Annotated in this window: 404 protein-coding genes, 8 tRNA genes, 1 other RNA gene, 5 pseudogenes and 1 riboswitch (2 of these 419 cut by a window edge); of the genes and pseudogenes, 212 read left to right on the top strand and 206 right to left on the bottom strand. The window is 72.5% G+C overall.

Annotated features, from left to right (window positions below; translation table 11 throughout):
- Together ctaD and coxB are read right to left on the bottom strand one after the other, a co-directional pair.
- Positions 1-769: the 5' end (the start) of a cytochrome c oxidase subunit I gene (gene ctaD / locus ACIQF6_RS15910; RefSeq protein WP_400894824.1), read on the bottom strand. Its footprint begins 1,007 nt before the window's first position; only the first 769 of its 1,776 coding nucleotides appear in the window; its start codon is at positions 767-769; its stop codon lies beyond the left edge, outside the window.
- On the bottom strand, positions 766-1,626 hold the full coding sequence (coxB, locus tag ACIQF6_RS15905; protein WP_400894822.1) for a cytochrome c oxidase subunit II: 861 nt from the start codon (positions 1,624-1,626) through the stop codon (positions 766-768). The genes ctaD and coxB overlap by 4 nt, the downstream gene beginning before the upstream one ends.
- 353 nt (positions 1,627-1,979) lie before the next feature.
- Between coxB and ACIQF6_RS15900 the strand changes: the two genes are divergently transcribed.
- Positions 1,980-3,371 (top strand): cysteine desulfurase/sulfurtransferase TusA family protein, encoded by a 1,392-nt coding sequence (locus ACIQF6_RS15900; protein WP_400894820.1) that lies wholly within the window; start codon positions 1,980-1,982, stop codon positions 3,369-3,371.
- Positions 3,372-3,574: 203 nt separating this feature from the next.
- Here the strand turns inward: ACIQF6_RS15900 and ACIQF6_RS15895 are convergent, their stop codons facing one another.
- Positions 3,575-4,546: a carbohydrate kinase family protein gene (locus ACIQF6_RS15895; RefSeq protein WP_400894818.1), complete on the bottom strand. Its 972-nt coding sequence runs from the start codon at positions 4,544-4,546 to the stop codon at positions 3,575-3,577.
- A gap of 204 nt (positions 4,547-4,750) precedes the next feature.
- On the opposite strand from ACIQF6_RS15895, the gene ACIQF6_RS15890 reads away from it, so the two are divergent.
- Both ACIQF6_RS15890 and ACIQF6_RS15885 read left to right on the top strand, forming a co-directional pair.
- Positions 4,751-4,966 (top strand): hypothetical protein, encoded by a 216-nt coding sequence (locus tag ACIQF6_RS15890; RefSeq protein ID WP_400894816.1) that lies wholly within the window; start codon positions 4,751-4,753, stop codon positions 4,964-4,966.
- Between the two features lie 87 nt (positions 4,967-5,053).
- Positions 5,054-5,668, top strand: a complete 615-nt coding sequence (locus ACIQF6_RS15885; protein ID WP_400894814.1) for a hypothetical protein — start codon at positions 5,054-5,056, stop codon at positions 5,666-5,668.
- Between the two features lie 69 nt (positions 5,669-5,737).
- Here the strand turns inward: ACIQF6_RS15885 and erpA are convergent, their stop codons facing one another.
- Positions 5,738-6,091, bottom strand: coding sequence for an iron-sulfur cluster insertion protein ErpA (gene erpA, locus ACIQF6_RS15880; RefSeq protein ID WP_043913549.1), 354 nt, complete (start codon positions 6,089-6,091; stop codon positions 5,738-5,740).
- Positions 6,092-6,296: 205 nt separating this feature from the next.
- Here erpA and ACIQF6_RS15875 point away from each other — a divergent pair, with 205 nt between their 5' ends.
- Positions 6,297-7,178, top strand: coding sequence for a GNAT family N-acetyltransferase (locus ACIQF6_RS15875; protein ID WP_400894811.1), 882 nt, complete (start codon positions 6,297-6,299; stop codon positions 7,176-7,178).
- A 25-nt stretch (positions 7,179-7,203) separates the two neighbouring features.
- On the opposite strand, the gene ACIQF6_RS15870 is transcribed toward ACIQF6_RS15875, so the two are convergent.
- The 3 genes from ACIQF6_RS15870 to ACIQF6_RS15860 form a co-directional block, all read right to left on the bottom strand.
- The gene (locus ACIQF6_RS15870) at positions 7,204-8,571 is read right to left on the bottom strand and encodes a pyridoxal phosphate-dependent decarboxylase family protein (protein WP_400894809.1); all 1,368 of its coding nucleotides are present in this window, start codon (positions 8,569-8,571) and stop codon (positions 7,204-7,206) included.
- A 136-nt stretch (positions 8,572-8,707) separates the two neighbouring features.
- Complete coding sequence (locus ACIQF6_RS15865) at positions 8,708-9,181, bottom strand: Lrp/AsnC family transcriptional regulator (protein WP_400294885.1); 474 nt, start codon at positions 9,179-9,181, stop codon at positions 8,708-8,710.
- A 102-nt stretch (positions 9,182-9,283) separates the two neighbouring features.
- Positions 9,284-10,210 carry an NADP-dependent oxidoreductase gene (locus ACIQF6_RS15860; RefSeq protein ID WP_400894807.1) on the bottom strand — a complete coding sequence of 309 codons (927 nt, stop codon included), beginning with the start codon at positions 10,208-10,210 and terminating at the stop codon, positions 9,284-9,286.
- Positions 10,211-10,395: 185 nt separating this feature from the next.
- On the opposite strand from ACIQF6_RS15860, the gene nadA reads away from it, so the two are divergent.
- On the top strand, positions 10,396-11,577 hold the full coding sequence (nadA, locus tag ACIQF6_RS15855) for a quinolinate synthase NadA (protein WP_400894805.1): 1,182 nt from the start codon (positions 10,396-10,398) through the stop codon (positions 11,575-11,577).
- 78 nt (positions 11,578-11,655) lie between these two features.
- On the opposite strand, the gene ACIQF6_RS15850 is transcribed toward nadA, so the two are convergent.
- Entirely contained in the window at positions 11,656-11,949 is a 294-nt protein-coding gene (locus ACIQF6_RS15850; RefSeq protein WP_400894803.1) for a hypothetical protein, read from the bottom strand.
- Between the two features lie 31 nt (positions 11,950-11,980).
- Positions 11,981-12,754, bottom strand: a complete 774-nt coding sequence (locus tag ACIQF6_RS15845) for a PspA/IM30 family protein (protein ID WP_035861856.1) — start codon at positions 12,752-12,754, stop codon at positions 11,981-11,983.
- 219 nt (positions 12,755-12,973) lie between these two features.
- Between ACIQF6_RS15845 and ACIQF6_RS15840 the strand changes: the two genes are divergently transcribed.
- Both ACIQF6_RS15840 and ACIQF6_RS15835 read left to right on the top strand, forming a co-directional pair.
- Positions 12,974-13,573 carry a DUF3043 domain-containing protein gene (locus ACIQF6_RS15840; RefSeq protein ID WP_400894800.1) on the top strand — a complete coding sequence of 200 codons (600 nt, stop codon included), beginning with the start codon at positions 12,974-12,976 and terminating at the stop codon, positions 13,571-13,573.
- Positions 13,574-13,776: 203 nt separating this feature from the next.
- Positions 13,777-14,469, top strand: coding sequence for a class I SAM-dependent methyltransferase (locus ACIQF6_RS15835; protein ID WP_400894798.1), 693 nt, complete (start codon positions 13,777-13,779; stop codon positions 14,467-14,469).
- A gap of 18 nt (positions 14,470-14,487) precedes the next feature.
- Here the strand turns inward: ACIQF6_RS15835 and ACIQF6_RS15830 are convergent, their stop codons facing one another.
- Positions 14,488-14,688 carry a hypothetical protein gene (locus ACIQF6_RS15830; RefSeq protein ID WP_400894796.1) on the bottom strand — a complete coding sequence of 67 codons (201 nt, stop codon included), beginning with the start codon at positions 14,686-14,688 and terminating at the stop codon, positions 14,488-14,490.
- Positions 14,689-14,796: 108 nt separating this feature from the next.
- Here ACIQF6_RS15830 and cobU point away from each other — a divergent pair.
- The 7 genes and pseudogenes from cobU to ACIQF6_RS15795 form a co-directional block, all read left to right on the top strand.
- Positions 14,797-15,345 (top strand): annotated as a pseudogene (gene cobU / locus ACIQF6_RS15825) (bifunctional adenosylcobinamide kinase/adenosylcobinamide-phosphate guanylyltransferase); the annotation flags it as partial.
- Positions 15,346-15,356: 11 nt separating this feature from the next.
- Positions 15,357-16,475 (top strand): nicotinate-nucleotide--dimethylbenzimidazole phosphoribosyltransferase, encoded by a 1,119-nt coding sequence (locus tag ACIQF6_RS15820; protein ID WP_400894793.1) that lies wholly within the window; start codon positions 15,357-15,359, stop codon positions 16,473-16,475.
- A gap of 142 nt (positions 16,476-16,617) precedes the next feature.
- Complete coding sequence (locus ACIQF6_RS15815; protein ID WP_400895340.1) at positions 16,618-17,361, top strand: adenosylcobinamide-GDP ribazoletransferase; 744 nt, start codon at positions 16,618-16,620, stop codon at positions 17,359-17,361.
- Between the two features lie 189 nt (positions 17,362-17,550).
- Positions 17,551-19,044 (top strand): leucyl aminopeptidase, encoded by a 1,494-nt coding sequence (locus ACIQF6_RS15810; protein WP_400894791.1) that lies wholly within the window; start codon positions 17,551-17,553, stop codon positions 19,042-19,044.
- 397 nt (positions 19,045-19,441) lie between these two features.
- Positions 19,442-20,830, top strand: coding sequence for a dihydrolipoyl dehydrogenase (gene lpdA / locus ACIQF6_RS15805; RefSeq protein WP_400894789.1), 1,389 nt, complete (start codon positions 19,442-19,444; stop codon positions 20,828-20,830).
- Between the two features lie 58 nt (positions 20,831-20,888).
- Complete coding sequence (gene sucB, locus ACIQF6_RS15800; RefSeq protein WP_400894787.1) at positions 20,889-22,670, top strand: 2-oxoglutarate dehydrogenase, E2 component, dihydrolipoamide succinyltransferase; 1,782 nt, start codon at positions 20,889-20,891, stop codon at positions 22,668-22,670.
- Positions 22,671-22,810: 140 nt separating this feature from the next.
- Positions 22,811-23,326 (top strand): DUF4240 domain-containing protein, encoded by a 516-nt coding sequence (locus ACIQF6_RS15795; protein ID WP_400894785.1) that lies wholly within the window; start codon positions 22,811-22,813, stop codon positions 23,324-23,326.
- 67 nt (positions 23,327-23,393) lie between these two features.
- Here ACIQF6_RS15795 and ACIQF6_RS15790 read toward each other — a convergent pair whose 3' ends face one another.
- The gene (locus ACIQF6_RS15790; RefSeq protein ID WP_400894782.1) at positions 23,394-23,897 is read right to left on the bottom strand and encodes a GNAT family N-acetyltransferase; all 504 of its coding nucleotides are present in this window, start codon (positions 23,895-23,897) and stop codon (positions 23,394-23,396) included.
- A 94-nt stretch (positions 23,898-23,991) separates the two neighbouring features.
- Here ACIQF6_RS15790 and ACIQF6_RS15785 point away from each other — a divergent pair, with 94 nt between their 5' ends.
- Positions 23,992-24,921, top strand: coding sequence for a TIGR01777 family oxidoreductase (locus ACIQF6_RS15785; RefSeq protein ID WP_400894779.1), 930 nt, complete (start codon positions 23,992-23,994; stop codon positions 24,919-24,921).
- A 315-nt stretch (positions 24,922-25,236) separates the two neighbouring features.
- On the top strand, positions 25,237-26,550 hold the full coding sequence (locus tag ACIQF6_RS15780) for an FAD-dependent oxidoreductase (protein WP_400894777.1): 1,314 nt from the start codon (positions 25,237-25,239) through the stop codon (positions 26,548-26,550).
- Between the two features lie 178 nt (positions 26,551-26,728).
- Here ACIQF6_RS15780 and ACIQF6_RS15775 read toward each other — a convergent pair whose 3' ends face one another.
- Complete coding sequence (locus ACIQF6_RS15775; RefSeq protein WP_400894775.1) at positions 26,729-28,336, bottom strand: regulator; 1,608 nt, start codon at positions 28,334-28,336, stop codon at positions 26,729-26,731.
- 298 nt (positions 28,337-28,634) lie between these two features.
- On the opposite strand from ACIQF6_RS15775, the gene ACIQF6_RS15770 reads away from it, so the two are divergent.
- From ACIQF6_RS15770 to ACIQF6_RS15740, 7 genes are all read left to right on the top strand, one after another.
- The gene (locus ACIQF6_RS15770; RefSeq protein ID WP_400894773.1) at positions 28,635-29,408 is read left to right on the top strand and encodes a 3-hydroxybutyrate dehydrogenase; all 774 of its coding nucleotides are present in this window, start codon (positions 28,635-28,637) and stop codon (positions 29,406-29,408) included.
- A 68-nt stretch (positions 29,409-29,476) separates the two neighbouring features.
- Positions 29,477-30,829, top strand: coding sequence for an MFS transporter (locus tag ACIQF6_RS15765; protein ID WP_400894771.1), 1,353 nt, complete (start codon positions 29,477-29,479; stop codon positions 30,827-30,829).
- Positions 30,830-30,953: 124 nt separating this feature from the next.
- Entirely contained in the window at positions 30,954-32,846 is a 1,893-nt protein-coding gene (locus ACIQF6_RS15760) for a helix-turn-helix domain-containing protein (protein WP_400894769.1), read from the top strand.
- A 152-nt stretch (positions 32,847-32,998) separates the two neighbouring features.
- Positions 32,999-33,769, top strand: coding sequence for a lipoyl(octanoyl) transferase LipB (lipB, locus tag ACIQF6_RS15755; protein ID WP_400895337.1), 771 nt, complete (start codon positions 32,999-33,001; stop codon positions 33,767-33,769).
- A 131-nt stretch (positions 33,770-33,900) separates the two neighbouring features.
- Positions 33,901-34,854, top strand: a complete 954-nt coding sequence (lipA, locus tag ACIQF6_RS15750; RefSeq protein ID WP_400894767.1) for a lipoyl synthase — start codon at positions 33,901-33,903, stop codon at positions 34,852-34,854.
- Positions 34,855-35,030: 176 nt separating this feature from the next.
- Positions 35,031-35,183 (top strand): hypothetical protein, encoded by a 153-nt coding sequence (locus ACIQF6_RS15745; RefSeq protein ID WP_400894765.1) that lies wholly within the window; start codon positions 35,031-35,033, stop codon positions 35,181-35,183.
- Between the two features lie 99 nt (positions 35,184-35,282).
- Positions 35,283-35,969: a DUF4191 domain-containing protein gene (locus ACIQF6_RS15740; protein WP_400894762.1), complete on the top strand. Its 687-nt coding sequence runs from the start codon at positions 35,283-35,285 to the stop codon at positions 35,967-35,969.
- A 141-nt stretch (positions 35,970-36,110) separates the two neighbouring features.
- Here the strand turns inward: ACIQF6_RS15740 and ACIQF6_RS15735 are convergent, their stop codons facing one another.
- Positions 36,111-36,578, bottom strand: coding sequence for an RDD family protein (locus ACIQF6_RS15735; protein WP_400894759.1), 468 nt, complete (start codon positions 36,576-36,578; stop codon positions 36,111-36,113).
- A 321-nt stretch (positions 36,579-36,899) separates the two neighbouring features.
- Between ACIQF6_RS15735 and glnA (ACIQF6_RS15730) the strand changes: the two genes are divergently transcribed.
- The 3 genes from glnA (ACIQF6_RS15730) to ACIQF6_RS15720 all read left to right on the top strand — a co-directional run bounded on the left by glnA (ACIQF6_RS15730) (position 36,900) and on the right by ACIQF6_RS15720 (position 40,767).
- On the top strand, positions 36,900-38,312 hold the full coding sequence (gene glnA, locus ACIQF6_RS15730) for a type I glutamate--ammonia ligase (RefSeq protein WP_400894757.1): 1,413 nt from the start codon (positions 36,900-36,902) through the stop codon (positions 38,310-38,312).
- A 488-nt stretch (positions 38,313-38,800) separates the two neighbouring features.
- Positions 38,801-39,334, top strand: a complete 534-nt coding sequence (locus ACIQF6_RS15725; protein ID WP_400894754.1) for a DDE-type integrase/transposase/recombinase — start codon at positions 38,801-38,803, stop codon at positions 39,332-39,334.
- A 65-nt stretch (positions 39,335-39,399) separates the two neighbouring features.
- Positions 39,400-40,767: a (5-formylfuran-3-yl)methyl phosphate synthase gene (locus tag ACIQF6_RS15720; protein WP_400894751.1), complete on the top strand. Its 1,368-nt coding sequence runs from the start codon at positions 39,400-39,402 to the stop codon at positions 40,765-40,767.
- A 450-nt stretch (positions 40,768-41,217) separates the two neighbouring features.
- Here the strand turns inward: ACIQF6_RS15720 and ACIQF6_RS15715 are convergent.
- Positions 41,218-41,934, bottom strand: a pseudogene (locus tag ACIQF6_RS15715) (alkyl sulfatase dimerization domain-containing protein); the annotation flags it as partial.
- A 474-nt stretch (positions 41,935-42,408) separates the two neighbouring features.
- Here ACIQF6_RS15715 and ACIQF6_RS15710 point away from each other — a divergent pair.
- The 3 genes from ACIQF6_RS15710 (at position 42,409) to ACIQF6_RS15700 (ending at position 44,680) form a co-directional block, all read left to right on the top strand.
- Positions 42,409-42,558, top strand: coding sequence for a transposase (locus ACIQF6_RS15710; RefSeq protein ID WP_400894748.1), 150 nt, complete (start codon positions 42,409-42,411; stop codon positions 42,556-42,558).
- Between the two features lie 155 nt (positions 42,559-42,713).
- A complete protein-coding gene (locus ACIQF6_RS15705) occupies positions 42,714-43,946 on the top strand; it encodes a 2-isopropylmalate synthase (protein ID WP_400895335.1) in 1,233 nt (410 codons plus the stop codon).
- 14 nt (positions 43,947-43,960) lie between these two features.
- Entirely contained in the window at positions 43,961-44,680 is a 720-nt protein-coding gene (locus ACIQF6_RS15700; protein WP_400894746.1) for a hypothetical protein, read from the top strand.
- Positions 44,681-45,410: 730 nt separating this feature from the next.
- Here the strand turns inward: ACIQF6_RS15700 and ACIQF6_RS15695 are convergent.
- Together ACIQF6_RS15695 and ACIQF6_RS15690 are read right to left on the bottom strand one after the other, a co-directional pair.
- A complete protein-coding gene (locus tag ACIQF6_RS15695; RefSeq protein ID WP_400894744.1) occupies positions 45,411-45,815 on the bottom strand; it encodes a nuclear transport factor 2 family protein in 405 nt (134 codons plus the stop codon).
- 324 nt (positions 45,816-46,139) lie between these two features.
- Positions 46,140-47,192, bottom strand: coding sequence for a medium chain dehydrogenase/reductase family protein (locus ACIQF6_RS15690; RefSeq protein ID WP_400894742.1), 1,053 nt, complete (start codon positions 47,190-47,192; stop codon positions 46,140-46,142).
- A 117-nt stretch (positions 47,193-47,309) separates the two neighbouring features.
- Between ACIQF6_RS15690 and ACIQF6_RS15685 the strand changes: the two genes are divergently transcribed.
- The gene (locus tag ACIQF6_RS15685) at positions 47,310-47,951 is read left to right on the top strand and encodes a TetR/AcrR family transcriptional regulator (protein WP_400894739.1); all 642 of its coding nucleotides are present in this window, start codon (positions 47,310-47,312) and stop codon (positions 47,949-47,951) included.
- 276 nt (positions 47,952-48,227) lie between these two features.
- Here ACIQF6_RS15685 and ACIQF6_RS15680 read toward each other — a convergent pair whose 3' ends face one another.
- The 3 genes from ACIQF6_RS15680 to ACIQF6_RS15670 all read right to left on the bottom strand — a co-directional run bounded on the left by ACIQF6_RS15680 (position 48,228) and on the right by ACIQF6_RS15670 (position 53,452).
- Complete coding sequence (locus tag ACIQF6_RS15680) at positions 48,228-49,577, bottom strand: ABC transporter substrate-binding protein (protein WP_400894737.1); 1,350 nt, start codon at positions 49,575-49,577, stop codon at positions 48,228-48,230.
- Positions 49,578-49,876: 299 nt separating this feature from the next.
- Positions 49,877-50,869, bottom strand: a complete 993-nt coding sequence (locus tag ACIQF6_RS15675; protein WP_400894734.1) for an alpha/beta fold hydrolase — start codon at positions 50,867-50,869, stop codon at positions 49,877-49,879.
- 96 nt (positions 50,870-50,965) lie between these two features.
- On the bottom strand, positions 50,966-53,452 hold the full coding sequence (locus ACIQF6_RS15670; RefSeq protein ID WP_400894732.1) for an FtsX-like permease family protein: 2,487 nt from the start codon (positions 53,450-53,452) through the stop codon (positions 50,966-50,968).
- A 229-nt stretch (positions 53,453-53,681) separates the two neighbouring features.
- Here ACIQF6_RS15670 and tsaD point away from each other — a divergent pair, with 229 nt between their 5' ends.
- Positions 53,682-54,752 (top strand): tRNA (adenosine(37)-N6)-threonylcarbamoyltransferase complex transferase subunit TsaD, encoded by a 1,071-nt coding sequence (gene tsaD, locus ACIQF6_RS15665; protein ID WP_400894729.1) that lies wholly within the window; start codon positions 53,682-53,684, stop codon positions 54,750-54,752.
- 48 nt (positions 54,753-54,800) lie between these two features.
- Here tsaD and ACIQF6_RS15660 read toward each other — a convergent pair whose 3' ends face one another.
- The gene (locus ACIQF6_RS15660; RefSeq protein WP_400894727.1) at positions 54,801-55,757 is read right to left on the bottom strand and encodes a hypothetical protein; all 957 of its coding nucleotides are present in this window, start codon (positions 55,755-55,757) and stop codon (positions 54,801-54,803) included.
- A gap of 180 nt (positions 55,758-55,937) precedes the next feature.
- Between ACIQF6_RS15660 and ACIQF6_RS15655 the strand changes: the two genes are divergently transcribed.
- Both ACIQF6_RS15655 and ACIQF6_RS15650 read left to right on the top strand, forming a co-directional pair.
- Positions 55,938-57,377 carry a hypothetical protein gene (locus ACIQF6_RS15655; protein ID WP_400894725.1) on the top strand — a complete coding sequence of 480 codons (1,440 nt, stop codon included), beginning with the start codon at positions 55,938-55,940 and terminating at the stop codon, positions 57,375-57,377.
- A gap of 13 nt (positions 57,378-57,390) precedes the next feature.
- Positions 57,391-57,570: a hypothetical protein gene (locus ACIQF6_RS15650; RefSeq protein ID WP_400894723.1), complete on the top strand. Its 180-nt coding sequence runs from the start codon at positions 57,391-57,393 to the stop codon at positions 57,568-57,570.
- A gap of 126 nt (positions 57,571-57,696) precedes the next feature.
- Here the strand turns inward: ACIQF6_RS15650 and ACIQF6_RS15645 are convergent, their stop codons facing one another.
- Positions 57,697-57,987: a hypothetical protein gene (locus tag ACIQF6_RS15645; protein ID WP_400894721.1), complete on the bottom strand. Its 291-nt coding sequence runs from the start codon at positions 57,985-57,987 to the stop codon at positions 57,697-57,699.
- 339 nt (positions 57,988-58,326) lie between these two features.
- On the opposite strand from ACIQF6_RS15645, the gene ACIQF6_RS15640 reads away from it, so the two are divergent.
- Both ACIQF6_RS15640 and ACIQF6_RS15635 read left to right on the top strand, forming a co-directional pair.
- A complete protein-coding gene (locus ACIQF6_RS15640; protein WP_400894719.1) occupies positions 58,327-58,827 on the top strand; it encodes an FBP domain-containing protein in 501 nt (166 codons plus the stop codon).
- Positions 58,824-60,233 carry a DHA2 family efflux MFS transporter permease subunit gene (locus tag ACIQF6_RS15635; RefSeq protein ID WP_400894717.1) on the top strand — a complete coding sequence of 470 codons (1,410 nt, stop codon included), beginning with the start codon at positions 58,824-58,826 and terminating at the stop codon, positions 60,231-60,233. Before ACIQF6_RS15640 ends, ACIQF6_RS15635 begins: the two co-directional genes overlap by 4 nt.
- Here ACIQF6_RS15635 and ACIQF6_RS15630 read toward each other — a convergent pair.
- Positions 60,230-60,796 carry a TetR/AcrR family transcriptional regulator gene (locus ACIQF6_RS15630; RefSeq protein ID WP_400894714.1) on the bottom strand — a complete coding sequence of 189 codons (567 nt, stop codon included), beginning with the start codon at positions 60,794-60,796 and terminating at the stop codon, positions 60,230-60,232. The two genes, ACIQF6_RS15635 and ACIQF6_RS15630, sit on opposite strands and share 4 nt — an antisense overlap.
- Positions 60,797-61,044: 248 nt before the next feature.
- Here ACIQF6_RS15630 and dacB point away from each other — a divergent pair, with 248 nt between their 5' ends.
- The 4 genes from dacB (at position 61,045) to ACIQF6_RS15610 (ending at position 66,153) form a co-directional block, all read left to right on the top strand.
- Positions 61,045-62,625: a D-alanyl-D-alanine carboxypeptidase/D-alanyl-D-alanine-endopeptidase gene (gene dacB / locus ACIQF6_RS15625; protein ID WP_400894712.1), complete on the top strand. Its 1,581-nt coding sequence runs from the start codon at positions 61,045-61,047 to the stop codon at positions 62,623-62,625.
- Positions 62,626-62,756: 131 nt separating this feature from the next.
- Positions 62,757-63,359 carry a TetR/AcrR family transcriptional regulator gene (locus tag ACIQF6_RS15620; protein ID WP_400894710.1) on the top strand — a complete coding sequence of 201 codons (603 nt, stop codon included), beginning with the start codon at positions 62,757-62,759 and terminating at the stop codon, positions 63,357-63,359.
- A complete protein-coding gene (locus tag ACIQF6_RS15615; protein WP_400894708.1) occupies positions 63,356-64,705 on the top strand; it encodes an MFS transporter in 1,350 nt (449 codons plus the stop codon). Before ACIQF6_RS15620 ends, ACIQF6_RS15615 begins: the two co-directional genes overlap by 4 nt.
- Positions 64,702-66,153, top strand: coding sequence for a pyridoxal phosphate-dependent decarboxylase family protein (locus tag ACIQF6_RS15610; protein ID WP_400894706.1), 1,452 nt, complete (start codon positions 64,702-64,704; stop codon positions 66,151-66,153). Before ACIQF6_RS15615 ends, ACIQF6_RS15610 begins: the two co-directional genes overlap by 4 nt.
- A 172-nt stretch (positions 66,154-66,325) precedes the next feature.
- Here ACIQF6_RS15610 and ACIQF6_RS15605 read toward each other — a convergent pair whose 3' ends face one another.
- On the bottom strand, positions 66,326-66,979 hold the full coding sequence (locus ACIQF6_RS15605) for a TetR/AcrR family transcriptional regulator (RefSeq protein ID WP_400894703.1): 654 nt from the start codon (positions 66,977-66,979) through the stop codon (positions 66,326-66,328).
- Between the two features lie 137 nt (positions 66,980-67,116).
- Between ACIQF6_RS15605 and ACIQF6_RS15600 the strand changes: the two genes are divergently transcribed.
- Complete coding sequence (locus tag ACIQF6_RS15600; protein WP_400894700.1) at positions 67,117-68,658, top strand: MFS transporter; 1,542 nt, start codon at positions 67,117-67,119, stop codon at positions 68,656-68,658.
- Between the two features lie 16 nt (positions 68,659-68,674).
- Here ACIQF6_RS15600 and ACIQF6_RS15595 read toward each other — a convergent pair whose 3' ends face one another.
- A complete protein-coding gene (locus ACIQF6_RS15595) occupies positions 68,675-69,382 on the bottom strand; it encodes a hypothetical protein (RefSeq protein ID WP_400894697.1) in 708 nt (235 codons plus the stop codon).
- A 299-nt stretch (positions 69,383-69,681) separates the two neighbouring features.
- On the opposite strand from ACIQF6_RS15595, the gene ACIQF6_RS15590 reads away from it, so the two are divergent.
- From ACIQF6_RS15590 to ACIQF6_RS15570, 5 genes are all read left to right on the top strand, one after another.
- Positions 69,682-69,972, top strand: coding sequence for a hypothetical protein (locus tag ACIQF6_RS15590; protein WP_400894695.1), 291 nt, complete (start codon positions 69,682-69,684; stop codon positions 69,970-69,972).
- A 2-nt stretch (positions 69,973-69,974) separates the two neighbouring features.
- Positions 69,975-71,729 carry an alpha/beta hydrolase gene (locus tag ACIQF6_RS15585; RefSeq protein WP_400894693.1) on the top strand — a complete coding sequence of 585 codons (1,755 nt, stop codon included), beginning with the start codon at positions 69,975-69,977 and terminating at the stop codon, positions 71,727-71,729.
- Positions 71,726-72,235, top strand: coding sequence for a hypothetical protein (locus ACIQF6_RS15580; RefSeq protein ID WP_400894691.1), 510 nt, complete (start codon positions 71,726-71,728; stop codon positions 72,233-72,235). The genes ACIQF6_RS15585 and ACIQF6_RS15580 overlap by 4 nt, the downstream gene beginning before the upstream one ends.
- Complete coding sequence (locus ACIQF6_RS15575) at positions 72,232-72,816, top strand: hypothetical protein (protein ID WP_400894688.1); 585 nt, start codon at positions 72,232-72,234, stop codon at positions 72,814-72,816. Before ACIQF6_RS15580 ends, ACIQF6_RS15575 begins: the two co-directional genes overlap by 4 nt.
- 266 nt (positions 72,817-73,082) lie before the next feature.
- Positions 73,083-73,994, top strand: a complete 912-nt coding sequence (locus tag ACIQF6_RS15570; RefSeq protein WP_400894686.1) for a transporter substrate-binding domain-containing protein — start codon at positions 73,083-73,085, stop codon at positions 73,992-73,994.
- Positions 73,995-74,042: 48 nt separating this feature from the next.
- Here the strand turns inward: ACIQF6_RS15570 and ACIQF6_RS15565 are convergent, their stop codons facing one another.
- Positions 74,043-75,185: a PP2C family protein-serine/threonine phosphatase gene (locus ACIQF6_RS15565; RefSeq protein WP_400894683.1), complete on the bottom strand. Its 1,143-nt coding sequence runs from the start codon at positions 75,183-75,185 to the stop codon at positions 74,043-74,045.
- A gap of 475 nt (positions 75,186-75,660) precedes the next feature.
- Entirely contained in the window at positions 75,661-76,887 is a 1,227-nt protein-coding gene (locus ACIQF6_RS15560; protein ID WP_400894681.1) for a cytochrome P450, read from the bottom strand.
- Between the two features lie 130 nt (positions 76,888-77,017).
- Here ACIQF6_RS15560 and ACIQF6_RS15555 point away from each other — a divergent pair, with 130 nt between their 5' ends.
- The 3 genes from ACIQF6_RS15555 to ACIQF6_RS15545 all read left to right on the top strand — a co-directional run bounded on the left by ACIQF6_RS15555 (position 77,018) and on the right by ACIQF6_RS15545 (position 79,308).
- Positions 77,018-77,377: an arsenate reductase family protein gene (locus ACIQF6_RS15555; RefSeq protein WP_400894678.1), complete on the top strand. Its 360-nt coding sequence runs from the start codon at positions 77,018-77,020 to the stop codon at positions 77,375-77,377.
- Positions 77,378-77,466: 89 nt separating this feature from the next.
- Complete coding sequence (locus tag ACIQF6_RS15550; RefSeq protein WP_400894675.1) at positions 77,467-78,315, top strand: siderophore-interacting protein; 849 nt, start codon at positions 77,467-77,469, stop codon at positions 78,313-78,315.
- A gap of 27 nt (positions 78,316-78,342) precedes the next feature.
- Entirely contained in the window at positions 78,343-79,308 is a 966-nt protein-coding gene (locus ACIQF6_RS15545) for a DUF1152 domain-containing protein (RefSeq protein ID WP_400894672.1), read from the top strand.
- A 7-nt stretch (positions 79,309-79,315) separates the two neighbouring features.
- Here ACIQF6_RS15545 and ACIQF6_RS15540 read toward each other — a convergent pair whose 3' ends face one another.
- Complete coding sequence (locus ACIQF6_RS15540) at positions 79,316-79,861, bottom strand: DUF1697 domain-containing protein (protein WP_400894669.1); 546 nt, start codon at positions 79,859-79,861, stop codon at positions 79,316-79,318.
- A gap of 70 nt (positions 79,862-79,931) precedes the next feature.
- On the opposite strand from ACIQF6_RS15540, the gene ACIQF6_RS15535 reads away from it, so the two are divergent.
- The gene (locus tag ACIQF6_RS15535) at positions 79,932-80,405 is read left to right on the top strand and encodes a pyridoxamine 5'-phosphate oxidase family protein (protein ID WP_400894666.1); all 474 of its coding nucleotides are present in this window, start codon (positions 79,932-79,934) and stop codon (positions 80,403-80,405) included.
- A gap of 72 nt (positions 80,406-80,477) precedes the next feature.
- On the opposite strand, the gene ACIQF6_RS15530 is transcribed toward ACIQF6_RS15535, so the two are convergent.
- The 8 genes from ACIQF6_RS15530 to pulA all read right to left on the bottom strand — a co-directional run bounded on the left by ACIQF6_RS15530 (position 80,478) and on the right by pulA (position 96,129).
- Complete coding sequence (locus ACIQF6_RS15530) at positions 80,478-81,233, bottom strand: SDR family NAD(P)-dependent oxidoreductase (RefSeq protein WP_400894663.1); 756 nt, start codon at positions 81,231-81,233, stop codon at positions 80,478-80,480.
- Positions 81,234-81,336: 103 nt separating this feature from the next.
- Positions 81,337-81,963, bottom strand: coding sequence for a TetR family transcriptional regulator (locus ACIQF6_RS15525; RefSeq protein ID WP_400894661.1), 627 nt, complete (start codon positions 81,961-81,963; stop codon positions 81,337-81,339).
- 119 nt (positions 81,964-82,082) lie between these two features.
- Positions 82,083-82,811, bottom strand: a complete 729-nt coding sequence (locus ACIQF6_RS15520; RefSeq protein WP_400894658.1) for a hemerythrin domain-containing protein — start codon at positions 82,809-82,811, stop codon at positions 82,083-82,085.
- Between the two features lie 216 nt (positions 82,812-83,027).
- Positions 83,028-84,053, bottom strand: a complete 1,026-nt coding sequence (locus tag ACIQF6_RS15515) for an alpha/beta hydrolase (RefSeq protein ID WP_400894656.1) — start codon at positions 84,051-84,053, stop codon at positions 83,028-83,030.
- A gap of 250 nt (positions 84,054-84,303) precedes the next feature.
- Positions 84,304-86,031, bottom strand: coding sequence for a carbohydrate-binding module family 20 domain-containing protein (locus ACIQF6_RS15510; protein WP_400894654.1), 1,728 nt, complete (start codon positions 86,029-86,031; stop codon positions 84,304-84,306).
- A gap of 305 nt (positions 86,032-86,336) precedes the next feature.
- Positions 86,337-87,524 (bottom strand): macrolide family glycosyltransferase, encoded by a 1,188-nt coding sequence (locus ACIQF6_RS15505; protein ID WP_400894652.1) that lies wholly within the window; start codon positions 87,522-87,524, stop codon positions 86,337-86,339.
- Positions 87,525-87,819: 295 nt separating this feature from the next.
- Entirely contained in the window at positions 87,820-90,171 is a 2,352-nt protein-coding gene (locus ACIQF6_RS15500) for a M4 family metallopeptidase (RefSeq protein ID WP_400894649.1), read from the bottom strand.
- A 417-nt stretch (positions 90,172-90,588) separates the two neighbouring features.
- Positions 90,589-96,129, bottom strand: a complete 5,541-nt coding sequence (gene pulA / locus ACIQF6_RS15495) for a pullulanase-type alpha-1,6-glucosidase (RefSeq protein WP_400894646.1) — start codon at positions 96,127-96,129, stop codon at positions 90,589-90,591.
- A gap of 316 nt (positions 96,130-96,445) precedes the next feature.
- Between pulA and ACIQF6_RS15490 the strand changes: the two genes are divergently transcribed.
- Positions 96,446-97,390, top strand: a complete 945-nt coding sequence (locus ACIQF6_RS15490; RefSeq protein WP_400894644.1) for a phosphatase PAP2 family protein — start codon at positions 96,446-96,448, stop codon at positions 97,388-97,390.
- Between the two features lie 169 nt (positions 97,391-97,559).
- On the opposite strand, the gene ACIQF6_RS15485 is transcribed toward ACIQF6_RS15490, so the two are convergent.
- Positions 97,560-100,598, bottom strand: a complete 3,039-nt coding sequence (locus tag ACIQF6_RS15485) for a bifunctional [glutamine synthetase] adenylyltransferase/[glutamine synthetase]-adenylyl-L-tyrosine phosphorylase (RefSeq protein ID WP_400894642.1) — start codon at positions 100,596-100,598, stop codon at positions 97,560-97,562.
- A gap of 111 nt (positions 100,599-100,709) precedes the next feature.
- Between ACIQF6_RS15485 and ACIQF6_RS15480 the strand changes: the two genes are divergently transcribed.
- Together ACIQF6_RS15480 and ACIQF6_RS15475 are read left to right on the top strand one after the other, a co-directional pair.
- Complete coding sequence (locus tag ACIQF6_RS15480; protein WP_400894640.1) at positions 100,710-101,822, top strand: acyltransferase family protein; 1,113 nt, start codon at positions 100,710-100,712, stop codon at positions 101,820-101,822.
- A 57-nt stretch (positions 101,823-101,879) separates the two neighbouring features.
- A pseudogene (locus ACIQF6_RS15475) lies at positions 101,880-102,080 on the top strand (hypothetical protein); the annotation flags it as partial.
- 326 nt (positions 102,081-102,406) lie between these two features.
- Here the strand turns inward: ACIQF6_RS15475 and ACIQF6_RS15470 are convergent.
- Positions 102,407-105,508, bottom strand: coding sequence for a tetratricopeptide repeat protein (locus ACIQF6_RS15470; protein ID WP_400894637.1), 3,102 nt, complete (start codon positions 105,506-105,508; stop codon positions 102,407-102,409).
- Positions 105,509-105,827: 319 nt separating this feature from the next.
- Positions 105,828-107,189 (bottom strand): type I glutamate--ammonia ligase, encoded by a 1,362-nt coding sequence (gene glnA, locus ACIQF6_RS15465; protein WP_400894634.1) that lies wholly within the window; start codon positions 107,187-107,189, stop codon positions 105,828-105,830.
- A 229-nt stretch (positions 107,190-107,418) separates the two neighbouring features.
- On the opposite strand from glnA (ACIQF6_RS15465), the gene ACIQF6_RS15460 reads away from it, so the two are divergent.
- Both ACIQF6_RS15460 and ACIQF6_RS15455 read left to right on the top strand, forming a co-directional pair.
- Positions 107,419-109,164 carry an NAD+ synthase gene (locus ACIQF6_RS15460; protein ID WP_400894631.1) on the top strand — a complete coding sequence of 582 codons (1,746 nt, stop codon included), beginning with the start codon at positions 107,419-107,421 and terminating at the stop codon, positions 109,162-109,164.
- A 172-nt stretch (positions 109,165-109,336) separates the two neighbouring features.
- Complete coding sequence (locus ACIQF6_RS15455; protein ID WP_400894629.1) at positions 109,337-110,194, top strand: putative protein N(5)-glutamine methyltransferase; 858 nt, start codon at positions 109,337-109,339, stop codon at positions 110,192-110,194.
- 76 nt (positions 110,195-110,270) lie between these two features.
- Here ACIQF6_RS15455 and ACIQF6_RS15450 read toward each other — a convergent pair whose 3' ends face one another.
- The 3 genes from ACIQF6_RS15450 to ACIQF6_RS15440 form a co-directional block, all read right to left on the bottom strand.
- Positions 110,271-111,269 (bottom strand): endonuclease/exonuclease/phosphatase family protein, encoded by a 999-nt coding sequence (locus ACIQF6_RS15450; protein WP_400894627.1) that lies wholly within the window; start codon positions 111,267-111,269, stop codon positions 110,271-110,273.
- A gap of 156 nt (positions 111,270-111,425) precedes the next feature.
- A complete protein-coding gene (locus tag ACIQF6_RS15445; RefSeq protein ID WP_400894625.1) occupies positions 111,426-112,067 on the bottom strand; it encodes a TetR/AcrR family transcriptional regulator in 642 nt (213 codons plus the stop codon).
- Between the two features lie 23 nt (positions 112,068-112,090).
- On the bottom strand, positions 112,091-113,707 hold the full coding sequence (locus tag ACIQF6_RS15440; RefSeq protein ID WP_400894623.1) for an MFS transporter: 1,617 nt from the start codon (positions 113,705-113,707) through the stop codon (positions 112,091-112,093).
- 212 nt (positions 113,708-113,919) lie between these two features.
- On the opposite strand from ACIQF6_RS15440, the gene panB reads away from it, so the two are divergent.
- From panB to ACIQF6_RS15425, 3 genes are all read left to right on the top strand, one after another.
- Positions 113,920-114,792, top strand: a complete 873-nt coding sequence (gene panB, locus ACIQF6_RS15435) for a 3-methyl-2-oxobutanoate hydroxymethyltransferase (RefSeq protein WP_400894621.1) — start codon at positions 113,920-113,922, stop codon at positions 114,790-114,792.
- Positions 114,793-114,933: 141 nt separating this feature from the next.
- Complete coding sequence (locus tag ACIQF6_RS15430) at positions 114,934-115,914, top strand: ATP-binding cassette domain-containing protein (protein WP_400894619.1); 981 nt, start codon at positions 114,934-114,936, stop codon at positions 115,912-115,914.
- Complete coding sequence (locus ACIQF6_RS15425; RefSeq protein ID WP_400894617.1) at positions 115,911-116,735, top strand: ABC transporter permease; 825 nt, start codon at positions 115,911-115,913, stop codon at positions 116,733-116,735. Before ACIQF6_RS15430 ends, ACIQF6_RS15425 begins: the two co-directional genes overlap by 4 nt.
- A 20-nt stretch (positions 116,736-116,755) precedes the next feature.
- Here the strand turns inward: ACIQF6_RS15425 and ACIQF6_RS15420 are convergent, their stop codons facing one another.
- Entirely contained in the window at positions 116,756-120,070 is a 3,315-nt protein-coding gene (locus tag ACIQF6_RS15420) for an ATP-binding protein (protein WP_400894615.1), read from the bottom strand.
- A 151-nt stretch (positions 120,071-120,221) separates the two neighbouring features.
- Here ACIQF6_RS15420 and ACIQF6_RS15415 point away from each other — a divergent pair, with 151 nt between their 5' ends.
- A complete protein-coding gene (locus ACIQF6_RS15415) occupies positions 120,222-121,037 on the top strand; it encodes a site-2 protease family protein (protein WP_400894613.1) in 816 nt (271 codons plus the stop codon).
- 25 nt (positions 121,038-121,062) lie between these two features.
- Here the strand turns inward: ACIQF6_RS15415 and ACIQF6_RS15410 are convergent, their stop codons facing one another.
- Together ACIQF6_RS15410 and npdG are read right to left on the bottom strand one after the other, a co-directional pair.
- Positions 121,063-121,257 (bottom strand): hypothetical protein, encoded by a 195-nt coding sequence (locus ACIQF6_RS15410; RefSeq protein ID WP_400894611.1) that lies wholly within the window; start codon positions 121,255-121,257, stop codon positions 121,063-121,065.
- 119 nt (positions 121,258-121,376) lie between these two features.
- Positions 121,377-122,078, bottom strand: coding sequence for an NADPH-dependent F420 reductase (npdG, locus tag ACIQF6_RS15405; RefSeq protein WP_400894609.1), 702 nt, complete (start codon positions 122,076-122,078; stop codon positions 121,377-121,379).
- A 47-nt stretch (positions 122,079-122,125) separates the two neighbouring features.
- On the opposite strand from npdG, the gene ACIQF6_RS15400 reads away from it, so the two are divergent.
- Together ACIQF6_RS15400 and ACIQF6_RS15395 are read left to right on the top strand one after the other, a co-directional pair.
- A complete protein-coding gene (locus tag ACIQF6_RS15400) occupies positions 122,126-122,704 on the top strand; it encodes a hypothetical protein (protein ID WP_400894607.1) in 579 nt (192 codons plus the stop codon).
- Positions 122,705-122,799: 95 nt separating this feature from the next.
- On the top strand, positions 122,800-124,110 hold the full coding sequence (locus tag ACIQF6_RS15395) for an MFS transporter (protein WP_400894605.1): 1,311 nt from the start codon (positions 122,800-122,802) through the stop codon (positions 124,108-124,110).
- Between the two features lie 7 nt (positions 124,111-124,117).
- Here the strand turns inward: ACIQF6_RS15395 and ACIQF6_RS15390 are convergent, their stop codons facing one another.
- Positions 124,118-124,342, bottom strand: coding sequence for a hypothetical protein (locus tag ACIQF6_RS15390; RefSeq protein WP_400894603.1), 225 nt, complete (start codon positions 124,340-124,342; stop codon positions 124,118-124,120).
- Positions 124,343-124,467: 125 nt separating this feature from the next.
- Here ACIQF6_RS15390 and map point away from each other — a divergent pair, with 125 nt between their 5' ends.
- The gene (gene map, locus ACIQF6_RS15385) at positions 124,468-125,313 is read left to right on the top strand and encodes a type I methionyl aminopeptidase (protein ID WP_400894601.1); all 846 of its coding nucleotides are present in this window, start codon (positions 124,468-124,470) and stop codon (positions 125,311-125,313) included.
- A gap of 80 nt (positions 125,314-125,393) precedes the next feature.
- Here map and ACIQF6_RS15380 read toward each other — a convergent pair whose 3' ends face one another.
- Entirely contained in the window at positions 125,394-126,089 is a 696-nt protein-coding gene (locus ACIQF6_RS15380; protein ID WP_400894599.1) for a bifunctional DNA primase/polymerase, read from the bottom strand.
- 402 nt (positions 126,090-126,491) lie between these two features.
- Here ACIQF6_RS15380 and ACIQF6_RS15375 point away from each other — a divergent pair, with 402 nt between their 5' ends.
- On the top strand, positions 126,492-126,713 hold the full coding sequence (locus ACIQF6_RS15375; RefSeq protein WP_400894597.1) for a hypothetical protein: 222 nt from the start codon (positions 126,492-126,494) through the stop codon (positions 126,711-126,713).
- A 19-nt stretch (positions 126,714-126,732) separates the two neighbouring features.
- Here ACIQF6_RS15375 and ACIQF6_RS15370 read toward each other — a convergent pair whose 3' ends face one another.
- Positions 126,733-127,398, bottom strand: a complete 666-nt coding sequence (locus ACIQF6_RS15370) for a PadR family transcriptional regulator (RefSeq protein WP_400894595.1) — start codon at positions 127,396-127,398, stop codon at positions 126,733-126,735.
- Between the two features lie 177 nt (positions 127,399-127,575).
- Between ACIQF6_RS15370 and ACIQF6_RS15365 the strand changes: the two genes are divergently transcribed.
- The 3 genes from ACIQF6_RS15365 (at position 127,576) to ACIQF6_RS15355 (ending at position 129,750) form a co-directional block, all read left to right on the top strand.
- Positions 127,576-128,064 (top strand): DUF4265 domain-containing protein, encoded by a 489-nt coding sequence (locus ACIQF6_RS15365; protein WP_400894593.1) that lies wholly within the window; start codon positions 127,576-127,578, stop codon positions 128,062-128,064.
- 182 nt (positions 128,065-128,246) lie between these two features.
- Positions 128,247-128,645, top strand: coding sequence for an ACT domain-containing protein (locus tag ACIQF6_RS15360; RefSeq protein ID WP_400894591.1), 399 nt, complete (start codon positions 128,247-128,249; stop codon positions 128,643-128,645).
- 85 nt (positions 128,646-128,730) lie between these two features.
- Complete coding sequence (locus ACIQF6_RS15355; RefSeq protein ID WP_400894589.1) at positions 128,731-129,750, top strand: serine hydrolase domain-containing protein; 1,020 nt, start codon at positions 128,731-128,733, stop codon at positions 129,748-129,750.
- A gap of 10 nt (positions 129,751-129,760) precedes the next feature.
- Here the strand turns inward: ACIQF6_RS15355 and ACIQF6_RS15350 are convergent, their stop codons facing one another.
- Positions 129,761-131,506, bottom strand: a complete 1,746-nt coding sequence (locus ACIQF6_RS15350) for a SpoIIE family protein phosphatase (RefSeq protein WP_400894587.1) — start codon at positions 131,504-131,506, stop codon at positions 129,761-129,763.
- 310 nt (positions 131,507-131,816) lie between these two features.
- Between ACIQF6_RS15350 and ACIQF6_RS15345 the strand changes: the two genes are divergently transcribed.
- Positions 131,817-132,167 (top strand): hypothetical protein, encoded by a 351-nt coding sequence (locus tag ACIQF6_RS15345; RefSeq protein ID WP_400894585.1) that lies wholly within the window; start codon positions 131,817-131,819, stop codon positions 132,165-132,167.
- Positions 132,168-132,299: 132 nt separating this feature from the next.
- Here the strand turns inward: ACIQF6_RS15345 and ACIQF6_RS15340 are convergent, their stop codons facing one another.
- A complete protein-coding gene (locus tag ACIQF6_RS15340) occupies positions 132,300-132,857 on the bottom strand; it encodes a heme-binding protein (protein WP_400894583.1) in 558 nt (185 codons plus the stop codon).
- A gap of 235 nt (positions 132,858-133,092) precedes the next feature.
- On the opposite strand from ACIQF6_RS15340, the gene ACIQF6_RS15335 reads away from it, so the two are divergent.
- From ACIQF6_RS15335 to ACIQF6_RS15315, 5 genes are all read left to right on the top strand, one after another.
- Positions 133,093-134,286, top strand: a complete 1,194-nt coding sequence (locus ACIQF6_RS15335) for a sensor histidine kinase (protein WP_400894581.1) — start codon at positions 133,093-133,095, stop codon at positions 134,284-134,286.
- A gap of 129 nt (positions 134,287-134,415) precedes the next feature.
- Positions 134,416-135,051 carry a response regulator gene (locus ACIQF6_RS15330; protein WP_400894579.1) on the top strand — a complete coding sequence of 212 codons (636 nt, stop codon included), beginning with the start codon at positions 134,416-134,418 and terminating at the stop codon, positions 135,049-135,051.
- A 331-nt stretch (positions 135,052-135,382) separates the two neighbouring features.
- Entirely contained in the window at positions 135,383-136,294 is a 912-nt protein-coding gene (locus tag ACIQF6_RS15325; protein ID WP_400894577.1) for a carbohydrate ABC transporter permease, read from the top strand.
- A complete protein-coding gene (locus ACIQF6_RS15320; protein ID WP_400894575.1) occupies positions 136,291-137,175 on the top strand; it encodes a carbohydrate ABC transporter permease in 885 nt (294 codons plus the stop codon). The genes ACIQF6_RS15325 and ACIQF6_RS15320 overlap by 4 nt, the downstream gene beginning before the upstream one ends.
- Before the next feature lie 68 nt (positions 137,176-137,243).
- Positions 137,244-138,629 carry an ABC transporter substrate-binding protein gene (locus tag ACIQF6_RS15315; protein WP_400894573.1) on the top strand — a complete coding sequence of 462 codons (1,386 nt, stop codon included), beginning with the start codon at positions 137,244-137,246 and terminating at the stop codon, positions 138,627-138,629.
- A 100-nt stretch (positions 138,630-138,729) separates the two neighbouring features.
- On the opposite strand, the gene rnpB is transcribed toward ACIQF6_RS15315, so the two are convergent.
- From rnpB to ACIQF6_RS15300, 3 genes are all read right to left on the bottom strand, one after another.
- An RNA gene (gene rnpB / locus ACIQF6_RS15310) (RNase P RNA component class A) lies at positions 138,730-139,130 on the bottom strand.
- A 13-nt stretch (positions 139,131-139,143) separates the two neighbouring features.
- Positions 139,144-140,607 carry an MFS transporter gene (locus ACIQF6_RS15305; RefSeq protein ID WP_400894571.1) on the bottom strand — a complete coding sequence of 488 codons (1,464 nt, stop codon included), beginning with the start codon at positions 140,605-140,607 and terminating at the stop codon, positions 139,144-139,146.
- 41 nt (positions 140,608-140,648) lie between these two features.
- Positions 140,649-142,103, bottom strand: a complete 1,455-nt coding sequence (locus ACIQF6_RS15300; RefSeq protein ID WP_400894569.1) for an RNB domain-containing ribonuclease — start codon at positions 142,101-142,103, stop codon at positions 140,649-140,651.
- A gap of 192 nt (positions 142,104-142,295) precedes the next feature.
- Between ACIQF6_RS15300 and ACIQF6_RS15295 the strand changes: the two genes are divergently transcribed.
- Together ACIQF6_RS15295 and yaaA are read left to right on the top strand one after the other, a co-directional pair.
- Complete coding sequence (locus ACIQF6_RS15295; RefSeq protein ID WP_400894567.1) at positions 142,296-142,736, top strand: DUF3995 domain-containing protein; 441 nt, start codon at positions 142,296-142,298, stop codon at positions 142,734-142,736.
- 206 nt (positions 142,737-142,942) lie between these two features.
- A complete protein-coding gene (gene yaaA, locus ACIQF6_RS15290; RefSeq protein WP_400894565.1) occupies positions 142,943-143,743 on the top strand; it encodes a peroxide stress protein YaaA in 801 nt (266 codons plus the stop codon).
- A 184-nt stretch (positions 143,744-143,927) separates the two neighbouring features.
- Here yaaA and ACIQF6_RS15285 read toward each other — a convergent pair whose 3' ends face one another.
- The 3 genes from ACIQF6_RS15285 to ACIQF6_RS15275 are packed head-to-tail and all read right to left on the bottom strand — an operon-like array spanning position 143,928 to position 146,700.
- A complete protein-coding gene (locus ACIQF6_RS15285) occupies positions 143,928-145,079 on the bottom strand; it encodes a bifunctional RNase H/acid phosphatase (protein WP_400894563.1) in 1,152 nt (383 codons plus the stop codon).
- 4 nt (positions 145,080-145,083) lie between these two features.
- Positions 145,084-145,827, bottom strand: a complete 744-nt coding sequence (locus ACIQF6_RS15280; protein WP_400894561.1) for a zinc ribbon domain-containing protein — start codon at positions 145,825-145,827, stop codon at positions 145,084-145,086.
- 36 nt (positions 145,828-145,863) lie between these two features.
- Entirely contained in the window at positions 145,864-146,700 is an 837-nt protein-coding gene (locus ACIQF6_RS15275) for a Nif3-like dinuclear metal center hexameric protein (RefSeq protein ID WP_400894559.1), read from the bottom strand.
- 468 nt (positions 146,701-147,168) lie between these two features.
- On the opposite strand from ACIQF6_RS15275, the gene ACIQF6_RS15270 reads away from it, so the two are divergent.
- The 4 genes from ACIQF6_RS15270 (at position 147,169) to ACIQF6_RS15255 (ending at position 153,381) form a co-directional block, all read left to right on the top strand.
- Positions 147,169-150,384, top strand: coding sequence for a lanthionine synthetase LanC family protein (locus tag ACIQF6_RS15270; protein WP_400894557.1), 3,216 nt, complete (start codon positions 147,169-147,171; stop codon positions 150,382-150,384).
- Positions 150,381-152,276 carry an alpha/beta hydrolase family protein gene (locus ACIQF6_RS15265; protein ID WP_400894555.1) on the top strand — a complete coding sequence of 632 codons (1,896 nt, stop codon included), beginning with the start codon at positions 150,381-150,383 and terminating at the stop codon, positions 152,274-152,276. The genes ACIQF6_RS15270 and ACIQF6_RS15265 overlap by 4 nt, the downstream gene beginning before the upstream one ends.
- A 183-nt stretch (positions 152,277-152,459) precedes the next feature.
- Complete coding sequence (locus tag ACIQF6_RS15260) at positions 152,460-152,603, top strand: VenA family class IV lanthipeptide (protein ID WP_400894553.1); 144 nt, start codon at positions 152,460-152,462, stop codon at positions 152,601-152,603.
- A 625-nt stretch (positions 152,604-153,228) separates the two neighbouring features.
- Positions 153,229-153,381 (top strand): hypothetical protein, encoded by a 153-nt coding sequence (locus ACIQF6_RS15255; RefSeq protein ID WP_400894551.1) that lies wholly within the window; start codon positions 153,229-153,231, stop codon positions 153,379-153,381.
- A gap of 181 nt (positions 153,382-153,562) precedes the next feature.
- Here the strand turns inward: ACIQF6_RS15255 and ACIQF6_RS15250 are convergent, their stop codons facing one another.
- Both ACIQF6_RS15250 and ACIQF6_RS15245 read right to left on the bottom strand, forming a co-directional pair.
- Positions 153,563-154,672 (bottom strand): WxL protein peptidoglycan domain-containing protein, encoded by a 1,110-nt coding sequence (locus ACIQF6_RS15250; RefSeq protein ID WP_400894549.1) that lies wholly within the window; start codon positions 154,670-154,672, stop codon positions 153,563-153,565.
- A 98-nt stretch (positions 154,673-154,770) separates the two neighbouring features.
- On the bottom strand, positions 154,771-156,741 hold the full coding sequence (locus ACIQF6_RS15245; RefSeq protein ID WP_400894547.1) for a fibronectin type III domain-containing protein: 1,971 nt from the start codon (positions 156,739-156,741) through the stop codon (positions 154,771-154,773).
- 352 nt (positions 156,742-157,093) lie between these two features.
- Here ACIQF6_RS15245 and ACIQF6_RS15240 point away from each other — a divergent pair, with 352 nt between their 5' ends.
- Positions 157,094-157,777 carry a hypothetical protein gene (locus tag ACIQF6_RS15240; protein WP_400894545.1) on the top strand — a complete coding sequence of 228 codons (684 nt, stop codon included), beginning with the start codon at positions 157,094-157,096 and terminating at the stop codon, positions 157,775-157,777.
- 513 nt (positions 157,778-158,290) lie between these two features.
- Here ACIQF6_RS15240 and ACIQF6_RS15235 read toward each other — a convergent pair.
- On the bottom strand, positions 158,291-159,370 hold the full coding sequence (locus tag ACIQF6_RS15235; RefSeq protein ID WP_400894543.1) for an alcohol dehydrogenase catalytic domain-containing protein: 1,080 nt from the start codon (positions 159,368-159,370) through the stop codon (positions 158,291-158,293).
- 208 nt (positions 159,371-159,578) lie between these two features.
- Between ACIQF6_RS15235 and ACIQF6_RS15230 the strand changes: the two genes are divergently transcribed.
- The 5 genes from ACIQF6_RS15230 (at position 159,579) to ACIQF6_RS15210 (ending at position 165,677) form a co-directional block, all read left to right on the top strand.
- Complete coding sequence (locus ACIQF6_RS15230; RefSeq protein WP_400894541.1) at positions 159,579-160,934, top strand: M48 family metalloprotease; 1,356 nt, start codon at positions 159,579-159,581, stop codon at positions 160,932-160,934.
- Positions 160,935-161,018: 84 nt separating this feature from the next.
- Positions 161,019-161,678 (top strand): class I SAM-dependent methyltransferase, encoded by a 660-nt coding sequence (locus ACIQF6_RS15225; protein WP_400894539.1) that lies wholly within the window; start codon positions 161,019-161,021, stop codon positions 161,676-161,678.
- Between the two features lie 221 nt (positions 161,679-161,899).
- Positions 161,900-163,510, top strand: coding sequence for a hypothetical protein (locus ACIQF6_RS15220; protein WP_400894537.1), 1,611 nt, complete (start codon positions 161,900-161,902; stop codon positions 163,508-163,510).
- 7 nt (positions 163,511-163,517) lie between these two features.
- Positions 163,518-164,507 carry an N-acetylmuramoyl-L-alanine amidase gene (locus tag ACIQF6_RS15215; protein WP_400894535.1) on the top strand — a complete coding sequence of 330 codons (990 nt, stop codon included), beginning with the start codon at positions 163,518-163,520 and terminating at the stop codon, positions 164,505-164,507.
- Positions 164,508-164,705: 198 nt separating this feature from the next.
- Entirely contained in the window at positions 164,706-165,677 is a 972-nt protein-coding gene (locus ACIQF6_RS15210; protein ID WP_400894533.1) for a hypothetical protein, read from the top strand.
- A 174-nt stretch (positions 165,678-165,851) separates the two neighbouring features.
- Here ACIQF6_RS15210 and ACIQF6_RS15205 read toward each other — a convergent pair whose 3' ends face one another.
- The 3 genes from ACIQF6_RS15205 to ACIQF6_RS15195 all read right to left on the bottom strand — a co-directional run bounded on the left by ACIQF6_RS15205 (position 165,852) and on the right by ACIQF6_RS15195 (position 169,050).
- Complete coding sequence (locus tag ACIQF6_RS15205) at positions 165,852-166,931, bottom strand: prenyltransferase (protein WP_400894531.1); 1,080 nt, start codon at positions 166,929-166,931, stop codon at positions 165,852-165,854.
- The gene (locus ACIQF6_RS15200) at positions 166,928-167,668 is read right to left on the bottom strand and encodes a class I SAM-dependent methyltransferase (protein WP_400894529.1); all 741 of its coding nucleotides are present in this window, start codon (positions 167,666-167,668) and stop codon (positions 166,928-166,930) included. Before ACIQF6_RS15200 ends, ACIQF6_RS15205 begins: the two co-directional genes overlap by 4 nt.
- Positions 167,669-167,730: 62 nt before the next feature.
- Complete coding sequence (locus tag ACIQF6_RS15195) at positions 167,731-169,050, bottom strand: glycosyltransferase family 4 protein (RefSeq protein WP_400894527.1); 1,320 nt, start codon at positions 169,048-169,050, stop codon at positions 167,731-167,733.
- A 255-nt stretch (positions 169,051-169,305) separates the two neighbouring features.
- Here ACIQF6_RS15195 and ACIQF6_RS15190 point away from each other — a divergent pair, with 255 nt between their 5' ends.
- The 6 genes from ACIQF6_RS15190 (at position 169,306) to ACIQF6_RS15165 (ending at position 176,158) form a co-directional block, all read left to right on the top strand.
- Positions 169,306-169,962 carry a TetR family transcriptional regulator gene (locus ACIQF6_RS15190; protein WP_400894526.1) on the top strand — a complete coding sequence of 219 codons (657 nt, stop codon included), beginning with the start codon at positions 169,306-169,308 and terminating at the stop codon, positions 169,960-169,962.
- Between the two features lie 64 nt (positions 169,963-170,026).
- Positions 170,027-170,106: riboswitch (cobalamin riboswitch) on the top strand.
- A 93-nt stretch (positions 170,107-170,199) separates the two neighbouring features.
- A complete protein-coding gene (locus tag ACIQF6_RS15185) occupies positions 170,200-171,624 on the top strand; it encodes a prenyltransferase/squalene oxidase repeat-containing protein (RefSeq protein WP_400894524.1) in 1,425 nt (474 codons plus the stop codon).
- Entirely contained in the window at positions 171,621-172,487 is an 867-nt protein-coding gene (locus ACIQF6_RS15180; protein WP_400894522.1) for an SCO2322 family protein, read from the top strand. Before ACIQF6_RS15185 ends, ACIQF6_RS15180 begins: the two co-directional genes overlap by 4 nt.
- Positions 172,488-172,489: 2 nt before the next feature.
- Positions 172,490-173,638, top strand: a complete 1,149-nt coding sequence (locus ACIQF6_RS15175) for an energy-coupling factor transporter transmembrane component T (protein WP_400894520.1) — start codon at positions 172,490-172,492, stop codon at positions 173,636-173,638.
- A complete protein-coding gene (locus ACIQF6_RS15170; RefSeq protein ID WP_400894518.1) occupies positions 173,635-175,239 on the top strand; it encodes an ABC transporter ATP-binding protein in 1,605 nt (534 codons plus the stop codon). The genes ACIQF6_RS15175 and ACIQF6_RS15170 overlap by 4 nt, the downstream gene beginning before the upstream one ends.
- A 94-nt stretch (positions 175,240-175,333) precedes the next feature.
- Positions 175,334-176,158, top strand: a complete 825-nt coding sequence (locus tag ACIQF6_RS15165) for an ECF transporter S component (RefSeq protein WP_400894516.1) — start codon at positions 175,334-175,336, stop codon at positions 176,156-176,158.
- Positions 176,159-176,221: 63 nt separating this feature from the next.
- Here the strand turns inward: ACIQF6_RS15165 and ACIQF6_RS15160 are convergent, their stop codons facing one another.
- The 4 genes from ACIQF6_RS15160 to ACIQF6_RS15145 all read right to left on the bottom strand — a co-directional run bounded on the left by ACIQF6_RS15160 (position 176,222) and on the right by ACIQF6_RS15145 (position 180,196).
- Positions 176,222-177,640 carry an alpha/beta hydrolase gene (locus ACIQF6_RS15160; RefSeq protein ID WP_400894514.1) on the bottom strand — a complete coding sequence of 473 codons (1,419 nt, stop codon included), beginning with the start codon at positions 177,638-177,640 and terminating at the stop codon, positions 176,222-176,224.
- Between the two features lie 267 nt (positions 177,641-177,907).
- Positions 177,908-178,222 carry an antibiotic biosynthesis monooxygenase family protein gene (locus ACIQF6_RS15155; protein WP_400894512.1) on the bottom strand — a complete coding sequence of 105 codons (315 nt, stop codon included), beginning with the start codon at positions 178,220-178,222 and terminating at the stop codon, positions 177,908-177,910.
- A gap of 19 nt (positions 178,223-178,241) precedes the next feature.
- Complete coding sequence (hemC, locus tag ACIQF6_RS15150; protein ID WP_400895333.1) at positions 178,242-179,240, bottom strand: hydroxymethylbilane synthase; 999 nt, start codon at positions 179,238-179,240, stop codon at positions 178,242-178,244.
- A 458-nt stretch (positions 179,241-179,698) separates the two neighbouring features.
- Entirely contained in the window at positions 179,699-180,196 is a 498-nt protein-coding gene (locus ACIQF6_RS15145) for a DUF1772 domain-containing protein (RefSeq protein ID WP_400894510.1), read from the bottom strand.
- 132 nt (positions 180,197-180,328) lie between these two features.
- Here ACIQF6_RS15145 and ACIQF6_RS15140 point away from each other — a divergent pair, with 132 nt between their 5' ends.
- On the top strand, positions 180,329-181,276 hold the full coding sequence (locus tag ACIQF6_RS15140; RefSeq protein WP_400894508.1) for an AraC family transcriptional regulator: 948 nt from the start codon (positions 180,329-180,331) through the stop codon (positions 181,274-181,276).
- Positions 181,277-181,391: 115 nt separating this feature from the next.
- Entirely contained in the window at positions 181,392-182,693 is a 1,302-nt protein-coding gene (locus ACIQF6_RS15135; protein WP_400894506.1) for a hypothetical protein, read from the top strand.
- Between the two features lie 92 nt (positions 182,694-182,785).
- On the opposite strand, the gene ACIQF6_RS15130 is transcribed toward ACIQF6_RS15135, so the two are convergent.
- The 3 genes from ACIQF6_RS15130 to ACIQF6_RS15120 all read right to left on the bottom strand — a co-directional run bounded on the left by ACIQF6_RS15130 (position 182,786) and on the right by ACIQF6_RS15120 (position 185,992).
- Positions 182,786-183,373: a TMEM165/GDT1 family protein gene (locus ACIQF6_RS15130; protein WP_400894504.1), complete on the bottom strand. Its 588-nt coding sequence runs from the start codon at positions 183,371-183,373 to the stop codon at positions 182,786-182,788.
- Between the two features lie 218 nt (positions 183,374-183,591).
- A complete protein-coding gene (locus ACIQF6_RS15125; protein WP_400894502.1) occupies positions 183,592-184,395 on the bottom strand; it encodes an ABC transporter permease in 804 nt (267 codons plus the stop codon).
- Between the two features lie 13 nt (positions 184,396-184,408).
- The gene (locus ACIQF6_RS15120; RefSeq protein ID WP_400894500.1) at positions 184,409-185,992 is read right to left on the bottom strand and encodes a dolichyl-phosphate-mannose--protein mannosyltransferase; all 1,584 of its coding nucleotides are present in this window, start codon (positions 185,990-185,992) and stop codon (positions 184,409-184,411) included.
- Positions 185,993-186,274: 282 nt separating this feature from the next.
- Between ACIQF6_RS15120 and ACIQF6_RS15115 the strand changes: the two genes are divergently transcribed.
- Entirely contained in the window at positions 186,275-187,315 is a 1,041-nt protein-coding gene (locus ACIQF6_RS15115; RefSeq protein ID WP_400894498.1) for a MerR family transcriptional regulator, read from the top strand.
- A 72-nt stretch (positions 187,316-187,387) separates the two neighbouring features.
- On the top strand, positions 187,388-188,101 hold the full coding sequence (locus ACIQF6_RS15110; RefSeq protein WP_400894496.1) for an SMI1/KNR4 family protein: 714 nt from the start codon (positions 187,388-187,390) through the stop codon (positions 188,099-188,101).
- 51 nt (positions 188,102-188,152) lie between these two features.
- Here the strand turns inward: ACIQF6_RS15110 and ACIQF6_RS15105 are convergent, their stop codons facing one another.
- Positions 188,153-189,430, bottom strand: a complete 1,278-nt coding sequence (locus ACIQF6_RS15105) for an MFS transporter (RefSeq protein WP_400894494.1) — start codon at positions 189,428-189,430, stop codon at positions 188,153-188,155.
- A gap of 140 nt (positions 189,431-189,570) precedes the next feature.
- Here ACIQF6_RS15105 and ACIQF6_RS15100 point away from each other — a divergent pair, with 140 nt between their 5' ends.
- A complete protein-coding gene (locus ACIQF6_RS15100) occupies positions 189,571-190,134 on the top strand; it encodes a MarR family winged helix-turn-helix transcriptional regulator (RefSeq protein ID WP_400894492.1) in 564 nt (187 codons plus the stop codon).
- Positions 190,135-190,261: 127 nt separating this feature from the next.
- On the opposite strand, the gene ACIQF6_RS15095 is transcribed toward ACIQF6_RS15100, so the two are convergent.
- From ACIQF6_RS15095 to ACIQF6_RS15085, 3 genes are all read right to left on the bottom strand, one after another.
- On the bottom strand, positions 190,262-192,067 hold the full coding sequence (locus ACIQF6_RS15095) for a glycosyl hydrolase family 18 protein (RefSeq protein ID WP_400894490.1): 1,806 nt from the start codon (positions 192,065-192,067) through the stop codon (positions 190,262-190,264).
- Between the two features lie 268 nt (positions 192,068-192,335).
- Positions 192,336-192,830, bottom strand: a complete 495-nt coding sequence (locus ACIQF6_RS15090; RefSeq protein WP_400894488.1) for an FxLYD domain-containing protein — start codon at positions 192,828-192,830, stop codon at positions 192,336-192,338.
- 30 nt (positions 192,831-192,860) lie between these two features.
- Entirely contained in the window at positions 192,861-193,424 is a 564-nt protein-coding gene (locus ACIQF6_RS15085) for a DoxX family protein (RefSeq protein ID WP_400894486.1), read from the bottom strand.
- A 118-nt stretch (positions 193,425-193,542) separates the two neighbouring features.
- Here ACIQF6_RS15085 and ACIQF6_RS15080 point away from each other — a divergent pair, with 118 nt between their 5' ends.
- Positions 193,543-193,860 carry a barstar family protein gene (locus ACIQF6_RS15080; RefSeq protein ID WP_400894484.1) on the top strand — a complete coding sequence of 106 codons (318 nt, stop codon included), beginning with the start codon at positions 193,543-193,545 and terminating at the stop codon, positions 193,858-193,860.
- A gap of 17 nt (positions 193,861-193,877) precedes the next feature.
- A complete protein-coding gene (locus ACIQF6_RS15075; RefSeq protein WP_400894482.1) occupies positions 193,878-194,516 on the top strand; it encodes a MarC family protein in 639 nt (212 codons plus the stop codon).
- 49 nt (positions 194,517-194,565) lie between these two features.
- Here the strand turns inward: ACIQF6_RS15075 and ACIQF6_RS15070 are convergent, their stop codons facing one another.
- On the bottom strand, positions 194,566-195,000 hold the full coding sequence (locus ACIQF6_RS15070; protein WP_380370872.1) for an Lrp/AsnC family transcriptional regulator: 435 nt from the start codon (positions 194,998-195,000) through the stop codon (positions 194,566-194,568).
- A 165-nt stretch (positions 195,001-195,165) separates the two neighbouring features.
- On the opposite strand from ACIQF6_RS15070, the gene ACIQF6_RS15065 reads away from it, so the two are divergent.
- Together ACIQF6_RS15065 and kynU are read left to right on the top strand one after the other, a co-directional pair.
- Positions 195,166-195,993: a tryptophan 2,3-dioxygenase gene (locus ACIQF6_RS15065; RefSeq protein ID WP_400894480.1), complete on the top strand. Its 828-nt coding sequence runs from the start codon at positions 195,166-195,168 to the stop codon at positions 195,991-195,993.
- A gap of 5 nt (positions 195,994-195,998) precedes the next feature.
- Complete coding sequence (gene kynU / locus ACIQF6_RS15060) at positions 195,999-197,228, top strand: kynureninase (protein WP_400895331.1); 1,230 nt, start codon at positions 195,999-196,001, stop codon at positions 197,226-197,228.
- Positions 197,229-197,302: 74 nt separating this feature from the next.
- Here kynU and ACIQF6_RS15055 read toward each other — a convergent pair whose 3' ends face one another.
- Positions 197,303-198,655: a choice-of-anchor A family protein gene (locus ACIQF6_RS15055; RefSeq protein ID WP_400894478.1), complete on the bottom strand. Its 1,353-nt coding sequence runs from the start codon at positions 198,653-198,655 to the stop codon at positions 197,303-197,305.
- A gap of 168 nt (positions 198,656-198,823) precedes the next feature.
- Here ACIQF6_RS15055 and ACIQF6_RS15050 point away from each other — a divergent pair, with 168 nt between their 5' ends.
- Both ACIQF6_RS15050 and ACIQF6_RS15045 read left to right on the top strand, forming a co-directional pair.
- Positions 198,824-199,483, top strand: coding sequence for a 4'-phosphopantetheinyl transferase family protein (locus tag ACIQF6_RS15050; protein ID WP_400894476.1), 660 nt, complete (start codon positions 198,824-198,826; stop codon positions 199,481-199,483).
- Positions 199,484-199,709: 226 nt separating this feature from the next.
- Positions 199,710-199,946: a DUF2277 domain-containing protein gene (locus tag ACIQF6_RS15045; RefSeq protein WP_043913756.1), complete on the top strand. Its 237-nt coding sequence runs from the start codon at positions 199,710-199,712 to the stop codon at positions 199,944-199,946.
- On the opposite strand, the gene ACIQF6_RS15040 is transcribed toward ACIQF6_RS15045, so the two are convergent.
- From ACIQF6_RS15040 to ACIQF6_RS15025, 4 genes are all read right to left on the bottom strand, one after another.
- Positions 199,915-200,400, bottom strand: coding sequence for a hypothetical protein (locus ACIQF6_RS15040; RefSeq protein WP_400894474.1), 486 nt, complete (start codon positions 200,398-200,400; stop codon positions 199,915-199,917). The two genes, ACIQF6_RS15045 and ACIQF6_RS15040, sit on opposite strands and share 32 nt — an antisense overlap.
- A gap of 91 nt (positions 200,401-200,491) precedes the next feature.
- Complete coding sequence (locus tag ACIQF6_RS15035; RefSeq protein WP_400894472.1) at positions 200,492-202,132, bottom strand: isovaleryl-CoA dehydrogenase; 1,641 nt, start codon at positions 202,130-202,132, stop codon at positions 200,492-200,494.
- Entirely contained in the window at positions 202,132-202,728 is a 597-nt protein-coding gene (locus ACIQF6_RS15030) for a TetR/AcrR family transcriptional regulator (RefSeq protein WP_400894470.1), read from the bottom strand. The genes ACIQF6_RS15035 and ACIQF6_RS15030 overlap by 1 nt, the downstream gene beginning before the upstream one ends.
- A 181-nt stretch (positions 202,729-202,909) precedes the next feature.
- On the bottom strand, positions 202,910-203,572 hold the full coding sequence (locus ACIQF6_RS15025) for a TetR/AcrR family transcriptional regulator (RefSeq protein ID WP_400894468.1): 663 nt from the start codon (positions 203,570-203,572) through the stop codon (positions 202,910-202,912).
- Positions 203,573-203,638: 66 nt separating this feature from the next.
- On the opposite strand from ACIQF6_RS15025, the gene ACIQF6_RS15020 reads away from it, so the two are divergent.
- The gene (locus ACIQF6_RS15020) at positions 203,639-205,054 is read left to right on the top strand and encodes an aldehyde dehydrogenase family protein (RefSeq protein ID WP_400894466.1); all 1,416 of its coding nucleotides are present in this window, start codon (positions 203,639-203,641) and stop codon (positions 205,052-205,054) included.
- Positions 205,055-205,117: 63 nt separating this feature from the next.
- On the opposite strand, the gene ACIQF6_RS15015 is transcribed toward ACIQF6_RS15020, so the two are convergent.
- On the bottom strand, positions 205,118-205,933 hold the full coding sequence (locus tag ACIQF6_RS15015; RefSeq protein ID WP_400894464.1) for a serine protease: 816 nt from the start codon (positions 205,931-205,933) through the stop codon (positions 205,118-205,120).
- A gap of 253 nt (positions 205,934-206,186) precedes the next feature.
- On the opposite strand from ACIQF6_RS15015, the gene ACIQF6_RS15010 reads away from it, so the two are divergent.
- Positions 206,187-206,837 carry an NAD(P)-dependent oxidoreductase gene (locus ACIQF6_RS15010; protein WP_400894462.1) on the top strand — a complete coding sequence of 217 codons (651 nt, stop codon included), beginning with the start codon at positions 206,187-206,189 and terminating at the stop codon, positions 206,835-206,837.
- A gap of 255 nt (positions 206,838-207,092) precedes the next feature.
- On the opposite strand, the gene ACIQF6_RS15005 is transcribed toward ACIQF6_RS15010, so the two are convergent.
- Positions 207,093-208,658 (bottom strand): APC family permease, encoded by a 1,566-nt coding sequence (locus ACIQF6_RS15005; protein ID WP_400894460.1) that lies wholly within the window; start codon positions 208,656-208,658, stop codon positions 207,093-207,095.
- A 339-nt stretch (positions 208,659-208,997) separates the two neighbouring features.
- Between ACIQF6_RS15005 and ACIQF6_RS15000 the strand changes: the two genes are divergently transcribed.
- Positions 208,998-210,344 carry an acyltransferase gene (locus tag ACIQF6_RS15000; RefSeq protein WP_400894458.1) on the top strand — a complete coding sequence of 449 codons (1,347 nt, stop codon included), beginning with the start codon at positions 208,998-209,000 and terminating at the stop codon, positions 210,342-210,344.
- Between the two features lie 125 nt (positions 210,345-210,469).
- On the opposite strand, the gene ACIQF6_RS14995 is transcribed toward ACIQF6_RS15000, so the two are convergent.
- Positions 210,470-211,030 carry a flavoprotein gene (locus tag ACIQF6_RS14995; RefSeq protein WP_400894456.1) on the bottom strand — a complete coding sequence of 187 codons (561 nt, stop codon included), beginning with the start codon at positions 211,028-211,030 and terminating at the stop codon, positions 210,470-210,472.
- A 621-nt stretch (positions 211,031-211,651) separates the two neighbouring features.
- On the opposite strand from ACIQF6_RS14995, the gene ACIQF6_RS14990 reads away from it, so the two are divergent.
- Entirely contained in the window at positions 211,652-212,323 is a 672-nt protein-coding gene (locus ACIQF6_RS14990; RefSeq protein WP_400894454.1) for a hypothetical protein, read from the top strand.
- Between the two features lie 104 nt (positions 212,324-212,427).
- On the opposite strand, the gene ACIQF6_RS14985 is transcribed toward ACIQF6_RS14990, so the two are convergent.
- The 7 genes from ACIQF6_RS14985 to ACIQF6_RS14955 form a co-directional block, all read right to left on the bottom strand.
- The gene (locus tag ACIQF6_RS14985) at positions 212,428-212,781 is read right to left on the bottom strand and encodes a hypothetical protein (RefSeq protein ID WP_400894452.1); all 354 of its coding nucleotides are present in this window, start codon (positions 212,779-212,781) and stop codon (positions 212,428-212,430) included.
- A gap of 191 nt (positions 212,782-212,972) precedes the next feature.
- Positions 212,973-213,440, bottom strand: coding sequence for an NUDIX hydrolase (locus tag ACIQF6_RS14980; protein ID WP_400894450.1), 468 nt, complete (start codon positions 213,438-213,440; stop codon positions 212,973-212,975).
- Complete coding sequence (locus tag ACIQF6_RS14975; RefSeq protein ID WP_400894448.1) at positions 213,427-214,194, bottom strand: XRE family transcriptional regulator; 768 nt, start codon at positions 214,192-214,194, stop codon at positions 213,427-213,429. Before ACIQF6_RS14975 ends, ACIQF6_RS14980 begins: the two co-directional genes overlap by 14 nt.
- Before the next feature lie 607 nt (positions 214,195-214,801).
- A tRNA-Ser gene (locus tag ACIQF6_RS14970) sits at positions 214,802-214,885 on the bottom strand.
- Between the two features lie 29 nt (positions 214,886-214,914).
- Entirely contained in the window at positions 214,915-216,177 is a 1,263-nt protein-coding gene (locus ACIQF6_RS14965; protein WP_400894446.1) for a hypothetical protein, read from the bottom strand.
- Between the two features lie 69 nt (positions 216,178-216,246).
- Complete coding sequence (locus tag ACIQF6_RS14960; protein WP_400894444.1) at positions 216,247-216,429, bottom strand: hypothetical protein; 183 nt, start codon at positions 216,427-216,429, stop codon at positions 216,247-216,249.
- Positions 216,430-216,540: 111 nt separating this feature from the next.
- Positions 216,541-217,083 carry a helix-turn-helix domain-containing protein gene (locus tag ACIQF6_RS14955; RefSeq protein ID WP_400894442.1) on the bottom strand — a complete coding sequence of 181 codons (543 nt, stop codon included), beginning with the start codon at positions 217,081-217,083 and terminating at the stop codon, positions 216,541-216,543.
- Positions 217,084-217,238: 155 nt separating this feature from the next.
- Between ACIQF6_RS14955 and ACIQF6_RS14950 the strand changes: the two genes are divergently transcribed.
- The 19 genes and pseudogenes from ACIQF6_RS14950 to ACIQF6_RS14860 all read left to right on the top strand — a co-directional run bounded on the left by ACIQF6_RS14950 (position 217,239) and on the right by ACIQF6_RS14860 (position 225,926).
- The gene (locus ACIQF6_RS14950) at positions 217,239-217,493 is read left to right on the top strand and encodes a helix-turn-helix domain-containing protein (protein ID WP_400894440.1); all 255 of its coding nucleotides are present in this window, start codon (positions 217,239-217,241) and stop codon (positions 217,491-217,493) included.
- Complete coding sequence (locus ACIQF6_RS14945; protein ID WP_400894438.1) at positions 217,490-217,756, top strand: helix-turn-helix domain-containing protein; 267 nt, start codon at positions 217,490-217,492, stop codon at positions 217,754-217,756. The genes ACIQF6_RS14950 and ACIQF6_RS14945 overlap by 4 nt, the downstream gene beginning before the upstream one ends.
- Positions 217,757-217,873: 117 nt before the next feature.
- Positions 217,874-218,227, top strand: a complete 354-nt coding sequence (locus ACIQF6_RS14940; RefSeq protein WP_400894436.1) for a hypothetical protein — start codon at positions 217,874-217,876, stop codon at positions 218,225-218,227.
- On the top strand, positions 218,224-218,676 hold the full coding sequence (locus tag ACIQF6_RS14935) for a hypothetical protein (RefSeq protein ID WP_400894434.1): 453 nt from the start codon (positions 218,224-218,226) through the stop codon (positions 218,674-218,676). The genes ACIQF6_RS14940 and ACIQF6_RS14935 overlap by 4 nt, the downstream gene beginning before the upstream one ends.
- Positions 218,673-218,816, top strand: coding sequence for a hypothetical protein (locus ACIQF6_RS14930; protein ID WP_400894432.1), 144 nt, complete (start codon positions 218,673-218,675; stop codon positions 218,814-218,816). The genes ACIQF6_RS14935 and ACIQF6_RS14930 overlap by 4 nt, the downstream gene beginning before the upstream one ends.
- Entirely contained in the window at positions 218,816-219,181 is a 366-nt protein-coding gene (locus tag ACIQF6_RS14925) for a hypothetical protein (protein ID WP_400894430.1), read from the top strand. Before ACIQF6_RS14930 ends, ACIQF6_RS14925 begins: the two co-directional genes overlap by 1 nt.
- A gap of 89 nt (positions 219,182-219,270) precedes the next feature.
- Complete coding sequence (locus ACIQF6_RS14920; RefSeq protein ID WP_400894428.1) at positions 219,271-220,089, top strand: hypothetical protein; 819 nt, start codon at positions 219,271-219,273, stop codon at positions 220,087-220,089.
- Positions 220,089-221,417, top strand: coding sequence for an AAA family ATPase (locus ACIQF6_RS14915; protein WP_400894426.1), 1,329 nt, complete (start codon positions 220,089-220,091; stop codon positions 221,415-221,417). Before ACIQF6_RS14920 ends, ACIQF6_RS14915 begins: the two co-directional genes overlap by 1 nt.
- Before the next feature lie 32 nt (positions 221,418-221,449).
- A pseudogene (locus ACIQF6_RS14910) lies at positions 221,450-221,857 on the top strand (single-stranded DNA-binding protein); the annotation flags it as partial.
- An 8-nt stretch (positions 221,858-221,865) separates the two neighbouring features.
- A complete protein-coding gene (locus ACIQF6_RS14905) occupies positions 221,866-222,339 on the top strand; it encodes an HNH endonuclease (protein ID WP_400894424.1) in 474 nt (157 codons plus the stop codon).
- 17 nt (positions 222,340-222,356) lie between these two features.
- Positions 222,357-222,524: a hypothetical protein gene (locus ACIQF6_RS14900; protein ID WP_400894422.1), complete on the top strand. Its 168-nt coding sequence runs from the start codon at positions 222,357-222,359 to the stop codon at positions 222,522-222,524.
- 27 nt (positions 222,525-222,551) lie between these two features.
- The gene (locus ACIQF6_RS14895; protein ID WP_400894420.1) at positions 222,552-222,842 is read left to right on the top strand and encodes a hypothetical protein; all 291 of its coding nucleotides are present in this window, start codon (positions 222,552-222,554) and stop codon (positions 222,840-222,842) included.
- Positions 222,843-222,845: 3 nt separating this feature from the next.
- Positions 222,846-223,613: a hypothetical protein gene (locus tag ACIQF6_RS14890; RefSeq protein ID WP_400894418.1), complete on the top strand. Its 768-nt coding sequence runs from the start codon at positions 222,846-222,848 to the stop codon at positions 223,611-223,613.
- A gap of 29 nt (positions 223,614-223,642) precedes the next feature.
- Positions 223,643-224,242 carry a hypothetical protein gene (locus ACIQF6_RS14885; protein ID WP_400894416.1) on the top strand — a complete coding sequence of 200 codons (600 nt, stop codon included), beginning with the start codon at positions 223,643-223,645 and terminating at the stop codon, positions 224,240-224,242.
- Positions 224,243-224,271: 29 nt separating this feature from the next.
- Positions 224,272-224,529 carry a hypothetical protein gene (locus ACIQF6_RS14880; RefSeq protein WP_400894414.1) on the top strand — a complete coding sequence of 86 codons (258 nt, stop codon included), beginning with the start codon at positions 224,272-224,274 and terminating at the stop codon, positions 224,527-224,529.
- Between the two features lie 3 nt (positions 224,530-224,532).
- Complete coding sequence (locus tag ACIQF6_RS14875; RefSeq protein ID WP_400894412.1) at positions 224,533-224,781, top strand: hypothetical protein; 249 nt, start codon at positions 224,533-224,535, stop codon at positions 224,779-224,781.
- Between the two features lie 53 nt (positions 224,782-224,834).
- On the top strand, positions 224,835-225,149 hold the full coding sequence (locus ACIQF6_RS14870; RefSeq protein WP_400894410.1) for a hypothetical protein: 315 nt from the start codon (positions 224,835-224,837) through the stop codon (positions 225,147-225,149).
- Positions 225,146-225,301 (top strand): hypothetical protein, encoded by a 156-nt coding sequence (locus ACIQF6_RS14865; RefSeq protein WP_400894408.1) that lies wholly within the window; start codon positions 225,146-225,148, stop codon positions 225,299-225,301. The genes ACIQF6_RS14870 and ACIQF6_RS14865 overlap by 4 nt, the downstream gene beginning before the upstream one ends.
- Positions 225,302-225,323: 22 nt before the next feature.
- A complete protein-coding gene (locus tag ACIQF6_RS14860; RefSeq protein WP_400894406.1) occupies positions 225,324-225,926 on the top strand; it encodes a hypothetical protein in 603 nt (200 codons plus the stop codon).
- A gap of 385 nt (positions 225,927-226,311) precedes the next feature.
- Here the strand turns inward: ACIQF6_RS14860 and ACIQF6_RS14855 are convergent, their stop codons facing one another.
- On the bottom strand, positions 226,312-226,497 hold the full coding sequence (locus ACIQF6_RS14855; protein WP_400894404.1) for a hypothetical protein: 186 nt from the start codon (positions 226,495-226,497) through the stop codon (positions 226,312-226,314).
- Between the two features lie 109 nt (positions 226,498-226,606).
- Here ACIQF6_RS14855 and ACIQF6_RS14850 point away from each other — a divergent pair, with 109 nt between their 5' ends.
- From ACIQF6_RS14850 to ACIQF6_RS14765, 18 genes are all read left to right on the top strand, one after another.
- Positions 226,607-226,867 (top strand): hypothetical protein, encoded by a 261-nt coding sequence (locus tag ACIQF6_RS14850; RefSeq protein WP_400894402.1) that lies wholly within the window; start codon positions 226,607-226,609, stop codon positions 226,865-226,867.
- Between the two features lie 179 nt (positions 226,868-227,046).
- On the top strand, positions 227,047-227,250 hold the full coding sequence (locus ACIQF6_RS14845) for a MerR family DNA-binding transcriptional regulator (protein ID WP_400894400.1): 204 nt from the start codon (positions 227,047-227,049) through the stop codon (positions 227,248-227,250).
- Positions 227,251-227,269: 19 nt separating this feature from the next.
- Complete coding sequence (locus ACIQF6_RS14840; protein WP_400894398.1) at positions 227,270-227,614, top strand: DUF6221 family protein; 345 nt, start codon at positions 227,270-227,272, stop codon at positions 227,612-227,614.
- Positions 227,615-227,673: 59 nt separating this feature from the next.
- Positions 227,674-227,958: an HNH endonuclease gene (locus tag ACIQF6_RS14835; protein WP_400894396.1), complete on the top strand. Its 285-nt coding sequence runs from the start codon at positions 227,674-227,676 to the stop codon at positions 227,956-227,958.
- Positions 227,959-228,214: 256 nt separating this feature from the next.
- A complete protein-coding gene (locus ACIQF6_RS14830; RefSeq protein ID WP_400894394.1) occupies positions 228,215-228,805 on the top strand; it encodes a DNA primase in 591 nt (196 codons plus the stop codon).
- A gap of 12 nt (positions 228,806-228,817) precedes the next feature.
- On the top strand, positions 228,818-229,321 hold the full coding sequence (locus ACIQF6_RS14825; RefSeq protein WP_400894392.1) for a hypothetical protein: 504 nt from the start codon (positions 228,818-228,820) through the stop codon (positions 229,319-229,321).
- Positions 229,321-230,970 carry a terminase gene (locus ACIQF6_RS14820; protein ID WP_400894390.1) on the top strand — a complete coding sequence of 550 codons (1,650 nt, stop codon included), beginning with the start codon at positions 229,321-229,323 and terminating at the stop codon, positions 230,968-230,970. The genes ACIQF6_RS14825 and ACIQF6_RS14820 overlap by 1 nt, the downstream gene beginning before the upstream one ends.
- Positions 230,971-230,986: 16 nt before the next feature.
- On the top strand, positions 230,987-232,429 hold the full coding sequence (locus ACIQF6_RS14815; protein WP_400894388.1) for a phage portal protein: 1,443 nt from the start codon (positions 230,987-230,989) through the stop codon (positions 232,427-232,429).
- A complete protein-coding gene (locus ACIQF6_RS14810) occupies positions 232,416-233,405 on the top strand; it encodes a hypothetical protein (RefSeq protein ID WP_400894386.1) in 990 nt (329 codons plus the stop codon). The genes ACIQF6_RS14815 and ACIQF6_RS14810 overlap by 14 nt, the downstream gene beginning before the upstream one ends.
- A 9-nt stretch (positions 233,406-233,414) precedes the next feature.
- On the top strand, positions 233,415-233,897 hold the full coding sequence (locus ACIQF6_RS14805; protein ID WP_400894384.1) for a hypothetical protein: 483 nt from the start codon (positions 233,415-233,417) through the stop codon (positions 233,895-233,897).
- Positions 233,898-233,921: 24 nt separating this feature from the next.
- Entirely contained in the window at positions 233,922-234,878 is a 957-nt protein-coding gene (locus tag ACIQF6_RS14800) for a phage major capsid protein (protein ID WP_400894382.1), read from the top strand.
- Positions 234,878-235,888 carry a glycosyltransferase family 4 protein gene (locus ACIQF6_RS14795; RefSeq protein WP_400894380.1) on the top strand — a complete coding sequence of 337 codons (1,011 nt, stop codon included), beginning with the start codon at positions 234,878-234,880 and terminating at the stop codon, positions 235,886-235,888. Before ACIQF6_RS14800 ends, ACIQF6_RS14795 begins: the two co-directional genes overlap by 1 nt.
- Entirely contained in the window at positions 235,885-236,277 is a 393-nt protein-coding gene (locus ACIQF6_RS14790) for a hypothetical protein (RefSeq protein ID WP_400894378.1), read from the top strand. Before ACIQF6_RS14795 ends, ACIQF6_RS14790 begins: the two co-directional genes overlap by 4 nt.
- 2 nt (positions 236,278-236,279) lie before the next feature.
- Positions 236,280-236,594, top strand: coding sequence for a hypothetical protein (locus ACIQF6_RS14785; RefSeq protein WP_400894376.1), 315 nt, complete (start codon positions 236,280-236,282; stop codon positions 236,592-236,594).
- A 3-nt stretch (positions 236,595-236,597) separates the two neighbouring features.
- The gene (locus ACIQF6_RS14780; RefSeq protein WP_400894374.1) at positions 236,598-236,879 is read left to right on the top strand and encodes a DUF5403 family protein; all 282 of its coding nucleotides are present in this window, start codon (positions 236,598-236,600) and stop codon (positions 236,877-236,879) included.
- Positions 236,876-237,310, top strand: a complete 435-nt coding sequence (locus ACIQF6_RS14775) for a hypothetical protein (RefSeq protein ID WP_400894372.1) — start codon at positions 236,876-236,878, stop codon at positions 237,308-237,310. Before ACIQF6_RS14780 ends, ACIQF6_RS14775 begins: the two co-directional genes overlap by 4 nt.
- Before the next feature lie 14 nt (positions 237,311-237,324).
- The gene (locus ACIQF6_RS14770) at positions 237,325-237,888 is read left to right on the top strand and encodes a hypothetical protein (RefSeq protein ID WP_400894370.1); all 564 of its coding nucleotides are present in this window, start codon (positions 237,325-237,327) and stop codon (positions 237,886-237,888) included.
- 90 nt (positions 237,889-237,978) lie between these two features.
- Positions 237,979-238,317 carry a phage tail assembly protein gene (locus ACIQF6_RS14765; protein ID WP_400894368.1) on the top strand — a complete coding sequence of 113 codons (339 nt, stop codon included), beginning with the start codon at positions 237,979-237,981 and terminating at the stop codon, positions 238,315-238,317.
- Here the strand turns inward: ACIQF6_RS14765 and ACIQF6_RS14760 are convergent.
- Positions 238,284-238,505: a hypothetical protein gene (locus tag ACIQF6_RS14760; protein WP_400894366.1), complete on the bottom strand. Its 222-nt coding sequence runs from the start codon at positions 238,503-238,505 to the stop codon at positions 238,284-238,286. The genes ACIQF6_RS14765 and ACIQF6_RS14760 overlap by 34 nt on opposite strands.
- Between ACIQF6_RS14760 and ACIQF6_RS14755 the strand changes: the two genes are divergently transcribed.
- From ACIQF6_RS14755 to ACIQF6_RS14730, 6 genes are read left to right on the top strand one after another with little or no spacing between them, the layout of a single operon-like run.
- Positions 238,500-238,739, top strand: a complete 240-nt coding sequence (locus tag ACIQF6_RS14755) for a hypothetical protein (RefSeq protein ID WP_400894364.1) — start codon at positions 238,500-238,502, stop codon at positions 238,737-238,739. The two genes, ACIQF6_RS14760 and ACIQF6_RS14755, sit on opposite strands and share 6 nt — an antisense overlap.
- 19 nt (positions 238,740-238,758) lie before the next feature.
- Complete coding sequence (locus ACIQF6_RS14750) at positions 238,759-242,346, top strand: hypothetical protein (RefSeq protein WP_400894362.1); 3,588 nt, start codon at positions 238,759-238,761, stop codon at positions 242,344-242,346.
- A gap of 4 nt (positions 242,347-242,350) precedes the next feature.
- Positions 242,351-243,259, top strand: coding sequence for a phage tail protein (locus ACIQF6_RS14745; RefSeq protein ID WP_400894360.1), 909 nt, complete (start codon positions 242,351-242,353; stop codon positions 243,257-243,259).
- A gap of 13 nt (positions 243,260-243,272) precedes the next feature.
- Complete coding sequence (locus ACIQF6_RS14740; RefSeq protein ID WP_400894358.1) at positions 243,273-244,463, top strand: hypothetical protein; 1,191 nt, start codon at positions 243,273-243,275, stop codon at positions 244,461-244,463.
- A complete protein-coding gene (locus ACIQF6_RS14735; RefSeq protein WP_400894356.1) occupies positions 244,463-245,584 on the top strand; it encodes a hypothetical protein in 1,122 nt (373 codons plus the stop codon). Before ACIQF6_RS14740 ends, ACIQF6_RS14735 begins: the two co-directional genes overlap by 1 nt.
- Complete coding sequence (locus ACIQF6_RS14730) at positions 245,584-246,315, top strand: hypothetical protein (protein ID WP_400894354.1); 732 nt, start codon at positions 245,584-245,586, stop codon at positions 246,313-246,315. Before ACIQF6_RS14735 ends, ACIQF6_RS14730 begins: the two co-directional genes overlap by 1 nt.
- Before the next feature lie 3 nt (positions 246,316-246,318).
- Here the strand turns inward: ACIQF6_RS14730 and ACIQF6_RS14725 are convergent, their stop codons facing one another.
- Positions 246,319-246,489, bottom strand: a complete 171-nt coding sequence (locus tag ACIQF6_RS14725) for a hypothetical protein (RefSeq protein WP_400894352.1) — start codon at positions 246,487-246,489, stop codon at positions 246,319-246,321.
- 1 nt (position 246,490) lies between these two features.
- Here ACIQF6_RS14725 and ACIQF6_RS14720 point away from each other — a divergent pair, with 1 nt between their 5' ends.
- The 4 genes from ACIQF6_RS14720 (at position 246,491) to ACIQF6_RS14705 (ending at position 248,208) form a co-directional block, all read left to right on the top strand.
- On the top strand, positions 246,491-246,679 hold the full coding sequence (locus tag ACIQF6_RS14720) for a hypothetical protein (RefSeq protein ID WP_400894350.1): 189 nt from the start codon (positions 246,491-246,493) through the stop codon (positions 246,677-246,679).
- A 227-nt stretch (positions 246,680-246,906) separates the two neighbouring features.
- On the top strand, positions 246,907-247,713 hold the full coding sequence (locus ACIQF6_RS14715) for a hypothetical protein (RefSeq protein WP_400894348.1): 807 nt from the start codon (positions 246,907-246,909) through the stop codon (positions 247,711-247,713).
- Position 247,714: 1 nt separating this feature from the next.
- On the top strand, positions 247,715-247,948 hold the full coding sequence (locus ACIQF6_RS14710; protein ID WP_400894346.1) for a hypothetical protein: 234 nt from the start codon (positions 247,715-247,717) through the stop codon (positions 247,946-247,948).
- 86 nt (positions 247,949-248,034) lie between these two features.
- The gene (locus ACIQF6_RS14705) at positions 248,035-248,208 is read left to right on the top strand and encodes a hypothetical protein (RefSeq protein WP_400894344.1); all 174 of its coding nucleotides are present in this window, start codon (positions 248,035-248,037) and stop codon (positions 248,206-248,208) included.
- Positions 248,209-248,261: 53 nt separating this feature from the next.
- Here ACIQF6_RS14705 and ACIQF6_RS14700 read toward each other — a convergent pair whose 3' ends face one another.
- Positions 248,262-248,807, bottom strand: a complete 546-nt coding sequence (locus tag ACIQF6_RS14700; protein WP_400894342.1) for a hypothetical protein — start codon at positions 248,805-248,807, stop codon at positions 248,262-248,264.
- Positions 248,808-249,254: 447 nt separating this feature from the next.
- Here ACIQF6_RS14700 and ACIQF6_RS14695 point away from each other — a divergent pair, with 447 nt between their 5' ends.
- Positions 249,255-249,440 (top strand): hypothetical protein, encoded by a 186-nt coding sequence (locus tag ACIQF6_RS14695; protein WP_400894340.1) that lies wholly within the window; start codon positions 249,255-249,257, stop codon positions 249,438-249,440.
- A gap of 79 nt (positions 249,441-249,519) precedes the next feature.
- On the opposite strand, the gene ACIQF6_RS14690 is transcribed toward ACIQF6_RS14695, so the two are convergent.
- Positions 249,520-250,062 carry an NUDIX hydrolase gene (locus tag ACIQF6_RS14690; RefSeq protein WP_400894338.1) on the bottom strand — a complete coding sequence of 181 codons (543 nt, stop codon included), beginning with the start codon at positions 250,060-250,062 and terminating at the stop codon, positions 249,520-249,522.
- Positions 250,063-250,073: 11 nt separating this feature from the next.
- On the bottom strand, positions 250,074-251,321 hold the full coding sequence (locus tag ACIQF6_RS14685; RefSeq protein WP_400894336.1) for a helix-turn-helix domain-containing protein: 1,248 nt from the start codon (positions 251,319-251,321) through the stop codon (positions 250,074-250,076).
- A gap of 148 nt (positions 251,322-251,469) precedes the next feature.
- Between ACIQF6_RS14685 and ACIQF6_RS14680 the strand changes: the two genes are divergently transcribed.
- Entirely contained in the window at positions 251,470-251,637 is a 168-nt protein-coding gene (locus tag ACIQF6_RS14680; protein ID WP_400894334.1) for a hypothetical protein, read from the top strand.
- Positions 251,638-251,824: 187 nt separating this feature from the next.
- Positions 251,825-252,085 carry a hypothetical protein gene (locus tag ACIQF6_RS14675; RefSeq protein WP_400894332.1) on the top strand — a complete coding sequence of 87 codons (261 nt, stop codon included), beginning with the start codon at positions 251,825-251,827 and terminating at the stop codon, positions 252,083-252,085.
- Between the two features lie 44 nt (positions 252,086-252,129).
- Here ACIQF6_RS14675 and ACIQF6_RS14670 read toward each other — a convergent pair whose 3' ends face one another.
- Together ACIQF6_RS14670 and ACIQF6_RS14665 are read right to left on the bottom strand one after the other, a co-directional pair.
- A complete protein-coding gene (locus tag ACIQF6_RS14670) occupies positions 252,130-252,381 on the bottom strand; it encodes a helix-turn-helix transcriptional regulator (protein ID WP_400894330.1) in 252 nt (83 codons plus the stop codon).
- 310 nt (positions 252,382-252,691) lie between these two features.
- Positions 252,692-253,627, bottom strand: a complete 936-nt coding sequence (locus ACIQF6_RS14665; protein WP_400894328.1) for a LuxR C-terminal-related transcriptional regulator — start codon at positions 253,625-253,627, stop codon at positions 252,692-252,694.
- Between the two features lie 169 nt (positions 253,628-253,796).
- On the opposite strand from ACIQF6_RS14665, the gene ACIQF6_RS14660 reads away from it, so the two are divergent.
- Positions 253,797-253,958 carry a hypothetical protein gene (locus tag ACIQF6_RS14660; protein ID WP_400894326.1) on the top strand — a complete coding sequence of 54 codons (162 nt, stop codon included), beginning with the start codon at positions 253,797-253,799 and terminating at the stop codon, positions 253,956-253,958.
- 426 nt (positions 253,959-254,384) lie between these two features.
- Here the strand turns inward: ACIQF6_RS14660 and ACIQF6_RS14655 are convergent.
- A tRNA-Val gene (locus tag ACIQF6_RS14655) sits at positions 254,385-254,456 on the bottom strand.
- 174 nt (positions 254,457-254,630) lie between these two features.
- Between ACIQF6_RS14655 and ACIQF6_RS14650 the strand changes: the two genes are divergently transcribed.
- Both ACIQF6_RS14650 and ACIQF6_RS14645 read left to right on the top strand, forming a co-directional pair.
- Positions 254,631-255,890, top strand: a complete 1,260-nt coding sequence (locus tag ACIQF6_RS14650) for a hypothetical protein (RefSeq protein WP_400894324.1) — start codon at positions 254,631-254,633, stop codon at positions 255,888-255,890.
- Positions 255,891-256,233: 343 nt separating this feature from the next.
- Positions 256,234-256,449, top strand: a complete 216-nt coding sequence (locus tag ACIQF6_RS14645) for a zinc ribbon domain-containing protein (protein WP_400894322.1) — start codon at positions 256,234-256,236, stop codon at positions 256,447-256,449.
- 109 nt (positions 256,450-256,558) lie between these two features.
- On the opposite strand, the gene ACIQF6_RS14640 is transcribed toward ACIQF6_RS14645, so the two are convergent.
- From ACIQF6_RS14640 to ACIQF6_RS14630, 3 genes and pseudogenes are all read right to left on the bottom strand, one after another.
- A complete protein-coding gene (locus ACIQF6_RS14640) occupies positions 256,559-257,404 on the bottom strand; it encodes an HAD family hydrolase (protein ID WP_400894320.1) in 846 nt (281 codons plus the stop codon).
- A gap of 30 nt (positions 257,405-257,434) precedes the next feature.
- Positions 257,435-259,969: pseudogene (locus ACIQF6_RS14635) on the bottom strand (phosphoribosyltransferase).
- A gap of 204 nt (positions 259,970-260,173) precedes the next feature.
- Complete coding sequence (locus ACIQF6_RS14630) at positions 260,174-261,346, bottom strand: HpcH/HpaI aldolase/citrate lyase family protein (protein ID WP_400894318.1); 1,173 nt, start codon at positions 261,344-261,346, stop codon at positions 260,174-260,176.
- 333 nt (positions 261,347-261,679) lie between these two features.
- Between ACIQF6_RS14630 and ACIQF6_RS14625 the strand changes: the two genes are divergently transcribed.
- Entirely contained in the window at positions 261,680-262,792 is a 1,113-nt protein-coding gene (locus ACIQF6_RS14625) for a TerD family protein (protein WP_400894316.1), read from the top strand.
- A 100-nt stretch (positions 262,793-262,892) separates the two neighbouring features.
- On the opposite strand, the gene ACIQF6_RS14620 is transcribed toward ACIQF6_RS14625, so the two are convergent.
- Positions 262,893-263,639: a Tellurium resistance gene (locus ACIQF6_RS14620; RefSeq protein WP_400895329.1), complete on the bottom strand. Its 747-nt coding sequence runs from the start codon at positions 263,637-263,639 to the stop codon at positions 262,893-262,895.
- Between the two features lie 234 nt (positions 263,640-263,873).
- Between ACIQF6_RS14620 and ACIQF6_RS14615 the strand changes: the two genes are divergently transcribed.
- A complete protein-coding gene (locus tag ACIQF6_RS14615) occupies positions 263,874-264,959 on the top strand; it encodes a DUF2637 domain-containing protein (RefSeq protein ID WP_400894314.1) in 1,086 nt (361 codons plus the stop codon).
- A 148-nt stretch (positions 264,960-265,107) separates the two neighbouring features.
- Here ACIQF6_RS14615 and ACIQF6_RS14610 read toward each other — a convergent pair whose 3' ends face one another.
- Both ACIQF6_RS14610 and ACIQF6_RS14605 read right to left on the bottom strand, forming a co-directional pair.
- Positions 265,108-266,196 (bottom strand): DUF475 domain-containing protein, encoded by a 1,089-nt coding sequence (locus ACIQF6_RS14610; protein WP_400894312.1) that lies wholly within the window; start codon positions 266,194-266,196, stop codon positions 265,108-265,110.
- Between the two features lie 48 nt (positions 266,197-266,244).
- Positions 266,245-266,820: a TerD family protein gene (locus ACIQF6_RS14605; RefSeq protein ID WP_400894310.1), complete on the bottom strand. Its 576-nt coding sequence runs from the start codon at positions 266,818-266,820 to the stop codon at positions 266,245-266,247.
- Positions 266,821-267,216: 396 nt separating this feature from the next.
- On the opposite strand from ACIQF6_RS14605, the gene ACIQF6_RS14600 reads away from it, so the two are divergent.
- Positions 267,217-269,559 carry a PQQ-binding-like beta-propeller repeat protein gene (locus ACIQF6_RS14600; protein ID WP_400894308.1) on the top strand — a complete coding sequence of 781 codons (2,343 nt, stop codon included), beginning with the start codon at positions 267,217-267,219 and terminating at the stop codon, positions 269,557-269,559.
- Positions 269,560-269,617: 58 nt separating this feature from the next.
- On the opposite strand, the gene ACIQF6_RS14595 is transcribed toward ACIQF6_RS14600, so the two are convergent.
- From ACIQF6_RS14595 to ACIQF6_RS14585, 3 genes are all read right to left on the bottom strand, one after another.
- A complete protein-coding gene (locus tag ACIQF6_RS14595) occupies positions 269,618-270,193 on the bottom strand; it encodes a TerD family protein (RefSeq protein ID WP_400895326.1) in 576 nt (191 codons plus the stop codon).
- Positions 270,194-270,319: 126 nt separating this feature from the next.
- Positions 270,320-270,778: a peroxiredoxin gene (locus ACIQF6_RS14590; RefSeq protein WP_400894306.1), complete on the bottom strand. Its 459-nt coding sequence runs from the start codon at positions 270,776-270,778 to the stop codon at positions 270,320-270,322.
- A gap of 193 nt (positions 270,779-270,971) precedes the next feature.
- On the bottom strand, positions 270,972-271,409 hold the full coding sequence (locus ACIQF6_RS14585) for a DUF3052 domain-containing protein (protein WP_400894304.1): 438 nt from the start codon (positions 271,407-271,409) through the stop codon (positions 270,972-270,974).
- Between the two features lie 458 nt (positions 271,410-271,867).
- Between ACIQF6_RS14585 and aceE the strand changes: the two genes are divergently transcribed.
- Positions 271,868-274,618 (top strand): pyruvate dehydrogenase (acetyl-transferring), homodimeric type, encoded by a 2,751-nt coding sequence (gene aceE, locus ACIQF6_RS14580; RefSeq protein WP_400894302.1) that lies wholly within the window; start codon positions 271,868-271,870, stop codon positions 274,616-274,618.
- Positions 274,619-274,993: 375 nt separating this feature from the next.
- On the opposite strand, the gene ACIQF6_RS14575 is transcribed toward aceE, so the two are convergent.
- A complete protein-coding gene (locus tag ACIQF6_RS14575) occupies positions 274,994-276,580 on the bottom strand; it encodes an MFS transporter (protein WP_400894300.1) in 1,587 nt (528 codons plus the stop codon).
- A gap of 127 nt (positions 276,581-276,707) precedes the next feature.
- Between ACIQF6_RS14575 and ACIQF6_RS14570 the strand changes: the two genes are divergently transcribed.
- The 7 genes from ACIQF6_RS14570 (at position 276,708) to ACIQF6_RS14540 (ending at position 283,775) form a co-directional block, all read left to right on the top strand.
- Positions 276,708-277,373, top strand: coding sequence for a TetR/AcrR family transcriptional regulator (locus ACIQF6_RS14570; RefSeq protein ID WP_400894298.1), 666 nt, complete (start codon positions 276,708-276,710; stop codon positions 277,371-277,373).
- Positions 277,374-277,460: 87 nt separating this feature from the next.
- The gene (locus ACIQF6_RS14565) at positions 277,461-278,723 is read left to right on the top strand and encodes a sensor histidine kinase (RefSeq protein ID WP_400894296.1); all 1,263 of its coding nucleotides are present in this window, start codon (positions 277,461-277,463) and stop codon (positions 278,721-278,723) included.
- Positions 278,720-279,394, top strand: coding sequence for a response regulator (locus ACIQF6_RS14560; protein WP_400894294.1), 675 nt, complete (start codon positions 278,720-278,722; stop codon positions 279,392-279,394). Before ACIQF6_RS14565 ends, ACIQF6_RS14560 begins: the two co-directional genes overlap by 4 nt.
- Positions 279,395-279,708: 314 nt before the next feature.
- Complete coding sequence (locus ACIQF6_RS14555) at positions 279,709-280,806, top strand: alpha/beta hydrolase (RefSeq protein ID WP_400894292.1); 1,098 nt, start codon at positions 279,709-279,711, stop codon at positions 280,804-280,806.
- Between the two features lie 22 nt (positions 280,807-280,828).
- Complete coding sequence (locus ACIQF6_RS14550; protein ID WP_400894290.1) at positions 280,829-282,037, top strand: acyltransferase; 1,209 nt, start codon at positions 280,829-280,831, stop codon at positions 282,035-282,037.
- A 67-nt stretch (positions 282,038-282,104) separates the two neighbouring features.
- Positions 282,105-282,440 carry an MmcQ/YjbR family DNA-binding protein gene (locus tag ACIQF6_RS14545; protein WP_400894288.1) on the top strand — a complete coding sequence of 112 codons (336 nt, stop codon included), beginning with the start codon at positions 282,105-282,107 and terminating at the stop codon, positions 282,438-282,440.
- Positions 282,441-282,584: 144 nt separating this feature from the next.
- On the top strand, positions 282,585-283,775 hold the full coding sequence (locus tag ACIQF6_RS14540) for an alpha/beta hydrolase (protein WP_400894286.1): 1,191 nt from the start codon (positions 282,585-282,587) through the stop codon (positions 283,773-283,775).
- Between the two features lie 7 nt (positions 283,776-283,782).
- Here ACIQF6_RS14540 and ACIQF6_RS14535 read toward each other — a convergent pair whose 3' ends face one another.
- The 3 genes from ACIQF6_RS14535 to ACIQF6_RS14525 are packed head-to-tail and all read right to left on the bottom strand — an operon-like array spanning position 283,783 to position 286,354.
- A complete protein-coding gene (locus tag ACIQF6_RS14535; protein ID WP_400894284.1) occupies positions 283,783-284,793 on the bottom strand; it encodes an aldo/keto reductase in 1,011 nt (336 codons plus the stop codon).
- Between the two features lie 41 nt (positions 284,794-284,834).
- Positions 284,835-285,845, bottom strand: a complete 1,011-nt coding sequence (locus tag ACIQF6_RS14530; RefSeq protein WP_400894282.1) for an aldo/keto reductase — start codon at positions 285,843-285,845, stop codon at positions 284,835-284,837.
- Positions 285,842-286,354: a MerR family transcriptional regulator gene (locus tag ACIQF6_RS14525; RefSeq protein WP_400894279.1), complete on the bottom strand. Its 513-nt coding sequence runs from the start codon at positions 286,352-286,354 to the stop codon at positions 285,842-285,844. Before ACIQF6_RS14525 ends, ACIQF6_RS14530 begins: the two co-directional genes overlap by 4 nt.
- A 114-nt stretch (positions 286,355-286,468) precedes the next feature.
- On the opposite strand from ACIQF6_RS14525, the gene ACIQF6_RS14520 reads away from it, so the two are divergent.
- The gene (locus ACIQF6_RS14520; protein WP_400894277.1) at positions 286,469-287,293 is read left to right on the top strand and encodes a serine hydrolase domain-containing protein; all 825 of its coding nucleotides are present in this window, start codon (positions 286,469-286,471) and stop codon (positions 287,291-287,293) included.
- Between the two features lie 237 nt (positions 287,294-287,530).
- On the opposite strand, the gene ACIQF6_RS14515 is transcribed toward ACIQF6_RS14520, so the two are convergent.
- Complete coding sequence (locus ACIQF6_RS14515; protein ID WP_400894275.1) at positions 287,531-288,355, bottom strand: pirin family protein; 825 nt, start codon at positions 288,353-288,355, stop codon at positions 287,531-287,533.
- 247 nt (positions 288,356-288,602) lie between these two features.
- Between ACIQF6_RS14515 and ACIQF6_RS14510 the strand changes: the two genes are divergently transcribed.
- From ACIQF6_RS14510 to fabF, 5 genes are all read left to right on the top strand, one after another.
- Positions 288,603-289,799 carry a PucR family transcriptional regulator gene (locus ACIQF6_RS14510; protein WP_400895323.1) on the top strand — a complete coding sequence of 399 codons (1,197 nt, stop codon included), beginning with the start codon at positions 288,603-288,605 and terminating at the stop codon, positions 289,797-289,799.
- A 90-nt stretch (positions 289,800-289,889) separates the two neighbouring features.
- Positions 289,890-290,828: an ACP S-malonyltransferase gene (locus ACIQF6_RS14505; protein WP_400894273.1), complete on the top strand. Its 939-nt coding sequence runs from the start codon at positions 289,890-289,892 to the stop codon at positions 290,826-290,828.
- On the top strand, positions 290,825-291,853 hold the full coding sequence (locus ACIQF6_RS14500) for a beta-ketoacyl-ACP synthase III (RefSeq protein ID WP_400894271.1): 1,029 nt from the start codon (positions 290,825-290,827) through the stop codon (positions 291,851-291,853). The genes ACIQF6_RS14505 and ACIQF6_RS14500 overlap by 4 nt, the downstream gene beginning before the upstream one ends.
- Before the next feature lie 76 nt (positions 291,854-291,929).
- Positions 291,930-292,172: an acyl carrier protein gene (locus ACIQF6_RS14495; protein ID WP_073812203.1), complete on the top strand. Its 243-nt coding sequence runs from the start codon at positions 291,930-291,932 to the stop codon at positions 292,170-292,172.
- 103 nt (positions 292,173-292,275) lie between these two features.
- On the top strand, positions 292,276-293,544 hold the full coding sequence (gene fabF / locus ACIQF6_RS14490) for a beta-ketoacyl-ACP synthase II (protein ID WP_400894268.1): 1,269 nt from the start codon (positions 292,276-292,278) through the stop codon (positions 293,542-293,544).
- 63 nt (positions 293,545-293,607) lie between these two features.
- Here fabF and ACIQF6_RS14485 read toward each other — a convergent pair whose 3' ends face one another.
- On the bottom strand, positions 293,608-294,102 hold the full coding sequence (locus ACIQF6_RS14485) for a DUF3145 domain-containing protein (protein WP_400894266.1): 495 nt from the start codon (positions 294,100-294,102) through the stop codon (positions 293,608-293,610).
- Positions 294,103-294,403: 301 nt separating this feature from the next.
- Positions 294,404-295,423, bottom strand: coding sequence for an NADP-dependent oxidoreductase (locus tag ACIQF6_RS14480; protein ID WP_400894264.1), 1,020 nt, complete (start codon positions 295,421-295,423; stop codon positions 294,404-294,406).
- A 94-nt stretch (positions 295,424-295,517) separates the two neighbouring features.
- On the opposite strand from ACIQF6_RS14480, the gene ACIQF6_RS14475 reads away from it, so the two are divergent.
- Together ACIQF6_RS14475 and ACIQF6_RS14470 are read left to right on the top strand one after the other, a co-directional pair.
- Positions 295,518-295,982, top strand: coding sequence for a MarR family winged helix-turn-helix transcriptional regulator (locus ACIQF6_RS14475; RefSeq protein WP_400894262.1), 465 nt, complete (start codon positions 295,518-295,520; stop codon positions 295,980-295,982).
- Positions 295,983-296,200: 218 nt separating this feature from the next.
- Positions 296,201-297,775 carry an LCP family protein gene (locus tag ACIQF6_RS14470; RefSeq protein ID WP_400894260.1) on the top strand — a complete coding sequence of 525 codons (1,575 nt, stop codon included), beginning with the start codon at positions 296,201-296,203 and terminating at the stop codon, positions 297,773-297,775.
- A 40-nt stretch (positions 297,776-297,815) separates the two neighbouring features.
- Here ACIQF6_RS14470 and ACIQF6_RS14465 read toward each other — a convergent pair whose 3' ends face one another.
- From ACIQF6_RS14465 to ACIQF6_RS14450, 4 genes are all read right to left on the bottom strand, one after another.
- A complete protein-coding gene (locus tag ACIQF6_RS14465; protein WP_400894258.1) occupies positions 297,816-298,715 on the bottom strand; it encodes a 1-aminocyclopropane-1-carboxylate deaminase/D-cysteine desulfhydrase in 900 nt (299 codons plus the stop codon).
- Between the two features lie 344 nt (positions 298,716-299,059).
- On the bottom strand, positions 299,060-300,211 hold the full coding sequence (locus ACIQF6_RS14460; RefSeq protein ID WP_400894256.1) for a YncE family protein: 1,152 nt from the start codon (positions 300,209-300,211) through the stop codon (positions 299,060-299,062).
- Entirely contained in the window at positions 300,208-300,834 is a 627-nt protein-coding gene (locus tag ACIQF6_RS14455; RefSeq protein WP_400894254.1) for an ankyrin repeat domain-containing protein, read from the bottom strand. Before ACIQF6_RS14455 ends, ACIQF6_RS14460 begins: the two co-directional genes overlap by 4 nt.
- A gap of 547 nt (positions 300,835-301,381) precedes the next feature.
- A tRNA-Ile gene (locus ACIQF6_RS14450) sits at positions 301,382-301,455 on the bottom strand.
- A gap of 290 nt (positions 301,456-301,745) precedes the next feature.
- Between ACIQF6_RS14450 and ACIQF6_RS14445 the strand changes: the two genes are divergently transcribed.
- Positions 301,746-302,597 carry a trypsin-like serine peptidase gene (locus tag ACIQF6_RS14445; protein ID WP_400894252.1) on the top strand — a complete coding sequence of 284 codons (852 nt, stop codon included), beginning with the start codon at positions 301,746-301,748 and terminating at the stop codon, positions 302,595-302,597.
- 152 nt (positions 302,598-302,749) lie between these two features.
- The gene (locus tag ACIQF6_RS14440) at positions 302,750-303,508 is read left to right on the top strand and encodes a trypsin-like serine peptidase (protein ID WP_400894250.1); all 759 of its coding nucleotides are present in this window, start codon (positions 302,750-302,752) and stop codon (positions 303,506-303,508) included.
- Positions 303,509-303,686: 178 nt separating this feature from the next.
- On the opposite strand, the gene ACIQF6_RS14435 is transcribed toward ACIQF6_RS14440, so the two are convergent.
- Positions 303,687-303,759, bottom strand: a tRNA-Asn gene (locus ACIQF6_RS14435).
- 5 nt (positions 303,760-303,764) lie between these two features.
- A tRNA-Asn gene (locus ACIQF6_RS14430) sits at positions 303,765-303,837 on the bottom strand.
- A 301-nt stretch (positions 303,838-304,138) separates the two neighbouring features.
- On the opposite strand from ACIQF6_RS14430, the gene ACIQF6_RS14425 reads away from it, so the two are divergent.
- The 3 genes from ACIQF6_RS14425 (at position 304,139) to ACIQF6_RS14415 (ending at position 307,525) form a co-directional block, all read left to right on the top strand.
- Positions 304,139-304,432, top strand: coding sequence for a hypothetical protein (locus ACIQF6_RS14425; protein ID WP_400894248.1), 294 nt, complete (start codon positions 304,139-304,141; stop codon positions 304,430-304,432).
- A gap of 142 nt (positions 304,433-304,574) precedes the next feature.
- Positions 304,575-306,014 (top strand): FGGY family carbohydrate kinase, encoded by a 1,440-nt coding sequence (locus ACIQF6_RS14420; RefSeq protein ID WP_400894246.1) that lies wholly within the window; start codon positions 304,575-304,577, stop codon positions 306,012-306,014.
- 98 nt (positions 306,015-306,112) lie between these two features.
- Positions 306,113-307,525: a glutamate decarboxylase gene (locus ACIQF6_RS14415; protein WP_400894244.1), complete on the top strand. Its 1,413-nt coding sequence runs from the start codon at positions 306,113-306,115 to the stop codon at positions 307,523-307,525.
- A gap of 34 nt (positions 307,526-307,559) precedes the next feature.
- On the opposite strand, the gene ACIQF6_RS14410 is transcribed toward ACIQF6_RS14415, so the two are convergent.
- The 3 genes from ACIQF6_RS14410 to ACIQF6_RS14400 form a co-directional block, all read right to left on the bottom strand.
- Complete coding sequence (locus ACIQF6_RS14410) at positions 307,560-308,771, bottom strand: sigma-70 family RNA polymerase sigma factor (protein WP_400894242.1); 1,212 nt, start codon at positions 308,769-308,771, stop codon at positions 307,560-307,562.
- Positions 308,772-308,969: 198 nt separating this feature from the next.
- Positions 308,970-310,880, bottom strand: a complete 1,911-nt coding sequence (gene dnaG / locus ACIQF6_RS14405; protein WP_400894240.1) for a DNA primase — start codon at positions 310,878-310,880, stop codon at positions 308,970-308,972.
- A 65-nt stretch (positions 310,881-310,945) separates the two neighbouring features.
- Positions 310,946-312,220 carry a deoxyguanosinetriphosphate triphosphohydrolase gene (locus ACIQF6_RS14400; RefSeq protein WP_400894238.1) on the bottom strand — a complete coding sequence of 425 codons (1,275 nt, stop codon included), beginning with the start codon at positions 312,218-312,220 and terminating at the stop codon, positions 310,946-310,948.
- A 166-nt stretch (positions 312,221-312,386) separates the two neighbouring features.
- On the opposite strand from ACIQF6_RS14400, the gene ACIQF6_RS14395 reads away from it, so the two are divergent.
- Entirely contained in the window at positions 312,387-313,010 is a 624-nt protein-coding gene (locus ACIQF6_RS14395) for a helix-turn-helix domain-containing protein (protein ID WP_400894236.1), read from the top strand.
- Positions 313,007-314,401, top strand: a complete 1,395-nt coding sequence (locus tag ACIQF6_RS14390; RefSeq protein ID WP_400894233.1) for an MFS transporter — start codon at positions 313,007-313,009, stop codon at positions 314,399-314,401. The genes ACIQF6_RS14395 and ACIQF6_RS14390 overlap by 4 nt, the downstream gene beginning before the upstream one ends.
- A gap of 21 nt (positions 314,402-314,422) precedes the next feature.
- Here ACIQF6_RS14390 and ACIQF6_RS14385 read toward each other — a convergent pair whose 3' ends face one another.
- From ACIQF6_RS14385 to ACIQF6_RS14375, 3 genes are all read right to left on the bottom strand, one after another.
- Complete coding sequence (locus tag ACIQF6_RS14385; RefSeq protein ID WP_400894231.1) at positions 314,423-317,089, bottom strand: hypothetical protein; 2,667 nt, start codon at positions 317,087-317,089, stop codon at positions 314,423-314,425.
- 220 nt (positions 317,090-317,309) lie between these two features.
- On the bottom strand, positions 317,310-318,251 hold the full coding sequence (locus tag ACIQF6_RS14380) for an SGNH/GDSL hydrolase family protein (protein ID WP_400894229.1): 942 nt from the start codon (positions 318,249-318,251) through the stop codon (positions 317,310-317,312).
- Positions 318,252-319,193, bottom strand: a complete 942-nt coding sequence (locus ACIQF6_RS14375) for a PAC2 family protein (RefSeq protein ID WP_400894227.1) — start codon at positions 319,191-319,193, stop codon at positions 318,252-318,254.
- Positions 319,194-319,843: 650 nt separating this feature from the next.
- Here ACIQF6_RS14375 and ACIQF6_RS14370 point away from each other — a divergent pair.
- Positions 319,844-320,599, top strand: a complete 756-nt coding sequence (locus ACIQF6_RS14370; protein WP_400894225.1) for a GNAT family N-acetyltransferase — start codon at positions 319,844-319,846, stop codon at positions 320,597-320,599.
- Between the two features lie 225 nt (positions 320,600-320,824).
- Here ACIQF6_RS14370 and ACIQF6_RS14365 read toward each other — a convergent pair whose 3' ends face one another.
- From ACIQF6_RS14365 to ACIQF6_RS14330, 8 genes are all read right to left on the bottom strand, one after another.
- Positions 320,825-321,157: a transcriptional regulator gene (locus tag ACIQF6_RS14365; RefSeq protein ID WP_400894223.1), complete on the bottom strand. Its 333-nt coding sequence runs from the start codon at positions 321,155-321,157 to the stop codon at positions 320,825-320,827.
- Positions 321,154-321,666, bottom strand: a complete 513-nt coding sequence (locus tag ACIQF6_RS14360; RefSeq protein WP_400894221.1) for a hypothetical protein — start codon at positions 321,664-321,666, stop codon at positions 321,154-321,156. Before ACIQF6_RS14360 ends, ACIQF6_RS14365 begins: the two co-directional genes overlap by 4 nt.
- Positions 321,667-321,781: 115 nt before the next feature.
- Positions 321,782-322,294, bottom strand: a complete 513-nt coding sequence (locus ACIQF6_RS14355) for a ribonuclease (protein WP_400894219.1) — start codon at positions 322,292-322,294, stop codon at positions 321,782-321,784.
- Between the two features lie 269 nt (positions 322,295-322,563).
- The gene (gene ppdK, locus ACIQF6_RS14350; RefSeq protein WP_400895320.1) at positions 322,564-325,467 is read right to left on the bottom strand and encodes a pyruvate, phosphate dikinase; all 2,904 of its coding nucleotides are present in this window, start codon (positions 325,465-325,467) and stop codon (positions 322,564-322,566) included.
- Positions 325,468-325,838: 371 nt separating this feature from the next.
- A complete protein-coding gene (dusB, locus tag ACIQF6_RS14345) occupies positions 325,839-327,026 on the bottom strand; it encodes a tRNA dihydrouridine synthase DusB (protein WP_400894218.1) in 1,188 nt (395 codons plus the stop codon).
- 223 nt (positions 327,027-327,249) lie between these two features.
- A complete protein-coding gene (locus ACIQF6_RS14340) occupies positions 327,250-328,149 on the bottom strand; it encodes a DUF4097 family beta strand repeat-containing protein (RefSeq protein WP_400894216.1) in 900 nt (299 codons plus the stop codon).
- Positions 328,146-328,793: a response regulator gene (locus tag ACIQF6_RS14335; protein WP_400894214.1), complete on the bottom strand. Its 648-nt coding sequence runs from the start codon at positions 328,791-328,793 to the stop codon at positions 328,146-328,148. Before ACIQF6_RS14335 ends, ACIQF6_RS14340 begins: the two co-directional genes overlap by 4 nt.
- Positions 328,781-330,052: a histidine kinase gene (locus ACIQF6_RS14330; RefSeq protein WP_400894212.1), complete on the bottom strand. Its 1,272-nt coding sequence runs from the start codon at positions 330,050-330,052 to the stop codon at positions 328,781-328,783. Before ACIQF6_RS14330 ends, ACIQF6_RS14335 begins: the two co-directional genes overlap by 13 nt.
- A gap of 135 nt (positions 330,053-330,187) precedes the next feature.
- Here ACIQF6_RS14330 and ACIQF6_RS14325 point away from each other — a divergent pair, with 135 nt between their 5' ends.
- Positions 330,188-330,688: a hypothetical protein gene (locus tag ACIQF6_RS14325; RefSeq protein WP_400894210.1), complete on the top strand. Its 501-nt coding sequence runs from the start codon at positions 330,188-330,190 to the stop codon at positions 330,686-330,688.
- A gap of 457 nt (positions 330,689-331,145) precedes the next feature.
- Here ACIQF6_RS14325 and ACIQF6_RS14320 read toward each other — a convergent pair whose 3' ends face one another.
- Positions 331,146-331,997: a helix-turn-helix transcriptional regulator gene (locus tag ACIQF6_RS14320; protein WP_400894208.1), complete on the bottom strand. Its 852-nt coding sequence runs from the start codon at positions 331,995-331,997 to the stop codon at positions 331,146-331,148.
- Positions 331,998-332,098: 101 nt separating this feature from the next.
- Between ACIQF6_RS14320 and ACIQF6_RS14315 the strand changes: the two genes are divergently transcribed.
- From ACIQF6_RS14315 to ACIQF6_RS14305, 3 genes are all read left to right on the top strand, one after another.
- Positions 332,099-333,532, top strand: coding sequence for an MFS transporter (locus ACIQF6_RS14315; RefSeq protein ID WP_400894206.1), 1,434 nt, complete (start codon positions 332,099-332,101; stop codon positions 333,530-333,532).
- Between the two features lie 266 nt (positions 333,533-333,798).
- Positions 333,799-334,374 (top strand): NADAR family protein, encoded by a 576-nt coding sequence (locus ACIQF6_RS14310; RefSeq protein WP_400894204.1) that lies wholly within the window; start codon positions 333,799-333,801, stop codon positions 334,372-334,374.
- A 1,210-nt stretch (positions 334,375-335,584) separates the two neighbouring features.
- Positions 335,585-336,319: a hypothetical protein gene (locus ACIQF6_RS14305; protein ID WP_400894202.1), complete on the top strand. Its 735-nt coding sequence runs from the start codon at positions 335,585-335,587 to the stop codon at positions 336,317-336,319.
- A gap of 281 nt (positions 336,320-336,600) precedes the next feature.
- Here ACIQF6_RS14305 and ACIQF6_RS14300 read toward each other — a convergent pair whose 3' ends face one another.
- Entirely contained in the window at positions 336,601-337,983 is a 1,383-nt protein-coding gene (locus tag ACIQF6_RS14300; RefSeq protein WP_400894200.1) for a glycine--tRNA ligase, read from the bottom strand.
- Between the two features lie 355 nt (positions 337,984-338,338).
- Between ACIQF6_RS14300 and ACIQF6_RS14295 the strand changes: the two genes are divergently transcribed.
- The 4 genes from ACIQF6_RS14295 to ACIQF6_RS14280 all read left to right on the top strand — a co-directional run bounded on the left by ACIQF6_RS14295 (position 338,339) and on the right by ACIQF6_RS14280 (position 341,727).
- Entirely contained in the window at positions 338,339-339,298 is a 960-nt protein-coding gene (locus ACIQF6_RS14295; RefSeq protein WP_400894198.1) for a metal ABC transporter substrate-binding protein, read from the top strand.
- Positions 339,299-339,377: 79 nt separating this feature from the next.
- Positions 339,378-340,205 carry a metal ABC transporter ATP-binding protein gene (locus ACIQF6_RS14290; protein WP_400894196.1) on the top strand — a complete coding sequence of 276 codons (828 nt, stop codon included), beginning with the start codon at positions 339,378-339,380 and terminating at the stop codon, positions 340,203-340,205.
- Entirely contained in the window at positions 340,202-341,272 is a 1,071-nt protein-coding gene (locus ACIQF6_RS14285; RefSeq protein WP_400894194.1) for a metal ABC transporter permease, read from the top strand. The genes ACIQF6_RS14290 and ACIQF6_RS14285 overlap by 4 nt, the downstream gene beginning before the upstream one ends.
- 35 nt (positions 341,273-341,307) lie before the next feature.
- Positions 341,308-341,727, top strand: a complete 420-nt coding sequence (locus tag ACIQF6_RS14280) for a Fur family transcriptional regulator (protein ID WP_400894192.1) — start codon at positions 341,308-341,310, stop codon at positions 341,725-341,727.
- A gap of 134 nt (positions 341,728-341,861) precedes the next feature.
- Here ACIQF6_RS14280 and ACIQF6_RS14275 read toward each other — a convergent pair whose 3' ends face one another.
- From ACIQF6_RS14275 to leuA, 4 genes are all read right to left on the bottom strand, one after another.
- Positions 341,862-342,692 carry an isoprenyl transferase gene (locus ACIQF6_RS14275; RefSeq protein WP_400894190.1) on the bottom strand — a complete coding sequence of 277 codons (831 nt, stop codon included), beginning with the start codon at positions 342,690-342,692 and terminating at the stop codon, positions 341,862-341,864.
- A 2-nt stretch (positions 342,693-342,694) separates the two neighbouring features.
- On the bottom strand, positions 342,695-343,441 hold the full coding sequence (gene recO / locus ACIQF6_RS14270; protein WP_400894188.1) for a DNA repair protein RecO: 747 nt from the start codon (positions 343,439-343,441) through the stop codon (positions 342,695-342,697).
- A gap of 259 nt (positions 343,442-343,700) precedes the next feature.
- Complete coding sequence (locus ACIQF6_RS14265; RefSeq protein ID WP_400894186.1) at positions 343,701-344,366, bottom strand: TerB family tellurite resistance protein; 666 nt, start codon at positions 344,364-344,366, stop codon at positions 343,701-343,703.
- 353 nt (positions 344,367-344,719) lie between these two features.
- The gene (gene leuA, locus ACIQF6_RS14260) at positions 344,720-346,504 is read right to left on the bottom strand and encodes a 2-isopropylmalate synthase (RefSeq protein ID WP_400894184.1); all 1,785 of its coding nucleotides are present in this window, start codon (positions 346,502-346,504) and stop codon (positions 344,720-344,722) included.
- Between the two features lie 375 nt (positions 346,505-346,879).
- Between leuA and ACIQF6_RS14255 the strand changes: the two genes are divergently transcribed.
- Positions 346,880-347,146, top strand: coding sequence for a protealysin inhibitor emfourin (locus tag ACIQF6_RS14255; protein ID WP_400894182.1), 267 nt, complete (start codon positions 346,880-346,882; stop codon positions 347,144-347,146).
- A gap of 96 nt (positions 347,147-347,242) precedes the next feature.
- On the opposite strand, the gene ACIQF6_RS14250 is transcribed toward ACIQF6_RS14255, so the two are convergent.
- The 24 genes from ACIQF6_RS14250 to hrcA all read right to left on the bottom strand — a co-directional run bounded on the left by ACIQF6_RS14250 (position 347,243) and on the right by hrcA (position 375,921).
- Entirely contained in the window at positions 347,243-348,079 is an 837-nt protein-coding gene (locus ACIQF6_RS14250) for a phosphate ABC transporter ATP-binding protein (RefSeq protein ID WP_400894179.1), read from the bottom strand.
- A 157-nt stretch (positions 348,080-348,236) separates the two neighbouring features.
- Positions 348,237-349,199 (bottom strand): sortase domain-bontaining protein, encoded by a 963-nt coding sequence (locus tag ACIQF6_RS14245; protein ID WP_400894177.1) that lies wholly within the window; start codon positions 349,197-349,199, stop codon positions 348,237-348,239.
- Entirely contained in the window at positions 349,196-351,007 is a 1,812-nt protein-coding gene (locus tag ACIQF6_RS14240) for a hypothetical protein (protein WP_400894175.1), read from the bottom strand. The genes ACIQF6_RS14245 and ACIQF6_RS14240 overlap by 4 nt, the downstream gene beginning before the upstream one ends.
- A gap of 263 nt (positions 351,008-351,270) precedes the next feature.
- Positions 351,271-352,875, bottom strand: a complete 1,605-nt coding sequence (locus ACIQF6_RS14235; RefSeq protein ID WP_400894173.1) for an Ig-like domain-containing protein — start codon at positions 352,873-352,875, stop codon at positions 351,271-351,273.
- Positions 352,876-352,913: 38 nt separating this feature from the next.
- The gene (locus ACIQF6_RS14230; RefSeq protein WP_400894171.1) at positions 352,914-353,915 is read right to left on the bottom strand and encodes a hypothetical protein; all 1,002 of its coding nucleotides are present in this window, start codon (positions 353,913-353,915) and stop codon (positions 352,914-352,916) included.
- Positions 353,916-354,118: 203 nt separating this feature from the next.
- Entirely contained in the window at positions 354,119-356,728 is a 2,610-nt protein-coding gene (locus ACIQF6_RS14225) for a hypothetical protein (RefSeq protein ID WP_400894169.1), read from the bottom strand.
- The gene (pstA, locus tag ACIQF6_RS14220) at positions 356,725-359,745 is read right to left on the bottom strand and encodes a phosphate ABC transporter permease PstA (RefSeq protein WP_400894167.1); all 3,021 of its coding nucleotides are present in this window, start codon (positions 359,743-359,745) and stop codon (positions 356,725-356,727) included. The genes ACIQF6_RS14225 and pstA overlap by 4 nt, the downstream gene beginning before the upstream one ends.
- Positions 359,742-360,767: a phosphate ABC transporter permease subunit PstC gene (pstC, locus tag ACIQF6_RS14215; RefSeq protein WP_400894164.1), complete on the bottom strand. Its 1,026-nt coding sequence runs from the start codon at positions 360,765-360,767 to the stop codon at positions 359,742-359,744. The genes pstA and pstC overlap by 4 nt, the downstream gene beginning before the upstream one ends.
- Positions 360,764-361,195, bottom strand: a complete 432-nt coding sequence (locus ACIQF6_RS14210; protein ID WP_400894162.1) for a hypothetical protein — start codon at positions 361,193-361,195, stop codon at positions 360,764-360,766. Before ACIQF6_RS14210 ends, pstC begins: the two co-directional genes overlap by 4 nt.
- Positions 361,196-361,508: 313 nt before the next feature.
- The gene (locus ACIQF6_RS14205) at positions 361,509-362,222 is read right to left on the bottom strand and encodes an alpha/beta fold hydrolase (protein WP_400894160.1); all 714 of its coding nucleotides are present in this window, start codon (positions 362,220-362,222) and stop codon (positions 361,509-361,511) included.
- A 37-nt stretch (positions 362,223-362,259) separates the two neighbouring features.
- Positions 362,260-363,192 (bottom strand): GTPase Era, encoded by a 933-nt coding sequence (gene era, locus ACIQF6_RS14200; protein WP_035862671.1) that lies wholly within the window; start codon positions 363,190-363,192, stop codon positions 362,260-362,262.
- Between the two features lie 47 nt (positions 363,193-363,239).
- A complete protein-coding gene (locus ACIQF6_RS14195; protein ID WP_400894157.1) occupies positions 363,240-363,401 on the bottom strand; it encodes a hypothetical protein in 162 nt (53 codons plus the stop codon).
- Positions 363,402-363,485: 84 nt separating this feature from the next.
- A complete protein-coding gene (locus tag ACIQF6_RS14190) occupies positions 363,486-363,839 on the bottom strand; it encodes a cytidine deaminase (protein WP_400894155.1) in 354 nt (117 codons plus the stop codon).
- 117 nt (positions 363,840-363,956) lie between these two features.
- Positions 363,957-364,508: a DUF4383 domain-containing protein gene (locus ACIQF6_RS14185; protein WP_400894153.1), complete on the bottom strand. Its 552-nt coding sequence runs from the start codon at positions 364,506-364,508 to the stop codon at positions 363,957-363,959.
- Positions 364,508-364,747, bottom strand: coding sequence for a hypothetical protein (locus tag ACIQF6_RS14180; RefSeq protein WP_157815491.1), 240 nt, complete (start codon positions 364,745-364,747; stop codon positions 364,508-364,510). Before ACIQF6_RS14180 ends, ACIQF6_RS14185 begins: the two co-directional genes overlap by 1 nt.
- Positions 364,748-364,862: 115 nt before the next feature.
- Complete coding sequence (locus ACIQF6_RS14175) at positions 364,863-366,200, bottom strand: hemolysin family protein (protein ID WP_400894150.1); 1,338 nt, start codon at positions 366,198-366,200, stop codon at positions 364,863-364,865.
- A gap of 13 nt (positions 366,201-366,213) precedes the next feature.
- On the bottom strand, positions 366,214-366,708 hold the full coding sequence (gene ybeY, locus ACIQF6_RS14170) for an rRNA maturation RNase YbeY (RefSeq protein WP_400894148.1): 495 nt from the start codon (positions 366,706-366,708) through the stop codon (positions 366,214-366,216).
- Between the two features lie 14 nt (positions 366,709-366,722).
- The gene (locus ACIQF6_RS14165; protein WP_400894146.1) at positions 366,723-367,826 is read right to left on the bottom strand and encodes a PhoH family protein; all 1,104 of its coding nucleotides are present in this window, start codon (positions 367,824-367,826) and stop codon (positions 366,723-366,725) included.
- A gap of 173 nt (positions 367,827-367,999) precedes the next feature.
- A complete protein-coding gene (locus tag ACIQF6_RS14160; protein WP_400894144.1) occupies positions 368,000-368,917 on the bottom strand; it encodes a ribonuclease Z in 918 nt (305 codons plus the stop codon).
- A gap of 3 nt (positions 368,918-368,920) precedes the next feature.
- Positions 368,921-369,274 carry an HIT domain-containing protein gene (locus ACIQF6_RS14155; RefSeq protein ID WP_400894142.1) on the bottom strand — a complete coding sequence of 118 codons (354 nt, stop codon included), beginning with the start codon at positions 369,272-369,274 and terminating at the stop codon, positions 368,921-368,923.
- Positions 369,275-369,366: 92 nt separating this feature from the next.
- A complete protein-coding gene (locus tag ACIQF6_RS14150; protein ID WP_400894140.1) occupies positions 369,367-372,570 on the bottom strand; it encodes a PDZ domain-containing protein in 3,204 nt (1,067 codons plus the stop codon).
- 237 nt (positions 372,571-372,807) lie between these two features.
- A complete protein-coding gene (locus tag ACIQF6_RS14145; protein WP_400894138.1) occupies positions 372,808-373,551 on the bottom strand; it encodes a 16S rRNA (uracil(1498)-N(3))-methyltransferase in 744 nt (247 codons plus the stop codon).
- An 87-nt stretch (positions 373,552-373,638) separates the two neighbouring features.
- Positions 373,639-374,778 (bottom strand): molecular chaperone DnaJ, encoded by a 1,140-nt coding sequence (gene dnaJ / locus ACIQF6_RS14140; RefSeq protein WP_100585723.1) that lies wholly within the window; start codon positions 374,776-374,778, stop codon positions 373,639-373,641.
- Positions 374,779-374,847: 69 nt separating this feature from the next.
- Complete coding sequence (gene hrcA, locus ACIQF6_RS14135; RefSeq protein ID WP_400894135.1) at positions 374,848-375,921, bottom strand: heat-inducible transcriptional repressor HrcA; 1,074 nt, start codon at positions 375,919-375,921, stop codon at positions 374,848-374,850.
- 272 nt (positions 375,922-376,193) lie between these two features.
- Between hrcA and htpX the strand changes: the two genes are divergently transcribed.
- From htpX to ACIQF6_RS14115, 4 genes are read left to right on the top strand one after another with little or no spacing between them, the layout of a single operon-like run.
- On the top strand, positions 376,194-377,117 hold the full coding sequence (gene htpX, locus ACIQF6_RS14130) for a zinc metalloprotease HtpX (RefSeq protein ID WP_400894133.1): 924 nt from the start codon (positions 376,194-376,196) through the stop codon (positions 377,115-377,117).
- A 36-nt stretch (positions 377,118-377,153) separates the two neighbouring features.
- Positions 377,154-377,741, top strand: a complete 588-nt coding sequence (locus tag ACIQF6_RS14125; RefSeq protein WP_400894131.1) for a hypothetical protein — start codon at positions 377,154-377,156, stop codon at positions 377,739-377,741.
- A 33-nt stretch (positions 377,742-377,774) separates the two neighbouring features.
- Positions 377,775-378,545 carry a DUF2785 domain-containing protein gene (locus tag ACIQF6_RS14120; RefSeq protein WP_400894129.1) on the top strand — a complete coding sequence of 257 codons (771 nt, stop codon included), beginning with the start codon at positions 377,775-377,777 and terminating at the stop codon, positions 378,543-378,545.
- A 35-nt stretch (positions 378,546-378,580) separates the two neighbouring features.
- Entirely contained in the window at positions 378,581-379,414 is an 834-nt protein-coding gene (locus tag ACIQF6_RS14115; protein ID WP_400894127.1) for a DUF3097 domain-containing protein, read from the top strand.
- 23 nt (positions 379,415-379,437) lie between these two features.
- On the opposite strand, the gene ACIQF6_RS14110 is transcribed toward ACIQF6_RS14115, so the two are convergent.
- The 4 genes from ACIQF6_RS14110 to ACIQF6_RS14095 form a co-directional block, all read right to left on the bottom strand.
- The gene (locus ACIQF6_RS14110) at positions 379,438-380,106 is read right to left on the bottom strand and encodes a hypothetical protein (RefSeq protein WP_400894125.1); all 669 of its coding nucleotides are present in this window, start codon (positions 380,104-380,106) and stop codon (positions 379,438-379,440) included.
- On the bottom strand, positions 380,103-380,756 hold the full coding sequence (locus ACIQF6_RS14105; RefSeq protein ID WP_400894123.1) for an RNA polymerase sigma factor: 654 nt from the start codon (positions 380,754-380,756) through the stop codon (positions 380,103-380,105). The genes ACIQF6_RS14110 and ACIQF6_RS14105 overlap by 4 nt, the downstream gene beginning before the upstream one ends.
- Before the next feature lie 190 nt (positions 380,757-380,946).
- Positions 380,947-382,176 carry a radical SAM family heme chaperone HemW gene (gene hemW, locus ACIQF6_RS14100; protein ID WP_400894121.1) on the bottom strand — a complete coding sequence of 410 codons (1,230 nt, stop codon included), beginning with the start codon at positions 382,174-382,176 and terminating at the stop codon, positions 380,947-380,949.
- Positions 382,177-382,235: 59 nt separating this feature from the next.
- Positions 382,236-384,137 carry an AMP-dependent synthetase/ligase gene (locus ACIQF6_RS14095; RefSeq protein ID WP_400894119.1) on the bottom strand — a complete coding sequence of 634 codons (1,902 nt, stop codon included), beginning with the start codon at positions 384,135-384,137 and terminating at the stop codon, positions 382,236-382,238.
- 277 nt (positions 384,138-384,414) lie between these two features.
- Between ACIQF6_RS14095 and ACIQF6_RS14090 the strand changes: the two genes are divergently transcribed.
- A complete protein-coding gene (locus ACIQF6_RS14090; RefSeq protein ID WP_400894117.1) occupies positions 384,415-386,151 on the top strand; it encodes an ABC transporter ATP-binding protein in 1,737 nt (578 codons plus the stop codon).
- Between the two features lie 266 nt (positions 386,152-386,417).
- Positions 386,418-388,316 (top strand): ABC transporter ATP-binding protein, encoded by a 1,899-nt coding sequence (locus ACIQF6_RS14085; protein WP_400895318.1) that lies wholly within the window; start codon positions 386,418-386,420, stop codon positions 388,314-388,316.
- Positions 388,317-388,356: 40 nt separating this feature from the next.
- On the opposite strand, the gene ACIQF6_RS14080 is transcribed toward ACIQF6_RS14085, so the two are convergent.
- Positions 388,357-389,421 carry an EamA family transporter gene (locus ACIQF6_RS14080; protein ID WP_400894115.1) on the bottom strand — a complete coding sequence of 355 codons (1,065 nt, stop codon included), beginning with the start codon at positions 389,419-389,421 and terminating at the stop codon, positions 388,357-388,359.
- Between the two features lie 104 nt (positions 389,422-389,525).
- Between ACIQF6_RS14080 and ACIQF6_RS14075 the strand changes: the two genes are divergently transcribed.
- The 3 genes from ACIQF6_RS14075 to ACIQF6_RS14065 all read left to right on the top strand — a co-directional run bounded on the left by ACIQF6_RS14075 (position 389,526) and on the right by ACIQF6_RS14065 (position 392,339).
- On the top strand, positions 389,526-390,074 hold the full coding sequence (locus ACIQF6_RS14075; protein WP_400894113.1) for a MarR family winged helix-turn-helix transcriptional regulator: 549 nt from the start codon (positions 389,526-389,528) through the stop codon (positions 390,072-390,074).
- Positions 390,075-390,282: 208 nt separating this feature from the next.
- The gene (gene sigJ, locus ACIQF6_RS14070; protein WP_400894111.1) at positions 390,283-391,185 is read left to right on the top strand and encodes an RNA polymerase sigma factor SigJ; all 903 of its coding nucleotides are present in this window, start codon (positions 390,283-390,285) and stop codon (positions 391,183-391,185) included.
- Between the two features lie 83 nt (positions 391,186-391,268).
- Entirely contained in the window at positions 391,269-392,339 is a 1,071-nt protein-coding gene (locus ACIQF6_RS14065; protein WP_400894109.1) for an NAD(P)/FAD-dependent oxidoreductase, read from the top strand.
- Between the two features lie 181 nt (positions 392,340-392,520).
- Here the strand turns inward: ACIQF6_RS14065 and lepA are convergent, their stop codons facing one another.
- Positions 392,521-394,389 carry a translation elongation factor 4 gene (gene lepA, locus ACIQF6_RS14060; RefSeq protein ID WP_400894107.1) on the bottom strand — a complete coding sequence of 623 codons (1,869 nt, stop codon included), beginning with the start codon at positions 394,387-394,389 and terminating at the stop codon, positions 392,521-392,523.
- A gap of 102 nt (positions 394,390-394,491) precedes the next feature.
- On the opposite strand from lepA, the gene ACIQF6_RS14055 reads away from it, so the two are divergent.
- The 3 genes from ACIQF6_RS14055 (at position 394,492) to ACIQF6_RS14045 (ending at position 396,460) form a co-directional block, all read left to right on the top strand.
- On the top strand, positions 394,492-394,797 hold the full coding sequence (locus ACIQF6_RS14055; RefSeq protein ID WP_400894105.1) for an antibiotic biosynthesis monooxygenase family protein: 306 nt from the start codon (positions 394,492-394,494) through the stop codon (positions 394,795-394,797).
- Between the two features lie 165 nt (positions 394,798-394,962).
- Entirely contained in the window at positions 394,963-395,226 is a 264-nt protein-coding gene (gene rpsT / locus ACIQF6_RS14050) for a 30S ribosomal protein S20 (RefSeq protein ID WP_035862702.1), read from the top strand.
- A gap of 418 nt (positions 395,227-395,644) precedes the next feature.
- A complete protein-coding gene (locus tag ACIQF6_RS14045) occupies positions 395,645-396,460 on the top strand; it encodes a hypothetical protein (protein ID WP_400894102.1) in 816 nt (271 codons plus the stop codon).
- A 124-nt stretch (positions 396,461-396,584) separates the two neighbouring features.
- Here the strand turns inward: ACIQF6_RS14045 and holA are convergent, their stop codons facing one another.
- Positions 396,585-397,580 (bottom strand): DNA polymerase III subunit delta, encoded by a 996-nt coding sequence (holA, locus tag ACIQF6_RS14040; RefSeq protein ID WP_400894100.1) that lies wholly within the window; start codon positions 397,578-397,580, stop codon positions 396,585-396,587.
- A 151-nt stretch (positions 397,581-397,731) separates the two neighbouring features.
- Here holA and ACIQF6_RS14035 point away from each other — a divergent pair, with 151 nt between their 5' ends.
- On the top strand, positions 397,732-397,995 hold the full coding sequence (locus tag ACIQF6_RS14035; protein ID WP_400894098.1) for a hypothetical protein: 264 nt from the start codon (positions 397,732-397,734) through the stop codon (positions 397,993-397,995).
- Between the two features lie 138 nt (positions 397,996-398,133).
- On the opposite strand, the gene ACIQF6_RS14030 is transcribed toward ACIQF6_RS14035, so the two are convergent.
- From ACIQF6_RS14030 to ACIQF6_RS13960, 15 genes are all read right to left on the bottom strand, one after another.
- Positions 398,134-400,998 carry a ComEC/Rec2 family competence protein gene (locus tag ACIQF6_RS14030; RefSeq protein WP_400894096.1) on the bottom strand — a complete coding sequence of 955 codons (2,865 nt, stop codon included), beginning with the start codon at positions 400,996-400,998 and terminating at the stop codon, positions 398,134-398,136.
- A gap of 306 nt (positions 400,999-401,304) precedes the next feature.
- Positions 401,305-402,504 (bottom strand): helix-hairpin-helix domain-containing protein, encoded by a 1,200-nt coding sequence (locus ACIQF6_RS14025; protein ID WP_400894094.1) that lies wholly within the window; start codon positions 402,502-402,504, stop codon positions 401,305-401,307.
- Positions 402,505-402,616: 112 nt separating this feature from the next.
- Positions 402,617-403,555, bottom strand: a complete 939-nt coding sequence (locus ACIQF6_RS14020) for a DegV family protein (RefSeq protein ID WP_400894092.1) — start codon at positions 403,553-403,555, stop codon at positions 402,617-402,619.
- Positions 403,556-403,671: 116 nt separating this feature from the next.
- The gene (locus ACIQF6_RS14015) at positions 403,672-404,451 is read right to left on the bottom strand and encodes a hypothetical protein (RefSeq protein WP_400894090.1); all 780 of its coding nucleotides are present in this window, start codon (positions 404,449-404,451) and stop codon (positions 403,672-403,674) included.
- 470 nt (positions 404,452-404,921) lie between these two features.
- The gene (gene leuS / locus ACIQF6_RS14010; protein ID WP_400894088.1) at positions 404,922-407,795 is read right to left on the bottom strand and encodes a leucine--tRNA ligase; all 2,874 of its coding nucleotides are present in this window, start codon (positions 407,793-407,795) and stop codon (positions 404,922-404,924) included.
- 453 nt (positions 407,796-408,248) lie between these two features.
- Positions 408,249-409,541 (bottom strand): hypothetical protein, encoded by a 1,293-nt coding sequence (locus ACIQF6_RS14005; protein WP_400894086.1) that lies wholly within the window; start codon positions 409,539-409,541, stop codon positions 408,249-408,251.
- Between the two features lie 92 nt (positions 409,542-409,633).
- Positions 409,634-409,706: transfer RNA gene (locus ACIQF6_RS14000), tRNA-Ala, on the bottom strand.
- A 170-nt stretch (positions 409,707-409,876) separates the two neighbouring features.
- Positions 409,877-409,949: transfer RNA gene (locus ACIQF6_RS13995), tRNA-Ala, on the bottom strand.
- A gap of 38 nt (positions 409,950-409,987) precedes the next feature.
- Positions 409,988-410,060: transfer RNA gene (locus ACIQF6_RS13990), tRNA-Ala, on the bottom strand.
- Positions 410,061-410,213: 153 nt separating this feature from the next.
- On the bottom strand, positions 410,214-410,861 hold the full coding sequence (locus ACIQF6_RS13985) for a histidine phosphatase family protein (protein WP_400895316.1): 648 nt from the start codon (positions 410,859-410,861) through the stop codon (positions 410,214-410,216).
- On the bottom strand, positions 410,858-411,295 hold the full coding sequence (rsfS, locus tag ACIQF6_RS13980) for a ribosome silencing factor (protein ID WP_030458222.1): 438 nt from the start codon (positions 411,293-411,295) through the stop codon (positions 410,858-410,860). The genes ACIQF6_RS13985 and rsfS overlap by 4 nt, the downstream gene beginning before the upstream one ends.
- Before the next feature lie 138 nt (positions 411,296-411,433).
- Positions 411,434-413,677, bottom strand: a complete 2,244-nt coding sequence (locus tag ACIQF6_RS13975) for a LytR C-terminal domain-containing protein (RefSeq protein WP_400894083.1) — start codon at positions 413,675-413,677, stop codon at positions 411,434-411,436.
- Between the two features lie 17 nt (positions 413,678-413,694).
- A complete protein-coding gene (gene nadD / locus ACIQF6_RS13970; RefSeq protein WP_400894081.1) occupies positions 413,695-414,372 on the bottom strand; it encodes a nicotinate-nucleotide adenylyltransferase in 678 nt (225 codons plus the stop codon).
- 103 nt (positions 414,373-414,475) lie between these two features.
- The gene (locus ACIQF6_RS13965; RefSeq protein ID WP_400894079.1) at positions 414,476-414,625 is read right to left on the bottom strand and encodes a hypothetical protein; all 150 of its coding nucleotides are present in this window, start codon (positions 414,623-414,625) and stop codon (positions 414,476-414,478) included.
- Positions 414,626-414,918: 293 nt separating this feature from the next.
- Positions 414,919-415,128 carry a hypothetical protein gene (locus tag ACIQF6_RS13960; protein WP_400894077.1) on the bottom strand — a complete coding sequence of 70 codons (210 nt, stop codon included), beginning with the start codon at positions 415,126-415,128 and terminating at the stop codon, positions 414,919-414,921.
- 213 nt (positions 415,129-415,341) lie between these two features.
- Between ACIQF6_RS13960 and ACIQF6_RS13955 the strand changes: the two genes are divergently transcribed.
- Complete coding sequence (locus ACIQF6_RS13955) at positions 415,342-416,406, top strand: M48 family metallopeptidase (protein ID WP_400894075.1); 1,065 nt, start codon at positions 415,342-415,344, stop codon at positions 416,404-416,406.
- A gap of 12 nt (positions 416,407-416,418) precedes the next feature.
- Here the strand turns inward: ACIQF6_RS13955 and ACIQF6_RS13950 are convergent, their stop codons facing one another.
- From ACIQF6_RS13950 to ACIQF6_RS13860, 19 genes are all read right to left on the bottom strand, one after another.
- The gene (locus ACIQF6_RS13950) at positions 416,419-417,390 is read right to left on the bottom strand and encodes a hypothetical protein (RefSeq protein WP_400894073.1); all 972 of its coding nucleotides are present in this window, start codon (positions 417,388-417,390) and stop codon (positions 416,419-416,421) included.
- Between the two features lie 274 nt (positions 417,391-417,664).
- Positions 417,665-418,234 carry a hypothetical protein gene (locus tag ACIQF6_RS13945; protein ID WP_400894071.1) on the bottom strand — a complete coding sequence of 190 codons (570 nt, stop codon included), beginning with the start codon at positions 418,232-418,234 and terminating at the stop codon, positions 417,665-417,667.
- A 73-nt stretch (positions 418,235-418,307) separates the two neighbouring features.
- Positions 418,308-419,624 (bottom strand): glutamate-5-semialdehyde dehydrogenase, encoded by a 1,317-nt coding sequence (locus ACIQF6_RS13940; protein ID WP_400894069.1) that lies wholly within the window; start codon positions 419,622-419,624, stop codon positions 418,308-418,310.
- An 85-nt stretch (positions 419,625-419,709) separates the two neighbouring features.
- Entirely contained in the window at positions 419,710-420,150 is a 441-nt protein-coding gene (locus ACIQF6_RS13935) for a hypothetical protein (protein ID WP_400894067.1), read from the bottom strand.
- Between the two features lie 79 nt (positions 420,151-420,229).
- Positions 420,230-421,366 carry a glutamate 5-kinase gene (gene proB / locus ACIQF6_RS13930; RefSeq protein ID WP_400894065.1) on the bottom strand — a complete coding sequence of 379 codons (1,137 nt, stop codon included), beginning with the start codon at positions 421,364-421,366 and terminating at the stop codon, positions 420,230-420,232.
- Between the two features lie 277 nt (positions 421,367-421,643).
- Positions 421,644-423,104, bottom strand: a complete 1,461-nt coding sequence (obgE, locus tag ACIQF6_RS13925; protein WP_400894063.1) for a GTPase ObgE — start codon at positions 423,102-423,104, stop codon at positions 421,644-421,646.
- Between the two features lie 103 nt (positions 423,105-423,207).
- The gene (gene rpmA, locus ACIQF6_RS13920) at positions 423,208-423,465 is read right to left on the bottom strand and encodes a 50S ribosomal protein L27 (protein ID WP_014135732.1); all 258 of its coding nucleotides are present in this window, start codon (positions 423,463-423,465) and stop codon (positions 423,208-423,210) included.
- A 39-nt stretch (positions 423,466-423,504) separates the two neighbouring features.
- On the bottom strand, positions 423,505-423,822 hold the full coding sequence (rplU, locus tag ACIQF6_RS13915; RefSeq protein WP_099899174.1) for a 50S ribosomal protein L21: 318 nt from the start codon (positions 423,820-423,822) through the stop codon (positions 423,505-423,507).
- A 238-nt stretch (positions 423,823-424,060) separates the two neighbouring features.
- The gene (locus ACIQF6_RS13910) at positions 424,061-427,513 is read right to left on the bottom strand and encodes a ribonuclease E/G (RefSeq protein WP_400894061.1); all 3,453 of its coding nucleotides are present in this window, start codon (positions 427,511-427,513) and stop codon (positions 424,061-424,063) included.
- 363 nt (positions 427,514-427,876) lie between these two features.
- Positions 427,877-428,650 (bottom strand): TIGR03936 family radical SAM-associated protein, encoded by a 774-nt coding sequence (locus ACIQF6_RS13905; protein WP_400894059.1) that lies wholly within the window; start codon positions 428,648-428,650, stop codon positions 427,877-427,879.
- A gap of 289 nt (positions 428,651-428,939) precedes the next feature.
- Positions 428,940-430,868 (bottom strand): TIGR03960 family B12-binding radical SAM protein, encoded by a 1,929-nt coding sequence (locus ACIQF6_RS13900; protein WP_400894057.1) that lies wholly within the window; start codon positions 430,866-430,868, stop codon positions 428,940-428,942.
- Positions 430,869-430,961: 93 nt separating this feature from the next.
- The gene (rodA, locus tag ACIQF6_RS13895; protein ID WP_400894055.1) at positions 430,962-432,161 is read right to left on the bottom strand and encodes a rod shape-determining protein RodA; all 1,200 of its coding nucleotides are present in this window, start codon (positions 432,159-432,161) and stop codon (positions 430,962-430,964) included.
- On the bottom strand, positions 432,158-434,392 hold the full coding sequence (gene mrdA / locus ACIQF6_RS13890; protein WP_400894053.1) for a penicillin-binding protein 2: 2,235 nt from the start codon (positions 434,390-434,392) through the stop codon (positions 432,158-432,160). The genes rodA and mrdA overlap by 4 nt, the downstream gene beginning before the upstream one ends.
- Before the next feature lie 22 nt (positions 434,393-434,414).
- Entirely contained in the window at positions 434,415-435,062 is a 648-nt protein-coding gene (gene mreD / locus ACIQF6_RS13885; protein WP_400894051.1) for a rod shape-determining protein MreD, read from the bottom strand.
- Positions 435,062-435,997 carry a rod shape-determining protein MreC gene (gene mreC, locus ACIQF6_RS13880; RefSeq protein ID WP_400894049.1) on the bottom strand — a complete coding sequence of 312 codons (936 nt, stop codon included), beginning with the start codon at positions 435,995-435,997 and terminating at the stop codon, positions 435,062-435,064. Before mreC ends, mreD begins: the two co-directional genes overlap by 1 nt.
- A gap of 88 nt (positions 435,998-436,085) precedes the next feature.
- Positions 436,086-437,111, bottom strand: a complete 1,026-nt coding sequence (locus ACIQF6_RS13875) for a rod shape-determining protein (protein WP_400895314.1) — start codon at positions 437,109-437,111, stop codon at positions 436,086-436,088.
- Positions 437,112-437,450: 339 nt separating this feature from the next.
- Entirely contained in the window at positions 437,451-437,864 is a 414-nt protein-coding gene (gene ndk, locus ACIQF6_RS13870; protein WP_043913981.1) for a nucleoside-diphosphate kinase, read from the bottom strand.
- A gap of 83 nt (positions 437,865-437,947) precedes the next feature.
- Positions 437,948-438,304, bottom strand: a complete 357-nt coding sequence (locus ACIQF6_RS13865; RefSeq protein ID WP_400894047.1) for a DUF4233 domain-containing protein — start codon at positions 438,302-438,304, stop codon at positions 437,948-437,950.
- 1 nt (position 438,305) lies between these two features.
- Complete coding sequence (locus ACIQF6_RS13860) at positions 438,306-439,697, bottom strand: bifunctional folylpolyglutamate synthase/dihydrofolate synthase (protein WP_400894045.1); 1,392 nt, start codon at positions 439,695-439,697, stop codon at positions 438,306-438,308.
- Positions 439,698-439,829: 132 nt separating this feature from the next.
- On the opposite strand from ACIQF6_RS13860, the gene ACIQF6_RS13855 reads away from it, so the two are divergent.
- The 3 genes from ACIQF6_RS13855 (at position 439,830) to ACIQF6_RS13845 (ending at position 444,051) form a co-directional block, all read left to right on the top strand.
- Positions 439,830-441,218, top strand: coding sequence for a glycosyltransferase (locus tag ACIQF6_RS13855; protein ID WP_400894043.1), 1,389 nt, complete (start codon positions 439,830-439,832; stop codon positions 441,216-441,218).
- Positions 441,218-442,423 carry a non-hydrolyzing UDP-N-acetylglucosamine 2-epimerase gene (gene wecB / locus ACIQF6_RS13850; RefSeq protein WP_400894041.1) on the top strand — a complete coding sequence of 402 codons (1,206 nt, stop codon included), beginning with the start codon at positions 441,218-441,220 and terminating at the stop codon, positions 442,421-442,423. Before ACIQF6_RS13855 ends, wecB begins: the two co-directional genes overlap by 1 nt.
- Positions 442,424-442,503: 80 nt before the next feature.
- Positions 442,504-444,051: a chitinase gene (locus ACIQF6_RS13845; RefSeq protein WP_400894039.1), complete on the top strand. Its 1,548-nt coding sequence runs from the start codon at positions 442,504-442,506 to the stop codon at positions 444,049-444,051.
- A 61-nt stretch (positions 444,052-444,112) separates the two neighbouring features.
- On the opposite strand, the gene ACIQF6_RS13840 is transcribed toward ACIQF6_RS13845, so the two are convergent.
- Both ACIQF6_RS13840 and ACIQF6_RS13835 read right to left on the bottom strand, forming a co-directional pair.
- Positions 444,113-444,643, bottom strand: a complete 531-nt coding sequence (locus ACIQF6_RS13840; protein ID WP_400894037.1) for a hypothetical protein — start codon at positions 444,641-444,643, stop codon at positions 444,113-444,115.
- 274 nt (positions 444,644-444,917) lie between these two features.
- Positions 444,918-447,557 carry a valine--tRNA ligase gene (locus ACIQF6_RS13835; protein ID WP_400894034.1) on the bottom strand — a complete coding sequence of 880 codons (2,640 nt, stop codon included), beginning with the start codon at positions 447,555-447,557 and terminating at the stop codon, positions 444,918-444,920.
- Between the two features lie 146 nt (positions 447,558-447,703).
- Here ACIQF6_RS13835 and ACIQF6_RS13830 point away from each other — a divergent pair, with 146 nt between their 5' ends.
- Both ACIQF6_RS13830 and ACIQF6_RS13825 read left to right on the top strand, forming a co-directional pair.
- Positions 447,704-448,687: a hypothetical protein gene (locus ACIQF6_RS13830; protein ID WP_400894032.1), complete on the top strand. Its 984-nt coding sequence runs from the start codon at positions 447,704-447,706 to the stop codon at positions 448,685-448,687.
- Positions 448,688-448,726: 39 nt separating this feature from the next.
- On the top strand, positions 448,727-449,227 hold the 5' portion of the coding sequence (locus ACIQF6_RS13825; RefSeq protein ID WP_400894030.1) for a hypothetical protein. 288 nt of this gene lie beyond the right edge of the window; 501 of the gene's 789 nt are visible here — the first part of the coding sequence; the start codon lies at positions 448,727-448,729; its stop codon lies beyond the right edge, outside the window.

Below are 449,227 nucleotides of genomic sequence, written 5' to 3'. Positions count from 1 at the left end.
GCATGGCGCCACCGTTGGTCGGGTCGAAGACATGGGCCCCGAACTTGCGGTCCGCCTCCAGGGCGAACAGCGCGGCGGCCAGCACCGGGAAGGCCAGCAGGATCAGCACGGCGGTCAGCAGGACGTTCCAGACGAAGATCGACATCCGGAACATCGTCATGCCGGGGGCGCGCATGCAGATGATGGTGGTGATGAAGTTGACCGCACCGAGGATCGTGCCGAAGCCGGAGAAGGCCAGACCCATGATCCACATGTCGGCGCCGATGCCCGGCGAGCGGACCGCGTCCGACAGCGGCGAGTAGGCGAACCAACCGAAGTCGGCGGCGCCCTGCGGGGTGAGGAAGCCCGCCACCGCGATGATCGAGCCGAACAGGTACAGCCAGTAGGCGAACATGTTCAGACGCGGGAACGCGACGTCCGGGGCGCCGATCTGGAGCGGCATGATCCAGTTGGCGAAGCCCGCGAACAGCGGGGTGGCGAACATCAGCAGCATGATCGTGCCATGCATGGTGAACGCCTGGTTGAACTGCTCGTTCGACAGGATCTGCGTACCCGGCCGGGCGAGCTCGGCGCGCATGACCAGGGCGAGCACGCCACCGATCAGGAAGAAGGCGAACGAGGTCGCCAGGTACATCGTGCCGATCGTCTTGTGGTCAGTGGTGGTGAGCCACTTGATGATCGCGTTGCCCGGCTTGCGCACGCGCGGGGTCCCGGAGGTGACTGCCCCGGCTGCCCCACCGGCCGCGGCGGGCTCGTTGAGGATGGTCACTTCACTTCACTACTTCCCGTGGTGGGGAGGATGCCTGCGGGAACCGCGCCGGCCTGGCCCTTGTCGCGGAGTTCCTTCAGGTGCGCCTCGTACTCGTCGTGCGAGACGACCTTCACGTTGAAGAGCATCCGCGAGTGGTCGACGCCGCAGAGCTCGGCGCACTTGCCACGGAAAGTGCCGTACGCGGTCGGGGTCACCTCGAACTCGTTGACCACACCGGGCACGACGTCCATCTTCATCATGAAGTTGACGGGCCAGAAGTCGTGGATGACGTCGTTCGAGGTCAGCTTGAACTTCACCGACTCGTTGATCGGCAGGTAGAGGGTCGGAGCCTCCTTGGTGCTGCCGACCTCGTACGCCGCCGTGGTGCTCGACGGGTCGGGGATCTCGCTGTTCTCGTAGTTGAACGCCCAACTCCACTGGAAGCCCACCACGTTGATGGTGTGCTGGGGCTTCTCGGAGACCTTCGTCAGGGTGGCTTCGTCGCGCGCGACGAAGTAGAACAGCACCGAGACGATGACGAGGGGGACCGCGGTGTACAGCGCCTCGATGGGCACGTTGTACCGGGTCTGAGCAGGGATCTCCACCTTGGTGCGGCTGCGCCGGTGGAAAATCACGCTCCAGAGGATCAGACCCCACATCAATGCACCAACAACCAGAGCCGCGATCCACGAGCCCTGCCACATGTGAAGGACCAGCGGGCCTTCCTTGGTGACGGGACTGGGGAGGCCAAGCCTGGGCAGGTCGTTGGCCGAGCAGCCGGTGGCGGTCGCGATGACGAGGCCCAGTGCCAGCGCCTGAGGCAGCTTCCGCCGCATCGTGCGCCGCGGCGAGCGGTCGGAGCCGTTGGGACTCACGTAGCGCCTTCCCGAAGTCTCGCCCGCGAACGCACCACCATGGAGAGTCCGTTGTCTGGTCTCTCCTGCGGTCCGGCCACGGGCACGGTTTGAATGCTTATGCGGGCCAAACGCTACTCCATCCTTATGCGGCGCTCACGGGCAGCCCCCGCTAACGCGCCGCCCGGCTACCCGATCAGCCCCCGAGGAGTGAAGCACCTCGCCAGAACGGACGGAGTCGCAGGTCATGGCGGACTTCCGACCCTCTCACGACCGAACGGGCGACCGCACTGCGACACGCGGGTGACGGGCCGTCGGCTCCCCCGCAGGCCGGGAGGAATCCCCCCGTAAGGGGCGTCGTCTACGGTGGCCCCGTGCCCTACTTCGACGCCGCCTCCACCGCTCCGCCGCACCCCGTCGCCCGGCAGGCGCTGCTCGCCGCCCTCGACGAGGGCTGGGCCGACCCGGCCCGGCTGCACCGCTCCGGCCGACAGGCCCGGATGCTGCTCGACGCCGCCCGGGAGACCGTCGCCGAGGCCCTCGGAGCCCGGGCCGACGAGATCGTCTTCACCGCATCCGGCACCCAGGCCGTCCAGTTGGGCATCCTCGGCGCACTGCGCGGCAACCGCCGGCGCGGCGCCCACCTGGTGCACTCCGCGGTCGAGCACTCCGCCGTCCTGCACACCGCCGAACGCTGGGAGGCCGACGGCGGCAGCACCACCGCCGTCCCGGTCGACCGTCACGGCCGGGTGGACGCCGCCGAGTTCGCCGCCGCGCTGCGTCCCGACACCGCGCTCGCCGTCCTGCAGTCCGCCAACCACGAGGTCGGCACCCTGCAGCCGGTCGCCGAGACCGCCGCGCTCGGCGGCGACGTCCCGCTGCTGGTGGACGCCGCGCAGAGCGCCGGCCGGCTGCCGGCGCCCGACGGCTGGTCGGTGCTGACGGCCAGCGCCCACAAGTGGGGCGGCCCGGCCGGCGTCGGCGTGCTGGCGGTCCGCAAGGGTGTCCGGTACGTCTCGCCGCTGCCCGCCGACGACCGGGAGAACGGCCGGGTGCCCGGCTACGTCAACGTCCCCGCGATCGTGGCCGCCGCCGCCTCGCTGCGCGCCGTCCGGGCCGAGGCCGAGGCCGAGAACGCCCGGCTGCACGCCCTGGTCGAACGGATCCGGCATCGCGTCCCGCAGCTGATCCCGTCGGTGGAGGTGGTCGGCCACCCGGAGCTCCGGCTCCCCCACCTGGTCACCTTCTCCTGCCTGTACGTGGACGGCGAGGTGCTGCTCGGCGAACTCGACCGGGCCGGCTTCGCCGTCAACTCCGGCTCCTCCTGCACCTCCAGCACGCTGACGCCCAGCCACGTGCTGGCCGCGATGGGCGTCCTCACCGAAGGCAACGTCCGCGTCTCGCTCCCCCCGGGCACCGCCGCCGCGGACGTGGAACGCTTCCTCGACGTCCTCCCGGGCCTGGTCGCCGAGATCCGCGCCCCGCTCGGCCTCGACCTCCCCGCCCCCGCCGGCCCCACCACCGACGCCCTGGTCCTCGACACCCTCGGCAAGCGCTGCCCCCTGCCGATCATCGAACTCGCCAAGCGCATCCCCGAGATCGCCCCCGGCGGCCGCATCGCCGTCCTCTCCGACGACGAAGCGGCCCGCCACGACATCCCCGCCTGGTGCGAGATGTGCGGCCACACCTACGCGGGCGAGACCCCGGCCACGGAGTACGGCGCGGACTGCGGCACGGCGTATCTCGTTGTGAAGGGAGAGGCCTAACCGCGCCTCGGCGAACGACGGAAGCCCCGCCAGGTCCACGGCGAACGACGGAAGCCCAGCCAGCCAGGTCCTCCGCGAACCGCGGGAGCCCCGCCAGGGGCTCGGGGAACGGCGAGGCCATGTCTGCCGGCGGGCCACGGGGCGCAGAGCGTCAGGTCGTTTCGGGTACCCGTTCCGACCCAAGGCCCCGCGCCCCGGCAGGATTAAAGCTGCGCGCGGACCTCGGCTGCCGCGTCCGCCCCGTACGCCGCCTCGAAGCGCTCCAGGAAGTGCCCGTGGCGCAGCTCGTACTCCTGGGTGCCGACGGTCTCGATGACCAGGGTGGCGAGCATGCAGCCGACCTGGGCGGCGCGCTCCAGGCCGAGGCCCCAGGACAGGCCCGCCAGGAAGCCGGCCCGGAAGCCGTCGCCGACGCCGGTGGGGTCGGCCTTGCGCTCTTCGGCGGGGCAGCCGACCACGATGTCGGGCTCGCCGTCGCGCTGGATGCGCACGCCCTTCGGGCCGAGGGTGGTGACGCGGGTGCCGACGCGACGCAGGATCTCGTCCGAGGACCAGCCGGTCTTGGACTCGATCAGCGCGGCCTCGTACTCGTTGGTGAACAGGTAGGCCGCGCCGTCGACGATCTCCCGGATGTCCTCGCCCTCCAGGCGGGCGAGCTGCTGGGAGGGGTCGGCGGCGAACGCGTAGCCGCGGGTGCGGCACTCCTGGGTGTGCCGCACCATCGCGGCGGGGTCGTCCGCGCCGATCAGGACCAGGTCGAGGCCGCCGATCCGGTCGGCGATCGGCTTCAGCTCGATGTTGCGGGCCTCGGCCATCGCGCCGGTGTAGAAGGACGCGATCTGGTTGTGGTCGAGGTCGGTGGTGCACATGAACCGGGCGGTGTGCCGGGTCTCCGAGATGTGCACGGAGTCGGTGTCCACGCCGTGCCGGTCGAGCCAGCTGCGGTACTCGGTGAAGTCGGCGCCGGCCGCGCCGACCAGGATCGGACGCAGGCCGAGCACGCCCATGCCGAAGGCGATGTTCGGGCCGACGCCGCCGCGCCGGATGTCCAGGGTGTCGACCAGGAAGGACAGCGACACCGTGTGCAGCTGCTCGGCGACCAACTGGTCGGAGAAGCGTCCGGGGAAGGTCGTCAGGTGGTCGGTGGCGATCGAGCCGGCGACGGCGATGCGCACGGGGTTCTCCTCGGGCGGCCCGGCCGTGGCCGGAGCAGCGGACAACAACCCACCTAAGGTACCCGCCCGATCCGGTACTACCGATGGGTAGGCCTGTCCCCGGGGCTCCGGGCGTCCTAGGGTCGCGAGTACGGGGGCCGGACGCGGCCCCCGTCCAGTCCGCGGCAGCGTGGCCGCGGCGCGGCGATCGGAGCTGAGTACCGCATGGTGATTGATCACTCCCCCCGCCGGCTGCCGGTCGGCCCGGACGACGCCGATGCGGAGTCGCTGGCCGAGCTGTTGGACGATTCGCGCAGGCTGGGCCGGTTCTGGCCGGCCACCGGGCCGGGCCCGGTGCGGTCGGTGCCGAGGACGCTGGGCGTCCGGGTGCCGGTCGAGGCCCGTCGAGTGGTGGCGGGGATGGCCGAGTTCGGCGAGTAGCGGGAACCGGTTTCCTCCCGGGCACGTCAAATCCGCGCGGTGCCGCTCCCCGGCGGCACCGCCGGACCCTCGGGAGGAACGCAGATCATGGACGTCAGGACCGCAGCCGTCTCCGCCAAGCCCTCGCACCTGCGCCGGACCGCCCTGGCCCTGGCCGCCGCGTCCCTCGCCGCCGGGCTGCTGACCGCGTGCGGCAGTTCCGGTTCGACGAGCCCGGCCGCCCCGAGCCCGACCGTCGGCACCGACGCGCCCCCCGCCCCGGGCACCGCCGCGCCGGACTCCCCGTCCGCCACCCCGTCCCCGGCAGCCAGTACCGGAACCGGCGCCGGTGCCGGCCCGGGCGCGCAGCCCTCGCCGACCAGCCCGGGGATCGCCGTCGGCGAGCACCCGCCGACCGCGGTGAAGATCCCCGTGACGGGTTACCGGCAGGACAGCCCCACCCAGTTGACGGTGTTCTACCTCGCCGGGGTGTGCGACAAGTACGGCGTGCGGCTGGAGGAGGACACCCCGCCCACCGTGAAGCTGCGGATCGTGGTCACCAGGACCGCCGAGCCGGGCCAGGCCTGCCCGCAGGTGATCAAGGAGCAGCAGGCGACGGTCACCCTGACCCGCCCGATGAACAGTGGCGGCGTGGTGGACACCGCGACCGGCGACCAGGTGCCGCCGCAGAGCGCCGGGGCGGGTGTCGGCGGCCCGCGCTGATCCCGGAAAGCCCCGAGGGCGGCTCCCCTGCCGGGGAGCCGCCCTCTTCGTTCGCGCCGTCTGTGAGGCTCAGCTGAACGAGTCGCCGCAGGCGCAGGAGCCGGTGGCGTTCGGGTTGTCGATGGTGAAGCCCTGCTTCTCGATGGTGTCGACGAAGTCGACGGTGGCGCCGCCCAGGTACGGGGCGCTCATCCGGTCGGTGACGACCTTGACACCGTTGAAGTCCTTGACGACGTCGCCGTCCAGCGAACGCTCGTCGAAGAACAGCTGGTAGCGCAGGCCCGAGCAGCCGCCGGGCTGCACGGCGACGCGCAGCGACAGGTCCTCGCGGCCCTCCTGCTCCAGCAGGCCCTTGACCTTGGCCGCGGCGGCATCGGTGAGGAGGATGCCACTCTCGACGGTGGTCTCGTCCTGGACGGTCATGCTTACTCCCGGTCTGTGACGACTGTGATCCGCCAGTGCCAACCAGCGGCCTCCCGGATTCATTTCCGGAAGGTGGTGCGTTCGGGGGACATTTTCGTCGCCCACTCCCCCACGTACCCCATGCTCGCACAACCGCGCACGGCCGGGCACCGCCCGCTTGGGCAAACCGCTACCGCCCGCGGTCCGGGCCCAGCAGGATGTGACGGTGATCATTCGTCAGCTGAAGGACACCGCGGCGGACGCCGAAGCGGTGAACCGGGTCTCCCGGGCGGCGTTCCGCGAGTTGGACGGCCGTCCCCCGGGGGACGTGCCGGCGCCGGAGAACGAGCAGGCCCGGATCCGTCGACTCGCCCGCTCGCGGCACCTGGCCGTGACCGACCCGCAGGGGTGCTGGATCGCCGAGCGGGACGGCGAGCCGGTGGGGGCGGCGCTGTCGCTGCGCCGTGAGGGCGTGTGGGTGCTGGCGCTGTTCGTGGTGCTGCCCGAGGCGCAGGGCCAGGGGGTGGGCCGGCTGCTGCTGGAGCGGGCCGCCGCGTACGGGCGGGGCTGTCTGCGCGGGATGCTGTGCGCCTCGCCGTCGCCGGCGGCGGCCCGCCGCTACCGGGCGGCCGGGTTCACGCTGCACCCGACGATGCGGCTGAGCGGCCCGGTGGACCGGGAGCGGCTGCTGGACCCGGGGGACATTCCGGTGCACGCCGGGAACGCCTCGCACCTGCACCTGCTGGACTCGGTGGACCGGCGGCTGCGCGGTGCGGCGCACGGCCCGGACCACCGGTTCATGCTGGCGCACTTCGAGGAGCTGCTGATCGCGGACACCCTGGCCGGCACCGGCTACTGCTACCGGGACGGCGGCACCGTCCAGTTGGTGGCCGCGACCTCGAAGCGGATCGCCACCCGGCTGCTGCGGGAGGCGCTGGCCCGGGTGCCGGAGGGCGTCGACGCGGACGTGTCGTTCCTGACGGCGGAGCAGGAGTGGGCGGTGGACGTGGGCCTGGAGCTGGGCCTGTCGCTGACCACCCGCGGCTACCTGGCGGTCCGCGGAATGCGCCCGCCGGCCCCGTACGTGCCGAACGGCGGCTACCTGTAGCCGCCGTCCGTGCCGCGCGGGCGCGTCACCGCATGGTGTCGAGGATCTCCTGGACCATCTCCATGGTGGTGCCGGGGTGCAGGAAGGCGAACCGGGCGACGGTCTCGCCGTCCCAGCCGGTGGGGGTGACGAAGCCGACCTGGTCGGCGAGCAGCCGGCGGGACCAGCGGTAGTAGTCGTCGTGGGTCCAGCCGGTGCGGCGGAAGCAGACCGCGGACAGCTGCGGGTCGTGGAGCAGTTCGAGGTGCTCGGTGTCGCGGATCAGCTGCGCGGTGTCCCGGGCCAGCCGCAGGCCGGCCTCGATGGCGTCGGTGTAGGCCTGGACGCCGTGCACGGCGAGCGAGAACCAGAGCGGGAGGCCGCGGGCGCGCCGGGTGAGGTGGTAGGCGTAGTCGGTGGGGTTCCACTCGTCGCCCTCGGTGTGCAGGACGTCCAGGTAGCCGGCGTCCTGGGTGTGCACGGCGCGGGCCAGTCGCGGGTCGCGGTAGAGCAGCGCGGCGCAGTCGAACGGGGCGAACAGCCATTTGTGCGGGTCGACCACGAAGGAGTCGGCGTGCTCGATGCCGTTGTAGCGCTCGCGCACCGAGGGGGCGAACAGGCCGGCGCCGCCGTACGCGCCGTCGACGTGGAACCAGAGGCCGCGTTCGCGGGCGACCTCGGCGATGCCGGCGAGGTCGTCGATGATGCCTTCGTTGGTGGTGCCGGCGGTGCCGACCACGGCGATGACGGTCTCGGGGTGCGGGTCGGCGGCGAGGGCGGCGCGCAGGGCGGCGCCGGTGAGGCGGCGGTCGACGGCGGGGACGGGGAAGGCCTCGACGCCGATGATGTTGAAGGTGTTCTTGACCGAGGAGTGCACCTGGTCGGCGACGGCGATCCGCAGCCGGGCCTCGGGACCGACGCCGAGGCGGCGGCGGGCGGTGTCGCGGGCGACCACCAGGGCGGACAGGTTGCCGGCCGAGCCGCCGGAGACGAAGACGCCGCCGGCCGTGGCGGGCAGTCCGGCCCGGTCCGCTATCAGCCGCAGCACCTGGTTCTCGGCGGCGATCGCGCCGGCCGCCTCCAGCCAGGAGATGCCCTGCAGGGAGGCGCAGGAGACCACCATGTCGAACAGCAGCGCGGCCTTGGTGGGGGCGCACGGGATGAAGGACAGGTAGCGCGGGCTGTCGGCGGAGATGACGGCGCGGGACAGCTCGTGGTCGTACAGCTTGAGCACGTCGGCGGGGTTGTTGCCGTGGTCGTTCAGCAGCCCGGTGAGAGCCTCCCGCAGGTGGCCGCCGTCGCCGGGGTGGTCGAGCGGGACGGGGTCGTACTGCAGCCGTTCGCGCATGTAGTCGAAGACCAGGTCGACGAGCTCGCTGTCCGGCTTGTGCATGCGGTCGGGGGCTGCGTACACGGGTGTCCTCTTCGCTGCTGCGGTGCGTGGGGTCATGATCAGCGTAGGCAGCGGCGCGGTGCGGGCGCGCGTCGGAACGGGGCCGGTCAGGGCCGGTTTCGTGCGTGTTCCGGGGGTGTGACGCAGGATTCCTGCGTCAGATGAGTTGGGAGAGCACCACTGAGGATCGGCTGCGCTGGACGCCGGGTTCCTTGCGGATGCGTTCGATGACGGCTTCCAGGTGCCGGGTGTCGGCGGCCCGCAGGTGGACCAGCGCGTCGGGGTCGCCGGTGACCGTCCAGGCGGCGGCGACCTCGGGGAACTGCCGCAGCGAGGCGAGCAGTTCCTCGGGCGAGGTGCGGGGGCGGCAGTAGACCTCGACGAACGCCTCGGTGCCCCAGCCGAGCAGCGCGGGGTCGAGCACCACGGTGAAGCCGCGGACGACGCCGCGCGCCCGCAGCCGGTCGATCCGGCGGCGGACGGCGGTGGCGGACAGGTTGGTGAGCAGCCCGATCTCGGCGTAGGAGGCGCGGCCGTCGCGGCTGAGGTGCTCCAGCAGCAGGCGGTCGGTGTCGTCCAGGGCCTGTCCGGTCACCGCCTGGCCGAGGTCGGGCGGCCGGTGGGTGCTCATGGCGGGGCTCCACGGGTGGTGCGGGTGAGGGTGGGGCGAGCCGCGGCCCCCGCACAGGGGCGGACTCTGCGGGGCCCATTCTCGCCGACGCCGGGCGCCCGTTCAGTCCACCAGCAGGACGATCTTGCCGCGGGTGCGCCCTTCGGCGTTCAGGGCCTGGGCGGAGGCGGCCTGGCCGAGCGGGAAGGTGGAGGCGACCGGGACGGTGAGCAGCCCGTCGTCGGCGAGCCGGGCGACGGCGGCCAGGTCGTCGGGGTCGGGGCGGGTCCAGATGTAGTGGCCGCCGAGTCCGCTGACCCGGTAGTCGACGGCGGAGGCGATCCGGGCCGGGTCCTTGACCAGGTCGGTGGAGACGTCGAGGGCGTCGCCGCCGACCAGGTCGAGCACCGCGTCCACCCCGTCGGGGGCGAGTGCGCGGACGCGTTCGGCCAGGCCCTGGCCGTACTCGACGGGTTCGGCGCCGAGGCCGCGCAGGAAGGTGTGGTTGTGCGGCCCGGCGGTGCCGATCACCCGGGCGCCGAGCGCGGTAGCGACCTGCACGGCGAGCGAGCCGACGCCGCCGGCCGCGGCGTGGATCAGCACGGTCTCGCCGCGGCGCAGCCGGAGGGCGTTCACCAGCGCCTGCTGTGCGGTGAGCCCGGCGGTGGGCAGGCCGCCGGCCTGGGCCCAGTCGAGGGCCGCGGGTTTGCGGGCCAGGGTGCGGACGGGGGCGGCGACGAGTTCGGCGTAGGTGCCGTACCCGAGGACGTCCTTGCGGACGTAGCCGATCACCTCGTCGCCGGGCCCGAACTCGGTGACGCCGCCGCCGACGGCCTGGACCACGCCGGCCAGGTCGAAGCCCATGATCATCGGGAAGCACGCGTCGAGGATGCCGTCGAGGTGTCCTTCGCGGATCTTCCAGTCGACGGGGTTGACGCCGACCGCGCGGGTGCGGACGAGGACGGAGTCGGGGCCGACCTTGGGGTCCGGGAGTTCGGTGTACTCGACCGCTTCGGGGCCGCCGTAGTGGTTGATCGCGATTGCCTTCATGGGTCCAGCCAACCGGGGGTACGGCGGGTTCTCGCGCCGGAAGCATCCATCCCGGTGAGCGGTTCTCGTCACATCGACAGAATGGCCATCGTCAGGCTGACGACAACCGGTTATCATAGATAGCGTCAGATAGACGAGAAGGCTGTGTCGGGAACGATCCGGCCGCACCAGGAGGGCAGCCGCCCGTGACCACCACCACCGAGACGCACGGCGTCGACCCCACTCCCTCGCCGCTCGCCCTGCTGCTGCTCGGCCGCGAGGCCGACCCGAACAGCGAGCGCGGCGTGGAGTGCCCCGGCGACCTGCCCGCCGCCTCCGACCCGGACCTGGTGGCGCGCGCCCGCGCCGCCAAGGAGAAGCTCGGCGACCGGGTCTTCATCCTGGGCCACCACTACCAGCGCGACGAGGTCATCGAGTTCGCGGACGTCACCGGCGACTCCTTCAAGCTGGCCCGGGACGCCGCGGCCCGTCCGGAGGCCGAGTACATCGTCTTCTGCGGCGTGCACTTCATGGCCGAGTCCGCCGACATCCTCACCTCCGAGCGCCAGCAGGTCGTCCTGCCGGACCTCGCCGCGGGCTGCTCGATGGCCGACATGGCCACCGCCGAGCAGGTCGCCGAGTGCTGGGACGTGCTCACCGACGCGGGCGTCGCGGACGTCACCGTGCCGGTCTCGTACATGAACTCCTCCGCCGACATCAAGGCCTTCACCGGCAAGCACGGCGGCACCATCTGCACCTCCTCCAACGCCAAGCGCGCGCTGGAGTGGGCCTTCGAGCAGGGACAGAAGGTGCTGTTCCTGCCGGACCAGCACCTGGGCCGCAACACCGCGGTGCTGGAGATGGGCTTCTCGCTGGAGGACTGCGTCCTCTACAACCCGCACAAGCCGAACGGCGGCCTGACCGCCGAGCAGCTGCGGAACGCGAAGATGATCCTCTGGCGCGGCCACTGCTCGGTGCACGGCCGGTTCAGCCTGGACTCGGTCGACGAGGTGCGCGAGCGGATCCCCGGCGTCAACGTCCTGGTGCACCCCGAGTGCCGGCACGAGGTGGTCGTCGCCGCCGACCAGGTCGGCTCGACCGAGTACATCATCAAGGCGCTGGACGCCGCCGAGCCCGGCTCCAAGTGGGCCATCGGCACCGAGCTGAACCTGGTCCGCCGCCTGGCCAAGGCGCACCCGGACAAGGAGGTCGTCTTCCTCGACCGCACGGTGTGCTTCTGCTCCACCATGAACCGGATCGACCTGCCGCACCTGGTGTGGGCGCTGGAGTCGCTCGCCGAGGGCCGGGTCCCGAACGTGATCACGGTGGACGCGGAGACCGAGAAGTACGCCAAGGCCGCGCTGGACCGCATGCTCGCCCTGCCGTAACGATTCGCCGGCCAGGCACACGAGAGGGCGGGCACCCCACCGGGGGTGCCCGCCCTCTCGTCACGAACGGCGCCCGAACTACTCCGGGATGCCCGGGATCAGACCGTCACCCTCGGCGCGCAGCAGCTCGCGGACCTGCTCCAGGGACGCCTCGGCGTCCGGCAGGATCAGGTCCGACGGCTCCAACGACTCCGCCGGCACCGGAGTACCGACCTCCCGGACGGCCGCCAGCAGGTTGCCGAGCGCGGCCTTGAAGGCCTCCTCGTCGCCCGCCTCGACGGCCTGGAGCAGATCGTCGTCCAGCTGGTTCAGCCGGTTCAGGTCACCCTCGGCGACCTCGAACTGCCCCTCACCCAAGACCCGCATGATCATGCTGGTACGTCTCCCCTGCTCGCGGGCCTAGTTACTTCTGGTAGTTGATGGTGGGCGGCGGGGTGTCGTTCTTCCCCTGCTCGATCGCCTGTGGCTGGGACGCCGGAGTGCCACCGGTCAGCTCGGCCTTCATCCGGGCCAGCTCCAGCTCGACGTCGCTGCCGCCGGCCACCCGCTCCAGCTCGGCCTCGATGTCGTCCTTGCGACCCAGGCCGCTGGCGTCGTCGAGCGCGCCGGAAGCCAGCAGCTCGTCGATCGCGCCCGCCCGGGCCTGCATCTGCGCGGTCTTGTCCTCGGCCCGCTGGATCGCCAGGCCGACGTCGCCCATCTCCTCCGAGATGCCGGAGAAGGACTCCGCGATCCGGGTCTGCGCCTGGGCGGCGGTGTAGGTCGCCTTGATGGTCTCCTTCTTGGTGCGGAAGGCGTCCACCTTGGCCTGGAGACGCTGGGAGGCGAGCGTGAGCTTCTCCTCCTCGGCCTGCAGGGCCTGGTACTGCGTCTCCAGGTCGGTGATCTGGGACTGCAGGTTGGCCTTGCGGCTGAGCGCCTCGCGCGCCAGGTCCTCGCGGCCGAGCGACAGCGCCTTGCGGCCCTGGTCCTCGTACTTGGAGGACTGCTGCTGCAGCTGGGTCAGCTGGAGCTCCAGGCGCTTGCGGGAGGTGGCCACGTCGGCGACGCCCCTGCGCACCTTCTGCAGCAGTTCCAGCTGCTTCTGGTAGGAGTAGTCGAGCGTTTCGCGCGGGTCCTCCGCCCGGTCCAAGGCCTTGTTCGCCTTGGAGCGGAAGATCAGCCCCATACGCTTCATGATTCCGTCGCTCATGGGCCTCGATAGCCCCCTTCTTCGGGCCTGGGTTTGCGTCTCGTGACAGGTCGAGTGTATGCGCGACGGGCTCCCCGGCGCAGTCCACCAGCCAGCAACAATGCTGCTACAGCACACGGCCGTTCGGCATCGTCCTCACGATCGATATCGGTTCGCGTCCGGGGTCGGGCCGGAAAGCCGCCGGTCAACCCGTACGCTGGGAGTGTGTTTCGACGCCGCTCTGAAGACTCCGCCGCCTCCTCCGCCGTCACCATGACGAAGGAGGACGAGCGCGCGCCCCGCGACCCGCAGGCCCCGAAGGGCCGGCCCACGCCCAAGCGCAGTGAGGCCGAGGCCCACCGGAAGACCCGGGTCTCCGTTCCCAAGGACCGCAAGGAGGCCGCCCGCCAGGCCCGCGAGCGGATGCGCGCCGAGCGGGAGAAGCAGCGCACCGCGCTGCTGGAGGGCGACGAGCGCGCCCTGCCGCCGCGCGACAAGGGTCCGGTCAAGCGCTTCGTCCGCGACTTCATCGACTCCCGCTGGGCCGCGGCCGAGTTCTTCCTGCCGTACGCCGTCGTGGTGCTGGTGCTCAGCATCACCAAGATCGGCTACCTGCAGGTGCTCTCCACGCTGCTGTTCATGGTCTTCTTCGTGGTCGTCATCCTCGACTTCGTCCGGATCGGCTTCGCGCTGCGCAAGGCCCTCGCCGAGCGCTTCCCGAACGGGGACACCCGCGGCGCCGTGATGTACGGCATCATGCGCACCCTGCAGATGCGCCGGCTGCGCCTGCCCAAGCCGATGGTCAAGCGGGGCGAGCGGCCCTGACCGCGGAAGCCGTTCCGCCGTACTGGGCCCCGCCGGCGCAGCAGCCGGTCGGGGCCTTCGGCACACCGGGGATCCCCGCCCAGTACGGGGCGCCGCGCGGCCGGCACGGGCGGCTGCCGGCCCGCGGCGGCCCGTACCACAGCGGGGCCGGCGAATGGCTGGAGCGGCACGGCGGACTGCACAACCTGGTCCGCCAGGAACTCGTGACCCGGCAGCTCGCCGAACAGCTCACCGGCGGCACCGCGCTACGGGTGCTGGACGTCGGCTGCGCCGAGGGCACCCAGGCGCTGCGCCTGGCCCGCGCCGGGCACTACGTCACCGGCATCGACCCGGACCCGAGCACCCTCGCCGTCGCCCATCGGGCGCTGGCCGACGAACCGCCCGAGGTCCGCGAGCGGGTCCAGCTGCTCACCGGCGACGGCCACCAGGTCGGCCGCTGGTTCGGGCCGCGCAGCTTCGACCTGGTGCTCTGCCACGGCACCCTGATGTACCTGCCCGACCCGGACCCGATGCTGGCCTCGGTGGCCCGCATCCTGGCCTCCGGCGGGCTGCTCTCGCTGCTGGTCCGCAACGGCGACGCGCTGGCCATGCGGGCCGGGCTGACCGGCGACTGGCGGGCCTGCCAGGAAGCCTTCGACACCACCCGCTACACCAACCGCCTCGGCCTGCCCGCCCGCGCCGACCGGCTCGCCGAACTCTCCACCACCCTCGCCGGGTTCTCCGTCCCCGTGCGCCACTGGTACGGGGTGCGGGTGTTCACCGACACCATGCCGGACGAGGCCGCCCCGGTGGACGGCCGTCAGCTCGGCCAGCTGCTGGACTCCGAGGAACGGGCCGGCAAGCAGGACCCGTACCGGCACGTCGCCGCGCTGCTGCACGTGATCGCCGGGAAATGACGGGCCGGTGACGGGGCGTCAGCCCTCGTGCAGGCTCATCGGGTAGATGTCGCGGCCGTCCTCGACCAGCACCACCCGGTCGACGCCGTCGTCCAGCAGCGTCTTCCACTCCTCGCCGATCCAGGTCTCGGCGTCTCCCTGGCTGGAGAACTCCTCGGCGTCGCCGGCCGGGTTCACCACGGTGCCGTCGCTCTTCTCGTACCGCCAGGTCCACACCATGCCGGGCTCCTTCGGATCGAACGCTGCTGCTGAAGGGTTGCGACAGTAGCGTGCCCACCCGGCAGGCGGGCATGCGCCGTCCGGCAGGATGATCGCATGGCCCTTCCCCGCACCCTGCTGCTCGGCGGCGCCCGCTCCGGCAAGTCCACCCGCGCCGAGCAGCTGCTCGCCTCCTGTCCCGACGTCCTGTACGTCGCCACCTCCGGCGCCCGCGACGGCGACACCGACTGGGCGCACCGCGTCGAACTGCACCGGGCCCGCCGCCCGGCCCGCTGGCGCACCGCGGAGACCTGCGAACTGGAGGCCGTGCTGGCCGACGACAGCGACCCGGCGCCGGTGCTGATCGACTGCCTGGCGCTGTGGCTGACCGCCGTCATGGACGAACACCGGGCCTGGGACGACGACCGCTGGCTGGACGGCGGCCGGGAGGCCGTCGAGGCCCGCTGCGCGGCGCTGGCCGCGGCCTGGGCCGGCACCCGGCGGACCGTCGTCGCGGTCTCCAACGAGGTGGGCATGGGCGTGGTCCCCGCCACCGCCTCCGGGCGGCGGTTCCGGGACACCCTCGGGCGGCTCAACATGGCCGTCGCCGACGCCTCCGAGCAGGTGCTGCTGGTGGTCGCAGGACAGGTGCTGACCATCAAAGCGACAGCCGTGTAGATTGCCGAGCGATGGACACCACCGTGGATCTCGACACTTTCTCCTCGCTCGTCGAACGGCCTGACGAGAGTGCGCGGCGCGGCGCCGAGGAGCGCTGGCAGCAGTTGGCCATGCCGCGCGGCGGCCTGGGCCGGCTCCAGGAGCTGGCGGCCTGGCTGGCGTCCGCGCAGGGCGAGGCGCCGACCCGCCCGCTGCACACCAGCAAGGTCCTGCTGTTCGCGGCCGACCACGGCGTCGCCTCGCTCGGCATCTCCACCCTCGACGCCCGCGGCGGCACCGCCGACCGGGTCCGGGCCGTGCTCGACGGCACCGCTCCGGTCTCCGTGCTCGCCCGCCGCTACGGCGCGGACGTCCGGGTGGTCGACATCGCGGTGGACGCCGACCCCGCCGAGTTCCCCGACGAGGTCGTCCGCCACCGCGTCCGCCGCGGCTCCGGCCGGATCGACACCGAGAACGCGCTGACCCTCGACGAAGCCACCCGGGCCTTCCGGGCCGGCATGGACGTCGCCGACGAGGAGGCCGACGCCGGCACCGACCTGGTGCTGCTCGGCGACCTCGGCGTCGGCTCCACCACCGTCGCCGCCGTCCTGATCGGCGCCCTGTGCGGCACCGACGCCGCCGCCGTCACCGGCCGCGGCTCCGGCATCGACGACCGGGTGTGGATGGTCAAGTGCGCCACCATCCGCGACGCGCTGCGCCGGGCCCGCCCGGTGCTCGGCGACCAGCTCGCGCTGCTCGCCGCGACCGGCGGCGCGGACTTCGCGGCGATCACCGGCTTCCTGCTGCAGGCCGCCGTCCGCAAGCTCCCCGTCGTCCTCGACGGCGTGGTCTCCGCGGCCTGCGCGCTGGTCGCCCAGCGGATCGCCTTCCGCGCCCCCGAGTGGTGGCGCGCCGCCGCGCTCACCGGCGAACCCGCCCAGGCCAAGGCCTACGACCGCCTCACCCTGGCCCCGCTCCAGGAAGCCGGCGTCACCATGGGCGAGGGCATCTCCGCGGTCCTGGCCCTGCCCCTCCTCCAGGCCGCGACGGACACCCTCGCCGAGCCGGCCGCCGTCCCGTCGGCGAAGCCGCTGCCGCCGCGGGCGCCGGCCAAGCTGCCGACGGCGGCGGAGCTGCTCGGGCGGTACTGAGCGCTGATGAGAACCTGCACGTGAGAGGCCTTGGCTGGTGAGCAACGAGGACACCGGACAGCCGGGGGCCGAGCGCGCAGAGAGTCTCTCGACGGAGGGCTCTACATCGTCGTCTTCCGACTTCGCGCAGTTCCCCGCGCCCCTGGTTTCGCACGCTCTGCGCTTCGCCTTCGGGACGTTGACGGTGTTTCGGGTGCGCGTGCACCGGTGGGACCGGGCGGCCGGTGGGGCGGCGATGGTGGTGGCGCCGGTGGTGGGGCTGGTGGTGGGGGTACTGGCCGGTGCGGTGGGGGCGCTGGTGGCGTGGCGGGGCGGCGGGCTGTTGGGCGGCGTCGCGGTGGTGGGCGTCGGGGCGGCGGTGACGCGGGGGCTGCACCTGGACGGGATCGCGGACGTCGCGGACGGGCTGGGCAGCGGCAAGCCCGCCGAGGACGCGTTGCGGATCATGAAGCAGTCGGACATCGGCCCGTTCGGCGTGCTGACCCTCGTCATTCTGATGCTTGCTCAAGTCGGCGCACTGGCAGGCCAGTTCGAGACGTCACTCGGCCGGGGGGCGGGCGCGGCAGTGCTCGCCGCCGTCGCCGGCCGCACCGCGCTGCTGTGGGGCTGCCTGCGACAGGTGCCGGCCGCCCGGCCCGGGGGGCTGGGGGCGATGGTGGCGGGCACCGTGAGCCCGGTGGCGGCAACGGCGGTGACGCTGCTGGCGGCGGGCGCGGCAGCGGCGTGGCGGTGGCAGGGCGGGGTGGCCGTGCTGGTCGGGACGGCGGTCGCCGCAGGCCTGTTGCGGCGGTGCGTGCGGCGCTTCGGCGGGGTGACGGGCGATGTGCTGGGGGCGCTGGTGGAGACCTCGGCGACCGCGACCCTGGTGGCGCTCGCACTGATGTGACGCACCGTCACGGTCGACGGCGGTTCGTGCACGGCGGCAGGCGGGGCGGCGAGATCCCAATATGCGGACTACCATGCGGTGAGCACCCTGGCCCCATGCCCCGTTTTGCCGCGGAGTCTGCCCGGGTTTGCCGGTCGGCAACGGAGCCGTCACCGGCTGTGGACCGCGAAAGAACAGGACGCATTTGTCGTGACTGCACTGTCTGTGAGCACCTCCTCCGCCGCGAGCCTGCGCGCGGATGCCCTGGTGATCGGCGTGGCGAAGGGCCCCAAGGGCCTGGTCGTGGCGACCGGCGCCGAGGCGGTCGTCGAGGCGTTCGAGGGCAAGCTGGCCGAGGTTCTCACCACCCTGGGCGCCACCGGTGCCGAGGGTGAGGCGGTCAAGCTTCCCGCGCCGGCCGGCCTGAAGGCTCCGCTGGTGCTGGCCGTCGGCCTGGGCGAGGCCGTCGACGGCCCGTTCGGCGCCGAGGAGCTGCGCAAGGCCGCCGGTACGGCCGCCCGCACCCTGGCCGGTTCGAAGAAGGCCGCGCTGGCGCTGCCGGCCGCCTCCGCCGAGGACGTCGAGGCGGTCGCGCTGGGCGCCCTGCTCGGCTCGTACGCGTTCGGCGCCTACAAGGCCGAGTCCAAGGCCCCGGTCGCCGAGCTGGTCCTGCTGACCGACCGCAAGGGTTCGAAGGACGCCAAGGCGGCCGTCGAGCGCGCCACCGCGATCGGCGAGGAGATGAACCGGGCCCGCGACCTGGTCAACACCGCGCCGAACGACCTGAACCCGAAGTCCTTCGCCGCGATCGCGCAGGCGGCCGGCAAGGAGCACGGCCTGAAGGTCGAGGTGCTGGACGAGAAGGCGCTGACCAAGGGCGGCTTCGGCGGCATCCTCGGCGTCGGCACCGGCTCCACCAACCCGCCGCGGCTGGTGAAGGTGGCCTACACCCACCCGAAGGCGAAGGCCTCGCTGGCGTTCGTCGGCAAGGGCATCACCTACGACTCGGGCGGCATCTCGCTGAAGCCGGCCGGCCACAACGAGACCATGAAGTGCGACATGGCCGGCGCCGCCGCGGTGTTCGCCGCCGTGGTCGCCGCCAAGCGCCTGGGCCTGCAGGTCAACGTGACGGCGTGGCTGGCGCTGGCGGAGAACATGCCGTCCGGCACCGCGACCCGCCCCGGCGACGTGCTGCGGATGTACGGCGGCAAGACCGTCGAGGTGCTGAACACCGACGCCGAGGGCCGGCTGGTGCTGGCCGACGCGATCGTCCGGGCCGGCGAGGAGCAGCCCGACGTGATCGTCGACGTGGCGACCCTGACCGGCGCGATGATGATGGCGCTGGGCGCCCGCACCTTCGGCGTGATGGCCAACGACGACGCGCTGCGCACCAAGCTGCACGAGACCGCGGGCGCGGTCGGCGAGGCGTCCTGGCCGATGCCGCTGCTGCCCGACCTGCGCAAGGGCATGGTCGAGTCGACCGTCGCGGACCTGGCGAACATGGGCGAGCGGATGGGCGGCGGCCTGGTGGCCGGCCTGTTCCTGCAGGAGTTCGTCGCCGAGGGCATCGACTGGGCGCACCTCGACATCGCCGGCCCGGCGTTCAACGAGGGCGGCCCGACCGGCTACACCCCGAAGGGCGGCACCGCCAGCGCGGTGCGCACCCTGGTCCGCTTCGCGGAGGACACCGCCGCGGGCAAGTGACCCGTTGATCGAGTGATCGACCGTGTGGGGCCCGGCACCGATGGTGCCGGGCCCCACACGCATTACCAGCCGGTAGGCACCGGTGCCAATCCGGCCAGCTGTTCGCCTCCGGCGAAAATTGATTCCGCAGGACGGAACTGCTACGGCGAAGCCCCCCGGACGGAGTACCTCCGAATGCCGATTTCCCGGCCGTGAGCTGGGACGATACCTCCGGGACCAGGTCACCCCACCGCTTCGCGGGTCGCACCGGGGCCGGGCCGGGGCACCCTCCGACGCCACCCGCCGCCAACAAGTGCAAAGATGTATTTCCGGCACGACTGGGCGCCCTTACAAGGGCTCTCACCCACCGGACCGCGACCGGCCCGGCGATCCGCACCTTTTGCATGGAGGACGTGACGTGGCGAACGACGCCAGCACCGTTTTCGACGTAGTCATTCTCGGAGGCGGAAGCGGCGGCTACGCCGCGGCCCTCCGTGGCGCTCAGCTGGGGCTGAGCGTCGCGCTGATCGAGAAGGGTGAGCTGGGCGGCACCTGCCTGCACCGCGGCTGCATCCCGACCAAGGCGCTGCTGCACGCCGCCGAGGTCGCCGACGAGACCCGCGAAGCCGCCGACTTCGGCGTCCTGGCCACCTTCCAGGGCATCGACATCAAGGGCGTCCACAAGTACAAGGACGACGTCGTCGCCGGCCTGTACAAGGGCCTGCAGGGCCTGGTCGCCTCCCGCAAGGTCACCTTCATCCAGGGCGAGGGCCGACTGTCCTCGCAGACCTCGGTGGACGTCAACGGCCAGCGCATCGAGGGCCGCCACATCGTCCTCGCCACCGGCTCCGTGCCGCGCTCGATCCCGGGCCTGGACATCGACGGCGACCGGATCATCTCCTCCGACCACGCGCTGAAGCTGGACTACATCCCGAAGTCGGCGATCATCCTCGGCGGCGGCGTCATCGGCTGCGAGTTCGCCTCGGTCTGGAAGTCCTTCGGCGTCGACGTCACCATCGTCGAGGGCCTGCCCCACCTGGTGCCGCTGGAGGACGAGAACTCCTCCAAGCTGCTGGAGCGCGCGTTCCGCAAGCGCGGCATCAAGTTCGAGCTGAAGTCCCGCTTCTCCGGCGTGGAGTACACCGCCGACGGCGTCCGGGTCTCCACCGAGAACGGCAAGTCCATCGAGGCCGACGTGCTGCTCGTCGCCATCGGCCGCGGCCCGGTCTCCACCGGCCTGGGCTACGAGGAGCAGGGCGTCGCGATGGACCGCGGCTACGTCCTGGTCGACGAGTACCTGCGCACCAACGTGCCGACCATCTCCGCCGTCGGCGACCTGGTCCCGACCCTGCAGCTGGCCCACGTCGGCTTCGCCGAGGGCATCCTGGTGGCCGAGCGGATCGCCGGCCTGAAGGTCGTCCCGATCGACTACGACGGCATCCCGCGGGTGACGTACTCCAACCCGGAGGTCGCCTCCGTCGGCCTGACCGAGGCCAAGGCCGTCGAGCAGTACGGCAAGGAGAAGGTCGTCACCCTCAAGTACAACCTGGCGGGCAACGGCAAGAGCAAGATCCTCAAGACCGCCGGCGAGATCAAGCTGGTCCAGGTCAAGGACGGCGCCGTCGTGGGTGTCCACATGGTCGGCGCCCGCATGGGCGAGCAGGTCGGCGAAGCCCAGCTGATCTACAACTGGGAGGCCCTGCCCGCCGAGGTCGCGCAGCTGATCCACGCGCACCCGAGCCAGTCCGAGGCCCTCGGCGAGGCCCACCTCGCGCTGGCCGGCAAGCCGCTGCACGCGCACGACTGATCGCGCCCCCGTCCCCCTTCATTCCTGAACGCAAGACTTGATAGGAGTCGCTGGAACCATGGCGGTCTCAGTAACACTGCCCGCGCTGGGCGAGAGCGTGACCGAAGGCACCGTCACCCGCTGGCTGAAGGCCGAGGGTGAGCGCGTGGAGATGGACGAGCCCCTGCTCGAGGTCTCCACCGACAAGGTCGACACCGAGATCCCGGCGCCGGCCTCCGGCATCCTGGCCTCGATCAAGGTCGGCGAGGACGAGACCGTCGAGGTGGGCGCCGAGCTGGCGATCATCGACGACGGCTCGGGCGCCCCCGCCGCCGCCCCGGCGCCCGTCGCCGAGGCCGCTCCGGCCCCGGTCGCCGAGGCCCCGGCTGCCCCGGTCGCCGCGCCGGTCGCCCCGGCCGCTCCGGCTGCCCCGGTCGCGGAGGCCCCTGCGGCTGCCGCGCCGGCCGCCGACGCCACCCCGGTGGTGCTGCCCGCGCTGGGCGAGTCGGTCACCGAGGGCACCGTCACCCGCTGGCTGAAGGCCGAGGGTGACACCGTCGAGGTCGACGAGCCGCTGCTCGAGGTCTCCACCGACAAGGTCGACACCGAGATCCCCTCCCCCGTGGCGGGCACCCTGGTGAAGATCCTGGTCGGCGAGGACGAGACCGCCGAGGTCGGCGCCCAGCTGGCGCTGATCGGCGCCGCGGGCGCGGTCGCCGCCGCCCCGGCCCCGGTCGCCGCTCCGGCCGCCCCCGCTGCCCCGGCCGCGCCGGCCCCGGTCGCCGCCGCTCCGGCTCCGGTCGCTGCCCCGGCCCCCGCGCCGGTCGCGCCCGCCGCCCCGGTCGCCGCTCCGGCTCCGGCCGCCCCGGTGGCTCCGGCCGCCCCGGCCCCGGTCGCCGCCGCTCCGGCCGCTGCCGCGCCGGTCGCGGACGCCGGTGACGCCTACGTCACCCCGCTGGTGCGCAAGCTCGCCGCCGAGCACGGCGTCGCGCTGTCCTCCGTCGCCGGTACCGGTGTCGGTGGCCGCATCCGCAAGCAGGACGTGATCGCCGCCGCCGAGGCCGCGAAGGCCGCGCCGGCTCCGGTCGCCGCCGCCCCCGCTGCCGCCGCCCCGGCGAAGGCCGCCGCCGCGCCGTCGGCGCTGCGTGGCCAGACCGTCAAGATGACCCGCATGCGCAAGGTCATCGGCGACAACATGATGAAGGCCCTGCACGAGCAGGCGCAGCTGACCAGCGTGGTCGAGGTGGACGTCACCCGGATCATGTCGCTGCGCGCGAAGGCGAAGGACTCCTTCCTGGCCCGCGAGGGCGTGAAGCTGTCCCCGATGCCGTTCTTCGTGAAGGCTGCCGCCCAGGCGCTGAAGGCCCACGCGGTCGTCAACGCCCGGATCAACGACGCCGAGGGCACCATCACCTACTTCGACACCGAGAACATCGGTATCGCGGTGGACTCCGAGAAGGGTCTGATGACCCCGGTCATCAAGGGTGCGGGCGACCTGAACATCGCCGGCATCTCGAAGAAGACCGCGGAGCTGGCGTCGAAGGTCCGCGACAGCAAGATCACCCCGGACGAGCTGTCCGGTGCGACCTTCACCATCTCCAACACCGGTTCGCGCGGTGCGCTGTTCGACACCGTCATCGTTCCGCCGAACCAGGCCGCCATCCTGGGCATCGGCGCGACCGTGAAGCGCCCCGTGGTGATCGAGGCCGACGGCGGCACCGCGATCGGCATCCGCGACATGACCTACCTGTCGCTCTCCTACGACCACCGCCTGGTGGACGGCGCGGACGCCGCCCGCTACCTGGTCGCGGTCAAGGAGATCCTGGAGGCCGGCGAGTTCGAGGTCGAGCTCGGCCTGTAAGGCATCCCGGTTTCGCCCGGAAGCCCCGCACCGTCCCCGGACGGTGCGGGGCTTCCGCATGTCCGGGCACTTGTCGGGCTGTGCCGTCAGCGGTGCGATCGGGTGCGGGCGCGGTGCGGATTGTGGATGCTGGAGCGGTGATGGACGAGACGGCATTCTGGCAGCTGATCGACGACTCCCGGGACGCGGCCGGGGGTGATCCGGACGAGCAGGCGCAGGCCCTGGTGGAGCGGCTGATGGGGCTGGCCCCGGACGATGTGCTGGACTTCGCCCGGCAGTTCGAGGCGCGGTTCCAGCGGGCGTACACGGTGGACCTGTGGGGCGCCGCGTACCTGCTGCTCGGCGGGGCCTCCGAGGACAGCTTCGACTACTTCCGCTGCTGGCTGATCGCCCAGGGCCGGGAGGTGTTCGAGGGCGGGGTGCACGACCCGGACGAACTCGCCGAGCTGCTGCCCGACTTCGACGACGAGGAGGACGGCGACGCGGAGGAGCTCGGGTACGCCGCAGACGAGGCGTACGAGCGGCTGACCGGGCTGCCGCTGCCGGACCTGGGGGTGCGTCAGCCGCGCGCGCCGCAGGGCACCTCGTTCGACTTCGCGGACCGGGCGGCGATGACCGCCCGCTACCCGCGGCTGTCGGAGCTGTACGGGGACTGACGGCCCGTCGGCCGCCGGCGGGTGCCGTCCGGGTGGCGGCCGTCCGGACGGCACCCGGCTCCGGGCATCAGTCCAGGGCGCGGCCCATCCAGACGTCGTCCACGTAGGCGCCCTCCAGCAGGAAGTGCTCGGGCAGCACGCCGAGCACCGCGAAGCCGTTGCGCTCGTACAGTCGGCGGGCGGGCGCGTTGTGGCCGAGGACGCGCAGGGTCATCCGGCGGGCGCCGATGGCGCGGGCGGCGTCGCAGGCAGCGGCGATCAGGGCGTCGCCGACGCCCCGGCCGCGGGCCTGCGGGAGCACCGCCAGGCCCTGGATCTGCCGGACGTGGGCGCTGGACTCCAGCGGGATCTCCTGCACCTGGCGGATGTAGCCGACCAGCTCGCCGTCGAGTTCGGCCAGCAGGTACTGCGCGGGCCGGTGCTGCCGGTCGAAGACCGGTGCGTCGTCCGGGCCCTTCGGGGTGACCTCGCTGAGCGGGGACCAGACGGTGTTGTCGAGGGTGCGGATCGCCTGTTCGTCCTGCTCCACGGCAGGTCGGATGATCAGATCGGTCGATGGCATGGCGATCATGCTAGGCGCTCCCCCGCAGGTCCCGCCCGGAATTGTCGTACCGCCGGTGCCGGACCGGCCCGGCTGCCCGGTCGGGCCGGTAAGGGCTGCGAGGATGGCCGGTATGCGTATCGCGGTGACAGGTTCCACGGGGTTGATCGGGTCCGCGCTGGTGGACTCCTTGGTCGGGGACGGGCACGAGGTGCTGCGGCTGGTGCGGCGGCGCTCGCGCACCGGTCCGCAGCCGGACGGGACGGTCGGGGTCGGCTGGAACCCGCTGCTGATGCAGATCGACGGCGCCGCGCTCGAAGGCGTGGACGCGGTGGTGCACCTGGCGGGCGCGGGCGTCGGGGACCGACGCTGGTCGGACGCCTACCGGCGGGAGATCCGGGACAGCCGGGTGCTCGGCACCGAGACGCTGGCCGCCGCGCTGACCCGGCTGAAGGCCCCGCCGAAGGTGCTGGTCAGCGCGTCCGCGGTCGGCTGGTACGGGCAGACCGGGGACCAGCTGATCGACGAACAGGCGCCCAGCGGCAGCGACTTCCTGTCCGAGGTGTGCCAGGCGTGGGAGCAGGCCGCGCAGCCCGCCGCGGCGGCCGGGATCCGGGTGGTGCACCCGCGCACCGGCCTGGTGCTCGACCCGAGGGGCGGCGCGGGGGCCCGGCTGCTGCCGCTGTTCAAGCTCGGGCTGGGCGGCCGGCTCGGCAGCGGCAAGCAGTACTGGAGCGTGATCTCGCTGGCCGACGAGGTGGCCGCGCTGCGCTTCCTGATCGACTGCCAGGACCTCGGCGGCCCCGTCAACGTGGCCGGCCCGACCGCCGTCACCAACGCCGAGCTGACCGCCGAGCTGGCCCGGCAGTTGGGCCGGCCCGCGGTGTTCGCGGTGCCGGAGTGGGCGCTGCGCGCCGTGCTCGGGGAGATGGCCGTCGAGGTGGTCGGCAGTCACCGGGTGGTACCGAAAGCCCTGGTGGAGGCGGGGTTCGAGTTTCTCCACCCGGATCCGGAATCGATCGTCGCAGCTGCGCTCGGGCGGTCCCGGAGCTGACGGAACGTCGGGGGGCGCACGGGTGCATGGGGACGGCGCGTGGGGCGTGGGCGGTGACGGTGTGCGCCCGTCCCTGCCCCGCGCGCCCTGTTTGACGCACGGTGGGTGACGGAGCCGCCCCACCGTGTCGCCCCGCCAGTGGTATGAACCGATTGGGTGGCGGCCGTCGGTCTGGGCAGCCGAATGACGGGGCATCACAACGACGGACCACGTTGTCCTCGCTCCCCGCTGCCCGCCCCGGCACCCCCGCTCACTCGCGGGCACTGCTGTGCGCGGCGGCAGCGGAGGGCTCCGCCAGGGAGGGAGCACCCACTCGTGCCCGCACATGACTTCATCAGCCGTGTCCACGCCACCGACCCCGACGCGATCGTGGTCGGCGCCGGCGTCGCCGGGCTGACCGCCGCTGCCGCGCTCACCGCCCAGGGCCTGCACGTCCAGGTCCTGGAAGCCACCGAACGCGTCGGCGGCCGCATGGCCACCCGGGAACTCGACGGCTTCCGCCTCGACCTCGGCGGCCACCTGCTGAACACCGCCTACCCCGAGCTCGCCCGCCACCTCGACCTGGACCGGCTGGACCTGCGTCCGCTCGCCCCCGGCGTCCTGGTGCACAGCAGCGGCCGCACCTACCGGGTCGGCGACCCGCAGCTCACCCCCGCCCGGCAGGCCGCCACCCGCAGCCCGCTCGGCACACCACTGGACCGGGCCCGGCTCGCGAGTGCACTGACCCGGCTGGCCGCCACCCCCGCCCCGCGGCTGCTCTCCCGTCAGGAGACCACCGCCGCCCGGGCCCTGGTCGACCGCGGCCTGCCCGGCCGCACCGTCGACGGCTTCCTGCGCCCCCTGCTCGCCGCACTGCTCTCCGACCCGACCCTCGGCACCTCCAGCCGGGTCGCCGACCTGGTGCTGCGCGCCTACGCCCTCGGCCGGCTGTGCATCCCCGCCGCCGGGATCGGCGCCGTCCCCGCCCAGCTCGCCGCGAGGCTCCCGGAGGGCACGGTGCGCTTCGGCGTGCACGTCACCTCGGTCGGCACCGACGGCGTGGAGACCGCCGCGCACGGCCGGATCCGCGCCCGCGCGGTCGTCGTCGCCACCGACGCGGCCACCGCCACCACCCTGCTCCCGGGCCTGCGGCAGCCCGGCTTCCACCCCGTCACCACCTACTACCACGCCGCCAACCGCTCGCCGCTGGGCGAACCCGTGCTGCTGCTCGACGCCGAACGCACCGGCATCTCCCACTCACTGGTGCTCAGCGACGCCGACCCCTCCTACGCCCCCGACGGCCGCGCCCTGATCGCCACCACCGTGCTCGGCCGCCGCGCCTTCGACTCCGGCGGCCCGGCCGGCGACGAACCCGTGGTCCGCCGCCGCCTGTCCGAGCTCTACGGCACCTCCACCACCGCCTGGGAGTTCCTGACCGTCCGCCACGCCCCCGACGCCGTCGTCTCGATGCCCCCGCCGCACCACTTCCGCCGCTCCGTCCGCCTCCTGGCCGGCCTCTACGCCTGCGGCGACCACCGCGACACCGGCACCCTCCAAGGCGCCATCGCCTCGGGCCGGCGGGCCGCGAGCGCCGTCCTGCGCGACCTGGGCGTCCGGACGGAACCGGAGGTCGTGGAGGCGGCAGCGTAGCAATCAGGGGCCCGGGGAACGGCGGGCCGAGTTCGCTGGGGAACAACGGGGCGTTGGGCGTTCCACCGTTTCTGGTCCCGTCCTTGGGAACCAGAAACTTCGGAACCTTTCTCGCCCCGTTGCTCACCAGCAGCTCGGCCCCGCCGTTCCCCGGGCCCCTGCGGGGCCGTCAGGTCACTCAGATCACCCCCGCCTGCCGGGTGGCCTCCTCGAACGCGCGCGCCGCAGGCGTCGTGCGGTAGGGCGCCAGGCGCCGGTGGAAGTCGCGCAGGTACTCGACCGTCCGCGCGGAGCGCATCTCGCCGGCGGCCCGCAGGCTGTCGGTGGCCATCGAGCAGGACTCGTCGACGTCGCCCATGCCGAGCCGGGCGGAGGCGAGGACGAGGCGGCAGAGGATGCGGCTGCGCGCGTACGCGGGGGCGCGCAGCCGCAGCGACTTCTCGGCGTGCTGGGCGGCGGGCCGCCACTGCTGGAGGTCCCGGTAGCAGTGGGCGAACTCGTCGGCGAGCTGGGCGTCGTCGAAGTAGCGGGCCCAGGACGGGACGTCGTCGCCGCTGCGGGCGGTGGCCAGGGCCCGTTCGCAGCGGACCAGGGCGGTGGTGCAGGCCCGGACGTCGCCGGCCAGCGCGTGGCCGCGGGCCTCGGCGGCGTGCATCAGGGCCTGGACGACGGGCGCGGCGGTGGTGCCGACGCCCTGCTGGGCGACCCGGGCGAGCTGGATGGCCTCGCGGGCGTGCCCGAGGTGGACGGCCTGCTGGCTCATGGTGGTCAGCACGAAGCCGCCGAGGATCCGGTCGCCGGCCGCCTGGGAGAGCCGCAGCGACTGCACGAAGTAGCGCTGGGCGAGGCCGTGCGCGGCGATGTCGAAGGACGTCCAGCCGGCCAGCCTGGTGAGGTCGGCGACGGCGCCGAACAGGGCGCGGCCGATCTGTTCGCCGTAGCGGCCGCGGAGCATCGGTTCGGCCTCGCTCTCCAGGTAGCGGACCAGCGCCTGCCGGGCGTGGCCGCCGCCGTACGCGTGGTCGAGGGCCCGGAACAGGTCTCCGACGGCGCGGATCGCGGCGATGTCGCCGCGGCCGACCCGGACCGGGGGCCTGGTCTCCCGGGGGTCCGCGGCGGCGGGTTCGAGGGCGCTGCCGCCGGGCCGGCGCGAGCCCTGCTGGGGGACCCGGGCGGAGGCTCCTGGCGGGGGTGTGCGGAGCTCCTCGGGGGTGAGGGTGGTGCCGTCCCGGGCGACGCGTTCGTCGGTGCGGCCGATCAGCCAGTCGCGGCTGGGGACGACCAGTCCGGCCGGGGTGAAGGCGATCTTGCGGAGTTCCGCGTAGGGGCCGTTGTCCTTGCGCCACATGGAGGCGACGATGTCGACGGCCTCCTGCGGGGTCTCGGCGAACTCCAGCCCGGCGTAGACCGGGGCGCAGGCGTCCAGGCCGACGTCCTGGGCGGTGAGGCGGCGGCCGAGGCGGCGGGTGAAGACCTCGGCGATCAGCGCCGGGGTGGCGCCGCGCGGCTGTTGGCCGCGCAGCCAGCGGGTGACGGAGGTCTTGTCGTACCGCAGGTCGAGGCCGTGTTCCAGGCCGAGCTGGTCGACCCGGCGGGCGAGGCCGGCGTGCGAGAAGCCGGACTCCTCGATGAGTGCCGCGAGTTGGGGGTTCTGGGCGCGTCCGCCGGACGGTGGGTCGGCGGGCTCGGCGGCGCGCGGAGGGGTCTCGACCGCTCCGGTTTGGCGTGGGTCGAGCGGGTCGAGCGATCGGTACGCCGGGCTGTCGATTACGGGCCGTTGGGGCATAGCAGTCCACACCTCTCAGGCGCCGTTCCGGCCCCTCCTGCCCGGGACAGCGCCCCCTGATCGGGAATCGGCGCGAATGTAGCGAGCATTGGGACGCTATGGGTGGATTCGGCCCACCGGTCCTCCGAACGGGTGAACCAGGCCCGCCCGTTCTGAGGAAGCCCGGGCGCCGCGTGTTTGAGTTCGAGGGCCGTTGCCCGCCCTCGGGCAGCATGGCGGACGGCACCATGCAGGGCCGGGATGCTGTGGTGTCCGCCCACATCGTTGCGGGGGCCGCGGATTCCTACCGTTCTCGGCCATGGACACCACTTCTGACCCGCTCCCCCAGCCCTCGCTGCACGGCCGCACCGCGCTGGTCACCGGCGCCGCCTCCGGTATCGGCAGGGCCTGCGCGGAGGCGTTCGCCGCGGCCGGCGCGCGCGTGTACGTCGTCGACCTGGCCGCCGCCCCCGCCGAGGAGCTGGCGGAGCGGATCGGCGGGGTCGCACACGTGGCCGACCTGTCCGACCCGGACGCGGTGGAGGCCCTGCCCGCCGACGCGGACATCGTGGTCAACAACGCCGGCCTGCAGCACGTCGCGCCGGTGCACGAGTTCCCGATGGAGCGGTTCACGCTGATCCAGCGGGTCATGGTGGAGGCCCCGTTCCGCATCCTGCGCCGCACCCTGCCGCACATGTACGAGCGCGGGTGGGGCCGGGTGGTCAACATCTCCTCGGTGCACGGCCTGCGGGCCAGCGCGTTCAAGTCGGCGTACGTGACGGCCAAGCACGCCCTGGAGGGCCTGAGCAAGACCGTCGCGCTGGAGGGCGCCCCGTACGGGGTGACCAGCAACTGCATCAACCCGGCGTACGTGCGCACCGCGCTGGTGGAGAAGCAGATCGCCGCCCAGGCGCTGGCGCACGGCATCCACGAGGACGAGGTGGTGGAGCAGATCATGCTCGACCGCACCGCCGTGAAGCGGCTGATCGAACCGGAGGAGGTGGCACAGCTCGCGGTCTGGCTGTGCTCCCCGAGCGCCTCCTACATCACCGGCGCGAGCCTGCCGGTGGACGGCGGCTGGACCGCGCACTGAGTCCGGCCGCGGCGGGCCGATAAGGTCCCGACACTCCCTCACCCCCCACCACAGCAAGGGGAATTCCGATGGCTTCCTCTCCCGACGTCGCAAGACCCGCCTCCCTGCCCCGGGTGGTCGCCGCCTCCCTGATCGGCACCACGATCGAGTGGTACGACTACTTCTTGTACGGATCGGCTGCGGCGCTGGTCTTCGGGCACGTGTTCTTCCCGAAGTCGGATCCGCTGACGGGCACTCTGCTGTCCTTCCTCACCTACGCGATCGGGTTCGCCGCCCGGCCGCTGGGCGCGCTGGTGTTCGGGCACTTCGGCGATCGGATCGGCCGCAAGAAGCTGCTGGTGCTGTCCCTGCTGCTGATGGGCGGGGCGACCACCCTGATCGGCTGCCTGCCGACGTACGACCAGGTCGGCGTGGCGGCGCCGGTGATGCTGACGGTGCTTCGGCTGGTGCAGGGCTTCGCGCTGGGCGGCGAGTGGGGCGGGGCGGTGCTGCTGGTCTCCGAGCACGGCGACCGGCGGCGGCGCGGCTTCTGGGCGTCCTGGCCGCAGGGCGGCGCCCCGGCGGGCAACCTGCTGGCGGCCGGCGTGCTGTCGCTGATGACGGCCGTCCAGTCGGACGCGGCGTTCCTGGACTGGGGCTGGCGGGTGCCGTTCCTGCTGTCCGCGGTGCTGGTGATGGTGGGTCTGTGGATCCGGCTGGCGGTCGACGAGTCGCCGCTGTTCAAGGCGGCGCTGGCGGCCGCCGAGCAGCGCGCCGGGAAGCAGCAGCCGCCGCTGGTGGCGGTGCTGCGCGACCACTGGCGGGACGTGCTGGTGGCGATGGGCGCCCGGATGGCGGAGAACATCTCGTACTACGTGATGACCACCTTCGTCCTGGCGTACGCCGTCGGCCACGCCCACCTGCCCAAGCAGACCGCGCTGAACGCCGTCCTGATCGGCTCGGCGATCCAGTTCGCGCTGATACCGGTGTTCGGGGCGCTCTCCGACCGGGTCGGCCGCAAACCGGTCTACCTGGTCGGCGCGGTCGGGGTCGGTGTCTGGGCCTTCGTGTTCTTCGGCATGGTCGACACGGAGAACTTCACCGCGCTGGTCACCGCCGTCACCGTCGGCCTGTTCTTCCACAGCATGATGTACGCCCCGCAGGCCGCGTTCTTCTCCGAACTGTTCGCCACCCGCACCCGCTACTCCGGCGCGTCCATCGGCGCCCAGTTCTCCTCCGTCGCGGCCGGCGCCCCCGCCCCGCTGATCGCCACCGCCCTGCTCAAGGACTACGGCAGCGCCACGCCGATCGCCGTGTACGTGGCGATCGCCGCCGCGATCACCGTCCTCGCCGTCCTGTGCGGCCGGGAGACCCGCGGCGCCGACCTCACCGGGACGGACGACGCTCGGGGGGACTCCGTGAAGGCCGCTACTGCGGTCTGACCACTTCCGACAAAATCAGGGCCGCGTCACCGGGCACCCGCCCGGCGGCGCGGCCCCGGCCCGTTCTGCGAAGCGGGCCGCGGGCAACGGGGCCACGGGGGGCACGAGTGACAGGGAAGACCGAATGGACCGCCACACCACCGCCGCACCGGCGCTGCGCCGACTCCTCGACCTGCTGGCGACCGGCGCCGCCACCGAGGACTTCGGCGAAGTCCTCGCCGACGCCCGCCGGCAGGGCGCACCCGCCCAGGTCCTGACCGAGATCGACGACGCCACCTGGCAGGCCCTGCGGGTGCACCGGACGATGCGTCAGCACCGCCGCCGCGAAGCCGAACTGACCGCCCTGTTCGACACCGCCGGCGACCTCGCCGCCTCCCGCGACCTCGACGCCGTCCTCCAGGCCATCGTCCGCCGCGCCCGGATGCTGCTCGGCACCGACACCGCGTACCTCACGCTCCCCGACGAGCAGGCCGGCGACACCTACATGCGGGTCACCGACGGCTCGGTCTCGCCGATCTTCCAGACCCTGCGGCTCAGCCTCGGCGACGGCCTCGGCGGCCTGGTCGCCCAGACCGCCCGGCCCTACGCCACCCACGACTACCGGGTCGACGAGCGCTTCCGGCACACCGGCCAGATCGACGCCGGCGTGCTCGACGAGGGCCTGGTCGCCATCATCGGCGTGCCGCTGCTGCTCGGCGGCACCGTGATCGGCGTCCTGTTCGCCGCCGACCGCGTCCCGCGCGCCTTCTCCCCCGACGAGGTGGCCCTGCTGTGCACCCTCGCCGCACACGCCGCGATCGCCCTGGACACCGCCAAGTCGCTCGCCGACACCCGCGCCGCGCTCGCCGAACTCGCCACCGCCAACGCCGTCATCCGCGCCCATGCGGGCTCCGTGCAGCGCGCCGAACAGGCCCACGACCGGCTCACCGACCTCGTGCTGCGCGGCGCGGAGGTCGCCGACGTGGCCGCGGAGGTCGCCGCGCTGCTCGACGGCGAAGCCTCCGTCCACGACGCCGAGGGCGCCCCGCTCACCGGCCCCGGCGGCACCCCCGACGGCCTCTCCGACGCCGTCGCCTCCTCCCGCACCGGGGGCCACGCGGTGCGGCACGGCGCGGAGTGGGTCTGCGCCGTGCTGGCCGGCCAGGAACTGCTGGGCTCCCTGGTGCTGCACGGCAGACCCGAACTGGACGACGCCGACCGGCGGGTGTTCGAACGGGCCGGCGTGGTCACCGCCCTGCTGCTCCTGCTGCGGCGCTCGGTCGCCGAGACCGAGAACCGCGTCCGCGGCGAACTGCTCGCCGACCTGCTCACCGCCCCCGACCGCGACCCGGCCGGCCTCACCGCCCGCGGCCGCCGCCTCGGCGTCGACCTGGGCCGCCCGCACCTGGTCCTGGTCGCCGTCGCCGCCGACGTCAACGCCCGGGAACGGCTGGCGGGCGCGGCCGCCCGCTACCTGTTCGGCTCGCGCGGCATCAGCGCCGAGTTCGGCGACGGCGTGGTGCTGCTCGTCCCGCACGACAGCACCGGCGACGGCGCGGTCGCCGCGCTCGCCGCGGAACGCCTGGCCCGACTCGTCGGCACACCCGTCACCGTCGGCACCGGACGCGCCGCGAGCGGGCCCGTCCCGCTGGCCGCGGCCTACGCCGAGGGCGTGCGCTGCGTCCGCGCCCTCCACGTGCTCGGCCGCGAGGGCGACGGCGCGTGCGCGGCCGACCTCGGCTTCCTCGGCGTCCTGCTCGGCGACGGCCACGACGTCGAGGGCTTCGTCCGCGCGACGCTCGGCCCGCTGCTCGACTACGACGCCAAGCGCGGCACCGAACTGGTCCGCACCCTCCGTGCCTACTTCGACTGCGGCGGCAGCCTCACCCGCGCCAAGGACCTGCTGCACGTCCATGTGAACACCGTGGTGCAACGCCTGGACCGGGTCGAGGTCCTGCTCGGCCGCGACTGGAACCAGCCGGAGCGGGCGCTGGAGCTCCAGCTGGCCCTCCGGCTGTTGCTCCTGGCAGCGGGGTGAGGAGAACAGGCGTCCGCGCGCCGGTGCCCCCGCGCGCCCCCGGTTTCGCGCCCGCCGGCGGTCCGAATCCACGGCGTACAGTGGCGAGGTTGGGCTGAGCCGGCCGGCAGGCAGGGAGTGTTGTGGTGAGCGAGAACGTGCGGTTCGTGCGGATGGGGATAGGCGAGCGGACCGTCCCCTACCAGGAGGCGTGGGCGGAGCAGCAGCGGCTGCACGCGTTGCGCGTCGCGGACGAGATTCCGGACACGGTGCTGCTGCTGGAGCACGACCCGGTGTACACGATGGGCAAGCGCACCAACCCGGCGGACCTGCCGCTGGACGGGACGCCGGTCGTGGAGGTGAACCGCGGCGGCGAGATCACCTGGCACGGCCCGGGCCAGCTGGTGGGGTACCCGATCGTGAAGCTGCCGGACCCGATCGACGTGGTGGCGTACGTGCGCCGGCTGGAGGAGGCACTGATCCGGGCGTGCACCGCGTTCGGGGTGGAGACCACCCGGGTGGAGGGCCGCAGCGGGGTGTGGAAGCTGGGCGCGGAGATCCCCGGTGCGGTGGCGGACCCGTCGAAGGTGGTGGAGATCGGCAAGCTGACGCTGCGGATGGGCCTGCCGCTGGGCATCGACCCGCGCCTCGCCGGCCCGGAGTACGCGCCGTCCAACGCGGGCCAGCGCGGCGACGACCGCAAGCTCGCGGCGATCGGCGTGCGGGTGGCCCGCGGGGTGACGATGCACGGTTTCGCGCTGAACTGCGACCCGGAGATGACGTACTTCGACAAGATCGTCCCGTGCGGCATCCGGGACGCCGGGGTGGCGTCGCTGAGCGGCGAGCTGGCCCGTCCGTTCCCGGTCTCGGACGCGGTGGGGACGGTGGAGCGCACGCTCGCCGAGGTGTTCGCCGAACTCCCCGAGCCGGCCCTCAAGGTCTGATCCCCGCCGGGGCCCGGAATCGGTTCGCCGCAGCCGGTGTTGCCTTCCGAATGAAGGCCCGGGGCCCGGAGCGGGCCATCGAAGCAACGGCGTACTCTTTGGGGTACCCCGTCTAGTTCTAGGAGTCGCACGTGTCCGCTGTCGCACCCGACGGCAGGAAGCTTCTCCGCCTGGAGGTCCGCAACAGCGAGACCCCCATCGAGCGGAAGCCCGAGTGGATCAAGACCAGGGCGAAGATGGGGCCGGAGTACAACGCCCTGCACTCCCTGGTGAAGAAGGAGGGGCTGCACACGGTCTGCCAGGAGGCGGGCTGCCCCAACATCTTCGAGTGCTGGGAAGACCGCGAGGCGACCTTCCTGATCGGCGGCGACCAGTGCACCCGCCGCTGCGACTTCTGCCAGATCGACACCGGCAAGCCCGCCGAGTTCGACCGGGACGAGCCGCGCCGGGTCGCCGAGTCCATCGTCACGATGGACCTGAACTACGCCACCATCACCGGCGTCGCCCGCGACGACCTGGAGGACGGCGGCGCGTGGCTGTACGCCGAGACGGTCCGCCAGGTGCACGCGATGACCGCGGCCCGCGAGGCCGGCCGGACGGGCGTCGAGCTGCTGATCCCGGACTTCAACGCCGTCCCGGAGCAGCTCGCCGAGGTGTTCTCGTCCCGTCCCGAGGTGCTCGCGCACAACGTCGAGACGGTGCCGCGGATCTTCAAGCGGATCCGTCCGGCGTTCCGCTACGAGCGTTCGCTGGACGTCATCACCCAGGCCCGGGCGGCCGGGCTGGTCACCAAGTCGAACCTGATCCTGGGCATGGGCGAGACCCGCGAGGAGGTCAGCGAGGCGCTGTCCGACCTGGTCGACGCCGGCTGCGAGCTGATCACCATCACCCAGTACCTGCGGCCCTCGCTGCGCCACCACCCGGTCGAGCGCTGGGTGAAGCCGCAGGAGTTCGTCGAGCTCCAGGAGGAGGCCGAGGAGCTGGGCTTCGCCGGTGTGATGTCCGGCCCGCTGGTGCGTTCCTCGTACCGGGCCGGCCGGCTGTACCGGCAGGCGCTGGAGCGCCGCGAGCAGGCGACGGTCTGAGCGGCCTGTGACGCTGCGCGGGAGGGCGGGTCCGGTCGGGCCCGCCCTCCCGCGCGTCCGGGGAGCTGTCCGGGCTAACCGCCGACGTTTCACATGGCATTGAGGAACGGGTCACCGTACGGTAACGGGCGTCCGGGACGCTCGAGCGGTACCCGGGTCGAGGAGTTGGTGTCGTGATGCGTACCGGACTCAGGACCGCCCTGCGGCGGGCCGAACAGCTGTTGCTGATCCGCGGGGCGCGCCGCAACGCGTGGGCGGCGGTGTGCGAGAACCGCCGGCTGGCGGGCGAACGGGAACAGCCCGTACGGGCGCCGGGGCGCAGCGCCTGAACTCCCGGTGGCGTCCGGGACGGGATCGGGGAAAGTCCAGGGTCACGGAACCGGCACCGCCTTGGATGATCGCCACCCCCGCCCCGTACCATGAGCAGTATGGCGAGGCAAAAATCCGATACTCCTGGGCGGCTCGCACAGATCCGCCAGGCATATGTCATGACCAAGCAGGTCGACTCCAAGATCGGCCTGATCATCGCCGGCGTCGGCCTGCTGACCTTCGGCGTGTTCCTCGCCATCGGCTTCGCCCTGGACCACCCGGTCTACCTGGGCATTCTCGGTTTCGTGGTGGCAGTGCTGGCGGTCGCGATCGTGTTCGGCCGCCGGGCCGAGCGGGCCGCGTTCGGGCAGATGGAGGGCCAGCCGGGCGCGGTCGCCGCGGTGCTGGGCAACATCCGTCGTGGTTGGAGCGCCAACCAGACCCCGGTGGCGGTCACCCGTAACCAGGACGCGGTCTACCGTGCGGTCGGCCGGGCCGGCATCGCGCTGATCGGCGAGGGCAACCCGAACCGGGTGCGTCCGCTGCTGGCGTCCGAGAAGAAGAAGATGTCCCGGGTCGTCGGCGACATCCCGGTGCACGACATCATGGTCGGCAACGGCGAGGGCGAGATTCCGCTCAAGAAGCTGCAGATCCACCTGATGCGGCTGCCGCGGGCGATCTCCGCCGCCCAGGTCACCGAGACCAACGATCGGCTGCGGGCGCTCGGCGACCTGCTGTCCAAGGCGCCGATCCCCAAGGGCCCGATGCCGAAGGGCGCCCGGATGCCCAAGGGCGGCGCGCGCTAGACGCCCACTCCCCCGTAGGACACCACGGCCCCGCTCGCGAGATTCCTCTCCGCGAGCGGGGCCGTTCGACGTTCTTCTGCGCCTTCGACGTTCTTCTGTGCCTTCGACGTTCTTCTGTGCCGCGGCGGGTCACCGCTCCGGTCAGATCCGGACCTCGACGGTGCCGACGGCCTTGTCGTGCAGGCCCCGGGTGTCGCGGTCCCAGACGGCGGCCGGGATGACCAGGCAGAGCAGGAAGGTCCGCAGCAGCACCTGCGGGATGGTGGCGCGGCGGCCGTCCATCCGGACCACCCGCAGGCCGAACAGGCGCTTGCCGACGGTGGTTCCGGTGGTGGCCAGGAGCAGCACGCTGACGGCGTAGAACAGCGGGGTGGTCCACAGGTTGGCCGCGCTCCGGTCGCCCTGGGCCAGCAGGCCGTAGGCGACCAGGCTGACCAGCCAGCCGTCGACGAACAGGGCGCCGATCCGACGGCCGGGGCCGGCGATCGAGCCGGGGCCGGAGCGCGGCAGGCCGAGGCGCTCGCCGCGGTAGCCGAAGTCGGCGCCCATCTTCTCGGCGGCCGCCTTCGGGCCGTCTATCCACGATCCGAGTGCTTCTCTGGTGTCCACGGACCCACCCTAACCGGGCTTACCCGCGGATCCGGTGGCGGGCCCGCGGGCGGGGCGCGCCGGAGCGGAATCCCGTCGAGGGTGAACCGGGTTCCCCCGACTGCCGCGAATGGTCTGAACCACGCGGGGTACACGGCCACTGGAGCGCCGTCGATTTGCCCGACACTGCACCGCTTTGCCACCCGCCGGAATGGCCTGGTTAACATGTGGGTAACAGCCGAGTCACGACCAGGAAACGGCCGATTCCTATCGTGAGCCCCCTGCACGGGGCTCCCGTCACGCCTGACGGAGGCTCAGAGCGCACGCCGAGGAGGAGTACGGATGTTCACCAACGCCGACGAGGTGAAGCGGTACATCGCGGACAACGACATCAAGTTCGTCGACGTCCGGTTCTGCGACCTGCCGGGCGTGTTGCAGCACCTCGCGGTTCCGGCCGACACCTTCGACCCGACCGAGACGCTGATGTTCGACGGCTCCTCGATCCGCGGTTTCCAGGCCATCCACGAGTCCGACATGGCCCTCGTCCCCGACCTCGCCACCGCCCGGCTGGACCCGTTCCGCACCGAGAAGCACCTCAACATCAACTTCTTCATCCAGGACCCGATCACCGGCGAGGCCTACAGCCGCGACCCGCGCAACGTGGCCCGCAAGGCCGAGGCCTACCTGGCCTCCTCCGGCATCGCCGACACCGCGTACTTCGGGCCCGAGGCCGAGTTCTACGTCTTCGACTCGGTCCGCTTCGAGACCAGCGCCAACGCGTCCTACTACCACATCGACTCGGTGGCCGGCGCCTGGAACACCGGCTCCGCCGAGGGCGACGTGCGCGGCTACAAGGTCAAGTACAAGGGCGGGTACTTCCCCGTCCCGCCGGTCGACCACTTCGCCGACCTGCGCGCCGAGATGTCCCTCGAACTCGGCCGCGCCGGACTGATCGTGGAACGCCAGCACCACGAGGTCGGCACCGCCGGGCAGGCCGAGATCAACTACCGGTTCAACACCCTGCTGCACGCCGCGGACGACCTGATGCTGTTCAAATACATCATCAAGAACGTCGCCTGGCGGGCCGGCAAGACCGCCACCTTCATGCCCAAGCCGATCTTCGGCGACAACGGCTCCGGCATGCACGTCCACCAGTCCCTGTGGACGGGCGGCAACCCGCTCTTCTACGACGAGCAGGGCTACGCGGGCCTCTCCGACACCGCCCGCTACTACATCGGCGGCATCCTCAGGCACGCCCCGTCCCTGCTCGCCTTCACCAACCCGTCGGTGAACTCCTACCACCGCCTGGTCCCCGGCTTCGAGGCCCCGGTCAACCTGGTCTACTCCCAGCGCAACCGCTCCGCGGCGATCCGGATCCCGATCACCGGCTCGAACGCCAAGGCCAAGCGCATCGAGTTCCGCGCCCCCGACCCGGCGTCCAACCCCTACCTGGCCTTCTCCGCCATGCTGATGGCCGGCCTCGACGGCATCAAGAACAAGATCGAACCCGCCGAGCCCGTCGACAAGGACCTCTACGAACTCGCCCCCGACGAGCACGCCGCCGTCCCCCAGGTCCCCGCCTCCCTCCCCGCCGTCCTCGACGCCCTGGAAGCCGACCACGAATACCTGCTGGCCGGCGGAGTCTTCACCACCGACCTGATCGACACCTGGATCGACTACAAGCGCACCCAGGAAATCGCCCCGATCGCCCTCCGCCCGCACCCGCACGAGTTCGAGCTCTACTACGACCTGTAGGACCCCCTCCGACCTGCGGGAACGCAGGTTGATCTCTCATTGTTTCCGCAGGTCAGGCAAGGCTCTGACCTGCGGAAACGTCCGGATAGGGGTCGACTGCAATACCCCTGAGACTCGCGATGTGAAATGAGTGTGAAATGGGCGGGCGTAGATCGAACTCGCGATGATCACCCCGTTGCCCTTGCCGGCACTGGGCAGTACGCCATCTCGCTACTTTCAGCGGTCATCGCTCATGGGCTACCGACTCAACAGGTTCGATCTCTTGCCGGCACTGCCACTCCCGCGGGCAAAGCGTCACCCGTGCTCGCCAAGAGCGGAGCCGACCGTCATAACCGCCCTCGGGCCGCGCCGGTCCAGCAGGTGGCCGATCATGGGGAACGGCTGATGCGCGCGCTGGGCATCACCGGCGCGGTGCGGGCAGGAAGGTCACCATCACGACGCCGGTTCCAGCCGCCGCGCGGGCGTCCAACCTGGTCGAGCACGACTTCGTGGCCCCGGCGCCGAACCGGGCCCGGGTCGCAGACTCCGCCCACGTCCCGGCCTGGGTCGGCACCGTCTACGTCACGTTCGTCGTGGACGCCTTCTCCCGCCGCATCGTCGGATGGTCTGCGGCCACCACAGAGCGCGCCGAGCTCGTGCTGGCCGTACTGGAAATGGCACCGTGGCAGCGCGACCGCGTCGGAACCCGGCCCCGACCGGGCGAGTTGACGCACCGCACAATTCGAACGCCGGGTCGCCATACACGTCCTTCGCGCTCGCCAAGCACCTGGACCGGGCTGGCATCGCCTCATCCATCGGATCGGTCGGCGACGTGCTGGACAACGCGCCCAGAAGCCCCGGCGAACGCTCGCCGAAGTCGAACTCGCCACCACCGAGTGGGTGGACTGGGTACAACCACCGCCGACTCCGCAGTGAGAAGTGCCTCCAAGTCCCGCCGCAATCAGGTCGGCCAGCGACCAAAACCCTTCAGTTCACCACGTCCAGCGTTCGAAAGGGCTGCACCCACGAAAGTGGTGACGTGAGCACGGCCCGGCAACTACCGTCTGCTCCCGTCGTCGAGATCGTGATCAGAGGGGGAGGAAGTCGCGTGCGCAGCGGGATCGATGGGGACCGGCGGCTGTTGGTCAGTGTGTTCGGGCCGCAGGAGGCCCGTGAGGCGGTGCTCGGCGGGGCGCGGATCGTCGACAGTGAGGACCCGCGCAGTGCGCTGGGCACGATCAAGCCGCGGCGCATCATGGACATCGCCGATGCCGTGCTCGCCACCCGCCGGGACCTTCCCGTGCAGTTGAGCACCAACATCGGCGAGGGCCAGTTGCTGTACCGGCGCGCCGCGAACGGACTGGCGATCGGCAAGTCCCCGTACGAGATGGTCGGCAAGGCCGCCCAGGCGGCGCTCGGCGTCGCGGTGTCGATGGGCACCGCCGTCCACCCGTGCCCGATCGTGAAGGTCGGCCTCGACGGTATGGGCGTCGGCCAACTCGCCGACGTCCTGGGGGAGATCACCGCGACGCTGCGGCGCGCCGACGGGCTCGGGCGGATCCGCGTCATGTCCGTGCTGTTCGCCCAGGACCTGGACCTGTGGGATGCCCGTAAGACCCTGCCCCAGGTGCGGCGTGCCCTGGTGGGCCTGCGCGAGTACGACCCGTCCGCGCCCGACGCACCGGGTGCCTTCGACCTGGCGGAGCAGGCGGATGCCCTGCTCGGCGACGACGGACGCCCGCTCTTCTCCGACCACCGCCCCGACGAGGCCGAGCTGAAGGCCTGCGGCGCCCTGCCGGCCGCAGCGCGCGGCACCCACATCACCGTCAACGAGCCGTTTCCGCACGCCGATTACGGCCTGACTGGTCGCCGCCGCACCGATACCGAGGCGATCCGCGCCATGGTCGAGGCCAGCGCCGCCGCCGGGGCGGACGCCATCATGATCGACACCAGCATCCTGCTGAAGGTCGCCCGCATCGGCCTGATCTCCACCGCGGGCAGCGACGAACTGGTCGACCTGGACGCCCACGACACCGACGCCCACGGCCTGCCCCGCACCGGCATCCTGTCCCTGGAGGAGATCCGTTTCTTCGTCGACCTGTGTCACGCCCGAGGTCTGGAGGCCAACCTCGCCGGCTCCGTCCAGAGTCACCAGGCCCAGCAGATATGGCGCTTGGTCCCCGACCTCGATCAGCTCTCCGCCCGTGGCGGCGTCGTCGCCCTCGCCCACGACCCCCTCCACGGCACCGGGGCCGCCACCCGCCACGACCGCGTCGTCCGCCGCGCCCTGGTCGCCGGGATCATCCCGCCCGAACAGGGCGGATACCTCGTCGTGCCCAAGCACATGACCCGCTCACCGAAGTTCCGCACCGACCTGGACGAACTGCTCACCCGCCACCGGGACCTCCGCGTCCACGTCGCGGACCGCCACGGAACCCTGTCCGCCCTGGACCGGCCGGCCCCGGGCACGAGCTGACACCGGCCCTCACTCAGGCTCCCCGAACGGTCCGGGCGAGCCGGGGCTCGTCCAGGCCCCGCAGCCCGGTTGCTTCTCTGAATCCGCTCTCCGCCTGGCCGCTGAACCGCAGCGGCGGTGGAGGACCGGACACGCGGCGTCAGCCGGCGGGCCGCACCCGGGGACAGGCTCAGGCCGTAACCCAGGGCAGGCACTTGCGTGCCATCACGTGGCGCCAAGTGATCGATCGTCAGAAGCGCTGACCACCGGCAGGATGCGTACCGCACAGAGCCGGGCAGCGCGCCGAGGGGAGGGACCACCGGGACACCCAGGTCGATCTGCCTGTCTCCGAGGTGATCAGCGCAGCGCCTTCCGGCGTCCCTGCACCGTGGCCGGGGGCGGTGCGGGGGCACGCGCGCGGGTCCTGTCCCTCCCCTGTGCGGGAAGTGGACAGGACCCGCGGACGGGGTGTCAGGGGATGGTGAGGCCGAACCAGTACTCGAAGGTGTCGAGGAGGGCGTTGAACGTGTTGATCGGGTCGATGGTGCCGCTGGTGACAGTGAGGGAGCCGTCGGCGAGGAGCTGGTCGGGGGTGGCGTCGGCGATGGCGAGCCGGTTGAGGCCGTCACGGGTGATGCCGTAGACGGCGTCGGTGGTGGCGGGTTCGAGGGTGCCCGGGTACTGGACGAGGACGCCCTTGCGCACGCACAGGGTATAGGTGGTGGGGTCGTCCGGGATGCCTCCGGTGATGGTGAGGCCGATGGTCAGGGGCTGTTCGGCGGCGTTCGGCCCGTTGAGACGGATGCCGAGGTAGTCGAAGAGCATCTCCAGCGGCATCGCGGCGAGCACCGGCGAGGTGATGATCTTCGGTGAGGGCAGGGGGACGGGGCTGTCCACCGGGCGGACCCGCAGTTCCTGGGCGGCGGCGAGGTAGAAGTTGCGCCAGGGGCCGCTCTCGGCCTGGTAGCCGAGCTGTTCGAGGACGTCGGCCTGGAGGCCGCGTGAGTCGGCGTTCGTCGGGTCGGCGAAGACCACGTGGGTGAGGAGCTCGACGGCGAACCGGTAGTCCTGCGCGGTCTTGGCGTTCTCGAAGGTCGTCCGGGCGATGTCCACGACCTTGTCCGCACCGCCGAAGGCCTCGACGTACCGGGCACCGACCTCCTCCGGGGGCAGGGTGTGCAGGTGCGCGGCGTTGCCGTCCTACCAGCCGAGGTAGCGCTGGTAGACGGCCTTGGAGGCGTCAGGGCATGACGGACGAACCGGTTCCACCGCAGCACCGGCGAACACGGTCCGTAACGATCCGGATGTACACGGTACGGCCTGGGTACGCGCACCTGAAGATCCATTCCGGACAATCCGTGATCCCGCTGCTCAAGCGAGTTGATGGCTGGTCGTCGTGATGCCCCTGGTGCCGGGCTTGCCGATGCGGCCGGTCGTCCTCCGCCCCTCGCGCGGGGTGCGAGTGGCCGTATCGAGGGAGCCGCAGTCGTGGCCGGATTTCGGCGCCTGGAGGCGCGCGGGCGGTACGGGCGAAGAGCTACGGCCGGAAAGTCCCGTTGCCGGTGGCAGTGCGCGACCGGCTGGGACGCTCAGGCCGAGGAGTACGCCAGGGTGTCCGGGAAGACGGGGCCGACGGGCCGGTCGCCGGGCAGGCGCGCGCTGGTGACGGTGTTCCAGCTGGCCAAGGGCCTGACGGACCGCCGGGCCGCGAATGCCGCGCGGGACCGGTTGTCGTGGATGCACGCGCTGGGCCAGGACCTTGGCGACACCGGCTTCGGCGCAAGCACCGCCTCTGACGGGTCCACGACCTGAGCCACCCACCCGGCGAAGCGGCACGGGAGCCGTGACACCGGCCCCCGTGGGCCGAACACAGGCCTCGTCGCCCAGGGCTGCTCTACGATCCGCGTGAGTAGATCTCGACAGGTCGATGCGCGTAAGTGCCGGACAGGGGTGGGGCATTGTCATCGGTGGACGTGGTGCGGGAGTCGGCCGGAGCAGGCCGGGTCGTGCTGTTCGAGGAGTCCGCGAGGGACGGTGCGCAGGCCAAGACCTTGATGAGTGCCGGCTTCCGGGTCCGGCTGGCCCGCGAACAGGGGGCGGTGTTCGGTGCGGACGGGCCCCGGCACGTGGTGTTCGCAGCCGGCTTCCCCTCCGTGTGCGGGCAGGAGTTCGCGGCGACGCGGCAGGTTGCGCTGGAGGCGCAGGGCTCGGTGAGCCCGTCCGCTATCTGCCGGGGCACGGTGGCGGACGTGCGGCTGGCGCTGAGCGCGGTGCGGGGTGCGGCGCACGCGCGGGTCATGGTGATCGTGGCCGCCTCCGAGGCGACTGCCCGCGCCCTGGCGCACAGCAGCGCCCGAGAGGCCCTGCGCCAGGGTCTGGACGTGGTGAAGGAAGCGGTGGGTCTGGCGGACGGGATCGCGGTGGACGTGTGCCTGGCCGACGTGCCCCGCGCGGACCACGGCCTGGTCGCCGAGTACGCCGGGGCGATGACGGCCCAGGGGGCGGGGACGATCGTGCTGGCCGACACGGTCGGCGACCTGCTGCCCGGCCAGACCCGGACCCTGTTCCAGCGGGTCGCGGCCGGCGCGGGGCCCGAGGCGGTCCTGGTCTCGCACCTGCACAACGACCTCGGCCTGGGCCTGGCCAACACCCTGGCCGCCCTGGAGAGCGGAGTACGGGTGACGGCGTGCTCGTGGCTGGGCATGGCCGAACGCAGCGGCATGGCCGCCACCGAGCAGCTGCTCTTCCTGCTCGCCCACGACCGCGCCAAGGCCGAACAGGTCCTCGGCGCCGACTGCGAACCGTGGTGGACGCAACCGGACCTGACCCGCCTTCCGACGATCGCACGGATGGTGTCCGCCGAGACCGGGGTGCCGCTCACCGTCACCACCCCCATCGTGGGCACCGGCGTCGCCACCATCTCCACCGGAACCCCCTTCACCCACCCGCAGACCTTCCAGCCCTACGACCCCCAACAGCACCTCGGGCTGGCACCGACCGTGGTCCTCACCCACCTCGCCAGCCGGCGCGTGCTGAACGCGGTCGCCGAGCGACTCGGCCACCGACTCGACGCGGCCCAGACCAGCACCGCCCTGGCCTGGGTCAAGGAACGCGCATACCGCCTGAACCAAGCCGTCATCGCCGACGCCGACTTCGCCGCCTACCTCGACGGCCTGACCGCCACCGCACCCGGATCATGAACGGACCCGCCCCCATGCCGGCCACCGCCCCGCTCGACACCACCGCCGCCGCACACGCCCTGACCGCCGGACGGGCCGCCGTCCTGCCCAACCCCAGCCCCCTCACCTACGTCGTCACCGCCACCACCCCCCATGCCGTCAACAACGCCAAAGGCCGCCCCGCCGGCCAGGAAGTCGCCCTGTGGGTCCACGACGACACCACCTGGACCGACCTCACCACCCACCTGGACCTGGCACCGACCGCCCGGCGCACCGCAACCACCCTGCTGCGCGACCACCTGGTCACCCTCCTCGTCCCCGTACGCACCCACACACCGCCACCGGCCTGGACCACCCCCGCCCTGCGCGACGGACACCTCCTCCTCTACGGCGCCCGCTGGCAACCCCTCACCCCGCTGCTCGACCGCTTCCCACGCCTGTACGTCAGCAGCGCCAACCGCACCGGACACCCCCCGGCCGCCACCGCCCCCCAGGCAACCGCCATGTTCGGACTCGACACCCCCGTCACCGACGCCGACACCCTGCGCCACACCGACGCCCCCCACGCCGCCACCACCATGCTGCGCATCACCCCCGACGGAGACCTGGCCCACATCCGCCACGGAGCCCAGGACCAGGCCCACGGCAGCGACCCGAACCGCTACCTGAACCACCTCCGTGAGGCGACAACGCAAGCTGCTCCTCGACCCAGGGATCAATCAACCCGCCCAAGTCCTCTCCAGCTGCACCCATAGCGACTGCATTGCACCTGCCGACCTTCCTTGCCGCAGTAACCAGCGCGAGGCCTCCTCCCACACGGCGAGGCAGCAAGACTGGCTGACCCCCATCCGAGGCCATGCCTCCAATCGTCTCCGCGGACGTTCACGTCCAGTAGCACCGCACAGCCCAGGCGGTGGGGCAGCCGACTTGATCCCGTGGTCTCCGCTCGACACTTCTCGCCGCATCTCATCGTCAGGGCCACCGGGTGTGCACCGGTTGTGAAATGATCTTCCCTGGGGGTCGCGTTTCCGCAGGTCAGAGGCATGTTTGAGCTGTACTACGACCTGCAGGAGCCCCTCCGGCCTGCGGGAACGCAGGTTGATCTCTTACTGTTTCCGCAGGTCAGACTCCTCTCTGGCCTGCGGAAACGCGGTCTGCGAATCCGGCATCGGCCGTCCGGCGGCTCGTGATGCGACGCGGGAGTGAGACGGAGAACGGGCTCGCAGACCGTTAACCCAGCGGAGCATGACGACGCGCGCGAACGTCCCGTCCCGCCTCCGCCAAGTGGCTCAGGCGTGTCGTGTTCGGTCGGCCCACCGCTCCGGCTCCTGACCGTTCTCGCGGGGCCCTCTGGTGCGGGGACGGTGGCGGCGGCGTCTTCGGGCTCGTGAGCGGCCAACAGCGGTTCCGATGCCGCGAGTTGGCGGCTCGGGGCATCGGTGCGGTTCGGGTTGTTACGGATCGGCCCGGGGGCCGGCGCCGTGGTCAGGACCCGGCAGGGGTCCAGTCGGCGGGCAGGCCGGACTGGGCGAAGACCGCGTTCAGGCTGTAGAAGTCCTGGTCGGAGGTGATCTGTCGGCCGTCGGTGTCGAGAAGGGTCACCACCGGCACCGCGAAGGGCTTGGGTGCGCCCTTGATGTGGCCGGCGTAGACGCCCTCGATGGTGAGGTGGTCGCCGCTGCGCCAGGCGTGGTTCACGGTGATCCGCACGTCCGCGATCCCGGCGTCCGTGCGGGCCTTCCAGCCGGAGATCTGCTCGCGGCCGGCCACGGTGACGCCGATCCCCTGGTCGGTGTAGGTGGCGTTCGGGGTGAACAGGGCACCCAGAGCGGCCGGGTCGGTGCCGCTCCACGCGGCAGCCCAGGCGGCGACGATCTGGTCGGGGTTCATGGCAGCGCCTTTCAGCAGGTGTTCCGGTGACAGGGATTCAGGGTTCAGGGTTCAGAGGGTTGGGACGGCATTGCCGGTGTCGGTTCCGGGTTCCAGGTATCCGGCGCCTGTGCGGCCTGGGCACGTGGAAACTCGGGGACGTGCCTCAGCGATGTCGGAGCCTTGGGCATCGGGAGGCCACGCGAACCGTCACAGGGGGCGGGTAGCCGGGACGATCGCGCGCATGCGTGGCTGCCTCGTGCCTCGTGGAGTGATCGAGGGTGCGCGTCAGGCGTCAGGGCTGGACGTGGTGAGAGGGCACATGATCCGGGCCGGGCTCGGCGGTCACCGGTTCGGGTCGGAGACGATGACGACCTTGCCGGCAACCGTGCGGGATTCGGCGAGCGCCAGCGCCGCGCCGGCCTCGGACAGCGGGAACCGGGCGGCGATCTGCGGGGTGAGCGCCCCGGCGGCCAGCAGCCCCAGTACCTGGGTGAGGTCCTCGCGCAGCCGACCTCGGAAGGCTTCGAGGTGTCGCTTGCCGGCCCAGAAGTTGTAGAAGTACGCGTTCTTTCCGTTGGGCAGGTAGTTCCACAAGGCCAGCTGGGCGATCGACTGCAACACGGGCAGTCGGGAGTTGCCCTCCTCGTTCTTCGTGGCCGCCGTGCCGTAGGACACCAAGGTCCCGCCCCGGCGCACCAGCCCCCACGACTCTTTCAGGCCGGGCCCGCCGACGTGGTCGAACACCGCGTCGACGCCGTCGGGCGCGATGTCTCGGATGCGCTGGTACATGCCCGGGTCGCGGTAGTCGACCGGGACGGCACCCAGGTCGCGCACGTGCTGGTGGTGACGGGGCGACGCCGTCCCGATCACTGTGATGCCCGCGTGGCGGGCGAGTTGGACGAGGGTGGAACCGACGCCGCCGTTGGCGCCCAGGACCACGATCGTCGCCCCGCCGCGCACCTTGGCGGTCCGGTGCAGCATCTGCCAGGCAGTGATCCCGTTGACCAGCACGGTCTCGGCGGAGGCGGCGTCCACCCCGTCCGGCACGGGAACGAGGTCCGCGGCGTCGACCAGCAGATGGCTGGCCCAGCCTCCGAGCTTGGTGACCGCGGCGAAACGCCGTCCGACAAGGGCGGCGTCGGCCTGCGGGCCGACGGCGGTCACCGTGCCGACCACGTCGTATCCAGGGACGAACGGGAAGGGCGGCTGGTCGTAGTACTTGCCGCGGCGCATCTGCTGCTCGGCGAAGGACACGCCCGTCGCGTCCATCCGCAGGACAACCTCTCCCCCGGCCGGGGCGGGAAGTTCCCGAACCCGGACTTCGAGGCCGCTCGGCTCGACCTTCCCCGGCAGGGCGATCTCGGTGGCAGTGGTGGTGAAGGGGCTGACAAGCACGATCGACTCCCGGTCCGGAGCTTCCCTGACATACGTAAACTTACGTGCGTAACCTTTGGGCGCGCAAGGTGAACGGCTGTAAGTTTTTGGACGTAGGACGACAACCAGGGAGCAGACATGCCCGCACCCGCCTCACCGAGGCCCGCCCGCACCCGTAACCCCCGCGGGGAGGGCGGCCGTCTGCGCGACGACATCATGGCCGCGGCAGCCGAACTGCTCGACGAGAGCGGCGACGAAAGCAGCGTCACCCTGCGAGCCATCGCCCGCCGGGCAGGAGTGGCCGCTCCCTCGATCTACCGCCACTTTCCCGACCAGCCGAGCATCATGCTGGCCGTGGTGCAACAGGCTTTCGCCATGTTCGAGGCCGAGTTGCGCAGTGCCCAGGAGGCCGCAGGCAGTGACGCCGGAGAACGGTTGTTCGCCTTCTGCCACGCCTACCTGGACTTCGCGGACCAGCACCCCGGCCGTTACCGCACGATGTTCGGCGGGGCATGGATGCCCAACCTGGGCAGCAGCTCGGTGACCGAAGGCGATGTTTCAGCGCTGGGCAGGGAGAGCCTGACACTGCTCGCCGACACGCTCGGCGACTGCGTCCGCGCGGGCTGCGCAACCAGCAGCGACCCGGTCGCCGACGCCGTGGCCCTGTGGCTCGGCCTGCACGGGCTCGCCCACCAGCGGCTGGTGACCGTCGCCTTCCCGTGGCCGACGGACATCGCCGAACGCCTCATCACCACGCTCGCCCACCTGAACGGCGCGTAGCCGCAGGGCAGTCAGGCCGCAGCGGGCACCATCCCGGCGCCCGGCCCGGCATGCGGACGGAGACCGTCCGCCCTACTGCTCGGGCCGCTGCCCGCCCGGCCGGCGAGCGGACAGCCGTACTCGCCCGGCGCCCGTCCTGACCGGCCGCACCCGCCGGGCGGCGTCCCGGCCCACCGCCACACGGTGGGCAGCGGCGGCGGCCGCACCGACGCCGACCCTCCGCATGGCGGCCGCACCGACGCCGACCCTCCGCATGGCGGGTGCGGCGACGGGGTGTCAGCCCATCACGTTGAAGCCCTCTTTCCGGAGCTCGGCGACGGAGAACTGCTCAGCGGCCTCCAACGCCGACTCGATCGAGGCGTTGCCGGGCCGGATCGACGCGAAGGACGACTTCAGCGAGGCGTGGGTGCGCATGGTGGCCGGGCCCCACTGCCAACCCGGCTGGACCGCCTCGGCCGCCTTCGCGGACAGCGCGTACAGATCCTGGCCTTGGAAGAAGGGGGACTTGAAGGCCTGCTTGGCGACCGAGACCAGGTTCGGGGCGGCCGGGAGCATCGAGGACGTGCCGGCGTCGATCCGGGCCTGGATGCCCTCGGCGGTCGTGGTGGCCCACAGTGCGAACCGCACCGCGGCGGCGGTTTTGCGGCTGTTCTTGGCCACCGCGAAGGTCGAGCCGCCGAGCATTCCGCTGGTGGGCTGGTCCCCCCAGGTCGGCATCGGCGCGGCGGCCCACTTGCCGGCGCCGTCCGGAACGCTCGAACCCAGCACGCCACCGCCCCAGGACGCACCGAGATAGCCCAGCGTCTCGCCCTTCTGCAAGGAGGCCGTCCACTCGGGACTGAACGAGGGCATGACCCGTACCAGGTCGTCGCGGATCAACCGCTCCCAGAAGGCGGCCACCAGGCGGCTCGGCGGATCGGCCACATTGATGCTCCAGGTGTCGCCGAAGCCGGTGAACCAGTGCGCTCCGCCCTGCCAGGCGAACGCCGCGAACGTGGCCGGATCGTCCGGGAAGAAGGTGGCGATCCTGGCGTTCGGCTCCACCTGGCGGATCCGCTGCGCCGCGGTGCGGAACTCGTCCCAGGTCTTCGGCACGCTCACGCCCGCGCGGGCGAACACGTCCTTGCGGTAGAAGAAGAGCTGGGGCGCAACGTCCAGCGGGAGCGCCCACACAGCACGGCGGTAGGTGGTCAGCTCCATCGCCTGCGGCAGGTAGCGGTCCTGGGCGCCGGCAGGCAGTGCCTTGGTGATCTCCTTGACCTGACCGCGAGTCACGTAGTCGAGCAGTTGCAGGTACTCGACGTTGAACAGGTCCGGGCCGGTGCCCGCCTTCAGCGCCTCGGAGATCTTGGCGTAGCCGCCCGCGACGCCGGACGGGATCTCCTGGAACTCGACCCGCAGGTCGGAGTTCGCGGCATTGAACGCGTCGACCGCTTCCCGGGTGCCTTTTGCCCAGCCCCAGAAGGTGATGGTGCCGGTGGGCGAGCCGTCCCGGTCCGAGGCCGAGTCGGTCAGTGAGCATGCGGAGGCGGAGGCGGAGGCCGCAAGGGCCCCAGCGAGGGCCAGGACACGGCGGCGCGTCGGGCCGGAGGGCCGTGGTGAGCTGAGCATGCCGGACATGGTCATCGCAGAGATGATCAGAGTCAAGGACTTCGTATCAAATGATCAAATGATCAGGTGAAATGGGAGATTTAGCGGTAGAAAATTCGACTTTGGGGTGAGCCAATTGATCAACTTTACCTTAAGTAATCAATTAACACGGTGAGTTGGCGCGGTATCGGGCGACACCACCGCGGCGGCCCTCTCCTACAGCCCCCTGCCCGACACCGCCGCGTCCCTGACTGTCAGTTACCAGGAGAAGGTGGACTCCGGGGACGACGCCCCGGGCGTTGGGGCGTCAAGGCGATGCACACGTAGCGCGGCGCTCAGTGGTGGAGCCGGGCGACGAGTTGCAGTTCGTCGGCCAGTAGGCGCGGGTCGCGCGGGCCGACGTGCGGGGCGGTCAACGAGCGGATGCGGAAGGGGTTGTGGGGGGTGGCGGCGTCGGCCTCGCGGATCATCAGGTCCTGGAGCGGCAGCGGGATGGTGCGGTCCTGGGTGTAGCGGACGAAGGTGCGCGGTACCCGGCCCCACGTCGCGGGCAGGCCGCGGGCGCCTTCGTCGGCGCCGACGGCCGCGGACTCGTCCGGCTCCAGGATGTTCAGCAGGGCCCGTACCTCGACGTCCGGGCGGTCGGCGGCGAGCGATTCCTTGGCGGCGGCGAAGAACGCGGGGTCGCCGGAGCGCCAGTTGATCCGGCTGACGCCCAGCTCCGGCGGCGTCGGGACCGGGAGGATCCGGGACACGGCGCTGTCGGCCGCCTCGGGGGTCATCATCAGGCGCAGCACCGAGGGGTGCGCGGTCGGGCAGAACGCGGAGGCGTAGACCAGGTGCGCGATCGACTCGGGCACCTGGTTGGCGACCGCGTTGAGGGTCGCCCCGCCGAGGCTGCTGCCGACCAGCACCACCGGGCCGTTGCGGCGCGCCTGCCGCACCACGCCGATGACGTGCGCGGCGAAATCGCCCAGCGTCACCCGGGCCAGCGGGGACGGCTCGGTGCGCAGCCGGTCGAGGTCCTGCGGGGACTGGTAGGACTCGGGGAAGTACGCGCCGGGCCCGTGCCCGGGCAGGTCGACCGCGATCGCCCGGTGCCCGCGCAGGCCCAACTCGCGCAGCACGGGCTGCCAGTAGTAGGAGTTGATGCTCGAGCCGTGGACGAGGACGAAGGTCGGCGCACCGTGCTCCTGCGCGTGCGCGGCGGGGGCGGTCGCGCCCATCGCAGCGATCGCGCCCGCCCCGGCCACGGCCGCCTTCAGTGCGCCGCGCCTCCCGACGGCCTTGGTGCCGCTGTTCCCGGTTTCGTGCTGATCCTTGGTCATCATTGCTCTCCCCCTTGGGAGTTGAAGGTTCCACGGGTAGCAACAACGGAGTGTTCCAGCCTTCACGGCGGGCGGCCGCCGCAGGGTGACCCGGAGTCAGTTCGCGTGCAGGGCCGCCACCACGGTCATCCGGCCGACCCGGCGGGCGGGGAGGACGGAGGCCGTCAGGCCGATCAGGACGGTCAGCGCGAGGGACGCGAGGACGAGGAGGGCCGGGGGGCCGCCGACGGTTCCGACGGTGGAGGTGACGGAGCGGGCGGCGGCCCAGCCGTAGGTCAGGCCGAGGGCGGTGCCGGCCAGGGCTGCGGCGAGGGAGAGGAGCAGGGCCTCCAGCGTGAGCATGCGGCGCAGTTGGCGGCGGGACATGCCGATGGCGCGGAGCATGCCGATCTCGCGGGCACGTTCGCTGACGCTGAGCATCAGGGTGGCGGCGACGCCGAGCCCGGCGATGGCGACGGAGAACGACAGCAGGGCCATGCTGACCTTGGTCATCCGGTCGAGGAGGGAGCGGATGGTCTGGGCCTGGGCGGCGGTGTCGGTGACCTGGATCCGCGGGTCGCCGGCCAGTGCGCGGTCCGTGGCGCGGCGGGCGGCGAGGTGGTCGGCGCCTTCGGCGGGGCTGATCCAGACGGTGGTGGCCGGCGCGCCGGGGGCGATGCGGTCCAGGGTCGCGGGTGTGACCAGCAGGAACGCGCCGTCCTGGAGGGTGAAGGGCAGGTTGCTGCGTCCGGGGACGACGCGAAGGCCGGTGCCGGGCTGCCCGGGGACGGTGACGTGAAGGCTCTCCGGTCCGCCGCCGAGGCCGGTGAGCGCCGTCCCGTCGGGCAGGGTTCGGGCCCGGTCGACGTCGTCGGCACGGGGGTTGAGGCGGGTCGGGTCGACGGCGGCCAGCAGCGTCGGGTGTCCGTCGACGTCCACGGTGGCGGAGCGGACCTGGGCGACGGCGAGTTCGGGCTGCCGGTCGAGGGCGGCGAGCGCGTCGGCGGGCAGTGCGCCGCCGCCGGCGACAGTGGCCGCGAAGACGCCGGGCTGGCGGGCGGAGACCACCGGGACCAGCGAGTTGGAGGTGACGTCGAGGGCGGTGACGGCCCCGACCATCACGGTGACGCCGAGCAGCAGGGCGGATCCGGTGGTGCCGGTCCGGGCCGGGTTGAGGCGCAGCTGCTGGGTGGCGAGCCGTCCGGCCGGGCCGGCGAGGCGGCGGGCGGGGACGCCGAGGGCGGCGACCACGGCGGGCAGCAGCCGGTGGGCGAGTCGCAGCACCCCGAAGAAGCTGCTGATCGCACCGAGGGTGACGGCGAGCAGCGACAGCGGCGGCGGTGTCAGCACGCCCAGCACGAGCAGGGCGGCGCCGGCCAGCAGCAGCACCACGGACCAGACGGTGGCGCGCAGCCGGGCCGCGGCGCCGACGGTGCCGCGGGCGCCGCCGAGCGCGGCCACGGGCGGCACCGCGGAGGCCTGCTTCGCCGGTCCGCGGACGGCCAGCAGGGTGAGCAGCACGCCGAACAGGCCGGCGAGCACGCAGGTGGGCGGGGAGGGCAGCAGGTCCAGGTGCACCGGCCCGAGGTCGGCGTACCCGGCCAGGCCGGTCGCGGCGGCGCAGAGTCCGAAGCCGAGGAGCACGCCGGCGGTCGAGGCGCCGATGCCGAGCAGCAGTCCCTGACGGCGGATCAGTCGGCGGACCTGGGCGCGGTCGGCTCCCACGCAGCGCAGCAGGGCGAGTTGGCGGGTGCGCTGCGCCAGCATGACGGAGAAGGTGTTGCTGACCACCATCCGGGCGACCGCGAGCGCGATCAGGACGAAGGACAGCGCGGCGATCAGGACCACGCCGTAGAGGGTCCTGCTCTGCCGGGTCGCCTCGGTCACGGACGCCGCCCGGGTGTGGACCTCGGGTCCGTCGCCGAGGGCGGCGCGCAGGGCCTCGGCGGTGTGGGCGCGGGAGGCTCCGGGTTGGAGGCGGACGTCCAGGCGGGTGGCGGTGACCGGGGCGGCGTACTGTTCCACGGCCCCGGCCGGGACGGCGACGATCGGGTGTCCGGCGAGGCTGGGCGCGCCGCGGCCGTCGAGGGTGCCGACCAGGCGGGCGGTGGTGGTGGCGCCGTCGGGGCGGGCGAATCGGATGTCCGTGCCGGGCGCGGCGTCTATGCGGTGCGCGGTGTCGGTGTCGAGCAGCGCCTCGCCGGGGGCGTCCGGCCAGCGGCCGTCCTTGAGCAGTTGCCAGCGCAGGGCCGGGTCGGCGGCGACGGCCGTCACGGTCGCGGCGGCGTCGAGGGGCCGTCCGTCGGCGCCCTGCAAGGCGCCCTGGCCGGTCAGTCGGAGCGCCACGGCGGCGACGCCGGCGACCTGCTGGACGTGGGCGGCCGCGGCGGCGTCCAGGCCGCCGTTCGCGGCGGGCCTGGTCACCTGGATGTCTCCGGGGCCGACCTCGGCGGCGGCGGTCTGGCTGAAGGAGTCCACCAGGGCCCCGCTTCCGGCGACGGAGGCGATCAGGAAGGCCACGCCCAGGGCGATCGCGGCCCCGCTCAGCACCAGCTGCCGCAGTTGCCCGCGCAGCTCGGCCACGGTGTATCGGTAGGTCGTCATCGTTCCTCGGTTCGCACGCCCCTGACCAGTGGTGATGTGGCGTCAGGCAGCTGCGGACGAGCCTATGGCGGGCAGCTGCGGGGGCCGTCGGCGCGAGGTAGTGATCTTGGTCGACCCGCAGGGCGAGGCCGCCGCCGCCCCTCTCCTCCTGTGGAGGTACGCCGCCCCCGATCCGGCTTGTTGCAAACTGTATGCAACTGCAATTCTGATGCGAGAGTGGTGCGGGCCGATGCCGGAGTCGCCGGTGGTGCTGGGAATCGAGTCGTCGTGCGACGAGACCGGGGCGGGGCTGGTCCGGGACGGGGTGCTGCTGGGGCAGGCCGTGGCGTCGAGCATGGACGAGCACGCGCGGTACGGCGGGGTGGTGCCGGAGATCGCGGCCCGGGCCCATGTGCACGCGATGGCGCCGGTGGTGCGCGAGGCCCTGGGGCGGGCCGGGCTGACGATGGCGGACGTGGGGGCGGTGGCGGTCACCACCGGGCCGGGACTGTCGGGGGCGTTGCAGGTGGGGGTGGCGGCGGCGAAGAGTTACGCGTTCTCGCTCGGGGTGCCGCTGTACGGCGTGCACCACCTGGCCGGGCACGTGGCCGCCGCCGGGCTGGCTGGCGGGCCGCTGCCGAATCCGTGCGTGGTGCTGATCGTCTCCGGCGGCCACACCTCGCTGCTGCTGGTCCGCGACCTCGCCCGGGACCCGATCGTGCACCTCGGCGACACCCTGGACGACGCGGCCGGCGAGTGCTTCGACAAGACCGCCCGCATTCTCGGCCTGCCCTACCCCGGCGGCCCCGCGATCGACCGGGCCGCCCGCGACGGCGATCCGGCCGCCGTCCGACTGCCGCGCCCGCTCACCGGCCCCGGCGACGACCCGTACGCCTTCTCGTTCTCCGGCCTGAAGACCGCCGCCGCCCGCTGGGTGGAGGGCCACCGCGCACGCGGCGTCGAGCCGCGGGTGCCGGACGCGGCGGCCTCGCTCCAGGAGGCGATCGCCGACACCCTGACCCGCAAGGCCGTCCGCGCCTGCACCGACCACGGCATCAACACCCTGGTGGTGGTCGGCGGCGTCGCCGCCAACTCCCGGATCCGGGCCCTGACCGAACAGCGCTGCGCCGCCGCCGGCATCGCCCTGCGGGTGCCCCCGCTCCCCCTGTGCACGGACAACGGCGCGATGGTCGCCGCGATCGGCGACCTCCTCGCCCGTGCCGGCGCCGAGCCCGCCCCGCTGGACGTGTCGATCGACCCGTCCGCGCCACTGGAGTACGCCGCACTGACGCCGCGCCCGCGAGCCCGGCCCGCCGCCTGACGACCGATCAGGCCTGGCTGGTGGGCCTGTCGGTGCATGCCGTGCTCATCACTGGTCGGTCGGCTCCGGGATGCGCCAGACGATCGGGAAGCGTGCGACGTCGGGCAGTCCGATCGGGCCCGGTGGGCCGATCTGCTTGATCAGGTAGCCGAAGACCATGTGGTGGGCCTCCTCGGAGACCTCGTCCCAGGTGTCCGGGGTGACGATCATGACCTCGCGCATCAGACCCGCGTCCGACTCGTTCTCCAGCATCTCCGCCCGGTCCTCGCGATCCATCGTGTCGTCGGCGCGCATCTCCCGGATCGACTCCGCCAGCAGGTTCGGCTCGTGCGCCAGGCGGCGGCGGATCTCCCGGCAGCCGTAGTCGAAGGCCGTCCGGGCGTCCATCATCTCTCGGCCCGGCTGTTCGTAACCGTACGGCGAGCCTTCCGCCGCTCCCACGTAGTCGCCCTTCAGCGCGTGCAGCAGGATCCGCAGCGTGTCTTCGGCCCCGTGGTCCTCGATCTGCCTCACCATGACACGGATCCAGTCGTCCTCCGACACGATCGGATCGTGCGGGACGGCAAGCGAGGGGTGGATCTCGATGGCGGCGAACGGGTTGACCATAATGCCCATGACCAGCTCCGGCGTCCACCTGCCGTCCTCGCCTCCCCAGCCGCTGGCAGCCAGCTCCCGGAACGATTTCATCCCGCCGTCATCGCCCTCCTGAGTCCGGCGCCAGAGCAGCAGGAACCTGCCCCGCTCGGCTTCCACGTCCCTCGGGATGCTGCAGAGCCGCGTCAGCACCAGCACGATGTCGTGAACGGTCTCCCAACGGGGCACCCGGATTCCCTTGATGGCGGTCCGCACGGTCTCGTAGCTGGCCCCCGACAGCGCGTCCTCGTGCGTGGGGATCAGCTCACTCACCTTGCGGAAGCTCAGCTCGCCGGCGGCGCGGTGCAGTTCCTGCAGGGCATCCACCAACTCTCGGTGCGGGCCGTCAAGTTCATTCGGGGAGTCGGTCACAGGACTTCCTTCGCGCAGAGGTCGGGGATAGCAGCGGCACCGTCATGCTCTCCTGTCAAACTGACAAGTTTCGGAACTCGGGCAGCAGGTCGATCTGTCAAACCGTGACCGGTCGCCAAATGCGCCGGTCAGCATGGTGGGAGCGCCAATGGAGCGCACTGTTCGAGGAGTCCGACCGCCATGCACATTCCTGCCTACGCGCATGCCACCGTCCGTGCCGCCCTGCCGGCCCTCCCCACGTCCCGTCAGATGGACGGTCGGGACTGCTGTGCGTGCGGCAGCCCGTTCGGCGAGGAACTCGGTGCGATTCCACTCGGGCCCACCCCGACGACCGGGCTGTTCGCCTGCCGTCCCTGTCTGGAGCGCCTGGTCACCCGGGCCAGGCAGACTCGCGACACCGCGCTGACCGAGGGCGCCGAGCAGGCGCGGGCGGATCTCGCGGCCTGGGAGCCCATCCGCGAGCACTACCTGGCCCGCCTCGACGGAGTCCAGGAGGCGGCGGACGCGGTGGCCGGACTGGCGCAGGACGAGGGCACCCGGCCGCACCAGGTCGCCTGGCTGCTGGTCTCGCTGGAATCGGCCTGGAACTGGCTACCCGACGCGCCGCAGCCGCCCGCCTCCATCGATCCCGAGGACCCCGAACTCAAGGCCTCGGAAGTCCGGTTGAACCTCTCCATGATCGCGGCAAGGGAGGCTGTGGCCGAGCGGCTCGCCTATCACGTGATCAATCAGGCGCAGCCCGCAGAACCGGAGATGTGCGAGGAGCTCGAGTGCCCGGAAGGCTGCTCGGGACGGCACGACTGGTCGGATGTCGACTGCGGGCCGGACGCGATCTTCGAGAATCTGGCGGACCACGGAATCGCCATCGAGGAGCCGCCACCCGCTCCGCCGTCGCCCCGGCTTGCGGCACTCTTCACTCCGCCGAGCCCCGAGCCACCGTCACGGCTCCCCGACATCGAGGAACAGGCCTCGGCCGTGCTGACACACCTGGGCATCGACCTGGACGACACGGAGGTGCTGCTGAGTGCGGCAGCCGTCGGTCTGGTCCATGAGGCCTGGCGGGCGGGGCCGCTCGACGCGATCCATGCCGCGCCTGGTGGACCGAACGACGGGGAGGTCTTCGCGCAGAGCGTCGACCTGTACCGCCGGGCCCGCAAGGCACTGCTGGCCGCCCGGGACGGCGGGCCCGAAAAGCTGGCCGCGTTCACCGCGGTCGCCGTCGATCTGAGCCTGCCGTGGGCCGGCGGTTCCACGTTCACGCTGCGGGCCGTACCGGAACCGGAGGCCGACCCGAACTCCGAGGAATCCGTGACGGAGTTCGTCCAGTACCTCGACAACCGGGTCTGGTTCACGGCGGAGCTGATGCGCGAACGGGGCTGGCGGGCCGCCCTCCTGCACCGGGCGATCTCCGGCGCTTTCATGGCCTCCCGCCACTTCGGCATGCCCGACTGGCCGAAGGTGGTCGCCACCGCGATGCAGCGCCTGGCCGCGCTGGATCGGTCCGATGCGCCGGCGGCGCTCGCCGATCTCGACAAGGTGGAGTCCGCCATGCTCCAGGCACCGGACCGGCTCGGAGTGGAAGCTCTTGAGTGGATCTCCCGTCGCGGCCTGCTCGCCTGACTGAGGGGCGGCAATGGACTGGGACAAGGTAAGTCTGATCATTCTGGCGTCGTTCGGTTGTCTAACACTGCTCTTGACGCAGATCGGCGAAGTGCTGTCGAAGCTGCCGCCGATCATCCGGGCCTGGCGGCGGGTGCGGAGCGAACTGGACGGCGACGGTGACTCCGCCACCCCGGGGCCGGACGCGGACTGAGACGCCGGACGTCGGTGGGCGGGCACGGCAAAGCGCCGGCCGAGGTCGGCCGGCGCTGAGGTGGTGCGGGGAGGAGGGCTGGGACGGCCCTCCTCCCGTTCAAGGGTCAAGCGTCAAGCGTCGGGCTTACCAGTGCGCGCCCGCGTCGGTGGCCGAACCGGAGATGCCGGAGTCGTCCGCGACGGCGAAGCCGCTGAAGTGCTCCACGCTGTTCGGGGAGACGAACGAGCCGGAGCCGGCGATGCCGGCGGTGGTGGCGTTGGCGATGAAGTCGACAGTGGCGAAGTGCGCCTCGGGGCTGCTGCCGCCCATCCCGGCGTTGTCGTCCACGTCGTGGGCGGACGCCAGGCCCGCGCAACCGAGCAGGACGGGGGCGGCGAGGCTGAGGGCGGCGACAGTACGAGTGAGAGCACGCATGAGAGAACAATCCTTCCGAAAACGGAATCCGATTCGGGAAGCAGTGGGCTTCCCTGCACTCCAAGACACACGACGGCCGCTGGGGCGGCCACTCGGCAACGGACCGATTGCTCCCCATGGCCGAGCGACGGCCGAGCGACCCGATCGGCGGGCGGGACGGCGCGTCGGCCCCCACCGCGCCCCTTCGAACGGCCTATCGACCCGCCAGTCGACCGATCGTCAAGGATGAAGCGAAAAAGGGCAGTTGAGGACGAGGTCCGGAACGAAATCGGTTGGCGGGAGCGCGTGCCTAGGATAACTTGGCTCAAAACTAGGAGCCCTAGGGAGGGCGAGAGCGTCATGCGCGCACTGACCGAGCCGGAGATCCGGGCGTCGTTCGTCAACTGCACCAAGGGAGAGGCGAGTCGGGCCCGGTTGCCGCGCGGGCTGGCGGAGCTGGACTGGGCCGGGCTGGACTTTTTCGGCTGGCGGGAGGAAGGGGCACCCGAGCGGGGGTACTTGGTGGCCGAGTTCGAGGGGCGGACGGTCGGGGTGGCCCTGCGGACGGCACAGCGGCCGGGCGCCGGGCGCGGTGGGGCGATGTGTTCGATCTGTCTGACGGCCCATCCGGCGTCGGGGGTCGCGCTGATGACGGCCCGCCGGGCGGGTCGGGGCGCGGCGGAGGAGTACGCCTCGGCGGGCGAGTACTTCTGCAGCGACCTGGCGTGCCCGCTGTACGTGCGGGGCCGCCGGCGGGTGGCCGCGGGCGGTGGGCGGATGACGGAGAGTCTGGGCGAGGAGGCGCGGGTGGCCCGGCTGCGGGCGAACCTGGCCGGATTCCTCGGGCGGGTCGTCCGATGACGGGGCGGGCGGTCGGCGCGCGGGAGCCGCTCGGCGGGCCGGTGGCGCGGGCGGCGGCGGTGCTGGCGGCGGGGGCGTTCGTCGCGTTGCTGGACACCACGGTGGTGGGGGTGGCGCTGGAGTCGTTGGCCCGGCGGTTCGACGCGGGTCCGGCGCAGGTGCAGTGGGTGGCGACGGCGTACCTGCTGGCGATGTCGGCGGTGATTCCGGCGACGGGGTGGGCGGCGCGGCGGTTCGGGGCGGTGGCGTGCTGGACGGGTTCGCTGGGGGTGTTCCTGCTGGGGTCGGTGCTGTGCGGGGCGGCCTGGTCGCTGGGGTCGCTGGTGGCGTTCCGGGTGGTGCAGGGGCTGGGCGCGGGGATGCTGTTCCCGCTGATGCGGATCCTGGTGGTGCAGGTGGCCGGGCCGGCGCGGATGGGCCGGACGATGGCGCTGATCGCGGTGCCGGTGCTGGTCGCGCCGGTGGCGGGGCCGGTGGTGGGCGGGGCGCTGGTCGAGGGCCACGCATGGCGGTGGGTGTTCCTGCTGAACGTGCCGGTGTGCCTGGCGGTGGTGGTGCTGTCGCCGCTGCTGATGCGCAATCAGCGGGACGACGCACCCGGCCGGTTGGATCTGGCGGGCCTGGTGACGGTGAGCGGCGGGCTGACGGCGGCCGTCCTCGGGTGCGTGCGCCTGGGCGGGGGCCGGCCGGTGGGCGACCTGCGGGTGCTGGTGCCGCTGCTGGCGGCGGCGGTGCTGCTGACGGCGCACGGGCTGCTGACGCGCCGTCGTCGGGAGGACCGGGGGCGGGCGCTGCTGGACTTCGGGCTGTTCCGGGACCGCGCGTTCGCCGCGTCGGCCGCCGTCTCGCTGCTGAACAGCTTCGGCCTGTACGGCGCGGTGGTGCTGGTGCCGCTGTTCTTCCAGCAGGCGGGCGGGCGGGGCCCGTTGGCGGCCGGGCTGGTGATGGTCGCGCAGGGGGCGGGCGCGGGCGTGGCGGTGCTGCTGGTCGGGCGGGTGATCGACGCCCGGAGCAATCCGCGGGCGCTGGTGCTGGCCGGGCTGGGCCTGGTGGCCGCGGGTCTGGCGGTGTTCGTCCGGACCGGTGACGCGGAGCCCGGCGGGCTGCTGCTGGTCGCGCTGTTCGTCCAGGGCGTGGGCCTGGCGCTGGCGGCCTCGCCGGTGATGGTGACGCTCTACCACTCGCTGCCGCCGGCCTCGGTGCCCGCCGCGACCACCGTGAACGCGGTCGCGCAGCAGCTCGGCGCGGCGGTCGGTACGGCGGTGGTGGCGCTGGTGCTGGCGCATGCCTCGCACGGGGGTGCGGGGACGGTCGGGGCGTTCCGGACGGTGTTCGCGGTGGCGCTGGGGTTCGTGCTGCTGACGGCGGTGCCGGCCGCGTTCCTGCCGGCGGGGCGGAGGGCTTAGGCCCAGTTCTCCAGCAGTTGGTGCAGGCCGGAGACGATGCGCCGCCAGGAGTCGTCCGCGCTGCGCGGGTGGTGGAAGCCGCCGTTGGCCTCGATGGCGATGAAGCCGTGGAAGGTGGAGCGCAGCAGGCGGACGGCGTCGGTCAGGTGGGGTTCGTCGAGTCGGTAGTGGCGCATCATCGCGCCGGTGAGTTCGACGGTTCGCGCGAGGGCGTCGGTGTCGGTGAAGTCGGCCGGGTCCAGGCGCAGTTGGGTGGCGGCGTAGCGGCCGGGGTGCTGCTGGGCGTAGCCGCGGTAGGCGTCGGCGAAGGCGGTGAGGGCGTCGGCGCCGGAGCGGCCGGCGACGGCGCCCGCGATGCGGTCGTTGACCTCTTCGGTGGCGAGCAGGGCGACCCGGGTCCGGATCTCCCGGAGGCTCTTGACGTGCGAGTAGAGGCTGGCGTCCTTGACCCCGAAGCCGCGGGCGAGGGCGGAGGCGGTGACCTTGTCGATGCCGACCTGGTCGGCGAGTTCGGCGGCGGCGCGGGTGATCCGGTCGACCGTCAGTCCAGCGTGCGCGCCCATGTCTCCCGTCCCGGACGTCGGCCTGTCGAAGCCCGCGTCAGTGTATCCGGGACGGTCGCGGCGGTTCGGGGTGCGACCTTTCGGGGCGACGGGGCGTAGGGAAGGAGGGGGCCCTAGGGGGTCGCCGGATCTCCCCAGGACGTCCACGGGAAAGATCATCTGATTCACCATCAGATGGTAATGTCCCGGACAAAACGGGGGGCGTGGGTGACGCGCGCACCCCGGCCGATCCGCACCCTGGAGCCACCGTGCCCGCACGCCCGTACCGCCGCAGCCTGCCGCTCGCGGCCGCGGTCCTCGCCGCCTCCCTGCTCGCCGTCTCGGCGCAGGCCGACGACCCGAAGCCGGCCGACGCCACGCTGACCGCCGACCTGAACACCCTGCTCGCCGACCCCCGGCTGGCGAGCGCGCAGGCCGGCGTCGAGGTGCTGGACGCGACCACCGGCGAGGTGCTGTTCGCCAAGCAGCCGCAGGCGCTGTTCACCCCGGCGTCCACCCTGAAGACCGTGACCTCGACCGCGGCGCTCGACCTGCTGGGCGCGGACTACCGGTTCACCACCGAGGTCCGCGCCACCGGCACCACCTACGGCGACACCCTGGTCGGCGACCTGGTGCTGAAGGGCGGCGGCGACCCCAGCCTGCTGGTGCAGGACCTCGACGACCTGGCCGCCAAGGTCGCGGCGAGCGGCGTCACCACCGTCACCGGCCGGCTGCTGGCCGACGGCACCCGGTACGACTCGACGCCGCTCGGCCCGGGCTGGGCCTGGGACGACGAGCCGTACTCGTACAGCCCGCAGATCGCCGGGCTGACCGTCGCCAATGACGCCGAGTACATGATGGACACCGTCCAGGTGACGGTCACCCCGGGTGCGGCCGGCGAGGCCGCCCAGGTGACGCTGAACCCGGCCGAGGCGCCGATGAAGTTCACCGGCGCCGTCACCACCGGCGCGGCCGGCAGCGGATCGAGCGTCGGCGTGGACCGGCGCCGGGGCAGCAACGACGTCGCGCTGTCCGGCAGCATCGCGGCCGGCGCCGCGCCGGTCACCTCCTGGCTGACGGTCGAGGACCCGAGCACGTACGCCGGGAAGGTGTTCGCGGGCGCGCTGGCCAGGCACGGCGTGCGGGTGGTGCGCGGGGTGCAGTCGGCCTCCGGCTCGGAGACCTCGCAGCCGCTGGCCTCGCACCAGTCGAAGACCCTCGCCGAGCTGATCGTCCCGATGCTGAAGATCAGCAACAACGGCATCGCCGAGCACCTGACCAAGGAGATCGGCAAGGTCAAGGGCGGTCGCGGCGACTGGGCGACCGGCATCAACCAGGTCAACGCCTTCCTGACGGCGAACGGCATAACCGGCCCGACCACCCGTCAGGTGGACGGCTCCGGCCTGTCCCGCTACGACCTGACCACCCCCGCCCGGATGGCGGGCCTGCTGAAGCTCGCGCAGGACAAGCCGTGGTTCGACGCCTGGTACAACGCGCTGCCGGTGGCGGGCAACCCGGAGCGGATGGTCGGCGGCACGCTGGCCGCCCGGATGCGCGGCACCAAGGCCGAGAACAACGTGCACGCCAAGAGCGGTTCGATGGGCGGCGTCGACAACCTGCTCGGCTACGCGACCGCGCCCGACGGCCGCAAGCTGGCGTTCGTCGTGATGGTCAACAACTACGCCGGCACCAGCCCGCGCCCGGTGGTCGACGCGATCGCCGTCCGGCTGGCCGCCGGCCCGGCCGCCACTGCCCGGCTGAAGTCCAACTCGCTGGTCGCGCCCGCCGGTTCGGGTGACAACGCCACCGGCACCCGGTGGGAGGACTGCGAGACCCTCGCGCACTGCTGACGCCTGCCGACGCTTCGTCACCACGGGCCCTGCCGCACTGCGGTGGGGCCCGCGGCCGTTCGCGGGCGCTCGAAAACTCCCTCCATCAAACGCTTGATCGACGCCGACGGGCGCGCGTACGCTCCCCCACCATGAGCCAGCACCGGACGGCCGCCGAGGCGAGCCGGGAACGGATCCTCACGGCCGCCACCGACCTGTTCGCGCAACACGGTTACGACGGCACCACCACCCGGACGATCGCCGGCGCGGCCGGACTGAACGTCGCCACCGTCGCCTACCACGTCGGCACCAAGGCCGACCTGTACCGCGAGGTGATGCGACGCGCCCACGAGGCCGAACGCGCCGCCGTCGACGCCGCGTTGGCCGAGTTCGCCCGGACCGCCCCGGCCGAGCCGGCCCGGGCGGCCGCCCGATTCGCCGACCGCTACCTGGACTTCTGCCTGGAACAGCCGCACGTCCCCGCGCTGTGGATGCACCGCTGGATGGCCGACGCCGCCGAGTTCGCCGACCTGGAGGACCGCTGGGCCCGGCCGCTACTGGAGGCGGTCCGCGACCAACTCCTCTCCGCACTGCCGCAGTTGACGCCCGACCGGGCCGAGTTCGCGGTGTGGACGGTGCTGTGGACCACGCACGGCTTCTGCCGCTCGACGATCCGCGCCCAGGCACCGCGCTTCCGCACCCACCTGCGGGCCCTGGTGCAGCGCGAACTCGGCCTGGACGGAGGCGCGTTGTGACCGAACGCGCACTGTCGCGACGGGAGCTCGCCGGGTACGCGGTGGGCTCGATCGGCACCGGCATCCACTCCACCGTCCCCGGCCTGCTGCTGCTCTACTTCATGACCGACGCGCTCGGCGTCCCGGCCGGCGTCGCCGGCCTGGTGGTCGCCCTGCCCAAGGCCTGGGACGCCCTGTTCAACCCGATGGTCGGCGCGGCCAGCGACCGCGAGGCGCTGCGCACCGGGCGCCGCACCCGGATCCTGCTGGCCGGCACGCTCGCCCTGCCGGTCGCGTTCGCCGCGATGTTCCTCTCCCCGCTCACCGGCGCCGGCGCCGCCGCCTGGGTCACCGTCGCCTTTGTGCTCGCCTCCAGTGCGTTCGCGCTGTTCCAGGTGCCGTACGTGGCGCTGCCCGCCGAGATGTCGGAGCAGCCGCGGGTCCGCACCCGGATCATGGTGTGGCGGATCGTCTGCCTGACCATCGGCATCCTGGTCGCGGGCGGCCTCGCCCCGGCGCTGGTGTCACTGGCCGGCGGCGGGCGCGGCGGCTACGCCGTGATGGCGGTGGCCGTCGCCGCGCTGCTGCTGGTGACGCTGCTGATTCCGACGCTCGGCGCCCGCCGGGTGCCCGCCCGGCCGGGCGCGGAGCCGCTCGGGCTGCGGGCGGCGCTGCGCACCGCGCGCGGCAACCGGGCGTTCTTCGCCCTGCTCGGCGCGTTCGTCACGCAGGCCGCCGCGGTGGCGATCATGCTGGCGGCGGCGCCGTACGTCGCCACCTACTGGCTGGGCGGGTACGGCCTGACCTCGGTGCTGTTCGTCTGCCTGGTCGCGCCGAGCGCCGTCGCCGTCCCGCTGTGGGGCCGGGCCGCCGCCCGCTGGGGACGGCTGCGCTGCCTGACCGCCGCGACCGGCCTGTTCGTCGTCGCCTCGGCGGCGCTCTGGCCGGCGGCGCGCGGCGACGTCGGGGTCGGGCCGGTGCTGGTGCTGTGCGCGCTGCTGGGCGTGGCGTACGCGGCGCTCCAGGTGCTGCCGCTGTCGCTGCTGCCGGACACCGTGCACGCGGACGCGGCGCGCACCGGCCGGCTCCAGTCCGGGGCGTTCACCGGGCTGTGGACCGCCGGGGAGACCGCAGGACTGGCCGCCGGGCCCGGGCTGTTCTCGCTGGCGCTGGCCGCCGCCGGGTTCGTCTCCTCCACCACCGACCACCCCGTGGCGCAGACCGGCGCCGCCCGGGCCGGCGTGCTGCTCGGCTTCAGCCTGGTACCGGCCGCCCTGATGCTGCTCTCGCTGCCCGCCCTGCGCGCCTACGGCCGCCGCCGCGCCGCGCCCACCGCCGTCGACTCACCCCTTGGAGCCGAGACATGACCACCGCTCACCCCGGTCTGCCGCAATTCGGCCGCCCCGCCGAGGAGTTGCCGGCCGAGCTGCGGGCGATGACCGCCCGCGACCTGCCCACCCGGGGCGGGCGCACCACCGCGTACACCTACGACGCGGGACGGCCCGACGTCCGGGAGGCCGCGGAGCGCGCGTACCTGGCCATGCTGGACGTCAACGGCCTGGACCCGACGGCGTTCCCCAGCATCGTCGCGCTGGAGCGCCAGGTGGTCGGCGCGGTCGCCGGCCGGCTCGGCGGGGACGACAGCACGCCGGGGATCTTCACCAGCGGCGGCACCGAATCGATCCTGCTGGCCGTGAAGGCCGCGCGGGACAGCCGTCCCGGGATCGCCGAACCGGAGATCGTCGTCCCGTCCACCGCGCACGCCGCCTTCTTCAAGGCCGGCCGCTACCTGAAGGTCAAGGTGGTGGCGGTGCCGGTGGACCCCGGAACGTTCCGGGCGGTGCCGGCGGCGATGGCGGCCGCGTGCACCCCGAACACCGTGCTGGTGGTGGCCTCCGCGCCCTCGTACGCGCACGGGGTGGTCGACCCGGTCTCCGAGATCGCCGCCGACGCGGCCGGACGCGGACTGCCCTGCCACGTGGACGCCTGCGTGGGCGGCTGGCTGCTGCCGTGGCTCGCCGAAGCGGGCGCGAGCGTCCCCGCGTTCGACCTGTCGGTGCCCGGGGTGACCTCGCTCTCCTGCGACCTGCACAAGTTCGGGTACGCGCCGAAGGGCGCCTCCGTCCTGCTGTTCCGGGACCGGCCGATGCGGCTCGCCGCGTACTTCGCCTGCGCGCAGTGGCCCGGCTACCCGGTGGTCAACTCGACGGTCCAGAGCAGCAAGGGCGCGGGGCCGCTGGCCGCGGCCTGGGCCACCCTGCAAGTCCTCGGGGCGGACGGCTACCGGGAGTTGGGGCGCGCCGCGCTCGGCGCTGCGCGCCGGCTGATCGCGGGTGTCGAGGGGATCGACGGGCTGCGGGTGCTCGGCTCGCCGGACGCGACGCTGGTCGCCCTCGGCGCGACGGACGCTTCGCTGGACCTGTGGGAACTGGCGGACGAGGCGCGCGCCCACGGGTGGTTCCTCCAGCCCCAGTTGAGCGTCGACGGGCTGCCCGCGAGCCTGCACGTGACCCTCACCGGCGTCAGCGAGCACGGCGTCGACGACCTGCTCAGTGCCCTGCGGGCCGCGGTGGCCGCCGTCCGGGCCCGTGGGCCGGTCGCTCCGCCGAGTGAACTGCTGGCGATGCTCGGGCAGTTCGACCTGGGCGAGCTCGATGATGCGACGTTCGCCACGCTACTGCCTGCGGCGGGCTTCGGGCCGTCGCGCATGGCGGGCGTCAACCGGCTGCTCGACGCGCTGCCGCCGGCGCTGCGCGACCAGCTGGCGACACGGTTCCTGTCGGTGCTGTACAGCCCTTACCTGGACGGGAACTGACGGGGGCTGCGCAAGCAGGAGCGTGGGGGAACTGCGCGACAGGCGCACACCACGTCCGTCAGGTCGCGATCACGCGCAGGTCACTGTCCTGGGTCGCGATCTTGCGGTGGGGTGCGTTCCCCTTCGCGCAGTTCCCCGCGCCCCTGGTTGTGCTCTCACTGGTTTCGCACCCCTATCCGGGAAGCAGCGCGGCCAGGCCGTCCGCGAGGCGTTGGAGGCCGAATTCGAAGCGGGTGTCCATGTCCGGGTCGGTGAGGTCGTCGGCGAGGGCCACCAGGTTGGGGTAGGTGGCGGGCGGGAGGGCGCGGAAGGAGTCGCCTGCGGCGCGGGCGACTTCGCCTCGGCTCGCGCCGGCGGCCTCCGCGGCGGAGAGGGGGGACTGCTCCTGGAGGACGAAGCCCTGGACGTAGGCGGAGAGCAGGTAGGAGGCCATCGCGGCGTCGGCGTCGGCGAAGCCGGCTTCGCGGAGGCGGTCGAGCTGGTCCTCCAGGACGGCGAGGATGTGCGGGCCGGGGGTGAGGCGGCCGGCGACGACCTTCGCGGCGTCGCGCTTGGCGAGCAGTAGGGCGCGGTAGGCGCGGCCGTATTCGAGGAACTGGTCGCGCCAGGTGCCTTCGCGGGGCGGGAGTTCCGCGTCGGCGAGCAGGGCGTCGGTGAGCAGGTCGAGGAGTTCTTCCTTGTTGCGCACGTGCCAGTAGAGCGAGGCGGCTTTGACGCCGACCTCGGCGGCGACCTTGCGCATGGACAGGCCGGCCAGGCCGTCGCGTTCGAGGACGTGCAGCGCGGCGGCGGCCAGGGACTGCCGGGTGAGGGTGGGCTCGGCCATGCGGGGTTCCTCGGGATGGGTGGTGCGGGGCGCTGATCGCGCTTGCAATCTAACACTGTTAGGGCCATTCTTGGGGCTCCAGCAGCCCCTAACACCGTTAGGGGCGACTTCGGCGCACCCTGGAGGGGACGGTTTCGGTGGAGGGTTCGGTCAGTCCGCGCCACAAGTGGCAGGCGCTCGGCACGCTCTGCGTCACGATGTTCATGGCGATGCTGGACAACGTCATCGTCAACATCGCCCTGCCCCGGATCGGCCGGGACCTGGACGCGGGCATCAGCGGCCTGCAGTGGGTCGCCGAGGGGTACAGCCTGGTCTACGCGGCGCTGCTGCTCACCGGCGGCACGCTCGGCGACCGGTACGGCCGGACCAGGGTGTTCCGGTTCGGCCTGGCGCTGTTCACGGTCGGGTCCGCGGCGGCCGCGCTGGCCGGCGACATCGGGGTGCTGGTCGCGGCGCGGATGCTGCAGGGCGTCGGTGCGGCGCTGCTGACCCCGGGCAGCCTGGCGATCCTGCGGCAGGTGTTCACGGACGAGAAGGAGCGGGCCCGGGCGATCGGCCTGTGGTCGGGGGTCTCGGCGCTCGGCCTGTCGATCGGCCCGGTGATCGGCGGCCCGATGGTGGACGCGTTCGGCTGGGCCAGCGTGTTCTGGATCAACGTCCCGGTCGGCGTGCTCGCCCTGGTGCTCGCGTACCGGGTGCTGCCGGCGATCGCGCCGCGCGAGCGCCGGATCGACGTCGCCGGGCTGGTGCTGTCCGCCGCCGGTCTGGGCGCGCTGGTCTACGGCCTGATCGAGGGCCCGGGCCGGGGCTGGACCGACCCGGTGGTGCTGGCCTGCGGGGCCGCGGCGGTCGTCCTGCTCGCCGCCTTCGTGCTGGTCGAACTGCGGGTCGCGGAGCCGATGTTGGAGCTGCGACTGTTCAGCGACCGGGTGCTCGCCGGGGCGCAGCTGAGCGGGCTGATGGTCAGTTTCGGGATGTTCGGCGCGCTGTTCTTCCTGCCGTTGATGCTCCAGGGCGTGATGCGCTGGTCCCCCACCGACGCCGGGTACGCCGGCCTGCCGATGACGGCCGTGATCATGCTGGCCGCGCCGCTGTCCGGCGGGCTGACCTCCCGTCACGGGCCGCGCCTGCCGCTGGTGCTGGGCATCGCGCTGTGTGCGGTCGGCCTCGGCGGGCTGTCGCTGTACGGCGGGCACGCGCACTACTGGTCGTACGTGTGGACGCTGGTGGTGCTGGGCTTCGGCATGGGGCTGACGTTCTCGCCGGTGTCGATCGCGGTGCTCCAGCGGGTCTCCCCGGCGCAGACCGGCATGGCCTCGGCCACCATCAACACGCTGCGCGAACTCGGCGGCGTGCTCGGCATCGCCGTCCTCGGCGCCGTCCTCACCAACCGTCTGACCGACTCGCTCAGCACCGATCTGCCGAGGCTCGGCGTGCCCGTCGGCCAGGTCTCGCACGCGGTGTCCGCGCTCACCGGCCACGGCGCCGACTCCGCTGCGGCGCCCACTCCGGCGCCCGTGCAGGCCGCCGTCGACACCGCGTTCGTCGACGCGCTCCACCTGGCGCTGCGCTGCGGCTCGGCCGCGCTCGCCGTCACCGCGGTGCTGGTCGCCGTCCTGCTGCACCGCGCGGCCGTCCGGCAGCCCGCGCCGGGCCCCGAGCCGGTGCCGGTGGCCTGACGGCCCGTCGGCCCGGTCAGTCCTGGTCGAGGCCGAACAGGCGGATGTTGCGGAAGGCCCCGCCGTACGCCTCCGCGGTGCCCTCGTGCAGCAGGACCGCGACGGGGCCGGAGCGGTGCGGCGGGCTCTCCATGGAACCGTTCGTGAGGCCCGCCGCGGCGGTGTGCAGGCCCGGCCAGGTGTCGTGCACCCAGCGTGCGGTGGCCGCGGGCGTGCTGTCCGGGTAGTCGAGCCGGGCGCAGTCGGCGAGGAAGTCGTCGGCCCGGGGTTCGGCGGTGGCGGCCGTGCAGGTGACCGTCAGGAGGGAGCCGCTCGGCGCCCACGTGGCCGCGATCCAGAACACGGCCGTGCCCGCGTTGTGGCCACTCCGGAGCAGGCCCGGTCGGGGGAAGTCGTACGTGGTGGGGGCCTCCAGCGTGACGTGCCAGGTGGCGGCCAGGCGGTTCAGGTAGGCCTCGCCGGTGTACTCGGCGCGGATCACCGCCGCGTCCGGGTAGCGCACCGTCTCCGTCCGGGAGAATCCGGTCGGCCAGTGCGCGGGATCGACCGGAGGCGGGTCCGACCGCGAGGGCTGCGGCACGACCGTCCCGGCCGGGGACTCGCCCGGCGACAGCCCGACAACCCTGTCGCCCGTCTCGTGGTGCGCCGAACCGGAGCACCCCGCAAGGAAGGTGAGCAGCACAGCAGCGAAGGCGGTGCGCCGGGCGGCGCGGATGGGACTCACATCGCTCCCTCGGGGGCCTGCGGGCAGCGGCGGGCGCCGCACCCGGCCCCGACCGTACCGGGTCGCTCCCGGCCGGCGCGAGGGATCGGTGACGGGTCATCAGTTCGCCCGATGCGGTAAAGCATGGTCAAAGTACGCACCGAACCGCGTACCGGGCGGTATGCGGCGATGTGGTGAACTTCGCTGGGCCCGGCGGCCGGGTTTCGCTAGCATGACCCGCTCAAGTGGTCGAACCGACACCGGTGTTGGGGGATGGCGTGCGCGACGTGGGCCCAGGCGGCAGTGGTGGCGGGTTCCAGGTGAATCCGGACGAGCTGGACGGGGCGGGGCAGACCGCGCAGGTGGTCGCCGAGCGACTGCCGAGCGCCACCACCCGGGTGCTCGGTCCGTCCGACAGTGCGGAGGGCGGGCTGCGCGGCTGGCTGACCGGCAGTGAGCTGGAGGCCTGCACCGGCGCGTGGAAGTCGACGCTCGACCGGCTGTCCGCGGAGATGGACCAGCAGGGCGGCAACCTCCACCGGACCGCCGCCAACTACCGCAGCGCCGAGCAGGTCGCGGGCAGCACCGTCACCGCGGCCGGCGGGCGGTGAGCATGGACGTCCCCACGCTCCGCGACGCGGACCCGCAGCGGCTGTTCGGCGCCGCCGACGCGTACCGGGCGCTCGCCGACGCCGTCGCCGACGACGCCCAGCAGTGGCAGGCCGGGGTGGACAACCGGGTGCGGGACTCCGGGTGGACCGGCGCCGCGGCCGACAGCGCCCGGCAGTCGCTGTCCCGGACCACCGGCAGGCTGTTCGCCGCCCACCTGGAGCTGACCCGGATCGCGCCCGTCCTGCGGGAGGGCGCGGAGGCCTTCGTGCTGGCCCAGGCCGACCTGCGCCGGGCGCTCCAGGAGGCGCAGGCCGGCGGGTTCGAGGTCTCCGACGACGGCGGGATCTCCTGGCCGCCGCCGACCGCCGCCGAGCGGCACGACCCGGACGCGCCGGACCGCGCCCGGCAGGGCGCCGACCTGCGCGACCGGATCGGCGAGGCGCTGTCGAAGGCCGCGCACGCCGACCAGGTGACGGCCCAGCGGCTGCGCCAGTACACCACCGACGCCCGCACCGGCGCCGGCCTCGACCCGGGCACGGCCGCGATGCGGCTGAACAGCACGCTGATGAGCGCGTTCACCGGCAGCGAGGACCTGGTGCTGGCGGGCATGCCGGACCAGAACGCCTCGCCGACCGAGGTGAACTCCTGGTGGAAGTCGCTGCCGGCGGACGAGCAGCAGCGGATGATCGCCCAGCACCCGGACGAGATCGGCAACCGCAACGGCATCCCCACCCCGGCCCGCGACCAGGCCAACCGGATCAACCTCGACCGGATGGTGAACGACCTGTCGTCCCGGCAGAACCTGTCGGACTGGGACAGGAAGAAGCTGGACGGCTTCCGCGCGATCCAGGGCCGCCTGAAGGACGACCAGGGCAAGCAGCCGCCCGCCTACCTGATGGTGATCGGCGACCAGGGCCAGGGCCGGGCGGCGATCGCGTACGGCAACCCGGACACCGCGGACGACGTGGTGGCGTACGTGCCCGGCCTGAACACCGAGGTCAAGAACATGGGCGCGGGCGACGCCAACCGGGCCCGCGACCTGTGGCAGTCCGCGCACGACATCGACCCGACCCGCAAGACCGCCTCGATCGCCTGGCTGGGCTACGACGCCCCGCAGGCCAAGGGGATCAGCCCCGACGCGCTGGCGGTGGCCGGCGACGCCCGGGCCAAGCAGGGCGGCGAGGCCTACCAGGGCTTCCTGCAGGGCCTGCGCGCCTCGCACGAGGGCCAGCCGGCGCACCTGACCGCGCTCGGCCACAGCTACGGCTCGTTCACCGTCGGGCAGGCGGCGCAGCGGCCGGGCGGCATACCCGCGGACGACATCATCCTGGTGGGCTCGCCCGGCACCGGCGCGCAGCAGGCCTCCCAGCTGGGCGTGGACGGCTCGCACGTGTGGGTGGGCGCGGCCGAGCACGACCCGGTCTCGCACCTGCCGAGCCACGCCGAGGCGAAGGGCATCGGCATCGGCGCGGGCATCGGCGGCCTGCTCGGCGGCCCGCCGGGCGCCGTGCTCGGCGGCTTCATCGGTGACAAGATCGCCGGGCACGGTGATCCGCACGAGCTCTGGTTCGGGCAGGACCCGGCGAGTTCCGAGTTCGGCGCGCACCGTTTCGACGTGGCGGACGGCCCGCTGGGCTTCCAGTCGCACTCGGACTACTGGAATCAGGGCGACGGCCGGGACGGCCACTCGCTGCGCAACATGGGCATGATCGTCTCCGGTCACGGTGACCGGGTGATCGGACAGGACCGGCGATGAACGACTTCGCGGCACCCCACCCGTCGGCCGCGCTGCTGGCCGCGAAGGCGGCGGTGGACGAGCTGCTGGACTCCGCCCCGACGGCGCTGAACCCGCCCGCGGACTGGTCGGACGGCCCGTACGTGGCGGTGGAGCACGAGCACCCGTACACCCGGGAGCCGGACGGCACCGCGCACCTGGAGAAGCGCCGCTACCTGATGACCCGGCTCTCCGCGGACCGCTACCCGGAGCTGCTCGCCCAGCTGACCCGGGCCTGGCGGGCCCGGGGCTGGCGGGTGGCCGGCGAGGACGACCCGGTGCTGCCGCTGCTGCGGGCCGAGTCGCCGCTCGGGACGGTCGAGTTGCGGATCGGCATCCCGGGCAACGCGACCCTGCTGGCGCGGGTCCAGGACGTGCCGCCGAGCGGCACCTCGTACCCGTTCGGCGGCGACTCGACCGTTCCGATGGGCCCGGACGGCGTGATGGACACCATGCCGCGCCGGCACGACCCGTTCTGGTCGGTGTGACGCCGGTGGGCGGCCGGACGAGGCTGGCGGCGGCGGGCGCCGTCGCGGCGCTGCTGCTGGGACCGGTGCTGGCGGGCTGCGGCTCCGCCGGGGCGACGGGCGGGGCTTCGGCGCCGGCCGCGGACCTGGCCCGGGGCCGGCTCCAGGAGCTGGTGGACGGCACCACCTCGGCGCTGACGCCCGCGGTGCGGTTCGCCGACGACGCGTTCCGCTCGGTGCCGCACGAGAACGCCCGCCGGGACAACGACGGCAGCGCGCAGTTGACGCTCCGCCGGTACGTGCTGACGAAGGTCTCCGAGGCCAACCGGCCCCGGCTGCTGGAGCAGGTCCGGGCGTACTGGACCGGCCGCGGCTACACGCTGACCGAGAACTCGGCGTACGAGGCGGGCGCGCGGACCTCGGACGGGACGGGCGTGACCGTCAGCATCGGCGTGCCCGGCAATGTGACGGTCGCGGCCACCGCGAAGGTCAGGGACCCGGGCGCCACCGAGCCGTTCGGCCCCGCCCCGAGCCCGCTGCCGACCGGCGCCGACGGGAGCCCCGACACCGTGCCGCGGTTCACCGACCCGGGCTGGTCATAGGCTCCGTCCGGCGTTCGACGTGGACGAACCGTGCCGGACCGGGTCTGATCGGACGTCAGCGCAGGTGACGTGGGCGGCATTTGGTGGACCGCCCTAGGGGTGGCGTGGCCATGCTGGCTATAGTCGCCCATGATCTAGCCGGAACGGCGGCCGGCCGAGGGATGTCCCTCGGTATTGCCATTGCCGCCTTCGGCCATGCCGCCATGCCGTCCGGAGCCCCGGGCCGTCGTCAGTTCCGCCGTTGACCACGGGGAGAGACGACGACCATGGCACACACGACCGGGCGGGGGCGCACCGCGCTCGTCGCCGTCATCGGCGGGGCGCTGCTGCTGGGCGGCTGCGGCAGCACCGGTGCCTCCCAGGAGAGCAAGGTGGACCTGCACGCGCTGCTGCCGGAGTCGGTCCGCAAGGCCGGCGTGCTGAAGGTGGGCACCTCGTTCACCGCCGCGCCGGTGGTGTACCGCAACGACCGCAACGAGGCGGACGGTCTGGACCCGCACCTGGCGGAGAAGCTGGGCGCGGCCCTCGGCGTCCGGCTGGAGCTCCAGGACGCCGGGCCGTTCGCGAACGTGCTGCCCGGCCTGATGAGCCACCAGTTCGACATCGCGATGTCCGGCATCACCGACACCCGCGAACGCGAGGAGGGCCTGGACAAGGACGGCAACCAGACCGGCCCCGGCGTGGACTTCGTCGACTACTTCATGGCGGGCATCGGCCTCGCCGTCAAGAAGGGCAACCCGCAGAACATCACCGACATCGACCACCTGTGCGGGCACACCGTGGTGGTCAAGAAGGGCACCACCCACGACGACCTGGTGCAGCGCCAGGCGAAGGTCTGCGGGCACGACTCGAAGCCGCTGAAGATGGTGGAGACCGACGACGACACCTCGGCGCTGGAGAAGCTGAAGGGCTCGGCGGACGCGTTCATCACCGACTACCCGAAGGCCCAGTACGCGACCCGGACCGTGGACAACGGCAACGCCTTCCAGATCGGCGGCGCGCAGATCCAGCCCCGGCCGTTCGGCATCGCGGTGCGCAAGGAGGACGCGGCGCTGCGCGACGTGCTGATGCGGGCGATGAACCGGCTGATCACCGACGGCACCTACGACCAGGTGCTGGCCGACCACGACCTGGCGGTCGGGGCGATCCAGAACTCGGTGATCAACGGCTCGACCTGAGCGTCCTTACGGGGCCGATCTGCCGGGCCGATCTGAGGGGCCGAACGCTCAGTGCGCGCGCAGCGCCAGCACCGCGACGTCGTCGGTGAGGGCGCCGGCGTGCCGGCGGACGTCCTGGGCGAGGAAGTCGACCAGGGTGTCCGGATCGGTGATCGGCAGCGTGCCGAGCCGGGCGGCCAGCGGGTAGAACTCGCCGTCGCGGTCCCGGGCCTCGGTGACGCCGTCGGTGTGCAGCAGCAGGCTGTGCCCGGGCGGCAGCGCCACGCCGGTGGGCGCCGGGGCCGGGCCGGGGGCGAGGTGGCCGAGGCCGAGCGGGAGGTCCTCGGCGCAGCGGACGGCGGCGACCGTGCCGGGGGCGACCATCAGCGGGGCCAGGTGGCCGCGGTTGACCAGCTCGAACCGGCCGGTGAACGGGTCGTGCTGGAGCAGCACGGCGGTGACGAACAGCTCGCCGTCGCCGCGCTGCTCGGCCGACCGCCGCACCTGGCGGTCGAGTTGGGCGGCGAGGTCGCCGAGGTCGGCGGTCTCGTGGGCGGCGATCCGGAACGCGCCGATCACGTCGGCGACGGTGCGCACCGCCTCCAGGCCCTTGCCGCGCACGTCCCCCAACAGGATCCGGGTGCCGTGCCGGGTCTCGCACACGTCGTAAAGGTCGCCGCCGATGCCGACGTCGGCCTCCGCGGCCCGGTACAGCCCGGCGGCCCGCAGTTCCCCGACCCGGGCGGGGACGGGGTGCAGCACGGTGTGCTGGAGGGTTTCGGCGACGGTCCGCATCCGGACCAGGTCGCGGGCCTGGCGGCGACGCTGGATCGACAGCCCGGCGCCCATCACCCCGGCCAGCACGGTCGCCAGGTACGTCCACAGGTGGTGCTGCTCCTGGAAGTGCCCGGCCCGCAGCGCGAGCAGCGCCTGGAGCCCGACGGTCACGGCGGTGGCGCCCGCCACCACGGCGGGACCGGCGCTGAACGCGACGACCACCGGCAGCACCGTCAGCACGAAGCCTGCGGCGACGACCCGGGGCACCGACTCCTCCAGCGCCAGATCCGCGACCAGCAGCAGCACCGGCAGGACACGCACCCACAGCGGGGTGCGCAGCGCCTCGGCCATGGCGGCTTCCCAGCGGGCGGCGGCCCGGCGGTCAGGAGCCTGGGCCGGCTGGACCCGCACAGGGTCGACGGTGGGCGCGGGCATGCTGACCTCCTTCGGCGGGTGCCCTGGTACGGGTGCGATTCACTTCCATCGTCCCGTGCCGTCGGCCGGGGCCACCCCTTACCAAAGTCCCGACGAATTGGGCCTTTGGGCCCGATTGGAGCATATTTCACCTGCTTCGGTGGCCTGCGTCACCCCCTTGGAGCCGCTGCTGCGGCAGGCCACCGGCGCCGAAGCGCGGACAGCACGACGGCGGCCTCCGGCCCGGCCGGCCGGGCGCCGGGAGAGTAGTGCGGGCCCGCGGCCACCGCCGGGCGGCAGGTGAGCGGGCCGGCCGGTCGGCGGCAGGCGGGACGGTCGAGGCCGAACGGCAGCCCGCCGGCGGGCGGCGATCACCGCGCCGAGGCCACGCAGCGCCAACCACTCGCGACGGGCCGCTCGGTCGCGGCCTCCGGCCCGGCCGCCCGGGTGCCGAGAGAGCAGTGCAGGCCCGCGGCGGCGGCCGGGCGGCAGCCCGTCAGCGGTCGGTGAGCGTCACGGGCAGGGTGCCGAAGCCGCGCAGCACCAACCGCTCACGGCGGACGGCCGGACCGGCCGCCGTCAGGGCGGGGAAGCGGCGCAGCAGGGCGGGCAGGGCGACGGTGGCCTCCAGGCGGGCGAGTTGGGCGCCCAGGCAGTAGTGCGGGCCGGCACCGAAGCTGAGGGGTCGGCCCTCGGTGCGGGTCGGGTCGAAGCGGCCGGGCTCGGTGTAGCGGCGCGGGTCGCGGTTGGCGGCGCCGAGGAGCAGCAGGACGCCGGTGTCCCGGGGGACGGGCAGGTCGCCGACCGTGAGGCCGTCGGTGAGCGCGATCCGGGAGGTGACCTGGACCGGCGAGTCGAACCGCAGCACCTCGTCGACCAGGGCGGCCGGGTCGAGCGTGCCGTCGCGCAGTGCGGCGGCGGTGTCGGGGTGTTCGAGGAGCAGGGCGAGGGCGTTGCCGAGCAGGTTGCCGGTGGTCTCGAAGCCGGCGACCAGCAGCAGCGCCAGGTTGGCCAGCAGTTCGGTGTCGGACAGCCGCTGCGGGTCGGCGTCGGCGGTCGCGACCAGGGCGCTGACCAGGTCGTCCTTCGGGTCGGCGCGTCGGCGGGCGGCCAGTTCGGCGAAGTAGCGGGAGAGTTCGACGGCGGCGTGGTCGGCGGCGGCCGTCTCCTCGTCGCCGGCCAGGAACTCCAGGGTGACGGTGAGGTCGGCGGCCAGCGGGCGGAACAGGTGCCGGTCCTCGTCGGGGACGCCGAGCAGTTCGCAGATCACGCCGATCGGCAGCCGGAACGCGAAGGCGTCCAGGAAGTCCACCGGGCCGTCGTCGCCGTCGGCGTGTTCGGCGAGTTCGTCGAGCAGGTCCTCGACGGCGGCGGTGACGGCGGGTGTCAGGGCGGCGACCCGGCGCGGGGTGAACACCGAGGAGATCAGCGAGCGCATCCGGCCGTGGTCGGGCGCGTTGCGTTCCAGGATCGAGTCGCCCAGCAGGGTCTTGCCCGGGTGGTCGAGGAAGTCGGGTTCGAACTGGGCGCGCAGGTCCGGCTCGATGACGCCGAAGGCGGGGTTGCGCAGGATCTCGTCGGCCTCTTCGTGGCCGGTGACCATCACCAGGTACTCGTCGGTCCGCACGGTCGTCCCGAACGCGCGCAGCCGCTCGTACAGCGGGTGCGGGTCGCGGTGTCCCTCGGGGCCCATCAGCTCGGTGACGATCTCGGCGATGTCCATGCAACTCCCCCAGCGGCAGTCATATTTATCTGTCCGGAGCGAGAACGGCCGGGTGACGCACCCGGGTTCCCGCCGGGCCGCCGACGAGCCGCGGCCGACCGGCCGGGGCCGGTGGGTAGGCTGGCCGGTCATGGAGATCTGGATCAACCCGCGGTGCGGCAAGTGCCGCACCGCCCTCGGCGAGCTCAACGCGGCGGGCGCCGAGTACACCGTGCGCCGCTACCTGGAGCAGCCGCCGACGGTCGCCGAGCTGACCGAGGTGCTGGGCCGTCTCGGCCTGGAGCCGTGGGACGTCGCCCGCCTCGACGAGCCGGTCGGCAAGGAGCTGGGCCTGCGGTCCTGGGGCCGCGAGGACGCCGACCGGGCCCGCTGGGTCGAGGCGATGGCTGCGAACCCGGCGCTGATCCAGCGCCCGATCATCACCGCCGACGACGGCTACACGGTGATCGGCCGCACCGAGGAGGCCCTGCGGGACGTGCTCTCGCACTGACCGCGCGGCGGTGACAGCCGGCTGACAGCAGGCTGTGAGCGGGTCGCGGCAGGCTGCCCGGGACATCACCGATCCGACGGGAGCCCGCCGTGCCCGACCTGCCGATCCGTCAGCTGACCGTCACCGCCGCCCACCGTCCCACCCCGCGCACCGCCCGGGTGAGCTTCGCGCTGCCGCCCGGCGAGTTCGCCCTGGCCGGGCCCGACCAGCAGGTCAAGCTGTACTTCCCGCGCCCGGGACAGGACCGGCCCGAGCTGCCCGCGGCGGCCCCCGGCCAGGACCTGATGGACTGGTACCGGGCCTGCCACGCCGTCCCCGAGCACCGCCGCCCGTGGATGCGGTCCTTCACGATCCGCGCCCACGACGCCGAACTGCACGCCGTGGACGTCGACTTCGTGCTGCACGGCGACGGCCCGGCGGCGAACTGGGCGGCCCGCGCCCGGCCCGGGCAGCTGCTGGCGATGTTCGGCCCCTCCCCCGAGTTCGCCCGCCCGTTCCCGCTGGACGGCGGCCGGCCGCTGCTGTTCGCCTGCGACGAGTCGGCGTTGCCCGCGCTCGCCACCCTGGTGGAGGCCCTCCCGGCCGGTGCCCGGGCGCACGCCTGGATCGAGACCGCCGGACCGCAGGAGCGGCAACCCCTGCTCGGCTTCGGCGAGTTGACCGCCCACTGGATCCACCGCGAGGACGCCGCCCCGGGCGACCGACTCCTCACCGCCGTCCGCGCCGCCGAGCTGCCCGCCGACCTCGACCGCGCCTGGCTGGCCGGCGAGGCCGGCACCGTCCGCGCCCTGCGCCGCCACCTCCTGACGGACCGCCGGCTCCCCCGCACCCACGTCCACTTCACCGGCTACTGGCGCCACCGCCTCACCCAGGACGACGCCCCCACCCCCGAAGACCTCGCCGACGCCCGGGAACTGCTCGCCCAGCACGAGAGCTGACCCGGGCCGCCTGCTACCGTCCGCCCGGTGACCACCAGCCTGTTCCAGCCGCCGCTGCTCACCCGCCTGCTCGCCGCCGACCGCATCCTGATCGCCGGCGCGGGCGGCGGCTTCGACGTCTACGCGGGCCTGCCGCTGGCGCTCGCGCTGCGTGCCGCCGGGCGGGAGGTGCACCTGGCGAACTTCTCCTTCAGCGACCTGTACGGCCTCGGCCTGGACGTCTGGCAGGCCCCCGACCTGGCCCGGATCACCCCCGACACCCGCTCCGCCGGCACCTACTTCCCGGAGCGCTCGCTGGCCCGCTGGCTGCGCGAGCACCAACAGCCGGACACCGTCTGGGCGTTCCCGTCCACCGGCGTCCAGCCGCTGCGCGCCGCCTACCGGGCCCTGGTCGAACACCTCGGCATCGACGCGATCCTGCTGGTCGACGGCGGCACCGACATCCTGCTGCGCGGCGACGAGGCCGGACTCGGCACCCCCGAGGAGGACATGGCCTCGCTCGCCGCCGTCGCCGGCCTCACCGAGGTCCCGACCCGCCTGGTCGCCTGTCTGGGCTTCGGCATCGACGCCTATCACGGCGTCAGCCACAGCCTGGTGCTGGAGAACCTGGCCGCGTTGCAGCGCGACGGCGGCTACCTCGGCGCGTTCTCGCTCCCCGCTGACGCGCCCGAATCCGCGCTCTACCTGGACGCGGTGGCACACGCCCGCCAGGAGTGCCCCGAACACCCGAGCATCGTCCACGGCTCGATCGCCGCCGCCCTGCGCGGCGAGTTCGGCGACGTCCGGTTCACCGAACGCACCGGCAACAGCGCGCTGTTCATCAACCCGCTGATGACGCTGTACTTCGGCGTGACGGTGGAGGCGCTGGCCGCCCGCCACCTCTACCTCGACCGGCTGGAGAACACCGTGCTGATGCGCCAGGTCGCCACCGCCGTCGCCGCCTTCCAGGACGGCCTCCCCCGCCGGCGCCCGCCCCGCGCCTACCCGCACTGACCGGCCGTCAGCCCTTGCGGGCCGCCGCGGCGATCTTCGCGGTGGTGTGGAAGAACCGCGAAGTCGCCGTCCCCCGGTACGACGGGGGGAACGCGGTGGCCGGGTTGCCGTTCAGCCGGCCGCCCCGGACGTGCATCACCACGAACGCCGCGTCACCGCTCGCGCCGATCATCTCCCAGTCGCCCTTCGGCGACGCCGCCGGCAGCTCCAGCTCGGGCGGCAGCGGCTCGGACAGGAACAGCACGCACAGCCGGACCTCGTCGGTGACCTCCACGCCCGCGAACGGGTCGAGCGCGACCAGCGCCTCCACCTCCTCGACCGTGCGCAGCATCACCGGCACCGGATAGCCCAGGCCCTCCGCGAGACCGGCCTCGATCCGGGCCGTCAGCGCCGCCCGGTCGGTCTCCGCGGTACGGAAGAACACGTTCCCGCTCTGGATGTACGTCCGCACGCCGTCCAGCCCGAGGCCGGTGAACAGCTCGCGCAGCCGCTCCATCTTCACGGTGCGGCCGCCGACGTTGATCGCCCGCAGGAAGGCGATGTAGGTCTCCATGCGCGCGAGTGTAGGCCGGGCCGCCGACAGATCCACGGTTCCGACGGTGCGTCGGCCTACACTCGCGCGCATGACGACCTGGCAGGACTTCGAGCAGCAGGCTCCTGATCTCGCCCCGCGCATCCGCGCCCGCTTCGAGGCGCACCGGCACCACGTCCTCGCCACGCTGGACAGCGACGGCGCGCCCCGGGTGAGCGGCATCGAGGTGGACTTCATCGGCGCCGACCTGTTCCTCGGTTCGATGGCGGGCGCGGTCAAGGCGCTCGACCTGCGCCGCGACCCGCGCTGCGCGCTGCACTCGAACCCGGGGCCGGACACCAGCATGACCGGTGGGGATGCGAAACTCGCCCTGTCCGCGGTCGAGTTGACCGATCCGACCGACATCGCCGGCTACCTGGCCGGCCTGCCCGACCCGCCGCCCGGCCCGTTCCACGCGTTCCGGCTGGAGCTCCGGCGGGCCACCCTGACCGAGGTGGCGGACGACCGGCTGGTGATCAGCACCTGGCAGCCGGGCGAGGACGTCAGGGTGATCGAACGCCGATGACGGCGGCAGCGGGTGAAGATCGGCGGCGGCCTCCCCCGGCAGGTCCCGGGGAAGGCCGCCGCCGACCGGGCGTCAGCGGGCGGAGTAGCCGCCGTCGACCAGGTGGTAGCTGCCGGTGACGAAGGACGCCCGGTCGGAGAGCAGGAACGCGGTGAGCTCGGCGACCTCCTCGGCGCGGCCGAGACGTCCGGCGGGGTGCAGTGAGATCAGCAGCTCGCGCCCCGCCGGGTCGGTGTCCTTGAGCAGCGGGGTGTCGATGAAGCCGGGGCCGACCGCGTTGACCCGGATGCCCTGCGGGGCGTACTCGATCGCGGCGGTCTTGGTCAGGCCGACCACGCCGTGCTTGGCGGCGACGTACGCGGGCGAGCCGGCGAAGCCGTTGGTGCCGAGGATGGACGCCATGTTGACGATCGCGCCGCCGCCCGCGGCGAGGATCTCCGGCAGTTCGTAGCGCATCGAGTAGAAGACGCCGTCCAGGTTGGTGGCGAGCACCCGCCGCCAGGCCTCCGGCTCGTACTCGCCGGTGGGGGCGATCGCGCCGCCGATGCCGGCGTTGTTGACGGCCAGCGAGAGCGGGCCGAGGCCCTGCACGGTGGCGCGGACGGCGGCCTCGACGGAGGCCGGGTCGGTGACGTCGACCTGCACGGCGAGGGCCTTCGCGCCGGTCGCCTCGAGGGCGGCGGCGGCCTCCCGGGCGCCGTCCAGGTTGTAGTCGGCGACGGCGACGCTCGCGCCGCGCTCGGCGAGCAGGGTGGCGACGGCCAGGCCGATGCCGGAGGCGGCGCCGGTGACGAGAGCGGTGCGGCCGGTGAACTCCTGGGTGGTCATGGGTGGTCGGTCCTTTCGTGCGCCGCGCCCGGGGCGGGCGCGGGTGGTGCGGAGGGTTCCTGACGGCCGGTCGGCGCGGCGGTCCGGCCGCGCCGACGGCCGGTCAGTTCGGGGGTTCGGCCGCGACCAGGTCGAAGGCGCGGTCGATCAGGGCGGGCAGGTCGCCCGCCGGGTCGCGCACCCAGGTGCGGGTGGCGGCGTGCAGGGCGGCGACGCCGAGGCCGACGGCGACGGCGGGCCGCAGGTCGGTCTCCGGGTGCAGGCCGAGCCGGGCGGCGACCAGCCGGATCGACCGTTCCTCCTCGGCGACGGCGATCCGCCGGTAGGCGGCGGTCAGCGCGGGCTCCTCGTCGATCAGCGCGAACAGCGCGCGCATGCCGGGGCGGCGGTGCCAGGCCGGGTGGTCGCCGTCGTGCAGCCAGGCGGTGACGGCGGCCCGGTAGGCGGCGACCGGGGCCTCGGCGGCGGGCCGGGCGGCGAGGTGCTCGTTGATCCGGGCGAAGTCGGTGCGCAGCGGGTCGAGGACGGCGTCCTCGCGGGACGGGAAGTAGCGGCTGAAGGTGCGCCGGGAGACGTCGGCGGCGTCGGTGACGTGCTCGACGGCGAGGGCGGCCAGGCCGTGTTCCAGGGTGAGGCGCAGCGCGGCGTCGGCCATCGCCTCGCGGGTGCGGCGGGCCTTGCGGTCGCGCCGCCCGGGCGGGACCGACACCTGCTGCTGGTCGGTGCTCATACGAACACCGTACTACCGGAAATGTCCCGGCGGGACATCAGTCCCGCCGGGACATCCGGCCCCGGGTCGTGCCGCTGACGTCCCGGGCGGCCCCGGGACGTCACTGCCGGGCCGCCGGGCTACTGGGCCGCCGGCCCCCAGAGGCGGTCGGTGCAGCGGGCGTAGGTGTCGCGCCAGTGCGGCCAGTGGCGGACGGTCTCGTCGTCGCAGTCCGCCAGCAGGCGGTCGATCTGCACCGGGTCGACGCCCTCCAGCAGCCAGACCAGGGCGTCGGACGCGGACGGGCCGTCGGCGAGGCGGAGCAGGTCGAGCAGTTCGGGCAGGGTGCCGATCCGGGAGCCGGGCTGGAAGACGCCGGCCATCCGGGGCAGCAGCTGGCGCTCCTCGATCCGCAGGTGGGTCTCCACCCGGGCGGCGAGCTCCTCCACCGCGTAGGAGACCGGCCAGGAGCTGGCGGGGTCGCGGGTGGCGATGCCGACCAGGGTGGTGGTGCGGGTGAAGCACTGGTCGAGGTTGTGGTGGTCGGACTCCAGCCAGTTGAGCAGCAGCCGCAGTTCGGGCGCGAAGCGGCGCAGCAGCGGCCACAGCCGGGTGTCCTGCTGCTCGTGGTGGCAGGTGACCATGGCGGTCACGAAGTCCCAGTGCCGCTTGAGCGCGAGCGCGCTCTCGTGGTCGTCGGGCTGGAGCAGTCGCAGGGCCTGCGGGATCCGGGCGAGGTCGCGCCGGACGGCGGCGTGCACCAGGCTCAGCCCGGCGAACGGGAGGAGGTCGACCACCGGCGCGGCAGGAATCTCCTCGCGCGGGGCGGGAACGGTCGTCGGGCCGACGGGCAGCAGGTGGCGGGACATGGCGCTCTCTTCACGACTGGCTGGGCTGGCCGGAGCGGGGGCCGCGGTTGCGGCGCCCCGGTCCAGTTCTCCGGTCCACGGGTTCCAGGGTGGGAGCAGTGCATCAGGGTCGAATGAACGACCGATTGATGTGCAGGTCAGCACGGTTTCGGGGCCGTTCCGGGCGGTTTCCGGCCCGTTTCCGGCGGGCGGTCGCCCGCCCGTTCGACCGCCCGGTCAGTCGGACTCGGGTCCGGCGGTGTTGGCGGTCAGCCACTCCAGGGTGTGCGGGATCATCTTCTTGAAGTCGGAGGTGAGGTGCTTGCCGCCGGGCTGCTCGTAGTACTCGATGGTGGTGGGGGCCTTGACCTTCCCGACCCAGGCCTTCACCAGCTTGGTCTCGTACGGGTTGGCGCCGCCCGCGGTGACCAGCATCCGCACGTCGGCGGCGCCCTGGCCGATCAGCTGGTCGGGGCTGTTGGCCTGGCGCTCCTGCTCGTGGCCCTTCCACAGCGGCGAGTCCGGGTTCCAGTAGCCGTCGATCGGCACCGCGGCCTTGAACACGTCGGGGTGCTGGAGGGCGAGCTTGGCGCTGCAGAACGCGCCGGTGGAGGCGCCCATCACGGACCAGCCGTCGCGGCCCTTGACGGTGCGGAAGTTGGCCCGGACGAAGTCGGGGATGTCCTCGGCCATCCAGGTGCCGATCTTCGGCTGGCCGGGGATGTCGGCGCACTCCAGGGCCTTGGACTCGCTGGAGTCCAGGTTCTGCACCGGCATGATCATGATGAACGGGTGGGCCTTGCCCTCGGCGACCATCTGCTGGTCGATCTCCTGGATCGGCAGCTGGTTGTCGGTCCAGGTGTTGTAGCCGGCGCTCTGCCCGCCCGCGTACAGGGTGAGCACCGGGAAGCCGGTCTTGGCGTACTTCGGGTCGTTGTACTGCGGCGGCAGCCAGACCCACACCTTGCCGCTGACACCGGACTTGGCGCCGGTCAGGGTGGTCACCATGATCGGTCCGGCGGCGGTGTCGCGGGCCTTGGACAGCTGCGCGGCCGGGCCGGTCGGCATCAGCACCTTGGTCGGCTTGGGCGGTGCGCTGCTGCTCTGTGCGCCGGACGGCGACGGGTGGTCGCCGGCGGTCGCGGCCTTGGCGTCGCCGGGGTTCCCGGTGTTGCTGCCGCAGGCGGCCACCGGGGCGGCGAGGGCGAGCAGGGCGGCGGCGGTCAGCAGACGGCGGGCGGCGGAACGGGGTTGCGGCAGCACGGGTCGGTTTCTCTCCGGGCGGGGGCCGGCCCGGCAGCCGGGAGGGGCCCTGGTCATTGGGCTTCGCCGGGGCCGCCGCACGCCTGACGGCCGGCGCTTCCCCGGGAACGGCCGCGGCCGCACGAGCGTGCGGTGGTGGGGCCGTTCGAGATCCTATGACGTACCGCCCGGGGCACCGGTTGCGGCGGGGTGAACAACCCGCCGCTCGGCGGGGGCGGCCCCCGCCGAGCGGCGGGGGCCGCTCCTGGCGTCAGGGGCGCCAGGTGTCGTTCAGGGTGATCCTCCCGCTCGCCGGGACGGTGGCGGTGCGGTTGGCGCCGCTCTCCCAGGTGACGTTGCCCGCGGCGTCCTTGCGGAGGTACTTGTACTGCACCGCGGTGCCGGCCGGCAGCGCCACGTCGAGCTTCCACACCGGGTAGGCGGCGGAGCCCAGCAGCAGCGCCTTGGAGGTGTCCCAGCCGCCGAGCGCGGCCGCGTCGCCCGCCAGGTAGATGTTCTGGCCGAGCGAGGTGGTGGCGTTGACCGCGAACGACGCGCCGGGCGCGGTGCTCGCGGCGGTGGCGCCGACGTACAACGCGACGGCGTCGCCCGCGCCGACCGAGGCGGTGAACTTCCCGTCCGCGCCGACGGTGTAGGTCGGACCGGAGCAGCCGCCGCCCACCGGGTCGCCGTGCTGGACGTCGCAGTAGACGCCGGCCGGCAGCGAGGTCTGGAAGGTCTGGGTGATCGCCGAGGTCTCCCGGTTGATCGCCACGTAGCCCTTGCTGCCGCGGCCGAAGCCGATGGCGTTGCTGCCGTTGGACCACCAGTTGGTCAGCGCGGTGCCGGCGACGGCGTTGCGGAAGCCGACCATGTTGGCGACCTGCCGCCAGGCGTGGACGCAGTTCCAGCCGTTCTGGTAGCAGGCGGTTACGGAGCCGCCGTTCGGCGGACCGTCGTCGTTGCCGCTGAACGCGTAGCCGGAGTACACGTTCGGCGAGCCGTACGGGTACGCCAGCATGAAGACGTTGGCCAGCGTGTAGGTGGAGCCGTCCTTGTAGGTGAGGGTGGAGCCGTTGCGCTCGGTGTCCCAGTTGTCGACGAAGGTGCGGGCCTGCGAGGAGGCGAGCAGGCCGCTGCCCCAGCTCTGCAGGTCGGATATCTTCCCGCCCTTGAAGGCGCTCTTCAGCCACGTCCCGGAGCGGAACTCGTCCACGTCGCCGTTGCCGGTGTACTCGGAGGGCTGGATCGCCTCGCCCGCGCCGTAGATGACCTCCTGCACCCAGTACGCGTTCGGGTTGCTCATCTTCGCCTTGATGGCGGCCAGGTCACTGGCGGCGATGTGCTTGGCGGCGTCGATCCGGAAGCCGTCCACGCCGAGCGAGGCCAGGTCGCTCAGGTAGTTGGCGATGGTCTGCTGGACGTACGCGGAGCCGGTGTTGAGGTCGGCCAGGCCGGACAGTTCGCAGTTCTGGACGTTGGAGCGGTCGCCGTAGTTGGTGATGTCCGTGCGGCAGGTGTGGAAGTCCTGGTCCTGGTAGTAGCCCGGGTAGTTGTACTTCGTGTAGACGGTGCCGCCGGTGCCGGTGCCGCTGCCGGCCGTCATGTGGTTGATCACCGAATCGGCGACCACCTTGACGCCCGCCGCGTGGCAGGTGGTGACCATGTTCTTGAACGAGGTGCGGTCGCCGAGCCGACCGGCGATCTTGTAGCTGACGGGCTGGTAGGAGGTCCACCACTGGGCGCCCTGGATGTGCTCCTGGGGCGGGGAGACCTCGACGTAGCCGTAGCCCTTGGGGCCGAGGGTGTCGGTGCAGGCCTTGGCCACCGAGTCGAACTTCCACTCGAACAGGGTGGCGGTGACGTCCTTGCTGCCGGGCGGGGTGGCCGCGGCGGTGGGCGCCAGTGAGAGCCCGGCGCCGGCCGAGAGGCCGAGCGCCGCGAGGGCGGTGCAGGCGGCGAGGGCACGCTTCCTGCGGGTGGGGGCGGGGGTGGGCAAGGGAGCACTCCTGGGGGGTGGCCCGGGTCCGCGGACGCAGGCCGCGGCCGGGAGGCGGCAGGGTGGGGGGCCGCGACGGCCGGGGGTGTTGGGGCCCCCGGCCGTCCGCGCGAAGGGGGCCAGTCGCTACTGCAAGGTTCCTGCAAGCCTGTTGAAACTTGCTGGAAATTTGCAGTGGCATGACCATATGGTCGGTCCGGACGGCCGTCAAGGGAGCCTTCGACCCGGCTCCGGGCCCCGAAAACGGCAGCGCCGGCCCGCCGCTGACAGTTCGTCAACGGCGGACCGGCGCGGGCCGGGCAGGATCAGGAAGCGGGGCCCCGGCCCAGCTGCTGCTCGATCAGGTCACAGGCCCGGGCGGTGCCGCCCTCGCCCTTCGCGCGGGCGCTCAACTCCCGCAGCCGGGCCGCCACTTCGCCGTCCCCGACCAGGGCGGTGAGGGCCGACCACAGCGCCTCGGGCGTGGCGTCGGCGGTGTCCAGCCGGCGGGCCACGCCGAGCTCGACCAGGCGGTCGGCGTTCATGAACTGCTCGGCGGCCTGCGGCACCGCGATCATCGGCACGCCCGCCAGCAGCCCTTCGCCGCAGCCGCCCATCCCGGCGTGGGTGACGAAGGCGTCGGCCTGCTCCAGCACCGCCCGCTGGGGCACCCACCGGTGCACCTCGACGTTGGCCGGGATCTCCCCCAGAGCGGCCGTGTCGACGTGTTTGCCGATCTGCAGCACCACATGCCAGCCGGGGCGGTCGCCGAAGGCCGCCAGGCAGTTCCGGTAGAACCCGGGCTGCCGGGTGAACGCCGAGCCGAGCGACACCAGCAGCACCTTCCCGGCCCCGGCCGGCCGCCGCCAACTGCCCTGCTCCGCCCGCAGGTCGAAGCACGGCCCGACGAACTCCACCGCCTCGCGGTCCACCCGGTCGGCGTGCGGCTGCATCGCCTCGGTGATCATCGCGACGGCGCGGACCGGCTTCCCGGCGAACGCGTCCACGTCGACCGTGGTGGCGCCGCTGCCGGCCAGCCACTCGGCGAACCGCCCGAAGTAGGCGTCCGCACCGGGCAGTTGCCGCATCGGACCGCCGATCTCGTCCTGGTAGCCGTCCCAGCCGACCAGGGTCGGCGAGAGCTGCACGATCGGCCGCCGCTGCGCCTCGGCCAGCGCCCGGGCGGCGTACGCGCCGATGTCGTACAGATAGACGTCGGCCGGGTCGGCGTCGTAGTGCGCGTGCAGCCGGGGCAGCATCGCGATCGCGTCCTCCAGGAAGATCCGCATGGCGCCGATCGGGTCGTCCGGCCAGTCGTGGTCGGCGGCCGGCAGGAGGGACGGACACGGCACCTGCTCGGCCCCGGTGGGCGCGATCAGCTCGGCCGCCAGCGGGTCGTTTGCGTACGTCACCCGGTGGCCGCGGGCGACGAGTTCGCGGATCACTTCGAGGCTCGGGCGGATGTGGCTGACGAGCGGGACGCCGATCATGGCGATGTGGGCGCGACGGGTCATGGCGAAAGCACCTGCTTCCGGTCTACGGGGCTGGGATGGGAACACCGCACCGCCGACGGGCCGTCAGAGGGCGTCGGGGCGGGCGGGACGCGGGGCTCGGGGCGCTGCCCCGGCCGCGTCAGCCGTAGATCTGGTGGAAGAAGGACATGTCGGGACAGTAACCCGCCCGGCCCGCCGCGCGCATCCGAATTGATTCCGGTGCCAGGCGGTCGAATTGACCGATCGTCAGTTCATGGGCGTGCCGGTGCCCGGCAGCCGCCGGAGCGACTGCCGGGCACCGGTCCCTGAGGGTGGGTCAGCTGGTCTGGATCGCGGTGTCGTCGACCACGAAGGACGTCTGCAGCGAGACGTCCTCGACGGCGTTGAACTTCACCGTGACGGACTGGCCGGCGTAGGCGGAGAGGTCGATGGTCTTCTGCGCGTAGCCGGTGTTCTTGTCGAGGTTGGAGTACGTGGCGACCGTGGTGCCGTTCACGGTGACGGTCATCTTGTCGTACGCCGTGGTGGTGGTGGTCTCAGCGGTGTCGATGTGCAGCCAGAAGCTCAGCGACGCCGTGCAGCCGGCCGGGATGGTGACGGTCTGCGAGATCGAGTCGGTGTGGCTGGAGCCGTAGCCGTCCATCCACGCCTTCCAGGTGCCGCTGTGCGCGGGCTGCGAGGTGGAGCTGTCGACCACGCCGCTGGTGGTGGTCCAGGGCGCGGCGGAGCCGGTCTCGAAGCCGGGGTTGCCGAGCAGCTGGGCCGGGGTGCAGCTGCCGCCGCCGCCACCGCTGACGGTCCAGGTGAAGGAGACGGAGCCGGTCTTGGCGGCGGCGTCCTTCGCGGTGACGGTGACGTTGTAGGTGCCGGCCGCGGTGGCGGTGCCGGTGATCTTGCCGGTGGAGGCGTCGATCGACAGGCCGGTGGGCAGGCCGGTGGCCGAGTAGCTCAGCGGCGCGGTGCCGCCGGTGGCGTTGATCTGCAGGCTGACCGAGGCGTTCAGCGCCGTCGACTGGTTGCCGGGGCTGGTCACGGTCGGGCCGCCGGTGCTGGGCAGCGAGCCGACGTTGACGGCCGCCCAGGCGGTCGCGGTGGCGTTGTACTCGGCCGAGTTGGCGCCGTACAGGTCCGTCGCGGCGGAGAGCATGCCGGTCCGCGCGGCCGCGTAGTTGGTGGTGGAGGTCCAGTACGTGGTCAGCGCCCGGTACCAGATGGCGGCGGCCTTGTCCCGGCCGATGCCGGTGACCGGGATGCTGTTGTAGGTCGGCGAGTTGTAGCTGACGCCGTTGATCACCTTGGCGCCGCTGCCCTCGGACAGCAGGTAGAAGAGGTGGTTGCCGACGCCGGACGAGTAGTGGACGTCCTTGTTGCCGACCGTGGAGGACCAGTAGTCGGCCGAGGACCCGTCCTTGGAGGGCTGGTCCATGTACCGCAGCGGCGTGCCGTTGCCGTTGATGTTGATCAGCTCGCCGATCAGGTAGTCCGGCACGTCGGTGGGCAGGTTCGCGTAGAACTCCACCATGGTGCCGAACACGTCCGAGGTGGACTCGTTCAGGCCGCCGGACTCGCCGGAGTAGTTCAGGCCGGCCGTGTTGGAGGTGACGCCGTGCGTCATCTCGTGGCCCGCGACGTCGAGTTCGGTCAGCGGGTGGGTGTTGGAGGCGCCGTCGCCGTAGGTCATGCAGAAGCAGCTGTCGTCCCAGAACGCGTTGACGTAGTTGCTGCCGTAGTGGACCCGGCTGTACGCGCCGACCCCGTCGTTGCGGATGCCGTTGCGGCCGTAGGTGTTCTTGTAGAAGTCCCAGGTCATCGCGACGCCGTAGTGGGCGTCGACGGCCGCCGACTCCTTGTTGGCGACGGTGCCGTCGCCCCAGGTGTCGGTGGACTTGCTGTACAGCGTGCCGGTGCCGCTGGTCCCGTTGTTCAGGTTGGTGGTGTACATGTTGCCGCGGGTCGGGTCCTTCAGCTGGTACGACGACCCGGACAGCGAGGTGCCGAGGTTGACGCTGCCGACGAAGACGCCGGTGCCGGTGCCGGTCTCCACGCCCTCGGTCTTCTGGATCACGTCGCCGGTGGTGGCGTCGGTGATCACGTGCAGCTTGCTCGGGGTGCCGTCCGCCTGGACGCCGGAGACCACGGTCTCCCAGGCCAGGCGCGGGCTGTTGTCGGCGGCCCAGACCACCAGGCGGGGCGCGGTGTCCAGGGCGGCGCCCTGCTCGGCGGCCAGCGCGGTGGCCTGGCCCTTGGCGGCGGCCAGCTTCGGGGTGGTGGACAGGCCGTTCAGCGAGGCGGAGGAGGCCCGGTCCACGCCCTTGGTGGAGCCGTTCGCGGCCTGGTGGACGACCATGTCGCCACCGAGGACGGGGAGTCCGTTGTAGGTGCGCTCGTAGCGGAAGTGCTGGGTGCCGTCCGCGTCCTTGAACGCGTCCTTGACCACCAGCTTCTCGGCGGAGCCCAGGCCCAGGGTCTGCGCGACCTGGGCGGAGCGGGCGCCGGCGTCCGAGATCAGCTGGGCGTGCCCGGCGGCCGCCTGCTGGTCGGCGACCTGGGCCGTGGAGGTACCGGCGGGCGCGGCCTGGGCGATCACCGACGGGATCGCGGTCACCAGCAGAGCGGTGGTGGCCGCGAGGGCGGCCATGCTCACGCGGGCATGCGTGTAGCGAGACATGCAGACTCCTTTACCGACCGTCGCGGGGTCACGAGCGGTGGAGAGAATCTGGCCGCGGTTGCGGCGCAGCGGGGGCCCCCGCCGCCGGTAGCGGCGTGGGGTGCGGTGCACGTACGCGGTGCAGGGCTGCGGGCTGCCGGCGCCCTGGGGAGGGCTTCACCGGCGGGGAGTGAGTGGGGCTACCTGTCTTCGCAGCGAGGGGAATCGTGGCAGCAAACACCCACCGAATGACAGATGCATGCCACGGATTGACTCATTTATGACCGCCCTACAGGTTCCCCAAGGGCCGTCCATGGTCCGGCATTTGGGATGCCGTCAGGTAAACCTGACCGTCCACCGGACCTGGTCGATGCTTTTCGGCCAACCCGACAAGGGGCCCCACCCGGAGGTGGGACCCCTGTTACCGCCGGGGAACCATTACTTCTGGACGAACACCGCGACCGTCCGGCCCGGCACCGTGAAGGTCCCCGAGGCCGCGTCGAAGGCTGCCCCCCGGACCACCGGGTCGGTGCCCGCGGCCTGCACCTGGTGCAGTGCCTGCGCGGTGCCGCGCAGGCCCGCGACGGTCTGGGTCTGCGCGGTCGGGGTGGCGTTGAAGACCACCGTCAGGCCCTTCTCGGCGCCCTTCAGCCCGGTGCCGTCCAGGTGCATGGTGATCACGCCCGGGTTCTCCCCGGCGGTGCCGGACAGCGGGAAGGACAGTCGGCGCTGCACCTCGGCCGCGCTCGACAGGGAGAACAGCGGCGAGGACCGGCGGATCCGCAGGAACTGCTGGTAGAGCGCGGTGCTGGCGCCCGTCTCGTTGCAGCCCATCCGCAGCTTCGGGTCGGCCAGCAGCTGCTTGTCGCGGGCCCACATCTCCTGGTTGTCGGCCGCCATCGGCAGGCCGCGGCCCCAGCCGTTGCCGAGCGAGCAGTCCCAGTTGATGGCGTTGAACCAGTCCCCGGAGTCGAAGGAGTTGGCGTCCAGCGACTTGGAGCGCAGCAGGTCGCTGCCGGCCTGGGCGAAGCCCGGGCCCTGGCTCAGCGCGGTCAGCGACAGGCCGAGCGCCTGCATCCGGGCCCGGTCGGCGGGCGAGGTGCCCTGCGGCAGCTTGAACGCCAGCGCGTCGTACAGGTCGGCGTTGTCGTGCGCGTCCAGGTACTCCACCGCCTCGCCGGGGTTCGCCGCGTAGCCGGTCGGGGCGCCGTTGTAGTCGACTCCCTTGCCGGTGACGGGCTTTCCGGCCGAGTCGGTGAACGCGTAGCCGGCCAGGTTGCCGGTCAGGCCGACCTTGATCTGGTCCATCTGGTGCAGCAGCCGGGCCTTCTGCTCCTCCGGACTCCCGTTGTCGGCCGAGCCGTTGGGGTCGGTGTACAGGCCGGAGGCGAAGCCCTGCTGCGGGGCCGAGGACAGCATGAAGTTGCCGCCGCGCCCGGCGTCCCGGATCCGGTCGTTGAAGGTGGCGATGCCGGTGCCCGCCATGTTGACCTGGGTGGCCTGGACGAACCGGGCGTCGTCGGCGACGGTGCCGAAGTTCCAGCCCTCGCCGTAGAGGAAGATGCTCTTCCCGTCCACGCCGTCCTTCTGCGGGGTCAGCGCGCCGAGCGCCGACTGCACGTCCAGCATGGTCGACTTCGGGTCCAGGCCCATCAGGTCGAACCGGAAGCCGTCCACCCGGTACTGCCTGGCCCAGGTGACCACCGAGTCGACCACCAGCTTGTTCATCATGGCGTGCTCGGGCGCGGTGTCGGCGCAGCACGAGTCGGTGGTGACCTTGCCGCTGTCGCTGAGGCGCTGGTAGTAGCCGGGGACGACCTTGTCCAGCACCGAGTGCTCGTCCTGCCCGGCCGCCGCGGTGTGGTTGTACACCACGTCCAGCACCACCCGCAGGCCCGCGTCGTGCATCGCCTGCACCATCTCCCGGAACTGCACGGTCCGCGCGGTGCCGTTCGGATCCGTCGCGTACGAGCCCTCGGGGACGGTGTAGTGCAGCGGGTCGTAGCCCCAGTTGTAGGCGTCGTCGGCCTGCACCGCGGCGACGCACTCCTGCTGCTTCGGCGAGTCCGGGGGCAGCGCGGCCAGGTCGCAGGCGGGCAGCTTCTGGTCGGCGCGGTTCTCGTGGATGGTGGCGATGTCGAAGGTCGGCAGCAGGTGAATGGTCGTCACCCCGGCCGCGGCGAGTTCCTTCAGGTGCTGCATGCCCGCGGACTTCGACCGGGTGAACGCCAGGTAGGTGCCGCGCTCGTCGGCCGGGACGGTGGCGTCGGCGACCGAGAAGTCCCGTACGTGCAGTTCCTGGATCTGCTGGTCGACGGCCGGGATCGCCGCCGGGCTGCGGTGCTGGTCCCAGCCCTTGGGCTTGGTCGCGGCGGCCGACAGGTCGGCGACCAGGCTCCGCCTGGAGTCGGTGGCAAGCGCCGTCGAGTACGGGTCGGTGACCAGGTTGGTGACCATCTGCTGGACGCTCGGCGCCCACACCTTGACCTGGTACAGGTAGTACTTGCCGTCCAGTTCCTTGGCGTCCTTGGCCAGCGACCACACGCCCGACGCCTCGTCACGCTTCAGCGGGACGGTCTTCGGGGTGCCGCCGGTCGCCTTGTCGAACAGCTGGACCGCCACCTCGGTCGCGGTCGGCGCCCACAGCGACAGCGTCACCGTGCGGCCGTCGCCCTGGCTGTTCCCGTCCTCGTTCTTCTTCCCGTACACCGGGCCGAGCTGGGCCTTGGCGGCCCTGGCCGCGTACAGGTCGTCCAGCACGCCGGGGAGCTGCACGCCGGTGGCGGCCAGCGCCGCGCCGTTCGGCAGGTGCTCGGCGAAGACCAGCTGGCTGCGCAGCGCGGCGGTGATCCGGCCGGCGTCGCGCGCGTCGACGGTGAACGCCCGGTAGCCCGCCAGGTGCGGGAACTTCGCCTTCTGGGCGTCCGTCAGGCCGGCGGCCGGGTTGAGCCGGATCCAGTGGCCGGGCTTGGACAGCACGCCCTGCTCGACGCTCAGCCCGCCGGCCGGGTCGTAGATCAGCTGGGCGCTGGCGCCGCCCTTCAACTGGGCGTCCGCCGCACCGTAGTTGGCGGGCACCACGACGGTCTTCGCGTCGATCCACTGGGCCTTCGCGGAGCCCAGGTCGAGCTGCGAGGAGGTGCCGGCGGTCTGCGGCAGCAGGTAGCCCTCCTGGCCGCCGACGATCCACACCTCCCGGCCGGAGGCGGCGAAGTCCAGCGACTGGTCCTGCGGCAGGTCCTTGTCGTTGCCGTTGTGGATGATGTAGCTGAGGCTGGTCGCGCCCGCCGCCAGCGGCACCTCGAAGACCGCGCCGAACGCGTCCTTGCGGGCCGGCATCAGCGGGTTGCCCCAGTCGGTCGGGGTGGCCGCGCCCGTCCAGTCGTGCAGGCCCCAGCCGTCGTAGTTGCCGTCCGCCCGCCGGTAGTGGATGACCGCCCGGCCCTCCGGCACCGGCTGCGCCCCGTCCGGGTTCGCCGTGCGGACGGTCGGGTCGCCCTCCTTGATCCACACCTCGCCGGTGGCGGAGATGTCGATGTGCCGGTCCTGCTCGACGTCCTTCGTGCCGTTCTTCTCCACCACGAACCCGACGTCGGACGCCCCGCCCTTCAGCTTCACGTACGCGAACGCGCCGTACGCGTCGCGCCCGACGAAGCCGTGCCCGTCCGGCCAGGTGGTGCCCTCGCCGTCGGCGATGTCGCCCCAGGTGTACAGGTTCCAGCCGTCGTAGTTGCCGTCCTGCCGCTGGTAGTGCACCACCGCGTACGGGCGCGACACCGCGCTCGGCGGGGGCGTCGGCGTCTGCTGCCCAGTGGTGAACTGCCCGCTCGCGGAGGCCAGTCGGCCCGCCGAGTCCTGCACCACGGCCTTGAACCGCACCACCGTGCCCGGCGCGACGCCGTCCAGGTTCTGCGTGACCCGGTACACCCCGTTGTCGGCCGTGCCCAGCGTCTGCCACGGCCCGTTGCCGACCTGCGCCGCGAACGTCACCCGGTCGAACCCGCCGCCGGGCACCGCCGCCCCGAGCGTCACCGTCCCGTACGAACCGTCGGCGGGCGCGCTCACCGTGATCGACGGGCCCGCGGCCGGCTTCGCGAGCTTGTGCTTCGCCTTCAGCGCCAGCGAGGACATCGCCGGGACGGTCACCGTCACCTTGCGGTCCGCGCCGCTGGTCGCCTTCCCCCGGAACCCGTACAGGCCGTCGAAGTCCATGCCCGCCGAGAAGGTGTCCAGCGTGACGGTCTTCGGCTCGGCCGCGTTGTTCACCGCCACCAGGTACTCCACCTGGTCCTTGGCGTCGATCCGGGAGAACGCGTACACGCCCGGCCCGTCCGCCGCGTACCGCTCCACCTGCGCGCCGTCCGCCAGCGCCGGGTTGTCCTTGCGCAGCTTCGCCAGCCCGGCGATCCCCCGGTACAGGGCGCCGTCCTCGCCGTACCGGTCCATCGAACCGGACGTCCCGCCGATCACCGGGTCGCTGTTGTACGACGGCGTCCTCGAGGCGAACATGTCCTGCCGGGCGTCCTTGTCGCCGCCCGCGCCGGTGAAGCCCTGCTCGTCGCCGTAGTACACCACCGGCTGACCGCGCGTCAGGAACTGCAGCTCGTTCGCCAGCCGGTCCTTGGCCAGCAGCGCCTGGTCCGACGCCCCCGGGTTGTCGCTCCGCAGGAACGACCCGAACCGGCCCATGTCGTGGTTGCCCAGGAAGGTCGGCAGCTCGTACGCGTCGGTGTCGGCCGTGGTGTACCGGTAGTCCTGCGCGTACAGCTCGCTCAGCGCCTTCGCGGAACCGTTCTGCGACACGTACCGCCGGGCCGCGTCCTGGAACGCGAAGTCCAGCGTCGCCTGAAGCTTGCCCTTGGTGACGTACGGGGACGTCACCGCCGGGTCGCCCGAGTACACCTCGCCGAACATGAAGAACTTCTTGTTGCCCTGCTGCGCCGCGAACTGCTTCAGCGCCGGCGCCCACTGCTCCCAGAACGCCATGTTGACGTGCTTGACGGTGTCGATCCGGAAGCCGTCCACCCCGGTGTCGGCCACCCACTTCTGGTAGATCTTCTCGAACCCGGCGACCACCTTCGGGTTCTGGGTGTCCAGGTCGTCCAGCCCGGAGAAGTCGCCCTCGGTCGCGGACTCGCCGACGAAGGTCGAGTTGCCCCGGTTGTGGTACAGCGCCGGGTCGTTCAGCCAGGACGGGGTCTTCGCGGTGGCGTCCGCCGGGGTCCGGAACACCGGGGTATAGGGGAACGAGTCCTTGGTGATGTTCGGCCACTGCGCCCGGACGTCGGCGATCGCCGTCTCGTCCACCGGGTTGCCGTCCGCGTCCAGCGTCGGGTACGCGCCGGTGGAGCGGTAGTCGTACGTGCCCTCCGCGTAGTCGATGACGTCCGCGGTGTGGTTGGTGATGACGTCGAAGAAGACCTTGATGCCCCGCTTGTGCGCCTTGTCGATCAGCTCCTTGAGCTGCGCGTTGGTGCCGAAGTGCGGGTCGACCTGGGTGAAGTCGGTGATCCAGTAGCCGTGGTAGCCGGCCGAGGCGTCCGCCCCGGCGCCCTGCACCGGCTTGTTCTTGAAGATCGGGGCCATCCAGATCGCGGTGGTGCCGAGGTCCTGGATGTAGTCCAGCCTGTCGATCAGGCCCTTGAGGTCGCCGCCGTGGTAGAAGCCCTTGTCGGCCGGGTCGAACCCGTTGTCCATCCGGCCCCCGGTGATCCCCCCGGTGTCGTTGGCGGTGCTGCCGTTGGCAAAACGGTCCGGCAGCACGAAGTAGAACTGCTCCCGGGTCAGGTCGTGCCGGGCCGCGGTCGCCGCCAGCGCCGCGTCCGAGGGCGCGGCCGGCGGGGCGGCCGGCGCGGCCGACGCGAGCGGCACGGCGCCCAGCGTGGCGGCGATCAGCGAGGCCGCCACCAGGACGGCGGCCCGCCCTGGGCGGCGGTACGGGGTGGTGCGGCGCGCGGAACGGGCTTGGGCATCGGCCACGGCAGGGCTCTCCCTTGGGGCGCTGGGCAGGGTGGGTGGCGTGGAACCTAGCGCCCTGCAAGATGTTTCAGCAAGATGCGAAAGCCGTTCCGGACGCGAGTCATACCGAGTCGTGACCTGAGCCCCCACGGCCCCCTCCGCACGTACCGGGCACGAACGAGACCCCGGTTCGACCCCCGGTAACCCGCGCGCCACAATGGACCGCATGCGCCTCGAAGACCGACCGACCCCTACCCCCGTAGGGGGACAGTCGGTGAAGAATCCCCGACCACAGGATGAGCAAGCGGCCACACCTCGTCTGGCAGACTTCTCGTCCATGGGGGAACCGACCGAGATCCACGCAGCCGGCGCCGACCGCGCCGAGAGCACGCGCGGCGGTTCCGACCCGGGCACGGACCACACCGCCCGCAAGCCCGGCGGAGCCACCCGCATCGCCCAGCCGCCCGCCACCGGCCTCCGCGGCCGCCTGCGCGAACAGCGACGCACCCCGCGCCGCCCGCACCTGCTCTTCGAACTGGCCCTGATCGGCATCAGCTACTGGCTGTACTCGCTGGTCCGCAACGCCGTTCCCGAACAGGCCGCGATAGCGCACAAGCACGCCAACTGGGTCTGGCACTTCGAGCAGACCATCGGCATCGCCGTCGAGCGCTCGATCAACCACGGCGTGAACTCGGTCACCTGGCTGATCGTCGGGATGAACTACTACTACGCCACCCTGCACTTCATCGTCACCATCGGCGTACTGGTCTGGCTCTACCGCTCCCACCCCGGCCGCTACGCCGCCGCCCGCACGGTGCTCTTCATCACCACCGGCATCGCGCTCGTCGGCTTCTACTTCTTCCCCCTCGCCCCGCCCCGCCTGATGGACGCCGGTTTCATCGACACCGTCACACTCCACAAGACCTGGGGCTCCATGGCCTCCGGCGCGGGCGCACACGTCTCCAACCAGTTCGCGGCCATGCCCTCCATGCACATCGGCTGGTCCATGTGGTGCGGCCTGACCATCTTCTTCCTGGCCCGCCGCACCTGGGTCCGCGTCCTCGGCCTCGCCTACCCCCTGGTCACCCTCACCGTGATCATCTCCACCGCGAACCACTTCTGGCTGGACGCGGTCGGCGGCGAGATCTGCCTGATCGTCGGCTTCGCCGCGGCCCGGCTGATCTACCACAACTGGGTCTACCGCCTCCCCCGCAACCCGGACGACGCCCCGGCGCAGGCCCTGACTGTTCCGGTCTCCTGGGACACGAAAGTCTCCGCGTAAAGGGCACGACCGGGGAGCGCACAACCAGGGGCGCGGGGAACTGCGCGAAGGGGAACGCACCACGTCCGCAAGATCGCGACGCAGGACAATGACCTGCACTTGCTCGCGACCTTGCGGACGTGACTTGCGCTTGTCGCGCAGTTCCCCGCGCCCCTGATTTCGCGCCCGTCTACTCCGCCCCGTAGAACAGTCGCTCCACCGCGTGCCGTGCCCGTCGCGTCACGCGACGGTAGTCGTCGAGCAGCTCCCCCGAGTGCCCGACCCCGTACCCCAGGTACCGCGCCACCCCCGCCAGTTCCCTCGCGTCGCCCGGGAAACTGTCCCCAGCCCGCCCCCGCACCAGCATCACCGCGGCCCGCACCCGCGAGGCGAGCACCCACGCGGCGTCCAGCACCTCCGCGTCCTCCCGTTCCACCAGCCCGGCCTCCGTCGCGGCGGCCAGCGCCGCCCGGGTCCGGGTGGTGCGCAGCCCCGGGATCTCGTGGCCGTGCTGGAGCTGGAGCAGCTGCACCGTCCACTCGACGTCCGCCAGCCCGCCGCGGCCGATCTTCGTGTGGGTGGTGGGGTCGGCGCCGCGGGGCAGCCGTTCCGCCTCGATGCGGGCCTTGATGCGGCGGATCTCGGTCAGGTCGCGTTCGGGCACGCCCGTGCCGGGGTAGCGGAGGGGGTCGATCAGGTCCCGGAAGCGTGCCCCGAGTTCGAGGTCGCCGGCCATCGGTTCGGCCCGCAGCAGCGCCTGGCTCTCCCAGGCGTGCGACCAGCGCGCGTAGTACCCGGCGTACGAGGCGAGGGTGCGCACCAGCGGCCCGTTGCGGCCCTCCGGGCGCAGGTCCGCGTCGACCTCCAGCGGCGGTTCGACGGAGGGCGCGGCCAGTAGCGTCCGCAGCTCGCCGATCACGGCCTTGGCCGCTTCCGCCGCGGCCTCGTCCAGGACGCCGAGTCGCGGCTCGTGGACGAAGAGCACGTCCGCGTCGGAGCCGTAGCCGAGTTCGTGGCCGCCGAACCGTCCCATGCCGATGACCGCGATCCGGGTGGGCAGTTCGCCGTTGCGCTGCTCCCAGCCGGCCGTCGCGGCGCGCAGCGCGCCCTGGAGGGTGGCGGCGGTGATCGAGGTGAGCGCCTCGCCGGTGGCGTCCAGCGCGCGTGCGGGGTCGTCGTCGAGCCGTCCGAGCAGGTCGGCGGCGGCGGTGCGGAACAGTTCGCGGCGGCGCACCGACCGGGCCGCCGCCACCCCGGCCGAGGGGCCCTCGGCGCGTCCGACTGCGGCGAGGATCTCGGCCTCCAGCGCGGCCCGGCCGCGCGGCGCCAGTCCGGTGGAGTCGCCGAGCATGGCGACCGCCTCGGGGGCGCGCAGCAGCAGGTCGGGGGCGAGCCGGCCGGCGGACAGCACCCGGGCCAGCTGTTCGGCGGCGGCGCCCTCGTCGCGCAGCAGCCGCAGGTACCAGGGGGTGGCGCCGAGCGCGTCGGAGACCTGGCGGAAGTTGAGCAGGCCGGCGTCCGGGTCCGCGGAGTCGGCGAACCAGCCGAGCAGCACCGGCAGCAGGGTGCGCTGGATGGCGGCCTTGCGGCTGACGCCGGAGGCGAGCGCGGAGATGTGCCGCAGCGCGGCGGCCGGGTCGGCGTAGCCGAGCGCGGCGAGGCGCTGGCGGGCGGCCTCGGCGGTGAGTCCGGCCGCGCCTTCGCGGGTGACCCGGAGTTCGGCGACCGGCAGTTCGGCGACGGCGTCCAGCAGCGGCCGGTAGAACAGCCGCTCGTGCAGCCGCCGCACCTCCACGGAGTGCCGCTTCCACTCGCGTTGCAGCGCGGTCACCGGGTCGTCCCTGGTGTCCCCCTTGATCAGCGGGGCCATGCTGCGGGCGAGTCGGCGCAGGTCGGCCGGGTCGGTGGGCATCAGGTGGGTGCGGCGCAGCCGGTGCAGCTGGATGCGGTGTTCGAGGGTGCGCAGGAAGCGGTACGCCCCGTCCAGCGAGGCGGCGTCGGCGCGGCCCACGTACCCGCCGGCGGAGAGGGCGGAAAGCGCTTCCAGGGTGTTGCCGCTGCGCAGGCCCTCGTCGGTCCGGCCGTGCACGAGTTGCAGCAGCTGGACGGCGAACTCGACGTCCCGCAGGCCGCCCGGGCCGAGTTTCAGCTGCCGTTCCAGCTCTCCCGCCGGGATCGCGTCGACCACCCGGCGGCGCATCTGCTGGACGTCGGCGACGAAGTGCTCGCGGGCGGCGGCCTCCCACACCAGCGGGGCCACGGCTTCGCCGTAGGCGCGGCCGAGGTCGGCGTCCCCGGCGACCGAGCGGGCCTTCAGCAGGGCCTGGAACTCCCAGGTCTTGGCCCACCGCCGGTAGTAGGCGAGGTGGCTGGCCAGGGTGCGCACCAGCGGCCCGTTGCGGCCCTCGGGGCGCAGGTTGGCGTCCACCGGCCAGATCGCGCCCTCGCCGGTGGTGTCCGAGCAGAGCCGCATCAGGTGCGCGGCGAGCCGGGTCGCGGCCTGCATCGCCCGCTGCTCGTCCACGCCGTCGCGCGGCTCGGCGACGAAGATCACGTCCACGTCGGAGACGTAGTTGAGCTCCCGGCCGCCGCACTTGCCCATGCCGATCACCGCCAGCCGGCAGGCCGCGGCGGCCTCCGGGTCCGCGGCGGCGGCGAGGTCCAGCGCGGTCTGCAGGGTGGCGCCCGCCAGGTCGGCCAGTTCGGCGGCGGTCTGCGGCAGGTCGGTGGTGCCGGACAGGTCGCGGGCGGCGATCGTCAGCAGGCAGCGCCGGTAGGCGGCGCGCAGCGCGTCGGCCTCGTTCCCGCCGGGCTCGACCCGACGCGCGAGCTCGCCGAGGAAGTCACCGGGCCCGGGGTGGATGTCGCGCAGTTCGAAGGTGACCAGGGCGTGCCAGTCCCGGGGGTGCCGGGCCAGGTGGTCGCCGAGCGCGGCCGAGGCCCCCAGCACCCCGAGCAGCCGGTCGCGCAGCGGCTTGGACGTGGTGAGGGTGTCGCGCAGGGTGTGCCGCTCGTGCGGGTCGAGCGCCTCCAGCAGCCGGGCCAGGCCGAACAGCGCCTGGTCGGGATCGGCGGCGGCACCCAGCGCGTCCAGCAGCACCGGGTCGGCGGCGAGCCCGTGCAGCGCCGGTTCGTCGAGCAGTCGCACCGCCTGGTCGGGGTCGGAGAATCCGCGCCGCACCAGTCGGGTCTCCAGCCGGCTGACCCGGCTCCCGGCCCGTTCCTCCACCGTTCCGCCTCCCGTTCGTCGCCCGTTCGTCGCCCGTGCCCGAAGCGTACGTTCCTGTTGCCCCCGTACCCCGCCCGTGACGCACCGTCCGCCGCTCTCGTTGGCCCGGGGGTGACGCCACTCCCCTCCCGGCTCCCCTCCCTCACCGGGCTGCGCTTCCTGGCCGCCCTGCTGGTGGTCGGCTACCACCTGTCCCGCCAGGTCGGCACGCTGCCACTGCTCAGCCCCCTTGCCTGGTACGGGCGTTCGGGCGTGACGTTCTTCTTCGTGCTGTCCGGCTTCGTGCTCGCCTGGACGTACGCCGACTCCCCCGTCCCCGCCCGGCGCTTCTACCGCCGCCGCCTCGCCCGGATCTGGCCCCTGCACGCCCTCACCACCGGCGCCTCGCTCGCCGTGTACGCGGCCGTCGGCGCGGCGGTCCCCGTCACCGCCGCCCTGTGGTCGCTCCCCCTCCTCCACCCCTGGAACCACGCCACCGTCATGGGCGGCAACCCGGCCGGCTGGTCACTCGGCGACGAAGCCTGGTTCTACCTGCTCTTCCCCCTCCTCGTGCGCCTCCGCCCCGGCCCGCGCACCGCCCTGCTCTGCTACCTCGCGGGCCCACTCCTGTGGCTTGCCGGCGCCTGGATCGCCGACCCCTCACTGCGCAGTTGGCTGCTCGACTACCTCCCCCTCACCCGCACCCCGCAGTTCCTGCTCGGCGTGGCCCTCGGCCTCGCACTGCGCCGCGGCCGCCTCCCCACCGTCCCGCTACTGCCGACCTGGCTTGCGGTAAGCGCTTTCCATCTGCTCCTGATCCCCTGGCACCACGCCGTCCCCGACCACCTCTGGTACAGCCCCTACAGCGCCTCCCACCTACTCTCCGCCCCGCTCTTCGCCGCCCTCGTCACCGCCACCGCCCAGGCCGACCTCCGCGGCCGCGGCCCCCTCACCCACCCCGCCTTCACCCGCCTCGGCGACTGGTCCTTCGCCTGGTACCTCGTCCACGAGATCACCTTCCGCCCCTGGCTCCACCACTACGGCCACCCCGCCCCCGGCCTCCCCACCGCCACCACCTGGCTCCTCCTCACCACCGCCTCCCTCACCCTCGCCGCCACCCTCCACCACTGCGCGGAACGCCCCCTCGAACGCCTCCTCCGCGACCACCCCGTCCGCATTTCCCTTCTCGCCCCCCGCCGCCCGGAGCCGGGCCCGTCCCCTTCCCTGCCCGCGCGCCACAGGTGATCACCCGTCAGGGAGTGCGACCGGCACGTCCTCCGCGCCCACACGCTCACCGGGCGCCGTACATGCGCCGGGCACCTCGGCGGGTCCGGCGGCATCACCGAAGCCGTCCCCCATCAGCCCGCCATGGACGGCCTCGCAGAAATCGTCGCCCCGCACGAGGCCCACCACGGCGCGCTGACGGAACAAGAGGTCGAAGGAGCCCACCGCGAGCTGTTCGGCGAGGGCAACTCCCCGGACGCCGGGCTGGACGCCGCATGAAGGACCAGCCCGCCAGGTCCCCGGTGCTCGGCCCCCACACGCTCTCCCTGCTTCTCCGCCACGACCGCAAGACGGCCGCCCGCCTCGAAGCCTCCCGCCAGGCCGGAGCTCCCGTCCTCGTTCCGCCCGAACCGTCGTCGAAGCAGCTCAGGGGAGAACGGATCTCGCCCGACTGCACTGGGTCCTGTCCCGACTTCGAGTGGAGCCGGTCACCCCGCCGCAGTCGCGCCGCTTCGGGACGCAGCGGACTGCACGGGCACAAGTACGCCCCCGCCACCGCCCGCGCTCCAGTAGCTCCCGACCAGCTGCGCGCGCCTGACCCTGCGTCAGTTCAGCATCGCTCGGGTTTCCGGCGGAAGGGCGTCCGACAGTCGCTGTTGCAGGTCCGCCACCTGCGCGGCGACCGACGGGACGACCTGAACCAACGTGCCGAGCTCAACGTGCAGTTCGACAATCCGCCCGACAGCCGGGCCGATCCGCAGGAACACCTCCAGCGCACCGGCAGCCGCATCCGGATGTGCCGCTGCGGCATGGACGAGCACCCTGCTGCCCAGGTCATCGACGCCGTTGCCCGGTTCGAGAAGCTCAAGAGCCCGGGCCAGAAAGGAGTCACGCTCCGACCGGCCGAGGGCGTGAAGGGTCACTGCCATCTCGTAGTGGTACCAGGCCTCGCCGGGCTCAGCCTCGATCGCCCGACCGAGATCGGCCAACGCTTCGGGATAGCGTCCCAGCAGGCGGTACGCCAATCCACGCCGCGCGATCCCCCGGGTCGAATCATCGGAGTCGAGCTCCACCGCCCGGCTATAGCCGGCCAATGCCTCCTGGTAATACCCCATCAGCCGTTGCACGTCGGCCCGAGAGCTGTGGACCCACGCAAGGTCGGGCGAAAGCTGAACAGCGCGATCGTAATCGGCAAGTGCCTCTCGAAAGCGCCCCAGAGACCGGTAGATATCAGCCCGCGAGCTATAGGCAAAATCGGATTCCGGCACGAGCTGAAAAGCGCGATCACAATCGGCGAGCGCCTCCTGGGAACGCCCCAGCGCCTGGTAGACATGCGCGCGCTGCATCACCACCCAGGGGGAAATCGGATCGAGCTCCATGGCCCGACCGTACTCGGCCAGCGCGTCCTCGAACCGACCCAGCACCTGGTAAATCCTGCCCCGGAAGCGGAACGCCCACGCATACTCCGGGTCCAGCTCCATGGCCCGACCGTACTCGGCCAGCGCGTCCTCGAACCGACCCAACGCCTGGTAAATCCTGCCCCGAAAGGTGAGGAGCCAGACGTTCTCGGCGTTGAATTCGGAAACCCGCACAAGATCCCCCAACGCCTCCTCAAGCCGGCCTGACATCCGGTGGATTTGGGCGCGGGTCACGAAGGCCCAGATGTTGTGGGGGTCCAACTCAATGGCCCGGTCGAGGTCAGTCATCGCCTCCTCGTACCGTCTCAGCTCCCGATACGTGTCACCGCGACGCGCAAAGGCCCAGCTGTGGCTCGAGTCCAGCTCGACGGCCCGGTCAAGGTCGGCCAGCGCCTCTTGATGACGCCCCATCAGTCGGAATGCGTTGCCCCGGGTGGCGAAGGCCACGGCATAGTCGGGGTCCAGCTCGACGGCCCGGCCGAGGTCGGCCAACGCCTCCTCGTACCGTTCCTCGCCGATCAGCGCGCGTCCGCGGCTGTGCAGCGCCTCCGGCCGATCCGGGTCCAGGGTGACCGACCTGTCGAAGTCCGCGAGTGCCAGGTCATGTTGCTGCTCCCTGTGGTGTCCGATGCCGCGCAGGCGGTGCGCCACGGCCCGGCTCGGACGATCGAGGACCGTACCGGACAGCAGCAGCGTCATCACGGCGATCCCGGCCTGCGGCTCGGCCGCTGCGGCGGCCAACCCGTCACCCCACTTCCGGAGTTCCCTCGCGTCCGTGTCGTTCCCCGCCCGGACGAGCATCCGGACCCAGCGCTGGAGCGTCGCGGTGCTGTGGCTCCAGGCGTCGAGCAACTCGCGCAGCGCGAGGGGCAGCTCCCGCTCCGGATCCGCGCACAGCCGGTGGTACGTCTCCTGGAGGCGACACCCGGACCACCGCTCGTCCCGCCAACGCTCGTTCAACCCCGCTGCATCACAGGCCAACTGCGAACGCCACTCGGCGAACGTCTCCGCCAACCGCCCGTGCTGCTGCTGCCACCGCACCGGCGACTGCTGCCGCTGCAACCTCAGCATCGCCGTCCGCACCACCTCGTGGTAGTGGCACCGCCCCGACCGATCAATCACGAACGGCATCGACCGCAGCCACCCGAACAACTCCCGCGCTTCTTCGTCCTCGACGGCCGCCCGGTACACGTCCTCGTCCAGCTCCTGCGGCAGCGCGCACGCCAGCGCCGCCGCCCGCCGCTCCGGCCGGGTCTCCCACTTCAGGAAGCGTTCGACAGCGGTGCCGCTCGGGTCGCCGACTTCGACCGCCTCGGCGGGCTGCGATTCCGCGAGGGTGGAGACCAGCAGCGGCAGCCGCCCTGACAGCCGGAGAATCACCTCGATCACGTGCTCGTCGGAGACCCCCTTGGCTGCCAGCAGCTGTCGCGCCTCCGCCTCGGTGAAGACGTCCAGCGGCAGGTCCGCGACGAAGTCCAGCCAGTCGCCCCAGCACTGCGCGTCCAGCCGCCCCTGCCCGGCCAGCACCACCAGGACGTTCGCGGGCAGTTCGCCGTACCGGTCGCTGACCAGGATGTCCCGCAGCCAGGTGTCGAGCAGCGGCCCGGTGCGCTCGTAGGTGTCGAAGAACAGCACCACCCAGCTGCGCCGCTGCGCGATCTCCGCCAGCTCCTGCAAGAACACCGGCGCCAGCGCCCGGACGGGCGAGAGCACCAGCTGCACGTCCTCATGGCTGCGGAACCGCGCGCTGAGCACGCCCTTCAACTGCTCGGCCCCGGCAGCGACTTGACCGGCGTCCAGCGCACCCGTGAACGCCCCCACCCCGGGGATCATCCCCAGCCCGACCAGACCGACCCGCGACGCGATCACGCTGCCGGGCGACGGCGACGGGGACGGGCCCTCCGCCACCACGCCGGCGTCCGCCTCGTGCCGCCGCTGCTGATACGTGTTCAGCAGCCGCTCCAGCGCCTTCATCGGCGTGCCCTGCTGCGCGAACTGCCCGGCGAGAGACTTCATCGCCTCGACCGGATCGGTCACCGACTCGTCGACGTAACCGGTGGCGGCCTGCACGTCCCGCGCAGCCGTCTCCATCTGCCGCACCAGCGTGGACTTCCCGACCCCGCCGGGCCCGTGCACATGGAACAGGAACTGCGCCGCGTCCTCCGGCGCACCCCTCAACGCCTCGGTGAAAGCCGCCAGTTCACTGCGCCGCCCGACGAAGCCACTCCGCCGCCGGCGCCGGATCAGCTCCTGCCGCGAAGGCTGCGGAACACCTCGTCCGCCGCTCACCGCGCCGCCGTCCCACCGGCTCGCTGCCGGACGTTCATGCTCCGCTCACGCAACCGGACGAACAGTCCGATCATGGCCACCCCCAAGGCCAAAGAGCCTAGCAACCAAGCGCTTCGAGGAGATCCGGCGGACAGACCTCCAGCGGTTCGCCCGGGCGGTCCAGCCACCGCCACCAACCGTGGCCCCGCTCGCACTTCATGACGCTCCGGCAGGCCCGTGTCCCGTCGTCCACCCGCTTGAACAGCGCCGTACCGCACGGCCGGACCGCCGGACCCCAGGGCGAACGGAAGACCCCGGGGCAGGCGGACGAAAAGAAGGCCTACAGCACCTGGAGAATCTTCCGCAGCTCGAACGGCGTGACCTCCGAGCGGTACTCCTCCCACTCCTGCCGCTTGTTCCGCAAAAAGAAGTCGAAGACGTGCTCGCCCAGCGTCTCGGCGACGAGTTCGCTGCGCTGCATGAGGTCGATCGCCTCGCCGAGGTTCTGCGGCATGGGCTGGATGCCGAGGGCGCGGCGTTCGGCGTCGGTCAGGGCCCAGACGTCGTCGTCGGCGCCGGGCGGGAGTTCGAGGTTGTCCTCGATGCCCTTGAGACCGGCGGCGAGGGTGACGGCGTAGGCGAGGTAGGGGTTGCAGCCGGTGTCGAGGGAGCGGACCTCGATGCGGGTGGAGCCCTGCTTGCCGGGCTTGTACATGGGGACGCGGATCAGGGCGGAGCGGTTGTTGTGGCCCCAGCAGATGTAGGAGGGGGCTTCGCCGCCGGCGCCGGCGGTGCGCTGGGAGCCGCCCCAGATGCGCTTGTAGGAGTTGACCCACTGGTTGGTGACGGCGGCGGTCTCGGCGGCGTACTTGAGCAGGCCGGCGATGAAGGAGCGGCCGACCTTGGAGAGCTGGTACTCGGCGCCGGACTCGTGGAACGCGTTGCGGTCGCCCTCGAAGAGGGAGACGTGGGTGTGCATGCCGGAGCCGGGGAAGTTGGAGAACGGCTTGGGCATGAAGCTGGCGTGGGCGCCCTGTTCGAGGGCGACCTCCTTCATGACCAGGCGGAAGGTCATGATGTTGTCGGCGGTGGAGAGCGCGTCGGCGTAGCGCAGGTCGATCTCCTGCTGGCCGGGCGCGCCCTCGTGGTGGCTGAACTCGACCGAGATGCCCATGTTTTCGAGCATGGTGATGGCCTGGCGGCGGAAGTCGTGGCCGATGCCGCGCGGGGTGTGGTCGAAGTAGCCGGAGTGGTCGGCGGGGGTGGGCGGGGTGCCGTCGCCGGGGAGGTCCTTGAGCAGGAAGAACTCGATCTCGGGGTGGGTGTAGAAGGTGAACCCCTGCTCGGAGGCCTTCTCCAGGGTGCGCTTGAGGACGTAGCGCGGATCGGCGTAGGACGGCGAGCCGTCGGGCATCAGGATGTCGCAGAACATCCGGGCGGTACCGGGGTTCTCGGAGCGCCACGGCAGTATCTGGAAGGTGGTCGGGTCCGGCTTGGCGATCATGTCGGACTCGTACACCCGGGCGAAGCCCTCGATCGCGGAGCCGTCGAAGCCGATGCCCTCCTCGAAGGCCTGCTCCAGTTCCGCCGGGGCGACCGCCACCGACTTGAGGAAGCCGAGGACGTCGGTGAACCACAGCCGGACGAACCGGATGTCACGCTCTTCGAGTGTGCGAAGCACGAAATCCTGCTGCTTGCCCATGGGGACAGTCTCACCTCTGCTCTTTACGCCCGTGTTACGCCCTGCGCGTCCCACGCGTCGTACGCGCCGTGTCGGACCGACTGCGCGCCGGATCCGCACCGCGCCGAACGCGCCGTCCCCATCATGGCGGATCCCCGCCCGCTTGCCGACCGCGGCGGCCACCGGGGCAAGCAGCTCGCAAGGCCACCCCGAGCGACATAACGTCAGTTAGACGATTACACTCGGGGTCATGCCGAATCTGCGTCTCGCCCTGTGCCAGATCGACCCCTGGGTCGGTGACCTCGCCCGCAACAGCGAGGAGGTGCTGCGCTGGTCGAAGCGGGCCGCCGAGTCCGGCGCCGACCTGATCGCGTTCCCGGAGATGGTGCTCACCGGCTACCCGGTCGAGGACCTGGCGTTCCGCGACTCGTTCGTGGAGGGCTCGCGCGCCGCCCTGGTGGACCTGGCGACCGAGCTGCAGGCCGAGGGCCTGGGCGGGATCCCGGTGGTGGTCGGCTACCTGGGCCGCGGCGAGCCGGGCAGCCGGTTCGCGGGGAAGCCGCAGAACTGTGCGGCGGTGCTGCGCGGCGGCGAGGTCGTCACCCGGTTCGCCAAGCACTTCCTGCCGAACTACGGCGTGTTCGACGAGTACCGCTACTTCGTGCCGGGCGATCAGCTGACGGTCCTTCGACTGCACGGCGTGGACATCGCGCTGGCGATCTGCGAGGACATCTGGCAGGAGGGCGGCCGGGTCGCCGCCACCGGCCAGGCCGGCGCGGGGCTGCTGCTGTCGATCAACGGCTCCCCGTACGAGCGGGACAAGGACGACGTCCGGCTGGAGCTGGTCCGCCGCCGCGCCGCCGAGGCCGGCTGCCCGCTGGTGTACCTGAACATGGTCGGCGCGCAGGACGAGCTGGTCTTCGACGGCGAGTCGCTGGTGGTCGACGAGGGCGGCGAACTGCTCGCCCGCGGACCGCAGTTCGAGGAGGCGCTGCTGGTCATGGACCTCGACCTGCCGGCCGCGACCGAGCCCGGCCTGCCGGACGGCACCGTCCTCGCCGACGGCCTCAGGCTCACCCGGGTCGACCTCGGCGGCGAGCCGAAGCCCGCCCCGGCCGAGCCCGTGCTGCCGCGGATCGGCGAGCGGCTGGGCGACGAGGCCGAGGTGTACGCGGCGCTGGTCGAAGGCACCCGGGCGTACGTCCGCAAGAACGGCATGCGCTCGGTGCTGATCGGCCTGTCCGGCGGCATCGACTCGGCGCTGGTCGCGGCGATCGCGGTGGACGCGATCGGCGCGGAGCACGTGTACGGCGTCTCGATGCCCTCGCGCTACTCCTCGCAGCACTCCCGCGACGACGCCGCCGAGCTGGCCCGCCGCACCGGCCTGCACTTCCGCACCGTCCCGATCGCCCCGATGTTCGACGCGTACATGGGCGCCACCGAACTGACCGGCCTGGCGGAGGAGAACCTGCAGTCCCGGCTGCGCGGCACCCTGCTGATGGCGATCTCCAACCAGGAGGGGCAGATCGTCCTCGCCCCGGGCAACAAGAGCGAACTCGCGGTCGGCTACTCGACGCTGTACGGCGACTCGGTCGGCGCGTACGGCCCGATCAAGGACGTCTACAAGTCGCTGATCTTCCGGCTGGCCCGCTGGCGCAACGCCCGGGCCGAGGCGCGCGGCGAGGTGCCGCCGATCCCGGAGAACACCATCAGCAAGCCGCCGTCCGCAGAGCTGCGGCCCGACCAGGTCGACACCGACTCGCTGCCGGACTACGACCTGCTGGACGCCGTCCTGGACCGGTACGTCGAGGGCGACCGGGGCCGGGACGCGATCGTCGCCGAGGGCTTCCCGGCCGAGGTGGTGGACCGGGTGGTGCGCCTGGTCGACACCGCCGAGTACAAGCGCCGGCAGTACCCGCCGGGCCCGAAGGTCTCGCCGAAGAACTTCGGCCGCGACCGCCGGCTGCCGATCACCAACCGCTGGCGACAGGGCTGACAAGGCCCACGGCAGGGGTTAGGGTGAGCGCCGCGAGACGCGCCCGATCATGGACGGCGCACCGGCCGAAGGAGGTGGGAGAGATCACCGTGCAGGTTGTCGAGGTGCTCCCCCGCCGTCGGGCCGCGGTCTGACCGGACGGGAGCCCGCAAGGCTCTTCGAAGAGGTCTTCGTGTCGCTCCCCCTTTCCCCCGCCCGCGTCGTCGACCGGCTGCGGGCGGCCGGCTGCGTCTTCGCCGAGGACGAGGCCCGGCTGCTGCGGTCCGCCGCCGACAGCCCCGACCGGCTCGCCGAGATGCTCGAACTGCGGTGCGCCGGGCACCCGTTGGAGCAGGTGGTGGGCTTCGCCGAGTTCGCCGGACTGCGCATCGCGCTCGCCCCGGACGTGTTCGTGCCGCGCCGGCGCAGCGAGTTCCTGGTCGAGCGGGCCGCCACACTGGGCGGGCCCGGCACAGTGGTGCTGGACCTGTGCTGCGGCTCCGGCGCGATCGGCGCGGCGCTGGCCGCCCGGCTCGGTGACGTCGAACTGCACGCCGCCGACGTCGACCCGACCGCCGCCGCCTGCGCCCGCCGCAACCTGGCCCCGTACGGCGGCGCGGTGCACCTGGGCGACCTGGACGCCCCCCTCCCGCGGACGCTGCGCGGCCGGGTCTGGCTGCTGGTGGCCAACGCCCCGTACGTGCCGACCGACGAGATCCCGCTGCTGCCGCCGGAGGCCCGCGACCACGAACCCCCGGTCGCCCTGGACGGCGGCGCCGACGGCCTGTCGGTACAGCGCCGGGTGGCGGCCGTCGCCCCGCGCTGGCTCGCCCCCGGCGGGCACCTGCTGATCGAGACCAGTCGGCGGCAGGCCCCGGCGACGGCCGCGCTGATGGCCGATCAGGGCCTGACCGCCCGGGTCGAACAGGACGAGGACCGGGACGCGACCGTGGTGATCGGCACGAGAGCGGGTGGGTGCGAAACCGGGGGCGCGGGGAACTGCACGAAGGGGAACGCACCACGTCCGCAAGATCGCGAGGCAGGACAGTGACCTGCACGTGATCGCGACCTTGCGGACATGACGTGCGCTTGTCGCGCAGTTCCCCCGCCCCTGGTTGTGCGCTCCGTCAGTAGCGGTAGCTCGCGGCCACCGCGAGGTGGTCGCTGGCGTCCGCCGGCAGGGTGCGGGAGTCGGTGGGGACGAGGCCGCCCTTGCTGAGGATCTGGTCGATCCGGGCCATCGGGAAGGACGCCGGCCAGGAGAAGCCGAAGCCGTCGCCGGCCGCGCCCTGGGCGGAGCGCAGCTGCGAGGTGACGGGGGCCAGGCTGCGGTCGTTGACGGTGCCGTTGAGGTCGCCGAGCAGCAGCACCTTGCTCAGCGGCTCGTGCGCGACGGCGTCGCCGAGGGCCTGCACGCTGACGTCCCGGCGGCCGGCGGTGAAGCCGGTGTCGAACGTGACCCGCACCGAGGGCAGGTGGGCGACGTACACCGCGAGCGGGCCCTTGGAGGTGGTGACCTCGGCGCGGAAGGCGCGGGTCCAGCCCATCTTGATGTCGACCACGGTGACGCCGTCGATCGGGTAGCTGGACCACAGGCCGACGGTGCCCTCGACCGCGTGGTAGGGGTACGCCTGCGCCAGCCCGGCGGTGTACACGGGGACGGCGGAGGCGGAGAGTTCCTGCAGGGCGACGATCTGCGCGCCGGAGCCGGTGAGCATCCGGATGGTGCCCTGCGGGTCGTCGTTGGCGGCGGCCACGTTGTGGCTGAGCACGGTGAAGTCGCCGGGGCCGCTGCTCTTGTCGACCAGCAGCGCGCCGAACAGGTTCAGCCACACCGCGGCGGGCAGCAGCGCGGCCAGGACGGCGACGCCGGCCCGCCGCCACAGGGCGAGCGCCAGCAGCACCGGCACGGTCACGCCCAGCCAGGGCAGGAAGGTCTCCAGCAGGCTGCCCAGGTTGCCGACCGTGTTGGGCACCCGGGCGTGCGCCACCAGCAGCACCGTGACCAGTACGGCGAGCAGGGTGAGCGGCAGGCCGCGCCGCCAGTCGAGCCAGCGGCGCAGCCGGCCCTGCCGGGTCTGCGTCTGCTCGTCCGCCGTTACCGCCGGGCCTTCCGCCCGTACCATGCCCGCTCCTCGCCGCCGTGCCTGTCGGCTTCCTCCGCCGACCCGTCCGACCTGCCCCGATTCGATTCCCGGTTCAGCCTATGACGGGAGTGACGCGGCACAGTGCGCGAAGAGTTCCCGCCGGGACGGCGGGCGGGGCTCGGAACCGGACCGGCGTCAGCGGACGGCGACGCCGTCGAGTACGGCGTCGATCATCTGGCGGGGCAGGTCGGGGTCCTCCAGCGGCGCGTCGTCCCACAGGACGGTGCGCAGCAGGATCGGGCCGATCAGCAGTTCGCAGAGCAGTTCGACGTCCAGGTCGGAGCGGAGTTCGCCCGCCTCGACACCGCGGCGGACGATCTGCCGGATCAGCTCGCGGCGCGGGTGGACCACCCGTTCGTGGTACGTCTGCTTGAGCTCCGGCCAGCTGTTCATCTGTCCGAGCGCGGACTTGACGATCCACCGGGAGCGCTTGATCAGGCCGCGCCGGCGCATGTAGTCGACGGCGCCGATCAGGTCGTCCCGGTAGGTCGGGCCGGCCAGTGGCGGCATCGGCTCCTCCAGCCGGTCCACCACGTCCACCAGCAGGGCCTCCTTGTTGGGCCAGCGCCGGTAGATGGTGGCCTTGCCGACGCCCGCCTCGGCGGCGATCCGTTCGATGGACAGCTCGGCCAGGCCGACGCCGTCCTCCATCAGCTTCTCGACGGCGCCGTAGATCGCCTGCTCGGCGGCCTCGCTGCGCGGACGGCCCCGCCGCGGAGCGTCCTGCTCCGCGGCGGGGCCGTGGCACGGCTGGAGCGGAGATTCGGCGCTTGTCATGGCCTTATTCTCCACCCTGACGATCAAACCTTGGCAGGATTGGCGCCGGAGTCCGCCCGCTCCTGCGCGCCGGTGCGTGCGCCGGGTCCGCCGGGAGCGGCGGCGAGCTTGCCGGGCAGCAGCAGCATCGCGAGTGCCGCGCCGACCAGGGTGACACCGCCCGAGACGCCGGCCACCACGTGCATGGCGTGGATGAACGCGTCCTTGGCGGGGTCGACCAGGTCCGGCAGGTGCAGCTTCTCGGCCGCTCCGAGGGTGGACTCGATCGACTCGCCGGCCCGGCTGCGGAACTGCTCCGGCACCGGGGCGAGGTGGTCGTCCATGCCGTTGCGGTACACGGTGGACAGCAGCGCGCCCAGCACCGCGATGCCCAGCGAACCGCCGACCTGGCGGAAGGTGTTGTTCAGCGCGGAGCCCGCGCCGGCCTTCTCGCGCGGCAGCGCGCTCATGATGGCGACCGTCACCGGCGGCATCACGTGCGCCATGCCGGCGCCCATCACGAAGCCGATCACGATCAGCAGCCAGATCGGGCTGCTCGCGGTCAGGAACGCGTAGCCGAGGAAGCCGACCGTGACCAGCACCATGCCGCCGGCGCAGGTCAGCCGGACGCCGATCCGGTCCACCACCAGGCGGGCCCGGGGCGCGAAGACCAGCTGCGCGACGGCCAGCGGCAGCATCAGCTCACCGGCCTGCAGGGCGCTGTAGCCGCGCACGCTCTGGGTGTAGAACACGCCGAAGAACGAGACGCCCATCAGCGCGAAGAACACGATGCCGACCACGCCGATCGACGCGGAGAACACCTTGTTGCGGAACCAGGTGACGTCCAGCGCGGGGTGGCTGGTGCGCTTCTCGTACAGCACGAATCCGGCCAGGGCGAGCAGGCCGACCAGGGTCGGGATCCACGCCTCGGCGGCGGTGAAGTCGGCGAGTTCGCCGCCCTTGATGATGCCGTAGATCAGCGCGACCAGGCCGACCACGGACAGCAGCACGCCGACCGGGTCGAGCTTGCCCGGGTTGGGGTCCTTGGAGTTCGGGACCAGCCAGCCCATCAGGCCGAGCGCGACGATCACGATGGGGACGTTCACCAGGAACACCGAGCCCCACCAGAAGTGCTCGATCAGCAGGCCGCCGGTGATCGGGCCGATGGCGATCGCCAGGCCCACCGCGCCGGCCCAGATGCCGATCGCCTTGGGCTGCTCGTGCCGCTCGAAGACGTTCATGATGATGGCCAGCGTCGCCGGCATCACGAAGGCGCCGCCGATGCCCATCACCGCGCGGTAGCCGATGAGTTCGCCCGGGCTGGCGGCGAGCGAGGACAGCAGCGAGCCGAGGCCGAAGACCACCATGCCGGACAGCAGCGTCCACTTGCGGCCGAACCGGTCGCCCAGCAGGCCCGCGGTGAACAGCAGGCCGGCGAAGACCAGGGTGTAGGAGTTGATCGCCCATTCCAGGTCGCTCTGGCTCGCGCCGAGGCCGACCGGGGCGGGGGTGGCGATGGTCTTCATCGCCACGTTGAGGATCGAGTTGTCGAGTACGACGACGAGCAGGGCGAGCACCAGTGTGCCCAGGATCCACCAGCGTCGGCGGTGTACGGCTTCCGGCACCCGATGGGCCTGGAGCGGCGCGGTCGGCGAGGTCATACGAACACACTAGCCGCCGTTTCGATACGAGACGGTGTCGTATCGCAACGGTCCGGACACCGAACGGCAAAGAACTCCCCAAGGACTCCCGCGACCGCGCGCCCCCGACCGGCTTCCGCCTCTTTGCTGACGGGCCGTGGCGTGCAAGCATGGAGCCAGATCCGGGGACGCCGTACGGCGCCACGAGACGACACACACCAGGAGTCTGTTCGATGAACGCCTCTCCGCTTCAGCCTGCCCAGACGCAGGACGCGCCCGCCAACACCCTCTACGGCGGCGTGACCAACCGCCGGGTGACCGTGCGGGACCTCGCCAAGGCCAAGCGCAACGGCGAACGCTGGGCGATGCTCACCGCCTACGACGCCCTCACCGCCGGAGTCTTCGACGAAGCCGGCATCCCCGTCCTGCTGGTCGGCGACTCCGCCGGCAACTGCCACCTCGGCTACGAGACCACCGTGCCGGTGACCATGGACCAGATGGTGATGCTCTCCGCAGCCGTCGTCCGCGGCACCCAGCGCTCCCTGATCGTCGCCGACCTGCCGTTCGGCTCCTACCAGGAGTCCCCCGCCCAGGCCATGCACAACGCCGCCCGCCTGATGAAGGAGGCCGGCGTCCACGCCGTCAAGCTCGAAGGCGGCGAACGCAGCGCCCGCACCATCGAACTCCTCGTCGAGGCCGGCATCCCGGTGATGGCCCACATCGGCCTCACCCCCCAGTCCGTGCACGCCTACGGCGGCTACCCCGTCCAGGGCCGCGGCGACGAGGCCGCCCACCAGCTGCTGCGCGACGCGAAGGCCGTCCAGCAGGCCGGCGCGTTCTCCGTCGTCCTGGAAGCCGTCCCCGCCGAACTCGCCGCCGACGTCACCGCCCACTCCGCCATCCCCACCGTCGGCATCGGCGGCGGCCCCGGCACCGACGCCCAGGTCCTGGTCTGGACCGACTTCGCCGGCATGACGGCCGGCCGCGTCCCCAAGTTCGTCAAGCAGTACGCCGACCTGCGCGCGACACTGGCCCAGGCCGCGAGCGAGTTCGCCTCGGACGTCCGCGAAGGCACCTTCCCGGGCCCGGAGCACTCCTTCCAGTAGGCAGGCGGGCGCGAAGACGGGGGCGGGCCGGGAAGTACCTCCGCCCGCCCCTGTTCTCGCACCCGCCTGCTGTCATCGCCCCCTCTCCCCCTGACAGTCGGCTGACAGCGCCGTGACAGCCGCCCCCGGCACGGTGTTCCCATGACACGAATCGCGGGGAACGCCGTGGAGGTCCACGGCATTGTGAAGCACTACGGGGAGACGAAGGCCCTGGACGGGGTCGATCTGACGGTGCGTGAGGGGACGGTGCTCGGGCTGCTCGGGCCGAACGGGGCCGGGAAGACCACGCTGGTGCGGGTGCTGTCGACGCTGATCAGGCCGGACGCGGGCACGGCGTTCGTCGGCGGGTACGACGTGCTGCGCCAGCCCAAGCAGTTGCGCCGGACGATCGGCCTGACCGGCCAGTACGCGTCGGTGGACGAGCTGCTGTCCGGCTACGAGAACCTGTACCTGATCGGGCGCCTGCTGGACCTGTCCGCCAAGGACGCCAAGGCCCGCGCCGCCGAACTGCTGGAGCGGTTCTCGCTGACCGAGGCCGCCAAGCGCCCGGCCAAGGGCTATTCGGGCGGCATGCGGCGGCGCCTGGACCTCGCGGCGTCGATGATCGGCCGCCCGAAGGTGCTGTACCTGGACGAGCCCACCACCGGACTGGACCCGCGGACCCGCAACGAGGTGTGGGACGAGGTGCAGCGGATGGTCGGCGAGGGGGCGACGGTGCTGCTGACCACCCAGTACATGGAGGAGGCGGAGCAGCTCGCCGACGCGCTGACCGTGATCGACAAGGGCCGGGTGATCGCCAACGGCGGCATCAACGAGCTGAAGACCCAGGTCGGCGGGCAGAGCCTGCAGGTGCGTCCGCTGCGCCCGGCGGAGCTGCCGGAGATGGCCCGCTGCCTGCAGGAGGCGGGCATACCGGCGACCTTCTCCGAGGAGTCCGGCCTGCTCTCGGTGCACCTCGCCGACGAGGAGCGACTGACCACCGTGATCGGCGTGCTGGGCACCCGCGGGTTCGGGATCGCCGGCATCGACACCAAGCTGCCCAGCCTGGACGAGGTCTTCCTGTCCATCACCGGCAAGCCGTCCGTCCCCGCCCCGGCCCGTGACAAGGAGCCCGTCGCATGAGCACCGCCACCCTGACCCCGACCTCCGCGCCCGCGCGGCCCGCCGACGACACCCGGATCGGCCTGCGCGCGGGCCTGCGCCACCTGGGCGCGTTGACCCGCCGCAACCTGATGCGGATCAAGGCCGACCCGGAGTCCATGCTGGACGCGCTGCTGGTGCCGATCATCATGATCCTGCTGTTCGTCTACGTGTTCGGCGGCGCGATGGCCTCCAACCAGCACGAATACATGCAGTACATGGTGCCCGGCCTGCTCGGCACCACCGGCCTGAACCTGGCGATGGCGCTGGGCACCGGCCTGAACACCGACTTCCAGACCGGTGTGATGGACCGCTTCCGCACCCTGCCGATCGCCCGCTCGGCGGTGCTGCTGTCGAAGATGATCGCGGAGACGCTGCGGGCGATGGTCGCCTTCGCGGTGCTGATCGGCTTCTCGATGATCCTCGGCATGGACATCAAGGGCGGCCCACTGAACCTGCTGGCCGCGGTCGGCCTGTCGCTGGTGTTCGGCGCCTCGCTGATGTGGGTGTCGATGCTGCTGGGCATGTCGCTGCGCAGCGCCCAGGCGGTACAGGGCATGTCGATGCTGGTCATGATGCCGCTGCAGTTCGGCAGTTCGATCTTCGCCAACCCCAGCACCATGCCGGGCTGGTTGCAGGCGTTCACCAAGCACAACCCGCTGTCGGCGCTGGCCGACGCCTGCCGCGCCCTGATCAACGACCAGCCGGTGGGCAACTCGGTGGTGACGGTGCTGATCTGGGCGGCGGCGATCACCGCGGTGACGGCGCCGCTGGCGGTGGCCCGCTTCCGCAAGCGCACCTGAACGGCCGGCGGACGGGGGACTCAGTACGCCCCGAGCTCGTTCAGCAGGGCGGACGCCTCACGCAGCGTGAGACGCTCGCCCTGCCGGTGCGCCGTCAGGTAGTCGGATTCGCCGAGCAGTTCACGCAGGACGGCCTCGCAGCGGGCGCGCTCGGCGCGCTCCATGAAGGAGCCGGAGACCCCGCTGAGTCCGTCGTGTGCGCCGAGCAGTTCGGCGCCGCGCCGGGCGGCCGCCAACTCGCCTTCGTGCCGGGAGAGTTCGGAAAGCACGGAGGCGATCGGAATCATCAACATCATCGCCATGTGCTCGACGAAGACGGTCGCCCGGCCCTCCACCTCGGCCATCGAACGGCGGCCGCCGCGGACCAGCGCGAGCCCGGCGCGCGGGTCGCCGGAGCGGGCCACCACCCAGCCCCGGATGCAGGCGACGATGCCGGCGAACACCCAGGGCAGCGCGCCGCGGGGCGGCGCCTCGACGGGCAGCTCGTCGAGCACGGCGAGCGCCTCGGCGTACTCACCGCGCCGGACGCACAGGTTGCACAGCACCAGCCGGCCGTACATCCGGGCGGCCTCGGCGTCGCGGACGTCCACGGCGGCCTCGGCGACGGCCTCGCGGACCATCCGCTCGCCGGCCTCCGGGTCGTACTCGGCGATCACCTCGCCGAGCCGGGCCCGCAGCAGCGGCAGCTCCTGGCGGGCGCCGAGCCGGGTGGACAGTTCGATGGCCTGCCGGAAGGCCCGTTCGGCCTGGTCGGCATCGCCGGACTTGGTGGCGTTCTCGGCCTTCGCGGACAGCGCGTCGGAGCTGCCCCACAGGTCGCCCTGCGCGGTGAACAGGGCGAGCGCCTCCTCGCTGTCGGCGATCGCCTGGCTCAGGCCCCCGGCCAGGTCGTTGAGCAGCCGGGCGCGCAGTTGCAGGGCGAAGGCCAGGTCGCCGGGGGCGCCGTGGCGGCGGGCGCCGGCCACCGCGTCGTCCAGCACCTCGCGGGTGCGGTCCATCTCGCCGGTGAGGAAGACGGCGAACACCCGGCTGAGCACCGGAACCCGGTAGGCCTGCGGCAGGTCGGGGGTGTAGGTGTCCAGGATCCGGCGGGCGGTGTGGAGCGCGGCGGTGTCGTCGAGCATCCCCAGGTCGCCGGTGAATCCGCTGATCAGCCGGTGCAGCCCCAGGTGGCGGCGGCCTTCCTGGAGCAGGTCGGGCGGCAGCGGCGGCGGCTGGTCGAGCGGGCCGGCGGTGAGCGGGACCGGCGGCACGGCGTCGTCGGCGAACGGGTCGGGGCCGAGCGCGCAGACCGCCCGGAACCAGCCGCGGGCCTCCTCCCGGTAGTCGCGCAGCGCCCAGTAGCCGGCCATCGACAGCGCCAGCACCAGGGCCTCCTGCTCGTCGGCGGCGTCGACGGCGCGGCGCAGCGCGAGCCGGACGTTCTCCTGTTCGCGGTCCAGCCGGGCGAGTTCGTCGAGCTGGCCGTGGCCGCGCAGCCGGAGCGCGGCGGCCCGGGCGAGTTCCCGGTAGTGCCGGATGTGGCGGTCGGCGACCTCGGGTTCGGCGGCCTCGGCGAGCCGCTCGACGGCGTACTCGTGGATGGTCTCCAGCATCCAGTAGCGGGGCTGTTCGCCGAGCCCGGCCACCAGCAGGGACTTGTCGACCAGCGACAGCAGCAGGTCGGCGACCTCCGCCCGGGGCACCTCGGCGTCCGCGACCACGGCCTCGGCGGACTCCAGGGTGCAGCCGCCGGCGAACACCGACAGCCGCCGCAGCACGGCGCGTTCGCGCGGGCCGAGCAGGTCCCAGGACCAGTCGACGACGGCGCGCAGCGTCTGCTGGCGGGGCAGCAGGGTGCGGGAGCCGGCGGTGAGCAGCGCGAACCGGGAGTCCAGGCGGTCGGCGAGTTGACGCGGGGTCAGTCCGCGCAGCCGGGCGGCGGCCAGTTCGATGGCCAGCGGCAGGCCGTCCAGGCGGCGGCAGAGCTCGGCGCAGGCCTCCGGGTCCTCGTCGGTGCTGAAGCCCGGGCGGGCGGCGGCGCCGCGTTCGGCGAGCAGGCGCAGCGCGGACGGGGCGGGCAGCGGTTCGACCGGCAGCACGGTCTCGCCGGGGACGCCGAGCGGTTCGCGGCTGGTGGCGAGGACGGTGACGCCGGGGCAGTCGGCGAGCAGCCGGTCGGCGAGGTCGGCGGCGGCCTGGACGACGTGCTCGCAGTTGTCGAGCAGCAGCAGGGCGCGGCGGCGGCCGAGGTGGTCGACCAGCCGGGAGACCGGGTCCTTGCGGCCGCCCTCGATGGCCTCGGCGACGGCGCCGCCGGTGTGCAGCACGGTCTCCCGCAGGCCGAGCGCGGAGGCGACGGCGTCGGGGACGGCCGCCGGGTCCTCCAGCGGGGCGAGTTCGACCTGCCAGATGCCGCCGGGCCAGCGGGCGGCGTCCCGTTCGCGGTGGCCGGCCTCGACGGAGAGCCTGGTCTTGCCGGAGCCGCCGGGGCCGGTCAGGGTGGTCAGCCGACCGGCCGTCAACGCGTGGGCCACGGTGGAGAGTTCGCCCTCGCGGCCGACGAAGCTGGTACGGCCGGGGCGCAGGTTCCCGGCCGCGGGGGCGGCGGGGGCGGCCACCGGAGCGGGCGGCGCGGCAGGCGCCGCGGTGAGCAACTCGTGGTGCAGGGCGCGCAGTTCGGGGCCCGGGTCGGTGCCGAGTCGGTCCGCGAGGGTCCGGCGGATCTCCTCGAAGCGGGCGAGCGCCTCGGCGGTGCGGCCGGCTGCGCGCAGGGCGCGCAGTTGCAGGGCCTGGAGCTGTTCGTCGAGCGGGTGGTCGCGGCAGAGCTCGGCGAGTTCCGCGGTGACCTCGGCGGCCCGGCCCAGGGCGAGCTGCGCGGTCAGCCGGTGCCGGCGGACCTCCGCGCGCTGCGCCTCCAGCCGGGCGGCGGGCGCGGTGCGGTCGGGCAGGTCGGCGAGGGCGGGGCCGCGCCACAGCGCGAGGGCGGCGGTGAGCCGGTCGGCGGCGGCGGCCGGGTCGCCGTCGGCGAGGGCGCGGGCGCCGTCGGAGGCCAGCCGCCGGAACTCGGCGACGTCGGTGTGCGGGCCGGTCAGCCAGTAGCCGGCCGGTCCGGAGCCGACCTCGGCCCGGCCGACGGTGCGGCGCAGCCGGCCGACCAGGGTCTGCAGCGCGGCGGCGCTGTCCTGCGGCGGCTCGTCCGCCCACACCTCGTCGGCGAGCAGTTCGGCCGGGACCGGCCGGCCCTGCCGCAGCGCCAGCGCGGCCAGCAGGGCACGCAGCCGGGCGCCGCCGAGGGCGATCGGGGTGCCGTCGTCGTGATGGGCGGTGGTGGTGCCGAGGATGCCGTACTGCACCCGCCCATTCTGCGCGACGCGGCGGACGCCGGGTGCACGCATGCGCGGAACGCCCGGCTGCCGCCGTCCGTTCACCCTGGGCCGCTTGTCCGGCGCGCCCGTCTCCATGCATCATCGGACGTCCCGCCCACACCTCCGGAGCCTTCTCACCATGACCTACGCCAGCACCGGCCAGCGCAGCGCGGAGAGCCGGGTCAGCCCGATCTTCCTGGCGCTGGCCGGCACCTTCCTCGCCGCCGGCGTCGCGCTGGCCACCGGCTGGGGCAACGACCGGTTCGGGATCTTCCTGTTCGTGGTGGCGGGCTGGATGGTGTCGCTCTGTCTGCACGAGTACGCGCACGCGCGCACCGCGCTGGCGGGCGGCGACATCACGGTCGGCACCAAGGGCTACCTGACGCTGAACCCGCTGAAGTACGGGCACGTGCTGCTGAGCTTCGTGCTGCCGGTGGTGTTCGTGCTGATGGGCGGCATCGGCCTGCCCGGCGGCGCGGTGTACATCGAGCGGGACCGGATCGCCGGCCGGCTCAAGCACAGCCTGATCTCGGCGGCCGGCCCGCTGGTGAACGTGGCGTTCGGCATCGTGCTGCTGCTGGCGGTCGGCCAGGGCTGGTTCGACGACCCGAACGTGCCGACCCACTACGACGGCCAGGAACTGCCGATCTCCCCGCTGCCGTTCGCCCTCGGCTTCCTCGCCTACCTGCAGGTCACCGCCGCGATCCTGAACCTGCTGCCGATCCCCGGCCTGGACGGCTACGGCATCGTCGAACCCTGGCTGTCGCTCAAGACCCGGCGGGCGATCGCCCCGTACGCGCCGTACGGCATGCTGCTGCTGTTCGCGCTGGTGTGGCAGAGCCAGGTCGGCCAGTGGCTGTACGACCTGGTGATGAGGATCTTCGACCTGTTCGGCGTGGAGTCGTACTACGCGTCGGTCGGCCGCATCCTGTTCAGCTTCTGGAAGACCTACTGAGCCGACCGGGCCACCGCCGCGGCGCCTACCGGGCCTGCGGCTGCTCGGCCCCGGCGCGCGCGGCGCGGTCCTTGCGCAGGTAGTACCAGGCGATGTTGCTGGCCACGCCGGCCATCAGCACCCACACCACGCCGAGCCAGTTGCCCTCGACGAACGAGACCACTGCGGCGGTCACCGCCAGGACCAGGACGATCGTGGCGTACAGGGCGTTGCGGGGCATGGCGGGACTCCTCGGGCGGACGCGGTGTGGCTCCGCCATTCTCGCCGACCGAACAGCCCGCACCGGCCGGGGGTGGCGGGTGCGCGCCGCGGCGTCGGTCACACCGCGGCGCGCCCGGCTCACACGTCGGTGATCCGCAGGCCCGCGTGCGCCTTGTAGCGCCGGTTGACCGAGATCAGGTTCGCCACCAGCGCCTCCACCTGGTGGGCGTTGCGCAGCCGCCCGGCGAAGACGCCGCGCATGCCGGGGATCCGGCCGGCCAGCGCCTGCACGGTGTCGGTGGCGGCGCGGTCCTCGCCGAGCACCATCACGTCGGTGTCGATCGACTCGACCGCCTCGTCCTGCAGCAGCACCGCCGACAGGTGGTGGAAGGCCGCGGTGACGGTGGACTCCGGCAGCAGCGCGGCGGCCTGCTGGGCGGCCGAGCCCTCCGGGACCTGGAGCGCGTAGGCGCCCTGCTTGTCGAAGCCCAGCGGGTTGACGCAGTCCACCACGATCTTCCCGGCGAGTTCGGCGCGCAGCGAGGTCAGCGTCTCGGCGTGGCCGTCCCACGGCACCGCGACGATCACCACGTCGCTCTCCCGGGCGCACCGCGCGTTGTCGGCGCCGCGGATGCCGAGGCCCAGCTGCTCGGCGCAGTCCTCGGCGCGCTCGGCGCTGCGGGAGCCGACGATCACCTGCTGGCCGGCCTTGGCGAGCCGGTAGGCGAGGCCGCGGCCCTGGTCGCCGGTGCCGCCGAGGACTCCCACCACGAGGTCGGAAACGTCCGGCAGCTGACGGCCGGGTCCGGCCGTCGCGTTCACTGAATCGGGTTGCGTCATACGGAAGATCCTGCCAAACGGCCCGCCCGGGCATCATGCTGTCGCGCATGGACGCGGTGAGAGTTTCCGCACTCCGGCAGGCACTGGCCGGCACCGGTTGGCCCGAACGGGCGGGCGCCTTCGCCTCCGCGCTGCGCGGCTCGGTCACCCGGCGCAGTGCCACCGGCCTGCTGCTGGTCGGCACCCCCGACTACGAGCCGTGGCACCTGGCCGCGCACCTCGGCGACGAGGCCGCGTACAGCGGGGTGCCGGAGCTCGTCCCGACCCTGCTGCGGCACACCGTCCCGGCGGGCGCGCCGAGCCACCTCGCGGTCGGGCTGCCCCGGCTCGAAGAGGCGCGAAACGGCGCGACGGTGCTGCTGGTCGCCCCCGCGCCCGCCGACGCGCCGCTGCTGGAGCGGCTGGACGGCGCCCGCCGGGCCGGCGCGGTGCTGCTCACCCTGGACGACGGCGACCCCGAACTGACGGCGCTGGCGCACGAGCGGCTGATCGTCCCGGACGTCGAACCCGAGCCGTTCGAACTGGTGCAGCACCTGGTCAGCTCGGCCACCTCGACGGTGCCGCCGCGCTCCCGCCTGGCCCGGCTCGCGGAGCGGCTCACCGTCTCGCCGGTGGCGCGCTGGTGACGTGCGGCGCCGACGGCACGCCGACGGCGACCTGATGACGGGCCGTCGGAAAACCTGTTGCCCCGGCCCGTCCGCTTCCCGCAGCATCTGACCATGTGACAGCTGCTGCCCCTTTCTTCCGCAAGCTCGCCCCGGATCTGACGCCCTGGCGCGCCTCCCGGGATTTCCGGCTGCTCTGGACGTCGGGCTGCGTCACCGGCTTCGGCAGTTTCCTCACGTACGTCGCGGTGCCGATCCAGATCAAGCAGCTGACCGACTCGACCCTCGCGGTGGGCCTGGTCGGCGCGTTCGAACTGGTGCCGCTGGTGGTGTTCGGCCTGTGGGGCGGCGCGCTGGCGGACGCCCTCGACCGCCGCCGCCTGGTGCTGCTCACCGAGGCGGGCCTGGCGCTGCTGGCCGCGCTGATGCTGACCAACGCGCTGCTGCCGCACCCGCTGCTGTGGCCGATCTACGTGGTGGCGGCGCTGACGGCCGCGCTGGACGGCATGCAGCGCCCGGCGCTGGACTCGATGATCCCGCGGGTGGTCGGGCACGATCAGCTGCCCGCCGCGTTCGCCCTCAACTCGCTGTACCGCAACGTCGCTTCGGTGGCCGGCCCGCCGCTGGCCGGGGTGGTCGTCACGCTCGCCGGGGCGCGCGTCGCCTACGCGCTGGACCTGGTGACCTTCCTGGTGTCGCTGCTGCTGATCGTCCGGATGCGCCCGGTGCCGCCCGCCGAGAGCGCCGACCGCCCGTCGCTGCGCAGCATCGGGCAGGGCCTGAGCTACGCGTGGAGCCGCAAGGACCTGCTGGGCACCTACGCGATCGACACGGTGGCGATGCTGTTCGCCTTCCCGGTCGCGGTGTTCCCGTTCCTGGCCTCCTCGCTGCACGCGGAGTGGGCGCTGGGCCTGCTGTACTCGGCGATGGCGGCCGGCGCGCTGGTGGTGTCGGCGACCAGCGGGTGGATGTCGCGGGTCCACCGGCACGGCCGGATGCTGCTGTTCGCGGCGCTCGGCTGGGGCGCGTCGATGGCGCTGGCCGGCCTGGTCGGGAACATCTGGCTGGTGCTGCTCTGCCTGGCGCTGGCGGGCGCGGCCGACGACATCAGCGGGGTGGCCCGGTCGACGATCTGGAACCAGTCCATCCCGGACGAACTGCGCGGCCGCCTCGCCGGGGTGGAGGTGCTGTCGTACTCGGTCGGCCCCCAGCTCGGCCAGGTGCGGGCCGGCGGCATGGCCGCGCTGGTCGGGGTGCGGGCCTCGGTCTGGACGGGCGGCGTGATGTGCGTGCTGGGCGTCCTGGCGCTGACGGCGTCCGTCCCGAAGCTGCTGGCCTGGGACGCCCGCACCGACCCGCACGCCCTGGCGGTGCGCGCCCAGCACGAGCAGCAGCAGGCTCAGGCCGCACCGCAGGGCGCGGCCTGAGCCGCCGTCAGCCCTCGGTGCCCGGCTCCTCGTCGTTCCAGCGCGGGTCCTGCTTCCACTCCTGGTTGCGCTCGGCGGCGGTCTCCAGGGCGCGGCCGGCCTCCTCGCGGGTGGCGTACGGGCCGAGCCGGTCCTTGGCCGGGCACTCCGGGCCCTCCTCGACCTTGCCGTGCTTGATGCAGTAGAACCACTCCCCCGGCTTGCCGGTGGGCTTGCTGCGGCCGAACACCATCGTCTCGTCTCCCGTCCTGCGGTTCCCGCGGCGGCGGCCGCGGTTGTCGGCACTGAATCATTCCCGGCGGCCCGGTCGCACACACGGCCCGGGGCGGGCGGGCGGCGGCCGATACACTCGCGGTCATGGCTCTGGTACCCGGCACGCAGTCCCCCACCCGCAAGGTCCCCGCGCACATCGCGCGTCCGGAGTACGTCGGCAAGCCCGCGCCGACCCCGTACACCGGCCCCGAGGTGCAGACCGCGGAGACCGTCGAGAAGATGCGGATCGCCGGCCGGATCGCGGCGCAGGCGATGGCGGAGGCCGCGAAGCTGATCGCCCCCGGTGTCACCACCGACGCGCTCGACGCCGTCGCGCACGAGTACATGTGCGACCACGGCGCGTACCCGTCCGACCTCGGCTACCGGGGCTTCCCGAAGTCGGTCTGCACCTCGATCAACGAGGTGATCTGCCACGGCATCCCGGACTCGACCGTGCTGCAGGACGGCGACATCGTCAACATCGACGCCACCGCGTACATCCACGGGGTGCACGGCGACCTGAACGCCACCTACCTGTGCGGCGACGTGGACGAGGAGTCCCGGCTGCTGGTGGAGCGCACCCGGGAATCCCTCGACCGGGCGATCAGGGCGGTCAAGCCGGGGCGGCAGATCAACGTGATCGGGCGGGTCATCGAGTCCTACGCCAAGCGGTTCGGCTACGGGGTGGTCCGCGACTTCACCGGCCACGGCATCAACACCTCGTTCCACTCCGGGCTGATCGTCCCGCACTACGACAGCGAGCGGGCCACCGAGGTGATCAAGCCGGGCATGACCTTCACCATCGAGCCGATGCTCACCCTGGGCACCTACGACTACGAGATCTGGCCGGACGGCTGGACGGTGGTCACCAAGGACCGCAAGCGCACCGCCCAGTTCGAGCACACCCTGGTGGTCACCGCGGACGGCGCGGAGATCCTCACCCTTCCCTGAGCAGCCGGAAGCGGCCCGTCACCCCGGAGGGTGGCGGGCCGCTTAATCGTTCCTGCGCGGGGGCCGGGCCTGCGGGCGGCTCAGCCGATCAGCCACTGCTCCTCGGCGACCGCACCGACCTCGGTGCACGCGTCGGTCAGCACGTCCAGCACCCGCAGCGGGTCCGGCAGCGGCTGGTCGGGGCCGCGCAGCCAGCGCACCCGGGAACCGTCGGTCAGCGCGGCCGGCGGGACCAGGGTGTACGAGCCGCGGCAGTGCCAGCGCAGCCCCGGGTGCTCGGAGACCGTCTCGGGCGTGGCGTCCAGCGCGCTGGGCCACCACTCGTCCTCGTCCTGCGGGGTGCCGCGGGTGGCGGTGAAGAACAGGTACCGGTCGCCGCCGACCGCCGCCACCGGACCGCCCACGCCGAGCGCGTCCAGCCGCCGCAGCGCCAGCACCCCGGCCTCGGCCGGCACGTCCAGCACGTCGTGCGCGCGGCCCGTCGCGGTGACGAAGTTCGCCTCCGGGTCCCGCGTCAGCCAGTGCGCCAACTGCTCGGCGTCGACGGTGGCCTGGGACTGCCAGGCGAAGGACACCGGATGCTGGGCCGGAGCCGGACAGCCGACCCGGTCGCACGAACACCGGTACCCCTCCGGGTGCGCCGCCGGCGCCACCGGGAACCCCGCGCGGACCGCGCCCAGCAGCAGATCCAGCTTCGCAGCCGCGTCCTCCCCGGCGTCCGGATCGTCCTTCCGGTCCCGCCGCCACCAGGACGTCCACCTGCTGCTGGCTTCCATCTGGCCCCTTCCGCACCCGCTGAGCTGCCGCACCTGGTTCGGCACGGCCACCGACGCAACACACGACGCCAACGCACGGAGCCGCTCGCTGCTTCCCGAACCGGTGCACGACGTGCGGGGGCGTCTGCCGTCGACCGGGGCCGGGTTCTCCGGCCGGCCGACGTCCGGGGCAGGTACGGAGTTCGAGAGTCTCGCTCGGCGGGCGGGCGCACCTCGGCGCGCCCGTCCCGGCCCGTACGGGCCCGCGGACCCGGGGCAACCCCCGGGGGCGTACGTAGCAGGATAAGGGTCTCCGGGCCCTTCCCATGACCGTCGACGATGCTGTCCGCGTCACACCGTGCCACGGCGCGACGGACACACCCGCCCGCACCGGACATCCCGCCGCACGCCTACCCTGGACCGGTGAAGAGCGCCGACACCGAATTCCTCGGGGGCCCGCTGGACGGCCGGGTCCTGCCGATCCTGCTGGGGCCGCTGCACTCCGTGCCGAAGGTCTACCGGGTGCCCGTCCCCGCGCACGGCGACACCCCGGCGATCACGCTGGTGTACCGGCGCGCCAAGGAGTACAACGCCAAGGGCCGCTTCCGCTGGCGCTACGAGTACGACGACGCCGCCAGCGGCTGACGCCCTCGCCGCTCGGCCCTCAGGCCTCCTCGGCCAGGATCAGGTACAGCTTCTTCTTCGTCTCCGCCAGCACCGCCAGGCCCTTGGCCCGCTGCTCCTCGGTGCCCGTCATCATGACCTGGCGCACCGCGTGGTCCACCGCCGCGAGCGCGGCGCCGACCTCCTGCACGGCCTCCCAGTCGTCCCGCCGGCCGGCCTCCTCCCACGGCGACTCGGGGCCCTGCTCGGCCTCGGCCCTGCCCTGCTCGGTCAGTTCGAACAGCTTCTTGCCGGACTCCTCGTTGGCCCTGATCAGGCCTTCTTCCTCCAGCAGTTGGAGCGTCGGGTACACCGAGCCCGGGCTGGGCCGCCAAGCGCCGCCGGTGCGCTCGCCGATCTCGGTGATCATCTCGTAGCCGTGCATCGGACGCTCCCGCAGCAGCGCGAGCAGCGAGGCCCGCACATCGCCGCGCCGGGCCCGCCCGCCGCGCCGGCCGCCGTGCCCGCGCGCCCCGTGCCCACCGAAGCCCCGCCCGCGCGGCCCGAACCCGGGCCCGAACGGCGGCATCGGCCGCCCCGCCGCCCCGAACGGCCCGAACGCCGCCCGCGCCTCGAACTCCTCGCCCGCCCCGGGCCCGTCCGCACGCCCCGGCCCTTCGGCCCGGCGGCGGCGGTTCTCTCCGCCATAACGCTTGTCGTACCGCATGACGACACCTGCTTCCCATGGTTGTCGGACGCTCCGATCGTCGAAGCATCTCGATAACTCGACGATATATCGGTAACTGTCGTTCGGCAACCCCTTTCCGATACCCCGCCGCCCGCCTCGGCGAGGGTCGATCACCCGGCTCGGACCCCGACGCCGGGCGCCGGCGGCGATCCGCGCATGATGGCCGCCATGGAGAGCACGGTCGAGAAGATCAAGGTCTGGTTCCGGTTCGTCCCGCGCGAGGGCTGGTTCCCGCAGGACACCGAGGGCCTCTGGGCAACAGGACTCGATGCCGACACGGCCGTGATCGAGAACGTCCCGTTCCTGCAGGACGGCGTGGCCGAGGGGGACGTCGTACGGTTCCGGACCGACGCGGACGGGCTGCACTGGGCAGTCGGGCGGGTCAGTTCGGCCGGCAACTGCACGGTTCGCGTCGTCCCCGTCCCCTCGGGGCCGCTGGGCCGCAGCCCCCAGGCGGTGCATCAACGCCTGGCCGTCTTCCACCTCGGCGGTGAGGTCATGAGCGCGGACTTCCCCATGGTGGCCTTCACCGTCCCCGCCGACGCGGACTTCGCCGGGATCAAGGCACTGCTGAGCCAGGGGCAGGACGAGGGCTGGTGGCACTACGAGGTCGGCTGCGCCACCGACGAGTGGTGGAACGCCTGACCCCGGAGCCGGCGATTCGCCTCACCGCCGCAGGACAACCGACCGGTGGTCGAATCCGGGACGGCAAGCCCTTCCGCCGGCGCCGCGGCCCCCTCGGCTGCGGGTGACGCCACACACGAGTGACGCCGACACACCCCCGCAGCGCCCCCGCCGCGCCGCGCGCAGCCACTACCGTGACGGCCATGGCAGGCGAACGCGATCTTCGACAGCTGCTCTCCGGATTGAGCCCCGTCCTCAACCCGGGCCGCTACGTGTACTGCACACTGCCCGGCCGGGTCCCCGCCGGGCTGCGGCCGATCGTCACGGTGGCCGAACCCGAGGGCGTCACCTTCGTGGTCCTGGAGGAGGAGGCCGACTCGCTCGACCTGCCGCACGCCTTCACCGCCGCCTGGATCACCCTGCGGGTGCACTCCGCGCTGGACGCGGTCGGCCTCACCGCCGCCGTCGCCACCGCACTCGCCGAACACGGCATCAGCTGCAACGTGGTGGCGGGCTTCCACCACGACCACCTGTTCGTCCCCGCCGACGACGCCGACCGCGCCCTGGCCGCCCTCGACGCGCTGGCCGCACGGCACACCTGACGAGCCGCCGGCTCCCGGGTTTCCGGCGTCCGGCGCGGGCGAGAATCCGAACGGACGCCACACCGGCCGGGACGAGAGGCACGCCGTGCAGAACTCCGCTTGGACCTCCGACACCGCCGCCGCCCTCGGCCGCACCCTCGCCGAGGGCGTGGACGGCGGGCTGTACCCCGGCGGCGTCCTGACCGTCGGACAGGCCGGCGTCGGCCGGACCACCGTCGGCCACGGCCTGGTCGCCCCCGAGTGCGGCGACGCCCGGCCCGGCCCGCACACCCGCTACGACCTCGCCTCGCTCACCAAGGTCCTCGCCACCTGGCCGCTGGTCGGCGCCGCCGTCCGCACCGGCCTGCTCGACCTCGACGCCCCGCTGCGCGCGGCGCTGCCGGAACTGCCCTCCCCCGGCGGCGACCTGACCGTCCGACAGCTGCTCACCCACACCTCCGGCCTGTACCCGAAGACCGGACTGGCCCGCTACGAGCACACCGGCCGCCCGCTGATCGAGCACCTGTGCGCGGAGCCGCTGGTCAGCCCGCCCGGCAGTCGGCACCGCTACATCGACCGCGGCTTCATCCTGCTCGGCCTGCTGCTGCCCGCCCTGCTCGGCCGCCCCCTGCACCTGCTCGCCGAGGAGCTCTGGCACGAGCTCGGCCTGACCCGCACCGCCTACGGCCCGCTGCCCCGCCACCCGCAGCTCGCCCCGACCGAGCAGCGGCTGCGCGACGCCCCCCGCACCTGGGGCGCCCCGCACGACCCGAGCGCCGCCCTGCTCGGCGGGGTGGCCGGCCACGCCGGGGTGTTCTCCTGCACCGACGACCTCGCCGCCTACGCCGAGCACCTGCTGACCGGGGCGAGCCCGCTGGCCGACTGGTTCGCCGAGAGCCGCCGCCCCTGCGCCGCCGTGGAACCCGGCCTGCACCGCGGCCTCGCCTGGCTGGTCACCGCCGACGGCTCGGTCGCCTACCACCACGGCTTCACCGGCACCAGCCTGTTCCTGGCCCCGGCCACCGGCCGCTACGTGGTGCTCTGCACCAACGCCGTCTACCACGGCTGGGACCGGGCCCGGCTGTCCGACCTGCGCACCCTCGCGCTGCGCGCGCTCGCCCCGTGAGGAGCCGCCCTCAGCGCAGCGGCTTCCACTGCCCGCCGGCCAGCACCGTCAGCACCTCCCGGTGGCGGAGCCGGCCCGGGCTCGGACGGGCGGGCGCGGCGGCGAGCAGCGCGATGTCGTCCTCGGCCGGATCCGGGGCGCCGGCCAGCACCGCGTCCAGCAGCCGGTCCGGACTGGCGCCGGCGGGCAGCCGGCGGGCGGTGAGCCGCTCCAGCGAGCGGTCGATGTCCTCGTCGCGGCGCTCCACCAGGCCGTCGGTGTACAGCAGCAGGGTGTGGTCCGGCGGCAGCACCGCGATGCTCGGGACGTAGCCGTTCTGCCCGGTGCCGAGCGGCGGGCCGGGCTCCACCGGCAGCAGCGTCACCTCGCCGTTCGGGCGGACCACGGCGGGCGGCAGGTTGGCGGCGCTGGCGAAGCAGTAGCGGCCGCGGGCGGGTTCGGCGTACACCACCAGGCAGGTGGACGGGCGGTAGTCGTGCACGTCGCCGGCCAGGCCGTCCATCCGCACCAGCAGGCGGTCGGCGCTCGGCTCCAGCAGCGCCATCGCGCGCAGCATCGCCTGGTAGTGGCTCATGTGGGCGGCGGCCTCGATGCCGTGGCCCATCACGTCGCCGATCGCCAGCACGGTGCGGCCGTCGGGCAGCGCCACCGTCTCGTACCAGTCGCCGCCGATCAGGGCGCTGGTGCCGGCCGGACGGTAGCGGAAGGCGACCGTGAGGTCGGGGTGCGGGCTGCCGGGTTCGGCGAGCATGGCGCGCTGCAGGTCGACGGCGACGGCGTGTTCGCGGCTGTAGCGCCGGGCGTTGTCGAGGTTGATGGCGGCGCGCACCGCGAGGTCCTGGGCGGCGACCGCGTCGTCCTCGTCGAAGCCCGGGGACGGGTCGGCGCGCAGCAGGGTGACGGTGCCGATCCGGTGGCCGCGGGCGGTGAGCGGCACCACCAGGCCCGAGTGGATCCGCAGCGCCCGGAGGTCGGCGATCCGCTCCGGGTTGGGGGCGGTGCGGCGCAGGTCGGCCTCGGGCAGCAGGTTCTCGATCACCGGGCGGCCCTCGGCCAGGCAGCGCGGCACGGCGGAGCCGGGCCGGTAGTCGACGTACTCGCCGCGTTCGCCGACCTGGCGGACCTGCTCCAGCAGGTCGGGCTTGGCGGCGATCGCGGCGCGCAGCAGCCGGGTGCCGCCGTCGGGAAGCGTGCGGGCGTGCCGGCTGTCGGGGTGCGGGAGCAGTTCGACGGTGGCGGCGTCGGCGAGGTTGTCGATCAGGAAGGCGGCGAGTTCGCCGCAGGTGGTGTCCACGTCGAGGGTGGTGCCGATCCGGGTGGCGGCCTGGTCGAGCAGGGCGAGCCGGGCCCGGGCCTGTTCGAGTTCGTGCTGCTGCCGGTGGGCGGCGGTGACCTCCAGCAGGATGCCGACCAGCCCGATCGGCCGCCCGTCCTCCTCCAGCCGGTGGTAGGCGCCGTGCCAGTGGCGCAGGTGCTGCGGGGAGCCGGCCCGGGTGTGGCCGCTGGAGATGATCTCGCGGGGGCGGCCGTCGGCGAGCACGGCGCGCAGCAGGTCCTCGCGGGTGTCGAGGCCGGGCAGCAGCTCGCCGGCGGTGCGGCCGAGGTGCTCCTCGGCGGGGACGCCGTTCATCACGGCCAGCGCCGGGTTGACGTAGCGGAAGCGCAGCCGGGTGTCGAGGACGACGACGCCTGCGGGCGTGCCGTCCAGCACGTGGCGGAGCGGCTGCGGCAGGTCGTTCCAGCGGGTGTCGGCCATGGCTGCGGCACCTCCTCGCCGGGCGCCCGGGCACTGTGACCAGTAAACACAGGGCGCGGGACGGGGGCGATCCGGTACGCGACGGGGCCGCCGCAGGCGGGTTCGCGGGGGGTGCGCGAGGGGTTCGCGGGCGTCGGAGAAGTCACCCGAACGGGGTCGTCCGGTGTGCCCCGGCGGGTGGTCGGGCCGAGGGTCGACACAGGTCCACTTCGGCCAAGGAGGCCCCATGAGCTCGTCCGTCGGCCCCACCCCGGCACCGTCCGGGCCACGCAATTCACCTGGCACCGGGCACAGCCCCTGGGTGCCCGGGATGGTGCTGTTCGCCGGTGTGCTGATGCTGGTGGGCGGCCTGCTGGAGCTGTTCCGCGGGATCATGGCGGTCGCGCGGGACGACATCTTCGTGACCACTCCCCGGTACGTCTTCAAGTTCGACCTGACCTCCTGGGGCTGGATCCACGTGGTGGTCGGCGCGCTGGTCGCACTGACCGGCATCTTCGTGATCAGGGGCGTGGTCTGGGCCCGGATGGTCGGTGTCGTCATCGTGTCGATCAGCGTGCTGGACTCCTTCCTCGCCATCCCCTATTACCCGCTGTGGTCACTGGTGGTGATCGCGCTGGACGTCTTCGTCATCTGGGCGCTGTGCGCCTATCACGACGCCTGAACCGCCGTGCCGCGCCGGCCGAACCGCCGCGGCGCGCAGCCTTGAGCGCCGCGGCGCGGCCCACCGGCCGGGGCCGGTGACCTGCTCCCACGGGGGGCGGGCCACCGGCCCCGGCGGTTCGTCGGCCGGGCGTCACTTGCTCAGCGCGGCGACACCGGCCTGGGCGAACTTCTCGTCCTGGTCGGCGCTGGGGGCGCCGGCCACGCCGACGGCCGCGATCGGGGCGCCCTTCAGCTGGACCGGGGCGCCGCCGCCGAGGAACAGCGTGCCGGGGATGTCCTTCAGGTTCGGGGCCTGGGCCAGGCGCTTCACCAGCTCGGAGGTCGGGGCGTTCCAGGACACCGCGGTGTAGGCCTTGCGCTCGGCCGACTCGAACGACTGCGGGCCGGCGCCGTCGCCGCGCAGCTCGACGATCACGTTGCCGTTCCGGTCGACGACCGCGACGGAGATCTTCTGGCCCTCCTTCGCCGCGGCGTCCAGGCTGGCCTGGGCGGCCTTGGTGGCGGCCTCGACCGTCAGGTGCGGGGTCTCGTAGGTGTTCTTGTTCTGGACGTCGGACGAGGCGGCGGTGGCGGGGGCCGCGTTCGGCGTCTCGGCGTTGGCGGAGACGGCGCCGACCACGCTCGCGCCGATCGCGGCCACCGCGACGGCACCGGTGACAACGCGGGTACGGGTGCTCAGCTTCTTCATCTTCGGCTCCTGGATCGGTGGTTGGGCACCGGACTGCTGGAGTGCTCCGGCTCGCTCTCCATGGTTCGCGGCCGGACCCCCGCCGCGGATCGGCGAACCGGCTCGATGGGCGGAGCAAGATGGACGACAACCGTGTCAGCCGATCGGTTGATGTGCGCCCCCCGATCCGCGGGCACCATCCAAGTGCCGGCACCGCCGGCCGGCGCCGAACAGATGCGAAGGGAGGTCGGCCACCATGCGTTACCCGCTGTCCCGGGCGGCCGACCCGGACGCCGGCTGGCTGGCGGCCGTCATGCGGCTGGTCTTCGTCCTGCTGCTCGGCACCTCGCTGACGCGCTACCTCACGCACCATCTGGCCAGCCCGCTGGCCCCATGGGTGATCGCGCTGAGCATCACCCTCGCCGCGGGGCACCTGTCCGGCCTCTCCGAGCGGCGGCCCGCCTGGCTGGCGGCGGTGCTGGCCAACTGGGCGGTGCTGGTGCTGATGGCGCCCAGCTTCGCCTGGTGCGCCGTCCCGCTGGTGTACACGGTGCTCCGGGCCTTCCCGCCCCGGACGGCGATCCCGCTGGTGACGGTGCTCACCGCGCTGGTGACGGCGGCCCAGCTGAGGCTGCCGGGGGCCGATCCGACGATGGTTCTGCTGCCTCCGGCCGTCGCCGCGCTGGCCACCGCGGTGTTCCTGTACATGCAGCGGCAGGGCGCCCGGCAGCGGAAGCTGATCGTCGACCTGATCCGGGCCCGGCGGGAGCTGGCCGCGGTGGAGCGCCGGCAGGGCGCGCTGTCCGAGCGGGAGCGGCTGTCCGTCGAGATCCACGACACGCTCGCCCAGGGCCTGTCCAGCCAGCAGATGCTGCTGCAGGCCGCCGATCTCGCCTGGGAGCAGGACGCGGCGGCCGCCCGCGGCCATGTCCGGACGGCCGCGGCGATCACCGCCCGGAACCTCGCCGAGGCCCGCCGCTTCGTGCGCGACCTCGCCCCGGCCGACCTCGCCGATCAGGGCACCCTGGAGGCCGCGCTGGCCGCGCTGGCCGAACGGGAGGCGGCGGAGAGCGGCCTGCCGGTCCGCTTCCAGCTGGACGGCAGCCCGGTGCCGATGCCGGCCGCCGCGCAGTCCGCGCTGCTGCGGATCGCCCAGGGCGCGCTGGCCAACACCCGGGAGCACGCCCGGGCCCGCCGGGCCTCGATCACGCTGTCCTACCTGGGCGACCAGGCGGTGCTGGACGTCGCGGACGACGGCCGCGGCTTCACCCCGCCGTCCGGCGGCCCGGGCGGCCCGGCGGCCCCGGCCGGCGGGCGGGGGCACGGGCTGCCGGCGATGCGGGCCCGGCTGCGGCAGCTGGGCGGCACGCTCACCGTCGAGTCGGCCCCGGGCGAGGGCACCGTGGTCTCGGCGGCCGTCCCGCTGGAGAGCCCACCGGAGGTCCGCTGACACCACGCCGCCCGCGCCGCACCCGCTCGCACCACCCGCACCGCACCGGCGCGCACCACCGCACCACCCGCACCGCGCCCGCTCGCACCACCGCACCACCCGCACCGCCCGGCACCGCACGGAGGGTCCATGAACGACAACGACAAGGTCAGGCTGCTGATCTGCGACGACCACGCGATGGTCCGGGCCGGGCTGCTGGCGCTGCTCTCCAGCGACGGCGCGATCGAGGTGGTCGGCGAGGCCAGCACCGGCGAGGAGGCGGTGGCGCTGACCGCCCGCCTGCAACCCGACGTGGTGCTGATGGACCTTCAACTGGGCGACGGCATCGACGGGGTGGAGGCCACCCGGCGGATCCTGGCGGGTCCGGGCGACAGCCACGTGCTGGTGCTGACCACCTTCGACACCGACGCCGACATCAGCCGGGCCGTCAACGCGGGTGCGACGGGCTACCTGTTGAAGGCGGAGCGCCCGGCCGAGCTGTTCGCCGCGATCCGCTCGGCGGCGGCCGGCCGGCCGGCGCTGTCCCCGCCGGTGGCGTCCCGGGTGATGGCCCGGATGCGCTCCCCCCTGCCCCAACTCACCGACCGCGAACAGGACATCCTCGACCAGCTCGGCCAGGGCCTGGGCAACCGGGAGATCGCCCGGGCGCTGTTCATCAGCGAGGCCACCGTCAAGACCCACCTCGGCCGGATCTACGCCAAGCTCGGCGTCGACACCCGCTCCGGCGCGGTCGCGATCGCCAAGGAGCGCCGCCTGCTGCGCTGACCGAACGCTGGGCGAACGCTGAACGGCAGCTGACCGAAATCGGACGACGGCCCACCTCTCGGACAACTGAAGATCAAATCGGACGCGTCCGAAGCCTTGCCACGCACAGTGAGCAGAAGTCAGTATTCCTACCGGCCGGTAGTCCTGACGGAACGACGGCCCCGGAGAACGCAGAACTGGCTGGAGTGGGTGTGGCGGCACCTGGACCGGCAGATGTGACGCGAACGCGTAACATGCGCGAAATCCTCTGCTCACCCTCTCCTTGCCGATCCGTCGTCCGAGGACGAAACGGTTTGGCCGGAACCGACGTCATGAAAGGCGGACGCGCACCATGCCGACCGCATCAAGCCCACCCGAGCCGCGGCGCCGTCTCGGCGAGCACGGGCTCGCCTGGGCGTTCCTGCTGCCCTCGGTAGTGGTCTTCGCGCTCTTCATCCTCTATCCGCTGGGGCGCACCTTCTACCTGAGCGCACACGCCAACGACCTGTTCGGCGCGCCCTCCAAGTTCGTCGGGATGAAGCACTACACCGACCTGCTCGCCTCCGCCGACTTCGGCCGCACCCTGGTCACCACCGGGCTGTTCGTGCTGTTCACGGTGGTCCCCGGAGTCCTCGGGGCGCTGCTGCTGGTCCTGCTGATGGAGGGTCGGATCCGCGGCGTGCGGCTGCTGCGGTCCGCCTTCGCGCTGCCGTTCGCGTTCTCGGTGGCGAGCGCCTCGGTGGTCTTCTCGGTCTTCTACAACCCCGCCAGCGGCGTGCTCAACGGGCTGCTGTCGAACATCGGCCTGGGCCCGGTGGGCTGGCTGACGGACAGCCAGTACGCGCTGATCTCCATCGCGATCTCCACGATCTGGATGAACCTCGGCTACAACGTGCTGGTGCTCTCCGCGGGCATCGGCTCGATCCCGGGCGAGGTCCTCGAGGCCGCCCGGCTGGACGGCGCGTCCGGCCTGCGGCTGGCCCGGTCGATCACCGTGCCGATGCTCGGCCCCAGCCTGTTCTTCCTGGTGGTGATCTCCACCGTGAACGCGCTGCAGAGCTTCGGTCAGATCCACATCCTCACCAAGGGCGGCCCGGACGGCGCCACCCGCACCCTGGTGTACTCCGTCTACGAGAAGGCGTTCGCCTACGGCTCCAGCGACTTCGGCACCGCCAGTGCGCAGGCCGTGGTGCTGATGCTGGTCGTGCTGTGCTGCACCGCCGTGCAGTTCGGAGTCCTGGAGCGGAAGGTGCACTACGCATGACCACCCTCGCCAAGACGCCCGCCGTCGCCGACCCCGTCCGCCCCGCCCGCCGGGCGCTGCACCTCCGTTCCGCGCTGGGCCGGGCCGGGGTCTACGCGGTGCTGGCCGTGGCCGTGCTGACGGTCGTCTTCCCGGTCTACTACGTCTTCGCCGGCGCCTTCATGCGCCCGGACGAGATCGCCAGCTACCCGCCGGCGATGATGCCGCACTCGGTCACCGGGGAGAACTTCTCCGGCGCCGTGCACGCCATTCCGCTGTTCCGCCAGTACGGCAACTCGATGCTGGTGGCGGGCCTGATCACGCTGGCGCAGCTGTTCACCTCGGTGCTCGCCGCGTACGCCTTCGTGTTTCTGCCGATGCGCGGGCGGAACATCGTGTTCGGCCTGTTCCTGGCCACCCTGATGGTGCCGTGGGAGGCCATCATCATCCCCAACTACCTGACGCTGTCGGGCTGGGGGCTGGGGAACACCTACTTCGGACTGGTGCTGCCGTTCCTGGCGTCCGGGTTCGGGACGTTCATGCTGCGGCAGTCGTTCCGTCAGTTCCCGGGCGAGCTGCGGGACGCCGCCCGGATCGACGGGGCGGGCCACTGGCGGTTCCTGTGGCGGATCCTGGTGCCGCTGAACAAGCCGGCCCTGGCGGCGCTCGCCATCTACGTGTTCCTGTCCTCCTGGAACCAGTACTTCTGGCCGCTGATCATCACCCGCACCGCCGACATGCAGACCCTGCAGATCGGTCTGACCTCGCTGCGGGACTCCGAGATCGCCGACCCCGGCCTGATCATGGCCGGCGTGGTGCTGTCGCTGCTGCCCACGCTCGCCCTGGTGCTGTTCGGCCAGCGGTTCATCGTCCGCGGGCTGACCGCGGGCGCGGTCCGCTGACGGACGTTCGACTCCCTTTGCACGACCCACCGCTCCCGGTACCCACCCTCGCAGAAGAGAGAGAACCCGTGAAGAGAAGTGCCCGCGCGCTCGCCGCGCTGCTGGTGTCCGGCCTGGCCCTGACCGCCTGCAGCTCGAACGGCTCCGGCGGCTCCTCCGACGGCGCCGGCGCCCCGGCCGCCTCCGCGCTGGACCAGGCGTCCGGCGTGACCACCATCGAGTTCTGGCACTCGATGACCGGCAAGAACGCCGAAGCGCTGACCGCCCTGGTGAACCAGTTCAACACCGCCCACCAGGGCAAGATCGAGGTCAAGCCGCTGTTCCAGGGCACCTACGACGACCTGATCGCCAAGTACAAGGCCTCGGTGCAGCAGAAGGCCACGCCCGCGGTGGTGCAGGTCTACGACATCGGCAGCCGCTTCATGGTCGACTCGCAGCAGATCGTCCCGGCGCAGGCCTTCGCCGACAAGGACGGCTACTCGCTGGACGACCTGCAGGAGAACATCCGCAACTACTACTCGTTCGGCGGCAAGCTCCAGGCGATGCCGTTCAACTCGTCGATGCCGCTGCTGTACCTGAACGAGGACGCCTTCAAGGAGGCCGGCCTCGACCCGGCCAAGCCGCCCACGACGCTCGCCGAACTCGGCGAGATGGCGCAGAAGCTGACCAAGAAGGACGAGAGCGGCAAGACCGTCCGGTACGGCTTCGGCGCGGCCATCTACGGCTGGTTCGTCGAGCAGCTGCTGGCCGAGAACGGCGCGCTGTACTGCGACGCCGACAACGGCCGCTCCGGCAAGGCCGGCAAGGTCACCTTCGACTCCGCCAAGGGCGCCGAGATCGTCCAGTGGTGGGCCGACCTGGTCAAGGGCGGCTACGCGGCCAACACCGGCCGGCAGACCCCGGACGCGCAGGCCGCGTTCAAGGCCGGCACGGTCGCCATGCACCTGGAGTCCACCGGCGTGCTGCGCGGCTACAGCGAGGCCGCCAAGTTCACCGTCGGCACCGCGGCGTTCCCGAAGACCGCCGCCGGCGACCAGGGCGGCCCGATCATCGGCGGCGCCTCGCTGTGGATCTCCGGCCCCGGCCACTCCGACGCCCAGAAGCGCGCCTCCTGGGAGTTCGAGAAGTTCCTCACCGCCCCCGAGCAGCAGGCCGCCTGGCACACCGGCACCGGCTACTTCCCGGTCAACACCAAGGCGCTGGACCTGCCCGCCGACAAGGAGTGGGTCGGCAAGTACCCGCAGTTCCAGACCGCGATCGACCAGCTGAAGGCCACCAAGCCCACCGCGGCCACCGCCGGCTGCGCGCTCGGTGTCATGCCGCAGGCCCGCAAGGGCGTGGAGACCGCGATCGAGCAGACCATCGCGGGCACCAAGACCGCTCAGCAGGCGCTGACCGACGCCGCCAAGGAGCTCCAGCCCGCCATCGAGAGCTACAACAGCTCGGTGGGCTGACCTCGCTGACACCCCGCTGACACCGAAGGGCCCGGTCGCCGTACGGCGGCCGGGCCCTTCGGCACGGAAAGCGGTCCGGGCCCGAGGGCCCGGAAAGCGGCGGACGAGTCGGCCTGTACGCCGGGTTCTGTCTCCCGGGTTGCTTGCGCGGCCCAGGGAGGCGGCCATCCATCTAGGGCTGCCGTTGCCGACAGCCTCGTGCGGTCTACCCGCGAATTCGGGCGAGCAGCCCTCGAACATCCGCGCACGACACCCGAGGGTGTCGATCTTGACCTTGCTCCGAGTGGGGTTTACCTAGCCGGCCGAGTCACCTCGGTCGCTGGTGGTCTCTTACACCACCGTTTCACCCTTACCCACCACCGAAGCGGTGGGCGGTCTGTTTTCTGTGGCACTGTCCCGCGGGTCACCCCGGGTGGGCGTTACCCACCACCCTGCTCTGTGGAGCCCGGACGTTCCTCGGCGGGCCCCATAGGGACCCGACGCGACCGCCCGGCCGGCTCGTCCGCCGTAATGGTCATGGTAGCCGCTCCGCAGCAGCTCCCCGTACGCCGCCCGGCGCCGGGTCGAAGCGGGCCGCCACCCGGGCCGCGGAGGCGGCGGCCCACGGGGTGGTGGTGACCAGGCCGAGGACGGCGACCGTCAGGCCCAGGCCGGCGATGATCCACCAGCCGGTGTGGGTGGCACCGGTGAAGTCGCCGGCCGAGGCGACCGCGCCGGCCACCACCGTGCCGATCACCGCGACGCCCAGCGACTGGCCGACCTGCCGGCTGGTGGAGGCCACCGCGGCGGCCACCCCGGCCTGGGCCAACGGCATGCCGGAGACCGCCGAGTTGGTGATCGGCGCGTTCACCATGCCGAAGCCCAGCCCGAACAGCGCGTACGCGGGCAGCAGCAGGAACGCCGAGGAGTCGGCCGCCAGCCCGGTCAGCAGCACCCCGCTGGCGGCGATCGCCGCACCGGCCACCAGCAGCGGCAGGCGCGGGCCCCGGCTGCCGACGATCCGGCCGGACAGCGGGGCGGTGAGCAGGGTCAGCCCGGCCATCGGCAGCGTCCACAGGCCCGCCACCACCGGGCTGTAGTGCCGAACGTTCTGCAGGTAGAGCGTGTTCAGGAACAGGAAGCCGGCCAGCGCGGCGAACGCGCACACCGCGGTGACGGTGGCCCCGGTGAACGGGGCGCTGCGGAAGAACCTCGGGTCGATCAGCGGGTCCGGCACCCGCCGCTCCCAGACCGGGAACACCAGCAGCGCGACCAGGGCGACCGCCGCCAGCGCCAGGATGACCGGCGAGGTCCAGCCGTGCGAGGGCCCCTCGATGATCACGGTGGTGCCGCAGCCCAGCAGCAGCACCATCAGCACCTGGCCGACCGGGTCCAGCCGGCGGGGCCGCGGCGACCGGGACTCCGGGACGTGGCGGTACGTCAGCACCCAGGCCGCCAGGCCGACCGGAATGTTGATCAGGAAGATCGACGGCCAGCCCGCGCTGTCCACCAGGAATCCGCCGATCAGCGGCCCGAGCGCCATGCTGATGCCGACCACGCCGCCCCACACGCCGATCGCCTGCGCCCGCTCCTTCCGGTCGGTGAAGGTGTTGGTGATGATCGACATCGCCACCGGGTTGAGCATCGACCCGCCGACCGCCTGCACCGCGCGGAACGCGATCAGCCAGCCCAGGCTCGGGGCCAGGCTGCACAGCAGCGAGCCGAGCACGAACAGCAGCAGCCCGGCCTGGAACACCCGCTTGCGGCCGATCCGGTCGGCGACCGAGCCGGACAGCATCAGCAGCGAGGCCAGCACCAGCGTGTAGGCGTCGATCACCCACTGAAGACCGGAGGCGGGCGCGTCCAGGTCGTGCTGGATGGCGGGCAGCGCGATGTTCACCACCGTGTTGTCCAGGCCGACGATGAACAGGCTCAGACAGCAGATGGCCAGGACGAGCAGCCGGTGACGGCGGTCGGTGACAGCGATCGATCGGCTCATGACCCGATCATCGCATCGGCCCCGGCCACCTTCTAAGGCGCTTATGCGTCGGGCACCAGCGCGAACCGGACGGTACGGGTGCCCGGGTCGGCCACGGTGAGCCGGACGGTCACCCGCCGGCCCAGCGGCAGCCGGTCGGCCGCGTCGCACTTGGCGACCACCGCGGGCCGCCGCAGCTGCACCGTGCCGACGGTGGGCCGGCGCTCGTCCACGTCGATCACCACCGCCGGGAAGTCCTCACCCTCCCGGCCGCGCAGCAGCTCCGCCTCCACCAGGTCCACACAGGCCCGCTCCACCGCGTGCGCCCGACGGTCGCCGCCCGCCATCAGCCCCGGCACCAGCGGCAGCGCGTCCCGCACCCAGCCCGGCACGTCGGCACCGCCGGCCACCGCCGCGCAGACCTCCAGCGCGAACCGGTCGCCCAGCCGGCGCAGCGGAGCGGTGCAGTGCGCGTAGGGGGCGGCCAGCGCGGCGTGCCCGGGGTCGGCGGGCGGGACGGTGCCGCGGGCGGCGTCGAACGCGTGGTAGCCCGCGCCGCGCAGCAGGCCGGTGCACTCGTTCAGGAACGCGGCGTCGGCGGTGCGGGACGGGTCGAGCGAGCGGATCAGCTGCGGGTAGGGCATCCCCTCCGGCCACGGCACGCCCAGCGCGGCGGCGACCCGGCGCAGCCGCTGGTAGGCCGGCTCCGGGGCGGTGGGCAGGGTGCGCAGCAGGCCCGTCCCGGCGTCCAGCATCAGGGCGGCGGCGGCCATGCCGGTGAGCAGCGAGAGCTGCGCGTTCCAGCCGTCGGCGGGGCGCGGCGCGCGGTAGCCGAGCCGGTAGCCGCCGTTGACGGCCGTCACCTCCTGCTCGGGGATCGGCAGGCTGACCCCGCCTCGGGCCTGCTCCTGCGCCTCGCGGAGCCGGCCGATCTCGGCGAGCAGGGCGAGCTGCTCGTCGGCGCGGCCCGCGTCGATCCGGCCCTGGACGGTGGCGTAATCCAGCCGGCGGCGCGAACGCACCTGGGCGCGGCGCAGGTCGGCCAGGACGAGGGCGCCGTCGGCGTCCAGGTCGAGCTGCCAGAGCAGGGCGGGCCGCAGCTCGCCCGGCAGCAGGCTGGCCGCGCCCTCGGAGAGCCGGGCCGGGTGCAGCGGGACGTTGCCGTCCGGGAAGTACAGCGTCTGGACGCGGCGGCGGGCCTCGGTGTCGATCGCGCCGCCCGGGGAGACGTGGGCCGCGACGTCGGCGATCGCGTAGTGCACCCGGTAGCCGTCGCCGCGGCGGGTCAGGTGCATGGCCTGGTCGAGGTCGCGGGAGCCCGGCGGGTCGAGGGTGAACAGGTCGAGGTCGGTGGCGTCGAACTCCGGCAGCCGGGGCAGTGACGCGGCCCGGTCGGCCTCCGCGAGCACCTCCGGCGGCCAGTCGGTGCGGACCTCCAAACTGCTTCTGAGGTCGGCGAGTTCGGCGTTGATCCTGGCGGTCTGGGCGGCCCGGACGCTGAGGTGTCGGCGCGGCATGGTCGCAGCGTAAGACGCAGTAGCGTGGTCGACGGCACCGGCCCGGGTGTGAAGCCGGTTGCGGCGCACGGGCTTTGGCCGTGGGAAGGGGTGGGGGCCGTGACGGGTCGGAAGTGGCCGGCGCCGGTTGCGAAGTGCCAGTGCTGCGGGGGTGGGACAAGTCGGCCTGTACGCCGGGTTCTGTCTCCCGGAGTGCGGGCCACGGCGGGGGTCGTCGCCGGCACGCTGGCCGCGCTGGGCGGGCTGCACGCGGTGTGGGCGCGTTCGCCGTGGCCGTGCCGCGACCGCGAGCAGTTCGCCGACCTGGTCGTCGGCGTCACCCCGGACCGGCTCCCGTCCCCGCAGGCCTGCCTGGGCGTCGCGGGCATGCTCGGCGCCGGCGCGTACCTGGTGGCCGCCCGCGGCGGGCTGCTGCCCGCCGTGGGACCGCGCCGGCTCCCCGCCGTCGGCAGCGCGGGCGTCGCCGCCGTCCTGCTGGCCCGCGGCTCCGTCGGCCCGCTCCTGTTCGGCACCGGCCGCGTCCCCCGCACACCCCGCTTCGTCCGCCTGGACCGCCGGGTGTACGCCCCGCTGTGCGCGGCCCTCGGCGCAGGGGCGGCGCTGGTCGCCGCCAACGGGCGCCAGGTGGACTGAACGGGTCCCGGGGGGCACCCTCCCGGCCGAAGGCTGGGGGCGCGTTGTGGGGCGGGCGCGGGCTCGAAGGCAGGCCCTGGGCCCTCGTGGCAGCGCCGAGGCCGCGCGCTGCCCGGCCGTCCGCGCCCGAAGCGGGCTGCCGTCGGAAGGCCCCGCAGGTCGTTAGGGTTGTCGGGGTCTGCTGTGGGTCGTTGAAAGGTGTCGCCGTGCTGGTTCTGCTGCCGCCGTCGGAGGGGAAGGCCGCGCCGGAGGCGGGTGTGCCGGTGGAGGTGGCGGGCCTTTCGTTGGCAGGCCTGACCGGGGCGCGGGAGAAGGCGCTGACGGCGCTGGTGGAGCTGTGCTCGGGGGACGAGGAGCGGGCCGCCGAGGTGCTGGGGCTGAGCAAGGGGCTGCGCGGGGAGGTGGCCAAGAACGCGGGGCTGCTGACTGCGGGGGCCCGGCCGGCCGGCGAGGTGTACACGGGGGTGCTGTTCGACAACCTGGGCCTGGCGAAGCTGGACGAGCAGGCGTACGCCCGGGCGGAGCGTTCGCTGCTGGTGTTCTCCGGCCTGTGGGGTGCGGTGCGGATCGGCGACCGGATCCCGCCGTACCGCTGCGCGATGGGCGTGAAGCTGCCGCCGCTGGGCGCGCTCGGCCCGTACTGGCGGGCGGTGATGGACGGCGTGCTCCCGGAGGCGGCCGCGGACGGCCTGGTGCTGGATCTGCGCAGCTCGGCGTACGCGGCGGCGTGGAAGCCGGCCGGTGAGGTGGCGGGCCGGACGGCGACGGTCCGGGTGTTGCAGGAGCGCGAGGTGGACGGGGTGCTGAAGCGCAGCGTGGTGAGCCACTTCAACAAGGCGACCAAGGGCCGGCTGGTGCGCGACCTGCTGGCGGAGGGCCTGGAGCCGTCCTCGCCGGGCGAGTTGGTCGATGCGCTGGCACAGCTCGGCCACCGGGTGGAGGTCGCGGCGCGCGGCACGGCCCGCAAGCCGTGGCAGCTGGACGTCGTGGTGACGGACGTGCACTGACACGCGCGTCGCTGGCTCCGTCGGTCGCGAACGTGCGCTGACACGCACGTCCCAGACTTCGCCGGTCGCAAACGTGCATTGACACACGCCTCGCAGACTTCGTCGGTGACAGACGTGCAGCGGCACGCACGTGGCTGACTTCGTCGGTGACGGACGCGCAGCGACGCGCCCGTCACCGACGAGGTCAGCGCAGGTGCGAGGTGTCGTTGAGCAGCCGCAGCGACGCGTTGCCGTCGCTGTAGTACTGGACGGCGCACAGCGAGGCCGCGGAGAGTTCCATCCGGTGCACGGCGTCCGGCGGGGCGCCGAGGGCGAGTCGCACCAGCACCTTGATCGGGCTGACGTGCGAGACCACCAGGACGGTCTTGCCGGGGTAGCGGGCGAGGATCCTGTCGCGGGCCTGCCCGGCCCGGTGGGCGAGGGTGGTGAGCGACTCGGCGCTGCCGGTGGGCTTGGCCTTGGCGGAGTCGAAGAAGGCGCTCAGGTCCTCGGGGTGGCGTTCCATCACCTCGGCGTAGGTGAGGCCTTCCCAGTCGCCGAAGTCGAGTTCCCGCAGGCCTTCCTCGATCCGGACGTCCAGGCCGAGCCGGCGGGCGGCGGCCTCGGCGGTCTGCCGGGTGCGGAGCATCGGCGAGGAGACCACGGCCTGCACGGTGCCGCGGGCGGCGAGCGCCTCGGCGACGCGTTCGGCCTGCCAGACGCCCTTCTCGGAGAGGCCCGGGTCGCTGCCGGTGCTGCCGGAGAACTGCCGGAGCGGGGTGAGCGGGGTCTCGCCGTGCCGCAGGAACACCAGGGTGGTGGGCGTGCCGAGGTCGGCGGGAGCGGCCCAGCCGGCCCGGGGGGCGGGTGCGGCGGGCAGCGGTTCGTCCACGACGGCGGCGGCCGGGGCGGCGGCGCGGGGCTTGGGCTCCCACTGGCGGCCCTGCTTGCCGGCGTCCATCGCCTCGTTGGCGAGCCGGTCGGCCTCCTTGTTCTTCTCCCGGGGGATCCACCGGTAGTCGACCTTGCCGCGGGCGGCGACGGAGCGGGCCTCGGCGGCCAGCGGCTGCATGTCGGGGTGCTTGATCTTCCAGCGGCCGGACATCTGCTCGACGACCAGCTTGGAGTCCATCTCGACCAGGATCCGGGCGTCCGGGTCGAGGTCGCGGGCCGCCTTCAGGCCGGCGATCAGGCCCTTGTACTCGGCGACGTTGTTGGTGGCCCGCCCGATGTATTCGGCGGCCTCGGCCAGGATCTCGCCGGTGCGGGCGTCGAGGACCACCGCGCCGTAGCCGGCCGGCCCCGGGTTGCCCCGGGAGCCGCCGTCGGCCTGAACGATGAACTGGGCTTCGGCCACCGGGTCAGACGCCCGACTCGCCGGTGCGGACCAGGATCCGGCCGCAGTTCTCGCAGCGCAGCACCTTGTCGGTGGGCTCGGCCTTGATCGCGTTGAACTCGGTGATCGAGAACTCGGTGCGGCAGCCCTCGCAGCGGCGCTGGTACAGGCGGGCCGCGCCGACGCCGCCCTGCTGCTCGCGCAGGCGCAGGTAGGCCTTCATCAGGTCGGCGGGGATGACGTTGGCGACGGCCTCGCGGTCGCGGCGGACCTTCTCCGCCTCGCCGTCGATCTCGGCGAACTTGGCGTCGCGGCGGCCCTCGGCCTCGGCGACCACCACGGCGGAGTGCTCCAGGCGGGCGGTGAGCTCGGTGACCCGGGTCTGCGCGGACTCCAGGCGCTCCATCACCTCCAGCACCACGTCCTCCAGGTCGCCCTGGCGCTTGGCCAGCGAGGTGTTCTCGTGCTGGAGGTTCTCCAGGTCCTTCGGCGAGGTGACCGCGCCGGAGTCCATCCGCTGCTGGTTGCGGGCGGCCCGGCTGCGGACCTGCTCGACGTCCGCCTCGGCCTTGGCCTGCTCGCGGGTGGTGTCGCCGAGCTGGGCCTGGGCGGCGACCACCAGGTCCTTGAGGGCGGTGTGGTCGGCGGTGGCCTTGTCGATCTCGGCGTGCTCGGGCAGGGTGCGGCGCCGGTGGGCCAGCTGGTCGAGACGGGAGTCGATGGCCTGCAGGTCGAGCAGGCGGATCTGGTCGGCGGGCGCGGCGTTCACGCGGGAGGGCTCCTGTTGAGTTGGTTCGGCGGGAGGTCAGGGGGCGTACGGCATCGGCGCGTGCGCCGTCCACGGGTCGGTGACCCGGGTGGAGACGCGGGTCTCCAGCGACCAGCTGCGGCCGGTGGCGCGGCTGGTGAGCTCGCGGGCGGCGAGCGTGAGCCAGGGCCACTCGGTGGCCCAGTGCGCGGCGTCGACCAGGGCGACGGGCGCCGCCTCGGTGGCCTCGGACGCGGGGTGGTGGCGCAGGTCGGCGGTGAGGTAGGCGTCCACGCCGGCCTTGCGGGCCTCGGCGAGGAAGGAGTCGCCGGAGCCGCCGCAGACCGCGACCCGGCGCACCTGCTGCTCCGGGTCGCCGGCGGCCCGGACGCCCGCCGCGGTGGCGGGGAGTCCGGCGGCGACCTGGGCGGCGAACGCGCTCAGCGTCATCGGCTGCGGGAGTTCGCCGATCCGGCCGCTGCCCCGGCGGCCTGCCGGGTCGGTCGGGTCGGCCACCAGCGGGCCGGTGACCTTCAGCCCGACGGCCTCGGCGAGGGCGTCGGAGACGCCCGGGTCGGCGTGGTCGGCGTTGGTGTGTGCGACGTGCAGCGCGATGTCGTGCTTGATCAGGGTGTGCACCACCCGGCCCTTGAAGCCGGTCGCGGCGACCGTGGTGGTGCCGCGCAGGTAGAGCGGGTGGTGGGTGACCAGCAGGTCGGCGCCCCATTCGACGGCCTCGTCCACCACGGCCTGCACCGGGTCGACGGCGAACAGCACCCGGCCCACTTCGGCCTCGGGATCGCCGCAGACCAGGCCCACCGCGTCCCAGGACTCCGCCCACTGCGGCGGGTAGATCTCTTCGAGCACGGCGATGACGTCGGACAGTTTCGGCACCTGTCGAGACTACCGCGTGCCACGGCCCCGCCCGGCCGGGCCCGCCTGCCACCCGCGCTGTGGACGGCCCGCACACCTGCGCGTCAACGCGGTGTCGAGCGACGGAACGGGGCGCGGACGGCGTTCCGGCGGGCCGGCGGACGGCACAGGGGCCGGTGGGCACGCGGAACGCCCTATCCACACGCCCCGGGGCGAACGTATTCGAAAACCAATTTTGATCACCCTTACGAGTGAAGTGACCCGGCCGGTGTTGAGTCACCCCCTCCTCGAAAGTAACTTCAGTTCTGCGAACGAGAGTTGCCTCGACCGGGGGGTCGAAAAAGGGCGACCGGCCGGAAATTCCAACGGAATTCGGCCGGCGCGGGCGAGCCTCTCGTGACTTCCGCAGACCGTGACCGGTCGAGTCCACCGTGAAGGGGTGTGAAGCAGATGGGGGCGGGCACACCGCTGCGCAGGACAGGGGGGCCGGTGCCGGTCGACGACGAGCCGACTGCGGACGGCACGTTGGTGGAGGTGGCGCGGGCGGCCGTGATCGGCAGCAGGGCCCGGGGAGGCGACGGCGACTGGACGGTCGCGGTCGAGGGCTTCTGGTGCACGGTGCGGCCGCCCGGCCGTGACCTGCCCGAGCAGGGCTGGAAGCTGCACGTCGCCGCGGCCTCCCCGGTCGCGGCCGAGGTCCTGACCGCGGTCGCCGCGGTGATCGCCGAGGACCCGTGCGCGTTCAAGTTCGCCGCGGACCGCGAGCGCGTGCACGAAATCAATTCGCGCAACAGTGACCGGGCCTCGGCCGGAAAATTCCTCACCGTCTACCCGGACGGCGACGAGCAATTCCGCCGACTCGCCGAGAAACTCCACCTGGCCACCGCGGGAATGCCCGGGCCGGCGATTCTCTCCGACCGGCCGTACCGCCCCGGCAGCCTGGTGCACTACCGCTACGGCGTCTTCACCGGCCGCGCGGTGCTCGGCCACGACGGCGCGTACCGCTCGATGCTGCGCGGCCCGGCCGGCGAGCCGGTCGAGGACGTCCGCACCGCGTCCTACCGCCGCCCGCCGTGGGTGGCCGACCCCGTCGAGGGGGCGGGATCGACCACAAGCACGGGCACGGGCACGGGCACGGCCGCAGGCACGGGCACGGCCGCAGGCACGGGCACGGCCGCAGGCAGGGGCATGGCCGCAGGCACGGGCACTGGCACTGGCACTGGCACGGCGACGAACGGGCGGCGGGCCGGCGTGTTGCTGGACGGCCGCTGGGCGCTCACCGCCGCACTGCGGCACAGCGCCAAGGGCGGCGTGTTCCTGGGCACCGACCCGGCCACCGGCGCCGAGGTGGTGGTCAAGCAGGCCCGCGCCCACATCGAGGTCGACCGGGCCGGCACCGACGCCCGCCGGGCGCTGCGGCACGAGGCCGAGCTGCTCGGCCGACTGGCCGACAGCGGCTTGACACCGCAGGTGCACGCCCTGGTCGAGCAGCAGGACTCGCTGTTCCTGGTGCAGGAGCGCATCCCCGGCCAGGCGCTGGGCAGCTGGGTCGCCGCCCGGCTGCGGCACGACGGCACCCCGGACGTCTCGTGGGCCGAGGCCGGTCCGCTGGCGTCGGCGCTGATCGACCTGGTGGAGCGCGTCCACGGGCGCGGGCTGGTGCTGCGCGACCTCTCCCCCGGCAATGTGCTGGTCCGGCCGGACGGCGCCGTCCGCCTGGTCGACCTCGAACTCACCGTCCCCGCCGGAACGCTGGCCGGCACCGCCGGCACCCCCGGGTACCGCGCCCCCGAGCAGTCCGGCCGGCACCGCACCGGCCTGGCCGCCCCCGCCGCCGACCTGTACGCGCTCGGCGGCCTGCTCTTCCTGCTCGCCACCGGCCACGATCCGCTGCTGCCGGGCGAGCGGTCACTCGCCGCCTGGCTGGCGTCGGCCGCCCGCGCGGGCGACACCGCCCGCCGGCTGGCCCCGCTGGTGCTCGGACTGCGCGACGAGGACCCCGACCGACGGTGGAGCCTGGCCCGCGTCCGGCAGGAACTCGCCGCACCCGCCCGACCCGCAGCATCGCCGCCATCCCCCGAGGACGACGACCCCGACCGGCGATCAAGCCTCGCCCGCGTCCGACAGGAACTCGCCGCACCCGCCCGACCCGCAGCATCGCCGCCATCCCCCGAGGACGACGACCCCGACCGGCGATCGAGCCTCGCCCGCGTCCGGCAGGAACTCGCCGCACCCGCCCGACCCGCAGCATCACCGCCACCGCCCGAGGACGACGACCCCGACCGGCGATCGAGCCTCGCCCGCGTCCGGCAGGAGCTCACCGCACCCGCCCGACCCGCAGCATCGCCGCCATCCCCCGAGGACGACGACCCCGACCGGCGGTCGAGCCTGGCCCGCGTCCGGCAGGAGCTCGCCACACCCGCCCGACCCGCAGCATCACCGCCACCGCCCGACCCGGACCGTCTGCTGCACGACGGGTTTCAGCACCTGGCGGCCACCGCCACCCCGCAGCGGACCGACCGGCTGTGGCCGACCGTCCCCGGTGGGCAGCTCACCGACCCGTGCAACGTGCAGCACGGCGCCGCCGGCGTCCTCGCCGTGCTGGCCCGGGCGAGCCTCGCCCCGCTGCCCGAACCCGTCCGCGCACAGGCCCGGGCCACTGCCGCGCAGGCCGCCGACTGGATCGAACGGCGCTGCGCCGCCGAACCCGTGGTGCTGCCCGGCCTGCACTTCGGCCGCTCCGGCGCCGCCTGGGCGCTGTTCGACGCCGCGGAGGCCCTCGACGACCCCGGCCTCGCCGAGCGGGCAGCGAAGACCGCGCTCGACGTTCCCCTGGTCTGGCCGAACCCGGACGTCTGCCACGGCGCAGCCGGGGCCGGCTTCCTCCAGCTGCGCGCCCACCGCGCCACCGGGGCAATCGAGTTCCTCGACCGGGCCGCGCACTGCGCCCGCACCCTGTTGGCCGCGGCCCGCACCGAGCCGTACGGCACGGTCTGGCCGGTGCCCGCCGACTTCGACTCGGCGCTGGCCGGGGCGGTGCACCTCGGCCATGCCCACGGGGTGGCCGGCGTCGGGGCCTTCCTGCTGGCCTGCGCGGAGCGCCTGAGCGAGGCAGAACTCACTTCCTCCGCCGACGAGTTGACGGCCGGGGCGGGGCTGGCGGTGCAGACCCTGGTCGCGACCGCGCGGTGGGACGGCGAGGCCGCGTGGTGGCCGCAGAGCCACGGCGACCCGGCGCACGTCCGGCTGGCGCACTGGTGCAGCGGCTCCTCCGGGGTCGGCAGCTTCCTGATCCGTTACTGGCAGGCCACCGGCGACGACCGCGCCCTCCGGCCGGCCCGGGCCGCCGGTCGCGCCGTCCTCAACGCCCGCTGGCACAGCGGGGTGTCCGCCTGCCACGGCCTGGCCGGCAACGGCGAGTTCCTGCTCGATCTGGCCCTGGCCACCGGCGAGGACCGCTTCCGGGACGGCGCCGAGGAGATCGCCCGGCTGATCGCCGACCGCGCCGCTGTACGCGACGGACTGCTGGTCCTCCCCGACGAGACCGGCAGCGCCGCCACCCCCGCCTACGGCACCGGCACCGCCGGCCCGCTCGCCTTCCTGCTCCGCCTCCGCCACCCGGGCCCCCGCCTGTGGTCCGACCCGGAGCCGCCGGGCGGGCGTCAACGGCCTCTGTCCCACCGTCCCGCAGGAGGACCTCGATGAGCACCGCGACTGTGCGCACCGCGCACCAGGCGTTGCGGCGGCTGAGCTTCACGTTCGCCGGGGACGGCTCGTTCGCCGCCTGCCTGGCGGCCGGGGCCGACGGCGGCTGGTACGTGGAGAGTTGGCGGCTGCCGGACCGGGGGATCGCCGTCCCGGTGCCGTTGGCGCTGCCGGACGGGCGGGCCGAGAGCCTGCGGTCGCAGCTGGTCGCGCTGCCGGACGGGCGGGTGGTGGTGTGCCGGCACGACGGCGACCGGCACACGCTGGTCGTACTGTCGCTCGGCGAGCCGGGCCGCCCGGCGTCCGAACTCCCGCTCGCCACGCTGCGGTTGCCCGGCCTGCGGATCCTGGCGAGGCCCGGGTCGACCCAGGCGCCGTCCGTGGTGCTGCTGGGCACCGACACCCGTCCGGTGACCACGGTGTGGCTGCTGGCGGCGGACGGCTCCGCGCCGCGCCAGGTGGCCGAGCTGTCGGGGCTGTACGGCGGCGGGGTGTGGCTGGACGGGGCGGGCCGGCTGCTGGCGCTGGACCGGGTGGCCGACGGGATGGTGAAGACCGTCGTGCTCGACCTCGAACTCGGCTCGACGACACCGCTGTTGGAGCTGGGCGCGAGCAGCAACGACCGGCTGGTGCTGTTCGATCCGGCGTCGGGTTTCGGGATGCTGCGCAGCGACGCGCCGGGCGTGGACCGGCTGGGCTGGGCGCTGATCGGCGGCCCCGAGCCGGTGCGTTTCCCGGACTGCCTGCACCGGCCGGGCCGGCTGCTGCGGCCGATCGCGCTCGCCCCGGACGGGCCGGGCACGGAGCCCCGGGTGGCGCTCCAGGTGGATCACGGCGCGACGTCCTCGCTGGTGCTGTGGCAGCCGGGCAGCGGGCGGCTCGATCCGCTGCCGGTGCCGCCGGGGCGGCTCGGCGCGGTCGGCCACTGGTCGGCGGCGGGCCTGCGGATGCCGTACTCGGCGCCGGACCGCCCGGCGGCCCTGGGCACCCTGGACGTGGACGCGCCGCCTGCGACCCCCGCACCGCCCAACGGCCTGCTGTCGCAGGACAGTTCGCCGGCGCGCTGGCGGCTGGACGGCTCGGCGCCGCCCAGTGACGGCGGCCGGTGGCGGTCGGCGCAGTGCGTGACGCTGGCCGGTCCGGCCGGTCCGGTCGAGGCGGTGGTGTACGGCGGCGAGCAGTGGCTGTCCGCGCCGCACCTGGTGCTGGCGCTGCACGGCGGTCCGGCGGACGTCTGGCGGCTGGAGTTCGACCCGGCGCTCCAGCGGATGGCGGCGCAGGGCCTGGCCGTCCTCGCCCCGAACCAGCGCGGTTCGACGGGCTACGGCACGGAGTTCGCCATGGCGATCCGCGGGGCGTGGGGCGGCCCGGACCTGGACGACGTCCTGGCGCTGCTGGAGGGCGTGGCGGGGCATCGGGCCGCGCTGGGCCTGGAGCCGCCGGCCCTGTTCGGCGTCAGCTACGGGGCGTTCCTGGCGCTGCTGGCGACGGCGCACGCGCCGGCCGGGACGGTGTCGCGGTGCGCGGTGGTGGCGCCGTTCCTGTCGGGCGAGCGGCTGCTGGCGGAGGCGTCGGCCCCGGTGCGGGCGCTGACCACGCGGCTCGGCGGCGACCGGCCGATCGACGACGCCCGGGGCCCGCGCGACGTCCTGCACCTCGCGGACCGGCTGCGTGCTCCGCTGCTGGTGGTGCACGGCGACCGCGACGAGGTGGTGCCGGTCGGTCAGTCGCGGTCGCTGCGGCACGAGCTGCTGCGCCTCGGCCGGACCGAGGGCGCGGACTTCCGGTACGTGGAGGCGGCGGGCGCGGGGCACGAACTGCTCGCCGAGGAGGGCGCGGCCGTGCTGCACGAGCTGCTGGCGGGCTTCCTGCTCACCGGCAGACCGGCCTGACGGGCCGTATCCCGCACCACTGACCCTCAGAAGACTTCCCGCCGCGCGCGGGGGCCCGCCGGCCTGCCCGGCGGCGGCCCGGAGCGCGCGCCGGCGGGGCCTGACCTGCAACGGGAAATCGCTTTCCGTCGCAGTCGTCGGACACGTCCGTGCCCGACGAGAACCCATAGGGGAGGAAACACCATGGAGAACATGTCCGCGTTCGAGACCGACCTCGCGGCCCTGCAGGAGCTGCCGGAGCTGGAGTCCGTGGAGCTGGGCGGCCACGGCGCCGGGTGCCAGTTCACCTGCCTGGCCCTGACCTGTCTGATCTTCACCATCAGCTGACGTCGGCACACCCGGGCCGTGTCCGCCCCCTTCGCGGGGGCGGGCGCGGCCCGCACCCGCCCCATGTCCCCCGTATCCGCCCGGAGCCGGCGCCTCCGGACCGGTGCGATCGCCCCGACGGTGTCGGTACCACCGGAGGCGGCGACGGCACCGGCCCTGCCCGGCGCGGCAGTTGCGGGGTCGTGGACCCGGCGGGAAAGGCGATTCCCGGACCGGCAGCCCTGCTGGTGCTCGATGCGGCCGCGTCGAGCACAGCCGGGGCCGCCGGTCCGGCCGTTTCGGCGGACGTCCGGAGCATGGGCCGACAGGCGGGCGGGAGTCCGGGGAGCTCGACGGATCCGCCGCCGCGTCAGGCGGCCGTGTACGCGGGGGCGTCGACGCCTGCCGCCGGCCGGGGGGCGGGTGGTGCGGGAGTGACGGCCGCGGGCAGTCCGGGTTTCGGGGCGCGACGCGCAGCGGTTTGGGTAGGCTCCGATTCGATCCGGCCGTTATCGTGGCCCCCGCGCGGGCCGACCACGAGGACGGCCTGCTTCCTGCTGTCCGGCTCCCGGACACACCGGTGCGCCGTGGCGGACCGGTGCACCTTCCGAAGAGACCGCCCATTCGCACGGAGAAAACTGACCAGATGTCCGAGTCCATCGACGACACCACCGAGCACGACCACCGCGCGCCCGGCGCCGACGAGACCGCCGACGGCGTGACCCACGGCCGGCACCGGGGCACCACCGCAAACGACGACAGCGCGGACGCGGACCCGCACGGCCGCCACCGCCGCTGACGTTCTGGCCGCCGCGGGCCGAACGGCCTGCGGCAGGACCACCTCGCACCGCCGACGCCCCTGGGCCCGTCACCGTCCTGACGCGCCCAGGGGCGTCGGCCGTCCGGGCCGGTCGTCGCGGTCCTGGTCGCGCTGCGCCACGGGGCGGGGTCGACGCGGACATCGACGGCGCAGGGGACCGTCAGCCTTCCCGCGTCTTCTCCGCCTCCGGCGCCTCTTCGGTCGCTTGCTTCTCGCGCAGGGCCTGTTCGACCGCGTCCCGCACACGGACGTCCTCGCGCAGCTTGCGACGGGCCCGGCCGCGACGGGCGCGGAGGACCGCACCGGCGATGACCGCGATCAGCAGGACGAGGATCAGCAGCGCCATCCACGGGACGGCCCAGCCGTGCGCGGTGGCGCGGACCGGATCGAGCGCGGTGGTGGAGCCCGACGGGTCGGTGAGCAGGGGGGTGAGGGTGGCGGTCGCGGTCAGGCTGACGCCGGGTGCCACGCCGTGCACGGGCACCGTCACCTTCCAGCTCTCGCCCGGGAGCAACTCCGGCGGTGAGGGGATCCGGCCCGCCTCGGCCCGCAGCCATCCGAACGGGCCCGCGACCGACACCGACTGCCGGGCCGAGAGCACGGCGTTGCCGGTGTTGTGGATCGTGTACGTGACGGTGGCGTCGCCCGAGGCGAACGGGTCGGCCGGGCCGGAGTAGTCCACGTGCAGGTTCTCGATCGCCAGGGTCGGCCTGAGGTCTCCGCCGACCCGCAGCTTGACCCGGATGCCCAGGCGCCGGTCCACGTTGATGCCCTCGGCCTCGTCGGGCTGCCGCAGCGAGGTCAGGACGCCGCCCACGTAGTCGCCGGGCGTGGCGTTGTCCGGAACGGTGACCGTGAAGGGGACCTCGACGGACTCACCGGGCGGGAGGACGACGCTCGTGCGGTCGGCGTGCACCCAGTCGCCGATGCCGACGGACTTCTTGTCCCCGGTGAGCAGGTCGAGTTGGCCGGTGTCGGTCGTGAAGCCGTCGGCGGCGTAGACGGCCAGGGTGAGCGGGGACTTGCCGCGGTTGGAGACGACCATGGCGTCCTCGACGCGGGCACCGGGGTTCGCGGCGTAGCTGAAGCTGGACCGGTCGGCACCGTAGCTGTTCGGCGCCGTCCTGACCGTCCAGGTGACGTCGCCGCCGTCCGCCGCGGCCGGAGTGGCCCGCAGCCCGGTGAGGGCGAGGGCCGTGAGCAGAACCAGGACGGCGGTACGGGCGAAGGTGGTGACCGTGGTCTTCCGGCGCGTTGCGGGCAGGGGCATCTCGGGGTCCTCGGGCGGTCTGGTGCGGGTCTGGGTCGAGCGGTGGGGGGTGGGGGTGGGCGCCGGAAGGCGCCCACCCCCGGGCCGAGCGGCGACGGTCAGCTGCTCAGCGCAGTGATCGTGAGGGTGGCGCGGTAGGCGCCCTTGTCGACGCTGCCCGGGATCTTCAGATCCAGGTCGGCGCCCAGCTTGGCCTTGCCCTTGGGGTGGCCCTGGTCGGCCCAGCCGAGCCCGCGCGAGACGGACAGACCCGCGCCGCCGTCGTAGCCGGAGGCCACGTTCCCACTGGCCTTGGCGCCGGCACCTTCCTGGAGCACGTTCGGCGTCCAACCGAGGAAGGCACCGGAGAACACCTTGTCGGCGTCCTTGAAGTCACCCACGCTGGCCGAGATCGACCACGGGGCGAGCGAGCGGCGGCTGTCCGACACGAGGATCGAGTTGATCTTGCCGCTGGCCTGGAAGTAGTCGCCGTCGTGGTCCTTGGCAGTGCCGAGGTCCACCAGGCCGTTGTAGCCGTCGATCGTCCAGCCGAACTCGCCCGCAGGCGCGTCCGGCACGTTGACCTGGAGCTTCTGACCCTCACCGTTGTACGGGTGGATGGTGACGTCGTCGACGACCGAGCCGACCGGCTGACCGGTGTCGGCGCACTTGACCTTGCCGAGCTCGACGGCCGCGTTCGGGGCGGCGCAGGTGCCGCTGCGGAGGTTCTCGATGACGAGCCTGTCGTTGCGGACCTTGACCCTGACGTAGGAGCGGACGTACTCCTGGCTCTGGACCGAGTTGTACCAGTAGTTGTCCGGGTTCAGGGGGTCCGCACCGTTGCCCGCACCGCTCGTGCCGCTGCTGTCCGGCTTGGAGATGTCGTAGTACTTCGAACCCGAGGCCGAGTTCGCCGTCACGTAGAGGACGCCGCCGGGACCGGGGAACACGTTCTTGGCGCCCGGCTGCTCCGCCGGGTTCTCCTTCTGCCCGTCCTTGATCGAGTAGCTACGGGTGTAGGCGTGGTCGTGGCCCTGCAGCACCATGTCGACGCCGAGCTTGGAGAGCGCGGTCGGGAAGTCGACGCGGCGCACCTTGTTGTCGGAGTCCTTGGCGTGGGCGGCCGGTGAGTAGATCGAGTGGTGGAAGGAGAGCACCTTCCACTTGGCCTCGGAGCCGTGCTTGTTGATGACGTCGGTGATGTAGGCGATGTGCGCCGCGTCACCGCCGCCACCCGATGACGACTGGTAGCTGTTGCTGTTGATGTCGATGAACAGCACGCCCTTGTGGATGAACCAGTAGTTGCCACCGGACGTGTTGGAATTCGGGTTGCCGTTGGCGTACAGCTCGGGCGAGCGGTCCCAGTTCGGCGCGACGTAGTGCTGCTCGTAGGCCTTGGAACCGACGTCGTGGTTGCCGACGGTGAGGGCCCACGGGTACTGGCGGAGTTGATCGGGCGCGAGGAACGCGTCCCACTGCGACTCGGTGCCGGCGGTCTCGACCTGGTCACCGGCCGAGAACAGGAAATCGGCATTGGGGTTGTCGCGGAGAGCGACGTCCAGGGTGTCCTGCCAACCGGCCTGGTCCTTGGCGGTGTTGCCGGACGAGCCGATCTGCGGGTCCCCGAAGAACAGGAAGTCGTACTCGCCCACGAAGTCCTGCGTCTTGAAGGAGTATGCCGTGGACCAATTGCCCTCGGTGCCGACGCGGTAGGAGTACTGGGTGTTCTCCTTCAGCCCGGTCAGGGTGGCGTGGCGGTTGAAGCCACCGCTGGAGGCGACGTTCGCACCGCCGACGGCGGCGAAGGTGGTGGCCTCGGCCGGGAACTCACCGCCGACCAGTTGGGCGGTCGGGGCGAGCTGGACCTTCTGCGCGGTGTCGTTCGAGGAGTACCACGTCACGGTGCGCTGGGAATCATTGGCGCCGACACCGAGGACGATGCCGGTGAGCTTGCTGGTCTCGGCAGCCTGGGCGGGGGCCACCAGGCCGCTGCCCAGGGCCACGGTCAGGCCCAGGAAGGCCGCCGCGGCGCTCATGGCCGCACGGTTCCGTACCGGCCCGGCGGTCTGCGTGGACGATCTCGGGTTCATCGGGTCTCGTTCCGCTGGTGCACAAAGGTGCATCGAATGGGAGGTCATCAACTTCTCTTCAGTTGGTAAATTGAATGCAAATGCGATCTTGGGGAGGGCTGAACTTCCGGAGAGATGCCCGGTTCTCGACCTCGAAGACCCGGACGCTTCCGGCAAGGGGGGGCGGGTCCGTTGTGACCCGAGACGGCTCCCTCGGGGTGCGAACGCATCGCGCGCGTCCCGGATGAACAACTTCCGGCCCGTCGGCGAACCGTTGAGGAACAAGCACGGGAACGGCGCCCGCAGGGAGAAACGACGGCGGACGGGATAGCAGGATGGCGGCGCACCCACCACCACTCGGAGGACGATCGCCTTGCGCTCCCCGCTTCGGGCCGTTGCCATGCTGGCCGCGGCCACCGCGCTGGTCGCCGGATGCAGCTCCGGTTCCGGCTCCAGTGACGACTGGTCACGGCCGCACGCGAAGCCCACCGCCGTCGGCGCACTCGGCGCGGGGTTCACCGACCCCTCGGCCCCGCCCGCCCCGGAGGCGACCATCACGCCCCAGCCCGGTTCCTGGAGCGGCGTGCACCCGCCGAAGGGCTACCGCGTGGTGCTGCTCACCGCGGGCGACGACCGTCCGACCAGGGCCGTGGTGACAGCGGTCGAGGACTGGGCCGCGAGCGAACACGTCGACCTCAGGACGGTGACCGCCGACGGCCCGCACGACCTCGTGGCCGGCATCGGCAGAGCCATCGACATGGGGGCGGACCTCATCGTCAGCGCGGGCAACGATCTCGTCGACCCCCTCACGGTGGTCACGGCGAGCAACCTGTCGCAGCAGTTCCTGGTCGTCGGCGCGGAGTTGGCCGAACCCACCCACAACGTGACAGCGGCCGACTGGTCCGGTGCGTCGTACCGTGGCGAAGAGCTCGCCATGTCCTCGACGTACGACGCCGACTCGTTCACCGCCGAGCGCTGCGCAGCCGCCGTCCGGGCGGGCGTCGCGGCCGTGCTCCACGACCTTACGGGCATCGTGATCTGGCTCGACCGTCTCTGACCGAAGGCCGACTCGGTCGGGAATCCTGGTCGCTGCTGCGACTGGCCGGCTGCTCGCCGGGAGCGCAGGCGCTGGATGCGTCGCCGGTCGAGGTGGCCCTGGAAGGCCGTCGGTGGTCGTGGGGGCGCGCTCTCGGCCGGAGGCTGTCGGCCGAGGCGTTCGATGGTCTGGTTCCTGGTGAAGCGGGCCGCGGTCGGCAGGGATGTCGGACAGGGGCCGTGCCGGCCGGCGCCGACCTGCCCGGCCCTGCGGGCGGGTGACGTCCTGGCGCTCGAAGTCGATGCGGAGGTCGTCGCGGGCGAAGCCCTCGCCCCGGCGGCACCGGCGGTCGGGGTTTCCGGGCAGCGGTGCGACGACTGTGATCCGGTGCTCGCATTCGGCCTGCTCCACCCGGACGAGGACGTACCGACACCTCTCACTCCTCGTCAGTCACGCAGGCCTCGCACACCCGTGAGACTGACGCGCCATCATGATCACCGGCAGCCGAACTCCGAGATCCCGACAGAGTCGGGCTCAGTCGACGGTGAGCACCGTGCGCAGCGCCTCGCCGCTGCGCATCTGCCGGATCGCCTCGTTGACCTCGGTGAGCGGCAGCCGGTGGGTGATCATGCCGGCCAGGTCCAGCCGGCCGGCCCGCCACAGGTCGATCGCCCGGTCCGCGGTGCGGCGGACGTCGCCGCCGCCGTACATGGACGGCAGCAGGCGCTTCTCGTTGAAGAACAGTTCGCCCAGGCTGAAGGAGACCCGGTCGTCCGCCGCGCCGGCGCCGATCACCACCACCGCGCCGCCGCGCCGGGCGGCGTCGTAGCCGGCCCGGACGGTCTCGGAGCGGCCGACCGCCTCGAAGACGTAGTCGAAGCCGCCGCCGGGGACGCTGCGGGCGGCGGACTTGAGGCCCTCGGGGGCGATCGCCTCGGTGGCGCCGAAGCCGAGTGCCCGCTCGCGCCGGGAGGCCACCGGGTCGACCACGGTGATCCGGGCGGCGCCGCAGATCCGGGCGCCCTGGACGGCGGCGATCCCGACGCCGCCCGCGCCGATCACGGCGACGGCCGAACCGGGTTCCACCCGTGCGGTGTTGACGGCGGCGCCGAGCCCGGTGGTGACGCCGCAGCCGATCAGCGCGGCCAGGTCGTACGGCAGGTCGGCGGGCACCGGCAGCAGGCTGTCGGCGGCGACCACCAGTTCCTCGGCGAAGGCGCCGGTGCTGTAGAAGCCGTACGCGTCGGTGTCGCCGCCGATCCGGAACATCGGGGTGGACAGCCGGCGCAGCGACGCCACGCAGAGGTGGGTCCGGCCGTGCCGGCAGGCGGGGCAGTCGCCGCAGGGCGGCATCCAGCACAGCACCACCCGGTCGCCGGGCGCGAGACCGCGCACTCCCTCGCCGACCTCGACCACCTCGCCGGCGCCCTCGTGGCCGGGCACGAACGGCGCGGGCTGCGGCAGGACGCCGGTCATCGCGGACAGGTCGGAGTGGCAGAGGCTGGCGGCGTGCAGCCGGACCCGGACCTGGCCCGGTCCGAAGCCGACCGCTTCGACGTCGTCGCGGACCTCCAGGGTCTCCTGTCCGGTCTTCTGCAGGATCGCTGCGCGCACGGGCTGCTCCGGGGTGAGGGCCACCGAACGGCGGCGGTGGAAGGCGAGGGCAGGCGGTGGAACACGTTCTACTGCGGGGCCGCCCTCTGTATAGCGCATCGGCCCCACCGGGCGGCAGTCCGCGTACCACCCGGTTCTGCCGCACCTGCTGACGACCGGTCGGAAACCGCTTTCCCGCTGCCGTCCGGGTATGGCATCATCCGCCGCCATGTCCACCACCGATGTCCCCGCCGGCAGACTCGCCGACAGCTCGTCCTCCGGAGCCGCCGAGCGCTGCCCCGAGTGCCGGTCCGCCCTCGCCGTCAACGAGCGCTTCCCGACCTGGTGCCCGAGCTGCGAGTGGAACCTGGTCCCCGCCGAACCCGCCGCCGGAAACCTCACACCGCGTCAGCAGCGCCGGGCGGCGCGGGCCGAGCGCCGCGAGGAGGCCGCCCGGCGGGACATCAGGGAGCGGTCCGAGCAGGTCTTCAAGCTCGTCTCCGAGGGGGGCTCCGACCTGAAGGACGGCTCGACCGCGGCGGCGTTCGCGCTGGCGGGAGCGGTCAACCTGGTCTCGCTGACGGTGCTGCTGCTCGGCCTCGGGCTGGTCCTCGGGCTGCTGCTGCCCGGCTGGCCGGGTCGGATCCTCGGGGTGTTCGCGCTGGCCGTGGCCTTCCAACTGCGCCCCCGGCTGGGCCGCCCGAGCCGCGACGGCGTCCTGGACCGCGCCGCCGCGCCGACCCTGTACGCGCTGGTCGACCGGATCTCCGAGGAGGTGGGCGCGCCGAAGGTCGACTCGATCGCGGTCGACGGCCGTTGGAACGCCTCGTTCGGCGTGCTCGGGCTGCGCCGCCACCGGCAGCTGACCATCGGCCTGCCGCTGTGGACCGTGCTCACCCCGCAGCAGCGGGTCGCGGTGCTCGGCCACGAGCTCGGACACTGCGTCAACGGCGACAGCCGGCGCGGCCTGTGGACCGGCTCGGCGCTCAACGCGCTGATCGAGTGGTACCGACTGACCGTGCCGGAGCGGACCCGTGCCCAGCGGGGCCCGGCCGGGCTGCTGCTGATGATCGCCGACGCGGTGGCGAACCGGGTCCTGTGGGTGCTCAACCGGGCGGTGTACGGGCTGATGATGCTGATGAACCGGCTGTTCCTGCGCTCCGGACAGGCCGCCGAGTACCGGGCCGACCTGCTGGGCGTCCGGCTGACCTCGGTCGCCGACACCCGCGGCGCGCTGACCGCGCTGCTGCACGCGCCGACGTTCGAGACGGTGCTGAACCGCCGGCGCACCCTCCCCCGGCGGCGGGCCGGCGCCGGGGACACGGCTCCCGACCTGTGGCAGTCGCTGGCCGAGGCCGTCCGCACCGTCCCGCCGCTGGAGACCGAGCGCCGCCTGCGCACGGCCGCCCGGCAGTGCGACGCCGTGGACAGCTCGCACCCGCCGACCCACCTGCGGCTGCGGATGCTCACCGCCCCCCGGCCCGAGCAGCACCGGCACCCGGTGGTGCTGGACTCCGGCCAGGCCGCCCGGATCGAGGCCGAACTCGCCGACCGCCGCAAGCGGATCGCCATCGACCTGCTCTGACCGTGCAGCACCGGCCCGCGGAGGGCGTTCCTACCATCCAGTAGGGTCCTGGTCAGTCCCCGACCAGCCCGGCAGGAGCGCCCGATGACCGACCTCACCCCCGCCGCCCCGGCCACGCCCGAACCGCAGGTGCTCGACGCGTTCCGCGCCGCCACCGGCTTCATGCCCGAGGACGAGGGCCTGGCGCTGTACGCCGCCGCGCTGGACGCCGCCGGACGCACCGGGCTGCCGGTGCTGGAGATCGGCACCTACTGCGGGCGTTCGGCGATCCTGCTGGCCGACGCCGCCCGCCGCACCGGCACGGTCGCCCTCACCGTCGACCACCACCGCGGCTCCGAGGAGCAGCAGCCGGGCTGGGAGTACCACGACCCGACGCTGGTCGACCCCGAGGTCGGCCTGATGGACACCCTGCCGCGGTTCCGCCGCACCCTGCACGCGGCCGGGCTGGAGCCGCACGTGGTGGCGCTGGTGGGCCGCTCGCCGCAGATCGCGGCGGTGTGGCAGGGCCGGCTGTCGCTGGTGTTCATCGACGGCGGGCACACCGACGAGCACGCCACCGGCGACTACCTGGGCTGGGTCCCGCACCTGGCCGAGGACGGCCTGCTGGTGGTGCACGACGTGTTCCCCGACCCGGCGGACGGCGGCCAGGCCCCGTACCGGGTGTACCTGCGGGCGCTGGACGAGGGCTTCGAGGAGGTCTCGGTGACGGGCTCGCTGCGGGTGCTGCGCCGCGCCGCGTCCTGACGTCCCGTCACCGACCGGGCCGGCCGGGCCTTCGCGGGTTCCCGGCCGCCGGCGATTTCCGGCCGTACCCGGGAACGATCGCCGCCTCTCCCGCGTCGTCCCCACCGCGACGCGTTGCGGGACCGCCGTGACCGGCCCGGCCGACGGCCGGTACGGTGTCGGGGCATCGTTACGGCGGGCAGGGCATCGGCGGGTCAGTAGGCGGGGGCGAGGGACGACGCATGACGGAGCAGGGCAGGGCCGCGCGAGCGGTGTGGGATCCGACCGCGAACAACGGCGCGGGCGGCTGGGTCCGCCGGCCGGTGGCGGACGACCCGGCAGCCGCGGGTCCGCCCACCACGGCGATCCCGCTCCCGAAGATCCCGGCCGGCCCGGTCGCGCCCGCCGCGCCGGTCACCCCGGTCGCACCGGTCGCACCGGTCGTCCCCCAGCCGCCGCACGGTGGCGCGGCCCCGCCCCCCGCCCCGGCGCCGACCGCCCCGCAGCCCCCGGCGGCCCCGCAGCCGCCGCAGGACAATCAGCAGCCCTGGTACGGCGGTCAGCAGACCTTCGGCGGCCAGCAGTCTCCGCCGCAGCCGCCACAGCCGCTGCCGAAGCCGCAGCCCCAACCGCAACCTCAGCCCCAGCCGCAGCCCCAACCGCAACCTCAGCCGCAGCCGCAGCCGCAGCCGCAGCCGCCGCAGGGTCAGACCTTCGGCGGCCAGCAGCAGTTCGGCGACCCGCAGCCCCCGTTCGGCGGCCCGGCTCCGCAGGGCGGCCCGCCCGCTCAGGGTGCTCAGCCTCCGCAGAGCGGCCCGCAGCCGTCGTACGGCGGTCAGCAGACCTTCGGCGGCCAGCAGTTCCCGCCGCAGCCGCCGCAGAACAGGCCCTTCGGCGATCAGCAGTTCCCGCCGCAGCCACCGCAGAGTCAGACCTTCGGCGGCCAGCCGCAGTTCGACCAGCAGCCGTTCGGGCAGCCGCAGTTCGACCAGCAGCAGCCCTTCGGACAGCCGCAGTTCGGGCAGCAGCAGTTCGGCGGCCAGCAGCCCTCGTACGGCGGTCAGCAGACCTTCGGCGGCCAGCAGTTCCCGAACGGTCCGGGCGGGTACGGCGGGCCGGAGTCCGAGTTCGACTACGAGGACGACCCGCGGCGGCGGCGCACCCCGGTGCTGATCGGCGCGGCGGTGGTGCTGGTGCTGCTGATCGGCGTCGGCGTGGTGTGGGCGGTGAAGAACAGCGACAGCGGCACCTCGTCCGATTCGGCGGGCGGCGGTTCCGCCCCGACGGCGGCCCCGACGCAGGGCGGGGGCGGCGCCGCCGCGCCGTCGGCCTCCGCGCCGAGCAGCGCGGACCCGTCCACGTCCGCGTCGGCCGCGCCCTCGGCCGGTCCGGACGCCGCGGGCGAGGCGAAGGCGCTGGACGCGCTGCTGACGAAGGGTGAGAACGCGAAGGCGCCGATCGGCAACGCGGTGGCGAAGGTGCGCAGCTGCCCGCCGAAGACGGAGATCGACAACGCCGCGAAGGTGTTCGACACGGGTGCCCAGCAGCGTGACCAACTGCTCGCCGAACTGGCCCAGTTGCCGGTCGACAACCTGCCGGGCGGGGCCGACGCGGTGGCGAAGCTGAAGGACGCCTGGCAGCAGTCCGGGGACATCGACCGGGCGTACGCGGCCTGGGCGCGCACCGTCTCCGCCCAGGGCTGCGCCAACAACACCGCGCCCAGCACTCCCGATCTGGGCCGCGCCAACGACCTCAACCCGCAGGCCACCCAGTCCAAGAAGGACTTCGTGGCGAAGTGGAAGCCGATCGCCGACACCTACGGACTGACGGCGCGTACCTGGGACAGGATCTGAGGAAGTCGTGATCGGCCGTACCACCCCGTCCCCCGTCGAACCCGACCCGTTCGGTCCGGAGCACCGCACCCCGCGCTGGCGGCCGGCCGTGAAGCTGGCGAGCGTGGTGCTGCCGGTCTGTCTGATCGGCTGGCTGGGCTGGCAGGCGGTCGCGAACAGCTCGCGGGACGTCACCGCGCACCCGGCGGTCTCCCCGCACTACGCGGAGGGCGACCGGGTGGACGCGGACGCGCTGCCGTCCGACTCCCCCGCCCCTGACGGCAGCCCGTCCGCGAGCGCGGCCGCGCCGTCGTCCGCCCCGGCCGGCGCCGCGGGCACGGCGGACCGTCCGCTGGCCGGGAAGACGGTGCTGCTCGACCCGGGGCACAACACCGCCAACGGCAAGCACACCGCCGAGATCAACCGCAAGGTGGACATCGGCAACAGCCACAAGGAGTGCGACACCACGGGCACCTCCACCAACGCGGGGTACTCGGAGGCCGAGTACACCCTGGACGTGGTGCACCGGGCCCGGCAGATCCTCCAGGACCGGGGCGCCACCGTGGTGCTCACCCAGGACGGTGACCGGCCGTGGGGCCCGTGCATCGACGAGCGGGCCCGGATCGGCAACGAGGCGAAGGCGGACGCGGCGGTCTCGATCCACGCGGACGGCGCGCCGGCCTCCGGCAGCGGCTTCCACGTGATCATGCCCGCCAAGGTGGTGGCCGGCCCGGCCGACACCTCGGCGATCGTCGACCCGTCGCACCGGCTGGGCGTGCTGCTGCGCGACGCCTTCAAGGCGGGCACCGGCGAGCCGACGTCGAGCTACATCGGCCAGCAGGGCCTCGACACCCGTAGCGACCTGGGCGGACTCAACCTGTCGAAGATCCCGAAGGTGTTCATCGAGTGTGGCAACATGCGCAACACCGGTGACGCCAAGCGGATGTCCGACCCGGAGTGGCGCCAGCGCGCCGCGCAGGCCGTCGCCGATGCTCTGACCAGCTATCTCACGGGGTGATTCGCCACCAGACCACCGTCCACGCCTGTCCTGCCCCGTGCCGCCGCCCGGCCGCCGTCCGGTTCGTACCGGACTCGGAGGGCGCTGTGCACACGGCGTCGCATTGGCCCTAGGCTTTTGCCCCGTCGTACCGCTCCGGTACCACGGGGGCTCGGTCACCGCCCGCCGACCACGACTACACCAATGAGGGGAACGTCAGTGAACCTGCGCGCTCTCACCAGGGGAGACGCCGCCGTCGCCGGTGCGGCCGTACTGCTCCTGATTTCGTCCTTCCTGTCCTTCCAGGCCGTCGACTGCTCCGGCAAGTACTGCCCGTCGAGCCTGTCCCGGAACGGCTGGTCCTCGGGCCTGTTCCCGGTGCTGCCCTCGGTCTTCCTGGCCGGCGTCGTCGGTGCGGTGCTGATCCTGCTGTTCCGTCTCCAGAAGGAGAACTGGGGCACCAAGCAGGTCGCCGGCCTGCGGCTGGACCAGTGGGGCACGGCGCTGGCCGTGATCTCCTTCTGGGGCTGCCTGTGGACCGTGCTCGGCTGCCCGGACGGCCTCAGCAACGGTGCGGGCGCCTGGCTGGCACTGCTCTCCACCCTGGTCCTGGCGGGCGCGGTGATCGCCGGCCCGCTGGTCCCGGCCCTGCAGGGCCCGCTGGCCTCCGGCACCCCGTCGGCGCCGACCACCCCGCAGCCGTTCCCGCCGTACGGCGCCCAGCCCGGCATCGGCCAGCCCGGCCAGCCCGGTCAGCCCGGCGCGTACGGCTACCCGGGCGGCGCGCAGCAGCAGCCGTTCCCCGGCCAGCCGCAGCCGCACGCCGACCAGCCCGCGCCCGCCCAGCAGTTCGGCGGCCAGCCGGCCGGCGGCTACGGCTACCCGGCGCCCGCACAGGCGGCCGCCCCGGCCCCGCAGCCGGCCGCGCAGCAGCCCACCGCGGTCCAGCCGGCCATCCAGGACCAGGTCCCGCCGCAGGCGGCGGCCGCTCCGTTCGCGCCGTTCTGGTTCGCCGTCCCGGCGGTCCGTCAGCTGGCCAACAAGGACAACCCGGTGGCCCCGCCGGTCGGCGAGCTGGTCCCCGGCACCTGGTACCTCGCGGTCGACCAGCGCGGCGCGGCACTCGTGGCCCAGCTGCCCGACGGCACGCACGGCGTGCTGAACGACACCACGGGCATCCAGCGCGGCTGACGCCCGTTCAGCGGGGCGCGCGCTTCCGGCTGCGCGCCACCCCGTGCCCCGTCGGGGGCGCGGGGCGCTGCGCGAGCAACCCCGCTCGCACCAAAAGGTCCGCCCGCGGAGGGAACTCCCCTCCGCGGGCGGACCTTCCGCGTTCCGGCGGGCCGAGGCCCGTCCCCGGGACGCTCAGCAGCAGTCGCCGACGACCAGCCCCGACGGCAGATCCTCCCCGCCGAACACGCTGACCGTCGCGTGGTCGCCGCCGAGCGCCGCGACGGCCAGCAGCAGCGCGCCCGCGGTCCAGGTGGTCCGCTCCTCCGGCCAGATCGCGTCGTCCTCGAACACGTACCCGGTCCAGTAGGAGCCGTCCTCGTGCCGCAGGTGCTGGATCCAGCGGAGGATCTCCACGGCCCGGTCGGACTGCCCGGCGGCCCACAGCGCGAGCGCGAGCTCGGCGCTCTCGCCGCCGGTGACCCAGGGCCGGTCGCTGACGCAGCGGACGCCGAGGCCGGGGACGACGAACCGGTCCCAGTCGGCCGCCAGCCGGGCCGTCGCGTCCTCGCCGCGCAGCGCGGTGCCGAGGACGGGGTAGTACCAGTCCATCGAGTAGCGGTCCTTGTCGAGGAACCGCTCGGGGTGGTGGGCGATGGCGTGCCGGAGCCGGCCGGCGGCGAGTTCCCAGTCGGGCTGGGGCCGGTCGAGGTGGTCGGCGATGGCGAGTCCGCAGCGCAGGGCGTGCAGGATCGAGCAGGAGCCGGTGAGCAGCGCGTCGGTCGCGACGGCGCCGTCCTCGTCCTGGCGCCAGGCGATCGCCCCGCCGGGGAGGCTGAGCCGGACGGTGTGGTCGAGGGCCCGGCTGACGGTGGGCCAGATCCGTTCCAGGAAGCGGTCGTCGCCGGTGGACAGGTGGTGGTGCCAGGCGCCGACGGCGAGGTACGCGCAGAAGTTGGTCTCGCGGGCGCGGTCGGTGGCGGTGCCGTCGGCGATGCCGTCCTGCCCGTAGGCGTAGGCGGCGTACCAGGAGCCGTCGGGGTTCTGCCGGTCGGCGAGCCACTGGTAGGCGGCTTCGGCGGCGGCGTGTTCGCCGGCGGTGTCGAGGGCCATCGCGGCCTCGGTGTGGTCCCAGGGGTCGAGGTGGCCGCCGTGGAACCACGGGATCGCGCCGTCGCGCTGCTGGTGGGCGAGGATCGAGCGGACGGTGTCGGCGGCCTGGCCGGCGTCGAGGACGCCGTCCAGCAGCAGGGCCGCGGGGACGGCGGCCGTCACTCGCCGGTCCGCGGCTGGTGCGGCTTGCTGGCGTAGACCACGAAGGACTTGCCGATCACCGGGTTGAGGGCCTTCTCGGCGGCCTTGGTGAGGGTGGAGATGACGGGGGTGCCGACGATGTCCCAGACCAGCAGCTGGTGGAAGGCGCGCACCGGCAGGGCCTTGTCGTTGCCGACGCCGACGGCGCACTTGATCCACCAGTACGGGGAGTGCAGGGCGTGCGCGTGGTGGCTGCCGTAGGGCTCCAGGCCGGCCTCGCGGACCTTCTCGGTCAGTTCGTCGCCCTTGTAGATGCGGATGTGGCCGCCCTCGTTGGCGTGGTACTCGTCGGACAGCGCCCAGCAGATCTTCTCCGGCAGGTAGCGGGGCACGGTGACGGCGAGCAGTCCGCCGGGCTTGAGGACGCGGACCATCTCGGCGAGCACGCCCTTGTCGTCGGGGATGTGCTCCATCACCTCGGAGATGATGATCTTGTCGAAGGTGCCGTCGTCGAACGGCAGGTTCAGCGCGTCGCCCTCCATGGCGGTGGCGCTGGCCCCGGCGGGCGCCTCGCCGGCCTGTTCCATGGCGGCGAACCACTTGCGGACCTCGGCGATCTCCTCGCCATTCTGGTCGAGGGCGACCACATTGGCGCCGCGCCGGTAGCACTCGAACGCGTGCCGGCCGCCGCCGCAGCCCAGGTCGAGCACCCGGTCGCCTGGGGCGAGCGGGAAGCGGGAGAAGTCGACGGTCAGCACTGCGGGGCTCCCATTCACGAGGGGTGGTACGGGTGTTGACGGCCTGTCGTACGGACGGTCGGTCAGCCGACGTAGCGCCAGCCCGGTCCGGAGCGGGCGGCGGCGCCCGCACCGGTGGCGATGGCGGCCCGGTAGCGGTCGGCGGTGAGCTCGGCTGCGCGGGCCCAGGTGAATCGTTCCAGCACCCGGGCCCGGCCGGCCGCACCGAGCCGGGCGCGCAGCGCGGGGTCGTCGAGCAGTCGGCCGAGTGCGGCGGCGAGCGCCCCGGCGTCGCCGGGCGGGACGGCCAGGCAGGTCTCGCCGTCGGGTCCGGCGACCTCGGGGATGGCGCCGCCGGTGGTGGCGACCAGCGGGGTGGCGGTGGCCATCGCCTCGGCGGCGGGCAGCGAGAAGCCCTCGTACAGCGAGGGGACGCAGGCGGCCTCGGCGGAGCGGTACAGGTCGACGAGTTCGGCGTCGGTCAGGCCGGTGCGGAACTCGATGTGCCGCTCCAGGCCGAACCGGCGGACCGCGTCGGCGACCGGGCCGTCGTCCTTCTGCGGCTTGCCGACCACCACCAGGTGGGCGTCGCGTTCGGTGCGGACCTTGGCGAGCGCCTCGACCAGGTGCACCAGGCCCTTGAGCGGGACGTCGGCGCTGGAGGTGGTGACGATCCGGCCGGGCACCCGGGCGACGGCGTCGGACGGCGACCACAGGCGGGTGTCGGCGCCGATCGGGACGACGGAGATGGTGTGCGGGGCCGCGCCGAGGTGGTCGGCGATCTCGCCGCGGGAGCTCTCCGAGACGGTGATGACGTGGTCCAGCCGCCGGGCCACCCGCTGCTGCATCCGGGTGAAGGCGTACCAGCGGCGCTTGCCGAGCCGCTCCAGCCGGGTGGCGGCGGCGTCGATCTCCAGCTGCCGGTCCACGGTGACGGGGTGGTGGACCGTGGTGACCAGCGGGAAGCCGTGCCGGGCCAGGCCGAGCAGGCCGTAGCCGAGGGTCTGGTTGTCGTGCACCACGTCGTAGCGGCCCTTGTGCCGGGCCAGGTACTGGCGGGCGCGCAGCGAGAAGGTCAGCGGCTCGGGGAAGCCGCCGGTGCGCATCACCGCGAACTCCAGCAGGTCCACCGGGCCGCGGAACTCGCCGGCGGCGGGGGTGCGGAACGGGTCGTCGGCGCGGTACAGGTCGAGGCTGGGCAGTTCCACCAGGCGCACCGAGCCGGGGCCGTCGACCTCGTCGAGCACCGGGTACGGCTGGGCGCCGATCACGTCGACGTGGTGGCCGAGCCGGGCGAGCTCCCGGGACAGGTGGCGGACGTACACGCCCTGGCCGCCGCAGAACGGGTCGCCGCGGTACGACAGCAGGGCGATCCGCAGCGACGGCGGCGGCAACGCGGTCATCCGGGGCCCCTCTTCCCTACTCACCGGGACCGGCGACGGACAGGGCCGCCGACCGGTAAAGTAGATCACGTTTCACAGTGGTGCAGGCTCGCTGTCGGGGAAGTGGACAACGAGAGACCTCGAAGATTACCGGGCCGTAGCTTGCCGTCAGGAGCCGTGGCAGGTGATTCACGCCACGCTGCACGGCCGCCCGCCGCTCCGCTGTTACCGCCGGTTACCTCCGGCTCTCTTCGATCCTCCGCCCCGGGAGTGAACGTGACCGCGAACGCCACCGCCGCCGGGCCGCTGACCCCGCGCCAGGCCGAACGCCGCCGGGGCATCCTGCGGGCGGCCACCGCGCTGGCCGCCCGGGGCGGCTTCGAGGCGGTGCAGATGCGCGAGGTGGCGGAGAGCGCGCAGGTCGCCCTCGGCACCCTGTACCGCTACTTCCCGTCCAAGGTGCACCTGCTGGTGGCGGTGATGCGCGAGCAGCTGGGACGGCTGCACGAGCAGGTGAGACGGCGTCCGCCGACCGGGGCGGACCCGGCGGCCCGGGTCGCCGAGGCGCTCACCCACGCCTTCCACGCGCTCCAGCGCGAACCCCGGCTGGCGGAGGCGATGGTGCGGGCGCTGTCCTTCGCGGACCGCTCGGTGGGCAGCGAGGTGGACGAGGTCGCCCAGGTCACCTCGGCGATCGTGCTGGAGGCCGCCCGGCTCCCCGACCCGCCGACCGCCGGCCAGCAGGCCGCGCTGCGCGTGATCGCGCACACCTGGCACGCCACCCTGCTGGCGTGGCTGTCGGGGCGGGCCTCGCTGGCCGAGGTCCGGGCCGACCTGCACACCGCCGCCCGGCTGCTCACGCTCGCCGCGACCGGCGACGAACTGCAACCGGTTCCACCACCTCCCGGGGGTTCCGCGCGGCTCGGCGGCTAAAGTTCTGGAGGCGCGGGACGGCCCCCACCGGACCGCCGACAACTTCACATCGCCTCCGAGGCCGGGGGAAGCCGGTGCGATTCCGGCACTGACCCGCAACCGTGAGCCGCACCGTTCCACCGGCGCGGCGCAGTCGGACTGCCCGGCCGGAGACGAGCGGCCCTCCTCCGTCGTGGGTCTACGGGCGGCCCATGCTTTCGGGTCCGCTGTGACCGCTCCCGAAAGGCTTTCTCCCCAATGCTGACCGCTGCCCGACTGGGCGCCGCCGCGCTGACCGGCGCCCTGCTCGCCGGCGCCGCCGCCGCGCCCGCGCTCGCCGACCCCTCGGCCGAGGCGTCCGTCCCCGGCACCGCCTCCCCGTCCGCCTCGGCCTCCCCCTCGCCCACCGCGGCCGGGGTGCCCGCCGGGCTGTACGGCAAGGGCGACCCGCAGTACGACGGCGTGTGGCGGCAGTCGCTGGCGCTGATCGCCCTGCACCAGGAGCGGGTCGAGCCCGCCGAGGCAGCCGTGACGTGGCTGCTCGACCAGCAGTGCGAGGACGGCGGCTGGCCGTCCTACCGGGTCGAGGGCGCGGCCTGCACCCCCGCCACCGAGGACTCCAACGCCACCTCGATGGCCGTCCAGGCGCTCGTCGCCCTCGGCGACCACCGGCAGGCGGTCACCCGCGGCACCGACTGGCTGCGCGCCAACCAGACCGTGGACGGCACCTGGGCGTACAACCCGGGCACGCCCGGCGACGCCAACTCCACCGCGCTGGCGGTGAACGCACTACTGGCCGCCGGCCTCGACCCGGCCACCACGGCCGCCCAGGGCGGGCAGTCCGCCTACGCCGGGCTGGCCTCCTTCCAGTTGGGCTGCTGGTCCCCCGCCGAGCAGCGCGGCGCGTTCGTCTACCAGCCGGTCACGGGCGCCCCGGCCGCGCCCAACACGCTCGCCGCCGCGCAGGCCCTGCTGGCCTCCGCGGGCGGGCACCTGCCGGTCACCACCACCGACCGCAAGGACGCCGCGCCGAAGGCCCTGGACTGCCCGACCACGCAGGGCGACGGCCCGGTCGCGCACGCCGACTCCGCCGAGGCGGACGCCGCCTGGCTGACCGGCAGGCTGACCGCCGGCGGGCAGCGCCTGCTGCTGGACACCCCGGGCGCCGCCGCGACCGCCGACTTCAACTCCACCGCCTGGTCGGTGCTCGGCCTGGTCGCCTCCGGCCACTCCGCCGAGGCCTCCGGCGCCGCCAACTGGCTGGCCGGCAACGGCTACGCCTGGGCCGCGCAGGGCAAGAACGGCGTCGACCCGGCGGCCACCGCCACCCTGGTGCTGACCGCCCGCGCCGCCAAGCTCGACCCGTACAACTTCGGCGGCGCCAACCTGGTGCAGCTGCTGGTCGACTCCGGCCCCAAGCCGAAGGCCGGCCCCGCGGCCGGCGACCCGCAGGCCACCCGGGCGCCCGGCGCGGCGATCACCGAGCCCGACGAGAACAGCGGCTTCTCGGCCGGCTGGCTGATCGCCGTCGGCCTGCTGGTCGGCATCGGCGCCGGCATCCTGCTCAGCCTGAACCGCCGCCGCAACGCCGCTGCCGCGACCTCCGCAGCCGCCGCGGCCTCCGCCGACGCCGCGACCTCCGCCGACAGCGCACCGGAGGAGAAGCCGGAGCAGGACCGGTGACCGCCCGAACCCGCCGACCCGCCGCCGCAGGCACGGCCGTTGGCGACCAGGCCCCGACGGACCCGACCCCCGGCCGCGACGCCGCCGAAGGCGCCACGCCCGGCTCCGCCACCCCGCGGCCCCTCGGCGTCGCGCCGCGAACCGCCGCCGCGGGCAACGCCGTCGGCGACCGGCCCCGCAGGGCTTCCGCCGCCGGCAGCCGCCGAACTCCCCTTCCCGTCGCCGCCGTTCTCGCCCTGCTGGGTGTCCTGACGGCGCTGCTCGGCCCGGCTGCCGCGGTCGCGCAGGCGGCGGACTACCGGTACTGGTCGTTCTGGAAGGGCGGCGCGGACGGCTGGGCGTTCCAGCAGGTCGGGCCGGCCGGGAACGTGCCGGCGGACGGGGCGGTGGACGGCTGGCGGTTCGTGCTCAGCCCGGACGGCGGCCAGGACGCGCCGCGGCCGGCGCCGGCCGCCGACTTCTCGGCGATCTGCGCGGACACCGCGCCCAGCAGCGGCCACAAGCGGGTCGCCGTGGTGCTCGACTTCGGCACCGCGAAGGACGCGCCGAGCGGTGAACAGCCCGGCGAGGCACGCTCGTTGTGCGCCTCGGTGCCGACCGCCGCGAACTCCGCGGAGGTGCTGGCCGCGGTGGCTCCGCCGCTGCGCTACGACTCCGGCGGGCTGCTGTGCGCGATCGCCGGCTACCCGCGCGCGGGCTGCGGCGAGCCGGTCGCGGCGGGCTCCGACTCCGCTGCCGGATCCGGCGGTCCGGCCGGCAAGGGCGACGGCGGACCGGCCGTCGGCGTGATCGCCGGGGCCGGTGCGGTGGTCCTGCTGGGCGCCGGCGCGGTCTGGCAGGCCCGTCGCCGCCGCACCCGCTGACCATGTCCGTCGACCGTCTGCGCCGTGACCCCGCGACCGCCCCCGGGTCATCGAACTCGGGGGCGGTGCACAGCCGTTCACTGCCGCGGCAGCTGCACCCGGGCGCGTGGTGGCTGTGGTCGCTGGGCCTCGCGGCGGCGGCCAGCCGGACCACCAATCCGGTGCTCCTGCTGCTGATCCTGGCGGTGGCGGGCTACGTGGTGGCCGCCCGGCGCGGCGACGCGCCGTGGGCCCGCTCGTACGCGGCGTTCCTGCGCCTCGGCCTGCTGGTGCTGGCCGCCCGGGTGGTCTTCGCGGTGCTGCTGGGCTCCCCCGTCGGCGGCACCCACGTGCTGTTCACCCTCCCCCAACTCCCGCTCCCCTCCTGGGCGCAGGGCGTCCGACTGGGCGGTTCGGTGAGCCTGGAGGGCGTGCTGTTCGCGCTGTACGAGGGCCTGCGGCTGGCGGTGCTGCTGGCCTGCGTGGGCGCGGCGAACGCGCTGGCCTCGCCGTCGCGGCTGCTGCGTTCGCTGCCGGGCGCGCTGTACGAGGCGGGCGTGGCGGCCGTGGTGGCGATGACGTTCGCGCCGAACCTGGTCGCGGACGTCCGGCGGCTGCGTGCGGCCCGCCGGCTGCGCGGGCGCACCGACCGGGGCGTGCGGGCCGTGCTGTCGGTCGGACTGCCGGTGCTGGAGGGCGCGTTGGAGCGTTCGGTGGCGCTGGCGGCGGCGATGGACACCCGCGGTTTCGGCCGCACCGCCGAGGTGCCGCGCCGGCTGGTGCGCACCGCCGGGGCGCTGACCCTGGCCGGGTTGCTCGGCGTGTGCAGCGCCACCTACGGCCTGCTCGGCCCGGGCAGCCACGCCTGGGCGCTTCCCGTCCTGCTGGCGGGCGTCGCCGGGTCCGGCGCGGGCCTCGCGCTGGGCGGCCGGCGCTCCGTCAGAACCCGTTACCGGCCCGACCCGTGGGCGCTTCCGGAGTGGCTGACGGCCGCCTCGGGCGCACTGGTCGCGGCCGCCCTGATCTGGTACGCGGGCCACTGGCCGGAGGCCCTGACGCCGTCGGTGGTGCCGCCGACCGCGCCCCGGCTCCCGCTGCTGCCCGCCGCGGCCGCGCTGATCGGCCTGCTGCCCGCCTTCGTCACCCCCGAGCCGCCCCGGAGCAACCGGTGATCACTTTCGAGCAGGTCGGCGTGCGGTACGCCGACGCCGCCGAACCCGCCCTGCGGGGCGTCGACCTGACCGTCCCCGAGGGCGAACTCTGCCTGCTGGTCGGCCCGTCCGGCGCCGGCAAGTCCACCCTGCTGGGCACGGTGTCCGGCCTGGTGCCGCACTTCACCGGCGGTGTCCTGGAGGGCCGGGTCACCGTCGCCGGGCGGGACACCCGCAGCCACCGGCCGCGCGAACTCGCCGACGTGGTCGGCACCGTCGGCCAGGACCCGGCCGGGCACTTCGTCACCGACACGGTCGAGGAGGAACTCGCCTACGGCATGGAGTCGTTGGGTCTGCCGCCCGCCGTGATGCGCCGCCGGGTCGAGGAGACCCTGGACCTGCTCGGCCTCGCCGACCTGCGCGGCCGGGCGCTCTCCGCGCTCTCCGGCGGCCAGCGTCAGCGGGTCGCGATCGGCTCGGTGCTGACCGTCCACCCCAAGGTGCTGGTGCTGGACGAGCCGACGTCGGCGCTCGACCCGGGCGCCGCCGAGGAGGTGCTGGCCGTCCTGCAGCGCCTGGTGCACGACCTCGGCACCACCGTCCTGCTCTCCGAGCACCGCCTGGAACGCGTCGTCCAGTACGCCGACCAGGTCCTGCTGCTGCCCGGCCCCGGCGAGCCCCCCGTGCTCGGCGACCCGGCCGCGATGATGGCCCGCTCCCCGGTCCGGCCCCCGGTGGTCGACCTGGGCCGGCTGGCCGGGTGGGACCCGCTGCCGCTCACCGTCCGCGACGCCCGGCGGCGCGCGGCGGCGCTGCGCGACCGGCTGCCCGCGCCGGCCCCCGCCGCTCCCGCCGCTCCCACTGCGTCCGCGATCGCCGCCGTCTCCCGACTGGTGGTCTCCCGCGGGCCCGTCCCGGCCCTGCGCGGCGTCGAACTCGCGCTGTTCCCCGGGCAGATCACCGCGCTCATGGGACGCAACGGCGCCGGCAAGTCCACCCTGCTGGGCAGCCTGGTCGGCCTGCACGCCCCCGACTCCGGCACCGTGAAGGTCAACGGCCTCACCCCGCACAAGTCCCGCCCCAAGGACCTGATCCGCTCCGTCGGCCTGGTCCCGCAGGACCCGCGGGACCTGCTGTACGCCGAGACCGTCGCGGACGAGTGCACCGCCGCCGACCAGGACGCCGGAGCCGACCCCGGCACCTGCCGCGGCATTCTGGCCACCCTGCTGCCCGGCATCGACGACGGGTGCCACCCCCGCGACCTCTCCGAGGGCCAGCGCCTCACCCTCGCCCTCGCCGTCGTCCTCGCCGCCCGGCCCCCGGTCCTGCTGCTCGACGAACCCACCCGGGGCCTCGACTACGCCGCCAAGGCCCGCCTCGTCGACATCCTGCGCACCCTCGCCGACGACGGCCACACCGTGCTGCTCGCCACCCACGACGTCGAACTCGCCGCCGAACTCGCCCACCGCACCGCGGTCCTCGCCGAGGGCGAGATCGTCGCCGACGGCCCCACCCCCGACGTCGTCCTCGCCTCCCCCACCTTCGCCCCGCAGACCGCCAAGATCCTTCCGCCGTACCTCACCGTCCCCGAAGTCGCCGTCGCCCTGCGGGAGTTGCCGTGACGCCGCACCCGCTGGAGCCCGCCCGGCCGGCCGACCGCCGACCCGCACCCCGGCCCGTCCCGCCGTGCCTGCCCGCCGTTCCGGAGCGCTCCCGATGAGCAGTCAGCCGTCCCTCGAACTCGCCCGGCCCGTCCCGCTCGGGCGGCGCTCGGTGCTCATGCTCGCCCTCGTCTCCGCGGTCGGCGTCGCCGCGTTCGGGTGGCCGCTGCTCGCCGCCCGCGACTCCGACCTGGTCGGGCACTCCGCCGACGCGCCCTGGCTGTTCGCCCTGCTGCTGCCGCTGCTGCTCGCCGTCCTGGTCGCCCAGCTCTCCGAGGGCCGCACCGCCACCGGCGCGCCCGGCCTGGACGCCAAGGCCGTCGCCATGCTCGGCGTCCTCGCCGCCGCCGGCGCGGCCCTGCGCCCGCTCGGCGCCGGGACGGCCGGGCTGGAGCCGATGTTCTTCCTGATGGTGCTCTCCGGGCGGGCCCTCGGCCCGGGCTTCGGCTTCGTCCTCGGCGCGCTCTCCATGTTCGCCTCCGGCCTGCTCACCGGCGGCGTCGGCCCGTGGCTGCCGTTCCAGATGCTCGCCATGGGCTGGGTCTGCCTCGGCGCCGGCCTCCTCCCGGGCGCCGCCCGCCTGCGCGGCCGCGCCGAACTCCTGATGCTCGCCGCCTACGGCGTCGTCTCCGCCGTCGGCTACGGCACCGTGATGAACCTTCAGGGCTGGCCGTACATCGGCGGTCTGGCCACCTCGATCTCCTTCGTGCCGGGCGACCCGCTCCCCGCCAACCTCACCCGGTTCGCCCTCTACTGCCTCACCACCTCGCTCGGCTGGGATCTCCCCCGTGCCGCCCTGACAGCCGTCCTCTGCCTGACCGTCGGCGGCCCGCTGCTGCGCACCCTCCGCCGCGCGACGCGCCGCGCGGCGTTCCACTAGGCCCTCCCCTTCGGATCCTGTCGGATCAGCGCGCGTCGTCGGGCAGGATCCGACAAAGAGGGCCTAGTTGCGGCAGGTCACGTCCTCGGCGGGCAGCCGGCCCGTGCTCAGGTAGCGCATGACGGTCGCGTCCGAGCAGGTCGGGTCGGGTCCGGTCACGCCGTGGCCCTCGCCGCCGGCCACCATGACCATCCGGGAGCCGTGCAGGGCCCGGCGCATGCCCTGGGCCATGGCGAGCGGCGTCTGCGGGTCCCACTGGTTCTGCACGATCAGCGCGCCGACGTCGTTGTTCACCACGGTGGCCGGTTCGACGGCCGCCGACTTCCAGAACGCGCAGGGCTCGATGTTGGACCCCAGGTCTCCGGCCAGCGGGTACTTCGCCCGGTCCTGGACCGCGTCCCGGCGGTACTGCTCGGGGTCGCGCGGCCAACTGCGGGTGTCACCGCAGAAGATGGCCCACACCGCGGAGACCATGTTGTCCGACACCTCGGCCTCCGGCACGGCCGGTGCGGCCGGCCCGCCCTCGGCAGCGGCCTTCAGCCCGGCGATCCACGAGGCGGCGGCCTCGACGTGCACGAACGCGTTGTACCCGGACCGGATGGCGTCGCCGTCGAGCGACCCGTTCTCGGTCGGCACGGGCGTACGGTCGGCCTGCGCGACCAAGTCCCAGAACGTCCTGCGCACGTCCGCCGCGGTGGCGCCCAGCCCGTACGTCGCGTTGCGCGCGGCGGCCCACTCGGTCCACCGGGTGAAGGCGAGTTCGGCCGCCGGCGCCCAGCCGCGGAGCGAGTCCCGCCACGCGAGCGCCGGATCGAGCGAACTGTCCAGCACGATCCGGTCCGAACGCTGCGGGAACAGCTGCGTGTAGACGGCGCCCAGGTACGTGCCGTACGAGTACCCGAAGTAGGAGATCCGCCGCTCGCCCAGCGCCGCCCGTACGACGTCCATGTCCCGCGCCGTGTTGCGGGTGGTGAGGTACGGCAGCACGTCCCCCGCCTTCGCCCAGCACTTGTCGGCCACCGACCGGGCCCGGTCCACGTCCTTCGTGAACGTCGCCGCGGAGTAAGGGTGTTGGAAGCTCCGCTCGTCCGCCGCCAGGTCGCAGTCGATCGGCGCACTCTGCCCGACCCCGCGCGGGTCGAACCCGATCACGTCGAACTGCGCCCGCACCTGCGCCGGCAGCACCGGCTCCATCTCCACCGGCCACGTCAGCCCCGGGCTGCCCGGCCCGCCCGGGTTCGTCAGCAGCACGCCGTGCCGCTTCTTCGGGTCGGTCGCCCTGAGCCGCGAGATCGCCAGGTCGATCGTCCGCCCCGCCGGGTCGCGGTAGTCCAGCGGCACCTTCACCTTCGCGCACTCCAACCCCGCCGGGTCGCCCGAATCGCAACGCTCCCACCGCAGTTGCTGCTGCGCGTAGCGCTGGAGCGGATCCCCCGCCGCGAACGCCGTCACCGGGGTGAGCGCCGTCAGCACGACCGTCACCGCACCGACCGTCAGCAAGGAAGCCGTTCGCCCGTTCCGCAGAACCATGTCCGTCCTCTGTATCGGTGCCTCGAATTGCCTCCAGTCTCTGGTCCGCCACACCCGGGCCGCGTACGGCGCAGGGCCTGTCCCACGTCCAACTCGCGGTGTACCACGGCACGTTGACGTAGGCCTGAAGTCCCACGCCGGGCCGCCCGCCGATCCACCCACGGGACGACAGAGGGGCCGGTCCCCCCTCGCGACCGGCCCCGTCCGTCCCCCGCTGCGTTACGCCTTCGGCCCGGCCGACTGCACCACCTCGAACGACCACACGGTCGACCCGGTCGCCGCCGGCTTCGGCCGGTCGCCGCCGCCCTGGTGCGCCGACTTCATCGGACCCTCCATCCACGCCTTGAACGACTCCTCGTCGCGCCACCGCGTGTACACCAGGTACTGGTCCGTCCCCTCCACCGGCCGCAGCAGCTCGAACCACTCGAACCCGTCCGCGCCCTCCACGGCCCCGGCCCGGGACCCGAACCGCTGCTCCAACACCTCCCGCTGCTCAGCAGGAACAGTCAGCACATTGATCTTCACAACGCTCATGCGCTCATCCTCCCCCACCTCACACGCCCACCCGCGCAGGCCCGGCCCACGCGTGCGGAACACCGTCGATGATCTCCCGGGCCCCCTGCCGCACCAGCTCCGCGGCCACCCGGGCGCCGAGCACGGCCGGCTCCCCCCGGTGCCCGCCCCGCAGCGTCACATCGACGAACTCCGCACCCTCGCGGTCGAACACCATGCCGCGCAGCACGAGCTGCCCGTCCGGCTCCGTCGTGCAGTGGCCGGCGATCGGGCTGTTGCAGTGCCCCTGCAACCCGCGCAGCATGGCCCGCTCCGCCGTCACCTCCCGCTGCGTGCGCGGATGGTTGACCTTCGCCAACAGATCCGCGACAGCCCCGTCCTCCTCCCGGCACTCCAGCCCGAGCACACCCGCGCCGACCGCCGGCAGCATCTCGTCCAGCCCGAGGACGTACCCGGGCCGCGAGATCCCGAGGCGCGCGAGCCCGGCCACCGCCAGGATCATGCCGTCCGCCTGCACCTCGATCCGCTTCGTCCCGTCGAGCTTCTCCAACCGGCTCCCGACCGTCCCCCGCACCCGGACCACCTTCAGATCGGGCCGGGCCCGCAGAAGCTGCGCCTTCCGCCGCACCGCCGACGACAGCACGATCGCCCCCGGCGGCAGATCCGCGAGCGTCCGCCACCCCGACCCCTCCGGGAACAGCAGCACGTCCCGCACATCCGGCCGCTCCAGGTACGCTCCGAACACCAGCCCCGCCGGCAGCGGCACGTCCCCCGGCACGTCCTTCACGCAGTGCACCGCCAGATCGACCACCCCGCCCTGCACCATGGCGTCGATCTGCCGGGTGAACAGCCCCTTCCCCCCGAGCTGCGCCAGATCCCCCTGCCACAGATCGGCCTCCGTGGTGACCGCCACGACCTCCGTCCGCAACCCCGGCACGTGCGCACGCAGCGCCGCGATCACCATCTCCGTCTGCGCCAGCGCCAGCGGCGAACTGCGGGTACCGATACGCAGGGTCCTACCGGGAAACTCGGCCGTCATCACGGGTCGTCCTTTCATCACCGGGTCTCGTGGTGGGTAACGCTCCTGGGGCACCGGACGGGTTCATGAACCGAATGAGGCAACCCTTGAAGGACATCACGAGGTTGACGACGCGTCACCTCCGACCTTGCGCTTCGACCGAACACCCCGCAGATCGACGACGGCCGGGGGCCCACACCTCCGGACCCGGCCCGGTTCAGCGGCCCAGGGGCTCCCGGTCGGACGGGGAAGCCTCCGGGACGGCCGGGCGAGGTGGTCCGGACCGGTGCGGATCCGACCTTCGGTGCGAAGTGCCTCGGCGGCCAGCGGCAGGTGCCCGAGGCCGGCGACGGCCCGGCGGCCGCGGCCGCGCGGTCCTCGGCGTGCACGTCGTCCCCGGGTCGAGCGGTTCGGGCCGGTCGTCGCCCCGGGCGTCGCCCCGGTCGGCACGCACTCCGTCCGGTCGGACCGACGGGACGTCAGGAGTGGCGGCCGGACAGCGCCAGCGCCCAGGTGAGGCAGCCGAACGCGGCGGTGGCGGTGAGGGCGCGGACGACGTTCCAGCGGACCCAGGCGTCTTCGAAGGCGGCGCGGACGGCGGCGGGGTCGGTGAGCTTGTCGGGGGCGCCGGCGGCGGCCAGCCTGTCGTTGAGGGGGACGTTGACCGCGCCGGTGATGACGAGCATGGCGAGGTACAGGACGGCGGCGGCGCCGATCCACAGCAGAACGGTGCGGTTGCCGCCGCGCCACTGGAGGACGCCCGCGGCGACGATGAGCACCAGCGCACCGAGGAAGCTGAGCATGAACCAGCCGTTCAGGATGGCCACGTTGATGCGCTGCATGGTCTCGACGAAGGCGCGGTCGTCGACCTTGGCCAGGCCCGGCATCACCGAGCAGGCGTAGGAGTAGAACAGGCCCGCGCCGAGGCCCGCGGTGAGGGTCGCGCCGACCAGTGTCACCGTGCGAAGAACTGCCATGCCGTGGGCCCCCGTTCGTGTGGTCATGGGGACGAGTCAACCGGCCGCGGGTCTCAACATCCATGGCCCAGAAGCTCGTTGGCATGTGCGATCGTCCACCCCGCCGGACAGCGGGCGTCTACGCTGGCGGGCATGGACGCGCTCGCCGCACTGCTGACCGGTCCCCGGGCCCAAGGGGCGTTCCTGCTGCGGTCGGTGTTCGACCCGCCGTGGGCGATCCGGATCGAGGACCGGGCGCCGCTGACGGTGCTGACCACGGTCCGCGGCGACGGCTGGATCGTCCCGGACGGCGGGCCGCCGGTACCGCTGCGGGTCGGCGACCTGGCGATCGTCCGCGGGCCGGAGCCGTACACCGTCGCCGACCGGCCGCAGACCCCGCCGCAGGTGGTGGTCCACCCGGGGCAGGTGTCGACCACCGTCGACGGCGAGCGGATGTGCGAGGAACTCGACCAGGGCGTCCGGACCTGGGGCACCGCCAGGGACGCGGCGACGGTACTGCTCAGCGGCACCTACCAGCTGCACGGCGAGGTCAGCGGACGGCTGCTGCGCGCCCTGCCGCCGGTGCTGCGGCTGACCGCCGAGGAGTGGAACTCGCCGCTGCCGGCCCTGCTGGAGGCGGAGATCGGCCGCGACGAACCGGGCCAGGAGGCGGTGCTGGACCGGCTGCTCGACCTGCTGCTGATCTCCGCGCTGCGCAGCTGGTTCTCCCGGGACACCGAACGCGCCCCGGCCTGGTACCGGGCGCACGCCGACGCGGTGGTGGGCCGCGCACTGGGCCTGCTGCACACCGACCCGGCCCGCGCCTGGACGGTGCACGAGCTGGCCGCCGAGACGGGCGTCTCCCGGGCCGCGCTGGCCCGGCGCTTCACCGACCTGGTCGGCGAACCCCCGATGGCGTACCTCACCAACTGGCGGCTGGCCCAGGCCGCCGACCTGCTGGCCGAGCCGGACGCCACGCTCACGGCGGTCGCCCGCCGGGTCGGCTACGGCAGCGGCTTCGCGCTCAGCGCCGCGTTCAAACGGGTCCGCGGGGTCAGTCCGCAGCAGTTCCGCGAGCTGGCGGGCGCCGCGGCCGGCTGACGGACGCTCACCCCGGGACCGCCGGGGGCACCCCGGCTCCGGGCCTCCCTGTTGCCCCGTGGGATGGTCCTGCATAATCGCCCCGTTCGATTTCCGACCCGAGGAGGACCGGCCGATGTCGGCAGACCGCTGCCCCAGCTGCGGCACCGCAGGGCCGGCCGGCAGCTGCGCGTGCCCCGTCGGCTCACCGGCCGAGCAGACCGCGGTCCTCCCGCCGCTGGACGGCCGGCACCTGGTGCGCCCGTACGTCGCCGACACCCCCGTGGTCGAGCCCGGCGACCCGTTCGCCACCCGGGTCGCGCCGCCCCTGGTACAGCCGATCACCCCCGATCGACCGCCCACGGACCGGCTGCCGTTCGTGCCGCCGCAGCCGTCCGCTGCCGGGGCCGTCCCGCCGCCGGCGCCGGGCCGTCCGCCGCACGTTCCGCAGGCCGCCGTCCCGTTCGCGCCACCGCCGGACGCCGCGACGCAGCTGCTGCCGACCGTCCCGCCGCAGGGTGCACCGCAGGGCGCACCCGGGCGGTTCGTGCAGACCGACCAGGGCGTCACGTTCCCGCTGGGCCGGGTGGTCCCCCCGCCGCCGCAGCAGCAGCAGCATCCGCAGCAGCCGCAGCCACATCCGCAGCCCGAACCGCCGACCGCGTTGATCCCGCCGGTACCCGCCGGCCCCGAACCGGCCACCGCCCTGCTCCCCCCGATCGTGGATCGGGGCGCCGACCTGGGCATGTTCCGCTTCCACGACGACGACGAGCCGCACGGGCCGGTCAGCCGGACGGAGCGCCGCGAGCAGCAGCGGCGGAGCGCCGACCGCAAGCGGCTGGTGATCGCGGGTGGCGCGGTGGGCGTGACGGCGCTGGCGGTGAGCCTGGCGATGGTGCTGTCCTCCTCGCCGGACAGCACCGACCGTGCGCTGCCCGCGCCGACTGCACCGGCGGTGGCCTCGTCCGCCGAGAGCACCCCGAGCGCGCCGCCGAGCGCCGACCCGTCCCCGGACGCGTCCGAGAGCTCGGCCGACCCGTCTCCGACCCGCACCTCGGCCCGGCCGTCCCCGACCGTCACCACCCAACCGGCGGCCGCCCCGCCGGCCCCCGCCACCACCCCGCCCGCCCCGACGTCCGCGCCCCCGGCCGGCCCGTCGCCTTCGCCCAGCACGGGCCGGACGCTCCGGCTGAACGACACCGGGCCGGAGGTGGTGCAGCTCCAGCGGCTGCTGGCGGCGGCCACCTGCCGCCCGACCGGCTGGCTCGACGAGCGCAGCCTCTCCGGCCAGCCGCTGTTCGGTCTCCGCACGCAGAGCGCGCTGGCGAGTTTCCAGCGCCAGAACCGCAGCCAGCTGAAGGGCCCCGTCGACCTGGGCGTCTACGATCCGCAGACCCAGGCCCTGCTGCAGTCGGCGGCACAGAACCCCGACTGCTAGGCCCTCTCCTTCGGATCCTGCCGGGCGCGCGCCGCCGGATCATCCCGCCTGGAAGCACCGGCACCGGACCGGCCAGGCCCACTGACTTCGCGTCAGCCGGCGATCGCCTTGAACAGGCTGAACCCGGCCAGCGCGATCATCGCCAGCGCGGCGATCCGCACGATGACCTTCATCGGCACGTGCTTCAGCAGCTTCTGCCCGCCGACGATGGCGATGCCGCCGACCGCGCACAGCGCCAGCCAGGAGCCCAGGCCGACGGCCAGCGGGTCGGCGTACTTGGCGGCCAGGTTGGCGGTCATGATCTGGGTGAGGTCGCCGAACTCGGCGACCGCGACGATCACGAAGCTGGTGCCGGCCACCTTCCAGAACGAGTTGTTCGCGGGCTCCTTGCCGGCGCCCTCGTCGTCCTCTTCCTCCTTGTGCCAGAGCAGCATGGCCGCGCCGACCAGGAACAGGACGCCGGTGACGCCCTCCACCCAGCGCTGCGGCAGCAGGGACAGCAGACTGCCCGCGACCAGGGCGAGCGCGACCTGCAGGGCGAACGCGGCGGCGATGCCCGCGAACACGTAGGCGGCCCGGTACTTGGTGCCGAGCACCAGGCTGGCCAGCGCGGTCTTGTCCGGCAGTTCGGAGAGGAAGATGATGCCGAACGTGAGCGCGGCGATGGTCAGGCTGTTCATCGGATGCGGAGGTCTCTCGGTCTCGGGCCGCCGAGCCCCGGGCACCCGTGGAAGGGGACACCTCGGCCCGGCAGCACTGGTTCATGGTCACAGCACTGCGGCCGAAGGTCTCGCCGACACCCCGCGAGGTGCCCCGGGCGCCGGGCTCGTCCGCGCGGGACGGGCCAGTATGTCGACGGTCCGGTGGAGGGCTACTCCCCTTCAACAACCCGCACAGCCTACCGGACGCCGCCCGCCCTGCGGCCGCCCACCAGCCCCCGGCCGACCAGCTCCAGCACCGCGGTGACCGCCACCGCCTCCACCGCCAGCAGCGCGACCAGGACGAACAGCTGCACCGCCCCGGCCTGCACGGGCGTCGCACCGCCGAGCAGCATGCCGACGAACGCGCCGGGCAGGGTGACCAGGCCCACCGTGCGGGTCTGGTCGAGCGCGGGCACCAGCGACGTCGCGGCGGCCGTCCGGCAGATCTCCAGTCGGGCCTCGCGGTCCTCGAAGCCGAGGGCCAGCGCGGCCTCCACCTCGCCGTGCCGCAGCCGCAGTTCGTCCAGTGCCCGCCGCCCGGCCAGCGACGTCGCGGTGAGCGCCCCGCCGATCAGGATGCCCGCGACCGGGATCACGCTCAGGCCCTTCGGCGGCAGCAGCCCGGTGACGGCCAGCAGGAGCAGTACCGGCAGCACCCCGGCGGCGATCGGCACCGCCGCCCACGCCCACTCCCACCGGCCGCCCGGACCCGCCCGGCCCTCGCCCATCCGACGGCCCGCGGTGCGCACGGCGACGGCGAACATCAGCACCACGAACAGCGCGGACGCCCACAGCGAGCGCACCACCCAGGCGATCACCAGCGCGACGGCCGCCAACTGCACGGCCGCCCGCACTCCGGCGCGCAGCACCGCCCGCCCGTGCCCGAGCCCGCCCCGTCCGGCGACCAGCGCGGCCACCGCGAGCAGCACGACGCACGCCACGCCGAGCGGCCAGGTGACCGGCAGCAGCTGGGAACCCGCGCCTGCGGAAAGCGTTTTCACGTTGCGTACGTTCTCAGATCCAACTGCTGAACCACATCCGGTCGCGCCACTCGGACATCGGGATCACCTGCGCCGTGTACAGCGGGTGGAAGTACGCGAAGCAGCCGACGATCGCCAGCACGATCGCCCCGGCCCCGGCCGCGCCCCACCTGCGGCGGCTCGGCGGGCAGCCCCGGGGCCCGAGCATCGCGCCGAGCATCTGCGCCACGGCCAGACCCAGGAACGGCACCAGCAGCACCATGTAGAAGGAGAAGATCGTCCGCTGCTGGTACTGGAACCACGGCAGGTAGATCCCGGCGCCCCCGGCCAGGATCGCGCCGGAGCGCCAGTCCCGCCGGAAGAACCACCGGTACAGCGCGTACGCCAGCGCGAAGCACGCCGTCCACCACAGGAACGGGTTGCCCAGGGCCAGGATCTGGCTCGCGCAGCCATCGGCGGAGGTGCAGCCGTGCTGCCCGTCCGGCACCTGCTCCCAGTACATGGACACCGGGCGGCCCTGCACCAGCCAGCTCCACGGGTTCGACTGGTAGGTGTGCGGGGACGACAGGCCGGTATTGAAGTCGTACATCTGCGCGTGGTAGTGCCACAGGCTGCGCAGCGGCGCGGGCACCCAGCTCATCGGCGCCTGCGGCAGCGGAATGTCGACCAGCGGCGTTCGCGCCGGCGAGAGCCCGGCCCGGCCGTCCGCCCACGTCCGGTCGTAGCCGCCCGTGGTCGCCAGCCAGCCGCTCCACGACACCACGTACACCACCAGCGCACTGCCCACCATCGACAGCGCGGCCGGCCACAGGTCGCGCCGCAGCATCGACCGCCACGCCCGGTGCGCACCGGCGGCCCGCCGCCCGGCCTGGTCCCACAGCAGCGTCAGCACCGTGAACACCGCCAGGATCTGCAGGCCGTTCCACTTCACCGCGCACGCCGCGCCCAGCAGCACGCCGGCCGCCACCCGCCACGGCCGCCCCCCGAGCCGGACGTCGTCCCCGGCCCGGCCGCCCTCCACCCGTGCCGCCCGCAGCGGGCCCCGCGTGCGGTCGCGGTCGATCAGCAGACAGCCGAACGCGGCCAGCACGAAGAACCCGGAGATGCCGTCCAGCAGGCCGACCCGGCTCATCACGAACTGCAGCCCGTCCACGCCCATCAGCAGCGCCGCGACACACCCCAGCAGCGTCGACCGGAACAGCCGCCGCCCGATCCTGGCCAGCATCAGCACGCTCAGCGAGCCCAGCACCGCCACCACGATCCGCCAGCCGAACGGGTGCAGGCCCCAGAAGTGCTCCCCCACCGCGATCACCCACTTGCCCAGCGGCGGGTGCGCGACGAACGAGGGCGCCCGGCTGAGCGGGATCACCTGCGGCACCCCGAGGATCAGCTGATTCGCGTTGTCCGGCCAGACCCCCTCGTAGCCCTGCTGCAGCAGCGACCACGCGTCCTTCGGGTAGTACGTCTCGTCGAACACGAACGCGTTCGGGTACGGCAGGTCCCACAGCCGCAGCACCCCCGCGAACACCGCCACCCCGAGCGGCCCCCACCACCGGAACCGGTCCCCGGTCACGACTTCGGCAACCACCCGCCGCGACGACTCGACCGCCAGCGCCATATCCTCCCCGTCCGCCCGCAAGTTGACGACATGTCCGCAATGTCGCAAATCCTAACGGGCGAGATGGGTGCGAACCTGGGAGGAGCACCACCAGGGGCGCGGGGAACTGCGCGACAAGCGCACGTCACGTCCGCAAGGTCGCGAACAAGTGCAGGTCATTGCCCTGCGTCGCGATCTTTCCGACGTGGCGCGTCCCCCTTCGCGCAGTTCCCCGCACCCTGTCCGCACCTCTCCACCGCATAAGTTGACCCTCGACCAGGTCGAGGGCCCAGGGTCTACCCCGTGGAGAGCACATTGCACAGCATCGGCGAGGCGGCCCGCGCCAGCGGACTGAGCGTCAGCGCGTTGCGGTTCTACGACGGCGCGGGCGTCTTCGCCCCCGCCGTCGTCGACCCGCACACCGGCTACCGCTGGTACGCGGACGAGCAACTCCCGGACGCCCGCCTGCTGGCGAGGCTGCGCCGGGTCGGCATGCCGCTGGCGGGGATCGTCCGGATCCTCACCGGCAGCCCGGCCGAAGGGCGTGCCGAGCTGGAGGCGCATGTGCGCAGGCTGGAGGACGGCCTGTCCGATGCCCGCCGTGAGCTCTCCGTCGTCCGTGCCGTGCTCGATTCGAGGGAGTCCCCCGTGCCGCAGACCCGCCTGACCGTTCCCGCAGCCCGCCTCGCCGCCGCTCTGGACGCGGTCCGTTTCGCCGCCCCGTCCGACGCCGCCGTGCCGGCCGTCGCGGGGATCTTCCTGGACGCGGAGGACGGCGTGCTGCACCTGGTCGCCACCGACCGCTACCGGCTGGCGGTCGCCGACTGCCCGGCCGTGCTGGACGGCCCGGCCGCCTCCGCCCTGCTGCCGACGGCTCTCGCGGACGCCGCCCGTTCGCTCCTGGTGGACGCCGACGAGGCGGAACTCGTCCTGGACGGCGGCCGGTTCACCGTCCGCGCGGCGGGCCGCGAGCTCTCCGGCGAGCGCTCCGACCACGACTTCCCGGACTACCGCCGGCTGGTCCGCCTGGAGCCCACCCACCGGCTGGCCCTGACGGCCGATCAGCTGCGCAGCATGCTCGCCGCGGGCGGGCCCACCACCGTGACCCGCACCCAGGACGGCGTCGACTTCCCCGTCGGCGCCGTCACCGCCACCGCCGCCGACGCCCTGCCGGGCGCCTCGCCCGCCGAGCTGCTGGTCCACGTCAACCGGGACTTCCTGCTGGAAGCGGTCGGCGGCGCCGACCAGCTGGTCCTCGAACTGACCGGCCCGATCGCCCCGTTGGCGATCCGCTTCCCGTCCCGCGAGGACACCTTCTCGGTGCTGATGCCGACCCGCCGCTGACCCCGGGCGAGCCGGCGCCCGACCGGGGAAACCACTCCGGGCCGGGTGCCGGCTCGCGCTAGGGTGTGCGCCATGAACGCCGTCGACTGGCCCGCCGTCCGTGCCCGTCTGGACGCGTTCCTCCCGCACCGTGCCGGCCGGCTCGGCACCGCCCCGCCGCTGACGGAGCAGCAGGTCACGGAGGCGGAGGCCGAGTTCGGGGTGACGTTCCCCTCCGAGTACCGGGACTACCTGCTCCAGGTCAGTGCGGGCGGCTGGTTCGTCTTCGAGCTGCGCCGGACGGCGGAGGGCTGGCGCTGGGACGGCCACGGCACCGACTACACCCGGCTGCACCTGCCGTTCCCGGACCACGACACGGCGCTGGCCCTCTCCGACGAGCGGTACGAAGCACTTCAGAATCTGCCGGACTCCGCCGATCCGGAGGAACACGATCAGGCCCTGTGGGCTGCTCGGCTCGCCTGGGACGAGGCCGAGGCCGCCCGGACGGCGGGCCTGGTGACGCTGACCGACGACGGCTGCGGCTTCTCGACCGGGCTGGTCCTCGGCGGGCCGTACCGCGGCACCGTCTGGTTCGACGGCCGCGCCACCTGTGACCGGCTGAACCCGCTGCTGAACGACGCCGACCGGCCGGCCGGTTTCGCCGAGTGGTTCGTCGACTGGCTGGACCACGTGGCGCCGCTCGCCGGGCCCGACGACTACGCGGAGGCCGACTCCCGCCGGCAGCGGGGCCACGACACCCCGATCGCGGCCCGCTGGTTCGACGACTGGCGCGCGAACGCCCGGTGACGCGCGCCGCCCGCCCGGAGCGCGGCTTCTCCGGGCGGGCGGCAGCACGTGTCAGGCCACGGCCTCCAGCTCGCGCAGCTCGCGCTGCGGGACGTTCAGCACCCGGACGTTGTCCTGCGCGGGCGTCAGGAAGCCGCGCAGGCGGACCGCCAGGGCGACGATCAGCAGGGTGCAGACGGCCATCGAGGCCAGGTAGAGCGGCCAGGTGCCGGAGCCGACCAGCAGGACGCCGACGGCGGGGCCGACCGCGACGGCGATCTGCTTCACCAGCGCGTAGCCGGAGTTGTAGGTGCCGAGCAGCCGGGCCGGGGCGAGGTCGGCGACGATCGGGCCCATGGTGGGGGCGAGCAGGGACTCGCCGACGCCGAACAGGGCGTAGATCGCGACGATGGCGACGGTCGCGGCCATCTGGTCCTCGCGGATCAGGCCGGCCAGCAGGGCCATGCCCCAGGCCGCGAGCCAGACCACGCCGGCGGCGGCCATCGCGGTGGTGCGGCGGCGGCGCTCGGTGATCCGGACGACGAACATCTGCAGCACCACGATGGTCAGCGCGTTGGCGCCGATCGCCAGGCCCAGGGTGGAGGGCGCGGTGCCGACGGTCTCGGTGGCGAACGCGGCGACGCCGGACTCGAACTGGCCGTAGCAGGTGAAGAAGATCAGCCCGGCGAGCAGGCACAGCCGCAGCATCGCCTTGTCGGCGAACAGCGTCCGCAGCCCGCCGCGGCCCCCGGCCGTGCCGGCCGGGTCGACCGGCTCGACCTGCGCCGAAGGCATCTTCGCGGTGCCGGTGACGGCGGCCAGGCCGAGGAAGGTCACGGCCTCGATGGTGAACAGCCTGGTCAGGCTGGCCGGGTCCGACTTGTCGACGATCAGGCCGCCGACCAGGGCGCCGATGCCCATGCCGAGGTTGACCAGGGTGAACTGGAGCGCGAAGGCGCGGGAGCGCTGGGCCTTGCGGGTGCAGCGGACGATCATCGTGGCGAGCGCGGGCTGGCAGGTGGTGACGCCGGCGCCGAACACGAAGGACGAGATCAGCAGCGTGGGCGTGCTCGCGGCCTGGCCGAAGGCGAACGCGCCGACGGCGGCCAGCGCGGTGCCGGCCAGCAGCACGGGGCGCGGGCCGTACCGGTCGATGCCGCGGCCGGTGAACGGCAGCACGGCCAGCGCGGCGAGCGCGAACACGGTGAACACCGCGCCGGCCGCCGCGGAGCCGAGGCCGCGCACCTCGCTCACGTACACGAACATGTACGGCAGCGTGAAGCCGCTGCCGAACGCGCTGAGCGCGTTGCCGATCTGGACGCGACGCAGTCGGCCGCCCCACTCCTTCACTTGGCACCCCTCAAGGACTCCGAAAGCCGGGCCCTGCGCCCGTGGCTTTACCCCGTAAGATTTCAGACCTAAAGTCTATGCATGGAAACCTTAACGAGTCAAAGGCTTAAGACCTGCACCATGCGTGGAAGAATGACCGCATGAGCGCACGCAGAGCGGAGCCCGCTACCGCCACCGAACTCGGCATCGCCGAGCAGGTGGCCCTCTACCAGCGGGAATTCCCCACCGTGGACCCCCAGGTGGAGACCATCGTCTCCACCCTCTCCCGGCTCTCCCGCCGGATGAACGTGGCCTACAGCCGCCAGCTGGCCACCCTCGGCATCACCAACGCCGAGTGGGAGGTGCTCAAGGCCCTGGTGTTCGCCGGCAGCCCGTACCGGCTCGGCCCGGGCGAGCTGGCCAAGCGGCTGGGCCTGACCCCGGCCGCGATGACCCACCGGATCGACCGGATGGTCGCCGACGGCCTGGTCACCCGCGAGCGCGACGAGGCCAACCGGGTCCGGGTGATCATCGAGCTCACCCCGCTCGGCCGCGACAAGTGGATCGAGCTGATGCGGATGGCCGCGGTCTTCGAGGCCGAGATGCTGCAGGACATCGCCGGCGAGGCCCGCCCCGAGCTGGCCGCGACGCTGACCCGGATGCTGCGCCGGATCGAGGAGTCCCAACCGGACGCCCTCGGCCGCACCGAAGACCTCACCTGCTGACCTGCCGCCGCCACCGACGGCGGCAGGTCCGCAGGGGCGGCAGGAACGACGGAACGAGGGGCGCGGGGAGGGATCTCCCTGCGCCCCTCGTTCGTCGAGAGGTCTACCGCTGATCAGCTAGCGGTGGTCAGCACGCACCGTTGTCGGTCCAGGTGCCCCACTGGCCGCTCAGGCTCGGGTCCTCGTTGGTGGTCCACCACTTGTTCGTGTAGTAGTGGCCCTTCCAGGAGACCTTGGTCGCGGTGGCGTACACGGTGGCCGCGTTCCAGCTCGGCGCACCGGAGCAGGTGCCGGCGGTGGCGGACTGCGACGGGGAGGCCGAGGCCGAGGTCGACGGGGACGCCGAGGCCGAGGTGGACGGCGACGGGCTGGCCGACTGCGACGCGGAGGTCGACGGCGACGGGGAGGCCGACTGGGTCGGGGCGGCCGGGCAGGACGCGGCGGAGCCGTTGGTCGCGCTCACCATCTTGTCGAACAGCGCGGTCTGGGTGCCCAGGTCGTACATCGAGAAGGCGAACGAGCCGCCGAGGCCGTTGCAGTGCGCGTAGTCCAGCTTGGCCTGGATCGACTGGGCGTTCTCGCCCGACCAGAAGGTGGTGCCGTCGTAGAAGTACGCGGCCTTCGCGGCGTCGTCCCAGTAGGTGTACGCCGGGTTGTCGACGAAGCCGTTCAGCTCCTTGTACATCTTGATGCCGTTGACGTTGCCCGAGTACGAGCCGCCGGCCGCCGGGCCGGTCGCCGGCTGGAACAGGCCGTGGTTGGCGCCGGCGGTGACGCCGGTCCAGCCGCGGTAGTAGAACGGGACGCCGACGTTGATCTTCTTCGCCGGGAAGCCGCCGGGGATGCCGTACTGCGAGTCACCCACGGTGTACGCCTTGATGGCGTTGTCCAGCGAGTACTTCCCGTTGCCGCCCGGGAGCGGGTTCATCGGGTCGTTCGGGTTGGTGTAGATCGGGGCCTGGTGGTTGGTCGGGCCCTTGGCCTCCCAACCGCCGTGCATGTCGTACGTCATGATGTCGAGGAAGGTCAGGTACTGACCGATCTTGTCGGTCTCGACGTACTTGATCTTGTCCTGACCGGCGCCGACCGCGGCCGCGAGGCTGTAGGTCTTGCCGTCCGTCTTGCCCTGGGCGTCCAGCTGGCTGCGGAACTCGGCGAGCAGCGAGGTGAAGTTCTGCTTGTCGTTCGGGGAGGAGTGGTTGCCGGTGTGGCCGTTGCCGCCCGGGTACTCCCAGTCGATGTCGATGCCGTCGAAGATGCCGGCGCCGGTGCCCGGGCCGCCGTAACCGCCCTGGACGGGCAGGTTGCCCTTGATGTACAGGTCCATGCAGGAGGACACGAACTTCTTGCGCGACGCGTCGGTGGCCGCGGCGTCGGAGAAGTACTTCGAGTAGGTCCAGCCGCCGATCGACAGCAGCACCTTGAGGTTGGGGTTCTTCGCCTTCAGCTTCTTCAGCTGGTTGAAGTTGCCCACGATCGGCTGGTTCCAGGTGTCGCCCACGCCGTCGACCGAGATGTCGGCGCCGAAGCTCTTCTGGTAGTCGGCGAAGGAGTCGCCCGCGCCGTCGCCCGCGTTGGGGTCGTCCTCGTTCTGCGACGCGGCCTTGTTGGCCTCGAAACAGGTGAGGTTGGTCGGGTCGATGTTCCCGAAGTCGTAGATCAGGTAGTCGAGCTTGCCGGCGGCGCCGGTGTCGTTCATGGTCTTCAGGTAGTAGCCGTTGGTGTAGATCGACCACTGGTCGAAGTAGGCCACCTTGATGCCACCGCTGGTGGCCGGCGCACCGGTCGAGTTGGTGGGGGCCGCCTGCGCGGTGCCGCCGGTCAGGGCCAGAGTGCCGCCGAGCAGCAGAGAGGCTGCGGTGCCGGCCGCGAGCGCGGCCCAGCCCTTGGGGCGTCGCCGCGTGGGCGACTCGGGGGAAACGGAACGAAGCATGGCTGCGTGACTCCTGGTTGTGGGGGTCCTGACAAACCCGGATACGAACCGTGCGAGGTGGGGCCGCACAGCCAGGGGTATGACAGGGGAATCGAGCGTTGGCCTGCAAAAACGCCAGGTCCGGGATAAGCCGAACCGGCGCCGGTGGTCTGAACCACCGGCGCCGGCCCAGGGGCTCCCTGCACCTGCCAAGTAAAATGGACTAGACCAACTCGACCGTCAAGAGCGAGATCTGACGCTTACGCCCCGCTTAAGGTTCGGTGTCCGATCAGTACCGCAGCGCATTCGCGACCACAGGCGTCACGGGAGAGTTCAACGAACGGTTGCTGTGCGCCGTGGCCTGCGCAGTCGCCCCGGCGGCCACCTCCGGCACGTTCACCACCGTGGCGTCCAGCAGGTTCCCCGACGCGTCGTCGAAGTTGACTTGAATCGTGTACTTGCCCGGCTGGGACCCGTGGTTGGTGACCGTCACCGGCACCGACAGCTTCCCGTCCGACTCCGTGGTCGCCGACCCCAGCGTCACATCGCCCTTCACGTCCAGCCCGCCCTTGACGCTCGCCAGCGCGGAGGACGCGGCGGCCTTCGCGGACTCGCCCGCCGAGGACGCCGCCGAGCCGACCTGGCCGGTCGCCGACTCCACGGCCGAGGCCACCGCCGAGGACGCCGCCCCGGCCGGCTTGCCGCTCGACGAGCAGCCGGCCAGCGCCGAACCCGCCAGTGCCGCCGCCAACCACACGGCGGCCACCCGGACCTGTCGCTCCATCAGCACATCTCCCTCTTCTCGTCGCGGCGCTCAGGAGAGCCCGGTGCCGTTCTCGCGGGCCGCCTCGTCCGCGGCCCGGGCCTCCCGCCTGCGCACCACGTCCTGACGGCGCGCCACCACCGCGGCGGCGCCCAGCGCGCTCGCCGTGAACGCCAGCACCCCGACCCACGGGCGGCCCAGCGCGTGCCCGGAGGCGGCGTCCAGCGAGTAGCGGCCCGGGCCGGTGACCGCCAGCGCCAGGCCGCAGGCGCCCAGCAGCGCCGGGTACTCGTAGCCGCCGCCGTGCGCGAAGAAGCCCGCCGGGTAGTGCACCGCGATCGCGCCCGCCATCGTCCCGGCGACCACCGACCCGGCCACCGGCGTGGCCAGGCCCAGCGCGAGCAGCGCGCCGCCGCCCGCCTCGCCCACGCCCGCCGCCAGCGCGTTGCGCTCGCCCGGCTCGAAGCCCATCTGCTCCATCGCCTGTGCGGTGCCCTCCGGCCCACCGCCGCCGAACCAGCCGAACAGCTTCTGCGCGCCGTGCGCGAACAGGACACCGCCGACGACCGAGCGCAGTGCCAACAGACCGAGATCCTTGCGGTGCAGACTGGACATGGTGTTGCCCCTGATGTGGAAGAGAAGACCGTAGGGCCCATCCCAGCGTGCGCACCGCCCCCGCTCGACCCGGCGAACCCATCCGGGCTACCCGCCCCACCCCGCAGGGAGACTCCCGATGCCCACCGCACCGCAGCCGCCCGAGTACGTCCTGCACGGCGACCGGGTCACCGACGAACCGAGCCTCTGGGCCGAACTCGGCCACGCCGTGCACGCCCCCGACGGCTACTACGGCAAGAACCTCGACGCGCTCGCCGACGTCCTGCGCGGCGGCTTCACCCCCGAACCGCCGTTCGTGCTGGTCTGGCGCCACGCCCTGGTCTCCGCCCAGGCGCTCACCCGCCGGGTGATCGGCCCCGACGACGAGGAGCGCTCCTACTTCGACGCCGTCCTCGACGTACTGCGCCAGGGTGGCGTCACCGTCCGGCTGCGCTGACGGCCCATCATGGGCCCATGTCGGCGATCAACCTGAGCACCGTCTTCGTCACCTTCTTCGCCGTGGTGGGCCCGCCCAAGGTGCTGCTGGCGTTCGCCCAGCTCAGCCAGACCCGCACCCCGGTCGAACTGCGCCGGCTCACCCTGGTGTCCTCGCTGGTCGCGGCGGTGGTCGGCCTGGTGCTGGCGTACACCGCGGACGTGATGGCCTCGCTGTTCCACATCTCCGACCAGTCGCTGCAGATCGCCGGCGGGGTGATCTTCTTCATCTACGCCGTCGCGCTGGTGCTCGGCGTCCACCTCGGCGGCGGCGCCAGCGAGGGCCACCTCGCCAACCCCCTGGCCGACGGCATCCGCGAACTGCTCCTGCCGTACGTGGCCAGCCCGCTGGCGATCACCGCGCTGCTGGTCGAGTCGCTCACCCGGGACAGCCTCGAATGGCACTCCACGGTCGCCGCGATGTACGTCGCGGTGATCGCCGTCGACTGCGTGTGCGTCCTGCTGCTCGCCCCGCTGCTGCGGGCCAGCCGGCGCACCTCGCTGGAGGTGCTGTCCCGGCTGCTCGGGCTGCTGCTGGCCGCCGTCGGCGTGGAGATGTTCCTGTACGGGCTGGAGAGCCTCGGCGTCCACCTGGCCCCGTCCAAGAACGGCTACTGACATCCCGCCACGACGCCCGGACCGCCTGCGACGACGCCCGGACCGCCCGTCACGACGCCTGGATCGCCCGCCACGGCACCGGGCTGGAGAGGATCATCGAGCTGGTCGGCTGCCCGTACCCGCCCAGCCGGTCGGTCAGCCGCTCGAAGGCCGGCATGTCCGGGACGCCGACCAGCAGGACACAGCAGGCGCCGCCGGTCACCCGGTGCAGCTGGAAGACCTCCGGCCAGTGCGCCACCTCCGGGTCGCGCAGCACGCAGCGCGGGCCGTAGCACTGCACCGTCACCAGGGCCATCACCGCGGCCCCGGCCTTCGCCGGGTCCAGGTGCGCGTGGTAGCCGGTGATCACCCCGTCCGCCTCCAGCCGGCGGACCCGCTCGGCCACCGCCGGCGGCGACAGGTTCACCCGGCGGGACAGCTCGTTGTACGACAGGCGCGCATCCGCCTGGAGTTCGGCCAGCAGCAGCCGGTCCACCGCGTCCATCGGCAGCTCCTTTGCGTTCGTCAGGCGATCGGGGCCCAGTACCTTGCGAACGGCAGGCCAATGCCGCCAACCGGGCTACGACGCCCATTCAAGAGCAGGCCGCCGCGCCGCACAATGGTGGCGCCCGCCGCACCCCGGAGCGGGCGGAACCAGGAGGCACCGACCATGACCGGGCAGACCCACCGGCCCCACCTGACGTTCGGCGGCGACCGGAAGAGCGGCGTGTCCACCCCGTACGCGCAGTACGTGCACCTGACCGAGCTGCACTCGCTCCAGCAGCCCCGCTCCGCCGAACCCGCGGAGTACACGTTCATCGTCACCACCCAGGTGATGGAGCTGCTGTTCGACCTGCTGCACCGCGAGTGGACCACCGCCCGCGCCGCGCTGCGCGAGGACGACCTGACCGCCGCCACCGCCGCGCTGCGCCGCGGGCAGCACACGCAGGACGTGCTTGTCTCCTCCTGGGACCTGCTGGCAGCCATGACGCCGGCCGAGTTCAACGCGTTCCGGCCGGTGCTCGGCGAGGCGTCCGGCTTCCAGTCCTCGGCGTTCCTGCGGCTGGAGTTCCTGCTCGGCAACAAGAGCGAGCGGCTGCTGACCATGTACCAGGACTCCCCCGCCGAGTACGACGAGCTGTTCACCGAGCTGCGCACCCCCAGCCTGTACGACGAGGCGCTGGCCGTGCTGGCCCGCCGCGGCCTGCCCATACCCGCGGCCGCCGCCACGGCGCGCCGCGAGCACGACGACACCGTCGAGGCCGCCTGGCGCACCGTCTACACCGATCCGGCGCTGGCCGACCTGGCCCGGCTCGGCGAGGCGCTGCTCGACACCGCCGAGCGGGTCACCCGCTGGCGCCAGCGCCACTACTCCGCCGTCAAGCGCACCATGGGCGGCAAGCCCGGCACCGGCGGCTCCTCCGGCCTGAGCTGGCTCAAGCACTCCGCCGACCAGGACGTCTTCCCCGAACTGTGGTCCGTCAGGAACGAACTGTGACAACTGTGGCTCCCACCCGCGAGGAGTGCGTCGCCCGCGACGCCGCCGACCCGCTGCACCACCTGCGCGAGCACTTCGAGCTGCCCGAGGGCGTGCTGTACCTCGACGGGAACTCGCTCGGCGCACTGCCCCGCGCCACGCCCGGCCACCTGGCGAAGGTGGTCGCCGAGGAGTGGGGCGCCGGCCTGATCCGGTCCTGGAACGACGCCGGGTGGTTCCACCAGCCGGGGCGGCTCGGCGACCGCCTCGGCGCGCACCTGCTGGGCGCGGCGGCCGGGCAGGTGGTGGTCTGCGACTCGACCTCCGTCAACCTGTTCAAGGTGCTCGGCGCGGCGCTGCGACTGCGCCCCGGGCGCGGCGCACTGGTCGCCGAGCGGCACGCGTTCCCCACCGACCTGTACATCGCGGACGGCCTGGCCGGGCTGTACCCGGGCACCCGGCCGGTGCTGGTGGACTCGGCGACGCAGCTGGACGCGGCGCTGGACGCGGACACCGCGGTGGTGCTGCTGTCGCACGTCGATTACCGCACCGGCGAGCTGCTGGACATGGCGGCCGTCACCGAGCGGATCCACCTGGCCGGGGCGCTCGCCGTCTGGGACCTGTGCCACACCGCCGGGGCGCTGCCGATCGAACTGGACGCGGCGGGCGTGGACTTCGCGGTCGGCTGCGGCTACAAGTACCTGAACGGCGGGCCGGGCGCGCCCGCGTTCCTGTACGCCGCCGAGCGCCACCACGCCGACGCCCGGCAGCCGCTGACCGGCTGGTTCGGGCACGCCCGGCAGTTCGACTTCGAGCCGGGCTACCGGCCCGCCGAGGGCGTCACCCGGTTCCTCACCGGGACGCCGCCGGTGCTGGGCCTGGCCGCGCTGGAGGCCTCGCTCGACGTGTGGGAGCTGGCCGATCCGGCGGCGGTGCGCGCCAAGAGCCTGGAACTCTCGGATCTGTTCCTGGAGTTGACGGCGGACCTGGACGTCGAGCCGGTGACGCCGCGTCAGTACGAGCGCCGCGGCAGCCAGGTGGCGCTGCGGCACCCGGAGGGCTACCGGATCGTCCAGGCGCTGATCGCCCGCGGGGTGATCGGCGACTTCCGGGCGCCCGATCTGATGCGGTTCGGCTTCACCCCGCTGTACCTGTCCCGGGCGGACGTGCACGACGCGGCGACGGCGCTGCGCGCGGTGCTGGCCTCCGGGGAGTGGCGCGAGGACCGGTTCGCCCGGCGCGGCGAAGTCACCTGACGGGTGTCGGCGACAGGCCGAACGGCCGGGCCCCGGTGGGGACTCCGGCCGTTCGGCCCGTCAGGTGCGACGGGTCAGTGGCGGCGGCTGCGGTTGCGGCGGGCCAGTACCACGGCCCCTCCGCCGAGGCCGAGCAGCACCACGGCGGCGCCGGCCACCGGGGCGACCAGGCTGCTGCCGGTGTTCGCCAGCCCGCCGCCGGGCCGGTGGCTCGGCTCGGGGCGCTCGCCGTGGGTGGGCTCGACGCTCTCCGACGGCTCCGGGCTCTCCGTCTCGGAGGGCGACGGGCTCGGGCTCTCCGACTCGCTCGGCGAGACCGAGGGCGACGGCGAGGGGCTCTCGCTCTCCGACGGGGACGGCGAGGGGCTCTGCCGGCAGGTCGGCAGGTCGCCGTCGAACGGGTAGGCGTGGATCTCCGTCCCGGCGGTGCCGGTCTGCAGCAGGTTGCCGGCCAGGTAGACGCGGCCGTTGGTGCCGGGGTTGGAGAGCGTGACGGTGCCGGCCGGGTTGCCCGCCATGACCGAGCCCTGGAACTGGGCGCCGCCGGAGATCGTCGCGTCGGCGGAGGTGGGGAAGTTCCACATCAGCAGCGGCTGCATGTCCGTCAGCTGGTCGCCGGGGAAGCCGGTGCCGGTGTTGGTGCGGATCAGCACCGGGTCCGGGCCGATCATGTTGACGATCACCGTCGCGCCGGGCGGGACGTTGGCGAACACGATGTCGGCGGCGGCCGTGTCGCTGCCGATGTTCCGGTCGACGTTGAAGATCTGGCGCATGCTCAGGCCGTCGCCGGTGAAGGTGTACAGGTTGCCGTCGACGGTCAGTTCGCCGGTGGCGGTCTGCTCGGCCATGCACGTCGAGTCGGACTCGATGACGGTGGTGAGGCCGAGGAACGGCTCGATCGCCGCCGGGTCCTGGCGGGCCGCGCCGGGGCCGGAGAACTCCAGGATGCCGCTCTCGGTGGTGCCGTACGCCAGGTTGCCCCAGCGGGCCGGGTCGCCGCCGCCGAGCTGCACCCGGTTGCCGGTGAGGACGTCGACGGCGCCGCCGACCGTCACGTGGTCGGTGCCGGGCGGCGGTGCGACCTGGGAGCCGACGCCGACCACGCCCATGTTGAACAGGCCGCCGCCGTCCTTGTTCACGGTGAGGTCCTTGACCGTGACGATCTTCCCCTCGGCCTCGGCGGCCCGGCCCTCCACCGTGTAGTTGCCGCCGACGAAGATGTTGATGGTGTCGTCGGTGCCGGCCGCGGGGCCGCTGTGCGGCGGCTGCGGGAACGGGTTCGGGCAGTCGCCGACGCACCGGCCCAGCGGCGGGGCCAGTGGGTCGGCCTGGCCGAGCGAGGAGAGGGTGACCAGCGGGGCGGCGATCAGCGCCGCCACCGCCGCGTACCGGACCAGCCGGTTCCTGGGACGAGCGCCGTGTCGCACGGACACCCCTTTCGTTGACGGTGGGTCAGCAGGGCAGCAGACCGCCCCCAGCGAAGTCGTTTCTGCATATGAAATTCAGCCACCCGGTGACTGACACGCCGAAAGATCACTCGAACGGACTAAGTTGCTGGTGCACCGGTGACGGCGCCCGCCCGGACAAGGAGACCCGTGTCGAACCATCCGCTCGCCCTGATCGCCACCACCGCCGAGGTCCTCGCCCGGCCCGACGCCGACGAACGGCTGCTCGCCGACTTCGAACGCGAACGCGCCGACCGCTTCCGCCGGCCCGCCGACCGCGACGACTACGTCGCCGCCCACCTGCTGGTCCGGTACTGCGCGGCCGCGCACCTCGGCATCGACCCCGCCGACGTCGCCTTCGGCCAGCAGTGCCCCGGCTGCGGACTCGCCGGGCACGGCCGGCCGCTGCTCACCGACCGGCCCGCCACCCACCTGAGCCTGTCCCACACCGGCGGGATCATCGCCGCCGCGGCCGGCCCTGTCCCGATCGGCGTGGACGTCGAGCACCTCGGACCGCGCACCACCGACCCGGCCTCGCTCAGCCGCGTGCTCAGCCCCGCCGAGGACGCACTCGTCCGCAGCCACCCCGACCCGACCCGGGCGTTCCTGCGCCAGTGGGTGCGCAAGGAGGCGCTGATCAAGCTCGGCCGGGCCACCCTCGACAACCTCACGTCGATCGACCTGTCCGCGCTCCCCCTCGACCCGCCCCTCCAGCACCGGCACGAAGACCTGTACTACCTCGAACTCACCACCGACCAGGCCGTGTTCACCGCGGCAGCCACCCTGCCGACCACCCTGGGAGAGCTCTGACCCCGGGCCCGCGCTGCCGGTCCGCCCGGCCGGACGGGCCCTGCCGTCGACGCCGGCCTGTGCCTGGAGCTGCCGCCCGGCGACTCGCCGCAGCCGGGGAGACGCCGGCCCGGCATCCGCAGGCGCGCGGGGCGCGGGCCGTCGCGCGGGGCGGGGTGCGGGTGCGGCGGCTCTCCGGCCGGGGACGCCCCGGCCGGTTGTCGGTGGGGCGGAGCAGACTGGAGGCATGTGCCGAAGCATCAAGACGCTCCGCCCGCCGATGACGCCCGACGCCACTCCCGAGGACGTGCACGCGGCGGCGCTCCAGTACGTCCGGAAGATCTCCGGATTCCGGGCGCCGGCCGCGCACAACCGGGAGGTGTTCGACGCGGCGGTGGCCGCCGTCGCGGCCGCCACCGCCGAACTGCTGGCCGGGCTGGAAGTGCGCGGCGTCACGCCCCGTTCGTCGACCCCGGCCGGATGACCATCAGCACCAGGACGACCACCCACAGCAGGTTGAACAGGCCCGCGGTCATCGGCAGCATCTTCAGCATGCCGGTGGCCCGGGCGGTCTCCGCCTCCTGGTTCTCGGTGGCGTCCAGCGCGTCCACGGTGGCCTGCTGACCGGGCAGCACGAACAGCAGCAGCACGCCCGCGGCGACGCCCGTCAGCACCATCGAGGCGATCAGCCAGGCGTTGCCCAGCACGCCCATCGCCTGCGCCGTACCGATGCCCAGCACCGGCACCGCGATCCCGATCAGCGCGTAGATGTTGCTGATCCGGTGCAGCAGCCGCACTGACGCCTGCGCGGTGACCTGCTCCGGTCCGGCCGCCAGTGCGGCCTTCGCCTTGCGCGGGAACATGCTCACCGCCACCGCGACCGGGCCGACGGCCAGCACGGCGACCACCAGATGCAGACTCAGCAGGAACTTGGCCATCGCCGGCGCAACCCTTCAAAAAACCACGGGAACGACATCGCCCGCCACGCTAGCAGCGCTTATCCGGGGCCCTTGCGGGCCCCGGCGGGCGCTACGCGCCGGTCGGGAGCGACGGCACGCGGGACAGGATCCCCTCCGTGTCCAGGCCGGTGGGCAGCGTGCCGTAGGCGAGGCCGGACCGGCCGGCGAGGCGGGTGGCGGTGAAGGCCTCGGCGACCGCGGGGTGGCCGTGGCGGAGCAGCTGGGACGCCTGGAGGGTGAGGGCGAGGCGTTCGACCAGGTGGCGGGTGCGGTATTCGAGGTGCTCGGGGTCGGCGAGGTCCTTGCGGAGGTCGGCGACGGCGGTGTCGAAGTGGCGGTCGAGCCCGCTCGCGGTGTCGAGCTCGGCGAACACGGCGGCCACCGATTCGGGCTGGCGGGCCATCGCGCGCAGCGCGTCGAGGGCGGCGACGTTGCCTGAGCCCTCCCAGATCGACACCAGGGGCGCCTCGCGGTAGAGCCGGGGCATGCCGGACTCCTCGACGTAGCCGTTGCCGCCCAGGCACTCCAGGGCTTCGGCGGCGTGCCCGGGGCCGCGCTTGCACACCCAGTACTTGGCGACGGCCAGGCCCAGCCGGCGGAACCGGGCTTCCTGCTCGTCACCGGCGAGGGCCCGGTCGGTGGCCTCGGCGAGCCGCATGGCGATCGCGGTGGCGGCCTCCGACTCGACGATCAGGTCGGCCAGCACGTTGCGCATCAGCGGCTGCTCGACCAGCGGCTTGCCGAACGCCCGCCGGTGGGTGGCGTGGTGCAGGGCGCGCAGGGCGCCGTACCGCATCGCGGAGGCGGCGCCGGTGGTGCAGTCCAGCCGAGTCATGTTGACCATCTCGATGATGGTCCGCACGCCGCGGCCCTCTTCGCCGACCAGCCAGCCCACCGCGTCGTCGTACTCGACCTCCGAGGAGGCGTTCGACTTGTTGCCGAGCTTGTCCTTGAGCCGTTGCAGGCGCAGCGCGTTGCGGCTGCCGTCGGGCAGGACCCGGGGCAGCACGAAGCAGGACAGGCCGCCCGGGGCCTGGGCGAGCGTCAGGAACAGGTCCGACATCGGGGCGGAGGTGAACCACTTGTGGCCGGTGAGCCGGTACGTGCCGTCGCCGGCGGGGACGGCCCGGGTGGTGTTGGTGCGGACGTCGGAGCCGCCCTGCTTCTCCGTCATCGACATGCCGGCGATCAGCCCGCGCTTGCCGTGCGGCTCGCGCAGCCCGAAGTCGTACTCCCGGGCGGCCAGCAGCGGCTCGTAGGCGGCGGCGAGTTCGGGGCTGGTGCGCAGGGCGGGCACCGAGGCGTACGTCATCGAGATCGGGCAGGTGTGCCCGGCCTCGACCTGTCCCCAGACGTAGAACTTGGCGGCGCGCGCGGTGTGCGCGCCCGGCCGGTCGTCCTGCCAGGGCGCGGCGTGCAGGCCGTGTTCGACCGCGGTGCGCATCAACTCGTGCCAGTACGGGTGGAATTCGACCTCGTCGACGCGGTGGCCGTAGCGGTCGTGGGTGTGCAGCACCGGCGGGTTGTCGTTGGCGAGCCGGGCCCAGTCGGCGGCCTGCTCGGTGCCGGCCAGCGTGCCGAGGGCGTGCAGCTCGTCGGCGGCCCAGCCGGCCCCGGCCCGTTCCAGGGCGGCCAGCAGGGTGGGGTCCTCGGCGACGTCGTGCCCGTACGGGTCGGGCACCTGGTTGGTGACCTCGTGAGTGCTTGCCATCAGTGCCCTCCCAGGGCGCGCAGGGTGAAGGTGACGAGCTCGGGCAGCACGGTCTCCGGCGGCTGTCCGTCGGTGAGCGGCCCCACCAGCGCCTCGCCGACCGCGCCGACGATCGCGGCAGCGGTGAGTTCGGCGCGCTGGGCGGGGAGTCGGCCGCTCGCCACGGCCCGGTCGACGCGGCCGGCGATCAGGTCGCGGAACGCCCGCCGGAACACCAGGCGCTCCGCCTCGACCACCCGGTCCGCCGGCTCGGCGAGCAGCGCGTACGCCAGCCGCGGCGACTTCAACGCCCGGGCGGCGAAGGTGGCGACCACCGCGGCGACCCCGTCCAGCGGATCGGCGGCGCGCTCGGCGGCCTCGGTGACGGCCTCGATCTCGCGGCCGCACACGGTCCGGAACAGGGTGACGGCGAGATCGGCCTTGCCGTCGAAGTGCTGGTACATGCTGCCGGTGGCGATCCCGGCCCGTTCGGCGACGGCCGCCATCGAGCATCCGGCGTACCCGCGCTCGGCGAGCAGGGCGACGGCGGCCCGGAGGACGGCCTCGCGCTGACCGTCGAGCCGGGCCTGGACGGCGGCGGTGCGTCGGTAGGCCATACCAAGGATTGAAGCACCGATTCATCGCTTCAGGAAGGGCCGTGCACGGCGGAACGGACGACCGCCGGGGGCTCGGGGAGCGGCGGGGCCGGGCCGGCCGGCGATCAGCGGGGCGCCGGGCGTTCCGCCGCTGCGGGCCCCCTCGCCCGCCGGCGGTTCCGCCGCTGCGGGGCGCGTCCCCTCACCGCCCGCCGATCGCTCGCAGCGCGAACGGCAGGAAGCGGTCGGCGGTGTCCTGCGCCGCCGCCGCGTCCACCTGATCGGGTCGCGGCATCAGCAGGAACCGGCTCATCAGCGGCCCCACCACGACCGCCCCGAGCAGCTCCGGGTCGGCGACGGGCGCGATCTCGCCGCGGTCGACCGCCCGCCGGACCGCCTCGCCCACCCGCCGGTGCACGGGCTCCAGGAACGCGGCGGTGAGCGCGTCCGCCAGCGCGACGTTCTGCGCGGCCTCCCCCACCAGCGCCTGCATCAGGCGCCCGGCCTCGCCGGTGAGCGCGGCGGCCTTGTCGCGCAGCAGGACCCGCAGGTCGCCCTCCAGGGCGCCGGTGTCGGGCTGGGCGTGGACGTCCTCGACGTGGGTCGCGGCGGCGGCGATCACCAGTTCGTCCTTGGAGGACCAGCGGCGGTACAGGGTGGCGGTGGAGACGCCCGCCCGGGCGGCGACCGCGGCGGTGGTCAGCGCGCCGTAGCCGTTCTCGGCGAGGACGGCGAGGGTGGCGTCCAGGATGGCCCGGTCGCGTGCGGCGTCGCGCGGGCGGCCCCTGCGCGGCGCGGTCTCGGCCGCCGGTGGCCGGGGCGTGCGCGGGCCGTCCGGGGTGGCGGGGGGTGCGGTGCGGGTCATGCGCCCCAGCCTACGGGTGAACCCGAAACGAAACGAAAACACTTCGTTTCGTTTATTCTCGACGGCATGAACGCTCCCACCGGCGTTTCCACGCCCACCGACGCCCTCCGCACCGACGCGGCCGCGACCCTCGCCCGCCTGAACGCCGCCTTCGCCACCGGCCGGACCAGGCCGCTCGCCCGGCGCAAGGAGCAGCTCCGCGCGCTGCGCCGCCTGCTGGTCGAGCAGGAGGAGGTGTTCGCGGCCGCCCTGAAGGCCGACCTCGGCAAGAGCCCGGCCGAGTCGTACCTCACCGAGATCGGGTTCACCGTCAACGAGATCGACCACACCCTGCGCCACCTGTCCCGCTGGCTGCGCCCGCGCCGGGTCCCGGTGCCGCTGGCCCTCGCGCCCGCCCGGGGCCGTACGGTGCTGGAGCCGCTGGGCACGGTGCTGGTGATCAGCCCGTGGAACTACCCGCTGCAACTGGCGCTGGCCCCGCTGATCGGCGCGATCGCCGCGGGCAACTGCGCGGTGGTCAAGCCCAGCGAGCTCGCCCCGGCCACCTCCGCGGCGCTGGCCCACTGGCTGCCGCGCGTCCTCGACCCGCAGACGGTGGCCGTGGTCGAGGGCGGCGTGCCGGAGACCACCGCCCTGCTGGAGCAGCGCTTCGACCACATCTTCTACACCGGCAACGGCACGGTCGGCCGGATCGTGATGACCGCCGCCGCCCGCCATCTCACGCCCGTCACGCTGGAGCTGGGCGGCAAGAGCCCGGCGGTCGTCGACCCCGGCGTCGACCTGGCCGCGGCGGCCCGCCGGATCGCCTGGGGCAAGTTCATGAACGCCGGTCAGACCTGCGTCGCCCCCGACTACATCCTCGCCGTCGGCGACACCGCCCCCGCGCTGGAGGCCGCACTCACCGACGCGATCCGGGAGATGTACGGCGACGACCCGGCCGCCGGCCCGGACTACGGGCGCATCGTCAACGAGCGCCACTTCGACCGGCTGACGGCGCTGCTGGCCGACGGACGGACCGTCACCGGCGGCGAGCACGACCGCGCCACCCGCTACCTCGCGCCGACGGTGCTGGCCGACGTCGACCCCGCGTCGCCGGTGATGCAGGAGGAGATCTTCGGCCCCGTCCTGCCGATCGTCGGGGTGCCCGACCTGGACGCGGCGATCGCGTTCATCACCGCCCGGGACAAGCCGCTGGCGCTGTACGCCTTCACCGCCTCGGTGACCACCCGGCGCCGGCTGACCGCCGAGACCTCCTCGGGCGCGCTGGCCTTCGGCATCCCGAACGCCCACCTCTCCGTCCCCGGGCTGCCGTTCGGCGGGGTCGGCGAGAGCGGCCAGGGCGGCTACCACGGCCGGCTGTCGGTGGAGACGTTCAGCCACACCAAGGCGGTGCTGTCCAAGCCGCTGGCGCTGGACACCCTGCGGCTCGCCTACCCGCCGTTCACGGCCGGCAAGTCCCGGCTGCTGCGGCGCTTCATGTAGGTCCGGACAGCGCGCAGCCACCCGCGGAGGGGTGACGCGGGTGGCTGCGCGCGGTGGGCTCGGCTACGGGCGGGGCAGCACGCAGCCTGCCCGAGTCAGGTCGAGCACGTTGCCCGGGGCGAAGCAGTTCGGGATGGTGTAGGTCTCCTCGGCGTAGCCGATGCCGGGGTGGATCGTCACCGCGCCGTTCTGGTCGACCTCGCACGGGTTGTTCAGCGTGCAGGTCTGGCCGTCCTCGTTGCCGGTGTTGTTCACGGCGACGACCTGGCCGGTGTTGACGTCGACCACCGGGGAGCCGGAGGTGCCGCCGATGGTGTTGCAGGCGGAGGTGTAGCGCAGCGAGTCCTTCCAGGTCCAGCTGCTCTCCTTGAGCTGGTAGGCGAAGCCGTCCACGTTGCAGGAGTAGATGGTCTTCCAGTAGCCCGACGGCACCTTGATCGCGCTGCCGGCCACCGGGTGGGTGGTGGACATGGTCAGCGGGGAGATCCCGTAGGTGTTCTTGATGCTCGCGTACGTGCTGGTCAGCCGGTAGATGGTGACGTCGGTGTCGGTCATCGTCGAGTACACGACCCGGTTGGCGCGGACCGTGCCCAGGCTGCTGCCGCTGCCGCTGAGCAGGGTGAAGCTGCGGGTGGACGCCTTGTCCGTGATCACCTGGCCGGCGGCCGGCATGCCGGTCTCCAGGCAGTGGCCGTTGGTGAGGATCAGTCCGGGGTCGGTGTCCACGGATGTGGGCATCCGGATCAGCGAGCCGGAGCAGTTGCTGAGCGCGACCGTCCCGGCCAGGTTCACCGTGACGGCGGACGCGGGGGTGGCGGTGACCAGGGCGGTGCCGGCGAGCAGGACGGTGCCGAGCGCGCCGATGAGCGGCTTCTTCATGAGGGTTGCCTCTCGGGATGTGGGGTCCCACTGGAGTTCCCCTAAATTGGCGCGCCCATGACATGTTGTCAAGAGTCCCGGCACGCAAGGCTTTCCCCCGGCCGCGCCGACCCGGCCCTCCCCACCGCCAGGACCGGCCGCCCCCACGTGTCCGTTTTTCACCACGCACTGTCGGCCCGGCACCTCGCCCACCGGCGAAGGCCCGCCGTACGGTCGAACAGCAGACGGAAAACGGCAAGAGGAGACAACCCCCATGAGCACCATCACCCTGTACGGCGCCACCGGCACCATCGGCTCCCGGGTACTCGCCGAGGCGCTGCGCCGCGGCCACACCGTCACCGCCGTGGTGCGCGACCCGGCAAAGCTGACCGTCACTCACCCGGCGCTGACGGTGGCGGTCGGGGACGTGCTGGACCCGGCGTCGGTGGCCGAGCACGCCAAGGGCGCGACTGTGGTGGTCAGCGCGGTCGGCGGCGGCGACGGGCCGGGCCACCAGGCGCTGATCGCCCCGTCCTTCGAGTCGCTGGTCGCGGGCCTGCGCACGCTGGGCACCGACACCCCGCGGCTGATCACGGTGGGCGGCGCGGGCTCGCTGCGCACCCCCGACGGCAAGCAGGTGTGGGACGCGGAGGGCCTCCCGGAGTTCCTGCTGCAGATCATGCACGCCCACGGCGACGCGCTGGACTTCCTGCGCACCGTCACCGACCTGCGCTGGACCAACCTCTCCCCCGCCGGCGCCATCGCCCCCGGCGAGCGCACCGGCGCCTACCGCGAGGGCCTGGAGGACCTGCTGATCGGCACGGACGGCGAGAGCCGGATCTCCACCGAGGACTACGCGGTGGCCCTGCTGGACGAGATCGAGCAGCCCAAGCACATCGGGGAGCGCTTCACCGTCGCCTACTGACGGCAGCGGGCCGCACCACCAGGGACGCGAGGAGCGACCGGGCGCGAGTCCAGGGGCGCCGGGGGTACCCCCGGGCGAAGCCGAGGGGGCGGAACTGCGCGAGGGGGAACGCACCACGTCCGCAAGATCGCGACGCAGGACGATGACCTGCACTTGATCGCGACCTTGCGGACGTGGCTTGCGTTTGTCGCGCAGTTCTCCCCCCCCCCCAGCCCCGGCGGGCCGGGAGGCGCCCCCACGCGCCCCTGGTCGGTCTCAGTCGGGGATGACCAGGGCGGGCGTCTCACGCGTGAGAATCTCGCCGCGGAAGAACGCCGGGCTGCGCCGCGTCATCACGGCCATCACGACCAGGCCCAACGCCAGCAGGCCCGCGCCGACCACGAAGACGCTGCCGATGCCGAACACCGAGCTGCCGCTGCCGTAGGACGGGTTGATCATGTCGACCAGCGACTTGCTGAAGATCGCGGCCAGGGTCAGGCCGCCGATCAGCGGGAAGATCACCTTGAGCACCGCGTCGCGGACCGAGTTGCGGAAGTCGCCGCGGAAGTACCAGGCGCAGGCGAACGCGGTCAGCGAGTAGTAGAAGCAGATCATCAGCGTCAGCGCGGCGATGGTGTCGGCCAGCACGTGCGAGCTGACCATCGTCATCACGGTGTAGAACGCGCCGGTGCCGACACCGGCCGTGATGATCGCCCGGCCCGGCGTCTTGTAGCGCTCGTTGACCTCGGTGAAGGAGGACGGCAGCGCCTCGTACACGCTCATCGCCAGCACGGTGCGGCTGACCGGGATGAAGGTGGTCTGCAGGCTCGCGGAGGCGGAGGCCAGCACGGCGACGAACAGCAGCACGCCGAGGACCGGGCCCATCACCGGGCCGGCCAGCACGGCGAGCACGTTGGAGGAGGTCGACGGGTTGCCGAGGCCGGTGCCGGTGGTGCCGACGCCCGCGTACATCTGCACCGCGACGGCGGTGAACAGGTAGGAGCCGACCAGCACCACCATGGCGAGCATCGCGGCCCGGCCGGGGGTCTTGTCGCTGCCGCCGGTCTCCTCGTTGGCGCTCAGACAGGCGTCCCAGCCCCAGTACATGAACAGCGAGAGCGACAGACCGGCCACGAACGCAGTGAAGGAGCTGGCCGCGAACGGATTGAGCCAGCTCCAGGAGAAGTGCAGCGACCCGGCAGCGCCGTGGCCGGTGGCCTTGACGATCGCCATCACGCCGAACAGACCGAGGACGACCAGTTGAAGACCCACCAGGGCGTATTGGACGCCCTTGGTGGCGGTCATGCCGCGGTAGCTGATCATGGTCGCGATCGCGATCAGCCCCAGGCAGGTGACCACGTGCACCAGCTTGTTGTCGTTGAGCTGGGTGACCGCGTCGCTGCGGGTGATCTCGCCGAGCAGCAGGTACAGGTACTCGGTGGCGACGCCCGCGAGGTTGGACAGCACGATGATCGTGGCGATCACCAGGCCCCAGCCGCACATCCAGCCGATCTTCGGGCCGAACGCCTTCACCGTCCAGGTGAAGGAGGTGCCGCTGTCGGGGATCGCCTTGTTCAGCTCCCGGTAGGCGAAGGCCACCAGCATCATCGGCAGGAAGCCGGCCAGGAAGAGGGCCGGCATCTGAAGGCCGACGGCGGCCACGGTGGTACCCAGCGTCGTCGTCAGGCAGTACACAGGGGCGACCGTGGACACGCCGATCACGGCGTTGCCCAGCAGGCCCACCGAATTGCTGTTGAGGCCCTTGGAGCGGACGCCGCCAGGGGCGTCCGAGCCGGTGGCGACGTCGGCGCCGGCTCCCGGGCGATTGTCGAGCTGAACCATGCGGGAACCGTAACTCCCACTGTTTCCGCAGCGGACCACGGCGGAAGCCCGCCGTTCGCCTGCGTTTCGTCAACTGATAGGCTCAGTTTCCGTTGATTGCATGATCCTTTAGCGGGTAACGCCTTCGTTTCATCCCTGTAAACGGCGTATTAACCCGGGACGAAAACCGCAGCTCAGCCCTTTTCGGTCCTTCCGGGCATCGGTATGAGAAACGACACATACCCGCCCAGGATTGGAACCGGCCGCCCGGACGACGCGTCAGCGACCGTTCGGACACCTCTGGTTTATCCCTCCCGCGGGCCCCTATGGTTCCCCCGTCACTCCAGGGAGGGGACCGGTATGACCGGCGTGCTGACGTCCGACACCGAAATCCGCACCGTCCGGTCCGGACGGCCGGGGCCGGGGCCGGTCCGCTGCTCCGTCGGCGACCTGCTGCTCGCCGATCTCCCCGTCTCCGTCGTCCTCTTCTACGACCGGCTGCTCGACGCCGACGCCCTCGCCACCGGCCTCGCCCGCGCCCTGGCCCGGCTGCCCGAGTTCGCCGGCCGCCTGCGCACCGCCGACAACGGCGACCTCTGCATCGACACCGACGACTCCGGCGTCCCCTTCACCGTCGCCGACGCGCCCCACACCCTCACCGAGGCCTTCGACCGGATGGCACTGCCCGCGAGCGGCCTGGTCGACCACGTCCGGGCCGCCGAAGCCCGCCGGACCTGCCTGCCGCTGCTCACCGTCCGGCTGAACCGCCTCACCGACGGCACCTGCGCCCTCGGCATCTCCTGGCACCACGCCGTCGGCGACATGCACACCTTCGCCCTGCTGCTGCGCACCTGGTCCGCCTGCACCGAGGGCACCGAACCGCCCGCCCTGTCCCCCACCGCCGACCGCGAACTCCAGCTCGACGCCCACCTGCCCGCCGAGGACTGCGGCGTCCCCTCCCTCCGACTGCCCGAACCCGCCGAGGCCGCCGAACTGCAACGCACCGTGGCCGCCGCCGGCCTCGCCAACCGCACCGTGCAGATCTGGTTCGCCCCCGCCGAGACCCAGCGCCTGCGCACCGCCCTCGCCGCCGAGGCCGGCCGACCGCTCTCCGTCAACGACGCACTCTGCGCCCACCTGCTGCACGTCCTGCGCGAACTCGACGGCCACCAGGACCAGGAACAGACCCTCACCCTGCCGGTCAACCTGCGCCGCCCCCTCGGCCTGCCCGACGGCGCCCTCGGCAACCTGCTCGGCGAGATCCGGCTCCCCTGGCGGCCCGGCACCACCCCCGCCCGGTACGCCGCCGAGCTGCGCGGCGCCGTCGAGGAGTTCACCGCGCGGCATCTCTCCACCCGCAGCAACCTCGACTTCCTGCGCCGCATCGGCCGGGACCGGATCGCCGACTGCGTCCCCGCCGGCTTCGACCCCGCCCGCCGCACCCTCACCCTCTCCAGCTGGTGCCGCCTCGGCCTGCAGGACCTCCCCCTGACCGGCCACCGCCCCATCGCCTTCAGCCCCGCCGCCACCCTCCAGCTCCCGTGGAGCTCCTGGCTGGTCGAAGGCCCCGGCGGCGAAGGCCTCCTCTACACCCTCGTCCTCCCGGCCCGCCCGGCGGCAAAACTGCGCAGCGCCACCGCTCTCCTCCACGCCTACCGCGAGCCGTCCGACCCCCTTCCTGCGGTCGGCCCGCGCAAACTGCTCTGACGCGCCCCGCCTCCCCCCTTACTTCCTCCGCTCCCCTTCCCCGCTCCCCTTCCCCGGTCACCGCGTCCGTGGCCGGCTCGCCGGTCGGATCCCCGTCTCCCCGTCGCGGTGCCGAGCCTCGATCGTCATGACGCCAGCGCCCGCTCCACTGCGCGCAACGCGGCGTCCCACGGAAACGGCCGGGCGTCGCCGGTACCGGGCTCGCCCGGGACGAAGCCGTCCTCGCCGAGCAGGACGTGCACGCCGGCCTCGCGGAGGGTCGCCACGCTGCGGGCGAACTGGGGGTGGGCGGCGAGTGCCGCGTTGACGCACGGCATGACCAGCACCGGGATGCCCTTGCCGAGCGCCTCCGCCGCGTACCCGACCACCCAGGAAGTGGTGAGGCCGAGCGCCAGGCTGTTGAACGAGTTGAACGTGACCGGGGCGAACAGCACCGCGTTCGGCGGCGGCAGCACATCCGGCTGGCCCGGCCACCGGTACGCCGACTTCACCGGATACCCCGTCAGTTCCTCCAACCCCGGCACCTGCGCCTCCAGCCACCCCCGCGCCGTCGGCGTCAGCCCGACCGCCACCTCCCACCCCCGCCCCCGGGCCTCCCGCACCACCTCGGGCAGCCCGAACACCGCCCCCGCCCCCGACCCGAACAGGTACACCACCGGCCGCCCGGCCCCGCTGCTGCGTTCCATCCCGCCATGCAAGCGGGCCGGCGCCGGCCGCCGCAATCCCGCCCGAAGACCCTCGACGTGGCCGCCCCGTGCGTCCCCTGGCAGGACAGGTCGGCGGTAACCGCCGGTGATCGAACAACCGAGCCCCGTTCGAAGATTTGACCCGTCATCAAGTCTCCTTCAGTGCAAGGATCTTGAGTGACACGTGAGTACGGCGGCGGTATCCTTGCGAGGCTGATGATGGTTGACGGAGGGTAGCAGCCGTGCTACATGTGCCGCACTGGCAAAGCTTCGCGTGCGGGGCCGCAGGGGGCGCCTTGATCTCTCTCGTCACGCTGTACCGCCATCTGCAAACGAGAAAAGAATGGCCGTGGCGAGTGAAGAACGGCCCGACCCTCCCCATGTATTTGACGGGCGAGACAATCAGGGTCGTCATTGGCGCCGCTGTCGCATGGGGGCTGGCAGAATCCGGCCCACTCGGTGTTCTCGGCGCATTGATGGCCGGCGCAGGCGCGCCCGCCATTCTTGACCAGTGGCAGCGAATGGGGCCTCAAGCCGCCCTTTCCGGCGGGGCTACGACGAGCGGTGCCAGGAAGCCGCCCCGCCAGGTGAAACGCGAGCCCAAAATAAACTCGCCCGCGAGTGAACCGCTCGAAAGCCTGTCAATCTCGGCAGCATCTGAAAGCGGGTCGTAAAATGACGACTGAATTGTCGGATGTCATGGCCAGGCGCGGCCCGGGGTACGAGACCGACGCTCCGGCCAGTTGGGCCATGCCTCGGCACTCCCTGGGCGGCCGCCTCCTCGACTCGATCACCCACAGCGGCCCGGGATACTGTCCCGCGTCCACGGAAGAAATCGCCGAAATCTCTGCTGCGCAACGCCACGTCAAGGACAACATCGTCGAGATCCTCGCGAGGTCGATCGCGGATCTCGTGTCCCTCAAGGTGCATCTCGAAAAACTCGGGAACGGCACCCAGAGCGAGCAGGACCACCACAAGAGAGAATTCGAGACCGGCATCCGCAAGATCAGCCGGAGATTCGACTCCGATTGGCCGCCCGCCCTCCAGGCCCTGAAGGATTCCGTCGGCCCGCTCGACTTCCGCGAGCGCCGCCTGATCAAGCGAATGTCCAGGTTCGGAAGGGTTGCTTCCGGGCTCCTGGCCGACCTGGCAGCAGAAACCCGGAGAGAGCAGAAGGCCCCTGTCGAAATCCGCACGACGACACCGCCGCGGAGGATGCCGTCCGGCCGACCGATCACAGCCGACCAGGTGAACCGCTCACTGGTGAGCCTCCTGCAGGCTGCAGCCAGATAGCACCGACGGCTCCGCAAGCCCATTGACGCCGGGCTGCCACGTCAGAAGCCCCGGACCGTGATCGGTCCGGGGCTCTGACGTGTCGGGCGGGGCAGCGCGGCGTCTCAACCGCGGTAGCTACGGAGCGCTTTGCCCGCCCCGCCGGCCGACTTCAGGATCGTGTTCTCCGCCAGCAACTTGATGATCTCCGCCGCCTGCAGGTTATTGATGGACTCGAGGCGGCCGAGCTTCGACATCAGGCTGCGAAGCTCCACCTTCCGCCCGAAGAATGCGGCACCGGCAACCGCAAGGCTTGCACCTACCGCCCCCATGACCACGCCCTTGATGGTCGCGCTCCGCTCGGACCTGGCCTCAGATGCCTCGCTGCTACCGGCGTGACCCGCCTCCTGCCAGTGCTTGTGCAGGGCAACGAGGTCACTTGTCGCGTACGGGCATGACTCGCATTTGTCACTGCTCATCGGGCGATGATCCCACCGTGAAGTGGCCGGGGAGGGTGGACGGCGAAACAGCCCGGCCGATTGGCAAGACGGCCAGCACTGGTGGTAATGAGGAGCGCCAGGTCAAACGGGTCTCGGGAATCCCACCCGGGCAGCCCAGGATGGGGCACGGGCCGAACTACGGAGACCCGGCCACGCTGCCCGCACGACGGTCAGCGAACGACCGGGCCCTGCCCCGACCGCCAGTCCGACAGGCGCTTGCGGATGCTGGGCACCATCGGCAGCTCGTCGGTCTGCTCGGGCGTGAACCACGCAACCTCGAACGACTCGTCGGAGATGTGGAGTTCACCGCCGACCGGCCGGCCGAGCAGGCAAATGCTGAACTCCTGGCGGACCTCGCCGTCGTCATAGGCGAAAACATGTTTGGGGTTGGTGTAGGTGCCGACGATCCCGGTGATCTCGATGTCGAGGCCGGTCTCCTCGCGGGTCTCCCGGATCCCACAGCCGGCCAGGGACTCGCCGAGGTCCATCCTGCCACCGGGCAGGGCCCATTGGCCGTTGTCTGTGCGACGCTGAAGCAGGACCCGTCCGTCGCCGCCGACCACCACCACCGAGGCGGCCGGCACCAGCGAGTTGGCCGTGGGCGCGCTCGGGTCGTCTTCGTAGTCACGCCTGGGCATGAGCGTCCTCCGTCGCCGGGATCGTCCACACGTCATGGCCGCGCCCCCAGAGGTCCTCGACGTGGCCGGCGAATCGGTCGAACACGCCGTCGTCCTGGGTCCGCCGCAGGTGCATCATCGGGGCGTCGCGGCCGATCCTACCGGGCAGCAGAGGCGTGACGATCATGTCGTCGTCGAAGCGGAACACCGAGAGCGAGACGTGTCCGGTCTCGTAACGGGCCTCAACAGCCGTGTCCTTCAGCATGGCCAGTTCGGACAGCGTCACTTCGATCCGGGTGGACAGGGTGAGCGGCACGTCCTCCTCCAGCTCGCGCTGTCGGGTCACCGGGGATGCCGGGTCGCCAAGGATAAATCGGACCCGACACCCCTGGGAGACCTTCCTCCGCAACACATCACCGAACCGGGCCTGCTCCAGCCACAGGAAGTAATTGGTATAGCCGGCGAACGTCAGCTCCCGTTGCGCCTTGCCGATCAGCTGCCGCCAAAGCGAGGCGGGGGCCGCCGACCGGTACGGGTACATCTGGACGAGCTCCCGGTCGGGGCCGCATTTGACCAGCGGCTGAACGGACGGCCAGAGCATGGTCTCCTCCTCGCCGAGGGCCCGGCCGACCGCGGCACGGTGGCGGGCGTGGGGCACACGCGTCGGGCTGGCGATCCATCGGGCGACCGTTTTCGGGTCGACTCCGCACAGGCGCGCGATCTGGGACTCCGTCACATGCGCACGGACCATGGCCTGCCTCAGCGGTTCGTTCACCGGTTCGCCTCTCTGGCCTGCAGGGACGAGTCAAGGTGTACCAGTCAGATGTCCCAAACGTCCCTGAAACGTGGTGTGTTCGTCCTGCGGGGTGGCCGACCATCATCGTGTCGGGGCGCTGTCCGACACGACACGATCAGCATGGAGTCGAACATGGGCAAGACAATTCGGCGAGACGTTCGATCCCGAGCGGGGCACCCAAACGGCACGACCGGCGGCAAGTGGTACGCCCCGTGCGGCAGCTGCCACCGATGCCTCACCAGCATCGGCCGCGATGTCTGTCCGGCCGCGTCCGACTGCTGGGGCGCCTACCTGGACGCCGTCGCGCAGGAGCGCGTGTGAGCGAGCAGCCCGCCGGCGGTTCCCCACTCGAAACGCTTGGCTACTGCCTCAAGTGCCACGAGTACGGCCGCGGCGAACCCGCGGGCCGGATCAGCTCGCACTCCACTGCCATCAAGGACCACGTGGGGTGCAGCTCCGCGGCTGCTCCCCGGCCCCGGGGAGAACACGAGAGTTTACGTGGACGGTGTGCCACCAACGAGAAAAGCCCGGCCCGGAGTATGTGCTCCGAGCTGGGCCTTTGCCAGGTTCACCCTGCTTGCGAGGGTGGGCGCAGACGGTTTCGAACCGCCGACATCCGCCTTGTAAGGGCGGATGTGGCACTGCCATCTACCAGGGGAAACTGGCGACCTGAGGGTGATTTAGGAGAAATATTGGAGATCAACTCTCCCAGACGCTCTCCCACCCCAGGTTCGCCATCGCCCGCTCGAAGATGCCCTGAAGCCCCTTCAGCCTAGCCTGCCTCATCTCCGGAGTGGGGTGCTGATAGACGCCCTTCATTCCGGGGCGCGCATGCCCAGCCTGCTCGTACTCCAACGCTGGCGCGACACCGATCTGAGCCTGGAACGTGTCATGGGTGTGCCGGAGAGCCCGCATCGTCAGGTTCGGCATGATCGGTTCCCAAGCCGAGCGCGGAGCGTGCCCCTTGGTTGCATTCAGCGCCTTGCGCCCATCAGCAGCGGGACGCAGCACCTGCCTACCGAAGTTGCCACGGCGCCAGTGCGCCCCGGAGGCGGTCATGAACAAGAACTCGCTCTTCACAGTGCTCACGTGATCACACAGGAGCTCGGCAAGAAACGGCGGAAGGTCGATGTCCCGGCGCGACGTCCGCGACTTCAGCGGCTCCAGGGCGAGAACCATCCCGAGCGCCTTGCCGGTCGCCGGATCACGCTGCTGGTACTCAGCGACCTCCTCGCGCACGTACAGCACTGGGCACGTGAACACATCCCCATCGAGGGGTTCGCGACGCTCGCCCAGACTGCTGGGACGTAGTGCGAGGCTCTCCCCCCAGCGCACGCCACTGAACGCGGTGGCGATGATGTGCATCCCGTCGCCTCGCCCGACCCGCCGGGCGATCTGGAGCACCACCTCAGGGGGTGCCCACAGCTCCTCCTGACGCCGCTCCTTGGCATCCAACTCGGCTCTGATCGCCGCCGGTCGCGACCGCCGCCGGCCGAACAGCGGGTTGACGGACAGGCGCTTCGCATCGACGGCCCCGGTGAGGATCTGCGACATCAGCGTGACGCACTTCGTAGCGGTGGAGTCGTCGCACGCAAGGGAGTTGGCCCAGTTCTCGACGTCGAACCACGTGATGGACTGGATCGACACATGCTCCCACTTCGGCAGGATGTGGGCCTCGAGGAGTTCCCACCGAGTGCCGACGGTGCGGCCTCGGGGTGCCTTTGCAGCCATCCATGTGCGCGTCCACTCGCCGAATAGCGCCCGGGCGAGGTCCGGGTCGATCCACCGGCCGGCGCGGATAGCCGCTTCCTGCTCGCTACCCCATTCGATCGCGGTGCGCTCGGTGGGAAAGCCAGGCTCGGATCCGGTAGTCCCATCGGGTTTCTTGTACCGCGACCGCCACGTGTACTGCTTCGTCGGCTTGCCGTTGCGGACCTTATAGACCTTCTCCGCGTAGGCCATCACCCCTCCTTGTCTTCGGCCGGCGGGGCACGCTGAGTTCGTGGCCCCGCCATGCCGACAGAGGTGGTGCTAGGCGACCAGGCCGAGCGCGGCCAGCAGGTCCGGGTCCGCATTGAGTCGGCGTTCCAACTCGGCAGCCTGCTCGTCAGTGACCAGCTCGGCATTGAGGTGGAGCTCCGGCTGCTGGCCGGCCTGACGGTAGAGCACGGCGATGGCGCTGCCGGGGTTGATCTGGACGCGCAGGGTCCGCACGGGCGGACCACCCCCTTACCTGGTTGGGATGACCCCCCTCCACAGGTAGCGGAATTCTGTCACACGATTGGCACATGCGTTTGGCGTTCGAACGGCGTGTCGAGCCGGGCGCTACTGATCCTGCTGTTCCTCGTCGTCCGCGAGGATGTCGTGGGCAGCACGCTGGAAGCGGTGCCACTGCTGCTCCAACTTGCGCTGCTGAGCCGCAGTCAGCTTCTGCTTCTCGCCGGCCTTCCAGATGAGGATGACGTCACCTTCGCCCATCGGCACCGCGGTGGCATCCACGACCTGGCCGCCGAGCAGGGCGCCCCTCACACGCACGGTCAGGTCGTCGAGCAGGGTGTCGACGCCAGCTTCAACGCTGGCCTCGACCGAGCCAGCTGACCGAGATGCCTCCGAGTCCGCCCGATGGGTCGTCAGCTCCGGAGAACCGCCAGCCAGGACCTTCTCGACACTTCCGTCCATCCAGCCCAGCGCCCGCGCAACCACGCGATGGGTCGACAGGATCGCTGGCTTCGTTCGAATGCCACGCTCCATGGTGAAAACAGTCGACGGGCTGATGTCAGCTTCCCTGGCCAGGTCATCCTGGGTCCAACCCAGACGGCGGCGTCCGGCTTCCACCATCACGCCGAACCGCTTCCAGTCTCGATCCATGAAGCACATCATGCCCTAGCCGGGTGCAACCTTCACGACCAGATCCAGCCTTTTGACCTGCACTTAAGGCTTAGAACCTGCTGCCTCCCGTTGCATCAGCCACGGACACGCCATGGACTGATAGTCAACTTCACGAGTCTGATCGTAGAGTTCCCGTGGACTTTGCTCTTGAACTTTGCGACTCGACGTGGTTCGCTCCTCTTGTGACACCGAACGGCACAGCAATCCGAACCATCCGCGAGTCTCAAAATTTGAGCCTCCGCGTCGTGGCGTCCAAGGCTCGGCTCAGCCCAGGCTTCATCTCGAAAGTTGAGAGGGGAAAGGCCCGGGCCAGGCAGGAGTCGCTTCGCCGGATCGCGACTGCTCTCGGTGTTCCTGTTGCCGCCATCAACCGAGAGGAACTGTCGTGACGCTGGCCATGGCCCCGCCACTGATCGTTGACCCGCCGAGGCTCACTGCCGAAGAGCGGCTCCGGCTGTACACGCCGGCGGAAGTGGTCGCTCTCGGCCTGCTGCCCTGGTCCGAGCGAACCCTGCTCGACATGGCCTACGCCAAGAAGATCCCGCACACCAAGCCGGGCGGAAAAATCCGATTCCGCCTGGACCACATCGCCGCAATCCAGCAGGCCGGTGACGTGAACCCGGCCACGCGCGGCCGCCGCCGCGCCGCCTGACGCGGCCTATGGCATGGGTCGGGCCCCCGCCGGCAAACACCCGGATCGCACCCGGATGCCGCAGCAGAGGCCCATCGGCCCGCGATCAACCATCCCAAGAACGAGAAGGAGCAGGCCATGGGCCAGCTTACCGAACTGCAGGACCAGGCCGGGGCGCTGAGCGTCCTGTCCGATGTGGTGCACCGCGCCGCCATCGCCGGTGTCCCCCAGCACATCGCCCCGACCTGGTGCGTCATGGGCGACCGCATCACCGGCCGGCTCCGGTCCGCCGACGACTCCGCGCTGCACGCCCTCGACGCCTGGCTGCGTCTGGTTCTCGGGGTCGCCCGGATCGAGGTCACCACTGACTCGACGCCGTCCGGACCGCGCCGGGTGTGGACGATGACCACGGTCATCGCGGATGTCTCGATCGACCTGTCCGCGTCGATCCCCACCGGAGCCGCACCGCGCCACCAGGCGGTGGCCGCGTGACCGGGCCCCTGGCGACCATCGCCGCACTCCACGCCCTGATGGACGCCCACCCCGAGCTGGCCGCGACGCCGAGCCGCTGGCAGGTCGACCCGGATGGCACGCTGCACGCCGACCCTCCGTTCGGCGCAGACGGCGGCCACCGCGCGGTGCAGGCTCTCGCGGCGGCCCTCGGCTTCGGCACCACCACGTACGACACCACGTTGAAGGACGGCAGGACCTGCCGCGTCGTCCTCATCGACCACACCGCGGCACTGGCTGAGATGCCGGTGTACGCCAGCGCCTGGGAGCCGGTCGTCCCGCTGCCGGTGCGCGAGGTCCACACCGACGCAGAGCAGCAGCTGTGCGCGTCCTGGATCGACCAGCACGGCGACCCGGCGGACTGGTCGCTGGACACCCGGCTCGCCTATTCCGCCGCGGTGGCGCTCGCCCGCGCCGAGGGCGCCCTGTGATCGCCCTCATCGTCGCCGCCGCGCTGGTCGCCATGGCCGGCCTGCTCGCCCTGCCGCGCCTCCAGCGCCGCCGCGCAGCCCGGCGCCTCCATGCCGAGATCCGCTCCAACACCCCGACCCAGCGCCCCAAGGAGCCGTGATGCGCATCATCACCACCCGCCGCCAGGAAGAGGCCGACCGCACGCTCCGGCTGCTGCGCAAGCAGCTGGCCGACGCGCGTGCCGAGACCCGCGTGCAGGCCACCGCAAACGGCCGGCTCGCCGCCTGTGCCGAGACCGTACAGGCCGAGCTGCAGAGCACCTGCGCCGCGCTCTCCAGCAGCCACCGCGAGCTGATCGAGCAGATCGACCGCCTCCAGGGGCAGGTCCGGATGCTCCAGCGCGACCGTGACGGCCTGCGCCGCCAGCTCGACCATGCGCTCGGCTACGACACCGCCGAGCTGGCGCTCATCGCGGCCGGCCCGACGAAGACGACCGGAGCCCCCGACCTGGCAGCCACTGCCTGACAGCCCGCCAGACCGCCCGGGGCGGGGATGACACCGCTCCCGCCCCGGGCCACCAACCCGACCTTCCCGCACCGACCCGAAGGACCGCAGTGGGCATCCGCCTGATCGTCGAGGTCATGGACCATGCGCCCTCGACACTGACGCACCGCGAGGCATGGGTTCTCGCCGTGCTGGCGGAAGATGCCAACGACGGCACCCGGACTTGCTGGCCGGGCATCGAGGACGACCCCGACACGGTCCGCCGTATGCGAATCCCGTCTCGGTCCAGCCGGTACGACGTGCTCAAGGCGCTCAAGTCCAAGGGTGCTCTGGAGGCGGTCGAGGCTGGCCGTCGGGGCCGCCGCGCCGTCTACCGCATACCCGTCTTCGCCGTGCTCGACCGGAACGGACAGGGTCCGGATCCTCAGGACGCTACCAACTCACAGGGTCCGGATTTCCCGGACGCTAACAACTCGTCAGGGTCCGAATCCTCAGGACGCTATGAGGCCCCACAGGGTCCGGATCCTCAGGACGCTAACCCGAGTTTGGGTCCGGATTTGAGCCCAATAGCGTCCGGGAAATCCGGACCCCTACCCCTCAACCCCCTCAAGAGAGAGAACTCTCCCGCCGCGCGCGCCACACCCGACCCTGCAGTCGACCTGTTCGAAGCCTTCTGGAAGGCCTACCCGCGCAAGGTCGGCAAGGGCGCCGCCCGAAAGGCCTGGGCCGCCGCGCTGAAGCGCGGAGCCGACCCCGCATCGATCGCTACCGCTGCCCCCCGGCACGCCGCCTTCTGGATCACCGCCGGCACCGAGCCCCGTTTCATCCCGCACCCCAGCACCTGGCTCAACAGCGAACGCTACGACGACGAACTCGCCCAGCCCGCCCCGCAACAGCCCCAGAGCTACGCAGACCGAGGGATCTTCTGATGACTCACCCCGACGACGAGGACGAGCAGCTCCTCCACGCCGAACCCCATGACCTCACCGCCGAGCAGGCCTTCGTCGGCCTGGTCGCTCTCGCCCGAGATCCCCGCCGCGTCCTCCGCGACACCGCCATCGCCCCCGCCGACTTCTACCGGCCCGCCCACGCCACCATCCTCCGCGCCTACACCGCGCTCCTCGACTCCGGCGAGCCGATCGACCCGATCACTGTCGCCAACCGTCTCCAGGCCGATGGCAACCTCGCCCGCATCGGTGGCGCTCACTACCTCCACACCTGCATTCAGGCCGGAGCCATCGCCGCCAGCGCCGACTGGCTCGCCGACCATTTGCGCGCACTGTCCCTCCGCCGCCAGCTCATCCAGGCTGGCCGTGAACTTGCCGCTGCTGCCTTCGATCCCGCCGGAGGAGACGATGCCGCGGCCGCCCTCGCCGAGCACGCCGTCGCCCGACTGCGTGACGTCCGCGATGCAGGCCGCGCCGCCGAAGACTCCCCCGTCCTCGACATCCATGATTTCCTCGCCATCGACCACGGCACCTATGACTGGGTCCTGCCCGGTCTCCTCGAGCACACCGACCGCATCATCTGGACCGCCGGTGAGGGCGGAGGCAAATCCGTCCTCCAACGGCAGTTCGCCGTGTGCACCGCTGCTGGGGTTCTGCCATTCGGCCACGAGACCAACCAGCTCGGCCCGAAGCGCGTCCTCGTCCTGGACTGTGAGAACTCCGCCCGACAGTCCGCCCGCCACTACCGCGGCCTGATGAACGTTGCAGAACGCCAGCGCACCCCCGTCCGCCGCGGCCAGCTCCACATCGACCTCCGGCCCGAAGGCATAGACCTCACCCGCCCCGACGGCCGGGCCTGGCTGATGCGCCGCGTCGAGGAGGTTATGCCTGACCTGCTGATCGTCGGCCCGATCTACCGGCTGCACGCCGGCGACCCCAACTCCGAAGAACTCGCCCGCGCCGTCACCGTCGTACTCGACGAGGCCCGTGCCACCGCCGGCTGCTCAATCTCCATGGAGGCCCACTCCCCACAGGGCGGCAACCTCGGCCCCCGCGCCCTGCGCCCTGTCGGCAGCTCCCTGTGGCTCAGATGGCCCGAATTCGGATATGGCCTCCGCCCGGTCGCCGACGAGCGCACCGCTCAGGACGACCGCGGCCGCCAGATCATCCCCTGGCGCGGTGCCCGCGACGAACGTCAGTGGCCCACCCACATCTGCCAGGGCGCCGATGGCGGCTGGCCCTGGCGGTCCTACCGCCCCATCGACGCCGACCCCTACACCGGCCACTCCCCGACCGGCGCACTGACCTGACAAGCCAACCAGCACCAACAAGGAGATCACTCATGGCCGGAGACACCGTCATCACCCTCGTCGGCAACCTCGTCGACGACCCCGAGCTCCGCTTCACCCCGGCCGGCGCTGCCGTCGCCAACTTCCGCATCGCGTCGACCCCGCGCACCTTCGACAAGAAGACCAACGAGTGGAAGGACGGCCAGACCCTGTTCCTCCGCTGCAACGCCTGGCGGCAGCTTGCCGAGCACCTTGCCGAGAGCCTCCAGCGTGGCATGCGCGTCATCGTGCAGGGCCGCCTCATCCAGCGCTCGTACGACAAGGGCGGCGTGAAGCGGACCGTGTTCGAGGTCGAGGTCGATGAAATAGGCCCGAGTCTGCGTTCGGCAACCGCCAAGGTCACCCGCGCCAACCGGCAGCAGAACACGACCACCGGCACCAACTGGGCCTCGACCGGCGGGACGTACTAATGGACAGCGTCGAACTTCTCGCCAGCGCCGGTGGCACCACCGTCACCGTCCTCGTCGACCCGGCCGACGCCGTCCGACTTGCCGGCCGCAGCATCTCCATCGGGTCCCACGGCTACGCGCAGATCTACGACGACGGCGTGCGTACCCTGCTCCACCGCTGGGTCATGGGAATCAACGCCGGCGACCAGCAAGGCCGGATCGTCGACCACATCAACCGGAGCCGGCTCGACTGCCGGCGCGCGAACCTGCGGCTCGTCACCCCCACCGAGTCGAACCTCAACCGCACGCTCCAGCAGCGCGACCTGCCCACCGGCGTCTACCCGACCCGTAGCAAGCGGTACGTGGCCAAGCTCAAGCGCCACCGCCGCGCACACCATCTGGGCACATACGACACCCCCGAACAGGCCGCCGCTGCAGTGCATGCCGAGCGCGCCCGTGTCGACCCGCTCGGCTTCCAGCAGCCCGCCGCCTGACTCTCCCGGAGGAACCCGTGCCCGACTTCGACGTCAAGGTCATCTGCACCGATGACTACCCGCTCATCATCACCGTCGACAAGGACAGCGTCGCAGATGTAAGGGGCAAGGTCCCGCTCGCTCAGGTTGTCCAGATCCTCAGGCATCTCGCGGACCACTTCGAGCGCCAGGCCGCACAGAGCTGACAACCCGCCACGTCAAGGGAGATGACCATGCCCGACCTGACTGCCAACCAGCGCACCATCTACATCCTCGCGGACAGCCTCAGCTGGCACGCAGACCCGGACTGCGACGTCTTGGACACCGCCGAGCTCCTCGGCGCCGCCGCCACCGTTGCCGACGCGATCGTCGATGTCTGCTCCGACGAGATGCTCGACCTCTACCGGGCCCGCGACGAATGCGACCAGTTCCGGGCCCTGCTGATCCGCGAGGGCTACCTCGACGACCCGGCTGATGGCATCGCGACCGCCGGCACCGGCGCTCCGCTCCCGCTGGAGGACTGACCGATGACCCGGCCCCTCGACGCCATCCAGGCCCGCTGCGACGCAGCCACCAAGGGCCCCTGGTACCCCGACTACATCGACGGAATGGTCCACGACCTCGAGGGCCGCACCGTGGCCCAGACCGCCGCAACCGACCCGAACCCGAACGCCACCTTCATCGCCCACGCCCGCCGGGACGTGCCCGCGCTGATCGCCCGCGTCCAGGAGCTGGAGCAGCAGCTCGCCGAGATGACCCGCTGCCGCGACGCCGCGATCCGTGCCCTGAACCGCGACGACATCGACACCGACATCGACGTCGAGGACACCGTCGCCAACCCGCTGTGGGGTCCCGGCTGGGACTGGGAGGACGAGCACACCCCGCGCCGGATCGCCCGCGACATCGCCCCCGAGATCCGGCCCGCCCTCGCCAAGGCCACCCAGCAGCGCGACGCCGCACTCGCACGCATCGTCGAACTGGAGGCCGAGAACGAGCGGCTCGCCACCGAACGCGGCATCTACCACGCCGCCTGGCACTCCGCCCGCAATCGAGCCCGCACCACACACGAACGTCTTGACACCGCCGCACACGGCCGCGACCGCGCCATCGAGGCAGTTGAACAACTTCAGGCCGCCGTGGACCAGATGCCCCGCTGCAACGCACCCCACCCCGTCACCGACGGCGACCTCTGCGAACGCCAACCCAGCCACGATGGCTGGCACGCCGCCAGCGTCGGGGCATGGCCCGACTCGCAGCTGCCGCATGCCCCCAGCGCGGCCCACGACGCCCGCTGACGACCCGCCACACAACCCTGGAGCACTGCATGCCCCCGTCCCGTGCCCAACTCGCCGCCAAACACGCCCGCGTCATCGAACTCGCCACCGCCGGCCGCTCCACCGCCTCCATCGCCAACGAACTCCACATGGACCGCCGCCAGGTCCGCCAGATCCGCGCCGATGCCAACATCCCCTCCCTGCCCGCCGGCAGAATCCAGACCCTCACGGTCGAGGAGAAGTGGCAGCAGCGCGTACGCGAACTGCCCGACGGCCACCTGGAGTGGACCGGCGAGCGGCAGCACACCAGCGGAACCCCGGTGATGCGCCACTCCGGCCAGACCTACACCGCCGCCCGAATCGCCTACCGAATCAAGCACGGCACCGACCCGATCGGCTACGCCACCCCGGGCTGCGGCACCCGGCACTGCATCGCACCCGACCACATCGACGACCTTCCGCGCCGCACCCGCGACCGCGCCGCGCTGCGCACCGTCCTCGGCACCCGGCCCCGATCCAAGACGTGCCAGCGGTCCGGCCACGACCAGGACATCCACGGCCGGATCGAGCCCAACGGCTCGGCGTACTGCGCGGCCTGCAAGCGCGACGACAAGGCGAAGTACCGCAAGACCACCTCCCCGGCCGCCTGACGGCCCGCCACCACACCACGGAGACCACCATGACCGACCGCCAGCTCGCCACCGAGTTCGCCCGCCGCCAGATCGCCGAAGACCGCGCCGACCTGCTCCGCGAGATCGAACGCGTCGCCGACGCCGCCCGCTACATCCACACCGACGCGCAGGCCGGTCGAGCCGCCTTCTCGCTGGCCGGCAACCTGGCGCGCCTCAACCAGTACGTCACCACCGCTCTGCACCACGCCGCCCGGCTGCAGGGTGTCGAGGAGACCGCCGCCTACCTCACCAGCCAGGAGGGCTGACCCGTGGCCATCCCCGACGAGCCGCTCGCGCCGCTCATCGCCCTCGACCCGCCCATCCCGACCGCGACCGGCAGCATCACCGAGAACACCATCACCGGCACCGCGGAGATCGCCGTCCAGGCCGGAGAGGTCGGCGAGATCAACATCAACAACGGCCCGACCTTCACCGGCAGCAACATGGCCGTCCAGGTCATCAACGGCGGCACCATCCAGCAGAACGGCGCCCGCTTCGGCGGCATCACCAAGGACTGACCACCCGCCGGCCGTCTACATCGGGCGGCCGGCCCGAACCCGAGGAGCACACCGTGACCGACCCTGTCCGCACTGCCTACGAGGCCTACGCCACAGCCACCAGCGGCCTGAACCACCTCGGCAGCCCCATGCCCACCTGGGACCAGCTCCCCGACCCGCAGCGCGCCGCCTGGACCGCCGCCATCGCCGCCGCGATCTACGCCGCCGATGTGAACCACGACCACGCCCATGCCGATCGCATCGCCGAGAACCGGTGGCTTCGAGCCGAGATGGCCCGCGCCGCTCGGCTCATCGAGGCCGGACACTCCGACCAGGCCCTCACCCTCCTCCGCCGCGAAGGCCGCCCCGGCGAGGAGGAGCCGTCGTGACCCGCGAGCGCGCCGGCCGACCCGGCATCACCTGGGAGACCGTCACCCGGTCCGTCGAGCAACTGGTCGAGGACGGCCAGCCCGAGCCCCAACCCAACCGCGCAGCCCGCCGGGCGCTCGCCCGCAAGACCCGCAAGAGCCGCACCCGCTGACCAGCGCCACGAGGAGACCGCCATGCTCACCCCCGCCGCCACCGCCCAGCTCCGCCAGCACCTCACCGAACTCCCCGAACTCCTCGTCCGCACCCACCTCGCGCTGGTGCCTGGCAGCACCCCCCACACCAGCCACGTCTCCGGCGGCCGCACCGAAGCGCCCCTGCCGCTCAACCTCCAGGCCCTCGACCTCCTCGGCCCCCGCCACGACAGCAACCCGGGCCCCACCCAGCTCATCGGCTGGGCCCGCTACGTCATCTGGGACCGCCGGGCCGCCAACGACTGGACCGGCTGGGTCCCACCCGGCAGCCGCGAGCTACACCCCGCCGGATGGCGCGAATCCGCAGCGAGCACCGCCATCGGCTGCCTGCTGCTGCACTGTGAGTTCGCCGCCGGCCGCGAATACGCCCACGACCTCGCCGACGACGTCCGCGCCACCCATCGCGCCCTCGACCGCACCGCCGGCGGAACCTCCACCCTCTGGCAGCCCGTCACCATCCCCTGCCCCCGCTGCCGACTCCTGACCATGCGCCAGCGCACCGACGGCTACCGCGAATGCGCCAACCCCGACTGCTGGGCCGTCGTCAGCCGGGACGAGTACACCAACCTCGCCACCGCCGCCTGACTCACCCAGCCGCGGGGTGACTCACCCCACCTGATTCCCGAGGCACCCATGATGCATCCGCCCACGATGTCCCCGGACGAGCTGCGATCCGCCATAGCCAGCGCCCTCGGCTCCCCGTACGTCTACCGCACCACCATGCCCCCGCAGGGCGGCCCTGAGCTCGCCGAGTCACCCCTGAGTCAGACCCAACAGGAGGGCCATGAATCGACGCTGGTGGCGCTCCACCGTTGTTGGCGACGCGGAGACTCGACTCGTCAGGCCGCCGCCACCTGCGGGGTGAGTCAGGCCACCGCCAGCCGGAGATTCAGGGAGTTCAAGGCGAGTGCTTGAAGCAGCGAGTACCCTCCGGCGAGAGCGCCGGAGGGTACTTCGATCATGTCGGCGACTAGGCGGTGCCGTTCGCCCGCCGCTCACGATCGGCAGCCTGCTTCACGAGGTTGTTGGCCGCGGCGATGATCGGCCCGGCGCTGCCGTCGTACCCATCCACGACGGTGTCGTGGATGATGTTCTGCGCCACCTGCCTTGCCGTCTCGGGAGTGCCGCGCCAGTTGGTTTCACTTGGAGTGGTCATGGGGCGACCCTGACCCAACTCCGGGCCACAGCAGCCGAGTTGTCCGAAGACGACCAGTACTGATCCAGATCCGCACCCACCGCCACTCCACCCGCGAGAAGATGACCACATGACCACAACGCGACTCCCGGACCCCGAACAGGGACCGGACTGGTACTGGATGATCACCGGAACATGGGAGTACAGCGGCAGAACCCACACCGTCACCGCATCAGACACGATGGCGACCTACGCCGGCGACACCTACAGCGACCTCGCCGAACGAGCGATGATGGCCTACCAGTACAAGGCCAGGGCATCGCAGACCATGGTGGTGCAGATGCTGCACCTCGCACCGAACACCGTGATCAGCGCTGCCAGTCGCTCTTGAGGAAGTCGCTCCCCCGCTCGGCCTGTCGCACCCCGGCCGCCGGCCCGAGCGGGCGCCCGCCGCGTGGCCGCTTGCGCAAGATCCGCCGCTGTGTCACGCTGTTGCCAGCACTACACGTGCGTCCACGTCACGAAGGGCCCGACTCCGGTCGGGCCCTTTCGCGTTCCCGGGAGGTGACCATGGACCCCCTGCTCACCGGACCCCAAGCCGCGGCCCTGTGCGGTGTCGACCCCTCGACCATCCGCCAGTGGAAGCGCCGAGGCCTCATTACCCCCGACGGACTCGACCTCCGCGGTCGCCCCCTCTACCGGCAACTCACCGTCGCCCGCGCCGAAGCACGCACCCGCCAGCGCGCCGGCCGCCAACTCCCCACCGCCGCATAGACCACAGAAGGCTGGGGCCGTGAACGACGCGACGACCGAACTGACGGAGTTCCTGCACGAGCAGCTGGCCGCCGACGAGCGTGACCCCGGAGGCGTTCCCGATAGCTGGGCCGCAACCCAGGTCACGTCCAAGCGGGGCTTGATCACCCTGCTGCTCGACACCACCCACACCGTCTGCGAGGACCCCTGGTACACCTGCGGCGCCGCCACGAAGGAGCGCGAAGGCGAAAGGTGCCCGGACGAGACGCGCCGAGGAACCTGCGACTGCGGCCGGGACGGTCTCGTACTGGCAGGCCTGAAACTGCTCGCCCTGCCGTACGTCGACCGGCCCGGCTGCCGGCCCGAGTGGGCGCCCGGCGCATAGACCAGCGGCCCGCCGCCCTCCCCCCACGGTGGGCCGCTCCCTACTTGGACGGAGGCATGATGGCCTGGTCGACAAGCACCCGCCGGGGCCGCCTCCCGGCCGACTGGCCGGCCATCCGGCAGCGCATCCTCCGCCGCGACCGGCACACCTGCTACCGCTGCGGCGGACGCGCCCGCGAGGTCGACCACATCCGCCGCGGCGACGACCACAGCGACACCAACCTCGCCGCGATCTGCACCCCCTGCCACCGGGCCAAGTCCAGCAGCGAAGGCGGCTCGGCCACCCGCCGGGCCTACCGGCCCACCCGACGCCGGCCGCCCGAGCGCCATCCCGGGCTGACCTGACCTCCCTGAGGGTGGGGGAGGCCCCTCCCCCCGGACCCCCGCCCCGCTTTGCGTATAGGCGCTCGCCGCGTGTACGGGTCTGGGGATCCGGGAGGGCCCCGCGCGCGGCTGATGCCGCGCCGGGCCGGCGGTGCCCCCGCCCAGGGCCTCCTCGGGGGTGCCTGATCCGGACCGACGCCCCGCCAGCCCTCACCCCGCCAGATCAGTTCATGCAGGTCACTGGCCTGGATCCGTTACAGTCCGATAGACTGGCGGCATGGTGACCAGGGCGTGTGAGCGGTGCGGCGGCGAGCTGCCGCTGCTGGCGCGCCGCGACGCCCGCTACTGCTCGGGCCGGTGCCGCACCGCGGCGTGCCGGGCTCGTCGCGCGGTGCCGGCCGAGCTGGCGCGCTGCGACCGCTGGGTTCGCCACGACGCGCGGAAGGCGCCGCTCACCCCGTCCGGGAAGCCGGCGGCGAGCACCCGTCCGCGGACGTGGTCGTCCCGCCGCGCGGTGCGCGCCTCGCAGGCCGGTGTCGGCGAGGGATTCGTCCTCGCAGGCGACGGCATCGCGTGCATCGACCTGGACGGCGCGATCGACGCGGACGGCCGGCTGACCGGCTGGGCCGAGCGGATCGTCGCGGCGGCCGGGGCGACGTGGATCGAGGTGTCCCCGTCCGGTCGCGGTCTGCACGTGTGGGGCCGCGGCAACGTCGGCCACGGACGCCGGATCAAGCTGCCGGACGGCGGCGGCATCGAGGTCTACGACCGGGGCCGCTACATCACCGTGACGGGCCGTCGCTGGCCGGGCTCGCCTGCCCGCCTGGGCGGCATCCAGCATCTGATCGAGGAACTCGTCCAGCGATAGGGGGTGGTCGCCGTGGCCGGTACCGGCCCCGCCCCGAAGGACCCGAGCCGTCGAGCCCGCCGCAACAAGGACCAGGCCGCCCAGACCATCCTGCGCTTCGAGCAGGCCGAAGCGCCCGAGCTGCCGGACTTCCGGATCAACGCGGGTGAGGACGGCGGCCTGGTCGAGTTCGTTTGGCCGGCGCGCACCCGCGAGTGGTGGGACACCTGGCGCCGGTCCCCGCAGGCCGAACACTTCAGCTCGACCGACTGGGAGTTCCTCCTCGATACCGCGTTGATCCATGCGAAGGTGTGGTCGGGCGACTCCTCGGCGGCTCCCGAACTACGGCTCCGGGTCGCGAAGTTCGGTGCCACGATGGAGGACAGGGCGAGGCTGCGGATGCAGTTCGCCCAGGCCGACCAGGCCGATGCCGGCCGCGGCTCCTCCGGGGCCCAGGCCGCGCGCGAGCGCTACGGCAACCTGCGGGTGCTGCCGTCGTCCGGCGACGGCAAGGGGCCTGCGGCCGGGGGTTCCTGATGCCGTGGCGGGGGCCGTCCTACCCGGGCGAGCTGCCGACTCTTGGCTGGCAGGTCCTCGACTGGATGATGACCTACCTCGCGGCGCCGGACCGGCCGGAGTACGAGCCGTTCATCCCGACCCGCGAACAGGCCGAGTTCGTCCTGCGCTACTACGAGCTGCACCCGGGCACCGGCAAGCGAGCGATCCGGCGCGGGGTGCTGTCCCGACCACGCGGCTGGGGCAAGTCTCCTTTCCTGGCGGCGATTGCCTGCGCGGAGGCGCTGGGCCCGGTGGTGCCGGACGGATGGGACGCGGACGGCGAGCCGGTCGGCATGGGCTGGGAGCGGGTACGCACCCCGCTGGTGCAGGTCGCCGCCGTGTCGGAGGACCAGACCCGCAACACGTGGGTGCCGCTGCTGGAGATGCTCCGCGAGGGCCCGGCAGTGGACGAGTATCCGGGCCTGGAGCCGCTCGACTCGTTCGTGAACCTGCCCCGGGGCCGGGTCGAGCAGGTGACCAGCTCGGCCACCAGCCGCAAGGGCAACCCGGGCGCGTTCGTGGTGATGGACCAGACCGAGGAGTGGATGCGCGCCAACGGCGGCATCCGCCTCGCCCAGGTGCTCCGCTCGAACGCGGCGAAGATCGGAGGTTCCACCTTGGAGTCCCCGAACGCCTACATCCCCGGCATGGGATCGGTGGCGGAGGAGTCGTTCGCGTTCTGGAAGGCCATCCAGGAGGGCCGCACCCGCGGCGACGGCCTGCTGGTCGACCACCGCGAGGCCCCGCCGGAGACCGACCCGACCGACCGCGAGTCCCTCGTGGCGGGCCTGCGGTACGCCTACGGGGACTCCTCGGACCACGAGGACGGGTGTGTGCTGCACGAACCGCCCTGCGCACCCGGATGGTCGCCGATCGACCGCCTGGTGGGCGACTTCTGGGACACCAGCAACGACCCGCAGGTGCTCCGAAGTGACTTCCTGAACCAGATCACCCACGCCACCGACTCCTGGATCAGCCAGCCGGAGTGGGCCGGGTGCGCGGCGCCGGACGTCGTGGTCGGTCCGGGTGAGCAGATCGTCCTCGGGTTCGACGGCTCGCGCCGGCGCAACCGGGGCGTCACCGATGCGACCGCCCTTGTCGGCTGCCGCGTATCCGACGGGCACTTGTTCGAGGTCCGGGTCTGGGAACAGCCGTCGGGGCCGGCCGGGAAGAGCTGGGAGGTCCCGGTGCCCGAGGTGCTGGCGGAGGTCGACGCCGCGTTCGCCCGCTGGAAGGTGATCGGCATGTATGCCGACCCGGCGAAGTGGGAGAGCCACGTACGCGGCTGGGAGGCCAAGTACGGCCGCCAGTTGAAGGTCAAGAGCACCGGCTCGCACCCGATCGAGTGGTGGATGACCGGCGGCCGGGCGTCGCTGATCGTCCGTGCCCTGCGCGCGTTCCACGACGCCGTGGTGGATCGGGAGTTGACGCACACCGGGCCGGCGCTGACCCGGCACGTCCTGAACGCCCGCCGCTCCGAATCCCGCTCCGGCCTGCAGATCCGCAAGGAACACCCGGACAGCGCCCGGAAGATCGACGCCGCCGTGGCGGCGACCCTGGCCTGGCAGTGCCGCCTGGACGCCCTGTCGAAGAACGTCACCCGCCGCACTGTGCTGGTGCTCCGCTGACCGAGAGGAGGCCGGCATGGCGACTCCTCTCCTGATGCCGGACCAGCTGACCGTCGACGAGCAGCAGCTGCTGGACCGGCTGTGGATGCGGCTCCAGCAGAACCGCAACGCGCCCGCGTCGCAGGGCGGCCTGGACGTCCTCCAGCGCTACTACGACGCCGACCGGTACATGCGTTCGATCGGCCTGAACGTGCCGCCGGGGTGGGAACCGCTGACCACCGTGATCGCGTGGCCCGCGCAGGCCGTCGACACGGTCGAGGAGCGCCTGGACGTCGAGGGGTTCCGGGCGTCCTCGAGTGACGCCCCGTCGGACGACCTGTGGGACTTCTGGCAGGCCAACAACCTGGACGAGGAATCCCAGATGGGGCACCTCGACGCGCTGACGATGGGCCGCTCCTACGTCGTCGTCGGCGCGTCCGCGTTCGGGGATCCGGTGATCACGGTCGAGGGTCCGCAGTGGATGATCCACGAGCGCTCGCCGGCCACCCGCCGGGTGATGGCCGCGGCCCGGTTCGTGCAGGATCCGCGGCAGGTCGACCGGCCCGAGTTCCAGCGCTTCGGCCAGTCCTCTGCCGCGACACTCTGGCCGCGGCCGGGGCTGACGATCCAGCTGGTCCGCATGCAGGACGGCGGCTGGACGGTCGTGGACCGCAGCTACTCGGACCTGCCGGAGATCCCGGTGGTGCCGCTGATCAACCGGCCGCGCACCTCCTACCGGGCCGGTCGCTCCGAGATGCTGCGGGTGATCCCCGTCGCGGACGCCTGCTGCCGGGCCCTGACGAACCTCCAGATCGCCACGGAGTTCCAGGCCGTCCCGCAGCGCTACGTCCTCGGCGCGTCCGCAGAGGACTTCGTCGACGCCGACGGCAACCCGGTGCCGGCCTGGGAGTCCTACCTCGGCAAGGTGTGGGCGCTCGCGAACGAGCAGGCCACAGCGGGCCAGTTCACCGCCGCCGAGCTCAGGAACTTCGAGACGGCGATCCTCACCTACGGCAAGCTCGCCGCCTCCCTCCAGGGCGTGCCCCTCAGCTACTTCGCGGCCGGCGCGGACAACCCGAGCTCGGCCGACGCGATCCGCGCGGAGGAGGCCCGCCTGGTGAAGAACTGCGAGCGGCGGATGCGGAACTTCAGCGGCGCGTGGGAGCAGGTGATGCGCCTCGCCCTGTGGATCGCCTACCGGGGCACTCCTCCGTCCGGGCTGGAGCGCCTGGCCGTGGTGTGGCGGGATCCGGCGACGCCGACGATGGCCGCGAAGGCCGACTACGTGCAGAAGATGGTTGCGAGCCGGGTGTTCCCGCCCGCGTACGGGCCGGAGGCGCTCGGCCTGCCGGTCGCCGAGCAGGAGCGCATCGCCGAGCTGTGGCAGGAGACGGACCCGTCCGCGCGCCTGGCCGCCTCGCTCGACCGGCTCCAGACCGCCCCCGTCCCGGGGGAGGTGGGCGTCGGTGCCGGCGGATGAGACCGCCGCGCTGACCGACTCCCACCGCATCGCGCAGGCCCGCATCGGCGCGCGCGCCGCTGCCGGGGTGATGGCGGACTGGCAGCAGATGGTGCACGCCGGTGCGCCGGCGCTCTCCGCCGGGCCGTGGCTGGACTCGTCGCTGGGCCGGATCCGGTCGGCCCGCGGCGCGTCCGAGCGCCTCGCCGTCTCCTACACCCGGCTGCATCGCGCGTACGCCACCGGCAGCACGCTCCCGCCGGCCGGATCCGGCCCACCGGCGCGCAGGACCACGATCGGCCAGCTGAGGAGCGACTATGCCGCGCTGGCCGGTGAGCGGCCCCACGCCCGCCCGCAGGACGCCCGGGTCGTGCCGGTCGAGGAATTCGACTGGCCCGAGCCCGACGAGCAGTCCATGGACGACGCCGCCCGTACGAGCCTGTGGGTCACCGGTCCCGTGCACGCGGAGCAGCGTCTCGACGCCGCCGAGGCTCTGCACGGCCGGGGCCGTCTCGACGACGCCGAGTTCCTCGCCGAACTCGACGACATGATGCGCGACTGCGCGGCCACCGTGGGCGGCGCCGCCGACCGCGAGGTGCTGCGCGGCGGCCGGTCCCTGGCCGAGCAGTCCGCCCGCGCCGACGGCAGGGTGGTCGGCTGGGCCCGTGTCACCGACAGCTCGCCGTGCGGGTTCTGCGCGATGCTCGCCTCCCGGGGAGCGGTGTACAAGAGCCGCGACAGCGCGCTGTTCGCCGGCGGCCCTCCGGTGTCGCTCGACGACCTGACGAAGTACCACGACCTGTGCCACTGCCAGATCGTGCCCGTCTACTCCCGCGCCGACCACATGCCTGCCGGGTCCGTCGCCTGGCGCGACCTGTGGCAGGAGGCGAGCGACGGCCGCACCGGCAGGGACGTGCGGCGCGCGTTCGACCGTGCCGTCGCCGCCCGCCGCCTGGCCGTCCGGCGTCGCGGCCTGCCCACCAATCGCCGCTCCTGAGGAGGCCCCGTGTCCACTCCTTCGCCCGACCCGATTCCGTCTGCCGTGCCGACGGCCGAGCAGCTCGCCGAGCTCCCCGACTGGGCCCGGGCCCACCTCGAAGGGCTGACCGGACAGCTGACGGCCGCCCAGCAGGCCGCGACCGCCAGCGCCGCCGAACTCGCCGCCGCTGCCCAGCAGCTCGCGGCCGCGCCGGACCCGGCCGCCGCCCAGCAGGCCCTCCAGGCCGCCGCCGACCGGGCCGCCGCCGCCGAGCTCGCCGCGACGCGCGAACGCCTGGGCCGCCAGCACGGCCTGCCGGACGCGCTGGTCGCCCGTATCCAGGGCGCCGACGCGGCCGCGATGGAGGCCGACGCGAAGGCGCTCGCCGCGCTGCTGCCCGCGCCGGGCCCGCGCATGCCCGCCCCGGACCCGCTCCAGGGCGGCGGACAGCCCGCCCCGACCGACCCCGCCCAGCAGTTCGCCCAGCTCATCACCAACGCCCTCGCCTAGGGCCCGAAGCCCCAGGAGGGCACCATGGCTGACGCACCCGTCAAGCTCAGCAGCATCAACGCCACGCTTCTGCCGCCGACCATCAGCGAGCCGATCTTCAACCGGACGACGGAGGGCAGCGCGGTGATGCAGCTCGCCCGCCGCATCCCGCTGGCCATGACCGCGCAGACCGCGATCCCGGTCAGCATGGACGTCCCCCAGGCCGGATGGGTCTCCGAGGGCGGCTCCAAGCCGACCGGCACCGAGACCATCGGCGTGAAGACCATGTCGGGCAAGAAGGTTGCGGTCCTGCTGCCGATGTCGGAGGAGGTCGTCCGCTCCAACGCCGCTGGCCTGTACTCGCAGGTGCAGCAGGACCTGCCCGTCGCCCTGTCCCGCGCGTTCGACCTGGCCGCGATCCACGGCAAGACGCCGCAGGGCAACGCCGGACCGTTCGCCGACTACCTCGCCGAGACCACCAACTCCGTCACCCTCGGAACCGCCACGAAGACCAACGGCGGCGTCTGGAAGGACCTGGTGGACGGCGAGGCGCTCGTCATCGAGGACAACTACGACACCACCGGCTACGTCGCCGACCCCCGCCTCCGGCCGACCCTGCTGGGCTCGGTCGACAACAACGGCCGCCCCCTGTTCGTCGACACCACCACCTCGCTCGGGCCCGGCGCCGCCGGCGGCCGCTCCCTGATGGGCCTGCCGCTGGCCTACTCCCGGGGCATCTCTGGCAAGCTCGTGCGCCAGTCGACCAGCGCCGACACCGGCCTGCGGATGCTCGGCGGCGACTGGTCGCAGTGCGCCTACGGCGTCGGCATGGACATCACCATGAAGATCAGCACCGAGGCCAACTACAAGGACGCGGACGGCAACTGGCACAGCGCGTTCCAGGAGAACCTGGTCCTGCTGCTGTGCGAGGCGTACTTCGGGTTCGTCATCGGCGACGAGAACGCGTTCGTCAAGTACGTGGCCGCAGGAGGCAGCTCCTGATGGCGGGCCCGCTGCGGGTCGTCGCGCGGGTGCACGGCTACCCGCCGGACCACAACGCGGGCGCCGAGTGGGCGCTGCACGGCATGCTGCGTGCGCTGGCCGCGCGCGGGCACGACGTGCAGGTCCATCTCCACCGGTACGGTGCCGGGCTGCCCGGCCGCTACGACGTGGACGACGTCCAGGTCCACCCGCTCCAGAGCTCCTACTTCCCGGACGCCGGCCGCGCGGCGGACGTCCTGATCGGGCATCTGGAGGGCGTTCCGGCGCTGGCCGAGTACGGCCGCACCTGGCAGGTGCCGACGGTCGCCGTCGTCCACAACACCCACCAGCCGTCGTTCGAGGCGGCCGCGGGGTGCGACCTGGCGGTGTACAACGCGCAGTGGACGGCCGCCGAGGCCGCCGAGTTCTACACGGAACGCGGCCTCGCGGCGCCCGCCGGACTGGTCGTCCGGCCGCCGGTGTCCGCCGCGGACTACGCCACCGCGCCGGGCGACCGGGTCACCCTGGTCAACCTGTGCGAGGCCAAGGGCGGTCGGCTGTTCTGGGAGCTGGCCGAGCGGATGCCCGACGTCGGCTTCCTGGCGGTGCAGGGCGCGTACGGCGAGCAAGTGGTGCCCGCGGTGGTGCCCGACAACGTCGCGCTGCTGCCGCAGACCCCCGGCGCGCTGATGCGGGAGCGGGTGTACGCCCGGTCCCGCATCATCCTGATGCCCTCCTCGTACGAGTCGTGGGGCCGGGTCGGGGTGGAGGCCATGGCGTCCGGCATCCCGGTCGTCGCGCACCCCGCCCCGGGTCTCGCCGAATCCCTCGGCGCCGCCGGGGTGTTCGCGGACCGCGGCGACGTGGGCGCGTGGGAGTCGGAGATCCGCCGCCTGCTCGCCCCGAAGGCCTGGTCGGCCGCGTCGAAGCGGGCGCTGAAACGGTCCGCCGAGCTGGACCCGGCCGCCGACCTGGCGGCCTGGTGCGACGCCGTCGAAGACCTCGCGTCACGAAGGGGGGTGACGGGGTGACCGCCACCGTCGCGCAGGTCAAGGCGCTGTGCCCGTCCGGCACGCCGCTGACCGACGACCAGATCGGCGCGCTGATCGTCCAGGCCGAGGCCCATCTGCTCGGCCTCTACCCGGACCTGCCGGCCCGGGTGGCGGCCGGGACGCTCGCGCAGGACACCGTCGACTACGTCGAGGCCAGCATGGTCGCCCGGATCGCCCGCAACCCGGAGGGACTGCGGATGGAGATGGACGGCGACTACCAGTACCAGCTCGCCGCCGGCGCCGCGTCCGGCTACCTCGCGCTGCTGCCGGACGAGGGCCGGATGCTGACCGTCCGCCAGGGCGCGTTCACCATCACGCCGGCCACCCGCCGCATCGCGGCAGCGCCGTGCGACCCGGGGTGGTGGTGACGGTGTCGCTGCTCGACGACGGCCCCGACACCGTCACCGTCCACCCTGCCGGACCCGTGCACCCGGACGGCACCCGCGGCCCCGAGGGGCCGCCCCTGACCGTGCGGTGCCGGGTGCAGCCCTCCACGTCGGAGGAAGCCGCGCAGCTCGGCTACGTCGACGTCACCGTGTACCGGGTCCTGGCCCGCGAGTTGCCGGCCGGGCCGTGGTCGCGAGTGGTGTGGCAGGACCGGGACTGGACGGTCGTCGGCGAGCCCAAGCGCCACAGGGGGTCGGCCCGGACCCGGCACGACACCGCGCTGATCCGCAGGAGGTGAGCCGTGGCCAGTCTCGACCCACACATGGCCCGCCGCCTCGCGCACCTGCCGGCGGTCCGCGCCGCCGTCGCCGCCGAGCTCCGCAAGCGCGCCGCGCGGGTGGAGGCCGTCGTCGCCGCCCACACCCGCACCGGGGCGCTCGCCTCCTCCATCGCGGTCGTCGTCGACCGCGTCGACTCCACCGTGTCCATCTCCGACCCGGCGATCCTCGCGATCAACTACGGCCACCACACCCCGTCCGGCCGGTGGGTGGAGGGCATCCACGCCATCGAGGCCGGCCTGTGACCGCGCTCCCGCCCGACGTCGACGCGCTCGTCCGCGGCGCCCTCACGGCCGAACTCGGCAGCGGCGTCACGGTGATGACGCTGATGCCCGACGACTGGGCGCGACGGCTGCCGCTGGTCGTCGCCCGGACCCTGCCCGGCACGGCGGCCGTCGACCCGCGAGGGGTGGTCGCCGCCCTGGTCGACCTCCAGATCTTCGCCGCCGCCCGGCCGCAGGCGTCCGAGATCGCCCGCAGGGCCTGGCGAGGCCTGTACGACGCGTGCATGCGCCAGCACGCCGAGGCGGACGCCGGCGGCTACCTGTCGCACTTCAGCGACGGCAGCACCCTGCCGGCCGAGCTCCGCACCGGCGTCCCGCCGGCTCCCGACGCCGCCACCTTCCGCTTCCAGGCGACGGTCCGACTCACCGCCCGCCCCGCATCCACCCCCTGACCAGGAGGAATCACATGGCGCTCGACGCCACGACCACGATCGTCCCCGGCACGGGGTACATCTACCTCGGCAACCCCGACACCGCGAAGCCGGCGTCCATCACGGATCCGCTCTCGCCCGGCGCGGGCTGGACCAACCTGGGCCACACCTCGCGGGACACCATGCCGTCCCTCACGCGCGACGGCTCCGACCCGACCACGCTCGGGTCCTGGCAGAACTCCAAGCTGCGGCAGACCAGCCCGGACATCACCTACGGCATCACGTTCAGCAGCATCCAGGCCGACAAGGCCGCACTCCAGCTGTACTTCGGCGCCGGGCCGGCCGCGATGCAGGCCGACGGGTCGATCCGCATCCCCGCCAAGCCCGTCCCGCAGATCAAGGCGCTGCTGATGATCCTCGTCGACGGCTCCAGCTTCGTGCCGCTGTGGCACCCGCGGGTGTCCCTCCTCGGCTCCGACGCGATCAAGATCGACAGCGAGAACTGGTTCGAACTGCCGATCAAGGGAACCTTCCTGGCCTCCACGCTCATCGACGGCGCGATCGGCGAATGGGCCGCGCTCCTCGACGCCGAGTCCTGACCCGCCCTCATCTCCTGTGCCGCCGGCCACCGGTCCCGTCCGGCGGCACAGGACCATCCCGGGACCGGACACCGAAGGGACCGACACACCATGGCCGCTGCCCCCGTCAGCCTCGCCGCACTCATGGACGAGGCCACCACCGTCTACACCGGCCTGCCGATCGAGCTCCGCGCCGGCGGAACCGCGACCCTCCTCAACCCCGTCATGCTGGCCGACGCCGCCCGAGACCGGGCCGTCGAACAGATCGCCGCCCTCGACCAGACCGACGGCATGACGCCGGCCGAGCAGTTCGCGGCCGTCCGCGACGCCCTGACAGCCGTCGCCGACGACCAGGCGCTGGTGCGCGCCGAGATCGCCGACTGGCCCGTCCCCGCCCTCCTGCTCGTCCTCCAGCACTACATGAAGGCCGTGCAGCTGGGGGAAGCCTGAAGCTCGTCCAGCTGATCCAGATCCAGGGGCTGGGCGGGGAGCTGCGCGCCGACCTCCAGCAGTACTACGGCCTGGACCTGGCCGACCTGCCGCGCGGCGCCCTCGCCCCCCGCCGGATCCTCCAGCTGGTCGAGCACCTCCCCTACGACTCCGCGCTGCTGGCCGCCCTGCGCGGCGGCCCGGTGCACCGGCAGTGGGACACCCGCACCCACCTCCTCGCGTCGATCGTCGACGCGATCCAGGCCGGCACCTGGACCGCCGTCCAGCTCGCCGCCCGCAAGGCGGTTCCGCCGCCCGCTCTGCTCCCGCGACCCGGCGACCCGCAGAGCGCCCCCGCGCCGCCCCGCCGCCCGCTGGACCTCTCCCGGCACCCGGACGCCCGCCCACTGCCCGCCAAGTACCGCACGACGATGGACAGTTGAACAACCCAGGGGGTGAGCCGTGGCCGGTGGATCCCCCGGCGGACGCGAGGTTGACCGGCTCTCCATCCGGGTGCTGCCGGACACCTCGAAGTTCGCGCCCAGCCTGCAGCGCTACCTCGACCGCATCGAGGCCCGCGCCCAGCTCAAGATCCGGCTCACCCCGGACACCACCGGGTTCGCGCAGTCGGTACGGGCTGAGATCGCCCGCCACCGGCCCGACCTGGCCGTCAGGGCGGTGCTCGACACCGACCGGATCGGCGAGCAGGCCCGCACCGCGCTGGCCCGGATCCGGCCCGAGCTGGCCGTCAAGGCGAAGCTCGACCTGACCGGGTTCCCGGAGGAGGTCCGCACCCGGCTGGAGCGGGTCCGCTCCGAGCTGACGGTCAAACTCAAGGTCGACGCCTCCGGCATCGACGCGCAGGTCAGCCGTTCCCTGGCCCGCTCGCTCCGCCCGCGCGACGTCACGCTCAAGCCGCAGATCGACCGGGAGGCGTTCCGTACCGCCGAGGAGCAGCTGCGGATCCTCACGGACCCGTGGAAGGTCCGGATCGAGCCGTACGTCGACACGGCGGCCGCGGACTCGGCCCACGGCGAGCTGGAGGACCGGTTCCGCGACGCCATCGACGTCAAGATACGGCCGACCGTCGACCCGGCCGACGTGCTGCGGGCGTCGGAGCGCCTGGACCGGCTCGCGCACGACCGCACCGCCACGATCGACGTCCGCGCCGACGACGAACCCGTCCAGCGCCTCGACAGCGCCGCCTCCAAGCTCAACAGCACCTTCGGCTCCGGCCTCGGCGGCATCCTGAGCCTGCGCGGCGCGCTGATCGGACTCGGCGTCAGCTCGCTGCCGCAGCTCACCTCGCTGACGGTAGGCCTCGCCCAGATCGCTCCCGCGGCTCTGGTCGCGGTGCCGGCCGTCCTGGCGCTCAGCCAGGCGATCGGCGCGATCGGCCTGGGCGCCAAGGGCCTGGGCGCCGCGTTCACGGCCGCCCTCGCCCCCGCGAAGGGCGGCGGCGGTGGCGGCGCGGCGGTCGACACCGCCAAGCAGGTCGCCGCCGCGCAGCGCCAGCTCGCGGACGCCAAGGACAGCCTCGCCCGGACCACGGAGGACTCCGCGGCACGGGTCGTCCGCGCGGACCGCGACGTCTCCGACGCGGAACGCAGCCTCGCCGACGCGCAGGTCAAGGCCCTCAAGGCACAGCAGGCCCTGGACGACGCACGCCAGCAGGCGGCCCGCGACGCCGAGGACCTGGCCGACCGGGTGACGTCCGGCCAGCTCGCCGAACGCGACGCGGTGCTGCGGGTCGCGGACGCCACCGACGTCCTCGCCGCGGCCCAGCGGAACCCGGCCGCGACCCGGGCCCTGGAGAAGGCACAGCTCTCCTACGACGAGGCAGTCCAGAGCCTGAAGGAGCAGCAGAAGGAGAACGGCCGGCTGTCCGTCGCGGTGGCGCGAGCCGCCCAGGTCGGTGTCGAGGGGTCGGACCGGGTCGTCACGGCGCAGGAGAACCTGGTGTCCGCGACCCGCGACGTCTCCGACGCGGAGCGCAACGTCTCCGACGCCCGGCAGGAAGCGGCGAAGACCGCGCGGGATGCCGCCAAGCAGGTCTCCGATGCCCAACGCGCCGTCGCGGACGCCACGTTGGCGCTCGCCGAGGCGGGGAAGGCGGCCGGCGGCGGCGCGGCGGGAATCGACGCCTACGCCGAGGCGATGGCCGCCCTGGCGCCGAGCGCCCAGGCGTTCGTCCGCGCGGTCCAGGACATCGGCCCGGCATGGCACGAGGTCCAGCAGGCCGTCCAGGAGCGGCTGTTCGCCGGTCTCGACACCGAGCTGACCACCGCGTCCACGGCGGTGCTGCCGGCGTTCCGGCGCGAGCTGGTCTCCACCGCGGGATCGCTGAACGCCATGGCCGTCGGCGTGGCCGAGGCCGCCCGCTCCCTGGCCGCGACCGGGGTCCTCGATCGGGCCATGGCCGGCGCGTCCAAGGGCCTGGCCAACCTGCAGGGCCTGCCGGGGCAGGTCGTCACCGCGCTGATGACGATCGGCGCCGGGGCGGCGCCGGCGTTCGACCGGGTCACCACCGCGCTCGCCAACGCGTCCGCGAAGTGGACCGAGCGGCTGCAGAAGGGCCTCGCCTCGGGCGGCCTCGAGGAGGTGATCGGCCGGGCCCTGGACCTGGCCGACCAGCTCGGCGGGACCCTGCTCAACCTGGGCCGGATCATCGGCGGCATCTTCGGTCCCGCGAACGCGGCCGGGGCCGGGTTCCTCGGCACCCTCCAGCTGGTCACCGCGGAGATCGCCAGGGTCACCGCCACGGCGGAAGTCCAGCAGGGCCTGCGGGACCTGTTCGACGTGATGGCGCTGATCGGCCGGACCGCCGCGCCGCTGATCGGACAGGCCCTGCGCGAGATCGCACCGGTTCTGTCAGCCCTCCGTCCCGGGGCGGAGGCCCTGGTCACCGCGCTGGGAGACGGCCTCCGGCCGGTGATCACCGCCTTGGGCCCGCTGCTGGTCGCAGCGGGTAGCGCGGTGTCCGAACTGGCCGTCGCGGCCAGCCCGCTGCTGGTCGTCGCCGGTGAGCTGGCCGCCCAGATCGGCCCGATCCTGACACCGGTCGTCCAGGCCCTGTCCGCCAACATCCGACTGCTCGCCCCGGCCGTCCAGTCCGTGGCGGCCGGCATGTCCGCGCTGCTGGCGCCCGCCCTGGCTCAACTGCCGGCTCTGATACAGCCGTTCCTCGGCGCGGGCCTCCAGCTCGCCGAGACCCTGCTGCCCCAACTCTCCAGCCTGCTCGGCCAGCTGCCGCTCGAGCAGGTCGGACAGAGCTTCGCCGACATCGGCGTCGCGCTGGCCCCCCTGCTCATCCAGCTCGCCGCGCTGATCACCAACGGGCTCCAGGCCATGGCCCCGCTCCTGCCGCCGCTGATCGACCTGGCGGCCCGGCTCGCGCGGATCCTGTCCGGTGAACTGGCCCGCCAGATCCAACAGATCGTCGTCCCCGCCCTCCAGGTCGTGGTGCGGCTGCTCAACGGCGACCTGCCCGGTGCGCTCAGCGCCGCCGCAGGCCTGTTCGACGGCCTGGCGCGCACCGTCGGCGAGGTGTTCGTCGGCCTTCCGGGCCGGGTCGCCGTCGCCCTCGGCGACTTCGCCCGGCAGCTGTGGGACTCGGGCCGGGCCATCACCCAGTCCCTGATCGACGGCATCCTGTCCAAGGCCGTCGACCTCAAGAACAGCATGTCCGGGATGCTGTCGGACGTCCGCCGGCTGCTCCCGTTCTCCCCCGCGAAAGAGGGGCCGTTCTCCGGCCGGGGCTGGACGCTGTACAGCGGACAGTCCATCAGCGCCGCCCTCGCCGAGGGCGTCCTGGACGGCCAGGACCAGGTGTACGCGGCGACCGCCGCGGTCGCCGCGACCGCGCAGGGCAACCTCGCCGGGCTCGGCGCCGGCACCGTCAGCGCCTCCCGCGCCCAGGCCGGCAACGGACCGGCCGCAGCACCGGTGGCCGGCGGGGTGACCGTCAGCATCGCCGAGTTCAACGCCTACGACCAGGCGCCCGAGGCGATCGGGCGCGCCCTCTACCGCGAGTACAAGGCGAGGGGGTGACGCGGTGGCCGGTGAACTGATCACCACCGACGGCCAGATGGAGTGGCGCGGCCTGCTGCTCGGCGAGCGATCCCCGTACGCCGGCCGGATCCTCACCGGATGGGACGACCTGCCCCCTCTCGACGACGGCACCGTGCTGCGCGCCCAGCAGCACGGCGCGGTGCCCGGGCGGCTCCTCGCCCGGGCACGGGTACTGAGCTGGGACGCCGAACTCATCCCTGAGGACCCGGCCGCGGACGCCCTGTGGCCGCAGTACCTCGCCGCGCTGCGTGCCGCCACCGGGATCCAGCAGGACGAACAGCCTCTGGTCGTCCAACTGGGCGGCCAGCGGCTGCAGGTGATGGCCCGTGTCACAGCCCGGACCATCCCCGCGGACCAGCAGTACACCTGGGGCTATCCCAAGATCAGCCTGGAATGGACCTGCTCCGACCCGCTGCGCTACGACACGGCCGCCCAGTCCGTACAGACCGGCCTGCCCACGGCCGAGACCGGCCTCGTCTGGGGCAGCCCGGAGACGGGCCTCGCCTGGGGCAGCCCCGCCGAGACGGGCCTCGTCTGGGGGTCGCCGGGCAGTACCGGCGACGTGCTGTGCACCAACGCCGGCGACACCTCCACCGGCGTGGCCATCGAGATCCACGGGCCGTGCGTCACCCCGTCGATCACCGTGTACGGCACCACGACGGTGCTGGAGTACGCGCTGACGCTGACCGCGGCGGACGTGCTGTACATCGACACCCAGGCCGGGACCGTCCTGCTCGGCGGCCAGGACCGGCAGGGCACGGCCACTGCCCGGTCGGTGCCCGAGGAGTCGGTCCGGATCCCGCCCGGCGACACCGTGCTGTCCTTCCGCTCCGCCGACCCCGCCACCACCGCCGCCAGCGCGACCGTGCGCTGGCGCTCCGCCTACTGGTGACCAGGAGGATCCTGTGACCGTCCGCTCCGCCTGGCACATCAACCCCGGCCAGACCCGGCAGGACACCCGGCTGACCCCGATCGGCACCTGGGCGCCGTCCTCGGCGACGACCACCCAGGCCGGGGTGATCCCCGGCGGCACCCCGCTGGCCCTGTCCGGGTCGGGCATGGATGTGACGATCGGCATCGGCCGCGCGGTCGCGCAGGGCACCGCGGCCCAGGGCGCGTACCCGCTGGCCGTGACCGCCGCGCACACCAAGACGATCACCAACGGGCACACCAGCCTGCCCAGGATCGACCGGGTGTTCCTCGTCGCCTACGACTCCAGCTACGACAGCAGCGGCCTGACCGTGCCGGACATCGTCGTGGTGCCCGGCACCCCCGCGACCACCCCGTCCGCGCCGACCGCCGTGCCGAACTGCACTGCCTACCTGGCGCTGTACGACATCCGGGTCGAGGCCGGAGCATCCGCCGGCGCCCCGATCGCGTGGAGCACCGCGGTCACCGACCGGCGCGTCTACACCGCGGCGCTCGGCGGGATCATTCCCAACGGGTCGGCCGTCGGGGCGTATGCGGGCCAGTGGCGCGACGGCGGCGGCGGGGCCGGAGTCCTGGAGCGGTTCAACGGCACCGTGTGGGAGGCCGCACTCCGGCTCGGCATCGCGGGCCGGGTCGAGCTCGGCGACGTCTCGCTGACCCGCTCCGGGACCGCGATGGCCACGCTGACCGGCGGCCTGACCGTGACCGGTGTCGGCGGCTGGCTCACCGCCTACAAGACGGTCGCGCAGCCCATCTCGGCCAGCACGACGATGACCAACGACACGCACCTGTTCCTGCCGCTCGCGGCGAACGCCACCTACCTGCTCGACGGCGACCTCGTCTACGAGGGGCCCAACCCCACCCTCGGCGACATCAAGATGGACTGGACCATTCCGGCCGGCGCGACCATGCAGTGGGCGCCGTTCGGTGCCCCGATCAGCGCGACCACCAACTTGCAGATCGACAGCCAGGACACTGCGAATACGGTCCAGCGAGCCCTCGGGACATTCGGCTTTCCATCACGGCAGACAGCCCGGCCGGTCGGCCGGATCACCACCACCGGCACCGCCGGCGCCCTGCAGCTGCGCTGGGCGCAGAACACCAGCAACGCCGCCGCGACCACCATGCACGTCGGGTCCTGGATCCGGCTGCACAGGGTGGCGTGATGGAGACGGATGAGGTCTACCAGCTGCGGGTGTGCGACCTGGTGACGGACCGGCAGCTCGGCCTGATCGACCTGCACGACGTCTCCTACGACGACTACATCGGCCGCACCGGGTCACTGTCGGGAACCGTCCCGATCCCGACCCAGCGCGCCGCCCAGCAGGCTCGGGACGTCCTGATCCCCGGCCGCACCATGCTCTACCTGGAACGCCACACCACGTTCAGCACGGAGATCGCATGGGCAGGGGTGCTGTGGGCGATCACCCCGACCGCCGACGAGCGCGGCCTGTACACCTGCCCGATCGTCGCGGCCGGGCTGGAGTCGTGGCTGCGCGGGCACCGGATGCTGACCGACACCCTCACCTGGGCCGGCGGCGACCAACTCGCCATTGCCCGGGCGCTGGTGGCGTACGCGCAGGGCGTCCCGGGCGGCGACCTGCGCATCGAGATGGACCCGACACAGCTGTCCGGGGTGGCACGCGACCGCACGTACGCGGCCACCGACCTGCCGTGGATCGGCGGCCTGCTCGACCAACTCGGCGCCGTCGAGGGCGGATTCGAGTGGCGGATCCAGGTGTACCGGGGCGGGGACGGCGTCCGGCACCGCGCGCTGCGGCTCGGGTACCCGATCCTCACCGCCGGCACAGGGGATGTCCTGCTGACCTCGCCGGGCGCGGTACGCGGTCACGCACTACCCATGGACGCCACGATGATGGCCACCGCCTGGCAGTCCCGGGGCGCGTCGATCAACACCAACCAGGCCGCGGACTCGGTGCCGCTGCTGTCCGACCTGCTGGTCAGCACGGACGACATCGCGGCCGGCTGGCCGAGACTTGACGGCAGCTCCGACTACTCCACCGTCAGCGAACCTGACACCCTCACCTCACACGCCCGCGCGGACCTCGCACGCTACCGGGCTCCGGTGGCGATCCCGTCGATCACCGTGTTGTCGTCCGCGGCCGGACAGCTCCAGCTCGGCTCTTACATCCGTCTCAAAATCGCGGCCGGCGACCTCTGGTACTCCGAGGGACTCTCCGCCCGCTACCGGATCGTCGGCCTGCGCGTCCAGCCTGCGGAGCGCGGTCGCCCCACCACCACCGACCTGTACCTGGAGGCCGCCTGATGCCGCACGTGCCGCAGGACATCACCGACACGGTCCGGGAGATGCAGCAGCAGATCCGCGACCTCCAGGGAGCCGTCAACACCCGCCCCGCGATGAACGAAATCAGGGGCGGCAACGTCCAGGTGCTGGGAGGCGGTTCGTTCCGGATGATGTCGGTGGACGGCTCGCGGACGCAGATGTGGGTCGGCAAGATTTCCCCGAGCCATCCCGACGGGTCCGAGCAGCGCGGCATCCTGATGTACCGCGAGGACGGCGCGCTGGCGTTCAGCCTGTACAGCGCAGACGGTAACCCGCAGGCCCTCGCTCTGCGGGACAAGGCCGGTACCACAGTCGTCGCTGACGACGTGGCCGCCGGCGGCCTGGCCCGCCCGTACCTCAGCACGGACGCGTGGTTCGGCGCAACCGAGTCCCCGACCTTCACAACCAACAGTTCCGCCTTCACGACCCTGCAGAACCTGGCCTGGGTCAAGCAGCACCCGAAGATCTATGCGCACTACTTGGTCAGGGCCGATGCTGGGGTAGCCGGTCAGATCCAGCTCGTTGACGACCTTGGCACCGTCATTGCGGGTCCGGTCGCCATATCGGCCGGGGCCTGGACATACGGTGCTGTAGCCGGGCCGCTGGCAGGGGCGTTGTACACACCGACCTATCTGCACTGGCAGGCCCGCGTCACCAGCGGCACCGGCAACATCGGGATCCGCGGGCTGTCGACGTTCGGCGTGCAGTCCTGATGATCAGGGCGTGACCGGGTACGGGTCGCCGGTCGGCCCGTCGACGGGGCCGCGGCTCGGGTACGGGCCGTTGTCGACGGTGCCGGTTCCGCCGTTCCACTGGCCTGCGGTGGCGCCGGGCGGGTCGGTGCTGACGGGGTGACTGGTGGCCGGCTCTCCGGTCGGGGTGCTCATCTTGCTGCTGCCCTTCTTCGTCGTGGTCGGCCTGGTGGTCGGTTCGGTCGTGGCCGGCGCGGCAGTGCTGGGCATCGGGTCGCTCGCGCTCGGGCTGACGGTTGCCGCTGGGCTGGCGCTCGAGCTCTCGCTCGGACTGCTGCTCGGGCTCGCGCTCGGGCTCACGGTGTCGGCCGTCTGCACCTGCTGACCGCTGCCGCCGCTCGTGCTGAGCGCCCAGGCGCCGCCGCCGATGCCGAGCACCGCCACCACCGACGCCGCGATTGCCGCGGCCTGCCTGCTGACCCTCATGTCCGTTGCCCCCCTTGGCCGTTGATGCTCACCACGGTAGCGCGCGCCCGCCACAACTTCCCCACATCAGCCCGAACTGGCGACAGGCGACATGTTCGGGCACTCACTAATACCCGGAGGCCCACCTTGAGAGACCAGTTCGTCGGCCTGCTGCTCGGCCAGGTCGGCCAGCACGAGGGCCGCGATCCGGACGGCACGTGGAACAACCGCCAGCGCTACAGCCGGGAGACACCCGGGCTGGAGTGGTCGGACGGCCAGCCCTGGTGCGCCACCTTCGAAGCCTGGGGCGCCCACCGCACCGGCATGGACAACCTGTGGCCGATGACGGCGTCCTGCCTCGACGCCGTCGCCTGGTGGCAGCAGCGTGGCCGCTGGTCCGCCTACCCGGTGCTCGGCGGCCCGTTCTATCTGGGCACGGGCGGCAGCAGCCACACCGGCGTGGTCGTCGCCTACGACGCCACCACGATCACCACCGTCGAGGGGAACTCGAATTCGGGCGGCTCGCCGGAGGGAGACGGCGTCTACCGCCGCACCCGGGCCCGCAGCAGCGTCTACGGCTACGGCGTGCCCGCGTACCCGGAGGGCACCGTCTCCGCGGACCCACGCCTCGGCGGCACCAAGACCGCCACCACCAACCCCATCACCGAGGAGGACCCCTTGGCTGCATTCACCGAGGCCGACCTGGACCGCATCGTCCAGACCGCGATCGAGCGCAAGAAGAGCGACCTCACCCACGACGTCCTGTACTGGCTGCTGCAGGCCCTGGCGGACCGCCCGGCGGACCCGGGCACCCATCCGCTGAGGTACGTGATCCCCCCGCTGCACGCCGCGCTCGGACGGCTGCCGCAGGACGTGCGGGCCGCCCTGGCGGACGCGGTCCAGCTGCAGGTGACCGTCACCCCCGCCAACCCGACCGCACAGAAGGGGAACTGACATGCCCAGATTCCTGGTCGACCTCGCCGAGCGCACCTCCGCGACGTATGCGGAGGCCCTGATCGGCCTGCTGCTCGTCGGCGGGATCACGAGCCTGTCGGCCGCCGAGTCGGCGGCAGTGGCGGCGATCCCGGCCGGCCTCGCCGTCGTCAAGGGCGCGCTCAGCAGCTTCCTCGGCCGCACGGGCACCGCGGCGCTGCTGCCGACCGCGGCGGACCCGGCGAGCCGCGAGTGACCAGCCCGCCGCCCGACCCGGGCGTCGTCATCTCTCCTAGCCAGATGTACGCGGAGGTTCGAAGGATCGCTGACCGGCAGATCAGGATGGACGAGAAGATCGACCGGTTCCTGGAGGACCAGCGTGGCCATCGGGAGGAGACCAGCGATCACGAGAAGCGGATCCGGTCCCTGGAGGCCCGGGTCTGGATGGCGATGGGTGCTGCCGTCGTACTCGGCGCCGGGTCCGGCGCAGGCCTCGCCCAGATCATGGGTCGCTGAACACCACCGCCCCGCTCGGCTTCAGCCGGCGGGGCGGTATTTCGTGTTCGCGGTCAGGCCTGCAGGGCGGCCTGCAGCTGCTTCGCCTGCTCGGGTGTCAGCAGCTTCGACACCCGCAGCACCTCCGCGCCGTGCACGTAGTCGTACTCGGTGAACGCGGGCATCTGCTTGATGATCCCGGCGATGTAGTCGACGCGGGCCTGTGCGTCTGCCGGAGTGGCGAATATTTCGATGGAGCCGCCGCGGGCCACCGAGTCCTCGTCCTCCATCTCCACGTCCTCCGCCTTGATGCGCGAGTCGGCGAACGCCGTCTTGGAGATGTACTGGTTGGGTCGGCCGAGGAGGTGGTTGGGGTCGTCGTCGGCACTGTAGGTCTTCACCGCCTTGATGCTGGGAACGGCGGCGGTGAGCGCCGTGACGGCGGCCTTCGCATCACGGGGTGCGGCGGCGGCGGGCTGCTGGGCGGCCGCGCTGGACGAGCTGGGCGTTGGAACCGCCGCAGCCGGGGTGGTGGCGGCTTCCGGCGCCGCGGTGCTGCTGCAGCCGGTCATGATGAGGGCGATGCCGGCGGTGGCGGCGGCAAGGGTGGTGCGGCGCATGGTCTCCCCTGGTGATTGGTGTGCAGGGGGACGGTATCGGGGTGGGCAGGCAGCGTGAAGGCGGTGTGCCCAAGTCGTAACACCGTCCAAACTGAGCTTCGGCCGGTCGGGGCTTTTCTACGTTCTTCCCATGGATGCCATCCCAACCCCTTGCCAACTAATTCCCTGGAACCCAGCCATTCCAATCAAAATGGATTAGAGAATCAATTGAGACATGTGCAAGTTGCTTCTCTACCTGCGTCTTTGCGCAGAACGGCAGCGGCGGGGTGCACATCGAGCGGGTCGGTCAGATGGTCAAGACATGGCCTATGCAGGGGATTTAACAGAATCAACCCTGATGCCCCATCATGGTGTCGGCCGAACAGGAAGATAGCCAGGGGGTGGTGACACACCCCCTGGCGAGTCGCGGCCGGACTTAGGATGCACGTACACGCGATGGGATCCATCATGGCACACACTCTCAACGAGCTATCCGCCCTGATCGCACGGCTGGAGCAGGAGGTTCTCCGGCTTCAACTCCGCGACGAGCGGCGGGAGCACGAGGTGAGCGAGATTAAAATCTGGCTGCTGATCGCTGTGACTGGGGTCGCTGTGACGGCTGCCGCCTTCAGCCCCTTCGCCGTCAGGCACTAGCTGGCCAGCTGCCGCCCCGCACCGCCCTCGAAAGAGTTGGCGGGCGGGGCGCACCCCCGACGAAGCAACGGATCGACAGCTACCCGCAGGCGAGACGGTAAGGGCCGAGGTAGTAAGACAGGGCGGCATGCGACGGGCCATCCGATACCTGACTGCTCGTCAGCAGCTTCACCACGTCCGCCTCCGAATGCCACTCGATCCGGGCTGCCTCGGAAACGTCCTCCGGCTCACCGACCTTCACAGCCCCGGTGACGTGGTAGCTACGGAAGTGGGCGTTCGAGATGCCGGCCATCGCGTCGTACTCGGTCATCAGCTCGACCCGGCCCGGCCGCCAGCCGGTCTCCTCTTCGACCTCCCGTGCGATGGCGTGCGCCGGATCCTCGCCGGGCTCGGCCCATCCGGCCGGCACCTCCCAGCCCCAGCGGCCGGTGATGAACCGGTGCCGCCACAGCAGCAGGATCTGGCCTAGCTCGTTGGTGACGACGGAGGTGGTCGAGCCCTTCGGGTATCGGATCACGTGGTGGTCGATCCGGCCGATGCCGGGGATCGTCACGTCATCGAGCCACACCTCGACCCAGGGCGAGCCGTAGACCTGCCGGCGACCGTGCTGCTGCCACTCCACCCGAGTCTCCTCTATGCGCGCGTGAGCTGGAGCTTCGACCCTCTCACGCGCTCCGCGAGCTCCCGCACCGGGCGGGTGGACTGCCACGGGGTGAGAGCGTCCTGGAGCTGGGCCGCGCGCAGGACCAGACGGCTGGTGACCGCCCCGTCGGCCAGGTCGAGCGCGGCCTGAGCGATGGAGCACGCGGCGTCCACGTCGCCCTGGCGGAGCTGACACTCGGCGAGGTCGATGGTCAGCACCGACCGCCCCTTGGTGTCCTCGGCAGAGCGGGCCTGGATCGCGGTCTCCAGCAGCCCGGCGGCGACGGCGTGTTCGCCGAGGTGGGCGTATGCCTCACCTGCCAGACCGTCGAGGCGTGCCCCTGTAAAAAAGTCCAGGCCACCGATCGGATCGTCAGCAAAGTCGAGGAGGGCGGCGGCTTGGTCGAGTGTGGCCAGCGCCTCCGATCGGGCACCGGCAGCGGCCAGGGACCGGGCGTGGTTAGCCGCCACCCATGCGCGGCGCCGTGGGCCCGCAGCCTGGTCCAGGCTCGCTGCGTGCTGCAGCAGGTCGTCGGCGGACCGGAGCCGGCCGGCTGTGTATTCGACGATGGATCGCATGGTCAGCAGCCAGGCGGTGAGGTCGTCGGCCTCGCCCTCTTCTGCGGCCACCAGGCCGAGGTGGAAGTGCGCGTCGCTGCGGATGCGGTCGCCGAGGTCGTGATGGGCGAAGCCCAGCAGTCCGGAGACGACCGTCAGTATCCGGATGCACCGGCGCCGGGCGGCGAGCTGCTGCGGCCGGCCAAGGAGGTCGTACACGCTGACAAGCTGGCGCTGCAGGATGGCGGCAGTGGCTGCGGGTGCGTTCGCCGGGTAGCGGTAGGCAACGTCAGCTACCGCGGCCTCCAGGTGGGTGAGTGCGGCGTCGGACGCAGTGGATCGGCTGAGCATGTCAAGGACTTCCCAGGTCTCCGGCACGGCGGCCGGCTGGTAGGAGGGCGCGGGTCCGCCGGGCGCCTCCCAGGGGCGACTGGCGAGGCCGAGCATGTGTCCGGGGACGCGTAGGCCATCGGCGACGCGTTCGATCACGGTGATCGAGGTGACCTCGCGCTGGCCCTGCATGTACTCGGTGACGCGACTGGTGCCGATGCCGGTCAGCTGGGCGATCCGAGCGGGACCGAGGCCGTGGCGGCGGGCGATGTTGAAGAGCGTGCCGATCCTGCGAGCCTCGCACGCGGCGATGACCTGCGGGTCGGCGAGTACATGGTCGAGCGGCCCCATCGGATCCTCCTCGTCGGTGAGTTGAGGGTATCGGCGGCAGGGTGGACACGGTGAGTACTCACGGCGGCCCTGCAGATTCGCGCCGCCACCGCCGACTCTGGTCCTGCACCTACCGCGGTGCGTCCCCGGTGATCAGAGAAGAGCCATCGTGATCAAGACCATGCGGCCCGCGGCCAGCAGCCCGACCGATGACGAGCGGTACACCCCGTGCGGCGACTGCCACCGGTGCCTCACCGGTGTCGGCCGCGACATCGATCCGACTGCCTCGGACTGCTGGGGCGCCTACCTGGACGCCGTCGCGCGGGACCTCACGTGAGTAAGCAGCCCGCCGGCGGAACCGCACCCCAGACGCTCGGGTACTGCCCCAGATGCCACGGGTACGGCCGCGGCAAGTACGCCGGCCCGATCAACAGCCACTCCGACGCCATCAGCGACCACGTGGGGTGCAGCCGCGCAGCTGCACCCCAGCCCCAACCCCAGAACACGACACCCGGAGAGCACCAGTGACCACCAACCGCGACACCAGCATGTGGGAGCCGACCCCGGAGGGCCGCGCGAGCTACGCCGAGGAAGGGGCCACCCTGATGCGCGCCGCGCTCGGGCAGCATGGCTACTCGTCCATGCGGGTCACCGTCGACCAGGACGCCCTGGACAGCGGCCAGGCGCGCATCATCATCAGCGGCACAGTGGCCGAGATCGGCCTGATGGCCACCCGGCTGCACGCCGCCCCGCGGTCCAAGTTCGCCTGGCCGGCGACTGCCTAAGCGCACCCAACGCAAGGGCGGGTCGCCGGTGTCTGGCCGGACACCTAGCCGACGAACAGCTGCCACAGGTCGACGTCGAGCGCGCCAGCCACCGCAGTGATCTCGTCCAGCCCCGGGTTGGTCCGCGCACGCTCCCAGTAGCCGATGGTCTGCCGGTCCAGGCCGGCCAGCTCGGCCAGCCGCTCCTGGGAGAGGTCCCGGGCGACCCGCAGCTGGCGGAGTCGTCGGCCGAACCGCGCCCGCTGCTCGAGCTGCTGCTCGGTGGGGGTGCGGCGGGATCCACGGGCTGGTGACACCCGTTGACATTCACCTGTACATGATCAAAAGTCTGCATCATGTATTCGTCACTTATCGAGCGTTCGTTCGATAAGATGTCCAGCCCACTCGGGGGCCGAGCACCGGAGCGCCAGTGACAGCACAGCCAGCCGCCGAAGCGGAAGCCGCCGCCAACAGCCTGCGGGCGGCCCTGTCCCGGCACGGGATCGTCCTGCCATCACTTGGCCTGGACGTGGGCGCCATGGCGCTGGACTGCCCGCTCGTACAGCTCGGATCAGCTCCTGCCGAAACCGTGAACCGGCTTGCTGCCGCACTGCTCCGGTCCCCGATTCAGTGAGCGCACGCCCGCCACTTGCAAGCCAGCCCGAACAGAGTGTCAACGCCCAAGATCTCCTTCATCTCGGCCACCTGCATAGCCACCGTTCGCGAGCTGACCTTCATCTGCTTCCCGATCGCTTCGTAGCTCTGTTCCTGCTCGAGGGCGCGCAGGATCTGCTCATGACGGGGGGTCAGCATGGACTGCTCCTCAAGTCCAGTCCATGGCGCGGCCCTGGACCAGTCGCGCTCGAAGTTCGCCGCGAGGAAGCCGGTCACACCCGGATCGTTGACGACGTAAGCGACCGCCTCGCGGCTGGTGGTGAGGATCGAGTTCCCAGGGATGACCGCCATCGACCGGTCGATCAGGATCATCCGCTGAAAGGGCTCGGCAAGCGTCCTGATTTCGGCGCCGGCCTTCGTCATCTCGGCCACCCATAGCTCGGTGGCCTCGCCTGTCCGGGCGTCAGCGTGGTAGAGCGTGCGGACGGCAACCCCGCGCTGAATCGTCTCGATGTCGCGCCCCTTCGTCTCCTCCAGGGTCTCGCGACTGCGAGCGCCGCCCGGCTGGCACACGAGCAGTTCGGTGGTGCAGCCGTCCAGGAGCTGGCCGATGCGCGCGTTGATCGCCGTCGATCCGCGGACGAGGTCAACCAGGCCAGCCCGAGGGTCGACACTACGGCCGTCGTAAGCCTGGCGGAGGTCAGCAAGGAGGTCACTAACGGTGGCGGCCTGGGCGAGCAGGGCGGCAGCTTGGCCGTGGTACTCGGCTTCCCAGCGGGCACCGACGTAGCCGGGGTCAACGAGGGCGAGGCCGCGCCCCGGGTCCTCGCGCAGCAGCCCGCGGTTGAGCAGCTGCCAGGCCGCGCCCTGGTCCTCGTCCGAGATGGGCTCGCCAGCGGCTACCCGGGTGTACAGGGCGCGGGCTTCCGGGCTGATGTCGATGTCCATGATCCCCAGTCGATTGCATCCAAGTGCAGGTTCATCTGAATGAACCACCAGATTCCTTGCCGTGCAACTACTTCGTGCGAGATCGTTGCTCGAACCGCCAAGAGCATGGCAAGTCGCCTGCCAGCAGCGGGTGTTGCCCAGCAGCGGTCACTACATGATCGGAGTCAACATGAAGCTCAGCAGGGTCATCTCCGCAGCAGTCGGCACCCTCGTGGCCGCGCTCCTCGCCCTCGCGGTCACCACCGCGCACGCGGACGACGCGCCGGCGCCGAAGCCGACCCCGTCGCCGACCACGACCTACACCGCCAACGACACCAACTGGGGCGGCTGACGCCCCACACAGAAGGCCCGGCCGCCAACGCGGCCGGGCCCCTGAACACCGCCACGGAGTGCCCGCCTGAATCGGGCGCTCGGCGGCGGGAGCCGACCAGTCGATGCCGGGCACACGGGAGTTGCGCTCGCATCGCACCGGCCGGCTGCCGGCACCAGGGCAGGATGACTGACCCCCCTCCCCGCCTGGAGCCAACCCGAAGCGCCCCCAGCCGTAGGAGTCGGCTGGGGGCGCTTCGTGCCGCATGCGCCCGCGACCTGCGAGAACAGCATGATCACTTAGGAGAATTTTAGGAGGACTGCTCGCGTAGTCATCCCGTAGAGACTGCGAGAGTTTACGTATGCGATGCGCGACAAACAGGAAAGGCCCAACCGAGAGAACATGCTCCGAGCTGGGCCTTTGCCAGGTTCACCCTGCTTGCGAGGGTGGGCGCAGACGGTTTCGAACCGCCGACATCCGCCTTGTAAGGGCGGCGCTCTACCGCTGAGCTATGCGCCCGCGTCGAAGGGACCGGTGGGGCCGGTCGCACGACGAGTGGACAGACTACCTGGTCCCGGGAGTGGTTCGCCGCCCCTCGCGGACGGGGGTGTCGTCGGGGGGTGCCGGGTGGGGTGGGTGATCGGGAAGAATGGCCGCTGGAGTGGCGGGACGGGACGGAGCAGGGAGCGCGTGGTGAGGGTGGCCGGCGGCGGTGGCGGGGGTCGGGGCGGCTGGTGGGGCGGCGGCCGGCGGGACGGCGCGCGTGCGGATGCCCGGGCGGCCCGGGAGGCGGCGCAGGAGTCGTTCTACGAGCTGGATTCGGCGCAGCGGGACGCGCTGCTCGCGGTGGAGACGGTGAAGTCGGCGGGCGAGCCGGCCACCGCCCGCAGGGTGGAGCGGGAGTACGCGGACCTGGTGGCCCGGATCGACCAGGTGACGGTGGCCTATCTGGGGGCGCTGGACGCGGTCGACCTGGAGGCGGCCGAGCTGGATCCGTCGGCGGCGTTCCGTGCCAAGCAGCAGTTGGAGCAGGCCAAGCGCGAGCTGGATGCGAAGCGCACCGAGCTGGGCACCTTCGTCAGCCGGCTCCAGCCGCTGGTGGACCACGCCGAGGCGCAGCTGATCCGGGTGGCGCCGGCGGTGGAGCGCGCCAAGCAGGCGCTGCTGGCGGCGACCGTCGCGCTGGAGCAGGCGCGCGGCGCGGGGCTGAGGGCCGACGATCTGGCGGCCCGGCTGGCCGAGCTGGCGCCGGAGCTGAGCCGGCTGAACCAGGGCGTCTCGCAGCACGGCGTGCCGGCCACCCTTCAGCGCGCGGAGGACGTGGTGCGGCGGGCCGAGGCGGTGCGGACGGAGGCGGCGCAGCTGCCGGAGCGGGCCGCGGAGATCGACCGCCGGGTGGGCACGCTGCGCACCCGGATCGACGCGCTGGAGAACCGGTCCGGCACCGTGGAGCCCGCGCTGAGCGACCTGCGGCGGCGGTTCTCGATGGCCTGCTGGCAGGACCTTCAGCACGTGTCGGCGCAGACCGCCGACGCGGTGCGGGGCGCCAGGTCGCGGCTGACCGACGCGGTGCGGGCCCGGGCCGACCAGCGGTGGGCGGACGCCACCTCGGCGATCGGCACCGTGCGGGCGCTGCTGGAGACCGCCGAGGGGTCGGTGACGGCCGTCAACGAGCGGCTGCGGCAGTTGAACGAGGTGCAGCACGATCCGCAGCGCGAGATCGAGCGGACCCGGTTCGCGCTGCGCGACGCCCAGCGGCTGGCGATGGCCGGCCGGCAGGCGCCGGACCCGCGCCACGCCGGCCCGCTGGACGCGGCGGTCGGCCGGCTGGACCGTGCCGTCGCCTCCCTGGAGCAGGCCGGCCGACACCCCGACTACTGGCAGTTCCTGACCGAACTGGCGGCGGTCCGGGATACGGCGGCCGAGGTCGTCACGATGATCCGCGGCCACTGAGCGCCCACTGAACGGCCGCTGAGCGCCCACCGAGTCGGCGACCGACCCCGGCAGGCCGCTGAGCGGCGGGCCACCGGCCGGCAGCACGGGGCCTGCGGAGCGACGGCCCGGGCGCGGCAGGACGTCCGCCGCCCGCCCGCCGGTTCTCCACCGTCCCGTGCCGCCGGCCGCCCGCGGCCACCACCGGCCCGGACCGCCGCTGCCGCAGCCCGGGCCCGGGCCCGAGCCGCCCTGCCGCCCTGCCGCCGCCGGCCGTGTCACCGCCTGCCGCCCACCACGGACGGGGCCCCGGCCTGCCCGAGGGAGCGGCGCCGCGCCGCGGCCTCTCGGTACGCTGCTGACCATGCCTCGCTACGACTTCCGCTGCCGCGCCTGTGGCGCCACGTTCGAACTCAGCCGCCCGATGGCCCAGGCCAACGACCCGGCCAGCTGCCCGGAGGGCCACCCCGACACCGTGAAGCTGCTGTCGACCGTCGCCGTGACGGGCGCGTCCGGCGCGTCCGCCCCGGCCCCGAGTGGCGGTGGCGGCGGCTGCTGCGGGGGCGGCTGCTGCGGCTGACCCGGCGTCAGTACCGGTCGGCCCGACGTCGGCCGGTCTCGTGCCGGTCGTCGCCCGGCCTCGCGTCAGCCCTCGGCGGTCCTGGTACCGGTCGTCGGCCGGCCTCGTGTCAGCCGACGGCCGGCATCACCGCCCCGGTGCGGACCCGGGCCAGCATCTGGCGGAGGATCTCCTCGCCCGCCGCGACGCCGATCTCGGTGAGGGCGGTGACGCCGTCGGCCGCCCACCCGGTCTCGGCGAGTTCGCCGTGGCCGGGTCGCCAGCCGTGGTCGGCGGTGAGCAGCAGCTCGGCGTCGAGCAGCGAGTCGCCGGCGGCGAGGATGGTCTGTGCGCCGGTGCGGCGGCGGACCTCGGCGAGCGCGGCGCTCTTGGACAGCGGCGCGGGCACCGCGTAGACCTTGCGGCCCTGGAGGGAGACCGTCCAGCCGCGGTCGGCGCACCAGGCGGTGAGGTCGTCGATCCAGCCGGCGGGGAGCTCGGCGCGTTCGACCACCAGGTAGGCGAACAGTTCGTCGGCGACCCGCCGTTTGTGCGTCCATTCGGGGTCGGCGACGAGGGCGAGGTGTTCGACCACCTCGGGCAGCGGGGCGCTGGCCGCGTCCAGCCGGGTGCGGATCTCGTGCTGCCAGTCGGTGTCGGGCACCCCGTCGACCAGCAGGTGGCCGCCGTTGGCGCAGACCGCGTACGGGGGGATCCAGCCGGGCGTGGGGCCGGGCAGGTTGATCCGCTCGTACTGGGTGCGGGTGCGGGTGGTGATCGGGACCACGGGGGTCTGTTCGGCGAGTTCGGCGAGCAGTGCGGCGGCCGTCTCGGTCATGAAGGAGAGCGCCTTGCCGTCGTGCACCTCCACCGAGAGCAGCCGTGGGGCGAGCCGGTCGGGCACGTCCAGGGCGAGCGCGCGGTTGGAGTAGACGAGGGTCCGGTCGAGGTCGCTGGCGACCAGGAACTGCGGCACGGGCGGGGTCTCCTTCGGTCGGGGGCGGGGTCAGGTGTGGACGGCGGTGCCGTCCGCTCCGGTGGCGCCGCGGGTGTAGCGCGGGTGGATCAGGCCGACGCAGCTGTACGGCAGGTCGTCGATCTCTTCGACGGGGACGCCGCGCTGGGCGGCGAGCAGCCTGACGTGGTCGAGGTCGGCGCCGGTGCCGCGGCGGGCGAGGATCCGCCAGGGGACGCGGCGCAGCAGGACCCGGGTGGTCTCGCCGACGCCGGGCTTGACCAGGTTGACGCTGTCGATGCCGTACTCGGTGCTTATTCGCTCGACGGCCGCCCAGCCCTCCCAGGTGGGGGTGCGGTCGGCGGTGGCGAGGCGGGCGGTCTCGGCGGCGACGGCGGCGGCGACGGCCGGGAACTCGGCGGCGACGGTGTCGACGAACCGGGCGGAGACGTCGGCGTCGGCCAGCTGCCGGTAGAACTTGGCGCCGTGGAACTCGTCCGGCCCGGTCAGATCGGCGCGCAGCACGGTGCGGGAGACCAGGCCGGAGACGGTGGAGTTGAGGCAGGCGGACGGGATCAGGAAGTCGTCGCGGGTGCCGTAGGTGCGCACGCAGCTGCCGGGGTCGGCGAGGACGGCGAGGTCGGGGTCGAAGCCGGTGCCGGCGAGGGCCCGGTCGAGTTCCCGGGTGATGGCGCCCTTGCCCGTCCAGCCGTCGACGAAGACCACGTCGGCGGCGCGGTGGTGGGCGGCGAGGTGGCGCAGCGCGACCTGGTCGATGCCGCGGCCGCGGACGATGGAGACGGTGTAGTGCGGCACGTCGAGGCCGTGGGCGTGGGCGAGCCAGCGACGGATCAGGATGCCGACGGGGGTGCCGGCCCGGGCGAGCGAGGCCAGCACCAGGTGCGGTCCGCGTTCGCGCAGCAGGGTTTCGGCGACGGCGCCGACGGCGGTGGCCAGCCTGGTCGCGGAGGCGGCCAGCGCGGTGTGGAACAGCTGCTGGTACTCGGGGCTGGGCTGGTACTCGACCGGCAGCGACTCGGCGTAGTGGGCGCCGCCGGACTGCACGGCCTCCTCGCGTTCCTCGACGGGTGCTTCGAGGTGGACGTCGGAGAGGTCCTTGAGCAGCCAGGTGACGTCGGCGGCCGGGTAGCTGGAGAAGGCCGGTCCGTGCAGCGGGCGGGCGGCGGGCGGGGAGGGGGCGGTGTGTGCGGTCATGCCGGGCCTTCGGTGGGGTGCGCAGGGGTGATGCTCGGTCAGCGGGTGGTCGGCGGGGCGTCAGGCGGGTGGCGCCGGGCGGTACGACGGGAGAACGGCGAGCACCACGTGGTCGGTGGCGGTGCGCAGGCGGGGAAGCAGGGCGTCGGGGCCGTGGTGCAGGGCGGGGGTGTCGGCGGGGTCGTCGACGACCAGGACGACGGTGTCGAAGCGGCGGGCCGGGTCGCTGCCGGGGGCGACGTTGTAGGCGTAGCGCTCGGTGGAGTCGTCGCCGGCCGGGTCGTCGTGGGCGGTGAAGGCGAGCCGGGTGCGGATCGCGTAGCCGGGGTGGTCGTGGGCGAACACCGGGGAGCGGGTGGTGGTGGAGAACCGCACGTCGGCGTCCGGCAGTTGGCGTTGCAGGGCGTCGGCGAGCCGCAGCGGGGCGTACATCAGCTCCTCGCAGCCGAGCACCAGGACGCGGCGGGCCCGGGGGCCGACGGCGTCGGCGAGGGCGGTGCCGAGCGCGGGCAGCGCCTCGTCCAGCCGGCGGCGGTGGGCGGGGGTGAAGCCGTGCCGGCCGCCGTCCGGCAGGCCGTCCGGCCAGGGCAGTCGAAGATGCGTCAACTCGCCCTGGGGATCGTCCGGTTGGGGCTGTTCCGGCACGGCCGCGATGAGGGCGCGGGCGCGGTCCAGCACGTCCTCGGGCAGCTGGACGCCGCCGCCGGCGGTGGCCACCAGGTCGACCCGGGCGCCGAGTTCGGCGGCGGCGGACGCCAGACGGTCGCGGTCGGCGGGGGTGCGCAGGTCGACCAGGGCGACCACCACGTACCGCTCCCGGGGGTGGGCGGTGTGCAGGGCGCGGATGGTGTTGAGCACCGTGGTGCCGGTGGAGAACTCGTCGTCGACCAGCACCAACGGGCCGTCCCCGGCGAGCAGTTCCGGGTCCTCCGGGAGCAGCAGGTGGCTGGTGGCGTGCGAGTGCTCCTCCTCGAAGCCGCCGAGTGGGGCAAGGCCGGGCACCGGGCGGCGGGTGGAGTGCAGGTAGGGCGCGTCGAGGCCGTCGGCGACGCTGTGGCCGAGGGCGGTGGCGGTCTCCGCGTAGCCGAGCACCACGGCGCGCGCGGTCTCCGCCGGGCCGAGCAGTGCGGCCACCCGGCGGCCGAGGTCGAGCCCGGCGCCGTGCACCACCTCGGGCCGCTGCGGGACGTGTTTGCCCAGCACCTGGGAGACCAGCAGGTGGGCGCGTTTGGGGTTGCGGCGCAGCGCGAGGCCGATCAGCGCGGTGAGTTCGGGCCCGCCGGTCAGGCGCAGGCCCAGCCGGTCGGTGACCCACTGGCCGGTCCAGGGGTCGGCCGCGACCGGCCCGGGGGCGGTGGTGTCGACGGTCATCGGGGCTCCTCTCGTCACGACGGCAGGTGGTACGGGTGGTGCTGGTGGTGTCCGATCGGTCGCACGGCTGCGCGTCCGGGTTCGAGCGTACGGGGCGCGCCGGGGCCTGCGGATCGACCGACCGGCGACGCTCGGCGCACCGATCGGCGCAGGTTCGGTGGCCGGACGATGGACCCCGCCGTCCACCGATCGGCCGACCCGCCGTCAGGAGACGCAGGCGGAGAGCAGCTCCGCGAAGGACACGTCGGCCCGCGCGACGCCGAACACCTCGGCGCGCAGCAGCACCCGCTCGGCCCAGGCCCGATGCGGCTTGGCCTCGTTCATCTTGTTGGTGTACGCGGAGCGGCTGACTCCGCCGCCGCCGCGGTGCTGCTGGAGGATGTCCTGGGCGTCGCACAGCTCCTCGTGGGTCACCACGGACAGCGCGTGCACCGCGGCGACATGGCTGGGGTGGATGCAGGTCTTGCCCAACAGCCCGTTGGCCCGGTCGAGTTCGATCTCCCGGATCAGCCCGTCCAGGTCGTGCTCGATCAGCCGCTGCCGGACCCGGTCGGCGGGCGGGGTGGCCTCGGTGAACGGGGTGCGGCGCAGCTGCGGCTTGAACATCCGCTCCTGGAGCGGGAAGTACTCCCAGACCGGGCCGGTGACGGTGAACCCGGTGCCGTCGGCGCGGCCGAGCACGTTGACCACGTCGCCGATCACCTGGGCCACCAGCGCCACGTCGTAGGCGGTCAGGTCGGGCGAGCGGCGCAGCCCGTAGGCGGAGCACAGGTCGGTGACGCCGATCCGCACCGCGAGGACCCGCTCGCGGTGCTTGTCGAGCAGCCGGGCGATGCCGAACAGCTGCTCGCGGCGGCTCTCCAGGTGGGCGAGTTCGGGCGACTCCAGCACCGGCATGACGAACAGCCGCTGCCCGCCGGCCTCTTCGGCGCCGGCCAGCGCCTCCAGGAACGGCCGCCCGCTGTCCTCGGTGAACTTGGGCACCACGAAGCCGCTGAGCAGCCGCAGCGCGGGGCCGAGCCGCCGGGCCAGGTCGGTGATCTGCTCGGGGACCCGGACCCGGACGAACAGCAGCGGAAGTTCGGCGGTCGCGTCCTGCGCGGCGAGCTCGGCGAGTTGGGCGACCAGGTTGTGCTCGGCGTCGTCGACCTCGTGGTCGGCGATCGCGTCCTCCAGGCACAGCACCATGGAGACCACGCCGCGGGCGGCCTGTCGGCGGATGTCACGGGCCAGGGTGGGGCGGGTGGCGGGGCTGTAGAGCGTGGCGCCGAGCGCGGTGGCCAGGACGTCCGCCCCGCTGTCCCGGTCGAAGGCGACGGGCTGCTCGTGAAAGAGCCGGCTGCGGACGTCGTCCGCGAGATGCCCGAAGTGGCGCAAAGTGCTCTCCCACTCTGATCTGTGAACCCGCTCGGGGGCCGGTGACGGCTGACGCCTCGACACTTTGACGGTTGGCGCCGCCGGATGGTTCGCCGGGGCGCGGTCGCCGCGGGGGTCGTAAGCACCGGGCCACCGGCGGCCCATCGTACGACCGGACGAGCACGGCGAAGCAGTTCGAAACATCGAATTCCCACAAGCTTTTCGGCCCTGCCGTCCGGTGCCGACCCCGCCCCGCCGCCCTCGCCGCCCCGCCCCGCCGTACCGGCCGCCGGGGCTCGCCGATGCCGCGCCCGCGTTGTCCCGGGCCCCGGGCAGGCGGCAGGATGGTGCGCCATGACGCACGTGATGGCGAAGGGCGCCAACATCCCGCTGACGGCCAACGCCGTCCGTGCCGTCCTGCGGTGGACGGACACCCCGGGCATCCCGGACGTGGACGCCTCGGCCCTGCTGCTGGCCGACGACGGCAAGGTCCGCGACGACCTGGACTTCGTGTTCTACAACCAGCCCCGGCACCCGTCCGGCCTGGTCCGCCACCTGCCCAAGCAGGCCGCGGACGGCTGGATCCGGGACGCGGTGGAGATCGACCTGGCGAAGCTGCCCGCCGAGGTGGACCGGGTGGTGCTGGCCGGCTCCGCCGAGGGCGGGGCGTTCCCCGCCGTACCGGACCTGCGGGTGCTGCTGTTCGACGCCGGCGCGCCCGAAGGGACGCCCGCGCTGGCCGAGTTCGCCGTCGACGAGTACGAGCAGGTGACGGCCCTGGTCGCCGCCGAGCTGTACCGCCGCTCCGGCGTCTGGAAGTTCCGCGCCGTCGGCCAGGGCTACGTGGACGGACTGATCGCGCTGGCCACCGACTTCGGCATCACGGTGGACGAGTCCGCCGGCGACGGCGCCGCCCCGCCGGCCGCCGACCCGCGCCTGCCCGCACCGACCGCCGCCCCCGAGCCCGTCGCCGCACCGCCGGCGCCGTTCCCGGTGGACGAGGACGACTGGACGCTCGCCCCGGCCCTGCCCTCCCAGTCGCCCGCCCCGCAACCCGTCCCGGCCCCGCCCGCCCCGATCGCCGCCCCGCCGCCGCCCGCGCTGCCGCCGACCGTCCACCACACCGCCCAGGCCGCCGCCCGGCCGCCCGTCCCGCAGGCCGCCGGCTACGGCTACCCGCACCAGCAGGGCTACGGCTATCCGCAGGCGCAGCCTCAACCCCAGCCGCAGGCGGGCGGCTACGGCTACCCGCAGGCCCAACCGCCCGTCCCGCAGGCGGGCGGCTACGGCTACCCGCAGGCCCAGCCCCAGCAGCCCGTCCCGCAGGCCGCCGGCTACGGCTACCCGCACCAGCAGCAGCCCGCCCAGCAGCCGCCCGCACCGCCCGCCCAGCAGCCGCAGGTGCCCCCGCAGCCGGGCGCGTCGTTCGCGCTGCCGCCGCAGGGCCCGCAGTTCCAGCCGCGCTGAGTCCGGGGCCGTCCGACCGATCGTGGCCGGACGGCCCCGCAGCCCGCTCCTCCGGCCCCCGAGCCGGCTCCGCCGGGCGCGCGGCGCCGGACGCGAGGGCCTAACTCCCGGGCTGATCGGCGGTCTTGTACCCGCGCTCCCACTGCATGCCGAAGCCGTACAGCCGGTCCAGGTCGGACTGGAAGCCGTGCACGTACCGCACCTCGCGGCGGATCGACAGCGTGCCCTCGCCGTCGTTCTCGATCAGCACCACCGCGCACGAGCGGGCCGCCGCGGCCCGCTCGTCCAGCTTGATCTCGATCCGCGGGCCGCTCTGCGGAACGATGGTGATCACCGCCTGGGTGCGGTCGAACGCCGGGGTGTCGTCGTAGATGTAGACGAACACCAGCAGCCGCTTGAACTGGTCCTTCTTCTCCAGGTTGATGTGCATGGTCTCGCCGGACGAGGCGCCTGACACGTCGTCACCGGAGAGCTTGATGTACGGCGGCCGGTTCAGGTCGCCGAAGAGCCGGCCGAGCGGCTGCACCACGCCCCGGGTGCCGTCGGCGAGTTCGTACATGCAGGCCAGGTCGAGGTCCACGCTCACCGGTGCGGAGCCGCCGCCGCTGACGGGCTCCAGCGGGCGCAGGATCCGCGGGTCGAAGAACCGGCGCAGCGAGCCGCCCACGGTGGGGCGCTCGGCGCTGCGGGTCGACCAGTGCAGGTTGATGTACAGGTAGCCGGTGGTGGCGGCCGAGCCCGTGATGGCGTGCTGCGGCTGGGACTTGGTCAGTGTGACCTTGAACTGCCCTCCGGTGTCGAAGCTGTTGCTGCGGTCCCCTTTCAGGAACTCCCACACCGAGACCATCGTGTCCTCCCCCAGCGCCGGTTCTTTCCTCGACTCTCCAATACCCACCGGCGGGCTCCTGAGTCAACGTCAACCCGCCGACGGGACCCGCTGGCAGAGGGTTCGTCACTCCCGTACGATGCCTGCCCCTCGGACGCGATATCGTCTCTCCGCACAGGTGTCCCGTGCGTTGTCCCGTGCGCCACGTCACCTCCAACTTCCCCTGCCCTGCGGAAAGCCGAGGCCCTCCCCGCGATGAACCTCTCCTCCATACAGCTGGTCTGGGCCGTGGTCGGCGGCGCAGCCCTGCTGTTCACCGCCATCCTGGTGGCCTTCCTCCGTTTCAAGAACAACAAGGCCGAGGGGTCCGACGACTCCTGGGAGCGCAGCGAGGAGCGGCGCCGCCGCAAGGAGGCCGTCTACGGCGGCGCCTCGTACGTGCTGCTGTTCTGCTGCGCCGGTGTCGCGGCCGCGCTGTCGTTCCACGGCCTGGTCGGCTTCGGCCAGCAGAACCTGAACCTGTCCGGCGGCTGGGAGTACCTGGTCCCGTTCGGCCTGGACGGCGCCGCGATGTTCTGCTCCGTCCTCGCCGTCCGCGAGGCCAGCCACGGTGACGCGGCGCTCGGCTCCCGCATGCTGGTGTGGCTGTTCGCCATCGCCTCGGCCTGGTTCAACTGGGTGCACGCCCCGCGCGGCGGCTCGCACGACGGTGCCCCGCAGTTCTTCGCCGGCATGTCGATCTCGGCCGCCGTGCTGTTCGACCGGGCGCTGAAGCAGACCCGCCGGGCGGCGCTGCGCGAGCAGGGCCTGGTCCCCCGCCCGCTGCCGCAGATCCGGGTGGTCCGCTGGCTGCGCGCCCCGCGCGAGACCTACGCCGCCTGGTCGCTGATGCTGCTGGAGAACGTCCGCAGCCTGGACGAGGCCGTCGAGGAGGTGCGCGAGGAGCGCCAGGCCAAGATGGACGCCAAGATCCGCGCCCGCAGCGCCGACCGCCGCGAGCGGGCCGAGCTGAAGGCGATCTCCCGCCAGAACGGCATGCTGGGCCGGGCCCGGCACGGCCGGCAGGTGCCGGCGCTGGCCGCCGCGGGCGACTCCCCGTCGTCCGCTACGGAGCCTGCCCTAGCCGCCGAGGAAACCACTCTCGACCGGGTCGGCGCCTCCGCCCTGGAGCCCGCCGCCCTGAACGCCGGCCGCCGCCCCCGCGCCGCCGTCGAATCGACCAGCACCAGCAGCCCGTACTCGTCCAGCATCGACCTGACGATGGACGAGGACACCCTGTCGATGCCGAAGCTGGACTCGCTGGAGCGCAAGCTCCGTGCGATCGAGCAGCAGCTCGGCTGACCCCCCGGGGGCCCGCCCCCGGCCCGGCACCCGGGACCTGCCGGCCGAGGCCGCAGCGCCCCGGACCTGCCGCAGACGAGAGAGCCGCCCACCGGAACTTCCCGGCGGGCGGCTCTCTGCGTACGACGTACGGGCGGGTGGCGGGCGGTCAGTCCTCGGCCGGTGCGGCGAGTTCCAGCGCCTGTTCCCGCTTGTTGCGGACCATCGAGGAGAGCAGCGCCGCGCCGATGAAGGCGACGCCGATCAGGCCGGTGACGATCTCCGGGATGTGGAACTTGATCGAGGCGAGCAGGATCAGCGACAGCGCGCCGATCGCGTAGTGCGCGCCGTGCTCCAGGTACACGTAGTCGTCCAGGGTGCCCTTGCGGACCAGGAAGACGGTCAGCGAACGGATGTACATCGCGCCGATGCCGAGGCCCAGGGTGATCTGGAAGATGTCCTGCGAGATGGCGAACGCGCCGACCACGCCGTCGAAGGAGAAGGACGCGTCCAGGACCTCCAGGTAGAGGAAGAGGAAGAACGCGGCCTTGCCGCCGACCTGGACGATCGACTTGCCCTTGCGCTCGGCCTCGTGCTCGGCCTCCTCCTGCTCCTCCAGGCCGGACTCGAAGACCCCGGACAGGCCGTTGACGGCGAGGTAGGTGGCCAGACCGCAGACACCGGCCAGCAGGACCGTTTCGGCACGGTCACCGGCGAACAGCCGGGCCGACAGGGCGAGCAGCACCAGCGCGAGGACCGAGGAGAGGGCCTCCAGCTTGCCGATCTTCTCCAGCGGCTTCTCCAGCCAGCGCAGCCAGTTGAACTCCTTCTCCTCCAGGATGAAGTCGAGGAAGATCATCAGCAGGAAGATGCCACCGAACGCGGCGATCGCCGGGTTGGCCATCTCCAGGTACTGCGCGTAGGTGTGGCCGTCGTGGGTCATGCCGGAGTCCAGCGCCAGCTGGACCACGGTCGCCGGGTTGAGGTGCGCGGTCAGCGCCACCACCAGCAGCGGGAAGACCAGCCGCATGCCGAAGACCGCGATCAGCACGCCGACCGTCAGAAAGATCTTCTGCCAGAACGGGTTCATCCGCTTGAGAACGGTGGCGTTGACGACGGCGTTGTCGAAGGACAGAGAGATCTCGAGGATCGAGAGGATCAGGACGACGCCGAATCCTTCGGCCCCCCAGATCAGGCCGGCGGCGATCAGGCCGGCGATCGTGATGGCGAAGGACCATCCGAACGTACGGAGGAACACGAGGTCAGTTACCTTTCTGGCTACCGGAATTGACCGATTCCGGGGTGCTTACTGAACGTTGACTCCGAAGTCGAGCGCGATGCCGCGCAGGCCGGAGGCGTAGCCCTGGCCGACGGCGCGGAACTTCCACTCGCCCTGGTAGCGGTAGAGCTCGCCGAAGATCATCGCGGTCTCGCCGGACGCGTCCTCGCTGAGGTCGTAGCGCGCGATCTCGCTGCCGTCTCCCACGTTGACCACGCGGATGTAGGCGTTGGAGACCTGCCCGAAGCTCTGCAGCCGGGCGTCGGCGTCGTAGATGGACACGGCGAAGACGACCTTGTCGATCTGCACCGGCACCAGGTCGAGGTGGACGTCGACCACCTCGTCGTCGCCGTCACCGTCGCCGGTGAGGTTGTCGCCCTGGTGCTCGACCGAGCCCTCGGGGCTGCGCAGGTTGTTGTAGAAGACGAAGTACTCGTCGCCGAGGACTCGGCCGCCGGAGCACAGCAGTGCGCTGGCGTCGAGGTCGAACGGCGCGCCGGTGGTGGACCGGGCGTCCCAACCGAGGCCGATCTGGACCTGCGTCAGGTTCGGCGCGGCCTTGGTCAGCGAGACGTTTCCGCCCTTGGCAAGGGTGACGGTCATCGGACTTTCCTCCCAGCTCCCGTTCTCCGGGGCTCCCGGGGTGTGCTGCGGTGATCTGCCGTCGGACCGCCCGGGAGGCCGGTCCGGCGGGGCACGCCCGAAGGACGCACCCCAAGAGATCTACGCCCCTCGGCGGCCGTACGGCTGCTGCACACCCGACTGAACTTCCTGAACTCCGCTCTCCACCCGACCGGCCCCACGTGTTCCACGGGCCCGAAGCCGTCCCGCACAGGCACTCGGCCGGGGGCGGATCGCGGCCGAATCTATCAAGCGCGCATCCGTTTCCCGTCCGGCCGGAACGGGCCGGAATCCGCCCGGTACGCTGCCGCCACCGCCGAACGAACCGTCGCGCGGGCACGGACGCACCAGAGGACGAACAGAGGGAGCATCGGCACGATGCCGTTCGAACCGCTCGACCGCACCGATCCCGAATCCGTCGGCCCCTACCGCCTGCTGGCGCGGCTCGGCGTCGGCGGCATGGGCCGGGTCTACCTGGCCCGCTCGGCCGGCGGCCGGACCGTCGCGGTCAAGGTGGTGCGGGCCGAACTGGCCCACGACGCCGACTTCCGCGAGCGCTTCCGCCGCGAGGTGACCGCCGCCCGCTCCGTCGGCGGCACCTTCACCGCCCCGGTGGTCGACGCCGACCAGGACGGCGAGTCCCCCTGGCTGGCCACCGCGTACGTGCTCGGCCCCGCGCTGATCGACGCGGTGGACGCCCACGGGCCGCTGCCGGTCGACAGCGTCCGCACCCTCGGCGTGGGCCTGGCCCAGGCGCTGACGGCGATCCACGCGGCCGGGCTGGTGCACCGCGACCTCAAGCCGTCCAACGTGCTGCTGGCCGCCGACGGACCCCGGGTGATCGACTTCGGCATCGCCCGGGCACTGGACGGCGACCGGATGACCTCCACCGGCGTGGTGGTCGGCTCGCCCGGCTTCATGAGCCCCGAGCAGGCCGACGGCCGCCGCACCGGCCCGGCCTCCGACGTGTTCTCGCTCGGCTCGGTGCTGGTCCTCGCCGCCACCGGCCGCGCCCCGTTCGACCGGGTCGAGGACGGCGGCGCGCCGTCCGCGGCCTCCCTGCTGTACCGGGTGGTGCACGACGCGCCCGACCTGACCGGGCTGCCCGAGCAGCTGCGGCCCGCGGTCACCGCCTGCCTGGCCAAGGATCCGGCGCAGCGCCCCTCCCCCGCCGGGCTCGGCGCGCTGCTCGGCGAGTCCGTCGTCCCGGCCCGCTCCGGCTGGCTGCCCGTCGCGGTCGCCTCCGACATCGCCACCCGCGCCGCCGAGGTGATGGACCTGGAGGACCCGATCCGGGTCGCCGCCCCGGCCGACCCGCGCCGGGCCCCGGCCGTCCGCACCCCGACCGAGGTCTCCGGGCCCGCCCCGTCCGCCACCGGCACCGTCCGGCTCGGCACCCGCACGCCCGACGGAGCGTCGACGCCCACCGCGCCGGTCGGCACCCCGGCCGCCCGCCCGTCCCGCCGGGCGCTGCTGCTGGGCGGCGGCGCGGCCGTGCTGGCCGGCGCGGGCGGCCTGACCGCCTGGGCGCTGACCCGCCGCACCGCCGCCCCGCACGTCGACCCGGCCCCGCCGTCCGGCAGCCCCGCCTCGCCGTCCCCGGCCCTCAGCACCCGGGCCCCGGGAGTGCCCCCGGCCCCGCTGTGGACGTACCGGCTGTCGTCGAGCAGTTCCGGCAGCCTCGGCATGGCGTTCTCCCCGGGCCTGCTGCACCTGGGCAGCGCGGACCTGATCGCGGTGGACCTGGCCGACGGCAAGGAGAAGTGGATCACCAAGGACGCGATGGCCTACCACCTGGCCCAGGCCGGCGGCTCGATCTCCTACGGCACCATCGCCGACCTGATCACGGTGGACGCCGGCTCCGGCGCGGTGCTGTGGAAGTACCGCTCCGAGCCGGCGAAGCCGAACGGCACCCAGATCGCCTCCGACACCGTGCTGGCCGCCGACGACCGCGCCGTGTACGCGATGTGCGCCTACCTGACGCTGGACTCCGCCGGTCTGCCCGACTCCGGAGCCAAGCCCGGCAAGGGCATCATGGCGCTGTCCCGCAAGGACGGTTCGATGCTGTGGAACCAGCACCGCAACCAGACCGCCGACTACCTGGTCAGCTCCGACCTGACCTCGGACACGCTGCTCTACACCGACAGCAAGGAGAACCTGGTCGCCCGCTCGCTGGCCGACGGCGCCCAGACCTGGTTCGCCACCACCAACTCGCAGTCCACCTACCAGCCGGTGCTGCAGGACGGCCTGGTGTTCTGCTCCGCCGCGCCGAACGGCCTGCAGGGCGTGCGGGTCTCCGACGGCAAGCAGGTGTGGGCGAAGACCTCCGACCGCTCCACCCGCCTGTGGTACTCACCGCCCGCGACCGGCAAGCACGTCGTCTACTCGATACTCGGCGGCCTGACCATGACCGTCCAGGGCACCACCTACACCCCGACCGCGCCGAGCCGGGTGGTGGCCTTCGACGCGGCCGACGGCACCGAGCTGTGGCACCTGGAGCTGCCCTCCGAGGTGCTGATGGACAGCCCCGTGCTGGTCCGGGACACCCTGTTCGTGCCCACCGCGGACCGCGGCATCCACGCGGTGGACGTGGTGAACCGCAAGCTCCGCTGGACCTTCCAGACCGGCGCCTCGATCGACCTGCCCTGGCACCTGGCCGGCAACGACGACCTGCTGATCGCCGTCCAGGGCGACCGGGTGATGGCCCTCCCGCCGGAGTAGGAACGGCGACGGGCCGGCTCCGCGAACGGAACCGGCCCGCACCCCGCCCGACAGCTGCTCAGACGTTGACGCCGAAGTCCTGGGCGATGCCGCGCAGGCCGGAGGCGTAGCCCTGGCCGATGGCGCGGAACTTCCACTCGGCGCCGTTGCGGTACAGCTCGCCGAAGACCATCGCGGTCTCGGTCGAGGCGTCCTCCGACAGGTCGTAGCGGGCGATCTCGGCGCCGCCGGCCTGGTTCACCACCCGGATGAAGGCGTTGCGGACCTGGCCGAAGCTCTGCTGGCGGTTCTCCGCGTCGTAGATCGACACCGGGAAGACGATCTTGGCCACGTCGGCCGGGACGGCCGCCAGGTTGACCTTGATCGCCTCGTCGTCGCCCTCGCCCTCGCCGGTGAGGTTGTCGCCGGTGTGCTCGACCGAGCCGTCGGCGCTCTTCAGGTTGTTGAAGAAGATGAAGTCGGCGTCGGAGCGGACCCGGCCCTGGTCGGTGCAGAGCAGCGCGCTGGCGTCCAGGTCGAAGTCCGTGCCGGTGGTGGTGCGTACGTCCCATCCGAGGCCGACCACCACCGCGGTCAGGCCCGGCGCCTCCTTGGTGAGCGAGACATTGCCGCCCTTGCTCAGGCTGACACCCACGTGGACCTCCAAGAACTCGGTTTCCCGATCCGTCAACGGCCCGATCGTAGTGCGGGGTTCCCGGCCCGGGGCGGTGACTCGGCCCGGCGCGTGCCGGAAATCGGCACGCGCCGGGCCGGCGAGGGGTCAGAGCGCGCCGACGGCGGCCAGGTACTCCTGGGTGTCGCGGGCGTCCGGGAGGCCGTTGACGATGCTCCAGCGGACCACGCCCGCCTTGTCGATCACGAAGGTGCCGCGGACCGCGCAGCCCTTGTCCTCGTTGAAGACGCCGTAGGCGCGGGAGACCTCGCCGTGCGGCCAGAAGTCCGACAGCAGCGGGTACTCCAGGCCCTGCTGGTCGGCGAAGACCCGGAGCGAGAACGGCGAGTCGGCGGAGACGGCGAGCACCTGCACCTCGTCGTTCTGCAGGCGCGGCAGCTCCTTCTGGATCTCGCAGACCTCGCCGGTGCAGACGCCGGTGAAGGCGAACGGGTAGAAGACCAGGACGACGTTCTTCTCGCCGCGGAAGTCGGACAGCTTCACCGACTCGCCGTGCTGGTTCTTCAGCTCGAAGTCGGGGGCCTGGACGCCGATCTCGATGGCCATGGTGGGACCTTCCTGCCGGGACGTGATGGTGCGGGCAGGGGAATCTTCGCATCCGCGGCAGGCCGGTCGACCGTTCGGGTGAGGAGGCGGGCCGTTCGACGGGCCATTCAGCCCTCAGCGAACAGGGTGGCGGGATGGACGCACACGGGCCCGGCGGAGTCTCCTCCGCCGGGCCCGCAGCACGGTCCGAAGCTCAGCGCTTGCCGGTCTTCGAGGCCTTCGGGGTGGCCAGGCGGGTGCCCGCCCAGTCCTTGGCGATCGCCACCGAGCTGGTCTGGGACAGACCGGCGGTCTTCGCGGCATCGGCGATCTCATGGGCCTCGACGTGCCCGTCGCGGCCGGTCTTCGGCGTCAGCAGCCAGATCAGACCGCCCTCCGCCAGGTACTCCAGGGCGTCGACCAGGGCGTCGGTGAGATCCCCGTCCTCGTCGCGGTGCCACAGCAGGACGCCGTCTGCGACGTCGTCGTAGTCCTCGTCGACGAGTTCGGTGCCAGTGATGTCCTCGATCCCCTCGCGGAGGTCCTGGTCACTGTCGTCGTCGTACCCGATCTCCTGAATGATCTGGCCCTGTTCGAAGCCAAGACGAAGAGCCGGGTTGGACTTGTCCGCGGGGTCCGCGGTCGCGCTCACGGGAATAACCTCCAGTATTCGGCTCGGCATCCATGCCGAGGCTGTGGCCGTAGTCCACACGGGAGCGGCGGTTCGCGCAAGTACCCGACCCCCGATCCCACCCAAAGGTTGACGTGTCGAGGGGCAACACGCCGCCCTCCGTGTGGCCAATCACACCGAAATGTCCGCATCCGTACGGGACGAGGATGCTTCGTCTCCCGCCCGCGAACAGGCCGTACGCCTGCCCGAGATACGAACGGCATTCGGGCCAGCCGCGTGTGCGGGCGTAAAGTCTCCTGTTGGCCCTCACCCCGACCGGCGGCCATCCACCGGCCGGGGTCCCAGGTCGGACCACCTCCTGACCGTACCGCCCAACCGGCGGAACGGTTACCGATCGGTAGAGATGACGGATCTCCGAACGCGGTAGCACGATGGAGGCGGCGCGACAACTCAGTTTCGACCGACAGTGAAGGAACAGCGTGGCTTCCGGATCCGATCGCAACCCGATCATCATTGGCGGCCTCCCGAGCCAGGTCCCGGACTTCGATCCCGAGGAGACCGCGGAGTGGCTGGAGTCGCTTGACGCTGCCATCGACGAGCGCGGGCGTGAGCGCGCCCGCTACCTGATGCTGCGGCTGATCGAGCGCGCCCGTGAAAAGCGTGTCGCCGTGCCCGAGATGCGCAGCACGGACTACGTCAACACCATCGCCACCAAGGACGAGCCGTTCTTCCCCGGCAACGAGGAGATCGAGCGCAAGATCCTCAACGCGACGCGCTGGAACGCGGCCGTCATGGTCTCCCGCGCCCAGCGTCCGGGCATCGGCGTCGGCGGCCACATCGCCACCTTCGCCTCGTCCGCGTCGCTGTACGACGTGGGCTTCAACTACTTCTTCCGTGGCAAGGACCGCGACGGCGAGTCCGGCGACCAGGTGTTCTTCCAGGGCCACGCGTCGCCGGGCATCTACGCCCGCGCCTTCCTGCTGGACCGACTGACCGAGCAGCAGCTCGACGCGTTCCGCCAGGAGAAGTCCAAGGCCCCGTACGGCCTGTCCAGCTACCCGCACCCGCGGCTGATGCCGGACTTCTGGGAGTTCCCGACCGTCTCGATGGGCCTCGGCCCGCTCGGCGCGATCTACCAGGCCCGGATGAACCGCTACCTGGAGCACCGCGGCATCAAGGACACCTCCGACTCGCAGGTGTACGCCTTCCTCGGCGACGGCGAGATGGACGAGCCGGAGTCGCTCGGCCAGCTGTCCCTGGCCGCCCGCGAGGGCCTGGACAACCTGACCTTCGTGGTCAACTGCAACCTGCAGCGCCTGGACGGCCCGGTCCGCGGCAACGGCAAGATCATCCAGGAGCTGGAGTCGCAGTTCCGCGGCGCCGGCTGGAACGTCATCAAGCTGGTCTGGGACCGCACCTGGGACCCGCTGCTGGCCCAGGACCGCGACGGCGTCCTGGTCAACAAGCTGAACACCACCCCCGACGGCCAGTTCCAGACCTACGCCACCGAGACCGGCTCGTACATCCGCGAGCACTTCTTCGGCGGCGACCTGCGCCTGCGCGCCATGGTCGAGAACATGACCGACCAGCAGATCCAGCACCTGGGCCGCGGCGGTCACGACCACCGCAAGGTGTACGCCGCGTTCAAGGCCGCCCGCGAGCACAAGGGCCAGCCGACCGTCATCCTGGCGCAGACCGTCAAGGGCTGGACGCTGGGCCCCAACTTCGAGGGCCGCAACGCCACCCACCAGATGAAGAAGCTGACGGTCGAGGACCTGAAGCGCTTCCGCGACCGGCTGCGCCTGCCGATCACCGACAAGCAGCTCGACGAGGGCTACCCGCCCTACTACCACCCGGGCCGCAACTCGGAAGAGATCCAGTACATGCACGACCGCCGCGAGGAGCTCGGCGGCTACGTGCCCACCCGCAAGGTCCGCCCGCGCAAGCTCGAACTCCCGGGCGACGACGCGTACAAGGCGGTCAAGAAGGGCTCCGGCAACCAGACCATCGCCACCACCATGGCGTTCGTCCGGGTGCTCAAGGACCTGATGCGGGACAAGGGCATCGGCAACCGCTTCGTGCCGATCGCGCCGGACGAGTACCGCACCTTCGGCATGGACTCGCTCTTCCCGTCCGCCAAGATCTACAACCCGCTCGGCCAGACCTACGAGTCGGTCGACCGCGAGCTGCTGCTGGCGTACAAGGAGTCCCCGTCCGGCCAGATGCTGCACGACGGCATCTCCGAGGCCGGCTGCACCGCCTCGCTGATCGCCGCCGGCTCGTCCTACGCGACGCACGGCGAGCCGCTGATCCCGGTCTACGTCTTCTACTCGATGTTCGGGTTCCAGCGCACCGGCGACCAGTTCTGGCAGATGGCCGACCAGCTGGCCCGCGGCTTCGTGATCGGCGCCACCGCCGGCCGCACCACGCTGACCGGCGAGGGCCTCCAGCACGCCGACGGCCACTCGCAGCTGCTGGCGTCCACCAACCCCGGCGTGGTCGCCTACGACCCCGCCTACGGGTACGAGATCGCCCACATCGTCCAGGACGGTCTGCGCCGGATGTACGGCTCCTCCGCCGAGCACCCGCACGGCGAGGACGTCTTCTACTACATGACCGTCTACAACGAGCCCATCAAGATGCCGGCCGAGCCGGAGGGCGTGGACGTCGACGGCATCCTCAAGGGCCTCTACAAGCTCGCCGACGGCACCGCCGGCCAGATCCCCGCCCAGCTGCTCGCCTCCGGCGTGGCGGTGCCGTGGGCGCTGGAGGCCCAGCGCATCCTCGCCGAGGAGTGGAACGTCAAGGCGGACGTCTGGTCGGCCACCTCCTGGAACGAGCTGCGCCGCGACGCCGTCGAGGCGGAGGAGTTCAACCTCCTCCACCCGGAGGAGCCGCAGCGCGTCCCGTACGTGACCACGAAGCTCTCCGGGGCCGAGGGTCCGTTCGTGGCCGTCTCCGACTGGATGCGCGCCGTCCCGGACCAGATCTCCCGCTGGGTCCCCGGCCAGTACCAGTCCCTGGGCGCCGACGGCTTCGGCTTCGCCGACACCCGCGGCGCGGCCCGGCGCTTCTTCCACATCGACGCCCAGTCGATCGTCCTGGCCACCCTCACCGAGCTGGCCAAGCAGGGCAAGATCGACCGCTCGGTCCTCAAGTCCGCGATCGACCGCTACCAGCTGCTCGACGTGGCGGCGGCCCACCCGGGCGCGGCCGGCGGCGACGCCTAAGCGCTGGCCGCTTCACCCGCTCCACCGTCCCCGCGCCCCCTCAGGGGCGCGGGGGGGGCACCTCCCAGCCCGCCAGGGCTGGGGGAGAACTGCGCGAGCAACCACGCACGAACGCAAAGATCCGCCCGAGAACGGAACTCCCGTCCTCGGGCGGATCTTTGCGTTGACGCCTTCCGCCCCGCGCAGTTCCCCGCGCCCCTGCGGGGCGCGTTGAAGGTGTCCGCGCTGAAGTCCCGCGCCCCGTCAGGGGCGCGTGGGGGCACCTCCCAGCCCGCTAGGGCTGGGGGAGAACGGCGCGAGCGACCACGCACGAAGGCAAAGATCCGCCCGAGAAGGGGACTCCCCTCCTCGGGCGGACTTCGTGGTGCCGTCGCGTCAGATGTGGACCGCAGGGCCCGTCTCGTTCGCGCCGCGCTTGGTGAGCAGGCCGAGGCCCGCCGCCGCGAGGGCGACGATCGAGGCGACGGTGAAGGCCACGCCCATGCCGCTGACGAAGGACGAGTGGACGGCGTCCGCGATGCCGGTGGTGACCTGGGCGGGGGTGCCGGCCGGCATCGGCGGGGCGATGCCGAGCTGGGCGAGCTGCTTGAGCTGCTCGCCCTGTTCGCCGGTCGGGAACGGGACGCCGGTGGCGGCCCACTTCCCGGGCAGCACGCTGGTGACCTTGGAGGCCATCACCGCGCCGAGCACCGCGGTGCCGAGGCTGCCGCCGACCTGCATCGCGGCCTGCTGGAGGCCGCCAGCCACGCCGGCCAGCTCCATCGGGGCGTTGCCGACGATGACCTCGGTGGCGCCGACCATGACGGGGCTGAGGCCCAGGCCCATCAGCAGGAACCAGAGCGACATGACGCCGTTGCCGGAGTGGATGTCCAGGGTGGACATGCCGAGCATCGCGCCGGTGGTGAGCAGCATGCCGCCGACGATCGGGATGCGCGGGCCGACCTTGCCGATCAGGAAGCCGGCCACCGGGGCACCGACGATCATCATGCCGGTCATCGGCAGCAGGTGGACGCCGGCGTCGACCGGCGCCATCCCGTGGACGTTCTGGAGGTAGAAGGTCACGAAGAAGATGCCGCCGAAGAACGCGAACGCCATCAGCACCATCAGCAGGGTGCCCGCCGACAGCGGCACCGAGCGGAACAGCGCGAGCGGGATGAGCGGTTCCTTGGCGAAGTTCTGCCAGACCGCGAACAGCACCAGCGCGAGCACCGCGCCGCCGAGGAAGAGCAGCGTGGCGGGGTCGCCCCAGCCCCAGGTGGGGGCCTTGATGATGCCCCAGACCAGCATGAACATCGCACCGGAGAGCAGCACGATGCCGGGGATGTCGAAGGACTTGGCGGACTTCTCGGAGCGCACGTCCTTGAGGATCAGCAGGCCGAGAACCACGGCGACGATGCCGACCGGGATGTTGATGAAGAACACCGACTCCCAGTTGACGTGCTCGACCAGCAGGCCGCCGACGATCGGGCCGGCCGCGGTGGACGCGCCGATGACGCCGCCCCAGATGCCGATCGCCATGTTGAGCTTGTCGGCGGGGAACGCCCCGCGCAGCAGGCCGAGCGCGGCGGGCTGGAGCAGCGCGCCGAACAGGCCCTGCAGGACGCGGTAGAAGATCACCTGCTGGATCGAGCCGGCGAAGCCGATCGCGGCGGAGGTGGCGGCGAAGCCGACCGCGCCGACCAGGAAGGTGGACTTGTGGCCGAACCGGTCGCCGATCTTGCCGGCGGTGATCAGGAAGACCGCGAGGGCCAGCAGGTAGCCGGAGGTGACCCACTGGATGTCGGCGGGGCTGGCCTTCAGGTCGGACTGGATCGCGGGGTTGGCGATGGCGACGACGGTGCCGTCGAGGGCGACCATCATGACGCCGACGGCGACGGTGAGCAGGGTCAGCCAGGGGTGTCCCCGCAGCTTCCCTCCGGCGGCCGGGGCCGCCTCCTTGTCGATGACGACGGACTGACTCATGGCTCGGGGGTTCCCCGTTCGTGTGGTGATGGAGGAGAGCTGCCCCGCCATTATGTCAGTCGCTGACAATAGACAATCGGTGACTTGTGCCACTTGATGACAAGTGGCAGAGCGCTATCGTTGAGCCATGGCCACCCCCACCGCCGCCGTCGACCCCCACCCCGCTGGCCTGCGCGAACGCAAGAAGCAGCGGACCCGCGACGCGCTGGTCGACGCCGCCAACCGGCTGTTCCTCCAGCAGGGCTACGGGAAGACCACGGTCGACGAGATCGCGGCCTCGGTGGAGGTCTCCCAGCGCACCTTCTTCCGGTACTTCGCCAACAAGGAGGAGGTCGCCCTGGCGGTGCTGGCCGACGCCGAGGAGACCTTCCTGTCGATGCTGCGCGCCCGCCCGGCCGAGGAGAACCCGCTGGAGGCGATGCGCGGCGCGGTCCGCGAGGTGTGGCGCTCGCTCGACCAGGGCCGGGTCGCCGAACGCGGCACCGTCACGGGCGCGCTGGAACTCTTCGAGCTGATCGAGTCCACCCCCACCCTGCTCGCCGCCCACCTGCGGCACGCCCTGCACCAGGAGGTCGAGGTGGCCCGGGTCATCGCCGACCGCGAGGACCTCGACCCGGCGGTCGACCTGCGCCCCCGGCTGCTCGCCGCCGTGTTCGGCACCGTGGTGCGGCTCTCCCACCTCTCCTACGCCGCCGAGCCCGACCAGCACGGCCACTGCATGGACGGCATGCTGTCCCTGATCGAGCGTCACTTCGACCAGCTCGGCCCGGCGCTGGCCGGCTCCTGGCGCTGACCGCGGGCCCGGGTAGTACCGCAGTATCAGGGCACGCCCGACCGGAGTATGAGGACATCGGCCCCGCCCCGGCCTACCCTCGGGCCGGTGACCACCTGGACCACCCTCCTCCGCGCCCTCGTCGACCCCGTCCCGGACCACCGTCCGCCACTGGCCGGGGCACGCCGCCGGTGGGTCCGGGCGCTGCCCTTCGTGGCGGTGCTGGCCATGGTCGGCGCGCTGCTGCCCACCGGCATCGACGTGCTGGCCCGGATGTACGGGCTGAACGGCGGCCTGGCCGTCACGCTGGCCCTGGTCCAGGCCGGGGCGCTGCCGCTGGCGCTGTACCGGCCGTTGACGGCCTGGCAGCTGATGGCGCCCGCGGCGCTGGTCGGCGCGATCGCCACCCACGGCTCGGCCGCCACCCAGCCCTGGCCGTGGCCGCCCCCCAGCCTGCTCTGCTACCTGTTCCTGATGGTGTTCCTGGCGATCCGGGAACGCGGGCGCACCCTGCTCGCCGTCTGGGCGGTCACCTTCCTCGGCAACAGCCTCAGCTGGACCGTCTTCTCCGCGTACTTCGACGGCACCTCGGTGGTGGTCACCGCGCTCTCCGCCGTCATCCTGCTGCTCGGCTGGAGCCTGCGCGGCCGCGGCGAGGCGCGACGGCTGCTGGCCGCCCAGGAACAGATCTCCGAGACCGAACGCGCCCGGCGCACGCTGCTGGAGGAACGCGCCCGGATCGCCCGCGAGCTGCACGACGTGGTCGCCCACCACATGTCGGTGATCGCCGTCCAGGCCGACAGCGCGCCGTACCGGATCGAGGGCCTGCCCGAGCCCGCCGTCGCCGAGTTCGGGCAGATCGCCGACGCCGCCCGCGGCTCGCTCGCCGAGATGCGCCGGCTGCTCGGGGTGCTGCGGGCCGCCGACACCGAGGCCGACAAGACCCCGCAGCCGGGCCTGGCCGACCTGCCGAAGCTGCTCGCCACCGTGGCGCAGGCCGGCGTCCACGCCGAACTCGCCGTCGCCGACGGCGTCCACCGGCTCGACCCCGTCCCCGAGGCGGTCGGCCTGTCCGCGTACCGGATCGTCCAGGAGGCGCTGGCCAACGTCGTCCGGCACGCGCCCGGCGCGACCGCCCGGGTCCGGGTGGCCGCCGCGGACGGCTCGCTCACCGTCGACGTCGACAACGGCCCGGCGCCCGGCAAGGCCCCGGCCGTCGAGACCTCCGGCTCCACCGGGCACGGACTGACCGGAATGCGCGAGCGCGTCCGGCTGGTGGCTGGCACCCTGGACACCGGCCCGACCGCCGACGGCGGCTACCGGGTCGCCGCCGTCCTGCCGATCACCGCCCCGGGGGAGAACACCGCATGACCATTCGCGTCCTCATCGTCGACGACCAGGCGATGGTCCGCGCCGGCTTCGCCGCCCTGCTCAACGCGCAGAGCGACATCGACGTGGTCGGCGACGCACCCGACGGCCGGCAGGCCCTGGAGGTCAGCGGACGCACCCACCCCGACGTGGTCCTGATGGACGTCCGCATGCCCGAGATGGACGGCCTCGAAGCCGCCCGCCGCCTCCTCGACCCCCCGCCCGGCGTGGTCCACCGCCCGCGCGTCCTGATGCTCACCACCTTCGACGTGGACGACTACGTGTACGAGGCCCTGCGCGCCGGCGCGTCCGGCTTCCTGCTCAAGGACGCCCCGCCCGCCGACCTGATCAACGCCGTCCGCGTGGTCGCCGCCGGCGACGCCCTCCTCGCCCCGTCCGTCACCCGCCGCCTGATCGCCGACTTCGCCAAGAACCGCCCCGCCCCCCGCCACGACCCCCGCCTGCGCCTCAACGGCCTCACCCCCCGCGAGACCGAAGTCCTCGAACTCATCGCCCGCGGCCTCTCCAACCAGGAGATCGCCGCCCATCTCGTCCTCGCCGAACAGACCGTCAAAACCCACATCGGCCGCATCCTCGCCAAACTCAGCCTCCGCGACCGCGCACAGGCGGTGGTCCTCGCCTACGAGAGCGGCTTGGTGCAGCCCGGCACATGAGCAGTGGGGCACAGAACGCGAAACCAGGGGCGCGAAGGGGTACCTCCCGGCCCGCCAGGGCTGGGGGCACTGCGCGAAGGGGAACGCACCCCGTCGGAAAGATCGCGACGCGGGACAATGACCTGCACGTGATCGCGACCTCGCGGACGTGACGTGCGCTTGTCGCGCAGTTCTCCCCGCGCCCCTGTCTTCGCACCCGCCTGAGCCCCCTCCCTCCCCGGTATGACATCCGTCTTGGCCCCGCAGGGTGACGCCCCCTCACCCACCCCCTTCCTACCTTCCTCCCCGTTGCCGAAGCGGAGGAGAGGGAAGCGATGCGGTCAAATCGACGTCGGGGCACGGCCGTTGCGGCGCTGGTGCTGGCCGCGGTGCTGGGGGTGGGGTCGTGGACGCCGGCGGATGCGCAGACGCCGCTGACGGGGCCGCCCCAGGGCTCCGCGCAGTGGGTCGCGGACACCGCGCTGGGGGTGCGGCTGCCCGATCCGGCCACCGCGAGTCCCGCCGAAGTGACCGCGTTCTTCGGCGGGTTGACGCCGGACCAGCAGCGGCAGCTCGCGTTCCGGCACCCGCAGGTCCTCGGCAATCTGGACGGCGCGCCGATCCCCCTGCGCTACCTGGCGAACTCCCTGGCCGTCACCCAGGAACGCGTCCGTGAGCTGTCCCGCGCCGCCGACCTCGCGCTGCCGTCCGAGGAGCGCGAGCAGGCCGCCCGACTGGCCGCCCGTTACGCAGGCCTGAGCGGTCGCCGGCTCCTCGCGTTCGATCCTCGCGGAAGGGGCCAACTCGCCGAGGTCTTCGGCGACCTGACGCACGACGCCCGCACCGCCGTCCTCGTCCCGGGCTCGGACACCGATCTGTCCACGTTCGACCGACTCGCCGACACCGCAAAGGCACTGCGCACCGCCACCGACGACCGGGTCGCCGTGGTGGCGTGGGTCGGCTACACCACGCCGGTCGGGGTGGGGATCGACGCCGCCCGGGAGGAGCTCGCCCGGGCGGGCGCCCCGCGGCTGGCGCGGCTGGTGGCGGGGCTGGCCCCGGTGACCGGGCCGGTGACGCTGTTCTGCCACAGCTACGGCTCGGTGGTGTGCGGGCAGTCCGCGCCGGATCCGGCGCAGGTCGCGGGGCTGGTGGTGTTCGCCTCGCCGGGGTTGGGCCTGGCGCGGGCGGACGAGGTGCGGGTGCCGGTGTGGGCGGTGGCCCGCAATCCGGAGGACTGGATCTCGAACGTGCCGAACGTCTCGGTGCTCGGTTTCGGCCACGGCGCCGACCCGACCTCCCCCGCCTTCGGCGCCCACCTGCTGCCGTCGACGGGTTCGCACGGCCACAGCGACTACTTCGCCCCCGGTTCGGCCTCGCTCGCGGCGTTCGCCGCTCTCGCCGCGACCGGTTCCCCCACCACCACCGCCTGACGACCCGTCGAGGAGACGTCCGATGCTGCCTGTTTCCGTTCGCCGCGCCGCGGCGACCGTCGATGCGAAGACCCCCGCCACCCGTGACCGCGCCCTGGACGGGCTGCGCGCCGTGGCGCTGCTGTCGGTGCCGCTGGGGCACTGGCTGCTCGGCGGGTTCACCCTGTCCGGCGGGGTGCTGCACAACGCGAGCCCGCTGGCGGCGCTGCCGTCCATGGCGCCGCTGAGCTGGGTGCTGCAGATGCTGGGGGTGTTCTTCCTGGTCGGCGGCCGGGCGTCGGCGCTGTCGCTGCGCCGCTCGGCCGAGCGCGGGGTGGGCGCCGCCGCCTGGCTGCGCGGCCGGGTGCTGCGGCTGGCCCGGCCGGTGCTGGGGGTGGCCGCGGTGTGGGCGGCGCTGATCCCGGTGCTGCGCGGGCTGGGGGTGCCGGCCGACACGGTTCGCACGGGGGCGGTGCTGATGGTGCAGCCGCTCTGGTACATCGCGATGTACCTGGTGCTGACGGCGCTGACCCCGCTGTGCGCCGGGTTCGGGGCCCGGACGAAGGGGTGGGCCCCGGCGCTGCTGCTGGCGGCCGTCGCACTGGTGGACCTGCTGCGGTACGGGCCTTGGGGGGCGTCGATGCCGGGGTGGTTGAGCCTGCTGAACCTGCTGCCGGGCTGGCTGTTCGCCTACCAGTTGGGCGTGGACTGGGCGCACGGCCGGATCTCCCGGGCCGGGGCGTGGCTGACGGCGGTCGGCGGGGCGGCGCTGTTCGCGGTGCTGCTGCTGGTGTTCCACTACCCGGCGAGCATGGTCGGCGTGCCGGGCGCGGCCCGCACCAACTCGCACCCGCCGTCCCTGCTGGTGCTGGCGCTGGCCTCGGTGCAGGGCGGTGCGGCGATGCTGTTGAAGGACCGGCTGGGCCGGGCGCTGCGCCGGCCGCTGCTGTGGCTGCCGGTGGTGGTGGTCAACCTGGGCGCGATGACGATCTTCTGCTGGCACCAGACCGCGATGTTCCTGACCGCGCTGGCCGGTTCGCGGCTGGGCGCGCTGCCGGGCCTGACCGCCGCCCCCGACTCCGGCCTGTGGGCACTCGAACGGCTGGCCTGGCTGCCGGTGTTCGCGCTGGTGCTGACCCTGGTCGGCCGCTGGGCCCGGCGCTTCGACGCACCGTGGCCGTCCCGCACCTGGCGGGCGGTGGCGACGGCGGGGGCGGCGCTGTTCGCGGTGTACGCGCTCGGTGCGGTCTGACGCCGCGTCAATCGCCCGACGCGCCGTCACCCCTCTTCTGTCGGCGCGGGGCCCTACCCTGGCCGCCATGGCGACCTTCGACGAACTGATCGCGCTGGCACTGCGGCTGCCGCAGGCGCACCGGGAGACCACCTGGGAGCAGGAGACGTTCCGGGTGGGCCGGAAGATCTTCGCGATGGGTCACCCGGAGTCGGGGCAGGTGTCGGTGAAGGCCACGGTGCCCGAGCAGGCCGAACTGATCGCCGCCGCGCCCGAGGTGTACTCGGTGGCTCCGTACACCGGCCGGTTCGGCTGGGTGCGGGTGGAACTCTCCCAGGTGGGGCCGGAGGAGCTGCGCGAACTGCTCACCGACGCCTGGCGTTCGATCGCCCCGAAGCGGGTCCGGGAGGGGTACGACGGGTAGCGTCCGGGGGAATGTGACGCGGAACACTGTTTGGCCCCTGCCCGGTGCGTCTGCCGCCCTCTACTCTGGCTGACTAGTAGTTGGCAGTCGTAGCACCATCGGGCCCGTCCCGCTGCGATGTCCCGGGCCAAGGGAGTGGACGCCATGCACCGCAGGCGGGTCAAGCGGATCCTGATCGGCGTGTTCGCGGGCTGCGCGGCGCTGGTGGACGCCGGCGCGGCGGTCGCCCAGGCGACCGCGTCCAGCGAGCAGCTGGCCATCACCAGCCCGCCGGCGGGCAGCACCGCCTGGGTCGCCGACAGCTCGTTCGGCCGCGCCCTGCCGGACCCGGCCACCGCCGACCCGGCCACCGTGGCCGCCTTCTTCACCTCGCTGACGAGCACCGATCTCGACCGGCTGATCCTCGAATACCCGCTGGTGGTCGGCAACTTGGACGGCGCGCCGCTGGCCGTCCGGTACCGCGCCAACCGGGAGGCGATCGCCGTCGAGCGCGACCGGTCCCGGCAGCGCGCCGAGGACCGCACCCTGGACCCGGCCGCCCGTGCACTGGCCGTCTCCCGCGCCAACGACTCCGAGGCGCTGCTCGCCCCCGGCCGGCAGATCCTCGCCTTCGACCCGCGCGGCCGCGGCCTGGTCACCGAGGTGTACGGCAACCTGGCCGCCGCCCAGCGGGTCGCCGTCCTGGTGCCCGGTTCGGACGCCGACCTCGGCCACTTCGACCAGGCCGTCGACCCGCTGCGCTCGCCCGCCGGCATGGGCCGCGCCCTGTACGCCGAGGAGCGCGCCCAGTCCCCCGGCACCCGCACCGCGGTGGTCGCCTGGACCGGCTACGTCACCCCGCAGGGCCTCGGCCCGGACGCGGCCACCTCCCGGCTCGCCGAGGCCGCCGCGCCGCGGCTGGAGCGGCTGCTCGCCGGCCTCCAGCAGACCAGCCACCCGGAGGCGCCGCCCGCGCTGCTCTGCCACTCGTACGGCTCGGTGGTGTGCGGCACCGTCGCCCCGTCCGTGCACGACGCGAAGCCCACCGACCTGGTGGCGTTCGGCAGCCCCGGGATGGGCGTCGATTCGGCCGCCGAGCTCGGCACCGGCGTCCGGGTGTGGGCGGCCCGCAACCCCGCCGACTGGATCGGCAACGTCCCCTACCTGGAGGTCGGCGGCCTCGGCCACGGCGCCGACCCGACCACCCAGGCGTTCGGCGCCAGGACCGTCTCCTCCGCGGGCGCCAGCGGCCACAACGGCTACCTGGCCGAAGGCACCGCCAGCCTGCACAACTTCGCGGCTATCGCCCTCGGCCACTACGGCGACGTCAGCCGCCCGACCGTCCTCGGCAGCTGACGGCCCCTCACTCCTCGCGGGCGTCCGCCGTGCTGCTCATGTCGGCGTAGCGGTTGCCCGCCACCTTGCCCGCGATGGGCTCCAGCTCGGCCAGCTCCGCCCCGGACAGCCGCAGCCCGGCCGCCGCGGTGTTCTCCTCCAGCCGGGAGCGCTTGCGGGTGCCCGGGATCGGCACCACGCTCAGGCCGTGCACCTCGGCCCGCTGCTGCACCCAGGCCAGCGCGACCTGCGCGGCCGTCACGCCGCGGGCCTCCGCGATCCGGCGGATCGGCACCACCAGGGACGCGTTGGCCGCGGCGTTCTCGCCGGAGAACTGCGGGTGCAGCCGCCGGTAGTCGTCCGCCGACAGCTCCTCGGCCGCGCTGAACGCCCCGGTCAGGAAGCCCCGGCCGAGCGGCGAGTACGGCACCAGCGCCACGCCCAGCTCGGCCGCCGCCGGCACCGCGGTGCGCTCGACCTCCCGGGAGAAGATCGACCACTCGGACTGCAGCGCCGCGATCGGGTGCACCGCGTGCGCCTCGCGCAGCTCCGCGCCCGTCACCTCGGACAGGCCCAGGTGCTTCACCTTGCCCGCCGCCACCAGCTCCGCCATCGTCCCGACCGACTCGGCCAGCGGCACCTTCGGGTCACGCCGGTGCATGTAGTACAGGTCGATCTCGTCCACGCCGAGCCGGCGCAGCGAGGCGTCCACCGCACGGCGGATGTACTCCGGGCTGTTGTTGACGCCCCGGTAGCCCGGCTCCCCGTCCTGCCACTCGTTGGCGAACTTGGTGGCCAGCACCACCCGGTCGCGGTGCGCCCGGACGAACGGGCCGATCAGCTCCTCGTTGGCGCCCTTGCCGTACATGTCGGCGGTGTCGAACAGGGTGACGCCCAGTTCCAGCGCCCGCTCCAGGGTGGCCAGCGCCTCCGCCGTGTCGGTCGGCCCGTAGAACGCGCTCATCCCCATGCAACCCAGGCCCTGCACGCCCACGGTCGGACCGTCGACGCCCAGCCGGGTGGTCTCCATGCTGCTCATGCGCTCTTCCTCTCCTCGAACGACCGGTGATTGACGGTCGGTCACGCCTCGCGGGCGTCCGACGTGTTGCTCATGTCCGCGTACCGGGGGCCCTGCACCCGGCCGCCGATCAGGTCCAGCTCGGCCAGCTCCTGCGCCGTCAGCTTCAGCGCGGTGGCCGCCGCGTTCTCCGTCAGCCGGCTGCGCTTGCGGGTGCCCGGGATCGGCACCACCGTCAGGCCGTGCACCTCGGCCCGCTGCTGCACCCAGGCCAGCGCGACCTGCGCGGCCGTCACGCCGCGCTCGGCGGCGATCTTCCGGATCGGCGCGACCAGCTCCGCGTTCCCGGCCGCGTTCTCGCCGGTGAACTGCGGCAGGTGGCGCCGGAAGTCGTCCTGGCCCAGCTTCCCGGCGTCGGCGAACGCCCCGGTCAGGAAGCCCCGGCCGAGCGGCGAGTACGGCACCAGCGCCACGCCCAGCTCGGCCGCCGCCGGCACCGCGGAGCGCTCCGGGCCCCGGGCGAACAGCGACCACTCGGACTGCAGCGCCGCGATCGGGTGCACCGCGTACGCCTCCCGCAGCTCCGGACCGGTCACCTCGGACAGGCCCAGGTGCTTCACCTTGCCGGCCGCGACCAGCTCGGCCATCGCCCCGACCGACTCGGCCAGCGGCACCTCGGGGTTGCGCCGGTGCATGTAGTACAGGTCGATCTCGTCCACGCCGAGCCGGCGCAGCGACGCGTCCACCGCCTGCCGGATGTACGCCGGGTCGTTGTTGACGCCCCGGTAGGCCGGGTCGTCGGCACGCCGCTCGATCCCGAACTTGGTGGCCAGCACCACCTGGTCGCGGTGCGCCCGGACGAACGGGCCGATCAGCTCCTCGTTGGCGCCCATGCCGTAGATGTCGGCGGTGTCGAACAGGGTCACCCCGAGTTCCAGCGCCCGGCCGAGGGTGGCCAGCGCCTCCTCGGTGTCGGTCGGCCCGTAGAACTCGCTCATCCCCATGCAGCCCAGGCCCTGCACGCCCACGACGGGTCCGTTGCTGCCCAGCCGGGTGGTCTCGATGCTGCTCATGCGCTCTTCCTGTCCTCGCTCGGGTGGTTCGCCGTCGTCCCGTCGCCGTCCGCACCGGCCGCGACCGCCTCCTCCTGCTCGCCGTACATGTCGATCTTCCGATCGATCACGGCGAGCGTGGCGTGCAGGTCCGCCAGCCGCTGCCGGACCTCCTCCCGGTGCTCCACCAGCAGCCGCCGGCGCTCGGCCCGGGTGGCGTCCCCGTCCCGCACCAGCTCGATGTACCGGACCATGTCGGCCACCGGCATCCCGGTCAGCCGGAGCTTGGTCAGGAACGCCAGCCGGGCCAGGTCCGCATCGCTGTACCGGCGCTGGCCCGCGTGCGAGCGGTCCACCCGGTCGAGCAGGCCGATCCGCTCGTACCAGCGCAGCGTGTGCGCCGAAAGTCCGCTGGTCGCGGACACCTCGCTGATCCCGTGCCGCGGCGTCCGGTCGGGCACCGGAATCGGCGAACCGAACGCCTGCTCACAGCCCGACAGTTGAGAAACCCGCTGCGCTGACGCTGCCATCTGGAACTTGACCCCCGGTCTCGGCGACGACGACTCCGACGCTACTCAGTTGGAGCGCACTCCAAGCAAGCCTGGCACACCGGATCTCCCCACCCGTCGTTTAGAGTTCCGCCCATGCAGAGCTTGCGCATGATCGAGGACTGGCCGGTACCGAACGCCGCTGCGACGGTCGTACGAAGCGACGGCGCCGTACTCGCCGCGCACGGCCCGCAGGACCACCTGTTCCCGCTCGCCTCCGTCACCAAGCTGCTCAGCGCCTACGCGGCGCTGATCGCCGTCGAGGAAGGCGTCTTCGAACTCGACGACCCGGCCGGCCCCGACGGCTCCACCGTCCGCCACCTGCTGGCCCACACCTCCGGCCTGGCCTTCGACGAACACCGCGTGATGGCCGCCCCCGGCAACCGCCGCCTCTACTCCAACGCAGGCTTCGACGTCCTCGCCGCCACCCTCGAACACGCCTCCGGCATCCCGTTCGCCCAGTACGCGGCCGAGGCCGTCTTCCAGCCGCTCGGCATGCACGCCACCCTGATCAACACCGCCCACCGCGCGCCCGCCGGCGCGGGCGGCCTCTCCACCGCCGCCGACCTCGCCCGCTTCGCGGCCGAACTCCAGTCCCCCAAGCTGCTCGACCCGGCCACCCTCCACGCCGCGACCCGCGAGGTCGCCTTCCCCGGCACCAACGGCGTCCTCCCCGGCTTCGGCCACCGCCGCCCCAACGACTGGGGCCTCGGCTTCGAGATCCGCGACCACAAGACCCCGCACTGGACCGGCACCACCAACTCCCCCGCCACCTTCGGCCACTTCGGCCAGTCCGGCACCTTCCTCTGGGTCGACCCCACCGCGAACCTCGCCTGCCTCGCCCTCACCGACCGCGACTTCGGCCCGTGGGCAGCGGAGGTGTGGCCCCAGCTCAGCGACGCGATCCTCTCCGAGGGGTGAGAAAACCCGCCGGGCCCCGGGGACACCTGCACGAGAGCGGACAGGCGCGAGAGCAGATGGGCGCGAATCCAGGGGCGCGGGGAACTGCGCGACAAGCGCAAGTCACGTCCGCGAGGTCGCGATCAAGTGCAGGTCATTGTCCCTCGTCGCGATCTTTCCGACGTGGTGCCTTCCGCTTCGCGCAGTTCCTCGCGCCCCTGGACTCGCGCCCACTCGCTCGCGTTCAGCCGCTCGCGTTCAGCCGAACTGCAAAGGCGTGTGCATCTCCCAGAGCAGCAGCTCGACGCCGCTCTCCCCCGCCGTCGGATCCGCGAACGCGTCCCCCGTGATCCGGATCGCGTCGCCGGCACTCGCCGACCGCCCGCCGCCCTGCGGGCCCGGGACGGTGCGGTAGCCGAGCGAGCCCGAAACCACGTGCACGTAGCGGAACGGCGCGGCCGGCAACGGAGGCAGCGCCGCCCACGCCCCGGCCCGGACCAGCCAGAGGGCCGCGTCCGCCCGCCGCAGGCGCAGCGCTTCGTCCGTGGGCCGTCCCGAGGCCAGCAGGGTCAGTCCGTCCACCACCGCGACGGACCGGATCCCGAACCCCGGCTCGGAGCCGAACTGATCGGGCTGGAGCCACATCTGAAGGAACGTCACAGCCTCGGAGGCCCCGCCGAGGTTCCGCTCGGTGTGGGTGATGCCGGAGCCCGCGGACTGCACCTGGACCATCCCGGGCCGGACCACGCTCGCGTGGCCCGCGTCGTCCCGGTGAGCGAGTGCGCCGCCGGTCACCCAGGTGACGATCTCGGTGTCGGTGTGCCGGTGGGCGTCGTACCCGGCGCCGGGGGCGAGGGTCTCCTCGTTGCAGGCGAGCAGTGCGCCGAAGGAGGTGTTCTTCGGGTCGTAGTGCCCGGCGAAGGAGAACGCGTGCCGGGCGGTGATGCCTTCGGCGGGTTCCGACAGGTAACGCTCGGCACTGCGGCGCAGGTCGGCGCGGCCGCGGTCCTTCCGCCCGGCGGCGGGCGCCGGTCCGGCGGTTTCGAGGGGGTGCCCGTCCTGGGCCGAGGAATCCACGCTCACGGGCACCACGGTAGCCGGTGTGACCGGTGCCACCGGCGTTCTCGGCGCGGGGTGTGCACGAGCACCCGTCCGCGTGAGGCAGGCTAGTGCCGTGCCATCCGCTTCAGCGAAACCCGACAAAGCATCCGACCGGACGTCCGGCGAGCCCCCGTCCTCGGAGCGGCCCGCCGACCGCGGCCCGGAGAAGAGGACCGCGAAACGTCCGGGGCAGCCGTCCCGCGCCGCCGCGGTGCCCGGCCGCGGCCGGATGACCGCCGAGGAGCGCCGCCTCGCGGCGGATCGCGCCGAGTTGCGGGCGGCGACGCTGAAGCGCCTGGAGAAGTCCGCGGGCAAGCTGGCGTCCGCGGCGATCGCCCGGATGGACGATCAACTGGCCTGGTACCGGCGGATGCCGCCGGAGCACCGGTCGTGGATCGGCCTGGTCGCGCAGGCCGGTATCGCGGCGTTCACCGAGTGGTACCGGCACCCGGAGGCGCCGCAGGCGATCTCCACCGACGTGTTCGGCACCGCGCCCCGGGAGTTGACCCGGGCAATCACGCTGCGGCAGACGGTGGAGCTGATCCGCACCACGATCGAGGTGATGGAGGAGGCCATCGAGGAGGTGGCCGCGCCCGGCGACGAGGCGGGCATGCGCGAGTCGGTGCTGGTCTACGCCCGGGAGATCGCCTTCGCCACCGCCCAGGTGTACGCGCAGGCCGCGGAGGCCCGCGGCGCGTGGGACGCCCGGCTGGAGGCCCTGGTGGTCAACTCGCTGCTGTCCGGGGACGCCGACGAGGGCGTGCTGTCCCGGGCGGCGGCGCTGGGCTGGGGCCAGCCGAGCCAGGTGCGGGTGGTGATGGGCAGCGCCCCCGACGGGGACAGCGAGCTGGTGGTGGAGGCCATCCGGCGGGCCGCCCGTTACGCCAAACTGCACGTGCTGACCGGAGTGCTGGGCCGCCGGCTGGTGGTGGTGGTCGGCGGCGAGAAGGAGCCGGTGCACGCGGCCCGGGCGCTGATCGGCCAGTTCGCGCCGGGCCCGGTGGTGGTCGGTCCGACGGTCGGCGATCTGCTGTCGGCGACCCGCTCGGCGCACGCCGCCGCGCAGGGCCTGAAGGCGTGCGCGGCGTGGCCGGACGCGCCGCGCCCGGTGCTCGCCGACGACCTGTTGCCGGAACGCGCGCTGGCGGGCGACGAGGTGGCTCGCCGTCAGCTGGTGGAGGAGATCTACACACCTCTGGAGGAGGCCGGTTCGGCACTCCTGGAGACACTGAGCGTCTATCTGGAGCAGGCGTCCTCGCTGGAGGGCGCCGCCCGGATGCTCTTCGTCCACCCGAACACCGTCCGCTACCGGCTGCGTCGTGTGACTGATGTCACCGGCTATGCTCCGTCGGACGTACGTTCGGCGTTCACCCTGCGCATCGCCCTTGCCCTGGGGCGTCTCGGTTCCGGGCCTGATCAGGGCTGATCGAACTGTAGGGAATCCACAATCCGACGTGCTTTTCTTCGTCATCGTCGCCTACCCGCCCCACGGCGTCCGGCGAGAGAGGGTTGAACCGTGCTCGTTATCGTCGCCCCTGGACAGGGTGCCCAGACTCCCGGCTTCCTCAACCCCTGGCTCGAACTGGACGGCGTCGCCGACCGGCTGCGCCAGTGGTCGGCGGTGGCCGGCCTCGACCTGGTGCACGCCGGAACCGAGGCCTCCGAGGAGGAGATCAAGGACACCGCGGTCGCCCAGCCGCTGCTGGTGGCCGCCGGCCTGGTGACCGCTCAGGCGCTGCTGCCGCAAGGCGTGTCCGCCTCGGTCGGCGCGGTGGCCGGCCACAGCGTCGGTGAGATCACCGCCGCGGCGCTGGCCGGTGTGCTGTCCGAGCAGGACGCGCTGGCCTTCGTCCGCGAGCGCAGCCTCGGCATGGCGGAGGCCGCCGCGGCCGTCGCGACCGGCATGATGGCGGTGCTCGGCGGCGACCCGGAGGCGGTCGCCGAGAAGCTCGCCGAACACGGGGTCACCCCGGCGAACAACAACGGCGGCGGCCAGATCGTCGCGGCCGGCACGCTGGAGCAGCTGGCCGCGCTGAAGGCGGACCCGCCGGCCGGCGCGCGGCTGATCGCGCTGAAGGTCGCGGGCGCGTTCCACACCGCGCACATGGCCCCGGGGGTGGCCCGGCTGGAGAAGCTGGCGCCGACCCTGACCGCGGCCGACCCGACGGTGACCTACCTGTCCAACAAGGACGGCGAGGTCGTCGGCGACGGCGCCGAGGTGCTGGCCCGCCTGGTCTCGCAGGTGTCCAACCCGGTCCGCTGGGACCTGTGCATGGAGACCCTGCAGCAGCTGGGCGCGACCGCCGTGATCGAGCTGTCCCCCGCCGGAACCCTCACCAACCTGGTCAAGCGGAACGTCAAGGGCGTCGCAACGCTGGCCCTGAAGTCCCCCGCCGATCTCGACCGGGCCCGCGAGCTCGTGGCCGAGCACGGCAACCAGGAGAAGTCCGCATGAGTGCCACCATCAAGCCGGCCACCGGCGCCCAGTTCTCGCGCATCCTCGGGGTCGGCGGCTACCGCCCGACCCGGGTGATCCCGAACGCCGAGGTGCTGAACTGGATCGATTCCTCGGACGAGTGGATCCGGTCCCGTTCCGGCATCGCGGAGCGCCGCTGGGCCGGTCCGGAGGAGTCCGTCGCCGAGATGTCGGTGCGGGCGGCCGAGCGGGCCGTCGCGATGTCCGGGATCGCTCCCGAGCAGATCGGCGGCGTCATCGTCGCCACCGTCTCGCACCTGAAGCAGACCCCGGCGATCGCCACCGAGATCGCCCAGCGGCTCGGCTGCGGCACCGCCCCGGCGTTCGACATCTCCGCCGCCTGCGCGGGCTTCGGCTACGGCCTGAGCCTGGCCGACGGCATGGTGCGCGGCGGCAGCGCCGAGTACGTGCTGGTGATCGGCGTGGAGCGGCTCTCCGACCTGACCGACAAGTCGGACCGCTCGACCGCGTTCATCTTCGGCGACGGCGCGGGCGCCGCGATCGTCGGCCCGTCCGACACGCCCGGCATCGGCAAGGTGGTCTGGGGTTCGGACGGCTCGCAGGCCGAGGTGATCTCGCAGACCAAGGCCTGGGACACTGCCTTCGCCAAGCCCGACGCCGTCAACGGCGCGGGCGAGGAGGTCAAGTGGCCGGCGCTGCGGATGGAGGGCCAGACGGTCTTCCGCTGGGCCGTCTACGACATGGCGAAGGTCGCCCAGCAGGCGCTGGACGCCGCCGGGATCACCGCCGACCAGCTCGGCGCGTTCATCCCGCACCAGGCCAACATGCGCATCATCGACGCCATGATCAAGACGCTGAAGCTGCCCGCCGAGGTCCCGGTGGCCCGCGACATCGTCGAGACCGGCAACACCTCCGCCGCCTCCATTCCGCTCGCCATGGAGCGGATGCTGGAGCGCGGCGAGGCCAAGAGCGGCGACCTTGCGCTGATCATCGGCTTCGGGGCCGGACTGGTCTACGCCGCAGCAGTCGTTACTCTCCCCTAGGCGTTTTTCTCCACCCTGAAAACCCGCGACGGTCCGCCGGACCGTTCGCCGTCACCACCGAAGAGGAGCAGCCGATATGGCTACCCAGACCGAGGTTCTCGAAGGTCTCGCCGAGATCGTGAACGAGATCGCCGGCATTCCGGTCGAGGACGTCGAGCTCGACAAGTCCTTCACCGACGACCTGGACGTCGACTCGCTGTCCATGGTCGAGGTCGTCGTCGCCGCCGAGGAGCGCTTCGGCGCGAAGATCCCGGACGACGAGGTCAAGAACCTGAAGACCGTCGGCGACGCGGTGAACTTCATCGTCGCCAACGTCTGACCGACCGTCAGGCTGCCGGTCGGGGCGCGCCCGTCGCGCCCCGGCCGTCCCCCTTTCCGTCCGGCTCGTCCGGCCCTCCGCTCAACGTAGAGAAGAAGAACCAGTGACTGCTGAAAACCGCACCGTGGTCGTCACGGGTATCGGCGCCTTCACGCCGCTGGGCGGCGACGCCGCCTCATTCTGGGAGGGCCTGCTGGCAGGCCGGTCCGGGGTCCACGCCCTCACCGAGGAGTGGGCCGCCGACCTGCCCGTGCGGATCGCCGCCCGGGTCGCCGTCGAGCCGTCCGAGATCCTGCCCCGCCCGGTGGCCCGCAAGCTGGACCGCTCGGCCCAGTTCGCGCTGATCGCCGCCCGCGAGGCCTGGAAGGACGCGGGCTACGAGGGTCCGGCCACCGCCGAGTCCAACGAACTCGTCCCCGAGCGCCTGGGCGCGGTCATCGCCTCCGGCATCGGTGGCGTCACCACCCTGCTCGACCAGTACGACGTGCTCAAGGAGCAGGGCGTCCGCAAGGTCTCCCCGCACACCGTCCCGATGCTGATGCCCAACTCCCCGGCCGCCAACGTCGGCCTGGAGGTCGGCGCCCGGGCCGGCGTGCACACCCCCGTCTCCGCCTGTGCCTCCGGCGCCGAGGCGATCGGCTACGCGATCGAGATGATCCGCAACGGCCGCGCCGACGTCGTGGTGGCCGGCGGCACCGAGGCGGCGGTCCACCCGCTGCCCATCGTCGCCTTCTCCAACATGATGGCGATGTCCAAGAACAACGACGACCCCGAGCACGCCTCCCGCCCGTACGACAAGGCCCGGGACGGCTTCGTCCTCGGCGAGGGCGCCGGCGTCATCGTGCTGGAGTCGGCCGAGCACGCGGCCGCCCGCGGCGCCCGGGTGTACTGCGAGGCGATCGGCCAGGGCCTGTCCTCGGACGCCCACCACATCGCCCAGCCGGAGCCGACCGGCGCCGGTGTGGCCCGTGCCATCGCCGACCTGTTCGACCGCAACGACATCGAGAAGTCCGAGGTGGTGCACGTCAACGCGCACGCCACCTCCACCCCGCAGGGTGACACCGCGGAGATCAAGGCACTGCGCCGGGAGCTCGGCGAGCACCTGGAGCACGTGGCGATCTCCGCCACCAAGTCGATGACCGGCCACCTGCTCGGCGGCGCCGGCGGCATCGAGACGGTCGCCACCATCCTGGCCCTGTACAACCGGGTCGCCCCGCCGACCGTCAACGTGGTCGACCTGGACGACGACATCGACGCCGACATCGTCCGCGACGAGCCCCGCAAGCTCCCGGTCGAGGGCCGCATCGCCGCCCTCAACAACTCCTTCGGCTTCGGCGGCCACAACGTGGTGCTGGCCTTCCGCACCGCCTGACACCCGCGCGGGCGACTGCGCGACCGGCCCGGCACTCCGTCGGAGTGCCGGGCCGGTCCCGTGTCACACCACTTGGTGCAGCCACCTGACCGGCGCGCCCTCCCCCGCGTACCGGAACGGCTCCAGCTCGTCGTCCCACGGCTTGCCGAGCAGCCGGCCGAGCTCCGCCTCCAGGTCGCCGCCCTCGCTGCGGGAGCGCAGCAGCACGGCCCGCAGCCGGTCCTCGGGGATCAGGATGTCGCCGTGGATGCCGGTGACGGCGTGGAAGATGCCGAGGCTGGGCGTGGAGGAGTACCGCTCGCCCTCGGCCGCGGCGGAGGGCTCGCTGGTCACCTCGTAGCGCATCAACTGCCAGCCGCGCAGCGCCGAGGCGAGCTTGGAGGCGGTGCCGGGCTCTCCCTGCCAGGAGAGTTCGGACCGCCAGTGGCCGGGCGCGACGGGCTGCCTGATCCAGTCGAGGTTGACCCGCACGCCGAGAACGCCCGCCACCGCCCACTCGACGTGCGGGCACAGCGCGCGTGGCGCGGAGTGGATGTAGAGCACACCACGTGTCGTCACCGGGACCTCCTGGCTGTGGACGAGGGTCGCCTTCCCCAGCTGCCTCGCGCCGTCGCCTAGGTACTGACCAGTGGCTACCCCGTGACGCTCAACTTATTCGACATTAGGTCATCAAATCGAGCAAAACGGACAAGCTTTCACTCCATGCTAGTCGGTTCCCCCGGGAGGTCTACCCCCACAGCGCCCACCTCCCCCGAACGGACCTAAACGCGCGCCCCCACCGGATCGCACGTCCGGCGGGGGCGGGTTGACGACGCCTCATCTGACGTATCGTCAATTCTTCTGACATTCGGGCCGGTTCTCAGACCTGCACGACCATCTTTCCGATGTTGGCGCCGCGCAGCATGCCGAGGAAGGCCTCCACGGTGTTCTCCACGCCCTCGACCACGGTCTCGTCGTAGCGCAGCGAGCCGTCCCGCAGCCAGCCGCCGACCTCGTCGAGGAACCGGCCGCGCAGCGCGGCGTGGTCGCGGACCAGCATGCCCTGCAGGCGCAGCCGCTTTCCGACGGCCAGCGCCAGGTTGCGCGGCCCGGCCGGGGCGGAGGTGTCGTTGTACTGGGCGATGGCCCCGCACAGGGTGGCCCGGCCGTGCACCCGCAGGGCGCCGATCGCGGCCTCCAGGTGCTCGCCGCCGACGTTGTCGAAGTAGACGTCGATGCCGTCGGGGGCGGCCTCGGCGAGCAGGTCGGCGACCGGGCCGTCCTTGTAGTTGAAGGCGGCGTCGAAGCCGTAGTCGTCGACCAGGGTGGCGACCTTCTCGGCGGAGCCGGCCGAGCCGACGACCCGCGTCGCCCCCTTGAGCCGGGCGATCTGGCCGACCGTCGACCCGACCGCACCGGCCGCGCCGGAGACGAACACGGTGTCGCCCTCCCGGAACGAGGCGACCTCCAGCAGCCCCGCGTACGCGGTGAGTCCGGGCATGCCGAGCACGCCCAGGTAGGCGGAGAGCGGGGCGATACCGGGGTCGACCTTGACGGCGTGCGCGGCGTCCACCGTGGCGTACTCGCGCCAGCCGAGCCCGTGCAGCACGACGTCGCCGACCTGGAAGCCCTCCGCGTCGGCGGCGACCACGTGGCCGACCGCTCCGCCGTCCATCGGCGCGCCGAGCACGTACGGCGGCACGTAGGACTTCACGTCGTTCATCCGTCCACGCATGTAGGGGTCGACGGACAGGTAGGCGTTGCGCACGGTGATCTCGCCCGGGCCGGGCTGCCGGACCGGGGCTTCGACCAGGGCGAAGTCGCTCGCGACCGGCCAGCCCTGCGGGCGGGCGGTCAGGTGCCATTCGCGGCCGGTGGCGGGAAGGTCCTGCTCTGCCATCACACACTCCTCAATAACCTGAAATATTAACTTGCTCAAGTAATCCTGTGGATGAAAGGTTCATGTTGTCAACTGTTCAGCTAGACTCGGCGGCATGGAGAAGGAGCAGGTCATGGAACAGGCACCGGTCCCCACCGCCGACCCGATCACCGTCGAGGTCGTCGACCTCATGGCACGCCTCGTCGGGCTCTTCCACCGCGAGTACGAGGAAGCCGCCGCCGCCCGCTCGCTGACCGGCGCGCAGGCCAAGGTGCTGGCGCTGCTGCGGCGCGGCCCGATGCCGATGCGGCACATCGCCCAGACCCTCTCCTGCGAGCCGTCCAACGTCACCGGCATCGTCGACCGGCTGGAGGGCCGCGGCTTCGTCACCCGCGAGTCCGACCCGCAGGACCGCCGGGTGAAGCTGGTGGTCGCCACCGATTCCGGGTTGTCCGCCTCCTCCGAACTCCGCGAGTCGCTGAACTTCGCCCGCGAGCCGCTGGCCGCGCTGGACGCCCCGGAACGGGCCCAACTGCGGGACCTGCTGCGGCGGATGCTCGACTCCTCGGCCGACGACTGACCCTCCTTCGGAGCACCCTCCGGGCCTCCCGTCAGGCGATTCGCAGGCACCCCGGTTCGAGGCTCGAAAAATCTCTCGGAAATGATGGTTCGCGTGTAACCATTCCCGTCGCCGCACCGTCTAAGTGGTGACGACCGCCCCCTCCGCAGTGTCGCGGTGGCGGCAAGTGCCTGCCCTCGGGCACCAGTTCCCGTTGCGCGCAGAGAGATCCCGGACCGATGACCGACGACACCAAGAGTCCCGCCGCGGCCCCGTCCCGTGGCCGGGGCCGCCGAATAGCCCAGGGGCTCGGAGCCACCGCCGCTGTCCTGGTGGTCGTCGCCACCGGGCTCGGCGCCTGGTACTACCAGCGGCTCGACCACAACATCACGACCTTCGCCCCGGAAGGCATCGCCTCCACCCGCCCGCCGGCCGGGCCGCCCGCGCCCACCGGCGGACACCCCGTCAACGTCCTGCTGCTCGGCTCCGACACCCGGGACGACGGCAACAGCGACTTCGGCGGCGGCGACGAAGGGGTCGGGCGCTCCGACACCGCGATCCTGCTGCACGTCTACGCCGACCACAAACACGCCGTCGGCGTGTCGATCCCCCGGGACACCCTGGTCACCATCCCGCCGTGCCGGCTCGCGGACGGCCGGTGGACCACCGCCCGGGCCAACCAGATGTTCAACTCGGCTTTCAGCATCGGCGAGTTCAAGAACGGCAACCCCGCCTGCGCGCAGAACACCGTGGAGGAGCTGACCGGCCTGCGGGTGGACCACACCCTGGTCGTCGACTTCAAGGGCTTCGCCGCCATCACCCAGGCCGTCGGCGGCGTGGACGTGTGCATCCCCAACGACGTCAACGCCTACGGCATCCACCTGACCAAGGGCCGGCAGACCGTCGCCGGGCAGCAGGCCATCGACTACGTCCGCGCCCGGCACGGCCTCGGCGACAGCTCCGACATCGGCCGGATGCGCCGTCAGCAGGCGTTCATGTCCTCGCTGATCAAGAAGGTGCAGGGCGAGGGCTTCGACCTGACCACCCTGCTGCCGCTGGCCGACGCCGCCACCAAGTCGCTCACCGTCGACCCCGACCTCGGCTCGCCGTACAAGCTCGCCGAGTTCGCCCAGTCGCTGCAGAACATCAAGCTCGCCGACATCCAGTTCGTCACCATGCCCTGGCGGTTCCAGGGCGCCCGGGTCGCCATCGTGCAGCCCGACGCCGACATCCTGTGGAGCCTGCTCCGCCAGGACCGCACCCTGGACGGCCGCCTCACCGGCGACCCCGCCGTCCCGTCCGCCGGGGCCTCCTCGGCCGACCCCTCGGGTACCCCCTCCGCCGGCGCGTCCGGGAGCGCGTCCCCCGACGCCTCCGCGTCCCCGTCCGCCACCGACAGCCCCGACGGCGCCAACCTGGACGTGCCGATCGTGGTCCACAACGCCGCCAAGTCCTCCGGGCTGGCCGGACGCGCGGCGCTCGCACTGCGCGACAACGGCTACCGCGACATCACCGTCGGCGACAACACACCCGCCCGCAGCACCACGCTGATCGAGTACTCCCTCGACCTGCGCCCCGCCGCGGAACGCCTCGCCCGGCTCTACCCCGGCGCGGAACTCCGCGCCGCCACCCGGAGCGACGCCATCATCCTGACCCTCGGCCAGGACCGGGCCGGTGCCGACGCCCTCGCCGGCCCCACCCCCGGAACCTCCGGAGCCCCCGTCGGCGCCATCCCGTCCACCATCCCGACCGGCATCACCGAGAACACCCGCCCCGCCGACAGCGACCTCTGCAGCGACCTCAGCTTCGGCTGACCCGGCCGACCGCGCCCCGCTCCCCGCAGCGTCGCCTGCGCTAGGCCCCCGGGAGCGGGTCCGGGAGACCGGTCACCACCAGGGTGACCCGACGGTCCGTCAGCTCACTGGCCCGGGCCAGGCCGTACACCGCGGACAGGGCCTTCGCCACGTACCGCCGCTCCACCGGCACGCCGTGCCGGCTCTCGAACCGGGCCGCGAACCGTTCCAGCTCCTCGGGCACCCGGCCGTAGCCACCGCCGTGCCAGCCGTGCACCACCCGCCAGTTGGCGAACTCCCGGCCGTACGTCGCCAGTTGGAGCGCCGCCACCTCGCGCTCCAGGTAGCCCTCGCCGCGCAGCACCGCCACGCCGAGCGCCCGGGCACCCGCCGGCAGACCGGCGGCGATCCCGGCCAACGTCCCGCCGGTGCCGACCGCGCAGCACACCACGTCCCCGGCACCCAGATCCGGCAACTGCGCCGCCAACTCCTCGGCCACCACCGCGGCCCCGCGCACCGCCGCCGCGTTCGACCCGCCCTCGGGCAGCACGAAGTGCCCTGCGCGCCGCTCCTGCCGCCCGGAGGCGATCTCGCGGTAGACGGAGCGCTCGACGAACTCCAGCACCATCCCGTCCCGTTCGGCCCGGGCCAGCGACCAGTTCCGCGGCATCCCGGCCAACTCGGCCCCGCGAATCACCCCGACGCTCTCCAACCCCAGCGCCCGCGCCGCCGCCGCCACCGCCCGCACATGCGTGGAGTACGCCCCGCCGTAGGTGAGCAGCGCCCGGCACCCCTCCGCGACCGCCCGCTCCAGGTTCGGCGCGAGCTTGCGCCACTTGTTGCCGGGCACCGTCGGATGCGCCAGGTCGTCCCGCTTCAACCGGAGCTCCACCCCCGCCGAGGCGAGCTCCGGATCGTCGACCACCGTCAACGGCGTGGGCAGGTCAGCGGGCACGAGCATCCGCTCACCCTAACCGGGGCCCGACAGCCACCCGCCGGGGCCGGGCCCTCGGGCACACCGCTCCGGGCGGGCCGAGCGGGCCGGCCCGAACTGCGCACCGCGCTCGCCGAGTACTTGGCCGCCGCGCGACAGCCTGGTCATCGGCTGCGGCACCCCGCCCGACCACGCCTTCCCGACCGCCCCGGCCGCCCCGGACGCCCTCTGTCAGGCCCTCACCGCGCTTCCCCGCCGCTGACCGGCTGGCCGGCAGAGGGGCCGGAACCGGCGGACGGGCGGAAGCGACGGAGGGACGTACGGTGCGGACAAGCGTGTCGGGGCCCGCCGTGCCCGTCCTCGCCCGGTCGTCAGAGCACGGCGACCCCCAGCGGACGGTGACCGGTCTCCAGGCGGTGGGTGGCGCCGGAGTCGAGATCGACCAGGGTGATCCCGTCCCACCCGCCGTCCCGGGTGAAGCCACCGGTGACGTAGGCCGTCCGCCCGTCCCGGGAGAGTGCGACGTTCTCGTGCGGGATGCCGAGCGGATAGACCCGTTCCCGGCCGTCGGGTTGTCGCACCGTCAGGCTGGGCCCGGCGTCGTCCCTCGTGATCGGGCCCGAGCCGACCACCAGCAGCCGGCCGTCCGGGGCGAGGGTGACGCCGTGCTGGTGGGTGTTGGCCGTCATCGGCTCGATCGAGACCTGGCCCGTCGCCGGGTCGACGACGGCCAGCCGCTCGCCCTCGAACGGCAGCAGCAGCTTTCCGTCGCCCGGCCGGACCGCCGCGTAGTGCGGCTTCAGCCAGGAGCCCAGCCCGCCCTCCGTCCCGTACGGCGCGACCTGGATCCGGCGGGTGCCCAGCCCGTCGGCGGCCACCACCGTCACGTCGAAGGAGTCGTGGCCGGTCGCATACACCTCCCGCCCGTCCGCCGACACGTCCACGTCGAACGGCCGCCGCCCCACCGGGGCGACCCCGGTGACCTGGCCGGACGCCGTGTCGATCACCTCCAGAACCCCGTTCTTCCCCGGTATGTTGACGCCGACGTACAGCCGGCTGCCGTCCGGCGACAGCGCGAGGCCCATGCCGCCGCCCCGGTACTCGCCGGTCTCCACCGGGCCGGTGGCGGTGCGGTACGCGATCGTCCGGCGCAGTGAGCGGGTGCGGGTGTCCACCTCGGCCACGCCCTCCGCGGTGCTCACCCAGGCCCGGCCGTCCGCCCCGAGCGCCACCCCGTACGGGGCGGTCCCGACCCGCACCGAACCGGTCGTGCCTTGCTGCGGGTCGACGAAAGTCACGGTGTCGGCGCCGAAGTCGGCGACCAGCAGCGTTCCTTCCGGGGTGGGCAGCCCGGTTGACGCTTCGTCGGCAGGTGGTTCGAGTCGTCCGGGCGATGCCGGGGCATCCCGCCGGGCCGGGCCCGGGCCGTCGCCTGCCGGCGTGGCGCAGCCTGCCAGCAGGGCGGCCAGCGCCGACACGGCGGCCAGGAGCAGCGGCGCGGTGTGCCGTCGGCGGACGGTCATGGGGTGTCTCCCTTCCTCGGATCGGACTCGGCCTCGCGCAGCAGGACGGCGATGGCGTTGAAACCGCGGCGTTCGGCGTGCTGGAGCGCGGTCACCCCGTCGGCATCGGCGAGTCGGGGGTCGGCGCCCGCGGCGAGCAGCAGGCGGACGATCTCGGTGTGCGGCCGGCCCCCGTCGCCGAGGATCACGGCCTCCAGCAGGGCCGTCCAGCCGAGGCGGTTGACGTGGTCGACGTCGATGTCGGTCTCCTCCAACACCGCCTGCACGTAGGCGACATGGCCGCGCTCGGCGGCAGGTATCAGGCTGACGCCGCCGAACCGGTTGGTCAGCTCGAAGTCCGGCCCGGCGCTCAGCAGCGCCCGCATCATGGCGACGCTCCCGGTGACGCCGGTGACCAGCCATGGGCTGTCCTCCCGCTGGTCCTGCGCATCCGGATCCGCTCCCGCCGCGACCAGGAGTTCGGCGACGGCCACTTGGTCGGCGAGCGCGGCCGTCAGCAGCGCCGTCCGCCCCAGCGGATCGCGCGCCTCCGGATTGGCGCCGGCGGCCAGGGCGGCCCTGACAGCGGCGACGTCGCCGGTGTGCGCGGCACCGAGCAGACGCTGGTCGACTGCGGTCGTCATCACGGTCCTCCTCCTGAGGGACGGCAGATACAGCACGGAATGCCTCGACAGACGCGGTGTGGGGAATTCCCGGTCCACTGAATTCTTGCCCCGCCTCCCGCCACGATTCGTCGGCGAACCGGCCGGTTCCGGCGCGCTTTTCGGCTGACACGGGCATCAACCGATCGGTTGATGCGCGCCCGGGACGGGGAGCGGCGTCGACAACCACGACGGCACCCGGAACGCTTCAACGGGCAAGCCCCGAGGGCCGGTTGATGACCTAACGAGGCCGGCAACGAGTGCGGCGGGGAGGGCCGCTCCGCCACACGATCGCCGCGCCCCGCCCGCGACCGCCGCATCCCGCCCGCGTGGAGGCCGGGCCTCACCGCACAGGCGCGCAAACGCCGCACATCAGCCGCACAACGGCCGTGCAATGTCCCCTGGAGGGTGAATCTCGGCGCGGAAGCGGGCTGTCCGACACGCCGGTGCTCTACAGTTTGCGTGGCAGGCCTGGGCGTTTCGCCTGGTCAGGAAGCCCCGTCGGCTGACGGTCGGTCAGCGGCCGAGGTAGGGCGGGTGGGACTCGAACCCACGACCAAGGGATTATGAGTCCCCTGCTCTAACCGGCTGAGCTACCGCCCCCCGACTCGACCCGCCGGGGCCGACACGCGGCCCTGGCAGCAGTGGACGGCCCCTCAGGGACGCCCCCGGCAGCATAGCCGGTCGATCACCCGTGGTGCGCGCCGGGGGCGCATCCGGGTACGCACGTTCCCGTCCGGTCCGCGCCGCCCATTCGTGTCGCCGGTCGCACCCGTCCGGTGGACACCCCGACGAGCGAACGGCACCGGACCGACGGTGGCGCCGCACGGCACCGCGGGTAACGCTTGATCACCGGTCCGGCAGCGACCGGCGAGCGGGAGCGGGTGGCCGGGATGAAGCGGTCCGCGGGTGCGGCAGCGGTGGTGGCGGCGGTGGTCCTGGTGGCGGGCTGCGACTCGTCCGAACCTTCCGGAGGAGCGGCCGCGGCTGGGCCGTCCGGCACCCCCACCTCGCAGGCGTCCGCGCACGGCTGGAACCGGAGCCGGCTGCGGGCGGCACTCGGCAGGCGCGCCGGGACGACACACACCGCCCGGCCGACGGTGCTGAACAGCCGAGTGGGCGCGGTGTTCGCGCACGCCGCGGACGGCGACCACTTCTGCACCGCCAGCGTGGTCGACAGCCCGGCGCAGGACCTGATCGTGACGGCGGCGCACTGCCTGGTGGACCCGGGCGTCGGCCCCTCCCGCACGGACCTGGTGTTCGTCCCGGGCTACCGCGCAGATGACACTCCGTCAGGGGTGTGGCCGATCGGCGCCGTCACCGTCGACCCGAGCTGGCGCAGTCGCGGCAACCAGGACCTGGACGTGGCGTTCGCCACCGTGCAGCCGCAGAACGGGCAGCAGGTGCAGCAGGTGCTGGGCGCCAACCGGCTGGGCACCGGCCGCGGTTACACCCTGCCGGTGAAGGTGACCGGCTACCCGAGCAGTTCCGACGAGCCGATCACCTGCAGCAACACCACCGTTCAGCAGAGTTCGACCCAACTACGGATCGACTGCCCGGACTACACCGGCGGAACCAGCGGCAGCCCCTGGGTGACCGCGCTGGACCCGAGCACCCACACCGGCACCGTGGTCGGGGTGATCGGCGGCTACCAGCAGGGCGGCGACACCGCGGACATCTCGTACAGCAGTTACTTCGGCGACCAGGTGCAGGCGCTCTACGATCAGGCGGCCAAAGCTCCCTGACGTCCACTCGGGTGCGCCGCCGCCGGAACGGTTGGCCCGCTCGGGCGGGCCGACCGCCGAGGCGGTTGCCGGTGCGACGCGGGCCCTGGTAGATCTTTCTGCATCCACCGCCCGGCGTCCCCGGGCGGGCCGCCGAGCGGAAGCGAGCGACGGTGCCGCGCACCTCCCCCCGAACCGGCCGTGGCCCGGCCGCTGCGGCCTGCGCACTGCTGCTCCTGCTGGCCGCGGCCGCGACCGGCTGCAGCTCCGACGCGCAGCCCGCCGCCATTCCCACCGCCGGTCCCGCGCCCGAAGGCCCGCTGGGCAACCGGATCGGGCCGCTGTTCGTCGACAACACCGACGGCATGCGGGCCTGCACGGCCGCCGTGGTGCACAGCCGCAGCCGCAACCTGCTGATCACCGCAGCCCACTGCGCGGCCCCGGGCGGCACCCCGCTGGACGGCCTGGTGTTCGCCCCCGGCTATCGCGGCCAGCGCGCCCCGTACGGGAGTTGGCCGATCACCGAGGTGCTGGTGGACCCGCGCTGGGGGTCCGACGAGAGCGAGGGGTACGACGTGGCGTTCCTCCTCGTCGGCCCGTTGAACGGCCGGCAGATCGAGGACACGATGGGCGCCTACACCCTCGCCACCGGTCTCGGCTTCGGCCTGGACGTCACCGTCACCGGCTACCCCAACAGCGCGGCGTCCCCGATCACCTGCGAGGGCCGCACCACCTCGCGCAGCACCACCCAGCAGCGGTTCGACTGCGCCGGATTCACCAACGGCACCAGCGGCAGCCCCTGGGTGACCGCGCAGGGCCAGGTGGTCGGGGTGATAGGGGGTTACCAGCAGGGCGGCAACAGCCCGGAGGTCTCCTACAGCGTGGTCTTCGGCGACCGCCTTGCCGACCTGTACCGACAGGCCGGCGGCTGACTTGCCCGACTCGCCGGGGGCGCAGGCCCGGCGGGTACCGGCCGCGCGGGCGGGACGGTCGGCGCGGGCAGTACGGCGGTCGGCGCTGGCAGCACGGCGGTCCGCGCGGAGAAACACGAAGGCCCCTCGGTCTCACCGAAGGGCCTTCGCTCTGTACTGATCACCGTGACCGGTGAAGCTCCCCCAATTGGACTCGAACCAATAACCTGCCGATTAACAGTCGGCTGCTCTGCCAATTGAGCTATGGGGGACCGCGCTCCTCCAATTGGACTCGAACCAATAACCTGCCGATTAACAGTCGGCTGCTCTGCCAATTGAGCTATGGAGGATCGTGCTTCCGCCTCGCCCACCCCGGTCTCCGGATCTCCCCGGGGCCCACGGTGCTCGCTGCGGGACATACATTAGCGCACTCAGGGGGGTGTTCCGCCAATCGCTTTCGCGGGCGGCCTCCCCCACCCCGGCCGCGGGCCGGTCCGGCGCGCCCCGCGCGCGCCGCACGGGACGGGCGGGGATGCTGGTGCACGGCGGTTCCGGCTGGCCCGGACCCGCCACCGGCAGGGCGGTTCACGGCCCGGCCGGACGGGTAGACGCGGCACACAATCGCGCGGCGACGAAGGGTGGAACCAGGGCATGTGGAAGGTGTCGTTGATCGTGGGCGTCGGGATCGGGTACATCCTCGGTGCCCGGGCCGGGCGGGAACGGTACGACCAGCTCGCCGGTGCGGCCCGACAGCTGCGGGAGAACCCGCGGGTGCAGGACGCGGCCGGCAAGGCCAAGCAGCAGGCGGGCGCGGTGGCCGGGAAGGCCGCCGGGGCGGTGGCCGACAAGGTCGGGGAGAAGCTGCCGAACTCGTTGACCGAGCGCGTCCCGTACTTCGCCAAGCACCACGGCGAGGACGACGGCTGGGGCACCGTCCGCCCCTGATCGCAGCGAACCTCTCCGACCGGGCACGGAACGCCTCCGACCAGGCACGGAGGGTCGGCGGCGGGGCTGGTTCCGGTACCGACTGGGCAACACTTGCGGCAGTCGGGCCCGCCCCGGCCGCCGACTGCGGCATGATCTCGGCATGGCCATCGTCGCGGGCATCGACAGCTCCACCACTCGCACCCGGATCGTCGCGTGCGACGCCGACACGGGCGCCGTGCTGCGACAGGGCCGGGCGCCCCACCCGCTGCCCGAGGGCGACGACGCCCGCTCCACCGAGGTCGACCCGCAGAGCTGGCTGCACTCGCTCGGCGACGCCGCCGCCGGCGGCCTGCTGGAGAGCGTCCGGGCGATCGGGGTGTCCGCCCAGCAGCACGGACTGATCGGCCTCGACGCCGGCGGCGTCCTGGTGCGGCCCGCACTGCTGTGGAACGACCCGCGCTCGGCGGGCTCGGCGGCCGCGCTGCTGGACGCGCTGGGCGGCGCGGAGCCCTGGGTGGAGGCGATCGGCGCGGTCCCCGGCCCCACGTACACCATCGCCAAGCTGCGCTGGCTGGCCGAGTTCGAGCCCGTATCGGCGCAGCGGATCGCCGAGGTGCTGCTGCCGCACGACTGGCTGGTCTCCCAGCTGCTGGGCGGTGCCCGGCGGCGCACCACCGACCGCGGCGACGCCTCCGGCACCGGCTACTGGTCGCCGATCACCGGCGAGTACCGGCAGGACCTGATCAAGCTGGCGCTCGGCCACGAACTGAAAGTCCCGGACGTGCTCGGCCCCGCCGAGCCCGCCGGGCACACCCCTGAGGGGTTGCTGATCTCGGCCGGCACCGGCGAGAACATGGCGGCCTCGCTGGGCCTCGGGCTGGGCCCGGGCGACGCGGTGGTGTCGCTGGGCGGCAACGGCACGATCTTCGCGGTGCACGACCGGGCGGTGGTCGACCCGTCCGGCCTGGTCTCCTCGTTCGCGGACGCCACCGGCCGGCACCTGCCGATGGTGGCCACGCTGAACGCCGCGCAGGTGCTGCGCTCCACCGCCGCGATGCTCGGCACCGACCTGGAGGGCCTGTCGGAGCTGGCCCTGCAGTCCTCGCCGGGCGCGTACGGGATGGTCTTCCTGCCGTACCTGGACGGCGAGCGCACCCCGAAGCTGCCGCAGGCGGCCGGCACCCTGACCGGGCTGCGGGCCGAATCGATGGCGCCGCAGCACGTGGCACGGGCCGCCGTCGAAGGCATGCTGTGCAACCTGGCCGAGGCGCTGGACGTCCTGCGCGGGAACGGCGTCGCGGTGAACCGGGTGTTCCTGCTGGGGGCCGCTGGCCGACTGCCCGCCGTCCGGCAGATCGCCCCGCTGGTGTTCGGCCTGCCCGTGGTCATACCGCCGCGCGGCGACCACGCGGCGCGCGGCGCGGCCCGCCAGGCCGCCTGGGCGCTCGCCGGAACCGCCGAGCCCCCGCAGTGGGAGCTGCCGGACGCCACCCTGCTGGCCCCCGATCAGGAGCACGATCCGGCGGTCGGCAACGCGGTGCGCCAGCAGTACGCGGCGATGCGCGAGCAGTACCACCCGGAGACCGCCGCGAGCGCCTGACCGATCGTCCGGAACCCGCCGCCGAACGGCTGTTGAGGATGCGTCAGCAGCTACGAGGTGGAAGCGTGGGGGCTCCACGACTGGAGGGACGGTTCGTCATGGCGTTGCACAAGGGACAGGGACACGAGCAGGACGACCGCCGGCTGCCGTTCAGCCCGCTGCACGTGCTGACCGACCCGCTCGGCGCGATGCAGGTGGCCCCGCCGCTGCACCGGCTGCCCAAGATCCCGATCCCGTCCCCCGTCGCGTACCAGCTGATCCACGACGAGCTGATGCTGGACGGCAACGCCAAGCTGAACCTGGCGACCTTCGTCACCACGCAGATGGACGAGTACGCGGACCGGCTGATGTCCGAGTGCCGCGACAAGAACATGATCGACAAGGACGAGTACCCGCAGACCGCCGAGTTGGAGCGACGCTGCGTGGCGATCCTCGCCGACCTGTGGCACGCGCCCGACCCCGGCGCGGCGGTGGGCTGTTCCACCACCGGCTCCAGCGAGGCCTGCATGCTCGCCGGGATGGCGCTCAAGCGGCGCTGGATGCGGCGCAATGCCGACCGGTACGCGGCCGGGGCGCGGCCCAACCTGGTGATGGGCATCAACGTGCAGGTCTGCTGGGAGAAGTTCTGCAACTTCTGGGAGGTCGAGGCGCGGCTGGTCCCGATGGAGGGCGACCGCTTCCACCTGACCGCCGATCAGGCCGTGGCGCACTGCGACGAGAACACCATCGGCGTGGTCGGCATCCTCGGCTCCACCTTCGACGGCTCCTACGAGCCGATCGCCGAGATCTGCGCCGCCCTGGACGAGTTCCAGCAGCGCTCCGGGCTCGACATCCCGGTGCACGTGGACGCCGCGTCCGGTGGCATGGTCGCGCCGTTCCTGGACCCGGACCTGAAGTGGGACTTCCGGCTGCCCCGGGTGGCCTCGATCAACACGAGCGGCCACAAGTACGGGCTGGTCTATCCGGGCGTCGGCTGGGCGCTGTGGCGGGACGGCGAGGCGCTGCCCGAGGAGCTGGTGTTCAAGGTCAACTACCTGGGCGGCGAGATGCCGACCTTCGCGCTCAACTTCTCCCGGCCGGGCTCGGAGGTGGTCGCCCAGTACTACACCTTCCTGCGGCTCGGGCGCGCCGGATTCCACGCCGTCCAGCAGGCCTGCCGGGACGTCGCCGAGTACCTGGCCGTGGAGGTCGAGAAGCTCGGGCACTTCCGGCTGATCACCCGCGGCAACCAGCTGCCGGTGTTCGCCTTCACCACGGTCGCGGACACCCCGTTCGATGTCTTCGACGTATCGCGGAGGCTGCGCGAACGCGGCTGGCAGGTCCCCGCGTACACCTTCCCGGAAGGGCGGACCGACCTGGCGGTGCTGCGCGTGGTGTGCCGCAACGGGTTCACCCGGGACTTGGCGGACCTGCTGCTCAACGACCTGCGGCGGGTGCTGCCCGAGCTGGAGCGCCAGCCCGCGCCGCTCAGCGAGCTGGGCATGCCGCAGCGCAGCGGCTTCCACCACTGACGGGCCGCCGGTTCGCCGGCGGTCCAGGTCAAGGTCAGTCCAGGTAGCCGCGGAGCTGGTCGGCGAAGGCGTGTTCGCGGAGTTTGCGGAGCGTCTTCGCCTCGATCTGCCGGATCCGCTCCCGGGTCACGCCGAAGAGGTGGCCGATCTCCTCCAGGGTGCGGGGGCGGCCGTCGTCGAGGCCGTAGCGGAGCTGCACCACCTGGCGTTCGCGCTCGCCGAGGGTGGCCAGCACGGCGTCCAGGTGTTCGCGCAGCAGCAGGAAGGCGGCGCTCTCCGGCGGGGACGCGGCGTCGGCGTCCTCGATCAGGTCGCCGAGGGCCACATCGTCCTCCTCGCCGACCGGGGTGTGCAGCGAGACCGGCTCCTGGGCCAGCTTGAGCACCTCCCGGACCCGCTCCGGCGGCAGTTGGAGCACCAGCCCGACCTCGGCGGCGGTCGGCTCCACGCCGCGCTCCTGCAGCAGCGCGCGCTGCACCCGCAGCACCCGGTTGATCAGCTCGACCACGTGCACCGGCACCCGGATGGTGCGGGCCTGGTCGGCGAGGGCGCGGCTCATCGCCTGCCGGATCCACCAGGTCGCGTAGGTGGAGAACTTGTAGCCGCGGGCGTAGTCGAACTTCTCCACCGCCCGGATCAGGCCGAGGTTGCCCTCCTGCACCAGGTCGAGCAGGGTCAGGCCGCGGCCGACGTAGCGTTTGGCGACCGAGACCACCAGCCGCAGGTTGGCCTCGATCAGGCGGCGCTTGGCGATCCGGCCGAGCACGACCAGCCGGTCCAGGTCGTCGGTGAGCCGCTCGTCCCCACCCGGCGTGGTGCGGTCGAGCGCCTCCTCGGCGAACAGGCCGGCCTCGATCTGGCAGGCCAGCTCGACCTCCTCGGCGGCGGTCAGCAGCCGGATCCGCCCGATCTCGCGCAGGTACTGCCGCAGCAGGTCGGCGGCCGGGCCGGTGCCCTCGTCCACGGGGGCTTCCGGCGGCTCGTCGGCGAGATCCTCGGCCCTGGGCTCGGGGTCGGCGGCGGGTCCGGGGACGCTCGCCGGATCGGGCTCGGCCTCGGCCTCGGAATTCGCCGGCCCGGGCTGCGACTCGGCGCCGGCGGGGAGTTCACGCCCCGTGGGAAGCTCGGGGTCGGTGGGGAGTCCGGTGCCGGTGGGGAGTTCGGTGCCGGTGGGCCGGAGTGGGATCGCGGCGTCCCCGGCGGGGGCGGACCGGTGCGGGCGGGCAACTGAGAGCTCCACGGGCATCCCTCCAGGGGCCGCGCGCGGCCTGGGGGTGCCGCGCCACACCGGAGGGGATACCCAGCCCGGCGCGCCCGGGCACCTGCGGGCGGCCGCGAGCCGGACGATCGGCACCCGGCGCACGCGCGGGTGCCACCGGACAGGCCGGGGCGGCCGAGGACGCGACGAACCGTCAGGAGCCTTTCAGGAGACGGCAGGAGACGGTCAGAGGGCGGCGACGCCGCGGGAGCGGAGCTGCTGGCCGTACTGCTGCAGGGCCCACAGCTCGCTCTGCACCGGGTGCAGTTCCTCGGCGCCGGCGCGGTCGCCCAGCCGGCGCAGGTGGGCGCGGACTTCGTCGACCCGCCGGTCCACCGCCTGCAGGCGGAGCTTGACCAGGAACTCCCCCGCGTAGACCTCGTCGACCTTGCGGCGGGAGCGGATCGGCTCCACGGTCAGTTCGGTGACAAGGCCACGGACCTGGTCGTCCGGGCTGGCCTCGCGGACGGCGGCGGTGAAGTCCGGCAGGCTCGCGCCGTACGCGGTGCCGCCGACCTGGCCGACGGCGCGGCGGACGGCCCGGTAGGGCGGGGTGGGGAACTCGTCCTCGCCGTACTGGTCGAAGGCCGGACTGACCAGATCGGGGTGCTGGAGGGCGAGCTTGAGCAGCTCGCGTTCGACGAACTGCGCCGGGTCGCGCGGGTTGAGCCGGAAGGTCGGACGCTCCGGACGGGCCGGCTGCTGCCCCTCGGGCTCGGCCCGGCGCAGCGGCCGGCGCTGGCCGTTCTGCTGGTTCTCCCGCTGCCAGCGGGCGAGTTGGGCGATCCGGCGGACCACGAACTGCTCGTCCAGAATGCCGACCATGCCGGCCAGCTGGACCGCGTACTCGTGCTGGATCGAGCGGTCCTTGATCTTGACGATGATCCCGGCGGCCTCTTCGAGTGCGGCGGCGCGGCCCTCGGCGGTGTCCACCCGGTGCCGGGCGACCGCCGAGCGGAGCGCGAACTCGAACAGCGGGACGGGGTTCTCCACCAGGGTGCGGACGGCCTCGTCGCCCTGGGCGAGGCGCAGTTCGCACGGGTCCATGCCGCCCGGCGTGATGGCGATGGAGGTCCGGGCGGCGAACTTCTGGTCGTCCTCGAAGGCCCGCAGGGCGGCCTTCTGCCCGGCGGCGTCGCCGTCGAAGGTGAAGACCGTCTCACCCCGGTAGGTGGAGGTGTCCATCAGCAGCCGACGAATGATCTTGATGTGGTCCTCGCCGAACGCGGTGCCGCAGGTGGCCACCGCCGTGGTGACGCCCGCCAGGTGACAGGCCATCACATCGGTGTAGCCCTCGACCACCACCGCCCGGCCGGACTTGGCGATCTCCTTGCGGGCCAGGTCGATGCCGTACAGGACGTTCGACTTCTTGTAGATCGGCGTCTCGGGGGTGTTCAGGTACTTCGGACCGTTGTCGTCCTCGCGCAGTCGGCGGGCACCGAAGCCGACCACGTCACCCGAGCTGTCCCGGATCGGCCAGACCAGACGGCCTCGGAAGCGGTCGATCAGGCCGCCGCGCTGCCCCTGCGAGGCCAGGCCGCCGACCGAGATCTCCTTGTCGGTGAAGCCGCGTCCGCGCAGGAAGCGCACCAGGTGCTCCCAGCCGACCGGGGCGTAGCCCACCCCGAAGTGCTTGGCGGCGGCCTCGTCGAAGCCGCGCTCGGCGAGGAAGCGCCGGCCGATCTCCGCCTCGGGCGTGGCCAGCTGCTCCTGGAACCAGGCGGCGGCGACCTTGTGCGCCTCGATCAGCCTGGTCCGCTCGCCCTGCTGGTGCCGCGGGCTGTAGCCGCCCTCCTCGTAGCGCAGCGTAATGCCCGCCTGGGCGGCCATCCGCTCGACCGCCTCCGCGAACGAGCAGTGCTCGATCTTCATCAGGAAGGTGATCGTGTCGCCGGACTCGCCGCAGCCGAAGCAGTGGAAGACACCCTTGCCCGGGTGCACGTAGAACGACGCGGACTTCTCGTCGTGGAACGGGCACACGCCCTTCAGCTGGGCGCCGCCACCGTTGGCCAACTGCACGTAGTCGCCGACCACGGCGTCGATCGGCAGGGCGGCACGCACCGCCTGCACATCCTCGTCCCTGATCCTCCCGGCCACTGGGAAAGTCTACGGGAGCGGCGTTCGTACGAAGCGGTCGCGCGGGACGGTTGTGCGGCCCGGGCTCAGCCGAGCAGCTTGGCGTGCAGGGCGAGGGCCGAGGCGTCGGTCAGGGTGGCGATCTGGTCGATCACGGTGCGTAGCGCGGCACGGTCGTCCTCGGCCTCCGCGTACTGGGCGGCGAACACCGGGTCCAGCCCGTCCGGGGCGGTGCGCAGCAGGGCGTCGGCGAGTTCGGCGATCACCACCCGCTGCCGGGAGCGGAGCTGGGCCTGCTCGTCGCGCTGCATCACGTACCGGACGGCGACGGCCTTGAGCACCGCGCACTCCAGCCGCACGCCGCGCGGAACGACCAGCTCGGCGGCGTACCGGGTGAGCGGGCCGGGGCCGTAGCGGGCCCGGGTGGCCTGCTCGGCGGCCAGGCAGAACCGGCCGATCAGCTGGCTGGTGAAGTCCTTGAGGCCGGCCCGGGCCCGGGCGGTGCCGTCGTACGAGGCGGGCCACCACTCCTCGGCCTGCAACCGGTCGAGGGTGGCGCCGAACTCCTCCGGCCCGGTGTCCGCGGCGAATCGCTCGGCGATCCGGAACAGCTCGGCCCGCTCCTGCGGGGCGCGCAGCGCCGCCGGGTCGATGTGCCCGGCCTGCAGGCCGTCCTCCACGTCGTGGGTGGAATAGGCGACGTCGTCGGACCAGTCCATCACGGTGGCCTCGAAGCACCGCCGACCGTCCGGCGCGCCGGTGCGCATCCAGCGGAAGACCGGCAGGTCGTCGCCGTACACGCCGTACTTGGTGGAGGCGGGGTCGGTGGGGTGGCCGCCGCGTGCCCACGGGTACTTGGTGGCGGCGTCCAGAGCGGCCCTGGACAGGTTGAGGCCGACGCTGCGGCCGGGCCACGGGGCGAGCCGGACCTCGGGTTCGTCGAGCGGGGCGAACCGCTTGGGCTCCAGCCTGGTCAGGATGCGCAGCGACTGGGCGTTGCCCTCGAAGCCGCCGCAGGCCGCGGCGGCCTGGTCGAGCGCCTCCTCGCCGGTGTGGCCGAACGGCGGGTGGCCGATGTCGTGGGCCAGGCAGGCGGTCTCCACCAGATCCGGATCGCAGCCGAGCGCCGCCCCCAGCTCCCGGCCGACCTGTGCGCACTCCAGCGAGTGGGTGAGCCGGGTGCGCGGGAAGTCGCTGCGCATCGGCGCGACCACCTGGGTCGTCCCGGCCAGGCGACGCAGCGCGGCCGAGTGCAGGACCCGGGCGCGGTCGCGCTGGAAGGCAGTGCGGCCGGGCCGCTTGTCGGGCTCGGGCACCCAGCGGGCCTCGGACTGCGGATCGTACGGAGTAGTGGTCTTCATATATCAGCCACCGTACGCCGGGTGACGGACATTCGGACCTGCGCCGCGCAAACGGCGAGGGTCGGACAGGTGCCCCGGAAGTGCCGCGGAACGGCCGCGAAACTTGCAGAGATTTCTCTGCAAAGAGGTCTATGCAGAGAAGTCTCTGCACTCTAGTGTTGCCCCCATGAACGAGCACCGCCCCGAAGAACACCCCACGACCCCCGCACCGAAGGACGAGCCCCCACGACGCCGACTCGACGCCAACAGCCTGCGCGGCCTCGCCCATCCGCTGCGGATGCAACTGCTGGACCAGCTCCGCCTGCACGGCCCCTCGACGTCCGCCCGCCTGGCCCAGCAGACCGGCGAATCCACCGGCACCATCAGCTGGCACCTGCGTCACCTCGCCGAACACGGGTTCATCGAGGAGGAGGTCGGCCGCGGCACCAAGCGGGAGCGCTGGTGGCGTGCCGTCCGCGGCTCGATCACGCTGGCCGCCGCCGACTTCGCACAGGACGCCGGCGCCAAGGCCGCGGCCTCCGTCTACAACGCCGAGAACCTGCGCCGCCAGTACCAGCGGGTCGCGGACGCACTGGCCGCCGAGTGGGAGGGCGACTGGCGCAACGTGGGCCTCGTGAGCGACTGGAGCAACCTGCGCCTGACGCCCACTCAGCTCCAGGCCCTCGGCGACGAGCTCGCCGCGGTCGTCGCCCGCCACACCCCCGACCCGGACGCCGCGCTCGACCCCGACGCGCGACCGGCCATCGTCCAGATCCAAGTACTGCCGCGAAAGGACCCCGACCGGCCATGACGTCGACCGCCTCCACCGAGTCCCACTCCGCCGAGCCGGTCACGGGCCCCGCCACCGCCCGGTCCCGCCGCCCGGAGTCCGCCCTCGCCGACCCGACCGTCCGCAGGCCCGTCGGACTGCTGCGGCGCCACCGCGACTTCCGGCTGCTGTGGATCGGTGAGACCGCCAACAAGTACGGCTCCGCCGTCACCGGCCTGGCACTGCCGCTGATCGCGGTCAGCACCCTGCACGCGAGCACCTTCCAGGTCGGCCTGCTCGGCGCGGCGGGCTGGCTGCCATGGCTGCTGATCGGCCTGCCCGCCGGGGTGTGGGTGGACCGGCTGCCGTCCCGCCCGATCATGCTCATCGCGACCGCCGTCTCGCTGGTGCTGTACGCCACCGTCCCGCTGGCCGCCCTCGCCGGGTCGCTCACCCTGTGGCACCTGCTGGCCGTGGCCCTGCTCGCCGGGGCCGCCGGGGTGTTCTTCCAGACCGCGTACACCGCGTACCTGCCGCAGCTGCTCGACCCCGCGGACCAGCCCGAGGGCAACGCCAAACTGCACGGCAGCGCCTCCGCGGCCGGCATCGTCGGACTCGGCAGCGGCGGCCTGATCGCCCAACTCGCCGGACCGGTCAACGGACTGCTCGCCAACACCGCGACGTTCCTGCTCTCGCTCTGGTGCACCGCCCGGATCGGCCACCGGGAGACCGACCGCTCCGCCCGACCGCGTCGGGCACTGCGCCAGGAGATCGGCGAAGGCCTGCGACTGCTCGGCTCCGACGTCTGGTTCCGCACCTTCACCCTGTTCGGCGCCGCCTCCAACCTGGTACTGACGGGCTATCAGTCCCTGCTGGTGGTCTTCCTGATCCGCGAGGTCGGCATCGGCGAGGGCACCGTCGGGCTGCTGGTCGGCCTCGCCTCCACCGGCGGCATCGTCGGCGCGGCCTTCGCCCGCCGGGTCGCCGCCCGGCTCGGCACCTCCCGCGCCATGCTGGTGCTCGAACTCGCCCTGCCCGCCCTGACCGTCCTCATCCCGCTCACCGGCCGCGGCCTCGGGCTCGCCTGGTACCTGATCGGCGGCTTCGGCGCCTCCGCCGGCGTGGTCGCGGGCAACGTCATCAAGTCGACCTTCCAGCAGCGCTACTGCCCGCCGGAACTGCTCGGCCGGCTCTCCGCCAGCAGCGCGGTCCTCAACTTCGGCTCCATCCCGCTCGGCGCCGTCCTGGCCGGCTTCCTCGGCACCGAGCTGGGCGTGCGCCCCGCGATGTGGCTGATGACCATCGGTGTGCCGCTGGCCGCCCTGATTCTCTGGTGCTCCCCGATGCGCCACGTCCGCGAGCTGCCCACCGAGCGCCGGCCGCTGAACACCGACCAGCCGGCCGGCGAAGCCGCCCCCGCGAACCGACCCTGACGACCGGCGCCTCCGGGTCGGTCAGCGCTTGCCCCGGGCGGAGGCGGCCGACTGGCGCGAGAGGCGTACCCGGCGGGTCGGCGCGGGCACGGCAGGCACGACCGGCGCGGCTCCGGCGTCGGGGCGGCCGGCCCCCGCCTGTGCCTGCCCCCGCTGTACGGGCACCACCGACGAGGCGGGCGGCACCTGCGACTCCCGCTCACTGCGCCGCCGCCGAGCGGATTCCGTCTCTGCCGCGTCCTCCTGTTGACGGAGCATCACCGCCTCGCCGTGCGCCGCCGGCACACCCGCCTCCGCGGCCCGCCCGTACCAGTCCAGGGCCCGCTCGATCTGACGGCAGTCGGCCAGCATCCGGGCAGCCGCGAGCAGTGCGGCCGGGTCGCCGGAGTCGGCGGCCCGCCCGTACCAGTCGAGCGCCTCGTCGATCCGACCGCGGCTCTCCAGCATCTCGGCCGCTTCGGAGGCGGCCTGCCGGTCCCCGGTGTCGGCGAACCGCTGCACCCACTCAATGGCCTCGTCCGTGCTCACCGAACCGGACAGCATCCAGGACGCCTCGCGCAGCCGGGCCGACTCGGGACGGTCCACCGAGCGCAGCAACAGATCCGCCTCGAAGTACCGACCGGCCTCCTTCAGCAGTTCCACCGCGTCGAGCAGCAGCGCGGCACCCGCGGAACGCCCGTCCGTGACGGGCCCCGGCACCTCGGCTCCGGCCTCGACGTTCTCGGTCGGTGCGAGGGGAGGAAGGGGACGCTCGGGGGCGGACGCCGACCGCCGGCCGAGCTGCTCGACGACGCGGACCGCCTCAGGCAGCGCATGCCGGTCGCCGGCCCTGACGGCGGCGCGGTACCAGGTGATGGACTCCCGCGACCGGCCGAGATCGTCCAGAAGCCGGCCTAGTTCACGCATCGCGTAGGTGTCTCCCCGGTGGGCGGCGAGCTCGTACCAGCGCAACGCCCGATCGGTGTGGCCGTTGCGTTCCAGCATGTCGGCCGCCTGGAACAGGGCCGCCTCGCTGCCCGCGTCGGCTGCCTCGCGGTACCAGCTCAGCGCCCCGGCCAGGTCGCCGTCCCGTTCGCACTGTTCGGCACGCTCCCGCAGGGCCACATGGTCTCCAATGTGTGCGAACCAGGGCAGGTTGCCGTACTGGCCGTGTCTGGCGAACAGCGCCGCGGTCTCGTGCCAGGCCGTCTCGTCCCCGACGGCCGCGGCCCGCTCGTACCAGGCGGCCGCCCGGTCGATCCGGCCCACCGCCTCCCAAGTCTCTGCTGCCTCGTGCACCGTGGTGACCCCCTGTTCCCACGCACGTTCCCACCAGGTGATCGCCTGGTCCGTTCTCCCGGCCGCCGCGCAGATCCTGGCGCAGGCGGCAGGTGCCTCGGGGTGCCCGTCGGCCGCCGCCCGCTCGAACCGGCGCAGGGCCTCCTCGGTGCGGCCGAGCCGGGCGAGTAGGCGTCCGGCCCGGTAGTGGGCGGTCCGGTGACCGGCCCTGGCCGCCGCTTCGAAGCGATCCAGCGCTGCACCGATCTCGCCGGTACGGCCGAGGAGTTCGGCGCACCGGCAGAGTGCTTCGACGTCCCCGGCCCGCGCTGCCCGGTCGTACCACTCGACGGCCGACCCGTACTGCCCGGCGCGTTCCAGCAGTCCGGCTGCTCCCGTCAGCGCGCCAGGCACTCCGAGGTCGGCTGCCGCGCCGCACCGGTCGACTGCCTCCGCGGTCCGGCCCGCCTCGGCGAGCAGGGCGGCGGCGTCCAGCAGCGCGGTGTGGTGGCCCGCTCCGGCAGCCGAGGTGCAGAGGTCGAGCGCGGCCTGATCGAGCCCGCGCACCGCTGCGGCACGGGCGAGGGCCGGCCGGTCGGCGGGGTGGGCGTGTCGCGTCAGGCACTCCCACAGACCTGGCGGAACGGCGCTCCCTTCCCTGCCCGGCCGCAACTCCCGCACCAGCGCCTCGGCGAGCCGTACCTCGGCGTCCGCTCCACCGTCTCCGGTCGGCGTCGGGCCGCCCGATATCCGAGCGGCCTCGACCAGCGCGCCGCCCGCCTCCGGGGCCTCGGCCAGCAGGTAGGCCCATGCCTCGGGCGTCCAGTCGGCGGCGAGGGCGTCGTGCCGCCCCTCCGGCAGGTAGGCCGGGGCGGCGGCCGTCAGCAACGCGGCGGGCAGCGCGGGGCGGTGCCCCAGCCGCACGATGTCCAGCGCGGCATCGACCAGCGCCCGGGCTGCGGGCGGGCCCGCGTGGTAGCGGCGTACCAGCCGGGACCCGGCCGATCCGTTTCCGTCACCGCTCTGCCGACGTCCGGAGGGCCGCTCGCCGCTTCCGGTCGGGTCCGCTGCAGCCCGCGGCCCGTCCGTCGCCGCTTTCCGGACTGACGGGCCCGGCGTTGCCGCGCCCGCGCTGCGGTGCGCCCGGTCGGCCGCCAGCAGGGCGGCCCAGTAGCGGTCCTGTCGCACCGGGAGGCCGGCCGCGCGGGCCAGTTCGCCCGCCACGACGGTGAGTCGGCCGATCTCGCGGGGCACGGAACGTCCAGACAGCCAGCCGTTGAGGGTGGACGGGCCGATCCCGCCCACCTGTGCCAACCGTTTCCGAGTGATCGTTCGACCACCGGCCCGGTGGGCCGCCTCCCAGAGCAGGAGCAGTTCGCGCAGCACCACGGAGTGGGCGGCACGACCCCTCATCCGCACGTCAACTGCCATGCCAGCTCCCCGGCCGGACTCGGAGCGGATCTTCGAATCCGTCCCTCTGCGTGCAGGGTACGCATGCCGACACCCGGTCGTACCCAGTTCCTCGGGAATCACCTGTGGAATCGGCGATCCTGCCCCCATCCGGGACCGGAACCTGCTATGGGAGCACTGGGCCGTCGAATCGAGCGCGCCCCCATCGGTGTCCCTGCTCGCCGCGCACCGGGCGGCGAGGTCAGTGCCGCTGCTGCAGGGACGTCAGGACGGCTGCGGCCATGCCCTGCTGCCCCTGCGCGTTCGGATGGATCGGGGCCAGCCCGCCCGCCGCGCCGAGGGGTTCGATCCAGCGGGTGCCCTCCGCCTCGCACATGTCGTGGCCGGTGGACGAGGAATAGGTGTCGACGAAGGTCACTCCGGCTGCCTCGGCCCGTTGGCGGAGCATGGCATTCAGTTGCTGTTCCTGGTCGGCGACGAATCCGATGTCGGCCGCCGCGATCCCGTCCCCCAGGGTCTTCGCGCATCGGGCCGGATCCTGCGGCAGCAGTGCCGGGTAGCCGATCAGCAGGACCTCGGCCTGCGGTGCCCGCCGCTTGACCTCGCCAAGGGCTGTCGTGAGCCGCTCGCCGGTGTCCTGCACCTTTCGCTGGACCTCGCCCCGACCGGCACCGGTGGTGTAGTAGCTGCGGCAGGGCGCGTCACTGCTCCCGCCGATCAGGCTGTGCCGGACGTTCTCCAGCGCGCAGCGGCCCAGGACGTCGAGGAATCCGGCGTCGTTGCCGCCGATGCCGAGTGTGACCAGGCGGGTCGCCGGGCCGAGCGCGTCCAGCTGGGGCGGGTTGACCCCGTTGTCGGTCCGCTGGGCGGCCGTCAGGTCTCCGGTCCGCGCGCCGCTGCAACTGACGTCGGTGAAGTCCTGCAGGGCGAGCTGCCGGGCCACCAGCGAGGGGTAGTTGACACCGGAGCGGCCGCAGCCCAGTGGTGAGCCGCTCTGCGGCGGGATCCGGACGCCGGAGGTGTACGAATCCCCGAGTGCCACGTACGGCCCGGTGATGGGCGTCGCGGAAGGGCCGGGCGACGCCGACCGGTCGGGGCCCGGCTTCGAGGAGGTCTCGGCGGCACTGCACGCTGCGGTGCCGATCAGCACCGCAGCGGTGGCGGCCAGCAGGCGGCGGCGCACCTACTCCGCGCCGCGCTCGTGCTCGGCGAGGAACTCCTCGAAACGGCGGCCGAGCTCGTCGGCCGAGGGCAGGTCGGTGGTCTCGGCCAGCAGGCTCTCGCGGTCGACCGCGCCGGAGACGGCGTCGTACTGGCTCTCCATGCCCTGGATCGCGGACCGCAGTTCGCCGTCGCCCTGGGAGAGCTGGTCCTCGATCTCGGCGTAGACCTCGTTGACCCGCACACGCAGCTCACTGCCGGGCAGCACCAGGCCGGTCGCGGACTGCACGGCTTCCATGATGACCACTGCGGCGGCCGGGTACGAGGAGCGGGCGATGTAGTGGGGGACGTGCGCGGCGAAGCCCAGCACGTCGTGGCCGGATTCGGCGAGCCGGTACTCGACCAGCGCCTGTGCGCTGCCGGGAACCTGCGCCTGGTCGAACCACCTGGGGTGGCCGGCCGCGAGATCGACCCGGTTGCCGTGCGGCGTGATGCTGACCGGGCGGGTGTGCGGCACGCCCATCGGGATGCCGTGGAAGTCTACGGCCAGGCGGACCTCGAACCGCTCCACCAAGTCCCGTACGGCAGCGGCGAACAGCTCCCATTCGGTGTCCGGCTCGGGTCCGGTGAGCACCAGGAACGGCGCGCCCACGGAGTCGCGCACCAACTGAAGGAGGATCTCCGGCGGGTCGTAATCCGACCAGCTCTCCCGGTCGAAGGTCATTGCGGGCCGACGGGCCCGGTAATCGACCAGCCGGTCGTGGTCGAACCTGGCGACGACCTGCGGCGAACCGTGTTCCAGCAGGTGCGCCACGACCTGGCCGCCTGCCTCGCCGGCGTCCATGAAGCCCTCGAAGTGGTACAGCAGCACCAGGCCGGCACCGGCCTCCGCGGCGGCGCGCGCCGCCGCCAGGGCGGTCACGCCCTGCGGTTCCAGCTCGTACAGCTCCTTGGGATCACGCACAGCGCACCCAACCCCGTTCGTCTCGTTGTCTCGGAATGTTTTCGGATCTGATCTGTCCAGCGTGCGACGGCCCGCCGGAATTCCCGTCCGCGCATGAGTCTTCACTCCGTCCCGGGAATCCTCTCACCTCCCGTAATTGCCGCTGGTCGGGGACGTGGCGCGGGGGCCGAGCAGTAATATGACGGGGCGTCTCGGCGTGCCGAAAGGACCCACGCGCCCCCGCTGGCGCGCCGCGAAGTGACGCACCGCCTTCTGGCGGGTATCGTCCTCTCGCTGCCTCGCATCGTCGCGTCGTCGCGCCACGCCGTCTGTCACGTCGTGGGCCACGCCCCGGTCCGTTGCGATGCCAGCCATCCATTGCGCACCTTGCCTTCACCTGGCCGCCTGCTTCGCTTCGTGATCTCGTTTCTCTCTCGGCCATCTCGCGGACGCACACTGTCCCGTCGCTCATCCCGCCGGATCGGTCCGTCGACCCGTGTCCGTACCGGCACCGCGCTGCCCGCCTCCGGGCTGCCGACCCGTCGCACGCCCGAGCCTCTGGCGTGGCGTACCCGGGCGGCCGCTGTCCGGGGCCGGGGCGAACGACCACTGCCCACGCGCCGCGAACCCGGCACGCGGGCCCCGACGACAGCCGAAGGACCGAAGGATCCGTGCCCGTACCCGTCACCCTCTACGGCCGCACCGTGCGGCTGGAGCCCCTCGCCGAGCACCACGCCGCGGCCCTGGCCGAGGCCGGCGCCGAGGACCGTACGACCTACGCCTTCACCCCTGTCCCGCACGGCCTGGAAGCCGCTCGGGAATACATCGCGCGCGCCCTCGCCGACCAGGCGGCGGGCCGGTCGATGCCGTATGCCACCGTGAGTACGGCCGACAATCGGGTCGTTGGCTCGACCCGTTTCCTGGAACTGGACTACTGGCAGGGGCCGCTGGTCTGGCCGCCCGTGCCGGGGATCCCGTACGGCGACCCGCTGGAGGCGGTGCCGGACGCCGCCGAGATCGGGAACACCTGGCTGTCCCCGCGGGCACAGGGCACCGGCATCAACACGGAGGCGAAGCTGCTGATGCTGCGGCACGCCTTCGAGTCCTGGGGCGTGCAGCGGATCTCGCTGCGGGCCGATGCCCGCAACACCCGCTCCCGGATCGCCATCGAGCGGCTGGGCGCCACCTCCGAGGGGGTCCGCCGGGCGCACTCGCGCGGCCTGGACGGGGTGGTCAGGTCCACCGCGTTCTACTCGATCCTGGACGAGGAGTGGCCGGCCGTCCGAGACATCATCGAGCTGAGGATCGCCGCCGCGACCTCGCCCAGCGCGCCGGATCCGGCACCGCTCAACCAGGAGTGCCTTAGACACGGCGGCTCCCTGGTCGGCGAGCCTGTGATCGGCAACTCGCTGCTCCCGGCTGCCTGAGGCAGCCTTTCGGTTCCCGCTCGGGCGGGGACCTGCCGGTCCGGGGTGGGCGTGCGGCGGGGTCGGCCCCCGTACGCCCACCCCGGGCGGCTGTTCTGCCGCGATGGAGCTTCGACGCTCTGTCGAGTTGTCAAGGAGCGCGGGCCGCATGCGCTTTGGCTCCACCTCCGCTTCCCGGTGTGATCTTTCTGACACCCCGCCAGGTCTGACCCCCGTGCCTCCACCTCAGCTCTCTTGCCGGTCGCCTTCGGCACCGGTCTCCGAGCCGGCCGCCTCCGCGGCGGCGGCCAACTGCTGGAGGGCGCCGAGGTGGGCGGCCAGCGCGGCACGGCCCTGCCGGGTCGCGGAGAGCCAGGTGCGAGGCCGCTTGCCCACATAGCCCTTGCGGGCCCGCAGGTAGCCGACCGTCTCCAGGCTCGTCGCCGTTTTGCTGAGCACCGAGTCCGAGACCTGGCAGTAGTCGCGGACCACGGAGAACTCCGCTTCCTGGCACCCGCTGAGGAAGGCCAGGACGGTGAGCTTGGTCGGGTGGTGGAGGACTGGGTCGAGCCCGTTCACTGCGCGTTGCTCATGCTCTGCTCCTTGACGTGACGGTTGATCAGGACGATGACTGCCCACAGCGTCAGCCCGCCGCCCAGCCCGGTGCCGGCCCCGGCCCAGGCCTGGTCCCCGGTGGCCAGCCAGGCGACGAGACCGGACAGGGCCGCTGCCAGGACAACGGCGCCGAGCGCCCGCAGCGCCTGCGGCGGGAGGCCGCGTTCGACCAGCCCGGCGACACCGCGGGCCCGGACGGCTACCCGCACTATCGCGGCCTGCACCAGCACCAACCCGAGCGGGCACAGCAATATCAGCCACTGCGCCTGACGCTCGAAGGACTGCCCGATCGCCGCACCGTAGGCAGCGAGCGAGAGGCCCACGCCCGGCCCGTACCACCAAGGCAGTGGTTGCGGCCGCCGCGCGGCGGCCTCGGCCCGCCCGGCGAGGGCGAGCGCCTCGGCGGGCGTGAGGGTGCCTCCGGGCGGAAGCCCCTCGGCCTCTCCATCTGCGAACTGCTTGTCCCCAGCCATCGAACCCCCGAGCAGCGTGCATCGGACCCGGCCTGCTGCCGGATCAAGTGCTGCCACTCTGGCACATACTTTCCGCGATGGAAAGTAATTTTCCGACGGGCCGTCAGCGGCAGTGTCAGCAGCGCGAATCGATCTCCTGGAAGGAGGCGTAGTGGTCGGCCGTCCAGTACTGCTCGCCGGCGCCGCCGGTCACCACGCGCCGGGTGCCGCGGTCGTCCGATCCCGGGGTGACCACGGTGAACTCGTGGTAGTAGCCGTTGCTCTGGCGCGGCAGCCGGCTCTCCCGGTTCTCGAAGACGATGCCGTCCGAGCGGTACGGGTAGGGCCCGCCCTTGGCGATCAGCCCGAGGGTTTCGACGGCCTGCGAGGGCAGCTTGCTGCGGCACACGTCGGCGATCGCGGGGTTGGTGGGCACCCAGGTGGGCTGCTCGGCGGGCGACTTCGCCGGGGCGGACGGCTTGGGGGCGCTCGTGGCGCCGTTCCGGGTCGCCGTGGCGGCGGGCGCGGACGGGGACTTCGCAGCGGACGGGCTGCCTGCGTCTCCCCCGTCGTTCAGCAGGGCGGTCACTGCGGCGACAAGCCCGGCGACCACCAGGACGACGAGGCTGATCAGGCGATTGCGGCTCATGGCCCCTAGCTTGCCGTACCGGCTCACCCGAACGGCGCAAGCCGACGCGTGCCGGGCGAGGGGCGTACCCGCACCGCCCGGTCGGAACCGGCCGCAGTCGGGTCGCGGAAGCACAGCCGATCACGTCGGGGAAATGCCGCCGGGGCGGGACCGGACGCCATTGTCCGTTCCCGCCCCGGCTGCTCCGTACGGCGGCTCTCCTGCGCCGAGCTCCGCCGTACGCCCCTCCGGTCCGGAGGGGTGCGGTCAGTGATCCGCGCTGTTTCGTGTCAGCGCGAGTCGCTTCCCGCCGTCTCGATGGCGGCGCGGCCTGCCTCCAGGCGCGCCACCGGAATCCGGAAGGGAGAGCAGGATACGTAGTCCAGCCCCACCTCGTGGAAGAAGTGGACCGAGTCGGGGTCGCCGCCGTGCTCGCCGCAGACGCCGAGCTTGAGGTCGGGCCGGGTGGCCCGGCCTGCCTGCGCGGCGCTCCGGACCAGCGAGCCGACGCCGTCGCGGTCGATGGTCTCGAACGGGCTGACGCCGAAGATGCCCTTCTCCAGGTAGGCGGTGAAGAACGAGGCCTCGACGTCGTCGCGGGAGAAGCCCCACACGGTCTGGGTCAGGTCGTTGGTGCCGAAGGAGAAGAAGTCGGCGGCCTCGGCGATCTGCCCGGCCGTCACGGCCGCGCGCGGCAGTTCGATCATGGTGCCGAGCTTGATGTCGAGGTTGACGCCGGTGGAGGCGGAGACCTCGGCGAGCACCCGCTCGCACTCGTCGCGGACCAGCTCCAGCTCCTGGACGGTACCGACCAGCGGGATCATCACCTCGGGACGCGGGTCGCCGCCGGCCAGCTTGCGCTCGGCCGCGGCCTCGGCGATCGCCCGGACCTGCATCCCGAACAGGCCGGGAATGACCAGGCCGAGGCGGACGCCGCGCAGGCCCAGCATCGGGTTGGCCTCGTGCAGCCGGTGCACGGCCTGGAGCAGGCGGAGGTCGTTCTCGTTCGGGTCCTTGCGGGCCTCGGCGAGGGCGACGCGCACCGACAGCTCGGTGAAGTCGGGCAGGAACTCGTGCAGCGGCGGGTCGAGCAGGCGGACCGTCACCGGAAGCCCGTCCATCGACTGGAAGAGCTCCAGGAAGTCGCCCTTCTGCAGCGGCAGCAGGCTGGACAGCGCGGTCTCGCGGTCCTTGTCGTTGTCCGCCAGGATCAGGTGCTCGACCTCCTTGCGGCGCTCCTCGCCGAGGAACATGTGCTCGGTGCGGCACAGGCCGATGCCCTGGGCGCCGTACCGGCGGGCGCGGTTCGCGTCCTCGGCGTTGTCGGCGTTGGCGCGGACCGCGAGCCGGCGGCGGCCGTCGGCGTGCGACATCAGCCGGTGCACGGCCTGGACCAATCCGCCCTGGACATCGGCGCCGGCGTGCAGCGTGCCCTCGAAGTACTCGACCACCGGGGACGGCAGCACCGGGACCTCGCCCAGGTACACCTTGCCGTTGGCGCCGTCGATGGACACCACGTCGCCCTCGTGGACGACCTGGCCGTCGGAGGTGGTGAACCTGCGGTTCTTGGTGTCGACCTCCAGCTCCTCGGCGCCGCAGACACAGGTCTTGCCCATGCCGCGGGCGACCACGGCCGCGTGCGAGGTCTTGCCACCGCGCGAGGTGAGGATGCCCTCGGCGGCGATCATGCCTTCCAGGTCGTCCGGGTTGGTCTCGCGACGGACCAGGATGACCTTCTCACCGGAGCGCGACCACTTCACCGCGGTGTACGAGTCGAAGACCACCTTGCCGACAGCGGCGCCGGGCGAGGCCGCGATGCCGTAGGCGACCGGCCGGGTCTCGGAGGTCGGGGCGAAGCGCGGGAACATCAGCTGGGCGAGCTGCCCGCCGGTGACCCGGTGCAGCGCCTCGTCCAGGTCGATCAGGCCCTGGTCGACCAGCTGGACGGCGATCCGGAACGCGGCGGCAGCGGTGCGCTTGCCGACGCGGGTCTGCAGCATCCAGAGCTTGCCGCGCTCGATGGTGAACTCGATGTCGCACAGGTCCCGGTAGTGGTTCTCCAGGGTCTGCATGATGGACATCAGCTCGTCGTACGACTTCTTGTCGAGCTGTTCCAGGTCGGCCAGCTGGAGGGTGTTGCGGATGCCCGCCACCACGTCCTCGCCCTGGGCGTTCTGCAGGTAGTCGCCGTAGACGCCCTGGGTACCGGTGGAGGGGTCGCGGGTGAAGGCGACACCGGTGCCGGAGTCCTCGCCGAGGTTGCCGAAGACCATGGTGCAGATGTTGACGGCGGTGCCCAGGTCGTTCGGGATGCGCTCCTGGCGGCGGTACAGGCGCGCCCGGTCGCCGTTCCAGGAGTGGAAGACTGCGTGGATCGCCAGGTCGAGCTGCTCGCGAGGCTCCTGCGGGAACTCGCGGCCGGTCTCCCGGAGCACGATCGCCTTGAAGGTCTCGACCAGCGCCTTGAGGTCGTCCGCGGTGAGGTCCAGGTCGTTGGCGGTGCCCTTGGCGTGCTTGGCCTCGTCCAGCGCCTCTTCGAACAGCTCGCCGTCGACGCCCAGCACGGTCTTGCCGAACATCTGGACCAGGCGGCGGTAGGAGTCCCACGCGAAGCGCTCGTTGCCGGACTGGGCGGCGAGCCCGGTCACCGAGGCGTCGGAGAGGCCGATGTTCAGGACGGTGTCCATCATGCCGGGCATCGAGAACTTGGCACCGGACCGCACCGAGACCAGCAGCGGGTTGTCCGCCTGGCCCAGCTCCTTGCCCATCCGGGCCTCGAGGGCGACCAGGTGGCCGGTGATCTCCTCGTTCAGCGAGGCCGGCTCGGTGCCGGTCTCCAGGAACACCTTGCAGGCGTCGGTGGTGATGGTGAACCCCGGAGGGACGGGGAGGCCCAGGTTGGTCATCTCGGCGAGGTTCGCACCCTTCCCGCCGAGAAGATCCTTGAGGTCCTTGTTTCCTTCGGTGAAGGAGTAAACAAACTTCTGCTGCGCCGCCACGGGTCGTTCTCCTCGCACACGGTTGCCCTGACGCCGGAGAACATACCCATTTCGAAGGCTGTTTAGGGGAGCGAATAGGTCGCATGAGCTGCGAAGCGGGCCGTTGACCAGCAGATCGAATGCCCGAATGGGCGATTGCCTGCGTTGTTGAAATCGTCCGGGTGACGCTAGTGAGTCTTCAAGAAGTGAAGGCATCGCCACGCGAAGCTCATGCAAACCGGACACACAGTGACGACATCCGCCCCACCGCGTTTCCCCGGCTTGATTTCCTGCAACCAGCCGCCGCCATCCGCCGCAGAGCCTGTTCGGGAAGCGATCCGGACTTGTACACCTTGGCGAAGTCCGCTGACTGGCCGTCATCCGCCACGATATGTGGCCAGCGTCACGGGCGCATCTCAGCTGTCAAGCCGAGCACCTCTACGCCAGCCGTCGCTTTCTGTTGATGCTTCCTCAGCTCTGTGTCGCGGAATTTCGCCTCTTAGGAGCCCTACTGTCCATCTTGGACAACTCCGCTGGGCCGATTCGGCCAGGCGTCGCTCAGGGCTATTTTTGCCACGCCGTACAGATCATCCGCCAGAAGTGTCCGATTCGGCGTCTTCGCCGAGCCGGGCGCACTCATACGGATCGTCCAACCAGCCCTCGGGCAGGACCACCCGGTTGTTGCCGCTGGTACGGCCTCGCGGGCCGTCGGCGCCGATCGGCCAGCTCTGCTCCTGGTCGACCAGCGCGAGGGTTTCGGCGAGTTCGCCGAGCGAGCTGGAATTGGCGAGCTTCACCCGCAGTTCGGAGCCCACCGAGAATCCCTTGGTGTACCAGGCGACGTGCTTGCGGAAGTCGATGACACCGCGGGCCTCGTCACCGAGCCACTCCCCCAGCAGCTGGGCGTGCCGGACCATGGCGCGGGCCACGTACGCGAAGGTGGGACGGGCATAGTCGACGTCGCCCTCGAAGATCGACACCAGGTCCTTGAACAGCCAGGGCCGACCGAGGCAGCCACGGCCGACCACCACGCCGTCGCAGCCGGTCTCGCGCATCATCCGCACCGCGTCGTCGGCGGACCAGATGTCGCCGTTGCCGAGCACCGGGATGTTCGCCGGCACGGACTCGCGCAGCCGGGCGATGGCCGACCAGTCGGCGGTGCCGCCGTAGTGCTGGGCGGCGGTCCGGCCGTGCAGGGCGATCGCGGCCACACCCTCCTCCGAGCCGATCCGACCGGCATCGAGGTAGGTGAGGTGGTCGTCGTCGATGCCCTTGCGCATCTTCATGGTGACCGGGAGGTCACCCGCGTTGCCGACCGCCTGGCGCAGGATGTCCCGCAGCAGGTTGCGCTTGTACGGCAGCGCGGAGCCGCCGCCCTTTCGGGTCACCTTGGGGACGGGGCAGCCGAAGTTGAGGTCGATGTGATCGGCGAGGCCTTCCTCGGAGATCATCCGTGCCGCCTTGCCGACGGTCTCCGGGTCCACGCCGTACAGCTGGATCGAACGGGGCTTCTCGCTCGGGTCGAACTTGATCAGCTGCATGGTCTTGGCGTTGCGCTCGACCAGCGCCCGGGTGGTGATCATCTCGGAGACGTACAGGCCGCGGCCACCGCTCTGCTCGCGGCACAGGGTGCGGAACGGGGCATTGGTGATGCCGGCCATCGGGGCCAGCACCACCGGCGGCCACACCTGCATCGGCCCGATGTTCAGCGGGGCGAACTCCGGTGCCTCGGGTGCTGCCGGAGTTGCCTGGGCGGAGTCGGGCGTGATGGTCATGCGCGGCAGATCCTCAAACGGGTAGGGCCCCAGTGGCGGGAGTTCCGGACTCTCCATTCTCCCCCACCTGCCGACCGGGCCGCTCCGCTCCACCTGGCGACCGACTCGGCATCGGCCTGTGCCGTGGCCGATCGGAGGGCGGCCGGTGCCGCGGCCGATCGGAGGCAGTCGGCATGGCACAGCCGTCGGCCGGGCCTGCCCTCCGGGCACCGGGCGATGCCCGTCAGGGGTGGTCGCGGAACCGGTTGACGGTGACGGTGCCGGAGGCGGTGACGATGTCGATCACGCGCGACGAGGTCGAGTCCTGCAGGGACGGGTCGACGACCTTTTCGGCACCTGCGGTGCTGAGGTCGATCCGGTACTGACTGCGGTCGTCGGGGACTTGCAGCACGAGATTGCCGGAGGCCATCCGGGCCGTCACCGAAGTCGGTGGCCGGTCGTACTGCAGGGTGACCTGGCCCGAGGAGGAGGACGCTCTGGTCTCAGCCGATGTCAGCCCGGTGCCGATGATCTGGCCGGATCCGCTCTCGGCCCGGATGGCACCGCTGACCTGGCTCAGTTGGACCTGCCCGGAGCCGGTCTCCGTCGAGATTTCCCCGGAGGTGCCGAAGATCTCCGTCCGACCGGAACCGCTGCGGGACTTGATCGCTGTCGCCGCCGGGACCTGTATCTCCAGGACGACGGCGCAGCCGAACAGCAGGCTCGCCTCCGGGCAGTCGACGGACACCGACAGCGTGTCCGCCTCGATCCGCTGGCTCACGGTGGGCTTGTGCAGGGACCAGCCGACGCGCTCGGTGACGATCACCCGATCGGTGCCGCCGGCCCGCACGGTGACCACGGCCGGCCCGGAGTCGATGTCGAGCCGGTTGATCGCCTCGAAGTACGACTTCTCGCGGACGGTGTCCTGCTGGACCAGCGCGGCACCGGTGCTGGCGGCACCGCCCGCCAGGGCGCAGGCGAGCGCCAGCACCCCGATGGCCCGCCACAGGCGGCGTTCGCCCGGACGCAGCTCGGCAGCCGGGACGTCCGGGCCGGGTGTCGGCAGCCAGCGGGCGAGGCGGCTCTGGCTTCCCGAGTGCGGCTTCGGCCCCGGTACCGGCCCGGCAGTGGACCGTCGTGTCATTGGCTGATCTCCAGAAATCGGAGCACCGCGAGGACGCGCCGGTGGGTGTCCTCGGCGGGCGGGAGGTCGAGCTTGGTGAGGATCGAATTGATGTGCTTGGAGACTGCGCTGTCGCTGACCACCAGCGACTCGGCGATCGCGGTGTTGGAACGGCCCTCGGCCATCAGGGCCAGCACATCCCGCTCGCGGGGCGTCAGCCGGTGCAGCGGATCGCGGTCGCGGCGCAGCAGCAGCTGGGCGACCACTTCGGGATCGAGGGCGGTGCCGCCCTCGGCCACGCGCTGGAGTGCCTCCAGGAACTCCTCGACGTTGGCGACCCGCTGCTTGAGCAGGTAGCCCACGCCACTGGTGTTCTTGGCCAGCAGATCGGCCGCGTAGCGCTCCTCGACAAATTGGGAGAGCAGCACGACGGCAGTCCCCGGCCACTGCTGGCGGATCATCAGGGCGGCGCGGACGCCCTCGTCGGTGAAGCCGGGTGGCATCCGGACGTCCGCGACGACGATCTGGGGGCGGTGCTCCTCCACGGCGGCGAGCAGTGCTTCGGCGTCCTCGACGGCGGCGGCCACCTCGTAGCCTTCGCTCTCCAGCACCTTGACGATGCCGATCCTCAGCAGGACGGAGTCCTCGGCGATCACAGCGCGCACGGCAGCTCCATGGTGATAGTGGTGGGGCCCCCACGGGGGCTGGTGATGGCAAGTGATCCGTCCACGGACGCGGCCCGTTTGCGCAGGCCGGTCAGCCCGGTGCCGCGGGAGGCGTCCGCGCCGCCGATGCCGTCGTCGGTGATGGTGATGAGCAACCGGTCGGCGACCCGGCGCAGGGCGAGGTCGACCCGGGAGGCCTTGGCGTGTTTGGCGGCGTTGGCCAGCGCCTCGGAGACCGTGAAGTAGGCGACCGCCTCCACGGTGGGGGCTATCCGACCTGGCAGGTCGACCGTGAGGTGCACCGGGACGGGGCTGCGCGTGGCGATGCCGGAGAGCGCCGCATCGAGCCCTCGGTCCTCCAGTACGGCGGGGTGCAGGCCGCGGACCAGGTCGTGAAGCTCCTTGATGGCGGCCTGGGCCTCCTCGTGCGCGGTGACGATGACCTCCATCGCCTCGGGCGGGATGTCTTTGAGGGTGCGCCGGGCAAGGCCGAGGTTCATGGCGAGTGAGACCAGTCGCTGCTGTGCGCCGTCGTGCAAGTCCCGTTCGATCCGGCGGCGTTCGGCATCGGCGGCGTCCACCACGTCCACTCGGCTCTGGGCGAGGTGTTCGACGCGGCGTTCCAGTACCTCTGCACGGTTGGGGCCGAGCAGGGCGCGGACCGTCCAGAGGTCGAGCGCGGCGAGCAGGGCGACGAGCCACGGGGTGAGGAACAGCAGAAGAACGCCACCGGCAGTGACCGCAGCTCCCTTCGCCGTCCAGGCGAAGCCGGAACGCAAGGGGTTGTCCATCGGAAGCAGCCAGACCCAGCCGAAGAAGGTGATCAGCACGAGGGCGGTGCCCCAGAGGCTGAGGGCGAGGGCGGCGAAGAACGTCTGGATCGGGGCCACGACGAAGTGGTGGGCGGCCTGACGCCATGTCAGCCCGGCGCGGAGCCGGGGAAGCCAGCCTGCGTCCGGCGACAGTCGGCCGGAGATCTCGAGGCCGCGCAGGGTGCGGACCCGGCTTCGCTGGACGGTGGTCATCAGGTCGAGCAGGACCGTCAGCAGGAGCAGCGCGAGCAGGATCGCCTTCCCCGGGAGGCTGAGGGCGATGATGCAGGGCAGGCCGAGCGGGAGGCCTGCTGCCAGGAACAGCGAATCCCGTCGAGTGCCCGCGGACCACGGCGCGCGCTCCCGGACGGCGCGGAGCACCGCCGGGCCGGCCTTGGTGAGGCGGGCCGCCCGAACGGGCCTCGGTTGGATCTTCGACTGGAACATGCGGCACAGCGTAGGGCCGCGCCGATCTCGGCTTCCATGGCCTGAGCCTCCGTCTTTGGGGTGTAGCTGGCTACACCCCAAAGACGGAGCCGCGCGCTACCGACAAGATCTCTGCGTCGCACGATTCTTGACGGCATGACGAACACGAACCTGATGCGTTGTGGCCGCAGCCCGTTCCGTGCCCACCGTGGCACCGCCCCGGCACTCCCGCTGACCGAGCCTGAACTCCTCGACGGCACAGGCCCGATGGGCCTGCTTGCCTCGGTCGGCCCGTGGTCGGTCCGCCTGCGGGCCGGCCGTCGTCCGGCCATGGAGGTGTACGAGTACGGCGAGTTGCTCGATGTGGTGGTCGAGTCCTCGCTCGGCGATACCCAGTTGCGCGGAGCGCGGCGTGGCCGGGCCGCCGGGCCGGACGACGGGCCGGTCTCCTGTGCATGGGGCCGATGGCCACCGGGCGCCGGGCCCGGGCCGGTCCTCTTCCGTACCGGCGGGCTGCGCCGCCGCACGGTGCAGGCCGATGTGGTGCGGACGACGGGCCGCTTCTGGTTCGCCTCGGTGGCCGGGGAGTTCCGCTGGGCGCAGGTGTGCCGCGCGTCGGACCGCACGGAGTGCCTGGAGTCGGGGAGGTCGGCATGAGCGCGTTCGCGGCGAGCCTTCTCCGGGCGGGCGGCGGTGTGCGTCCGGTCCGGCCCGAGAGCGCGGGCCTGTGGGTCGGTCCGGTGCAGGTGGAACTGCTGCTCCTGGGTTGCGGGATGGTCCTGCTGCCCTGGGCCGCGCTGTTGGCCGCCCTCCCCGGCGAGTCGGCCTGGGCCCTGCTCGATGTGGTCGAGTCGGTAGCTCTTTCGGCCAGCGCCGTACTGCTGCGGCAGGGCCGGAGTCCGCACTGGGCGGCTGGATCGGCTGCTGTGCTCCTGGTGGCCGACGCCGGGTGCGACGTGGCGACGGCGGCTCGTGGGCCCGAGCTGGTGGTGGCCCTGCTGATGGCCGTCTGCGCGGAGCTTCCGCTCGCCGCCCTGTGCTGCTCGGTGGCGCTCGGACGGTCCGGTCCGGGCGCGAGCGGGTCGCCGTCCGCGCGCCGGCGCCGGGCCAGCCGTCAGGTGGCGCTGGCCAGTTGGTGCAGCCGGTCCTGGGTGTCCTGGTCGTGGGGCACGTACCCGACCAGTCGGGTACCGCTCCTGGGGCCCAGCCAGAGGTTCGTGTACTCGAAGCGCAGCAGACCGACTTCGGGCAGCACGAACTGTTTGAACCCGTTGACCATCCCCGACACCTCGTGGCGTTCCCACGCCTCTTCGAAGTCCGGGGAGACCCTGCGCAGCCGACCGACCAACGCCTTCCAGGCGGGTTCCGCCGCGTGGTCGGCCATCACGGTCCGGAAGCGTGCCACCACCCCTGCTCTGGCGGCCGCCAGGTCCGCCAAGTTCCTCGCGATTGGAGTGTCAGTGAAGACCATCCACATGATGTTGCGGTCCTCCTCGGGGATCCTGTCCAAGTCCCCGACGAGCCAGGTATACGCCCGGTTGTACGCGAGGATGTCGAACCGACTGCTGATCACCACAGCCGGGAACGGGTCGAGTTGGTCGACCATGGCTCTGATCGGCGAGGAGACGGTGGGGCATTCCCTGACCGGTGCCGGGTCTTCGGCGCCGGCCAGCGTGAACAGGTGCGATCGCTCGTTGCGGTCGAGCAGCAGAGCCCGGGCCACCGCGTCCAGGACTTGGGCCGACACCTGGATGTCCCGTCCCTGCTCCAACCACGTGTACCAGGTGATCCCCACTGCGGCGAGGCCGGCGACCTCCTCACGGCGCAGCCCCGGGGTGCGACGGCGTCCAACGGCAGGCAGCCCGACCTGCTCGGGCGAGATGCGTTCCCGGCGGCTTCGCAAGAACGTGGCCAGTTCGTGCCGCCGGTCGTCGGCGGGGGTGTGAAGGTCCGTGGAGATAGCCATAGCACCAGGGTGTACCACCGCAGATCCTGTTGCCAGGTACTCCTTATACCCGGATAAACACCGCCTGGTACCAGGCTGAGAGGAGCCTCATCGTAGTACCCGTGACTCAGCAGACAGTGCTACCGCAGATCTCGTCGCCCCTCCGGCCCGCGGCACCCGCACTGGGTGCCGCCGGCCTGATCACCGTCCTTCTGGGCGCCTTCCTTCCGATGCTTGACTTCTTCATAGTGAATGTCGCGCTGCCGACCATCGACCACGATCTGGTCGCCGGCCCCGCCGTCCTGGAACTTGTGGCGGCGGGCTACGGCATCGCCTTCGCCGTCCTGCTCGTCCTGGGCGGGCGGCTCGGCGACGCCTTCGGCCGACGGCGGCTGTTCATCGCCGGAGCCGTCGCCTTCACCGTCACGTCACTCGCCTGCGGTGCCGCCCCCACCGCATGGACCCTGGTTGCCGCCCGGGTCGCCCAGGGAGCCTCGGCCGCCCTGCTGCTTCCCCAGGTCCTCGCCACCATCACCGCCACCACCAGCGGTCAGCAGCGCGCCCGAGCCCTCGGCATCTACGGAGCCGTCGGCGGCATCTCGGTGGTGATCGGCCAGGTACTCGGCGGACTCCTGGTCTCGGCGGACCTCTTCGGCACCGGCTGGCGCGCCGTGTTTCTGCTGAACGTCCCCTTCGCGCTGCTCACCGCGTTCCTGGCGGCGCGTCATGTCCCGGAGAGCCGCGCGGAGCAGGCCGCCGGCGTGGACCTTCCCGGCACCCTGCTGCTCACGGCGGCCCTGCTGTCCCTGTTCGTTCCCCTGATGGAGGGCCGGGCAGTCGGCTGGCCGCTCTGGACCTGGGTGTCCCTGGCGGCGTTCCCCATCCTCGCTGCGACGTTCCTGGCGGTGGAGCGCCGGGCCGAGCGGGAAGGGCGAGTTCCTCTCGTCCCGCTCTCGCTCCTGCGGATTCCGGAGATGCGGCGCGGCCTCGGCGTGGCCGTCCCCTACTTCACCGGATTCGGCGGCTTCATGTTCGTGGTGGCCCTGTTGCTGCAGGACGGGCTGCACCGGGGCCCGGTCGCCGCGGGCTGGGCCCTGGTGCCGATGGCGGTCGGCTACTTCGGCGCATCACTGGCCGGCCCCCGACTGGTCGGGCGGTTCGGCAGCCGGGTCATCACGGCCGGCGCGGTGGTTCAGGGTGCCGGCCTGATCACCCTGACCGCCACCGCGCTCGGCGACTGGGCGCACTTCTCCCCGCTCCGGATGCTCCCCGGCGTGGCACTTGCCGGCATCGGACAGGGCTTGGTGGGCATGCCGCTGTTCCGGGTGGTGCTCTCCCGGGTCCCCGCGGAACGCGCGGGAGTCGGCAGCGGGGTGCTGGCTACCACTCAACAGTCCAGCCTGGCCCTGGGAGTGGCCACGCTCGGAACCCTCTTCATCGGACTGGTCCCCACGCTGGGAATGGCGAACGCGCTGGCTCTGGTGCTCGGCATCCAGACGCTCGGTTCCCTGATCATCTGCTGGCTGAGCATCCACCTGCCGCGCTCGGTCGGGTGACGGCCGCACCCCGCCGAGCCGGGGTCGGCACGAACACCGGGCCCGCAACGGGCCGGGGCGGGCCAGGCCGGCGGAGGCCGCCCCGAGCCGGGCCAGGCCAGGCCACGGTTCGGGCCGGTTCGGCGGAGGCCACGGTTCGGGCCGGTTCGGCGGAGGCCACGGTTCGGGCCGGTTCGGCGGAGGCCACGGTTCGGGCCGGTTCGGCGGAGGCCACGGCCCGCGAATAATGCCGAGCCCGGTCTCCGCGACGGTGCAAGGATGGTGCCATGGCCAATCCGACCATCCTCACAAGTGACGCGCGGACCCGGGAGCAGCTGGTCGCCGCGATCGCATCCGGCGGCAACCCCAAGTACCTGCACTTCTGGGGACACCAGCCGCAGCCGGACGGACGGATCGGGTCCGGTGCCCTCAGCCAGTGGTGGCCGTCGCCGTTCATCGTCGACGAAGTCGAGTACTCCACCGCCGAGCACTGGATGATGGCCGGCAAGGCACGGCTGTTCGGCGACGAGGAGAGCGTCCCGCGCATCCTCCGGGCTCGAACGCCCGCCGAGGCCAAGAAGTTGGGCCGCCTGGTCAAGGGCTTCGACCAGGACGTCTGGGAGACACACCGTTTCGAACTGGTGGTGACGGGCAGCATCGCCAAGTTCGAGCAGGACGAACAGCTTCGCGACTACCTGCTCGGCACCCGGACGCGCGTCCTGGTGGAGGCCAGCCCACTCGACCGGATCTGGGGCATCGGGCTGGCGGCCGACAACGAAAAGGCGCACTCGCCGGCGCAGTGGCGGGGGCTGAACCTGCTCGGCTTCGCACTGATGGAAGCACGGGCCCGGCTCGCGGACTGACGCCCATTCATCTCCTACTCGCGTGCCCCGCAGGGCCACAATCCTCACAAGTGGGGCGAGTCGGGCGGCAATTGGCCATCGTCCACAAAATCCGCCGATCTCCGGGCGCACCGCCACTCGCATTTCCGTCTCGAAAACGTTATGACTTACTCCCGTAACGTGGCCGCCCTACGGCAGCACCAGGATGGCCACCAGTCGTAGTGTCGGGGGCCAATCGGGGGACCCCGTGGAAAGGCCAGGGCGGGGCGCGATGAACGTACGCGATCGGGGGCCGGAGCCGGCCGATGTCCAAACACTCAGAGCCGAGTTGGACGAGCTGCTCCGAGCACGGCAATTCGCCGCACAGCGCGAACGCCGACTCAGTGAGGAGCTTCGGTCCGGCCACAGCTCCGATCGCGCCCCCGGGCCCGGCCGCCCGTCCCGGCAGCCCGACCCCGAACTGCTCCGGCAACTCGCCCAGGCCCAGAACCTCCGCGAAGGCCTTGGCGCCCGCTGCCTCGAACTGAGTGACCGGCTTCTGGCCGCAGAGGACCGTCTGCTGACCGGCCGATCGGCTGTCGAGCCTCCCCTCCGCCCGGGCCACCCGACAGACTCGCCGCCGCAGGGGCACACGAACGCCCCTGCGGGCTGGGGCGCCTCCCCGATCCCGCCGCAGCGGCCGCATTCGCCCGCTGCCCGCTTCGACACGGACCGCCAGGGAACGCCCGCCGGTCGCAGCGCGCCCGCAGGACGACCCGGCCCGGGGCCGGCCGATCCGAACGCCGACACCTCCCCCAACCGCCGCCACCTCGGCACCGGCCGTCCCACAGCAGCGGCGGAGCAGGCTTCCTGGGCCCGGACAGGCATACCGGGCCAGGCCGTTGGCGCGACTCGCCCCGCCGACGCAGGGTTCAGCCACGCAGAGCGCCCGCGCACAGAGCGCCCCGGCCTGCGCAGGGACAACACCGGTGCCACCGGCCCCTGGAACGCCCGGTCCGCCACCACCGAATCCGGTGCCGCAGCCGGAGCCGGTGCCGGTGCCGGGATCAACACCACCTCTGCCGACAGGCCGTCCGCGCAGGCCGCGCAGGCCGTCGGCCACACCAACGACCGCTTCCAGCAGACTGCCCCGGGGCCCGGACCCGCCGCCTCGAACCTGGCCGGATCCCCCGGCGGCGAGGACGCGGCGCAGGCGCCCGGCTCGATGCGGCCGCGGACGACGGTGGAACTGGTGGCCCTGGTGCAGCGCATCAGCGGGCTGCACCAGCAGGGCGCGACACACGAGTCGGCGGCCATCGTCCGCCAGGTGGCCGTGATGATCACGCCGGACGACGTTGCCCGGCTGGCCGCCCTTCTGCAGCAGAACGGCCCCAGCGGCTCGTCCACCTACCTGGCGCGCTCGGTCTCCGCCGGAGCCCCGGAGCATGCGGCCGAAACACTCGCGGTGCTGCGCCGCGAGGGGATGATCGACGAGGCCGCCGACCTCTTCCACACGCTCTGGTCGGCAAGTTCCGCGGCACTGCCGGCGCTGCTCGCAGCCCTGGAGCAGTCCGGGCAGTCGGCCGACGGCCAGACCCTGCTGTGGGAGCGCGCCTCCGCCCCGGCCGAGGAACTCGCCGAGCTGGCACAGCACTTGAAGGCCGCAGGGCGGACCGGCGATGCACGGCACCTCCTGCGCCAGGCGGCAGGCCGACCGATCAACGAGGTCGCCACGATCGCCGGCACATTGAACGAGGACGCCGCAGCGGAGCTGATCGGCGAACTGGTGCGGCTGCGGTCCGCTAGTGACATCGGTCGGTTCGGCGCCGCGATCCAGGGGGCGACCGAGCTGTACGACACCCTGTTGTTCGCCGCCGACGACCTGGAGGAGAGCCGGGCCCGCAGCGTGTTCACGGCGCTGCGCACCGGCGGGCTGCCGACCCAGCCGGCACCGCGTCCGCGTTCCCGGTCCCGCCAGCGCCGCTGACCGCCGGCCGACACTCCGAGCGCCGACAGAACACCCCGGCCACCACCGTCGAACCCCAGCCCCGCCGAACACCGGCACCAGCACCAGCACCAGCACCAGCACCAGCACCAGCACCAGCACCAGCCGAAGAACCATCGGCCGCCGGAAAAGCCACGGCTCCCGGCCTGCGAAATCGAATTCGCGGGCCGGGAGCCGGGGGTGCTGCTCAGCCGGTCGGGCTCAATCGGTGGGACTCACTGCGACTCACTGAGACTCGCTGGGACTCACCGGGTGAGACGACGTCAGCAACCGATCAGGCGGGCGCCCAGGTAGGACTTCACCTGGTCGAGCGACACGCGCTCCTGCGCCATGGTGTCACGCTCGCGGACGGTCACCGCGTTGTCCTCGAGGGTGTCGAAGTCGACGGTGACGCAGAACGGCGTGCCGATCTCGTCCTGGCGGCGGTAGCGCTTGCCGATCGCGCCGGCGTCGTCGAACTCGACGTTCCAGGCGGAACGCAGGTCGGCGGCCAGGCCGCGGGCCTTCGGGGAGAGGTCGGTGTTGCGGGACAGCGGGAGAACCGCGACCTTGACCGGAGCCAGGCGCGGGTCGAGCCGCATGCCGACGCGCTTCTCCATGACGCCCTTGGCGTTCGGGGCCTCGTCCTCGAAGTAGGCGTCGATCAGGAAGGCCAGCATCGCGCGGTTGAGGCCGGCGGCGGGCTCGATGACGTACGGGTAGTACCGCTCGTTCGCGTCCTGGTCGAAGTACTTGAGGTCCTGGCCGGAGGCCTCGCTGTGCACCCTCAGGTCGTAGTCGGTGCGGTTGGCGACGCCCTCGAGCTCGGAGAACTCGCTGCCACCGAAGTTGAAGCGGTACTCGATGTCCACCGTGCGCTTGGCGTAGTGGGACAGCTTCTCCTTGGGGTGCTCGAAGAAGCGCATGTTCTCGGTGCGCAGACCGAGGTCCACGTACCAGTTCCAGCGCTGCTCGAGCCAGTACTCGTGCCAGGTCTCGTCCTCGCCCGGCTTGACGAAGAACTCCATCTCCATCTGCTCGAACTCGCGAGTGCGGAAGATGAAGTTGCCGGGCGTGATCTCGTTGCGGAAGCTCTTTCCGACCTGGGCGATGCCGAACGGCGGCTTCTTGCGCGACGTGGTCTGCACGGCCCGGAAGTTGGTGAAGATGCCCTGCGCGGTCTCCGGGCGGAGGTAGGCCAGGCCGGACGCGTCCTCGGTGACACCGAGGTGCGTCTTCAGCATGCCCGAGAACTCCTTGGGCTCCGTGAAGGCGCCCTTGTTGCCACAGTTCGGGCAGTTGATGTCGGCCAGGCCGTTGGCCGGGAGCTTCTTGTGCTTGGCCTCGTAGGCCTCTTCCAGGTGGTCGGCGCGGAAGCGCTTGTGACAGGAGAGGCACTCGGTCAGCGGGTCGTTGAAGGTCGCGACGTGGCCGGAGGCCTCCCAGACCTCGCGGGCGAGGATCACCGAGGAGTCGATACCGACGACGTCCTCCCGAGCGGTGATCATCGCACGCCACCACTGGCGCTTGATGTTCTCCTTCAGCTCGACTCCCAGCGGACCGTAGTCCCAGGCGGCACGGGTACCGCCGTAGATCTCGCTGCAGGGGTAGACGAAGCCACGGCGCTTGCTCAGGCTGACGATCGTGTCGATCTTGTCGGCGGCCACAGTGCTCTCTTCAGTACGACGGCACGGTCAGGGCGCGGCTGGTTGCGCGCGCCCGAAGAAACTCAGGGTACCGGGGATGCGGGGGCGGGATTCAACTCGATAGTGGCGCAGACACGCGGCCGTGAGGCCTTGGCGGAGTGAACGGCCGTGTACGTCCTGGCGTGTTGACGCCGACCCGACCCCATGGCCGCCCCGACCCACGACCGGTCCCGCCCGGCCCGGCGCGCGGGTGGCGGACAGCGGCGCACAGGGCTGTCGCCACCGGCTTGCGGAAGGTCGCCGGGGCGGCAGTGTGACCCCGATCCCCCCGAATGCAAGTTGACAATCATTTCCACATAAGATGAGAATGGTTGTCATGAAGAATCGCCGCCTGTCGACCTCGATAGCCTTCGCCGCCACGACGGCGGTCGGTGCGCTCCTGCTCTCCGCCTGCGGTGGCACCAGTAGCGCCGTCGGGAAGGACGGCGGGCAGCTGAACGTGGTGGCGTCGTTCTACCCGATGGAATTCCTGGCCCGGCAGATCGGCGGCGAGCACGTCAAGGTCACCGACCTGACCGCCCCCGGCGTGGAGCCGCACGACCTGGAGCTCACGGCCAAGCAGGTCGCGGCCGTGCAGCGGGCCGACACGGTGATCTACCTCAAGGGCCTGCAGCCGACCGTGGACAAGGCAGTGGCGCAGACCCACCCCAAGCACGTGGTGGACGCCACCGCGGTCTCCCCGCTGGTGGACCACCACCTGGACGAGGGCGCCACCGAGACCGACGGCCACGACGGTGAGCACGAGCACTCCGCCGCCACCGGCGACCCGCACATCTGGCTGGACCCGACCCGGTACGCGGCGGTCGCGAAGAGCGTCGGCGCGGAGCTCGCCCAGGTCGACCCGGCGAACGCCGCCGACTACCAGCGCAACACCGACACCGTGGTGGCCCGACTTGCCACCCTGGACCAGGAGTTCCGGGACGGTCTGCAGAACGTCAAGACCAAGACGTTCATCACCAGCCACGCCGCCTTCGGCTACCTCGCCGACCACTACGGCCTGAACCAGGTGGCGATCAACGGCGTCGATCCGGAGGCCGAACCCACCCCGTCCCGGCTGGCCGCGATCCAGCGCGCCGCAAAGGACAACGGCGCCACCACGGTGTTCTTCGAGGCCCTGGTCAGCCCCAAGCTGGCCAACACCGTAGCCGCCGACCTGGGCCTGAAGACCGCTGTTCTCGACCCCCTGGAAGGGGTCAAGGAGCCGGACAAGAACGACTACTTCTCGGTCATGCGGCAGAACCTCGACAACCTGAAGGCCGCCCTCGGCGCAAGCTGACCGACCACCACTGAGCCGACCCACCGACCCACCGACCCACCGACCCGAACCAAGCGGCGCAAGCCGAGCGAGGAACACCATGAGTACTGTCATCTCCACGGCAGACTCCGACCGGCTGCGGCCGTCCTCCGGCGAGGACACCGGGCCGGCGGTCGTCAGCCTCCGGGGCGCGGTCGCCACCGTCGGTGGTCGGCCGGTGCTGCGCGGCGTCGATCTCACCGTCCGGCCGGGCGAAGTGGTGGCGCTGCTGGGTGCCAACGGGTCCGGCAAGTCCACCACCGTGAAGAGCGTCATCGGATCGGTGCCGCTGGAGCAGGGCAGCCTGGAGCTGTTCGGGACACCGCGGCGCAAGTTCCGGGCCTGGCACCGGGTCGGATACGTGCCGCAGCGCACCACCGCGGCCGGCGGGGTGCCGGCCACGGTGCGCGAGGTGGTCTCCACCGGTCGGCTGCCGCAGCACGGGCTGCTGCCGTTCCGCCGCAAGGACCGCGCCGCGGTGGACCGGGCGCTGAGCGCCGTCGGCATGCTGGACCGGGCCGGCGACGGCGTCGCCAACCTGTCCGGTGGGCAGCACCAGCGGGTGCTGATCGCCCGTGCCCTGGTCGGCCTGCCCGACCTGCTGATCATGGACGAGCCGATGGCCGGCGTCGACGTGGACAGTCAGCAGGTGCTCGCCGACATCCTGCGCAGCGAGGTGGAGCGCGGCTGCGCGGTGCTCCTGGTGCTGCACGAACTCGGCCCGCTGGAGCCGTTGATCGACCGGGCCGTGGTGCTGCGCGACGGCTGCGTCGCGCACGACGGGCCGCCGCCGCGGGGCGTCGGCCAGCACGCGCTGCCCGGCCACGACCACGTCCACCCGCACGCGGACGACCACCACCACCGCACCACCCAGGGGCTGCTGGCATGATCGAGATGTTCCAACCCGACTTCATGCAGCGGGCGTTCCTCGCCGCCCTGCTGGTCGGCATCACCGCCCCCTCGGTCGGCATCTACCTGGTGCAGCGCCGCCAGGCGCTGATGGGCGACGGCATCGGCCACGTCGCGCTGACCGGTGTCGGCCTCGGCTTCCTGTTCCAGGCCAACCCGATCTGGATGGCCGTCCTGGTCTGCATCCTCGGCGCGATCGTGATGGAGCTGGTCCGCGCACGCGGCAACCAGCGCGGTGACATCGCCCTGGCGATGCTGTTCTACGGCGGCATGGCCGGCGGCAAGCTGCTGGTCTCGATGAGCAGCCAGGCCGGTTCCGGCAGCCTGGAGAGCTACCTGTGGGGCTCCATCCTCACCGTCTCCCCCGGCGACCTGGCCGTGATCGGCGGGCTGGCGGCGGTCGTCGTCGCGGTCACCGCGGGCCTGCGCCGCCAGCTGTTCGCGGTCTGCCAGGACGAGGAGTTCGCCCGGGTCACCGGCCTGCCGGTGCGGGTGCTCAACCTGCTGCTGGCGGTGATGGCCGCGGTCACCGTGACGGTCGCCATGCGGGTGGTCGGCCTGCTGCTGGTCAGCGCGCTGATGGTGGTCCCGGTCGCGGCGGCCCAGCAGCTGACTCGTTCCTTCGCGGCCACCCAGGCCGCCGCGGTGAGCGTCGGCGTGGTGACGGCCCTGCTCGGCGTCGGCACCTCCTACCAGGCCGACCTGCCCTCCGGCCCCACCATCGTGATCCTGGCCATCCTGGCCTTCGCCCTGTTCAGCGCGGTCGCCGCACCGCTGGCCAGGCGTCGACACCGGAACCGGATCGCCGCCGAGCACGGCCCGGCGGTCTGCGACGTCGTACTGCCCGGCCAGGGCGCGAGCGCACCACGTTCGACCGGCCGGGGCCCGAACGCGCAACGCCCGGCCCCCGCCGACCTGGCCGCAGAGGCTGCGGAGGGCACGGAGGCCGCGGAAGCCGCCACCGGGGCGGCCCGGGCGTCGGCAGGCACGGCGGTGCCGGCGCCGCTGTCGGGGGAGACGCTGTCAAGTCGGGGGCTGGCACAATGATGTGCGAAACCCAGCCGATCAGCAGGAGGACCCCGGTGACCACCGCAGGCCCGTCGCCGCGCGCGCGATCGACTCGGCAGCGCACCGCCGTCTCGGCGGTTCTGGACGAGATCGAGGATTTCCGGAGCGCGCAGGAACTGCACGACATGCTCAAGCACCGGGGCGACTCGGTCGGGCTGACCACCGTCTACCGGACGCTCCAGTCCCTCGCCGAGGCCGGTGAGGTGGACGTACTGCGCACCGCCGAGGGCGAGGCGGTCTACCGTCGGTGCAGCAGCGGGCACCACCACCACCTGGTGTGCCGGCACTGCGGGGCGACCGTCGAGGTCGAGGGTCCGGCGGTCGAGCGCTGGGCCAACGCGGTCGCCGCCGAGCACGGGTTCAGCGACATCGCGCACACCCTGGAGATCTTCGGCACCTGCGGCGAGTGCGCCGCGAAGCAGCAGCCGGAGTAGGCGCCCGGCAACGCGGAGGGCCCGGATCGGAACAGTCCGATCCGGGCCCTCGCCGTACTGGCGGCCGCGACGCCGGTCAGCACTGCGGCAGAACCTCGACGCCGGCCCGCGCTGCGGCGGAACCTCGGCGCCGGTCAGCGCTGCGGCGGAACCTCGGCGTCGACCTCGTTGGGGAGGGCCCCGCCGAAGCGGCGGTCGCGGCGGGCGTACTGCTCGCAGGCGCGCCACAGGTCACGGCGGTCGAAGTCGGGCCAGAGCACGTCCTGGAACACGAACTCGGCGTACGCGGACTGCCAGGCCAGGAAGTTGGAGGTGCGCTGCTCGCCGCTGGGGCGCAGGAAGAGGTCCACGTCCGGCATGTCCGGGTAGTAGAGGTACTTCGCGAACAGCTTCTCGTTGACCTTCTCCGGGTTGAGCTTCCCGGCGGCCACATCGCGGGCGATGGCCAGGGCGGCGTCGGCGATCTCGGCCCGGCCGCCGTAGTTGACGCAGAAGTACAGCGTCATGGCGTCGTTGTTCTTGGTCTGCTCCTGGGCGATCTGGAGCTCCTGGACGACGCTCTTCCACATCTTCGGCATCCGGCCGACCCAGCGGATCCGGATGCCCATGGCGTCCATCTCGTCGCGGCGGCGGCGGATGACGTCCCGGTTGAAGTTCATCAGGAACTTCACTTCTTCCGGGGAACGCTTCCAGTTCTCGGTGGAGAAGGCGTACAGCGAGAGGTTCTTGACGCCGACCTCCAGGCAGCCGCGCAGCACGTCGAGGACGACGCCCTCGCCGACCTTGTGGCCCTCGGTGCGGGGCAGGCCGCGCTCCTTGGCCCAGCGGCCGTTGCCGTCCATGACCACCGCGACATGGTTCGGGACCAGCTCGCCGGGGATCTTCGGCGGCTTCGCGCCGCTCGAGTGCGGGGCCGGGACTTCGTACGTCCGCTGCTTGCTGCCGAACAGGCGTCGCGCGACCATGTTCACTTCTCCACGTATCTCATCGAGCGGATGCCCCGCTCCAAGTGCCACTGCAGGTAGGCGGCCACCAGCCCGCTGCCCTCGCGCCAGTACCGCGGCTCGCAGGAGTCGGCGGTCTTCCAGTCCCCGGACAGCAGCGCGCCGAGCAGTACCAGTGTCTCAGGGGAGGGTACGGCACTTCCGGGCACCCGGCAGTCGCCGCACAGCACACCGCCGGCCTGGAGGGAGAAGAACCGGTTGGGGCCGGGAAGTCCGCAGCGGGCGCAGTCGGTGAAGCTCGCGCCGTAGCCGTTGACGGCCAGCGAGCGCAGCAGGAAGGCGTCCAGCACCAGGTGCGACTGGTGGGTGCCGTCGGCCAGCGTGCGCAGGCCACCGACCAGCAGCAGGTACTGCTGGACAGCAGGCTGGCCCTCGTTCTCGGCGAACCGCTCGGCGGTCTCCAGCATCGCGGTGCCGGCCGTGTAGCGGGTGTAGTCGTCGACGATCCTGGCGCCGTAGGGGGCGATGGTCTCCACCTGGGTGCACAACGGCAGGGTGCGGCCGACGAGTTCGCTGCCCCGGCTGAAGAACTGGATGTCGACGTGCGAGAACGGTTCGAGGCGCGCACCGAACTTCGACTTGGTCCGGCGGACGCCGCGCGCCACCGCCCGGACCTTGCCGTGCTGGCGGGTCAGGAAGGTGATGATCCGGTCGGCCTCGCCGAGCTTCTGGGTGCGCAGCACGATGCCGTCGTCGCGGAAGAGACTCATGGTGGTTCCCATTGTCCCGTACCCCACCGACAGCCCGGGCGGCACCGGACGGCGCGCAGCCGTGAACCCGCACCGGGGCGTGGGGCTTTCACCCGTACGGTGCGGGACACGGCGGGCCCGGGAGGGGGGTACGGGCCCGGCTCATGGGAGCGACGGAACGAACGGGCGAAACGGGACAGCGGAACAGGACGGCGGAACAGGACGTCATGCAAGAACGTCAGTACGGGGACGCCAAAGCAGGGACGTCAGTGCGGGGACGTCAGTGCGGGGCGCGGGTGGCGGCCTCCAGCAGCCGGTCGACCTGCGCGGTGCCGAGGTCGAGGCAGCGGCCGACCACGCCGAGGGCGGCCCGCTCCTGCGGGAGGTAGCGGCCGTCGGCGAGGGCGACCATCGCGCCGAGGGTGAGGAGGCGTTCGCGGCCCTGGACGAGCAGGTGCGGGGCGAGTGGTTCGAGCGCGGCGTGCAGTTCGACGGCCAGGCCGCCGCCCTCGACGTCCACGTCGAGGGGTTCGCCGCTGCTGTGTCCGGAGAGTGCGGCGAGCGCGGCCAGCACCTGGGCCTCGCCGCAGTCGTCGAAGCCGGCTTCCTTGATGACGGTGCAGGCGGCCTCGCGTCCGCTGCGGCTGCCGGTGCCACCGGCGGCGAGCGCGGCCAGCGCGACGGTGTACTGGGCGTCGCGGAGCATCGCGCTGAGCCGGACGGAGGTCAACTGGTCCAGGACCTCGGTGCTGTGGCGGCCGCGGCAGGACGTGCACTGGACGCTGCGGACCACGCCGCCGAGCGGCAGGACCGGAGTGCCGAGCAACCGCAGCCACCGCCGGCCGTGCTGCCGACGGTAGTTGCGGTCCCCGCCGCAGCCCGGGCAGAAGAATTCACCGAGGACATCCGTCCGCCAACGAGGGCGAACACCCCACAACCCTGTCACGGCGCCACTCCCCAGACATGGCAGGCGGCCTGCACATCAATGGGCAGGTCACGCGACCGGACGCCGTGGCCGTCCCACCGACCCCGGTTCCGGTCCGTCGATGTTGCCATGGTTACCGGCTCGTGTCAGCACCCTGAACGGGTGCCGAGGGGAAAATTTGTGACCGGGGCCACACCCCACCGGGCGCAGCCCCGACACTATCTGACGGAACGTCAGCAAGCAGCTCCACGCGGCCTGTTGACCACGGTCCGGCCACCTGCCGAACAGCCCGACCGATACGGCATTCCGGCCGCACCGCCCGGGCCGCCCCGACCGCGGGCCCAGTCCCGCCGAACAGCCCGGCCGACCGCGGTTCAGTCGCGCTGCGCGGCCCGGTTGACGGCGCTGACCAGAGCCTTCAGCGAGGCCAGCACGGTGTTGCCGTCGATGCCCACGCCCCACAGCACCTTGTCGCCCACGGCGCACTCGACGTACGCGGCGGCCTGCGCGTCGCCGCCCTCGCTCAGCGCGTGCTCGGCGTAGTCCAGGACCCGGACGTCGATGCCGATCGAGGCCAGCGCGTTGACGAAGGCGGAGACCGGGCCGTTGCCGGTGCCGGTCAGCGTGGCGGGGGTGCCGTCGACGACCGCCTCGGTGGTCAGCGCGTCGCGGCCGTCCTCGGTGGTCAGGCTGCGCGAGCCGCTCAGCGAGATCCGGCCCCACGGGTTGGCGGGGGTGGGCAGGTACTCGTCCTGGAAGACCGCCCAGATGTCGCCGGGGGTGACCTCGCCGCCCTCGGCGTCGGTCTTGGCCTGGATGATCTTCGAGAACTCGATCTGCATCCGGCGCGGCAGGTCCAGCTTGTGGTCGTTCTTCAGCACGTAGGCGATGCCGCCCTTGCCGGACTGCGAGTTGACCCGGATGACCGCCTCGTAGCTGCGGCCGACGTCCTTGGGGTCGATCGGCAGGTAGGGCACGCCCCAGGTGTGGTCGCCGACCGGCACGCCCGCCGCGGCGGCGTCGGCCTCCAGGGCGTCGAAGCCCTTCTTGATGGCGTCCTGGTGCGAGCCGGAGAAGGAGGTGAAGACCAGGTCGCCGGCGTAGGGGTGGCGCTCGGGCACCGGCATCTGGTTGCAGTACTCGGCGGTGCGGCGGATCTCGTCGATGTCGGAGAAGTCGATCATCGGGTCGACGCCCTGCGAGAACAGGTTCATCCCGACGTTGACCAGGTCCAGGTTGCCGGTGCGCTCGCCCTGGCCGAACAGGCAGCCCTCGACCCGGTCGGCGCCGGCCATGACGGCCAGCTCGGCGGAGGCGACGCCGGTGCCGCGGTCGTTGTGCGGGTGCGCGGACACGCAGACGAACTCGCGGCGCGACAGGTTGCGCGACATCCACTCGATCTTGTCGGCGTAGACGTTCGGGGTGGATCGCTCGACGGTGGTCGGCAGGTTCAGGATGATCTCGCGGCCCTCGCCGGGCTGCCAGACGTCCATCACCGCCTCGCAGACCTCCAGCGCGTAGTCCAGCTCGGTGTCGATGAAGATCTCCGGCGAGTACTCGTAGCCGAAGACGGTCTCGTCGCCCAGGATCTTCTCGGCGTACTCCATCACCAGCCGGGTGCCGTCCGTCGCGATGGCCTTGATCTCGTCCTTGCTCGCCTTGAACACCACCCGGCGGAACATCGGCGAGGTGGCGTTGTACAGGTGGACGGTGGCCCGCGGGGCGCCCTTCAGCGACTCGACGGTGCGCTCGATCAGGTCCTCACGGGCCTGGGTCAGCACCGAAATGGTGACGTCCTCGGGGATCGCGTCCTCTTCGATCAGCGAGCGGACGAAGTTGAAGTCGGTGGCGCCGGAGGACGGGAAGCCGACCTCGATCTCCTTGTAGCCCAGCTTCACCAGCAGGTCGAACATCTTGCGCTTGCGGGCCGGCGACATCGGGTCGATCAGCGCCTGGTTGCCGTCGCGCAGGTCGGTGGACAGCCAGCGCGGGGCCTGGGTGATCACCTTGCTCGGCCAGGTGCGGTCCGGCAGGTCCACGGTGCCGAAGGGTACGTACCGGTGGAACGGCATCCCCGAGGTCTTCTGCTGCACGCTCGCGGCGGTGATCGGGGTCGGACGGTCGACGAACGCGCGGGCGACGGAGGACTGTTCGGTCATGGCTGGGGCTCTCGGCTTCCCTTGTCGAAGGCGGTCTGCGGTCGGGGGATCAGGACACCCGACTCGGCCGACTGGATGCGCCACGACAGCTGACGCTGGGCGCAACACGACTCCCCGCGGCGAGGGGGCCGGCCTTCACTGGACTACAGGCCCTCGCCGCGGCAGCTAAGAAGAAGCAGCCGGATACGCATGATGTCGTCACTGTAACCCGGGCGACGACCCGGCCGCAGTGACGCCCGCCACGATCCCACCCAGTGAGACGGCGTCCGACTGCCGGACGGCCGGGGAGCGGCCGGCGGGACAGCTGCCCGACCGGTGCGGCAAGTTGGTGAAAAGCCTCGGCAAACCCCTTCGCCGGGCTGCACACTGACATCCATGCGTATCCAGGTCACCCGCACCGGCGGGTTCGCCGGCCTGCTCCGGTATGCCGAGATGGACACCGCGGAGCGCCCGGACGCCCCGCACGTGCACGCGCTGGCACGCGAGGCGATGGCCGGCGGCCTGCGCACGCCCGCGTACGGCGTGCCCGACGGCTTCCACTACGAGATCACCGTCGATGGCCGCACCGTCCACTGCGCGGACCCCAAACTGACCGACTCCCAGCGCGAGTTGGTCAGCCTGGTACTCCGCGAAGGCGCCTGACCGCCGCTGTCCGCCGACCGACGGGTGCCCGACCGACGGGTGCCCGACCGCCGGGCGGCGGACAGCGGCGGCGGACAGCGGCGGGCAGCGCGCACCTCAGCCGAAGCGGCCGTTCACGTAGTCGGCGGTGCGCGCGTCCACCGGGGCGGTGAACATCGCCTCGGTCGGTCCGTGCTCCACGATGCCGCCGGGGGTGCCCTGTTCGGCCAGGAAGAAGGCGCACTGGTCGGAAACCCGGTGGGCCTGCTGCATGTTGTGGGTGACGATCACGATGGTGACCTCGTGGACCAGCTCCCGGATGGTCTGCTCGATCCGCCGGGTGGAGGTCGGGTCGAGGGCCGAGCACGGTTCGTCCATCAGCAGCACCTTGGGGCGCACCGCCAATGAGCGGGCGATGCACAGGCGTTGCTGCTGTCCGCCGGAGAGTGCGCCGCCGGGCTGGCGCAGCCGGTCGGCGACCTCGCGCCACAGACCCGCCTTGGTCAGGCACTCCTCCACCAGGTGGTCCCGCTCGGCCCGGGAAGCGCGGATGCCGGTGAGTTTCAACCCGGCCAGCACGTTGTCGTAGATCGACATCGCCGGGAACGGGTTGGGCTTCTGGAACACCATGCCGATGTCGCGGCGGGCCTCGGTGAGCCGTCGGGCGGGGTCGTAGATGTCCGACCCGTTCAGCCGCACCTCGCCGGCCAGGGTGGCACCCGGGATCAGCTCGTGCATCCGGTTGAGAATCCGCAGGAAGGTCGACTTTCCGCAACCGGACGGCCCGATCAGCGCGGTGACCTGGCCCGCCGGCATCTCCAGCGAGACCTGCTCCAGCACTTTGCGCTCCCCGAACCAGGCGGAGATCGCGCGGGCGTCGAGCGTCCCCGCCGGGCTGGGCGCACCGGGCGGGAGGACGGACGCGGTGAGGGCGAGCGGTTCGGTGCTGGTCATCCAGCGCTCCTTGCAGGGTCGGTACGCGGGGTCGGTACGCGGGGTTGACCGCAGGTCGATACGCGGTCGATACGGGTGAGGGCGGCGGCAGCGGACGGGCTCCGGCGCTCCGGCGGCTCCGCCGCTCCGACGGCCCGACGGGCTCCGGCGGTCCGGGTCAGATCAGGTTGGGCAGCAGCCGGGCGATCTCGTCGGCCACCGAGAGGGAGACCGCCGCGAGCACCGGCAGGCCGACGATCCAGGTCGGGCGGCGACCCCACCTGGCCCAGCCGACGGCCAGCGCGACGGCGGCCAGCAGCAGCAGTTCGCCCCACAGCACCAGCGGCATCCAGGCGCCGTCGTCGGTGCCCATCGCGGCCTCGCTCCTCGGCAGCGCACCGGGCGACATCGGCCTCCGGTTGTTCGGCCGGACCTCGGAGATCAGGTCGGCGTCCACCGTCAGGGTGCCGTTGGGGCCGAAGCGCGGGCCCGCACCGGTGACCAGGACCAGCCGCCCGGCGCCGGGCTTGATCGCGGCGGGCAGCGGGTCGCCGGCCCGGCGCACCTCCAACACCCGGAAGGTGCTGGCGCCCTGGCCGGTGGTGACGGTGAAGGTCTCCCCGGCGCGCAGATTGCCGAGGCCGCCGAACGGACCGCCGTAGCCGGCCTGTCGGCCGAGCAGCACCGCGGTGCCGGCCTGGCCGGGCATCGGCGAGTCACGACGGTGCCCGGGGCCGAGCTCCAGCACTCCCCCGGCGGTGCCCTCGCGCACCACCTCGGTCAGCCCGAGCTGCGGGATCTCCAGCAGCGCCACGGGGGTGCCGGGCACCACCGGCTTGCCGTCGCCGTCGAGTTGGCCGATCGGGGTGGTGCCCGTGGCCAGACTCTCGCGCAGGTCGGCGTAGCCGGTCTGGTGGTCGCGCAGGTGCTTGAGGCCGCCGAGCGGGCCCAGCTCCAGCACCAGGCCGATCAGCAGCGCGGCGACGATGGTGAGCGCCGCACCGATCAGCTGCGGGCGGTCCGGCAGGACGCGCGGACGGCGCGCGGGGCGGGCGGCCGGCAGGCCCGGGGCCGGGTACGCGACGGGTGCACCCGGTGCGGCGGGCAGCGCGGACGCGGGGGGCGGCGTGGTGAGCGTCACTTGGCACCCACCCCGGCCTTGTCGGCGGACCCGGCCCTGTCCTCGGCCCCACTCGGCCCGTCCGCCGGGCCTGCCGCGCCGAGCCCGTCCGTCTCCTCTTCCTCCAGCGCGTTCATCGCGTCCACCACGTCCGGTTCGGCGTTCTCCGGCCGCCGTCGGCGCCTGCGCAGTCGCGGGACGGCGGCGGCGCCGAGCAGCAGCAGGCCGCCGGCTGCGGCGAACCAGGGGGCGAGCGGGGCGCCAGAGTCGGCGCGCGCGGTCGCGGTCGCAGTGGCGGGCTTGGTCGCGGGCGGTGCGGCGGGGTCGGCGGCGGCGTCGTGGATGACGCCCTCGGGGGCGACCGCGCCGGCCCTCCAGGTGGTCGGGGTGGTGAAGCTGAGCGTGCCGGTGAAGTCGCGCAGCGAGGCCGGGGCGACCTTGCCGCGGCAGCTGGCGGTGACGGTGTAGTCGCCGCCGAGTTGGCCGGCCCCGGCCCGGTTGGCGACCACCCGCAGGGTGTTGGCGAGCGGGATCACGAATCCTCCGTTGCCGGCGGGCCGGTACGCGGTGGTGGCGGTGGTGCCGGTCAGCGGCGCGCCCTCGGCGGGGAAGCCGGGCCCGGTGATCCGCACCGCGAGGTAGTCGGCGCCGGGATGCGGGCACTGGCCGTCGGTGAGCAGGTCGATCGCGTCGTCGTCGTGGCCGGTGGCGTAGTCGAACGCGAGGGTGCCGGGGGCGATCGGGTCGGCGGCGGCGGCCGGTCCGGCGCCGTCGAGTTGACCGATCGTCAGGACGGCGAGCAGTGCGGCGGTGACCGCGACCGGCGCGGCGGCGGGGCGCAGCGCGGCGAGGCGGCGTTCGCGGCGGCGCAGGCGCAGGACCAGCCAGCCGAGCGCCGCGAGCAGCAGCAGGATCGCCAGCAGGGCCCAGGGCACGGTGGCGAAGCGCTTCTTGTGGACGGTGCTGTGCAGGTTGGGATCGCGGTCGCCGGCCACCGGCAGCGGGTCGATGGTGATGCCGGCGGTGCCCCACAGCGTCGGGTAGGCGCCGGTGACCTGCACCCGGTAGGTGACGGCGCTGCCGGGCAGCAGTTCCTGCAGGTCGGCGGGGGCGGTGCCGGTGGCGGTGGAGCCGAAGGCGTTGGTGACGCGGACGGCCTGCTTGCCGCCGAGTCGGACGTTGCCGGTGTTGCGGACGGTGTAGGTGAGGGTGCTGCGGCCGGAGTCCAGCGGGTTGAGGCTGGGGTGGTAGACCACCGTGGCGTCCTCGACGGACAGTTCGGCCCGCAGGTCGCCGGAGACCCGCACGTTGACCCGGGTGCCGACCCGCTGGTCGACGGCGACGACGTTGCCGTTGGCGTCCTTGTTCTCCTGGCGCAGCGCCAGCACGATGCCGGCGGCGTGGTCGCCGGGGGTGGCGTCGGCGGGCACGGCGAGGGTGAACGGGACGATCTGGCGGCTGCGGGCGGGCAGTTCCACGGAGTCGACCGCGGTGCGCAGCCAACTCCCGGCCCGGGTGGAGGGTTTGCCCTCGGGGAGCACGTCGTAGCCGCCGGTGTCGGTGTTGAAGGCGTCGGCGGGGTAGAGCCGCAGAGTGAGCGGCTGGTCGCTGTAGTTCCAGACCGCGAGGTGGTCCTTGACGATCGCGCCGGGGGTGGCGGAGTAGCCGAAGCTGCCGCGTCCGTCGGGGTCGGTGGCGGTGGCGGGCTGGATGCCGAAGGTCTGCGCCGAGGGTGCGTCGGCGGGCGCGGTCCGCGGTGCGGCGTGCGCGGACGGTGCGCCGAGCAGGAGCAGCAGGGCGGGGAGAAGTGCCAGGAGCCATCGGCGCATCGGCGGTTCGTCCTCGGGTAGCGGTGCTGAACGGGGTTGGCGGTCGGGCCGCCCCGGTGCGGTTCGGGCCACGAACACGGCTGCGCCGTAAGGGTTCCGTGTTCGTGGTGTGCCGATTGCGCCAGGGCGGCCCGACCGCCGGGTGACGGCCCGGCGGCCTCCGGATGAAGGCCGAACGGCAGGTCGGACCGGACGGCGGGTCGGGCCGAACGGCAGGTCAGGCCGAACGGCGGGCCCGGCCGGGTGTCGCGTCGGACGGGGCGTCAGATCGCGGTCAGGGTGAGCACGCCCTGGTAGGTGCCCGGCAGGGTGGAGGTCGGGGCGAGCAGGGTCAGGTCGGCGCCGAGCTTGGCGGTGCCGAGGCCGGTGGCGGTGGCCAGGGTCCGGGAGGACTTGAGGCCGAGCGCGCCGCTGTCGCCGGAGCCGACGGCGTTGGCCGGGTTGACGGAGCCGCCGAGGGTGACCTTGAGGTCGTCGCCCTTGGAGACCAGGTTGGGCGCCCAGCCGAGGTTCTGGGCGTTGATCTCGTTGCTGCCGGAGGTGAACTTCTCGACCTGGCCGCTGACCGACCAGCCGGGCGCGCCGGCCCGGGTGTCGGTGACGGTGACGGTCTGGATCGGGCCGGCCGCGGCGAACCGCGTGGAGTCGCTGTTCAGGGTCAGCGGCGGCAGGGTGACGTTCGTCCCGGCGACGCTGATCACCAGGGCGCCGGGGGCGACCGTGGTGGTGATGGTCTCGGAGGTCGGCGACGGGGTGGTGCCGCCGCCGGGGTTGCCGCCGCCGTTGTTCGCGGCGGTGACGGTGAACGGCACGGCGGCCGAGGTGGAGCCCGCGAACCGGTCGGCGTCGGCCGGGGTGAAGGCGGCGGTGAAGACGTGGTCGCCCTCGGCGAGGGTGCTCAGGGTGGTCTCGGCGACCGCGCCGGCGGCGAGGGTCTGCGAGGCGCCGGCGATCGGGGCGCCGTTGTCGAGGAACTGCACGGTGCCGGCCGCGTCCGGGGCCACGTTGGCGGACAGCTTCACGGCGGTGCCGGCCGGCGCGGAGCCCGCCGGGGAGACCACCAGCGAGGTGCTGGTGGCGGCGGCGCCGCGCGGGCTGACGGTGTAGGCGACGGCGGCCGAGGTGGAGCCGGTGTACGCCGCGTCGGTGGAGCTGAACACCGCGGTCAGGCTGTGCTGTCCCTCGGTGAGCGCGCCGGTCTTCAGCACGGCCTTGCCGCCGGCCACGGCGACCGGGGCGCCCAGCGGGGCGCCGTTGTCGGTGAACTGGACGGTGCCGGCGGCGGCCGGGCTGACGGCGGCGGTCAGGGTGACCTCGCTGCCAGCGGTGGCGGAGCCGTTCGGGGTGGCGGTCAGCGTGGTGGTGGTGGCGCTCTGGGTCGGGCCGCTCGGGTCGGTGCTGGTGTAGGCGGTGGCCGAGGTGAACCAGATCGCGCCGACGAAGTCGCCGAAGTAGGTCTGGCCGATCTTCGCCTGGCAGCGGACGTGGAACTCGTACTTGCCGCTGAGGGTGCTGAAGCCGTTCTTCTGCGCGAAGGAGGCCATGGTGTCGCTCAGCGGGATCGACATCCGGCCCTGGGCGTCGGCCGGGTAGATGGACTGCGCGGCGTTCGGGGTGACGCCGTAGCCGGCGGCCGGGAAGCCCTGGCCGAACACCAGGGCCTGGAGGTTGGTGCCGCCGGGGCAGGTGGCGGAGGTGATCAGATTGATCAGCTCGGTGTCGGTGCCGCTGCCGGGGTTGACGGTGGCGGTGCCGATGACCGGGCTGTCCGCGGCGGCGGCCGAGGCGGCGGACAGCACGGTGGCGCTGCCGGCGGCCAGCAGGGTGGCCGCGCCGAGCGCGACGGTGCGGGTGATGCGGGTGCTCACGACGGAGGTGCCTTTCGCTGGTGGAGGGTCGAGCGGGGTCAGCCGGTGGTGCGGGAGGTGTCGCCGCAGTTGGCGTTGAGGCCGAAGCCGTACTGCTTGATCAGCGCGGACTGCTGGCAGACCAGCGAGTTGGAGCCGACGAAGGCGTCGCTCCACGGGCTGGCGCCGACCTTCGAGGTCGGGATGACGTTGTAGACGTCGCGGGTCGCCGCGGAGCCGGCGTTCAGCAGCAGCGAGGGCACGCCGTTGATGTTGCCGAGCTGGGCGGTGCCGCGGATGTCGGCGATGGTGGCGGAGGACTGCGCGATGTACTGGGCGATGGAGAACGGCACCAGCGAGTTGGTGTCCAGCACGCGGCCGTCGTGCTCCTCGATCTTCTTGCCGCCCTTGGTGTCCGAGACGCACGGGTACTTGCCGCTGGTCACGTCGGCCTCGGTGATGCCGACCACGGACTCCCAGAAGCTGCGGGTGCCGGAGCCGGCCTGCGGCAGCAGCGGGCGCACCGCGTAGTTCGGGCCGGTGCCGACGTAGCCGGGGTCGCAGGTGTAGATGGCGTGCAGGTCGGCGGTGGACAGGTCCAGCGGCAGCGAGGAGCCGGCCGACACCGCGTAGGTGACGCCGTCCACCGCGAACGGGACGTAGGTCAGGCCGGGGGTGACGGCGCCCAGGCTGAGGCTGGAGGAGCGGGCGAAGTCGACGCAGCCGTTGCCCTTGTTGAGCTCGTTGACCAGGGCGGTGCGGCCCGCGCCCGAGCCGTTCGGCCGGGCCAGGCCCTGGCAGGCGGAGTTGGCCTTGGTGGTGATGGTGGCGCTGCCGGTGGCGTCGTACGAGCCGATCACCTTCTGGCCGTTCAGGGTGACGGTGCCGGCGATCGCGTTCATCACGCCCTGGGTGGTGTCGGAGCCGACGCCCGCCAGCTGGCGGTAGAGCGGGGTGCCGTTCGGGTCGGCCTGGGCGGTGCCGGTGCCGGCGATCAGCAGGCCGAGGCCGGTGACGACGGTGGCGGCCTTGGCGAGCTTGCGCTTGGTCTGCGCGTTCATGGGCGTGAATCCCCTTGTTCGGGTGCGGAACGGTGCGAAGCGACACAAAAGGTGTGGTTCCGGGCAGCACGGAGCCGGGCTCCGGCTTGGTGGGGCCTGAGGTGGTGCGGGAGGGGGGGTGCGGGTGGTCGAGGGGTCGTCAGCGGCGCAGCCGCCACTGCCGGGGGATCGTCAGCGGCGCGGTCGCCGCTGCCGAGGGGCCGTCAGCGGCGCAGCCGCCGCAGCACCCTGGGTCCGGCGGCCGCGGCGAGCGCGGCGAGCAGCCCGGTCAGCAGCGCCCCGCCGAGCAGGTGGCGCAGCACGCCGACGTCGGTGCGGTCGGTGCGGCCGACGGCGGCCGCGGGCGCGGCGGGCTCCAGCACCGTCGGGGTGTGCTCGGGGGCCGGCGCGGCCGGGGCTTCGGCGTCACCGACCGGGCCGGAGCCGGTGGTCCCGGTACCGCCGGCGGCGCCCGTCGAGCCGCCGCCGGTGTTCGGCGAGGTCCCGGGCTGCGGTTCCGGGACGGCGGCGTCCTCGGGGACGCCGGCCTTCTGCTCGATGGCGTCGGCCGCCGCGAGCGCGCGTCGGCGCATCGGCTCGGTGAGCGGCGCGTAGCCTTCGGCGAGCTGTCCGGCGGCGACGCCGGGCTGCTGTCCCCCGGCCATCGCGTAGCGCAGCAGCGCGGCGTAGGACTTGCCGGCGTCCCGGTCGAGTGCGCTGGGCACGGTGGCGGCGTAGGTGATGGTGGTCAGCGGGTAGCCGCCGGGCACCGCGGCGGTCGGGTCGACGATCGGGGCGCCCACCTCGCCGGTCGGCACAGCAGCCGCCTGGGCGAGCATCGACCGGTTGTCGGGTGCGATGAACTCGCCTGCGGCATTGCGCAGTTGGGCGGTGTTCAGGCCGTAGCGGGCAGCCTGGGCGGTGGTGGTGACGGCGAGCACCCCGCGCAGGCCCTGGGCCTGCGGGGCGGCCTTCTTCAACGCGGGCGGCAGCGCGGTGGCGTCCCACACCGACCTGGCGAGGGTGTCGCCGCGGGCGGTGCTGCGGGCTCCCTCGCGCATCGAGCCGGCGTACGGGTGGCCGTCCAGGTTGCACCACTCCGGGCGGTGGTCGGGGTCGTCCGGGAAGGCCAGGCAGTAGCCGTCCGGCTTGGGGTAGTTGGAGCGCGGCATCTCGACCTTGCCGAGGGTGAACTCCGGGTTCACCCGGTCGCCCCACCGGGGGTCGACCCGCCCGCTCAGGAACGCCCTGGCGTCGGCGTCGGCGAGCACCCACTGCCAGAGCATCCGGGCCGGGTCGCCCTCGCCGGAGGGCACCAGGATCTCGGCGATCCGGGACGGGAAGTACAGGACGGCGAACTGCGGGTTGAGCTCCAGGAACTCCGGGTCGGAGGTGAGGTCCAGCGGGTTGCCCTCGGGGATCGTCGGGTCTCCCGGGTTGACCGAGTAGCGGTAGCTCTGGCTGAGCAGCTTGGCCACCAGCCGGGGCGTCAGTTTGAGGTCGGTGATCCGCCGCCCGTCCTGCTGCCGGATCTCGGGCGGGGTCTTCGAGTACGACTGGCTCTCCACGTTGAAGGAGACGGCCAGCCCGGAGACGGCCAGCGGCGCGTACACCGGGGTGCGACCCTCGGCCTGTTCGGCCTTGGGCAGCGGGGCGCCGACGAAGACCAGGCCCGGGTCACCGCGGGTGAGCCGGGCGCGCGCCAGGTCGTCGGTGATCTGGGTGTAGCTGAAGATCCCGCCGGCCTGCCGGCACAGCACGGGTTGCCAGCGCCACACCGTCTCGGCGGCCACCTCGGTGCCGGCGGTGGCGCGTTCGGCCGCGCCGATCGGGCAGGACAGGCCGACCGGTTCGAAGTGCAGCGGCACCACCATCCGCCGGTCCCAGTTGGTCTGCGACAGCGGCGAGGACTGCAACTGCCCGGACTGGCCGACCGGGGGCCTGCCGTCCACCTCCAGACCGCCGCGCGGCACGATCACCAGCCAGCACCTGCGGCCCTCGGCGAACGGGCCGGGTTGCCCCTTGGGGGTCTCCCCGCAGCCGAGTCCGGCCGCCTCCATGCCGGTCTGCACCTCGAAGAAGACCTGCCCGGTGCCGTCCGCCCCGGTCGGCGCGAAGGGCACCTCGTTGGTGGACTGCACGTCGTAGAACTGGCTGCTGCCCTGGGTCTCCTCCGGGTCGCCGGTGACCGAGCGGAACGGCACGTACTGGTTCTGGTTGTCGGTGCGTTCCGGCAGTTTCTCCGCCGGGTCCTTCAAGGCGCCGTAGTTGAGCTGCCTGCTGGGCACGTACGCGCCGCCCCGGCTGTCGCCCTTGGTCGCCCCGTACTGGCACTGGGTGCGGTCCGGACCGTCGCCGTCGCCCCAGCACTGCATCAGGGCCAGGTAGTTCTGGCCGAACACCATCGGACTGGGCGAGGTCGGCTTTCCGCCGCTCCAGCTGACCGTCACCACCTGGTTCACCAGGTGGGTGGTCTGCGAGACGGTCACCCTGAGGTCGGCGAACTCGCCGCTCCCGGAGACGGTGACGGCGTCCGTGCCGGCCTCGGCCGCGGTGGCCGCTGCGGCCGTCCGGCTCCCGGCCTGCCCGCCCGTACCGCCGGCCTTGCCCGAACTGCCGCCGGTGGACGGGGTGTTGACGGGGTCGATGCCGACCGGTCCGCCGGTCACCGGGTCGACCGGGATCCGCGGGGAGGCGCCCTGCGCGTCGGCCACCCGCACCGGCGGCGCGCCCGGGTCGCGGGACAGCACCACCCCGCCGGCCGCCGCCAGCACCAGCCCCAGCACGCCGACGGTGCGCACCGCCCGCTTCACCGCGAAGCCTCGCCCGCTCATCGGCCCTCCTCCCCGTCCACGGCCTTCGGCAGCACGGCGGTCGGCGCGTCGGCCGACGCCGCCTGCTGCGGGACCTGCTGCACCGGAGCCGCCGCCGGCGCGGAACCGCCCGCCGGGACGAAGCCGCCCGCGGTGCGCGCCGTCCGCCCGGCGACCAGCGGGGGCAGCACGATCAGCGCGACCAGCAGCCCGCCCGCCAGCGCCATCAGGGTGTACCGCAGCCCGGAGCCCGCGCCCCCGGCGATCGCCACCGAGTCGGCGGTGTACTGCTGCCCGGACGATCCCCCGCCGCTGCCCGCCGGGTCGCCGTCCGCACCGCCGGAGCCGCCTGCGCCGTCCCCGGCGCCGCCGCCCGCGGCGGGATCGCCCGCCGCTCCCCCGCCGGACCCGGCGCCCGGCGCCCCGCCGGAGCCCGCCCCGCCTCCGGAGCCCGCGCCGGCGCCGCCCGTCTTGCCGGCGTTGCCGTTGCCGGAGCCCGAGCCGTTGCCGGAGGTCGGGGTGGTCTTCTTGTTGCCGCCGGTGCCGGTGGCGCACTGGGTGGTGGAGCCCTGCTTGTCGCAGTCCTGCGGCTTGTCGGCGCTGTCCGCGTACGGGTTGCTGCCGCCCGGGCCGAAGGTCGGGTTGGTGCACTTGGCGGCGTCGAAGGGGCGGGCCTCGCTGCCGGGGACCTTGGCGAGCTGCTCGAAGCCGGACTGCACCAGGTTGGGTGTCAGCGGCGAGTAGCCGAGCCCGTCGGCCTGTTTCTGCCCCTCGCACAGGAAGTAGTAGCCGAAGGCGGCCAGCGTCTTGCCCTTGGCGGCGGTGAAGGTCTTGCTCTCGCCGGTGTGCACGGCCATGTAGGAGTACGAGGAGAGCGGGTAGGCGCGGCTGTCGGCGGCGTCGTAGACGCTGTCGAGCTGCTGGGTGAGGTCGGGGTTGATCTTCACCTGCTTGAGCGCGACCGCCACGTTCTTGCCGTTGGGCTCCACGTAGTAGCCGGCGGCGTTGAGCATCTTGACCACCGGGAAGCGGGAGTTGAGCGCGTACGAGTACTCGACGTAGGTGATCGCGCCGACGTTGGCGTCGTTGGCGACGGCGTTGGCGACCGCCACCGAGGTGCTCAGCGCCTGCCAGCTGGAGCCGGACGGCACCGGGTAGAAGGAGGTCATCCCGCAGGGCGCGTTGCGCGGGGTGTGCCGGCAGTAGTCGTCCCAGATGCCGCTCTGCTTCTTGCTCATCCAGGTGGTGAACTGCGCGGTGGTGCCGGAGCCGTCCGAGCGGACCACCGGGCGGACCGGGGTGTCGGGCATCTTCAGACCCGGGTTCTCGCTCTGGATCTGCGGGTCGTTCCACCGGGTGATGCCCCCGGTGAAGATCTTGGCCAGCGACTCGCCGGAGAGCCGCAGGTTGGTGACCCGGGTGTTGCCGATCTTCAGGTTGTACATGAACGAGGTGCCGCCGGCCACGATCGGCAGGTAGGCGTAGTTCCACGGCGGCGGCGAGTCGAACTGCCCGCCGTCGTTGAGGCCGTAGGGGATCTCGGTGACCGCGAAGTCGGTGGCGCCGTTCTTGAACTGGTTGCGGCCGTAGCTGGAGCCCTGGGCGTCGAAGTCGACGGTCATGCCGTACTGGCGGACGTTGCTGACCCAGGAGTCCACCGCGTTGGAGCTCCAGGTGGAGCCGGCGCCGGAGATCCGCTGGTAGCTGTCGGCCGCGGCGCGCGGCGCGGCGCCGAGCACCGCCGAGGCGGCGGCCAGCGCGAGCACGGTCAGCAGGGTGAGGGTGCGGGAGAGCGCGCTCCTGGACACGGGGGCCTTTCGGGCGGTTCGGTTCGTCATGGATGCGGCCTGCGGCTGCGGGTCCGTCGGCCGCGGCGGGTTCATCCGCCGCAGGTCCTGGTACGAGCGCAGCTGACGGCGCCGCTGCTGACGGCCGGTCAGCTCGCCCGGGCCGCGCCCGCCGATCAGCCGGGCGATCAGGAACAGCAGCAGCACCAGGGCGAGCAGCACGGCGGCGGCCCCGAAGGCCCGCGCCCTGTGCAGGTCGGAGGGGAGCTTGATGAGCGTGAAGGCCATCAGCGGCAGCGAGGCCTGGGCGCCGTCGGTGGGGTCGAGGTTGAGGTTCTTGGTGTAGCCGGAGCACAGCAGCACCGGGGAGGTCTCGCCGATGCCGCGGGCGGCGGCCAGGATGATCGCGGTGGCCAGGCCGGACCGGGCGCTGGGCAGGGTGACGCTCCACACGGTGCGCCAGCGGCCGGCGCCGAGCGCGTACGAGGCCTCCTTGAGCGAGCCGGGGACCAGCCGCAGCACCACGTCGGAGGCCCGGATCAGGATCGGCAGCATCATCACCGACAGGGCGACGCCGGCGGCCAGGCCGGAGCGCGGGAAGCCCAGCGAGATCACCAGCACCGCGTAGATGAACAGGCCCGCCAGGATCGAGGGCAGCGCGGTCATCGCCTCGACCAGGGTGCGCACCAGGCGGGCGAACCGGCCGGGCACCTCGCTGAGGAAGACCGCGCAGGACAGGCCGAGCGGGACGGTGATGGCCAGCGACAGCGCGATCTGGCTGAGCGTGCCGACGACGGCGTGCAGGGCGCCGCCCTGGTCGAGCGGGTCGGCGGGCCCGGCCTCGGAGAGGTCCTGGGTGTAGAAGTTGAGGTGCCGCAGCGCGGTGAAGCCGTGCCAGAAGACGTACACCACGAGCCACACCAGGATGCTCAGCAGCAGCACGGCGACGGAGTGGACCACGGCGGCGGCCAACCGGTCGCGCACCGCCAGCCTGCCCTCGTCGCGCAGCACCAGCGCGTACAGCGCGAGGAAGCACAGCCAGCTGACCACCACGAAGCCGACGGCGCCGCTGAACGGGGCGATCCGCTGGAACAGCAGGCCGCTGAGCGCGATCGCGCCGGCCAGGCTGCCCCACAGGGCCCAGCGGTCGGTGGCGCGTCGGCCGCCGGTGCGCCGGCGCGGGCCGTCGGGCCGCGTCGCGGCCGCGGCGCGGTCGACGACGGTGGTGCGGCGGGGAGTTGCGGTGGTCACGAGCTGGCCCCCGATCGGCTGCGGGCCACCACGGCGGCCGCCGCGAAGTTGACCACCAGGGTGAGCAGGAAGAGGGTGAGGCCGGCGGCCATCAGCGCGGAGATCGAGAAGTCGCTGGAGTCGCCGTAGCGCAGCGCGATCAGCGGGGCGACGGCGCTGCCGCCGGTCTGCAGGATGTGCGGCTGGATCTCGAAGTGCATGGAGAGGATCAGGTAGACGCTGATCGTCTCGCCGAGCGCCCGGCCGAGGCCGAGCATGGTGCCGCCGATGATGCCGCCACGCCCGAACGGCAGGACCACCGAGCGGATCATGCCCCACCGGGTGGAGCCGAGCGCGTAGGCGCCCTCGCGTTCGCCGGCCGGGGCCTGGTCGAAGACCTCGCGCATGATGGAGCACATGATCGGGGTGATCATGAAGGCCACCACGGTGCCGGCCATCAGGCTGGAGGCGGTGTAGACCAGCGGCGGGGTGACCGGGTCGTGGACGTCGACGTCGCCGCCGACCGAGAACAGCGGGAACCAGCCCAGGTAGGTCGCCAGCCAGCGCGCGATGCCGGTCATCTTGTACTGCAGCAGCACGAAGCCCCACACGCCGTAGACCACGCTGGGCACCGCCGCCATCAGGTCGACCAGCCCGACCAGCGTGCGCTTGAGCTTCCGGGGCGCGTACTCGCTGATGTACAGCGCGCTGCCGAGGGCCAGCGGCAGCGCCAGGCAGACCGCGATGCCGCCGACCAGCACGGTGCCGATCAGCACGGCGGCGATGCCGAACTGGCCGCGCCCGCCGTCCGGGTTCCAGCTCTCCACGGTGAGGAACGACCAGCCGGCGGTGCGCAGCGCGCGGGCGGCCCGCACGGCCAGGTAGCCGCCGACGCCGAGCATCACGGCCAGCACGAACCCTCCGCTGGCGCGGGTCCAGACCAGGAACAGCCGGTCGCCGAACCCGGACCGGGCGGACGGCCGCACCCGTCGCGCGATGTCGGCGTCGGCGTCGGCGGCGACGGGGGAAACGGTGTCGCTCATGCCCCGCTCCGGCGCAGCAGCGGGCGGGCGAGGGGCCGCAGCGGGGCGGCGACCTGCCGGGGCAGCGCGACCGGCGGACGCGGGCTGGGTTCGGCGGAGCGGGCGCCGGCCAGGAACAGACCCAGGCTGTACTGGCATTCGCGCTGCCGCCGGTAGGCGCGGGTGGAGCCGGCCACCGCAGCGCCGTCGACCTCCAGCCGCCAGCGCCAGAGCTGCCCGTGCTCCACGCAGGCCACCACCGGGCGGGCCCGGTCGAGGTCGCGCTGCAGGTCGCCGATCGCGGCGAGGCAGTCGGCGGTGGCGGCGAACCGCCGCTCGCTCTGCCCGAGGTGTCGATTGTTCGCTCCGAGGAGCCGCCAGACGGTGCCGCTGTCGACCCGGTCGGGCCGCGGCGGTGTGCTGACGATGAGGAATCTCGGCTGTCCCATGCCGGTCTGAGCCTTCCGGAGCGTTCATTGGCCGGAGGAGACCGTCTCGACTCCCGGAGGATGCACGGATTCCGAGGCATGAACGCCGGACACGAGCGAGGTGAATGAGAGGTGCGACGATCCTTCACAAATCACGCACCGCTCGTCGGATTCTGACGAACCGTCAACTCTTCCGATTCCACGCTACGTTGACGCACGATCGCGGCCAGGCCGGGCCGACACGGCAGTGGAAGGGAGCCCGGACCGGTCGCCGGATGCGCCCGAATCGACCGGGGGAAGCTTTACTCCGCCCCGGGAACCTCCCGGCGGTCCGTCAGATCCAGCCGTCCAGCGAGGCCAGGAACCCGGCCGGGTCGTCCCGGTGGATGCAGTGGCCGGCGCCCGCGACGGTGCGCACCTCGAAGCCGCGGCGGCGCAGCTCGGCGGCCTCCTCGGGCGGCACCAGGGCGCTGGGGTCGGCGAGTTGGACCAGCGAGGGGACGGTGGGTGCGCCCGGCAGCACGGACAGTTCGGGGTGTTCCCACAGACCGACGGCGGTGTCGCTGTCCCAGAGGGCGAGGCCGGCGAGTTCGGCGTCCACGTCCTCCTCGGCCCAGCCGGGGTGCATGGTGGTGATGAACTCCCGGGTGCCGAACCGCTTGAAGCCGACGAACGGCTCCGGTCCGATCCCGGGGCGGTCGAAGAGGAACGCGGGGTCGCTGTAGACGGCGCGTTCGGGCTTGAGCCGGTCGACGGCCCGCCACAGGGCGAGCGCGCCCATCGAGTGGCCGATGGCGAGCGCGGCCCCGGCGGGCAGGGTGTCGGCAAGGTCCTCGGCGAACTGCTCGGGCCCGTACCGGTCGGCGGGGGTGGCACCCTCGCCGACCGGGGAGACGCCGTGGCCGCGCAGGTCGACGCCGACCACCCGGTAGCCGCGTTCGGCGAGGGCGGGGCCGATCACCCGCCAGGTGCGGTGGTCGGACTGGATGCCGTGGATCAGCAGGGCGGTCCGGTCGCCTCCGCCCCACTCGTGGGTGTGCAGCTTCACGACCGGCCCCTCCCCTGTCCGACTGTTCGACGCTCCGTCAGAAGCCGAGCTTACGCAGCTGCTTGGGGTCGCGCTGCCAGTCCTTGGCAACCTTGACGTGCAGGTCCAGGTAGACCGGGGTGCCGAGGAGCGCCTCGATCTGCTTGCGGGCGGTGGTGCCGACGTGCTTGAGCCGGGAGCCCTTGGCGCCGATCACGATGGCCTTCTGGCTCTGCCGCTCGATGTACACGTTGGCGTGGATGTCCAGCAGCGGACGGTCGGCGGGCCGGCCCTCGCGCGGGATCATCTCCTCGACCACCACGGCCAGCGAGTGCGGGAGCTCGTCGCGCACGCCCTCCAGCGCGGCCTCGCGGATCAGCTCGGCGACCATGATCTGCTCGGGCTCGTCGGTGAGGTCGCCGTCCGGGTAGAGCGGCATGCCCTCGGGCAGCAGCTTGGTCAGCAGGTCCGCGACCAGGTCCACCTGCTTGTCGCCGACCGCCGAGACGGGGATGATCTCGGCCCACTCGATGCCGAGCTCGGCGCCCAGCTGCTGGACGGCGATCAGCTGCTCGGCGAGCCGCTTGGAGTCCACCAGGTCGGTCTTGGTGACCAGCGCCACCTTCGGGGTGGACTTCTTGATCTCGGCGAGCTCCTTGGCGATGAACTTGTCGCCGGGGCCGAGCTTCTGGTCGGCGGGCACGCAGAAACCGATCACGTCGACCTCCGCCCAGGTGGTGCGGACCAGGTCGTTGAGGCGCTCACCGAGCAGGGTGCGGGGCTTGTGCAGCCCGGGGGTGTCCACCAGCACGAGCTGGGCGTCGGGGCGGTGCACGATGCCGCGCACGGTGTGCCGGGTGGTCTGCGGACGGTCGGAGGTGATCGCGACCTTCGTCCCGACCAGGGCGTTGGTCAGGGTCGACTTGCCCGCGTTGGGACGGCCGACGAAGCACGCGAACCCGGAGCGGTACGGGGAGGAAGGGGCATTCATGGCACCCATTGTCCCCGATCGGCCGGGCCGACCCGGCCATCGGGGGTTCAGCCCGCCTTCTTCTTCCCGCCGCCCATGATGCCGCCGACCAGAACGAGCGCCAGCAGCACCAGGGTGCCGACCAGCCACCACACCGATCCGGTCTCGTGCCAGCGGCCGAAGCCCATGACGCACAGCAGCAGTCCGCAGAAGAACGCGGCGATCCCCATGACCACTCCCCCGGCCGAAAAGACCCCTGAACGGTGCGATTATCGCACCGGCCAGGGGTCTTTTCGAGGAGTGCGCGCAGCGGCTCAACGCGCCTCGGCGACGACCTTCAGCGTCCCGTCCGGCCCCGCCAGCAGCACCGGCGTGCCGGCCCCGCCCAAGTCCCGCACGGCCGCCAGGTCGGCCGCGGCGGGCTCCTCCGCGGCCGAGACCACGGCGGCCGCCTCCAGGCTCTGCGCCCCGCTGGCCACGGCCATCGCCACCGCCGTCTGCACCGCGCTGAGCTGCAGCGACTCCAGCGCGACCGTCCCGGCCACGTAGGTGCGGCCGGTCTCGTCGCGGACCGCCGCCCCCTCGGCCACGCCGTTGCGGGCGCGGGCCGAGCGGGCCAGCGTGATGATCTTCTTGTCCTCGGGGTCCAGCTCGGAAATCTCGGTCATGGCCCCGAGCATAGGTGCCCCGCCCGCGCACCGGCCGGGGCGTCCGACCCTCGGCCATTCACCGGCTCAACCCTTGAACAGCACCCCTCGTCGGCGGCTCGCGCCACGCCGGGACGATCAGTGTCCGGTCGGATTCGGCGGACCCGGGCGCAGAACCTTCACCAGCACCGGCGGGCCGTTGGGACGCTCGGCCTCACGCTCGCGCTCGTGCTCGCGCCGGCGCTTCCAGTACGGGTTGTCCTGCGGCAGGTGACTGCTGACCCGGCCGTACATGCCGAAGGCCAGGATCACGAAGCCGAAGGCGAAGCTGAAGACGACGTTGCCGATGTGGAAGGCGAGCCGGTTGGCGCTGGAGTCCAGCACCATCAGGCCGACGAAGCCCGCCAGCACGAACAGCACGCCCATGATCATGTTGATGTCGGAGGCGATGTTGCCGCCGATGATCGCGCCCAGGATCAGGATTCCGCCGGCCACCAGCGACAGCACGCTCAGCGCGCCGTTGCTGGACATGCCCAGCACCTGCTTGCCTGTGGTGTCGATGAAGCCGGGGCTGTCGCCGACGAGCCCGAGGATCCCGAAGGCAATGAGGAACAGTCCGCCCAGGCCCGCGCCGTAGCGGTACACCTGGCCCAGCCGGTGGTCGACCGGCAGTTCGTCGTGGAGTCGCATCAGGTCCTCCCCGCATGGTCGGACCGGAGGAACGGCACCTCGTGCAGGTACAGCGACCCACACTGCTGGCAGCAGTGCAGCCCGGTGCCCCAGGCCTCCTCCGGCTTGCTCTCGGCGTCCGAGGCGATCTCGGCGCCGCACATGCCGTGCGAGAGGTCGGTGTCACGGACCACATGCCACCTGGCCACCCCGCCGGCCGGCCCGGTGGGGCCGTATTCCGCGCGCAGTAGATGTGCCATGTCTCCCATGGTCGGCGCGCCCCGGGCGGTACGGCAAACGGGCCCCGGGCCGAACTGTCCGACCCGGCAAGCCGGTTGGGACAGCCCGTCCAGGGCCCGCTGCGCGTACGGGGAACTACGGCGCGTGTTCCTCGGCCGGTTCCTCGGCGTGCTTCGCGTGCTCCTCCAGGTGCACCGGCGCGGCCACCACGGTGCCGATCCGGTTGCGGCGGCCCGCGGAGCTCTCCGCGGTCAGGCTGATCGCGGCCAGCCCGCTGCCCTCCGGCACCGGCACCTCGCAGGACGAGCCGGGGATCGGCACCCGGCCCAGGCACTTGGCCAGCAGGCCGCCGACGGTCTCCACGTCCTCGTCGTCCAGCTCGATGCCGAACAGCTCGCCGAGGTCCTCGACGGTGAGCCGGGCGGTGATCCGGTACGAGCCGTCGCCGAGGTCCTCGACCGGGGCGATCTCCCGGTCGTACTCGTCGGTGATCTCGCCGACGATCTCCTCCAGGATGTCCTCGATGGTGACCAGGCCGGCGGTGCCGCCGTACTCGTCGATCACGATCGCCACGTGCGAGCGCATCTGCTGCATCTCGCGCAGCAGGTCCGCGGCCGGCTTGGAGTCCGGTACGAACACCGCCGGGCGCATCACCGAGTCCACCTGCTCCGACTCGGCGTCCCGGTTGATGTGGGTGCGCCGTACCAGGTCCTTGAGGTAGACGATGCCGACCACGTCGTCCTCGTTGTCGCCGACCACCGGGATCCGCGAGAAGCCCGAGCGCAGCGCCAGGGTCAGCGTCTGACGGACCGTTTTGTGGCGCTCGATCATCACCAGGTCGGTGCGCGGCACCATCACCTCGCGCACGATGGTGTCGCCCAGTTCGAAGACCGAGTGCACCATTCGGCGCTCCTCGTCCTCGATCAGGTCGTCCTTCTCCGCGAGGTCCACCAGCGCCCGCAGCTCCGCCTCGGAGGCGAACGGGCCCTCGACGTAGCCCTTGCCGGGCGTCAGCGCGTTGCCCAGCAGGATCAGCAGCCGCGGGATCGGCCCGAGGATCCGGGCCAGCGGCAGCAGCACGTAGGACGCCGCGGTGACGGTGCCCAGCGGGTGCTGGCGGCCGATCGTGCGCGGGGAGACCCCGACCATGACGAACGACACCAGCACCATCACGCCGAACGCCACCAGCACCGCCAGCCAGGTCTGCTGGAAACTGCGCACGCACACCACGGTGACCAGCACCGCGGCGGCCATCTCGGCGGCCACCCGGATCAGCGCCGCCAGGTTCAGGTAGCGGATGGTGTCGGAGGCCAGCGTCAGCAGCCGCTCGGAGCCTCGGCGGCCCGACCGGACCGCCTCCTCGGCGCGGAAGCGGGACATCCGGGAGATCCCCGCCTCGGCGCACGCGGCCAGCCAGCCGAGCACCACCAGCAGCAGTGCCCCGATCAGGAAGCTCGTACTCTCACCACTCACAGACGGCCGGCCCTCAGTGGACGGTCGGCGCGGGCGACAGCCCGGTCAGCCCGCGGCCGGCCCGCCAGTCGTCCAGGATCCGCTTCTGCAGCGCGAACATCTCGCGCTCCTCGTCGGGCTCCTCGTGGTCGTAGCCGAGCACGTGCAGCACGCCATGGACGGTGAGCAGCTGCAGCTCCTCGTCCATGGAGTGCTTGGTGGGGGCGGCCAGGCCCTGCTGCGTGGCCACCTCCGGGCAGAGCACGATGTCGCCGAGCAGGCCCTCCGGCAGGTCCTCGCCCTCCTTGCCCGGCCGCAGTTCGTCCATCGGGAAGGACATCACGTCCGTCGGACCTGGCAGGTCCATCCACTGGACGTGCAGCTCCGCCATCGACTCGCTGTCGTAGAGGATCACGGAGAGCTCGGACTGCGGATGGATCCGCATCTTGTCGAGGGCGTAGCGGGCGACGTCGAGGATGGACTCCTCGTCGACGTCCCACCCGGACTCGTTGGCGATGTCGATCGACATGGAGGGCTCAGTACTCAGCTTTCGGTGCGATGGGTCTGCCGGGGCGCCCGGGCGCCCCGACGTTGAACGGGTTTGCGGTCGCCGGACTCCTCGGACTCCTGCCGGGCGTCCCAGCGTTCGTACGCGTCCACGATGCGGCCGACCAGCTTGTGCCGCACCACGTCGGTGCTGGTCAGCACCGAGAAGTGGATGTCGGGCACGTCGACCAGGATCTCCTGGACCACCTTCAGACCGCTGCGGGTACCGCCCGGCAGGTCGATCTGGCTGGTGTCGCCGGTGACCACCACCCGGGAGTTGAAACCGAGGCGGGTCAGGAACATCTTCATCTGCTCGGGCGAGGTGTTCTGCGCCTCGTCGAGGATGATGAACGCGTCGTTCAGGGTGCGGCCGCGCATGTAGGCCAGCGGAGCGACCTCGATCGTGCCGGCGGCCATCAGCCGCGGGATCGAGTCCGGGTCCATCATGTCGTGCAGCGCGTCGTACAGCGGCCGCAGGTAGGGGTCGATCTTCTCGTAGAGGGTGCCGGGCAGGAAGCCCAGCCGCTCCCCCGCCTCGACGGCCGGCCGGGTCAGGATGATCCGGTTGACCTCCTTGGCCTGCAGCGCCTGCACGGCCTTGGCCATCGCCAGGTAGGTCTTGCCGGTGCCGGCCGGGCCGAGGCCGAAGACGATGGTGTGCTTGTCGATGGCGTCGACGTAGCGCTGCTGGTTGAGCGTCTTGGGGCGGATCGTGCGGCCCCGGTTGGACAGGATGTTCGCCGTGAACACCTCGGACGGGGCCGGGTGGGCCGGGTCCTCGGCGGCGCTCCTGAGCATGGTGATGGAGCGCTCCACGGCGTCCTCCGTCAGTGGCTGGCCGGTGCGCAGCACCAGCATCATCTCGGTGAAGAGCTGCTTGACGAGCGCGACCTCGGCGGGAGAGCCGGTGGCGGTCACCTCGTTTCCTCGGACATGGATGTCGGCGTCCGGGAAGCCGTCCTCGATCACTCGCAGGAGCGAGTCGGCCGCACCCAGCAGGGTGACCATCGGGTGCTTCTCCGGGATGACTATCCGGGTGCTGGCGGCCGCCGCGTCGGGGCGCCGCTGTCCGTCGGTTCGGGTCTGCGGTGTGTCAGTCATAGGTCGGCGCTACGGCCTGCCTCATCCCAATCCGTCGTGTCGTGTGGCCAGGGCTCTCCAGGCCACCAGGGTACGCCGCGCAGGTGTTCGCCGGAGCGGGCGGCGGCTTCGATGGTGCTGGCTGTCGCCCCGATGTGCGAGCGGTTTTCGGCCGCCGCACGCCCCCGGGGCGCTCAACGGCGCGGTGGGACGGGGATCCTGGCGAGGTCCTCGGCGATCACGACCTCGCCGTCGAAGTGCTTCTCCGCCTCCGCGCGGTGCGCCTGCAGGTCCGGGTACCGCTGCGAGAAGTGGGTCAGCACCAGCCGGCGCACCCCCGCCTCGGCGGCCACCCGGGCGGCCTGTGCGGCGGTCAGGTGGCCGTGTTCCTCGGCGAGTGCGGCGTCCGCCTCCAGGAAGGTCGCCTCGATCGCCAACAGGTCGGCGCCCTCGGCGAGTTCGAACACCCCGTCGCACAGCCGGGTGTCCATCACGAAGGCGAACCGCTGCCCGGGCCGGCGCTCCGCGACCTCCGCCAGCAGCACCGTCCGCCCGTCCGCCTCGACCCGGCCGTCGCGCTGCAACTGCCCCACGGCCGGTCCGCGCAGGCCGAGTTCGCGCAGCCGCTCGGGGCGCAGCCGGACGCCGTCCGGCTCGGTCAGCCGGTAGCCGAACGACTCCACCGGGTGCGACAGCCGCACCGCGGACAGCTCGAACGGCGCGCCCGGCGCCTCCAGCGGGCCCGGCCCGGCGACCGGGCGCTCCCTGATGTCGGCGGTCGCGTGGTAGACGCTGGCGTGCCGCAGCCGGTCGAAGAACACCTGGCCGGACGCCGGGTAGTAGGCGTCCACCGGGTGCGGCACCCGGTCCAGGTTGATCCGCTGCACCACGCCCGGCAGGCCCAGGCAGTGGTCGCCGTGGAAGTGCGACACCGCGATCCGGGTGATCCCGGTGGCGGTCACGCCCGCCTGCAGCATCTGCCGCTGGGTGCCCTCCCCCGGGTCGAACAGCAGTCCCTCGCCGTCCCAGCGCAGCAGGTACCCGTTGTGGTTCCGGTGCCGGGTCGGCACCTGGCTGGCCGTGCCGAGGACGACGAGTTCACGCTGCGACAACGCTCAGACCAGCCCCTCGGCGAGCTTGCGCCCGCCCAGCACGTGCACGTGCGCGTGGAACACGGTCTGACCGGAGTCGGCGCCGGTGTTGAAGATCAGCCGGTACGACTCCAGGCCCTCGCCCTTCGCCGCCTCGCCCGCCTCGACGAGCAGCTCGGCGGCGATCTCCGGCTCCGCGGCGGCCAGTTCGGCCGCGTTGGCGTAGTGCACCTCCGGGATCACCAGCAGGTGGGTGGGCGCCTGCGGGTTTATGTCCCGGAACGCCAGCGTCCGGCCGCCCTTGCGGACCACCGTCGCCGGGATGTCCCCCGACACGATCTTGCAGAACACACAGTCCGCCTGCGGCTCCCCGGCCATCTCCCGCACTCCTTCTGAACACCCGTCACTGGTGACGACGACCTTACAGGGGAGGGGCGCGGGCCACGGCGGACCCGCGCCCCCTCCGCCCGTCAGTCGATCGGCGGGGCGACCTTGGCCGGGGTGGCGGCCAGCGCCTCCAGGGCGACCCGGACGGCGGTCTCCAGCTGCGGGTCCCGGCCGGCCGCCCAGTCGTGCGGGGCGATCGGCACCTCGATGTCGGGGGTGACGCCGCCGTTCTCCAGGCCCCAGCCGTAGCCCTCCAGCCAGCTGGAGTACTTGGGCTGGGTGACCACCGTGCCGTCCACCAGGTCGTACTTGTTGTCGATGCCGATCACGCCGCCCCAGGTGCGGGTGCCGACCACCGGGCCGATGCCGAGCGCCTGGATCGCGGCGTTGACGATGTCGCCGTCCGAGCCGGAGAACTCGTTGGCCAGCGCCACCACCGGGCCGCGCGGGGCGTCCGCCGGGTACGGATCCGGCCGGTCCAGGTCGCGGCCGCGGTTCCAGCCGACGATCCGGCGGGCCAGCTTCTCGACGATCAGCTGCGAGGTGTGGCCGCCGCGGTTCTCCCGCAGGTCGACCAGCACGCCCTCGCGGGCCATCTCGATCCGCAGGTCGCGGTGGAGCTGCGCCCAGCCGGCGCTCTGCATGTCCGGCACGTGCAGGTAGCCGAGCCGGCCGCCGGACAGCTCGTGGACGGCGGCCCGCCGCCCGGCCACCCAGTCGTGGTAGCGCAGCGGCTCCTCGTCGTCCAGCGGCACCACCACGGGGTACCGCTCGCCGCCGTCCTTGCCGCTGACGGTCAGCTCGACCGGCTGGTCGGCGGTGCCGGCCAGCAGCGGGCCGGGACCGGTCACCGGGTCGACCGGGCGGCCGTTGACGGCGAGGATCGCATCGCCGGGGCGGATCGCCGCGCCGGGCGCGGCCAGCGGGGAGCGGGCCCGCGGGTCGGAGGACTCGCCGGGCACCACCCTGGCCACCCGCCACACCTCGCCGTCGCGGACCAGGTCCGCGCCGAGCAGGCCCTGCCGGCGGGCCGCCTCGGTGCCCCGGCCGGGCGGCACCACGTAGGCGTGCGAGGTGCCGAGTTCGGCGACCGTCTCCCAGAGCAGGTCCACCAGGTCGGAGTGGCTGCCGGCCCGGTCCACCAGCGGCCGGTAGCGGGCCAGCGCGCCCGCCCAGTCGACGCCGCCGAGGTCGGCGCGCCAGAAGTTGTCGCGCATCAGCCGGCCGTTCTCGTCGAACATCTGCCGCCACTCGGCGGCCGGGTCGACGGTGATCCGGATCCGGTCGAGGTCGACCTCGGCGTCCTCGCCGTCGTCGGCCTTCTGGTCGGCGGGGACGATCCGCAGGCTGCCGTCCTCCAGCACCGCCAGCCGGGCGCCGTCGCCGGACACCGCGAAGGTGTCCACGCCGGTGAGCAGTTCCTCCGCCCGGCGCTTCTTCAGGTCGTACCGCTCCAGCGCGGTGCCGGCCGGGGTGTCGTCCAACGAGGCGGCGCTGTCGCCGAGTTCGCCGCTGAACGGGATCCGGCCCCACAGCACGCCGTCCTTCGCGGCCCGCAGCCCGCCGAACCGCCCGGCCGCCACCGGGAACGCCACGATCCGGTCGGCCAGGCCGTCCAGGTCGACCTTGGTGGTGGGCGCCGCGGAGTCGCCCTTGTCGCCGTCCTTGGTGTCCTCGTCCTCGCCGCCGATCGGCCGCCCGGCCCGCTGCGGGCCGAACGGCGACGGGGTGTCGGCGGCCAGCGTCAGCAGGTACGGGCGGGTGCCGCCGGGGAACGACAGGTCGAAGACGTGTTCGTCGTACACCGGGTCGAAGGTCCGCACCGACAGGAACGCCAGGTGCTTGCCGTCCGAGGTGAAGGCCGGCGAATAGTCGTGGAACCGCTGCGGGGTGGCCTCGCTGACGGTGCGCGAGGTGAGGTCCGCCAGCATGATCTGGCGCAGCGACCACGGCCCGAGCACCGGCTGCGACCAGGCCAGCCAGCCCGAGTCCGGGCTGAACACCGGCCCGCTGACCTCGCCGTCGCCGCTGCGCGCCAGCTCGTGCACGGCGCCGTCGCTGAGCGCCACCAGCAGCAGCCGGCCGTCGTGCGAGGCGACCGCGAGCTGCCGACCGTCCGGCGAGACCGTCAGCGCCCGCACCCGGCCGAGCTGACCGGACGCCAGCCGGCGGCGCTCCGCACCGAGCACCGACGGCGCGTACGCGATCGCGTCGTCGCCGTCGGCGTCCGTCACCCACACCGCGCCCTGCGCGCCGTCCTCGCCGGGGACCACCTGGGCCAGCCGGTTGCGCACGCCCGGCGTCTCGTCCAGCACCCGGGACGGGCCCTCGCGGTGCGTCACCCAGTGCACGGTGCCGCGCACCACCACGGCCGCGGCCCGGCCGGTGCGGTCCGCGGCGGCGGACTCCACCTGCCCGTCGGCGCGGGTCGGGTGCGGCCGGCGGCTGCTGCGCGGACCGGCCAGGTCGATGTCCAGCCGGCGCGGCTCGGCGCCCTCCAGGTCGTCCAGCAGCCACAGGTCGCCGGCGCTCTGCCAGATCACCCGGGTGCCGTCGGTGGACGCCTGCCGGGCGTAGAACCCGGTGTCCGCCGGGCTGTGCGCCCGCAGATCGGTGCCGTCCGGGAGGCTGGAGTACAGCCGGCCGACGCCCTCGTGGTCGGACAGGAACGCCACCCGGTCGCCCACCCACATCGGGCACTCCAGCTGGCCGTCCAGCTCGGCGTGCAGCCGCTCGAACTCGGCCGCCCCGATCCACAACTTGCCGGCCCGGCCGCCCCGGTAGCGCTTCCAGTGCGCGGCCTCCCGGTTGTGCGTCCCCAGCAGCACCCGCCCGCCGGTCGCCCCCGGCGGCACCGGCTCGAACGCCAACGCCCCGATCGGCCCGTACGGCAGCCGCTCCGGCTCACCGCCGTCCAGCGGCACCGCGAACGCCCACGTCCGGCGGATCGTCTCCTGCCCGCCGGTGGTGATCGCGAGCGGGCGGCCGTCGGCGCTCCACCCCACCAGCGCCGTGAACGTGCTCCCCCAGTACGTCAGCCGCCGGGCCTGCCCGCCGGCCGCCGGCGCGACATGCACCTCCGGCGCCCCGTCCCGGTGCGACGTCCACGCCACCGTCCGCCCGTCCGGCGAGAAGCGCACGGCGCCGACCGGCACCTGATCCGCCGTCAACCGCCACGCCCGCCCGCCCTCGACGGGGGCCAGCCAGACATCGTCCTCGGCAACGAAGGCGACAACATCGCCATGCAGATGGGGGTGGCGCAGGTACCCGCGCGTCGAATCGGTCACCCGGCCACCCTAGAACGGGCGCACAGCGGGCGGAGGAGAAATAACCAGGGGCGCGGGAGGACTCGCGAGAGCAGGTGGGCGCGAAGCCAGGGGCGCGGGGAACTGCGCGAAGGGGAACGCATCACATCCGCAAGATCGCGACGCAAGAGAATGACCTGCACTTGATCGCGACCTTGCGGACGTGGTCTGCGCTTGTCGCGCAGTTCCCCGCGCCCCTGTCGGTGCGCTCCTTGGCCCCTACCCCCAACGGCCGGTACGGCCGAGCAGCAGCGCGCCCGCCGCGACGCCCGCCGTCGAGGTGCGCAGGACGGACGGCCCGAGGCGGTAGGGCTTCGCTCCGGCCTCGGCGAAAGCGGCGAGCTCCTCCGGGGAGACCCCGCCCTCCGGTCCGACGATCAGCACGATCTCGCCGGCGGCGGGCAGCTCGGCCGTGGCCAGCGGCAGCGAGCCGTCCTCGTGCAGGACGGCGGCGAAGGAGGCCGCGGAGAGCAGGGGCAGCAGCTGTCGGGTGGTCATCGGCTCGTGCACCTCGGGGAAGCGCAGCCGTCGGGCCTGCTTGCCCGCCTCGCGCGCGGTGGCCCGCCACTTGGCGAGGGCCTTCGTGCCGCGGTCGCCCTTCCACTGGGTGATGCACCTGGAGGCCGCCCACGGCACCACCGCGTCGACGCCGACCTCGGTCATCGTCTCGACGGCGAGTTCGCCGCGGTCGCCCTTGGGCAGCGCCTGGACGACGGTGATCCGGGGCGCGGGCACAGCCTCCTCGCGGACGGCGGCGACCAGCACGTCCAGCGCGTCCTTGCCGTGCACCGCGGCGACGGTGCCGTCCGCGCCGAGGCCGTGCCCGTCGGCGAGGGTGACGGCCTCGCCGGGCTCCAGGCGCTTGACGGCGACGGCGTGCCGCCCTTCGGGGCCGTCGAGGCGGACGGTGGCGCCGGGTGCGGCGCCCGTCAGGTCGTCGACGACGAACACCGGTGCGGTCATCGGAACAGGAACCCTCTCACGGAGCGGACAACAAAAAACCCGGACCGGGAGCGGCATGCACCGCTCCCGGCCCGGAAGGAACAGGTCTCACCGGCCGTTGAAGGCGTCCTTCAGCCGGGAGAACAGGCCCTGCTGACCGGGCGCGAACTGGCCGGAGGGCCGCTCCTCGCCGCGGATCACGGCGAGCCGCCGCAGCAGCTCCTCCTGCTCGGGGTCGAGCTTGGTGGGCGTCTGCACCTCGACGTGCACTATCAGGTCGCCCCGGCCGCCGCCGCGCAGATGCGTGATGCCGCGACCGTGCAGCGGGATCGACTGGCCGGACTGGGTGCCGGGCCGGATGTCGACCTCCTCCAGGCCGTCCAGGGTCTGCAGCGGGACCTGGGTGCCGAGCGCGGCGGCCGTCATCGGGATGGTGACCGTGCAGTGCAGGTCGTCGCCGCGGCGCTGGAAGACGGCGTGGCTGGTCTCGGCGATCTCCACGTACAGGTCGCCGGCCGGGCCGCCGCCGGGGCCGACCTCGCCCTCGCCGGCCAGCTGGATCCGGGTGCCGTTGTCGACACCGGCGGGGATCTTCACCGTGAGGGTGCGGCGGGCCCGGACCCGGCCGTCGCCCGCGCACTCCGGGCACGGGGTCGGGACGACGGTGCCGAAGCCCTGGCACTGCGGGCAGGGACGGGAGGTCATGACCTGGCCCAGGAAGGACCGGGTGACCTGGGAGACCTCGCCCTTGCCGCGACACATGTCACAGGTCTGCGCGGAGGTGCCGGGTGCGGCGCCCTCACCGCTGCACGTGGTGCAGGTGACGGCGGTGTCGACCTGGAGTTCCTTGGTGGTGCCGAATGCGGCCTCCTCCAGGGTGATCTCCAGTCGGATCATCGCGTCCTGACCGCGGCGGGTGCGCGAACGCGGGCCGCGCTGGCCGGTCGCGGCGCCGAAGAAGGCGTCCATGATGTCCGAGAAGCCGAACCCGGCCGCCCCGGCACCGAAGCCGCCCGCACCGCCGCCGTTCGGCGACAGCGGGTCGCCACCGAGGTCGTAGACCTGACGCTTCTGCGGATCGGAGAGCACCTCGTAGGCGGCGTTGATCTCCTTGAACCGCTCCTGCGTCTTCGGGTCCGGGTTGACGTCCGGGTGCAGTTCACGGGCGAGGCGCCGGAACGCCTTCTTGATCTCGTCCTGCCCCGCGTCGCGTCGGACGCCGAGTACCGCGTAGTAGTCCGTGGCCACCAAATGCTCCGGTTTGTTCCGCCTCTAGAAGTGCTTGCGAGGGCTGCGTGAGGGTCTCACGCAACCTTGCTATGACTCGGCCAGGATCTGGCCGACGTACCGTGCCACCGCTCGCACCGCCCCCATTGTGCCCGGGTAATCCATCCGGGTCGGACCGATCACACCCAGCTTTGCCACGCTCTGGTCGCCCGAACCGTAACCGACGGAGACCACCGACGTGGAATTCAGGCCCTCGTAGGCGATCTCGTGACCGATCCGGACCGTCATCGCGGAGTCCGCGGTCTCACCCAGCAGGCGCAGCAGCACCACCTGCTCCTCCAGTGCCTCCAGCACCGGACGGATGGACAGGGGGAAGTCATGGCCGAAACGAGTCAGGTTGGCGGTGCCCGCCAGCATGATCCGTTCCTCGTTCTGTTCGGCGAGCGTTTCGAAAAGGACGGTCAGCACGGTGCTGACCGAAGGCCGGTCGGCCGGTTCGAAACCGGCCGGCAGGTCCTCCAGCAGAGTAGGCACCTCGGGCAGCCGACAGCCGCCCGCCATGCCGTTGAGCCTGGCCCGCAGGTCTCCCAGCAGGGCCTCGCCGACCGGGCCGGGACAGTCCACCATCCGCTGCTCGACCCGGCCGGTGTTGGTGATCAGCACCAGCATCAGCTTGGTCGGGGTCAGCGACACCAGTTCGATGTGCCGCACCGTGGAACGGGTCAGCGACGGGTACTGGACCACCGCGACCTGCCGGGTCAGCTGCGCCAGCAGCCGCACCGTACGGGCCACCACGTCGTCCAGGTCGACCGCGCCCTCCAGGAAGTGCCGGATCGCCCGGCGCTCCGGAGCCGTCATCGGCTTCACCTCGGCGAGGCGGTCGACGAACAGGCGGTAGCCCTTGTCGGTCGGGATCCGCCCCGCACTGGTGTGCGGCTGGTGGATGAACCCGTCCTCCTCCAGCGCCGCCATGTCGTTGCGCACCGTGGCCGGCGAGACGCCCAGGTTGTGGCGCTCCACCAGGGCCTTGGAGCCGACCGGCTCCTCGGTGCCCACGTAGTCCTGGACGATCGCGCGCAGCACGGCGAGCCGACGCTCGTCCAGTGGGCGCACGGACGAACGGGGGTCGATCAGGCGGCCGTCGGTCTTGCCGTCGTCCGGCATGGGGCACGCACCTCCGTCGTCGTCCGTTGAACCGGTGGTCGATCAACTCTGGCACTCAACTGGGCAGAGTGCCAGAACCGTACCTGCCAGTGTACGGCCCGGGCCTGATGGCAGGAACGGTCCGCCCACGTGATCCTCGACCGAATACCGGACCGGCCGATGCCCGGGGGCCGCCCGAGCCGCATTCCCATCGGATTCCCATCGTTTCGGATGGTGCCTACGGGCCCTGCCAGTGGCAGCATCGAAGGCGAAGAGGCGAAGGAGGAGCAGCGATGTCGGCGTCACGACAGCACTCCCGGTTCACCCCCGACCGCGGCCTGACCGGTCGGATGGTCACCACCATGTTCTTGATCGGCCTGCTCTACGTCGGCTTCACCGGGCTGCTGATCGTGCTGCTGCGCGGCGCCTGGCCGCTGGTGGTGCTGATCGCCGGCGGCCTGTTCGTCGCCCAGTTCTGGTTCTCCGACAAGATCACCGAACGGGCGATGGGCGCCCACCAGGTCTCCCCCGAGGAGTTCCCGCAGCTGCACGGCGCGGTGGACCGGCTGTGCGCGCTCGCCGACATGCCCAAACCGCGGGTCGCGGTCGCCCGCAACGACATGCCGAACGCCTTCGCCACCGGCCGGAACCCGGAGAACGCGGTCATCTGCGTGACCACCGGCCTGCTGCGCCGGCTGGAACCGGAGGAACTGGAGGGCGTCCTCGCCCACGAGCTCTCGCACGTCGCGCACCGGGACGTGGCGGTGATGACGGTGGCCGGCTTCCTCGGCGTACTGGCCGGCGCGATGACCCGGATCGCGCTCTACGGCGGAATGATGGGCGGCGGCAACCGCAACAGCAACGACTCCAACGCCGCCATCGCGATGATCCTCGTCCCGCTGGCCTCGATGGTGGTGTACGCGATCAGCTTCCTGCTCACCAGGCTGCTCTCCCGTTACCGCGAACTCGCCGCCGACCGGGCCGCCGCCCAGCTGACCGGGCGGCCCAGCGCACTCGCCTCCGCGCTGACCAAGGTGACCGGCCAGATCGCCGCCATCCCGACCGAGGACCTGCGCAAGGCCCAGCCCTACAACGCCTTCTACTTCGCGCCCGCGCTGAGCGCCAAGGAGACCGCCGCGCAGCTGTTCTCCACCCACCCGTCGCTGGAGCAGCGGCTCGCGCAGCTGTCGAAGATCTCCGCCGAACTCGGGCAGTGACCTCTTCCCGACCCCCGACGCAAGGAGCTCGACCCCGTGGGATTCCTGGACGCCCTGTTCGGCCGCAGCAAGCCCGTGAAGCCGGACCTCGACCAGCTGTTCGGCATCCCCTCGGCCGCGCTCACCCTGCAGGCCGCCACCGGATTCCGCCCCACCGGCCTCGGCTCGGTGTGCTTCGCCGCCGTCGAGGGCGGCGCGTTCGCCGAAGTCCAGCAGCAGGTCCGAGCGCTCCTCGACGCCGACACCGAACGCGGCGGCACCCCCGTCGAAGCCTCCCGCGACGACTACGGCTACTCCTGGCTGCTCGCCCGGCACACCCCCGAGGAACTCCCCGACCTGGTCAACGACCTGCACGCGGTCAACAGCGAACTGGAGGCCAACGGCTTCGGCCCCCAACTCCTCTGCTCGATCGTCGCCTTCCGCGACCACGAGGGCCGCTCGCTCGGCCTGGTCTACCTCTACAAGCGCGGCACCTTCTACCCGATGTGCAAACTGCCCGGCCAGGAGAAGCGCAACAACCCCCTGGAGATCGAGATCTCCAACCTGCTCCGCAACGACCTGCGCATCGAGTCCGACCTCTCCCGCTGGTTCCCGGTCTGGGGCGCTCCCGGGCTGGAGGGCTGACAGCTCCCCGGAACGTTCCTAGGGTGGTGGCCCATGATCGACTGGACCGCCCTGCCCGACCGGGACCCGTCCGACGCCGAGCTGGCCGCCGTAGCCGAGGCACTGCGCTCGCCCGACCCGGTGGAACGCGACGAACGCGCGTACTCCCGGCTGGCCGACTGGGTGCCCGGGCTGCCCGAGGAACGGCGGCTGGCACTCGGCGACGCGATGGCGGCCCGCTTCGAGGACCCCGAGATCCAGGCCCGGACGTTCGCCCCACTCGTCCTTGCCCGGCTGGTCCGGGCCGGGACGCTGCGCGCCGAGTGGCTCGCCGCGTTCGCCCGCTGGTACCCGGCCGAGAGCGACCTGCGCGGCCACCACCCCGAACTGGGCTGGCTGCACGCCGTCGCGCACGGCGCCGACCTGCTGGCCGCCTTCGGGCAGCACCCGGATGTCCGCCCGGAGCCGTTGCTCTCCCTCGGCGCGGCCCGCCTGCTCGCTCCCACCGGGCACGTCTTCGACGCGATGGAGGATGACCGCCTCGGCTTCGCGCTCGCCCTGACGCTGACCCGCCCCGAGCTGACGGAACGCCGGGCCGTCGGCTGGCTGGACCCGGTGGCCGAGGTGTTCGCCGCCGGGCAGCCCGGGCCGGTGCCCGGCGAGGTGTCCAACACCCTGCGCACGCTGCGGGTGGTGCATCTGCTGACGGTCCGGGGTGTCCGCTCGCGGTGGGGCGACGCGGAGGTACGGACGGTTCCGCACGGAGCGACGGTCGGCGAACGGATCGTCGAGGTGCTGTCGACGGCGGCGGCGTACATCGGCTGACGGGGCGTCGGGGGCGGTTTCGTAGACTGCGGGGCATGCGCAGCAGGGAGTACGGGCCGGATCTGACCCCGCCGTGGAAGCGGCAGCAGCCCGCGCCGGAGGTGGCGGCGGAGCGGGATCTGGTGGTGGAGGAGGCGGCGACCGGGTTCTGCGGGGCGGTGGTGCGGTGCGAGCGGACCGCGGAGGGCTTCACCGTCACGTTGGAGGACCGGTTCGGCAAGCACCGGGTGTTTCCGTTGGTGCCCTGCGGATTCCTGCTGGAGGGACGGGTGGTGACGCTGGTCCGCCCGACCGGGCCGGCTCCGCAGCGCGGGCCCGGGCGGACGGCTTCCGGGTCGGTCGCGGTGCCCGGGGCGCGTGCCCGGGTGGCCCGTGAGTCGCGGATCTACGTCGAGGGCCGGCACGACGCCGAACTCGTCGAACGGGTCTGGGGCGACGACCTGCGGATCGAGGGCGTGGTGGTCGAGTACCTGGAGGGCGTGGACGACCTGCCCGCGATCGTCGCCGAGTTCGCGCCCGGCCCGGGCCGCCGGCTGGGCGTGCTGGTCGACCATCTGCTGCCCGGCACCAAGGAGCACCGGATCGCCGCCCGGGTGACCGGTGACCACGTGCTGGTCGTCGGCCACCCGTACGTCGACATCTGGCAGGCCGTCAAACCCGCCGGTCTCGGCTTCGCGGCCTGGCCCGAGGTGCCACGCGGCGAGGTGTGGAAGGAGGGCGTCTGCCGCCGTCTCGGCTGGCCGGTGGACACCCCGGCCGCCTGGAAGCGGATCCTCGCCTCGGTCGACGGCTGGAAGGATCTGGAGCCGGAACTCCTCGGCCGGGTCGAGGAGTTGATCGATTTCGTCACCCTGCCGGGCAGCACCTGACTTCCACTCGATCGGACGGCTGCTCAATCGGACAACCTCCCGGACGGCGGCACGGCCGAGGTCGGGGAGACGACCGGCGCGGCGGACGGGTCGGCCGGGCCCGGCACGGAGATCTGCGGCGCGGGCACGCAGGCGGGCACCGCGTCCACCACGACGGCGCGGAAGCTGTTCATCACCGTGCCACCGATCCGGGTCCGGCCCGCCGTCAGCAGCACCGTCGACCCTGGTGGGACGAGCTTGGGGTCGATCCGCACCGTGCCGGGGCCGTCACCGGGCCGCACCCGGTCGGGTTGGGCACGGGTGCCCTTCGGCTCCGGCAGCGTGCACTCCTCGGGCGTCCGGGCCTCCTCGATCCCGGCCGCCCGCACCCCGTACCGCTGCAGGGTGGCGACCAGGTCGGCCAGCGCGGCCGGGTCGCGCAGTTGCAGCGCGATGGTGCCGTCCGACTCCTGGGTGACGGCGTACGCGGCGTTCCCTCCGTGCTCGACGCCCAGCACCGCGGGCAGCACCAGCGCGGTGGCGACGGCCGCCACGCCGATCGCGACGGCGGCCAGCAGCGGGCGGCGGCGCAGCACGCTGCGGCGTGCGACCCGGTCGGCGGCGACGCTCCGTTCGGCGGCGAGAGCGGCCAGCTCCTCGCCGAGCTTCCGCTCGAAGTTGCTGGTGGACGGCGTGCGACGGGTGCTGTTCACGGGGACACCTCGATCATCGGGTCGACGGGGGCGCTCGGACGGGGCACCAGCAGGGCCGCACCGGGGCGGGGCAGGTCCTTGCGGGCGGGCTGTCGTTCGGCACCGAGCTTGCGGCGGGCCCGGTGCAGGCGGACCCGGACGGTGGCCTGCGAGATGCAGAGCGCCTGTGCGGCCTCGGCGGTACTCAGGCCGTCCACCACGACCAGGTCGAGGACCTCTCGCAGCGGCGTGCTGAGCCCCGCGTGCTGCTGCGCGAGGTCACGGACGGCGCGCTGGGCGTCGATCCGTTCCTCCAGGGCGAGGATGTCCTCCTCGGCGAGCAGCCGGCGGCCGGACAGCCGACCCATCGCCCGCCGCTCCCGACTGTCGCCCCGCCAGTGCCCGGCGAGGACGTACCGGGCGATGCCGTACAGCCAGCCGGCCGCCGTCCCGCGCTCGGGCCGGTAGCTGCCGGCGGCCTCCAGCGCCGCGACGAAGATGTCCGCGGTGAGGTCGGCCGCCAGGTGGGGGTCGCTGACCCGGCGGGTGACGAAGTCGAGTATGGCGTTGACGTGTTGGCGGTAGAACGCATCGAAGCCGTCCGGAGTGGTCAGCTCCGGAGTGCGGCCCTCGGGGCCCGCTTCGTCCTGAGGGTGCTCACGGATACGCATGCGTCCCTCCTCGGTCGGGGGAACCCGGTGGGTCCCTTCACCGAGTAATTGGCCGCAGCCCACCGAGGCGTTTCACGCCCGCAGTCCCCCGATCGGGCGGTTTGCGACCGGTTTCCCCGGTGCACCCGCCCCGGCCGAACCGCCGAACCGCCGAACCGCCGAACCGCCGAACCGCCGAACCGCCGACGCGTCAGTCGACCAGGTCGCGGACCACCGCGTCGGCCAGCAGCCGCCCGCGCAGGGTCAGCGCGGCCCGGCCCCGGGTGTACGGGCCGGGCTCCAACAGGCCGTCGGCGAGGGCCCGGTCGGCGGCCTTGCGGCCGGTGTCGGTGAGCAGGTCCAGCGGGCAGCCCTCGACCAGACGCAGTTCCAGCAGGATCCGCTCGACCCGGCGGTCCTCGCCGGCCAGCACCTCGCGGCCGAGCGCGGGCGTGCGGCCCTCGGCGAGCGCCTGCGCGTACGCGGCCGGGTGCTTGGCGTTCCACCAGCGGACCCCGCCGACGTGGCTGTGCGCGCCCGGTCCGGCGCCCCACCAGTCGGCGCCCGTCCAGTACAGCTCGTTGTGGCGGCAGCGGCCCTCCGGCGTGGTGGCCCAGTTGGAGACCTCGTACCAGGAGTACCCGGCGGCGGCGAGCGCCTGATCGGCCATCAGGTAGCGGTCGGCGTGCACGTCGTCGTCGATCATCGGCAGTTCGCCGCGCCGGACCCGGGCGGCCAGCCGGGTGCCGTCCTCGACGATCAGCGAGTATGCGGAGACGTGGTCGGGGCGGGCGCCGATCGCCGCGTCCAGCGAGGCCTGCCAGTCCTGGTCGGACTCGCCGGGGGTGCCGTAGATCAGGTCCAGGTTGACGTGCTCGAAGCCGGCCGCGCGGGCCTCGGCGACGCACGCCTCCGGGCGGCCCGGGGTGTGGTGGCGGTCCAGGATCTGCAGCACGTGCGGGCGGGCGCTCTGCATGCCGAAGGAGATCCGGTTGTAGCCGCCCTCGCGCAGCTCGGTCAGGTACGCCGGGTCCACCGACTCCGGGTTGGCCTCGGTGGTGATCTCCGCGCCCTCGGCCAGACCGAACTCCTCGCGCAGCGCTGCCAGCATCCGCACCAGGTCACGGGCGGGCAGCAGGGTGGGGGTGCCGCCGCCGAGGAACACCGTCTGCACCGGCAGGTCCGTGTCGCCCAGCACCCGGCGGGCCAGCCGGATCTCGGCGATCACGTTGTCGGCGTAGGTGTCCTGCGAGGCGACCGTGCCCGAGGAGCGCAGTTCGGTGGCGGTGTAGGTGTTGAAGTCGCAGTAGCCGCAGCGGCTGGCGCAGTACGGCACATGCAGGTAGAAACCGAACGGCCGGGAACCGAGCCCGTCCAGGGCGTGGGCGGGCAGCGAGCCGTCGGACGGCACCGGTTCGCCGTCGGGGAGTGCGGAGGGCATGTGCCCATTGTCCGGTACGGCCCGCGAAAGTCCGAAGGCCGTACCGGAACCGTGCGGACTCAGGCTTCGTTGGCACCCGCGTACATCTCGGTCACCCGGTCGGCGTAGGTCTTCTCCACCACCGGGCGCTTGATCTTCAGGCTGGGGGTGAGTTCGCCGTGCTCGATGTCCAGGTCACGCGGGAGCAGGGCGAACTTCTTGATCGTCTGCCAGCGCTGCAGCTCGCCGTTGAGCCGCTTCACGAAGCCGTCTATCAGCTCCACGGTGGCCGGGGCCGCCACCACCTCGGCGTACGACTTGCCGGCCAGGCCGTGCTCGGCCGCCCACGGCATGATCACCGTCTCGTCGAGGCCGATCAGCGCGGTGCAGTAGTTGCGGCCGTTGCCGATCACCAGGATGTTGCTGACGAACGGGCAGACCGCCTTGAACTTGCCCTCGACCTCGCTCGGCGCGACGTACTTGCCGCCGGAGGTCTTGAACATGTCCTTCTTGCGGTCGGTGATCCGCAGGTAGCCGCCTGCACCGAGCTCGCCGATGTCGCCGGTGTGGAACCAGCCGTCCGACTCCAGCACCTCCGCGGTCTGCTCGGGCAGCTCGTGGTAGCCGCGCATGACGCCCGGGCCGCGCAGCAGGATCTCGCCGTCCTCGGCGATCCGCACCTCGGTGCCGGGCAGCGGGATGCCGACGGTGCCGACCCGGAAGTCCTCGGCCCGGTTCACGGTGGAACCGGCCGACGTCTCGGTCAGCCCGTAGCCCTCCAGCACCGGGACGCCCGCGCCCTTGAAGAAGTAGCCGATCTCCGGGGCGAGCGCCGCGCTGCCGGACACCGCGCCGCGCAGCCGGCCGCCGAACGCCGCCCGGATCTTGGTGTAAACCAGCTTGTCGGCCAGGCTGTGCTGCAGCCGCAGGCCCAGTGGGGCGCTCTCGTGGCCGTGCGCGACCTGGTTGGCCTGGATGGTCTGCGCGTACTCGCGGGCCACCTGCGCCGCCCACATGAAGATCTTGTACTTGGCCCCGCCCTCGGCCCGGGCCTTTCCGGCGATGCCGTTGTAGACCTTCTCGAAGATCCGCGGCGCGGACGCCATCAGGGTCGGACGGATCACCGGCAGGTTGTGGATGATCCGGTCCACCCGGCCGTCCACCGCCATCACGTGGCCGGTGGCGATCTGGCCGGAGATCAGCGTCTTGCCGAACACGTGCGACAGCGGCAGCCACATGAACTGCACGTCGTCGGAGCGCAGCAGCCCGCTCTCCTCCTGCGCCACGCCCTCGTACGACCAGCAGTCGTGCACCAGGCGCACGCCCTTCGGGCGGCCGGTGGTGCCGGAGGTGTAGATCAGGGTGGCCAGCTGCTCCTTGTCGAGCGAGTCGATCGCCTTGTCGACGGCGTCCGGGTTCTCGCCCAGGTACGCGGTGCCGCGCTGCTCCAGCTCGGCCAGCGTCAGCACGGTCAGGCCCTCGACCTGCGGCACGTCGTCGCCCGGCTCGTCGAAGACGATCACGTACTCCAGCGCGGGCAGTCCGGCCTTCTGCTCGGCGGCCTTGCGCAGCTGGCCGGCGTTCTCGGCGAACAGCGCGCGGCTGCCGGAGTTGGCCAGGATGAACGCGGTCTCGTCGGCGTTGGTGCTCGGGTAGACCGTGGTGGTGGCCGCGCCGGCGCACATGTTGCCCAGGTCCGCGAGGATCCACTCGATCCGGGTGGCGGAGGCGATCGCGACCCGGTCCTCGGCCCGGATGCCCAGCGCCATCAGGCCCGCCGCGACGGCGCGGATCCGTTCGTTGGCCTGCGCCCAGGTCAGCGACCGCCACTGCTCCGCGCCCGGCGCGCTGTCCGCGGCCTGCTCGTCCACCGGAACCGGGTACCGATACGCCTCACCGTTCGGCGTGGCCTTTACCCTGCTGAGCAGAAGATGCGCCACGGAGGGCGGACGCCGCTCGATCATGGACTGCGCGGAACTCAACGAGGACCTCCGGGGGCGGGTGGACCGAGAGTGGGTGAACGACGGCCGTGGGGGCGCGGCCGGCAACCGACTTAACCGGTGAGTAACAAGAGGGCAATCAGCAGCCTAGGGGGTGAAAAGCCGTTCCGTAAGGGGGTGACGTGAGCTGGCACACTCACGGGGCGGCAGTGCAGGCAGAGTGCACACCAGACGTACAGGCCCGGTCCACGGGTGAAGCTTTTTCACAAGTACCCGAATTTGGGATGCGTGCGTCCCCCTCGCAGACGAGAGTGGCACGGTGCTTTTCAGACTTCTACGGGCTCACCTCGGCCCCTACTCCCGCGACATCACAGTGCTGGTGCTGCTTCAGCTGATCTCCACCATCGGCATGCTGTACCTGCCGACGCTGAACGCCGACATCATCGACAGCGGCGTCCTCAAGGGCGACACCGGATACATCCTGCGGGTCGGCGGCGTGATGGTCGGCGTCTCGCTCGCCCAGGCCGTCTGCTCGATCGGCGCGGTCTACTACGGCGCCCGCACCGCGATGGCCGTCGGCCGCGACCTGCGCGCCGCGGTGTTCTCCCGGGTGCAGGAGTTCTCCGCCCGCGAGCTCAACCAGTTCGGTGCGCCCTCGCTGATCACCCGCACCACCAACGACGTCCAGCAGGTCCAGATGCTGGCCCTGATGACCTTCACGCTGATGGTCGCCGCACCGATCATGTGCATCGGCGGCATCGTCATGGCGCTCAACCAGGACGTGCCGCTGTCCGGCCTGCTGCTGGCCGTGGTGCCCGCGCTGGGCGCCGTCGTCACCGTGCTGGTCGCCAAGATGCGGCCGCAGTTCCGCGGCATGCAGACCCGCATCGACTCGGTCAACCGGATCATGCGCGAGCAGATCACCGGCATCCGGGTCATCCGCGCCTTCGTCAAGGACGACCACGAGAAGCAGCGCTTCAGCGGTGCCAACGGCGAACTCGCCGACTACTCGCTGCGGGTCGGCCGGCTGATGTCGCTGATGTTCCCCATCGTCATGGGCGTGGTGAACATCTCCAGCGTCGCCGTGTTCTGGTTCGGCGCGCACCGCATCGACAGCGGCGGCATGCAGATCGGCGCACTCACCGCTTTCCTCTCCTATCTGCTGCAGATTCTGATGAGCGTCATGATGGCCACCTTCATGTTCATGATGGTGCCGCGTGCCGAGGTCTGCGCCGAGCGCATCCAGGAGGTGCTGGACACCTCCTCCAGCGTCGTCCCGCCGCTGGCCCCCGTCACCGAACTGCACACTCACGGCACGCTGGAACTGCGCGGCGTCGACTTCCGCTACCCCGGCGCCGAGGTGCCGGTGCTGCGCGGCATCGACCTGACCGCCCGGCCCGGCGAGACCACCGCCGTCATCGGCTCCACCGGTGCCGGCAAGACCACCCTGCTCGGCCTCGTCCCCCGGCTCTTCGACGCCACCGGTGGCGAGGTGCTGGTCAACGGCGTGGACGTCCGCGACCTCGACCCGCAGAAACTGTCCGAGGTGATCGGCCTCGTCCCGCAGAAGCCGTACCTGTTCTCCGGCACCGTCGCTTCCAACCTGCGCTACGGCAAGCCCGAGGCCACCGACGAGGAACTCTGGCACGCCCTGGAGATCGCCCAGGCCAAGGACTTCGTGGAAAAGTTCCCCGAAGGCCTGGACGCCCCGATCGCACAGGGCGGCACCAACGTCTCCGGCGGCCAGCGCCAGCGCCTGGCGATCGCCCGGGCCCTGGTCCGCAAGCCCGAGATCTACCTGTTCGACGACTCCTTCTCGGCCCTCGACTACGCCACCGACGCCCGCCTGCGCGCCGCGCTCGCGGACGAGACCGGGAACGCCACCGTGGTGATCGTCGCCCAGCGCGTCTCCACCATCCGCGACGCCGACCGGATCATCGTCCTCGACGAGGGCGCCGTCGTCGGCACCGGCACCCACCAGGAGCTGATGGCCGACAACCCGACGTACCGGGAGATCGTGCTCTCCCAGCTCACCGAGCAGGAGGCGGCGGCGTGACCACCCCCGACAGCCCCGACGTGACCGAGCCCGGCACCACCGCGCCCGGCGTCACCAACCTCGATGCGGCCGGACCCGCAACTGCCGGACCCACTGCGGCCGGTATGGCCGCTGCCGACCCTGCCGACGCCGGCACGGCCGGGTCGAAGCCGGGCAAGCCCGACCTCGGCAAGGCCGACGCCCCCGCGGGCGACGACGAGCAGGAGACGGTCTCGACCTCGCAGGAGGCGGCCGCCCGCCGCGGCGGGCCCGGACCGGCGCGGTTCATGGGCGCCCAGGGCACCGAGAAGGCCAAGGACCTCGGCGGCTCCGCGAAGCGCCTGATCGGTCTGCTCAAGCCGGAACGCAAGCTGCTGTTCAGCGTGCTCGGATTCGGCGCGCTCTCCGTCGGCTGTGCGGTGGTCGGCCCCCGGGTGCTCGGCAAGGCGACCGACCTGATCGTCGCCGGAGCCACCGGACCGCGCTTCGCCGGAGCCCCGAGCAAGCAGGCCGTGCTCGACGGTCTGCGTGCCAAGGGCGAGGGCAACATCGCCGACCTGCTCGCCTCGATCGACTTCACCCCCGGCCGGGGCATGGACTTCGGTGCCATCGGCACCATCCTTCTCTGGGTTCTGGGCATCTACCTGGCCGCCGTGGTGTTCGGCGTGGTCCAGGGCCGGCTGTCCGCGCTGGCGATCAACCGTGCGGTGTTCCGGCTCCGCGAGGAGACCGAGGCGAAGCTCGCCCGGCTGCCGCTCAGCTACTTCGACCGCCAGCCGCGCGGTGAGGTACTGAGCCGAGTCACCAACGACATCGACAACATCAACCAGTCGATGCAGCAGACCATGGGACAGGTCGTCAACTCGCTGCTGACCATCGTCGGCGTGCTCGGGATGATGTTCTGGATCTCCCCGCTGCTGGCCTTGATAGCGCTGATCTCCGTCCCGGTCTCGGTGGTGGTCGCCGCCAAGGTCGGCAAGCGGGCCCAGCCTCAGTTCATCAAGCAGTGGGGCTCCACCGGCAAGCTGAACGCCCACATCGAGGAGATGTTCACCGGGCACAGCCTGGTGAAGGTATTCGGCCGCCAGAAGGAGTCGAGGGACCTCTTCCAGCAGGAGAACCAGGCACTCTACGAAGCCTCCTTCCGTGCGCAGTTCATCTCGGGCATCATCCAGCCCGCGATGATGCTGGTCGGCAACATCAACTACGTGCTGGTCGCCGTGGTCGGCGGTCTGCGGGTGGCCACCGGCGCGCTGTCCATCGGTGACGTCCAGGCGTTCATCCAGTACTCCCGCCAGTTCAGCCAGCCGCTCAGCCAGGTCGCCTCGATGGCCAACCTCGTGCAGTCCGGTGTCGCCTCCGCCGAGCGGGTCTTCGAACTGCTCGACGCCGACGAGCAGTCTCCCGAGCCGCAGCATCCGGAGCGCCCCGCCGAGGTGCACGGCCGCGTCGCTTTCGAGGACGTCTCCTTCCGTTACGACCCGGAGAAGCCGCTCATCGACGGCCTGTCGCTGAAGGTCGAACCCGGCCACACCGTGGCCATCGTCGGACCGACCGGTGCCGGCAAGACCACCATGGTCAACCTCCTGATGCGTTTCTACGAGGTGAGCGGCGGCCGGATCACCCTCGACGGCGTGGACATCGCCGCGATGTCCCGCGAGGAGCTGCGCTCCGGCATCGGCATGGTGCTCCAGGACACCTGGCTGTTCGGCGGCACCATCGCCGAGAACATCGCCTACGGTGCCGAAACCGCCACCCGCGAGCAGGTGATCGAGGCGGCGAAGGCCGCGCACGTGGACCGCTTCGTGCGCACCCTCCCCGACGGCTACGACACCGTCCTGGACGACGAGGGCACCGGCGTCAGCGCGGGCGAGAAGCAGCTGATCACCATCGCCCGGGCCTTCCTCGCCCAGCCCTCGATCCTGGTGCTCGACGAGGCGACCAGCTCCGTCGACACCCGCACCGAGGTGCTGATCCAGCGGGCGATGGCGGAGCTGCGTACCGGCCGCACCTCCTTCGTGATCGCCCACCGCCTCTCCACCATCCGGGATGCCGACGTGATCCTGGTGATGGAGAACGGTTCGATCGTGGAGCAGGGCAACCACGACCAGCTGATCGCTGCCGACGGCGCCTACGCCCGGCTGTACCAGGCGCAGTTCGCCCAGGCGGTGGCCGAGGTCGACTGACGCGACGTCAGCCCGCTGCCCGGCCGACCGGCTCGGCCTGTCAGCCGCCCTGGGGGAGGTCCGCACCGCGGGCCTCCCCCTCGCGTATCGCGGCGAGGGGGAGGGCCGAGGCAGGGCCGGCCGGAGTGGTGGCGGTCGGGATCGAAGAGGTGGCGGCGGTCGGGGCGGCAGGGGCAGTCGGGGCACTCAGGGCCGGGGCGGTTGTGGTCGAGGCGTTGGCGATCGAACCGGCGTCCGAGGCGGCGACCACCGTGGTGGCGGGTCGGCCAGCCGGGCGTTGGCCGAGCAGGGTGGAGCTCAGGGCGAGGGCCATTCCCAGCAGCTGCACGGCGTTGAGGGACTGGCCGAGAGCGGCCCAGCCGATCACTGCCGCCGACACCGGGCTGAGCAGGCCCAGGAAGGCCACCGACGTGGCGGGCAGACGACCAATGCCGCGGAACCAGACCCAGTACGCCAGCGCGGTGTTGGCCACCGCGAGGTAGGCGTACCCGAGCAGGTTGGTGCCGCTGAGCGCGGGCGGAGCGCCCTCGACCAGGGCGGCGACCGGGAGCAGCAGCAGACCGCCGGCGGTGAGCTGCCATCCCGTCAGGGCGAGCGGGCCGACGCCGTCCGGGCGGCCCCAGCGCTTGGTGAGCACCGTGCCGGCGGCCATCGCCCCGGCCCCGGCGAGACCGGCCAGCACACCTATCGCGTCCAACCGGGCGGTGGCGCGCAGCACCACCAGGGCCACGCCGAACACACCTACCGTCCCGGCCAACAGGGCCCGCCGACCGAATCGCTCCCCCAGCAGGGGCACGGCCAGGCCGGCGGCCAGCAGCGGCTGTATCGCGCCGAGGACGGCGGCCACTCCGCCGGGCAGGCGGTAGGCGGCAACGAAGAGCAGAGCGAAGAAGACGCCGATGTTGAGCGTCCCCAGCACGGCCGAGCGCCACCACCAGGAGCCGCTGGGCAGTCGTCGGGTGACGGCCAGCAGCACCAGGCCGGCGGGCAGGGCGCGCAGAGTGGCAGTGAGCAACGGCCGGTCCGCAGGGAGCAGTTCGGTCGTCACGGCATAGGTGGAGCCCCACGCGAGCGGGGCGAGCGCGGTGAGAGCTACGGTTCGCATGAGAGATAGCTTAGCGCCAAGCTACTTACTGTCGAGTCAATTAACGAAAGACATCTCGGCACTCACCCACTCACTTCCGAGCAGCCCTGTGCCACACTGACCAAATGGACCGAGTGGACCTTCGCAGCAGTGCGCACGACCCCGTGGACGCGATCGCCGATCAGTGGCGGCACGAGCGCCCCGACCTCGCCGGCCGGACGGAGGCCATGGCCGCGTTCGGCCGGGTGCACCGGGTCTCGCGCGCGGTCAGCGACCTGATGGAGCAGGCGTACGCGCCGTTCGGCATCGGCAACGGCGAGTTCGACGTCCTGGCCACGCTGCGCCGCTCCGGAGAGCCGTTCTCGCTGTCACCGCGCGAGCTGACCGCCACCCTGATGCTCACCACCGGCGGAATGACCGGCCGGCTGGACAAGCTGGAGCGGGCCGGCCTGGTCACCCGCTCCCCCGACCCGAACGACCGGCGCGGCCTGCGGATCACCCTCACCGACGCCGGCCGCGAGACGGTCGACCAGGCAGTGGCCGCGGGCACCGCCGTCCAGCAGCGGATCATCGACCGGCTGGGCGAGCAGCGGCTGTCCGAGCTGAACACGCTGCTCCGGGATCTGCTGCACAGCGTGGAGAACACCCCGCACCCGACGGCGTCCCGCTTCTGACGGCCACTCGGCGGTTGGCGACCGAGCGGGCACCGGCCGAGCGGTCGCTGCCGACCGAGAAACCGCCGACAACCGGGCGACCGCCTGCCACCGAGTCGCCGGCACCGGCCGAGCGGTCACCGACCCGCAGGCATCCGCCTCCGCCACCGCCTGACGCCGGATCAATACCGCTTGCCGCCCCGGATGTTCGGCGCGCTACCGTTGGCGAATGCCCGATCCGACCGCGGCCGTCCCCGCACCGTCCGGCCCCGTGGACGCGTTCCAGGCCGAGCGCCGCTACCTGGGGGCGGTGGCCTACCGCCTGCTGGGTTCGGTCGCCGACGCCGAGGACGTGGTGCAGGAGGCCTGGCTGCGTTGGCAGTCGGCCGACCGGTCGAACATCGCCGAACCGCGTGCCTACCTGACCACGGTGGTGACCAGGCTCTGCTACGACCAGCTGGGTTCGGCCCGGGCCCGCCGGGAGGCGTACTTCGGCGAGTGGCTGCCGGAGCCACTGCTGAGCACCGAGAAATCCCCCGCCGAGTTGGCCGAGGTCGGCGAGGCCGTGTCGGTGGCGATGCTCGCGGTGATGGAGCAGCTGAGTCCGGCGGAGCGGGCCGCGTTCGTACTGCACGACGTCTTCGCGGTGGGCTTCGAGGAGATCGCCTCGGCGTTGGACCGTTCCCCCGAGGCCACCCGGCAGCTCGCCTCGCGGGCCCGCCGGCGGGTGCGGGACAGCGGCCGTCGCAGCACCGTCGACCCGGCCGAGCACCGGCAGGTGGTGACGGCGTTCATCGCCGCGGCGACCGGCGGCGACCTGACGGCGCTGATGAAGGTGCTCGACCCCGAGGTGGTCTGGCACGCCGACGGCGGCGGGATCGTCAGTGCGGGCCGCCGGCCGCTGCTCGGCGCGATCCACGTGGGCCGCCTGGTCCGCAAGCTCGCCGAGCGCTCGGTCGATGCGCAGCGCCCGCTGGTGCCGATGCTGGTCAACGGCGAACTGGGCGCGGTCTGGTACGCCACACCGGGGGTGATCGGTGGCGTACTGGCGTTCACCGTCGCGGACGGCCGGATCACCTCCGCGTACGCCATGGTCAACCCGGAGAAGCTCGCCCACCTCACGGAGGCGTGACACAGGTCACGGTCACACTCCCGCGAGCTGCTCCGTCCCCCTTCCGTATCCGCCACCCGGCGGGGTCCGTGAAGGAGAACGAAATGACCGGCAAGCACATCGTGGTGATCGGCGCGGGCTACGCGGGGCTGTCCGCCGCCGCCGGGATCGGCCGAGGGCCGAACCAGGTCACCTTGATCGCCCCGGAGCGGCGCTTCGAGCACCGGGTGCGCCAGCACGAGATCGCCGTCGGCCGCCGGGTCTCCCGGCCCGAGGTCGCCCACGTGCTGCGCGGCCGCAAGGTCACCCACCTGGCCACCCGGGTCGTCGAACTCGATCTGGCCGGGCGGAAGGTGGTCACCGAGGACGGCAGTCGGATCGCCTACGACACCCTGGTGTACGCGCTCGGCAGCCGGGTCGCCTGGAGCGACGTGCCCGGTGCTGCCGAGCACGCGTACTCGGCGGCGCAGGCCGAGGAGCTGCACCGTCGGATCACCGGCGCGCCGGTGCCCGGAACGATCGCGGTGGTCGGCGGCGGCGCGACCGGAATCGAACTGGCCACCGAGCTGGCCGAGGCCCACCGCGACTGGCAGGTCCGGCTGGTGGCGTCCGGCCCGGTCGGTGGCTGGCTGTCGAAGCGGGGTCGGACGCACGTTCTGTCGGTGCTCGCCCGGCTCGGGGTCCGGGTCGACGAGGCGCACCATGTCACCGCCGTCACCGCCGCCGGGCTGGAGACTGCGGCCGGCCCGATCCCCGCCGACGTGGTGGTGTGGGCCGGCCCGCTGGAACCGCATCCGCTGGCCGCCGACTCCGGCCTGGCCGTCACCGACCGCGGCCAGGCCGTGGTGGACGATCACCTGCGTTCGGTGTCGCACCCCGACGTCTACGTGGCCGGGGATGCCGCCTCCGTCGACGTGCCCGGCGTCGGACGCCTCCGGATGGCCTGCGCCACCGCCCAGCCCCAGGGCCGCTACCTGGGCAAACTGCTCAGCGGACGCACCGACAGCGCATTCTCGTTCCGCTATCTCACCCAGTGCCTGAGCCTGGGCCGCGGCGAGGCGCTGGTGCAGCTGATCCACAGCGACGACTCGATGAAGCCCCGCGTGGTGACCGGGGTCCCCGGCCGACTGGTCAAGTCGCTGATCGTCAACGCCTTGCCGCTGTCGCTGCGCTGACCTTCCGACAGCCCGCAGAACCGTCCGGCAGCACCGTCGACTCGCCACCGACTCGCCACCGACGCCGCGTTGCCGTGCTGCCGCGTTGCCGCGTTGCCGCGTTGCCGCGTTGCCGCCAGGAAACGGCGACGGGCCGGGGCCCGTGTGGGGACCCCGGCCCGTGCGGCCGACCGTGTAGGAGTTACTTCTTCTCCTTCGGAGCCTCCGCGTCCGTCGACAGCGCGGCAATGAAGGCCTCCTGCGGGACCTCCACTCGGCCGACCATCTTCATCCGCTTCTTGCCTTCCTTCTGCTTCTCCAGCAGCTTGCGCTTACGCGAGATGTCACCGCCGTAGCACTTGGCGAGAACGTCCTTGCGGATCGCGCGGACCGTCTCACGGGCGATCACCCGGGAGCCGATCGCCGCCTGGATCGGCACCTCGAACTGCTGGCGCGGGATCAGCTTCTGCAGCTTGCCGGCCATCATCACGCCGTAGTTGTAGGCCTTGTCCTTGTGCACGATCGCGGAGAACGCGTCCACCGCGTCGCCGTGCAGCAGGATGTCGACCTTGACCAGGTTCGCGGACTGCTCGCCGATGGGCTCGTAGTCCAGCGAGGCGTAACCGCGGGTCTTGGACTTCAGCTGGTCGAAGAAGTCGAAGACGATCTCGGCCAGCGGCAGGGTGTAGCGCAGCTCCACCCGGTCCTCGGAGAGGTAGTCCATGCCCTGGAGGTTGCCGCGGCGGGACTGGCAGAGCTCCATGATCGCGCCGACGAACTCGTTCGGAGCCAGGATGGTGCCGCGCACGACCGGCTCGTACACCTCGGCGATCTTGCCGGTGGGGAACTCGCTCGGGTTGGTGACGGTGTGCTCGGTGCCGTCCTCCATGATCACCCGGTAGATCACGTTCGGAGCGGTGGAGATCAGGTCGAGGTTGAACTCGCGCTCCAGGCGCTCCCGGATGATCTCCAGGTGCAGCAGGCCGAGGAAGCCACAGCGGTAGCCGAAGCCGAGGGCGACCGAGGTCTCCGGCTCGTAGGCCAGCGCGGCGTCGTTCAGGCGCAGCTTGTCGAGGGCGTCGCGGAGCAGCGGGTAGTCCGAACCGTCCAGCGGGTAGAGGCCGGAGAACACCATCGGGCGCGGGTCCTTGTAGCCGCCGAGCGGCTCGGTGGCGCCCTTGTTCTGCGAGGTGATGGTGTCACCGACCTTGGACTGCCGCACGTCCTTCACACCGGTGATGATGTAGCCCACCTCACCGACACCGAGGCCGTCGGCGACCTTCGGCTCGGGCGAGATGACGCCGATCTCCAGCAGTTCGTGGGTGGCACCGGTGGACATCATGGCGATCCGCTCACGCTTGGTGAGCTGGCCGTCGACCACTCGCACGTAGGTGACCACGCCGCGGTAGGCGTCGTACACCGAGTCGAAGATCATCGCGCGGGCCGGGGCGTCCTTGACGCCGACCGGGGCGGGGATCTTCTCGACCACGTGGTCGAGCAGGTCCTCCACGCCGAGGCCGGTCTTCGCGGAGACCTTCAGCACGTCGGCCGGGTCGCAGCCGATGATGTGCGCGATCTCCGCCGCGTACTTCTCGGGCTGGGCGGCCGGCAGGTCGATCTTGTTGAGCACCGGGATGATGGTGAGGTCGTTCTCCAGCGCCAGGTACAGGTTGGCGAGGGTCTGCGCCTCGATGCCCTGGGCCGCGTCGACCACCAGGATGGTTCCCTCGCAGGCCGCAAGGGAGCGGGACACCTCGTACGTGAAGTCCACGTGGCCGGGGGTGTCGATCATGTTGAGGATGTGCGTCTTGCCCGCGTTCTCACCGGTCCGCGGCGCCCACGGGAGGCGGACAGCCTGCGACTTGATGGTGATGCCGCGCTCGCGCTCGATGTCCATCCGGTCGAGGTACTGGGCGCGCATCTGCCGGGGATCGACGACGCCGGTGATCTGCAGCATCCGGTCGGCGAGCGTCGACTTGCCGTGGTCGATGTGGGCGATGATGCAGAAGTTGCGAATCACCGCCGGGTCAGTACGGCTGGGCTCTGGCACGTTGCTGGGGGTCGCGGGCACCTTGGTCCGATTTCTGATCCGATCAATATGGTTCCGCCCATCCTCCCATGCCCGAGGCCGACCGGTCTTTCCGCCCGGGCTGGCACGCGCCAGGATGTCCGCATGATCTTGGAGAGTGCCCTGCTCGACGTCCGCCCCGGCAACGAGGACGACTTCCTCGCCGCCTTCGCCGAAGCCCGTCCGCTGATCGCCGCCCAGCGGGGGTTCCGCCGCCTCGAACTGCGCCGCTGCCTGGACGACGGCAGCACCTCGCGCTTCCTGTTGCAGGTCGAGTGGGAGACCCTGGAGGACCACACCGAGGGCTTCCGCCGCTCCCCCGAGTACGGGCGCTGGCGCGAGTTGCTGCACCACTACTACGACCCGTTCCCGACAGTCGAGCACTACGGCGAGCCGCTGATCAGCGCCTGACGGGACGCCGCCGGTGGTCGTGCCGCCGGTCCGGTTTGGGCGGCACAGGCCGGCCCTGGTAGCGTGGGCGGCTGCACTCCGCCCTCGGCATGCCCTCTCAGCAGGTCCGGGCGGCGAGCGGTGCAACCCGTTGAACTGCCGATTCACACAGACTGAGGCTCTTTCGTGGCGAACATCAAGTCCCAGATCAAGCGCAACAAGACCAACGAGAAGGCGCGCCTGCGCAACAAGGCCGTCAAGTCCTCGCTGAAGACCGCTCTGCGCAAGGCCCGCGAGGCCGCTGCCGCCGGCGAGAACGAGAAGGCCGTCGAGCTGGCTCGCGCCGCCTCCAAGGCCCTCGACAAGGCCGTCAGCAAGGGCATCATCCACAAGAACCAGGCCGCCAACAAGAAGTCGGCGATCACCAAGCGCGTCAACGTCGCTGCCTGATCCTGGTCCTTCCCGTACGGCTCGGCCGTACGAACCGGTGCTCCGGCACCACCTCGGGCGGCGTGACTCGGCGGCCCTCTACCCGCCACCGCCAACCGTCCGCTCCCGGGAATCCGGCCCTCTACCCGGATTCCCGATGAGCTGCACGACCCGTACCGCACGCGGCCTGCGTTCGCCACGCGGGTGCGGTACCCGATGAACCACGGGAAGTCCCCGCTCGGGGCACTTCCTCCGACTGCCCGCCCGGTAACCACCAGGCGGGCAGTCCGCGTTTCCGGCCCCGGTCGACGGCTGCCGGCCCGGCAGCTGCGGTGCTCAACCTTCGCAGTGGAAAAGGGGATCGGCGCGGACGCTGCGGCAAGGTAAGGTGCGGAGGTTCTTGGCACTGCCCGTGCGTGACCAACTACTCGGGGGAACGATGTCGACTCCGCCGCCGCATCCGCTGCAGGGCCACCGCTCCACCAGCAGCTTCTCGCGCAGCCCCCGCAGTTCCTCGACGACCGGCCCCAGGACCGGCCCGGTCACCACCATCGGGCCGGACGGGCCCTCCAACGACGGCGGCGGTCCCAACGGGACGGACCCTGGCCGGAATCGTCCCGGGCCCGGACTGCGGTGGGGCATCGGCGGCGCCCTGGCGGCTTCGGTGGTGTGGGCGGCAACCGTCCTGACGGTCCCCTCGCTGATCAACGGCGACTCGGCACCGAACGTCCCGCGTGTCGTCGGCTACCAGGTGGTCGACAACCTGTGCACCACCGCCCGTCTGACCTCCTTCAGCCAGCTGTACCCGGCACCGACAGGCAGCCCCTACCACTACACGACGCACCACCGGGCGCTGGACGAGATGTATTGCAGCCAGTACCGCAAGAAGGTCGGCGACAGCCAGGACTTCTACACCCTCTACCTACAGGTGCAGCTCCACCACGAGGTCGACCCACGCCCGGAGTTCGACGCCCAGCGCGACGGGCTGGCCCAACGCCACTACCAGGTCAGCACGGTGCCCGGCCTCGGTGACGCGGCCTACGTCGGCTACCTGGACGACGCCGACAGCGGCAACCCGAGCCGGCACTACCTCACCCAGGTCCTGTACGCCCGCCAGGGCGGCATGACCTGCTACACCAGCTGGTCCGCCTCCTACCAGGACGGCCAGGGCACCGCGCCCAACCGCGACGAAGTCCGTACCGCGTTGCTCGCCGACACCCGCGAACTCCTGCGCACCCTCGGCGGATCCCCCTGACCGCACCCCGGGCCCGGGCCCGGGACCTGCCGGTCAGGCCCGAGGCGCCGGTTGGCCGGTCAGGCCCGAGCACCGATCGGCCTGATCCCGCGAGGCTGCTTCCGCAGCGCCGCTGCGGTGCGGCTCAGTACGGGCGCGAGCCGGCCCGGGAGGCGCGGGCCACGGCGACCACGGCACGTTCCAGGGCGTATGCGGGGTCGTCGGAACCACCCTTGACGGCGGCGTCGGCCTCGGCGACAGCCGTGAGCGCGGCGGCCACGCCGTCGCCCGTCCAGCCGCGCATCTGCTGGCGGACCCGGTCCACCTTCCACGGCGGCATGCCCAGCTCGCGGGCCAGGTCCGCCGGGCGGAGGTTGCGGCCGGCGCTGGCAAGTCGGCCGATGCTGCGCACTCCGGAGGCGAGCGCATACGTGATGCCCGTGGGCGGCTGGCCCACGGCCAGCGCCCAACGCAGTCGCTCCAGCGCCTCGGCGGCCCGGCCCGTGACGGCAAGGTCCGCCACCTCGAAGCCGGTCGCCTCGGCCCGTCCGCTGTAGTACTTCGCGACCGCCGTCTCGTCGATCGGGCCCTCGATGTCGGCCGTCAACTGACTGCAGGCGGCCGACAGTTCGCGCAGGTCGCTGCCCAGCGAGTCGAGCAGTGCCTGGCACGCCTCCGGGCTGGCGGCCCGACCCAGGGTACGGAACTCGTTGCGGATGAACGCCAGCTTCTCGCTCGCCTTGGTGAGCTTGGCGCACAGAACCTCCCGCGCGCCGGCCTTCTTCGCCGCATCCAGCAGGCCCTTGCCCTTGGCGCCGCCCGGATGGACCAGCACCATGATCACTTCCTCGGCCGGCGACTCCAGGTACGCCTTGACCTCCTTGACCGCGTCAGCCGCGAGGTCCTGCGCGGCCCGGACCACGATCACCTTCCGCTCCGCAAAGAGCGAGGGGGTGGTGAGCTCGGCCAACTGCCCGGCCTGCAGCGCACCCGGCGCGAGGTCGCGCACGTCCGTCTCCGGGTCTGCCGCCTTCGCCGCCGCCACCACCTCGGCGACTGCGCGGTCCAGCAGCAGCTCCTCCTGGCCGACCGCAACGGTCAGCGGGGCGAGCAGGTCGTCGGGTGCACTCTTCCTGGCCATCGTCTACCAGGATCGCATGCCGTGCCGACAGGCCTGCCCCGGCACGTCCCCGCACCCGTCCACCAGCACCGCCCGCCCGGCTTGTCCACCGGGGTGACAGCCGGGGTGGGGCCGCCGCCACGCTGCCCGCCGGGCTGGGGAGAATGATGGCGTGATCAAGAACAATGACCGTCAATTGCTCGTCCTTCCTGACCGCGACGCGGCAGATGAGGTTGCCGAGGAGTTGAGCGCGCGCTGGCACGACCTTGGCGACGTGGAGGTGGTCCGGGACGCCCTCGCCGGCGAGGACGACGCCGAGGACGCCCAGTGGATCGTGGTCGTCGAGGCCCCCGAGGACGAGGGCTGGACGCCTCAACTGCTGGCCGAACTCGACCGGCTCGTCGCCGAGCAGGACGGGTGGCGCGAACAGGACTGACCTGCCACCAGCCCACTCGACGTGTTCTGGTCCCGCCCGAGCGAGGTGAACCCACCCGCTCGGACGGGCGCTCTCCGTTCCGCTCGGCCCACCGGTTCCGACTGCCGCCCACACCGACGGGCCCGAGACACCTCGGCATCAGCCGTGGGCGGAGCGCAGGTGGGACGCCACGGCGAGGGACAGTGCATCCCCCAGCACCGCGATGTCCCCCACCCGGTCGGTGCGAACCACCGTCGCGCCCAGCGCCCTGAGCCCGGCCACCGTCCGCGGGGCCGGATGCCCGTACGGGTTGCCGGTACCGCAGGAGATCAGGGCGAGCCTCGGGCTCAACGCCGCCATCAACGCCCAGTCCTGGTTCGCCGATCCGTGGTGTGCCACCTTCAGCACGTCCACCCGCCCCAGCCTGGAAGAACCGGAAGAACCGGACGGACCGACAACGCCAGGAGGGTCGGGAGGACCGGGACCGGCGTAGCGGTCGACCGAGCCGACGGCACTCACCGTCGCCGTCCGACCGTCGGACGCAGTGTCCCTGCCATGCGCCGATGCCGGCTCCGTGCCCGGAGACGGAAGAGGGACGCGCTCGTCCGGTCGGGTCGGCGGCGGCAGGCCAAGGGCGAGCAGGGCCGCCTGCGCCGGGGGTTCCAGGTCACCCAGCAGGGCTACCCTGATCGCGGCAGCGGGTGGGCCGAGGGTAGCGAGGATCGCGATGCTGGAGTTGTTGGGACCGGTCGTGTCCGACGCCAATGGCGAAGACGGCCACACCACTTGCCAGGCGAGCTGATCGCCGGCCGCTCGGCGCTCGCCCCGTTGAGCCCGCAGTACCGGGACCCGGTCGTCGGCCGCCCAGCGCAGCACCCTGCTCCGTTCGCCTTCCGGCTCGTTCGATGACGTCACCTCGATCGCACCGACCGACCGGCCGCGCAGCACCCCGGGGATGCCTTCGACATGGTCGGCGTGGAAGTGAGTGAGGATCAGGACCGGCACCCTGGTCACTCCGAGTTCTCGCAGGCAAGCATCGGCCGATTTGGGGTCGGGCCCGGCATCCACCACCACCGCGCTGCCGGGCTCGACCGGCAGGACAGTCATGTCACCCTGGCCGATGTCGCACATCGCCAACCGCCAGCCCTGGACGGGCCACCCTGTCGCCAGCCGGCTGACGACAGGTGGACGCAGCAGAACGACCGGCAGCAGAACGGCGACCGCGAGCACCGACCACACCCTGGGTCGCCGGTGTCTGGACCGTCGTCCGCCCAGCAACGGCGGCAACGCCCAGGCCAACGCGACGATGACCACCACCAGCAGCGCCGACCCGAACAGGCCGCCGGGCCAAGCGAGTTCGGCACCGGGAAGTTCGGCTCCCCTTCGCGCGACGATCGCCAGCCACCCGACGGGCAGTGCGGCAAGGTCTGCCAGGAACTCGGCCGCCCCTTTCGAGACGGGGGCGACCGCGAGCGCGCCGAACCCGAGCAAGGTGGCGGGCGCGACCGCGATCTCCGCCAGCACGTTGCACGGAACTCCGACCAGGCTGATCCGCGGCGCCAGCAGGACGGTGACGGGGGAACAGAATGCCTGCGCCGCCGCGGTGGCGCCGACTGCTGACGCGAGATGGTGCGGCCAACGACGTGCCCGCAGCGCGGCCGTCCATCTCGGGCCGAGGATCAGCAGCCCTGCCGTGGCGAGAGCGGAGAGCAGGAACCCGAAGGATTGGGCCAGATAGGGATCCACCAGCACCAGGATCAGCACAGCACCGGCCAGGGTGGGCAAGCCCCGTCTCGGTCTACCGGTGGCGAGGGCCAACAGCCCGATCAGGCCGGCGGCAGCAGCTCTGAGCACGCTCGGATCGGGTCGACAGATGGTGACGAATGCCAGCGTCAGCCCCGTTCCGAGCAGTGCCGTCGCGCGGAAGGAGAGACCCAGCAGCCCGGCCAGCCCACCACGCCCGGGTGTATCCGGGTCGGCCGGAGTACCTCCGACCAGGACCGCCAGGATGATCGCCAGGTTGGCCCCGCTCACCGCCACCAGGTGCCCGAGGTCGGTGGCCCGAAATGCATCCGCCAGGTCGTCCGGAAGCCTCGTCACATCGCCCACCACCAGCCCGGGGAGCAAGCCGCGAACATCCGGCGGCAAATGATCGCAGGCGTCGCGAAGCCCTGTGCGGAGTCGGGCGGCCAAGCGTTGCGGGAGGCTGGGCGGCGCAAGAATCCTGGGCTGTCCTTGCGGGGCGAGCAGTGCTGCCGAGCCGGTCCGGGGCCGCGCGGCCGAGCCCTGGCCGGCGGAGGGGCTCGGCCGCTGCTCCGGCAGCACCTCTGCCTGCACCTCCAGTCGGGTGGAGGGCGTCAGCTGCTGCCACTGCCCCGCCTCCTGGGTTCGAATTATGAACGTGACGGGCGTTCTGGTCGCGGTGGAAGCCGCTTCCGTCTGCTCGGCGCCGACAGCCGGGCGGACGCGGGTGACGAGGGCAGCGACAGTGAGGGTCGGTTGGGAGAGGGCGCTGCCCCGGGTGTGCGACCCGTGCAGCTTGGGATCACCGGTGATGGTCGCCTCAACGGTGACCTCCGAGTTGGCTGTTCGTCTGCCTCCGGTTCGGGACGGCGGCGTTCGCCCGTCCTCGGAGTCGGGCTGAGCGGGCCCTTCGTCCGCGCCCGGGGGCTTCTCCCGGCCGCCCGGGGCGAGCGGTTCTCCCCCGACGGACGTCGGCGTTGGACGGGCCAGCGCGGGCAGCGGGCCACGGTGCAGGTCGGCGGTATGGAGGACGGTGGTGGTCGTCGCGGTGGCTGCGGTGAGCAGGGCAGCCGCTGCCAGTCGGTGGATCGAGCGGCGAGGTCCCTTCGAAGTGAGGAGGCCGAGGGCGATCACTCCACTCACCAACGAACCCAGGAGCAGCGTCGGGTGGTGTCTCGCGTCCAGGTCGAGGACTGCGGCGGTGACCAGCCACGCGGTGACGGCCGGGAGGAGAAGCCGGTAGTCGGCTCGGTCGGGGACAGCGGATGGCAGGGCCGGCATCGGACTTCTCCTCTCGGTGCGTTCGTTGGGCGGCTTGTCGATGTGGTGACTGACGGCGCAACAGCACGGCTGCCGTACCGACCGGAGCTGTGCGCGGAACGAGGGACTGATTGGAGGGGTGCGGGCCGAAGGCGAGGGGCAGCTCCGTAACTGGCAGGCGAGTTGTGGGTGGCGGCCGGTCGGGCCCGGACAGAGGTCGTGTGAGCGGCCTCGCCTTGTCGGCGGGTAGGGGCAGGGCTTCGCTCAGCAGGTCAGAGGAGCTGGTTCATGCGACAACCTCATGGCAGGAAAGGGGGGCGGTAGGGATCACAGCGTGAGAAGTGGCTTGAGGTCCTCGTACTTCCGGGGGCCGATGCCGGAGACGTGGCGGAGTTGGTCGAGGGACTGGAAGGGGCCGTGCGCGAGGCGGTACTGGAGGATGCGTTGGGCCAGGGCGGGCCCTACGCCCGGCAGCGAGTCGAGCTGTTCGGCGCTGGAACGGTTGAGGCTGACCGGTCCGGCGGAGGCGGCAGGGGCGCCACCGGGGGCGATTTCGGTACCCACGAGGATCTGTTCTCCGTCACTGAGCGGGCGGGCGAGGTTGAGGGGGCTGGTGTCCGTCCCTGGGATCGGGCCGCCGGCGGCGGTCAGGGCATCGGCGACCCGTGAACCTGCGGGGAGGGTTCGTAGGCCGGGGTGCTGAACCTTGCCGGCGATGTCGACGACCAGGGACGCACTGGAGGAATGGCGTACCGGTGCTCCTTCCGTAGCGGGCTCGGTTGTGGACTCGGTTGTGGACTCGGAGATGGAGATGGCGGGGACTGTGACGGGGTGCGGCCGACCCCACCAGAAGTGCTGCGCGGCGTAGCCGACGGCGAGAGCGAGCAGAACAGCGAGGCCGAGAACGGCACGGCGATCGAGGGCGAAGGCTGTGGGGATACGGAACCGCAGGGGCAGGTGCGGCCGGTCGGTGTGGTGTGACACAGCTGTGGGTTCGGTAGCTGACGGGATATCGAGCTCGGGTGGGTCCGGATCCGATTGGAGGTCGGCCCGGTCGTCCGGCGGGGGCTCGGGAACGGCGGGTGTCGACGAGTCGATGTCGGCTACGGGGGACGGCGGGTCTCTCTCCGGAGTCGTGCCTTGCCGGACCACGGGCCGTCCGAAGGCCGAATCGGTGAAGCTCGGGCCGGTCGTCGCTGCGGAGCGGGCGGCGACCCCGTACATCGCCAGAACGCGCGGCGACGACAGGGCGTAGGGCGGATCGGGAACGGTCGTCGCTCGCTCCACTGCCCGCTCCGGCTCGGAAGCGGTGCCGATCTCCGTACGGTCGGCAGGCACTGACGGCTCACCGCTGCGCACTTCCGCTGCCCCCACCTGCTCCGGGGCCCCGGAAAGCAGCTCGGCCCCCGGGCCAAGAGGCGGACCGAGATCGGCGGGCCGGGTGGGCGGGAAGAGCAGGCCGATGCGGGCCCGGGCAGTGGCGACGGTCTGACGACGACGGGTCTGGGGTGTGGTGATGGTCCTCATGGCGAGGACAGTAGGTCCGCCCTGACACCCGGTCAGGAAATTGGTCCGACCCTGTGGATAACCCGGCCCTGTGGATAACTCTCGTCGCTCGGACGAGCGAGTTTGGCGCCGCTCAGCGCGGGGACTCGACGACCGGCGCCACGACAACTGCCAGCAGACCTGGGCCGACGTGCGCACCGATGACAGCGCCGACTTCACTGACGTAGAGCTCGTTGATCGCCGGCACCCGCTCCCGCAGCCGCTCTGCCAGTGCCTCGGCCCGCTGCTCTGCGGCCAGGTGGTGGACGGTGATGTCCACCGGCTGTGCCCCCGCGTGCTCGACAGCGATCTCCTCGAGGCGGGCAATGGCCCGGGAGGCGGTGCGGACCTTCTCCAACGGCTCGATCCGACCGCCCGCGAGGTGCAGCAGGGGCTTCACAGCCAGCGCAGATCCGACCAGCGCCTGGGCGGTTCCGATCCTGCCTCCGCGCCGCAGATGCTCCAGGGTGTCGACGTAGAAGAAGCCATTGGTGACCTCGGCCCGCCGCTCGGCAGCGGATGCCACCCGGTCCAGGTCCGCCCCGGTGCCGTCACCGTCCTCATCGCTGCGCACATCGCCGCCCGCCTCGTCGCCGGCCGCACCTGCCCGGGCGGCGTCAAGGGAGTCGGCAAGCTCGGCGGCGGCCAGCACGCAGCTTCCCAGCGCCATGCCGACCAGTCGGCTGTCGACCACCCTGACCGGGATCGGTGCCGTGGCAGCAGCCAGCTGAGCCGCTTCCGCCGTGCCGGACAGTTCGGCAGACAGATGGATGGAGACGATTCCCCGCGCGCCGGCCTCGGCGGCGGCCCGGTAGGCGGCCGCAAATGTCTCGGGGCTGGGACGGGAGGTAGTCACCCGGCGCTTGGCCCGCAGGGCCTCGGCGACATCCTTCGGGGAGATCTCCACGCCCTCGGCGAAGACTTCGTCACCGACCGCGACGCTGAGCGGTACCACCTGGATACGGTGCCGGTCCACCGCTTCTTGGGGCAGATACGCGGTGGAATCCGTGACAAGTGCGAGGTGGCCGAGCATGAGGCGGAGGTTACCCTCCGCCGAGTCAGGATGACAGTGTCGCCCTGTGGCGGTTTGACCCCCACAACAGCGGGTAACCATCAGCTCGCGGACAGCAACCGCCTCGTGACGCGGGGTCAGCGGTGGTTGGGTCCGGCCGGGTTCGGCTTGCGCAGACGGTCGGCGAGGCGGGAGAGCGGCTCAGCAGCCAGCCCGAGCAGTTCCTCGGCGCTGGTCTGGCGGCCGGTGCCGATTCCCTTCCGGCGGTCGGCGGGGCCATCGGCGGAAGCGGCGGCACTCCGGGCGTCGCCGGTGGAGGCAGGGCCGGCCGCAAATCCGGAGCCGTGGTCCGCGGCGGGCTCGGCAGGGGTCCAGTGCCGCAGCGCTCCGGCTTCGTCCTGGCACTCCTGACTGAGGCGGGCGAGTTCGTCGTCGGCGAAGCGGCGCATGCGGTCCTGGGCGGCCCAGCGCAGGGAGTCCGCAGAGTGCGTGATCCGTTCGGCGCGCTCGCGCAGTTCGGGGAACTTGGCGGTGACTCGGCTGCTCATCGGCTCGCGTTCCAGCAGTCGCAGTTCGCCGTCGAGTTCGGCAGCGTGCGATTCGAGGCGGGCGAGGAGCTGGAGCGAGTCGCCGAGCTGACCGTCCTGCGGGAGCCCGCCCTGCAGGACCTGGCGGGTCGAGTCCAGCGCGGTGCGCAGGGACAGTCGGAGGCCGGCGATCCGTCCCTGGTCACCGGGCTTGGTGATGCTCTTCGCCCGGAGGGTGGCGTTCTCCACCGCCCGCTGGGCGGTGGAGCTGTGCCGCTCAACCTTGGCGGCCACGGCCTTGGCAGCCTTGACCGTCCCGACCACCGCCATCACCAGCAGCGTCACGCCGAGCAGCGCCACCAGCGCTACGACGACACCGACGGCTTCCATCGGGAGCCCACCTCCGCCCGTGACCGGCGGCGGCCCGCCCACTGCGGCCCGCCCTGTCCACCGGTCTCCACCGTAGCTCGGCCCGGCAGCGGGCAGCAGCCGTTCAACCCCTCGGAGAAAGGAGATCAGGGACAGCTCAGGGATTTCCCCCAAGCAATCACCCGGAGACCGCCAGTACACACCGCGCGATCGACACCCCGACGAAGAACGGAGCCATCTTGTTCGAGCTCTTCCACCGCATCCGGCCCGTCCGACGAGACAGACGAGTCGGACGAGTCAGGCAGGCCCGCAGCATCACCCGGATCCTTCACGCCCTGCCCCTGTCCGGATCGCTGTTGCTCACCCTCGTCGCTGGGTGCGCCGCCTCCCGCGAGTCGGACCTCCCGCGTCCACGGACGGCGAAGGGCCGGCCTCCCCGCGTTCGGGGCGACCGGCCCTACCGATCCGACGACGGCTCAGCAGAGGCGTCGTCAGCCGGTGACGATGTTCACCAGCTTCGGCGCGCGGGCGATGACCTTGCGCACCTCCGCGCCACCGATGGCCGCGACCACGGTCGGGTCGGCCAGGGCCAGCGCCTCCAGCTCGGCGTCCGAGATGGACGGCGAGACCTCCAGGCGGGCCTTGACCTTGCCCTTGATCTGCACGACGCAGGTCACGGTCTCGTCGACCACGTACGCCGGGTCGGCGACCGGGTAGTCGGCGAAGGCCAGCGACTGCTCGTGGCCCAGGCGACGCCACAGCTCCTCGGCGATGTGCGGTGCCAGCGGAGCGATCATCAGAACGATCTGCTCGGCGACCGAACGCGGCGTGGAGCCGCGCTTCACCAGGAAGTTGTTCAGCTCGATGGCCTTGGCCACCGCGGTGTTGAACCGCAGGTTGGCCATGTCGCCGCGGATGCCGTCGATCGTCTTGTGCAGCGCGCGCAGCGTCGCCTCGTCCGGCTCCTCGTCGGTCACCACCAGCTCGCCGGTGACCTCCGAGACGACGTTGCGCCACAGCCGCTGCAGGAAGCGGTAGGAGCCGACCACGGCGCGGGTGTCCCACGGGCGGGAGACGTCCAGCGGGCCCATCGCCATCTCGTACAGGCGCAGGGTGTCCGCACCGTACTCGTCGGAGATCTCGTCGGGGGCGACGGCGTTCTTCAGCGACTTGCCCATCTTGCCCGCCTCGCGGCGGACCGGCTCGCCCTGCCAGTAGTACTGGCCCTCGCGCTCCTCGACCTCTGCCGCGGGCACCGGGAAGCCCCGGTCGTCACGGTAGACGTCGGCGGTGATCATGCCCTGGTTGAACAGCTTGTGGAATGGCTCGACCGAGGAGACGTGACCCAGGTCGTGCAGCACCTTGTGCCAGAAGCGGGCGTACAGCAGGTGCAGCACCGCGTGCTCGGCACCGCCGACGTACAGGTCGACGCCACCGGCCGGCTTCTCGGCGGTCGGGCCCATCCAGTAGGCCTCGTTGGCGGGGTCGACGACCGAGGTGGAGTTGATCGGGTCGACGTAGCGCAGCTCGTACCAGCAGGATCCCGCCCAGTTGGGCATGGTGTTGGTCTCGCGGCGGTAGGTCTTCACGCCGTCGCCCAGGTCCAGTTCGACGTTGACCCAGTCCTCGTTGCGGGACAGCGGGGTCTTCGGCGAGGAGGTGGCGTCGTCGGGGTCGTAGGTGTGCGGCGAGTAGTCGTCGACCTCGGGGACCTCGACCGGCAGCATCGACTCCGGCAGGGCGTGCATCGCGCCGGTCTCGTCGTAGACGATCGGGAAGGGCTCGCCCCAGTACCGCTGACGGCTGAACAGCCAGTCGCGCAGGCGGAAGTTGACGGTGCCTTCACCGATGCCCTGCTCGGCCAGCCAGGCGGTCACCCGGGCCTTGGCGTCGACCACGGACAGGCCGTTCAGCGACACGCCGTCCCGCTCGGAGTTGATCAGTACCGAGTCGTAGGTGTCGAAGGCGTCGTCCCAGGTGTGCGGGTCCTCGCCACGCCCGTCGGTGGGCTGGACGACGCAGCGCATCGGCAGGTTGAACGCCTGCGCGAACGCGAAGTCGCGGCTGTCGTGCGCGGGGACGGCCATGATCGCGCCGGTGCCGTAGCCCATCAGCACGTAGTCGGCGATGAACACCGGGATCTGCTCGCCGCTGACCGGGTTGGTCGCGAACGCACCGGTGAAGACGCCGGTCTTCACCTTGGCGTCGGCCTGGCGCTCCACGTCGGACTTGGCGGCAGCGGCGGCACGGTACGCGGCAACGGCCTCGGCCGGGGTCGCGGCGCCACCGGTCCACTCGTCGCGGGTGCCGGCCGGCCACGCGGCCGGGACGATGGTGTCGACCAGGGCGTGCTCGGGGGCCAGCACCATGTAGGTGGCACCGAACAGCGTGTCGGGTCGGGTGGTGAAGACGGTGACGGTGTCAGCGCCGACGCCGAAGTCCACCCGAGCACCCTCGGAACGGCCGATCCAGTTGCGCTGCTGCAGCTTGATCGCCTCGGGCCAGTCCAGCAGGTCCAGGTCGCCGATCAGGCGGTCCGCGTAGGCGGTGATCCGCATCATCCACTGGCGCAGGTTGGACTTGAACACCGGGAAGTTGCCGCGCTCGGAGCGGCCGTCCGCGGTGACTTCCTCGTTGGCCAGCACGGTGCCCAGGCCGGGGCACCAGTTGACCGGCACCTCCTTGGAGTACGCCAGCCGGAAGTCACCCAGCACCTCGTCGCGCTCGACGCCGGACAGCTCGGCCCAGGCACGGCCGCCCGGCACCTCGCGCTCGCCGGACCCGAACTGGGCGACCAGCTCGGAGATCGGACGCGCCTTGCCGGCCTCCTCGTCGTACCAGGAGTTGAAGATCTGCAGGAAGATCCACTGCGTCCAGCGGTAGTACTCGGGGTCGATCGTGGAGATCGAGCGGCGCGAGTCGTGGCCCAGGCCCAGTCGGCGCAGCTGGCGCCGCATGTTGGCGATGTTGTCCTCGGTGGACACCCGCGGGTGCACACCGTGCTGCACCGCGTACTGCTCGGCTGGCAGGCCGAAGGCGTCGTAGCCCAGCGTGTGCAGGACGTTGTACCCGTTCATTCGCTGGAAGCGGGCGTACACGTCAGTGGCGATGTAGCCCAGCGGGTGACCGACGTGCAGGCCGGCACCCGACGGGTACGGGAACATGTCCATGATGAAGCTGTGGGGCTTCGCGGCGACGGCCGACCCGTCGGCCAGCGGGCCGGTCGGGTTGGGGGCGTTGAACGTCCCCTCCTTCTCCCACAGGTCCTGCCAGCGGGACTCGATCTCGGCGGCCAGCGCGGCGCCGTAGCGGAAAGGCTCGGTGGCGGCTTCGGCCGCGCCGGAAGCGGGGGTCGTCTCGCTCATGGTCCTTCAGGCTCCATCGTCATCAGTCAGCGAACAGGCCGTAGAAAGCAGAAAACCCCTCCGCAGGAGGGGACGCCACGCCGACTCCGGCACCCAAGCCGGTCCTGGTCAGCGCGGCCGGCTAAGAAGCAGGCGCACAGTTCGCATGGGCTCAGGGTACCGCACCCCTTCAACGCCCTTTCGCGTCACCGCGTCAATCCCCCGACCACGGTCGCAACCAGCTCGCCCGCCACTCCCACGACCGCTCCCCCGCCCATCTCCCCGGACCGACCGCCGACTCAGGCCGGTACCCCACCGGCTCAGGCCTGCGCCCCGACCACCCTCCCGAGCCAACCGCCCGCCCAGGCCGGCGCCGCACCTGCTCAGACCAGCGCCCGGCCCTCTCAGACCAGCGCCCCACCTGCTCAGACCAGCGCCCCGCCCGCCCAGGCCGGCGCCCCGCCCGGGCTCCCGCTATGCCTCCGCACGCATCGCGGAGTCGAACTCGCGCAGGGCCCGCGCCACTCGGGCGGACTGCATGCCGGCGGCGAGTCGGCGGGCCCGGTCGGCGGCCTGTTCGGCCTCCTTGCGTTCGCCGGTACGGCGGTAGGAGTCGGCGAGGCGCACCATCAACAGCGCCTTGACCCGGGCCCGTTCCGCGGTGAGCGTGTCGATCGCGCTCTGCAGCAGGCCTCGGGCCTGCTCGTGCTCGCCGAGCAGCAGGAAACCCTCACCGACCATGCCCTCAAGGTCGGCGCGCTCCTGGTCGTACCCGTCCAGCCCCTCCAGCACCCGGAACGCCCGCTCGGCGACTGCCTCGGCGCTGATCTGCTCGCCCTTGCGGCCGTGCGCCCGGGCGATCCGGCCGAGTTGCAGGGCCCGTTCACAAGGCGTCAGCACATCGTCGGCGGCGCGCAGCGCGGTGGACAGCATCGCCACCGGGTCCAGCCCCCGCCCGCCGGAGTTGTAGGTCGCCTGGACGGCGAGACAGCCGACCACGCCGACGCCGAGCCGGGGGTCGCCGGAGACGTGGGCGGCGCGCAGCGCGGCGACGAAGGCACGCTGCGCGGCGGCGTCGTTGCCCATGTCGTAGTTCGCCCAGCCGACCAGCCGGGCCAGCCTGCTGGCGGCCCCGTACAGTTCCCGGCCGAGTGGCTCGTCGTAGCTGCCCAGCTCCAACAGCTTTCCCACCATGGCGAGTTCGGCCCTGGCGAGGTCGAGGATCAGTCCGCCGCCGTAGGCGCGCTCCAGTCGCTGCTTGGAGTCGTAGGAGAGCCGCAGGTCGGCGAGCTGCTCGGGGGCGATCCGGAGTGCGCCCTCGCCACCGGTGACGGGCGGCGGCGGGGAGGCCCAGTGCCGGGCCGCCTGCTCCAGCTCGTCACCGCGGAACAGGTCGGTGAGCCGTACCGGAGCGCCGTCCGCGCCGGCCTCGCGAAGCGCGGTCTGTGCGGTGTCGGCGGTCCACGGATCCGTCAGCAGCCGGGGCGAGAGCATCTTGGCGCCCCGGTTGGAGCCCATCTGCCCCCACAGCTGCTCGTACGTGACGGCGATGCCGACGGAGCGGCCGAGAACCTCGCAGACGGTCTGGTCGTGCGGCGAGCGCGGCACCATGCCCCGGTCGCGCCACTTGTAGGGCGCGGTCGAGCTGATTGCCATGCCGGGCGGCAGCATCGCGTTCACCTCGCGGGCCAGCCGCTCCGGGCTCCATCCCAGCTGGTGGAGTATCCGGGCGAGCTCGTCGTTCCGTTTTCGCGCCAGATCGGCCATGGCACGACGGTAGCGGTCCCGCGCTCCGGGTGGCAGAGGAGTCGGGTGAACGACCGAAGGCCGCCCCTTGCGGGACGGCCTTCGGACTACTGTGGAGCTAAGGAGAATCGAACTCCTGACCTATTGCATGCCATGCAATCGCTCTACCAACTGAGCTATAGCCCCATGTTGTTGCTGCTGTCACCTGCGGTTTCCCTTGCGGTTCCCCCTGGCGACATCGGTAACTCTACACGGTCGGCGGCCCAGGCCCTAATCCGTTCCGGGCACCGCGCAACCACCCCCGGGAACACCGAAGGCCGCTACCCGTATCGGGTAGCGGCCTCGCGGAACTGCTGTGGAGCTAAGGAGAATCGAACTCCTGACCTATTGCATGCCATGCAATCGCTCTACCAACTGAGCTATAGCCCCGCAACACTGACGACCACTCACGGACCATCGGTGCGGAGTGGAGCTAAGGAGAATCGAACTCCTGACCTATTGCATGCCATGCAATCGCTCTACCAACTGAGCTATAGCCCCGCAGTCCCGCGACTCTCGCCCCCGGTTTCCCGTCTGCGTTCCTCGCTGCGAACGAGGAAAACTCTAGCTGGTCAGAGCCGGAACTGTGAAATCCGGGTCGCGCGGCCCCCCGGTCGCGCCCCTGGTCACACCTCGGATCTCCCCGGTCGCGACTCAGGTCTCGTCGCCGATGACCGGCTGCGGGAGCGTGCCCGCGTTGTGCTCCTGGAGCCGCCAGCCGCGCGCGTCCTGGCCGAGCACCGACCAGCAGCAGTTCGAGAGACCGCCGAAGCGCTCCCACAACTGCGGCTCCATGCCCAGCAGCCGGCCGATCATGGTGCGGATGGTGCCGCCGTGGCTGACCACCACCAGGATGCCGCCCTCGGGCAGCTTGTCGACGGCGTTCAGCACCACCGGGACGGCCCGGTCGGCCACCTCTGTGGAGAGTTCACCGCCGCCGCGCCGGACCGGCTCACCGCGGACCCAGGCCTCGTACTGCTCCGGATACCGCGCCCGGATCTCGGAGTTGGTGAGCCCCTGCCACTCCCCCGCGAAGGTCTCACGGAGACCCTCGTGGTGCTGCACCTCCAGGTCGGTGAGCGCGGCCAGCTCGGCGGCGGTGCGCCGAGCCCGCGTCAGGTCGGAGGAGACCAGCAGGTCGGGGCGGAGCGCAGCGAGCAGCCGCGCCGCCCGCTGCGCCTGGAACAGCCCCTGCTCGGTGAGATCCACGTCAGTGGTGCCCTGGAACCGCGATTCGAGGTTCCAGGACGTCTGGCCGTGCCGCCAGAGGACGATGCGCGGCCGCGCCGCCGACCGGCTCAGAGGTCGCCGCCGGAGACGGCATTGCCGGCAGCGTCGGTGACGGCGTTCTCCGGGCGGTTGCGGGTCGCCAGCGCGTCCTCGGGGAGGGGCAGCTCGGGGCAGTCCTTCCACAGGCGGTCGAGCGAGTAGAAGGAGCGCTCCTCGGAGTGCTGGACGTGCACCACGATGTCCAGGTAGTCGAGCAGGATCCAGCGGCCCTCGCGCTCGCCTTCCCGGCGCACCGGCTTGACGTCGAGCTTCTCGCGCAGCTGGTCCTCGATCTCCTCGGCGATCGCCCGGACCTGGCGGTCGTTGGCGGCGGAGGCGATCAGGAAGGCGTCGGTGATCGACAGCACCTCGCTGACGTCGAAGGCGATGATGTCGTGCGCCAGCTTGTCGGCCGCCGCCTGTGCGGCGACGGTGATCAGTTCCTGGCTTCGGTCGGTGACGGTCACGATGCTCTTCCGGATCGGCTGTGGGGATACCTTCCCAGGATCTCACGAACGCGCCGGGGCCCCGGAGTGATTTCCACCCCGGGGCCCCGCCCGCAGCGTCAGACGCGTCACCGACGTCACAGCGACGCCGCCACGGCGCTACTGCACGGTCTTCTGCGGCGGCTGGTAGTCCTTGCCGATCACCAGCACCAGGTCCGCGTTCTGCGGATCCGTGACCTTCTTCACCACGGAGTCGGGCAGGCCCAGGCTGGTCGCCAGGGTGAGTGCCGCGGGCTTCTTGGCGTCGTCGGTGTAGTGGATCTCGGAGGTCGCCTGCACCGGGGCCTTCGCACTGGACGGCACGGCGTCCATGCCGCTGTTGGTGACGGTCACCTGTGCCGTGGCTGCCGCGGTGTCGTTGCCGGAGGCGTTGACCACGGTGACGCGGGTGCTGCCGCCGCTGCCCTTGGCCTGGCCGAGGGTGCCGCCGAGGATGTCCTTCACCTGCTTGCCGGCGGTGGCGTCGTCCAGGGTGCCGTCCGGCTTCGCGATGAGCGTGGCGGTGGTCAGGTGGCCGCCCTTGGCCTGCTTGGCCAGGTTGACCAGGACGCCGGCCAGTGCGTTCTCCGGCAGCGACGGGTCGGCGACGGCGTTCATCCGGTGCACGTCGTCGACGGCGTCCGCCATGGTGACCGGCATCGTGTCGATCAGGGCCGCCATCACCTGCCCGAAGCGGGCGAGTTGGGCGTCCCGGGGCTCGCCGGGGGCCTGCAGCGTGGCGTAGTCGACGGCGGCGCGGCCGGACAGCAGGACGCCCTTGCCGGCCGCGGCGATCACCTTGCCGTCGGGCTTGTTGTTCTCGCGCACCTCGGCGTTGGTGTCCACCTTGACCCCGCCGAGCAGGGACACCAGCAGCTGCAGGTAGGGGGTGTCCAGCCGCCAGGTGCCAGCCACCTTGGCGCCGAGCAGGGAGGACAGGCCGTCGCGGGTGGCGGAGGCGCCGACCTCACTCATGGCCTGGCCGACGGTGGTGGTGGAGGTGTCGCCGTTGCTGGGCAGCTGGAGGGTGTCGGGGAGCATCAGCACGGTCGCCTTCTGCCCGCTCCGGTCGTCGACCAGCAGCGCGGTGGTGACCTTCTGCTGCGGGTCGATCAGGTGCACCACGTTGACGTACCGGCCGCCGGCCGCCTTGTTCGAGTCGTTGCCGTCGCCGAACGCGCCGGACCACCACAGGTAGCCCGCCGCACCGGAGGCCAGCACCGCCAGCACCACCACCAGCGCGATCAGCCGGTTGCGCAGCCTCCGCCGCCGCTCCGCCCGGACCTCGCTGCGGGACTCGGCGAACTTCAGCCAGTCGATGGCGTCCTCGGAGTCCTCCGTCACCTCGTCGACGAAGTTGAACTCGCCCGTGGTGTAGGAGTCGTCCGCAGCGCCCTTGGCCCGGGCTGCCGCCGCGGCCGCCGCCCGCCCGCCGACCATCTCGGACGGCTCGGCGAGCTCCTCGCCCACCGGCCCCGGCGGCGACGCCGTCGCGGCCGCCCGCGCCCGGGGCGGCAGCCCCGCACCGACCGGCGCCGCAAGCGGACTCACCGGAGGCACCGCCCGCCCGGCGGCCCCGGACTGCTGCGGCATCCGCCCCTGCGTCCCCGGTCGCTCGGTCGCCCGGCCGCCCGGCACCTGCCCGCCCGTCGGCTGCGTGCCCGGCGCCTGCGGCTGCTGCTGATAGAACCCCTGCGCGGGCTGCTGCCCGTAGGAGGGGTCGTGAGTCTGCTGCTCGTGGACGTCTCCGCCGGACTGCTGCCCGGCGCCCTGCTGGCCGCCGAACTGCCGTCCGTACCCGCCCTGTTCGAAACCCTGCGCCTCGTGGCCGCGCTGCGCGTACCCGTCCGGCTGCCCGTACCCGGACCGGTCGCCGCTGTACGGGTCCTGCCCGTACGCCCCGTGCTGCCCGGTCTGCGGCGTGCCCTGCTGGTCGTACCGTCCGTACGGATCGGCCTGCCCGTACCCGGACTGGTCGTACCCCTGCTGCCCGTATCCCTGCTGCGCGCTCCCGCTCTGCTGCGCGTTCCCGCCCCGGTGTCCGTACCCCTGCTGCGCGCGCCCGGAGTCGCCGTACCCGGAATCCCCGTACCCGCCGCCCTGGTCGTACCCGGCCTGCCCGTACCCGGACTGGTCGTAACCACCCTGGTCGTACCCCGCCTGCGCGTACCCGGTCTGCCCGTAACCACCCTGGTCGTACCCGGCCTGGCCGTACCCCGGCTGCTCGAACGCCTGCTGCTGGTAAGGCTGTTGTTCGGCCGACTGCTGCTCGTACCCCTGCGGGGGGTAGTACCCGGGCTGCTGCTGGTGGGGCGGTTGGGGCCGGCGGCCGTACCACTGGTCGTCGTCGGACGTTCCGGTCATGCCTTCCCTCCCGGGGATCAGGGCCGGGCCGACGCGTACAGCGCCCGCTTGTGGATGTAACGGACCACGCCGTCCGGCACCAGGTACCAGATGGGTTCGCCCTTGGCGACGCGCATCCGGCAGTCGGTGGAGGAGATGGCGAGGGCGGGCACCTCGACCAGCGAGACGCCGCCGACCGGCAGGCCGGTGTCGGAGAGAGTATGGCCCGGCCTGGTGCAGCCGATGAAGTGTGCGAGGTCGAAGAGTTCCTCGGAGGAGCGCCAGGAGATGATCTGGGCGAGGGCGTCGGCGCCGGTGATGAAGAAGAGCTCGGCGTCGGGGTGAAGGGCCTGCAGCTCACGGAGGGTGTCGACGGTGTAGGTGGGGCCGTTGCGGTCGATGTCGATCCGGCTGACCGAGAACTGCGGGTTCTCGGCGGTGGCGATCACCGTCATCAGGTAGCGGTCCTCGGCCGGCGAGACATCCCGGTCGGACTTCTGCCAGGGCTGCCCGGTGGGGACGAAGATCACTTCATCCAGGTGGAAGGCGCTGGCCACCTCGCTCGCGGCGACCAGGTGTCCGTGGTGGATGGGGTCGAAGGTGCCGCCCATCACGCCCAGTCGGCGTCGCCCGTGCGGCGCACTGCCCGGCGCACTGACCGGCGAGGGGGTGCCCGACGCGGTGTCCGTCCCGGAGGTGTCGACCTGCTCTCTCATGGCGCCACACCTTACGCGACCCGGATGTCCCGGGGATTCCGCCCGTTCGCGGGCCCCGGGCACTCCGTGTCCGGCCGCCGCGGCGGGCGGCGGCGCGCCCGGCTCAGCGGTCGCGGTTGAAACGGGTGGTGACGAACAGCAGGAGGAGCAGGATGAACAGCGCCGCGCCGCCCGTCAGGAAGGGGTTGAGGCTGTCGTGGTTTCCGCCCTCCTCGGCGAGGTGGACGAGGGTGGGCAGGGCAGCAGAGGTCATGATCGGCGGGACCTTCTCGGCTCGGTGTGAGGACCAGGCGGTCACGGACCGTGTGGCCCGCGGGCCTCATCGTACGGGGACCTGACACGCAACCGCTCGGCGGCCCACCGCGTCTGACCACCCGTGACCCGCCCCGGGTCTCCACCAGGTCTTCACCCGGTCACCGCTCCCAGTCGCCAGTCACCGGCAACCGCTCACCAGCCGTCAGTCCCCGACCAGGCACCGGCCGGTCACCGGCCACCTGCCACCGGTCCCGCCGCCCGGAACGGCAACGCCCCGGCCGGGGCCCTCGCTCAGCCCCGCTCGGCGGCCTCGGCCGCTTCGGCGAGGGCCTGCTCGCGCGCGGCCTCGCGCTTGGCACCGTCGCGGCCGGCCCGGGCGATCGCCCACACCAGCAGGCCGACACCGACGAAGGAGGCGATCAGGATGATCCTCAGGAACAGGCCGGGGCCGCTCTCGCTGGAGATCGGTCCGGCGAGCTGGACCAGGTCGGCAGGGGACATCACAGGGCTCCTTTTCGGTACGGCACAGCCAGAGTAGACCCGTTTATCACCGTTCCCGCCCCCACACCCCGTCCGGTACACCCCCTTCGAGTCGCGGCACGGTCGGCGTACCGTGGCGCGCGGGGACGAGTGCGGACACAACGACGTTAAGAGGAAAGCAGCGGGGGCCGGCCACGGGAGCCGGTGCCGGCGTCGATCCAGGAGAGGTACTCAATGACCGACATGACCAAGGGCAACGCGCCGAGCCGCCGCCGCCAGCGGTTCCCGGAGATCTCCACCCGCGCCTGGGAGCACCCGGCGGACCGTTCCGGGCTGGTGGCACTGCGCAAGCTGAGCGGTTTCGACGACATCCTGAAGAAGCTGGCCGGGCTGGTGTCCGAGCGCAGCGTGCGGCTGCTGTTCCTGGCCACGGCGGTCAAGACGTCGGAGCGTCAGTTCCCGGAGCTGTACGACATGGTGCGGGACGCGGCGTACGTGCTGGACCTGGAGAAGGTCCCGGACCTGTACGTGACCCAGGACCCGAAGGTCAACGCGTACTGCATCGGCATGGACACCCCGGTGATCGTGGTGACCACCGGTCTGATCGAGCTGATGGACGAGGAGGAGCTGCGCGCGGTGATCGGCCACGAGGTCGGTCACGCGATGTCGGGGCACGCCGTCTACCAGACGATGCTGCTGATCCTCACCAACCTGGCGGCCCGGATCGGCTGGCTGCCGCTGGGCAACCTGGCGATCACGGCGGTGATCACCGCGCTCAAGGAGTGGTTCCGCAAGGCCGAGCTCTCCAGCGACCGGGCCGGTCTGCTGGCCGGCCAGGACCTGCAGGCGTCGATGCGCGGTCTGATGAAGCTGGCCGGCGGCGCGAACATGGCCGAGATGAACGTGGACGCGTTCCTGGAGCAGGCCGCGGAGTACGACAAGGCCGGCGACCTCCGCGACAGCGTGCTGAAGCTGCTGCAGGTGCTGCCGCAGACCCACCCGTTCGCGGTGGTGCGGGTGGCGCAGCTGAAGAAGTGGGCGGAGAGCGAGGAGTACCGGTCGATCATGGCAGGCGCCTACCCGCGCCGCGGGGACGACCCGGACACCTCGATCGGCGCGCAGTGGAAGGCGGCCGCCGACTCGTACTCGCAGTCGGTGAAGGAGAGCAAGGACCCGCTGATGGGCCTGCTGCGCGATCTCGGCAACGGCGTCGGCACGGTCGGCGGCAAGCTCCGCGACACCTTCACCGGTGCCGGCCGCACCAACGGAAACGCGGAGAAGAGCGAGCAGCAGGACTGACCGGGGAGGGTCTCAGCCGGTGATCGGCCCGAGCACCCCGCAGGTCTGCCAGGCCGGCTTGCTGTGGTCGCTCGGGTTCACGGCGGGCGGGGTGCTCGGCTGCACGCCGCCCGCGGTGGCCAGCACCGGCTGCAGGTAGTCGCTCTGCACGGCGCCGCAGGAGGTGGGCCCGGCCTGGACGGTGGAGTCGACCACCCGGATGCGTCCGGCGTCCAGGTCGGCCCGGTCGACGTCGATCCGCACCTCCCGGCGCACCGCGTACAGGGTGACCGAGGAGTCGCTGGTGGTGCCGGCCGGGCGCAGCGCGTACACCAGGGTGTGGTCCGCGGTGATCTCCAGCGTGCCGGAGTCGACCTCGCCGACCTGGACGGCGCCGGTGACCTTCACGGTGTCGCTGGCCAGCGCGACCTGCCCGGGGTCGAAGCGGACCATCCAGCCGGTGGCGGCGTGCTGCTGGTCGTCGCGCGGCGTGTTGACGCTGTCGTCGTACTGGGCGAGTTCGCCGGGCGTGAGCAGCGAGCGGACCTGGCCGGTCTCGTTGGCGGTCAGCGTGGCCGGGGTCAGCTCGGAGACCACCAGGTAGTGCTGGGCGGAGTCCAGGGCCCGCTGCACGTCGGTCCCGGCGAAGTGCGCGGTGGCCGAGGCGGGCGGCATGCCGAGGCCCGCCTGGCCGTCCGCGTAGCCGGCCGGAAGCGCGGCGAACGGGTGCGCCGGGTCGGGGACGGCGCCGACCGTACCGGACGGGCTGAGCGGGGCGACGGCGGCGGTCAGCTGGGTGCCGCTGGGCGGGACGGCCGCTCCGTGCGGCGCGCTGATGCCGAAGTAGACGGCCGCGGCGAACGCCATCACCACCACCAGCAGCAGGATCACGGCCTGCCGGGGCAGCGACCCGAACGGGCCCCAGCCGCGCATCCGGGTGGCCCGTCCGAGCGCGCCGGTCAGCCGTTCCTGCGCCGACAGCTCCTGGATCCGGGCAGCTTTCACGAACGATTCGTCGAAGACGACGGACCGGAACTCGTCATCGTCGGAACCACCCTGGGGCGTGCCATCGGGAGGCTCGCGCCGGTCACCCATGAGACCAGGGTAGGCTCGGGGGCCGCCCGCGACGAGGGGTGGGCGGGTAACGAGAGTGCCACGGCGAGTGATCGCCAGCGCGCCCGCGGGCCGGTCAGCCCACCGTCACAGCCCGGCCAGCCCGCCGATACGACCACCGTCACAGCCCGGCCAGCCCGCCGACACGCCCACCGTCACAGCCCGGTCAGCCCGCCGGTACGGCCACCGTCACGGGCGGGTGCACGAAGGGCGTCGCGCCGGGGCTGCTGGTCCCGCTGGACGGCCGGGCCGGCGACTCCTGGCTGCCGCCGACGCCGCGGTACACGGCGGCGACGGCCAGCGCGATCACGCCGACGCCCATCACCAGGGCCAGCACCCACGCCACCGGCCGGTGCCAGCGCTGCTGGGCGACCGTGCCGCCGCGCAGCGGGTCGAAGGCGCGCAGCCGGGAACGGCGGGTCCGCCGGTGCTGCCGGTCGCCGCCCGACCACGGGTCGGGGTAGAAGCGGTCGTCGTCCAGTCCGCCGGGCAGCGGGCGCAGCTCCAGCGGCAGCACCTCGCTCCCGGAGGTGAACTCGTAGCTCCGAGCCGCACCGGCCTGATCCGGCTCGAACCTGGTCTCGGCGGCGGCGAGTTGCCGCTCCCGGGCGCTCGGCTCGTGCACGGCGGCGGAGCGGACGAAGCTCTCGTCGAAGACCACGGTGGCGAACTCGTCGTCCGCACCACCGTGGTCGGCGCCGTCGGAGTACGGCGAGCCCCCCACATCCTCAGCCACGGAACTCAATGTATTACCGGCCGGGGCGTTTGTCTGTGGGTCGGGCCGATCGGGTCCGAGACTCCTGCGGCATTCAGTCGCCGAGGCCGCCGACGGTCTGCCGGGCCTCGCCGCGCACGTGCCCGTCGCCGGTGACGATGTACTTGGTGCTGGTCAGCTCCGGCAGGCCCATCGGGCCGCGGGCGTGCAGCTTCTGGGTGGAGATGCCGATCTCCGCGCCGAAGCCGAACTCACTCCCGTCGGTGAACCGCGTCGAGGCGTTGACGGCCACCGTGGTGGAGTCGACGAGCTGGGTGAAGCGGCGGGCAGCGGCCTGCGAGGTGGTGACGATCGCCTCGGTGTGGCCGGAGGACCAGCGGCGGATGTGCTCCACGGCCGCGTCCAGCGAGGGCACCACGGCGGCCGCAAGGTCCAGCGACAGGTACTCGGCCCCCCAGTCCTCCTCGGTCGCCGGGACGGCCGTCACGCCGGTGCCCTCGGCGGCCTTCAGCACCGCGTCGTCGCCGTGCACGGTGACGCCGGCCTCGGCGAGGGCGGCCAGCGCGAGCGGCAGGAAGGCGTCCGCGACGTCCTGGTGCACCAGCAGCGTCTCGGCGGCGTTGCAGACGCTGACCCGCTGGGCCTTGGAGTTCAGCAGCACGCCGACGGCCATCGCCAGGTCGGTCCGGGCGTCCACGTACACGTGGCAGTTGCCGGTGCCGGTCTCGATCACGGGGACGGTGGAGCCCTCCACCACGGTGCGGATCAGCGAGGCGCCGCCGCGCGGGATCAGCACGTCGACCAGGCCGCGGGCGCGCATCAGCTGCTGCACCGACTCCCGGCTCTCCCCCGGCACCAGCTGGATCACGTCGGCCGGCAGGCCCGCCCCCGAGACGGCCGCGCGCAGCACCTCCACCAGCGCCGTGTTGGAGCGGTACGCCGAACCCGAGCCGCGCAGCAGCACCGCGTTGCCGGACTTCAGGCAGAGCGCCGCGGCGTCCACCGTGACGTTCGGCCGGGCCTCGTAGATGATGCCGACCACGCCGAGCGGCACCCGCACCTGGCGCACGTCCAGGCCGTTCGGCAGCGTGTAGCCGCGCACCACCTCGCCCACCGGGTCGGGCAGGCCGACCACGCTGCCGACGTCGGACGCGATGGCGGCGATCCGCTCCTCGGTCAGCGTCAGCCGGTCGATCACCGACTCGGCGGTGCCCGCGGCACGGGCCCGGGCGACGTCCTCGGCGTTCGCGGCGGTGATCTCCCCGGCCCGGGCGACCAGCGCGTCCGCGATCGCCAGCAGCGCGGCGTCCTTCACCGAACGCGGCACTGGTGCCAGGGCGGCAGCCGCCTCCCGGGCACGGCGCGCGGCGGCGAGGACGGGGCTGTCGGCAGTGGCGGTGAGGTCGCTCATGCGGCAAGCCTAGCGAGACACCGACCCCGCCCAGGTGTACATTTCGCCCGCTGAGACGCCGCCGGGACGCCGCCGCGGCGTCCCGTCAGTACGGGTGCACCCCGCCCAACTGCGGCAGCGGGCCGCCGAAACCCTCCGCGACCCGCTTGTGGTACGTCGGGCGGTCCACCACCTCCAGGCCGACGATCTCCCACGCCGGGAGCTTGGCGCTGGCCTTGTGCTCGCCCCACAGCCGCAGCGCGATCGCCGCCGCGTCGTGCAGGTCCCGGGCCTCTTCCCAGTACCGGACCTCGGCGTGGTCGGCGGCATAGCGGGCCGTCAGGAAGAACGAATGGTCGTGCGCCAGCTTCTCCAGCGCCGTCCGCAGCTCCGGCAGCGGCGTCGGCGCCCCGGCGACACTCAGCACCACGTGCCACAGCCGGCCCTGCTCCGCCTCCTGCTCCTCGACGCCCCGGCCGCCCTCGATGCTGGTGAGCCGCCGCTCGGACTTCTGTCCCGGCAGCGCTTCCTCCCGCCTGCGAACCACCGGCGGCCTCCCATTCAGCGTGTCGCGCGGGCCCCCCGGCCCGCTGCTCCCACCCCCCGTACCGGCCCCGCCGCCGCGCTCAGGCGCGCAGCACCACCAGGTCGTCACGGTGGACGACCTCGCGTTCGTACGCGGCACCGAGCTCCTGGGCCAGCTCTCGCGTGGACCTGCCGAGCAGACGGGGCAACTCCCTCGCATCAAAGTTGACCAGTCCGCGGGCGACGATGTGACCGTTTTCGCCAAGAAGGTCGACCGGATCACCCGCGACGAACTCCCCCTCCACCCCGGTCACCCCGGCCGGGAGCAGCGACTTCCCACCGTGCACCACGGCCGCCACCGCACCGTCGTCCAGGGTCAGCGTGCCGCGCGGCGAGGACGCGTGCTCCAGCCACAGCAGTCGGTCCGCGGAGCGGCTGCCGGTGCGCAGGAACAGCGTGCCGGTGGGCCGGCCCGCCAGCGCGTCGGCCGCCTGGCTGGCCGCCGTCAGCACCACCGGGATACCCGCGCCGGTGGCGATCCGGGCCGCCTCCACCTTGGTCACCATGCCGCCGGTGCCGACGCCCGCCCGGCCGGCGCTGCCGATCTCCACGCCCGCCAGGTCCTCCGGGCCGCGCACCACGTCGAGCCGGCTGCTGCCGGGCTTCGACGGGTCGCCGTCGTACAGGCCGTCCACGTCGGACAGCAGCACCAGCAGGTCGGCCCGCACCAGGTGCGCCACCAGCGCCGCCAGCCGGTCGTTGTCGCCGAACCGGATCTCGGCGGTGGCCACCGTGTCGTTCTCGTTGACGATCGGCATCGCACCCATCGTCAGCAGCTGCTCCAGCGTCCGGAACGCGTTGCGGTAGTGCGCCCGCCGGCTGGCGTCCTCGGCGGTCAGCAGCACCTGCCCGACCCGCACCCCGTACCGCGCGAACGACGCGGTGTAACGGGCCACCAGCAGCCCCTGCCCGACACTGGCCGCCGCCTGCTGCCGGGCCAGGTCCTTGGGCCGCTTCTCCAGCCCGAGCGGCGCCAGACCGGCCGCGATCGCACCGGACGAGACCAGCACGATCTCCGGCGCGTCCTTCCCCGCCCGCGACTTCGCCAGCGCGTCCACCAGGGCGTCCACCCGGTCCGCGTCCAGCCCGCCGGCGGCGGTGGTCAGCGACGACGAACCGACCTTCACCACGATCCGCCGAGCCGAGACGACCTCCTCGCGGAGCAACTGATCCACCATCAGTCCGACCCTTCCGACACGACGTCCTGTACGCCCGCAATGTAGCCATTCGGCAAGCGAGGGACGAAATCGGTGCAGGACGTGAGACGGGAACAGCCCGGAGGACGCGAGGGCGGGCGCGCACCGAAACAGGGGCGCGGGGTACCGTGCGAGCAACGGACGCCGACCGGCAAGGTCGCGGACACGAGCAACTCATTGCCCGCGTCGCGACCTTGCGGTCGGGTGCCTTCCGCTGCGCGCCGTACCCCGCGCCCCTGCTTTCGCGCCCGCTCGCGCGTTACTGGTCCAGCTCTTCCCGGCCGGAGCTGAGCGCCTCGAAGTCCAGGTACTCCTGCTCCGCCGCGTCCCGGCCGCGCTGCTTCTCGCGGCGGCGGTCGACGGCCGGCCGCTGGGTCTCGAAGCGGTGGTCCTCGCCGCGGCGGCCGAGCATCTCCGCGCCGGCGGCCATGGTGGGCTCCCAGTCGAAGACGACGGCGTTCTCGTCGGGGCCGATGATGACGGTGTCGCCCTCCCTGGCGCCGACCTTCCAGAGCTCCTGCTCGACGCCGAGGCGGGCGAGCCGGTCGGCGAGGTAGCCGACGGCCTCGTCGTTGGCGAAGTCGGTCTGGCGGACCCAGCGTTCGGGCTTGATGCCGCGGATGCGGTACGCGCCGTCCTCTTCCTCGATGGTGAAGCCGGCGTCGTCCACGGCGGTCGGCCGGATGACGATGCGGGTGTTCTCCTGGACCGGCTTGGCCGCGCGGGCGACGGAGACGATCTCGGCGAGGGCGAAGGAGAGCTCGCGCAGGCCCTTGTGGGCGAGCGCGGAGACCTCGAAGACCCGGTAGCCGCGCTCCTCCAGCGAGGCGCGGGTGAGGTCGGCGATGTCCTGGCCGTCCGGGACGTCTACCTTGTTGAGGGCGACCAGTCGCGGCCGGTCCTCCAGGCCGCCGTACTGGGCGAGTTCGTCCTCGATGGTCTCCAGGTCGGTGAGCGGGTCGCGGCCCGGCTCCAGGGTGGCGCAGTCGAGGACGTGGACGAGCACCTCGCAGCGCTCGACGTGCCGCAGGAACTCCAGGCCGAGGCCCTTGCCCTGGCTGGCGCCGGGGATCAGGCCGGGCACGTCGGCGATCGTGTAGACGGTCGAACCGGCGGTCACCACACCGAGGTTGGGGACGAGGGTGGTGAACGGGTAGTCGGCGATCTTCGGCTTGGCGGCGGAGAGCACCGAGATCAGCGAGGACTTGCCGGCGCTCGGGTAGCCGACCAGCGCGACGTCGGCGACGGACTTGAGCTCCATCACGATGTCGCGGGCCTCGCCGGGCTCGCCGAGCAGCGCGAAGCCGGGGGCCTTGCGGCGGGCGGAGGCGAGCGCGGCGTTGCCGAGGCCGCCGCGGCCGCCCTGGGCGGCGACGAAGGTGGTGCCGTGGCCGACCAGGTCGGCCAGCACGTTGCCCTTGCGGTCGAGCACGACGGTGCCGTCCGGGACGGGCAGGATCAGGTCCTGGCCCTCGGCGCCGGTGCGGTGGCCGCCCGCGCCGGGCTTGCCGTTGGTGGCCTTGCGCTTGGGCGAGTGGTGGTACTCGAGCAGCGTGGTGACCTGGGAGTCCACCACCAGGGTCACCGAGCCGCCCTCGCCGCCGTTGCCCCCGTCGGGGCCGCCGAGCGGCTTGAACTTCTCGCGGTGCACGGAGGCGCAGCCGTGGCCTCCGTTACCCGCGGCGACGTGCAGTTCGACGCGGTCCACGAAGGTGGTCATGTGTCTGCCTCCTGTGCGAAGAAGAAAAGTGGTCCTGCAGGTAAAGCACGAAGGGTGGGCCCGGATAGTCCCGGCCCACCCTTCACAGCGAGTCTGTACAGACTCAGGCCTCGACGGCCACGATGTTGACGACCTTGCGGCCGCGACGGTTGCCGAACTGAACGGCACCGGCGGTCAGCGCGAACAGGGTGTCGTCGCCGCCACGGCCGACGTTCGCACCCGGGTGGAAGTGGGTGCCACGCTGGCGAACGATGATCTCGCCGGCGGAGACGACCTGACCGCCGAAGCGCTTCACGCCGAGGCGCTGGGCGTTCGAGTCACGACCGTTGCGAGTGGAACTCGCACCCTTCTTGTGTGCCATCTGGCTATCCCCTTTCTAGGAAGACCGCAGTAAGTGTGATTACTTGCTGACCGAGTCGATGCTGGTGATGCGCACCGCGGTGTGCTTCTGGCGGTGGCCCTGACGACGGCGGTAGCCGGTCTTGTTCTTGTAGCGCAGGATGACGATCTTGTCGCCCTTGGTCTGGTCGACGACCTCGGCGTGAGCCTTCACGCCACCGAGCACCCACGGGTCGGAGGTGACGGACTCACCGTCGACGACGAGGATGGTCGAGAGCTCGACCGAGTCACCCGGCTTGGCGTCAATACGGTCGATCTCCAGCACATCGCCCACGGCGACCTTGTGCTGGCGGCCGCCGGCGCGAACGATCGCGTACATGCGGTACCTACTTTCCTAACTCGGTCGGAACTCCCGATGCCAGCGGCCTGGGTATGGACACAGGCCGCCTCCCCCGAAAAGTGCCGGAAACCGGCTCTCGCTCGGGAGGTGAAGTGCTCAGGAGCATGGCGTCAACACGCCGAGGGTCAAGAATACGGACCGGTCCAGCCGAAGACAAACCGGGCCGTACGAAGGGCCGGGGCCGTCACCGATGTGGTGGCGGCCCCGGCCCCGGGGCTCACTCTGCGGCGCCGTCACCTTCGGCGGCCGCGGCCTTCTTGGCCGCCGCGCTCGTCCGCTTGGTGGCGGTCTTGCGGGCGGTGGTCTTCTTGGCGGCCGTGGCGGTGGTCTTCTTCGCCGCGGTCTTCTTTGCGGTGGTGGTCTTCTTCGCAGCCGTCTTGGCGGCGGCCTTGGTGGCGGTCTTGGCGGCCGTCTTGCGGGCGGCCCGCTTCTTCGGCGCCGGCTCCTCGGTCTCCACCTCGACGGCGACCTCGGCCTCCGGCTCCACCGCGGCGACCGCCTCGGCCGTCACCTCGGCGGCGGTCTCGGCGACCTCCTGCTGCGCGCCGGCGGACTTCTCCGCGGCGCTCAGCGCGGCCTCCATCGCGGCCTCCGCGCGGGCCTGCAGCACCACGATCTCGGCCTCGCCGGACGCCCCGGCCGGAGCGGTGGCCTTGCGCACGGCACGACGCCGGGTACGGGCCGGAGCGGCCGACGCGGCCGGCGGGATCTCCACCAGGCTCGGCTTCTCCTCGACGGTCGGCTCGGCCACCGGGGCCTCCTCGACCGCGACCGGCTCGACGATCTCCTCGACCTCGACGGCGGGCGCCTCGACCGGCGCCGGCTCCTCGACGAGCTCCACCGGCTCGACGCCCTCGACCGTCTCGACGGTCTCCGCCTCGGCCTGCCCGGCCCCGCCGCGGCCCCGGCGACGACGCTTGCCGCCGCCCTCGCCCGCAGTGGTGGCGGTGCTCGCGGCGGCGCCGCCGCCGTGGCTGTGCGGCTGGTCCATGTGGACGATCACGCCGCGGCCGTTGCAGTGCACGCAGGGCTCGGAGAAGGACTCCAGCAGGCCCTGGCCGACCCGCTTGCGGGTCATCTGGACCAGCCCGAGCGAGGTGACCTCGGCCACCTGGTGCTTGGTCCGGTCACGGCCCAGGCACTCCAGCAGGCGGCGCAGCACCAGGTCCCGGTTGGACTCCAGCACCATGTCGATGAAGTCGATCACGATGATGCCGCCGAGGTCGCGCAGCCGCAGCTGGCGGACGATCTCCTCGGCCGCCTCGATGTTGTTGCGGGTGACGGTCTCCTCGAGGTTGCCGCCCTGGCCGACGAACTTGCCGGTGTTGACGTCGACGACGACCATCGCCTCGGTCCGGTCGATCACCAGCGAACCGCCGGAGGGCAGCCAGACCTTGCGGTCCAGCGCCTTCATCAGCTGCTCGTCGATCCGGTACGTGGCGAACACGTCGACGTCCGAGGTCCACTTCTGCAGGCGCTCGGTGAGGTCGGGGGCGACGTTGGAGACGTACTCGTGGATGGTGCTCCAGGCGTCCGCGCCGCTGACGATGACCTTGGTGAAGTCCTCGTTGAAGATGTCGCGGACCACGCGCACGGTCATGTCGGGCTCGCCGTAGAGCAGCGCCGGGGCGTTGCCGGAGGCGGCCTTCTTCTGGATCTCCTCCCACTGCGTCTGCAGGCGCTGGACGTCGCGGGTCAGCTCCTCCTCCGAGGCGCCCTCGGCGGCGGTGCGGACGATCACGCCCGCGTCGTCCGGGACGATCTTCTTGAGGATCTGCTTGAGGCGGGCCCGCTCGTTCTCCGGCAGCTTGCGGGAGATGCCGGTCATCGAGCCCTCGGGCACGTACACCAGGTAGCGGCCGGGCAGCGAGATCTGGCTGGTCAGGCGGGCGCCCTTGTGGCCGATCGGGTCCTTGGAGACCTGCACCAGCACGGACTGGCCGGACTTCAGCACCGACTCGATCCGGCGCGGGCCGCTGTGGCCGCCGAGCGCGCCGAAGTTGACCTCGCCGGCGTACAGCACGGCGTTGCGGCCCTTGCCGATGTCGACGAACGCGGCCTCCATCGACGGCAGCACGTTCTGCACCTTGCCCAGGTACACGTTGCCGACGTAGCTGGTGGCCTGCTCCTTGTTGACGTAGTGCTCGACCAGCACGCCGTCCTCGAGCACGCCGATCTGGGTGCGGGTGCCGGTCTGGCGCACCACCATGACCCGCTCGACGGACTCGCGGCGGGCCAGGAACTCGGCCTCGGTGATGATCGGCACCCGGCGGCGGCCCAGCTCGCGGCCTTCGCGGCGGCGCTGCTTCTTGGCCTCCAGGCGGGTGGAGCCCTTGATGGACTGCACCTCGTCCGGGTCGAACGCGGGCTCGGTGGAGCGGCGGCGCGGCTCGCGCACCTTCACCACGGTGCGCACGCCGTCCTCGGTGGTCTCGCCGGCGTCGGCGCCGCCCTCGCCGCTGCGGCGGCGACGGCGACGGCGACGGCGCGAGGAGGACAGGCCGGCGGCCAGGTCGTCGTCCTCGTCCTCGCCCTCGTCGTGGCCGTCCTGGGCCTCGGGCTCCTCGTGGGTGTCCTCGGCCTCGGTCTCGACGGCCTCGGTCGGCTCGCCCGCGTCCTCGGCGTCACCGCGGCGGCGGCGACGGCCGCCCCGACGGCGGCGGCGGGACGGACGGCCGTCCTCCTCCCACTCCGACTCCTGCTCGGGGCCGGTGGCGGGCGCCTCGACCTCGGCCGGGGCCTCGACCTTCACCGGCGGGGCGGCCTTGACGGGCTCCGCGGCCTTGACGGGCTGGGCGGCGGCCTTGGCCGGCTGAGCGGCCTTGGCGCCCCGGCCGCCCTTCGCGGGCTGCTGGACGCGCACCTGGGTGCGCACCCGGCGGCGGCGGCCGACGCCGCTGTACTCGAACTCGTCGTCGCCCTCGGTCTCCTCCTGCGGCGCGACGGCGGCCGGGGCCGGCTCGGCCTTGGCGGCGGGCGCGGCCGCGGCAGCGGGTTCCTGGAAGACCGGCGCCTGGAAGATCGCGGTGGAGGGGCGGACGGCACGGCGGCGGGCGCGCGGCGGCTCGGCCGAGGTCTCGACGACCGGCTCGGCGGCGGGCTCCTCGGCGACCGGCTCGGCCTCGGGCTCCTCCTCGACGACCGGCTCCTCGGCCACGACGGGGCTCTGGGCGGGCGCGGAGACGCGCTTGCGCGCCCGGCGGGCACGAGTGGGCTTCTCCTCCGCGGCCGGTTCGGCGGCGGGCTCCTCGGCGACCGGCTCCTCGACGGTCGGCTCCTCGGCCGCCACGGGGCTCTGGGCGGGCGCGGAGACGCGCTTGCGCGCCCGGCGGGCACGAGCGGGCTTCTCCTCCGCGGCCGGTTCGGCGGCGGGCTCCTCGGCGACCGGCTCGGCAGCAGCGGGGGCAGCGGGGGCGGTCTCCGGCGCACCGGCCGGGGACTCCGCGCGCTTGCGGGTGCGCCGGGCCCGGGCGGGCTTCTCGGCGGCCGGGGGCTCCTCGGCGCTCGCCGGGGCGCCCGTGACGACGGTCTCGGCGCTCTCGCTCGCGGCGCCCTGCGGGGAGCCGGCCGGGCGGGATACCGCCCGGCGACGGCGGCGCGGCGGGGCCGCGGAGGCGCCGTCGTCGTTGTGGTCGGCCGCAGCGGACTGCGGGTCGGTGTTTTCGAGCATGCGGGTGTGTCTCCCGTCAGGCCCCCGGGCTCCGCATCCGGGCACGACGTGCCACCGCATTCACCAGCCGGCCGCGCCTTTCGGGCGGTTCCGGCTCCCACGGTGCCGTCGTTCGGACGCGAGGCCGCACAGGGGCTCGTAGTCTCGCTCGACCCCCGCAGGACGCGGGGAGTCGAAAAGTCTTCTGGTCTGACCAGTCTTCTCAGTTTTCAAGCGGCCGGGCCGAGGACGGCCGGGCCTGCACGCAACGACGCCCGCTCCCCTGGGGAGCTGCGGAGGCCGGGGAGCCGCAGACGCGGAGACGAGCTCCGTGCCTGCGCTCCCGCCCACTCGGCGGACGGCGGTTGCGCGCGGCGGGGCGGCCTACCGGCCGACCTCGGCCGCGGCGCGGTCGAGCGCCAGCGGGTCGGTCACCGTGCCGGTCTGCTCGTCGAGCGGCCCCTGCGCCAGCCTGGTCACCTCTGCGGGGACCGGCGGCGCGAGGTCGGCCGTCGAACGGAGGCCGGACAATACGTCGTCGGGTCGTACGGCGGGTGTGGCGTGTCGTACTACCAGGCGCAGTATCGCACAGGGAGCACCCGTACGAACATCGCCCGCACCCTGGGTGAGTGTGTCGTCACCGATCCCGACCTGCGAGGTGCCCTCGGGCAGCACGTCGAGGGCGGCGACAGCGGCGCGCGCATCGAAAGTGCGCAGGCCGTTCTTGGTCATCCGCTGGACCTCGACCGCCTCGGCGGCCAGGAACGCGGCGGCAGCCCGCCCGGCCTGCTCGGGCTCCACGCCGGGCAGGCGCAGCAGCCACTCGGAGGCCTCCAGGCGCTCCACGAAGTTGCTGGTGCGGACCTCGACGGCGTCGGTGATGTCCAGGCCGTCCGGCAGCGACTCGTCGAGCTGGCGACGCAGCGCCTCCGGGTCGCGCTCCTGGGCGAGACCGATCTCCAGGTACTCGGCCTCGCTCGCGGTGCCGGTGGGGGCGGCATTCGCGTAGGAGACCTTCGGGTGCGGGGTGAAGCCGGCGGAGTAGGCCATCGGGACGGCCGAGCGGCGGAGCGCGCGCTCGAACGCCCGCTGGAAGTCCCGGTGGCTGGTGAAGCGCAGACGGCCGCGCTTGGTGTAGCGCAGACGGATGCGCTGCACCGTCGGCGCGGGCGGCGGACCGTCGGGCGTGCGGCGTGCCAGGGAGCTCAGTCCTTCGTCAGTATGTCCCCGTCCGGCCTCGCACCGCTTGCGGCTCCGGCCGAACTCTGTCGTTCCAAGGGTACGCGGTACCCCACCCCACCCGCGCCGGGCCTGTTACCGCCCCGGCCGCTCAGCCGGTCGAACCGGGCTCCGCCGGCCGGCGGGTCCTCCGCTCGCTTCGCTGCGACGCAGCACAACGCCCCCGCCGCAACATGGGCGACGGGGGCGAAGTTCCGCTGCGGGGGCGTCAGTTGTTGACGACCGTCAGGGGGAGGAGCTTCTTGCCGGTGGGGCCGACCTGGATGTGGGTGTCCATCTGCGGGCAGACGCCGCAGTCGAAGCACGGGGTCCAGCGGCAGTCCTCGACCTCGACCTCCTCGAGGGCGTCCTGCCAGTCCTCCCAGAGCCAGTCCTTGTCGAGGCCGCTGTCGAGGTGGTCCCAGGGGAGGACTTCCTCGTAGGTGCGCTCGCGGGTGGTGTACCAGTCGACGTCGACGCCGGTGCCGGTCAGGCCCTTCTCGGCGGAGGCCATCCAGCGGTCGTACGAGAAGTGCTCGCGCCAGCCGTCGAATCGGCCGCCGTCCTCGTAGACGGCGCGGATGACGGCGCCGAGGCGGCGGTCGCCGCGGGAGAGCAGGCCCTCGACGATGCCGGGCTTGCCGTCGTGGTAGCGGAAGCCGATGTTCTTGCCGAACTTGCGGTCGCCGCGGATGGAGTCGCGGAGCTTGGTGAGCCGCTCATCGGTGGCCTCGGCGGACAGCTGCGGGGCCCACTGGAAGGGGGTGTGCGGCTTGGGGACGAAGCCGCCGATGGAGACGGTGCAGCGGATGTCGTTGGTGCCGGTGACCTCGCGGCCCTTGGCGATGACGTTCTTCGCCATCTCGCCGATCTGGAGGACGTCCTCGTCGGTCTCGGTGGGCAGGCCGCACATGAAGTACAGCTTCACCTGGCGCCAGCCGTTGCCGTACGCGGTGGCCACCGTGTTGATGAGGTCCTCCTCGGACACCATCTTGTTGATGACCTTGCGGATCCGCTCGGAGCCGCCTTCGGGGGCGAAGGTGAGGCCGGAGCGGCGGCCGTTGCGGGAGAGCTCGTTGGCGAGGTCGATGTTGAAGGCGTCGACCCGGGTGGAGGGCAGCGAGAGGCCGATCTTGTCCTCGGCGTAGCGGTCGGCGAGGCCCTTGGTGACGTCGGCGATCTCGGAGTGGTCGGCGGAGGACAGCGAGAGCAGGCCGACCTCCTCGAAGCCGGTGGCCTTCAGGCCGCGCTCGACCATCTCGCCGATGCCGGTGATGCTTCGCTCCCGCACGGGGCGCGTGATCATGCCGGCCTGGCAGAAACGGCAGCCGCGGGTGCAGCCGCGGAAGATCTCGACGGACATCCGCTCGTGCACGGTCTCGGCGAGCGGGACCAGCGGCTGCTTGGGGTAGGGCCACTCGTCGAGGTCCATGACGGTGTGCTTGGAGACCCGCCACGGCACGCCGGGGCGGTTCGGGACGACGCGGCCGATCCGGCCGTCCGGCAGGTACTCGACGTCGTAGAACCGCGGGATGTACACGCCGCCGGTCTTGGCGAGGCGCAGCAGCAGTTCGTCGCGGCCGCCGGGGCGGCCCTCGGCCTTCCAGGCGCGGACGATGTCGGTGATGTCGAGGACGGCCTGCTCGCCGTCGCCGATCACGGCGGCGTCGATGAAGTCGGCGATCGGCTCGGGGTTGAACGCGGCGTGGCCGCCGGCCAGCACGACCGGGTCGTCCATGGTGCGGTCCGCGGCGAGCAGCGGGATGCCCGCCAGGTCGAGCGCGGTCAGCATGTTGGTGTAGCCGAGCTCGGTGGAGAACGACAGGCCGAAGACGTCGAACGCCTTGATCGGGCGGTGCGCGTCGACCGTGAACTGCGGGACGCCGTGCTCGCGCATCAGGGCTTCGAGGTCGGGCCAGACGCTGTAGCTGCGCTCGGCGAGCACGCCCTCGCGCTCGTTCAGCACCTCGTAGAGGATCATGGTGCCCTGGTTGGGCAGCCCGACCTCGTACGCGTCGGGGTACATCAGCGCCCAGCGGACGTCGCAGGCGTCCCAGTCCTTGACGGTCGAGTTGAGCTCGCCACCGACGTACTGGATCGGCTTCTGGACGTGCGGGAGGAGGGCCTCCAGGCGTGGGAAGACCGATTCGACTGTCATGCGCAAGGACCTTTACGGCAGAAAAAGCAGTGACCCTCAAGGGTAGCCGAGCCCCGAGGGTCACTGTTTCCACGCCCGCAAGGGCCGAACGGGTCAGATCGCTATCGGCCGTTGCGAGCGGACCGACTGCAGCAGTCCGATCGCGATCCAGACCGCGAACATCGACGAGCCGCCGTAGGAGACGAACGGCAGGGGGATGCCCGCGACCGGCATGATGCCGAGGTTCATGCCGATGTTCTCGAAGGCCTGGAAGGCGAACCAGGTGACCGCGCCGGCCGCCAGGACGGTGCCGAACAGGTCGGTGGCCTGGCGCGCTATCCGGCAGGCCCGCCACAGGATGACGCCCAGCAGACCGATCATCACCAGGGCGCCGATGAAGCCGAGTTCCTCGCCGGCCACGCTGAACACGAAGTCGGTCTGCTGCTCGGGCACGAACTGGCCGGTGGTCTGGGTGCCGTGGAACAGGCCCATGCCGGTCAGGCCGCCGGAGCCGATGGCGATCCGGGCCTGGGCGGTGTTGTAGCCGACGCCGGCCGGGTCGAGCGCGGGGTTGGCGAAGGCCGCGAACCGGTCGATCTGGTACTGGCTGAGGATGCCGAGCTTCCACACCGCGAGCGCGCCGACGGTGCCACCGCCCAGCAGGCCGAACACCCAGCGGTTGGCGGCGCCGGAGGCCAGCAGCACGCCGAACATGGTGACCACCATGACCATCACCGAGCCGAGGTCCGGCATCAGCAGCACCACGCACATCGGGAAGCCGGCCACCGCCAGCGCCTGCAGCACGCTGCGGGAGGGCGGGAACTCGCGTTCGCCGGCGTCCACCCGGGCGGACAGCACGGTGGCCATGCCCAGCACGATCGCCAGCTTGGCGAACTCGGCGGGCTGGATGGAGAAGCCGCCGCCGAGCTGGATCCAGCTGTGCGCGCCGTTGATGGTCGAACCGAGCGGGCTGAGCACCGCGAACAGCATCAGCATCACGGCGAGGTAGAGGAACGGCACCGCGGTGCGCAGCCGGCGGGTGCCGAGCGTGATCGTCGCGACGCACAGGCCGATGCCGATCATCAGGTTGGTCAGGTGCCGGTACAGGAAGTACTGCGGGTCGCCGTGGGTCAGCGAGTCGCGGCCGCGGGTGGCGGACCAGACCAGCAGCGAACCCATCATGGAGAGCGCCAGCGCCGCCAGAATTATGATCCAGTCGACCCGGCGCAGCGGGGAGTCCTTGGCCAGCGCCCGGGACAGCGAGGAGCGCCGCGGCGAGAGCCGGACGGTGCGGTACGAGCCGTAGGACGTCATGACCGGCCCCTTCCCTGGCTTCCGGTCCGGTTGGGTTCGAGTGCGGCCAGCGCCACCGCGGTGGCCGGGTCGGCCTGGGCGGGGCGGGCCGGGTCCAGGAAGGAGCGGTTGCCCTCGTAGGTGTACGCGGCCTGGACGATCGCGGTGCCGTCCGGGTTGAACTTGGGCAGTTCGGCCTGCGGCTGCGGCAGCAGCGCCTTGGCGTTGTCGATGTTGCCCTTGTCGTCGACGCCGTACAGCGCCTGGTAGATCCGGCGCACCGAGTCGCCGGAGCCGCCGGAGCCGGTGCCGCCCTGACTGATCGTCATGACCACCGCGTAGTCCTTGCTGTAGGTGGTCAGCCAGGAGGTGGTCTGCTTGCCGGCGACCTCGGCGGTGCCGGTCTTGGCGTGCAGTTCGATCTTGCCCTGCGGCCAGCCGGCGCCGGTGAACTTCCAGGCGGCGGTGCCGCTGGTGATGACGCCCGCGGTGGCCTGGTCGATGTAGTCGAGCAGCTGTCCCTGGGCGGGGATCTTGCCGTCCTCGTGCGGGGCGATGTCGCGCACCAGGGTGCCGTCGGGGCTGACGACCGCCTTGCCGATGCTGGGCCGGTACAGGGTGCCGCCGTTGGCGAGCGCCGAGTAGATCCGGGCCATCTGCAGCGGGGTGACCAGGGTGTCGCCCTGGCCGATGGCGAAGTTGACCATGTCACCGGCGCGCATCTGGTTGCCGTCGACGCAGTTCTCGCGGGCGATCTCGTCCGCGTACTCGTGGCCGCCCTTGGCCGCCTGGTCGCACCAGGACTGCTTCATCGCCTCGTAGTACGACTGCTTCCACTGCCGGTCGGGGACCCGACCGGTGACCTCGCCCGGCAGGTCGATGCCGGTCTTGGCGCCGAGGCCGAACTCGTGGGCGGTCTTGAAGAACCAGTCCGGGGCGTCCTTCTTGGGCTTGAGGCCGCCGTCCTTCATCCACTGGTCGTAGGCCAGGCCGTAGAAGACGGTGTCGCAGGACACCTCCAGCGCCTTCTCCAGGGAGATGTCACCGAACTGCTCGGACTCGAAGTTCTTGAACTCCCGGCCGCCGATGGTCAGCGACTTCGGGCAGGGGTAGTGCCCGTTGAGGTCGTAGCCGGCCTGCACGGCGGCGGTGGTGGAGATCACCTTGAACGTCGAGCCGGGGGCGGACTGACCCTGTATGGCCCGGTTGATCAGCGGGTAGTTGGAGTCCTTGCTGTTCAGCGCCTCGTAGTCCTTGGCGGAGATGCCGCCGACCCACAGGTTGGGGTCGTAGGTGGGGGCGCTGGCCATCGCGACGATCCGGCCGGTGTGCACGTCCATCACCACGGCCGCGCCGGAGTCGGCGACGTAGTTCTTGCTGGTCTCCTTGTCGTACACCTTGCGGGCCTCGACCATGGCCTGGTTGAGCTGGTCCTCGACCACCTTCTGCACCCGGGCGTCGATCGAGGTGATCAGGTTGTTGCCGGGCTGGGCGGGGGTGGTGCCGGCGCTGCCGATCACCCGGCCGAGGTTGTCGACCTCCAGCCGGTCGACGCCGGTGGTGCCGCGCAGGTCGTCGTCGTAGACGGACTCCAGGCCGGCCCGGCCGATCTGGTCGGACGGCAGGCGGCGCTCTCGGCCGGTCTTGTCGGCGGTCCTGGTGACCTCGTCGTCGGTGACCGGCGACAGGTAGCCGAGGATCTGGGCGGCGCTGGCGCCCTCCGCGCCGGTGTAGCGGCGCAGCGCGGTGGGCTGGGCGGTGACGCCGGGGAAGTCCTCGCGGCGCTCCATTATCTGCATCGCCTGCTGGGTGGTGGCCTGCTGGGTGACCGGGATCGGCTGGTACGGGGAGCCGTTCCAGCACGGCTGCGGGGTCTTCGCGTCGCAGAGCCGGACCTTGTTCTTGACGTCGTCGGCGGGCACGCCGAGGACGTCGGCGAGCCGGGTCAGCACCGCCTTGCCGTGGTCCTTCTGCTGCATCAGCGCGGTGCGGGACACCGACACCACCAGCTTGGTCTCGTTGCCGGCCAGGATCCGTCCGGCGGCGTCCAGGATCTCGCCGCGGACGGCGGGCTCCACCACCTCGCGGATGTGGTTGCCCTCGGCCTTGGCGGTGAACTCCTTGCCGTTGCGGATCTGCAGGTACCACAGCCGGCCGCCGAGGGTGGCCAGCAGCGACAGCACCAGGATCTGCAGCACCACCAGCCGGATCGTCACCCGTCGGGTGCGGCCGGTCTCGGGAATGTTCGTCACGTGTGCGGGCTCCGTACCGGGCTCAGGGGCGCTTGGCGAGGCCGAGCGAGCGCCTCTTCTTGTAGGAGGCGGTGGACGCGGGCTCCCGCGTGGTCCGGTACCGGGCGAGCGCGCCGAGGCCGGAGCCGCCGTCCGCGCCGCGCACCGTCTCGTTGACCACCCGGTCGCCGTCGAAGCGGCGGGCCAGCAGCATCACCAGCGGCACCGTGAACGGGGCCAGCAGCACGTCGTACAGCAGGGCGCTGAACACCAGTCCGGTCAGGCCGACATGCCGGGCGGCGGTGTCGCCGACCAGGGCGCCGACGGTGGCGTACAGCAGGGTGGAGACCACCGCGGCGACCGCGACCACGCCGATCGCGCCGAGCGCGGAGCGCTGCCGGCCGCTGTCCGGGCGGAGCAGCCCGGCGCCGTAGCCGACCAGGCAGAGCACCAGCGCGTACCGGCCGACCGCGTGGTCGGACGGCGGGGCGAGGTCGGCCAGCAGGCCGGCGGCGAAGCCGGTCAGGCAGCCGCCGGTGGACCCGTAGACCAGGCCCAGGCCGACCACCACCAGCATCAGCAGGTCCGGGGTGGCGCCGGGCAGTTGGAGCCGGCCGAGGACGCTGACCTGGATCACCAGGGCGAGCACCAGCAGGACGGCGGACAGCAGGATCCGAGACGGACGAAACATCAGTTCCCCCCGGTGGTGGGCGGTACGGCGGCGATCGGCGCCTGCGGGTTGCCCCCGGCGCCGGCGGAGGCGGCGGGGACCGGCGGCAGCACGGCGTCCCGCGGGTCGGTGCGCGGCGGCACGACCACCACGCCGACCAGGTCGAGCCGGGTGAACTGCACGTACGGCTCGACCAGGATGGTCTTGGTGAGCTGGCCCGGGGTGGCCTGCACCTCCTTGACGGTGCCGACCGGGACGCCGGGGACGAACGGGCGTCCGCTCTGCGAGCCGAAGGTGACCAGCCGGTCGCCGGCCTTCACCTGGGCGCGGCCGTTGAGCAGCTCGATCTTCATCGGCGAGGCGCCCTGCCCGGCCGCGAAGCCGATCTCGTTGTTGCCCTCCAGCCGGACGCCGGCGGTGAAGCCGGGGTCGGAGGCGAGCAGCACGGTGGCGGTGGTCGGGGCGACGGTGGTGATTCGGCCGACCAGGCCCTGGCTGTCGATGACGGTCATGTCGCGGGTCAGGCCGTCGTCGCTGCCGGCGTCGATGGTGATGGTCCAGGAGAAGCCCTGGGCCGCGCCGATCGCGATCACCTGCGCGGCCTTGATGGTGTAGCCGCCGGTGCCGGCGGTGCGCAGCATGTCGTCCAGTTGCTTGGTACGGCCGGTCGCGGCGTCCGAGGAGGCCAGCCGCTGGCGCAGCTCGGTGTTCTCCCGGGTGATCTGGTGCAGCCGTTCCTGGTCGGTGCTGGCGTCGCGGATCGCCTTGACGTATCCGGCGACCGGGTCGACCGCGCCGGCCGCGGCGTTCTCCACCGGCCCCAGCACGGAAGCCACCGCCCGGCGCGGGGCGCCGAGCGGCGAGTCCTGCCCGCCCTTGATGTCGACGGTGATCAGGGCAAATGCGAGCGCGACCAGGAGGACCAGCAGTAGTCGACTCTGTCGGGTGTCCCTCACGGTGCTGGTGCCGCCCCTTCGTGCCGATTGTCCATCTGCTGGTCCATCAGCTCAGTCAGCTCTGTCTGTTCTTCAGTTGGAAAGTTGTCTAGCGACGCGGCTGGGCGTCGAGTACCTGCTGGAGTGCCTCGAACTCCTCGACACACTTGCCCGCCCCCAGGGCCACCGAGTCGAGCGGGTTCTCGGCGATGTGCACCGGCATGCCGGTCTCCCGGCGAAGCCGCTCGTCCAGGCCGCGCAGCAGGGCGCCGCCGCCGGTGAGCACGATGCCCCGGTCCATCACGTCGCCGGCCAGTTCCGGCGGGCACTGGTCGAGGGTGGTCTTCACCGAGTCGATGATCGAGTTCACCGGCTCGTCGATGGCCGTGCGGACCTCGGCGGCGGAGATCACCACGGTCTTCGGCAGGCCGGAGACCAGGTCGCGGCCGCGGATCTCGGCGTGCTCGTCCTTCTCGCCCTCCAGGCCGAACGCGGAGCCGATCGACATCTTGATCTGCTCGGCGCTGCGCTCGCCGAGCAGCAGGCTGTACTCCTTCTTGATGTGCTGGACGATCGCGTTGTCCAGCTCGTCGCCGGCGACCCGCAGCGACTGGGCGGTGACGATCCCGCCGAGCGAGATCACCGCGACCTCCGTGGTGCCGCCGCCGATGTCGACCACCATGTTGCCGGTCGGCTCGTGCACCGGCAGGCCGGCGCCGATCGCGGCGGCCATCGGCTCCTCGATGATGTGCACCTGGCGGGCGCCGGCCAGCATGCTGGCCTCCACCACGGCGCGGCGCTCGACGCCGGTGATGCCGGACGGCACGCACACCACGACCCGCGGGCGGGCCAGGTAGCGGCGGCGGTGGATCTTCAGGATGAAGTACCGCAGCATCCGCTCGGTGATCTCGAAGTCGGCGATCACGCCGTCCTTCAGCGGGCGGATCGCCACGATGTTGCCGGGGGTCCGGCCGATCATCTGCTTGGCCTCGGCGCCCACCGCGAGGATGCCCCCGGTGTTGGTGTTCACCGCGACCACCGACGGCTCGTTCAGCACGATGCCCTTGCCCCGGACGTACACCAGTGTGTTCGCGGTGCCGAGGTCGATCGCCAGGTCCCGGCCGAGGAACGACAGGTTGTTCGCCATGGGATGTCGAGTGCCTTCCCGAATGTGGATCAAGGGCGGGGGGAGAGAGCCGGCCGCCTGGGCCCGCAGCGGGGCTGACGGCGGCTGAGCAGCCGCTCGGGGCCCGTGAGTTGGGGTCCATCGTAGTCACGCCGCGCAGGACGAGCGGCGGGCACGGCGTCCCGCCCATTCTCCGGGGACTGATCGGCTTCTCCTGGCATTGGGACGCCGTGTCGGAGCGCAGGGTTCCGTGATTTGAGGATTAACGCCCACTTGGGCGAAGTGCCCCCGCCGAGGCGGGGGCACCGGGGCCGTACCGGACTCCTACCGAGTCCCCACAGGGTGTCCTCAGACGTGCGCCGGGAAGAAGATCTTGATCTCCCGCTCGGCCGACTCCGGGGAGTCCGAGGCGTGGATCAGGTTCTCGCGGGTGATCGTCGCGTAGTCGCCGCGGATGGTGCCCGCGCCCGCCTGCAGCGGGTCGGTGGCACCGGCCAGCGCGCGGATGCCCGGGATCACGTTCTCGCCCTCGACGATCAGCGCGATCGACGGGCCGGAGGTCATGAACTCCAGCAGCGGCTCGTAGAACGGACGGCCGACGTGCTCGGCGTAGTGCTGCTCCAGGGTCCCGCGGTCGAAGGTGCGGAGCTCCATCGCAGCGAAGCGCCAGCCGGCCTTGCGCTCGATCCGGCTGATGATCTCGCCGGCCAGGCCGCGCTTCACGGCGTCGGGCTTGAGCAGGACGAGAGTGCGCTGGGACACGGGGCGGCTCCTGGAGTGGTCGGTGGTGCGGTGTGTGCACCTGACACTACCCGGCCGGGAGGCCGCCCCCGCGCCCAGCCCGGTCAGGCCGCAGCCGGGGCTGCGGCCTCGGCGGCCGCGGCGCGCTGCGCCTTGAGCTCGTCGATCTTGCGGCCGTAGTGCACCGAGCACCACCACAGGGCGCCGAACACCACGCCGAAGGCGTACATCGTCGGCAGCACCAGGCCGCTTGCCAGCACGCCGACCTGCAGCGCCCAGCCGACCCAGACCGCGCCGGGGCGGGTGATCACGCCGCACAGCAGCAGGCAGAGCAGGATGGCGACGCCGCTGACCGCCCAGATCGTGCCGGTGCCGACGTCGGTCAGCTTCATCGCGACCAGGCCGGCGAACATGATCAGGAGTGCCTCGCCGATCAGCGTCGAGGAGCAGAGCGTCCTCATGTCACTTCCTTCCGAACAGCAGGCGCGCCTCGCCCACCGTGATGACGGAGCCGGTGACCAGGACACCGGCGCCGCCGAGGTCCTCCTCCTCGGCGAGGGTGACCGCGGCGTCGATGGCGTCGTCCAGCCGGGGCTCGACCTGCACCCGGTCCTCGCCGAACACGTCGACGGCGAGCGCGGCCAACTGGTCGACGGGCATCGCGCGGTGGGTGGAGTTCTGGGTGATGACGACCTCGGCCAGGATCGGCTCGAACGCCTCCAGCAGGCCGGTGACGTCCTTGTCCCCGCTGGTGCCGATCACGCCGACCAGCTTGGTGAAGCCGAACGCCTCGCCCAGCGCGGCGACCGCGGCCTGCGCGCCGTGCGGATTGTGCGCGGCGTCCAGGATCACGGTGGGGCTGCGGCGGACCACCTCCAGGCGGCCCGGCGAGGAGACGCCGGAGAACGCCTGCCGGACCTTGTCCTCGTCCAGGTGCTCGGCGCCGCCCTGGCCGACGCCGAAGAACGCCTCGACGGCGCTCAGCGCGAGGGCCGCGTTCTGCGCCTGGTGGTCGCCGTGCAGCGGGAGGAAGACGTCCTGGTACTCGTGGCCGCCGAGGCCGCGCAGGGTGACCAGCTGGCCGCCGATGGCGACCTCGCGGCGCAGCACGCCGAACTCCATGCCCTCGCGGGCCACCGTGGCGTCCACCTCGACGGCCCGGCGCAGGATGGTCTCGGCGGCATCCAGCTGCTGCTGGGCGACCACGGCGAGGGCGCCGGGCTTGATGATCCCGGACTTCTCGACCGCGATCTTGCCGGTGGTGTCGCCGAGCTTGTCGGTGTGGTCCAGGCCGATCGGGGTGATCACCGACACCTGGGCGTCGATCACGTTGGTGGCGTCCCAGGAGCCGCCCATGCCGACCTCGACCACCGCGACGTCCACCGGGGCGTCCGCGAAGGCCGCGTACGCCATGCCGGTGAGCACCTCGAAGAAGGACATCGCGACCGGCTGCGCCGCGTCGACCATCTGCACGTACGGCTCGATGTCGCGGTAGGTCTCGACGAACCGCTCCGGGCTGATCGGCTGCCCGTCCAGGCTGATCCGCTCGGTGACGGACTCCACGTGCGGGGAGGTGTAGCGGCCGGTGCGCAGTTCGAACGTGCCGAGCAGCTGCTCGATCATCCGGGCGGTGGAGGTCTTGCCGTTGGTGCCGGTGATGTGGATGGACGGGTAGGAGCGCTGCGGCTGGCCGAGGATGTCCATCAGCGCCTCGATCCGGTCGAGCGAGGGCTCCAGCTTGTTCTCCGGCCAGCGGGTGGCCAGTTCGGCCTCGACGGCGCGCAGTTCGGAGTCGGTGCCGCCGGCGTCGGCGGGACGGACGGTGTAGGGGTTGGGCTCGGCCTTGTCGCTCACCCCGCCAGTCTAAGGACTCCCGACGCGCGTCCCCGACGGCCACCCCGGGGGCCGCGCGCCGGGTAGAAAGTCCCGACCGAACGGGTCCGAGGTCCACGGCCGGGGGACCCGGCGGCCGGTGAGCCTAGTGGTATGGACCTGTTCTTCCTGCGGATCGCCCCGGTGCTGTCGCTGCTGGCGCTCGCCTACATGGTGCTCGTGCTCGGCCGCTACCTGGTGTACTGGGCCGGCTCGGCGGACGCCCTGCGGCGCGGGCGCACCCTGCCGCCGGGCGACGCCGACGCGTTGCAGTGGCACCTGGTGGTGCCCTGCCGCGACGAGCAGGCGGTGATCGGCGCCACCGTCGCCGAGCTGCGGTGGGCCGCCCCGCAGGCGCACCTGTGGGTGGTCGACGACGCCAGCGAGGACCGCACCGGCGAGATCGTGGCCGCCGCCGCCGAGCGGGACCCGATGGTGCACCTGGTGCGCCGGACCCGCCCGGACGCCCGGATCGGCAAGGGCGCGGCCCTGAACGCCGCCTACCGGGCGGTCTCCGCCTGGCTGCCGGCCGGCGCCGACCGCTCCCGGGTGGTGCTCGGGGTGATCGACGCGGACGGGCGGCTGGAGCCGGGCGCGCTCGGCCACGTCGCCAACGCCGAGGCGATGGGCCGCCCGGACACCGCGGCGGTGCAGATCGGCGTGGTGATGCGCAACGCCGACGACCGCGAGCCGATGCCGTCCCGGGGCCGGGCCGTGAACGCGGCGGCCCGGGCGCTGGTGCGGATGCAGGACGTCGAGTTCCTGGCCGCGAACACCGCGATGCAGCTGCTGCGCCGCCGCACCGGCAGCGTCGGCCTGGGCGGCAACGGCCAGTTCGTCCGACTGTCGGCGCTGGACGCGCTGGCCGAGGACGGCCGGCCGTGGCCGCAGCGCGGGCTGATCGAGGACTACGAGTCGAGCCTGGAGCTGCGGCTGGCCGGGCACCGGCTGACCCACGTGCCCGAGGCCCGGGTGTCGCAGGAGGCGCTGGTCTCCGGGCGGCGCTTCCTGACCCAGCGCACCCGCTGGTCGCAGGGCACCCTGCAGTGCCTGCGCCACCTGCCGCGGGTGCTGCGCTCGCCGCACTACGGCGTGCACGGCAAGGCGGAGGTGCTCTACACCTGCCTGCAGCCGGTGGTGGCGGTGGCGCTGGTGGTGCTGACCCCGCTGACGCTGGGGATCTCGCTGGCCACCGAGACCTTCTACCCCGAGGACTCCGCGGCCTTCTGGTCCCGCTTCGGGCTGCTGATGCTGGCCGCCTTCGTGGTCGGCGCGCTGCCGATGGCGCTGTGGGGCCTGGGCTACCGCAAGCGCGAGTACCCGGACCGCAGTTGGGCCACCGGCCTGGCCTGGGGCCTGGCGCTGTGGCTGTACACGTACCACCTCTTCCTGGTGGCGCCGCGCGCCGCCTGGCGGGAGGCGCGCGGCCGGACCGGCTGGGCGAAGACCCGGCGCAACGCCGAGCTGACGGTGGTCGGCGCGCCCACCGCGCTGGAGAACTGATGACCTTTCGGACGACCTCGCAGGAGAGCACCTCGATGACCGTTTCCCGCCCGTCGCCGCGGCTGGCGCCCAGGAGCGTGGCCGTGGTCCTCGGCACCCGCCCGGAGCTGGTGAAGCTCGCCCCGCTGGTGCACGCGCTCGGCCCGGCCGCCCGGCTGGTGCACACCGGCCAGCACTGGGACGAGGCGATGTCGGGCCGGTTCCTGCGGGAGCTCTCGCTGCCCGAACCGCAGGTGCTGACCGGCGTGGGCGGCCGGCCGCGGGCCGGCCAGATCGCCGCCTCGCTGGACCAGTTGGACACCGCGTTCACCGCCGACCGGCCGGCCGCCGTGGTGGTGCAGGGCGACACCAACGCCACGCTGGCCGGGGCGCTGGCCGCCAACGCCCGCGGCATTCCGCTGGTGCACGTCGAGGCGGGGCTGCGCAGCCACGACCGGGCGATGCCGGAGGAGCACAACCGGGTGATGGTCGACCACATCGCCGACCTGCTCTGCGCGGCCACCCCGGAGAACGCCGCCAACCTGCGCGCCGAGGGCGTGGACGGGCGGCGGATCGCCACCACCGGCAACACCGTGGTCGAGGTGGTGCGCGCCCAACTGCCCGGCCCCGCCGAGCAGGCCGCGCTGCTCGACCGCCACGGCCTGCGCGCCGACCGCTACCTGCTGGCCACCGTGCACCGCCCCGAGAACACCGACACCGCCGAGGCGCTCGGCGCGGTGCTCGGCGCGCTGGACGAACTGGCCACCACCGGCCTGCCGGTGCTGCTGCCGCTGCACCCGCGCACCGTGGCCGCCGCCGAACGCTTCGGCCTGACCCGCCTGTTGGCCCGGCTGCGGGTGGTGGAGCCGCTCGGGTACGCCGAGTTCCTGGGCCTGGCCGGGCAGGCCGCGCTGCTGGTGTCGGACTCCGGCGGGGTGCAGGAGGAGTGCACGGTGCTGGGCCGTCCGCTGCTGGTGGTGCGCCGTTCCACCGAGCGGCCGGAGGCGGTGGACACCGGGTTCGCCGCGCTGGTCTCCCCCGGCGCCGACCTGGCGGCCGCCGCCCGCGCCCGGCTCGCCGAGGGCCCGACGCTGCTCGCGCGGCTGGCCGCCGTGCCGAGCCCGTACGGCGACGGGCACGCGGCGGAGCGGATCGCCCGGCTGACCGCCGAGTTGGCCGCCCCGTCGGCGGCAGCGGCCCGACGCATCGCCAACCCGCCCTCTTGACACCGGAATTGGTCCAGTCCACCGTGTGAACCACTCCCCCGCACCGCACCCCCATCGACACTCCCCCACATGGAGATGGCATGCGTGCACCACATCGACACCCGCGCGGCGCGCGGGCGCTGCTCGCCGGGCTGCTGGCGGCCGCGCTGGCCCTGGTCGGCATGGTGCTGACCGGCACCGGAACGGCCAGCGCCGCGAACGTGGACGTGATCCAGAACGGCGACTTCTCGGCCGGCAACCACATCGCCCCGTGGAGCTGCGGCCCCACCGTCACCGCGGTGAACAACTCCGCCACCGGCTGGGACCTGCAGGGCACCCCGGCCGGCTCGGACTACGCCAACTGCAGCCAGCAGGTCACCGTGCTGCCCAACTCGACGTACACCCTGTCCGCGGTGGTGCAGGGCACGTACGTGTTCCTGGGCGCCACCGGCACCGGCGGCACCGACCCGTCCACCTGGAGCTCCAACACCGGGTGGAACACGCTCAGCAGCACCTTCACCACGGGCGCCTCCACCACCTCGGTGCAGGTGTGGTTCCACGGCTGGTACGGGCAGTCCGCGTACCTGGTGGACAAGGTCTCGATGGTCGGCCCGGGCAGCTCCTCGCCCAGCCCGTCCGGCTCCGGCTCGACCTCGGCGTCGCCGAGCGCGTCCGACTCCGCCTCGCCGTCCCCGTCGACGTCCACCTCCGCGTCGCCGTCGCCCAGCAGCTCGACCACCACTCCGCCGCCGCCCGGGCAGAAGCACCTGCTGACCGGCTACTGGCAGAACTTCTACAACGGCGCGACCCCGCAGCGGATCAGTGACGTCCCCGCGGCGTACGACATCATCGCGGTGGCCTTCGCGGACGCCACCAGCACGCAGGGCGCGATCAGCTTCACCCTGGACCCGACGCTGTCGACGAAGCTGAACGGCTACACCGACGCCCAGTTCAGGGCCGACATCGCGGCCAAGCGGGCGGCCGGGAAGAAGGTCATCGTCTCGGTCGGCGGGCAGAACGGCACGATCTCGGTGGCGAGTTCGGCCGCGGCGACGAACTTCGCCAACTCCGCGTACAGCCTGATCCAGACGTACGGTTTCGACGGGATCGACATCGACCTGGAGAACGGCGTCAACTCCACCTACATGGCGCAGGCGTTGCACACCCTGGCGGCGAAGGTGGGGGCCGGATTCGTGCTCACCATGGCTCCGCAGACCATCGACATGCAGTCCACCGGCACCGAGTACTTCAAGCTGGCGCTGGCCACCAAGGACATCCTGACCATCGTCAACATGCAGTACTACAACTCCGGCGCGATGCTCGGCTGCGACGGCGGCGTGTACTCGCAGGGCACCGAGAACTTCCTCACCGGCCTGGCCTGCATCCAGCTCCAGGGCGGCCTGAACCCGAGTCAGGTCGGCCTCGGGGTGCCCGCCTCCACCAGCGCGGCCGGCGGCGGCTACACCAGCCCGGCGACCGTGAACGCGGCCCTGGACTGCCTGGCCGCCGGCACCAACTGCGGTTCCTTCAAGCCCTCGACGACCTGGCCGGGCATCGGCGGCGCAATGACCTGGTCCACCAACTGGGACGCCCTCGCGGGCGGCGGCATCGCGAACACCATCGGCTCCCACCTGCACGCCATGCCGTAGCGGCAGCCCGGCGAAGGGCCCGGCGGGACGCCCCCGCCGGGCCTCCGGCAGTGACGATCCGTCAACTCGTGGCGCGGGGCGTGGGCAGCCGGGCGGCGTGCCGACGGCGCAGTTCGGCGGCGATCTCCTCGGCCTCGCCCTCCGGCAGCAGCGGCAGCATCATCGCCACCGCCTGCACCAGGCCGCCCAACAGGTAGGTGGTGTCGGCGGTGCCCGCCACCAGGGCGCGGACCGCGGCGACGTCCCCGTCCGCGACGGCCTCCAGCAGCAGCGCGGCGCTCGCCGTCTCCTCGTCCACCGCGACCTCGGCGGCGCCGTACGGGGCGCGGCGGGCCAGGCCGCGCAGCACCCGGTCGGCGACCTCGGGGGCGTAGGCCTTGCGGACCGCCTCGGCGGCGATCCACACCAGCAGAGTGGTCGCCTCCCGCTCGGCGTTCTCGGCGAGCAGCAGGTCGAGTTCGGTGTCGAAGGCGAGCTGGTTTCCGTGCCGGAATGCCAGCAGGAGGGTCGCCGCCCGGGCCTTGGCCGCCTCCACCTCTTCCATCGGAAGTTCGTCCGGAAGTTCGTCGGCCAACTCCCCGGTCGCCACCATGCGTCTGCCCTCCGTTCGCTGCCCCGCCCGAATGGGAACTCCGCCCACCGTACACATTCGATGTGCGAAGTTCGCTGAACGCGCGGGGTCGACAACGCGATGTATTCCCTTTGGCGGAACGCGCCAATTGCCGGGAATACCGGACGAATAGCCGCAGCGAAACCGTTACCGCGACGCGCGGCCAAGGGAATTGACAAACCGTCGGAGCCAACTCGGGAAAGCCGAAGGGCCGCTGCCCCGCAGTGCGGGAGCAGCGGCCCTTCCTGACCTGCGGTCAGCCCTGCGGCAGCGCCGCGAGCTGGGCGGTGATCCGGGCGATGTCGGCCTCGGCGGTCTCCAGCCGGGTACGGATCTTGGCGACCACCTCGTCCGGCGCCTTGGCCAGGAAGGCCTCGTTGCCGAGCTTGCCGGTGCTCTGCGCCTTCTCCTTCTCGGCCGCCGCCAAGTCCTTCTGCAGGCGCTTGCGTTCGGCCGGCACGTCGATGGTGCCGGACAGGTCGAGCGAGACGGTGGTGCCGGCCACCGGCAGCGAGGCGGTGGCCTGGAAGCCGTCCTCCGGCGCCGTCAGCCGCAGCAGCGAGCGGATCGCCGCCTCGTGCACCTCCAGCCGGTGACCGGCCAGCTCCAGCTGCGCCGGGACCTTCTGGGTGTCGCGCAGCCCCTGGTCGTTGCGGAACCGGCGGACCTCGGTGACCAGCTGCTGGAGCTGGTCGATCTCCGACTCGGCGTCGGCGTCCCGGTAGCCGGAGTCCTTCGGCCACTCGGCGATCACCACGGACTCGGCGCCGGTGAGCGTCGTCCACAGCGCGTCGGTGACGAACGGGACGATCGGGTGCAGCAGGCGCAGCGTCACGTCCAGCACCTCGCCGAGGACCCGGCGGGCGTGGTCGGCCTGGACGCCGCCCTTGTTGAGCGTGGTCTTGGACAGCTCGACGTACCAGTCGAAGACCTCGTCCCAGGCGAAGTGGAACAGCGCGTCGGAGACCTTCGCGAACTCGAAGTCCTCGTAGAACGCGTCCACTTCGGCCACGGTGGCGTTCAGCCGGGACAGGATCCACCGGTCCGCGGCGGTGAGCTCCTCGGGCGCGGGCAGCGGGCCCTGGACGGTGGCGCCGTTCATCAGCGCGAAGCGGGTGGCGTTCCAGATCTTGTTGCAGAAGTTCCGGGCGCCCTTGACCCAGTCCTCGCCGATCGGCACGTCGGCGCCGGGGTTGGCGCCGCGGGCCAGCGTGAAGCGGACGGCGTCGGCGCCGTAGGCGTCCATCCAGTCCAGCGGGTCGACCGCGTTGCCGGTGGACTTCGACATCTTCTTGCCGAACTCGTCGCGGACCAGGCCGGTCAGCGCGACCGTCTTGAACGGGGCCTCCCCGTCCATCGCGTACAGGCCGAACATCATCATCCGGGCGACCCAGAAGAAGATGATGTCGTGACCGGTCAGCAGGACGTCGGTCGGGTAGAACTTCTCCAGCTCCGGGGTCTTCTCCGGCCAGCCGAGCGTGGAGAACGGCCACAGGCCGGAGGAGAACCAGGTGTCCAGGACGTCCGGGTCCTGCACCCAGCCCTCGCCGGTGGGCGGCTCCTCGTTCGGGCCGACGCAGATGACCTCGTCGTTCGGGCCGTACCAGACCGGGATCCGGTGGCCCCACCAGAGCTGGCGCGAGATGCACCAGTCGTGCATGTTGTCGACCCAGTCGAAGTAGCGGCGCTCCAGCTCCTTCGGGTGGATCTCGACCCGGCCGTCGCGGACCGCGTCGCCCGCGGCCTTCGCCAGCGGCTCGACCTTGACCCACCACTGCAGCGACAGCCGCGGCTCGACCACGGTGTGGCAGCGCGAGCAGTGGCCCACCGCGTGGTCGTAGGGGCGCTTCTCGGCGACGATGCGTCCCTGCTCGCGCAGCGCGCCGACCACGGCGGAGCGGGCCTCCAGCCGGTCCAGGCCGAGGAACGGGCCGTGCACGGTGATCGCGCCGCGCTCGTCCATGACCGTCAGGTTGGGCAGGTTGTGGCGCTGGCCGATGGCGAAGTCGTTCGGGTCGTGGGCCGGCGTCACCTTGACCGCGCCGGTGCCGAACTCCGGGTCGACGTGCTCGTCGGCGACCACCGGGATCTCCCGGTCGGTCAGCGGCAGCTTGATGGTCCGGCCGACCAGGTGCGCGTAGCGCTCGTCGGACGGGTGGACGGCCACCGCGGTGTCGCCCAGCAGGGTCTCGGCGCGGGTGGTGGCGACCACGATCGAGTCGTCGCCGTCGCCGTAGCGGATCGAGACCAGCTCGCCCGGCAGGTCCTTGTGGTCGACCTCGGCGTCGGACAGCGCGGTCAGGCAGCGCGGGCACCAGTTGATGATGCGCTCGGCGCGGTAGATCAGGCCGTCGTCGAAGAGCTTCTTGAAGATGGTCTGGACGGCCTGCGACAGGCCCTCGTCCATGGTGAACCGCTCGCGCGACCAGTCCACGCCGTCGCCGAGGCGGCGCATCTGGCCGAGGATCCGACCGCCGTAGTTCTCCTTCCACTCCCAGACCTTCTCGACGAAGGCCTCCCGGCCCAGGTCGTGCCGGGACAGACCGGACTCGGCGAGCTGCTGCTCCACCTTGTTCTGGGTGGCGATGCCCGCGTGGTCCATGCCCGGGAGCCAGAGCGCCTCGAAGCCCAGCATCCGCTTGCGGCGGGTCAGCGCGTCCATCAGCGTGTGCTGGAACGCGTGGCCCAGGTGCAGCGCGCCGGTGACGTTCGGCGGCGGGATGACGATGGTGTACGCGGGCTTGTCGCTCTTCGCGTCGGCGGTGAAGTAGCCACGCTCTACCCAGCGCTCGTACAGCTCGCCCTCTACCTCGGCCGGGGCGTAGGTCGTCGGGAGGGTGGCTGCTTCGTCCCCGGGCTTCGAGCTCGCGGGGCGCTGGTTCGTCGTGTCGGTCACGACGCACAGTTTACGGAAGCCGGAACACCGGTCGTGACCCGACAGTGCGCCGGTCGCGCAGGCGCGGCGGGGGAGCCGTACGGTAGCGTGCCCGCATACTCGATCGGACGGGGCCGCGCAACAGAGGCGGCGGGGGAGACTGAGACATGTACGGCCAGGGTCAGGGACCGCAGCAGTATCCGCAGGGGCAGCCGCAGCAGCCGTACGGCGCTCCCCCGCCGCAGCCCGGCTACGGCGCCCCGCAGCAGCCGCCGGCCTACGGCGCACCCCAGCCGCCCGCGTACGGCGCGCCTCAGCCGCCGGCCTACGGCACCCCGCAGGACCAGCCCGGCTACGGCGCCCCGCAGCAGCCGCCGGCCTACGGCGCCCCGCAGCCGCCCGCCGGGCAGCCGGGGTACGGCTACCCGCAGCAGGCGCCGCCGCCCCAGCAGCAGTGGGGCGGCGTGCCCCCGCAGCCGGGTCAGCCCGGCCAGCCCGGCTACGGCGGCTTCCCGCCGCCGGCCGCCCCGTCGAAGGGCAAGGGCGGGATCATCGCCCTGGTGGTCGTCCTGGTGCTGGCCGTGGGCGGCGGCGTCGGCTGGTGGGCGCTGAGCGGCACCAAGGGCGCGGACACCGCGGGCAAGTACAAGCTGTCCGCGCCGGAGAGCGTGGCCGGCTACACCATGAAGAACTCCTCCGAGAAGGGCTCGCTGACGGGCCTGGACGCCATCGGCTCCTTCGAGGGCTCGCTCAGCGCGACCTACCAGAAGACCGCCACCGACGTCGCCAGCTTCAGCGGCTCCTGGGGCAGCATCCCGGACCCGGGCAAGGCGCTCGACACCGCCACCCAGAAGGTGAACGAGGGCGACGGCGAGGCCGACGCGGAGAAGCCGGTCTGGAAGCAGGAGCTGACGGAGGTCGACGCGGGCGACCCGAAGGACCCGGGCGCCAAGCTCCGCTGCGGCGTGAGCGCCCTGGACACCGGCACCAGCAAGGGCTCGATGGACGTCCCGATCTGCCTGTTCGCCAGCCACTCCACCATCGGCGTGGTCGCGTTCGTCTCCATGGACCCCTCCGGCAAGACCATCAGTGTCGCCGACGCCCAGGCCCGCGCCCGGCAGATCCGCGACGCCGCCACCGTCGCCAAGTAGCCCCGCACCGCACGTCACGCGCGAACGGAGTACCGCCCCGTGTCCGACGGCCAATTCGGCCCGCCGCAGCCCGGCTTCGGGCCCGCCGGGAACGGCCCGATACCCCCGCAGGGCGCGCCCGCCGCGCCCCAGGGCGGCTACGGCCGGCCGGCCCCGCCGCAGCAGCAGCCGTGGGGCGCCGGCGGCGGGGTGCCGCCGCAGGCGTACCCGCCCGGCGTCTACCCGCCCGGCGTGCCGGTGAGGAAGTCCCGCAAGGGCCTGTGGATCGGCCTGTCCGTGCTGGCCGCGGTGATTCTCGGCGGCGCCGGCGTGATCGGCTACCTGATCTACGACACCGCGGCCGACACCGGCAAGAACAAGATCGCGCTGCCGCCGACCTTCCACGACCTGACCAGCGACCCGAACGACGAGGACACCAAGCAGCTCGCCACCAGCCTCCAGGAGGGCATGGCCGAGGACAAGGCCTCGTTCACCCAGCCCGAGCCGGTCAGCGGCATCTACCGCTCCTCGGACGGGGACCACATGCTGGTGGTGTCCGGC

Source organism: Kitasatospora sp. NPDC092948 (assembly GCF_044754805.1).
Lineage (GTDB): Bacteria > Actinomycetota > Actinomycetes > Streptomycetales > Streptomycetaceae > Kitasatospora.
The sequence above is the reverse complement of the archived record's forward strand: the minus strand, read 5'-3'. Positions and strand labels throughout refer to the sequence as shown.

What these genes read in the sequence shown, in the direction of transcription:
- sigJ (WP_400894111.1), top strand. Translation starts at nt 390,283, where the DNA reads ATGCCCGATCCGACCGCGGCCGTCCCCGCACCGTCCGGCCCCGTGGAC.
- leuA (WP_400894184.1), bottom strand. Translation starts at nt 346,504, where the DNA reads ATGACCGAACAGTCCTCCGTCGCCCGCGCGTTCGTCGACCGTCCGACC.
- htpX (WP_400894133.1), top strand. Translation starts at nt 376,194, where the DNA reads ATGTCGGCGTCACGACAGCACTCCCGGTTCACCCCCGACCGCGGCCTG.
- ACIQF6_RS14700 (WP_400894342.1), bottom strand. Translation starts at nt 248,807, where the DNA reads ATGCGCCGCACCACCCTTGCCGCCGCCACCGCCGGCATCGCCCTCATC.
- ACIQF6_RS14120 (WP_400894129.1), top strand. Translation starts at nt 377,775, where the DNA reads ATGATCGACTGGACCGCCCTGCCCGACCGGGACCCGTCCGACGCCGAG.
- proB (WP_400894065.1), bottom strand. Translation starts at nt 421,366, where the DNA reads ATGGTGGATCAGTTGCTCCGCGAGGAGGTCGTCTCGGCTCGGCGGATC.
- holA (WP_400894100.1), bottom strand. Translation starts at nt 397,580, where the DNA reads ATGGCCAGGAAGAGTGCACCCGACGACCTGCTCGCCCCGCTGACCGTT.
- ACIQF6_RS14770 (WP_400894370.1), top strand. Translation starts at nt 237,325, where the DNA reads ATGGCGCTCGACGCCACGACCACGATCGTCCCCGGCACGGGGTACATC.
- ACIQF6_RS15850 (WP_400894803.1), bottom strand. Translation starts at nt 11,949, where the DNA reads ATGATCATGCGGGTCTTGGGTGAGGGGCAGTTCGAGGTCGCCGAGGGT.
- ACIQF6_RS14800 (WP_400894382.1), top strand. Translation starts at nt 233,922, where the DNA reads ATGGCTGACGCACCCGTCAAGCTCAGCAGCATCAACGCCACGCTTCTG.
- ACIQF6_RS15370 (WP_400894595.1), bottom strand. Translation starts at nt 127,398, where the DNA reads ATGCGGTACGACAAGCGTTATGGCGGAGAGAACCGCCGCCGCCGGGCC.
- ACIQF6_RS14905 (WP_400894424.1), top strand. Translation starts at nt 221,866, where the DNA reads ATGGACAGCGTCGAACTTCTCGCCAGCGCCGGTGGCACCACCGTCACC.
- npdG (WP_400894609.1), bottom strand. Translation starts at nt 122,078, where the DNA reads ATGACGCAACCCGATTCAGTGAACGCGACGGCCGGACCCGGCCGTCAG.
- ACIQF6_RS15775 (WP_400894775.1), bottom strand. Translation starts at nt 28,336, where the DNA reads ATGCCCCAACGGCCCGTAATCGACAGCCCGGCGTACCGATCGCTCGAC.
- ACIQF6_RS15795 (WP_400894785.1), top strand. Translation starts at nt 22,811, where the DNA reads ATGGACGAGACGGCATTCTGGCAGCTGATCGACGACTCCCGGGACGCG.
- ACIQF6_RS15415 (WP_400894613.1), top strand. Translation starts at nt 120,222, where the DNA reads ATGACCTACGCCAGCACCGGCCAGCGCAGCGCGGAGAGCCGGGTCAGC.
- ACIQF6_RS14420 (WP_400894246.1), top strand. Translation starts at nt 304,575, where the DNA reads ATGGCCATCGTCGCGGGCATCGACAGCTCCACCACTCGCACCCGGATC.
- ACIQF6_RS14885 (WP_400894416.1), top strand. Translation starts at nt 223,643, where the DNA reads ATGCCCCCGTCCCGTGCCCAACTCGCCGCCAAACACGCCCGCGTCATC.
- ACIQF6_RS14455 (WP_400894254.1), bottom strand. Translation starts at nt 300,834, where the DNA reads ATGACGACCGCAGTCGACCAGCGTCTGCTCGGTGCCGCGCACACCGGC.
- ACIQF6_RS14055 (WP_400894105.1), top strand. Translation starts at nt 394,492, where the DNA reads ATGATCTTGGAGAGTGCCCTGCTCGACGTCCGCCCCGGCAACGAGGAC.
- ACIQF6_RS14155 (WP_400894142.1), bottom strand. Translation starts at nt 369,274, where the DNA reads ATGGCCGGGGAGCCGCAGGCGGACTGTGTGTTCTGCAAGATCGTGTCG.
- ACIQF6_RS15555 (WP_400894678.1), top strand. Translation starts at nt 77,018, where the DNA reads ATGGAGATCTGGATCAACCCGCGGTGCGGCAAGTGCCGCACCGCCCTC.
- ACIQF6_RS15770 (WP_400894773.1), top strand. Translation starts at nt 28,635, where the DNA reads ATGGACACCACTTCTGACCCGCTCCCCCAGCCCTCGCTGCACGGCCGC.
- ACIQF6_RS14540 (WP_400894286.1), top strand. Translation starts at nt 282,585, where the DNA reads ATGCACCGCAGGCGGGTCAAGCGGATCCTGATCGGCGTGTTCGCGGGC.
- sucB (WP_400894787.1), top strand. Translation starts at nt 20,889, where the DNA reads ATGGCGGTCTCAGTAACACTGCCCGCGCTGGGCGAGAGCGTGACCGAA.
- ACIQF6_RS14590 (WP_400894306.1), bottom strand. Translation starts at nt 270,778, where the DNA reads ATGGCCATCGAGATCGGCGTCCAGGCCCCCGACTTCGAGCTGAAGAAC.
- ACIQF6_RS14390 (WP_400894233.1), top strand. Translation starts at nt 313,007, where the DNA reads ATGACGTCGACCGCCTCCACCGAGTCCCACTCCGCCGAGCCGGTCACG.
- ACIQF6_RS14645 (WP_400894322.1), top strand. Translation starts at nt 256,234, where the DNA reads ATGCCTCGCTACGACTTCCGCTGCCGCGCCTGTGGCGCCACGTTCGAA.
- ACIQF6_RS13865 (WP_400894047.1), bottom strand. Translation starts at nt 438,304, where the DNA reads ATGAGGACGCTCTGCTCCTCGACGCTGATCGGCGAGGCACTCCTGATC.
- ACIQF6_RS15695 (WP_400894744.1), bottom strand. Translation starts at nt 45,815, where the DNA reads ATGAACCCCGACCAGATCGTCGCCGCCTGGGCTGCCGCGTGGAGCGGC.
- ACIQF6_RS14275 (WP_400894190.1), bottom strand. Translation starts at nt 342,692, where the DNA reads ATGGTCGCGCGACGCCTGTTCGGCAGCAAGCAGCGGACGTACGAAGTC.
- ACIQF6_RS14190 (WP_400894155.1), bottom strand. Translation starts at nt 363,839, where the DNA reads ATGACCGAGATTTCCGAGCTGGACCCCGAGGACAAGAAGATCATCACG.
- ACIQF6_RS14415 (WP_400894244.1), top strand. Translation starts at nt 306,113, where the DNA reads ATGGCGTTGCACAAGGGACAGGGACACGAGCAGGACGACCGCCGGCTG.
- ACIQF6_RS14965 (WP_400894446.1), bottom strand. Translation starts at nt 216,177, where the DNA reads ATGGCCTACGCGGAGAAGGTCTATAAGGTCCGCAACGGCAAGCCGACG.
- ACIQF6_RS14895 (WP_400894420.1), top strand. Translation starts at nt 222,552, where the DNA reads ATGCCCGACCTGACTGCCAACCAGCGCACCATCTACATCCTCGCGGAC.
- nadD (WP_400894081.1), bottom strand. Translation starts at nt 414,372, where the DNA reads ATGAGAGAGCAGGTCGACACCTCCGGGACGGACACCGCGTCGGGCACC.
- ACIQF6_RS15785 (WP_400894779.1), top strand. Translation starts at nt 23,992, where the DNA reads ATGGCCGGTATGCGTATCGCGGTGACAGGTTCCACGGGGTTGATCGGG.
- panB (WP_400894621.1), top strand. Translation starts at nt 113,920, where the DNA reads ATGAACGCCTCTCCGCTTCAGCCTGCCCAGACGCAGGACGCGCCCGCC.
- ACIQF6_RS15305 (WP_400894571.1), bottom strand. Translation starts at nt 140,607, where the DNA reads ATGAGCCGATCGATCGCTGTCACCGACCGCCGTCACCGGCTGCTCGTC.
- ACIQF6_RS14985 (WP_400894452.1), bottom strand. Translation starts at nt 212,781, where the DNA reads ATGAGCAGTGACAAATGCGAGTCATGCCCGTACGCGACAAGTGACCTC.
- ACIQF6_RS15860 (WP_400894807.1), bottom strand. Translation starts at nt 10,210, where the DNA reads ATGAAGGCAATCGCGATCAACCACTACGGCGGCCCCGAAGCGGTCGAG.
- ACIQF6_RS14395 (WP_400894236.1), top strand. Translation starts at nt 312,387, where the DNA reads ATGAACGAGCACCGCCCCGAAGAACACCCCACGACCCCCGCACCGAAG.
- ACIQF6_RS15260 (WP_400894553.1), top strand. Translation starts at nt 152,460, where the DNA reads ATGGAGAACATGTCCGCGTTCGAGACCGACCTCGCGGCCCTGCAGGAG.
- ACIQF6_RS14955 (WP_400894442.1), bottom strand. Translation starts at nt 217,083, where the DNA reads ATGGATCGAGACTGGAAGCGGTTCGGCGTGATGGTGGAAGCCGGACGC.
- ACIQF6_RS15340 (WP_400894583.1), bottom strand. Translation starts at nt 132,857, where the DNA reads ATGAAGAAGCTGAGCACCCGTACCCGCGTTGTCACCGGTGCCGTCGCG.
- ACIQF6_RS15110 (WP_400894496.1), top strand. Translation starts at nt 187,388, where the DNA reads ATGAACGCCGTCGACTGGCCCGCCGTCCGTGCCCGTCTGGACGCGTTC.
- ACIQF6_RS15585 (WP_400894693.1), top strand. Translation starts at nt 69,975, where the DNA reads ATGGACGTCCCCACGCTCCGCGACGCGGACCCGCAGCGGCTGTTCGGC.
- ACIQF6_RS15040 (WP_400894474.1), bottom strand. Translation starts at nt 200,400, where the DNA reads ATGGCCAAGTTCCTGCTGAGTCTGCATCTGGTGGTCGCCGTGCTGGCC.
- era (WP_035862671.1), bottom strand. Translation starts at nt 363,192, where the DNA reads ATGAATGCCCCTTCCTCCCCGTACCGCTCCGGGTTCGCGTGCTTCGTC.
- ACIQF6_RS15220 (WP_400894537.1), top strand. Translation starts at nt 161,900, where the DNA reads ATGACGGAGCAGGGCAGGGCCGCGCGAGCGGTGTGGGATCCGACCGCG.
- ACIQF6_RS14530 (WP_400894282.1), bottom strand. Translation starts at nt 285,845, where the DNA reads ATGAGCAGCATCGAGACCACCCGGCTGGGCAGCAACGGACCCGTCGTG.
- dusB (WP_400894218.1), bottom strand. Translation starts at nt 327,026, where the DNA reads ATGACCATCACGCCCGACTCCGCCCAGGCAACTCCGGCAGCACCCGAG.
- ACIQF6_RS15130 (WP_400894504.1), bottom strand. Translation starts at nt 183,373, where the DNA reads ATGAACAGCCTGACCATCGCCGCGCTCACGTTCGGCATCATCTTCCTC.
- ACIQF6_RS14815 (WP_400894388.1), top strand. Translation starts at nt 230,987, where the DNA reads ATGGCGACTCCTCTCCTGATGCCGGACCAGCTGACCGTCGACGAGCAG.
- ACIQF6_RS14830 (WP_400894394.1), top strand. Translation starts at nt 228,215, where the DNA reads ATGGTGACCAGGGCGTGTGAGCGGTGCGGCGGCGAGCTGCCGCTGCTG.
- ACIQF6_RS14575 (WP_400894300.1), bottom strand. Translation starts at nt 276,580, where the DNA reads ATGAGTCAGTCCGTCGTCATCGACAAGGAGGCGGCCCCGGCCGCCGGA.
- ACIQF6_RS14555 (WP_400894292.1), top strand. Translation starts at nt 279,709, where the DNA reads ATGCGGTCAAATCGACGTCGGGGCACGGCCGTTGCGGCGCTGGTGCTG.
- ACIQF6_RS14570 (WP_400894298.1), top strand. Translation starts at nt 276,708, where the DNA reads ATGGCCACCCCCACCGCCGCCGTCGACCCCCACCCCGCTGGCCTGCGC.
- ACIQF6_RS15015 (WP_400894464.1), bottom strand. Translation starts at nt 205,933, where the DNA reads ATGAAGAAGCCGCTCATCGGCGCGCTCGGCACCGTCCTGCTCGCCGGC.
- ACIQF6_RS14925 (WP_400894430.1), top strand. Translation starts at nt 218,816, where the DNA reads ATGCGCATCATCACCACCCGCCGCCAGGAAGAGGCCGACCGCACGCTC.
- ACIQF6_RS14385 (WP_400894231.1), bottom strand. Translation starts at nt 317,089, where the DNA reads ATGGCAGTTGACGTGCGGATGAGGGGTCGTGCCGCCCACTCCGTGGTG.
- ACIQF6_RS14240 (WP_400894175.1), bottom strand. Translation starts at nt 351,007, where the DNA reads ATGCGCCGATGGCTCCTGGCACTTCTCCCCGCCCTGCTGCTCCTGCTC.
- ACIQF6_RS15085 (WP_400894486.1), bottom strand. Translation starts at nt 193,424, where the DNA reads ATGTCCAGTCTGCACCGCAAGGATCTCGGTCTGTTGGCACTGCGCTCG.
- ACIQF6_RS14475 (WP_400894262.1), top strand. Translation starts at nt 295,518, where the DNA reads ATGGAGAAGGAGCAGGTCATGGAACAGGCACCGGTCCCCACCGCCGAC.
- ACIQF6_RS15175 (WP_400894520.1), top strand. Translation starts at nt 172,490, where the DNA reads ATGTCCGTCGACCGTCTGCGCCGTGACCCCGCGACCGCCCCCGGGTCA.
- ACIQF6_RS13940 (WP_400894069.1), bottom strand. Translation starts at nt 419,624, where the DNA reads ATGAGCGACCTCACCGCCACTGCCGACAGCCCCGTCCTCGCCGCCGCG.
- ACIQF6_RS15675 (WP_400894734.1), bottom strand. Translation starts at nt 50,869, where the DNA reads ATGACCAAGGATCAGCACGAAACCGGGAACAGCGGCACCAAGGCCGTC.
- ACIQF6_RS15080 (WP_400894484.1), top strand. Translation starts at nt 193,543, where the DNA reads ATGCCCACCGCACCGCAGCCGCCCGAGTACGTCCTGCACGGCGACCGG.
- ACIQF6_RS14005 (WP_400894086.1), bottom strand. Translation starts at nt 409,541, where the DNA reads ATGGCCGATCTGGCGCGAAAACGGAACGACGAGCTCGCCCGGATACTC.
- ACIQF6_RS14410 (WP_400894242.1), bottom strand. Translation starts at nt 308,771, where the DNA reads ATGCCCGTGGAGCTCTCAGTTGCCCGCCCGCACCGGTCCGCCCCCGCC.
- ACIQF6_RS14545 (WP_400894288.1), top strand. Translation starts at nt 282,105, where the DNA reads ATGGCGACCTTCGACGAACTGATCGCGCTGGCACTGCGGCTGCCGCAG.
- ACIQF6_RS14835 (WP_400894396.1), top strand. Translation starts at nt 227,674, where the DNA reads ATGGCCTGGTCGACAAGCACCCGCCGGGGCCGCCTCCCGGCCGACTGG.
- ACIQF6_RS15845 (WP_035861856.1), bottom strand. Translation starts at nt 12,754, where the DNA reads ATGAAGCGTATGGGGCTGATCTTCCGCTCCAAGGCGAACAAGGCCTTG.
- pstC (WP_400894164.1), bottom strand. Translation starts at nt 360,767, where the DNA reads ATGAGCGACACCGTTTCCCCCGTCGCCGCCGACGCCGACGCCGACATC.
- ACIQF6_RS14015 (WP_400894090.1), bottom strand. Translation starts at nt 404,451, where the DNA reads ATGGAAGCCGTCGGTGTCGTCGTAGCGCTGGTGGCGCTGCTCGGCGTG.
- ACIQF6_RS14255 (WP_400894182.1), top strand. Translation starts at nt 346,880, where the DNA reads ATGCGTATCCAGGTCACCCGCACCGGCGGGTTCGCCGGCCTGCTCCGG.
- ACIQF6_RS14980 (WP_400894450.1), bottom strand. Translation starts at nt 213,440, where the DNA reads ATGCCCAGGCGTGACTACGAAGACGACCCGAGCGCGCCCACGGCCAAC.
- ACIQF6_RS14995 (WP_400894456.1), bottom strand. Translation starts at nt 211,030, where the DNA reads ATGGAACGCAGCAGCGGGGCCGGGCGGCCGGTGGTGTACCTGTTCGGG.
- ACIQF6_RS15565 (WP_400894683.1), bottom strand. Translation starts at nt 75,185, where the DNA reads ATGCCCGCGCCCACCGTCGACCCTGTGCGGGTCCAGCCGGCCCAGGCT.
- ACIQF6_RS15580 (WP_400894691.1), top strand. Translation starts at nt 71,726, where the DNA reads ATGAACGACTTCGCGGCACCCCACCCGTCGGCCGCGCTGCTGGCCGCG.
- ACIQF6_RS15250 (WP_400894549.1), bottom strand. Translation starts at nt 154,672, where the DNA reads ATGCCCCTGCCCGCAACGCGCCGGAAGACCACGGTCACCACCTTCGCC.
- ACIQF6_RS14765 (WP_400894368.1), top strand. Translation starts at nt 237,979, where the DNA reads ATGGCCGCTGCCCCCGTCAGCCTCGCCGCACTCATGGACGAGGCCACC.
- ACIQF6_RS15350 (WP_400894587.1), bottom strand. Translation starts at nt 131,506, where the DNA reads ATGGCCGACACCCGCTGGAACGACCTGCCGCAGCCGCTCCGCCACGTG.
- ACIQF6_RS15195 (WP_400894527.1), bottom strand. Translation starts at nt 169,050, where the DNA reads ATGACCGCGTTGCCGCCGCCGTCGCTGCGGATCGCCCTGCTGTCGTAC.
- ACIQF6_RS15410 (WP_400894611.1), bottom strand. Translation starts at nt 121,257, where the DNA reads ATGCCCCGCAACGCCCTGTACGCCACGATCGTCCTGGTCCTGGCGGTG.
- ACIQF6_RS15760 (WP_400894769.1), top strand. Translation starts at nt 30,954, where the DNA reads ATGGACCGCCACACCACCGCCGCACCGGCGCTGCGCCGACTCCTCGAC.
- ACIQF6_RS15645 (WP_400894721.1), bottom strand. Translation starts at nt 57,987, where the DNA reads ATGCGTGCTCTCACTCGTACTGTCGCCGCCCTCAGCCTCGCCGCCCCC.
- ACIQF6_RS13965 (WP_400894079.1), bottom strand. Translation starts at nt 414,625, where the DNA reads ATGACCTCTGCTGCCCTGCCCACCCTCGTCCACCTCGCCGAGGAGGGC.
- ACIQF6_RS14735 (WP_400894356.1), top strand. Translation starts at nt 244,463, where the DNA reads ATGGAGACGGATGAGGTCTACCAGCTGCGGGTGTGCGACCTGGTGACG.
- ACIQF6_RS15065 (WP_400894480.1), top strand. Translation starts at nt 195,166, where the DNA reads ATGACCGGGCAGACCCACCGGCCCCACCTGACGTTCGGCGGCGACCGG.
- ACIQF6_RS14045 (WP_400894102.1), top strand. Translation starts at nt 395,645, where the DNA reads ATGTCGACTCCGCCGCCGCATCCGCTGCAGGGCCACCGCTCCACCAGC.
- ACIQF6_RS15445 (WP_400894625.1), bottom strand. Translation starts at nt 112,067, where the DNA reads ATGACAAGCGCCGAATCTCCGCTCCAGCCGTGCCACGGCCCCGCCGCG.
- ACIQF6_RS15390 (WP_400894603.1), bottom strand. Translation starts at nt 124,342, where the DNA reads ATGGTGTTCGGCCGCAGCAAGCCCACCGGCAAGCCGGGGGAGTGGTTC.
- ACIQF6_RS15820 (WP_400894793.1), top strand. Translation starts at nt 15,357, where the DNA reads ATGGACACCACCGTGGATCTCGACACTTTCTCCTCGCTCGTCGAACGG.
- ACIQF6_RS14225 (WP_400894169.1), bottom strand. Translation starts at nt 356,728, where the DNA reads ATGAGCGGGCGAGGCTTCGCGGTGAAGCGGGCGGTGCGCACCGTCGGC.
- ACIQF6_RS15620 (WP_400894710.1), top strand. Translation starts at nt 62,757, where the DNA reads ATGAGCCAGCACCGGACGGCCGCCGAGGCGAGCCGGGAACGGATCCTC.
- ACIQF6_RS14360 (WP_400894221.1), bottom strand. Translation starts at nt 321,666, where the DNA reads ATGGCTGGGGACAAGCAGTTCGCAGATGGAGAGGCCGAGGGGCTTCCG.
- recO (WP_400894188.1), bottom strand. Translation starts at nt 343,441, where the DNA reads ATGAGTCTCTTCCGCGACGACGGCATCGTGCTGCGCACCCAGAAGCTC.
- ACIQF6_RS14535 (WP_400894284.1), bottom strand. Translation starts at nt 284,793, where the DNA reads ATGAGCAGCATGGAGACCACCCGGCTGGGCGTCGACGGTCCGACCGTG.
- ACIQF6_RS15890 (WP_400894816.1), top strand. Translation starts at nt 4,751, where the DNA reads ATGGTGATTGATCACTCCCCCCGCCGGCTGCCGGTCGGCCCGGACGAC.
- ACIQF6_RS15345 (WP_400894585.1), top strand. Translation starts at nt 131,817, where the DNA reads ATGGTGCTGTTCGCCGGTGTGCTGATGCTGGTGGGCGGCCTGCTGGAG.
- ACIQF6_RS15505 (WP_400894652.1), bottom strand. Translation starts at nt 87,524, where the DNA reads ATGACCCGTCGCGCCCACATCGCCATGATCGGCGTCCCGCTCGTCAGC.
- ACIQF6_RS14330 (WP_400894212.1), bottom strand. Translation starts at nt 330,052, where the DNA reads ATGTTCCAGTCGAAGATCCAACCGAGGCCCGTTCGGGCGGCCCGCCTC.
- lipB (WP_400895337.1), top strand. Translation starts at nt 32,999, where the DNA reads ATGGGGATAGGCGAGCGGACCGTCCCCTACCAGGAGGCGTGGGCGGAG.
- leuS (WP_400894088.1), bottom strand. Translation starts at nt 407,795, where the DNA reads ATGAGCGAGACGACCCCCGCTTCCGGCGCGGCCGAAGCCGCCACCGAG.
- rpmA (WP_014135732.1), bottom strand. Translation starts at nt 423,465, where the DNA reads ATGGCACACAAGAAGGGTGCGAGTTCCACTCGCAACGGTCGTGACTCG.
- ACIQF6_RS14660 (WP_400894326.1), top strand. Translation starts at nt 253,797, where the DNA reads ATGAAGCTCAGCAGGGTCATCTCCGCAGCAGTCGGCACCCTCGTGGCC.
- ACIQF6_RS13955 (WP_400894075.1), top strand. Translation starts at nt 415,342, where the DNA reads ATGACCGACATGACCAAGGGCAACGCGCCGAGCCGCCGCCGCCAGCGG.
- ACIQF6_RS14560 (WP_400894294.1), top strand. Translation starts at nt 278,720, where the DNA reads ATGACCATTCGCGTCCTCATCGTCGACGACCAGGCGATGGTCCGCGCC.
- ACIQF6_RS15020 (WP_400894466.1), top strand. Translation starts at nt 203,639, where the DNA reads ATGAACGCTCCCACCGGCGTTTCCACGCCCACCGACGCCCTCCGCACC.
- ACIQF6_RS15520 (WP_400894658.1), bottom strand. Translation starts at nt 82,811, where the DNA reads ATGTCCCGCCACCTGCTGCCCGTCGGCCCGACGACCGTTCCCGCCCCG.
- ACIQF6_RS15425 (WP_400894617.1), top strand. Translation starts at nt 115,911, where the DNA reads ATGAGCACCGCCACCCTGACCCCGACCTCCGCGCCCGCGCGGCCCGCC.
- ACIQF6_RS15630 (WP_400894714.1), bottom strand. Translation starts at nt 60,796, where the DNA reads ATGGGCGCGCACGCTGGACTGACGGTCGACCGGATCACCCGCGCCGCC.
- ACIQF6_RS15560 (WP_400894681.1), bottom strand. Translation starts at nt 76,887, where the DNA reads ATGGACATCGCCGAGATCGTCACCGAGCTGATGGGCCCCGAGGGACAC.
- ACIQF6_RS15000 (WP_400894458.1), top strand. Translation starts at nt 208,998, where the DNA reads ATGACCGGCGTGCTGACGTCCGACACCGAAATCCGCACCGTCCGGTCC.
- ACIQF6_RS14250 (WP_400894179.1), bottom strand. Translation starts at nt 348,079, where the DNA reads ATGACCAGCACCGAACCGCTCGCCCTCACCGCGTCCGTCCTCCCGCCC.
- ACIQF6_RS15330 (WP_400894579.1), top strand. Translation starts at nt 134,416, where the DNA reads ATGAACGACAACGACAAGGTCAGGCTGCTGATCTGCGACGACCACGCG.
- ACIQF6_RS14470 (WP_400894260.1), top strand. Translation starts at nt 296,201, where the DNA reads ATGACCGACGACACCAAGAGTCCCGCCGCGGCCCCGTCCCGTGGCCGG.
- ACIQF6_RS14310 (WP_400894204.1), top strand. Translation starts at nt 333,799, where the DNA reads ATGGCCAATCCGACCATCCTCACAAGTGACGCGCGGACCCGGGAGCAG.
- ACIQF6_RS14520 (WP_400894277.1), top strand. Translation starts at nt 286,469, where the DNA reads ATGCAGAGCTTGCGCATGATCGAGGACTGGCCGGTACCGAACGCCGCT.
- ACIQF6_RS15670 (WP_400894732.1), bottom strand. Translation starts at nt 53,452, where the DNA reads ATGACGACCTACCGATACACCGTGGCCGAGCTGCGCGGGCAACTGCGG.
- ACIQF6_RS15230 (WP_400894541.1), top strand. Translation starts at nt 159,579, where the DNA reads ATGTCCACCACCGATGTCCCCGCCGGCAGACTCGCCGACAGCTCGTCC.
- ACIQF6_RS14180 (WP_157815491.1), bottom strand. Translation starts at nt 364,747, where the DNA reads ATGGCACATCTACTGCGCGCGGAATACGGCCCCACCGGGCCGGCCGGC.
- ACIQF6_RS13960 (WP_400894077.1), bottom strand. Translation starts at nt 415,128, where the DNA reads ATGTCCCCTGCCGACCTGGTCCAGCTCGCCGGACCGATCTCCAGCGAG.
- hemC (WP_400895333.1), bottom strand. Translation starts at nt 179,240, where the DNA reads ATGACGGCCGAGTTTCCCGGTAGGACCCTGCGTATCGGTACCCGCAGT.
- ACIQF6_RS13975 (WP_400894083.1), bottom strand. Translation starts at nt 413,677, where the DNA reads ATGACCGGAACGTCCGACGACGACCAGTGGTACGGCCGCCGGCCCCAA.
- ACIQF6_RS15830 (WP_400894796.1), bottom strand. Translation starts at nt 14,688, where the DNA reads ATGGTGTGGACCTGGCGGTACGAGAAGAGCGACGGCACCGTGGTGAAC.
- erpA (WP_043913549.1), bottom strand. Translation starts at nt 6,091, where the DNA reads ATGACCGTCCAGGACGAGACCACCGTCGAGAGTGGCATCCTCCTCACC.
- ACIQF6_RS15570 (WP_400894686.1), top strand. Translation starts at nt 73,083, where the DNA reads ATGGCACACACGACCGGGCGGGGGCGCACCGCGCTCGTCGCCGTCATC.
- ACIQF6_RS13900 (WP_400894057.1), bottom strand. Translation starts at nt 430,868, where the DNA reads ATGACAGTCGAATCGGTCTTCCCACGCCTGGAGGCCCTCCTCCCGCAC.
- ACIQF6_RS15320 (WP_400894575.1), top strand. Translation starts at nt 136,291, where the DNA reads ATGACCACCCTCGCCAAGACGCCCGCCGTCGCCGACCCCGTCCGCCCC.
- wecB (WP_400894041.1), top strand. Translation starts at nt 441,218, where the DNA reads ATGACCTTTCGGACGACCTCGCAGGAGAGCACCTCGATGACCGTTTCC.
- ACIQF6_RS14510 (WP_400895323.1), top strand. Translation starts at nt 288,603, where the DNA reads ATGACCGCCGAGGAGCGCCGCCTCGCGGCGGATCGCGCCGAGTTGCGG.
- ACIQF6_RS14460 (WP_400894256.1), bottom strand. Translation starts at nt 300,211, where the DNA reads ATGACCGTCCGCCGACGGCACACCGCGCCGCTGCTCCTGGCCGCCGTG.
- ACIQF6_RS15265 (WP_400894555.1), top strand. Translation starts at nt 150,381, where the DNA reads ATGAGCACCGCGACTGTGCGCACCGCGCACCAGGCGTTGCGGCGGCTG.
- ACIQF6_RS15460 (WP_400894631.1), top strand. Translation starts at nt 107,419, where the DNA reads ATGCCGAATCTGCGTCTCGCCCTGTGCCAGATCGACCCCTGGGTCGGT.
- ACIQF6_RS15525 (WP_400894661.1), bottom strand. Translation starts at nt 81,963, where the DNA reads ATGAGCACCGACCAGCAGCAGGTGTCGGTCCCGCCCGGGCGGCGCGAC.
- hrcA (WP_400894135.1), bottom strand. Translation starts at nt 375,921, where the DNA reads ATGCCGGACGACGGCAAGACCGACGGCCGCCTGATCGACCCCCGTTCG.
- ACIQF6_RS14855 (WP_400894404.1), bottom strand. Translation starts at nt 226,497, where the DNA reads ATGACCACTCCAAGTGAAACCAACTGGCGCGGCACTCCCGAGACGGCA.
- ACIQF6_RS15450 (WP_400894627.1), bottom strand. Translation starts at nt 111,269, where the DNA reads ATGGTACGGGCGGAAGGCCCGGCGGTAACGGCGGACGAGCAGACGCAG.
- ACIQF6_RS14425 (WP_400894248.1), top strand. Translation starts at nt 304,139, where the DNA reads ATGTGGAAGGTGTCGTTGATCGTGGGCGTCGGGATCGGGTACATCCTC.
- ACIQF6_RS15685 (WP_400894739.1), top strand. Translation starts at nt 47,310, where the DNA reads ATGCCCGCACCCGCCTCACCGAGGCCCGCCCGCACCCGTAACCCCCGC.
- ACIQF6_RS15680 (WP_400894737.1), bottom strand. Translation starts at nt 49,577, where the DNA reads ATGACCATGTCCGGCATGCTCAGCTCACCACGGCCCTCCGGCCCGACG.
- ACIQF6_RS15440 (WP_400894623.1), bottom strand. Translation starts at nt 113,707, where the DNA reads ATGACCTCGCCGACCGCGCCGCTCCAGGCCCATCGGGTGCCGGAAGCC.
- ACIQF6_RS15045 (WP_043913756.1), top strand. Translation starts at nt 199,710, where the DNA reads ATGTGCCGAAGCATCAAGACGCTCCGCCCGCCGATGACGCCCGACGCC.
- ACIQF6_RS14325 (WP_400894210.1), top strand. Translation starts at nt 330,188, where the DNA reads ATGACGAACACGAACCTGATGCGTTGTGGCCGCAGCCCGTTCCGTGCC.
- ACIQF6_RS14210 (WP_400894162.1), bottom strand. Translation starts at nt 361,195, where the DNA reads ATGGGACAGCCGAGATTCCTCATCGTCAGCACACCGCCGCGGCCCGAC.
- ACIQF6_RS14065 (WP_400894109.1), top strand. Translation starts at nt 391,269, where the DNA reads ATGACCGGCAAGCACATCGTGGTGATCGGCGCGGGCTACGCGGGGCTG.
- ACIQF6_RS14620 (WP_400895329.1), bottom strand. Translation starts at nt 263,639, where the DNA reads ATGGTCTCGGTGTGGGAGTTCCTGAAAGGGGACCGCAGCAACAGCTTC.
- ACIQF6_RS13840 (WP_400894037.1), bottom strand. Translation starts at nt 444,643, where the DNA reads ATGGTGGCGACCGGGGAGTTGGCCGACGAACTTCCGGACGAACTTCCG.
- ACIQF6_RS14465 (WP_400894258.1), bottom strand. Translation starts at nt 298,715, where the DNA reads ATGCTCGTGCCCGCTGACCTGCCCACGCCGTTGACGGTGGTCGACGAT.
- ACIQF6_RS15500 (WP_400894649.1), bottom strand. Translation starts at nt 90,171, where the DNA reads ATGTCTCGCTACACGCATGCCCGCGTGAGCATGGCCGCCCTCGCGGCC.
- ACIQF6_RS15885 (WP_400894814.1), top strand. Translation starts at nt 5,054, where the DNA reads ATGGACGTCAGGACCGCAGCCGTCTCCGCCAAGCCCTCGCACCTGCGC.
- mreD (WP_400894051.1), bottom strand. Translation starts at nt 435,062, where the DNA reads ATGTTTCGTCCGTCTCGGATCCTGCTGTCCGCCGTCCTGCTGGTGCTC.
- ACIQF6_RS15120 (WP_400894500.1), bottom strand. Translation starts at nt 185,992, where the DNA reads ATGGCGCTGGCGGTCGAGTCGTCGCGGCGGGTGGTTGCCGAAGTCGTG.
- ACIQF6_RS14705 (WP_400894344.1), top strand. Translation starts at nt 248,035, where the DNA reads ATGGACGAGAAGATCGACCGGTTCCTGGAGGACCAGCGTGGCCATCGG.
- ACIQF6_RS15010 (WP_400894462.1), top strand. Translation starts at nt 206,187, where the DNA reads ATGAGCACCATCACCCTGTACGGCGCCACCGGCACCATCGGCTCCCGG.
- ACIQF6_RS15090 (WP_400894488.1), bottom strand. Translation starts at nt 192,830, where the DNA reads ATGGAGCGACAGGTCCGGGTGGCCGCCGTGTGGTTGGCGGCGGCACTG.
- ACIQF6_RS14295 (WP_400894198.1), top strand. Translation starts at nt 338,339, where the DNA reads ATGAAGAATCGCCGCCTGTCGACCTCGATAGCCTTCGCCGCCACGACG.
- ACIQF6_RS14115 (WP_400894127.1), top strand. Translation starts at nt 378,581, where the DNA reads ATGCGCAGCAGGGAGTACGGGCCGGATCTGACCCCGCCGTGGAAGCGG.
- ACIQF6_RS13845 (WP_400894039.1), top strand. Translation starts at nt 442,504, where the DNA reads ATGCGTGCACCACATCGACACCCGCGCGGCGCGCGGGCGCTGCTCGCC.
- rplU (WP_099899174.1), bottom strand. Translation starts at nt 423,822, where the DNA reads ATGTACGCGATCGTTCGCGCCGGCGGCCGCCAGCACAAGGTCGCCGTG.
- ACIQF6_RS14500 (WP_400894271.1), top strand. Translation starts at nt 290,825, where the DNA reads ATGAGTGCCACCATCAAGCCGGCCACCGGCGCCCAGTTCTCGCGCATC.
- ACIQF6_RS14105 (WP_400894123.1), bottom strand. Translation starts at nt 380,756, where the DNA reads ATGCGTATCCGTGAGCACCCTCAGGACGAAGCGGGCCCCGAGGGCCGC.
- ACIQF6_RS15335 (WP_400894581.1), top strand. Translation starts at nt 133,093, where the DNA reads ATGCGTTACCCGCTGTCCCGGGCGGCCGACCCGGACGCCGGCTGGCTG.
- ACIQF6_RS15145 (WP_400894510.1), bottom strand. Translation starts at nt 180,196, where the DNA reads ATGGCAGTTCTTCGCACGGTGACACTGGTCGGCGCGACCCTCACCGCG.
- ACIQF6_RS15300 (WP_400894569.1), bottom strand. Translation starts at nt 142,103, where the DNA reads ATGCCGCGCCGACACCTCAGCGTCCGGGCCGCCCAGACCGCCAGGATC.
- ACIQF6_RS14820 (WP_400894390.1), top strand. Translation starts at nt 229,321, where the DNA reads ATGCCGTGGCGGGGGCCGTCCTACCCGGGCGAGCTGCCGACTCTTGGC.
- glnA (WP_400894634.1), bottom strand. Translation starts at nt 107,189, where the DNA reads ATGGGCAAGCAGCAGGATTTCGTGCTTCGCACACTCGAAGAGCGTGAC.
- glnA (WP_400894757.1), top strand. Translation starts at nt 36,900, where the DNA reads ATGTTCACCAACGCCGACGAGGTGAAGCGGTACATCGCGGACAACGAC.
- ACIQF6_RS14730 (WP_400894354.1), top strand. Translation starts at nt 245,584, where the DNA reads ATGCCGCACGTGCCGCAGGACATCACCGACACGGTCCGGGAGATGCAG.
- ACIQF6_RS15070 (WP_380370872.1), bottom strand. Translation starts at nt 195,000, where the DNA reads ATGGACGCGGTGGACCGGCTGCTGCTGGCCGAACTCCAGGCGGATGCG.
- ACIQF6_RS14080 (WP_400894115.1), bottom strand. Translation starts at nt 389,421, where the DNA reads ATGCGAACCGTAGCTCTCACCGCGCTCGCCCCGCTCGCGTGGGGCTCC.
- ACIQF6_RS14845 (WP_400894400.1), top strand. Translation starts at nt 227,047, where the DNA reads ATGGACCCCCTGCTCACCGGACCCCAAGCCGCGGCCCTGTGCGGTGTC.
- ACIQF6_RS15490 (WP_400894644.1), top strand. Translation starts at nt 96,446, where the DNA reads ATGGGGGAACCGACCGAGATCCACGCAGCCGGCGCCGACCGCGCCGAG.
- ACIQF6_RS15185 (WP_400894524.1), top strand. Translation starts at nt 170,200, where the DNA reads ATGCTGACCGCTGCCCGACTGGGCGCCGCCGCGCTGACCGGCGCCCTG.
- ACIQF6_RS15360 (WP_400894591.1), top strand. Translation starts at nt 128,247, where the DNA reads ATGGCAGGCGAACGCGATCTTCGACAGCTGCTCTCCGGATTGAGCCCC.
- ACIQF6_RS14850 (WP_400894402.1), top strand. Translation starts at nt 226,607, where the DNA reads ATGACCACAACGCGACTCCCGGACCCCGAACAGGGACCGGACTGGTAC.
- ACIQF6_RS14600 (WP_400894308.1), top strand. Translation starts at nt 267,217, where the DNA reads ATGCCGTTCGAACCGCTCGACCGCACCGATCCCGAATCCGTCGGCCCC.
- ACIQF6_RS14230 (WP_400894171.1), bottom strand. Translation starts at nt 353,915, where the DNA reads ATGAACGCGCAGACCAAGCGCAAGCTCGCCAAGGCCGCCACCGTCGTC.
- ACIQF6_RS15140 (WP_400894508.1), top strand. Translation starts at nt 180,329, where the DNA reads ATGGACGCGCTCGCCGCACTGCTGACCGGTCCCCGGGCCCAAGGGGCG.
- ACIQF6_RS14340 (WP_400894216.1), bottom strand. Translation starts at nt 328,149, where the DNA reads ATGACACGACGGTCCACTGCCGGGCCGGTACCGGGGCCGAAGCCGCAC.
- ACIQF6_RS15765 (WP_400894771.1), top strand. Translation starts at nt 29,477, where the DNA reads ATGGCTTCCTCTCCCGACGTCGCAAGACCCGCCTCCCTGCCCCGGGTG.
- ACIQF6_RS15400 (WP_400894607.1), top strand. Translation starts at nt 122,126, where the DNA reads ATGGACGCGGTGAGAGTTTCCGCACTCCGGCAGGCACTGGCCGGCACC.
- ACIQF6_RS15075 (WP_400894482.1), top strand. Translation starts at nt 193,878, where the DNA reads ATGTCGGCGATCAACCTGAGCACCGTCTTCGTCACCTTCTTCGCCGTG.
- ACIQF6_RS14860 (WP_400894406.1), top strand. Translation starts at nt 225,324, where the DNA reads ATGCTCACCCCCGCCGCCACCGCCCAGCTCCGCCAGCACCTCACCGAA.
- ppdK (WP_400895320.1), bottom strand. Translation starts at nt 325,467, where the DNA reads ATGCCTTCACTTCTTGAAGACTCACTAGCGTCACCCGGACGATTTCAA.
- ACIQF6_RS15030 (WP_400894470.1), bottom strand. Translation starts at nt 202,728, where the DNA reads ATGGCCTACCGACGCACCGCCGCCGTCCAGGCCCGGCTCGACGGTCAG.
- ACIQF6_RS14495 (WP_073812203.1), top strand. Translation starts at nt 291,930, where the DNA reads ATGGCTACCCAGACCGAGGTTCTCGAAGGTCTCGCCGAGATCGTGAAC.
- hemW (WP_400894121.1), bottom strand. Translation starts at nt 382,176, where the DNA reads ATGCCCTCCGCACTCCCCGACGGCGAACCGGTGCCGTCCGACGGCTCG.
- ACIQF6_RS15610 (WP_400894706.1), top strand. Translation starts at nt 64,702, where the DNA reads ATGACCACCGCTCACCCCGGTCTGCCGCAATTCGGCCGCCCCGCCGAG.
- ACIQF6_RS15535 (WP_400894666.1), top strand. Translation starts at nt 79,932, where the DNA reads ATGACGACCTGGCAGGACTTCGAGCAGCAGGCTCCTGATCTCGCCCCG.
- ACIQF6_RS14525 (WP_400894279.1), bottom strand. Translation starts at nt 286,354, where the DNA reads ATGGCAGCGTCAGCGCAGCGGGTTTCTCAACTGTCGGGCTGTGAGCAG.
- ACIQF6_RS15530 (WP_400894663.1), bottom strand. Translation starts at nt 81,233, where the DNA reads ATGACCACCCAGGAGTTCACCGGCCGCACCGCTCTCGTCACCGGCGCC.
- ACIQF6_RS14020 (WP_400894092.1), bottom strand. Translation starts at nt 403,555, where the DNA reads ATGCTCGGCCACCTCGCACTTGTCACGGATTCCACCGCGTATCTGCCC.
- ACIQF6_RS14480 (WP_400894264.1), bottom strand. Translation starts at nt 295,423, where the DNA reads ATGGCAGAGCAGGACCTTCCCGCCACCGGCCGCGAATGGCACCTGACC.
- ACIQF6_RS14625 (WP_400894316.1), top strand. Translation starts at nt 261,680, where the DNA reads ATGACGCACGTGATGGCGAAGGGCGCCAACATCCCGCTGACGGCCAAC.
- ACIQF6_RS15790 (WP_400894782.1), bottom strand. Translation starts at nt 23,897, where the DNA reads ATGATCGCCATGCCATCGACCGATCTGATCATCCGACCTGCCGTGGAG.
- ACIQF6_RS15635 (WP_400894717.1), top strand. Translation starts at nt 58,824, where the DNA reads ATGACGGGGCGGGCGGTCGGCGCGCGGGAGCCGCTCGGCGGGCCGGTG.
- ACIQF6_RS14795 (WP_400894380.1), top strand. Translation starts at nt 234,878, where the DNA reads ATGGCGGGCCCGCTGCGGGTCGTCGCGCGGGTGCACGGCTACCCGCCG.
- ACIQF6_RS15365 (WP_400894593.1), top strand. Translation starts at nt 127,576, where the DNA reads ATGATGGCCGCCATGGAGAGCACGGTCGAGAAGATCAAGGTCTGGTTC.
- ACIQF6_RS14665 (WP_400894328.1), bottom strand. Translation starts at nt 253,627, where the DNA reads ATGGACATCGACATCAGCCCGGAAGCCCGCGCCCTGTACACCCGGGTA.
- ACIQF6_RS15605 (WP_400894703.1), bottom strand. Translation starts at nt 66,979, where the DNA reads ATGGCCGAGCCCACCCTCACCCGGCAGTCCCTGGCCGCCGCCGCGCTG.
- ACIQF6_RS14695 (WP_400894340.1), top strand. Translation starts at nt 249,255, where the DNA reads ATGGCACACACTCTCAACGAGCTATCCGCCCTGATCGCACGGCTGGAG.
- ACIQF6_RS15700 (WP_400894746.1), top strand. Translation starts at nt 43,961, where the DNA reads ATGCCGGCCACCGCCCCGCTCGACACCACCGCCGCCGCACACGCCCTG.
- map (WP_400894601.1), top strand. Translation starts at nt 124,468, where the DNA reads ATGGCTCTGGTACCCGGCACGCAGTCCCCCACCCGCAAGGTCCCCGCG.
- ACIQF6_RS15865 (WP_400294885.1), bottom strand. Translation starts at nt 9,181, where the DNA reads ATGAGCACCCACCGGCCGCCCGACCTCGGCCAGGCGGTGACCGGACAG.
- tsaD (WP_400894729.1), top strand. Translation starts at nt 53,682, where the DNA reads ATGCCGGAGTCGCCGGTGGTGCTGGGAATCGAGTCGTCGTGCGACGAG.
- ACIQF6_RS14710 (WP_400894346.1), top strand. Translation starts at nt 247,715, where the DNA reads ATGCCCAGATTCCTGGTCGACCTCGCCGAGCGCACCTCCGCGACGTAT.
- ACIQF6_RS15035 (WP_400894472.1), bottom strand. Translation starts at nt 202,132, where the DNA reads ATGGCAAGCACTCACGAGGTCACCAACCAGGTGCCCGACCCGTACGGG.
- ACIQF6_RS15155 (WP_400894512.1), bottom strand. Translation starts at nt 178,222, where the DNA reads ATGAGCGTTGTGAAGATCAATGTGCTGACTGTTCCTGCTGAGCAGCGG.
- ACIQF6_RS14165 (WP_400894146.1), bottom strand. Translation starts at nt 367,826, where the DNA reads ATGACTGACACACCGCAGACCCGAACCGACGGACAGCGGCGCCCCGAC.
- ACIQF6_RS15005 (WP_400894460.1), bottom strand. Translation starts at nt 208,658, where the DNA reads ATGGTTCAGCTCGACAATCGCCCGGGAGCCGGCGCCGACGTCGCCACC.
- ACIQF6_RS14320 (WP_400894208.1), bottom strand. Translation starts at nt 331,997, where the DNA reads ATGGCTATCTCCACGGACCTTCACACCCCCGCCGACGACCGGCGGCAC.
- ACIQF6_RS13855 (WP_400894043.1), top strand. Translation starts at nt 439,830, where the DNA reads ATGGACCTGTTCTTCCTGCGGATCGCCCCGGTGCTGTCGCTGCTGGCG.
- ACIQF6_RS14915 (WP_400894426.1), top strand. Translation starts at nt 220,089, where the DNA reads ATGACTCACCCCGACGACGAGGACGAGCAGCTCCTCCACGCCGAACCC.
- ACIQF6_RS14445 (WP_400894252.1), top strand. Translation starts at nt 301,746, where the DNA reads ATGAAGCGGTCCGCGGGTGCGGCAGCGGTGGTGGCGGCGGTGGTCCTG.
- ACIQF6_RS14025 (WP_400894094.1), bottom strand. Translation starts at nt 402,504, where the DNA reads ATGAGGACCATCACCACACCCCAGACCCGTCGTCGTCAGACCGTCGCC.
- ACIQF6_RS14400 (WP_400894238.1), bottom strand. Translation starts at nt 312,220, where the DNA reads ATGAAGACCACTACTCCGTACGATCCGCAGTCCGAGGCCCGCTGGGTG.
- ACIQF6_RS15740 (WP_400894762.1), top strand. Translation starts at nt 35,283, where the DNA reads ATGGCGAGGCAAAAATCCGATACTCCTGGGCGGCTCGCACAGATCCGC.
- ACIQF6_RS15325 (WP_400894577.1), top strand. Translation starts at nt 135,383, where the DNA reads ATGCCGACCGCATCAAGCCCACCCGAGCCGCGGCGCCGTCTCGGCGAG.
- ACIQF6_RS14085 (WP_400895318.1), top strand. Translation starts at nt 386,418, where the DNA reads ATGGGCGCCCAGGGCACCGAGAAGGCCAAGGACCTCGGCGGCTCCGCG.
- ACIQF6_RS14605 (WP_400894310.1), bottom strand. Translation starts at nt 266,820, where the DNA reads ATGACCGTCACCCTTGCCAAGGGCGGAAACGTCTCGCTGACCAAGGCC.
- ACIQF6_RS14880 (WP_400894414.1), top strand. Translation starts at nt 224,272, where the DNA reads ATGACCGACCGCCAGCTCGCCACCGAGTTCGCCCGCCGCCAGATCGCC.
- ACIQF6_RS15095 (WP_400894490.1), bottom strand. Translation starts at nt 192,067, where the DNA reads ATGCTTCGTTCCGTTTCCCCCGAGTCGCCCACGCGGCGACGCCCCAAG.
- ACIQF6_RS15745 (WP_400894765.1), top strand. Translation starts at nt 35,031, where the DNA reads ATGCGTACCGGACTCAGGACCGCCCTGCGGCGGGCCGAACAGCTGTTG.
- ACIQF6_RS15245 (WP_400894547.1), bottom strand. Translation starts at nt 156,741, where the DNA reads ATGAACCCGAGATCGTCCACGCAGACCGCCGGGCCGGTACGGAACCGT.
- ACIQF6_RS13830 (WP_400894032.1), top strand. Translation starts at nt 447,704, where the DNA reads ATGTACGGCCAGGGTCAGGGACCGCAGCAGTATCCGCAGGGGCAGCCG.
- ACIQF6_RS14145 (WP_400894138.1), bottom strand. Translation starts at nt 373,551, where the DNA reads ATGACCGCACCGGTGTTCGTCGTCGACGACCTGACGGGCGCCGCACCC.
- ACIQF6_RS14195 (WP_400894157.1), bottom strand. Translation starts at nt 363,401, where the DNA reads ATGGGGATCGCCGCGTTCTTCTGCGGACTGCTGCTGTGCGTCATGGGC.
- ACIQF6_RS14550 (WP_400894290.1), top strand. Translation starts at nt 280,829, where the DNA reads ATGCTGCCTGTTTCCGTTCGCCGCGCCGCGGCGACCGTCGATGCGAAG.
- ACIQF6_RS15135 (WP_400894506.1), top strand. Translation starts at nt 181,392, where the DNA reads ATGTCGGCAGACCGCTGCCCCAGCTGCGGCACCGCAGGGCCGGCCGGC.
- ybeY (WP_400894148.1), bottom strand. Translation starts at nt 366,708, where the DNA reads ATGTCGATCGACATCGCCAACGAGTCCGGGTGGGACGTCGACGAGGAG.
- ACIQF6_RS14285 (WP_400894194.1), top strand. Translation starts at nt 340,202, where the DNA reads ATGATCGAGATGTTCCAACCCGACTTCATGCAGCGGGCGTTCCTCGCC.
- ACIQF6_RS15255 (WP_400894551.1), top strand. Translation starts at nt 153,229, where the DNA reads ATGTCCGAGTCCATCGACGACACCACCGAGCACGACCACCGCGCGCCC.
- ACIQF6_RS15540 (WP_400894669.1), bottom strand. Translation starts at nt 79,861, where the DNA reads ATGGAGACCTACATCGCCTTCCTGCGGGCGATCAACGTCGGCGGCCGC.
- ACIQF6_RS15655 (WP_400894725.1), top strand. Translation starts at nt 55,938, where the DNA reads ATGCACATTCCTGCCTACGCGCATGCCACCGTCCGTGCCGCCCTGCCG.
- ACIQF6_RS14940 (WP_400894436.1), top strand. Translation starts at nt 217,874, where the DNA reads ATGGGCCAGCTTACCGAACTGCAGGACCAGGCCGGGGCGCTGAGCGTC.
- ACIQF6_RS15025 (WP_400894468.1), bottom strand. Translation starts at nt 203,572, where the DNA reads ATGACCCGCACCGCACCCCCCGCCACCCCGGACGGCCCGCGCACGCCC.
- ACIQF6_RS14725 (WP_400894352.1), bottom strand. Translation starts at nt 246,489, where the DNA reads ATGAGCACCCCGACCGGAGAGCCGGCCACCAGTCACCCCGTCAGCACC.
- ACIQF6_RS15640 (WP_400894719.1), top strand. Translation starts at nt 58,327, where the DNA reads ATGCGCGCACTGACCGAGCCGGAGATCCGGGCGTCGTTCGTCAACTGC.
- ACIQF6_RS14185 (WP_400894153.1), bottom strand. Translation starts at nt 364,508, where the DNA reads ATGCGACTCCACGACGAACTGCCGGTCGACCACCGGCTGGGCCAGGTG.
- ACIQF6_RS14075 (WP_400894113.1), top strand. Translation starts at nt 389,526, where the DNA reads ATGGACCGAGTGGACCTTCGCAGCAGTGCGCACGACCCCGTGGACGCG.
- ACIQF6_RS14290 (WP_400894196.1), top strand. Translation starts at nt 339,378, where the DNA reads ATGAGTACTGTCATCTCCACGGCAGACTCCGACCGGCTGCGGCCGTCC.
- ACIQF6_RS15650 (WP_400894723.1), top strand. Translation starts at nt 57,391, where the DNA reads ATGGACTGGGACAAGGTAAGTCTGATCATTCTGGCGTCGTTCGGTTGT.
- ACIQF6_RS14355 (WP_400894219.1), bottom strand. Translation starts at nt 322,294, where the DNA reads ATGAGCCGCAATCGCCTGATCAGCCTCGTCGTCCTGGTGGTCGCCGGG.
- ACIQF6_RS15380 (WP_400894599.1), bottom strand. Translation starts at nt 126,089, where the DNA reads ATGGAAGCCAGCAGCAGGTGGACGTCCTGGTGGCGGCGGGACCGGAAG.
- ACIQF6_RS13910 (WP_400894061.1), bottom strand. Translation starts at nt 427,513, where the DNA reads ATGCTCGAAAACACCGACCCGCAGTCCGCTGCGGCCGACCACAACGAC.
- ACIQF6_RS15225 (WP_400894539.1), top strand. Translation starts at nt 161,019, where the DNA reads ATGACCGACCTCACCCCCGCCGCCCCGGCCACGCCCGAACCGCAGGTG.
- ACIQF6_RS15100 (WP_400894492.1), top strand. Translation starts at nt 189,571, where the DNA reads ATGAGCGCACGCAGAGCGGAGCCCGCTACCGCCACCGAACTCGGCATC.
- obgE (WP_400894063.1), bottom strand. Translation starts at nt 423,104, where the DNA reads ATGACCACCTTCGTGGACCGCGTCGAACTGCACGTCGCCGCGGGTAAC.
- ACIQF6_RS15165 (WP_400894516.1), top strand. Translation starts at nt 175,334, where the DNA reads ATGAGCAGTCAGCCGTCCCTCGAACTCGCCCGGCCCGTCCCGCTCGGG.
- ACIQF6_RS14030 (WP_400894096.1), bottom strand. Translation starts at nt 400,998, where the DNA reads ATGCCGGCCCTGCCATCCGCTGTCCCCGACCGAGCCGACTACCGGCTT.
- ACIQF6_RS15430 (WP_400894619.1), top strand. Translation starts at nt 114,934, where the DNA reads ATGACACGAATCGCGGGGAACGCCGTGGAGGTCCACGGCATTGTGAAG.
- ACIQF6_RS14685 (WP_400894336.1), bottom strand. Translation starts at nt 251,321, where the DNA reads ATGGGGCCGCTCGACCATGTACTCGCCGACCCGCAGGTCATCGCCGCG.
- rodA (WP_400894055.1), bottom strand. Translation starts at nt 432,161, where the DNA reads ATGACGTCCTACGGCTCGTACCGCACCGTCCGGCTCTCGCCGCGGCGC.
- ACIQF6_RS14615 (WP_400894314.1), top strand. Translation starts at nt 263,874, where the DNA reads ATGAACCTCTCCTCCATACAGCTGGTCTGGGCCGTGGTCGGCGGCGCA.
- ACIQF6_RS14890 (WP_400894418.1), top strand. Translation starts at nt 222,846, where the DNA reads ATGACCCGGCCCCTCGACGCCATCCAGGCCCGCTGCGACGCAGCCACC.